Genomic DNA, 457,575 nt, shown 5'->3' with positions numbered 1-457,575 from the left:
AAGGTGGTTCCGACCGTCTGCTTGAACGCCGCGTTGCCGAAGGTGGCTCTGACCGTCTGCTCGAACGTCGCGTTGCCGAAGGTGGTTCCGATCGCCTGCTCGAACGCCGTGTCGCCGAAGGTGGCTCCGATCGTCTGCTCGAACGCCGTGTCGCCGAAGGTGGCTCCGATCGTCTGCTCGAACGTCGTGTCGCCGAAGGTGGTTCCGATCGTCTGCTCGAACGCCGCGTTGCCGAAGGTGGTTCCGATCGTCTGATCCAGAATCGTGCATGAGTTGCTTCGCTGCGGTACCCAGCCAAAAGCCCGGCCTTGTCAGCCGGGCTTTTTCTTTGGGCGAGATACTGAATTTTCAGCCTTGCGAAGCCCGCGCCATGCAGCGCTGGCGGCGCTCGTCGACGCGCCTGGCGAACCAGGCGGTGGTCAGGCTGCGGGTGATCTTCGGGCTTTCCAGGGTGATGCCCGGCAGGACCGCCCGCGGCAGTGGCTTGCCGGCATTTTTCTCCGCCAGGGCGAAGACCTTCGCATAGACCTCGGTGCCTTCGAACGCCAGGCTGTCGCCCTGCTCCAGCTGGCTGCGAATGCTCGGATTGCGCAGGCCCAACTGTTTGCCGAGCGAGCGTACCGCCAGCTCCGTGGCGCCGGGCAGTAGTGCGCCGTGGTTGATCAGGTCGCCGTCGAGCGCCAGCCTGATCCCCGAGGCACGACTGAGCGCACTCTGGAACGCGGCATTGCGGCTGGCATACCGGCCGGCATTGAAATCGGCGAAGCGGTAGATCGATTCGGGGTAACTGACCGGGTAATCGAGCAAATGCACGATGCCGAAGTAAATGCCACCGCGCCGACTGAACACTTCATGACGGATAGAACCTTCGACGGTATAGGGATAACCCCGTGCCTGCTTTTCGGCAAAGGCGATACTGACCTGCATGGGACCGGCCGTGTGCACCGGATTGAAACCACCGAACAAGGTCCGTCCCAGCGGCACCCGGCCGATAAAGTCATCGAAGATCAGGCTGAGGTCCTTTTCCGTCCGGGCACTGTTCAACCGCTCGCTGTAGCTCTTGCCCGTGGACGAACTCAACTGCAAGGCGGCGCTGACCAGCAGGCTGGGCACATGGATCTTGGCCGCCCGGCGGTCGATCTCCTGCCGGGCGATCCTGCCCATGCCCGGTACCGGCGGATCGACCTGGAAATTCGACTCCTGCTCGGTCACCGCCAGCACCGAACAGAGGTTCTCGGTGGTCGGCGCCAGGCCCCGGCTGGTGAAGGCGACCTGGATATCGGCGGCCCAGTCGGCACGGTCCGCGATCTTCGCCGGCAACAGCCGGAGGATATCCGCCCGCACTTGCGCCGGGCTGCTTGGCACGGGCTCCTGCGCAGACCGGGAACCACAACCGGCGAGCAACAGCAGGACGGCGATCAGGGAGAGTCGTATGATTGGCATGGGTTCCCGGGAAATGGATGACGCATTGCTGTGCGAATGCCTGTGCGAATAATTGTCTACTATCGACACCGCGAAGTGACCGGCTGTTCCAGCCGCCAGAACACCTTGCGCCGATTACCCGCCTGGATGCAACGCTTGCCACCTCACTGACCACAGGCCGATTGAATGGACCGTTTTCATGCCATGCGCACCTTTGTGCGAGTGGTCGATAGCCAGGGCTTTTCCCGCGCAGCACAGGCCCTGTCGTTGCCACGCTCCTCCGTGACCAGCCTGGTCAAGCAACTGGAGGCGCACCTGGGGTTTGCCCTGCTGCAACGCACGACACGCAGCTTGAGCCTGACCGACCGGGGCGAACAGTACTACCGGCACTGCATGCAATGGCTCGCCCAGCTGGATGCATTCGAGGAGCAGTTGCGCGACACCGGTGCCGCCCCCCGCGGACGCGTGCGTATCGATATGACCGCAGCCCTGGCCAGGGCCCTGGTATGGCCACGACTCAAGGGCTTTCAGCAGCGTTTCCCGGAAATCGAGCTGATCCTCAGTTTGAGCGACAAACCCATCGACATGGTCGGTGAAGGCGTCGACTGCGTGATACGCAGCGGGCAACTGCCCGACTCGAGCCTGATCGCCAAGCCCCTCGGCGCCCTGCAATGGATCACCTGCGCGGCCACGACCTACCTCGACGGCCATGGCATACCACAGGTGCCCGAGGACCTGTCGCAGCACCGGATCATCAACTACCAGGCGGCACTGACCGGACGACCGAGAGCCTGGCAGTTTCAACAGGAGCAGCAGACCCGCTCGGTGGACTTCGCCGGGCAGCTGTGCGTGAACGACACCGAAGCCTACCTGCATTGCGCACTGGAAGGCCTCGGCCTGGTCCAACTGAGCGAATTCCTCGCCCGCCCCTACCTGCAAAGCGGACGCTTACGCGAGGTGCTCGCGGCGTTCAGAACCCCACCGGTACCGGTCTCCGTGCTTTTTGCCCAGGGCCGGAACCTGCCCCAGGCGACCCGGGTGTTTATCGCCTGGCTGGAGGAACAGGTCGAACGCACCCCTTTGTTCATTCAAACCTGAAGACCGTCCAGGCGTGGCAGCAAAGAGCGGCGGACAAAATCCTCGTAACGCACGGTGCCCGTGGTTTTGCTGCTACGCGGCTGGCGTGCGCGAATCAGGCCGCCGTTAATGGCTACGACCACTTCACACATCAAACCGATAATGCTGTCCGAGGCGCCGGCAGCCAACAGCCCGTCAACGAAAGCCTGCTCGCTGATCTGGCGGAACTCCAGGTCGGGACGCCCTATCACCTGACCGATCCGCCGGGTGGCTTCGCCCAGGCAAAGATCCTCATGGCCTTGCAGTTCCAGGGCCTGCTGTCCGCTGAAGTCCAGCCGCAGCAACTGCTCGACGGCCGCCTCGACGATATCGTCAATGGCCACCAGCGGCATCCGCACCTCGGGATCGAACGGACTGAGCACCACCTTTTCGGCCAGGATCGAATCGGCGAAGGACAAGGTGTTCTCCATGAAATAGCCCGCTCGCAGGTTCAGCACATTCAGGCCTGAATGTGCTGCCAGGCGCCGCTCCAGGACGTGCAGCCCGGCCACCGGACCATTGCCTGAGGGCAGGTCGGCGCCCCAACTGCTCAGGACCACCGCATGGGTCACCGGGGACTGCAGCAGCGCCGCCGAGAGTGCACGGGTGACGCTGTCCTGGAAAGCCCGGAAGTCCGGGCTGTCGATAACGTAGTTAGGCTGCAGCATGATCCAGGCCGCCTTCGCGCCCTGAAAGGCCCGGGCCAGTGCCAACGCATCCGTGGGCTCGGCCACGCTGGCTTCGGCACCGAGGTCGACAAACCCTTGCAGGCGCTCGGCACTGCGACCGATCACCCGCACGGGCTGGCCCGCCGCCAGCAGACGGCGGGCGATCTGGCTACCTGTACGGCTGGTTGCTCCGGTGATGACATACATGACTTGACCCTCTGAGTAATGAGGGGCACAGCCTAACGCCACCAGGCCTGTCGATTGTTCGCCTGCCGTGAACACACAAACCGGGCAACGGCGATGCAACGTCAACGCGATTCAGATTCCGTCGCGGGCGATGTCCATCGCGAAGTAAGTCAGGATGATATCTGCGCCCGCGCGCTTGATCGCTCCGAGGCTTTCGCGAACCACGCGATGTTCGTCGATGGCCCCGGCCAGGGCGCCGAACTTGATCATCGCGTACTCGCCACTGACCTGATACGCCGCCAGCGGCAGGCGCGAGGCTTCGCGGACATCGCGGATGATGTCGAGGTAGGCCCCGGCCGGCTTGACCATCAGCGCATCGGCGCCTTCCTGTTCGTCCAGCAGTGACTCACGCACCGCTTCGCGACGGTTCATCGGGTTCATCTGGTAGGCCTTGCGATCGCCCTTGAGCGCTGTGCCGCCGGCTTCGCGAAACGGCCCGTAGAGCGCCGAGGCGAACTTGGTCGAGTACGCCATGATCGAGGTGTCGATAAAGCCGGCGGCATCCAGGGCGCTACGAATCGCCCGGACCTGGCCGTCCATGGCCGCGGACGGCGAGATGAAATCCGCCCCCGCCTGCGCCGCCACCACCGCCTGGCGCCCGAGGTTTTCCAGGGTTGCATCGTTGTCGACCGCATCGCCGTGCATCACGCCGCAATGGCCGTGTGAGGTGTACTCGCAGAAACAGGTATCGGACATCACCACCATTTCCGGAGCCGTGTCCTTGCAGATCCGCGCCATGCGCGCCACCAGGCCCTGCTCGTTCCAGGTATCGCTGCCGGTTGCGTCCAGATGATGGGACACGCCGAACGTCATCACCGACTTGATCCCGGCCCGGGCGTAGCGCTCGATCTCGCTCGCCAGCTTCTTCTCCGGAATGCGCATCACCCCGGGCATGCTGGTGATGGGCACGAAATCGTCGATGCCCTCCTCGACGAAAATCGGCAGGACCAGATCGTTGAGGCTGAACTCGGTTTCCTGGAACAGGCCGCGCAGGCTTTCGTTTCGGCGCAGTCGACGCAGACGCGTGGTCGGAAATAGCTGGGACATCGTGTTTCCTGAGGCAGACGGTTTCAGAAGCCGCCGAGCTTAGGGCAGTACCCCACCGTTTTACATGGGCAGATCGAAAAATCTCTGTTGCGCAGGCTGTAACAGTGCGCCGACCAGCAAACACAAGGGTTATCCCCTAAAACCCGGTAAAACCAGGACCAGCCGGTCATATTTCGTCCATTTGGCCCTTTTCCAATGTTGTAGGAAATTGCCGATTTGCAATATGTAGTGCTTGAAAATATTCACTACAAAATGATTGACGCCCGCTTTGCACACTTGCATGATGGACCTGCCTCCCCGATCGGGAGCGCTGCAAAAGCTGTTGTTACAACAGGCTCGACAAGCCGTCGAGCTGTTCCGGATCTGTACTGCCCACAAGGCAGATTGATGAAGCTGACCTGTCGTGATCGCCTCAACGGGCGAGAAACACCGGCCTAACGTCCTCAAAATGCTTGTGGCTGACTTCGTTACTGTCGTCGGCGCCGTTCAAGGATTGCGCTGCTGTTTCTTCTCGTTGGAACGTTGCCGTTGAAACCCCGTGTAGCAGGGTTTCACCCGCGCTACACGATCACACCAGGGCTGGCGCCATGCTTCACGGACACCACTGTCCGCGCAGGGCACCGCAGCAATTCGCCGTCTTGGCAACGATGCACACGTAAACCAGACAGATTAACGAGTGGTCAAAGGGGCTTTAACATGAATCTGAACAATCAACCGACTATCGATGAACTGGCTCGACTGTTCGCATCGCGCAAGGACAGCCACGACGACCATATCCTCTGGATCAACCAGGCCGGGGATGTCCGGCTCGACGCCCGCTCGCCCTACACCGATGAGCGCGCCTTCACCCAGGCCCGGCCCGAGCTGTTCGCCTGCCTCAGGATGTACCGTCGCGGCCAGGGCTACGTCGGCAAGAAAGCCGCAGCGGACAAGGACTTCATGGGCCGTGTCCTGCAAGCACTGAACGCCGAATGGGCTTCCCACCTGGCCCTGGCGAAGAGCGCCTGACAGCTCGCTGCCAGCGAGCAGCGCACTGGATGAATCACACAGAACCCGGCGATTGCCGGGTTCTGTGTTTCTGCCAGTCCGTCCCGGTCCTCGACCGCGCACCACTGCCTTGGAAAATCCAGGAGCCTGCTGGATTTGTCCAAGTTCCGCCGCCCCTGCTCCTCCAGACTTGAGTCATGGCCAGCAAGCCTTCGCCAATGAAGACGGCCCGATTTCCACGAGGAGAAAGACCATGAGCGATTATGTATTCGCCCCCCACGCCATCCCATCCCTGGCCGTCGAAGGCGAGTCGGCACGTTTTCCGATCCGCCGGGTGTTCTGTGTCGGCCGCAACTACTCCGAACATACCCGGGAAATGGGCCATGATCCCGACCGCGAACCGCCGTTCTTTTTCATGAAGCCCGCCGATGCGGTGGTGCCTGCCACCGGCGTGATCGCCTACCCGCCCCTGACCCGGGAACTGCACCACGAAATCGAACTGGTGGTGGCTATCGGCGAGGGCGGCACGGCGATCGACCCGGCCAACGCACTCGCCCATGTCTGGGGCTACGGCGTTGGCCTCGACCTGACCCGCCGGGACATCCAGACCGAAGCCAAGAAACTCGGCCGGCCCTGGGACTGGGGCAAGGGCTTCGACCAGTCGGCCCCCTGCACCGCCTTGCGCCGGGCCTCGACACTGGGCCATCCGGACAGCGGTGCCATCTGGCTGAAGGTCAATGATGTCGAGCGCCAGCGCGGCGACCTGGCGGACCAGATCTGGTCGGTCCGCGACGTGATCAGCCATGTGTCGCATTCGGTCGAGCTGCAGGCCGGCGACCTGATCTTCACCGGCACGCCGGCGGGCATCGGCGCACTGGTGGCGGGCGACCGGATCAGCGCGGGGATCGAGGGTATCGCCAGCTTCGAGTTGACCATCGGCCAGCGCTGATTGGCGGCCCGCGCGTCGCCGGCGCAATCATCCAGGCCGTCGGCGATGCCACCCCTGATCACAACAGCAGGAGCAAGTCCAAGTAAAAGCAGCGCTATCTGGCTGATACGTGTTTACGAAGCTCGTCAGCGAAAAAGCTAACCGCCGCGGAGAACTCGCCCGTGCTCTGCCTGAGCTCGATGGTGACGTTACCCAATGGAGGCAGTGAGCCGCTGTCAGTATCCAGGATCTGCCAGGTTGGTTGAATCAACGGAGCCGAGGTGGCGGCAATCGCCAAACTGCTGTCGACAGCCAGCCGTACCCCTGTCACACCTGTGCATTCGAACACGATCTCATAATCGAGTTGACACCCACTGAGCGCAGAAAGGATCTGACGCCGGTATCCGCAACCATGCGGATACAACGCAAGGGGAATAGGCGCAGTGAGATCGACTTGCAGGCCGGCAGCACCGACCCACTGCAATTGGTCGCTGCGGAGAATCTCACCCTTTCCGTCCGCACTTCGCTGGGTTACCAGCGCCAGATCCAACTCATCATTCTCCAAGGCCGTGAAGAGATTCTGACTAATGTCATTGCGAATCTTGAGGTTCACCCGGGGGTAACGCTGCGTGAACTGCTGCAAGACAGGCGGCAGAAAGGCACTGGCGTAGTCATCGGGAATGCCAAAGCGCACGGTGCCAGCGACCTCTCCTTTGACGAAGAAATCCATCGCTTCGTCGCTCAGCGCCAGCATCTTGCGAGCGTACTGGAGCATCCGCTCACCGTGACTCGTGAGTTCGGCCGTCTGGTGACCTCGATTGATCAACCGCTCACCGACGAGCTCTTCAAGCTTCTTCAGCTGAATACTGACGGCGGCTTGGGTTTTGTGAAGTCGCTGTGAAGCCACCGAGATGTTTTTGCATTCAGCAATGGTCTTGAAGCTATACAGCAATGCAAGGTCGAGATGACGCACTGAATCTTCCTCGCGCAGGGCGGCACAGAGATCACAGCAGTCAATATTGCGAAAGCTGTGAATTGTATTAGGCAAGCAAAAAACGGGCTCTGTCAAACGACCTTGCACTTCGCAGGGAGCCATCAGCAGCCAGCCACCTCAGTTTAAATAGTTTTTATACCAGGCATATTTTTTATTAAGTATCCATCGAGCGCAGCGCTGGATAAATTGACTTCGTCATCTGTCACGTGAGCTTTCTTCTCGTCAGTGACTATTGAATAGCCATGGCTGAGTGCATTGGAGAAGAATAATGAAAGCCGAGTTTGACTATGTGATCGCAGGCGCCGGTTCTGCGGGCTGCGTGCTCGCACGTCGACTTTCCGATGCGGGATTTCAGGTATTGTTATTGGAAACGGGTCCTTCCGATAAATCGTGGATCATTCGAATGCCAGCGGGGCTTCGCTCTGCATTCAAACCCACTTCAAAGTACAACTGGTGGTATTACACCGAAGAGCAGATTCATCTCAACAACCGGCGAATCCAGCAACCACGCGGGCGTGCACTAGGCGGGTCGTCGTCGATCAACGGAATGACATGGCTACGTGGTCATCCGATGGACTATGACCGATGGGAAGCTGAAGGAGCGACCGGCTGGAGCTGGGCTGAGTGCGCCCCGTATTTCAAAAAGAGCGAGTCGAGCAAAATCAGCGATCCATATAGAGGACATAACGGCCCTATTCGGGCACAACGTCAGGAAAAACTCAGCCCTCTCAACGCAGCGTTCCTAGAAGCAGGCCAACAGGCTGGATTCGCTCTTACAGATGATGTAAATGGATATCGCCAGGAAGGCGTTTCCAGGTTTGAAATGAGTGTGCGCGACGGCATTCGCAACAGCGCCGCATATGGCTACATACACGCCATGGGTGAGCATCCAAACTTAACCATTTGGCTCGGGTGCGAAGTGCAAAAGGTCAATTTTGAAGGCAGGAGAGCAACTGGCTTTCGAGTCGCTTACAAAAACCGCGTGTTTGATCTTCATGCTCGCCGCGAAACCATTCTTTCTTGTGGCGTGTTCGGTTCGGCGCAACTACTGATGCTTTCCGGTGTTGGCCCGACAGATCATCTACGCGAGCATGGTATCGCCACGAAGGTCGATCTGCCGGGTGTCGGCGAGAATCTCCAGGATCATCTGGAGTGTCACATCCAGATCGAGACCAAAGAACCGGTGTCGCTGAACCGTGAACTGCAATATCACCGCATGCTGTGGGCGGGTATTCAGTGGTTCAGTTGCAAGAAGGGGGTCGCCTCGGTCAATCAGTGCCATGTCGGGGCGTTCTTGAACAGTACGCCAACCACGCCTCATCCGGATATTCAATTCCACTTCTTCCCGGTTTTCTTCGACAAGGACTGGATTCCACTCAGCACCACATACGGCTATCGTATCGGTGTCGGCCCAATGCGCCCCAGCAGCCGCGGTACCGTCAAGCTGCGCAGTGCCAAGGTATCTGATCCACTGCGTATCGATCCGAACTACCTGGCGACTGAAGAAGATTGGCAAGTCATGCGCGAAGCCATGCGATTGGGTATCGAATTCGCAGAGCAGCCGGCATTAAAACGCTACAACTTCCGAGAGGACACTCCCGGCCGGAACATTCGCTCGGGCAAGGCCCTGGACGACTTCATTCGTGAGGATGCAGCAAGCGCTTACCACCCTTGCGGCACCTGCAAAATGGGCAGCGAGAAAGACGCCATGGCTGTCGTCGACAGCCAGTTGCGCGTCATCGGGATCGAGAGCCTTCGGATCATTGATGCGTCGGTATTCCCGACGGTGCCCAGCGCAAATATCAACGCGGCGACCATCATGCTGGCAGAAAAGGCCAGCGACCTGCTTCTGGGTAAACCAGGTTTGAAACCCGAGGCGCTGCCATACCACAGCAACCTTGTCGTTGCGGCCAGTAAAAAAGCATCTGCATAAGCGAGAGCCCGTCAGTCCATAAAGGAATCAAGAATGAGCAAAATTGTTCAGCGTCAGGCTACCTCTGACGAAAAAGCACAGTGTCTGGGCTGGGAGCTTTGGGAGAGTGGCGAAGTTGATCAGTTCGTGTACCGCTATGATCAGGATGTGCAATTTGTCGTGCAGGACGGCAAGGCGATCATTTATAGCCAGTTCAACGAGCCCGTTCCAATTGGGCCGGGCTGTCACGTAACCATCAGAAAAGGAGTGGACGGAGTCTGGGAGATCAGCTCACCTATCGTAAACAGATACAAATATCTCTGATTTTCTTGTTCGCCTGGAACACTCTGAGAAATTTAGTCATGCGGACAACCTCAGCGCACATGCAAACCTCGATAAAACAGATTTCAGACTATCCAATATAAAATCCCGGAAATTGCTTAATCATCAATCTGCCAAACCTCACATCAAAAAAATCGAAGGTGCCCGATGATCACTGCATTCTTTTTGAAAAATAAAATACTCCACTGGATTGCCAGTATCTCATTTTTAACTTTTGCCAATTTTGCTCAAGCCGCGGAGCCGAAGCCATTGGTTATAGGATGGGTTAACTGGGCAGATGCGGAAATCACAACAAAACTCGCCAAGCTCGCACTTGAAGACAACCTTAAACAACCAGTAAAACTAATAATGGCTGACATTGGCATTCAGTTTCAGGCGCTGTCCGTTGGCAAAGTTGATATGATCCCAATGGCTTGGCTAACGTACAGCCATAAGCCTTTCTGGGAAAAATATCAAGGCAAGCTGGAAGATCTGGGCGTGATTTATGAAGGGCGTCTGGGGCTGGCAGTTCCTACCAGCATCCCTGAAAGCGAAGTATCCAGCATCGAAGACCTGAACAAGCCTGAGGTCAAGGAAAAACTGGACGGAAAGATACTGACTTCCGAAGTTGGGAATGGCCAATACAAAACAGCAACACGGGCGATTGCCGAATACAAGCTTGACGGTTACAAACTGGTGGCCTCATCCGAAACGGGCATGCTCAACGAGTTTGACCGCAACCTCAAGCACAACCAGTGGGCTCTTCTCAACGCCTGGAGCCCTCACTGGATGTTCTCAACCTGGTCGTTACGCTACCTGAATGATCCCAAAGAGGTGTATGGCAAGGCAGAACAGATCCACGCAGTAGGTCGAAAAGGCTTCACTAACGACTTTCCTCAGGCGGCCAACTTCTTTGCTCATTACACGATCCCCCTGAAAGATCTTGAAAGCATGATGAAGCAGGCCCGGAAGACTTCGGCAGATCAAGTCGTTGCGGACTACTACGCCGCGCACAAAGAGACCTTTTCAGCCATGTTCCAAGGTCTGTCGAACACAACCGCGCAGCAACCCTGAAGGATCGAGGGCATCGCCAGCTTCGAGTTGACCATCGGCCAGCGCTGATCGGTGACCGGGATGTCGTCATTACCCTAGAATGGCGATATCCCGTTTCAGTCATCAAGGACCGTGTCGATGCCGAGCCCTTCCCGTGTGCGCACCTATGGCATGCAGCAACGCAGCGACCGCCCGGACTTCTATATCCGCGACAAGCAGGCCCGCCCGGCCATCGTCACCCCGCACCGGCATGACTACTTCCAGATCCAGATCAACCTCGGCGGCGATACCGTGCAGCACATCGGTGGTGCCATCCGGCCTTATCCGCACCAGGCGCTGGCTTTCATCCTGCCCCATCGCCTGCACCTGATCCCGCACCCGGAAGACGGCAACTTTGTCCTGATCAATTTTTCCCAGGCGTTTTTCCTGCCTCACCTGGACTGCGATCCGCTGGACCTGGAAGACCTTTCAATCCACGACCTGCCGGAGCTGTCGCCGTTCCAGCATCAGGAACACCTGGACTTCATCCTCGCCGATCATGACTTCGCCGAAGTCCTCGACCTGCTGGAAAAAATGCGCGAACTGGACAAGGGGCGCGACCTCGGCACCCGCCAGGCCCTCAAGGGCTGCCTGCTGCAACTGACCGGCAAGGTCTGCAGCCTGTATGCCGAGGAACTGCTCGCCCTGTCGGCGAACAAGGCCGCCCGACGCGGTCGGCGCGATGCCCTGGCGCGGGTCACCCGCTATCTGCGCGAACATATCGCCGACCCGGCGCTGAACCTCAAGGACACCGCCGAAGCAGCCTTTCTGTCACCCAACTACCTGACTCACCTGCTGCGCAAGGAAACCGGCAACACCTTTTCGGAACTGGTCCTGGAACGCCGCATGCACCTGGCACGCACCCACCTGCTCAACAGCGAGCGACCGGTGAGCCAGATTGCCCAACTGTGTGGATTCGCCGACGAGGCTTACTTCTCACGCCGCTTCAAGGCCACCCAGGGCCTGCCGCCGGGTCAGTTCCGCCGCCGGCAAGAACCCTGAATCAGGCTCTACATTCAACCTGCACCACGCCATCCGCCGTCGTCGCGCAGGCAATCCTGAGAGGCATGAAGGCTTCGATCACGCGGATATTGCTGTGCAGATGCTCGGTCATACCCGGCGTGGTAAAACTCCCGCCGCCCGCCAATGCCATGGGCAACAGCAATTGATCGGCCAGGTGCTCGCCTACTGCGGCACCGCTGCTCAACCAGTGCCTGGTAGCGTTGGCCGCCACATCGGCGACGGCCTCGGCACGCAGGTTGACTTGTCCGAATGCGCTGAACACCTCGGTTACCTGCTCACAACGGTACTCCAGCAAAAGCACGTTGCCGGGACTTGCAGCCGAATCGAGCCGCTCCGTAAGGCATGACTCGCGAGGAATATCCAGGCGCCGGCCAATCCTCGACAGTTCGCGCTCGGCGACCGATTCATTAATCCCCCCGATCAATACCCGAGCTTCGCTTCCAAGCACGGCGCCGCGCTCGTTCAGTTCCATCACCTGCAATATCGAGGGCTGGATAAAAGCTTCCAGCTCTCCGCCACCGGCCGGTACAAAACCATGACGCAGGAGCTGCAGCTCGACCTTCGCCCCCATTCGCCGCAATAGCGGCAACCAAGCACGCTCGAGAAACTCGAACGGCGGCGCCAACGGGTTATGGGTGCCGCCGCTGATCAGCACACGGCTCGGCTCCGGCGCCTGGAGCAACGCTGGCAACAGCGTCTGCAGTACCAGCGTGCAGCTCCCGGCGGTACCGATGGCGAAGCGGAAGTCGCCGCCACGAATCGGTCCTGGTTCGAAATACAGGTTTTGCGAACCGAGTTGCGCGCCTTCCATCTGCGCCCCGCAGACCTCGGCCGAGGCCAGCACCGCCGTCAGGTGCTGGCGCAGCAAGCCGGGCCGACTGCGCCGCCCGCGAATATTGGTGATCCGCAGCGCCCGCCCCGTCACCATCGACAGGCTGAGCCCACTGCGCAACACCTGGCCGCCGCCCATCGTGCCGTCCAGTTCGATCACTTCCCTTTCCATACCCTTCCTTCATGCATAAGTGTGGACCATCGCCCTCAGGTAGTGGTCCAGACGTCCACCGTCTTCGCTCGTACGCGGCAATACCGGTACCGGACGTTCCAGTTGCGCCTCGATGAAGCCATGCAGCGCCGGGCGCCGCGGACCATAAGCCGCTTCATCAGCAATGCGCTTGAGCCGCAACAGGTCGTCGACCTCCGCCAGCAACAGGGGGTCGTCGACCGTCTGAAGCAGGGTTTCGAATGTCATCGGCGGCCGTCCCAGCCCCATGTCGATCCAGCGCACCGCCAGTAGCGGGCGCAGCACGTAGAAGTACTTCTTGAAACGCACCGTGTCGCCCTGCAGGTAGCCGCGAAAGTTCTTCTTGGCCATCGACAGGTAATGATTACGTGCCGCCGGAGGACTGTAGAACGCCTCTGCCAACTCCCGTAGCGAAGCGGTCGCGGATGCTTCGCAGCGATACACCAGCGGCGAGTCGAGCCATTCGAGCAAGGTCGGGTTCGACTTGCGCAATAATCCGAGGGTCTTGCGCAGTTCCCAGCCGCTGATATCCAGCTCGTCGTCCAGGGGGCGCTCGATCACATCCCGCGCGTCGCTGACCTGGACAAACCAGTCCGGCTTTTCCACATAGACAAAACGCACATCGTAATCGCTATTCGTCGACGCAAAGCCCCAGGCACGACTACCCGACTCACAGGCATACAGCACCTTCACATTGCGCTCGCGCTCTATCCGCGCGAGTTCTTCCAACACCCGGGCGCGCATGACGCTGTCCAGCGGGTGACGATCCGAGCATTCCATTTTCTTTCCTTTCAATCCGTGGCGCTGGCCACCAATGCACTCACTGTACGACGCTCAGGACTCCAGACGGTCAGGCACCAGATCCCCCACCACTCCAGACCCGCGTCAAAGTAGTCACTCCAGGGCACGCGGTCGGCAGGGCTGTCGACGCTTGCCTGTAGATCCGCAAGACAGCCATCGACCCAGTTCAACACCACGATATCGTCCTGTTCGCAGAATCCAAGCAGGTCCATCCACTCTTGAAAGAGTGCTTGAGCATGCTCCTCGCCGCCGGAAAATCTTGTGCCGTATGGAGGATCACAAAAGGCCTGGTACAGACCGCGCCCCTCCTCCTCCACGGGCCCTCCCCGCACCAGACTTCGTACCCATCGCTTCTCCAGCTGCACCGCCTTTGCTTGATCGAGGTCCCAGGTCACGATCGGTATCGCACGATCCCTATGCTGCGGCTGCCGAATCAGTTGCTGATGCCACGCCATGGCCACCGTCATGATTTGCTCATGCAGCAACCTCAATGCCTGTCGATGCAACGATTCATCCGGTGACACTCCCGGCGCTACCTCCGACACCACAAACTCGAATACACAACCAGCCTCATTCATTCGCTCGCGCAACGCGGCACTTCTTTGCGGCTGCGCGACACTCAGCCCGAACGCATGCTCAGTCATCGTCCTACCCCTTTACACACACCACTTGCCGCAAGGTGTGCAGCACTTGCACCAGCTCACGCTGGGCGTGCATGACTTGATCGATATCCTTGTAGGCCATCGGGATTTCGTCGATCACCGCGGCGTCCTTGCGGCACTCCACATGGGCTGTCGCGCGGATCTGGTCCTCGACGGTGAACAATTGCTTGGCCCTGGTACGGCTCATGGTCCGGCCAGCGCCATGGCTGCAGGAGCAGAACGACTCCTCGTTGCCCAACCCTCGGACAATGAAACTCTTGGCGCCCATGGAACCGGGAATGATCCCCAGTTCGCCCTTCTTCGCCGATACCGCGCCCTTGCGGGTCACCAGGACTTCCTCGCCGAAATGCCGTTCCTTCTGCACATAGTTGTGATGACAGTTCACCGCCTCCAGCGCCACGTCGAACGGCTTGCGGATCACCTGGCGTGTCGCTGCGATCACTGCCTGCATCATCACCGCACGGTTCTGGCGGGCAAAATCCTGGGCCCAGCCGACCGCCTGGACGTAATCGTCGAAGTGCTGGCTACCCTCTTCGAAGTACGCCAGATCCCGATCCGGCAGGTTGGCGATGTGCTCGCGCATATCGGCCCGGGCCAGCTCGATGAACAGGTTGCCGATGGCGTTGCCGACACCCCGCGAACCGCTGTGCAACATGAACCAGACGCGGTTTGCTTCATCCAGGCAAACCTCGATGAAGTGGTTGCCCGAACCCAGGGTCCCCAGGTGGTTGCGGTGGTTGGTCCTTTCCAGCTTCGGGTACTTGTCGGTGATCGCCTTGAATCGTGACTCCAGCGCCGACCACGCCAGATCGGCCGGAGTCGGGACATTGTCCCAGGCGCCTTTGTCCCGACCAGCGCGAGTACTGCTGCGGCCATGGGGCACTGCCCGTTCGATAGCGGTGCGCAGCCCCTGCAGGTTGTCAGGCAGGTCGCTGGCGGTCAGCGAGGTGCACGCGGCGATCATGCCGCAGCCGATATCCACGCCGACCGCCGCCGGGATGATGGCGCCCACCGTGGGAATCACGCTGCCAATGGTCGAGCCCTTGCCCAGGTGTACGTCCGGCATCACCGCCATGTGCTTGAAGATGAACGGCATCTTCGCCGTGTTCATCAGTTGCTCACGAGCCTCGGGCTCGACCGGCACGCCCTGGGTCCAGAGTTTGATCGGTTTGCCGTTGGCGACTTCGAGCAAGGTGTAGGTCTGGTCTTGCATATTCTTCATTTCCTGATGGCCGAGATCACGGCCCTGTCCTGATTGAGCGGCGACAAGTACCTGGCTGCTTGCGCCTTGCCGTCTTGCCCGCTGACAGGCTTATTGCAGGCAGGATGCCAATTTTCATCAATCTCGCAAAAACACTAATAACTAATTGTTTTATATATGTTTTTTTATTTTATACACCTTTTTATGGCATCTTATCCGTGACGACAATGCTAATTTTTTCTATCATCAGATATCGTCTTTTATCCTTGAGTATAAGATGCCCAGCAAGTGCTGCGTCACCATCGGCTTTATCGGCTCCAACCTCGACCGGGTCGGCAAGGGCGCCAACCGCTGGAGCCACTGGCGGCCGAGCGTCGGCTTGTGTCAGCAGCCGGACTTGCTGGTGCACCGCCTGGAACTGATCCACGGTAGCGATGCCCGGGACGTGAGCCTGGCCGAACGGGTCAGCGCCGATATCCGCCAGGTGTCACCAGAAACCGAAGTGCGCCTGCATCCCATGACGTTGCGCAACCCCTGGGATTTCGAGGAGGTGTACGCCGCGTTGCACGATTTCACCACCGGCTACCGCTTCGATACCGAGCATGAGGACTACCTCGTGCATATCACTACCGGCACCCATGTCGCGCAGATCTGCTGGTTCCTGCTCACCGAAGCCCGCTACCTGCCCGCGCGACTGGTTCAGACCGCCCCGGCACGGCGCCTGGACATCGAAGGGCAAGCCATCGGCACCCACACGCTGATCGACCTCGACCTGTCGCGCTATGATCGGATCGCCACGCGTTTCAGCCACAAGCGCCTCGAAGGCCTGGCTTTCCTCAAATCCGGGATCGCCACCCGCAACGCCGCCTTCAACCGCACCATCGAGCAAATCGAGCGGGTGGCCGTGCGCTCCCGCGCGCCAATGCTGCTGATCGGCCCAACCGGCGCCGGCAAGTCCTTTCTTGCCCGACGCATTTATGAGCTCAAGCGCAACCGACACCAGGTCCGAGGACGATTTGTCGAGGTCAACTGCGCCACCTTGCGCGGCGACGGCGCCATGTCGGCGCTGTTCGGCCATATCAAGGGCGCGTTCACCGGCGCACAGAACAGTCGTGAAGGCCTCTTGCGTGCAGCCGACGGCGGCCTGTTGTTTCTCGACGAAATCGGCGAACTGGGCCTGGACGAACAGGCGATGCTGCTCAAGGCCGTCGAGGAGAAACGCTTCTTTCCCCTCGGTTCCGACAAGGAAGTCGACAGCGACTTCCTGATCATTGCCGGCACCCACCGCGACCTGCGCAGCCGGGTTGCCGAGGGCCTGTTTCGCGAAGACCTGTACGCCCGCATCAACCTCTGGACCTTCGACCTGCCGGGCCTTGCCGAGCGGCGTGAAGACATCGAGCCGAACCTGGATTTCGAACTGGAACGCCACGCCCGGGAACAGGGTCATTTTGCCCGCTTCAACGTTGAAGCCCGACGTCGCTACCTGACATTCGCCTGCTCCGGCGAAGCCAGCTGGCTGGGCAACTTCCGCGAGCTGTCGGCCTCGATTACCCGGATGGCGACACTGGCCGACAGCGGTCGTATCGATGAAACCCAGGTCACGGAAGAAATCGAACGCCTGCGCCGCGCCTGGGGCCTGGCCGAACCCCAGGATGCCCTGGATCGCCTGCTCGGCGAGAGCGCCGGTGAAGTCGACCTGTTCGATCGCCTGCAGCTCAATGCCGTGATCGAGGTCTGCCGCCGCGCCAGCAGTCTGTCGAATGCCGGGCGCCAGCTGTTCAATGCCTCTCGCCAGGCCAAGGCCAATCCGAACGACGCCGACCGCCTGCGCAAATACCTGGCGCGATTCGGCCTGGACTGGAAGCAACTGAACAGCGCCGACTGAGTTTATTTCGGCCCACCTGTAACAAAACATGATCCCGCCCCTCCACAGGCAAAACCCCGTGCAATCACGGGGACCGGCGCTCGCGCGTCGGTTCAAAAAAGAGCCGGGTGAGGTGGCGAGTTGATCAATACACGATTTTCCTGCGTGGGCTGCGGCAAGTGCTGCAATGACCATTACGTTCCGTTGACCCTCGACGAATCCCGCCAGTGGGCAACGGATGGCGGCACGGTGATCGTGCTGCTGGAGGCATTCCTGGAAAGCGGTCACGGCATTGCCGAGGAACAGTTCGAGCACGCCCACCGCCGTTCCGTGCTGGTTGCCAGCGGAACGACCCGGGCCTGGCTGGCAGTGACGTTCGCAGCGTACAACAACGGGCCGTGTCGCCACCTCGATGCCGACAATCGCTGCGGCATCTACGAACGACGACCACTGGTCTGCCGCATCTATCCGGCGGAGATCAACCCGCATATCAGCTTGCGCACCGACCGCAAGGACTGCCCGCCCGAGTCCTGGGAACAGGGCCCGGAACTGATCGCCGGCGGAAAACCGGTGGACCGGGAACTGGCCAGACTGATCGAGCGTTCGCGCCAGGCCGATCGCGAGGATATCGTGGCGAAGGCGGCGATCTGTGTCCGCCTCGGCATCGCGACCACTGCCCTCAAGGGCAACGGCTTCGCCACCTATCTGCCCGATATGGGCGCTTTCCTGGAAGCCATCGAAGAGGTGGCAGCGCAGCGGCCCGAGCGTCACCCACAACAGTCTTGGGCTTTTCAGCTGGCGGATGAAGACAGCACCCGGGCATTGCTCGCCCAAGGTGCCTCGATCACTTCATCGGGTGCAGGCCACTATCGTTTTATACCCTTGCAGCCTGTCGATTGAAGGGCTCGGCCCAGTACTGATCGGGTGAAAAGCGGCCTTCCCGGCCAAAACACCGGGCAATGACGTTTTTTCAGCGTCTACAGGCCGCTTTCTGCATCGTCCTCGCGGGATCCGTCTACGATTCTGTAAGAACGGTCGCGATGGACTGTGCCCGTGTCAAAAGAACCGCCTGAAAACCGCATGAGAGAGCCACCCATGAAAACTGTCGCAGAACTGTTGAAACAAAAGGAGAGCAAGCACCAGGAGGTCCACACGATCCGCCAGGATCACACGGTGTTCGAGGCCTTGATCAGGATGGCCGAGAAAAACGTCGGGGCCTTGCCGGTGGTCAACGAGAGCGGTGAGGTGGTGGGTATCGTCAGCGAGCGCGACTACGCGCGCAAGGTGATCCTGCACGGGCTCAGTTCGGTCGCCACCAAGGTCAGCCAGATCATGAATACGCCGGTCGTCACCGTGGACTCCCACCAGAATGTCGAGACCTGCATGGGGATCATGACCGACAGGCATCTGCGCCATCTGCCCGTGGTCGAGGGCGGCAAGCTGATCGGCTTGCTGTCCATCGGCGACCTGGTCAAGGAAGCCATTGCCGAACAGGCCGACCTGATTCGCCAGCTGGAGCAGTATATCCGCGGCGAATAGTCCCTCCGTGGCACCTCTCCCGCCCCAATCCCCTGCAAAAGTGTTTCCGGATAAGGCAAAACGTCCCGGAAACATTGGGGATTGGCGGACTTCCAAATTTTTCACAACGCTTTCACTTCGCTCCCACCTGCGCCTCCGTAAATTGCCATCGTCGTCACCAACATCCGCTGGAGTTGCATGACGGCGATTGTCACTTTCCGGGCGAGTCTGCACAGACGCCCTTTCTGAATGGCTAGATCAGTCAATGGGTGAATGTGTGGTTATCCCTGATGCTCTTCAACCGGTGTTGCCGCGCCCCCTCAAGCCCCGCTTCAAGTCCATGTTCCTGGCGGTCGGGGTAGCGGTCATGGCCTTGGTCATGACCGGCTTCGCCCTGTGGCCCAAATCGCCCCTGGACCTGGCGGTCAAGAATCATATGAACAGTGCCGGTGTCTACGCTCACTGGAAAGCCGGCGACGTGATCGTGCTGGTGCGCCATGCCGAGCGCTGCGATCGTTCGAGCAATCCGTGCCTGGGTCCCGAGGATGGCATCACTCGCTTGGGCAGCCACGCCGCGGCCGGTGTGGGCCAGGCCTTCCAGATCGTCGGCATGGGCAATACCGATGTGCTGAGCAGTCCGACCACCCGAACCGCCCAGACCGCACAGGCGATGTTCGGTAAAACCGCGATCACCGCCGACTGGCTGCTCAGCTGCGGTCCGGCCCTGGGCGAGGAGGCTCTGGCACACAAGGCGGCCCATCGCAACCTGGTGCTGGTGACCCATAGCGGCTGTATCGATGACCTGGAAAAAGAACTGGGTTACCGGCACGCGGTGAAAAGTGAATACACCAGTTCGGTCCTTGTTTCCGTAGGTGCCGACGGCCAGTTGAACATGCTTGGAATCATGAATGCCGAAGATTGGCAAACCGTTCTCGGCAAAAAAATATGAGTGGCATGTAATAAGCACTTTGCACTTTTAAACATCAGGACAATGGAAGATGTCGTTATTTGAATGCATTCTGCTTTGACAACTTTGTTCGAAGCGCCACTCACCGTCGGAACCTGATCCACCGTACTCGTCACGGTCGCCGCCTCCAGTCCTTCAAGGGACTTGAGCGCCGGCGGGCAGGCGTTCGTCGAGGCTCTGCCGGATCTGATCATTGAACCATTTGATTACCGGGCAACTTGATCGTTGAACATCAGGGCTCCCGAATTTCCATCTTTGGTTAAAACCCTTGTGGCGGTATATACCGCTAAGGTCGACTCATGAACACGCACTTCTTTCCTCTCTCTCCCGCCACACTCAAGCGCTGGTCGCTACCGGTATTGATCCTGGCTTTCGGCATGTTCTATCTACTGCCGATGATGTTTCACGGCCTGTGGATTCCCGACGAAACCCGCTATGCCCAGATCAGCCAGGAAATGCTCTTGAGCGGCAACTGGACCGCCCCGCACTTCATGGGTCTGCGCTACTTCGAAAAGCCCATCGCCGGCTACTGGATGATCGCCATCGGCCAGGCGATTTTCGGTGACAACCTGTTCGGGGTCCGCGTTGCCTCGGCGGTCAGTACCGGGCTGAGTGTGCTGCTGACGTACCTGATGGCCCGCCGCCTGTGGAATGACCCACGCAAGAGTTTCGCCTCGGCGTTGCTGTTCATGAGTTTCGGCCTGATCGCCGGACAGGCCGGTTACGCCAACCTCGATCCGCAGTTCACGCTGTGGTCGAACCTGAGCCTGGTTGCCTTCTGGTTTGCGTTCGACAGCCAGGAACGTCGCCATCGACTCTGGGCCTGGGCCGTACTGGGCCTGGCCTGTGGCATGGGTTTCCTGACCAAGGGCTTTCTCGCCCTGTTGCTACCGGTGCTGATCGCCCTGCCCTACATGATCTGGCAACGCCGCCTGGGCGAATTGCTGCGGTGCGGCCCGATTGCCGTGGTGGTGGCGGTTGTCGTCGCATTGCCCTGGGTGCTGGCCGTCAACGCGCAGGAGCCTGACTACTGGCACTTTTTCTTCTGGCACGAGCATATCCAGCGCTTCGCCGGGAACAACGCACAACACGCCCAGCCCTGGTGGTTCTACCTGCCGCTGCTGGTGGTGTCGTGCCTGCCGTGGTCGATGATGCTGATCCCCACCTTCAAGCAGGCCTGGCAGGAAAAACGCCAGGCCGGCACCGGCTTCCTCTGGCTGGCATTCCTGCTGCCGCTGGCATTCTTCAGTCTCAGCAAGGGCAAGCTGCCGACCTACATCATGCCGTGTCTGCTGCCACTGGCACTGATGATGGGCAATGCCCTGATCGACCGCGTGGCCCGGGCCGAGGGCCGGGCGCTGCGTCTCAATGGCATGCTCAACCTGATCCTCGGGCTCGCGGCGCTGATCGGCCTGATCGTGCTGCAGGCGACCCGGTACCTCTACGAGAACAGCCATGCCGAGGTCTTCAACCTGTCGCTGGTGTTCATCATGCTGATGGCCTGGATCATCGCCAATGCCTTGCAAGCGCTGCGACCGCTCACGCTGTGGGCGATGCCGGCGCTGGGCATCGCCCTGCTGGTGGCCCTGCTGCCGGCCGGCATGCCGGCGAGCGTGATCAACAACAAGATGCCCGACCAGTTCATTGCCGAACACATCGACGAACTGCGCCAGACCAACCGCCTGCTGAGCAACGAACTCGGCGCCGCAGCCGCCCTCTCCTGGCGCCTGCAACGTCCGCAGGTGGACCTGTTCAATACCGCCGGCGAACTGAAATACGGCCTGGATTATCCAGACGCCGCAGGGCGCCTCGTTACCTTCGACAGCGTCGGCCAGTGGATGAGCGAGGCACGCAAGCAGGGCCCGGTCGGGGTGGTCATGCGGGTCCGCAGCGTTGTGGAAATGCAGGAGATCGCGCTGCTGCCCGTGGATGGCAAACGCTACAAGGACGGTGACCTCGAGATCATCATCTTCCCGCAGACCCGACCATGAACCTCGGCTACTGGAAAACCGACAAAGGTGCGCTGGTACTGCTGTTGGTGGTCTCGGCCATGCTCCTGCTGCTGGGCCTCGGCTCGCGGGAGCTGTGGGGACCGGAAACCCGCTGGGCGAACATTGCCCTGCAGATGCTGCAGTCAGGCAACTATTTCGACCCCTATCTCAAGGGCCAGCCCTACTACGACAAGCCGCTGCCCTCCTACTGGCTGATCACCGCCAGTGCCGGCTTGACGGGTGGCCTGGGGCCCTGGTCGCTGCGCCTGTCCTCGGTGATTGCCGCGTGGCTGAGTGTCTGGCTGATCTACCTGATCGGTGAGCGCCTGTGGCGCAAGGGCACCGGACTGATCGCCGGCTGGATGCTCGCGACCACCTTCTATTTCGTGTTCTGGGCCCGCGTGGCGACCGCCGATATCCTCACGGTGTTCGGCGTGCTCGCCGCGGTCTGGTGGTACTGGCGCGGACCGGACGATACGCGGCTGGGCCGCTACACGGTGTTTTTCCTGATACTGGCCCTGACCTCGCTGCTCAAGGGGCTGATCGGCTTTGTCCTGCCCGGACTGGTGCTGTTACCGCACCTGCTCGTCGAGGGGCGCTGGAAACGCCATCTCAATCCTCGGGTATTCGTCGCGCTGCTGGCCGCCGCCGGGGTCTATGCCGTGCCATTCGTGCTATCGCACTTCTACGGCTCACCGACCTATGGCGAAAGCGGCCTGGCGCTGGTGTTCAAGGAGAACGTCGTACGCTTTTTCGACCCCTTCGATCATATGGAACCGATCTACACCTACCTGATCTATCTGCCGGCCTACACCCTGCCCTGGGCGCCCTGCTGGATCCTCGGGTTATGGCTGGCGTTGCGCCAATGGAAGCAGATCGAACCCGAAACCCGCTGGCTGGTCTGGGGCCTGGGCCTGCTGTTTGTGTTCTTCACCGCCAGCGGCAGCCGGCGCAGCTACTACGTGCTGCCCCTGGTGCCGTTCGCCCAGTTGCTGGCGGCCTGGTGGGTAACCCGGCGCATGGCCGCAAAACGCGCCGCCGGCAAAGTCAGCGGGCCGGGTTGGGCCAAGGGGTTCGGAGTGACGGCGCTGCTTCTGCTGCTGGTCATCGGGATGATCTACCCCTGGGCCAATGGCGGTGGCGGCACGATACGGTTTGCCGAGGACGTACGGGCCAAGGCGAGCCAGAGAGCGCCTTGGGATGAATGGCAAGTGGTCATGATCGAGGTCGACAACAAGCTGCCGATGTACCTGGACAACCAGGGCGCCCCCTTCTACTACGTGCAGGAGACCCAGGACTATCCGCGTCACGGCGACACCGACGCCTTTATCGACTGGCTGGAAAAGACCAGCGGCCGCGCCTGGGACCCGGCACGCACACTGATCGTCGGCAGCTTCGGGAGCGGCGATACGGTGCCCTTGAGCGGCCTCGCGGCGGATCATGATGTCGTGCTCAGCCAGCCCACCAATGGCGCGCGACTTGCCCATCACCGCGAGGATGGCAGCGTGGCGTACATTCCGAAGATGCCCGGGCTTCAGCCCTGAACGAACGGTGGCGCGGGGCAGGCACGCATTGCACGTGCCGGCCCCGCCGCTCGCCTGGGCTCAATCAGTAACCCAGCGACAGCCCGGTGTTGCGACGCGGATCATTGGCCCCGTAGAAGCGGTTGTTGCCTACTGGCTTGCCGTCGAGGGAAGGCGCGCCGACCAGGATGGCCGCCAGGTGATTCAAGGGTTGCGGACCGGCAAACTTGTGCCCCCAACCTTCAAGAATCTTCTGCGTGTCCGGGCTCAGTGCGAAGGCCTCGATATTGGTTTCCTCCGGCAGCCACTGCTGGTGGAAACGCGGCGCATCCACCGCCTCCTGGATGTTCATCTTGTAGTCGATGACATTGAGGATGGTCAGCAAGGTCGCGGTGATGATGCGGCTGCCACCCGGCGTACCGACCACCATGACGGTCTTGCCGTCCTTGGTGACGATGGTCGGGCTCATCGACGACAGCGGCGTCTTGCCCGGGGCAATGGCGTTCGCCTCGCCCTGGACCAGGCCGTACATGTTCGGCACGCCGACCTTGGAGGTGAAGTCGTCCATCTCGTCATTGAGGATGACCCCGGTCTTGCTCGCCATGACACCCGCGCCGAACCAGTCGTTGAGGGTGTAGGTCACCGACACCGCGTTGCCCCATTTGTCGACGATCGAGTAATGGGTGGTGTTGTTGCCTTCATGGGGCGCCACGCCCGGATTGATCTCCTTGGAGATCCCGGCCTTCTGCGGATCGATGGCTGCCCGCAGCTTCTCGGCGTAGCCCTTGTCCAGCAGGTGGGCCACCGGGTTCTTGACGAAGTCGGGGTCGCCCAGGTAGCTGTTGCGATCGACATAGGCGTGACGCATGGCCTCGATCTGGTAGTGCAGGCCCTGGGCGGAGTGATAGCCCAGCTTGTCCATCGGATAGCCTTCGAGGATATTCATGATCTCGCAGATCACCACGCCGCCCGAGCTGGGTGGCGGCGCCGAGACAACATGGTAGCCACGGTAATCGCACTCGATGGGCGCCAGCTCGCGGGTCTTGTACTTGTCGAGGTCGGCCTGGGTGATGATGCCTTTGCCGGCCTGGCTCGAATCGACAATGGCCTTGGCGACCCAGCCCTTGTAGAAACCGTCGGTGCCCTTGGCGGAGATCTCCCGCAGGGTCCTGGCCAGGTCTTTCTGCACCAGCTTCTGGCCGACCTGCATCGGCTCGCCCTTGTTCAGGAAGATCGAGCCCGAATCGTGGATGTCCTTCTTGAACTCGGCGGTGGCCGTGTGCAACAGGTCGATATCGCCCTGCTCCAGGACAAAGCCCTGGTCGGCGAGCTTGATCGCCGGGGCGATGACTTCGGCACGTTTTTTCGTGCCGTATTTTTCCAGTGCCAGCTCCATGCCCGAGACGGTCCCCGGCACGCCGACGGCCAGATGCCCTTTCGAGCTCAGGTCGGGAATGACATTGCCGTCCTTGTCCAGGTACATGTTGGCCGTGGCGGCCAGGGGCGCTTTTTCCCGGAAATCGAGAAAGGTCTTGCGGCCGTCGGCCAGTTGCACGGTCATGAAACCGCCGCCACCGAGGTTGCCCGCCGCCGGGTAGACCACCGCCAGCGCATAGCCGACCGCAACGGCGGCATCGACCGCATTGCCACCGGACTTGAGGATATCGACACCGACATGAGTCGCCAGGTGCTGCGCCGTGACCACCATGCCGTTTTCCCCGGCAACCGGCGCCTGGGAAGCTGCGTGGGCGGGAGAAACAGCCAGAATCAGCGCTGTCGCCAGGAGCGAGCGCGCAAGGGGTTCAAACTTCATAAGCCGACTCTCTTGTTTTTATTTGCTGGAAACGCAGACGCCTGTCTGCGCGGGCCTTTACAAGGTAGTCGCTACGGAACAATTCACCTAGTACCAATTCCTCGGTTTTTCGCCGTACCAGGCTGTCCGGCGCAGACATGCCGCGACACGAACCCCACGAATGCGTCCAGCTTGGGCACCGGTGTCCGCGAGCGCGGATAGACCATGTGCACGGGCTTGGGCGCCGGGATACAGGCATCCAGCAGGCGGACCAGACGCCCCTCGGCAAGCGCTTCGGCCACCAGGAAATCCGGCTGCATCAGGATGCCGTTGCCGGCCAGCGCCGCCTGCAGCAACACCTGGCCGTCATTGCTCTTGAGCACGGCCTTTTCCGGCCACGGCACCTCTTCCGTGCCATCGGTCAATGGCCAGGCAAAGCGGTTGTGCCAGGAGGTATGGGTGAGGATTCGATGGCGTGACAGATCAGCGGGTTCGAGCGGTGTGCCCTGTCGCGCCAGGTAGTCGGGCGATGCGCAGATCAGCATCTGGTAGGGGGCCAGGGCAACGGACATGAGGCTGACGTCCACCGACTCCGAGACCCGGAACGCCAGGTCGAAGGCTCGCTCCTGCAGGTCGATGATCTCATTGCCGAGGATCAGCTCGACCTGGATATCCTCGAAAGCCTTCATGAATTGCGCCACCAGCGGTGCCACCAGGGCCACTCCGAGCGTCATCGGCGCGGTGATCCGCAGCAGGCCGCCGGGCCGGTCACCGGAAGACTCCAGACGGGCAAAGGCGGCATCGACCTGTTCGAGGGCCAGCCGCGCTTCCTCGTAGAACAGCCGGCCTTCGGCGGTCACCGTCTGGCGGCGGGTGGTGCGCTGGATCAGGCGGACCTTGAGAGCCTGCTCCAGATGCTGGATATGCCGGCCCACCATGACCGCCGACATCCCCAGCAGCGGCGCCGCATCGGCAAAGCTGCCCGCTTCGACCACAGCCACGAACACTTCCATTTGCCTGAGCTTGCTCATACTTCCCCCTCGGCCGGGCCAGGACACGGTCGCCATCATGCATGGCGATGACCGCAAGTCAATCAACGGCTCGTCATCGAACGCACAGATAATTACTAACCCAAGGTTAGCAATCAACAAACGCGTGATGCCTTTATCAAGGCCTGATGGGGCCCTACCCTGAACGGCAAATCCCCGAGAGCCCGACCATGACCCGCGCGCTTGCCAACACCCTCGCTTCTTTTCCTCGTGCCCCTCTGCTGGACGGTCCGACTCCGATCCAGCGGGCCCATCGCCTTGAACAAATCCTGGGGGCAGATGCCAGCGGCATCGGGCTGTATCTCAAGCGTGATGATTTCATGGCCCTCGGCGGTGGCGGCAACAAGCTGCGCAAACTCGAATTCCATTTCGGCGAGGCCCTGCGCCAGCAGATCGACACCGTGATCACCGTCGGCGGCCTGCAGTCCAATCATGCCCGGCTGACGGCCGCCGCCGCCGCCCGACTGGGACTCGCCTGCGAATTGGTGTTGACGCAATCGGCCGTGGTTTCCGGCATCGATTACGAACATAACGGTAATCGGCTGCTCGACGAGTTGTTCGGTGCCCGCTTGCACCTGTTGCCCGCCGGCTCCGATTCACTGGCGGTTGCCAATGAGCGCGCCATGCAACTGCGCGAAGCCGGGCGCAAGGTCCTGGTGATCCCGATCGGCGGCTCCACGGCCCTGGGCAGCCTGGGCTATGCCCGTTGCGCCGAGGAAATCGTCCAGCAGGAAGCCGGGCTGGGGTTGCGCTTCCAGGAGGTGTTCGTGCCCAACGGCAGTGCCGGGACCCACGCCGGACTGGCGGCCGGCTTCGCAGCCATGGGCCGCGGCGCGGCCGTGGTGAAGTCCTGGTCGGTGCTCGCCGATGAGGCCGTGTCGATCGAACGCACCTGGCAACTGACCTGCGACACCCTGGACCTGCTGGGACATCAGGCGCCACTGGAACGGGCGTCGATACGGATCGACGGCAGCCAGCTGGGCAGTGCCTATGGCGCACCGACCGAGGCCATGCTGGAGGCCGTGCGCCTGCTGGCATGCAGCGAAGGGTTGCTGGTGGACCCGGTGTATTCCGGCAAGGCCCTGGCCGGCTTGCTCGCCGATCTGCGCGCAGGCCGCCACCAGCCGGGCGACAACCTGCTGTTCGTGATGACCGGCGGTTCGCCGGGCCTCTATGCCTATCGCCAGACATTCCAGCCGGCGTAGCACCGCGACGGGCCGGCGGAATCACTCCAGCCGCCCGGCGACCTCCAGTGCCAGCTCGGCGAAATTGCGTGCCGCCACGCTGGCCTGGGCCGGCAAGGCCACGCACACCGTACAGGGCGGCATATCGCGGATCACCGGAAACGACAGACCCGGACGCGAATAGAACCGCGCCGTGGACGCCGCCGTGATGCTGATCCCTCGCTCCGAAGCCACCGCCTGCAACTCGCTCTCGACCGTCGAGGCCTCGTGGATGACCGGGGCACTGCGGCCCTGGCGATACTGGTCCGCCGTCCAGTAGCTGCGCCAGATATTGCTTCCCGGCGCCGCCACGATGGGGTCGTCGAGAATATCGAAGATGCTCACCGACGCCTCCGCGGCCAGGCGGTGGGTACTCGGCAGGCAGGCCACGCAATCCTCTTCCACCAGGGTGATCAACTCGACATCCGGCAACTCCAGGGGCGGTCGCAGGATCGACACATCCATGCCCTCGGCAATGCCGGCATGGGGCTCGGAGAAATCGAACTCCTTGACCAGCACCTTGACCTGGGGAAAGCGCCGGGCGAATGAACTGAGAATACGCGGCATCAGGTCGACACCCGCACCGATCAGAAAACCGACCTTGAGCGAACCGCGCAGGCCCACGGCATGATCGCTGGCGGTCTGCGCCATCCGCGCCAGTTTCTCCAGGATCTCCAGCGCCTGCGGCAGCAGCGCTTCACCGGCTTCGGTCAGGGCCACCTTGCGGGTATTGCGCTCGAACAGCGGTACATCCAACTGCCCCTCGAACTGGCGGATGGTCTGCGACAGTGCCGGCTGGGACACATGCAGGCGCGCCGCCGCTTTCACGAAACTCAGCTCTTCACCCACCATGGCAAACGCCCGCAACTGGCGGATATCGACCCCGTTGATCAGCATTTTTCCCCTCCCCGACAACCCTCGGCAGCTCACCCGATCATGGCACGACTTATAAGCTGTGCCAATTAATCGGCTGCTAATCGGTCTTTCTAAAGCCCCGCTCCCCGGCGCTAGTATCGATCCAGCTCGATGCAGGCGAGCGTCCAGAACAAGACACTGCAAAACCACGAACACTGCCCCGAACAAAAGAGATAAGCAGATGAACGACGTGACCCAATCCCCGACAAACCTTGCCCCGACAGCCGTTGCCCATCCGGCCGACAAGATCAACCTGGTCAAGGCCCGTGGCTCGCTGGTCTGGGACGACCAGGGCAAGGAATACATCGACTGCACGGCCCAGGCCTGGTCCAACAACCTCGGCGCCAACGATCCGCGCGTGGTGGAGGCGGCGATTGCCCAACTACGGGACATGACCCATATCCGGCCCAACTTCGGCTCGGCCGCCCATACCCGGCTGGTGTCCAAGCTGCGTGAGGTTTCCCCCGCCTCGCTGAACCAGATGGGCTTTGCCCTGCATGGCAGCCTGGCCGGCGAGATGGCGATGAAGCTGGCCTTCAAGAATCGTCCCGGAGCGCAGAACCTCATTGTCCTGCAGGACGGCTACCACGGCCGCTCCCTGGCGACCTTGGGCGCCAGTTGGCCGCACCCGAACAACCCGTTCCTGCCGATCCAGCCGCGCTTTACCCGCGTGCCGCATCCCAACCCCTACCGTACACGCCTGGGCATGGATCCGGAACTCGAGGCACAACTCTGTCTCGGCCTGCTGGAAGAGACTATTGTCAAAGGCGTCGACGGCGCCGTGGCCGCGGTGATGATGGAGCCGATCCAGGGCAACGGCGGGCATATCGAGTTTCCACGCTCCTACTACAAGGGCGTGCGCGAGCTCTGCGACCGTCTCGGCGTGCTGTTGATCTTCGATGAAGTGCAGACCGGATTCGGCCGCATGGGCACCATGTGGGCCGCGGACTACTACGATGTGGTGCCGGATATCATCGTCTTCGGCAAGGGCGTGGGCGGTGGTTTCCCCCTCGCCGGCATTCTTGCCGACGACCGCCTGCGCTGGTTCGACGAGGGTGAAGAGGCGCTGACGTTCGGCCACTTCCCGGTGTCGCTGGCGGCGGGTTACGCGGCGGTCGAGGCGATTGTCGCCGACGGTCTGTGCGAGAAGGCCCGGCTGGCCGGGGAATATGTCACCGAGCGCCTGCTGGAGATGCAGACCCGCCACCCGCTGATCGGTGATGTACGCTGCCCGGGGCTGATGGCCTCGATCGAACTGGTCAAGGACCGGGCGACCAAGGAGCCGGCCTGCCGCGAGTCCCACGAGGTGTATCGCCTGGGTGTCGAGCGCGGCGTGCTGTTCGGCGAGAGCCGCTATGCCGGGCTGGGCAACCTGATCAAGGTCAAGCCGCCCCTGGATATCGAGCGTCCGTTGCTGGCCAGGGCCCTCGACGTACTGGATGAAGTGCTGGGCATCATCGAGGAACAACGGTCATGAGCACAGTCCTTGAAAGCAATCGCCCGCTGGCTGGCACCGAACCGCCTGCCAGCGGCATGACCCAGGACGACGCGGACCTCGCCAGCCTCGGCTACGAGCAGAAGATGCACCGCACCATGAGTGCCTTCACGTCCTTCGCCCTGGCCTTTTCGATGGTCTCGATCAACACCGGTGTGGTGACCTTGTTCGCCGATCCGTTCAACCGGGTCGGCGGTATCGGCATCCTCCTCTGGCTGCTGGTGATTCCACTGGTGTGCTGCATCGTCATGGTCTACTGCCACCTGGCCGGGCGCATTCCCCTGACCGGCTATGCCTACCAGTGGTCCAGCCGCCTGGCGGGCAATCACTTCGGCTGGTTTACCGGCTGGGTGGCCTTCATCTCCTTTGTCGCCGGGACCGCCGCGACGTCGGCCGCCATCGGCACGGTCTTCGCACCGGAGATCTGGGCCAACCCGACCCAGGGACAGATCCAGGGCCTGAGCATCGGCGCGACACTGGTGGTCGGGGTGCTGAATATCTGCGGCATCCGCCTGGCGACGCGGATCAATGACATCGGTGCGATCATCGAGATCATCGGCACCGTGCTGCTGGCAGCGGCCTTGTTCTTCGGAGTGTTTTTCTTCTTCGAGCACACCCAGGGCGTGGCGATCCTCACGTCGGCGGCACCGGTCAGCGGCGGTGAGATCAGCTTTACCACCCTGGCCCTGGCCACCCTGTTGCCAGTCTCGGTACTGCTCGGCTGGGAAGGCGCGGCGGACCTGTCCGAGGAAACCAGGGACCCGCGCCGGGCAGCGCCGAGGGCGATGATCCGCGCGGTGGTGGTATCGAGCGTGCTCGGTTTCGTGGTGTTCGCCCTGCTGAGCATCGCGATTCCCGGCTCGGTCGGCGACCTGCTCAAGCAGTCGGAAAATCCGGTGATCAATATCGTCCGCCTGCAACTGGGCAATGCCGCCGGCACGGTGATGATCGTGATCGCCTTTGCCTCGATCCTCGCCTGCCTGATCGCCAACATGGCGGTGGCGACACGCATGACCTTCGCCCTGTCGCGGGACAATATGCTGCCCGGCTCCAGGGTACTGGCACGGATCAACCCGCATTTCGGCACGCCGGTGGCGGCGATCATACTGATCACCGGCATCGCGGTACTGCTCAACCTAGCCAGCGGCGGGTTTGTCACGGCGATCTATTCGATGGTCGGGCTGACCTACTACTGCACCTACCTGCTGACCCTGATCGCCGCCTACCTGGCCTACAGGAACGGGCGCATGCCGGAAGCGCCCGAGGGCGTCTTCAGCCTGGGTCGCTGGTTGCTGCCGATGATCCTGCTGGGCGCGCTCTGGGCACTGGCGGTGATCCTCACCCTGAGCGTACCGGAAGAAAGCCATACCGGCGCACTGACCACCGGGATCACCCTGGGTGTCGGAGCCTTGTGGTGGGTGGTATCCCTGAGAAAGCGCCTCAATGAAGGAACCGCGGGACCGAGCACCAAGCGCTTGGGGTGATGCGAAGGCGATGAATGACAAGGCCCCGCGAGGGGCTTTGTCATTGCCGGGACGCGCCAACGGGCTGGTCGCATCGTCGGTATTTCCGTACCATTCCCTCCTTTTCGCCCTGCCCTCGCTTGCCCCCGCCGGCTCCCAATTCAGGTAAACCATGAAACCCGCCCGTCTACGCGCCGATGTCCTGGCCGGACTCACCACTTCCTTCGCCCTGGTGCCCGAGTGCATCGCCTTTGCCCTGGTCGCTCACCTCAACCCGCTGATGGGCCTGTACGGGGCCTTTATCATCTGTACCCTGACCGCGCTGTTCGGCGGACGCCCGGGGATGATCTCCGGAGCAGCCGGGTCCATGGCCGTGGTGATCGTCGCGCTGGTGGTGCAGCATGGCGTGCAGTACCTCTTGGCGACGGTGCTGCTGGGCGGATTGATCATGGTGGTATTCGGCCTGTTGCGCCTGGGCAAGCTGGTGCGCATGGTGCCGCATTCGGTGATGCTCGGCTTCGTCAACGGCCTGGCGATCATCATTGCCCTGGCCCAACTGGAACAGTTCAAGGTCGGCGATGGCTGGTTGCGCGGCGAGCCGCTGGCGCTGATGCTCGGGCTGGTGGCGCTGACCATGGCAATCGTCTACCTGCTGCCACGCCTGAGCCGCGCGGTGCCGCCGGCATTGGTGGCGATCCTCGGGGTCGGCCTGCTGGTCTACCTCTGTGGCCTGCCGACCCGTACCCTCGGAGACATGGCGCATATCGCCGGTGGCCTGCCCGCCCCTACGCTGCCGCAGATTCCGTGGAGCCTGGAAACCCTGCATATCGTCGCCCCCTATGCGCTGCTGATGGCGCTGGTGGGCCTGCTGGAAACCCTGCTGACCCTCAACCTCACCGACGAGATCACCGAGACCCGCAGCTACCCGGACCGCGAATGCGTGGCGCTGGGAGCCGCCAACATGGTTTCCGGCGTGTTCGGTGGCATGGGGGGCTGTGCCATGATCGGCCAGACCGTGATCAACCTCAGTTCCGGCGGCCGCGGTCGTTTGTCCGGCGTGGTGGCCGGGGTGATGATCCTGCTATTCGTGCTGTTTCTTTCGCCGCTGATCGAGCGCATCCCGCTGGCCGCGCTGGTGGGGGTGATGTTCGTGGTATCCCAGCAGACCTTCGCCTGGGCTTCACTGCGAGTGCTGAACAGGGTGCCGCTGAACGATGTGCTGGTGATCATTGCCGTGACCGTGATCACCGTGTTTACCGACCTGGCGACGGCGGTGCTCTGCGGGATCCTCATTGCCGCGCTCAACTTCGCCTGGCAGCACGCCCGCGAATTGTATGCCGACACCCATGAAGAGGCCGACGGCAGCAAGCTGTATCGCCTGCACGGCACGCTGTTCTTTGCCTCGACGACGCCGTTCCAGAACCTGTTCGACCCCGCCAACGACCCGCAGAAAGTGGTGCTCGATTGCCGCCACCTGAGCTTCGTCGACTACTCGGCGATTGCTGCACTGAAGAGCCTGCGCGAACGTTATGCCAAGGCCGGCAAGCATCTGCGCGTCGAGCACCTGTCCGAACGCTGCAGGCAGTTGCTGAAACGGGCCGGAGTCCAGCATGGGTGAAACCCCGGATACCTTTATCCGCAGATAGCCATTTCGGTCAAATCGGGACGGTTGGCGCCGGCAAACAGACCGCGGCCGATTGCCCGCGCGGTGTCCAGGTGCGCCTGCGGATCGTCGCTCTCCGAGTTGAGCAGCAACGAGGAAGTCACCACCGTCGCCCCGCAGTAATCGAAGATCCCGTGATCGATCTGGGTCTTCATGGCATGGGCATAACCATGGCGCTCGAAGGTCTGCGGATCGGCCCCCCCGACCCCGACCAGATGCACCTGCAGGCGCCCTAGCTTCTTCACGAACGGTCCGTCCAGGCTGAAGTCGAAAGCCCAGCCGTTGGCGAACACCCGGTCGATCCAGCCCTTGAGCAACCCCGGCATCGACCACCAGTACACCGGGAATACCAGCACCAGGGCATCGGCGCGCTCAAGCCGTACGTGTTCGGCGGCCACATCGGCGGGGAATGCCGCGTGCTGGCGATGCACCGCCAGGTCCCCCGCGGTATACCTCGGGTCAAAACCCTCCGCCGCGAGATCGGCGATTTCAAACGAATGACCGGCATCCGCCGACGTCAGTCCTTCCCCCAGGCGTGCAGCCAGGCTGTGGCTCAGGGAATGCGGTTCAGGGTGGGCAACAACGATAAGGGCATGCATGGCGACACTCCGGCAGGTTGATTGCGGCTCAAAGGCGAACCTTGATATGCTCGACACAAGTTACTATTAGTAAGTTACTTTTGGTATATAAGCATGTCAAGCAGCAGGAAACCGCTTTCCGAATCCCAGCCCCGGCGACGCCTGACCCGGGAAGACCGCCACCGCCAGCTGCTCGATGTGGCCTGGCAAGTGGTACGCGAGGAAGGCACCGATGCCCTGACCCTGGGCCACCTCGCCGAACGGGCCGGAGTCACCAAGCCGGTGGTCTACGATCACTTCACCACCCGTCCCGGTCTTCTGGGGGCGCTTTACCAGGACTATGACCTGCGCCAGACCGCCCTGATGGATGCTGCACTCCAGGCCGCCGAGCAGAGCCTGACCGGATCTGCGCAGGTGATTGCCGGCGCCTATGTGCAATGCGTCTTGCAGCAGGGCCGGGAAATTCCCGGCGTGATCGCCGCCCTGGCCAGCTCGCCGGAACTGGAGCAGATCAAGCGTGACTATGAAGTGATTTTCCTGGAAAAGTGCCGGAGCGCCCTCGCCCCTTATAGCCGCCCGGGCGAGGTCGGCAGGGCCGGCCTGCGAGCGATGCTTGGTGCCGCGGAAGCCCTGTCCCATGCCGCCGCATTGGGTGAGATTTCCCCTGAACAGGCGCAGGACGAACTCTTTGAAACCATTGTCGCGATGGTCGAAAGAAGTTCCCGTCACTGAATACGCAGAACGCTTGCACATTTCATCGGGCGAGGCAGTGCCTGACTGCCCCAGCACCGTTTAGGCAATCAGGCCCGATATACGACACTACTGACGACACTCAGGATAATAACCGTCGAATATCGCGATCCGACTTACAACGTTCGAAACAACAGTCCTGCACAATCATTGATACAAAACACCCTACCCACCTGCCAGTTTCAGTCAGTAGCCACTGATGGAAAGCGTGATGAAACAAGGAATGTCAGGATGAAAGCCCTTCTATTGATAATCGCCGGCCTGCCCCTGGTCGCCTGTGGCAGCGATGCCACCCCCTCCGCCAAGACGGTACTCGATGCCCTGAAAGCCAACGGCGTCCCTTTCAACGCTGTGAGCTACCCCAAGCGCAAGCCCCTGAGCCTGTTGCCGAACACCTACAGGGAGCGGGTGGAAGTAGCCTTCCCGAGCATCGCCCCCAAGGGCGGGCAGTTCTTCGTCTGCGAAACCCGTGAGTACTGTGATTATTTGCAGGAGCACTTTCAAACCTTGAAGGCCTTGGCCGGGCCCCATGTCTATCGCTCGAAAAGCGGCCGGGTCCTGGCGCAGCTCTACAGCACACTGGAACAGCCGGTCGCCAACCAGATCCGCGCGGCCATCGAGGAACTGTAGACCGGCTCAGTTCGCCGGGCCGTCGAAGCGATCGCGCCAGACCAGCACCGGAATGACCCGAACATAGATCAGCTCGCCTACCAGTTCGACCAGCGTCTGGGTGATCACGGCGGCGGCGGCCAGGCCACGGATATCCTCGGGCAGTGCCAGGGCCAATGGCAACACCACCAGGGAGTTGCGCGTCGACGCACTGAAGGTGACAGCCCGCGCACTGCCTGCCGGCAACCTGCAGAGTCGCGAAGCCAGTGCGCCCATGACCGGCGCCAGCAGCATGAAGCCGATGTACACCGGGATCACCGGGGCAAGCCGGTCGATATCGCGCACCACCGCGGCAAACTGCGAACCGACCACGGCCATCAGAACGGCGGCCATGGCCGGCACCGGCAACCAGGCCCAGGCATCGCTCCAGGCATTGACGATCCGCGAACGCCGGGCCAGCGAGCAAGTCCCCACGGCCAGTAGCAATGGCGCGACGATCAGCACGAGAAAGGCTTCGACAAACGGCCCGATGGAGATCACCACCCCGGACTCGCTGCCCAGCATGAAAGCCAGGTACACCGGCAACAGGATCAACTGAAGCAACAACAGGACGGGGGTGGCGGCCAGGACTCTTCGCGAGTCGCCCTTGCCGATATGGGTGAACACCACCACGTAGTCGATACAGGGTGTCAGCAGCACCAGCAGCGCCCCCGCAAGAATCGCCGGATGCCCCGCCAGGCCTCGACTCAGGCCCCAGACCAGGAGAGGAATCAATACGAAGTTGGCGAGCAGCAAGGCCGTCATGAAGCGTTTGTCACCCAGGCCACGACGCAGGTCGAGAAACGGGATCTGCAGGAACATCGCGTACATCAGCACCGCGATGGTCGGGGTCACCAGGGCATTCAACCCGAGGGCGACAAGGGGCGCCGTCAGCCCGAGGAGCGCCGCGATCAACACCGCGACGAAATAGACCGGTATCTGGTTCTGCTCAAGTGTGTCGCGATTCAAGACGCGTCCCTCTGCTGCAAAAAGGCCATCAGCCTATGCAACGCGGGGACGTTCGTCGAGCAGGAACTACTGAACCGCCACCCGGATGCCAAAGCCGATCAGGAACATTCCGGCCACTTTTTCCAGCACGGTGGTCAACCTGCGGCTCGCCCTTACCCGCTCGGCGAAGAAGTGCGTCAACAGCACCACGATCAGGCCATACAGGAAGGTCAGGGACGAGACGGTCACCGCCATGAAAGCAAAGGTCAGCATGCCCGGATGCTGGGTCGGATCGATGAATAGCGGGAAAAAGGCCATGTAAAAGAGGATCGCCTTGGGGTTGAACAAAGTGATCACCATGGTTTGGCGCAGATACTGGTGAGGCTTCATTTCAAAAGGCATCGCCCCGCCGGACCTGGCGAACAGCAACCGGCAGCCCAGGTAGAACAGGTACGCGCCCCCCATCCACTGCACGATATGAAACGCTGCCGGATAAGCCTTGAGCAAGGACGCCACGCCTGCCACCGCGAGCCACATCAGCACCTGGTCGCCGAGGATCACCCCAACTGTCGCCGCAAGGCCGGCACGCACGCCACCCTTGCCGGTCGAGGTGATCAGGGCGAAATTGCCCGGCCCCGGAATCAACAGCAGAATCACGAACGCGAGCACAAAGGCCCCGTAGTTACTGACACCCAACATCACCCGTACTCCTTATCCGTTGCCGCGAACACCCAGAATGCGCATACCCCGCTCAATAATCAACAACACTCGGGGACTGGCGTTTATTCCCGTCGCTCGGCCCACTGATTCCCCGGCACGTCCGCCGAGCGCGGGGCGATCATGTCGCCCAGCAACTCATCGCTCGCGTCGGCAAAACGCTCGATCAGGTAGTCCAGCAATACCCGTACGCGCGGCATCATGTAGCGGCTGCCGTGGAAGACCGCATGAACCCCCGCCTCATTGACACTCAAACCGGGCAGCACGACCTTCAGTCTGCCGGCGCGAATATCGGCGGCGACATCCCAGATGGTCTTGCGCGCAATCCCCCGCCCGGCCAACGCCCAGGTCCGGGCCTGGGCGCCATCATTGGTTTCCCAGGCCTGGTCCAGGGGCACGGTGTAGTTCCAGTGCTGCTCGTGGTCGAGAAAATGGAACACATTCAGCGGGCCCGCCGCGGTCACCAGCACGATGTATTGATGATCCGCCAGATCCGCCACCGTTCGCGGCTCGCCATGACGCTCCAGGTAGTCGGGTGAGGCACAGAGCACCCGCCAGTTGGGCGCCAGGCGTCGCGCGACCAGCGCACCGTCCCGGGGCAGTCCGAAGCGAATCGCGATATCGATGTCGTCCTGCAGCAGATCCGACACCGAGTCGGACAGGGTCAGTGAAATCTGCAGTTGCGGATGGAGATCGCAGAATGCATCAAGCCACTGGTTGATCAGGGTACGGCCCAGATCAGCCGGCACCGAAAGCCGTACTTTGCCTCGCACGCCACCGCGCACGGCCTGCAAGGCTTGCTCGCCCTCCTCGATGGCACGCAAGGCCACCTGGCAATGTTGCAGGTAGATCCGCCCCTCCTCGGTCAGTCGCAAGCGGCGGGTCGTACGATCGAAAAGCCGGGCCTGCAATGCCGCTTCCAGCTTGATCAGACGCGCACTGGCGGCGGCCGGCGACAGACCGGACAACCGTCCGCCCGCCGAGAGGCTGCCCTGGGCGGCGGCCTCGACGAACAATCGCATATCCCCAAGCCTGTCAGTCGCCATTCTCTATCCAGATTTGAAAGTCATTCAATTCATAAGCCAATTATCAAATCCAAGCTGATTCCGCAATCTTTCAGGCTTGAAACCCACCCTGGAAGGTCATGCGAACCATGAAAGAACAGACAGTCGCGACGCTCCCGTCGCCCAACCCACCTGACATCGCGAGCGGACTCCCGGTCATTCGCTTGCTGGCGCTGACACTGAGCAGCTTTATCGCCACCGCCAATGAAACCGTGCCCGCCGGACTGCTGCCGCAGATTGCCGACGGATTCCGGGTGTCCGAGGCGCTGGCCGGCCAGTGGGTGACGCTTTGTGCCCTCGGGTCGGGACTGGGGGCCATTCCCCTGACGTTTGCCACCCGCAATCATGGGCGCCGCTCGCTCCTGCTGCTGAGCATCGCCCTGTTCTTTATCTGCAATGCGCTGACCGCCCTGTCGAGCTCCTATGGGCTGATACTCCTGGCCCGTTTTATCGTTGGCCTGGCGACCGGGATGGCCTGGAGCCTGATGGCCGGCTGTGCCCGCAGGATGGTCGGGACCTCGTTGCAAGGTCGCGCCCTGGCCTTGGCCATGCTCGGTATTCCATTGGCCCTGTCCCTGGGTGTGCCCTTGAGTGCCTGGCTGACAAGGCTGGTTGAATGGCGTGTGATCTTCGGCCTGTTGTCGGCGATGAGCCTGCTGCTGATGATCTGGGTATGGCTGGGCGTCCCCGAGGCGCCCGCCGAACAGCAAGTGGCCCGCCCGTCGCTGCGCAAGGTGCTGAGCACACCGGGGGTGCGCCCCGTGTTGTGCGTGGTCTGGATGTGGATCATGGCGCACTACACGCTCTATACCTACATCGCCCCTTTCCTGGAAAGTGTCGACCCCGGTATCGCCCTCGAACAGGTGCTGCTGGTGTTCGGCCTGTCAGCCATGCTGGGCGTCTGGCTCGTCGGCCTGCTCGTCGATCGGTGGCTGCGCGCGCTGGTAGTGATCAGCCTGGGGACTTTTGCGCTGGTCGCCCTGGGCCTGGGCCTGCGGGGGACGTCGCAGGCGGTGCTGTATATCGGCGTCGCACTCTGGGGCCTGAGTTTCAGCGGCGCGCCGACATTGCTCCAGACCGCCCTGGCGGATGCCGCCGGCGATGGTGCCGAAGAAGCCCAGTCGATGCTCGTCACCGTGTTCAACCTGGCCTATGCGGGCAGCGGCATCGTCGGCGCCGTGGTCCTGGAAACACTGGGCGCCGCGTGTCTTCCCTGGACGCTGGTGGCCTGGCTGCTGGCCGGCCTGCTGATTGCCTGGCGGGCCAGGCGTCACGCCTTCCCCCCTGTCCGACGCACCGTTTGAACGAGGGCCATCCGCGCTCAGATCAGGCGCTCGATCCGCTTGTGTCGCCATACCAGGCGGTAGTAGGCGCTCTGCAGTACGAGCATGCCGATATAGGCCGCCGGGAATGCCATCCACACGCCTTCGAGGCCCAGGCGGGCATCGAGCAGGTAGGCCACCGGCAACTCGATCCCGACGATGCAGAAGATGATGATCAGCACCGGCACCATCACCGTGCCGCTGGCGCGCATGATGCCGCCGATCACGGCCTGGAAGCCGAACACCAGCAGGCTCCAGAGCATGATATGCAGCAGGTGCTCGGCAGTCGCCTGGGTGGCCGGGTCGGTGATGAACAGTCCCAGCAACCAGTGGGAAAGCCCGTAGCCGAGGACGATCAGGCCACCGGTCAGGCAGGTGTTGATCAGCAGGCCGGTGCGCAGGATCGGGCCGATCCGTTCCTGACGCCCCGCACCGATGGCCTGGGCCCCGAGAATCGAGGCGGTGATGGCGATCGACAGCGCCGGGAACTGCACGTAGTTGACGATCTGCGTGACCGCGCCATAGGCCGCCGTGGCCTGGGAACCGTGCTGGTTGACCAGGGACAGGATCACCAGCTCGGACAACGACAGCACGATCATCTGCAAGCCGGTCGGCAGGCCGATACGCAGGACCTTGCCGAGGATCGCCCGGTCCAGGCGCATTGCCGCCAGCAGGGCGCGGTCCGGCGCCATGACGCTGTTCTTGTGGCGCAGGCGCAGGGCCAGGAACAGCATGGCGCAGGCCGTCCCCGCCAGACCGGCCAATGCCGCGCTCTGGATGCCCATCTGCGGCAGCCCGAGCCAGCCGCGAATCAAGGCCGGGGTCAGCAACAGGCCGACACCGGTGGACACCAGCAACGCCAGCAGCGGCGATACCGTGTCACTGATTCCACGCAGCAACTGCGTGAACAGCACGAAGAGCAGCAGCAGCGGCATGATCAGCATCATCACCTGCGCATAACGGACGGCATCGTCCAGCACGTCGGCGGGTGTGCCCAGCCCCTGCAAGGCAGGCCGGGCGAAGATGCTCCCGAGCACCGCCGCCACCAGCCCGATCAGCGCGCCGAGGGCCAGGGTCGTGCCGACCACGGCCTTGACGGCCTCCGGCTCGCGCGCCCCCCAGGCCTGCCCGATCAGCACCGAGGCGCCTGCCCCCAGGCCGATGATCAGGGCGATGAAAAAGAACACCACCGGGAACATGCCGGACACCGCCGCCAGGGCCTGGGTGCCGAGCATCTGCCCGATATAGATACTGTTGAGCGTGCCGGAGAACGATTGCAGGAAGTTGGACAGCACCATAGGTGCGAGAAAAACCAGGTAGACCTGCCAGAGAGGGCGTTGCGGGCGTGGCTGCATGAAAGACTCGAATCCCTGATGATGTGCATCGACGTAGGCGCCGACTCTACCTTAATAGAAGCCTTCGGGATGAGTTTGCGTCACATGTTCAGGGGCCGGATATCTCTCGGGATATCGGTTCCCTGGCGGTGATCGCCAGGGCCCCCTCGATCTGCCCCGATAGATAATAGACGCCCGCCATCACCCCCGTACCGGGGCTGTTCAGCGATTTGAGCCAGGCCTGGTCGAAGGCCGCTCCCAGGTTTTTGCGAATCTGCGCATCGGTATTGGGTCGATCGCTCTCGTGGCTCATCGCACGGATACCGGCCACGCCAACGGAAATCATCGCCCCGGCCACCCGCCCTACCGCCGCCGCGACGGCACCGGCCACGCCCCGACCGGCGAACTGGGCCTCAAGGTCTTCGCGGGTCTGCCTGGCCACCGCGGAGATGCCGACACCCGGCTCGTCCGACGGTGCTCCGGCGGCGGTGCGAACCCTATCGGCCAATGCCGCATAGGCCGGCAATGTATTCAGGGGTTGTGCCTGCAACAGCTGATAGAGGGAGGCATTGCGCGCCGGGGGCGGCCCCAGCGTGATGGCTGGAATGGCCTGGAGGTGACGGTCAAGTTGCTCCGACGGCACGCCATGACGTTGTGCAATGGCCCCGGCCTGACGCCCCATCAGTTCCACATAGAATTGCGTCGACTGCTCGAGGATCGCCTCCGGATCGATCTCCACCGCGACCGGCGCCAGCACGCGCCGTTGATACTGATCCTGCAGGTAGACTGCCAGGCGCCTGGCCGACGGATCAGCTTCGCCGCGCTCGTTGAGCTTGTACCAGCCGACCTTGACCGACAGCCACTCCTGGGTCCAGTAGCTGTTGTACCAGGGCAGGAATTTTTCGTCGGTCTGCTGGTAGACCCGCGTTCGCCAATGGTCCATGGCGCCGCGCGCATACTCTTCGGCCTGACGGGTGGCCTCCTGCGAGGCGAGCACCAGATCGACGTCGACCTGCAGCCAGGTCTGCGGGCTGACATTGACGGCTACCGGATTCTCTCGGGCGCGCTCATGGCCGATGCATCCGGCCAGCACCGCGATCAAGGCGAAGATCCACCCACGCCGGCTCACGCTCGCCACTCCCTGAAACAGGCGCGGTCACAATCGGCCGCACGCCTTCGAATGCCTTGAGTATAGGTCGCGAACGCCTGGCACCCTAGCGCGTGGCGGTTTTCCTGACGGCTTCCAGCCATTGCGGATCCAGCCGTGGTTGCTCGGGGTCGAGCCCGAGCGCCTCCATGGCTGCCTTGTGCTGGTCGATCTCATGGACCATCTGGCTGAGGCTGCTGGAGTTGCCGTCCAGCTGATGCATCTGGGTCAGCCCCAGGTGATAGAAACGCAGCAGCTTCATCGCCACCGGATCATTGGTTTGCACCTGCACGGTCACCTGGTGCATGACGTTGGTGATCCGCATCAGGCTGCGCTTGAGCTGCCAGCCATAGACTGCCGCGGCCATCCACGGCTGCGACCAGAATACCTGGCGCATCAGCGCCGCCATCAGCAGGACCGCTGCGAACACGCCGCCGGCGTTGAAGCGGAAGTTGTCGCCACCGGGCGTGCCGAAGAGCATGACCGCCAGCCCGGACAGCAGCATCGCCAGCACGACGAAGAGCACCGCGATGATCAGGGTGCTGCGACGGGTCTGCTGCCGATAGGTCTCGGGATTGAACGGCTTGATTTCAAACATGGAGAGGGAACGCCTGGAGTGAGGGAAGCCCGGCATTATCGGGCCTGATGAGCGACGCGAGGGCATCCAGGTCAATGAAAAGTGTTCCGCGAAACAAGGACCATGCCCGTTATCGTCCCGGGCCAGACGCTTCGCACGCCTATTGGTCTCCTCGTTTATCCACGGATTGGCCGCTTACACGCCTCACTCTTGCCTGCATGATCTGCCACGGTGCAAACGCTGGTGCAGCAGCCCCAGCGTACCTCACGCACCACCCGACGTTCCACTCCTGCCATGCCCGCCCGGGACGTTTTCCCGTGGCTTCGTGCCCGGCCGGACCTTATTTGCCGATGGATGATCCAACCCATGCCCGACAATATTGCCTCAGAGACGCTCCACGCCCACCGGGACAGGCAAGACACCCGGGCCAGACGACTGATCGTCTGGGTGCCGGCCCTGAGTGCCGCGCTCTATCCGTGGATACTCGACGCCTTTCATCGAACGGTATCGGCAGGCAGCGACAACCAGGCGCTGTCGGGCGGCGCAAGCCGTCTGGCTGCCCTCTGGCTGCTCGTCGCTTTCCTGGTCCCCCTGGGCAACCTGCTGCTGGCCGGGCAATCCCCGCATCCGGCACTCTCCTCGACGATTCAGCGCCGGGCCAGGCGATTTGCGATGCTGGCGATGGCGGCGCCGACGATCTATGTATTTTTTGGCGTGCTCACCTACATGGCGGGCAGCACGCTGCCGGATAAATGGCTCTGGACGCCGATCTGGCTATTGCTCGGGGCATGGCTGAACAATAGCCGGAATGCCGACGAACCGGTACGCGCACCCGCCAGCGCAAAGCTGCGTGTCGCCCATGGTATCGCCGGTTCTCTGGCGACCCTGTATGTGCTGTTTCATCTGTTCAACCACCTCTTCGGACTGGTCAGCCCCGAGTCTCACGCGACGGTGATGGAGATCGGCCGCCACGTCTATCGGGCCCCCGTGATAGAACCGCTGCTGGTCCTGGTCATGCTCTTCCAGATCGGCAGCGGCCTGCACCTGGCATGGACCTGGAGCCACCAGGGCGTCGATCGCTATCGCATGTTCCAGGTGGCCTCGGGTTTGTTTCTGGCAGTGTTCATCCTCGGGCACATGAACTCGGTCTTCATTTTCGCCAGGACCTTTCTCGGTATCCCCACCGACTGGGCCTTCGCCACGGGCGCACCGACCGGACTGATTCACGACCCGTGGAATATCCGCCTGGTGCCCCACTATGCGCTGGGCGTGTTTTTTGTACTGACCCACCTGGCCAGCGGTCTGCGCGGGGTGATGCTGGCCCATGGTGCCAGGCCATCTTTCGCCAATCGCGCATGGTGGTGTGGTGCCGCAGTCAGCGCGTTGCTGGCCGCGGCGATTCTTTGCGGCATGTGCGGCGTTCGGCTGTTCGCCTGACGGCTACTCGTCGACCGGCACCTGCAGGCCGGCCTTGACGCTGCTCATGGAGACCAGCGTCTTGAAGCGCTTGACGTTGTTGTTCTCGAAGAACAGCCGCCGGGTAAGCTCGGTGTAGTGCTCCATGCTCCGCACCGCCAGGATCAGGACGAAATCCCACTCTCCGGCCGTGTAGTAGCACTGCTGGACCTGGGGGCAGTCGGCAAAGCTGCGCTTCATCGCATCCAGCAGGTCCAGGCGCTCACTTTCCACCTCGACCTCGGCAATGATCGTCAACGGATAACCGAGCACGACGGGATCGACCACGGCGACGGTCTTGCGGATCGCACCGATCTGGCCCAGGCGCTTGAGCCGGCGATTGACGGCGGCGGGCGACAGGTTGACCCGCTCGCCCAACTCGCTCTGGGACAGCCCGGCATTCTCCTGGACCGCGGCGATCAATCGGCGGTCGAACTCGTCCAGGCTCAAGGAGCACCTCGCAATAAAATTGATCAGACCTGTTCGATGATGCAAGAAAACATCAGCCATGGCCTGAATTTCAAGGAAAGAATCAGCGTCACGCGGGATATTATTTCATTCACCCCCAGAACCTCCAGACAAGAGAGTCGCCGATGACCGATCCCGTCCCCCACACCGCCCTGCACCTGAACAGCGACGAACTCCTGCGACAGATCCGGGTGCTTGGCGAGATCGGCCGCGACCATGAGGCAGGAGGACGCACACGCATCGCCTTCACCGACGCGGAAAAAGCCGGGCGCGATCAACTGGTCGAGTGGATGAACGAATTGGCACTCGAGATACGGATCGACCGCATCGGCAATATCTTCGGCACCTTGAATCCTCGGCATGGCACCGCGCAGGCGCCGCTGATGATCGGCTCCCATATCGACACCGTGACCAACGCCGGCGCGCTGGATGGCTGCTACGGCGTGCTCGCCGGCCTGGCGGTGGCCCGCGCCTTTCGCGAGGCTGACGAGCATCCCGCCCGCCCGTTGGTGATTGCCGCGTTCAGCAATGAAGAAGGCGTGCGCTACCAGCCGGACATGATGGGTTCGCTGGTGCACGCCGGTGGCCTGACGCTCGAGGTGGCACTGTCGACCCGGGACACCGACGGCACGCGCCTCGGCGATGAGCTGGCGCGTATCGGCTATGCCGGCGAGTTGCAGCCGGGCAGCATCGTGCCCCATGAATACCTGGAGTTGCACATCGAACAGGGACCGATCCTGGAAGCGGAAAACACCCTGATTGGCGTGGTCGAGAACCTGCAGGGCATCTCCTGGCAGCGGGTCACGGTACAGGGCAACGCCAATCATGCCGGCACCACCCCGATCAACCTGCGCCATGATGCCGGCTGGGCCGCCAGCACCCTGGTCAGTCAATTGCGCGAGATCGCCCTGGCTTCGGCCGGCACTACCCTGGCGACTGTCGGCTGCATGCGTTTCGAACCGGATGTGATCAACGTGATCCCGCGCAAGGCGACATTCACCGTCGATCTGCGCGATCCGGACGAGGCCCGCCTGCAAGCGGCCGAGCAACGCCTCAACGCGATCATCGGGCAAGTCTCCGAGCAGGAAGGCGTAAATATCCAGTGCGAACAACTGGTGCGCTTCCAGCCGGTGGTCTTCGATACCGGACTGGCGGACGAAATCGAGGCCTCGGCCCGACGCCTGGGATTCTCGTCACGGCGCATGACTTCCGGGGCCGGACATGACGCCCAGATGATCGCCCGTATCGCCCCGGCGGCGATGATCTTCGTGCCAAGCCAAGGCGGCATCAGCCACAACCCACGGGAACACACCGACGACGGGCAACTGCTCAAGGGTGCCGAGGTGTTGCTCGACGTTGTGACCCGCCGCCTCGCCACTTGCCGCTGATCGCCCGCGAGTCCCACGCCCGCTTCCCGTCCCTTGGAGTACTCCATGCTGATCACCAATGAAAATGCCTGCCGCCAGGACTACCCCGATGAACTGAAGGCCATTCTCAACATTGAGCAAGCCAACCAGAGTCGTGCCTGGCTGGCCGGCTGGAGCCGGCTGAACCCGGGCCCGACGCCGCTGTTCGAACTACCGGACCTGGCAGCCAGCCTGGGCATCGACCAACTGTGCGTGAAGGATGAATCGGCACGCTCCGAACTCGGCAGTTTCAAGGCCCTGGGTGCCCCGGTCGCCCTGTTGCACCTGTTGCTTCGGCAGTTTGCGCAACGACATTTCGACGTGGCGCGCCTGCTCAACGGCGACTATCGCGACACACTGGCCGACTTCACGGTCATCAGCGCCACCGATGGCAATCACGGGCGTGCGCTGGCGGCGGCGGCGCAAAGCATCGGCTGCCGTTGCGTTATCGTCCTGCATGCGAATGTCAGCCACGAACGGGAAGCCGCCATCGCCGCCTATGGCGCGCGGATCGTACGCATCAGCGGCCACTATGACGCCTCCGTCGAAGAGGCTGCGCGACTGGCAACCGCCAATGGCTGGTGGGTGGTTTCCGACACCTCCTATGAGGGGTACGAGGATATCCCCCGCGACGTGATGCAAGGCTACGGCACCATTGCCGCCGAAGTGCTCGAACAGCACCATGGACAACCCGCCTTTACTCATCTGCTGTTGCAAGGCGGCGTCGGCGGCCTGGCCGCCGGGATCGCCAGCTACTTCTGGGAACACCACGGGCAGGCCCGGCCACGGATGATCGTGGTAGAACCGCGGCAGGCCGACTGCCTCCTACAGAGTGCCATCAGTGGTCGTGCCAGCCGGACCCAGGGTTCGGTGGACTCGATAATGGCCGGGCTGGCCTGTGGCGAAACCTCTCCCCTGGCGTGGAAATTCCTGCGTCCGGGCATCGATCACTTCCTGGCGATCGAAGACGATGAAGCGGTCGACGCAATGCGCCTCCTGGCCCGTGGCAGTCGACGCGACAGCCCGCTGATAGCGGGCGAGTCGGCGGTTGCCGGACTGGCCGGACTGATCCATCTACTCAAATCCCCGGCACTCAAGGACGAGGTGGGTCTGGATAGGCACTCACGGGTCTTGCTGATCAGCACCGAGGGTGCCACTGCCCCCTCGGTCTACGAGGCGCTGGTGGGAGAAACCGCCCAGGCGGTGGCCCGGCGGCAACGGGACTGGGCGTCCCGCCAGGCTACATAAAACGATCAACTGCGCGCAAAAGGCTAAGGACTTACCTACAAAATCTGAAGAAAAGCCTGACTATCAGACCCTGCAAGTTTGAGTCGATTATTCCACCAGAATCGCTATCGTCTATTGCAGGAGCAACGATGAGACTATCCCTGAGCCTATACGATGCGCTGGTCGCCACCAACGCTCCGACCGACAAAGCCAAGGCTGTGGTAGATGCCTGGGAGGCCGATATGCAGGACTTTACGTCAAAGCCAGATCTGCTACAGACCGAAGAGCGCCTGCGGACGTCAATCAAGGAACAGGGTGATGAGTTGCGCGGTTCGATCAAAGAACTGGGTAACGAGCTACGCAGCTCGATCAAGGAACAGAGTCATGAACTACGTAACCTGATCAGCGAGCAAGGTAATGAGTTACGCGCCTCGATCAAGGAGCAGAGCAACGAACTGCGCGGCCTGATCAACGAGCAGGGCAATGAGTTACGCAACTCGATCAAGGAGCAGAGCAACGAACTGCGTGGTCTGATCAGCGAGCAGGGCAATGAGTTACGCAGCTCGATCAAGGAACAGTGTAACGAGCTACGCGGCCTGATCAACGAGCAAGGCAATGAGTTACGCAACTCGATCAAGGAGCAGGGCAATGAGCTACGCAGCTCGATCAAGGAACAGTGTAACGAGCTGCGAACCCTGATGTTTGAACAGAATGCCGAGCTCCGTTCACAGATCAGGGAACAAGGCAGCGAGCTGCGCCTATCGATGCAGGAACAGGGAGCGGAGCTGCGATTGTCGATGTCGGGCATGCAGTCACAGATCAATGTAATGCGCTGGCAGATTGGCCTGGTCATCGTCTGCGTCGCCATTCCGCTGTTCAAGCTGGCGTTCGAGTTGCTGGCTCCCTGAACCAGCCTGACCCGACGTGTTGAATCATCATTTCGATTGATCATTCAAATCGCAAAACAGAATTTTTTATTTTCAACAGCCCCCTCCAGGATAGGCCACCTCCTATCCTGCCGGACGCTCACTCATGAATCTGAATTTGGCCATCGCTTGTGCAATCGTGGTGTCGTTTGCCATTGCCCTGATTCACTCCTGAATCCTGAAGTTGCTCGATGAGCCAACTGCGAAAGGCAGCCATTGCCGACGTCTCCGGACGTGACTGCAGCCTTGTCAGCCAGTAACTACCCGTCACGATGCCGATATCGAAGGGTTGGCGGATATCACCGGCGTCCAGTTGCCGGGAGAACATCATGGTCGGTGCCAGGGCCACTCCGGCGCCCTGGAGCGCCACCTCCATCATCGCCAGCGAAGAATCGAAGACGATGCTGTTGGTGACCAGGCTGTTACCCGGCAATCCGGCGGCCTGGAACCATTCCGGCCACTCGTCCGTACGGTAGGAACGCAGCAGCGTCTGTTTCAATACGTCCGCCGGGGTGTGGAGTTGCCGGGCAATTTCCGGAATACACAACACCGACAGTGGTGCCTCCAACAGACGCATGGCGTCGACGCCATGCCATGCCCCCGCGCCAAAACGAATGGCGAAGTCGAGCCCTTCGGCCGCTACGTCCACCCGGTTGTTGTTGGTCGACAGACGCAGGTCGATAAACGGATGGCGAGCCTGGAAATCCGCCAGGCGCGGCAGCAGCCAGCCCACCGCAAAGGTCCCGACCGCCCCCACTGTCAGCACCTCGCGATAATGGCCTCCCTCGAACCGACCCAGGGCCTGCGCGATCCGATCGAAGGAGTCGCGCACCACCGGCAGCAGGCTTTCGCCCTCGGCGGTCAGCATCAGGCCACGGGGCAGGCGCTTGAACAACGTGACCTTCAACTGACTTTCCAGGCTCTTGACCTGATGACTGACCGCCGCCTGGGTCACGCACAGCTCGACAGCCGCCCGGGTAAAGCTCAGATGGCGTGCCGACGCTTCGAACGCACGCAGAGCATTCAACGGCAGGTGAGGTCGAACCACACTTGATCTCCTAATTTTCCTAATGGCTAATCCGAAAATTCGTCGTTTGCCGATGATAGGGTCATCGCATAGATTGAGCCTCGCATTGCACACCAGCCTCCTTGTCGCCTCGTGCTCGGCAGCCGCTGTCACCGCTCGATGCGGTGTTCGTCAATCCATCAGGCACTTGAGGGCGAAGACGGACCGCCCTTGAGCCTGCCCGGCAAAATGTAACAAAACAAGATGAAATTCATGGAAAGTAGCCAGATCATGCCAAAGAAAATTCCTTTCAGAAGCACATTGCTCGCCACCCTCCTGGGTCTGCTCGGCTCCGGAAACTGTCTTGCCGCCGCTGCCACACCTGCCGAACTCAAGGCTGTCGTGGACGCAGCGGTTCGTCCCCTCATGCAGGAACAGGGCATTCCCGGCATGGCCGTGGCGGTACTCGTCAATGGCCAGGCACATTACTTTAACTACGGCGTGGCGTCGAAAGCCGGCAAGCAGGCCGTGACGGAAAACACCCTGTTCGAGATCGGCTCGGTCAGCAAGACCTTTACCGCCACCCTCGCCGGCTACGCCGTCGCCCAGGGCAAACTGTCGCTCTCGGAAAACGCCAGCCACTACCTGCCCGAGCTGCGAGGCAGTGCCTTCGACAAGATCAGCGTACTGCAACTGGGTACCTACACTCCCGGCGGCCTGCCGCTGCAATTCCCGGATGAGGCGGACAGCTCGGACAAGATGCTCGGCTACTTCCAGAACTGGAAACCGACTTACCCCGCCGGCGAGCAACGGCAGTATTCGAATCCGAGCCTCGGCCTGTTCGGCTACGTGGCAGCCAGAAGCCTGGGCCGGCCGTTTGATGATCTGATGGAAAAGACGCTGCTTCCCAAGCTGGGGCTCCAGGATAGCTACGTCAGGGTCCCCAAGGACCGGATGAACCGTTATGCCCAGGGTTACAAGAAAGACGACTCCCTTTCCAGGGTCGGCCCTGGTGCGATGGACTCCGAAGCCTATGGCATCAAGACCACATCCAGCGACCTGCTGCATTACGTCCAGGTGAACATGAAGCCGCAACAGCTGGAGGCGCCGTTGCAGCAGGCGATCGCCTTGACCCACACCGGCTACTACCAGTTCGGGAACACCACCCAGGGCCTGGGTTGGGAGCTCTACCCCTACCCGGTCAAGCTGGATACCCTGACCGAAGGCAACTCGAACACGATGCTTGACCCGCAGAAAACCAGCTGGTTCAAGACGCCAGAGGCACCACGCGCCGACAGGTGGGTGAACAAGACCGGCTCGACCAGTGGCTTCGGCGCCTATGTCGCCTATGTACCAGCCAAGGATATCGGCATCGTGATGCTGGCCAACAAGAACTACCCGAATCCGCTTCGGGTCAAGGCCGCCTATGAAGTGCTGAGTGCGCTGCAAAGCCGATGAGCAAAAGCCGGCCCGGTTAGCTATGATCGGAGTCCATGAACCCCATGCCTCCGATCCGCCAGCCCTGTCCACCCGGCGCCTGCATCTGCGAGCGGGAACGCCTGCTGGACACGCCCGGCACCGACCTGCGAATCCTGCGCCTGACCCGCCAGGAGGAGAAGGTGCTGCTCGACCGGCTCGAAGACCTCAAGAGCCTGGCGGACCTCGAACGCCTGCAACATCGGATGTACGAACAACTGGGGATTCGCGTGACCATCGCCCCGGGCCCCAACGAAGTACGGACCATGCGCGGTATCGGCATTCATATCGACGAACTGCCCGGCATGTGTCGCAAGACCCGCCAGTCGATCCCCGCGGCGATTCGCCGTGGCCTGGAAAAACATCCGGAAATAGCCTACGAACTGCTCAACGCCCATGACTTGCTGGGCGGTCTCTGATCCCCACCTAGCGGATCAGTTGCCGACGCTTCAGGGTCTCGCTCGGCAACTCCTTGAACAGCGCCCGATAGCTGCTGGAAAACCGCCCAAGGTGCCAAAACGACCAATGCATCGCCACCTCGGCAACCGTGGTCTCCAGGTTGCGACTGCGCAGCAACTCATTGCGCGCGCTGTTCAGGCGGCGCAGGCGCAGCCAGTGGGTAGGGGTCATCCCGGTGAACGCCTTGAAGGCATGCTGCAACTGGCGCAATGAAACCCCGGCGACCTGGGAAAGCTCCAGCAGGTTGAGAGTCTCCTCGGGGGCATCGGCCGCCCATTCGCCGATACGCTTCATGATCCCCCGCTCCTCCGCCCGACGCTGCAGCGAACCGTGATCCAGACGCACACAGGCGTTATCGAGGATATACAGGCAGTCCTCCAGCAGTTGCCCGGTCAGGACCTCCCGGCTCGGCGGATCGAAGGTCTGTGCCAGGCGCGTCAACGTCCCGCTCAGCCAACGACAGAACAACGCATTCTGCTGCGCGTTGAGCGGCGCCAGGAACAGGCCCTCCAGCCTCGCGACATCCAGGCCATGGCGCTGGACGAACTCCGGCCCGAACACTACCGCTATCTCCTGGTAGTTCTCCGGGGTGATCCAGATATTGCGGCTTTCGCCATTGAGCACATACAAGGCGTTGTCACTGCGATCGAAACAGAACGCCAGCGAGCCTGTCGGCGCGCTGAAATTCTGCTCGACGCGGGTGTTCATGCACTCCTCGTAGATCTCCACGCCGTGCAGGTCCAGATAGCGGATCTGCCCGGCGAAATGCCCGGGCGACATCTGCTGGTAATGCTGGACCCAACCCGGCGTCGCGCGGATCTGCTCGGCCACGTCGGCGGTATTGAACGCTTGGACCCGCAAGGGAATTGACTCTGTCATGGGCTGACCGTCGCGCACTTTTTTGGTGCGTCTTAGAGCTCAAAAAGTGGATAGATGGAACCACAAAGCTCGCCCAAGATAGTCGTCAATGCGCTGCAGGGGAAGCCTCCCGCCGTTTTCAGGCAAACCGGAGGCCCCACCTGGCGTTGATAAAACCAACGACGAGGTCCTTATGAATGCCCCTTTCGATCAGCTGTCTTCCTGGCTGAAAGAACACAAGATTACCGAAGTAGAGTGTGTGGTCAGCGACCTGACCGGTATCGCTCGCGGCAAGATAGCGCCCACCAACAAGTTCCTGCATGAACGAGGCATGCGCCTGCCGGAAAGTGTGCTGCTGCAAACGGTAACCGGGGACTTCGTCGACGACGATGTCTATTACGACCTGCTCGACCCCGCCGATATCGACATGATCTGCCGCCCCGACGCCTCGGCGATCTACGTGGTGCCATGGGCCATCGAGCCGACCGCCATCGTCATCCACGACACCTTCGACAAACAGGGCAACCCGGTCGAGCTGTCGCCGCGCAACGTCCTGAAGAAAGTCCTGCAGCTCTACACCGACAAGGGCTGGCAGCCCATCGTCGCCCCCGAGATGGAGTTCTACCTGACCCAACGCTGCGAAGACCCGGACCTGCCGCTCAAGCCGCCACTGGGCCGTTCGGGTCGTGCCGAGAGCGGCCGACAGTCGTTCTCCATCGATGCCGCCAACGAATTCGATCCGCTGTTCGAAGACGTCTACGACTGGTGCGAACTGCAAGGCCTGGACCTCGACACGCTGATCCACGAAGACGGCCCGGCGCAGATGGAAATCAACTTCCGCCATGGCGACGCCCTCGACCTGGCCGACCAGATCACCGTATTCAAGCGCACCCTGCGTGAAGCGGCGCTCAAGCACAACGTCACCGCGACCTTCATGGCCAAGCCCATCGCCGACGAACCCGGCAGCGCCATGCACCTGCACCAGAGCGTGGTCGACATCGCCACCGGCAAGCCGATCTTCGTCAATGAAGACGGCTCCAAAAGCGAGTTGTTCCTGCACCACATCGGCGGCCTGCAGAAGTACATCCCCAAGGTCCTGCCGATGTTCGCGCCCAACGTCAACTCGTTCCGCCGCTTCCTGCCGGACACCTCGGCACCGGTCAACGTCGAATGGGGCGAGGAAAACCGCACCGTCGGCCTGCGCGTCCCCACTTCCAGTCCCGATGCCATGCGCGTGGAAAACCGCCTGCCGGGGGCCGACGCCAACCCGTACCTGGCCATCGCCGCCAGCCTGCTGTGCGGCTACCTGGGCATGATCGAAGGCATCGAGCCCAACGCGCCCGTGGAAGGCCGCGCCTATGAACGTCGCAACCTGCGCTTGCCGATCACCATCGAGGATGCCCTGGCCCACATGGAGGATTGCCCGACCATCGACCGCTACCTGGGCACCCAGTTCGTGCGCGGCTACGTCGCGGTCAAGCGCGCCGAACACGAGAACTTCAAGCGCGTGATCAGCTCCTGGGAACGTGAGTTCCTGTTGCTGAGCGTCTGATCCCAAACCCTTTACCCACGTTAAAAACCACTCAACGAGGTGTCGATATGCGTCTATTGAAATCCGCGATTCCGGTCGCCCTGGCATTGCTGTTCAGTGCCACGGCCCACGCCGAACCGACCGTCAGTGTCTATAACTGGACCGACTACATCGGTGAAACCACCCTCGCCGACTTCCAGGCGAAGAGCGGAATCAAGGTGATCTACGACGTGTTCGACTCCAACGAAACCCTGGAAGGCAAGTTGCTGGCCGGACGCACCGGCTACGACGTGGTGGTGCCTTCCAACCATTTCCTCGCCCGCCAGGTAAAGGCCGGTGCCTTCCTCAAGCTCGACCGCTCGCAACTGCCGAACTGGAAGAACCTCGATCCGAAACTGCTCAAGCTGCTGGAGAAAAACGATCCGGGCAACGAGCACTCGGTGCCTTACCTGTGGGGCACCAATGGCATCGGCTACAACGTCGAAAAGGTCAAGCAGGTCCTGGGCATCGACCATATCGACTCCTGGGCGGTGCTGTTCGAGCCGGAGAACCTGAAGAAGCTGACCCAATGCGGCGTGTCGTTCATGGACTCGCCGGATGAAGTGTTCCCGGCAATCCTCAACTACATGGGCATGGACCCGCGCAGTTCCAATCCCGAGGACTACAAGAAAGCCGAGGCCAAGCTGCTGACCCTGCGTCCCTACATCACCTACTTCCATTCCTCCAAGTACATCTCGGACCTGGCCAACGGTGATATCTGCGTTGCCTTCGGTTACTCCGGCGACGTGTTCCAGGCCGCCAACCGGGCCAAGGAAGCGAAGAACGGCATCAATATCGCCTACTCGATTCCCAAGGAAGGCAGCAACCTGTGGTTCGACCTGCTGGCGATCCCGGCCGACGCCGCCAACGTGAAAGAAGCCCACGCCTTCATCAACTACCTGCTGGATCCGCAGGTGATCGCCAAGGTCAGCGCCACGGTCGGCTATGCCAACCCCAACCCGGCCGCCCAGCAATACATGGATGCCGACCTGGTGAACAATCCCGAGGTCTATCCACCGCAGGAGGTCCTCGACAAGCTGTACATCTCGACCACCCCGAAACCGGAAATCATGCGCCTGATGACCCGCTCCTGGAGCAAAGTGAAGACCAACAAATGATCCATGACAGCACGATGGAACATGCCCGTTCCTATTACGCTGCGTCCGCCCACTCGCTGCCGGATCGACCCCGGCTCGAGTCGCAGCTGACGGCCGACGTCTGCGTGATCGGCGGCGGCTTCACCGGTGTCAACACGGCGATCGAACTGGCCCAGCGCGGACTTTCGGTCATCCTGCTCGAAGGTCGACGCATCGGCTGGGGCGCCAGCGGACGCAATGGCGGCCAGTTGATCCGTGGCATCGGTCATGATGTCAGCGGCTTCGCCAGGTACGTCGGCGAGGATGGCGTGCGTTACCTGGAACGTGCCGGCATCGAGTCGGTGGCGGTGGTCGGCGAGCGGATCAGCCAGCACGCCATCGACTGCGACCTGCGCTGGGGCTTCTGCGAACTGGCCAATACCCCGGCGCAGTTCGCAGCGTTCCGTGCCGAGCAGGAACACCTGGCGGAACTGGGCTACGGCCATGAGACGCGGATTGTCGAGCCACGGGACATGCGCCAGGTGGTGGCATCCAGCGCCTATGCCGGTGGTCTGATCGACATGGGCTCCGGCCACCTGCACCCGCTCAACCTGGTGCTCGGCGAAGCCCGGGTGGCGGAGTCGCTGGGGGTGCGGATCTTCGAGCAGAGTCCGGTACTCGAACTGGTTCACGGCGATACCGTGCAGGTCCGCTGCGCCGCCGGCTCGGTACGTGCCGGCAGCCTGGTACTGGCCTGCAACGCGCATCTGGAAGACCTTGAGCCACGGCTGAACGGCAAGGTCCTGCCAGCCGGTAGCTACATCATCGCCACTGAACAGCTGACGCCGGCAATGGCCGCCGAACTGATCCCGCAGAACCTGGCGCTGTGCGACCAGAAGGTCGGCCTGGATTACTACCGCCTTTCCGCCGACCGTCGCCTGTTGTTCGGCGGCGCCTGCCACTACTCCGGACGGGACCCGGCGGATATCGGTGCCTATATGCGACCGAAGATGCTCAAGGTATTCCCGCAACTGGCCGATGTGCGTCTCGACTACCAATGGGGCGGCAAGATCGGCATCACCGCCAACCGCTTCCCCCAGGTCGGACGTTTGCAGCAGCACCCGAATGTGTTCTATGCCCAGGGGTATTCGGGTCACGGCGTCAACGTGACCCACTGGACCGCCCGCCTGCTGGCCGAAGCCATCCATGCCGGCCAGAGCCAGGGCATGGATATCTTCAGTGCAGTACCGCACATGACCTTCCCCGGCGGCAAGGCCCTGCGCTCGCCGCTGTTGGCGCTGGGAATGTTATGGCATCGATTGCGGGAGGTGGTGGGCTGAGTGGACACGCAGGCCGATCAGGAACAAACCTCGTTACTCCCTTCGAATAACGGGGCTTGCTCTTGATTAACCCTGAATAGAAAAGGTGGCTCAAATGAGTTTAAATTTATCCAGGGTGTCCTTCACTCGCTTCCTGAACTCACCTTCATCAGTCTCTGATTCATCGCGACCAGGCTCCGGCTGATAACAGTCGGCATGCATGAAAATGTCCGAGCAGCACTCCGAGAGTTCAGGATCATCCTTTTGCAGAAAACCGCCTTCGCCTTCGCTCTTCCAGGATTTCATATAAGACTTAGCAAACTGATCTGCCGGAACGCCACCAGAAACAAATGTCTTCGCAAGAATGACAAGTTCCATGCTCATCACAATACCTCTTTATCTATGTTGGCGTGGCAATCACCGAGTAATTCGAACGGTCGCCATAAATCCGATAAGGCAGATTCACCGTGCCTACAGATGCGGCGATCTCCGAAAGATTATCCGGAAAGTCCGGAATCAAATCCCTGAAAGGCATCGTGGTAGCTCGCCCATTTCGCGCCAACCTGACCGCTCACCTGCCAGCGCTATATGGCCTGTTTTTTTGCTCAAGCTCATATTCTGTATCAGTCGACACTGTTCTGAGACGCGAGTCATATTCATCGGCGACAGACTGAAAATCCGTTTCGCCGCCCATCAAGTCGGACAGGAGATTCGGTGTGGCCTCACGGATCCTGCCCGGACCTCCCTCCCCTCGTCGTGGCCCCTCCTGAAGCCCCCAGCCGTTGCCGTCTCCTGCGTAGCTTCCACCCACGCCAGTGCCGAAGGTCTGTGGCCTTCCCGCCACGATGTGCAAGGGTCTGATTTCAAACACCTGCCCTGGTACATATCTCTCGTCCGCCATCATCAAGTCTCCACCTACATGATTACCCCCATTCAGAACGTTCACTTTCGTATACTTCGAACGGAGCTGTTGTAAGCAATAAACCTGGCGTCGGAGAGGATTGACCCTTTATTACGTGGGACTGCGGCTACATATATATTTAACTGCATTGCGACAGGATCCTGTCGCAATGCAAGAGCAATACAAACCAGCGGGTCATTCAGAAGCCCGACAACCTGCGCTGATCTGCGGTAGAAATGCCCTCAGACGAGGACGCGCTTGAAAACCACGGTCATGAACTGCTGCAGGGCGAGCCCATCCTTTTCCACCTTGGTGCGCAGGACCGCGCCCTGCCAGGCATTCAGGACGAACGACGCCAGCTCCGCGGCCGCCACATCGCGGCCGACCAGGCCCAGGTCCTGGGCCTCGCGGATACAGATTTCCAGGGCGCGGGCCCAGCCGGCATATATCTCGGACAGGCGATCACGCACCAGCCGGCTCTGCTCGGAGAGTTCGGAAGAGAAGTTGCCGATCAGGCAACCGGAGAGGAACCTGTCATCGACCCGGGCGGCCGACAGCGCCTCGAAATAATGCCGTAGGCGCACCAGCGGATCGCCCAGGGACTCGTCACTGAGGATCACTCTGTACCGGCCCTTCTGCCAGTAGCGCTCCAGCACTTCGACGGCAAACGCATCCTTGCTGTCGAAGTAGTTGTAGAAAGAGCCTTTCGGGACGCCCGCCAGGTCGGCGATCTCCTGGACTCCGGTGCCATTGAAGCCCTGGGTGGCGATGATGCTCAGCCCCGCTTCGATGAGCTTTTCCCGTACCTGTGATACTGCCATGTCCATTGCACCGTTCGTTGACACGAATGATTTGATCGGTTGGTTTACAGGCCAACCGATAAACCTCTGCCAACAGTTTACCGCAGCTTGCTTCTTCAGCAGCGGTTCGGCTCCCCGGTGCGGTCATGGATCACGAGATCAGCTCTGCCCTGGCCGCAATCACCATGATCTCCACCAGCACCTCGGGATGCGCCAGGTTGGCTTCGACCGTGGCCCGGGCCGGCGAGCCGCCTTGTGGCAGCCACGCATCCCACACCGCGTTCATCGCGGCGAAGTCGCGGTCGATATGCTTGAGCCAGATCTGTGCGCTGAGCAGGTGGGTCTTGTCGCTACCCGCCTCGGCCAGCAGCCCGTCGATCTTTGCCAGCACCTGGCGGGTCTGGGAGGTGATATCGCCTTGCAGGTCACCGGGAACCTGGCCGGCCAGATAAAGCACGCCGCCATGGCTGACTACACCGGACATCCGCGCATTGCTCTGGAAACGTTGAATCGTCATCGGTCGTTCTCCTTGGATAAAATTCAGTGGGTCGTGTGTTCGACCAACCGTACCAGCCGCTGCGCACTGCCAAAGGCCAGGGTCATGCCCAGTGCGCCATGACCGGTATTGAGGTACAGGTTACTGCCTGCGGGGCATTCAAGCACAGGCCTGCCGGTGGGTGTTGCCGGTCGCCAGCCGGTCCAGGGCTGGCAGTCCCCGATGTCCCAGCCTCCACCGAACAGCGCCTCCGTCGAGGCCTGCAACTGCTCGATCCGCGCCGGCGGAATCGACGCATCCATTCCACACAACTCCACCATCCCCGCGACTCGCAGGCGATCGCCGATACGGGCGAACACGGTCTTGCGGCGCATATCGGTGATGCTCACCGTCGGTGCCCGGGTGTGTCCGGTAATCGGCAGGGTGATGCTGTAGCCCTTGAGCGGATACACTGGCAGGCGGCGGCCCAGTTGCGCCAGCAAGCCGGTGGTGTGGGCGCCTGCCGCCAGCACCACCGCCTCGCAGTGCAGCACTTCGGCTCCCTCGCGGACATGGCGCAGGTTCAACGCGGTGATAAGTTGGCCCTGGCGCCGGAAGCCCTCGACCTTGCGTCCGAACAACAACTGCACGCCCTCGTCGGCCATGATCCGGGCCATTTCGCGACACAGCTTGAGTCCGTCCACCGCGCACTCGCTGTCGGTATGGATCGCACCGTGGAACGCCGACCGATAGCCGGCCAGCGCCGGCTCTATCGCCACCGCCTCGCTGGCGCTGACTGCCTGCTGTCGCGATCCCAGGCCGGCCTGGAAGCGCAGTTGATGCTGCGCCTTGTCCAGGCTGTCGGCATCCGGGTACAACACCAGCTTGCCGGTTCGAGTGAAATCGCAATCCAGTTGTTGCTCCTGCATGAAGCCATCCAGGGCCTGGCGACTCTCGGTGGCCAACGCCAGCAGCTCCACGGTGGTCTGGCGGGAGACCGAGGTCCGGCAGGCGGCCAGGAACTCCATGCACCAGCGCCATTGCTCCGGGCTCCATTGCGGGGTGAAGCGCAAGGGACCGCTGCGGTCGAGCAGCAACTTGGGGATACCGGGCAACAGCGACGGGTCGGCCAGCGGCTGCACATAGCTGTAGCTCAACTGTGCACCGTTACCGGCTACGGCGCCCATGCCGGGCCCGGATGCCTGGTCGACCACCGTGACCCGATGCCCGGCCTGGTGCAGGAACCAGGCACTGCTCAGGCCGACGATGCCCGCGCCTACCACGCAAATCTCCATTACACCGCCTCCTTGTCCAACGCCCAGCCGCTCGGATTGATCTGGTGCCAGTCTGTCCGCTGCTGATAGGCATGGCCGATGCGCAGGATCAGCGGCTCGGCGAACGCCCGGCCAACCACCTGCATCGACACCGGCATGCCCTGGTCGTCAAAACCCACCGGCAGCGCCACCGAACACAGGTTGAGCAGGTTGGCGAAACGTCCCAGCAGGGCCAGTGGCGTACCGTACTCATCAACCTGATCCAGCGGTACGCTGCCGACGGCATTGGTCGGGAACACACAGGCATCGACATTCAGCATCGCTTCCTGCATGGCCTTGCGCGCCGCACGACGCTGGTGGTGCAGCTCGATATAGGCCGCCGCGTCGATGGCCTTGCCGCTCAGCACGCGCCGTTGCACATGGGGATCGAAACGCAGGTCGGGCTGTTCGAACAGCGTGCCAAGGCTGGCATATCCCTCGGCGCTCATCAGTCCGCCGGCCACCCGCATGCACGACTCCAGCGAGCGTGGCAGTGGCTGCTCCACCAGGTGCATGCCCAGGGCGGCCAGTTGTTCCAGGCCATGATCGTAGGCCGCCAGGATATCCGGCGCAATGGCGGCACGTTCGGCCTGCGGCAAGACCCAGACCCGCAGGCCGGCCACCGGCTGGTCGAGTCCCGCCGCGGCACTGAACACCGGCGCCCGGGCCGAGACCGGGTCCAGCGGGTCCGGACCGAGCAAGGCGTCGAGCATCCACGCCGCGTCTTCGACGGTGTGGGTGAGCGGTCCCACCGAATCCAGCGACGGACACAGCTCGATCAACCCATGGCGACTGATCAGCCCGCGCGTAGTCTTCAAGCCCACCAGGCCGCACATGCCGGCGGGAATCCGTACCGAACCGCCGGTATCGGTCCCCAGGGCAGCGCTGGCCAGGCCGCTGGCTACCGCGACCGCCGAACCGCTGCTGGAGCCGCCCGGAGCCCGATGGACCTGGCGGTCCCAGGGATTCCAGGGCGTGCCCATCACCGCATTGGTGCCCCAGCCGCCAAACGCGAACTCCACCGTATGAGTCTTGCCCAGGATGATCGCGCCGGCCCGTTCCAGGCGCTGCACGGCCGTTGCCGTGAGCGTGGAGATACGCGGACGTCGCGCCAGCGAACCACCCGTGATGGCCTGTCCGGCGATTTCAAACAGATCCTTGATCGCCACCGGGATGCCGTGCAAAGGTCCCAGATCAACGCCGGCGGCACGCTGGCGATCGGCGGCGATGGCCGCGCCCAGGGCACGCTGGCTGTAGGCCTCGACATAGGCATTGAGCTGGCCGTTGAAACGCTCGATACGCGCCAGTTGGGCGAGCACCAGCGCCTCGCTGGTCAGCCGGCCACCGCGCAGCGCCTGCTGCAACTGGCCGATACTGTGGAAAGTGCTGTGGTCCAGGGAATTCATGCAGTCAACCTCTCAGGCTTTTGCGGCCACGGGAAAAGCGCTTCTCAAGCACACGCGACAGCAGGGAAAGCGGGAACGCGATCACGAAATAGAACAGGCCGACCAACAGGAAAATATGCATCGGCAGGAAACTCTCCGAAGCAATCGCCCGGGCGGCCAGCATCAGTTCATCGGTGGCGATCAGGGCGCACAGCGAACTGTCCTTGAGGATCGACACATAGGCGTTGAGCAACGGCGGCAGCATCCCGCGAATCGCCTGGGGCAGGATCACCGCGGTAAAGGCCTGGAACGGTGTCAGGCCGACGGCTATCGCCGACTCGCGCTGCCCGCGGTGCAGGGCATCCAGGCCACCGCGCAGGATCTCGGCGACATAGGCGCTGCCCTGCAACCCCAGTCCGAGGACACCGGCGGCGAAACCGGACAGGGTCAGGCCCAGGCTCGGCAGGGAGAAATACAGCGCCAGCAGCAAGGCCAGCAGCGGCAGCGCACGCATGCCCTGGATGAAGTACGCCGCCGGGCGACGCAGCCAGGCAAACGGGCTGCGCAAGGCCCAGGTCAGCAAACTGCCGAGCAGCGCCGCCAGGGCAAAGCCGGCCAGCGACAGTTTCGCCGTGACCACGCCCCCTTGCAGCAGGCGCGCCGTCCAATCGCTCCAGTACTCGGGGTATTGCGCGAAGAAGGCGATCATCGTGCGCTCCCCCACTGCCGTTCAAGACGGATAAAGCCCAGGCCGATGGGCAGGATCATCGCCGCGTAGATACACATCACCGCGAAGTAGATCAGCGAGGTCTGGAAGGTCGATGTCACCAGGTTGCGCGCCAGGAACATGATCTCCGGCACGGCGATGGCCGAGGCGATGGACGTGTCCTTGATCAGTTGCGTGACATAGTTGGCGAACGCCGGCAACGAGCGGCGCAGCGACTGCGGCAAGAGAATGCTCGCCAGGATCTGCGCACGGGTCAGGCCGACCGCCAGGCCCGCCTCGTATTGCCCGACATGCAGCGACTGCAGGCCGGCGCGGAAGATGTCGCAGAGTACCGCGCTGCCCACCAGGCTCAGACCGGCGATGGCCGCCAGCCAGGCGGGCAGATTGATCCCCAGGTACGACAGGCCGAAATAGATCAGGAACAGATGCGCGAGGGCCGGCACATTGCGCATCCACTCGATGTAGCAGGCGATCCCCGCCCGCACCAGGCGCGAACGGCTGAAGGTCAGCCATACCGCCAGCGCCAGGCCACCGATACTCGCCAGCACCAGGGTGCACAGGGCGATCTCCAGCGCCGCCAGCGCACCGCTCAGCAGCAGGGGCAATAACCCGAAAAAGGTCTGGAGGCTGCTCATTCAAGCGTTCTCCATGGCCATGCGCCCGAGGAAGCTGCGGGTGCGCTCGTGGCTGGGATGATCGATCACCTGGGCCGAAGGTCCCTGTTCGACGATGTGACCGCCGTCCATGAAGATCACCCGGTCGGCCACGTCGCGGGCAAAGCGGACTTCGTGGGTCACCATGATCATGGTCCGCCCCTCCTCGGCCAGCTCGCGGATCACCGCCAGGACCTCCCCCACCAGCTCCGGGTCGAGGGCCGAGGTCGGCTCGTCGAACAGGATCACCTTGGGTTGCTGTGCCAGCGCCCGGGCAATCGCCACCCGTTGTTGCTGCCCGCCGGACAACTGCTCGGGATAGGCATCGGCCTTGTGCCTCAGATGGACCTTCTCCAGCATCGCCTCGGCCAGCTCATAGGCCTGCTTGCGCGGCATGCCGCGGGCCTTGATCGACCCCAGCGCGACATTGTCGCGTACGTTCAAGTGCGGCCACAGGTAGAACAGCTGGAAGACCATGGCGATCTCCAGGCGTTGCGGGGCCATTTCCCGATCGCTCAGCAAGCGCCGGCGCGAGCCGTCCCCGGCCTGCCCGATCAGCTCATCGCCAAGCCAGATCTCACCCTGGCTGGGTTTCTCCAGGTAATTGATACAGCGCAGGCAGGTCGATTTGCCGGACCCGCTGGGGCCGATCAGCGACAGGGTTTCCCCGGCCTTGAGTTCCAGGCTGATGCCCTTGAGCACCGCCAGGTCGCCATAATGTTTGTACAGGTCACACACGCGCAGCAGCGCAGGTTCCATCAGGTCGGACATGTTGCTCACCCGCTTTTTTTCTCGGTCTGGCGCAGGGTCGACAGGACGTCCCTGCGCACCACGCTTTGTTATTGGCAGCCGGGCAGTTTCCAGTCCGCCGGACGGTCGACGCTCAGACGCAGGTCCTTGCCCTGGGGCATGAACCAGACATCCTGGGTCAGGCCGTAGCGGGCGCCGATCTTGCGCATCTCGCAGGTTTTCCAGAGCGTCTGGATCTGTTCGTTGACCGCCGCCAGCAGTTGCGGATTGTCCTTGTTGAAACCGAACACCACCTGGCCCAGTCCGGTCAGCAGCGGGAAATCCGGATCGTTGTCGGTAAAGGCGTTGAAGTGCAGGTGCCATTGGGCATTGCGCGAAATGGCGTATTGCATGACCGGCGGATCACCGATCACCGCGTCGATACGCCCGGCCAGCAGGTCGCGCACGGCGGCGTCCGAGGTGTCGTAGAGCGTCACTTGCAGCCCAGGGATCCTGCGCATTTCAGGAATGAAGGAGAATCCGGTGATGGTCCCGACCTTCTTGCCCTGCAAGTCCTTGAGGGTCTTCCAGTCGGTCTTCCCGGTCTGGGTGATACCGTTCTTGAAATAGTGGATCGGATCGCTCAGGGCCATGATCTTCGAGCGCTGTTCGGTCCAGCCCATGGTCCCGGCCATCACGTCCACGCGGCGAGCCTGCACTGAAGCAATGGTCCCCGACCATTCCATCAGCGCCGGCTTGACCTTGAGCCCCAGCCTTTCAGAAATTTGTTGAAGGATTTCACCGTCATAGCCGACCATCTTGCTATCTTGATAACCGGTTCCCGGCATGTCGCCGCTGAACGCGATGGTCAGGCTGCCCCGCTCCACGGTATCCAGCGCGAACACCGGGGCCGAAGCCAGCAGGGACAGCATCAATCCGGCGCAAAGGCCGGTAAAGCGTTGAATGCCAGACTTGTTCATCGTATGCACCTCGTTGGTTTTCTTATTGAACGACAGGACGTTGGGCAGGCCTCCATCCTAGGGCCGAGGGCGGTTCAACCAGTTGGATGCTTTGCACGAATGATTGAATATTTGCGACATCCAGATAAAACCGCGGACCAGGCTGACGAACAGAGCCTGGTGGCGCGACTCGACCAGCAATCGGCCCCCTCGTCGCACAAGCGTCGCGGGACCGCCGAACTGTCGGTGGGCATCGTGCTCTGGCCGCGGTTTCCACTGCTGTCGTTGTCCGGGCTGACCGATGCGCTGCGTCATGCCGCCGACACCGGCGACCAGAGCCGACCGATCCGTTGCGAATGGAAGGTGCTGGGCACGCCGGGGCAGCGGGTCGTGTCCAGCGGCGGGCTGGACGTGCCCATCGACAGCGAAATGGGCGACCCGCAACGTTTCGACTACATCGTGGTCATCGGTGGCCTGCTGGACTCCCTGGCCGATGTGCCCAGGAGTTACCCGGCGTTCCTGCACCAGGCCGCGGCGGCGGGCGTACCGCTGATCGGCCTGTGTACCGGCAGCTTCGTGCTGGCCCGCCACGGACTGATGGAAGGTCGCACCGCCTGCGTACATGCCTACCATGCCAATGACTGGAAGCGCCTGTTCCCGACGCTGCGGTTTATCACCCACAACGACTTCCTCATCGACAAGGACCGCATCACCTGTGCCGGCGGCGTCTCGGTGATCGAACTGGCGGTGCATCTGATCGGCATGCACTGCGGCCCGGACCGCGCCGGCAAGGTGGTGCACCAGATGACCGTGGCCAAGAGCGGCAGCGGCAGCTTCCTCGACCGGCGCAAGGCCCTCGGCTACGCCAGTTCATCCAACCGGCGTCTGCACGAAGCGGTGATGCTGATGGAAAAGCACATGGCCGAACCCCTGGAGATCGAGGCGATCGCCCACTGGGTCGGCACCAGCAAACGCCAGCTGGAAAGGTTGTTCATGGCCGAAACCGATACCAGCCCGGCGCAGTTCTACCGCCAGGTACGGCTACGCTATGGACGCTGGCTGCTGGTCAGCTCGGATCGCCAGATCGGCGAAATCGCCTTCGAATGCGGCTTCGCCGACGCACCGCATTTCATCCGGCATTTCCAGAGCCTGTTCGGCCTGTCGCCCGGCAAGTTGCGCAAGGAGCTGTTGAAACACGCCGGGGAATAAGCGTCGGCAAGGCGTATTCACTCAACACCTTTGCATGTTCAGGGTAATCTATTCGCTTTCAGGTTCAGGATGTCCGGGAGCCCTATGCTGCGTATCGGTTTTATCGTCTTTCCCGGTTTCGGCGTGATGAGCTTCTCCGCGCTCTCGGTGTTCGAAACGGCCAACAGCCTGCTCGGCAAGCCTCACTATGACGTACGCCTGCTATCGGAGGGCGGTGGTGCCGTGCGCAGCTCCGTGGGGATCGTGGTGCAGACCGAGCCTTTCACGGCTGACGAATACGATACGGTGATCATCGGCGGCGGCAACGAACGCCCCTTCACGTCCGCGCTGCTCGCCTACCTGCGCCAGGCGGCACAAAGCTGCCGGCGCCTGGCGGCCACCTGTTCGGGAACCTTTTTTCTTGCCGAGGCCGGGTTGCTCGACGGCCGCCAGGCCACCACCCACTGGTTCTTCGCCCCGCAATTCCGCGCCCGTTACCCCAGGGTCAGGCTGGACGAGGAGCGCCTGTTCGTCGTCGACGGCTCATTGTGGACCTCGGCCGGGATGACCGCGGGTATCGACCAGGCACTGACCATGGTCGAGAAAGACCTCGGTGCCGACCTGGCGCGGGCCGTGTCGAAGACCTTTATCCTGCAAAGCCGCCGGGCCGGTGGTCAGCCACAGTCATCGGCGCTGCTGGAAGAACAACGTTCCGATCGCATCCAGGTTGCCCTGGCCTACGCGCAAAATCACCTGCACACCGAGTTGAGCCTGGAGCGGCTGGCCCAGGCCGCACACCTGAGCAGCCGCCAGTTCAGCCGGGCCTTTCGCGAGCAGACCGGCACCTCCCCGGCCAAGGCCATCGAAAAACTGCGTATCGACGCGGCACTGGTGCTGATCCAGGAAGGCCGCCACCCGATAGAAGCCATCGCCCGCCAGACTGGATTTGGCGACAGCGAGCGAATGCGCCGCGCCTTTGTCCGTGCGTTCGGCGAACCGCCACGGGCCATGCGCCGCAATGCCCGCCAGGGGGACAAGCCCCGACAAGGCGAAACCATGGCCTGAAACGAGGGTTAAACGACACGTTTCACGGTCTTCGGGCGATTACGCTGAGTCACCCTACAAGCCATCGCAGAACGCCCGCCAGGAGACACCATGCAACTGCTTTCCATCACCCGTATCGCGACCTGCTCGCTATTGCTGGGTGCGCTGCTCACCCTTTCGAGCCAGAGTGCCTTCGCCGCCTCGAACGAGGACGAAGTGCGCGGTTTCTTCACCGATTTCGTCAAGGCGCAGAACGCCCACGACCTCAAGCAGATCCGCGCGATGCTCTGGGATTCGCCACAGATGCTCTGGTATGCCCGGGGCGGTGCGAACTGGGGCCCGGACGCGGTGGTCGAGCGCCTGAAGGACTATTATCAGGGCGTCTGGCAACTGGACCCGGACATGAGCCGGTTGCGCATCACCCAGCTCAATGACAGCGTGGCGCAGATCCTCGTGCCCGTGACCTTCACCCGCAGCCATGCCGGGGAAGCACCGCAGAAAAACACCTTCCTGATCAGCCAGACCCTGCTGCGCGGCGCCGACGGCTGGCGGGTCGCGACGATCATGCCGGTGGCCGATACCAACTTCAAATAACCCCCGCCACGGACCTGACCGGCCGGAATGACCTCCGGCCCTGTCGAGATGGCTTGCGCTATGAATGAAAAGGTTTCTCATTTATATTTGCGCCTGCACTGCCTCGTTCCAGGTCCATCATGCCGTTCGACTCTGCCAAGCCATCCCTGCTCAGCACCCTGGTGCGTCACTACGACGAACTGGTCGATCACGTGCGCCGACGCTTTGGCGATCGCGGCTTTGCCCGCGAAGTGGTGCACGATGTCTGCGTGCAACTGCTGGAGAAACGCCAGTCGGAGGACGTGCGCACGCCCCTGGCGCTGCTGCGCAAGATCTCCCACGACCAGGCCATCGACCGCTACCGCAGCGAACGGCGGCGCCAGGCCTGGATCGTCGAGTTGTCCGAGCCGTTCGAGGCCGCCAGCGAGGCGCCGTCGCCACCTCGCCAGTATGAAGCCGAGCGCGAGCTGGAGTACCTGGCCCAGGCCATCGAGGCGTTGCCGCCGCGCTGCCGGATGGTCTTCGTGATGCACAAGATCCACCAGTTGCCGCAGGCGGAAGTCGCGACACGCCTGGGGATTTCCCTGAAAACCGTGGAAAAGCACTTGAAGCTCGGCCTGGCCGCCTGCCGCGCCAGGCTCGACCTGTCGGAACCCGTCTCATGACCACCCTGCCCCCGCCGTCCCGCGAAGAAGAAGCCCTGGCGCGACATCGCGAAGAATTGCGCAAACGCTTTCCCCTGCCCGAGCCCAGGCCGCGCAAACCACGCAAGGCCGTGGCGGGCGCCCTGTTGGCGATGCTGCTGGCCGCCGGGCTGGGCTGGCTGGACCCGGCCTATCACCGGGAGTCCCATGCCAGCGCCGTCGGCGAGCGACGCGTACTGGCGCTGGCCGATGGCAGCCGCATGACCCTGGACAGCAACAGCCGGGTCACCGTCGAATGGCACCTGCGCTCGCGACGAGTGGAACTGCAGGCCGGCCAGGCGCTGTTCGATGTCTCGAAAACCGTTTTCAGGCCCTTCGAAGTGGAAGCGGGCACGACCCGGGTGCGGGTGCTGGGCACGCTGTTCAGTGTCGATCGCCTTGACCAGGGCGCGCGCGTGACCCTGGTACGCGGCAAGGTCGACGTCGATACCGCGGACGGTCGTCATGTGCAACTGGCCCCCGGTCAACAGGTCGAGACAGGTCCGGGGCGACACCTGCAACCGCTCGGCGTGGACGCCGAGGCGGCGATCGCCTGGAAGGACAACCGCCTGATCTTCGACCGCACGCCATTGGCCGACGCCCTGGCACGGATCCAGCGCTATCGTACGGCGCCGATTCGCCTCGACGATCCGAGCCTGGCCGGCCTGCCGATCACCGGGGTCTTCGACAGCAGCAAGGTCGAGGACCTGCTCGCCCTGCTGCCGGGCATCCTGCCCTTGAGTCTGCACAGCGAGAGCGACGGGACCTTGCACGTGCGCCGCAAGAGCGGAAAAAATAATCGAGCCAGCAGGTAGGGTTTTCCCGGGCGAGAAACGGCAGGTAGTCAAAGCCCCCTGTTTTCCAAGGAACATCGCCCATGAAGCCACGCCTGCGCAGCGCTCGCCTGCCCCTGTCACTGTCCTTGCCCCTGCTGACCGGCAGCCTGCTGTTCGCCCTCTCGGCCCAGGCCGAGGACAAGGTCCTGCTCGACCTGCCGAGCTCGCGCCTGGACCAGGCGCTCAATGCCCTGGCACGCCAGTCGTCGGTGCAGATCCTGTTTGCCAGCGACATCGCGCAGGAGCGGACCACACCCGCCCTCAAAGGCAGTTTCACCCCGCAGGAAGCGCTGGCGCGACTGCTCGACAACAGCGGCCTGCAAACCCGGGTCAAGGACGAGAGGACCTTCGTCATCGTCCCGGCCGGTGCTGCACCGGCCCCGGCGGCCAAACCGGCCGAGGTGTCCTATATCGCGCCCATGGTGATCAAGGGTGACGTGCTGGGCAGCGCCAGCGATCCGCAGGTACTGACCTACGCCGGCAGCCGCACGGTGGTTGGCGCGGACAACCTGGACAAGGCCAGCGTGCGCGGGGTCGACGATGCCCTGCAACGGGTGCCCGGGGTCAAGATCTTCGACGAGACCGGCACCGGCGCCCTGCCGCAGATCGCCGTGCGCGGCCTGTACGAAAGCCGCAGCGGGAGGATCCAGGCGCTGTCCGACGGCATTCCGCTGGCCCTCGCGCCCTACGGGCAGACCGGCCTGTCGCTGTTCCCGGTGACCATGGCCACCGTCGATCGCATCGATATCGTGCGCGGTGGTGCCGCCGTGCAGTACGGGCCGAACAACGTCGGCGGAGTCATCAACTTCATCAGCAAGCCGATTCCCCGCGAATGGGAAAACACCCTGCAGGAGCGCACCACCTTCAACGCCGGCGGGCGCCAGTTGTGGGACACCTACTTCGGCACCGGCGGCTACCTGACCGACAACTTCGGCCTGCAACTGGACCTCAATACGATTTCGGGCGAAGCCGGACGGGAGCACTCGGACACCGATATCCAGAACTACCGCCTGCGCGGCCAGTGGAATATCGACGACGACCGCGAGCTGAGCTTCGGCGTGCAGCACTACGAGGCCGACATGGACCTGGCGGGCGCCCTGAGCGTCAAGGACTACCGCGACGACCCACGTCAGTCGACCCGGCCACTGGATCATTTCGACGGCAACACCGACCGGGTCTGGGGTACCTACACCCAGCGCCTGGGCGCCATCGGCCCGTTCGATTCGGTGGAGTTCAGCTGGACCAACTTCGCCCATGACAGCTATCGCAATTTTATCGTCGGCCTGCCCTTCACCCCGGACGGCACCGCCACCAGCCGCCAGGACGGCCCGCGGGACTTCAAGGTCTGGGGCAGCGAACCGCGCCTGAGCCTGAGCATCGACGGCGACAGCCTCAGCCAGACCTGGCTGGTGGGCGCCCGCTACGTCGCCGAGGACATCGACTACAAGGTCGATCGCCAGAGCGTGGCGACCGGCAAGACCACGCCGTTCCGCGACTGGCAGTTCAACGACGAGGCCAGGGCGTTCTACCTGAGCAACGCCATCGGCCTGTTCAACAATCGCCTGACCATTACCCCCGGCGTGCGTTATGAAAATGCGCAGATGGACTACAAGGACGGTATTACCGGCTTCCGGCACGACAACAAGTCGGAAGAATGGCTGCCCGGCCTGACGGTCGGCTACCAGGCCACGGACGACTGGTACGTGTATGCCAACGCGCAGAAATCCCTGCGCCCGCCGCAGGTCACGCAGATCGTCAAGGAGGGTGATGTCGGCGCCGAACTGGCCTGGAACTACGAGACCGGCGTGCGCTACACCCCGTGGAAAGGCCTGCGTGTCGACCTCGGAGTGTACCGCATCGACTTCGACGACCAGATCGTCTACGACGCCACCACCGACCGCTTCGTCAACCTCGGCAGCACCCGTCACCAGGGCATCGAGAGCGAGATCTTCTGGACCCCGGGCGCCCTGCCCGACCTTGACCTGCACGCCAGCTACGCCTACCTCGACGCCAAGCAGCGCAATGGCACCTTCAAGGGCAATGAGGTGCCGTTCTCCTCGCGCAACCAGTTCAGCGTCGACGGGCGTTACCACTTCGCCGAACGCTGGACCTACAGCCTCGACGGCCTGTACGTCAGCAGCGCCTACACCGACGCCGCCAACTCCGGGGCCGAGGATGCCAGCGCCTCCGTGGGCCGGCTACCAGCCTACTGGGTCTGGAACACCGCCATCGAGCGCCAGTTCCCGCTGCAGGACAAGACCGTACTGACGGCCTCGGCGGGCATCAGCAACCTGTTCAACCGCGAGTATTACTTCCGCGGGATCGACACCAGCCCGTGGGGTCGCCAGCCGGCACCGGAGCGCTCGCTGACCCTGGGGCTCAACTATCGATTCTGAAGCATCGATTCTGAAGCGCCGATTCTGAAGCAGCGCTTCTGAAACAACGCTTTGGCGACCTACAACCACCAGCGCAGCAGGAAAAAGAACGCCATGCTCAGCAGCATGCTGAGCAGGGTGTTGCGGGTGTAGATCACCAGCCCGATGGCGACCAGGGAACTGATCAGGTACGGGTTGTCGAGGTGCAGGTTCAGTTGCCGGTCGGGCATGAACACAATCGGTCCGCAGATCGCCGTGAGCATGCCCGGCACGGCAAAGCCGAGAAACTGCCGGGCGTTGCTGCTCAGGCGCAACGGCAGGCGGGGTTCGAGAAACACGTAGCGGTTGAGGAACACCAGCAGTCCCATCCCGATGATTACCGCCCAGACCATCATTCGCGCCCCCGATACAGCTTGTTGCAGACAAATCCCGCCGCCATCCCCGCCAGTCCCGACAGCACCAGCGCCGAACCCCACTGCCAGTAACTGAACAGTACCGAGCAGAACAACGATACGGCCACGCAGACCACGGTCGGCACACTGCGCACCACCGGGGTGATCAGGGCGATAAAGGTCGCGGCAATCGAGAAGTCCAGCCCCAGGTGCTCAAGTCCGGGAATACTGCGGCCCAGTACGATCCCCGCCAGGGTGAACAGGTTCCAGGCGATATAGAACGTCAACCCCACCCCCAGCGCATACCAGCGGTCGAACTGTTGCTTGTCGTGCTGGCTGGTCAGGGCGAACAGTTCGTCGGTGAGCAGGAAGCCCAGGCCGACGCGCCAGCGACCGGGCAGCGGGGCAATCACCGAACGCATGCTCATGCCGTACAACAGGTGCTGCGAGGTCAGCAGCGCGGTGGTCAGCAGGATCGAGAAGATCCCCGCGCCGCCCTTGAGCATGCCGATGGCCACCAGTTGCGCGGCGCCGGCAAACACGATGCTCGACAGGCCCTGGCCTTGCAGGGGGGTCAGGTTGGCCTCGATGGCCATGGAGCCGGCCAGCAGCCCCCAGGGTGCCGTCGCCAGGGACAGCGGCATGATGGCCACGGCACCGCGCAGGAAGGCGGTGCGGGGCAGAAGGTGATCAGACATAGAACTCGCGCTTCAGGAAAAGACGCGTGACTTTGGCAGGGCGTCCGCGGCTTGTCTTGAACAATCTTGCAACTTGACCGACGCCCGCCCCCCTTAACGAATTGGCGGCAAGCGGACCTTGCCGGCCCGGCACTGGCTCTTCACGCCCTTGCCACAGGACGCGAACCCCAGGTCCCGGCTCAGGCAGACCTTCACCTCGGACAGTTGCGGACCGCTGCAACTCACTGCCACGCCATCGCTCGGCATGCCCGGATTGCTCTGCCGGAACAACACGGCGATTTCCTCGGCGGAATACTCCCGCACCGCCGTCGAGGGTTGCAACGCGTCGGGAATCCGTACCTTGCCCAACGCCCGGTCGGTGGTATCCAGATAGGCATTGGCGCCCAGGCCGCTGCAGGTGCCGTGCTTCTTCCACTCATGTTCCATCAGCCTGGCGGTCGGAAACAGCGTCAGGCCCTGCTGGCGCTGCTCGGCCGACAGCGGCGTCAATGGCGCGCAGGACTGCGGCCAACCACCCCGCGCGTACTGCGGCCAGAGGCCGTGAAGGACAAACCCATAGCCCTTGCCCGTGCATTGCTCGTTGCCGGTATGGGTCAGGCAGAACGTCGGCGACCAGGACAACGCCAGCAGGTAGTAATCGAACTCGCCGGCCTCGCCTCGCTGCTTGTCACGCCCCTGGCCCGCCTGCACCCCGCCCACTGACACCATGAAAAGCACCAGTACCCACGAAAACCACCTCATTCCCTTCTCCCGCGTCTTGTTGGATGAATAAATCAATATCCGTGGCGCCAAATAAATTATGAAGATTCGTTACAAAACAGTAACATTTGCTACACCTTTCACCTCCCTGACTTCTTATGATCGAGGGCTGTGTTTCCATCCATCCGGGCCCACCGACTCAGGTGCCACGCCGACCTCGTCGGTTGCGCACCCTGAGGCGGTTTTCTCGGGATTTCGCCGCACGTTGCCGGCTGAGTCCTGATATGTGGAATTCTGCTTCTGAAGGAGCAAGCGCGTCATGAGTACTCGATCCACCCGCAAGAAAATCGTCTCGGTCCTCTGGACACTGGGCGTGCTCTTGATCATCTATTGTTTCCCGAAAACCGTCTTCGGTTTCCTCGCCCTGGTCGTGGTCTGCGGTATATACGATTTCCTGCGCAATGGCATCTACACCGCCGAACTGGCCAGGAAATACTTTATCGGCAGCGGCCGCAACACCTGGGTGCTGGCACCGTTCAATACCCTGTTCGACCTGGTGAGCCGACGCAACCGCGGCGTCTATCGGATGCAGGACCTGCCCGAAGACTGCCAGCGCGACCTGCAGCAGGTCATCGACAAGGCCATGAGCCACAAGGACGAGATCATCGACTACCTCGACGGACGCATGGCGCAGAACAAGCGCGGCATGCTGTTCTTCCAATGGTACGGACGCAAGATCGACACCGAACTGGATATCCGGGAACTGCAACAGAAGTTCCCTTATGTGAAAACCGTCGGCGTCTCGGTGTTCAACGCCAACCAGTCGACCTCGTTCCACTTCGGTCCGCTGCGCATGATGTTCCGGGTGCTCTACAACATGGCACCGGCCCCGCACCATGACGGCGTGTACATCCAGTGCCGCAAGGAAAAACACTTCTGGCACGACGATCCGCTGTTCATCTTCGATGACACGCTGCTGCATGCCTCGTTCAACAAGAACGATACCAAGCGCTACTGCCTGTTCATCGATATCGTGCGCCCGTCCCGCACCCCGTTCATCCTCAAGGGCGTGATCGCCGGTTTCGCCGGGGTGGTCTTTGCCCTGCGCCGGGTGTTCTACAAGAACTGGAAACTGATCCAGTAATACCTCCCGCCTGTAACTGCCCTGGAATCGGACCCCGCGTTCAGCCAGGGCATCTCGCTCCATGAGCACTTGTCCAAAACCGACTACCTACCCATTCGGAGTATGTTCCCGGCTTCGCCCTGCCTGAATAGTGGACTCACCCGCTCTTCCCGAGCCGAATCCAGTCCGAAGGTGAGATGGCCATGCACAAGGCGTTGGTGGTAACCCTGAGTCTCCTGCTTGTCCCGGCTTTTTCCGCGTCGCACGCAGAAGAAGTGGATGCGTCGAAAACCCTGCGCCTCTACAACTGGGCCGACTACATCGGCGAAAACACCCTCGCCGACTTTGAGAAAGCCACCGGCATCAAGGTCATCTACGACACCTTCGACTCCTACGAAACCGTGCAGGCCAAGCTGCTCACCGGGCACTCCGGCTACGACCTGGTGACCCTCAACGCCTCGCTGGTGCCGCCACTGATCAAGGCCGGGGTATTCCAGCCCCTGGACAAGCAACAACTGCCCGACTGGAAAAACCTCGACCCGCAGACCTTGCAGCACCTGCAGGGCTATGACCCCGGCGTGGTCTACTCCGCGCCCTATACCTGGGGTAGCAACGGCGTGACCTACAACGTCGAGAAGATCCGCGAACGCATGCCGGACGCCCCCATCGGCTCCCTGGCCATGCTCTTCGACCCGAAGATCGTCTCGCGCTTCGCCGATTGCGGCGTGACCCTGCTCGATGCACCGACCGAAGTCATTCCCCTGGCCCTCACCTACCTCGGCCGCGATCCCCGCAGCGCCCGGCCCGACGACCTCGAGGCGGCGCAAAAGCTGCTGATGACGATCCGCCCATACCTGAAGAAATTCGACTCGGTGAACTACCTGAGCAGCCTGCCCAACGGCGACATCTGCATGGCCATGACCTGGTCCGGCGACGCCGCCACCGCCCAGGCCCGCGCCGAAGAGGCCGGTCTGAAGATCAAGCTGGCGTACTTCATTCCCAGGGAAGGTTCGCTGATCTGGTTCGATAATATGTACATCCCCAGCGATGCCAGCCATGTCGCCAATGCGCACAAGTTCCTCGAATACCTGCTGCAACCCCAGGTCATGGCGGACGTGACCAACTTCATCCACTACGCCAACAGCAACACCGCGTCGACTCCGCGGGTGAATGCCGATGTGCGCGCCAACCCGGCGATCTACCCGGACGACGCCACCCGCCAGCGCCTGTTCGCACAGAAAACCCAGGACGCCAAGGACATGCGGGCCATCACCCGCGTCTGGAACACGGTAAAGACCGGCCTGTAGGCCCGGTATGACTCAAAGATCCACACCTTCGAAAAAGGGCACGCCCATGGCTATTCCAACACAAGCATTTCTCGCCGGATTCGACCAGCAGAGCCTGGTCGAGGCGGACAAGGCGCACTACATGCACGGCTATCACATGTTCGACGAGCACCGTGAGCAAGGAGCCCTGAATATCGTCGCCGGTGACGGCGCCTACATCTACGACACCGAGGGCAATCGCTTTCTCGATGCCGTGGGCGGCATGTGGTGTACCAATATCGGCCTGGGCCGGGAGGAAATGGCCGAGGCGATTGCCGACCAGGTTCGCCAGCTGGCCTACTCCAATCCGTTCTGCGACATGTCCAACGCGGTAGCCATCCGCCTCTGCGAAAAGCTCGCCAGCCTGGCCCCCGGCGACCTCGACCACGTGTTCCTCACCACCGGCGGCTCCACCGCCGTGGACACCGCCTATCGCCTGGTGCAGTTCTACCAGAACAGCCGGGGCAAGCCGCAGAAGAAGCACATCATCGCCCGCTACAACGCCTACCACGGCTCCACCACCGTGGCCATGTCGATCGGCAACAAGGCCGCCGACCGGGTGCCCGAGTTCGACTACGCCCACGAACGCATCCACCATGTATCCAACCCCAATCCCTACCGCGCCCCCGATGGCATGGACGAAGAGCAGTTCCTCGAATTCCTCGTGGCGGAGTTCGAGGACAAGATTCTCAGTATCGGCGAAGACAAGGTCGCGGCGTTCTTTGCCGAACCGATCATGGGCTCCGGCGGTGTGATCATTCCGCCCAAGGGCTACCTGCGGCGCATGTGGGAAGTCTGCCAGCAGTACGACATCCTGTTTGTCGCCGACGAAGTGGTGACCTCCTTCGGCCGACTGGGCAAGTTCTTCTCCTCCTGGGACGTCTTCGGCGTGCAGCCGGACATCATCACCACCGCCAAGGGCCTGACTTCGGCGTACCTGCCACTGGGCGCCTGCATCTTCTCGGAGCGGATCTGGAACGTGATCGGCGAACCGGGCAAGGGCCGCTGCTTCACCCACGGGTTCACCTACAGCGGCCATCCGGTGTGCTGCACCGCCGCCCTGAAGAACATCGAAATCATCGAGCGGGAAAACCTGCTGCAGCATGTCGATGAGGTCGGTGGCTACCTGGAGGAGCGCCTGGGCAGCCTGCGCGATCTGCCGCTGGTGGGGGACGTGCGCTGCATGAAGCTGATGGCCTGTGTCGAGTTCGTCGCCGACAAGCAGACCCGCGAGCTGTTTCCCGACAAGCTGAACATCGGCGAGAAGATCCACCTGCGGGCCCAGGCCAGGGGCTTGCTGGTACGGCCGATCATGCACCTGAACGTGATGTCGCCGCCGCTGATCATCAGCCGGGCCCAGGTCGATGAAATCGTCGAGACCCTGCGCGAGTGCATCCTCGAAGTGGCCGACGAGTTGCAGAAAAGCGGCCAATACAGCGGACGATGAGTGTCCTGCCGGCGGCTTTGCGCCCGATGGGGCGGGTGGTTAGACTGCGGGGCATGAGCTCCGTACCCGACGACACCGCCCCCCGCCTGTCCTTCCAGGCCCTGCATCGCTGGCATGCCGGGCTGGCGGGGGCCTTTGCCCATCTCGACGAACCCGACGGCCTGCGTCACCTGGCCCTGGCCTTCGGCGAGCTGGTGCCGGTCGAGTCGGTGATGATCAGCCTCGAGCGCAAGGATCGACCGCCGCAGTTGCTGTACCTGCAAGGTATTCCGGAAGAGTTTCGCGATGCGATCATCGAGCGCTACTTCGCCGGCGGTTATCTGCTCGATCCGTTCTGCCTGGCGGTGGAGAACGGCCTGGCCGAAGGTTTTTATCCGCTGGAGGAAATCGCCCCGGACGATTTCTTCGACAGCGAGTACTACAAGACCTACTACCTCAAGCTCGGTTGCGCCGAAGACAGCTACTACATCGTCAACCTCGACGAGCACAGCAAGATCTCCGTCAGCCTGTTCCAGGGCCTGGGCGCCGCCAGCCTGAGCAGTTCACAGCTGGACCTGCTGCGGGCGGTCGAACCGATGGTGCGCACCCTGGTGAGCCAGTTCGCCGCCCGTGGGCTGCAACGCAATCCCCTGTTGTTCGACCAGCCGGCCGACGGGCAGGCACAAGACGCCGAGGTCAATCTGCGGATCCAGGCGGCCTTCAGCCGGTTCGGTTGCGGGGTACTGACGGAGCGCGAGCGCGAAGCCGCGCAGATGGTGCTGCGCGGCCATTCGGTGAAGTCCACGGCCAGGGAAATGAATATCTCCCCGGAAACCGTACGCATGCACCGCAAGAACCTCTACCTGAAGCTGGGCATCAGTTCCCAGTCGGAACTGTTCGCGCAGTTCATCGACTGGTTACGCCAAGGCTGAGCGTTCACGATCCTGCAGGAGTTGACTTGCCAGCTCCCACAAGGACAACGACTCAGGCCGACAGCGAGTAGATCAACGCCGAAATCGCCACCAGGCCCACCAGCGTGACGAACACGTTGGACATCTGCCCGGCGTACTGGCGCATGGCGGGTACGCGACGGATCGCATACATCGGCATGAGGAACAGCAGCGCCGCGATGATCGGCCCGCCGAGGGTTTCGATCATGCCGAGGATGCTCGGGTTCAGGGTCGCCACCAGCCAGCAGATCACCAGCATGAACGCCGCGGTCATGCGGTCCAGGGCCTTGGTCCCCGGCTTGCGGCCACTCTTCACCACCAGGCCCTTGAGACCTTCGCTGGCACCGATGTAATGCCCCAGGAACGACTTGGCGATCGCCACGAAAGCAATCAGCGGCGCGGCAAAGGCGATGGTCGGGTTGCTGAAGTGGTTGGCCAGATACGACAGGATCGACAGGTTCTGAGCCTTGGCCTCGGCCAGTTGTGCCGGCGACAGGGTCAGCACGCAACTGAACACGAAGAACAGCACCATCACCACCATCAGGCCATGGGCCCGGGAGAGGATCTGGCCGCTACGAGCTTCGGCATGCACGCCATAACGACGCTTCTGGTCCACCGCGAAGGCGGAAATGATCGGCGAGTGGTTGAACGAGAACACCATCACCGGGATCGCCAGCCACAACGTGTGCAGCAGTGCCGAAGGCTGCGGCAGGCTGCCGGCCGTGGCGAGGATACCGCCGTTCCAGTGGGGGATCAGGAACACCGCGAGGAACAGCAAGGCAACGATGAACGGGTAGACCATCATGCTCATGGCCTTGACGATCACCTGCTCGCCGCACCGCACCACCGCCAGCAGGCCGAGGATCAGCACCAGGGACAGGATCGCCCTGGGCGGCGGCGTGATATGCAACTGATGTTCGAGGAAGCTGCCGACGGTGTTGGTCAGGGCCACGCTGTAGATCAGCAGGATCGGGAAGATCGCGAAGAAATACAGCAAGGTGATCAGCGCCCCGGCCTTGAGGCCGAAATGTTCTTCCACCACTTCGGTGATGTCCGCGCCGTCGCGCCCGGAGAGCACGAAGCGGGTCAGGCCGCGATGGGCGTAGAAAGTCATGGGGAACGCCAGCAGCGCCAGGATCAGCAGCGGCCAGAAGCCGCCCAGCCCCGCGTTGATCGGCAGGAACAGGGTCCCGGCACCGATCGCCGTGCCGAACAGGCCCAGCATCCAGGTGGTGTCGTGACGGCTCCAGCTGCTCAGTGCAGCGGGTGCCGATTCATAGCGTTCGTCGACGCTGTTGGCCTGGTCATTCATCCGGTCGAATCTCCGTTAGCCGGTCATTACCACGCGACCGGGGCGGAAAAAACGTGTCACTGGCAGCGCCCCGGCCATAAGAGGGGCGCGATTGTCCGGGATTAAGCTTAAGAAGCAAAGGGTTAGCTGAGCAACGGTCGACTGTGCCGGTGTTTCAGGGAACCTCTGTACGGTCACCTGGAGCCTGGTAGCCCTCGTGCAACAGTTCGACCAACTGTCGCAGAAAGTAGTGTTTTTCCAGAACTTCCCGGCGAAAACATACCCGATGATGACGCAAGGCCCAGGTCTCGCGCAGCTCGATGATCGCCAGGCGTCGATCATCGTCGGGAGCCAGGGTCGACAACGGCACGATGCTGATGCCGGCGCCTGACGCCACCAGTTGGGCAATCGAACGGAAACCCGAAACCTGTACGCAGACATCCAGCGAGCCGCCGGCCAGGGCAGCCTGGCTCATCAGGTAGGTATGCAGCGCGGCGCCGCTTTGCAGGCTGATGAAGGGCCGGCCCAGGCATGCGGTAAAACGCACGGATGCCTCGCGGGCCAGAGCGCTGTCCGACGGTGCGATGATCACGAAGCGGTCTTCGCGGTACGGCACGAACTGCAGGTCCGGGTGATCGGAGTCCACCGCGATGATGCCGATATCCGCCCTGCCCGCCGCCACCGCCGCGACGATTTCCGAACCCATGCGCTCCTCCAGGTTGATCCGCACCGCCGGGTAGGCAGCGAAGAACCGGGTCAGATCGTCGGGCAGGAAGGAACTGATGGCGTTGTTATTGGCAAAGAAGGTGATATGGCTGGTCAGGCCCTGCACATACGGCGTCAGGTCGGCGTGCATCTGTTCCAGTTGGGCCAGGCAGCGCCGGGTGTGTTCGAGCATCACCACGCCGGCCTGGGTCAGCTTCACACCCCGGGCCTGGCGCACCAGCAGCGCGGCGCCGATGGCGTCTTCCAGGCCCTTGAGGCGCAGGCTGACCGAAGACGGTGCCAGGTGACAGCGCGCCGCGCCGCGGGTCAGGTTGCCCTCCTCGGCTACCGCGAGGAACACCTTGAGGTCCACCAGATCGTAATGCATGAGGATCGAGCCACGTTGAAAGAGCCCGGTCATCACACCCTACCCGAGGTCACTTGGCAATGACCGGCGCCTTGTCCGCCATGGGCTCGGGCAGGCGATTGAGCACCCGGTGCATGCGCTCGCGATCCAGTTCCTTCTCCCAGGCCGACACCGCCACCGTCGCCACACCGTTGCCGATCACATTGGTCAGGGCCACCACTTCGCTGAGAAAGCGGTTGATGCCGAGGATCAGCACCAGTCCCGATACCGGCACGGTGGGCATCACTGCCAGGGTCGCCGCCAGGGTGATAAAGGCAGCGCCGGTCACGCCGCTGGCGCCCTTGGACGTCACCATTGCCACCGCTAGCAAGGTCAGTTGCTGGGCCCAGGTGATCTCGACATTCATCGCCTGGGCGATAAACAGCACACACATGGTCATGTAGATATTGGTGCCGTCGAGGTTGAAAGAGTAACCGGTGGGAATCACCAACCCGACCACCGAGCGCGAGCAACCGAGGCGTTCCAGCTTGGTCATCATCAGCGGCAGTACCGGTTCGCCGGAACTGGTGCCGAGGACAATCAGCAGTTCTTCCTTGATATAAGCCAGGAAGCGGAACAGGTTGAAGCCGACAAACCGAGCGATCGATCCCAGAACCACGATCACGAAAAACAGGGCCGTGATATAGAAGGTACCAATCAGCTTCAGCATCGGCAGCAACGAGCCGACGCCGTAGGTACCGATGGTGAAGGCGATGGCGCCAAAGGCGCCGATGGGAGCCAGTCGGGTGATGATCCCGACAATCCCGAACAAAACCTTGGACAGATCGTCGATCAACTGGTTGACCGCCCTCGCCTTCGCCCCCAACCCCGCCAGCACCGCACCGAACAGCAGCGCCACCAGCAGGATCTGCAGGATCGCGCCCTGGGCGAAAGCCGATACCAGGGTGTCCGGGATGATGTTCATCAGAAAACCGCTGGTGCTCAGTTCGTGGGCCTTGTCCGCATAGGCGGCCACCGCGCTGGCATTGAGTCTGGCCGGATCGACGTTGAAACCGGCGCCGGGCGTCAGCCAGTGGGTCGCCACCAGGCCGATCACCAGGGCCAGGGTCGAAACCACCTCGAAGTAGAGCAAGGCCTTGCCGCCGACCCGACCGATCTTCTTCATGCTGTCCATGCCGGCGATACCGGTGACCACCGTACAGAAGATGATCGGCCCGATCACCATCTTGATCAGCTTGATGAAGGCATCGCCCAGCGGCTTCATGTCGGCGGCCAGGCTTGGCCAGTAGTGGCCGACGGCGATGCCCAGGAGCATCGCGGCGAGGACCTGGATGTACAGCACTTTGTAGAAGGGTCTTTTCATTATTGGTCTCCACAAAAGGTATCGGGCGATTTTCCCGCCCGAGAAAATCCGCAAGGCATCGTTCGCGTCAGAGGTGCCGGTGCAGCCACCGTGCCGCGGCCAGGACCCGCGCATCGCTGCCACGCGGGCCGATCACCGACAAGCCCAACGGAGCCCCGTCGAGGCTGATCCAGGGCAGGCTGACCTGTGGCAGGCCGGCCAAGCCGGCAACGCTCAGCAGCTGCTGGGAACGCAGGCGCTGTTGCTCCATGGCTTCGGTGCTGGCGTCCAGGCGCGGGGCAACTGCCGGCACCGTGGGCAACAGCAGGAAGCTCGACTCATTGACAAAAAGTCGTGCCAGTTGCTGCGCCGCAGCCTGGCGCACCTGCTGTTCGGCGGCGACCTGTTGTGCGGTGACCCGCGAACCGGCTAGAAAACGCTGGCGGACATCCTCCGCGAGCTGCTCGAGGTGGACGCTGACCCAGACCCCGTGCTGCTGCCAGATCTCACCGCCCTGCAGGACCCGATGGGCCCTGGCGTAATCCGCCAGGGTCAGGCTGGCCGATGGCAGCAGCGTATGTTGCAGGGTGCTGCCAAGGCGTTCGACCAGGGCGCCGAACGCCACCTGCACCGCCTCGTCGCACACCGCCAGGGCATCCTCGCTCAGGAGGAACAGCGGGTTTTCTGGCGGGTGTTCATCCACAGCCTCGTTGGCCAGGACCGCGAACACCGCCGCCAGATGCTCACCATTGGCAGCGAACCAGCCCACGGTGTCAAAGCTGTGGGCCAGGGCGAAACAACCGCGCGTGGCAATCCGTCCCTGGGTCGGGCGCATGCCCCAGACCCCGCAGTAGCTGGCCGGCAAACGGCAGGAACCACCGCAATCGGTGCCCAGTCCGATATCCGCAAGCCCCGCGGCCACCGCCACTGCCGAGCCGGACGACGAGCCCCCGGGAATCCGTGACGGGTCGGCCGGGTTGCACGGGGTGCCGTAGTGCAGGTTGATCCCCGCCAGGCTGAACGCCAGTTCGTCGGTGACCGTCTTGCCGGTCCATTCGGCCCCGGCTTCCAGCAGCAGGCGCACCGCCAGGGCCGTCGTCGTGGCCGGGGCCTGCTGGGCCAGCCAGCGCGGGTTGCCGGCACCGGTGCGTTGTCCCTCGATATCGAAGACATCCTTGGCCGCCAGGCGCAGGCCTGACAAGGCGCCGGAATGACGGGCGACAAAAGGTGCCCGGGCAAAACCTTCGCGGACAAAGGCACCGTGCAGTCCCGGCTGCAACAGGGCGGCCGGAGCCCGGTGGTCATCGTGAGGGCGTTCGGCAGTCGGCCGGCGGTCGAGATATTGCATGATCGGTGTGTTCCTCCGTGCGTTCTTGTGACGCGAGTATCGAGGGGCCCGATCCGGGAAAACAGCGAGGGTTGGCAAAGCCAGCCTTTGTCGAAAACGAACGCTCAGAGCCGCGATCCGGGAGCGGCCTTGGGTAAAAGCGCAGAAGAATCGGCAAATCGGCCTGATCTATTGATACACTGTAACAATTGATCCCAGCCTTCCTGTCAGTGCCTTCCCATGACCCCTGTGCAACGCCGTGCCTGTTTCACCGCCCTCTTCCTGCTGCTGGGTGGCTCCTCAGCCCTGGCTGACGACCTGATGATCACCTGGCCCGGCGACTGGGAAGTCCAGACCCTGCCGCCAGCGCAGAACGCCGCGGGCGAAGTCGTCAGCGGACTGCGCCAGCGCGCGGTGAAGAACGATCCCAATGGCGATCCGATGATGGTCATGGAGCTGACCCAGTCGGCGCTCAACCCCGGCCATGAGGTCAACCTCCCCGGCGTGTTGCTGGAGATGCGCAAGGCGGTGCAGAAGAATTTCGTCGAGCGCGGTTTCATGAGCGTGTGCAATCGCATTCACGACAGCACCCTGGGTGGCCTGGCGGCGGTGGAAACCACCTGCACCATCACCCAGAACGGCGGACATGTGATGACCCAGACCCTGGTGGCCGCGGCCCACGACGGCAAGGCCTATTCCCTGCTCTACGCCGGCTCGGCGGACGGCTACAAGACCGTGGAACCGGTGGTCAACGGTATCCGCGCCAGCCTGCACCTGCAACCCTGAGTCACCTCTTGTAGGAGCCGGGCTTGCCCGCGAACCGCCGAAGGCGGTCATCCGGCCAAATCCTGCGGCGCTGGAAGAAGCGCTTTCGCGAGTTGGCTCGCTGCTACACAAGGGCCCCGGTCAACCCGCGAGGAATCCGCGGGCCATGCCGCTGGCGGCAATCACGATCAGCATGATCAACAGGGCTTCGATATGGCTGATGCGCGCGAACAAGCTGGCCCGGCCGGTATCGATGGCCGTGCCCCTCTTCTGCGCGATCCGCCATTTGATCAGACTGATCATCGGCGCCAGCTCCAACAGCAGGACAATCACGAACAGCGTCAGCTTGAGATGGAACAGTGGCTGGTGCAGGTAGTAGTCGCTCCCCTTCTCGAAACCGCCGAAGGCCCGCAGACCACCGGTCACCAGCAGGATACCGGCACTGATGCCCCAGAGATTGTCCCAGATGAACACCTGGCGCAGTTCCGCCGGGGTGCTGCCGGTGAGGCGGCGCAAGGCCCCGCCACGACCGAACACTGCCGCCAGGGCGATACCGAAGGCCAGAAGGTGCAGCGCTGCCAGGGACCAGTGAGCAAACATCGGATCGTCTCCTTGAATGAGCAAGACAGTTGTAGCTCAAACCGCCGATCTTTGCGCAAGCTCCCGCCCGGATCAGGCCCTCAAGGCAGCAGGATCACCTTGTCGCCGCTGCCCTGGTTGACCTCGGCATAGCGCGCCGGGCCCTCGGCCAGCGGCGATTCCCGCAGATCCGATGGCAGCTCCAGCAGGCCTTCATCGAAGAACCGTCCGAATTGTTCGAGCATCCGCGCACAGGCCTCGGTGCCATAGAGCAAGGAGTTGATACCGACCACCGAACCGCCCTTGCGATACAGGGCCAGGGCCGGCAGTTGCACATGGCCGTCGACCGGCGCGGCGATGATCGCGATCCGCCCGAAAGGCGCCAGCGCGCCGACCGCCGCCGGCAGCCAGAAACCGGTGGTGTCGAAGATCACCTCGGCGCCGCCGGGGAAAACGCCGTTGACCGCCGCCGCCAAGGCTTCCGGCTGGTCCAGTTGAATGGCTTCGAAGCCCTTGTCCTGCAGCGCCTTGACCTGCTCCGGGCGCCGCACCGCGCCCAGCGCATGGGCACCACGGATCTTCGCCAGGGCCATCGCCGCGCTGCCGACCGCGCCATTGGCGCCGATCACCAACAGGCGTGTACCGGCCTTCACCAAGCTGCGCTCCAGGGCATCCCAGGCGGTGGTGTACGGCACACCGAGACTGGCGGCCTGGACAAAACTCAAGTGGCTCGGCTTGAGTGCCACGCCCCTGGCCGGCAGGGTCAGGTACTGCGCATGGGAACCGTCGCCGGTAAAACCCAGCTCCTTGCCGGTGCCCCAGACTTCCTGGCCGAGCAGCGCCTGCGGGCCCTCGACCACCACGCCGGCGAAGTCGCGTCCGGGCACCCGGGGCAAGGTGGTGTAGGCGAAGCGTCCCAGGACGTTTTTCACATCGCTGGGGTTCAGGCCGGCCGCCTTGATCTGCACCAGGACTTCTCCGGCAGCAGGCACGGGCATCGGCAGGTCGACCAGTTGCAGCGCCGAAAGGTCGCCGGTCTTCGAAAATTGCAGGGCTTTCATAAGGTACGCATCCAGACAGGGAACAAGGGATTCTTCAGGACAACCAGCCAGCCACCAGTTGCTTGCCGAGGGGCCAGGCCTTTTCGCCCAGTTGCATGCCCAGCAAACCGACCAGGGCCACGGCGGGTGGCGCCGGGGAGCGGAAATCGAGCCCGCCGTAAAGCAGTCCGACAACAATGCCGATGGCGAGGGAAATCAGGTAGCTCATGACGAACTCCGCGCTCGATAAAGGAATGCCCGCAGTCTATGGCCGACAAACCCCGGCTGCCGGTCAAGGGCTTCTGGATATCGGCCAAAATCTCGGCGACCGCGTCAGCCCACCGGATAATGCGACGGGGCGATGCCGAGGGCGCGGCGGAACATGTCGCTGAAACTGCTGGGCGAATAGCCCAGCGAGCGGGCGATACGGCTGACCGGCGCGCCCTGGATCAACTCCGCCACCGCCGTCGCCAGTTGCACCTGGCGTCGCCACTCGGCAAAGCCCATGCCCAGCTCCGCCTGGAACAGGCGCGCCAGGGTGCGCACGCTGGCACCGGCCTGTTCGGCATGCTGATCGAAGGAAATCGCCAGTGACGGCGCGCCCATCACCGCCTGGCAAAGACTCATCAGGCGCCGGTCGGTGTCGGAGGGCATGGGGATTTTCAGCAGGGAACGCCGTGCCCGCTTGAGCTCCAGCAACGCCAGGTTGACCAGCGCCTCATAGTATTCGCCCTGCGGGTCATCGGTCTGCTCCACCAGCCGGACGATCAGCTCGCGCAGCAAACCACCGACCTCGATCACCTGGACCGTGCTTTCCAGGGTTTCGGCCAGGGCCGGACGCAGGTAGATATTGCGCATCTGCAGATCCGACACCACCCGGATACCGTGGGCGACACCGGGCGGCAACCACACCGCCCGCTGCGGCGGGACCACCAGGGCTTCGTGGGGCGTCTCGACCCACATGACCCCGGACATCGCATACAGCAATTGCCCCCAGACATGCTCGTGGGGCTCGATGTACAAGCCCCGCGGGTAGGTCCGTGCCAGGGGCTGCACGGGCCGACCGGTGTCGGTGAGATCGGGCGGCGCGGCCAGGGCCATGATCAGCTGGCGACAGGCGTACGCATGGTGACGAACTCTTCGGCCGCCGTCGGATGGACGCCGATGGTTTCGTCGAAGTGCTGCTTGGTGGCGCCGGCCTTCAGTGCGATGGCCAGGCCCTGGATGATTTCACCGGCATCGGGGCCGACCATATGGCAGCCCAGGACCTTGTCGGTGCGGGCATCCACCACCAGCTTCATCAGGGTGCGTTCCTGGTCTTCGGTCATGGTCAGCTTCATCGGCCGGAACCGGCTTTCGAAGATCTGCACCTCATGGCCCTGCTCCCGCGCCTGCTCCTCGCTCAGGCCGACCGTGCCGATATTCGGCTGGCTGAACACAGCGGTCGGAATCAGGTTGTAGTCGACCGGACGATACTGCTCGGGCTTGAACAGGCGCCGGGCCACCGCCATGCCTTCGGCAAGGGCCACCGGCGTCAGTTGCACGCGCCCGATCACATCGCCGAGGGCGAGGATCGACGGTTCGCTGGTCTGGTACAGCTCGTCGACCTGGATAAAGCCGTTCTTGTCCAGCTTCACCCCGGTGTTTTCCAGGCCCAGGTTGTCCAGCATCGGGCGTCGGCCGGTGGCGTAGAAAATGCAATCGGCTTCCAGCTCGCGGCCATCCTTGAGGGTAGCTTTCAGGCTGCCGTCGGCCAGCTTGTCGATACGCTCGATATCGGCATTGAACTGCAGGCCCAGGCCGCGCTTGCCAAGTTCTTCGGCCAGGTGCCTGCGCACCGCACCATCGAAGCCGCGCAGGAACAGGTCGCCGCGATACAGCAGTTGGGTGTCGGCGCCGAGGCCATTGAAAATGCCGGCGAACTCGACGGCAATATAACCGCCGCCGACCACCAGGATGCGCTTGGGCAGTTCCTTGAGGAAAAACGCCTCATTGGAGCCGATGGCATGTTCATGCCCCGGAATCTCGGGGATCTGTGGCCAGCCGCCGGTGGCGATCAGGATATGCCTGGCGCTGTAGCGCTGGCCGTTGACCTCGACCTGGTGCGGGTCGACCAACTTGCCATGACCTTCCAGCAAGGTAACGCCGCTGTTGGCCAGCAGGTTGCGATAGATGCCGTTGAGGCGGTTGATTTCCTTGTCCTTGTTGGCAATCAGGGTCGCCCAGTCGAAGTTCGCCTCGCCCAGGGACCAACCGAAGCCTTGCGCGTGTTCGAAGTCTTCGGCGAAGTGCGAACCGTACACCAGCAACTTCTTCGGCACGCAGCCGACGTTGACACAGGTCCCGCCCAGGTAGCGGCTTTCGACCACCGCCACCTTCGCCCCGAAACCGGCGGCAAACCGCGCCGCACGCACACCGCCGGAACCGGCGCCAATTACAAACAGATCAAAATCGTAGGCCATATCTATCTCCTCGGCAGGCACACAGCATAACCGCTGTAGCCCTTTGGGTCAGCGCTGGACACTACATAAGGGCGCCCAAATGAAAAAGCCACCCGGAGGTGGCTTTTCTTTACTACTGGAGAAGCAGCGCTGGCTTCCTGATCGTTCCCACGCCGGAGCCTGGGAACGATCGAGAGACCGCCTGGCTTAGTAAGCCTTGCCGGTCTTGTAGAAGTGTTCGAAGCAGAAGTTGGTGGCCTCGATGTAGCCTTCGGCGCCACCGCAGTCGAAACGCTTGCCCTTGAACTTGTAGGCAATCACGCAACCGTCCTGGGCCTGTTTCATCAGGGCGTCGGTGATCTGGATCTCGCCGCCCTTGCCCGGCTCGGTCTGCTCGATCAGGGTGAAGATGTCCGGGGTCATGATGTAGCGACCGATGATCGCCAGGTTCGACGGTGCATCTTCCGGTTTTGGTTTCTCGACCATGTTGCGTACGCGGTACAGGTCGTCACCGATCAGGTCGCCGGCGATCACACCGTACTTGCTGGTTTCCTGCGGATCGACTTCCATGATCGCGACGATGGTGCAGCGGTACTGCTTGTACAGCTTGACCATCTGCTTGAGCACGCCGTCGCCTTCGAGGTTGACGCACAGGTCGTCCGCCAGGACCACGGCGAACGGCTCGTCGCCGATCAGCGGACGGCCGGTCAGGATCGCATGGCCCAGGCCCTTCATTTCGGTCTGGCGGGTGTAGGAGAACGAACACTCGTCCAACAGGCGGCGGATACCGACCAGGTATTTTTCCTTGTCGGTGCCCTTGATCTGGTTTTCCAACTCGTAGCTGATGTCGAAATGGTCTTCCAGCGCGCGCTTGCCGCGGCCGGTGACGATCGAGATCTCGTTCAAGCCAGCGTCCAGCGCTTCCTCGACGCCGTACTGGATCAGTGGCTTGTTCACCACCGGCAGCATTTCTTTAGGCATGGCTTTAGTCGCTGGCAGGAAGCGAGTACCGTAACCGGCTGCTGGGAACAAGCATTTCTTGATCATATAAGTCCTTAAAAAGGGCGGTGTGTACGAGTTTCGGCGCAGTCTAATCAGGCGGCGGTCACCTTACAATGCCCCGCTGATAGCATACTGACGCCAACATAGAGAAAAACTGGCGCTGATAGTTCCGCAAGACTTGCAAATAGTACGACGCCCGGTAACCGCGGCGACTGCGGAACTCTTCCACGCACGCTCCAAGGCAGCAATTCTAGCTGCTGATGCCGGTTTGCGCCTTGATCTGCGCTATGATTCCGGCCTTCCATCCCCCCCAGCGAGACAGATCGATGTCGGCAGCAAAAAACGTGAACGGTTACCTGATCAACCAGGCAAAGGACGGACAGTGGTGGGTCGCCGGCGTCGATGGCGAGAACATTGCAGGGCCGTTCCCGACCGAAGAACTGGCCATTGAAGTGGCCTCGGTTTTCCAGGACACCCCTGCCCCCGCCACCAAGCGTCGTGGCAACTGAAGGCTGAACGACATGAAGCGACTTCTGACACTGATTGCGGTACTGGCCCTGGGCGGCTGCGCCACGGCATCCAAGACTTACCTGGACAACGGCCGGCAGGGCCTGGCGATCGACTGTTCGGGCGAGGCCATGTCCTGGGCCAAGTGCTACGAGAAGGCCGACGCCTCCTGTGCCGGGACCGGCTACACCATCGTCGGCACGGACGGCACGCCGCAGCCCGCCGAAAGCGACAAGACCCTGGGCGTGGATGTCGGCAATTTCAAGAGCCGCACCGTGGTGGTGGTCTGCAAGTGAAGCAGGCCGGCCGGGGTCCGGCTGGCGCCGGCCTCAGGGCTGACCGGAAATGCAGCGGGTCGCCGCATCGAGCACCGCGCTGGAGCGCAACGGGTTGTTCGACATGCTCTCGTAGAGCTTGATGCTGCTGCCGTTGGAACGCTCCTCGATATCCAGCAGCGCCGCCGGCGAGGTCGACAGGCGATCGCGCACCACCATCTTGATCCCGCTCTTGTGCGGCGTCAGCAACGAGGGGCCCCGGCTCTTGATCAGGATCGTGTCCACGCACTGGGCATACTCATTGGGCTTCTTGCCCGAAATCACATTCAGCGTCGGTGGTGTCTGCTGGATGTCCTTTACACTCGCACAACCACTCAACGCCAAGACCGCGACCCAAACGCCCCACTTCATGAAAAAACCTCCGATAAAGACGCTCGGACAGCATCCGCGGGATTTTTCTCCCTGGGACGTGAATTAAAAGCACCTGAATTAAATCGATCATCTATGGCGACAAGGCCGTGTAATCCGTCAAACTTGTCAGCCTGCCCGGAGAACAACTCCATCGTAGCCGTTATCCCCGCTCTGCCACATGCTATCTTTTTGATTTTGTAGAAAAAGCCTTCTGGAGGCGCCCATGAAATTCATCCACCAGCGCGAGCACCTCAACGAAGACGACATCGTCGTGATCGACTGCTCCCAGACCTGCAACATCCGCCTGATGAACGACGCCAACTTCCGCAGCTTCAAGAACGGCGGTCGTCACACCTACCACGGCGGCGCCTTCGATACCTTCCCGGCCAAGATCACCGTACCGAGCACCGGTTTCTGGAACATCACCCTGGACACGGTCGTCACCAAGCGCGCCATCAGCGTCACCCGCAAGCCGAACCTGACGCATTCGATCCGCATTATCCGCCGCTCCAGCTCGAAATTGCGTTAATTCAGCGCACACGCCCACCTTCTCTCGTTACTGGAATGACCGTGACTACCAAATACGTCATCAAATACAAACTCGACGGTGAACGCCGTTTCGACTTCGCGCAACTGGAAAACGGCACCGAGGCCGAAGCCCGCGCCGCGTTGGAAGCCATTCATGGCAAAGTCGACGATAGCATCACCGATGTGAAAGTCAGCAAGGCCCTGTAAGCGCGCGACGGGTCTGACGAGACAACCCATGAACCTCGATCTGTTTGCCGCCGACGATCTGCAGCAACCCGAGCGCAACGAGCGGATCGGCGAACAGTCGTGGGTGCTGCGCGGCTTCGCCCTGCCCTGGGTCGAGCGTCTGCTCCCCGCCCTGCAACAGGTGCTGCTTGAGGCGCCGTTCCGGCAGATGGTCACCCCCGGCGGTTTCACCATGTCCGCCAGCCTGAGCAGTTGCGGCACCTGGGGCTGGACCACCGACCGCAGCGGCTACCGCTACAGCGCCGTCGACCCGCAAACCGGCCGCCCTTGGCCGGCCATGCCGGACGTATTCCGCCAGTTGGCGGTCGACGCCGCGCAGAGGGCCGGCTTTGCCCACTTCATCCCCGATGCCTGCCTGATCAACCGCTATGTGCCGGGGGCGAAGATGTCCCTGCACCAGGACCGCAACGAACAGGACTTCAGCGCCCCGGTGGTTTCCATCTCGCTGGGTTTGCCGGCGATGTTCCTGTTCGGCGGCCACGAGCGCAGCGACAAGACCTTGCGCGTTCCGCTGTTCCACGGCGATGTGGTGGTCTGGGGTGGCGTCGACCGCCTGCGTTTTCACGGCGTGCTGCCGATCAAGGACGGCCGGCATCCACAACTGGGTGCCGAGCGCATCAACTTCACATTGCGCATGGCCGGCTGAAGACTCGCCGAGCGGTGAGCCGACGAGACTGCTTCCAACGCGGCATGATCATCGCGCAGACCGTTTTCGTCGCCCCTAGCGGTTGACGTCGACGACCACCCGCCCCCTGACCTGCCCGGCGAGCAATCGTGGAGCCACTTCCAGCGCCTCGCCCAGGCTGATTTCCTGGCTGATCAGCGCCAACTGCTCGCGATCAAGATCCCTCGCCAGGCGATCCCAGGCGACGATTCGCTGCGCCTTGGGCTGGGTCACGCTGTTGATCCCGGCCAACGTCACCCCACGCAGGATGAACGGTGCCACCGAGGCCGGGAAATCCATGCCCTGGGCCAGGCCGCAGGCAGCCACCGTGCCATTGGCCCGGGTAGCGGCGCAGACATTGGCCAGGGTGTGACTGCCCACGGAGTCGATGGCCGCGACCCAGCGCTCTTTCGCCAACGGCTTGCCCGGTTGCGACAGCGTCTCGCGGTCGATGATCTCGGCGGCGCCCAGTTGCTTCAGATAGGCGTGCTCGCTGGTGCGCCCGGTGGATGCCAGCACCCGATACCCCAGGCGCGCCAGCAAGGCCACGGCGAAACTGCCCACGCCGCCGTTGGCCCCGGTCACCAGCACCTCGCCCTGGTCCGGCGTCAGGCCATTGCGCTCCAGCGCCAGGATGCTGAGCATCGCGGTAAAACCTGCCGTGCCGATGGCCATGGTTTGTGCCGCCGTGAACCCCTGGGGCAATGGAATCAGCCAGTCACCGTTGAGCCGGGCTTTCTGCGCCAGTCCACCCCAATGCCCCTCGCCGACACCCCAGCCATTGAGCAACACCGCGTCGCCGGCCTGATAATCGGCATGGCTGCTGTGCTCTACCGTGCCCACCAGGTCGATGCCCGGCACCATCGGGAAGCGCCGCACCACCGGGCTTGCGCCGGTGATCGCCAGGCCGTCCTTGAAGTTCAGGGTGCTGTAGGCAACCCGTATCGTCACATCGCCTTCCGGCAATTGTTCATCGCTGAGGGAGGCCAGGTTGGCCCGATAACCGTCTTCGTCCTTTTCGATCAAGATGCCACTGAACATGCTTGCCTCCAATTTAGACCGATCGTCTAGAAATAGCCGAAAAAAAGCCCCGGAAAATCAATGCGCCAGGCAGCGTGCAAAGCCCTGCATAAAGGTTTCCAAGGGTGCCTCGCTGCGCACCAGCCGGGCGCGCAATACCGCGCCCTCCCAACCGATCCAGAAAAAATTCGCCAGGGCCGCGCAGTCGGCGTCGCGGGCCAGTTCACCCGCGTCCTGCGCCGCCTGCAGGCAGTGCGACAGGCGCAGCTCCCAACTGCGCAGCACCGCGTCCAGTTGCTCGCGATAGCTGTCCGGCAGCAGCGTCACTTCCTGGCCCAGATTGCCCACCAGGCAACCGCGCCGAAACCCGTGCCGCGCCATGCCGGCCTTGGCTTCGTCGACAAAGCCGCGCAGGCGTTGCAAGGGTGGCAGTGACGTATCCAGCAGCCAGCGGTCGAGCTTGCGGGCAAAGTACTCGGCGTAGTTGGCGAGCACCGCCTGGCCGAACGCTTCCTTGCTGTCGAAGTAGTGGTAGAACGAGCCCTTGGGCACCCCTACCCGCTTGAGCACGACGTCGATACCGGTGGCCATGAAACCCTGTTCGGTGAGGATTTCGGTGCCGCAACGCACCAGCATCTCGCGGGTCTGCAATTGCTCCCGGGGGATTTTCGGCGGACGGCCAGGCTTGCGCGGTGCGGCAGTTATCGAGGTCATGGGCACAATATAGACCGATCGGCTAGAAAATACATGCGACTAAAGGCGCAGGTCGGCTCACTCGACGATCCCGATATACACCGCAACGCTGTCCGGCCCGGTATAAACCTCGAAATCCGTAGCGAAGCGACGTTGTCCGGGATGCTGCTCGAAGTAGGACCAGATCCGCCCCCAGGTGTCGATGACCGTCTGCGGCATGGCGCCCCGGCCTTCGAAAACCAGATAGGGGCCGGCCTGCACCTCAAGGGTCGGATACCCCGGGGCCGGCGTCGTCACCGCGACCGCGGCGGTCACATCGAAATAGCCGCTGGCATCCGACTCGTAGCCGGAGTAGACGCCATACACCGGTGAATCCGGCTGGCGGTTGGCGATACGCTCGGCCAGTCCTTCGGCGAAGAAACCGCCCCACAACCCACCGATCCTTGCCGTCTCAGCGTACCGCTCGTCCTCGTTGCGGGTCCGGACCTGCGGGCCGGACACCTGGAAAGCAGCCACTTCCACGCGTTTCACATCCATCTGCATCATGCTCCTGGGCGGTTTTTTGAACGGCGATTTTTGAACGACGACAACTTTAGGCGGATTCTGCCGCGAGCGTCATCGCAAATCACTCTTTTTGCCTGCCCGGACAGATCATGACTGGCCTTGCGCGCATCATTCCTGATACAAACCAGCCCTGTTCTCGTCGTTATCCTTTTATCTGCCCCGGAGAAAAGCCGCCATGAGCACCTGGCCTGACACCCGTATTCTAGACCTGTTCGGCATCCAGCTACCGATCATCCAGGGGCCCCTGGCCGGAGCCACCACGGCCGCGATGATGCTGGGCGTGGCCAGGGCCGGCGGCCTCGCCTCGCTGCCTTGCGCGATGCTGACCCCGGAGCAGATCCGCCAGGAGGTGCAGGCCTTTCGCGCAGCGATCCAGGCCCCGTTGAACGTCAATTTCTTCTGTCACCAGCCACCTGCAGCCGACCCGGAGCGTGAGAAACGCTGGAAGGAACGCCTGGCGCCCTACTACCGCGAGCTGGGTGTCGACTTCAATGCACCGACACCGGTTTCCAGCCGCGCGCCCTTCGATGAAACCAGCTGCCAACTGGTGGAAGAGCTGCGTCCGGAGATCGTCAGCTTCCACTTCGGCCTGCCGCCCGAGGCCCTGCTCGATCGGGTGAAAGCCACCGGGGCGACGATTATCGGTTGCGCCACCACCGTGGACGAAGCGCGCTGGCTGGAAGAACGCGGCTGCCACGCGATCATCGCCATGGGCAACGAAGCCGGCGGCCATCGCGGCATCTTCCTCAGCAACGACCTCAACACCCAGGTCGGCACCGTCGCCCTGGTGCCACAGATCGCCGATGCGGTGAAGGTGCCGGTGATTGCCGCCGGCGGTATCGGCGACGGCCGTGGCATCGCCGCGGCCTTCATGCTCGGGGCCTCGGCAGTGCAACTGGGCACGGCCTATCTGTTCACCCCCGAGGCCAAGGTCTCGGCCTCCCATCACCAGGCCCTGCGTACGGCGAAGGACAGCGAGACGGCCCTGACCAACCTGTTCACCGGCCGCCCGGCGCGCGGCATCATGAACCGGGTGATGCGCGACCTGGGACCGATCAGCGACATGGCCCCGGCGTTCCCCCTCGCCGGCGGCGCGCTGATGCCGCTGCGGGCCAAAGGCGAGGCGGACTTCAGCAACCTGTGGTCGGGCCAGGCCCTGCGCCTGGGCGTGGAGTTACCGGCGGAGGCATTGACCCGGCAGTTGGCGGAACAGGCCCAGGCGCTCTTGAAAGGACGCTGATCGCCTCCCCCTGTAGAAGGCGATGGCGTTTCCAGACAACGGCTGTCGACTGGCCGATCGCATCGCCAGCAAGCCGGCTCCAGCAATGGACCTGACGTTTTCAAGAAAGGGGGGACTCTCGCCAGCGCCATGAAATCGCTATATATTTGTTTATATAGCGATTCACCCCTCTCAGCGCCGCACACTTCCTATAACAAGCGGCGCCTGTGCCTGTCCCCAACGTTTGAACGGAGCCGCTTCATGATCACTCGTGCCTCACGTTTTGCCCCGACTTGCCTGGCCACCCTGCTCGGCCTCTTCACCTTCGCCTCGGCCCAGGCCGCTGAAGTCCAGGTGGCCGTCGCCGCCAACTTCACCGCACCGATCCAGGCGATTGCCGCCGACTTCGAGAAAGACACCGGCCATAAGCTGGTCGCCGCCTACGGCGCCACCGGCCAGTTCTACACCCAGATCAAGAACGGCGCGCCGTTCGAAGTGTTCCTCGCCGCCGACGACACCACCCCGGCCAAGCTGGAAAAAGAAGGCGATATCGTTGCCGGCTCGCGCTTCACCTATGCCGTCGGTACCCTGGCACTGTGGTCGGCCAAGGACGGCTACGTCGATGCCAAGGGCCAGGTACTCAAGGACAACCAGTACCAGCACCTGTCCATCGCCGATCCGAAAGCCGCGCCCTACGGCCTGGCCGCCACCCAGGTCCTGGCCAAGCTGGGCCTGACCGACAAGGTCAAGGACAAACTGGTCACCGGCCAGAACATCACCCAGGCCTATCAGTTCATCTCCACCGGCAATGCCGAGCTGGGCTTTGTCGCACTGTCGCAGATCTACAAGGACGGCAAGGTCACCAGCGGTTCGGCATGGATCGTCCCGGCCGACATGCACGAAGCCATCAAGCAGGACGCGGTGATCCTGACCAAGGGCAAGGACAATGCCGCCGCCAAGGCGCTGGTCGACTACCTGAAAGGTCCGAAAGCCGCGGCCATCATCAAGTCCTACGGTTACCAGCTCTGACATGCCGCTGACGAGTGCCGACTTCGCCGCGATCTGGCTGACCCTGCAACTGGCCACCCTGACCACGGCGATCCTGCTGGTGATCGGCACTCCGATCGCGTTATGGCTGGCGCGCACCCGCTCCTGGCTGCGCGGGCCGATCGGCGCGGTGGTGGCCCTGCCGCTGGTGCTGCCACCGACGGTGATCGGTTTCTACCTGCTGCTGGCCTTCGGCCCCCACGGTTTTATCGGCCAGTTCACCCAGTCCATCGGGCTGGGTACCCTGACCTTCAGTTTCACCGGGCTGGTGATCGGCTCGGTGATCTACTCGATGCCCTTTGTGGTGCAACCGCTGCAAAACGCTTTCAGTGCCATCGGCACCCGCCCGCTGGAAGTGGCCGCAACCCTGCGCGCCAATCCCTGGGACACATTCTTCAGCGTGGTCCTGCCCCTGGCACGACCGGGCTTCATCACCGCCGCGATCCTCGGTTTCGCCCACACCGTCGGCGAGTTCGGCGTGGTCTTGATGATCGGCGGCAATATCCCGCACAAGACCCGCGTGGTCTCGGTGCAGATCTACGACCATGTCGAGGCCATGGAATACCTCCAGGCCCACTGGCTGGCCGGCGCCATGCTGGTGTTTTCCTTTATCGTGTTGCTGGCGCTGTATTCGAGCCGCAAGACCAAGATGGGCTGGAGCTGAGCCATGGCATCCTCGATCAAGGTCAGCCTGCAACTGAGCTACACGGGTTTCTCCCTGGACCTCGACCTGGACCTGCCCGGCCGAGGCGTGACCGCGCTGTACGGTCATTCCGGCTCGGGCAAGACCACCTGCCTGCGCTGCATCGCCGGCCTGGAAAAAGCCCCGCAGGCGTTTATCCAGGTCAACGGCGAAGTCTGGCAGGACAGCAGCCGGCAGCATTTCGTCCCGCCACACAAACGCGCCCTGGGCTACGTGTTCCAGGAAGCCAGCCTGTTCCCGCACCTGTCGGTGCTGGCGAACCTGGAGTTCGGCCTGCGGCGCATTCCCCGGGCCCAACGCCGGGTGGACATGGCCCATGCCAGCGAATTGCTGGGCATCACCCACCTGCTGGAGCGCCACCCGCAGCACCTGTCCGGTGGCGAACGCCAGCGTGTCGGCATCGCCCGGGCGCTGCTCACCAGCCCGCAACTGCTGCTGATGGACGAACCCCTGGCGGCCCTCGACAGCAAGCGCAAGGGTGAGATCCTGCCGTACCTCGAACGCCTGCATGACGAACTGGATATCCCGGTGCTCTACGTCAGTCATTCCCAGGACGAAGTGGCACGCCTGGCCGACCATATCGTCCTGCTCGGCGACGGCAAGGCCCTGGCCAGCGGCCCCATCGGCGAAACCCTAGCGCGGCTCGACCTGCCCCTGGCCATCGGCGATGATGCCGGCGTGGTGATCGAAGGCCAGGTCAGTGCCTACGACATGCATTACCAACTGGTCACCCTGCAGTTGCCCGGCAGCCTGCTGACCATGCGGGTCGCCCATGCGCCCCTGGCCGTCGGCAAACCTTTGCGTTTCAAGGTCCAGGCGCGGGATGTCAGCCTCAGCCGGCAGGCGGAAGAACACAGCAGTATCCTCAATCGACTGCCGGTGACGGTGACCGGCGAGACTCCCGCAGACAACAGTGCCCATGTGCTGGTCAGGCTGGAGGCTGGCGGAACCCCGCTGCTGGCACGGATCACCCGGTTTTCCCGGGACCAGTTGCAGCTGCAGGCCGGTCAGCAACTGTGGGCGCAGATCAAGGCCGTGGCGGTCCTGGCCTGAATTGAAGGCACCTCCGGGCCAGGCGGTGGTCAATCAGTCATAGCGGCCTGACTTCGCGCCAAGGACTCCCTGCCATGACTGATGTACCGACGCCTGTCGACCTGCCGCCCGACCTGCATTATGTCGACGACACCCTGCCGGGTATTCGCCGCAAACCCTGGCGGGGCCGGTTCGCCTACTTCGGCGCCGATGGCCAACGCATTCGCGACAGCCAGGAGATCAAGCGCCTCGATGCCCTGGCCGTGCCGCCGGCCTACACCGACGTGTGGATCTGCGCCGATCCGCGGGGCCATCTGCAAGCCACCGGCCGGGATGCCAGGGGTCGCAAGCAGTACCGCTATCACCCGCGCTGGCGGGAAATCCGCGACCAGGACAAATACGCGCGACTGCTGGCGTTCGGCAACGCCCTGCCCAAGTTGCGCCGGCAACTGCAAGCCACCCTCGCGAGACCGGGATTCACCCGGGACAAGGTCATGGCCACGGTGATCGGCCTGCTCGACGCCACGCTGATCCGCATCGGCAATACCCGCTACGCCCGGGAGAACCGCTCCTACGGCCTGACCACCCTGCGCAGCCGGCACGTGGAAATCAACGGCAGCGCCATGGTCTTCCAGTTTCGCGGCAAGAGCGGCGTCGAGCACCAGGTGACACTCAAGGACCGGCGCCTGGCCAACGTACTCAAGCGCTGCCTGGAACTGCCCGGACAAAACCTGTTCCAGTACCTGGATGAACACGGCGAACGCCACACGGTCAGTTCATCGGACGTGAACGCCTACCTGCATGAACTGACCGGCGCCGAGTTCACTGCCAAGGACTTTCGCACCTGGGCCGGCAGCGCCCTGGCCCTGGCGGTCTTGCGCGAGTTGTGCTGGGAACCGGAAGCCGAGGCGAAAAAACAGATCGTCGAGATGGTGAAAAATGTCGCCAGGCAGTTGGGCAATACCCCCGCCGTCTGCCGCAAGTGCTATATCCATCCTGCCGTCCTTGAAGCGTTCGTCCTCGGCGACCTGGCGAAACTGCCCCGCCCCCGGGTGCGCAAGGACCTGAACCTGGAGGAAGCCGGCCTGGCGATGTTCCTGCAACGCCAGCCGTAGAACAGTGAAGAGCAGCCCACCACAACGACGGAAGACCCGATGACGGCCAAACCTGCTGCGACGCTTCTCGACACGATTGAAGGCCAGCGCCTGAGGGGCGAAAACGCCGCCGACTGGCGCGAATGGGGCCCCTACCTGAGTGAACGGCAGTGGGGCACGGTCCGCGAGGACTACAGCGCCGACGGCGACGCCTGGGCCTATTTCCCCCACGACCATGCCCGCAGTCGCGCCTATCGCTGGGGCGAAGATGGCCTCGCGGGATTCTCCGACAAATCCCAGCACTGGTGCCTCGGGCTGGCGCTCTGGAACGAGCGCGACCCGATTCTCAAGGAGCGCCTGTTCGGCCTGAACAACGCCGAAGGCAACCACGGCGAAGACGTCAAGGAACTGTACTTCTACCTCGACGGCGTACCCAGCCATGCCTACATGCGCATGCTCTACAAATACCCGCAGGCGGCCTTTCCCTATGACGACCTGGTCAGGGAAAACGCCCGCCGGGGCCTCGACGATGCCGAATACGAGCTGCTCGATACCGGAGTCTTCGAGGACAACCGCTATTTCGATATCACGGTGGAGTACGCCAAGCACGGCACGAACGATATCGTCATGCGCGTCAGCGTGCAGAACCGCTTTCACCAGCCCGCGCGCCTGCGCGTGCTGCCGCAGCTTTGGGCGCGCAATGACTGGAGCTGGAGTCTCCATGCCCGACGGCCGAGCCTGACCCTGCTGGATGACCAGGTCAGCGCCCAGCACGCCGGCTGCGATCCCATGCAGGCCAGTGCCTGGGGCGACGCGCCTTTCGAATGGCTGTTCTGCGAGAACGAAACCAACACCCGTCGCCTGAACGGCTCGCAGGCCGCCGGGCCCTTCAAGGATGGCATCAACGATCATGTGGTCAACGGTGCCCAAAGCATTCGCCGTGACAGCGGAACGCGGGTGGCGGCGCACTTCTCCCTGGAGCTGCAAGGGGGCGAAACCCGCACGGTCTACCTGCGCTTCGCCCCGCCCGCGGCGGAAAAAATCAATGTCCGCCGCCTGTTCGAGCAGCGCCGCGAGGAAACGGATGACTTCTATGCCGCCCTGCAGCACGGCCTGGCCGATGCCGATGCACGCAATGTCCAGCGCCAGGCCCTGGCCGGCCTGCTGTGGTCCAAGCAACTGTATTACTTCGACGTCAACCAGTGGCTCGACGGCGACCCGGCCCAGCCGCGACCACCGGCCGGGCGCCCGCACATTCGCAACAGCCATTGGCGGCACCTGTCGAACTTCGACATCGTGTCCATGCCGGACAAATGGGAATACCCCTGGTACGCCTCCTGGGACCTGGGCTTCCAGGCGGTGGCCTTCGCCCTGATCGATCCGGGCTTCGCCAAGCACCAGCTGCTGCTCCTGGTCAAGGATCGCTTCATGCACCCCAACGGCCAGTTGCCCGCCTACGAATGGCGCTTCGACGACGCCAATCCGCCGGTGCATGCCTGGGCGTCATGGCGGGTCTACCAGCGGGAAAAGCAGCTGACCGGCAGCGGCGACATGGACTTCCTCGAACGGATCTTCCACAAGCTGCTGCTGAACTTCTCCTGGTGGGTCAACCGCAAGGACGCCGAGGGCCGCAACCTGTTCCAGGGCGGTTTCCTCGGGCTGGACAATATCGCCCTGTTCAACCGCTCCGACGATATCCCGCCGGGCTATACCCTCGACCAGGCCGACGGTACGGCCTGGGTCGCCGCCTATGCCCTGGACATGATGCGCATCGCCCTGGAACTGGCCAGGCGCAACCCGGTGTACGTGGATATCGGGGTGAAATTCTTCGAGCACTTTCTCTATATCACCGGGGCGATCAACCGGGTCGACGACGGCGCCGAGGGACTGTGGGACAGCCAGGACGAATTCTTCTACGACGTGCTGCAACACCCCGACGGCCACAGCGAACCGGTGCGCCTGCGCTCCATCGTCGGGCTGATGCCCCTGTTCGCCGTGCTGGTGCTGGAGCAGCGTGAACATCAGGACCTGCCCGGCCTGCGCGAACGGCTGCTGGGTTTCATGCACCACCGGCCGGACCTGGCGGCGCTGGTCTCGCGCTGGAACGAACCCGGTGACGGCAATCGCCTGCTACTGGCCTTGCTGCGCGGCGAACGCACCAAGAACCTGCTCAAGCGCATGCTCGATGAGGCCGAGTTTCTCTCCGACTTCGGCATCCGCTCGCTGTCCCGGGCGTTTGCCGAACAACCACTGGCGATGCAACTCGACGGCAAGGCCCTCTGCGCCCGCTACCAGCCGGCGGAATCCGACTCGCGCCTGTACGGCGGCAACTCCAACTGGCGCGGGCCGTTGTGGATGCCGATCAACTACCTGCTGATCGAATCGCTGCGCGAGTTCCATCGCTACTACGACGATCATTTTTCAGTGGAATATCCCAGCGGTTCCGGCTATTTATCGTCGCTGGACGAAGTCGCCGACGGCCTCGGCCGACGCCTGACCTCGCTGTTCCTGCGTGGCGAAGACGGCCAGCGCCCGGCGATGGCGGCCTACCCGCAGTTGCAGGCCGATCCGGCTAGCCGCGATCTGCTGCTGTTCCATGAATATTTCCATGGCGACACCGGGCGTGGCCTGGGCGCCTCTCATCAGACCGGCTGGAGCGCGCTGGTGGCCTTGCTGCTGCAACCGCGCGACTGAGCCTGTTCACCTGGAGTCTTGCCGAATGCTTTCACACGTTTACCTGGGCATTACCGATTTCGACCGGGCCTTCGGTTTCTATCAACCCTTGATGGAGACACTGGGCCTCAAGCTGCGCTTCAGCGATGCAGACAAGCCCTGGGCAGGCTGGGTCAGGCCAGACGCGCCACGCCCGTTGCTGATTATCGGCACGCCCTTCGATGGCGAAGCGGCCAGTCCCGGCAACGGCCAGATGCTTGGCCTGCTGGCGCCCAGTCGCGAATCGGTGGACCGCTGCCATCAACTGGCCCTGGAACATGGCGGCAGTTGTGAAGGCGCGCCCGGCTTGCGCCCGCACTATCACGCCAACTACTACGGTGCCTACTTTCGCGACCCCGACGGCAACAAGCTGTGCGTCTGCTGCCACGATCCGCTGCCGGGCACCGCGGATTAACCTCGGGCTTGCCAGTCCCGCAGCCATTGCAGTCCGGCCGAGGTATTGCCACGCGGCCGGTACTCGCAGCCGATCCAGCCGCTGTAGCCCAGGCGGTCGAGCAGTTCGAACAGCCACGGGTAGTTCACCTCGCCCTGGTCCGGCTCATGGCGATCCGGTACCCCGGCGATCTGGATATGGCCGATATGGGCCAGGTCGCGGCGCAAGGTGGTCGCCAGGTCGCCTTCGACGATCTGGCAGTGGTAGCAATCGAACTGGACCTGCAGGTTGGCTGCACCGATGGCCTCGCGGACAGCATGGGCCTGGTCCTGGCGGTTGAGGAAAAAACCCGGCATATCGCGAGTGTTGATCGGCTCCAGCAGCACGGTGACGCCAACCTTGGCCGCCTCTGCCGCGGCATGGGCAAGATTCTCCAGATAGGTCGCGTGATGCCGCTCGCGGCTCGCTCCGGCAGGCAGCAGCCCGGCCATCACATGGAGATGGTGGTTACCCAGAATGGCGGCGTATTCCAGGGCCCGGGAAAAACCTTCGCGGAATTCCTGTTCGCGCCCCGGCAAGGACGCGGTGCCGCGTTCGCCGGCCGCCCAATCGCCAGGTGGGGTATTGAAGAGGACCTGGACCAGGCCGTTGTCGTCGAGACGCTGCTTGAGCACCTGCGGGCTGTGGTCGTAGGGAAACAGATACTCCACCGCCTCGAAGCCGTCAGCCGCGGCGGCGGAAAAGCGCTCGAGGAAATCGTGCTCCGGGTAGAGCATGCTCAGGTTGGCGGCGAAACGGGGCATGGGCAGGTCTCGATCTTGGCTGGGGAGGCGCCAGGAATACACAAAGCCGGCGGATCGGGCAACTGTCAGCGGGTGTATCTGGAAAGGTCGCGAGGGTACTGATGGATAGGTATCGAATAACTCCGGCATACTTTGAAAAAACCAACTCGAAGTTCAATATTCAACTCACTTCAGCGTTCATTCAGTTTAATACAACAAAACAGCACATTTGAGGTTGACTTAATCTACCTCGCTGAGTAAATTCCCCCTGCCTGCTGCTCAGGCCTTTTTTCAACTCATAAAAGAACCCAATGGACACAGTATCTAGACGCTGTCCGGTTACCGCGAACGCGGCTCACCGGGCGCTTAACCCAAAAAATGACGGGACTCGACGCACAGTCGGGTGAGCTGCGCCAGGGCCTAGTGCTCCCACGTAACTCGCCTCTGCCGGCGCCAGTCCGGTCGCGAGGTGTGTTATGACTTTCAAATCCTCTGTAATGCCAGGCGTTCGCGCCTTTGCCTCCAGCATGCGCGTCAAGCTGTCCCGCGAGCCCACCCGCGCGCCGCGGGCCAGCGCCCTGTTCGCCATCCCTTCCTCCAGTGCCCAGGCTGCGCCGCGCGCGGCCATCGGCTGGCGCATCTGCCCGGCCACTGGCCAGCTGCAACAGCGCTGGAGCTTCGACGACAGCCAGGACCCTCAGAGTATGGGGCTCGCGCAGCTGCTACAGCGCGCCGGCCAGACCCTGAACCTGTATGTCGAGGCCCGTGCCGCCTGATTGACCGGCACTGACATGGACAACTTCCGAACTTGCACTTCGAAACTTTGAAGTGCACGGAACTTCTATTGCCCGGCAATTAATACATATAGAGAAAGTTGTTATGGACGAAGCCAGTAGTCGGTTCGCTGCCTGTTGTTTTTCCGTGGGCGGGCAGCGAACGTTAAATATCCGGACAGAACTCAATTCGAATCGATCGCACCCTCGCGACTCGGCAGGTATTCGCTCGCCCATGATCCGGTGAGCCGTCCCCATGCCTGGTCGCGGACAAGTGACAGGGGCATAACCATGAACAGCGTAAAAACTCCACCACGGCGCGGCCAGAACAACAGCAGGGACGATGCCCGGCTGTCGATGCGCGCCGCCCGCGAATCCCAGCATGGCCTGGCCACCACCCTGAGCAACGTCAAGGCCACCCGCGACGGTCTCACCGAACTGGACGCCTCGGGCCGCCTGCAACGCGAAGGCTACAACGAGGTCGCCCACGACAAGCCGCCCCACGCGGTGGTGCAGTTCCTCCAGGCCCTGAACAATCCCTTTATCTACGTCCTGCTGATCCTCGCCGGGATCAGCTTCTTCACCGACTTCTGGCTGGCCGAACGCGCCGGCGAAGAAGGCGACCTGACCAAGGTCATCATCATCATGACCATGGTCACCCTCAGCAGCACCCTGCGCTTCTGGCAGGAACACCGGTCGGCCAAGTCCGCCGAAGCCCTCAAGGCCATGGTCCGCACCACCGCCAGCGTGCTGCGCCGTGACCAGATGGGCAGCAAGCCGGTATTGCGCGAAGTGCCGATGCGCGAACTGGTGGCCGGCGATATCGTCCACCTGTCGGCCGGCGACATGATCCCGGCGGATATCCGCCTGATCGAATCCCGTGACCTGTTCATCAGCCAGGCGGTGCTCACCGGCGAAGCCTTGCCCGTGGAAAAGTACGACACCCTCGGCGATGTCGCACAGAAGTCCGTCGGCGCCAATCCCACCGACCAGAGCAACCTGCTGGACCTGCAGAATATCTGCTTCATGGGCACCAACGTGGTCAGCGGCACAGCCAAGGCCGTGGTGGTCGCCACCGGTCCGCGCACCTACTTCGGTTCGCTGGCCAAGGCCATCGTCGGTTCGCGGGTGCAGACCGCCTTTGACCGCGGCGTGAACAGTGTCAGCTGGCTGCTGATCCGCTTCATGCTGGTGATGGTGCCGATCGTGTTCCTGCTCAACGGCTTTTCCAAGGGCGACTGGGGCGATGCTCTGCTCTTTGCTCTGGCTGTGGCTGTCGGCCTGACCCCGGAAATGCTGCCGATGATCGTCAGCGCCAACCTCGCCAAGGGCGCCATGGCCATGGCCCGGCGCAAGGTGGTGGTCAAGCGTCTGAACGCGATCCAGAACTTCGGCTCGATGGATGTGCTGTGCACCGACAAGACCGGCACCCTGACCCAGGACAAGATCATCCTGGAGCACCATGTCGGCACCGACGGGCAACGCAACGACGCGGTCCTCGGCCTGGCCTGGCTGAACAGCCATCACCAGAGCGGCATGAAGAACCTGATGGACCAGGCGGTGCTGCGTTTCTCCGAACAGGATCCGAAGTTCCAGGTGCCGTTCGCCTACAGCAAGGTCGATGAGCTGCCGTTCGATTTCGTCCGCCGGCGCCTGTCGATCATCGTCAAGGACAGCCGTGGCGATCACCTGCTGATCTGCAAGGGCGCGGTCGAGGAAATGCTCGCCATCTCCAGCCATATGATGGCAGGCGACGACGTGGTGCCCCTCGACGAGCAGCGCCGCAAGGACCTGCTGGCCCTGGCCAACGACTACAACAAGGACGGTTTCCGCGTCCTGCTGGTCGCCACCCGCGATATCCTCAAGCCCCAGAGCAAGGACCAGTACAAGACTGCGGATGAACGCGAACTGGTGATCCGCGGCTTCCTGACCTTCCTCGATCCGCCGAAGGAAACCGCCGGCCCGGCGATTGCCGCCCTGCGCGAGATCGGTGTCGCCGTCAAGGTCCTGACCGGCGACAACGCGGTCGTCACCTGCAAGATCTGCCGCGAGGTCGGACTGGAGCCGGGCCTGCCGTTGCTGGGCCAGGACATCGAGCACATGGACGACGAGATCCTGAAACTGCGGGTCGAGGAACGCACCGTGTTCGCCAAGCTGACTCCGTTGCAGAAGTCGCGGGTGCTCAAGGCCCTGCAATCCAACGGCCACACCGTCGGCTTCCTCGGCGACGGCATCAACGACGCCCCGGCCCTGCGCGATGCCGACGTCGGTATCTCGGTGGACAGCGGCACCGATATCGCCAAGGAATCGGCCGACATCATCCTCCTGGAAAAGAGCCTGATGGTGCTGGAAGAAGGCGTGCTCAAGGGCCGCGAAACCTTCGGCAATATCATGAAGTACCTGAACATGACCGCCAGCTCCAACTTCGGCAACGTGTTCTCGGTGCTGGTGGCCAGTGCCTTCATCCCGTTCCTGCCGATGCTGTCGATCCACCTGCTGCTGCAGAACCTGATCTACGACATCTCCCAACTGGCCCTGCCCTGGGACAAGATGGACAAGGAGTTCCTGCGCAAGCCGCGCAAGTGGGATGCGAAGAATATCGGCCGCTTCATGCTGTGGATCGGGCCGACCTCGTCGATCTTCGACATCACCACCTTTGCCCTGATGTGGTACGTGTTCGCCGCCAACAGCGTGGAAATGCAGGCACTGTTCCAGTCCGGCTGGTTTATCGAGGGTCTGCTCTCGCAGACGCTGGTGGTGCACATGCTGCGGACCCAGAAGATCCCGTTCTTCCAGAGCACCGCGGCACTGCCGATCATCGTCATGACCTGCCTGGCGGTGGCCATCGGTATCTACCTGCCGTTCTCGCAACTGGGCACGCTGGTCGGCCTGGTGCCGTTGCCGATGGCCTACTTCCCATGGCTGGTGGGCACCCTGCTGGCGTACTGCGTGGTGGCCCAGACCATGAAGACCTTCTACATCCGCCGCTTCAAGCAGTGGTTCTGATGGAGTCCTGAAAACCTGAGCGGTGCTTGTCCGCGAGGTCATCGATGACCTCGCGGGCCTCTTCGCGGGCAAGCCCGGCTCCCACCGTCGACGCCAATCCGGAGCCCATCATGGAAACCCTCAAACAGCTGTTCGCCCACTTCGACTACAGCTACCGGGCGCTGTCGGTGCTGTGCCTGACCAAGGCGGCCAAGGTCGTCAGGCGGATCACCGTAAAGCTCTACGTGCGCGGGACGCTGACCAGTATCGAGATGCGCTACCTGCTGGAATTTTCCAGCGCCATCAGTCGCGCCTCGGTGAGGTTGTTGCGCCCACCCAGAAAGTAAAAAACCAGCACTGGGAGAATCCTCATGTCTGGAACCACTCTGTTGATCAATCTCGCCGGCGCCATCGCCTTGTTGCTGTGGGGCACCCACATGATCTCCACGGCCCTGCTGCGCGGCTTCGGCACCCAACTGCGCAATGGCCTGGGACGCAACCTGGACAAGCGCTGGAAAGCCCTGCTCTCGGGCATCGGCATCACCGCCATCCTGCAAAGCAGCACCGCTGTCAGCCTGATGGCCACCTCGTTTACCGCCGCCGGCACCCTGAGCCTGGCGCCGGCCCTGGCGGTCATGCTCGGCGCCAATATCGGCTCGACCCTGGTCGTGCAGTTGCTGAGCTTCAATACCTCGATGGCGATTCCCATCGTCCTGCTGGTCGGCTTCGTGGTATTCCGCCTGCGGGATGACTCGCGCTACGAAAGCATCGGCTGCGCGCTGATCGGCCTCGGCCTGATGCTGCTGGCCCTGAGCCTGCTGGCTGCGGTCCTCGGGCAGATGGAAAGCACCCCGGTGTTCCACGCGGTGATGCAGGGCCTGCAGGGCGATATCCTGATCGCCCTGCTGGTCGCCGCCCTGCTGACCTGGATCTGCCATTCCAGCGTCGCGGTGATCCTGTTGATCGCTTCGCTGGCCGGCACCGGCCTGATGTCGCCGGTGACCACCCTGGCCCTGGTGCTGGGCGTGAACATCGGCGGTGCGCTGCCGCCGGTGCTGAGCGCCAGCACCCAGATCGCCCGTCGCCTGCCCCTGGGCAACCTCGCCGTGCGGCTGTTCGGCGCGCTGCTGGTATTGCCGTTCGCCTCGTGGCTGGGCAGTGCCCTGGCCGCTTCAAGCGTTACGCCCGGCCATCAGGTGGTGTACCTGCACATCGCCTTCAACGGGTTGCTGGCGGTGGGTTTTATCGGCCTCGTGGAACGGATGGCCGCGGTCCTGACCCGACTGCTGCCCGCCCCCGAACAACCCGCCGATCCGGGCATGCCGCACTACCTCGATGAAGCCGGCCTGGAGGTCGCCAATATCGGTCTGTCGAACGCCGTACGCGAAGCCTTGCGCCTGGCCGACATGCTCTCGGTGATGCTCGAACGGGTGCTGAAACTGTTCGAGGCGCCCATGGAGGTCACGGCCGAGCAGATTCGCCAACTGGACCAGTCGCTGGACCTGCTGAGCGCCGCCATCCGCGCCTACCTGGCGGATATCGGCCAGGACGGCCTGAGCGACGAAGACGCCGACCGCGCCCAGGAAATCCTCATGTTCGTGATCAACCTGGAGCACGCCGGCGACATTCTCTCCAGCAGCCTGGCGCAACTGGCGGCCCGGCGGCGGCGACGTGGCGAAGCCTTCTCGAAATTCGAGCTGGGGCATATCTATCCGCTGCACGACGAGTTGCTGGAAAGCCTGAACCTGGCCATTACCGTGTTCCTGCGCGAGGACACCACCACCGCTCACCAACTGGTGGCGCGCAAGGCTTCGATCCGCCGGCTGGAGGCCAATGCCAGCCGCGAACACTTCCGCAAACTGAGTGCCGACAAAAGCGCCTGGGCCGAATCCGGGGACATTTTCCAGCGGGTGCTGCGCGACTACCGCCGCGTCCATCATCACATCGCCGCACTCGCCTATCCGGTGCTGGAGCGCGCGGGAGAACACATTCCAGGCCTGAACGAGCCGGCGGAGAATCCCGCGCCGGCACTGCTGCGTCACGACGGGATCGGCGGCGACGAGGTGCACCACGACCTGCGCCGCCCGCGCGACAAGGATGACTACCCATGCGCGTCCTGATCTGCGCCGGGCGCTACTACATGAACGCCACCCGTTGCCGCAAGGTCCTGGAGGCCTACCAGCAGGTGCGCCGGATCGAGGTATTGATCCACGGCGGCAACCAGTACCTGGGCAGCACTATCGAGGACTGGGCCCGGGAAACCGGTACCCATCTCGTGCGCTACCCCTCCAACTGGCAGCTCTATGGCAAGCAGGCCGAGCGCCGCCGCAACCAGTTCATGCTGCTCGACAGCGAGCCGGACCTGGTGCTCGCCTTTCCCGGCGGCAACGACACCGAAGAGCTGGTGGCACAAGCCCGGGCCATCGGCATTGAAACCCTGCCCATCGACGATTGAAGGAGCCTCCCATGCAAAAGCACAACGCTCGCCGCGGCACGCCGAGCGGGCGCCCGCCCCGCACCGGCCAATACACGTCCCTCTATCAGGCGCTGCCCCGCGCCCGGCAACGCACCCTGCGCCGCACCCTGCTGTTCGTCGGTGCGACCCTCGGCACCTTCGCGCTGCTGTCGATCTACTCCAAGGCCCAGGCCGCGGGTGGCTCCTATGTGGTCGACGACGGCGGCATCAACGCCCCTGGAGAATGCAATATCGACACCTGGTACAAGAGCGGCCGGCACCACGCATCGAGCGGGGAAACCGTGCTGTCCCAGGACTGCACGCCCAGCAGCCTGCCCGGACTGCAACTGGGTGCCGATATCAATCGCAGTCGCGACGACGGCCAGCACCAGACACTGCTCAGCCCACACCTCAAGACCGCCCTGCTCAGCCGGACCGACCTTGGCCTGGAAGCCGCGCTGTCGGCAGCGCTGCACTTCGCCACGGCCCGTCGACACGCTTTCGACGGCGTCGACCTGAACGTGCCGCTGACCTACCAGCCTATCGATCCGCTACGCCTGACCGTCAGCGGCGGCTGGACCCAGGCCTACGACGATGGCGAACAGAATCACGCCCTGACCTGGGGGACCGGTGTGGAATATGACGTAGCTCGTTCACTGACGCTGGTGGCCGAGCGTTTCGGGCAGCAGCATGGTGACCAGGGTTGGCAGGCCGGACCGCGCCTGCATCTCGGCGAGAAGCTCGATATCGACCTGGTGGTCGGGCGGCACCTGAACGGTGATCGCGACCAGTGGTTCACCACTGGCGCGACCTTGCGGTTCTGAGATCACAGGGAGGCAGGGAGGCCTCCCTGCATGCCGGCGTTACTGCCCTGGAACCTCGTCCATCAGCAGGACTTGCCGGCTCAGAACCAGGTCGGCCACTGCAGCACCCAGCGCCTTGTAGTGCTTGGTATCGCGGTGGTGTTCGATCGCGGCCATATCGGTCCAGCGCTCGACGAAAACGAAACGCTCGGCATTTTCCTGGTCGACATGCAGGACGTATTCACGGCAACCGGGTTCGGCGCGCGAGGGCACCACGACGGCCTTCAGCGCGGCTTCCAGTTCGCGGGCCTTGCCCGGCTTGGCTTGAAGAATGGCAACGACACGAATTTCATGATTCATCGGTTTTCTACCTGAAAGTGGCCTTGAACGGCGAAGGCTATCGGGACCGCGATCATGATCCCTCTGCCGTCGGTCAGCAAGGGCGAAAGGCTCTGGATCGCTACTGCGCACGGATCAGGTCGGGGCAGGCAGCCCCCCGGAACAGCGCTGCCCATCGCATGGACGGGCAGCGGCAGGCCCCGGCGAATTCAGGGTTTCAGCGGTGTTTCCCGGTCGCGCTCCGGCATCTCCTTGCCATCGTCGGGGTGCTTCCAGGTTTGCGGTGGGGGTTCATCGGGGGTGTCGTCTTCGCCGAGTTCGTCCTCCTGCGGCACGGGCACCTCGCGCCAGGGCATGGCACTGAAGGGCCACCGCGCAAACGGCTCGACCAGGGAAGCAGGCTGGGTATCCATACGCACCTCGCATCAGGATGCCCGGACCGTCCGGGCGTTGAATCTCCAGTGTAGGCAAAACGCGAACGACCTGCCGCCGGGGCGACAGCCAGGTAAATGGATTGAACGATCTGCCGGGTGCGCACGTCCACCGTTTACAGGGGCCCCTGACGGTCCCGAGGAGAATAACCATGATTACCCACTTCAAGACCGACGGGCATCTGGCCTGCGGTCGCCACGGCGACAATCTGCTGTCCAGCACCGAACTGGCCCGCGTGAAATGCCGCAGTTGCCGCAATACCGACGCCTTCAAGGCCACCCGCAAGGACCAGCGCAACGCCGCGCGCCGGGCGGCGCGCAAGGCCAAGACCCAGCACACCGCCAACGACTGGCGCGCGGCCTGGGTCCAGCGCCTGACCGCCCTGCCCGGTCGTCAGCGCCTGCCTCGCGGGTTTACCGGACAGGCTTTCGTCTAGCCCGCCCGGCAACCCCGACGACCTATTTGGCGTCCAGGGCGTGCTTGGCCGCCTGCTCGATCAGGGCGGCCACTTCCTTCGGATGCGACTCGTAGACCGCATGGCTGGCACCGGCGATTTCAATGGTGTGGCTGTTGGCGCGCTTGGCGTACATGCGCTCCAGGTCCGGGTTGATGATCCGGTCCGACTTGGCTACCGCGTACCAGCTCGGCTTGGTTTTCCAGGCAGCCGAGGTGGCGGCGGTGGTGAACACCGACGCTGAAGTCAGCGCCTGGGCATTGGCTTCGAACTCGGCCTGGGCCTTGGGCAGGTCAGCGGCGAAATCGGCCGGGTAGAACGCCGGATCGAGGTAGAGGAAACCATCCGCGGTCTTCTTCACCGCCTTGGTGGCGTTGGGATAGAGCTTGCCGTTGGCGGCCTCGGTCTCACCGATATCCAGGGCGTGGGCGGCGATATAGACCAGGCCCGCCACATGCTCATCGGTACCGGCATCGGAAATCACCGCACCGCCATAGCTGTGGCCGACCAGGATGGTCGGGCCGTCCTGCATCGCCAGAATGCGCTTGACCGCGGTCACGTCATCGCTGAAACCGGTCAGGGGATGCTGGGCGATCGATACGTGGTAACCGTCCTTGACCAGGATGTCGTAGACTGGTTTCCAACCGGCGCCGGTAACAAAAGCCCCGTGCACCAGCACGATATTGTGGATCGGCGCGGCCGGGGCGGCGCTGGCAGTGCCGGCGGCCAGGAAAGCCAGGGATGCGGCGGCAAACAGGGAACGGGCTTTGGAAAGATTCATCGGGCTCATCTCGCAAGGGGATCGGGTTTCAGGGCGCCTGAGCGACGTTCCTGCTGTGTCAGAGTGGTTTGCCCGAGTCCGACGAACGAGCGCCGGGTTTATTCCAGTGCCCCCTGAAAAATAACCCGGATTCAGCCTGCCGGGCGTGCATCGGTCCGCAGCAGAGCGCTGCAACCCTGGGTCTGTGTCCAGTCCACCGCTTTCAGATAATCGATCAGCGCCCGCAGCTTGCGGGTGCCCTGGCGGCGATCCGGATAGTACAGGGTGTAGCTGGGCAGCGTCGGGCTCCAGTCCGCCAGCAGCCGGACCAGGCGACCGTCGGCCAGGAACGGCTCGATATAGCCGTTGACCATGTAGGCGATGCCCTGGCCGTCCAGCGCCGACTGCACCAGCACGCCGGAATCATTGACGATCAGCCGGCCATTGACGGCGATCTGCAGGTTTTCGCCGTCCTTGCCGAAGGCCCAGCGCTCAACCACACCGCTGCCGGACGGGCGGAAACCGAAACATGGGTGCCCGACCAGCTCCCGCGGATGCAGGGGAATACCGTGCTGCTCCAGATAGGTCGGCGACGCCACCACATGCACCGCCAGCGGCGGACCGATCCTCACGGCCACCATGTCCTGCTCGACATGCCCGCCAAACCGGATACCGCAGTCATAACCCTGGCGCACGATATCCACCAGGGAGTTTTCCAGGCTGATCTCCAGGTCGATCTCCGGATAGGCGTCGAGAAAGCCCTTGAGGATCGGTTGCAATACTGTCAGGTAGGCCGACCGTGGCACATTCAACCGCAGCAGTCCCGAGGGCTGGCCGCTGCTGTCACCCAGTTCCTCGGCGGCCGCGCTGAGTTCCCTGACCGCCGGCATCACCCGCTCCAGGAAGCGCACGCCCGCCTCGCTCAGGGCCACGCTGCGGGTGGTGCGATTGAACAAGGCGATGCCCAGGCGCTGCTCCAGATTGCGAATGACCTGGCTGACCGCCGACGGACTGACTCCGAGGCGGGTCGCCGCCGCCGTGAAGCTGGAAAGTTCGGCCACATGGACAAAGGTCACCAGCCCATCGAGTTGATCCTGACGCATGGCACCTTCCTCATTGAATAGTCGACATCGGCGCTTATTATGAACCCTGACTTAATAGCCCTGCCAGTATTGAGTGGATTGTCTGAAGAGTGTCGATGGGGTGAACTGCAGGTCTGTTCCCTGGAGGATGCACCATGACTCAGTTCACGCAAAAAACCTGGTTTATCACGGGCGTCAGCTCGGGTTTCGGCAAGGCCCTGGCCGAAGCGTTGCTCGCCGCCGGCCATCGGGTGGTGGGCACCCTGCGCAACGAAGCGGCGCGCCTGGCCTTTGAAAACAGCCGTCCGGGCCTGTCGTTCGGGCAGTTGCTGGACGTCACCGACACGGCCGTCGTGCCGGCGGTGGTGGCGGATATCGAAGCGCGGATCGGCGCGATCGACGTACTGGTGAACAACGCCGGCTATGGCCATGAAGGGCCGGTCGAAGAGTCGCCGCTGGAAGACCTGCGCCAGCAATTCGAAGTCAATGTGTTCGGTGCGGTGGCGGTGACCAAGGCGGTGTTGCCGTTCATGCGCGAGCGCCGTCGCGGGCATATCCTCAACGTCACCTCCATGGGCGGCATCACCACCTTCCCCGGCCTGGGTTACTACCACGGCAGCAAATTCGCCCTGGAAGGTATCTCTGAAGCACTGGGCAAGGAAGTCAGGCCATTCGGCATCTTTGTCACCGCCATCGAGCCGGGGGCGTTCCGCACCGACTGGGCCGGCCGCTCGATGGTTCGCGCCGAACGCAGCATCGCCGACTACGACGCCTCCTTCGATGTCCTGCGCGAAACCCGCCGGCAACGCAGCGGCAACCAGGTCGGCGATCCGGCCAAGGCGGCGCTGGCGATGATGGCCGTGGTCGAGTCCGCCGAGCCACCGGTACACCTGCTGCTCGGGCAGGATGCGGTGCAGTTCGTCAGGGCCAAGCTCGAAGCTCATCTGGCGGAAATCAAGCAGTGGGAAGCGCTCTCGCTGAGCACCCACTTCGACTGATATCCATCCGTGACCGTTTCCACGTCCTGCGTGGGAATGCCGCCCGTGACGCTCCGCGTGACAACAGCGGACGCAGAGCGTCCGGAGAGACATTCCCACGGGGACCGTGGGAACGATCATCCATCTCCCGTGCTAGCATGGCCTCTTTACCCGAAGGGGGACACGCCATGTTTGAAGGTCAGCGCTTCGCGGCGTTTCTGTTCGATATGGACGGGACATTGCTCAACTCGATCGCCGCCGCCGAGCGCGTCTGGAGCAACTGGGCACGGCGTCACGGCCTGGATGTCGAGGCGTTCCTGCCGACCATCCATGGCGTGCGCAGCATCGACACCGTGCGCCGCCAGAACCTGCCGGGAGTCGACGCCGAGCGCGAAGCCGCCGCCATCTCCCAGGCCGAGATCGACGACGTCGAAGGCGTGGTCGCCATCGACGGCGCGCTGGCTTTTCTCAAGGCCCTGCCGCCGCACCGCTGGGCCGTGGTGACCTCGGCTCCGCGCGCCCTGGCAGAGAGCCGCATGGCCGCCGCCGGCATCGCCCTGCCCGACCTGGTGATCAGCGCCGAAGACGTGAGCCGTGGTAAACCGGCACCGGACGGCTACCTGCTGGCCGCGCAACGCCTGGGCGTGGCCCCCGCGCAATGTCTGATTTTCGAAGATGCGCCGGCCGGCATCGGCGCCGCGGAAGCGGCCGGGATCCCGGTGGTGGTCATCAGTGCGACCCACGGTCACCCGTTGCAAACCCCGCACCCGACGCTGGAGGATTATCGCCGGGTGACGATCGACAGCAACGACCAGGGCCTGGCTCTGCTCCAGGCCTGATCAGCCGCCTGCCTCAGGAAGCGTATTGCACGCCCAGCGACGCCAGGGCCTTCCAGTAGTCCGGGTAGGTCTTGGCGACGCAGTCCGGATCCTGGATACGGATACCGGCGACCTTCAGGCCCGCCAGGGCAAAGCACATGGCAATGCGGTGGTCGGAGTGGGTATCGATCAACGCGTTGCAGGTCGTGCCCGCCAGCGCCGGATCGGCAGCCACCAGCAAATCGTCGCCCTCCACCGCCGCCAGCCCGGAACGGATTTCGTTCAGGCCGTCGAACAACGCCTGGACCCGATCGCACTCCTTGACCCGCAAGTTCGCCAGCTCGACAAAACGTACTGGCGTGCGGTTGAACGCCGCCAGCACCGCCAGGGTCGGAATCGCGTCCTGCATCTGCGAGCCGTTGATCACTGCCGGCATGTTCGGAAACTGCTGGATCACTTCCAGGGCCTTGGCATCCGGCTGGGTGAAATCCTCGCCCGCCACGCCCAGGTCGATCCGTCCCGCGGTCAGCGCCTCGGCCGCCCACAGGTAGGTCGCCGCCGATGCATCCGGCTCGACCTGATAATCACAGGCGGTGTAGCCAGTGGCCGAGACACGCCACAGGGTCTCGTCGAGGACTTCCACCTGGGCCCCGAAGGCCCGCATGCAGGCGATGGTCAGGTCGACATAACCGCGGGCGCCGATATCCTTGCCGGTCAGCGCGACTTCCACGGGCTCCTGGCCACAAGCCGCCAGCATCAGCAATGCCGACACGTACTGGCTCGACAGGCCACCGTCGATCTCGAACCGGCGCGCCTGGACCCGGCCGGTGCCACGCACGGTCACCGGTGGGCAACCGGTGGCGCTCTCGACATCCAGGCCACCGCGACGCAGGGCGTCGAGCAGCGGGCCGATCGGGCGTTTCTGCATGTAGTGGTCGCCGTCCAGCACCACGGTGCCATTGACGGTACCCACCGCGGCGGTCAGGAAACGCACCGCGGTCCCGGCATTGCCGAGGAACAGGGGCTGCTCGGGGACCTGCAACTGGCCGCTGCCGGTGACCACGAATGTCGTGTCGTCCGGCTCGCTGATGGTCACGCCCATTTGCCGCAGGGCATTGGACATGTGTCGCGTGTCATCGCTTTTCAGCGCGCCGGACAGACGGCTGGTGCCCTTGGCCAGGGCCGCGAGCAGCAGAGCCCGGTTGGTGATCGACTTGGAGCCGGGCGGCGTCACCTTTCCGTTCAGGGATGCATTCGGCGGGATCACGGTGACGGTTTGCTGCACAGCCATTTAATCAACTCTCCAGGCTCGAAAGATAAGCGCACAGGTTCGTGCGCCTCGACAGTCCGCCATGATGCCATTAATGCGCCCCGTGGATCATCCGTTTCCGTCATCTGGCGCGACCCCGTGCATGCGCGGCACGAGTGACGGCGACCCTGGCAATGCGCTGGCTACAGGCCGATTCGTTCAAGCAGGCCTTGCGCTTCCCTGATAAGGGGAGACAATGGATGGGCCCCACTCCTCGATATCGAACCTGCCATGACCAACCACCTCCCGCGACGCCTCCTGCCCTTGCTCCTGCTGACCGTCGTTGTTTCGATGATCGCCGGCTGCTCCGGCAAGCGCCCGCAAACCCCGGTCAACGGGGACCCATGCTACGCCAAGGCCGTGCCAACGGTCGGGGTCGGCGGACTCGCCTGGGGGTCGAGCATCGGCTCGGCCAGCGTAAAATCCCTGAGCAACTGTCGGCGCTACGCGGCGGAATCAGGCGGCACGCCAGCGACCTGCAAAGTGACAGTGGCCAGTTGCCGATAAGCAAGCCGCAAGCGTTCTACAAGCATTGTCGCCGCCGGGCAATATTCAGGTCGCCCGGTTCGCCGCCTGGATAAAGTCGATAAAGGCCCGCAACTTGCCCGGCATCTGTGCCCGATTGGGGTAATACAGATGAAAGATCTCACTGTCCGGCGAACAGCGTTCGAACAGCGGCACCAGTGCTCCAGCCGCTATCGGCCCGGCCGCCAGGGACGCGAAGACATAGGCCAGCCCATGACCACGCAGTGCGGCGGACAACGCCGCCTGCATCTCATCGACGATCAGCCCGCCATTGACCTCGATCCGCGTGTGCCGGCCCTCGACGCTGAAATCCCAGTCCAGCAGGCGCGAGCTGCTCACCAGTCGCTGGCGGATACAACGGTGCTGCAACAGATCGACCAGCGCTGCCGGTGTACCAAAGCGTTGCAGGTACGCTGGCGCTCCCACGACGATCAGTTGCTGCGGGCCGCCCACCGGGACCGCGATCATGTCGTTGTGCAACGCATGGCCCAGGCGCAGCCCGACATCAAACCCCGCGCCGACGATATCGCTGAAACCGTTGTCGAGGGCGACATCGACGATGATCTGCGGGTACTGCTCGAGAAAGGCCGGCAAATAGGGCTCGATCACCCGCCCGTAACCGACATGGGAAGTGTTGATCCGCAACAGCCCGGAGGGTTTGCCGGTGGCCTCGGCAATGCTCAGCACCGCCCCGCGGATCTGCTCCAGCGCCGGCGCCAGGGATTGCAGCAACTGCTGGCCCGCCTCGGTCAACTGCACGCTGCGGGTGGTGCGGTTGAACAGGCGCATGGACAGGCGCCGTTCCAGCTGGTTGATCGTCTTGGACATCGCCGTGGGCGACACCTGCAACTCGGCGGCGGCCCTGGAAAAGCTCAGGTGCCGGGCAACGGCTTCAAAGGCGATCAGGCCCGGCAGGTGAACCCCGCTGGCGGGATGACTCGATGGATTCACGGCGCGGTATCTCCCTTGGATCAGGGATCCATTATGAACCTCTGGTTCATAGCCGAACAACAATTACCCCGATTATCGCCAGGGGCTCGAAGCCGTAGGCTTTCTCCACACCTTGTTTCCACTGTCGGAGAAAGCCATGAGCACTGCACACAACCCGCTTCAACTCGAAGGCAAAGTCGCCCTGATCACCGGTGCCAGTTCCGGCATCGGCCGGGCCGCCGCCATTGTCCTGGCACGACGGGGTGCCCGGGTCATCGCCGCGGCCCGCCGCCAGGGCGAGCTGGACGAAGTGGTGAAGATCATCCGCGCCCACGGCGGCATGGCCGAATCGATCATTGTCGACGTGACCCGGGAAGCAGATATCGAGGCGATGGTCCGCTTTGCCGTGGACACCTATGGCCGCCTGGATATCGCTTTCAACAATGCCGGCACCGAAGGTGTCTTCGCGCCCTTGCTGGAGCAGGATGGGGAACGCTTCGACCTGGTCTTCGAGCCCAATGTGCGGGGCGTCTTCAACTGCATGAAGTACGAAGCCCGGGTCATGCTTGAACAGGGCTTTGGCAGCATCATCAACAACGCCTCCATGGGCGGCGTGATCGGCTTTGAAAATGCTTCGCTGTACATCGCCACCAAGCACGCGGTGGTCGGCATGACCAGGACCGCGTCCATCGAATGGTTCAAGCATGGAGTACGAGTCAACGCCCTGTGTCCGGGGCTGATCGAGACGCCGCTCCATCATCGCGGGATCTGGCCGTCGGTGGAGGCCCAGCAGGCTTTCGCCGCCGCTACGCCAGCCGGTCGTTTCGGCACCGCCGAGGAAATGGCCACGGTGGTGGCATTCCTCGGTTCCGAGGACTCCACCTATATCTCCGGCCATGCGCTGCTGGCCGACGGAGGGTACTCGGTGGCCTGACCGACCTTGGCGTGCCAGCGAGATCTTCGGTGAACTCAAGGGCCCTTTCGCGGGCAAGCTCGCTCCCACGGTAATTGCGCAGGGCACAAAACTGTGGGAGTGGGCTTAGGCAACGCGCGCGCCTACAGCAATTGCGCAGGACACAAAAACTGTGGGAGTGGGCTTGCCCACGAAGAGGCCGGCACAGGCAACGCTCGCCCCTACAGCAATTGCGCAGGGCACAAAACTGTGGGAGTGGGCTTGCCCACGAAGAGGCCGGCACAGGCGGCGCGCATCTGTCCTCAGCGCGTGCCCGGCGCCATGAACTCGGGGCCTACCGGGTCCTTGATGGTGTTGAGCAGGATCTGGTCGATCTGCTTCAGGTCATCGGCCGACAGGCTCCAGCCGAATGCCTCTTCAAAGCCCTTCAGTTGCTCCGGCTTGCGGGCGCCCCACAGGGCGATGATCGGGCCCTGGTCGAGTACCCAGCGCAGGGCCAGGGCCAGCACCGATTTGTCGTACCGCTCGCGGGCGAACAGATCCAGCGCCGCCACGGCGGCCAGGTACTGTTCGAAGCGCGGAGCACGGAATTTCGGATCGGCGCCACGGATGTCGTCACTGCCGAATGCCGTCGAAGGACTCATCGAGCCCGTCAACAGCCCCCGGCACAACGAACCGTAGGCCAGCACGACCATTTCATGCTGCCTGGCATATGGCAGGATATCGCTGTCGATCGCCCGCTCGAACAGGTTATAGGGCGGCTGCACGCTGGCCAGGGCGGTGTACTCGCGGAACTCGTCCATCTGCGCCGGCGAATAGTTGCTGACGCCGACCGCAAGGATCTTGCCTTCCTGACGGAGCTTTTCCAGTTCCCCGGCGGTTTCCTCCTGAGCCACCAGCGGATCGGGCCAGTGGATCTGGTACAGGTCGATATAGTCGGTGTCCAGGCGACGCAGCGAGTCTTCGACCTCATGGCGAATCCGTCTGGCCGTGGCGTTGCGTCGCACCGATCCATCGTCCCACTGCAAGCCGGCCTTGGTGGCGATCACGGCCTGGTGCCGCACACCCGCCAGCGCCTTGCCGATCAGGAGCTCGGAATGCCCCTTGCCATAGACCGGCGCGGTATCGATCAGGTTGATGCCGCTGTCGAGGGCGTGGCGAATGGTCTGGATGGACACGGCGTCGTCGGCGCCACCCCACATCCAGCCGCCCATGGACCAGGTGCCCAGGGCGATGCGCGAAACCGGCTTGTCGATACCGGCAATGCTGATGTGTTCGATGCTCATGAAAACCTCTGTCTGAGTCGAAGGGAAGAAAGGTCAGTTACTCTAGGTCATCCATGGTTGAATAGGGCTCAACACCCCGTTAACCCGACTTGCCCTGGAAAATCCTCGAGATGGCCGGATTCAACCGCTCCGAACTGGCGGACCTCAATGTCTTCATGGCGATCATCCGTCGCCGCAGCTTTCGCCAGGCAGCCCATGAACTGGGGGTCACTACCTCCGCGCTGAGCCACACCATGCGCAATCTGGAAACCCGCCTGGGAGTCAAGCTGCTCAACCGCAACAGCCGCTCGGTGGAACCGACCGACGCCGGCGCCCTGCTGGCGCAGAAACTGGCGCAGGGTTTCGAGACCATCCAGGGTGCCCTCGACGAGCTGGACCTGTATCGCCACGCCCCGATCGGGCGCCTGCGCCTGAACGTCCCTCGCGACGCGGCCAAGCTGCTGATCAGCCCGGTGCTCGGTCCGTTCATGGCGGCCTATCCGCAGTTGCACCTGGACCTGATGGTCGAGGACCGCCTGGTGGATATCGTCGCCGAAGGCTATGACGCCGGTATCCGCTACGGCGCGACAGTGCCCCAGGACATGATCGCGGTGCCCCTGACCGGCGAACTGCGCTGGGTGATGGTCGCGTCCCCCGCCTACCTGGCCCGCTATCCGGCCCCCGAGACGCCGGACGAGCTGCTGCGGCATTCGTGCATCAAGATGCGCCTGGGCAACAACACCGCCTACAGATGGGAACTGGGCAACGGCGAGCGCCAGATCCGCATCGAGGTGCCCGGCATGCTTACCGCGTCCGACACCCAGGCCTCGATCGACGCCGCCCTCGCCGGCATCGGCATCGCCTACTGCCTGGAACGCCGGGTCAGCGCGGAACTGCACGACGGTCGTCTTTGCGAAGTGATGCCACACTGGTCCTGTACCGGCGCGCCGCTGTACATGTACTACTCCAGCCAGCGCCAGTCACAACCGGGGCTGCGCCAGTTGATGGACATGATTCGCCTGCAGAACCTGGGCTCGCAACTGATCGAGCCGACACTTTCGAGAGTCACCGAATAATCCCCGTGCTAGCGTGTTAGCTCTCGGTAGGCGCGGACATTCCACCGTGCGGTCCTGGAGACTCGAATGAAGAGCTTGTTAGCTGTGATCGCCCTGGCAGCGGCCTGCCTGAACACGGTAGCCGTGGCGGCGGCCGACGACTGGAAACTGGCCCACGAGGAAGACGGTATCCAGGTCTTCCTCAGCAAGGCACCCGGTTCGCATTACCAGAGCTTTCGTGGCGAGGTCGATATCAAGGCCGATGTCTCCACCCTCAGCGACCTGCAGGAAAACCTCCGGGTGGCCTGCAAGTGGCTGTATGCCTGCGCCGATATGCGCCTGCTGAAAAACGATGGCGACGACACCTGGGTCTACCTGACCACCGACCTGCCCTGGCCGGCCAGCCCGCGGGACATGGTGTTGCATGTGCACACCGAGCGCAACGACGACGGCAGCCTGATCCGCCACCTCGACGCGGCGCCCGACTACACCCCCGCGGTGCCGGGATTCATCCGTGTGCGCCAGCTGACGGGCACCTGGAAGATGCTGCCCAGGAGCGAAAATGAAACCCGCGTGACCTACCAGTTGCAGGCCGAGCCGGCGGGAGACATTCCTTCCTGGCTGGCCAACCGGTTTGTCGTCGATGCGCCAATGATCAGCCTCAAGACCCTGCGGGCGGTGGCGGAACGACAAGGGATCCGCCCGGCGGCGGCGGATGCCGGAACGACCGCACCCTGACCGCCGGTAAGCGAAGGGGTCAGTGGCCCAGGCGCTGCTTGAACCCTTCGATCCATGCCCGGACCATGGCCGAGTAAGGCGCTTCGGGCCGCGCCATGGCCTTCATCTCGCCGAGTATCTGGTCCTGCAGGAAACGCAGGCGCTTGGCGATACGCTCATCGCGATCCCGCCGGGCCTGGTCCTGCGGATCGATGATCGGTACATCCGGATCAGGGTCGAGCTCCTGGGCCATCAGGCCCATTTCCAGCGCCAGCATCTCCAGGAACTCCAGTTGCCGCAGCAAGCGCGTGCGCTCCTGCACCAGGCCGAGCCGATTCAAGCCGTAGACATGGATCGACACCGTGCCCTTGAGGCTCAGTCCCGTCTCCCGTGCTTCCCGGACCAGGCTATCGATGGCCGTGCCGGTGAGCGACGGCAGGTCGCTGCCCGGATGCGGCCTGGGCAAGACCAGGCCGATCAGGTTCTCGCGGTCGATATGAAACCTGAGGTGTTCGTCCGGGTTGTCCCGACAAGGGTCAAGCAACAGCGGGTACTCGGCGACCAGGTCGGAGCCTTCGGCCATCGCCCGCTGGCCGAGGATCGGGAAGCTGTCCTTCTTCCCCGTCAGTACCACACTCGCTTCACTGAAACCCTGGCGATGATCCAGCAGGGTCTGCAGCTTGGCCGACAGTTTGGGCGTGACCTGCTTGCGCTTGCGGTTGCAATCGATGCAACTGGGCAGCAGGTTGTCCCAGTCCATGGCCAGCCACCAGTAACCCGGATGACCGCTCTCCTCGGACACCGCGCCCTTGGGCCGGTAATGCTCGACATCCACCGGCGCCGTGGAGGCAAAGAAGCTTTCGCAGTAGGCGCACTTGCCATGGAACAGCTCATCGAGCTGCTTTTTCACACTGTCGGACTTGTAGACCGCAAATGCCGGCGGGCTGCCCGTTGGGGCGCGGAAGTAAGCTTGCAACTTGCCCAGTTCACGGGCGGCAGCCGAGTCGGTTCCGGACAGGGCATCGGGCAGCTTGGCGGTCTTGCGGATAACGGCACGCATGGTTCAGAGCGACTCCAGAATATCCAGGATACGTTGCCTGGAGGCGCTGCGCAGCTCACCCAGCCTGGCGCTCGACGCCTGCCGACGGTTCTTCAGGTACTCCACCACCGCCTCCTGCACCAGCCGTTGCACTTCGGTGGAACCCACCGGCAAGGCATCGCTGATATCCCGCTCGAAGCGCGCCCAGGCCTTGAGTTGCGCCTCGTTCAAGGGGTCATTCTGCTCGCGCGCGGCGAGGATATCGGCAAACCGCGCCAGTTCGCGTTCGGTGCCCGGCTGGTCGGTAGAGGTCAGGCTGAAAAAGTCCGAGGTCAGCAGTTGTTCGATGGTCAACTGGCTGACATCGGGCAATTCGACCAGTTGCTCGACCATGACCGGCAACTGGGTCTGGGGATCGCAGTCGCGGGCGACCCGGTGCATGACGATCACCTCATGGGCCTGCATGCCGCGCAGGCACAGCGGGTCGTGGGTGGTGGCGATAAAAGTGACCTTGGGCAACGCGCTGCGCAGGGCACGCATGATCTGGATCTTCCAGCGCGGATGCAGGTGCGCCTCGACCTCGTCGATCAGCACGATGGCCTGGGCCGTGGCCAAGGTGTCGAAGAACGGGTTGACCTGTCTGTTCATCAGGCCCTGCATGATGTCGCAGACCATCGCCAGGATCGAACGATAACCCGACGATGCCAGGCTCAGGGGCGTTTCATGGCGCGTCTGGCAGCCCGCGGTCGTGGTCACGATCAGGCAGCGCTGGCGCTCCTGGTCGCGCACCATCACGTCGAACTCGCCTTCGATCGACAGCACGTCCCGCAGGGCCCGTACCACCATCTTGAAATCCGGTTCCTTGAGGCTCAGCAACCACTTCTCGGGGTTGGACAGCAACACATCCGACTGGAACAGGTTGATGATCGACTTGGCCGCGCTGAAGCGCCGCACGCCCTTCTGGTACTGGCGAAAGGCACCGTAGGCGAAGACCGGCGGCAGCTGGCTCGGGCCTTCGACCGAGTAGACGCCGTCGGCAATGGTCAGCGTCCTGCGCACGCCCTGCTCGAAGGTGAGGGTCACACTGGCCGAGGCCGCCTGGGGCAACGACGCGGCGCCCATCAATTCCGGATTCAGCGGTAGCGCGCTGACATCCAGTTGCAACTCCGCCCTGGCCTTGTCCGTACACAGTGCCAGGGCGGTGGCCTCCAGCAGCGAACTTTTCCCGGCGGCGTTTTCGCCGAGAATCAGCAATGCCGGCTGCAAAGGTGGTGCGTTACCTGTAAAGCCCTGTGAGTGCTCGGAAACCGGCAGGTTCAGGCTGAGCTGTTCAATGCCCTTGAAATGATTGAGCTGGATCGAAAGCAACGAGGGGAAGCGCTCCGAGGCCCCCGTGAACGACTCGCTAACGTACCTGACGCTTTTGAGGCTTGCATCGGTATACCAGGCCCGCAGCCGGGAGAGACGTTGACTGAAACGCTTGTCACGGGCCAGAACCATGAAGCTCTCGGCGATCTTGAGCCGCGACACAGGAAGAGGCTTTTCCCCCGAAAGCGTCAGGGCCGAAACGACTCGGCAGCACAGCAGGTACCAGATGCCGCCAAACTCCATTCCAGAAAAGTCGAAAATGGCCAGATACCCGGGATGTGTCAGGGAGTCACCCTTCATGAGTTGCTCGAAGGTGCGCTCGATCAGCGTCCTCATGTAGCGATGAAGAGCCGTTCCTCTCTGCGCGCACAGCGCCGAGCGGTTGAGATTGAAATGCTGGGCGGTCAGTAGCCCTTCGGCACTGAGTCCGACCAGTTCCCCCGAGGAGAGGTCAATATCGAAATGCCTGGCGAAATCATGGTCAACGCAAGGGTCCAGCAGCAGGTTTTTCTCCTTGGGTGGATGATCACGCCACAGCCCGAGGTTTTCCTGCTCATAACGCAGCAGTTGCTGCTTGTCGGGCAAAGGTGCGCGCTTGCCCTTGACCGGGAAGAAACGCGGCTGGTCAGGTATGCAGGCGGCGCATATCGGATAGATATTCTCCCAGGCATGGCGCAGCCAGGCGTAATACAGGTGGGCGGAATCCTGGCCTTTGCTGGGTGCTGCGTTGGACGGTGGGCGAAATTGATACGGCTCGGTTTGCCCGGCACTCTCACAGAAGGCGCATTTACCGTGAAACAGCCGCTGCAGGCCGAGCAGAATCGACGTTTCGTTGAAGTTGTCGAAGCTATCGGGCAGGCGGGTCTGCGCGCGCTTTTCAGGGCTGGCGAGAAAAAACTCCCTGAGCTGGCGCCGTGCGGGGGCAAAATCCGGGCCTTGAAAAATCTCCGGCACCGGCACAAAGCTGCGGTCAAATCGCTGCACGACTCATCTCCCTGACGATCCGGGAAGACCCTGCGGCTTCCCTGAAAAAGCAGGGACTTTATAGGGCCCGCCGCAAAAAGTGGAGCCGTTTTTCGTCGCTGATTCCTTCGCTTGCCGTCAGGTACAAGCCCCCGGATGTGTTGCGCTATGTCACACTGGGCGCCGGAGCGCAGATGCTATATTCCCGCCCCTGCCCAGCGGCTTGAGCACGCCTTCAAGTCCCTGATCGATCTCCTGTTTATCCAGATGACGGTGACGTATTCAATGAGCAGTTCCCTTCCCCTCGCCCGCGATATCGACGGCAAGGCCATTGCCGCCCGGGTGCTCGAAGAAGTCCGGGCGGATGTCGCGGCCCTGGCGTTGCAGGCCGTTGTCCCGGCCCTGGCGGTGCTGCTGGTCGGCGAGGATCCGGCCAGTCATGTCTACGTGCGCAACAAGCTGCTGCGGGCCGAAGAGGCCGGTATCCGCTCGCTCGAATATCGCCTGCCGGCCACCACCACCCAGGCCGAAGTGCTGAAACTGATCGGCGAACTGAATATCGACCCCCTGGTGAACGGCATCCTGGTGCAACTGCCATTGCCGGCGCATATCGAGGAACAGGCGGTGATTCACGCCATCGACCCGATCAAGGACGTCGACGGTTTTCACCGGGAAAACGTCGGCGGGCTGGTCCAGGGCGCCGAAGTGCTGACACCCTGCACGCCCAGCGGCTGCATGCGCCTGTTGCAGGAAACCTGCGGCGACCTGAGTGGCCTGCACGCGGTGGTCATCGGCCGGTCGAACATCGTCGGCAAGCCGATGGCGACCTTGTTGCTGCAGGCCCACTGCTCGGTCAGCGTAGTCCACTCGCGCAGCGTCGACGCCCCGGCGCTGTGTCGCCTGGCCGATATCGTGGTCGCCGCCGTCGGCCGCCCGCACCTGATCGATGCCGGCTGGCTCAAGCCCGGCGCGGTGGTCATCGATGTCGGCATCAACCGTATCGAGACCGAGTCCGGGCCACGCCTGGTGGGCGATGTCGACTACGCCAGCGCCCGTACCGTGGCCAGTGCCATCACTCCGGTGCCCGGCGGTGTCGGGCCGATGACCATCGCCTATCTGCTGAAGAACACCGTGATTGCCACACACCTGCAACGTGGCCGGCAACTGCTCGGCGAGGCGCCGGTTCAGCCATGAACTACACCTACCTGCTGATGCCCTCGCCTGTCGGTCAGTTGAAGCTGGTCGCCAGGGGCGAACGGCTCGCCGCGATCCTCTGGGAAGACGACAAGCCGAATCGCGTGCGCCTGGGCGACATGACCCTCGACCCGGAAAAGCCGGTGCTGGTCCGCACCGCCCGGCAACTGGCGGAGTACTTTGCCGGGACCCGCAACCACTTCGAGCTGGAGCTGGACTTCAGCGGCACCGAGTTCCAGAAAAAGGTCTGGCAGGCCCTGCTGACCATTCCCTTCGGTGAAACCCGGACCTACAGCGAAATCGCCCTGCAGATCGGCAGCACGCTCAAGGCGGTGCGGGCAGTCGGGGCGGCCAACGGCAAGAACCCGATCTCGATTGTCGCGCCCTGCCACCGGGTGATCGGCGCATCGGGCGAACTCACCGGCTTTGCCGGCGGGCTGGAGGCCAAGGCCTTGTTGCTGGAACTGGAAGGCTGTCAGTGGGCGAACGCCCGGAAAAACCACTCGGCAACGACAAGGAAACCCCGTGCCAAGGCACAGAGTCCGAATCTGGAACTGCCGTTCTGAAGCGATCGATGCCGGTGGTGCCTAGATCACGCTACCGGCAAAGGCCCGGCGCCCGGCCTTCATTTCAGTGCGCAGCTCACCGATAAAGTTGGCCACCGAACGGACACTGGTGAAACTGCTGGTGGAGACACCATTGAGCTGCAGGTCCACGCGCCCGGAAACCGGATCGAAGATCTTGATCATCAGCGCGCCGCCGCCGTTGACCGTGCAAGTGCAGGACAGCGGCAGAAAACCGGATTCGATGGTCTGGCACAGCTTGTCTACTGGAAACATCACAGTCGTCCTTGAGGGAGGCTTCAGGCCGTTCTTGCCGATTCAGAGTAGACCAGCCGCGGCAACCTGCATGGCCCCTGGCGACTTTGGGCCACGTCATGCCTGCGCCGGATTGAAAGAATGTGAACCCCGTCACAAGGTCCGAGCCGGTTCACTGTTTAGCCGGCAGCGCCACCGCGGCGAACGCCCTGCGCAGGCGCAGCATGTCATCGTCATTACCCACGGTAATACGCAGCCAGTTCGGCCAGTCATTCCAGATTCGTCCGACCCGCACGCCTCGTTGGGCCAGCCCCTGGGCAACGACATCGGCTGGACGACGCAGATTGACCATGAAGAAATTGCCCTGGGCCGCCGTGCAATCGAAGCCCCGCTCGCGGAACCACCCCATGCTTTCATCACGAATACGTGCGTTGGTGCGCTTGCGCTCGGCCAACAAGGAACGATCTTCCAGGCTGGCGATAGCCCCCATCAATGACGATGTAGCGGCTACATTCTGCTCGCCGAGCACATTCAGCTTTTCCAGCAGCGCCGGTTGCCCGACGGCAAACCCGAGACGTGCCCCCGCCATGCCGTAGATCTTGGAAAACGTGCGCAGTACCAGCAGGTCCGGGTGTTCCTTGACCAGCGCGACACAGCTGGGCGCATCGCAATAGTGGATGTACGCCTCGTCCACCACCACCAGGGCGCCGGCGGGCTTGTCCTTCAACAGGCGTTCGATCTGCGCCATGGGCGTGAGCGTCCCGGTCGGATTGTTCGGGTTGCAAATATAGATAGCCCCGGACTGCGGGTCCACCGAGAGCATCCGGTCAATATCGTGGGCATGTCCGGCATCGAGCGGCACCTCATGCACGGGCGCGCGATGGGCCTCGGCGGCCAGGCGTGGCGCCTCGTAGGACGGTGTCGCCATGACCAGGCTGCGCGGACCGGTAAACGCCAGCACCGCCTGCTGCAAGGCGACCTTGGAACCGGCATAGATACCGATGTTTTCCTCGGCGACGCCCAGTTGCCGGGCCAGCAGTGCCATCAACTGATATTGAAACGGGTAGGGATAACGCCCGGACAGGGCAATACCCTGCTCCATGGCCCGTCGTGCGGCGTCCGCGGGGCCCCAGGGACTTTCGTTGAAGTTGAGAAAGACCTCGCTGGAAGCCTTCGCGCCAGAGGGCCGCGCCTCTGAAAACGCCCGCCCGGCCCCACCCAGCAATGGCAATGCCGCCATCAACCCGACCATCGAACGACGCGTGATATCAACCATGAAAAAGCTCTCCCTTGATCAGTTGGACCCGATGGCGTTAACGCCATTTGTGAAAAACTGTTACCAAGGGAGACGAAGCGAAAAAAGTACGATTTAGCAGCAATCGTGTACCAAAAAACCTACAGAAAGCGATCAACAAACGCGCTGGCGCCCAGGTCCTCGTCAGGACGCCGTACCGCGCCGATAAAACGCCAGTACCGCGCCCAGGGTCATCAGCAAGCCACCGGTCACCCGGTTGAACACCCGCAGGTGCCCGCCCTGCAAGCGACTCAACAGCCGTGCACCGCACAGTGCGTAGAACAGCATAATGCTGACATTGAGCAGGGTCAGCACCGCCGCCAGAGCCGCATATTGCGGCAGTTGCGGTTGGCTGCTGTCGATGAACTGCGGCAGGAACGCCGACATGAACAGCAGCGCCTTGGGGTTGGTCAGCGCCACCACGAAACAGCGCACGAACAGCGCGGAAGAACGCTTCTCCGTATCCACCGCCGGCAGCTCGTCGAGGGACCCGGTCGAGCGCAGCATTTTCCAGCCGAGCCAGACCAGATAAGCCGCACCCAGCCATTTCACCGCCTGGAACAGCGTCTCGCTGGCCTGCAGCAGGATCCCCAGGCCGCAGGCCACGGCCGTCACCAGCAGCGCATCGGCGAGCACCGCCCCACCCATGCCCCAGGCCGCGGCCCGCACGCCGTGGTTGGAACCGTTGTGCAAGGCCAGCAACACCGTCGGGCCAGGCATGGCGATGATCGCCGCCGAACTGATCAGGAACAGCAGCAGGGTTGTCAGCGTCATGAAGGTCGCCTTGAAAGTGAAAAACAGCCGCCATTCTGCGGCCTGCACCGATGCCCATCAACCGCGGGTACGGCATCCTGTCATTTGCACTGGACGGGGCTAAGCTGTTTCGTGATAAAACAAGGATCAGCACTGAAGCGTTTCAGCGTGTTTCCCACCAGACAGGGTGATAGCCTCATGACCGACCAGAAGCTGCTCGATTCACTGTTTCCCGCCGCCGCGGATATTCCGGAAAAATACCGCTTCGAAGGCCAGCTGGAGCAACGCGAATACCTGGTCAACGGGACCTTGCGCAGCTGGGACGGCCCGCTGGCGCAGGTCCGCAGCCCGGTGTACCTGAGCACCGCCAACGGCGATGAACAAGTGATCCTCGGCAGCACGCCGCTGCTCGATGCCAACACCGCCCTCACCGCCCTCGACGCCGCGGTCCGCGCCTATGACCGTGGCCAGGGCGAATGGCCGACGATGCGCGTGGCCGAACGTATCCAGCATGTCGAAGCCTTCCTGCGACGCATGCGCGAACAGCGCGAGGCGGTGGTCAAGCTGCTGATGTGGGAGATCGGCAAGAACCTCAAGGATTCCGAAAAGGAATTCGACCGCACCTGCGACTACATCGTCGACACCATCAATGCCCTCAAGGAACTCGACCGACGCTCCAGCCGCTTCGAGCTGGAGCAGGACACCCTCGGCCAGATCCGCCGCGTACCCATGGGCGTGGCGCTGTGCATGGGTCCCTACAACTATCCCCTGAACGAAACCTTCACCACCCTGATCCCGGCGCTGATCATGGGCAACACCGTGGTGTTCAAGCCGGCCAAGCTCGGCGTGCTGTTGATCCGTCCGCTGCTGGAAGCCTTCCGCGACAGCTTCCCGGCCGGGGTGATCAACGTGATCTATGGCAGCGGCCGGGAAACCGTCAGTGCCCTGATGGCCAGCGGCAAGATCGATATCTTCGCCTTTATCGGCACCAACAAGGCCGCCAGCGACCTGAAGAAACTGCATCCCAAGCCCCACCGCCTGCGCGCGGCCCTCGGCCTCGACGCGAAGAATCCGGGGATCGTGCTGCCGGAAGTGGACCTGGACAACGCGGTCAACGAATGTGTGACCGGTTCGCTGTCGTTCAACGGCCAGCGCTGCACCGCGCTGAAGATCCTCTTCGTGCACGAGGCGGTGGTCGACCGTTTTATCGAGAAGTTCAACCGCAAGGTGCAGAGCCTGCTTCCCGGCATGCCGTGGGAAAACGGCGTGTCGCTGACGCCGTTGCCGGAAGCGAGCAAGGTCGACTACCTCAACGGCCTGGTGGCCGATGCCCTGGGCAAGGGTGCAACGGTGGTCAACCCCGGGGGCGGCCAGACCCGCGCCTCGTTTTTCTACCCGGCGGTGCTGTACCCGGTGAATGCGCAGATGCGCGTGTACCAGGAGGAACAGTTCGGACCGGTGGTACCGATCGTGCCCTACCGCGACCTGGAAACCGTCATCGACTACGTGCTGGAGTCGGATTTCGGCCAGCAGTTGAGCCTCTTCGGCACCGATTCGACCCAGGTCGGGCGCCTGGTGGACACTTTCGCCAACCAGGTCGGCCGGATCAATATCAATGCCCAGTGCCAGCGTGGCCCGGACACCTACCCGTTCAACGGACGCAAGAACTCCGCCGAAGGCACTCTCTCGGTCCATGACGCCTTGCGGGTGTTCTCGATCCGCACGCTGGTGGCGACCAAGTTCCAGGAGAACAACAAGGCACTAATCAGCGACATCATCCGCAATCGCGAGTCGAGCTTCCTGACCACAGATTACATTTTCTAACCTATGTAAACTTTTGAAACATATTTATTGAAACTCGGCGAGCCGGCAGGCCAGGGATGGACTACCGCCTGACGCCGAGTGCGTCATCCTGGGCGTTGTACTCAAGGGACACGTGTGGCATATGGCATCTGGCCATGCATCGCGACGATGCCATGGCCATGATTTTAATACTAACCACACTGCCCTATCATCAAATGGACTTTGAACAGCAATGACACTCCCTGTCGACTTTTCTCCTGAGAAATATCTTGAGCTGCATGATGATGTAAGGGTTTCCGGAATGGATCCGGTGCAACACTTTCTACACTATGGAAAAAAAGAAGGCCGTGCGTATAAGGGATCAAGGGCCTTATATGCCAAGGCCAATGGAAACTATAGTTATGATGGCCTGCTTTCGATTCACAATCATGACTTCATGGTCGATGACAGGTTCATGGCTGCCTATGGCCGGGGCGTTGCTGCCGCTGGCACCGATTACAAATGGTACTGGAGGGTCTACATGGGACTCTGGGCCGCACGGTCGGCTGCAAAGTATGTCGGTGACTTTGTCGAGTGCGGCGTCAATTATGGTTTCCTTAGTTCAGCCATCATGTATGACCTGGACTGGAACAACACGGACAGGATGTTTTATCTCCTGGACACATTCTCCGGAATCGATGAGCGCTTTTTATCGGAGGAAGAAAGAACGGGGGGAGTCGCCAAAAAGAGCTCGGAACTCGTCGAGTCGGGGGTGTATACATCAAACCTGGACGCGGTGAAGAAGAACTTTTCTGACTGGCACAATACGAAAATCATCCCTGGCAGCATTCCTGAAACCCTGTCGGCAATCGACTCGACCAAGATTGCTTTCCTGCATATCGACCTGAACAGCACCATCCCCGAAGTGGCAGCGATCGAGTTCCTGTGGGATCGCCTGGTCTCGGGTGCATTCATTCTGCTGGATGACTATGCCTACTATGGTTATCAACCGCAGAAGGAAGGCATGGACAAGTGGGCAGCCAAAATGGATCTGTCCATCGCCAGCCTACCTACGGGCCAGGGCCTGCTGATCAAGCCCTAGAAACCTCGCGCCAACGCGGACCTCGCCCGCGTCAGATGCACAGGTACACAGCCAGCAACATCAGCGACAGCACCAGGATGGCTTCCCCGAACAGTTCGAGGGAGCCTTCCCTCTCCGGTCCGTAGCTCCAGCTGACGCTCGCCTGGCGCGTTGCCCAGCGCCTGCCCGGCTGGCGGTCGAAATGTCCCAGTGCCCAGATGGCGATCCCTATGGCACCGAACTCCAGGGCGATGATCAGGAAAAGTGTCATACCGCTGTCCTTTTTAGGCCAGTAATCAGGACATTAGGGGGCGATTCGGGAAAAACGTTCGTCATGAATAAAGTTTTTTTGCCGATGAAGACAATACCCACTCATTTTCTGTGCCTGCCCTGATCTATCATTGCACCCAGGGTCATTCGGCCACCGCTCCCGCCTATCTTCATAAGAACCCTATGCCACGTATCGACCTCCGCCGATTGATCCTGTTGCTGTCGCTTTCCGTCGTCACCCTGACCGCCGGCAACCTGTTCTTCGCCAGCTACCAGACCCAGCGCAACTTCCTGATGGCGCAGACCCTGGAAGCCAACCGGATCTACGCCCTGAAACTGGCCAGTTCCACGGAAAACTTTCTCAAGTCGACCCAGCAGCAACTGGCCTTCAGCGCGGGCCTGATCACCGATCTCTGGAACCAGCCGGAACAGCTGTGGCAGGAAGTTCACCGGCTGCGTCGCCAGACCGGCAGTTTCAACTCGGTGATCGTGATCCGTGCCGATGGCAAGATCATCGCCTCCTCGCCGCTGTCGATGAACCTGACCGGGGCCTTCTCCACCAGCGAAGGCTTCCGCCAGGCCAGCGCCTTGCGCCAGCCCTATATTTCCAGGCCCTATATCGGCGCCAACAACCATCTGATGATCCAGATCTCCCATCCGATCTTCGATGGCGATGGCAATTACCTGGGCTACCTGGGCGCCGGGATCTACCTCAACGAACCGAATATCCTGCACTCGCTGCTGGGCGAGCATTATTACCGTGACGGTTCCTACCTCTACGTGGTCGACACCCAGGGCCGGCTGATCTATCACCAGGACCCCGCACGGGTCGGCGACGTGATCAAGGGCAATCCGGCGATCGACGCGGTGATCGCCGGCGAGACCGGCAGCCTGCGCCTGACCAACTCCCAGGGCATCGACATGCTCACCGGTTACGCCCCTGTGCCGCGGATCGGTTGGGGGGTGATCAGCCAACGACCCACCGATATCACCCTGGAGGGCCTGAAACGGCTGATGCTGGAGGTCGCCGGCTACGCCGTGCCGTTGCTGCTGCTGTCGCTGCTGGGGATCTGGTGGGTTTCGACGCTGATCACCCGGCCGCTCTGGCAACTGGCCAACTCCACCCAGTACTGGGGTTCCTCGACGGCCGCGCAATCGGTGAGCAAGGTGAAGGCCTGGTACTACGAGGCGGCCCAGTTGAAAAACGCCATGCAGAAGGCCCTGCTGTCGCTGCACCAGCAACTCGGCCGGCTGAACCAGGAAAACGTCACCGACCCGCTGACCGGCCTGACCAACCGGCGCGGCCTGCAATTGATCCTCGAGGATTGGGAAAGCCGCCGCCAGCCGTTCGCGGTGCTGGCCCTGGATATCGACCACTTCAAGCAGGTCAACGACAGCTACGGGCACAGTGCCGGCGACCTGGTGCTGCAACACCTGGCCCAGCAGATGCGCCGCCATTCCCGGGAAAGCGACGTGCTCTGCCGCCAAGGCGGTGAAGAGTTCATGATGCTGCTGCCCGGCACGCCCCTGGCCCAGGCCGTCCAGGTGGCCGAGCGGTTGCGCGCGGCCATGGCCTACACCGAAAGCCCGAACGGCATCCCGGTTACCGTGTCCCTCGGCGTCACCGACTGGCCCCGGGACCGCCAGAGCATCGCCCTGGCCCTCAAGGAAGCGGACCGGGCCCTGTACCGGGCCAAGGGCAACGGCCGTAACCGGGTGGAATCGGTCGCTCCGGGAATGCCGCCGAACGACGCGAACGGATAGACTGGACACCCCGGACGACGCACCACGGGCCCACCGGCCTTTACCCGCCTTTCCAGACCCTGAACCCCCGACGACTTCGGGGATTTCTTTCGAGATGTGCAACCAGCATGACCTTCAATTTCGACACGCTACTCGACCGCCGCAACACCGGCAGCACCAAGTGGAGCCGTTACCCGGCCGATGTCCTGCCCATGTGGGTGGCAGACATGGACCTGCCGGTCGCGAACGCGATCACCCAGGCCTTGCACCAGCGTCTTGAACACCCGCAACTGGGTTACAGCGTGGCCCAGGATGCCCTGCGCCAGGCCATCGTCGCCGACCTCTGGGCCAAGTACGCCTGGCGCGTGCAGCCCCAGGAGCTGATTTTCCTGCCCGGTGTCGAACCGGGTTTCAACATGGCCCTGCGCGCCTTTGTGCAACCGGGCCAGAATGTCGTGGTGCAGACCCCCAACTACCGCCCGCTGCGCCTGGCCCCGGGCCACTGGAACCTGCCGAAAATCGAGCTGCCGTTCGATCGCGATGCCCGCGGCGACTACATCACCCCGTTCGCCGCCCTGCGCAGCGCCTTGCAGGGCGGCGGCGCGCTGCTGCTGAGCAACCCGCACAACCCGCTGGGCAAGGTCTTTCCCCGGGAAGAACTGCAACAGATCGCCGATATCTGCCTGGAACAGGGCGCGCTGATCGTCTCCGACGAAATCCACGGCGACCTCTGTTTCGACGGCCGCCGGCATGTACCGATCGCCTCGCTGAGCCCGCAGATCGCCCGGCACACCATCACCCTGATGTCGGCGAGCAAGGCCTACAACATCGCCGGGTTGAAAACCGCCTACGCGATCATCCAGGACGCCACGGTCCGCGAGCGCTTCAACGCCGCCCGCGGAGGCATGGTCGACAGTGTCAACACCCTCGGCCTGGAAGCCACACTGACCGCCTACACCGAATGCGGGCCGTGGCTCGAGGAACTGGTCAAATACCTGCAGGCCAACCGCGACTACCTGCAACACGCCGTGCAGACCCGCTTGCCGGGGGTGGTCATGCAGCCGGCCCAGGGCACCTACCTGGCGTGGCTGGATTGCACGGCATTGGGCCTGGAGGATCCGTACACCTTCTTCCTGGAGCAGGCCAAGGTCGGCTTGAGCGCGGGCATCGAGTTCGCCGACGATGCCCGGCAGTTCGTCCGCCTGAACTTCGGTTGCCCCAGAGCGCTGCTGGAAGAAGGCATCCGGCGCATGGAAGACAGCCTGCGCCGGCGCTGAGCAGTTAGTTCCCACGCTCCGCGTCACAGGAGCGGACGCAGAGCGTCCGTTGAGGCATTCCCACGCGGAGCGTGGGAACGATCTACGATGGCGTGGCAACGATCATCAGGCTAGTAGCGGAACTGCCCCCCATGAATCGCCTGCAACACCTCGTCGGTGACCGGCACATAGGTTTCCGAACCCGGTAACCAGGCGTAGACCGGATCTTCCCCGACCTGGCCCGGGTCGAACGCTTCGTTCTTCAACCGGGTCTTCTGGTACTTGAAGGTACCCGTGGTTTCCATGCAGGACTTGACCCGCAGGAACAGCGGCACCGCATAGAACGGCATCTGGCTGCGGGCGAACTGCAGCAGGTCGTCCAGATCCAGTTGCTCCTGGGGCACCGCCGGGGTGATCGCGACCATGCCGGCACGGCCGTTGGTGTTCCTGATCTCCACGCCGTAGGCCACTGCCTCGCTGATATGCGGGTGCAACACCAGGATGTTCTCGACCTCGGTGGTAGAAACGTTTTCACCTTTCCAGCGATAGGTATCCCCCAGGCGATCGACAAACTGGGCATGGCCGAAACCAATATCGCGGATCAGGTCGCCGGTATTGAAATAGCGATCGCCCACCTCGAACACATCATGCAAGACCACCTTCTTGTTCTTTTCCGGGTCGGTATAGCCGTCGAACGGTGCCTTGTCGTCGATCTTGGCCAACAGCAGGCCCTGCCCGCCCTTGCCGACCTTCAGCATGAAACCGTCCGGGCCACGACGCGGCTCGCCGGTATCGTGGTCGTACTCCACCAGCGACCATTCGTTGAGGGCAAAACCGATGGTGTTGTCGAAGTTGAGGATGTTGGAAAAGCCGATATTGCCGTCACTCGCGGCATACAGCTCGCAGACCCGGTCGATGGCGAAACGCGCCTTGAACTCGGTCCAGACGCCAGGACGCAGGCCATTGCCGATCATCTTCACCACCGGGTTGTCGGCATCGTCAGCGGCCGCCGGCCGGTCGACCAGGTAGCGGCACAGTTCGCCGACGTAGCAGAGCGTGGTGGCCTTGAACCGCCGTGCATCTTCCCAGAAATGACTGGCGCTGAACTTGCGGCGGATGGCGAAGCCCGATGCTCCGGCCAGGGCCGAGCCCCAGCTCACGCACAGGCCGGTGGCGTGGTAGAGCGGCAAGGTGCAGTAGATGATGTCGTCGGGCTGCATATCCAGGGCGATCAGGCCGAAGCTGCCGTAGACCCGCATCCAGCGCCCGTGCTTGAACACCCCGGCCTTGGGCAGTCCGGTGGTGCCCGAGGTATAGATGTAGAAGCAGGCATCGTCGGCGTAGATCTGCTGGCTGGTGATCGGATTGATGGCCGGATGCTCTTCGCTGACCCGCGCCAGGTTGACATAACCCGCGGGCGCCTGGCCCGGGTCGCGGGTGGTATCGGCGTCGGCGAGAAAGTAGCAGCTCGACGCGTCGATGGCGACCTGGTCGCGTACGCCATCGTAGGCCGCGACCAGTTCCTCACCGACGATGATCGCGGTCGGCTTGACCAGGTTCAGGCTATGGATCAGCACGTTGTTGGTTTGCGACGTATTGAGCATGGCGCAGATCCCGCCGGCCTTGCTCACCGCCAGTACGCTCACCAGCAGCTCGGGGCGGTTCTCGATGAAAATGCCGACCACGTCGCCCTTTTTCAGGCCACGTGCCAGCAGGTAGTGGGCAATGCGATTGGCCCACTGGTTGACCTGCCGGTAGCTGAACCGGCTGTCCTTGTAGAGCAAGGCCACGCCATCGGGGTTGCGCTGCACCGCCTGCTCGAACGACCAGGCCAGGCCGCAGGGTTGATCGGCCTTGGGCTTGGACACCTTGACGCCCTTCACCAGCCGGGGAATCGCCCGGGTAATGGTGGGAATCTTGCGCATCATCATGCCCCAGGTAATCATATCGCTGTTGCTGCTCATGGCACCTCCTAATGGGTTGGCCCACTGGATACCGGGCCAACCGGTCCTTTCCTTTGCCTACCCGCCATGGACAACGCCTTCGCGCATGCGGATACGGGAAGGCGCTGCATCGCGCGGTCAGAACTCGTCGGCGACCGACTCGAGAATCTTGCCCATCAGGTACACGGTGGTCCGTGCCACCTGCTTCACCGACTCCTTCTCTTCATCGGTGACCACCCAACGGTCGATGGCCGCGTTGACCTCCTCGGAGTGCTTGGCATCGATGATCGCGTGGGCGACAAAGAAGGTCATTTGCTTGTCGGTGAGCTTGAGGCTGTTCTTGCAGATATCCATCATCGGCTCGAGGTGCTCGTAGGAGTCCTCCGCCCAGAAGCTGTAGCCCAGGCGTGGAATGATCCCGCGGCAGACGGAGACATAATCCAGGTAGCCGTAGAAGGCCTCGGTGGCCGGCAGCATCGGTTTTTCGAATTCGGCCGGGTCCACGCCGATGGCGATCAGGTCGTTGTAGGCCATGTTTTCATGGCCCAGTTCTTCCAGCGCGTGCTTCATGGCGAAACGCAGCAGGCCGACCTTCTTGTGGTCCTGGTTCCAGCAGGCCACGGCCTGGTTGATCGCGTTGTTCTTGGTGTAGTGATACACCTGGACAATCGACTTGATATACAACTCGCGTTGCAACTCGGGGCGCTTCATCATCTGAAAGAAGCGGCCAGCCTTGATCTTGGCCCATTCGGCATCACAGACAGCCTTCAACTCATCTCTGAACTCAGTCATTTCACTCTTTCCCTGGTGGTGTTATAGATCGTTTATGACATTTCTTATGTACCGGCGCGGACGCGGGTTTACAGACGCAACACGGACTTGATGATATACATGAACTTGGAGAAGAAGCCGACGCCCTCGATAGTGTCCCAGTGTTCCATCAGCACACCGTTTTCCACACGATAGATATCGATCACCTTGTACTTCACGGTAAAGAATCTATGTTTGGCCCAATGGGTCGCATAGAGGAAGACATAATCGCCTTCGGCACACACTTGCTTGATACTGGTCCCGGACTCCGGAAAGGTCTTGAAAAACTGCGCGAAGTAGCTCTTGAATCCTTCACGACGCGGCGGGATGAACACGTTGTTGTGTTGCACATAGTCTTCGGCAATCAGCGTATCGGCGACCGCGAGTTCACGCTGGCCGAACATGCGCTCGTAAAATTCGATGACCACGGCCTTGTTCTGGGCTTCCATCTGACATCAACCTCGTTATTGTCGATTTATTATGTTTTTCAGACCGCCAGGGCCTGGCGTCCCGCGCGGGCAGCGAGGGTATGGCGGATCAGTCCGTCGATGTCCTTGAGGTCCGCCGGGCATTGCTCCAGGCCGAAGAAGGGCGTCACCGACGGCAGCAGATCGCCCTTGTACAAGGCGTAGTAGTGATCGCCACGGGCCTTGATCTGGAACAGGATGCCGTCCTGGTCAAACACCGAGCTGTCGAACTTCGGCGCCAGCCGGGGTTTCACGTAAGTGATGAAAGTCTTGTAGCCGCCCAGCAGGGCCACCAACGACGCACCGGTCATCGCCAGGGCGCTGACCACGTTCCTGACCGGAGCATGTTTATCGACAATCAACCGCGACAGCTCCACGCATTCGTTCTCGTAACCGGGCCCGGAGAACGCCAGCAAACGCTGGTGATCGATAAACTCCCCGGACTCATGGGGAAACGGCGTAATACGCTGGGTGCCGATAATCTCGCCATCGTAATAACAGGCAAATACATAAGAGCGGGCATCGTACTCATCGAGGCAGACGGTTTCATCGACCGAATCGCCGAACAGCGTCCGATAATAAACCTTGCGCTGCCCGTACAATCGATAACGCGCCCGTGACAACTCGGAAAACTGTTGAGGCGTTACAATCTGACGAATACTGACTTTGTCGGACTGACAGTGTTCGTGCAGGACCGAATCATAGAAACTGTAGATAGCTGCACCGGCGGCATCATCTTTCACCAGCTGCATACTTGCCAATGGCAACTCGGTCTTGTTACTCCCGTATGACGACATAAGACGCTCCTTGTTATTATGATCTGTATTATTTGGCTCGACCAGGCACACGACATAACACCCATGACTCAATTCATGAGTTCACCTCCTTGAACGTGCAAAGTTGATCACTGATCGTTCCCATGCTCTGCGTGGGAATGCCTCACCGGACGCTCCGCGTCCGTGCTGGCTGTGACGCGGAGCGTCACGGGCTGCGTTCCCACGCAGAGCGTGGGAACGATCATCAACCGAAGCCGGCTGTCGTCAGAGTTGTTCCAGGGCCGAACGGATCTTGCCGGCGCGCTCGACCAGCAACTGCGGGCTGGCCAGTGGAATATCGGCGTGGGCGAGATTGAAGCCATCGCCGACAAAGCGCGCGAGGACATGCAAATGGGCGTGACCGACGGTCTGGCCGGCAACGGCCCCGTCGCACAACAGCAGATTGATGCCTTCGCAGGAGCGCTCGTTCAGCAGTATCCCGCTGTTGCGCAACGCGCTAGCCATACGCTGCCCGACCACCATCATGTGGCCTGCGGTTTGCGGGGGGATATCGGCCAGGCCGGTGGCGTGGGCCTTGGGAATGACCAGCACATGACCGGGGGTGATCGGCTGGATGGAAAGCAGCGCCAGGCACTGTTCGTCTTCATAGACGATGCTGGCAGGTGCTTCTTGTCTGGCGATTGCACAGAAAATGCAGTTCACGGGTTAGCTCCCTCTATTGTTATATGCGCAAGACCGGCTTGGTATCCGGGCTTGCGACAGGCTGAATTCCCTTACAGACCTATCATCGCTGACCGCACAATGTGAGGCGAAAATACGTCCGACCCGGAATGCCTGTACACGGGAGTTTTGAAATTTTTTGTATCCGCAACGCCTCCATGAAACACAGCCCATTGATTTTATTGGGTTTTATTCATGGAAATTTCTTACATAAAAAATCGCAAATCACTGACACGCAACGTCCTACACGGCTTATCCGAGCCCCGTACGGCAGGCATAAAAAATCCGGCGTGCCGAATGGACGCCGGATGCTGAGGTAGCCCGAAGGTGAGCCCACCCTGCCCCGGGCAGGATGGCTCGTCGCCTACGCCTGTTTCTTCAGGCGCGGCCTGGCCTTGGGAAAATAGGGGGACTTCACCAGGCCTGTCGGCACCGGTGTCCGGACCCGGCTCGAAGGCTCTTCGGCCGGTGCCGCGCCACCAAACTCGGCCACGTAGGGGGTCTGCCCGCAGCGCACCAGATTGTTGATCGGGAACTCATCGCCATTATCTTCCATGTATGCCTTTTTCATTCGAACACTCCTTGCAAAGATTCATCACCACCAGCCCATGGCTGACGCCTGAAAAACCTTGAGCGTAGCCGACTGACAGCGATTCGCAGGCTCTGGCACAAGGATCCGACGAATGACCACCCGGTCACGGACTTCCGAAGTCGTCACACGCCCTTCACACCCTTTTCACCTCCATACCCCTAGATTCGACTCACTCCTTTTGAATCCCATTCAGCCCGCCCACACTGCGGGCTTTTTTTTGCACGTCACGCCCCCAGGCGCTGGCTCAACGCCCGGAATGCCGCCAGCACCTCTTCCGGTTTCTCCAGCATCAGCTGATGCCCACAGGCGTGCAGCACCTGGAAGCGGGCGTCCGGCAGCTGTTCGGCCAGCGCCTCGCCACAGCTGGCCGGGGTCAGGCCGTCGCTGTCACCGGCCACCACCTCGACCGGCAACCTGAGGTTCGCCAGGTGCCCGGCATCCGGCCATTGCACGCCCTCCAGCAGTCCCTTGAACACATACAGGCGGTTGCGTTCGGTGAGCTTTTCCTCATAGGCCACCAGCCCCGCATCGGCGGACCCGTGCCAGGCGCGCTGGCGAAAGCCCCTGGCCAACACTGGCCGGATCAGTTCCAGCACCCAGGCCGGCAACGCCATCAACCCACCGCGACTCAACGGTCGATGCAACTGTGTGCCGAGCAACAAGGCGCCGCTGACCGACTGCACCTGCAACAGGGTGCTCAGGGACAGCCCGGTGCCGAACGAGTGGGCCACGATCAGGTTGCGCCGGCCGCCGAAGCGACGCAGCAGTTCCAGGTAATCGGCGACCAGTTCGGCCCAGGCGTACGCCGCGGGCCGCCGTGGCTTGTCGCTCTCGCCATGGCCGAGCAGGTCCCACGCCACCAGGCTGTAGCCCTCCTCGCCCAGCGCCTGCCACTGGTGACGCCACTGGTCCTTGTTGCCCCCCGCGCCATGGCAGAAGAACACCACGCTATCGGCCCGCTCCCGGCCGGGCTGATGGGCCACGCTCAGGCGCCGCCCCGGGCGGATTTCCAGCAGCTCGCCGCGCACCCGCGGTAAATCAACAGAGGAATAGGGTTCAGCCATGCCAAGAGTGTCCTGTCAGAAAAATAGAGAATAGATCGCCGCTCACCAGGCACCCTCGCGGCTCGGTTCGGCATTCGCCGCCGGCGCCACAACCGGCGAAGCGCCCAGCAGGGTCCGGGTATAGGGGTGCTGCGGTTCGGCGAACAGCCGGGCGGTCTCGCCCTGTTCGACGATCCGCCCGCCCTGCATCACCGCGATGCGATCGCACAGGCGCGCCGCCACCCGCAGGTCATGGGTGATAAACACCATGCTCAGGCGCAGGCGCCGTTGCAGGTCCTCCAGCAGTTCGAGGATCTGCACCTGGATCAACGCATCCAGTGCCGAGACGCATTCATCGGCGATGAGGATCTTCGGGCGTACCGCCAGCGCCCGGGCGATGCCGATCCGCTGTCGTTGCCCGCCGGAAAACTCATGGGGATACCGTTCGAAGGCCGTCGCCGGCAGCCCTGCCAGTTCCAGCATTTCACGGGCCCGCCGGGCCGACTCGGCCACCGAGACACCTTGCGCCAGCGGCCCGGTCATGATGATCCGGCCTATGGTCTGGCGCGGATTGAGCGAGGCGAACGGGTCCTGGAAGATCATCTGGATATCCCCGCGCAACGGGCGCAGGTGCCGCTGGGACAGATCGGCCACGTCCTTTCCCTGCCATTGCAGGTGCCCGCCATCGGGCTGCAGCAGGCGCACCAGGCAGCGTCCGAGGGTCGACTTGCCGGAACCGGACTCGCCGACAATCCCCAGGGTCTCGCCTTCGCGCAGATGCAGATCAAGCCCGGCCAGTGCCTGTTGGGTGCGACGGCGCCACCAGCCATGGCGACCGCTGAAGGACTTCTCCAGTTGTCGCGCCGCCAGCACCAGCGGCGCATCGACGATGGCCGGGCGCGGTGCCAGCGGACTGGCCGATGCCGCTGCCAGCAGGCGCCGGGTATAGTCCTGGCGCGGCGCCTGCAGGACCTGCCGGGCGGTGCCCTGCTCCACCAGATGACCTTTTTCCAGCACCAGCACCCGGTCGGCGATGGCCTGTACCACGGCAAAGTCGTGGGTGATAAACAGTACCGCCATGCCCTTGTCGCGCTGGATCCTGCGCAGCAGTTCGAGGATCTGCGCTTGCGTGGTGACATCCAGGGCCGAGGTCGGTTCGTCGGCGATCAACAAGGCCGGATCAAAGGCCAGTGCCATGGCGATCACCACCCGCTGGCGCTGACCGCCGGACAGTTCGAAGGGATAGGCGTGGCGCAGGCGTTCCGGGTCCGGCAGGCCGACATAACCCAGCAACTCGATCACCCGCTGACGGCGTGTCGCGGCCGCGGCGACGCCATGTGCCTGCAGGGTTTCGTCGATCTGCCGGCCCACGCTCAGCAACGGGTTCAGGGCACTCATGGGTTCCTGGAAGACCATGCTGATCTCCCGGCCGCGCAACTCGCGCATGGCCTCTTCGCCACGCCCGGCAAGGTCCTCGCCGCGCCAGCGGATATGCCCCGCGTCAACCGGCAGGGACGCCGGCAGCAGGCGCAGCAACGCCTTGGCCAGCATCGACTTGCCGGACCCCGACTCGCCCACCACACAGAGCAGTTCGCCGCGTTCGAGTTGCAACGACAGGTCATACAGCGCATGACTGCGATCCGCGCCGCGAGGCAGGGCAATGCGCAGGTGCTCGACGCTCAGCAAGGGATGAATGTCTTGGCTCATGCCGCCGCCCCCTGTTGCCGGTCCGGCTCGAACGCCACCCGCAGGCCTTCGCCGACACGGTTGACTGCGAGCACGCAGAACAGGATCGCCAGGCCGGGCCACAGGCTCATCCACCAGGCATCGCGCAACAGGCCGCGGGAGGCATTGATCATGTAGCCCCAGCTCATGGCCTCGGGGTCGCCGAGACCGAGAAAAGCCAGGGCCGCTTCGGTAAGGATCGCGCTGGCCATGACAAAGGTCAGGGTCACCAGCAACGGCGCCAGGGCATTGGGCAGGATCTGCCGGAAGATGATCGCCGCCGACGACTGCCCGAGCACCCGCGCCGCCTGCACGAACTCGCGCTGGCGCAGGCTGAGGAATTCGCTGCGCACCAGCCGCGCCACCGCCGGCCAGGCCACCAGGGCAATGGCCAGGACGATCGAGCCCAGGGACGGTTCGAGAATCGCCACGAGGATCACCGCCAGCACCAGTTGCGGGATGATCTGGAAAAACTCGGCGACACGCATCAACACACCGTCGAGCCAGCCGCCGAAGTAACCGGCCACGGCCCCGACCAGGGCGCCGACCAGCAATGTCGCCAGGCTCGCCAGCGCGGCCACCGCCAGGGACACCCGTGCCCCGTACAGCAGGCCGCTGCCCAGGTCGCGCCCGAGCATGTCGCTGCCCAGCCAGTGCGCGCGGTCCTGGAACGGTGCCAGCATCGGCGCACTGTTCATGTCCCAGGGCGAACTGTCGGTCAGCCATGGCGCGGCCGCAGCCAGCGCAGCGAGGACCAGCAGGAACAGGACGCCGGCCACCGCCGAAGGCTGTGCCAGGAAACGGCGCAGGAAAGAATATCGGCTCATCAGTGCTGCCCTCCGGCGCCGATACGTGGATCGAGCCAGCGGCACGCCAGATCGGTCAGCAGGTTGAAACTCACCACCATGATCGAAATCACCAGGAAACCACCCATCAATACCCCGTAGTCCCGTTGCGCCAGCGCCTCGTACATCAGGCGGCCGATACCCGGCCAGGAATAGACCACTTCCACCAGCAGGATCCCGCTGGCCAGTTGGCCCAGTTGCAGGCCAGCAAAGGTCACCACCGGCAGCAGTGCATTGCGCAGCACATGCGCCCAGAGAATCCGTCGCGGTCGCAAGCCTTTCGCCCGGGCGGTGCGCACGTATTCCTGGCCCAGCGCCTCCAGCGTCGCGGCGCGGGTCAGGTGGATATACAGCGCCAGGAACAGAAAGCTCAGGGACAGGCACGGCAACACCAGGTGCCGCGCACGGTCGGCCCACCAGGCACCGCCGTGGAAATCCGCGGCGACGGTCTCCATGCCGAAGGCCGGCAGCCAGTCGAGGCTGACCGAAAACAGCAGGATCAACAGCATCGCCAGCCAGAACGACGGGATCGCAAACAGCAACAGCGCACCCTGGGAAATCAGTTGGTCGAGCCAGCGCCGCTGCTCGCGGCTACGGGCGGCCAGTACGCCGAGGGCGATTCCCAGCAGCGACGACAGCAGGAACGCCGAGCCCATCAGCGCCAGCGTCGCCGGCAGGCGCTCGGCGATCAGCGACCAGACCGAGGTCTGGTTGCGGTAGGAGTAGCCCAGGTCCAGCCGCGCCACCTGCCCGAGATAGATCAGCAGTTGCTGGACCACGGGCTTATCCAGGCCCATCTGCTGGCGCAACTGCTCGATGTAGTGCCCGTCATCGACCCCCGCCTCGCCGGCCATCAGCAACGCCGGGTCACCGGGAGCCAGGCGTACCAGCAGGAAACTCAGGACCAGCACCCCGAGCACCATCGACAGTGCCCGCAGCACCCGGCCGCCGAGGAAGATCAGCCCGCTCATGGTGCCGGGGCGTCGAGGTAGACGCCCTCATCGTCTTCGTTGAGGCTGGTGGCCGTCTGCAGCAGGTTCTTCACCTGGCTGTGGTAGAGCGTCGGATAGCGCATCTCGAAGATCGGCGCGATGGGCAGGTCGCTGTTCAGGCGGTTTTCCAGCTGGCTGTAGACCTGGCGACGCTGCTCGCCTTCCGGGGTGTCGGCCACCTTGTTCCACAGCGCGTCCGCTTCCGGGCTGCTGTAGCCGCTGACATTGGCGAACGGCGAAGTCTTGAGGATGTAGTCCGAGCGATAGAGATAGGCGGTGGTCAGGTAGGGATCGCCGATCTGGAAGATGAAGTTGTAGGTCAGGTCGAAATCCCAGTCGCTGACCCGCTGGAACCAGGTCGCGGCATCCGAGGTCACCACCTGCACCTTGAAGCCCAGGGGTTGCAGGGACTGCTTGGTGTATTCGGCCAGGCGCTCCCAGGCACCGCCTTTCTCGCCGTTGAGCAGGCGGATACGCACCGCGCCGACATCGACGCCGGACTCGGCGATCAGCGCCTTGGCCTTCTTCACGTCATAGCCGTACTGCGGCAGTTGCGGGTCGTGATACGGCGAGCTGGAGACGAACGGCCCCTGGGCGACCTTGCCCGAGCCGAAGAAAATGTTGTCGACGACAAACTGCCGGTTCAGCGCATAGAGGATCGCCTGGCGGACCTTGGGGTTGTTCAGCGGTGGCTTGCGGGTGTTGATCTGCAGGAAGGCCAGGCCCGAGTACAGCTCCCAGCCCTGCTCCGAGGACTGCACGCCGGGCAGGCCGCCCAGGCGCTTGAGATCGGAGTAATCGGCGTCGCCGCTGCGCAGGACCTGGACGTCGCCACGCTCGAAGGCCGCGGCCCGCGAGGAAGCATCGGGAATCACGTGAAAGACAATGCCGTCGAGGTGCGGCAGGCCTTTTTTCCAGTAGTCGGGGTTCTTGCCCAGCTTGATATAGGCGCCGCGCTTCCACTCCTGAAAGACAAAGGGACCGGTGCCGACAGGCTTGAGGTTATAGGGGTTGTTGCGAAAGTCGGTGCCCTCGTACAGGTGTTTCGGCACTACCGGGCGCAGGCCGCTGCCCAGGGAGGACAGCAACGGCGCGAAAGGTTTCTTCAGGTGGAAGGTCACCTGCAACGGACCGCTGGCGTCGATGGACGCCACATACTCGGTGAAGACGCCGCCGAGGCGCTTGTCCACCTCCGGGTAGAAGGTCTGGAAGCTGAACACCACGTCGGCCGCGGTGAAGGGCTGGCCGTCGTGCCAGCGCACCCCCTCCTGCAGGTCGAAGGTGTAGGTCAGGCCATCGGGAGTAATCGTCCAGCTCTTGGCCAGTACCGGCTTGGGCTGGAGCTGGGTGTCGTAGGTCAGCAGGCCCTGGAGGATCTTGCCACTGACGTACTGGGTCGAGACATGGGAGACCACGCCGTGCATCAGCGATGGCGGTTCCGGCTGGGCCACCAGATTCAGTACCCCGCCATCCCGTGGTTGTGCCTGTACGCTACCGGCCAGGATCAGCGCGCTGGCGGCGAGGCCGAGCAACACCCGGCGCAGGGGCCGGGCGTGGGACGAAGGGGTCGGGGTGAGATCAGGCATGGCGCGCTCCGCAAAAAGGTTCGGCAGGTGCAGGCCCGCCAACCGCGAGACCTGCCCTTTGAAGCGGTTTAGCAAGGCCTGTGCCAGTGCTTTCGCGGCCCTGTCCGGCGGCGCTGGCGGGACATTGCGCGGCAGGCGGCCTGATGAAAAAACCACAACCCGCGTTTGCCGGTGTGGAAAAAGCAGCAGCCTGCAACCGCGATTGATCGTTGCCACGTGCAGCAAAGGCCTGCTGCGCGTCATCAAGGCGGACGCAGAGCGTCCAGAGAGGCGTTTCCACGCAGAGCGTGGGAACGATCACGGGAGCCTGCGTGCCCTGGCACAACCCTTGCGATACCCGCTGTCTTCGAACTACCGAGCCTCACCCTATGTCACTGGATTACCTGGGCAACCCCATCGACAGCAGTCTCCCCTCGACCCGACGCGGCATCGACGCGTTCATCTCCGGCTTTCTCGCCTATCACCCCCGCGCCGAGGACATTCTCGCAGCGGCCGATGCCGATCCGGACTCGCGGCTGGCGAATGCCCTCGCGGGCATCCTGCTGATGTTCAGCGAATCCCCCGAAGGCCCCGTCCTCGCCGAGCGCTATCGCCAGCGGGCCGACGCCGTGGGCTCGAACCACCTGCGGGCAAACCTGTACCTGGCGATCCTCAATGCCTGGATCGGCGATGACCTGGGCCGCGTACTGGGCCTCAGCGAACAGTTGCTCGACCGTTTCCCCCGGGACCTGTTCGCCGCCAAGCTCAACCAATACGTGGAGTTCAATCGCGGCAACTGGCCGGCGTTGCTGCGCATCGCCCTCAAGGCCCGTGACGCCGCGCCGGAGATCGCCCACAGCCACGGCCTGCTGGCCTTCGCCTATGAACAATGCCACTTGCTGGACCAGGCCGAAGCCGCCGCGCGCCAGGCGCTGCACCTGCAAGCCGACGAGCCCTGGGCCCAGCACGCCCTGGCCCACGTCCTGCTGACCCACGGCCGGATCGAGGAAGGCATCGATTTCCTCGAAAGCGTGAAAGATCACTGGGAAGGCCTCAACTCCTTCATGTACACCCATAACTGGTGGCACCTGGCGCTGTTCTACCTGGCACGCGGACAGGAGCAGCGGGTGCTGGAGATCTATGACCGCCACGTCTGGGGCATCCTGCCGGAGTACTCCCAGGACCAGGTTGGCGCGGTATCGCTGCTGGGCCGCCTGGAGCTGGCCGGGGTCGACGTCGGGCAACGCTGGCAGGCACTGGTGCCCTACCTGCAAGCGCGAACCGGCGATACGGTGCAACCGTTCCTCAGCGTCCAGTATCTGTACGGCCTGGCACGGGCCGGACAGCCGCAGGCGGAGCAGTTGCTGGAGGCCTTGCGCGAGCGCGGCCTGACTGCCCCGGCCTTCAGCCGGACCACCTGGGCCCAGGTCACCCTGCCCCTGGCCGAAGGCCTGCTGGCCCATGCCCGTGGCGACTGGGAAACGGCGGTACAGCGCCTGAGCGGGGTGTTGCCACGGCTCAACGATATCGGCGGCAGCCATGCCCAGCGCGACCTGTTCGCCCAGATCGAGCTCGATGCGCGGCTGCGTTCGAAGGATTGGCTGGTGGCACAGCAGACCCTGGAACTGCGCCGTGGCCATGATGCGCTGGATGTGCCGGTCAACCGACATCTGGAGCGGGTGTACAGCGCGCTCGGCCTGCCTTCGGAAGCCGAGCGGGCCAGGGCGCGGATCAACCAGGTCGTGCCGGGCTGACGCAGGTGCCGATCGTCCCACCACGCGGGAACGATCGAACTACTCGCCGGTACCGGCAAACCCCGCGACGATTTCATCGATCACCACCCGTACCCGCGCGGTGTGGCGCAGATCGGCGTGGGTCACCAGCCACACGTCGTAGGGCAAGGGCCGCGTGCGCTGCGGCCAGAGGTGCACCAGGCCATGTTTTTCGCCGATGTACACCGGGACTTCGCCGATGCCGATACCGGCGGCGATGGAGCGGCGCACCAGCAGGCTGGAACTCAGGGTCGTCACTATGCGCCCGCGCCCCAGGGGTTCGGATGCCAGGGTCATGTCCTTCTGGTTTTGCAGGTAGGGCTGATACAGCACCAGGTCATGTCCTTCGAACAGGCCGCCGGGTTCCGGGATGCCGTGACGGTCTATATAGGCCTGGGAGGCGAACAGCCCTACCGGCCAGCGGGCAATGCGTCGGGCGATCAGGTCGGGACTGTCCGGGCGGGCATTGCGCACGGCGATATCGGTTTCGCGCCTGGCCAGGCTGAGGAACTGGGTGGAAGCGTCCAGTTGCACGCGTACATCCGGGTGTTTTTCGTGCAGGCTGGCGATGGCCGGGATCAGGAAGTCGATGGCCAGCGAGTCGGTGGTGCTGACCCGCACGATGCCGGACAGGCGATCATCCTGCCCCTGGATCTGGCGCTGCAGGTCCTGGGCCGAGCGTTCCATTTTTTCCACCGAATGCAGGGCCGCCTCGCCGAGAGCGGTCAAGGCGTAGCCATCGGAGGTGCGCAGGAACAAGGTCGCATCCAGGGCCTTTTCCAGGGCGTTGATCCGCCGCCCCACGGTGGCCTGGTCGACCCCCAGCACCCGAGCCGCGCCACGCAGCGTCGACTCGCGGCACACCGCCAGAAACATTCGCGCATCATCCCAGTTCATCATCCCCCCGTGATGCATATATGCATCTGAGTGCCGTGTAATCGCTGCATTATTGCATCACTAATCCTCGATATGCTGGACGCCAGTAGAAAACACCCGGGATTGCCGGCGGCGCGATCATCGTGCCGCCAGCGCCGACACCTTGGTTGAACCGCCGTCCCGCTTCAGTTGCCCAACATTGCTGCCCCACTGCATAAGGTACCGATCATGACCCTGCCCCAGGAAATGACCCTGATTGAAATCACCACCCCCGGTGGCCCTGAAGTCCTGCAACCGCGCCGGGCCGACGTGCCGGTGGCGGGCCCCGGCGAGATCCTGATTCGCGTGCATGCCGCCGGGGTCAATCGCCCGGACGCCCTGCAGCGCGCCGGCAAGTATCCGATGAAACCCGGCATGAGCCCGATTCCGGGGCTGGAAGTGGCCGGCGAAGTGGCTGCGCTGGGCGATGGCGTCAGCGAGTACGCCATCGGCGATAGAGTCTGTGCCCTGACCAATGGCGGCGGTTACGCGCAGTTCTGCACGGTGCCCGCCAGCCAGGCATTGCCGATTCCCGAAGGCATGGACTGGATTCAGGCCGCCGCCATCCCGGAAACCTTCTTCACCGTCTGGGCCAACCTGTTCGGCCTGGGCGGCGTGCATAAAGGCCAGCGCGCGCTGATTCACGGCGGCACCAGCGGTATCGGGACCACCGCACTGATGCTGTGCCGCGAATTCGGCATCGAGGCCTTCGCCACCGCCGGCAGCCCCGACAAATGCGCCGCCATCGCCAGCCTGGGTGCCGAGCCGATCAATTACCGCGAGCAGGATTTTGCCCGGGTAATAGCCGAAAAGACCGGCGACAAAGGCGTCAACGTAGTCCTCGATATCATGGGCGGCTCGTACCTGGGCGACAATCTCAAGGCCCTGGCCATGGAAGGTCGCCTGGTGATGCTGGGTTTCCTCGGCGGGGCCAAGGGCAATGACGTCGACCTGCTGACCATCATGGCCAAGCGCGCGATTATCACCGGCTCCTTGTTGCGCTCACGCACCCGGGAGGAAAAAGCCGAGATCGCTGCCCAATTGCGCGAGCATGTGTGGCCGGTACTGAACGCCGGGCGTTGCCTGCCGATGATCGACAAGGTCTATGCCTACACCGACGCCGCCCAGGCCCATGCACGGATGGAAGGTGGCGATCATATCGGGAAGATTGTGTTGCGGGTGGCATAGACATCCCCCGTCTCTGTCCCACCAGACGCCCCGGCGGCCATCGACGAGCTCGGCGCACCCGCGTCAACGCCGGGCTTCGAACACCCCCCGCGCAATCGCCCGCGCCACGCAGTCGGCCGCCGCCGCGCCGATGCAGCCGATCTGCACCTGGCGCCGCGGCCCTTCCACCAACGGCAAGGCGCCGGAAGCCAGGGCGAACACCGTGTCGCCATCGAACGGCAGGTGCGCCGGACGCACCGCCCGGGCAATGCCATCCTGGGCCATGATCGCCACCCGCTTGCACTCGGCCGTGGTCAGCCGGGCATTGCAGGCCACCGCTACCAGCGTGGTATTGGCCCCGGCCTGCAGCCGTCCCATGCTGTCCAGGCGCGACAGTTCGGGCATCGGGTCACTGGTGTCCATCACGGTCGTCGGGCGTACGCCACCGAATTCGCCGGCGATTTCCCAGGGCCAGGACCAGAAGGTCCGACCGTCCGGCATGTACACCGAACCGATGGGATTGGCCACCACCAGCGCCGCCACCACCAGGCCGTCGTCGAGTGCCAGCGAGGCCGATCCCAAGCCGCCCTTGAGCACCCCGGCCATGGCGCCGCGACCGGCCCCCACCGAGCCCAGGGCAAAGTCTTCGGCGGCATTTTCCAACGCCTCGAAGCCCAGCCGGCGATAAGGCGGTTCAAGCCCCCAGTGCTTGTCACCGCCATTGGCCAGGTCATGCAGGACGGCAGCGGGAACAATCGGAATCGCCGGCGCGCCGGCTTTCAGGTGCAGGCCCACTTCCTCCAGCGACAGGGCCGCCGCCACCGCATCCGCCGCCCCCAGGCCGAACACCGAGCCCCCGGCGAACACCAGCGCATGCACCTGCCCGACCATGTTCTCCGGTTCCAGTGCCGCCGACTCCCGACCGCCCGGACCGCCACCGCGGATATCGATGCTGGCGGTCCAGGCACCGTCGGTACGGATCACCGTCACGCCCGTATCGACACGCCGGTCGGTAGCGTGCCCGACGAGGACGCCAGGTACATCGGTCAACAAATTGCGGGACCCCGGTAACGGCATAAGAACATCCTGGAAAAAGAGAGTGGCAAACCCTTCAGCAAGTGATGTGCCAGCCCGTCCTCCCCCGGTTTGTTCGGTGTCACCCGGCATCGGCTGCTGCTTAATCAACACTCGCCTTCCGACTGCTGACAAACCAACACCCGCCCCTGTCACGTCTCCCGCCCCGAAGCGACTGTAGAAAAACCAACAGCCTGGAATGGCGTTGTTAGAAAAACACCATATTTTGCTCAAACACACAACCAAGTCATTGTTTATAAACAATTTTTATAAATGGCACAGGCCTTGCTCTACCGCCTGCAGCAGAGCTTGAGACCGCGGCCACCGTGCCGGTCCGGCAACAAGCCGTCACTGACCACGCTTGCGACGACCCGCCACGACACCGTCGCCTTACCCGACAAGGTTGACCCCGACCGGGGACATACCGGGGATCCCATTGGAGCGATTCACATCATGAGTTCGACACGCGCCGCCGGCCGCCAGGCCCGCACCACCTTCACCCACAGCCTGCTGTTCCTCGCGGTTTGCGAGGCCCTGAGCTACAGCAGCCTGGCCCTCGCCGCCGACACCGCCGGCAGCGACAACCCACTGGACACCGTGGTGGTCATCGGCAACCGCGGCCAGGCCCGGACCCTGGCCGAAAGCACCGCCCCGGTGGATGTGATTTCTTCCAAGCAGTTGCTCGCCACCGGCCAGGGCGACCTGACCCGCGCCCTGAGCAAGGTACTGCCGTCACTCAACCTGCCGGCGTCCTCCGGCTACGGTTCGACCTCGGTAGTGCGCCCCATCAGCCTGCGCGGCCTCAACGGCGACCAGGTACTGGTGCTGGTCAACGGCAAGCGCCGGCATAACAGCGCCCTGTTGAACAACGGCACCTTCCTCAACTCCGGCTCGCAGCCGGTGGACCTGGACATGATCCCGACCGCCCTGGTCGACCATGTCGAAGTACTGCGCGACGGGGCCTCGGCCCAGTACGGTTCCGACGCCATCGGCGGCGTGGTGAACATCGTGCTCAAGCAGACCGACCACGGCGGCAGCCTGTCCACCACCTACGGCCAGAACTTCGAGAACGGCGACGGCGAGACCGCCCGGCAGACCGGCAACCTCGGCCTGTCGCTGCCCAACGACGGCTTTATCAACCTGGCCCTGGACGTGAAGAAACAGAACGTCTCCGACCGCTCCGACGACGCGCCCTATACCGACAGCGCCGGCAACACCAGCCAACGCCACACCTACTACGGCACCGGCCTGCCGGAGTCGCGCAACTTCAGTTTCGGCTACAACGCCGAGCTGCCGGTGGATGACGCCCTGACCCTGTACTCGTTCTCCACCTACACCCGACGCAACTCGGAAAAACCCCTGGCGTTCCACCAGCCGGCCAGTTTCGACGGCATCGCCACGCCATTCCCGGAAGGTATCGAGGACTCCCTGCGCTTTATCGAAAACGACTTCCAGGTGGCGTTCGGCGGCAAGGGCAAGGTCGCCGGCTGGGACTACGACCTGTCCAGCACCTACGGCCAGGACCACGCCCAGGCGACCCTGCGGGACACCTATAACCTGAGCTACGGGGCGAACTCGCCGACGTCGGTCGACACCGGGGTCAAGACCTTCAGCCAGTGGACCAACAACCTCGACCTGACCCGCGCCTTCGACTTCGGCCTGGCCAAGCCGACGCAGATTTCCTGGGGCCTGGAACAACGCTACGAGAACTACAAGATCGGCAAGGGTGACTACGAGTCCTATGCCCTCGGCAACTTCGCCACCGGGGCCAGCGGCAACCCGATCGCCCCAGGGACCATCTCCGGCGCCGGCACCACCCCGGCCGACGCCGCCGAGAAAGGCCGGACCAGCGTCGCCACCTACGCCGAGATCGGCCAGGACCTCACCGACAAATGGCATGTCGACCTCGCCGGGCGCTACGAGCACTACAACGACGGCTCCGGCACCACCACCAACGGCAAGTTCGCCACTCGCTACCAGTTGACGCCGATCCTCGCCGTGCGCGGCAGCTTCAGCACCGGCTTCCGTGCGCCGTCGCTGGCCCAGCAGATCTACAGCTCGACCTCCCAGAGCAGCGTCAACGGCAACCTGATCGACTACCGCAACGTCGCCGTCGACTCGGATGTCGCCAAGGCCCTCGGCGCCTCCACCCTCAAGCCGGAGAAATCGACCAACTTCGGCCTGGGCCTGACCCTGCAGCCGATCGACAACGCCAGCATCACTCTCGATGCCTACCAGATCAAGATCAAGGATCGCATCGCCCAGACCGGCTACCTCGGCGGCACCCCGCAGATCAACGCGATCCTCGCCGCGGCCGGCCTCAACACCAACCAGGCGGTGACCTACTTCACCAACGCCCTGGACACCACCACCCGCGGCCTCGACCTGGTCGGCGACTACCGCCAGGACCTCGGCGCCTACGGCAGCCTGCGCTACAGCCTGGGCTTCAACTGGAACACCACCGAGATCGACTCGATCCACGCCTCGGACGTCGCCCAGCAGGCCCTCGGCCCGGACGGCGGCTACGACCGCCAGCGCCAGGGCAACCTGAAGTACGGCACGCCTGAGTCCAAACTGCTGCTGGGCGGCACCTGGAGCATCGACAAGTTCGACGTCGGCCTGAACCTGACCCGCTACGGCGAGTACACCCAGTACGGCACCGCCGCGATCTACGACCGCACCTTCTCGCCGACCTGGATCACCGACCTCAATATCGACTACCACCTGAACAAGGCCATCACCCTCACCGCCGGGGCCAACAACCTGTTCAACATCTACCCGGAACGCACCAAGCTGCCGAGCAGTTCGGGGGCCTTCCCCTACGGCAACTTCTCGCCCTACGGCACCACCGGCGGCTACTGGTACACCGGCGTGACCTACAACTTCTGACCCTCCTGGCGGCGCCCTCGACCCAGCCGGTCGCCGGCGCCGCCCCGCTCACCGGGAGCCTGCCCATGACCCGCCGTACCGATCAACTCAAGCTGGGGGCCTTCCTCGCCAACAGCGGTCATCATGTCGCCGCCTGGCGTCATCCCCTGGCCCAGGCCGATGCCAGCCTGGACTTCGGCCACTTCAAGGCGATTGCCCAAACCGCCGAACGCGGCAGGTTCGACGCCCTGTTCGTCGCCGACGTGGTCGCGCTATGGGGTCATCATCACGATGCCCTGAGCCGCACCGCCCGCGCCGAACACTTCGAGCCGCTGACCCTGATGTCCGCCCTCGCGGCGGTCACCACCCATATCGGCCTGATCGCCACGGCCACCACCAGCTACAACGAGCCGTACCATATCGCGCGCAAGTTCGCTTCCCTCGATCACCTGTCCGGCGGTCGCGCGGCGTGGAACCTGGTGACCTCGGTGGTCTCCGACGAGGCCTGGAACTTCGGTCGGGAAAACCATATCGACCACGGCGACCGCTACCAGCGCGCCGAGGAATTCCACGACGTGGTCAAGGGCCTGTGGGACAGCTGGGACGACGATGCCTTTGTCCGCGACAAGCGCAGCGGCCAGTACTTCGACCCGGACAAGCTGCACACGCTCAACCATCGGGGCGAACACTTCCGCGTACGCGGCCCGCTGAACGTCGCCCGACCGCCCCAGGGCCATCCGGTGCTGGTCCAGGCCGGCGCCTCGGAAGCCGGCAAGACCCTGGCCGCGCGCGTTGCCGAACTGATCTTCGCGTCCCATCACGACCTGGCCGCCGCCCAGGCGTTCTACCAGGACATCAAGGCCCGGGCCGCCGATTTCGGCCGCGATCCGGACCATATCAAGATCCTCCCCGGCGTCACGCCCTTTATCGGCGAGACCCGCGAACAGGCCCAGGCGCTGTTCGAAGAGTTCCAGGCGCTGATCGACCCGGTACTCGGCCTGCGCCTGCTGGCCGACACCCTCGGCGACGATATCGACCTGAGCGGCCATGATCTCGACGGCCCGCTGCCGGATACCCCGGTGGGCCAGCGCGGCAGTCGCCGGGACAAGGTGCTGGAACTGGCCCGCAGGGAAAACCTCAGCATCCGCCAGCTGTACCTGCACCTGGCCGGCGGCAATCCGGTGATCGGCACGCCCGCCGATATCGCCGACAGCTTCGAGGCCTGGTTCCAGGCCCGGGCCTGCGACGGTTTCAACGTGTTCTTTCCGTACTACCCGGGCGCCATCGAGGTGTTTGTCGATCAGGTGATTCCACTCTTGCAGGAACGCGGGCTGTTCCGTCGCGAGTACGCCGGCCGTACCCTGCGGGAAAACCTCGGGCTGCCTCGCCCGGCCAACCGGTTCAGCCGATCATGAGCGGCGGTTTCTCACTGGGCTTTCTCAGCCGGGTCTATCGCCCGACCTTCGACCCGCAGGTCTACCGCGACACCCTGGAGTTGTTCCGGGTCGCCGAGGAACTGGGTTTCGACAGTGGCTGGGTGGCCCAGCATCATTTCGCCAGTGAACAGGGACGCCTGCCCTCGCCCCTGGTCCTGCTGGCCGCCATCGCCCAGCGAACCCGCCGCATTGCCCTGGGCACCGGGATTATCGTCCTGCCGCAGGAAGAACCGCTGCGCCTGGCCGAGGACGCCGCGGTACTCGACCTGCTGAGCAACGGGCGCCTGGAACTGGGCCTTGGTGCCGGCTTCGACCCGCAGACCTACGACGCCTTCGGCCTCGCCCACGCTGAACGGCACCGCGACTATGAAACACGCCTGCAGCGCCTGCGCTCGGCCCTCGGCAACACCCCATTGAACGACGACGGCCTGCGCCTGCTGCCCCGCGCCGAAGGACTCGGACGGCGACTGTGGGAAGCGACTTCGCGGGTCGAACTGGTCGCCGCCCGCGGCAACGGGCTGATCATGGCGCCCAATCCGCACCTGCCGGCCGAAGCCGGCGTGGAACTGGTCGAACGTTATCGAAACGCCTGGACCGGCGACAACGGCACCCCGGCCAGGGTCGCCCGGGTGCAGGCGGTATTCCCCGGCGCGGACGCGGCGGCCGAGGGCTCGGCGCTGCACAGCGATATCCTCGGCTATGTCCGGCGCCAGCAGAGCATCGGCGTCTACCGGGCCGGGCTCGATGACGACTTCAACAGCGTGCTCGGTCGCCTCGGCGTGCTCCATGGCTCGCCGCAGCAAATTATCGAAGGCCTCGCCCAGGGGCCGCAATTGAGCGCCAACGACCAGTTGATCGTCCAGGTCCAAACCGCCAATACCCCGCTGCGCGAGGCCATCCGTTCGCTGGAAATCATCCGCGAACAGATCGCCCCCGCCCTGGGTTGGCGCCCCCACAGCGAGCGCCCAGCGCCTCTGGAGAACCACCGCCCATGAGCAGTGCCAAACCCTTCAAGCTGGGTTTTCTCAGCCACGCCTTCGGCGACGATCCACGGCAGGTCTACCGCGACCTGATCGAGCAGTTCGAGGTCGCCGAAGCCCTCGGCTTCGACGGTGGCTGGATTGCCCAGCACCACCTGAGCAACGGTTTCGGCCGCCTGCCTTCGCCGCTGGTGCTGCTGGCGGCGGTGGCCGAGCGTACCCGGCGGATCGAGCTGGGCACCGGAGTCATCGTCCTGCCCTTCGAAGACCCGGTGCGACTGGCCGAAGATGCCAGCGTACTCGACAGCCTCAGCGGCGCACGCCTGCAACTGGGCCTGGGCAGCGGCGGCGCCAACCTCGACAACTTCGCAGCCTTCCGCCGCGAAGCCGGACAGCGGCAACAGGACTTCGCCCACCATCAGCAACGGTTGCAGCAACTGCTCGAGGGCGGCCCGGTGGATGCCAGCAGCGAACTGACCCTGCAACCGCCGGCCGCTGCCCTGGCATGCCGCCTCTGGCATTCCCATGGCAGCCTCGAAGGCGCGGCCTACACCGCGCGCCAGGGCAACGGCCTGCTGCTGGGCACGGCGACCCATGATCCGCTGACCGTGCAGAAGCCCCTGGCCGACGCCTATCTGCAAGCCTGGACGCATGACGACAAGCCATCGCGCATCGGCGTGGTGCGGGCGATCTTCCCCGCCGCCGACCGCGCCAGTGCCCGGGCCGAACTGGCGGTCGATATCGAGCGGCATATCCCGCGGCTCAAGCGTGAAGGGCTGATCGACGAAGCCGTCGACCTGGAAGAACACCTGCGGTTGATGAACGTGCACCACGGCCATCCGGACGAAGTGATCGCCAGCCTGCGCCAGGACCCGTCGCTGCTGCCCTATGCCGACTACGTGATCGCCGTGGTCCAGGCGGAAAGCTCGACCCAGGCGCAGATTCTCCGCCGCCTGGAGATCCTAGCCCGCGAGATCGCCCCGGCACTCGGCTGGCAACCCACATGAACGCCACGCCCCCTGTAGGAGCCGGCTTGCCGGCGATAGCGCCCGCACCGGCACCGCAGGGCTCAAGGCCCCCATCGCTGGCAAGCCAGCTCCTACAAATCCTGCGGCCATCCCCTAACCCCCGATCCAACACCTCCCCTGTAGGAGCCGGCTTGCCGGCGATCGGCAACAACGCGCAGTATCTGACACACCACCGCCACCCACCCCGAACCTCTCCGGAGGCCCCCCATGGCACTTGAATTCAGCTGGCAGTTGCCGCTTTGCGGTCCCGGCCAGACCCCGGGGTGGGCCCAGCGCCCCGGCGAATGGATGCAACTGGCCCAGGCCGCGGAATACGCCGGGCTCGATGGCCTGTGGATTCCCGGCGGCGCCCATTGCGCCGACAGCCTGGGCGTGGCGGCGGCGCTCTGCGCCCATACCCGGCGGGTGCAACTGACGGTCAGCGTGCCACCGGAAGTCATGCTTCCGGCCGCCCTCGCCGCCACCTTGCAGAGCCTGCAATCGATCAGCGCCCACCGCGTGCGCCTGCACCTGCCCGACAGCGAGCAAGGCAGCCTGCGCAGCGCCTTCGGCGAGTGGCTCAACCGCGACCAGCGCAACGAGCGGATCGGCGAATACCTGGATATCCTCGGCCCGCTGCTGCAGCCCGACAGCGCCGAGTTCAACTATGACGGACGCTACTTCCAGCTGGAAAACGCCGGGGTCGCCCGCCGCCCGCTACCGGCCCCGCCGATTGTCCTGGATGACTCCCAGGACGCCGCGCTGATTGCCCGCCATGCCAGCTTCTGCCTGCTGCGCTCCGGCTCGCCGGACTGGCTGCAACAGGCCATCGAGCGGCTGCGCGGCAACGCCGGCCGACCCGGTTTTGCCAGCAGCTTCGGGCTGATCGTACGCGACACCGAGGACGAGGCCTGGGACGCCGCCGAGGCCTCCCTGGAACAGGTGCCGCTCCAGGCCCATGAAACCTCCGCCCGGGTCCTGCCGCTCAAGCGTCATCGACATCCGGCCCGGCGCTTTGAAATCCACCCCAACCTGTGGCAGCCCCATAGCGATCAACCGCTGTTTATCGTCGGCACCCCGCACCAGGTCGCCACCCGCCTGCAACAGCTGCATGGCCTGGGCCTGGAACAGGTGATCGTCCAAGGCCAGCCGGCGGTCCGCGAGGTGCTGCGTTTCGGTGAACAGATCCTGCCGTTGCTGACGGCCCAAGGCTTGCGCAAGGAGCGCACCGTGCATGACCAATGACCCTCGTACCCCGCTCGAAATCGACTGGTTCCTGCCGACCAATGGCGACGGCCGCCACCTGACCAGCAGCGGCCTGCCCAAGAGCGGGTTGCTGCAGGCCGGCGAACGGGCCCCGACCCTGGACTATCTGCGCCAGATCGTCCGTGCCGCCGAACTGGCCGGCTTCGATTCGATCATGGTGCCCACCGCCAGCGGTTTCGAAGACCCCTGGCTGATCACCGCGGTGCTGGCCCAGGAGGTGCGTCGGCTGAAGTTCCTGCTGACCTTGCGCCCCGGCCTCGAACTGCCCGCCTATACCGCGCACCGTGCCGCGACCCTGCAACTGCTCAGCGAAAACCGCCTGGCCTTGCATGTGGTCAGCGGTTCCAGTCGTTTCGAACAGCGCTCGCTGGGGGACTTTCTCGAGCATGACGAACGCTACGCCCGCACCGCCGAATTCCTCCAGGTGTTCCAGGCGGTCTGGGCTGGCAAGGGCCTGCCGTTCCACGGTCGTTACTACCGCAGCAGCAGCGCGACGCCGATCACCCCCCATGCCTCGGCGCCGGCGATCTATTTCGGCGGGGCCTCGACCGCGGCCGAACAGGTCGGTGCGGCCCATGCGCAGACTTACCTGATGTGGTGCGAACCTCCGGCGATGATCGCCGAGCGCATCCAGCGCATGCGCGAGCTGGCGGCGCTGCAGGGCCGCAGCCTGCGCTTCGGCCTGCGCCTGCACATCTTTGCCGCGGCCACTGACGATGCAGCCTGGGCCCATGTCGAAAAGCTGCTGGAGGAAATCCCCAAGGAAGCCATCGAGCGCGCCCAGGTACAGATGGCGGCCTATGAGTCGGTCGGCCAGACCCGCCAGACGCAACTGGTCCAGGGGCGCGGGCGGCGGGCTCGGGAACTGGAAGTCTCGGCCAATCTCTGGGCCGGTGTCGGTCTGGTCAGGGGCGGTGCGGGAACCGCCCTGGTGGGCAGCTACGAACAGGTGGCCGAGCGGATCGAGGAATATCACCAACTGGGGGTCGACAGTTTTATCCTGTCGGGCTTTCCGCACCTGGAAGAAGCGATTCACCTGGGCAGCGAACTGCTACCGCAACTGCGGCGGATCAGCACCGCACAGCCCAAAACCCAACACCGCCCCCGGTAGGAGCCGGCTTGCCGGCGATCCGCCAAAGGCGGCCATCCCCCCCTATCCCCCAACCAAACAACCTCAGGACTTAACCCGGCCCTTGAGCATGCCGTGATTGACCAGCAAGGTGCGCATGGCATTGCGGGTGATCCCCAGCAACTCGGCCGTGCGCAGCTGGTTGAAGCCGCAGAAGGCAAAGGCCTCGCGCACGATCAGGTCCTCGATATCGTGCAGCAGGGTTTCCCCCGGCACCTCGAACAGACGCAGCAACTGCTCGCGCATCACGTCCTGGGGAACCCGCGCCACGCTGCTACTGGAGCTTGCCCGCGAAGCGCTGAGCCCGGCGGAGAACTTCAGGTGTTCCGGACGGATCGGCTTGTCGCCCGCCACCAGCAGGGCCAGGTGCACGACGTTTTCCAGCTCGCGGATATTGCCCGGCCAGGGGTAGTCGAGCAGCGCCTGGGTGGCCGCTTCGGAAAGCATCGGTTCGCTGATTTTCAGGCGCAGGCTGTAGAGTTTGCGAAAGTGTTCCACCAGCGGCAGGATGTCCAGCGGACGCTCGCGCAACGGCAGCACCTGGACCTGGGCGACATTGATCCGGTAGAACAGGTCCAGGCGGAAATTCCCCGCCTCCACCGCCTGCTCCAGGTCGATGTTGGTCGCCGTCACCAGGCGGATATTGATCTTGATCGGCTTGCGCGAACCGACCCGGACGATTTCCTGCTCCTGCAGGGCCCGCAGCAGCTTGACCTGCAACGGTAGCGGCAGGTCGCCGATCTCATCGAGAAACAGCGTGCCGCCGTCGGCTTCCTCGAACCAGCCGGCACGCCGCCCGACCGCCCCGGAAAAGGCCCCGGCCTCATGCCCGAAGAACTCGCTCTCGGCGAGGGTTTCGCTGATCGCCCCGCAGTTCACCGGCACGAAGGCGCCGCTGCGACCGCTGGAGGAATGGATATAACGCGCCACCAGCTCCTTGCCGGTACCGGTCTCGCCATTGATCAGCACCGGCGCTTCGCTGGGACCGACCCGCTGCAGGTAATCGAGCAATTGCCGGGAGCGCGGGTCGGCAAACACCAGGGCCTTGGCGCGAATCGACAGCGGATCTTTTTCGCCCTGCGGCAGGGTCAGGATCGGACTGGGATGTCCGGGGCTCGTACTCATAGTTTGGCGATGGAGACTTCTGTGGATTTGACGAAGGCGATCACCTCGCTGCCGACCGCCAGTTCGAGGTCGCGGACCGAGCGCGTGGTGATGACGGAAGTGACGATACCCGAAGCGGTTTGCACATCGATCTCGGAGACCACGTCACCGATGAGGATTTCCTTGATGACGCCACGGAACTGGTTACGGACGTTGATCGCTTTGATGGTCATGGGGCAGCTTCCTATCTGGTAAAGGGGCACGTACATCGTGCAGTGCTGGAGCTAAAGTGCACCTTTATCGGATTTTTCAAAAGGAATTAATAATCATCATTTTATTCCTTAAATGAATAAGCAATCCGATCCTCCTCACCCTGCTGCCGACATGGCTAGAATCAGATTCCAGAGAACTGCGCGACGGAACCCCGGGGGCCCGCCGCTGCCACATGGATAACTCCAAGGAGGCTTCAATGCGAACGCTCGATCTGGCCGGCGTGGCCGTTCCCGTCATTGGCCAGGGCACCTGGCGCATGGGCGAGGACCGGCAACAGCGCGCCCATGAAGTGCGTGCCCTGCAAACCGGCATCGAACTGGGCATGAGCCTGATCGATACCGCCGAAATGTATGCCGAGGGTGGCGCCGAGGAAGTCGTCGGCCAGGCCATCGCCGGGCAACGCGACAAGGTGTTCCTGGTCAGCAAGGTCTATCCGCACAACGCCAGCCGCAAGGGCATTCCCTTGGCCTGCGAACGCAGCCTGCGACGCCTGGGCACCGACCATATCGACCTGTACCTGCTGCACTGGCGCGGCCAGTACCCGCTGGAAGAAACCGTCGAGGCCTTCGAGCAACTGCGCGAACAGGGCAAGATCGGCCGCTGGGGCGTATCCAACTTCGACGTCGAGGACCTGCAGGAACTGGCCTCGCCGTTCTGCGCCACCAACCAGGTGCTTTACAACCTGGAAGAGCGCGGCATCGAGTTCGACCTGCTGCCGTGGTGGCAGCAACACAACCTGCCGCTGATGGCCTACTGCCCGGTCGGCCAGGGTGGTGCCCTGCTCGACAGTTCGACCCTCCAGCATATCGCCGAACGGCACAACGCCACGCCGGCGCAAGTGGCCCTGGCCTGGGTGCTGCGCCAGGACGGCATGCTGGCGATCCCCAAGGCGGTCAACCTGGAGCATGTGCGGCTCAATGCGGCGGCGGCCGAACTCAAGCTGGACGAGCACGACCTGGACGCCATCGACCGGGTGTTCGTCCCGCCCAAGCGCAAGCATCGGTTGGCGATGGTGTGAGGATTGGGCGTGCGGACAGGCTGGGCGTGGACTGCCTTCAGGTTATGGAGGGAGGTTTTCGCCAGCCCCCATATCGCGATGTGATGCGCGTGATGGATCCTGAGCCCGCAAGGCTTCGAAGCAGGCCTGCGCAGCCTTGAGGATCAACTCGACGTCATGATCAAGATCGACACCCCGATGTGCGCTGACCAGGTCCCTCTCCGTACTGGGATCTTGCCGTGGCAGCCAGACCTCAAACGGCAGGCCGTCGATGGCAAACGTCGGGTAGGGTTTGGTGATGTATTTGGAGGTGTGATTGATCGCTCCCAAGCTCCAGCGTGGGAGTGTCTCACTGGACGCTCTGCGTCCGCTCTTTGTGACGCAGAGCGTCACGGGCTGCATGCCCACGCAGAGCGTGGGTACGATCGAATCGTTCTGGATTATGTCGATCACAACGAGGCTGGAATAGCGTTCGAACACCTGCTTTACATGATTAATGAGCCACCGCTCATTGTTTCTGACGAATGCACAAAGATCTTGGCCCACATCGCAAAGGCGCTGGAGATGTCGTTTACAGGGGACGAACGCGGCCGCCTATGAAGGGCTACTTCCGGCCGGAAGCGGTCAATTCAACGTGTAAAAATTTAGTCACTTAGTGATAGAAAAAACCCGAACGGCAAATAATTTTCAATGCAATAGCGCCGAAATCAGATCCCATTGCTTTGCTTTCTAGCGTTCGGCACCTGGCGGGTGACCAAAGTAGGCCTTGTATGCGTGGTTGAAGTTAGCGGGATTGGCGTAGCCCAGACGGTAGGCGATCTGCGCCACCTGCCACTTGCGCTGACGAAGCAGATTGCGAGCAAGCTCCATGCGTTGCTGGCGCACATAATCCAGCATCGACTGGCCGTAGATTTGACTGAACGCCCGGCGCAACGTGGTTTCCCCCACACCCAGGCTCCGGGCCAGCGCTTGAGTACCGGGAGGGGCGATGAGGTTGGCATCCAGTTGAATCCGCGCTTCATGGGCCAGGTCTGAATGACCGCGTACCGCAGGTATTGGCCTGGCAGGTTGAGGGGCTAGATGGGCGGCCAGCTCCACCAGCGCTGCCAGGCTCAGGCTTTCCTGATTAAGGCGCTCCAAAGCGCCTTGGTACGGAGAGTGATAAATCCGCTCCAGCAAACGCCCCAGTGCAGGGCAGCCGTGCAGCTCCGAAAATTGAACTCCGTCATTGAGCAGGCTGAGTAACGGCTGGAGCGACGAGTCTTCTTCGGCCAGCTCGCGCAAATAATCGCCTGCGATGCGTAGCCCGGCCATACGCGCATGACTGCCGGCGGGCAGTTGATCGACGGTTTCCATGCTTTCACTCAGGCCCAGCGCATGGACTGCGCCAGTGGTGTATTCATTGAGCACACCGTCGACCCGATGCTGCCACTGTCCGCCGAGCACATGCACGATGCACACACTGTCGGGCAATACCTTGTGGATAGTCAGCGGCTCGGGGAACTGCAAGTCACAGTCGAAATACTGCAGGTCAGGCCGAACGGTCCGCGCGCGGTAGTGGCCGATGGCAGAACCAATAACCTGACGAGCGCTGTCGTCGAATACGCCGGCTTGGTCCAGGGGGCCCGGGTGATCGAAACAGAAGTGTGTGTCGAGATAAGGATTCTGGCGTTTCATCAAGAAGGGGTTGGGTCATGTCCTTATGTGTTCGCCCCATTGTACCCCGTCACTCGTCGTTGTGAACCGCAGGCTCATTGTTGTGCGCAACGGCCTGCACGGTTGGCAGATCGCTGAGGGTGAATTTCAATGGTCGGCCGTGAAATTCAAGGAACCTGAGTATGCTGATTTATCGCAAATGGGCTGCCGTGCTAAGCCTGGTACTGACCGTCATGACGGGCAATACCCTCGCTCAAGATCGCCCGGACGTAGCAGATAAGGTCGCTGCGTATTCGGGTGAGGCCGGGGTGAAAGTCTGGACACTGCGTATCGGGGCGCGTGACGAAAATCAGGCACTGGTGCAAGTGGAAGGCGCTGACCACGACTGGAACCTGAAAATTCAAAAGATGTCTGTCGAGAAGACCAGCAAGGACACGCGCTATTACACCACGGTAGACGGTCAGAAGTTCGTCGTACTGATTCTGCAAAACGGCTGGGGAGAGCTGTACTTGCCAGGCGAAGCAAAAGCGCTGGCAGTCGCCTATAACGAGGCTCTGGCAAGTCAGGGCAATGCGCAAGCGTTTCTCACTGACTATCTCCAGGCGAACTGAGCCATGAGTCTGTTGAGACGATGGTCGTGGGGCCTGGCGATGTTGCTGCTGCCGCTGGTACTGATGGGCTGGAGCAGCATTCAGAGCTGGCGTGCCGACAGCACACTGGAAGAAGCGCAGGTGATGCGCCAATGGCTCGCCAGCCCGAGCGATGAATTGAGGCAGCAACTGCCGCAACAATGGCGCACAACACCGGTAATCTCGGACGATAGTCTGCGTGGCTACCTGCAACGTGAGGTCGCTCGGGCCGATGCCGACCAGGGATCGGTGCACATGCGCCAGGTCCTGGCGTTTCTCGGTTACTGGCTGGCGATCGCGGCCGTGCTGGCGGGCACTGCTACCTGGTTAAAGCTGCGCCTGGATGCCTGGCGCGCGTTGCGCTCGCGGGACTTTCTTTATGATCGCCTGGTACTGAGTTGGCGTGCGCTGGGACAGTGGCTGGTGGTCTACACCGGGTTGATTGTCGGGGCGTTGGCGATGGCCCTGCTGTATGAAGTCAGCTGGGGCTGGAGCAACCGCCAGAACAGCGGCATGACGATACTGCTGGTCGTTGTGCCCTTGCTGGTGATGCTGTACCTGGGCGTGCTGTTGATCGGGCGCCTGCGTCGGCAATGGCAGGATATGGAAACGCCGCAATCCGGGTTTCTGGGGCGGTCAATCAGCCGGACCAGCGCCCCGGCCTTATGGGAATGGATCGAAAAACTGGCAGCCGTCACCAGCGCGCCCGTGCCAGACCACATTGTGATTGGGGTCGATCAATCGTTTTTCGTCACCAGTGTCCAGGTGGCCCTGCAACCCTCGGGACAACTGTTGACGGGCCGTACGATGTACCTGCCGCTCACTTTCCTGTCGACCTTGAGCCAGGAAGAAACAGCCTCGATTATCGGCCATGAGCTTGGCCACTTCAGCAGCCGCGACACCGAGCGCGGCAGTGAAGCTGGGGCACGGTTCAGCCTGATGTATATGCATTTCCTGAACATTAGCGCGGTGGATGACATGCCGTCCTGGATCGAACGTCCGGCGATCTGGATGACGTGGCACTTTCTGCACCACTTCCAGATAGCCGTGCACCACTGGAGCCGTGCGCAGGAATTGGTGGCGGATCGGGTAGGTGCGCAAATTGCCGGTGAGCGGCTCTTTTGCCAGGCGCTGCTGCGCGTCATCGCCCTTGACGCCGAAGTCAACAAACTGCTCGGCCAGCGTACCCACACCAACTTGATCCAGGCGTTAGCGGAACACCTTCGCCAGGCTCCGGTGATCTTGAACGAGGCGGTGATGGATCACGCGATCGCTCATCCGTTCGATACCCATCCCCCCACTGCCGTGCGCCTGCAGCAACTGGGCGTGGTTCTTGACGACCAGTTGCTGGCCCAGGCAACACGGGCGCCCACCGCGCACGACCGCCAGTGGTTCAGTCAACTCACTAATGATCCGCAGTCGGCTGTCGATGCCAACAAGAATGGAGTACCGGTATGAACCACCCTGATGGTCCACTGGCCAGCCTGGCCCAATCCCTCACTGAAGATTTTAACCAGCACACTGGCGATCAGTTGCAGGCTGCCATCCAGGAACGCGAGGAATGGCTGGCCGAGGTGCCCGCAGTCACCGAACTGGCCTACCCACGCAAGGTGCGCCGCACCCTGTTGCTCTTGTCACTGTTCGCTTTCGTGATGGCTGGCGGGAGTATATGGGATGGCAAAAACGCGTTTATGGGAGGGATTTTTGCAATCGTGGCGCTGGTCTTGCTCAGCGGGGTGTGGCTGCACCGTCGGGCCGGCGAAGAAATCCTGATGCGCCTGACCCATAGCCACTTGTGGTTTCGCAACCTTGATGCAGAAATCGATCTGCTGGATATCGGTGATATCCACATCAAAGAGGGCCGCATCAAGATATGGATCACACTGACATTGCGCGAGGGTGTCCCGTTGCCAGCCTGCAAAAACGCCGCGGGCCCACTGATGCCCCACGTCAAGATCAAGCGCTCCCGGGAGCCACAGATATGCCTGACGCTATTCGGCCTGCAACTGAACGGTAAAGTCCTCACGGGCGACCAGGTGCTGGAGATGCTGGACACCTACTGCAATGCGGCGCGTGTAGAGGGTGAGTTACGGGCGTTGAAGGCTTCCTGAATGGGTAAGGGGCTACACCTGTTTGTGGCGAGGGAGCTCGCTCCTCGCCACAAACATTGATGTATTCGACAGTTCTAGCGGCTTGCCTCGGTACGCCACAGCACAGGCCAGTCAGTCTGCTCCAGTCCCATGCAAGTGTTCATTTCAGCCGCACGCGTCAGCGTGAAACCGGTACCGTCGTAGCGCCAACGCAGCGCAGTGCCACAACCTCCCATGCCCATCGCCAGCGCCTCACTGCTCAGTTCACCCGTGGCCGGATCAAAATCGACGCTGCCCAGAGGCTCCCTTTCCGGCAGGTTTGGCACCTCGGCGATCAGCGCTTTGCGCGCCTGCTCCGGGTGGTCCAGGGGCGCCTGGTAAATATTGTAGAAACAGTTGTATGCCCCACAGCCGGTCTGGATGATCACTAGCGCTTGATCTGCACTCAAGGCATAGGCTTGCGCTTTTGGCGCAACGCCTTCACTCAGATCTTCTTGCCACTCCTTGCGCGTGGCGGCCATCACCGTGTCCGCGACCTCTTTCGCCCTGCGCGGGGCTAGTGCAACGGGTGCCTGCCAACCCGGCAGCGGCGGCGCGACAGGTGCTTGTGGCACGCTGCTGCCTGGCCCTGGTCCCTTGGAGATCAGGGCGTCCTGTGTACCCACCCGACCCTGCACCGAGTCCATCAGCAAAAGAACCGCGCTCATCCCGTTTAGCGAGGCGGCGGAGGTGCCGCCCTCAATGGGTAAAATCAACTCCCGCCCGTTGCGCAACTCTGCGATCAAGGCGTCGGCATTGGTTCCGGTCAGAGCAAAAACCTCAGATACCTTACCTGCTTTGAGTTCGCCAGGCTCCAATCGATTTTTCAGCGGTTTGCCATCGAGTGTTGGCTGACCACGGGTGGCGTTGTAGCTGAACACGCCTACCCGCAAGTCTCCATGCGGGCCGGCTTCACGCGTTACACGCAGGCTAAACGTCGTGGTGCCGATATCGTCGCGCACCGGGACGGCACCGATAGCCGTGCAAGCGCGCGTGTTATCACAGCCGATAATCCAGTCCTTGATAGAACGCTCCAAAGGGACATCTTCGGCGGCGTTAACACTGGTAACTACAGCAGCCATCAGGAATATGAGGGGGAGTCGGGTCATCAAACAGGCGCCTGTAGACTAGAAAAACTCTATTAGGGCAGGGTTCTTCGCTAATACCTATTGCATGGCCGTCAGGCACAACAGAAACCCTGCCTGGAACAATCGGCACGGTCTTCCAGCCAGCGGATACCAATTCTGCAACGCTATGTCCCGACAGTGCCGCTTCCGGAAGCTGTCCTTGATTTGCCACCGGGATTTCTTAGTGGGTGAGCGACCGGTTGAATCCACAGCCGATAGCAGCCTGTTCCCCCCTTCCCGCCCCTAAACACCCTGCCGAATCGTCGATCCGGGAGCGCCCTCGGGTACTTGTCCAGTTGTTTTTTCTTGAGAATGGGTACTTTCATTTATCATGATTAACTCTCCTTGTTCTGAATCATGCGCATGTGCAATGCTCATGATGCATATGCTATTTCGAAGTGGTATCGCCTAGATTCAAGCGGCGAGTAAACTTCACAGCCCATGCGCCGTTACTGAATAGGTTGCCCCTCCCCCGGGGCGACTCTCGCCAAATCCCCCCGGCACGGTCTTTACCCTCCCAGCACCGGCAGACAGAAACAGGCAAAGCCCAAATAAGCCCGCGATTCGACCATCTGGTTGATGGCCGAGATCATCTGCGCACTGGAGAAATGTGCGTTCATTTGCGCCTCGCTGGCCCAATAACCCGCCAGAATCCAGGTGCGCTGATCCTGCGGGCAAGGCGTCAGCCCATAGCCCAGGCAGCCCGCCGACTCACCCAGCCTCGAGGCCAGGGCCTGTAGAATATCCAGGGCAGAGCCCTCCCCGGCGTTCAGGCGAATATGCACGGTATTGACGGCAACGATCGGCATGACCCCTCCTCACTTCGCGTTCCCGGCCAGCAGCCTCAACGCCACGCAGAATGACAAGGCCGCCGCCACGGCACCGGCCAGGTAGACCGACGCCATGCCGCCCAGGGCCGCCAATGCGCCCGCCAATGGGCTGGTGATGGCCAGGGAAATATCCAGAAATGCCACATAGGCGCCCATGGCCAGGCTGCGGGCTTGAGGCGGCGCACGGCGCACGGCCTCGACGCCAAAGCCTGGAAAGGCCAGCGAGTAGCCAAAGCCGGTCAAGGCCACGCCCAGGTAGGCAACCAGCGCCGTATCGGCCGTCCAGATCAGCCCTTGGCCCAACGCCTCGATTGCCACGCAAACCAGGGCCACCCTCGCGCCTCCCAGTTTGTCCGGCAGGTGGCCGAAGGGAATACGCGCGCCGATAAAGGCCACACCGAACACCGTGAAGGCCAGCGAGGCATTGCCCCAGTGGCGGGAAGTGAACAACAGGGCGATAAAGGCGGTGATCAGGCCAAATCCCACGCTCGAGAACGCCAGGCCCAGGCCCGGTTTCCACACGGCCGCCAGCACGCTGTAGAACGGCGTGCGTCGGGCCGCGCCAGGGGCAACGGCCTGCACACCGCCGACCACCGCGACCGCCAGCAACGGAATCAGCATCGTCGCCACGGCAATACCGGCAAAACCCCACTGGGCATTGACCGTTACGCCGAGCGGTGCGCCCAGTCCATAGGCACTGAACATGGCAATGCCGACCCAGGACATTACCTTGCCCGCGTTCTGCGGCCCGACCAGCCCGATGCCCCAGCCCAGCACACCGGTGACCACCAGGCTCTCGCCCAGCGCCAACAGCATGCGCCCCGCCAGCAGTATCCAGACCGAGGCCGCGGGCATGTCGACAAACGCCAGCGATGCCAGGTAGACCAACCCCGAACTGGCGGCCACCAGAAAGCCGCTGATCACCGCACGCTTGGCGCCGCGCACATCAGCAAAATTGCCGGCCCAGGCCCGTGACAACAGCGCCGCCGCGAACTGCGAGCCCACCACCAATCCCACCACCAGCGTGCCCATGCCGAGGGTGTCATGCAGGTGCAGTGGCAGCACGGGCAGTTGCATGCCGATCACAAGAAAGCCAATGAAAATGGCGAGGGTGATCGGCAGTAGCTTCAGGAAAACACCGGGATTGGCCGTGGCAGATGCCGACGGTTGGGCAGATGCGGCAGAAACGGATGAAAGCAACGGCGTGCCGTCGAAGTCAGGTTTGACAGATTGATTCATGGTTTTTTCCAGGCAACTCTTCAGTGGCAGCGACACGTGGCTGGCCCTGCTGAAGGAGGTCTTTAAGCGCGTTGGTTGACGTGAACGCTTACGGCCGGAATACGGCGGATGTTGCTCGCAAATGATTGAAATGCGACGAATCATTCACATTTCCAGAATACGATGGATGCGTCGTTGCCACTATTCGCATTTGTTACGCCAGGCCCACCCCCGCCGTAAAGGCAGGCAGAGCCACGGTCTGCTTGGCAAAGAGGCCTTGGGCGCGCCTCTTCGGCTGGACTCTTGAGGGTGAGCCGGAGGGACTGCACTCAGGTTTTAGCGGCGGCGGGTACTAAGCTAATAGCTGCCCTCCCGGTTTTTCCAGACAACTGCAACATCCGGCAAAGACTCGAAATGGCTTTCAGGAAATACGCCGTTTTCCTACGCGCTATCGGCATGGGACAATATTGTGTGCGTCTGCTGGGGTGGCTAGAGTCCTGAGGTCGCTGCAAATTCAGCGATACGGGTTTCGCAGCCCGGCGATGAATAGGCGCACAGCGCCGCGAAAGCGGCTTTTTTGAATCCGCGTTATGGCGGGCTGTGCGCAGGAGGCTTAGGCCTGCCGGTTTTCCTATTCACCGGTCTGCGAACCTGCGCGCAGCTCGCCACCCTCGTATCGCAGCGAGTATGGATGGGCCCTATGAACGTAATAGGAGATTCGCCATGGTCAAGAAAATCACCCCAGACCCACCACCTTGCAGCACTTCCAATGTTGCGGAAAAAGCGACCTGTCCGAGCCGGGTAACGCGCGATTCGCAAGGTCAGATCTCATCAAAGCCGCCGCACGATCAAACGTCGATACTTCTCGAAACGCTGCCCGCTACGGTATTCAAAGCCGTCGAATCCAACACCTCGTCCGCTCCCGCGCTGTTCTCCGTCCAACCCGGCATCACTGCCAGGGTCGCGCTGACCCAGGTATCGCAATTGCTCAAATCCGCCGAACTGAACGCCGATGAAATCTGCCCGCGCCTGAGTGGTTTCGAACGTGATCTGCTGATGGGGCTGATTCATTGCGTGACCTTGTCACGAACCGTGGTGGATGCACTGCTGGATGGGGCATCTGCACAGACTCACACCTGACGCTTGTGATTGGCACGCCGTGATGTTTGCGGCGACCGATGACTGATGCCACCCCATGGTCCGAACGGCGTGTCCCACTCTCAGGTAACGAAGTGAATTACTCCCACCTTCGCCGTGAACGAGCGTTTCAGCGATCATTTGCCCATAAACGAAAAAAGCCCATCTTTCGATGAGCTTTTTCGTGTTTCTCCAGGGGGAGGTAATCACCAACAAATCCCGGAGCAAGTGGAACAATGTTATTGCCCAAGCCAGACCAAGTCAAGGAGTTGCCCAGTGCCCGTCTGCGCCGCCGATGCTCAAGCTGTCGAATCAGCGCTCTCCAAAGAACGGTTGAGCACGTATGTTCGTACGCTGAAGACGTCCAACACCCGGCATGCGTTGTCGTTGTACGCATGGAACGCGAAGATTTCCGGTGCGTTCATGCTCCCTCAACAAATATGCGAAGTGGCGGTCCGCAACGCGGCATCCGAAGTCCTGGGTCAGGTTTATGGGCCCCAGTGGCCCTGGTCGATCAGTTTTGAGCGGAGCCTGCCAGATCCCCATTCTGGATTCAGTATGCGCAAGGAAATGGAGTCAGCACGGAGCAAGGCGCGTTCGCGCAACGCAGGTGCAGTCATCCCGGAATTGAAATTCGCATTCTGGGGCAAGCTTTTCACGCACAGGTTTGATGATCGCTTGTGGTTGCCTCACCTACTGACGTCATTCCCTGGCCTGCCTGCCGGCAGGAGCCCCGCACACTGCCGACAAATGATTTTTGACGCATTGGAAGGCGTTAGAAAAATCCGAAATCGGATTGCCCACCACGAGCCCATTTTTGCCAGGAGCCTGGTTGCCGACCTGGAGCGGATGATAAATCTTGTTTCGTGGAGATGCCCTAGAACCGCTGCATGGCTGAGCAAAATCGAAGGCGTCAGTGCCTTGCTCAGCCAGCGTCCTTAACGAGTGACCTATGACGCACAGTTGGCCGTCACGGCCTTCATGTTCTTTTCCAGATTTTTCAGGCTGTACTCTTCAAGCTGAAAATTGAACCCGTTCTTGTTGTTCAGACGCTCCGGACGCAGCATCGCGGGGTTGCCGTCAATATCGAACAGCCTGGCGAGATGGTGCACGTCCACTTTTCGCTCGGTCATGTTATCGAAATGTCGAACAACTTCGCCCAGCGGTATGGGCCGTTCGGCCTGACGGCTCATCCAGTCCTCAAGACGCAGGGGACGGGTGGCCCCATCGCCCAGATCGGATTGATAGAGAAAGGCATCGCGCTGGGGTTTGTTGCTCGCCGGCAGATCGATGACATAGGCGTGCCCCATGGCCTCGTCGTTGACCCGGAGAATGAAGTTCCTGTCTGCTGGCAATGACGCCAGTTGCTGCTTCAACTGCGACAAGGACAGGGGTCGACCGTGTTCGAAGCTGTAGCTGCGCTGGCTGCTGTCCAGAAACAGCTTCATCACGTTATTCGCGGTCACTCCGCAAACAGGCGCATTGAAGCGCTTGCTGCTGCCCAACATGGCTTCCACGTCCTGCTTCGAGCAGCCCCAATCCTTCGCCGTCTGCTCGATATTACGGTCGATCGCCGCGAGAATTTCCCCGGGATTCTTGTAATGAATCGGCACCTCGTTGTTATCGCTGTTGAGCAAGGCGTTGGCCTTGATATTTTGCGCGGTCATCCTGGCGAAATGCTGCAGGTGCCTTGTCGACGGGTTGTTGACCGGCTGGGCCGCGGTCGAGGTTGATACCCTGGCAACCGCGTTGCTGTCGTTCGTCCGTGATTGCAGGCGTGGATCTGGCTGACTCGGGCGCAATGAGTTGAGGTAATTTCTCATGGTGGGTGTCCTGGCTGATAGTCCGGACACAGTGAGTGAACGGACAGGCCATTCCGGTTCCACGGGAAAAGCGTCCGGTCAGCGCGTCAATCCCAACCGCTCATGCCACTCGGCGATGGATTCCTCGGGATAACCCTCGAACTGCTTGTCGCCTGGTCGCACGTCGACCTCGACCCAGGGTGCCTTCGAATCCAGCAGCAGGTGCGTGTGCTCGGGGGGCACCGGCAGCGGTGTGTCGATGGCCGAGGCAAAGGGGTGGATCAGTTCCGGCCATTCGGGGCTGAACAACCACAGCGCGCTGCCGCACTCCTTGCAGAAATGCCGCTCGGCGCTGCTGCGATGGCTGCGGGACTCGCCCTCGCCTTTCATCTTCGCGTGGTAGATAGCGATGTGCGGGCGCCCCCTGACTTTCAGCGTCGTCGCGTCGCCACCGAGGTTGATCGCGTAACCGCCACCGCCCTGGGTCTTGCGACAGATCGAGCAATAGCAGCGCTGGTAGGGATAAGGGTGCGCGCTGGTAAGACTGAACGTTACCGCGCCGCAATGGCAGGATCCTTCGAGCAGCATGGTCTTCCCTCCTGTATTGGCCTGATGATTCGAGCCCGGCCACGCCGGAAAGTGCAATGAATTTGCAGGTCATCGCGCCAGCCCGCGCCGCACGGCAGCTTTCCTATACTCAATCTTCAAGGGTTCGCCTCGAAGAGAGATGATATGAAGCATGCTGAAGTTCTGATCGTGGGCGCCGGCCCCACCGGTCTGGTCCTGGCGCTCTGGCTGAGCAGACAGGGAATTGCCGTGCGGATCATCGACAAGACCGCCGAACCGGGCACCACCTCCCGTGCCCTGGCCGTGCAGGCGCGAACCCTGGAACTGTATCGGCAACTGGACCTCAGCGATGCCGTGATCGAGCATGGCCACAAGGTGCCGGCCGTCAATTTCTGGGTCAAGGGCGAACAGGCCGCCCGTCTGTCGCTGGCCGACATCGGCCAGGGCCTGACGCCCTACTCGTTCATGGAGATCTTTCCCCAGGACCAGCACGAGCGGCTGTTGGTCGAGCGGCTCGCGGCCCTTGGCGTGACGGTCGAACGCAGCACCGAACTGCTGGGGTTCGCCGATATCGGCAATGGCGTCAGCGCCCAGTTGCGCGGCGCCGATGGCACCGAGGAAAGCCTGCAGGTCGCTTACCTGGCCGGCTGCGACGGTGCCCGCTCGACCGTGCGCAAGGCCCTGGATATCGGCTATCCCGGCGGCACCTACCAGCAGATTTTCTATGTCGCCGATGTCCAGGCCTCGGGCCCGGCGATCAATGGCGAACTGCATGTGGACCTCGACGACGCAGACTTCCTCGCGGTCTTTCCCCTGGCTGGCGAGGGGCGTGCCCGGCTGATCGGCACGGTGCGCGATGAACGGGCCGAGGCATCCCATACCCTGCGCTTCGAGGACGTCAGCTCGCGGGCCATCGAACATATGGGGCTTGAGGTCGAGCAGGTGAACTGGTTTTCCAGCTATCGGGTGCATCATCGGGTGGCCGACAGCTTCCGTTCCGGGCGGGTGTTCCTTCTGGGCGACGCCGCTCACGTGCACAGCCCGGCCGGCGGCCAGGGCATGAATACCGGGATCGGCGACGCGATCAACCTGGCCTGGAAGCTCGCGGCGGTCCTGCGCAACAAGGCCGAGGCGCGCTTGCTCGGCACCTACGAGACCGAGCGCATCGGCTTTGCCCGGCGCCTGGTCGCCACCACCGACCGGGCCTTCAGCTTTGCCACGGCCGATGGCTGGATCGCCAATCTGGTGCGCACACGCCTGGCGCCCCTGGTCGTGTCCCGGGTGGCCTCGCTGGAGGCGGCCCGCGAATTCCTGTTTCGCACGGTGTCGCAGATCACCCTGAACTACCGGGGCATGCCCTTGAGCATGGGCATCGCCGGCGAGATCCAGGGCGGCGACCGCCTGCCCTGGGCAGCGGATGCCGAGGATGACAACTTTGATTCCCTGATGTACATCGGCTGGCAGGTGCATGTGTACGGCAGCGCCAGCAGCGTGCTGAGCCAGTGGTGCGGCGAGCGGCTGATGCCCCTGCACGTCTTCGAGTGGCGAGCCGTCCATGAAAACGCCGGACTGGTGCGCAATGCCATCTACCTGTTGCGGCCGGACAGCTACATTGCCCTCGCCGAGCCGCTGGGCAGCCCGGGCGGGATCGAGCGTTACTTCGAGGAGCGCGGGATCCGCTACCCCTGATCAGCCGCCCTTGGCCACCAGCGTGGCGAGCAGCTCGGCGCGACGAAAACGATCGGCGCTTTCCTTCGCCAGCAGTTGCGGCAGCAACTCCCGAGCTTGCTGCGGAGCCAGGATAAACACGCCATCGTCGTCACCGATGGCGATGTCGCCGGGCCGGACCTGCACCTCGCCCACCCGGACCGGTTGATTGAGTTCTCCCGCCTGCCCCAGGCTGCGGGTGGTCAGCGCGCTGGCGCCGCGACTGAAGATCGGCAGACGGTGCTCGCGCAGGGCTGCGACATCCGTCACCGGACCGGCCACGACCACCCCGGCCAGGCCCTTGATCAGCCCGGCCAGGGTGCGCAGTTCCCCCCAGCAGGCGCAGTCGGGATCACCGACGCATTCGATCACCAGCACATCACCCGGCTCGCTGCACAGCAAGGCCTCACGCAGGATGCTGCCATCGGGGGTGAAGACCTTGGCCGTCAGCACATTGCCGACCATCCGGATGCCCTCGAACAATGGCCTGATCCCCCTCAAGTAACCGGCGTCGACCAGGTGCCCGACCGTTGAAGAAGAGATGCCCTTGAGTTGATCGAGCAGCGCTGCGTCGAGCGCTTGCCGACGCGGGGCGATCCGTGGGTTCAGCGACATTTCCTGGGCCTCAACAAGGGACAGGTGGAGCAGTATTCCACCGGGTTGCTCGCCTCGTAGTAGAAACAGCAGGTACGGCGGAAACGGATGCTTTTGCCCTCGGTGTCTTTTCCCTCGGGAGCAAGCAGCGTGGGCGGTCGGCGAAAGTGCCGCAGCGGGTTGTAGTCGAGGCCGAACAGTGCCGGTTCGGCCTCGTTGAGCAGCCAGTGGAAATCCGCCTCATGGCGCTGGCGTACCAACGGATCCTCGACCTTGGCCATGCGTTTTTCGTACAGCGAATACACGCGTACGGCGGTGTTTTCCCAGAGGATCCGTCGGGAAATCCCACTGACCTGATAGAAGGTCTGCCACAGCGGCTGGAGCAGCCCGGCGAACAGGCTGGCGACAATCGACTCGCGCCAGGCCTCGCGTTCCCCCGGTGCACAGGTGAGCGGCGAGATCGCGTTCAGCGACATGGACGAAGTCCAGAGCCCGTTGTCATGGGCGTATTCGACCTCGCAATTGTCCGGCGACAGCAGCAGGCCCTTGTCATAGACGGACATGGCGTACAGGCAGGCGCCGGTGCTGAGGAAGGAGAAACGCTTGGCCAGCAGCGAAGCGGTGATCGCCAGCGTCGGCGAACCGATCACCGGCCCCAGCGCCTGCAGCAGGCGCTCGCAGGTCTCGGGGTCGAGCAGTGCCCGCGCCGCCAGCGAACGCGGATCGCACTGCTGCGCCGACCTGAGTCGCAACGCCCCGGACAGCAGCGCCCACTCCTCCTCGGTGAAAACCGCCGGCTGTGTCATTGCGGCAGTTCCCGACCGAAGGGAATGCACAACGGTGTGCCGAAGAACGGATCGCTGATGATCCGGCAGTTGAGATTGAACACCTGCTTGACCAGCGTCTCGCTGAGAATGTCCTGGGGCCGGCCCTGGGCAAACGCCGTGCGCTGGTGCACCGCGACCATATGATCGGCGTAGCGGCAGGCCAGGTTGAGGTCGTGCAGCACCATGACGATGGTCTTGCCTTCCTGGCGGTTGAGGTCGCGCAACAGGTCCAGCACTTCGATCTGGTGCGCCAGGTCGAGAAAGGTCGTCGGCTCGTCGAGCAGCACGATGTCGGTGTCCTGGGCCAGGGTCATGGCGATCCAGGCGCGCTGGCGCTGGCCGCCGGACAAGGCATCCACCGGCCGCTCGGCCAGGGCCTGCATGCCGGTCTGCTGCAGGGCGCGCTCGACCATCGCCTCATCCTGCAGCGACCACTGCTGCATCCAGTTCTGGTAAGGATAACGTCCCAGCGCCACCAGTTGCCGCACGCTGATGCCCTCGGGCGCGCTGGGCATCTGCGGCAGGATCGCCAGTTCGCGCGCCACCGCCGCCGTGGATTTCTGGTGGATGTCCGTGCCGTTGAGAATCACCCTGCCCTGCTGCGGCTTGAGCAGCCGGGCGAAGGACTTGAGCAGGGTACTCTTGCCGCAGCCGTTGCTGCCGATCAGTACCGAGACCTGGCCCTGGGGCAGTTGCAGGTCAAGGTCGTCGATAATCAACTGACGCTGGTAGCTCAGGGTCAGGCCCTGGGCCGTAATGGATGCCATCTGCAATTCCTTAGCGCTACTCATCGGTTAGTGCCGCTGATTGATCAAAAGATACAGAAAAAACGGTGTGCCCAGCACCGCGACAAAAATCCCCGCAGGCAAGTCCAGCGGTAGGAACAAGGTACGGCCGACCAGGTCGGCGAGCATCACCAGGTTGGCGCCCACCAGGGCGGCCATCACTGCCTGACCGGCGAATCCGGGGGCTACCAGGCGCTTGGCGATATGTGGCGCGATCAGCCCGACAAAGGCAATCGCCCCGCCCCAGGCGACGGCGGCACCGGCCAGCGCGACGCTGACCAGCAACAGGCCGGCGCGCAGCCACTGCACGCGCACGCCGATGCCCTGGGCCAGGTCGTCATCCAGTTGCTGTACCCGCACCTGTCGGGCCAGCCATACCAGCAGCGGCAGGATCGCCAGCAGCCACAGCGCCAGTGCCCGGGGCTCCGGCCAGCTGGCACCGTAGACACTGCCCGTCAGCCAGACATAGGCCGACAGGGTGGTGGTCAACGGGCTGAACACCAGCAGGAAGGTGGTCACCGCCGTCAGCAGCGCGGAGATGCCGACGCCGATCAGCACCAGGCGCAACGGCGAAGTGCCCTGCTTCCAGGCCAGCAGGTAGATCGCCAGGGCGGCGCAGCCGGCGCCGGCCATGGCGGCCAGCGGCAGGAACCGCGAGCCCAGGGCCACGGAGAAGAACGACAGGTAGAGCACCGCCGCCGCGCTGGCGCCGCTGGTGATACCCAGCAGGTCCGGCGAGGCCAGCGGGTTGCGGATGATGCTTTGCAGGATCAGCCCGGACACCGCCAGCGCCGAGCCCACCAGCGCCGCCAGGACCAGGCGCGGCAGGCGCAGTTGCTCGACGATAAAGGTCAGGCTGGAGTCCCCCGCCCCGGCCAGCACACTCAACACCGTCTGCGGTGACAGGTTGACCTTGCCCACCGCCAGCGCCCCCAGCATGACCAGCAGGGTCAGCAGCAGCGCCAGGGCCAGGCGTCCCAGGGTGGAGAGGTTGAACTGCCGGGAAAAAGCGCCGCGCCGCAACGTCAGGTACTTATCCATAACGTGCACCTCGACGGGCCAGGGCAATGAAGAACGGTGCGCCGAACAGCGCGGTCATCACCCCCACCGGCACCTCCTGCGGCAGGATCACCACCCTGGCCAGGGTGTCGGCCAGCAACAGCAGGGTCGCCCCCAGCAGCGCACAGCCCGGCAGCAACCAGCGATGATCGATGGACAGCCCCTTGCGTACCATGTGCGGCACCAGCAGGCCGATAAAACCGATGCTGCCCGCCAGTGCCACCGCGCTGCCGGCCAGGCCGATGATCAGGATGCTCATCAACAGGCGGATCAGCCCGGTGCGCTGCCCCAGCCCCGTGGCGATGGCTTCGCCGGCGTTGAGCACATTGACCTGCCCGGCCAGCAGCCACGCGCCGAGCAAGGCCAGCAGCACGCCGATCAGCAGCGGCGCGGCCATCGCCAGGTCGCGCTCGGACAGCGAGCCCGCCAGCCAGAACAGCACCGTATCCAGGCCCTCCTCGTTGACCACCAGCAAGGCCTGGCTGAAGGCGGAAAACAGCGCGGTGATCGCCGCGCCCGCCAGCACGATGCGCAGCGGGTTGAGGCTGCCCTGCCCGCGGTTGCCGATCAGCCACACCAGCGCTCCCGCCAGGGCCGCGCCGATAAAGGCGCACCACAGCCACTGGTGCATCGACGACAAGGCGAAAAACGACGAGCCCAGGATGATCGCAAAGGTTGCCCCGGCATTCACCCCGAACAACCCCGGCGACGCCAGCGGGTTGCGCGTCAGTGCCTGCATCAGCGCCCCCGCCACCGCCAGGCTTGCGCCCACGGCGACGGCCATGAGGGTACGCGTCAGCCGGGTGCTGACGATCAGTTGCTGGCCCGCGCTCAAGGTATCCGGCTGCGTCAGCCCTGCGAACAGTTGCGACGGTTCGATCCAGGTGGCGCCCGCCGCCAGGCTCAGGACGCAGGACACCAGCATGACCAGCAACGCCAGCATCAGTTTCGACAGACGACTCATGAAGACGCCACCACGCGCTCGATGTCGTCGAGCATCAGGTTGGCCCCCAGGATGCCTCCCGAGAAGCTCCAGGCGATGGCATCGACCCGCCAGACCTGCTCCTGCCGGGCCGCACGCATCTGCTGCCAGAACGGGTAATGCACCAGGCGCTCATAGTTGCGCTGCACAGAGGGGCTGTCGGCGCGCTGGAAAACGAAAAACAGGTCGGCATCGACCACGGGCAAGCTCTCTTTGCTGGTGAGTTTGATATAGGTGCCATGGGCCTGGCGGGCGACCGGGTTCCAGGCGAAGCCCAGTTCCGTGAGCACCGAGCCGGCGAAACTGCCCGGCAGGTAGCTGCGCACATGATCTTCGCGCACATCCAGCACCGAGACCGTGAGCGGCCAGCGCCCGGCGAACTTCGCCTGCAGTTGCTCGCGCAGGCGCAGCACTCGCTGCTGCCATTGGCCCAGCAGGCTTGTGGCCTGTTGCTGGCGATGCAACGCGGCGCCCATCATTGCCAGGGTCCGCTTGAATTCGAAGACTTCTTCGAGCATCACCAGCGTGCCGATCCGCTCCAGCAGTGGCGCGATACGCTGGTGGCGAAAGCGCGACGCGACGATCACGTCCGGCTTGAGCAGGACGATGTCCTCCAGGCTCGGCTGGGTTTCCAGACCGACATGGGACACCGTCGCCAACGCCGGACGCAAGTAGCGGAAGGTCGGTTTCTCGGTCGGCGAATCCACCACGCCAACGGGCGTCAGCCCCAGGGCCACGGCGCTGTCGGTCGCGCCCTGGAACAGGGTGATCACCCGCACGCCGTCGGCGCGGGCCAGCGCAGGCAGGGCCAGCAGGCCCAGGGACAGGCGCAACACCGTGCGCCTGGAAGGTGACAGGAAAGGCTCAGGCTTCACGGCGCAACCTGTGGAACGGATTGACCACTTCGCCCTTGCCGAACGGCATGCTGCCCGGCCCACCGGCCCGCTCGATCATCGGCGTCAGCAACAGCTTCTGCGGCCAACGCGGCACGTCGAACAGGCGGTGCCTGATCATCGCCCGCGCCTCGTCGTCGAAGTCGATGGTGGTGATCAGCTCCTCGAGAACATCGCGCAACACCGTCCACAACGCCGTCACCGGCACCGCGTAGACCTGCGCCAGGGTGTCCATGATCGCCCGCACGTTGACCTGGATGCCCAGGGTCTGCAGCCAGAACAGCAGGTCTTCGGGACGCTCGTGATACAGCGTGTTGGCATGGCCCTTCTTGATCCGGTAGACCGGGTCGGCCATGCCGTTGCGCTCCAGCCAGGGCACGTAGATGCGCAGCGAATCATGGTCGCGCAGCAACAGGCCCTGGGCCTGGCCGGCCTTCCACACCAGTACCGCGTTCTGCCCGTGCACCTCGCCGAGCATGCCGATGCGGAACATGCGCAGGTTGATATCGAAGAAGCTGTGGCCCAGCTCGCGGAACAGGCTCAGTACCGAAGCCTGGTTACGCGGCAACTGGCGATAGTCCATCCACTCGTCGAAGAAGTGCCGGTTGCTGCCGGGCAACGGTGTGCCCAGCGCGGCCATCGGCAGCAGGCGGCAATCGGGGTCGTCGAGCAAGGCCGCCGGGTAGCCGCGCACCATCGCCGAGAGGTGCCGTGGCGCTTCGTCGAACAGGGTCGCCTCGGGTGGCATGAAGGCCCACCACTTGCTCTCGTCGCACAGGTACAGCGAGCGTGCCAGGCTGGCGTCCTTGTCCAGGGCCTGGCGCAACAGCCGCTCGCTCAGGCCACCGTTGATCATCTTCACCGCCGGCAGGTAACGGGACGCACCGAGGGAATGGATCGCCATGGGCAGCTTGAGGTAGTCGGCACTCGGGAAGCATGGCGTCATCGAGCGCAGGGACGAGGTGGCGAACACCGTCGCTGCCTGGAACGCCAGGCGGCGGCAGTCACCCCTGGCGAATGCAGCGCCCAGTTGCTTTTCCAGCACATGCTCGAACTGCCAGGGATGGACCGGCAGCGCGACGTGGCTGCCGTCGATCCCCAGCGCCTGCAACTCCTGCTCCAGTTGCGCCTGCAATGGCGCCGGCAACAGATAACGCGATGGCAGGGACTGATCGATATCCCCCACCCCTTCACCGCATTGCAGCAAGGCCTTGGCCACCGCCACCCAGTTCAGCACCACGGGTTGGGCGAACTCGGCCTGATAACGTCGGTACTCGGCCTCGTCGAGGCCCTGCTTGGCCTTGGCCAGGGGGTGATACGGGCGGTCGCGCAACGATGCCCACTGCTCCATGGTCCTGAAGAAGGTCGCTCCGTCCTGTGCCATGAGGCCCTGGTCGTCGACCTGGTGGTCCAGCGACAAGGCCGTCTGCCAGACACTGATGTGCAACACGTCGAGGAACAGCGCCAGACCTTTTTCGTTGTCCTGGAAACGTGGCGCCATGCCGGCGAACACACGCTTCATGAAATCCTCGGGCGACAGGCGGGTCCAGGATTCGCCCTGTCGGGCCAGCACCGGCGTACCCGGGACCTTCTCCCATTGCTGGGTGATGCCGGGCCGCAGGGCAATGCTGATGAAGCGCTGTTCCGGCGCATCGCAGCACCACTCCCAGATGCGCTGCCCGGGACTGGCGGCATCGAGCAGCGGCGCCTGCGGATGGGCCAGTTGCCAATGGGCGGTGTCCACCAGGTTCAGCGGCTGATCACCAAAGAAGTCTTCCGCCAGCAGGCAATCGATCAGGTCCTGCATCACGATATCGGCGGCGAGTGCGGTGAAGTTCATCGGGTTATTTTCCTTCTGAAGAAACAGTGGTCAGGCGAGACTGCAAGGCGCGAAAGGCAATGCCACGCTCGTCGCCCAGGACAAAGGCGTTGACCCCGCGCCCGCGCCAGCGGGCCGCGTCGCCGGGTTGCCGTGGAATGGTGCAGTACGCCACCCCGGCGGCCTTGGCCGCCTGCCAGGTGTCGAGCAGGGCCTGCTGCACTGCGGGCTGGTCGATCTGCCAGGGCATGCCCAGGGATTGCGACAGGTCGGCCGCGCCCTCGAGGAGCATGTCCAGCCCCGGTACGGCGGCGATCTCGGCGGCACGCCGCACGCCCTCGGCGCTTTCGATCATCGCCACCAGCAGGATCTGTTGGTTGGCCGCTTCGACGTACCGCGCCAGGCTGTGCTTGCCGAACGAACCGGGACGCCCGGCATTGAGGCTGCGCCGCCCCAGCGGGTGGTACTTGCACGCGGCGATGGCCGCGGCCAGTTGCACCGGGCATTCGACCATCGGCAGGACGATGCCCTGGGCACCGCCATCGAGCAGGCGCAACAGGGTCTTCGGATCGAGGTCGGCGACCCGCACCAACGGTGTCAGGTCATAGGCTTCCGCCGTGCGAATCATGTGCTCGACAGTTTCCGGATTGATCAGCACGTGTTCCATGTCGATGATCACGAAGTCGAAACCGGCCTCGGCGATCAGTTCGATGGCCGCCGGTGACGGAATCGAACTGATCAGCCCATGCACCACCTCACCCGCGCCGAGCTTTTGCTTGAGCTGGTTGGTTCTCAGCATGGCTGTGGCCTGTGGGCATGCAACGGGTTGGGCACCGAGCGGAAGCGACGCTCGCCGTCACCCAGCAGGCGGCGTTTGGTCAGTTCCTCGACCTCGTAGCTCGGCGCGAACACATCGAACAGGTCGAAGCGCTCGCGGTGCTGGGGATGGGCATCCTGGTAGGCCAGGATCACCTCGGCGGTCATCTGCCAGAACAGCGCTTCGTCCAGTTGATACTGCTGGCGCAGGAAGATCGCCATCTCCGTCAGGCAGATGAAAAAGAAACAGTCGCAGGAGAAATCACGGACCGCATTGACGTCGTCGGTGACGATGAATGAATTGCGGTTGAGCTTGGCGTGGCTGGCCGGCAACGGCACCAGGGTCGGGCACAGCTCGGGGCGCCCCAGATGCGCCGGCGAGTAACGCACGCCGTCGTGGAAGTCTTTCAAGGCAATGCGTTGCGGCCAGCCCTGCTTGACGATCAACACGATGTTCTGGCCATGGGACTCCATCCCGATCCCTTCGGCGTAGAGCATATGGATGATCGGCGGCACCGTGACCTCCAGCAACCGCCGCGTCCATTCCCGCAGGCCGTACTGGCTGATCCAGGCATCGATAAAGGGCGACTGCCGGCCTTCGCCATAGCGGTTTTCGACATGGCTCAGGCCGTTGAACGGCACGGCCTGTTCGTCGGCCTTGAGGTACTGGTGCAGGCTCTCGCGCCAGATCGCGCCGAGGGTGCCGTAGGTTTGCGGTCCACGGGACTCGGGCAGATGGTCGTAGTCGAAGCTGACGCCGGCGACTTCGCCGAGGATGACGAAATCCAGCTCGCGGGCGGTACGATCGCTGGCAATCAGTTGCTGCAACCAGTCGGTGATGATCGGCCCATTCATCACCGTGTGCCGGGCCAGGATGCGCGTGCTGGAAGTGTTGGTCATGCTCATCGCGAGCTTGACGTAAGGCCGTTCCCTGGCGCTGGCATTGGCCAGGGTACGGATCGACTGCTGGGCCTTGTAGAGGTTGTCCGAGGTGCCCAGGTAGACCAGTTCGCCGCTGAGCAGCTCGGGGTAGAACGCCGAGACAAGGGTGTTATCCCATTGCCAGGGGTGTACCGGCATCAGCTGGTAGTCGTCGATGGAACGGCCCTGGCTGGCGAGAGTGCGGCTCATCAGGTCCCAGCGCGCGGCGCCGAGCTCCTCGCGGACAAAGGCCTGGAAGTCCAGGGTACGGGAATGATTGACCGCCGCCCGGGAGCGGGCCACCGCCAGCCACACCACGGCGATGGGCATGGCGAACTCCGGGCCGTACTGGACATTGTCCGCCAGGGAAAAACCGATACGCGACTTGTAGCACGGGTGGTAGCTGTGGGCGTCCATGAAGTGCTGCTCCAGGGCATCCACATCCAGCTCATGGGCGGGTCGGTCGGCCTGGTAGCCCTGGCTGCGGGCCTGCAGGTCCTTGAGCTGGGTCTGCTCCAGTTCATGGATGAAACGCGCCAGGTGCGGGCTGTCGCGAAATTCGCCAAGCCATTCCGCCAGGGCCTGGTGCAAGCTCGGCGTGCTGCTCCGACCCTCGCTGTCCACGCGCTCCAGGCTGGCATGATCGAGGCGGATCACTTCGAAACTGGCACTGAGCAGGCCGTCGCAACGGTACTCCACCGCGGCCCCGCCGGCATCCCGGCCGGTCACGCTGAAACGATGGCGGCCAGCGCCCAGGGAATCCTGTCGATAAGGCAGCACCGCTTCATACAAGAGAGTCTGCAGCAGCTGCCCCACCACCCGCCGCTGCACGCGTTCCGCGCAGCGGGCATCGACCGTGGCCAGCCAGGCAGCGGTGGCCGGGGTGCGCATACGCGGTGTTGCCGATTCGAAAGTCGTCATGTCCATACCTTGTCGAAAGAGAAACTATCGGTGTTCGACGGTGGCGGGCGAAGCCTCGACCGTCTCGTCGTGAAGGGGGAAGCGCCAGGCACAGGGCAATGCCAGCAGGATCAGTACGCCGGTGGCGGCAAACACTTCGCTGATGGCCGAAGCCGTGGCCGCCTGCCCTCCCGCGCCCAGGCGCCACTCCAGCCAGAGCGAGGCGATGACAATCGCCAGGGACGCCACCAGGCGCCGGGAGATGTTGTTCATCGCCGCGCCCTGGGTGACCATCGGTTCGGGCAGGGCATTGAGCCCGGCGGTGGTCACCGGCATGTACGACAGCCCCAGGCCGGCCCCGCGCACCATCATCAGCGCGAACACCACGGCGATGCTCGCATCGGCCTTGAGCATGCCCAGGGCCAGGGTCGAGATACCGGTCAGCAGCAACCCGAGCGCCACCACCGTGCGCGGACCATGACGGTCCAGGGCCTTGCCGCCCCACTGGCCGAACAGGCTGGCGAACGCCGCCGTGCACAGCAGTGCCAGGCCGGTCCAGATGGCGCTGTAGCCCAGCACGATCTGCACCAGCAGCGGCAGCAGCACCAGGCACTCGAACATGCCGACCGACTGCACCACGGCAATGATCACGCTCAGGCGATAGCCACGCAGGGCGAAGATCCGCAGGTTGAGCAAGGGCGCCTTGCGGCTCAATTCCACCCGGACAAAGGCCACCAGGCACAGCACCCCCACCAGCAACAGCCCGAGGTTGAGCGGATCGAAGAGTGTCGCGGCATGGCGCAGGCGGCTGATGGAGACCATCAACAGGCCGATACCCGAGGCGATCAGCAGATAGCCGGCGAGGTCGAACGGCTGACGCTCGCCAGGTTCCGAATCCGGCAGCACGGCGATGCCCAGGACCAGCGCCAGCAGGCCGACCGGCACGTTCATCAGGAACAGCGAACGCCAGCTGAACCACTCCAGCAACAGGCTGCCGCACAGGGGCCCGAGCGCCGGGGCGAGCATCACCGCCGCGCTCCACAGCCCGGTGACCCGCCCGCGCTCCGGCTTGGCATAGACCGCGAAGATGATCGCCAGCGACAAGGGGATCATCAGCCCGCTGGCAATGCCCTGCACCACCCGCGCGGCGATCACCAGGGCAATCGAATTGGCCAGCGCACCGAGCAGCGAAGCTCCGACAAACAGCGCCACGCCCCACAGGTACAGGCGCTTGCGTCCCAGCCGCTGGCTGAGAAAGCTGGTCAGCGGCATGGTCATGCCCATGCTGGTCATGAACCCGGCGACGATCCACGTCGCCAGCAACGGGCCGATGCCGAAGACACTCATGAACGCCGGCAGCGCCGGGTTGAGCGAGCTGTTGCTGAGGCTCACCGTGAGTGTCCCCAGCAACACATTGATCACCACCCAGTGCCGTGGCACTTCGCGCCTCACTGCCACTGGCCGGCTCCTCGCAGCAGTTCGCCGTTGTCCACGAAATGCTGTGGCGGCCTGGGGTGGCAGAGAAAATCCGCATGGGAGATGTTGTAGCCGTACGCCCCGGCCAACGGCAGCACCAGCAGATCGCCGACCGCGACGCCCCTGAACGGCTGGCGGCGGCTGAGGACATCCTTGGGCGTGCACAACTGGCCGACCACGGTGCACAGCTGCTGCGGCGACGTCGCGGTCGACGGCGTGTTCGGCAGGTGGATCACCGGGTGATCGTGACTTTGCGCGACGGGCAGGCGGAACTGGTGCGTGCCGCCACGACAGACCAGGAAGTGCTCGCCATGGCTGGTCTTGATATCCAGCACTTCGATCACGTAATAGCCGCAGAAGGCACTGATGAAACGTCCGGGCTCGAAGCGCAGTATCGGTGCATCGGGCTGTGCCGCCAGGCGTCGCTCCAGGTAGCGGCACAAGCGTTGCCAGTCGAACCGCTGCCCGCCGAGGTAATCGACGCCGATCCCGCCACCGATATTGAAATGGGTCAGTTGCTCGGGATAGGCCGCCAGCGCCTTCCACTGCGGCCAGCGTTGCAGATAGAAATCGAGCAACTGTTCATGGCGCTCCACCGACAACTGATGGGACATGGCATGCACATGGAAGCCCTTGAGGCTGAGGTGGCTGGCGTTGTCGACGCGTTGCACCGCGAGGGCCAGCTCCGACTCGTCGATACCGAACGGCGTGGCGGTGCCGGCCATGGCCAGCTTGCTCGACAGGGTCGACGGCAACTGCGGGTTGATGCGGATGTACACCGGCTGTACCCGCCCCACCTCGTTGGCCAACCGTTGCAGGCGGGCGATTTCATTGAGGCTTTCCACATGAATGGCTTCGACCTGGTGCTCCAGGGCCGCCCGCAGGTCGGAGTCGAGCTTGCCGGGGCCGGAGAACACATAGGGTTTGCGGGTCGGGCAGGTCATGACCCGCTCGATCTCGCCGCCCGAGGAAATCTCGAAGCCGTGCACCAGCGGGGCCAGGGCCGCCAGCAGCGGCGCCTCGCTGTTGGCCTTGATCGCGTAATACAACTCGACCCCGGCCGGCAATGCCGCCATGACTTCACCGACATGCTCGCGCAGCGCGTCCAGATCGTGGACGAAGGCCGCCAGCGGGTCGCGGCTCAAGGCGCGGGCCTCACCGATCGCCGCCAGCACGGTAGTGGGCAGATCAACCATGGCGCACCTCCGCGGCCCAGGGCGATTGCAGGGTGACGTAGCCGGCCTGGCGATCCGCCTTGGCCGCCAGGCGCACCTTGAGATTGGTCTTGCAGGCAATCGGCTGGCCGGCGATCAGCGCATCGAGTTCCGGCGCCGGAGCCACCAGTTCGTCGCGAATGTCGCGCAACTGCCGTTCGACCCGTTGCCACATCAACGGCGCCAGGTGCGGGCGCTCCCAGCTCAGGGCCAGTACGGCTTCGGACAGGTTGTTGATCAGCAGGCAGTAGGTGATCCGGTTCCAGCCCTGCTCGCGGGTGTAGAGCAACGATTGACGAACCCTTGGGTGCAGGCCGACGTCGATGCCGTTCATACCCAGCTCGTCGGTCAGCTTGACACCTTCGAAGTCACGCAACAGCAACTGCCGCGGGCGGCCCTGGTCATGGATCAGCACCGCGTTCTGCAGGTGCGGCTCCATCACCACGCCATGGTTGAAAAACAGCGCCATGACCGGGCGCAGCAGCAGCCGCTGGTATTGCTCGAACCAGTCCAGCAAGCGGGCGTCATCGGGCGCCTCACCACTGGAGTCCTCGAGGAACTCGTGCACCAGGGGACGCGAATAGATATCGCGGGCAAACAGGGTACCCGCCATGACACTGCACTCGGCACCGGCCAGGCGGCAGAAGTTCTCCCGCAGGATCGCCCCAGTCTGCTCGCGGAACCAGTGGGCGTCGGCTTCATCCGCCTGCACCGGCGCCCAGCTCAGAGAGCCCGGCTCGCTCACGGTCGACAGGCCGCCCAGGCTCTCCGGCCGGGTCTGCTGCAGGCGCTGGAACAACTGGTCGATGATCAGCGTGCTTTCCAGCTCGTACCAGGCATTTTTCCTGACGCAGTTGGTGATGCGCACATTCAGCGAGCCCTTGATGAAATAGTCGTGGCCCTCGATGTACCAGGTGCGCATCGACGCGGTCGGACTGGCCAGCGGCCCGCTGGTGCCGTGATCGACGATCTCGCCCTGCTCCAGCAGCCGCTGCACGCGGCGGTCCTGGCGGAACAGTTGCGCCTGCACCGGGTGCATGCAGAGCAGCGCGTGCCCCGGCCGGGCCCGCGCCTGGTCGGCGAAACCGGCCAGGACCTGGTCCTCGCTCAGGCCATTGGCCGCGATCCGCAGTCCTGCCCGCGGGACTTCGAACAGGTGCAACGCGGTCTGCGCCTGGAACTCCGGCGCATAGGTCTCCTGGGCCAGGTGTGCGGGCCACAGGCGGGCCTTGGGCGCCGGATGGTTGGGGTGGCCGAACCACAGGCCCTGCTCGCTGGCGAGGTAGCCGCTCAGCGGCGCCGGATGCCCGGGCTGCAGATTGTGGGCGACGATGGCGGCCGTCAGTTGCTGGCTTTGCAGGACCTGGTCGAACAGTTCGTCGTTGCTGGCACCAGCCATGTGCTCGCAGGCCGCCAGCAATCGTTCGACGAACCCGGTGAAGTCCGGGCAGTGCCAGTTGCCGTCATCCTGTCGCGCATACACATCGGACAGGTAACGCTGGCTACCCAGGCGATCCTGGCGGTCCACCACGACAAAGAACTGCTGCCGGTCGGGCAGGCTGATGGTCAGGGGAATGCCCTTCCAGTCCAGCCCGTCCAGGTAGCTGCCGGGGGCAATGCCCTGCATGTGGGCCGGCCATTCATAACGCAGGCAGTCTTCAGGGAGGGCGAACTCCTTGATCAGGCAATTGAGCAAGGCACGGGTACTCGCCAACTCGCTGACCATTTTCGCCAGAACAGTGCGATCAGGATTTTTCATAATTGCTCCACAGTGGCCGCAAGGTCACGGACGAGGTGATTTCACGATCAATATCAAGTTGCCGCCCGCGATAAACAAACGAGCAGAAATATCCGCAGGATCATTACTCACCATTCAACAATCCGATAAACATCAGGCAAATCGAAAGTTACGTCACATAGACACTTGTGGCTGACGATCAATCCATTTATTCAAAACAACTATCAAGCCGCCCTTGAACTTTCCACTAGCGGGCTCATGGCACTCGCCCGGATCCTAGGAGCGCAGTTGCAACAAGGCCGCCGCCAACGCCGCCTCAAAACGCTGGATCACCAGGCGGCAGTGTTCTTCATCAATGATCAGGGGCGGCAACAGGCGAATCACATTGCCATTGCGGCCGCCACGCTCCAGCAGCAGGCCCTGCCTGAAACAATGCTGCTGGATCGCCACGGCCAGGTCGGGGGCCATGGGGAAACTGCCCAGGCGATCAGCCGGCAAGCGCTCGTCGACCATCTCGATACCCAGCATCAGACCACGCCCGCGGACCTGGCCGATGGCCGGATACCGTTGCTGCAAGCCTTGCAACTGGTCCTTGAGCCACTGTCCCCGAACCTCGGCCCGGGCCGCGAGGTTCTGCTCGCGCAGTACCTGCAGCGTGGCCAGGCCGGTGGCCATGGCCATCTGATTGCCACGGAAGGTCCCGGCGTGATTGCCCGGCGCCCAGGCATCGAACTGGCGCTTGATGCCCAGTACCGCCAGGGGCAGGCCACCGCCGACCGCCTTGGACATGACAATGATGTCGGGTTCGATCCCGGCGTGCTCGAAGGCGAACATCCTGCCGGTACGGGCAAAGCCGGCCTGCACTTCGTCGAGGATCAGCAGGATGCCGTGCTGGTGGGTTACTTCGCGCAGCGTGCGCAGCCAGCTGGCGGGCGCGCTATTGACCCCGCCCTCGCCCTGCACCGCCTCGACGATCACCGCCGCCGGCAGGGACACGCCGCTTTCGACGTCCTCGATGAACTGGCGGAAGTAGTAGCCCAGCGCCTCGGTCCCCGCCTCGCCACCGATACCCAGCGGGCAGCGGTATTCATGGGGATACGGGAGGAACTGCACGCCCGGCATCAGCGTGGCGATGGCGTTTTTCGGCGCGGTATTGCCGGTCAGCGCCAGGGCACCGTGGGTCATGCCGTGGTAGGCACCGGAGAAACTGATGACGTTGTTGCGCCCGGTGAAGGTCTTGGCCAGCTTCAGCGCCGCCTCCACCGCATCCGCCCCGGACGGCCCGCAGAACTGCAGGCAGTAGTCGCGCCCCTGCCCCGGCAGCAGGCCCAGCAGGGTTTCGCTGAACGCGTCCTTGACCGGCGTGGTCAGGTCGAGGGTGTGCATCGGCATCCCCGAGGACAGGAAGCTGTCGAGCGCCCCCATGATCGCCTCATGGTTATGCCCCAGGGCCAGGGTTCCGGCGCCCGCCAGGCAATCGAGGTAGCGGTTGCCCTCGACATCCGTGACCCACACGCCATGGGCCTTGGCAATGGCCAGCGGCAACTTGCGCGGATAACTGCGAACATTGGATTCAAACTTGCTTTGTCGAACCAGATAATCGGTATTGGTTTTCTGCACGGGATTAGAATGCAACATGCCATCATTGAACATCTGATCATCCTCCGTAAGTTCGAGATGCAAATTATTATCATTGCCAGACAAGTGCAAGTCGTCGATTCAAGTTATTGCGAAATTCATTGATTTTTTTCTGCACACCATAAAACAGACAGGCGCAAAAATACCCAAGTTTTAAAACCCGATAAACTGTCTCGGAGATGCCATGGATATGCCATGCATCTGCAATATGAAAGCAACTTCTAAAGTTATGCCATCAAATCATCAGTCAGCCCGAAAGTTGTCAAAAACAACCCATGTGATAACTCGCCGTTGTTCTTTCCGGGTCGCTTCCAGGCGATCACCGACGGGGAGTGTCCGGGCGCCGATCCCTGGCGCATGGTGGTTGGATCAGAAGCCGACGGTCGCCGAAAGCAGGTAGGTCCTGGGGGTCGCCAGGGTCAGGCCGGGCTCGCTGTCATCCGAGGCACCGGCCGAACTCCAGTAGCGCTTGTCCATCACGTTCTCGACGCTGGCACGCAAGGTGATGGCCTTGTCGTCGAGCTTGAAGGCGTAGCGGGCGCCGACGTCGAAACGCTCCCAGCTGTCGATTTCCTTGCTGTTGGCCTGGTCCAGGTATTGCGAACTGGAGTAGATGCCACGTCCGGTCAGGGTCAGCCCCTGGACGGTCGGGACATCCCATTCGGCGCCCAGGTTGACGTTGTACTCCGGCGTGGCCGGGGCCCGGTTGCCGTCGAAGGCGCCGTTGGTGGTATTGGTCAGCTTGCTGTCGATGTACATGACGCCACCGAGCAGGCGGAAGCCCTTGAGCGGTTCGCCGAACACACTCAACTCCACGCCACGGTTCTGGCGCTTGCCGTTCGGGCCGAACACCTGGGTCTTGGCGTTGGTTTCGTAGGCCGGCTGCTTGATCTGGAACGCCGCGGCGGTCAGGGCGAAGGAGCCCAGGTCATACTTGGCCCCGACCTCGACCTGGCGACTGATGAACGGCGGGAAAATCTCGTCATCGTTGACCGAGGTCGACGGGGCGATCTTGCCCTGGCTCAGGCCTTCCATGTAGTTGGCATACAGCGACAGCTCGTCAGTGGCCTTGAACAGGATGCCGCCCGACGGCGAAATCTTTTCCTCGTCGTAGGAAGTGTCGCCCTTGATGCCATTGGTCCAGTCGTCGACCTTCACCCGCTGCCAGCGGGCCCCCAGGGTCAGCAGCAGACGATCGTCGAAGAAGCCGAGGGTATCGGACAGCGCCACGCCGCTGAAGCGGTTCTCGGTATAGACCTTGTCGTCTAACCGCGTCGGGGTGCCGGGCTCCGGCGTCTGTACCGGGTTGAACAGGTTGCTGTTACCCTGGGCATAACGCGCGCCGCCATTGGTGAAGTCCATGTAGAAGTCGCTGGCGGCCAGGTTGAGCTCATGGCTCACCGAACCGGTATGGAACCAGCTGCGCACCCCGGCCGTGGCGGTACGGACGTTTTCGTCACGGGTGAAGTCCCGCGGCTGGACACTGAAGTTACCGGCGTTGTTACTGACCAGGACCGCATGGCGGAGGAAGTCATGGTTGCTCTGCCGTACCCCCACGCCGCCGTAGAGCATGACCGAGTCGCTCAGATCGTATTCGCCGTTCAGCGTGCCGAAGGTGTCCTTGGTATGGGCCCAGCTCCAGGCCTGCGCATAGTTGCGGCGCACATCGTTGGGGTTCGGGACCTGGGCATTGGGGCCGATCTGTACGCGCTCCTGCGGGGCATCGGTATCGCGCTCGGTGTGGCCGATGTCCGTCGACAGACGCAGGCGCTCGCCACGGAAATCCAGGCCCAGCACAGCCATCTCGCGGTCGACATCCTGGTGATCCCAGGTGGTGTCGCCGGACTGCTTGACGCCGTTGAAGCGGATGCCGAACTTGTTTTCGTCACCGAACCGGCGACCGATGTCCACGGCACCGCCGGTCTGGCTGTCGGAGGCGAAGCTACCGGTGAATTCGGTGATCGGCTTGTCGGTGGCGCGCTTGGGCACCACGTTGATGCCGCCGCCGACGCTGCCCCGTGGCGAGATTCCGTTGATGAGCTGGCTTGGCCCCTTGAGGATATCCACGCGCTCGGCCATTTCCATGTCGATGGTATAGGTCGGCAGGACACCGTAGAGGCCGTTATAGGAGACATCGCTGTTGAACAGGCTGAAGCCGCGGATGGTGAACTGCTCGTAGCGTCCGCCGGCCGGATTGGTGGCACGTACCGACGGGTCGCTGGCGACCAGGTCGCCGAGGGTGCGCGCCTGCAGGTTCTTGACCGCCTCGCTGGTGTAGGTGGTCATGCTGAACGGCGTTTCCATGAAGTCCCGCGAACCGAGCAGGCCCTGCGAGCCCCGACGCGCGACCTGGCCGCCGGCGTAGGCCGGGCTGCCCGTGGAGTCACCGGCACCGAGGATCGAAGTGGTGGGCAACTGCACGCTGCCCCCTTCCGGCGCGGGCACCAGGGTATAGGCCTGCTCTCCCACCGGTTGCAGTTGCAGGCCGGAACCCTGCAGCAAGCGGGCGAAGCCCTCCTGCACATCGTATTCGCCAGACAGGCCGCCACTCTGGCGACCGCTCACCAGCGCCGGGTCCACCGACAGATTGACCCCGGCCAGCCCGGCAAACCGGGTCAACGCCGCGCCGAGGCTGCCGGCCGGAACCTGATAGCTACGGCGTGTGCCGGTGTCCGCCCAGGCGGGCGAAATCAGCAGGGGACTGGTACTGAGGGTCAACACAAGGCCAAAACGCAACAGCGGGCGCAACCGGAAAGGCGATACTGCAGACATGGGAAGAAGCTCTCGTATTTTGTTCACTTACCTGGAATGACCGGCGAGGTGAAAAAAAGGGACAGGCTTCACGCAATCTTTTTTTCCGGGGTGGTTTTTCGCGGAACCAGCGTGACCCAGTAACGGGTGCGCATCTGCACTTCCACCGGCAGGCTGGCCACCAGCAGGGCAAGAATGCGATCGGTATTGTCCAGGCGAAAGCTGCCGGTGACCCGCAGCGCCTCGAGGGCCGGCTCCCAACGCAGCAGACCGGAACGATAGCGGCCCAGTTCGCGCAGGAAGTCCCCCAGCGGCTGGTTCTGCGCCATCAGCACACCGTCGCGCCAACCGGGCAACTGGCCGTCGAACACGCCCACAGGACCGGCGCCCGAGGCACGCAGGCTGATTTCATGGCCCTCGCCCAACAGCAGCGACGGCCCCTGCAGCGGCTGCAACTGTACCGAGCCGCTGACCACCGACACCCGGCAGTCCTCGGCATTGAGCCGCACACAGACTTCACTGCGACTGACGATGATGCGCCCATAGGGCGCCTGGATGGTCAGGGCGGTACTGCCCGGGACCTTCAGTGACATTTCCCCGCGAACCAGGGTCAGCAGCCTTGCACGCATATCGACATTGACGGCGCTGGCGGTATTGAGTTGCAGCGTACTGCCATCGGCCAGCGGCACCCGCTTGCGCTCGCCCGTGGCGGTCTGCAGGTCTGCACGCCAGACATCCAGCGGCAACTGGCGCCCCAGCAACCAGGCGGCGGGCACCAGCGCGGCCACGCCCAGGGCCCGTTTCAGCACCGCGCGACGTCCCGGATCCGGACGGTCCAGGGTGGCCATGGCCAACGCCGCGGGCAGGCCGCAAAAGCGCTGGCGCAGCAACTGCGCCTTCTGCCAGGCGGATTCGTGGGCACTGCTGCTGTCGCGCCAGTGTTGCAGCTTGCGCTGATCCTCTTCATTGGCCGCGCCCGACTCCAGCAGCGCCAGCCACTGCGCCGCGGCCCGGGCCACCTCACGGGTCTCGGGCGAGATGCCGGGACGAATCAAAGTTCCACCAGCAGGCAGTGCTCATAGGCCTGGGCCATATAGCGCTTGACCGTGCGCTCGGACACCTGCAGGCGCTCGGCGATATCGCGATAACCCAATCCTTCGAGCTGGCTCCAGAGAAACGCCCGGCGCACCACCGCGGGCATGCCGTCGAGCAGTTCGTCCAGGGCCTGCAGGGTTTCCAGCAACAACCAGCGCTGCTCGGGCGATGGCACGCACTCTTCGGGCAACTGCGCCAGCGCCTCCAGGTAGGCCTGTTCAAGGCTGCGCCGGGTATAGAAGTTGCTCAGCAGGCGCTTGCCGACGGTCAGCAGGTACGCCCGGGGCTCGCGCAGATCCGCCAGTTGCTGGGAACTGGAGAGCACCCGCAGGAAGGTGTCCTGGCTCAGGTCGGCCGCATCCCAGGCATTGCCCATCCGTCGCCTCAGCCAGCTTTCCAGCCAGCCGCTGTGATCGCGGTACAGGGCATGTAGGGTGTGCTCCGTTGGCGTCGCTGCTTCAATCATGGGGCGAGGACCTGCGCGAAGGGTGTCTTAAATGAGACTGATTCTAATTAGTGTTCTATTCATAAAGCAAGGTGGTGCCTGGCGCACAGCAGGCAATCTGATGGCCCCCGGACTGTCTTGAAACAGCCAGAATCACTTTATTTTCAGACAGTTAGGTTGGGTTTAAATGCGCACTGTATGGGCCACGTTGATCTCGTTTTCCCTGGCGGGTGTCGCTCTTTGCGCCGATGGCAAGGAGCTGAAGTCCAATGACCGGTTCATGTGCAGCTGGGGCGCCGGCACGGCGGCCAGGGCCCAGGAGCTGAAGTTGTCGGGGGTTTCGCTGTATGCCGCGCGGCAGAAAATCCAGTCCTACAAGTTCAGCAAGAACTGGATGCGCATGATGGCCATGGGTATCACCGAACAGACCTACGACAGCAAGTCGCGGCTGAAACCCGAGGCCATCCGGCACAGCTTTTACGAGGATTGCGTCAAGTACAAGCTGGCGCGCCGCTAGAAGCGGTCAGTTGGTCGCGACCTGGTCGGCATTACCCGAGGTCACCAGCGCCTTCAGCGAGGCATCGAACTGCTTCAGGGCATCGACCTGCAGTTCGCGCTGCTGGTCGATCTGCGCGGCGATCTCCGGCGCGGCCTTGCCACGCACCCAGACCGAGGGCAGTTCCTTGCCGGTGGCGCCTTCGGCCTTGCCGATGTACTGCAGGTTCGAGTCATAGAACTTGGCGACAAAGCGGGCTTCGAACTGGTTGTTGCGCTTGGTCACCAGGCGGCTGTAGGTATCGAGCATCACCACCACGTCGGGCCGGGCCTGGACCACCGCGTCGAGGTTGTCGTAGACGGTCACCGAAGTGAAGTGTTTCTGCAACGAAGCCGTGAGCCAGTCGATCGCCAGTTTCGGATCGGAACTGTTGATGAACGCCGTGCTGATGCGCGAATCGAGGGCATCGTTCTTCGCCCCGTTCAACGCCACGCTGTGGTAGCGCTCAAGGTACTGGAGGGTGTTGACGGTGTTTTCGCTGTAGAGCACACCCACGGAGCGTGCCTGTTTCAGGCTGGCGCCGCTGTCGGCCACGGGCAGGAAATGGCAGGCCTGGTCATCGGCCGCACCGCTGGCGGCATAGGCGGGAACAGTCGCGGTCATACCGGTGCCGAGGATGGCGACAAAAGCCAGCAGGGTCGAAATTCTCATCGCTCGGGTTCCTTCAGAAGCAGGTTCGGTATGACGCTATCTTCCTCTTTCGCCCGAAAAACAGAACTTGCGTTTCTCGATGGTCACTATCAACCGAACGAATGGTGGAAGGCAGCGAGCTGCAATGTCGACGTCACATCAGGCTGATGTCCTGAAACGTCCCTCCCTGGCGCTGAGCGGCGGCTTTACTCACGCAATGACTCCAGGAAGAGCCTAGCAGAGACAAGACGCGGCACGGGCATTTTCTGACCTTTCGGACAGGCTGCATTCAACCTTCGAAGGCAGCGCAACCCTGGCTATAACCCGGCGGACTATTCAGCCTGGAACACATAACTTAGGCGTCTGAACACGGGCAAAAGTCACCTCGGCCGACAGATAATGTTCAATCGCCGAAAATCCCCTCGGACAGCCCTTCGGCACAAACCCGCGCCCGGGCCACCAGCGCCTCGATCCAGGGCACATCCGCCGGATTGACCACGGCATAGCGGTCCGGCGCAAAGAACGTCCAGTGATGGGCCGCCGCGGTCAGCCGCGCCAGCTCGTCGGGGTTCAGCCAATAGTCGGTGCGGGTGACCAGCAGCGGCGCCGCGGAAAACCGCATTCCCAGGGACAGGTTGGTGCGCGGCGCAAAGACAATCGCCAGCTCATGACTCAACTGCCAGTACCTGTCCGCCGTGGGGCGTACCTGCGTGCCGTAACCACGGAAAGTCCCGGCGATGCGCTGGCGCAGTACCAGCCAGCGCCCTTCGACCGTCCGCGCCAGCACCCACTCCGAGATCCCGCTGTCGGGCATTTCCCTGATCTGGCCATCGATCCACTGGGGAATCTGGTGCCGGTCGGGATCGAAGTCGTTCGACCACAGGCTGATCGCGGATACCAGGCGGTGCTGCTCCAGTTCGACTTCGCCGGCCTCGGGCATGGCCTGCCAATAACGCAGCCGCGGATCCTGCGCGGCACAGCGTCGATTCCAGGCCACCCAACCGCCGACCAGCAGCAGCGTGCTGGTCACCAGCCCCGCGACGATCACCGGCCAATGCCGGGCAGGATCGAAATCAGGCGCCAGCAGCCATTGATAGAGCGACAGGACAATCCACAGGAGCAGCGCCGGCAACCAGGTCCCGATGACCAGCGGCAGGATCAGCCACTCCAGCCAGCCGCTGGTGTGAACGCGCGCCTGATAACGCGCCCAGGCCTGCTCCTGCGGCAGCATCGGCGACGGATCGCGGGCGATGATCCGGGCGTCAGGCGTGTGGAAGCGCAGGTAAAGCTCATGTTCGTTGACGGGCATAGCGAATGGCGGTCCTTGCCCGGGCTCGCATCACGCAAGCCGTCACGGGGTGGGCGGCAACGGTAGCACAGGCGCCCGGCCGGTTTTCTTGCGCAGCCTAGGAACAGGCCTCGACCACCCACCTCACCTTTTCCAGCGCACCGCGCAACGCGCCCAGTTCCACCGACCCCAGGGCCAGGCGCAGGGCATGGGGCACATGGGCGGAAATGGCAAAGGGCTCGGCGGTCGAGACCGAAACGTTCCGGTCCAGCAACTCGCGGGTGATATGGTCCGCCCGCGCCTCCTCGGACAACGGCAGCCAGAGGAAATAGGACGTGGGATGAGTGATACAGGGCAACCCCGCCAGCACCTGTGCCGCCAGTGCCTGTCGGGACCGGGCGTCCTCGCGCTTTTCGGCCTCCAGGCGCATGACCGTGCCATCGTCGAGCCAGGCACAGGCCAGGGCCGTCATCACGCCCGGGGTATTCCAGGTGGTTGCCCGGATCGTTCGCTGCAAGGTCGCCACCCTGTCCGGCGGCGCCACGACAAAACCCACCCGCAAGCCGGTGGCGATATTCTTCGAAAAACCGGAGACATAGACCGTCCGTTCGGGGGCCAACTCGATCAACGGCGCCGGAGGATCCTCGGCCAGGAAGGCATAGGCGGCATCCTCGATCACCAGCAGGTCGTGCCGGCGGGCAATCGCCACCAAGTGCTCGCGCTGCCCCCTGTCCAGCACCCAGCCCAGCGGATTGTGCAACGTCGGCATGGTGTACAGCGCCCGCACGCGTCGCCCCTGGCAAAGGCGATCCAGGGCCTCCAGGTCGGGGCCATGATCGAGCACCGGAATCGGCAGGATCTCCAGGTGCAGGGCCTCGGCCAGCACCTTGAAGCCGGAATAGGTCAGCGCATCGGCGGCAATCACCTCGCCGGGCTGCAGCAGCGCCATCATCGTCACCGCCAGGCCATGCTGGGCACCGCTGACCAGCAGCACCTGCTCGGCCGTCACCGCCAGCCCGCGCACCTGCAGGTGGCGGGCCACCGAGGCACGTTCATGCTGGCGCCCGGCATGGGGCTGATAGCGCAACAGGGACTCCAGGTCGCCCGACAGCGCGAGTTGCCGCAACGCATTGCGCAGCAGTTCCGACTGGCCCGGCAGCGCCGGGTAGTTGAAGTTGAGGTCCGCCACGCCCACGGCGATTTCCGGCTGGTCGATGCCCTGCCCCGGTGGCAGCGACGTTTCCCTGACGAAGGTGCCGCGCCCCGTCTCGCCACTGACCAGCCCCATGGCTTCCAGCTCGCCATAGACCCGGCTGGCCGTCACCAGCGCCAGCCCGTGGCTCGCGGCCAGCTGGCGATGAGGTGGCAGACGCGTACCCGGTGACAGGCGCCCGGAGCGGATATCCGCCGCCAGGCTGTCCACCAGCGATTTGTAGCGTGAGCGTGGCATAGCGAATGTATCCATGACAATTTTTTGATTGTCATGATATTCAACCCTAGGATGCCTTTTGTGCAACCCCTGATGCGGTGGCGCAACCCCTCCCAGGCCAACCGTACGGAGCAAGCCCTGAATGGAACAGACATCGAACCTGCAAAACCCGCCGACCAGCAAACCCGCCAGCGGGTGGCTCAACGGCTTTATCGGCGTGCTGATCTTCAGTGGCTCGCTGCCCACCACACGACTGGCGGTGCTGGAGTTCAGTCCGGTATTCCTCACGGTGGCCCGGGCCAGCATCGCCGGGCTGGTGGCCCTGGGCATGCTGTGGCTGTTCCGGGAGCGGCGCCCTGCCCGCGGTCAATGGCTGTCGCTGGGGATCGTCGCCCTGGGGGTGGTCCTCGGATTCCCGCTGTTGACCGCCCTGGCCTTGCAGTATGTGACCTCGGCCCACTCCATTGTCTTCGTCGGCCTGCTGCCACTGGCTACCGCCGCCTTTGGCGTGTTGCGCGGAGGCGAGCGGCCACGCCCGGTATTCTGGTTGTTCTCGGTCCTGGGCAGCCTGCTGGTGGTGGGTTATGCCCTGTCTCAGGGGCTCAGCGCGGCGCCGGCCGGTGATCTGCTGATGTTGCTGGCGATTCTGGTCTGCGGCCTGGGTTATGCCGAAGGTGCCAAGCTCTCGCGGACCCTCGGCGGCTGGCAGGTGATCTGCTGGGCGCTGGTGCTGTCACTGCCGGTAATGCTGCCACTGACATGGCTGATCGCCCCGCCGTCGTTCTCGGGCATCACCCCGGCGGCGTGGGCCAGCCTGGCCTACGTCTCGCTGTTCAGCATGCTGATCGGCTTCGTGTTCTGGTATCGCGGCCTGGCCCAGGGCGGCATTGCCGCGGTCGGCCAGTTGCAACTGCTGCAACCCTTCTTCGGCCTGGCACTGGCCGCCACCCTGCTGCATGAGCAGGTCAGCCTGGGCATGCTGGCGGTGACCGTGGCGGTGATCCTGTGCGTGGCAGGGGCGAAGAAGTTTTCCAGGTAGGGAATCAGGGTCCGGCGCCAGTCGCCGGATCTCGCTCTCGGTACAATGGAACCTCCCGTATCGTCCAGCCCACCTATCCATGTAGGCCGATAACTACAGAGATATCCCACACTTATTCAAACAGCAAGCCAGGATGATTTTCATTATTTCCAAATAACAAAAAACCTATCCGTTCGGCCAGTTATTAGCCTCTGCAAAATCATATTAAATATCTACTTACAAAAGTAGCGACCCAGCTTATCCATATAAACATCGCTTCTTTTGTACCCCCACACAGATGAACTCATCCGGCGTGCCCCGCACCGCCGCACTGTCAGGAGTAGATATGAACATCATCAATACCAATGGCGCCTTGCCTTTATCCGGGTACAACCCTTATACCCATACAGCAAAAACCTCCCGGTCGGCCCAGCAGGATACGTTTTCAATCGGCGAACTCACGGATACGCAAAACAAGACGGACAAGGTCAGTCTCAGCACTGCCGGTATCCAGGCATCAGATGATGCCGTGGATCCGCCGATTCCCGAGGGCGGAATGCCGAACTGGCTGGGTGAGTTTTACTACGACCTTACAAGCATATCCTGGATTGGATGCCCGGCCACTTATGTACCCCCTGAAAACCAGAAGTTTTCAAACCTATCATCTGGTGAAACAATTGAGTTCTTCTCTTTGCTGGACACAAAAATTCGTAACACCTACGAAAAGCATGGCCTTATGGACGAGAAAAGCAGAAACAAGGCAATCAATTCAAAAATTGAAAACGAGAAGCTGCATCAGACATTCCTGGAAGAACTGAAATCCGATCCTCAGATGTTCGCGCTTGTGAACAAGCTCGGAATTTCTCTTTCCTGAAAATACAGCCTATGCCTTCAGAAGCCACAGGTAGCCAACATCCCCTTGGCATTCCCGCCAGACACTACCTTTCGCCGGAAACCGATACCGTCAGGGTCCTGCAAGGGCTATCCCGACTCTGACCGGAACAGCGCTCGATCATGCCAGCGCCGGGCGATCCAGATTCACCCACTCCTGCACCGCAGGCCGCTGCCATTGGCGTTGCGCATAGGCCGCCAGGGCCGGCGGCAGCGGATCGCCATTGAGCAACAGGCGGTTGAGCATCAGCGCCAGATCGACGTCGACAATCGACCATTGACCGAACAGATACTCACGACCATCGCCCAGCAGGGCCTGTGCGGCGTCGATCAGCTTGTCCGCGGCGCCCTCGCCGGCGGCCGACAACGGGCCATAACTCTGGCCATAGAAGACCACCAGGGTCGAGCGCTCCTGACGCAGCGCCAGCAGGTCGCTGCGCAACCAGGCCTGGATCTGCCGGGCCCGCGCGCGTTGCCGGGGCTCCCGTGGATAAAGCGGGGCCTGGGGGAAAACGTCCTCCAGGTACTCGGTGATCGCCGAAGACTCGGACAGGGCAAAGTCGTCCAGCACCAGAGTCGGCACGCGCCGGGTCAGGGACAACCGGGCATAACCCGCGGCCTGCTGCTCCGAGGAATCCAGGTCCAGCGGGTGCAGATCGAAGTCGATAGCCTTTTCGCGCAGGGCCACAAATACCGAGAGGGCATAGGGACTGGTGAATTGAGTATCAACGTAAAGGCACGCACGGGCATCGTTCATGGCAAACTCTCCTCTGGATGTGGGTATCACGCTACGAGATCCGCCCAGATAAGGAAAATCATGGATTTTCATGGGTGTATTCCCGAGCGGAATACCTGCCGGTCGGCTAAGGTTAAAAGCCGCTGCTCCAGGCTCGTTCTCCTGAAGAGCGAATGTTCCAGAATCTGAAACTCATGGATGAAATGATGAACGCACAACTGCTGTTCCCCCATATTGGCAAGGTCATTGCCAGCACAGGCAGTCGCAGTTTCCCACGGATGTTGCACGACCTGATCCTCACCCAGTTGTCCGTGGATGCCACGCATATCCGCAAGGTGCAGGCGGACTCGGAGTTCCCCGCCTCGTCGAGAAACGCCGATAACGAGGTGATCGGGCGTACCGACCTGCTCACCGCCGCCTCCAGTGGCAAGGAGTCGGCCTTGCACCTGACCCGGCGCAAGGACGACTACAGCTACATGATTTCCGTGTATCGCTCGAACCAGTCACAACGCTTTTCCGCCCGGGAACGCAGCATCCTGCAGGACTTCTCTCCCGTACTGCTGCCCATGGTGGAAAAGCACATCAGCGCCCTGCAACCCCTGGTCGCCGCGCCGGACGAGCAACCCGGGCCGCAGGAGAACCTGGAAAGCCAGGGGTTACAGACCTTGCGCCTGCGTTTCGCCGATCGCCTGTCACAATCGGGGCTGACCCTGTCGAATCGCGAAATGGAAGTCTGTGTCGGCCTGCTCGCCGGGCGCACTGCCCCCGAGCTGGCCGAACGGTTCCAGTTGAAGGTCAATACCGTCGAGAGCTACCTCAAGCGCGCGGCGATCAAGATGGGCATCAGCGGGCGGCATTCACTGATGCGCTGGATGTATGCCTCGGAAGAAATGTCCGCCACGGCGGGACCGTTCAACGTCGTCTAGCGCCACCGCCCTTGTAGGAGCCGGCAAGCCGGCTCCTACAACAGGCCTTGGGGCCGTCCACTGATCGATCGAGACGGATTCGCTCAGTCCCGCGCCAACGCTTCGATCGGGTCCAGCCGGGAAGCGTTGCGCGCCGGGACAAAGCCGAAGACGATACCGATCAGGGTCGAACAGATAAACGCGGTAATGATCGCGCCTATCGAGAACACCATCTGCCACTCCTTGATAAACAGCGAAAACAGGTAACCGATACCGAAGGACAGGGAAATGCCGATCGCCCCGCCAAGCAGGCAGACCATCACCGCTTCCACCAGGAACTGCTGGCGGATATCCGACTGGCGCGCCCCCACCGCCATGCGAATACCGATCTCGCGGGTCCGTTCGGTCACCGAAACCAACATGATATTCATCACGCCGATGCCACCGACCACCAGCGAGATCACCGCGATCAACGACAGCAGCAACGCCAGCGAACGGCTGGTCTTCTGCACCGTCTGCATGATGCTGTCGAGGTTGTTGGTGAAAAAGTCCTTGGTGCCGTGACGCTGCAGCATCAGCTTGACCACATTGTCTTCCACCACCTTGCTCGGCTGCCCGTCCTTGATCCGCACCGTGATGCTGTCCAGGTGACGTTGCCCGAGCAGGCGCCCCGCCGCCGTTTCATACGGGACCCAGACGTTCAGCAGCTTGCTGGCGGCAAAGAGGTTCTTGCTGTCGGCCGTCACGCCGATCACCGTGCACGGCAGGTTGCCCACCAGGATCACCTGGCCCAGGGGGTCGACCGTGGGCCCGAACAGGCGTAGCCGGGTGTTGTGGTCGATCACCACCACCTGGGCCTGGCGCCGGGCATCATGCTCGCTGAAGGGTATGCCCGCCTCCATCCTGATGCCGCGTACCTGGAAATAACGGTCGCTGACGCCGTTGACCTGGGCATTGACGTCGACGTTGCCATGGCGCAGCAACAGATTGCGCCCGACCACCGGGGTCGCGCTGTCGACGTAGTACAGCTGGCTCAGGGCCTGGACATCGGCCGGCACCAGGGTCTCGATGCTGTTGGCCCGGCTGTCGCCGAAACTGCTGCCCGGATAGATGTCGATGGTGTTGCTGCCAATGGCCTGGATGTCCTTGAGCACATAGCGCTTGGCGCCCTCGCCGATGGCCGAGATCGACACCACCGAGGTGATGCCGATGACAATGCCGAGCATGGTCAACAGAGTGCGCATGCGGTGGGAGATCAGCGCCACCCAGGCCATGTTGAAGGCCTCCTTGAACAAGCCCAGGCTGGCCACCAGCCGGCGTGCGCCACGGGACGCCAGGCTGGCCGGCTCGACCTGCGGCGGCGCGCCCACCGCCCGTTCGTTGGCGCGATCACTGACGATCTCGCCATCGCGCACTTCGATGATCCGCTCGGCATTGGCGGCCACCTTGGCATCGTGGGTGACGATGATCACCGTGTGACCGGCGGCATGCAGCTCCAGCAGGATCTGCATCACCTCCTTGCCGCTGTGGGTATCGAGGGCCCCGGTGGGTTCGTCGGCGAGGATCACCTCGCCGCCGTTCATCAGCGCCCGGGCAATGCTCACCCGTTGTTGCTGGCCGCCGGAAAGCTGGTTCGGCCGATGGCTCAGGTGCCCCGCCAGGCCGAGGCGATCGAGCAGCTCGCGGGCCCGCCCATGGCGCTTGGATTCGCCAGTGCCGGCATAGATCGCCGGCATCTCGACGTTGTGCAGCGCGCTCAGGTGCGGCAGCAGGTGGTAGCGCTGGAAGATGAAGCCGAAGTAGTCGCGCCGCAGTTCGGCCAACTCTTCGTTGCCCAGGTCGCGGGTTTCGCGGCCATTGATCCGATAGCTGCCGGCAGTGGCGTAGTCGAGGCAACCGAGGATATTCATCAGCGTCGATTTGCCCGAGCCCGAGGCGCCGGTGATCGCCACCATTTCCCCGGCCTCGATGCTCAGGTCGATGTTCCCGAGCGCAGTGAATTCGCGCTCCCCGGCCGTGAAGCGACGGGTGATGCCCTTGAGTTCCAGCAGTGGCTGCGTCATCGTCAGGCCCCCGCCACGGCAGGCGTCGCTTCGCCGATCACCACCCGATCACCCTCCTGCAGGCCATCCTTGATCTGTACCTTGACGTTGTTGTTGATTCCCGTGTGCACGTTGCGCACCAGAGCCATGCCCCTGGCGTCGAGCACCCGCACCGGGAAACTGCCGTCGGGGTTGCGTGCCCCGAGGGCGGCCACCGGTACGCTCAGGGCGTCCCTGGCGGTATCGAGGACGATGCGCACCTGGGCGGTCATGGCGATGCGCAGGCGGTGGTCGGGGTTGGGCACATCGAACAGCGCGTTGTAGAACACCGCCGTGTTCTGTTTCGGGGCGCCGGCGGTCTGGGTTTCCAGGAAGTTCTGCGGCGCCGGCTCAGTGCCGCGCAGCTTGGCGTAGTAGCGTTTGTCCGCTTCGCCGAGAATGGTGAAATACACCTCCTGGCCGGGGCTGATATGAATCACGTCGGCCTCCGAGACCTGGGCCTTGACGGTCATGGTGTCCAGGTCCGCCAGCTTGAGCAGGATCGGCGCCAGCTGGTTGGCGATCACGGTCTGGCCCTCCTGGGTGACGACGCCCACCACGTCGCCGTCGATCGGCGCGACGATGCGGGTATAGGCCAGGTTGACCTTGGCCGTGTCGATCTGGATATGCGCGCTCTTGATCTGCGCATCGAGGGACAACAGGTTGGCGCGCTGCACCTCGTAGTTGGACTCGGCCGTCTCGAAATCCTGCTGGGAGATCGCCGCATCCGTCTGCAAGCCCAGGTAACGCTCGTAAACCGCCTTGGTCTGCTTGAGCTGGGCCTGGGTCGAGCGGCGTTGCGCCTGCAGGTTTTCCTCGTCGACCTGGGCCTTGCGCAGGGTGTTCTGCAGCACCAGCGGATCGATTTCCGCCAGCCACTGGCCTTTCCTGACCTTGTCGCCGACCTTGACCTTGAGCGACTTCAACTGCCCGGAGACCTGGGCGCCGACATCCACCTGCCTGATGCCCTCCAGCAGGCCGGTGGCCAGGACGGCGTTCTCGATATCACCGCGCTCGACCGTGGCGGTCAGGTACTGCGGCGGTTCGGCGGGCGCCTTCACCGCGTAGACAATCAAGCTGGCGACCGCCACCAGCAACACACCCAGACCCATCTTGCGAAACTTCGACTTTTCCATAAGTAACCATCAATGCGTTGAGGGTGAGCCCGGCCGCTGGCCGGGCCCCACTGTAAAAAGAGCCCTTGAAAACACCCGGAACCCGCAGGACCCCGGCCAGTCCCTCATGAAACCCCTTCCCCCAGCGCCACCCCCTCCAGCCACCAGGCCGCCAGGTGGGAGACATCCGGCGCCTTGAGCAGGCTGAAATGGTTGCCCGGCCCATACCAGGTCCGTAGCTCACCGACATGCTGGCTCCAGCCGCGGATCATCGCCTCCTGCTCACGCTGGTTGCCGACGCTGTCGAGGGTCGGGTCCTGCGCCAGCACCAGGCGGGCCACTCCCCGGTAGCGCTGCTGCGGTCGATAGAGGGTGCGCAAGGCGGTGGAGAAGGTGCGGGCCGGGCCGTGCATCGCCTCCTTCGCCGAGCGTGCCGACAGCAGGCCGACCCGCACCATGCCCGCCTGCAACTGCTCGAGCTGCACCGTATCGTCCAGCGCGGCAAAGGCCACGGGGTCGATGCCCAGCGACTTGCCCGAGGCCAGTTGCATGGCCTCGATCAGCCGTTGCAGGGCTGCGGTGGTGGTGTAGGGTCGGCCGACCACGCCGGTACCGCCAGGCGGCTCGCTGTCAATCAACGTCAGTGACGCCACCTCGCGCCCGGCGGCCTGCAGGCAGACCGCCATTTCAAAGGCGACCCAGCCGCCAAAGGAGTGGCCAATCAGGTGCAACGGCCCGTGCGGATGGCTCTGCTCGATGGCCTGCAGGTAATGCCGCGCCGCGCTTTCGACCCGGCTGTGAGGTGCCCCGGCACCGTCCAGGCCCCGAGGCTGCAGGCCGATCAGCGGCCAGTCCGCGCCCAGCGCGTCGGTCAGGCCGATAAACCCGGTGACACTGTCCCCGGCCCCCGGCACGCAGAAGATCGGCGTCCGTCCCGCCCGCCCGGTCTGGATCGTCAACAACGGCTGGTGTGGCACCGCGCGGGTCGCGGTGCCGGCAGCCACGGCCATCGTCGCAGCAATCGTGCGGCCCAGCTCACGGACATGCGGCGCCTGCATCATGCTCATATGGTCCCCCGACACCTCGATGCGCCGCAGGCGTTCGGCGGGCAGCACCTCGGCCCAGCCATGGGATTCGCTGCGCCGGGACAGTTCGGTCGGACGCTCGCGGGCGCTGAACAAGTGCACCGGCAGGTCGATCGGATGCAAGCGGTAATGGGCCAGAGCGTGACCGTGGGCCACTTCCCGATCCAGCACCGGCCACAGCTCTGCCACGCTGGCATCGGCCAGCGCCTGCGGCAGCAATTGCTGCTGCCGGCAATGTTCGAGCAGGTCGTCGAAGTCGATTGCCTCGCAGCCCTGCTCCAGTACCGCCAGTTGCTCCAGTACCTGCCGGTTACCCCCGACCGTCGCCAGGGCCGTGCATTGCAGCAGCAGATGGCGTTTATGGGCATGCTCATCGGACCAGCGCGCCTTGCCCTGGTCGGTCAGGCGCGGCACATAGGTATCGATCAGGCCGAGGAACGCCACGACCTGGTCCTGCCCCAGCAACTGCTGGGCGATCTCGTAGGCCAGCACCCCACCGAACGACCAGCCGGCCAGGCGATACGGGCCCTCGGGCTGCACCGTCCGGATCACCTCCAGCAGGCGCGACGCCAGGCACTCCAGGGTGTCCAGGCGCGGTTGCCCCGGTGCCACGCCGGGCAGGCCGTAGATCGGGAAATCACCCTCCAGGTGCTGGCCCAGCGCCGGGAAGTACAAATCAGCGCCGCTGAATTCATGCACCAGGAACAAGGGTGGCTGGCTCCCCGTGCTGCGCACCACGACCCACGGTTCCACGCGCTCGGGCAGTGGCGAGCGCTGCTCGAGCAAGGTGGCCAGCGATTCGACACTGGCATGCTGGAACAGCTCGGCCAGGGTCACCGGCAGGCCGGCCTGCTCCAGCAGGTTGACCAGCCGTACGGCCAGCAGCGAGTGCCCGCCCAGCTCGAAGAAGCTGTCGTGACGGCCCACCCGTTCCAGCTTCAGCACCTCGGCCCACAACCCGGCCAGGGTGCTTTCCAGGGCATTGGCGGGGGCCTCGTAGACCCGACCGATCCAGGCCTGCGGCGTCGGCACCGGCAAGGCCTTGCGGTCCCGCTTGCCGTTGGCGGTCAGCGGCAGCGCGGCCAGTTGCACATAGGCCGAGGGCACCATGTACTCCGGCAGATGGCCCTGCAGATGGGCGCGCAGCTCGCCGATCGTCGGTGCCGGCGAAGGCTCCTGCGCGGTGTAGTAGGCCACCAGGCACTTGTCGCCCGGCGCGTCCTCGCGCAGCAGCACCCAGGTGTCCCGGACCCCGGCACACGTCGCCAGGCAGGTCTCGATTTCGCCCAGTTCGATACGGAAGCCGCGCAGTTTCACCTGGTCGTCGTTGCGACCGATACACTCCAGTTGCCCTTGTGCCGACCACCGCCCGAGGTCGCCGGTGCGGTACATCAGGCGGTCCGGTTGTGGGTTGAACGGGTCGGCGAGGAACTTCTCGGCCGTCAGTCCCGGACGGTTCAGATACCCCTTGGCCACCCCCTCGCCACCGATATAGATCTCCCCCGTCACGCCCACCGGCACCGGTTGCTGGCGGGCATCGAGCACATAGACGCGGGTGTTGGAGATCGGCCCGCCGATGGACACGCTCTGGGCATCCGCAGACAGCGCCTTGACCTCCAGCGTGGTGGCGTAGGTGGTGGTTTCGGTCGGTCCGTAGCAATGCACCAGGCGCAACGCCGGGGCCTGGGCCAGCAGGCGACGGAAGACCGCCGGATCGGCCCGCTCGCCACCACAGAGGAGAATCCGCAGCCCGGCCAGGGCCTCGGGAATCATCTGCACATACTGGTTGAACAGCGCCGTGGTGACGAACAGGATGCTCGCCCCACCGGCACTCAGGGCCTGGCCGAAAGCGCTCGGATCGAGCAGGGTCTGGTGATCGATCACCAGCACCTGCCCGCCATTGAGCCACGCGCCCCAGACATCCATGGTGCTGGCATCGAACGCCGGGTTCGAGGCGAAGACCACGCGGTCGTGCTCGTTGAAGTCGGCATAACCGTTGTTGATCACCAGCCGGCTGATCGCCCGATGGGGTACCCGCACGCCCTTGGGGGTGCCGGTGGAACCGGAGGTGTACATGATATAGGCCACCGCCTCGGACGATTGCGCGATGTCCGGGTTGTCCTCGGACATGCCTTCCAGCACCAGGGTATCGAGCTCGATCCGCGCCGACGGATGCGCCAGCGTACACCCGCCATGGGTCAGCAGCGCCACCGCACGGCTGTCCTCGAGCATGAACAGCTGGCGCTCGGCCGGCGCCTGGATATCCAGCGGCACATAGGTCGCCGCGCACTTGCTGATGGCCAGCTGGCTGACCAGCAGGTCCAGCGAACGCGCCAGCAGGATCGCCACCGTGTCACCCGGTTGCACACCCTGGGCGATCAGATAATGCGCCAGGCGGTTGGCCCGGGCATTCAGTTCGCCATAGGCGACGACCTGTGCCCCGTGCACCGCTGCCACCGCGTCGGGACGGGCAGCCGCCCGGGCTTCGAACAACGCATGCACGGTGCGCTCGCGGGGGTACTCGCGTTCAGTGGCATTGAACGTCTCCAGCAACTGCCGTCGCTCGCTGTCCGCCAGCACCGCCAGGCTGCCGATGGCCAGTTCGGGCGGCTGTTCCAGGGCGACCAGCAACTGCTCCAGCAGCACATGCATGGCCTCGCACACGCGATGCGCGCCGATACCCGGTGGCGCCATGGCCGACAGCAGGAAGTCCTCGCCCAGGTCATCGACACTCAGGCTCAACCGGTAGTTGCTGCGCTCACGGGCCTTGAGCAGGCGGATGCCCTGCCAGGCCGTGGCTTTCTGCGCGGATGACGGGGTGGCTGCGGCACCGTGGCGATAGTTGAACAAGGCACTGAACAGCGGCGTATTCGGCGCTACGCCGCTGCAGCGCTGGACCAGGGCCAGCGGCGCGTGCTCATGGGCGAGCAACTGGGCCAGGCGCGCATGGGTGGCGAGCAACGCATCGCGCACGCTCTCATCGCCCAGGTCGACCCGCAGCGGCAGGGTATTGATAAACACCCCCAGGGCCCGCTCGGCGCCCTCACCACCTTGCAAGCGACCGAGCAGCACTGTGCCGAAGACCACCTGGTCGCGGCCGGAAAAGGCCCCGAGCACACGGGCAAACGCCAGGTGCATGAGGCTCGCCGCGCTGACACCCAACTGCCGCGCCTGAACCCGCAGGCGTCGACTCAGGTCACGCTCGACCGGACGCTGGCCTTCGTCGACCTCGCTGGCGTCCTCCTGCGTTTCACGCAGATCGAACGGCAAAGTCGGCTCGTCGATATCGCCCAGCATTTCGCGAAAGAATGCCTCGTGTTCCTGCTCATCGCTGCCCAGGCTCGCCTGGGCCACATAGTTGCGATAGGGCACTGCCGGCCCCAGCCGGTCGCCCCGACCCAGCAGGCAGGCCTGCAACTCGTGCTGCAGCACATCCAGGGCCACGTGGTCCATGACCAGGTGATGGAACAGCAACAGGGCGATGATCTCGCCACGGGCCGGGTCCCAGCAGTGCACCAGGCGCATCAGTGGCGCCCGGGTGATATCCAGGCGGTAGTGACGCGGGTCGAAACGCTCCTGCAGGTAGTCCAGGACATCGCCGCACGCGGCATCGGGCAGCAGCGCCTCGATGTCCAGCGGCGCTTCGCGCAACACCACCTGCACCGGCACTTCGAGACCGTCCCAGAGCATCGCGCTGCGCAGGATATCGTTGCGTTGGATCACACGTTGCAGGGCCTCGGCGAACGCTCGCAGGCGAGCCTCGTCGGCAAAGGCAAACTGCGCCTGCAGCACGTACGGATCGCCCTGGGTGGCCGCCAGGTGATGGTAGAGAATACCGGCCTGCAACGGCGCCAGCCCGTAGATATCCTGCACATTGGCGACACCACCGGGAATGCGGGCGACGATGCAATCGATGGCATCCTGGTCCAGATCCACCAGCGGCAGGTCCTGCGGGGTGATCCGCAGGCTGGACGAGGCGATGCGGTTGGCCGGCACCTCAATCTCGCGACCGCCGCCAACAGCCGCCGCGAAGGTCGCCAGCGTCGGTTGCCCGAACAGTACCCGGACATCGGCCGACAAGCCCAGCCGGCGCATGCGCCCGACCAGGTTGACCGCCAGCAGCGAGTGCCCACCCAGTTCGAAGAAGTTGTCATGGCGCCCTACCCGCTCGACCTTGAGCAGTTCGCTCCACAGCCCGGCCATCAGGATTTCGGTGTCGCCCAGCGGCGCCTCGTATTCGCGGCTGGACAACGCCGACGAGTCCGGGGCCGGCAGCGCCTTGCGATCAATCTTGCCGTTGGGGCTCAACGGCAAGGCATCGAGGTGCACGAACAGCGCCGGGACCATATAGTCCGGCAGGTTTTCCAGCAGGTGAACGCGCAGGACCTCGACAGCCAGCGCTTCGCCGGTGTAGTACGCCACCAGGCGCTTGTCCCCTGGCACATCCTCGCGGGCCACGATCACGGCTTCGTCGATGGCTGGATGGCGGACCAGGCGTGCCTGGATTTCGCCCAGCTCGATACGCAGGCCGCGAATCTTCACCTGATCGTCATTGCGCCCCAGGTACTCGATGGCGCCATCCGGCAGGTAGCGCCCAACGTCACCGGTGCGGTACATCCGTGCGTTGTCGAACGGGCTGAACGGATCTTCCAGGAAACGCTCGGCGGTCAGCTCGGGACGATTCAGGTAACCCCGCGCCACCTGCACCCCACCGATATACAGCTCGCCCACCACGCCCATGGGCACCGGTTGCCCTTGCCCATCGAGCAGGTACATCCGCGTATTGGCAATCGGCTTGCCAATCGGTGTGTTGTCCGGGGTCTGGGCCACGGAGCCCGAGCAATCCCAGGCGGTGACATCCACGGCCGCTTCGGTCGGACCGTAGAGGTTATGCAGTCCGGCCTTGGGCAACTGCGTCTTGAAGCGACGTACCACGCTGCCCGGCAAGGCCTCGCCGCTGCAGATCACCCGCTTCACTCCGGCGCACCGGCCCGTGTCGCCATGAGCGAGGAAGACATCGAGCATCGACGGCACGAAGTGCAAAGTGGTGATGTTCTGTGCCTCGATCACCTCGCCCAGGTAGAGCGGGTCCTTGTGCCCCTCGGGACGAGCCATCACCAGGCGTGCGCCAGTGAACAGCGGCCAGAAGAACTCCCAGACCGACACGTCGAAGCTGAACGGGGTTTTCTGCAGCACCGCATCCTGCGCCGTCAGGCCATATTCGTCCTGCATCCACAGCAGGCGGTTGACCACCGCGCCGTGTTCGTTCATCACGCCCTTGGGTTGTCCCGTGGAACCCGAGGTGTAGATCACATAGGCGAGGTGTCGCGCGTTCAGCTCCGATTGGTCGGGACGGGTGACGGGCAGGTCTTGCCAGGCATTGACGTCCATATTGATCACCGGCACGGCCACATCACCCAGCAACTCGCGGGTAGCGCCCTGTACCAGCACCGCCACCGGCGCGCTGTCCTGCAGCATGTAGGCGATCCGCTCCGATGGGTAGGCAGGATCGAGCGGCACATAGGCGCCGCCCGCCTTGAGGATGCCCAGCAGACCGATCACCATGTCCAGGCTGCGCTCGACACAGATTGCCACCCGCGCATCCGGGACGACGCCCTGCCTGCGCAGATGGTGGGCCAGCTGGTTGGCACGCCGGTCCAGTTCGCGATAGGTCAACTGATACTCGCCAGCGATCACCGCCACCGCATCCGGTGTGCGCTCGACCTGCGCTTCGAACATCCCGTGCAAGGTCTGCTCGAGGTGGTAGTCCACCTGCGTGGCATTAAGATCGAACAGCAGATGCTCGCACTCCGCGTCATCGATCAGGCGTACCTGCTCCAACTGCGCCTGGTCATCGGCGACCATGGCCTGCAGGACACGAATGAAGTACCCGGCATAACGCTGAATCGTCGCCTCGTCGAACAATGCCGTGGCGTACTCCAGGGTGCCGCTGATGCCGTCACGCACTTCGCCGAGGCTCAACGACAGGTCGAACTTGGCGAAGTGGCTGGGCTCATTGAGCCCTTCGAGTTTCAGGTTGCCCAGCACCCCTTCGGCCCGTTCGCTGTTCTGCCAGGTCAGCAGGGTCTGGAACAGCGGACTATGGGCGAGGCTGCGCAACGGCCGAGTGATTTCCACCACCTGTTCGAACGGCAGGTCCTGGTGTGCCTGAGCCGCCAGCGTACGTTCGCGCACCTGGGCCAGCAACGCCTCGATATCCGGCGCGGCGGCCACCTCGATGCGCACCGCCAGGGTGTTGACGAACAGCCCGATCAGCGTCTCGACCTCGGCGCTCATGCGGTTGGCCACCGGCGAGCCGATGACCACCTCGTCCTGCCCGGACAGACGGCTCAACAACAGCGCCCAGCCGCTCATCATGGTCATGTACAGCGTGGTGCCATGGCGCTGGCTCAACGCCCGCAGTCCTGCGGTCAGGGCTTCGTCCAGCCAGACTTCAACACTGCTGCCGGAGAAGTCCTGCTGCGCCGGGCGTGCACGATCGGTAGGCAGCATGAGCAAGGCCGGCGCCCCGGCCAGGGCCTGCTGCCAATAGGCGCTCTGGCGCGCCAGCACTTCCCCCTCCAGCCATTGCCGCTGCCAGACGGCAAAGTCGCCGTACTGCACCGCCAGCGGCGGCAGCGGATCGCTTTCGCCACGGCTGAAAGCCGCATAGAGCGCCGCCAGTTCGCGCGTCAGCACGCCCATCGACCAGCCGTCGGAGACGATGTGGTGCAGGGTCAGCAGCAGCACATGGTGATCGTCGCCGAGAATCACCAGGCGCCCACGAATCAGCGCTCCGCGCGCCAGGTCGAACGGTCCCGAGGCTTCGCCCTGGATCAACGCCTCGAGGGCCTGCCAGGCCTGGGGATGGCGGCGCAGATCCTCGATATGCAGCTCCAGCCCGGACCCGACCGGTTCGATCAGCACCTGGGGCACTTCATCATGCTCGACAAAACGGCTGCGCAGGGTTTCGTGACGCGCGACGATCCGCGCCAGCGCCCGTTGCAACGCCACTCCGTCAAGCTGGCCACGCAGGCGCAGGGCGACGGGAATGTTGTAGGCGGTATTGGCGCCCTCGATCTGTGCCAGGAACCACAGGCGCTGCTGGGCGAACGACAGCGGCAGCGGCTGGTCGCGGGGCACCGGCAACAGGGCCGGCAAGGCGCTGTGCCCGGCGGTTTCCAGAACCCGCGCCACGGCCGTCAGCTCGGGATTGGCGAACAGTTCGCCCAGCGACAACTCCCGCTGCAGGTGCAGACGCACCTGCGAGACCATGCGCATGGCCAGCAGCGAGTGGCCGCCCAGTTCGAAGAAATGATCGTGGCGACCGACCCGCTCGACCTGCAGCAACTCGGCCCAGATCCGCGCCAGGGCGGTTTCCAGTTGCCCTTGCGGCGCCAGGTACTCACGGCTGAACAGCGCCTCCCGGTCCGGGCGCGGCAAGGCCTTGCGATCGAGCTTGCCATTGGCCGTCAGCGGCAGTGCCTCCAGCCGAACGAAGGCCGCCGGCACCATGTACTCCGGCAACTGCTCGAGCAGGCGCGCACGCCAGTCGCCCATCGCCAGGGGCTCGGCCCATTCGCGGGCGGTGAAATAGGCGACCAGGCGCACCTGCCCCGGCTCGTCCTCGCGGGCCAGCAGCACCGCTTCCTTGACCCCCGGCAACTGATTCAGGCGGCTCTCGATCTCGCCCGGCTCGATACGCACGCCGCGCACCTTGACCTGGTCGTCATTGCGCCCCAGGTAGTCGAGCGTGCCGTCGGCCAGCCAGCGTGCCAGGTCACCGGTGCGGTACATCCGCGCCTGCGCCGCGTCGCTGAACGGATCGTCGAGGAAACGTTCGGCGCTCAGCTCAGGGCGATTCAGATAACCGCGGGCCACCCCGGCCCCACCGACATACACTTCCCCGGCCACGCCCACCGGCACTGGCCGCTGTTGTTCGTCGAGCAGGTAGACCCGGGCATTGGCGATGGGCTTGCCGATATGCAGGACCTGCCCGGCTTCCAGGCGCCCGGAGGTGGCGACCACCGTGGTCTCGGTCGGCCCGTAGTTGTTGACCAGTGCGAAACGCGGGGGCTGGGCCAACTGCCGCAGGCGGTCGCCACCGATCAGCAGGGTGCGCAGGGTCGGGTGTTCGAGGCCCTGGCCGAAGGCGTATTCGGCGATCGGCGTTGGCAGGAAACTGACGTCCAGGGGCTGGGCGTGCCACCAGTCCAGCAGCGCATCAAGGTTGCCATGGCCGAGGCTGGCCGGTGGCAGATGCAGGGTCGCACCGGCACACAAGGCCGGCCAGACCTCCCAGGCCATGGCATCGAAGCCGAAGCCGGCGACACTGGACGTGTGGCTGCCCTGGTGCAGGTCAAAGGCAGCACAGTGCCAATGCACCAGGTTTTCCAGGGTGTGGTGCTCGACCATCACCCCCTTGGGCAGGCCGGTGGAGCCGGAGGTGTAGATCACATAGGCCAGGTGTTGTGCCGTCAGTTCCTGTACCTGGGGATTGGTTTGGGGCTGGTCCTGCCAGATTGGCCGGTCCAGGTCGATCAGGGGCATGCTGGTGTCGCCAAGCAACGTGCGGGTCGCGCCCTGGGCCAGCACTGCCACCGGGGCGCTGTCCTGCAACAGATAGGCCATCCGCTCCGGTGGATGAGTCGGGTCCAGCGGCACATAGGCGCCGCCCGCCTTGAGGATCGCCAGCAGCCCCAGCATCGTGTCCAGGCGGTTTTCCAGGCAGATCGCCACCCGCGAATCCGGGCGCACGCCCTGCGCCCGCAGGTAATGGGCCAGTTGGTTGGCCTGCCGGTTGAGCTCGCCATAGTCCAGGCGCCGTTCACCCATCTGCAGCGCCACGGCACCCGGCGCAAGTTCGGCCTGCCGCTCGAACAGCCGGTGCACGGTCTGGCCGACCGGGTAATCGGCCCGGTGGGCATTGAAATCGCGCAGCAGGTGCTCGCGTTCGGCGTCGTCGAGCAGGTTGACCTGGCCCAGCGTCGCCTGGTCATTGGCGACCAGTTGCTGCAACACCGAGATGAAGTAGCCGACATAACGCTCGATCGTCGCCGGGTCGAACAGCGCCGTGGCATAGGTCAGGTTGCCGGCCAGGCAGTCCCCGACCTCGCCGAGATTGAGCGCCAGGTCGAACTTGGCGAAGTGCTCGCTCTCGCCCAGGCTTTCCAGTTGCAGGTCGCCCAGGGCGAGCTGCTGCGGCGGCGCGCTCTGCCATGACAGCATGGTCTGGAACAGCGGGCTGTGGGACAGGCTGCGGGCCGGCCGGGCGATTTCCACCACCTGCTCGAACGGCAGGTCCTGGTGCGCCTGGGCCGCCAGTGTCTGCGCCCGGACCTGCGCCAGCAGCGCCTCGACGCTCTGTTCCAGCGCGGTATCGATACGCACCGCCAGGGTATTGACGAACAGCCCCACCAGCCCCTCGATTTCCGCCCGCCCGCGATTGGCCACCGGCGAGCCGATGACCACGTCGGTCTGCCCGCTCAGGCGTCCGAGCAGCAAGGCCCACGCCGCCAGCAGGGTCATGTAGGCGGTGGTGCCATGGCGTTGCCCCAGGGCCTTGAGCCCGGCACTCAGGCGCTCGTCGAGCTGGAAGCCGACGCTGCTGCCGGTGAAATCCTGGCGCGGCGGTCGTGGTCGGTCGGTGGGCAGCGGCAACAACGTCGGCGCACCGGCCAGCGCCTGTTGCCAGTAGGCGCCCTGTTGCTGCAACAACTCGCCGCCCAGCCAGCGGCGTTGCCACACGGCATAGTCGCCGTACTGCACCGCCAACGGCGGCAAGGGGTCATCCTGGCCACGGCGGAAGGCGTCGTACAGCGCCATGGCCTCGCGGGTCAACACGCCCATCGACCAGCCATCGGAGACGATGTGGTGCAGGGTCAGCAGCAGCACATGGTGTTCATCGGCCAGGCGCAGCAAACTGGCGCGAATCAGGGGCCCGCGCTGCAGATCGAAGGGCGCGACCCGCTCGTGACGGATCCGCGCCCGCAGGACCTGCTGTGCTGCGGCGTCCCCACGCAGGTCCTCGACCACCAGGTCGAAGGCCTCGCCGGCCGGTGCGATGTGTACCCGTGGCTCGTCGTCGTGCAGGACAAAATGGCTGCGCAGGACTTCGTGACGCACGACGATACGTGCCAGGGCACGTTGCAACGCCTCGCTGTCCAGGGACCCGCGCAAGCCCAGGCCGATGGGAATATTGTAGGCACCGCCCGCCGTACCCAGTTGGGCCAGGAACCACAGGCGCTGCTGGGCGAAGGACAACGCCAGGCCCTCCTCGCGCGGCACCGCGAGGATCGGCGGCAAATGGCTGCGCCCGGCCCGGGCCACGGCGGCGGCCACCGCCAGCAACTCGCCATTGGCAAACAGTTCGCCCAGTGCCAGCTCCACGCCCAGGCGCTGGCGCACCTGCGACACCATGCGCATGGCCAGCAGCGAGTGGCCGCCCAGTTCGAAGAAGTGATCGTGGCGCCCCACCCGCTCGACGTGCAGCACCTCGCTCCAGATCTGCGCCAGGGTCGTTTCGATCGCGCCCTGCGGCGCCTGGTATTCACGGGTGAACAGCGCCTCCAGTTCGGGCCTTGGCAGTGCCTTGCGGTCCAGCTTGCCGTTGGCGGTCAGCGGCAGCGCCGCCAACTTCACATAGGCCGCAGGCACCATGTAGTCGGGCAAGTGGGCTTGCAGCCAGGCACGCAACTGCGCCATTTCCAGCGGCGCGACCTGCTCCTGCTCGATAAAATAGGCCACCAGCCGTGGCTGTCCCGGTTGATCCTCGCGGGCCAGGACCACGGTTTCCTTGATGCCCGGCAACTGGTTGAGACGGCTCTCGATCTCGCCCAGCTCGATGCGCACGCCACGAATCTTCACCTGGTCGTCGTTGCGCCCCAGGTATTCGACAGTGCCGTCCGGCAACCAGCGCGCCAGGTCGCCGGTGCGGTACATGCGCGCCTGCGGCGCACGGCTGAACGGGTCGTCGAGGAAGCGTTCGGCGGTCAGCTCGGGACGGTTCAGGTAACCCCGCGCGACGCCGGCACCGCCCACATACAGTTCCCCCGCCACGCCCAGCGGCACCGGGCGCTGCTGTTCGTCCAGCAGGTAGATCCGTGCATTGGCCATCGGCTTGCCGATATGCAGCAGCTGCCCGGCCTCGACCCGGCCCGAGGTGGCGACCACCGTGGCTTCGGTCGGGCCGTAGTTGTTGATCACCTCGAACGACGGGTTCCTGGCGAAATGGCGCAGGCGGTCGCCGCCGATCAGCAGCGTGCGCAGGGTCGGGTGGTCGAGGTGCTGGCTGAACGCATGCTCGGCCACCGGGGTCGGCAGGAAACTCACGTCCAGCGGCTGGGCGCGCCACCAGTCCAGCAGTGCGTCGATATCCTCGCTGCCCTCGACGGGTGCCGGCAGGTGCAGCGTCGCTCCGGCGCACAGGGCCGGCCAGACTTCCCAGGCCATCGCATCGAAGCCGAAGCCGGCGACGCTGGAGGTGTGCCGGCCCTGGCGCAGGTCGAAGGCCGTGCAATGCCAGTCCACCAGGTTGCACAGGGTCTGGTGCTCGACCATCACCCCCTTGGGCAACCCAGTGGAGCCCGAGGTGTAGATCACGTAGGCCAGGTGTCGCGGCGTCACCTCGGGGCGCTGCCCGTGGGCAACGGCGTGCTCCTGCCAGAACGGCTTGTCGAGGTTGATCACCGGCACCGAAAGGCTCGGCAGGCGCGCCAGCAGGTTGTCCTGGGTCAGCACCGCCACCGGCGCGCAGTCGTCGAGCAGGTAACGCAGGCGCTCGGCCGGATGGGCCGGGTCGATGGGCACGTAACCAGCGCCGGACTTGAGGATCGCCAGCAGGCCGACCAGGGTATCGAGGCCACGCCGGGCAACGATGGCCACGCGATCGTCGGGTTGCACGCCCGACTCGCACAGATGATGGGCCAGGGTATCGGCCCGGCGATTGAGCTCATCGTAAGTCAGTTGCTGGCCCTGGCACACCGCCGCCAGCGCCTGGGGCTGGGCCAGCGCCTGGGCCTCGACGCGCTGGTGCACCGTGAGGTCCTGAGGGGCATCGGTGGCACTGGCATTGAAGTCCTCCAGCAGCAGGGTCCGTTCGGCCAGGGGCAGGATCGACAACTGCTCCAGGGCCCTTTGGGGCGCCTGCTCCAGGGCCTGCACCAGGTTTTCCAGGGCGGTCCGCAGGTAGGCACAAATACGCCGAGGATCGACCTGGGTACTGGCCAGCAGGGTCAGGCGGAAATCTTCGCCCAGGTCGTCGATGCTCATGGTCAGCGGATAATTGGTGCGTTCCTCGGAACTGAGCGTGCTGATGCCCTGCCAGGCCGACGGGGCGGCGCCCGCGCCAGGTGCCGCCGAATGCCGGTAGTTGAGCAGCGAACTGAACAGTGGCGTCGGTATCGCCACGCCGCTGCAACGCTGGGCCAGGGCCAGTGGCGCATGTTCGTGGCGCAGCAGGGTGGTCAGCCGCGCATGGGTCGCCCTGACCCCGGCTTCGCTCCCCTGCCCATCGATATCCACGCGAAACGGCAAGGTATTGATAAAGATCCCCAGCGCCCGGTCGCCCTCGCCACCGCCCTGCATCCGCCCCATCAGCACGGTGCCGAACACCACGTGGCGCTTGCCCGAGACCTGCCCGAGCACCAGCCCCCAGGCCAGGTGGAACAGGCTGGCGGCACTCACCCCGAGTTGCTTCGCGCGGCTGCGCAGGTTGCGGCTCAGGTGTGGGTCCAGGTCCAGGCTGAACTCCTCGATGGCGGTGCCATCGCCCTGCACATCCTGCAGGCCGAAGGGCAGCGTCGGTTCCTCGATATCGCCGAGCATGTCGCGGAAGAAACGTTCGTGTTCCTCTTCGCGGGTGCCGAGCCGGGCCTGGGCCACGTAGTTGCGAAACGGCACTGCCGGACCCAACTGGCCGCCGAGCCCCATGAGGAAGGCCCGCATTTCATGACGCACCACCTCCAGGGCACTGTGGTCCAGGGCCATATGGTGGAACAGCAGCATGGCCACCCACCGCCCATGGACCTCGTCCCGGGCATGGACAATGCGGATCAGCGGCGCCTGGCCGACATCCAACCGGTAGTGACGACCGTCGAAACGCTCGTGCAACTGCGCGAGCACGTCCCCGTCCGCCGGGTCGAGCGCCACCTCCTGCACCACCAGCGTGGCCTGGCGCCAGACCACCTGCACCGGGCTCTCCAGACCTTCCCAGTGCACGGCGGTACGCAGGATGTCGTGACGATCGATCACCGCCTGCAAGGCCTGGGCAAACGCCTCGAGACGCTGGCGATCCTCGAAGGCGAACTGCGACTGCATCACATAGGGATCGCCCTGCCCCGCGCTGACATGGTGGTAGAGGATGCCCTCCTGCAAGGGCGCCAGCGGGTAGATGTCCTGCACATTGGCCACGCCCCCGGGAACGCTGGCAACGATGCGGTCGATCTGCTCCTGGGTCAGGGTCGCCAGCGGCAGCATGGCCGGGGTGATCCGCGCGACCTGCGCGGTAATGACATTGGCCGGCACCGCGACCTGGCCCGACGCCGTGGCCGAATACTCGCCGCTGCGGATCATCTCGATCAGCAGCACCTTGTGCTCGCGCAGGCGGGCAATCACCTCAGGTTCGGTCAGGGCCTGCTTGTTGCCCTGCACGACCAGTTGATCACCGCGAACGGCCAGTTGGATGTCTTTTGCCTTCAATGTCGCCAGCAGTTCAGTCACGCTCACAGGACGATCTCCATTCTTTCGGTCATTGCGGCGTATCCGGCCAGCGTCGGCTGTTCGAACAACGCCCTCACATCGGCTTCCATGCCTTCCTGGTGCAACCGGCCTATCAGGCTGACGGCGAGCAGCGAGTGCCCACCCAGTTCGAAGAAATTGTCATGCCGCCCAACCCGCTCGACATTGAGCAATTCGCGCCACAACCGCGCCATCAGGATTTCGGTCTCGCCCAGCGGCGCCTCGTATTCGCGGCTGGACAAGGCCGACGAGTCCGGGGCTGGCAGGGCCTTGCGATCGAGCTTGCCGTTGGGGCTCAACGGCAAGGCATCGAGGTGCACGAACACCGCCGGGACCATATAGTCCGGCAGGTTTTCCAGCAGATGGCCGCGCAGGCTGTCGATCTCCTGGCGCTCGGCGGCGGTGTAGTACGCTACCAGGCGCTTGTCCCCTGGCGCGTCTTCACGAGCCACGATCACGGCTTCGTCGATGGCTGGATGGCGGACCAGGCGCGCCTGGATTTCGCCCAGCTCGATACGCAGGCCGCGAATCTTCACCTGATCGTCATTGCGCCCCAGGTACTCGATGGTGCCATCCGCCAGGTAGCGCCCGACATCGCCAGTGCGGTACATCCGTGCGTTGTCGAACGGGCTGAACGGGTCCTTGAGGAAACGTTCGGCCGTCAGTTCCGGGCGATGCAGGTAACCCCGCGCCACCTGCACCCCGCCGATATACAGCTCGCCCACCACGCCCATGGGCACCGGTTGCCCTTGCCCATCGAGCAGGTACATCCGTGTATTGGCAATCGGCTTGCCGATCGGCGTGTTGTCCGGGGTCTGTTCGAGCGGACCGGCGCAATTCCACGCCGTGACATCCACCGCCGCTTCGGTCGGGCCGTAGAGGTTATGCAGTTCGGCTTCGGGCAACTGCGTCTTGAAGCGCCGTACCACGTTGCCCGGCAACGCCTCGCCGCTGCAGATCACCCGCTTCACTCCGGCGCACCGCCCCGTGTCGCCATGAGCGAGGAAGACATCGAGCATCGACGGCACGAAGTGCAAGGTGGTGATGTTCTGTGCCTCGATCACCTCACCCAGGTAGAGCGGGTCCTTGTGCCCCTCGGGACGGGCCATCACCAGGCGTGCACCAGTAAACAGCGGCCAGAAGAACTCCCACACCGACACGTCGAAGCTGAACGGGGTTTTCTGCAACACCGCATCCTGCGCCGTCAGGCCATATTCGTCCTGCATCCACAGCAGGCGGTTGACCACCGCGCCGTGTTCGTTCATCACGCCCTTGGGTTGGCCCGTGGAGCCCGAGGTGTAGATCACATAGGCCAGGTGTCGCGCCGTCAGTCCTGGCACCTGCGGAGCTACGCTCGGCTGTTCCTGCCAAGTGGATGGATCGAGGTCGATCACCGGCACGGCCACATCGCCCAGGAGCCCACGGGTAGCGCCCTGCACCAACACCGCTGCCGGCACGCTGTCCTGCAGCATGTAGGCGATCCGCTCCGCCGGGTAGGCCGGATCGAGCGGCACATAAGCGCCGCCTGCCTTGAGGATGCCCAGCAGACCGATGACCATGTCCAGGCCACGCTCGACACAGATCGCCACCCGCGCATCCGGTTCCACACCCTGCTCGCGCAGATGATGGGCCAGCTGGTTGGCACGCTGATCCAGTTCGCGATAGGTCAGCTGATGTTGGTCTGCGACCACCGCCACGGCATCCGGGGTGCGCTCAACCTGCGCCTCGAACATCCCGTGCAGGGTCTGCTCGAGGTTGTAGTCCACCTGCGTGGCATTGAGATCGAACAGCAGGTGCTCACGCTCCTGCGGCGTCAGCACCGGCAGGCAGTTCAACGCCCGCTCGGGCGCCTGCTCCAGGGCCGCGGCCAAGGATTGCAGGGCATGCTGCATCAGCTCGCAGATACGTTGCGCACCGATCTGCGCCGCTGTCATGGCGGTCAGGCGGAAACCTTCGCCCAGGTCGTCGACGTTCAAGGCCAGCGGATAATTGGTACGCTCCTCGCTGGCCAGGGTCTCGATCCCTTGCAGCTGTTCGCGCACCTGCGCCTCCACCGGAGCGCTGGCGCTGTGGCGATAATTGAGCATCGCGCTGAACAGCGGCACGGGCGCCGCCACCCCGCTGCAGCGCTGGGCCAAGGCCAGCGAGGCGTGCTCGTGACCCAGCAACGCCGTCAGCCGTGCGTGGATCGCCTTGACCCCGACGCGCACGCCGGTCTCGTCGATATCGACCCGCAGCGGCAAGGTGTTGATAAACATCCCCAATGCCCGGTCCGCCCCTGCGCCACCCTGCATGCGGCCCAGCAGCACCGTGCCGAACACCACCGCCTGCTTGCCGCTGGTGGCAGCCAGGACCTGCGCCCAGGCCAGGTGGAACAGGCTCGCGGCGCTGACCCCAAGCATGCGGGCGCGGGCCCGCAACTCGCGACTCAAGGCCGCCGGCAGCAAGTGCCGGACTTCCTCGATGGCGCTGCCATCGCCCTGCACATCCTGCAGGCCGAACGGCAGGGTCGGCTCGTCGATCGCCCCCAGCATCTCGCGGAAGAACGCCTCGTGCTCCTGCTCGCTGATGCCCAGGCGCGCCTGGGCCACGTAGTTGCGGTACGGCACCGGGACGCCCAGGGTATCGGCACGGTCCAGCAGGAAGGTGCACAGCTCCTGGTTGACCACGTCCATCGCCGTGTGGTCCAGCGCCAGGTGATGGAACAGCACCAGCACCACCACTCGCCCACGGTCGGGATCGGTAGCGTAGAACAACTGGATCAACGGCGCCTGGCCGATGTCCAGGCGGTGATGGCGGGCATCGAAACGCGCCTGCAACTGCTCGAGGATGTCACCCTCGGCCGGGTCCAGCAGCACCTCGCGCACCAGCAGCGATGCCTGGCGCATGACCACTTGCAGCGGCCTGGCCAGGCCTTCCCAGAACACCGCCGTGCGCAGGATATCGTGGCGGTCGACCACCTGTTGCAAGGCCCCGGCGAAGCATTGAAAACGCTCCAGGCTGTCGAAGGCCATCTGCGATTGCAGCAGGTACGGGTCGCCCTGCCCGGCACTGATGTGGTGATAGAGAATACCCTCCTGCAACGGCGCCAGCGGGTAGATATCCTGGACATTGGCCGCGCCGCCCGGCACACGGGCGATCACCCGGTCGAGGCTGGCCTGGTCCAGTTCGATCAATGGCAGCAGCTCGGGTGTGAGGTGCGTAGAACCGACAGGGATCAGGTTTTCCGGCACCACGATCTCGCGGCCGCTGCCAATCGCCGCTGCCAGGGCGGCCAGGGTCGGCTGGTTGAACAGCACCCGCACATCGGCGCTCAGGCCGACCTGGCGCATGCGCTCGATCAGGCCCACCGCCAGCAGCGAATGGCCACCCAGTTCGAAGAAGTTGTCGTGACGCCCCACCTGCTCGACCTTGAGCACCTCGGCCCAGATCCGCGCGAGGGTAACTTCGACCGCGCCTTGCGGCGCCTCGAACTCGCGGCTGAGCAAGGCGTCCTGGTCCGGTGCCGGCAGGGCCTTGCGGTCCAGCTTGCCGTTGGCGGTCAGCGGCAGCGCCTCCAGGCAGACATAGGCCGAAGGCACCATATGGTCCGGCAGGCGTGCTTGCAGCCAGGCACGCAGGTCCTCGATATCCAGCGCCCCCTGGGCGGTGAAATAGGCCACCAGGCGCCCGTCGCGCATCAGCACCACGGCCTCGCGCAAGCTTTCATGGCGGGTCAGGGTCGTCTCGATCTCGCCCGGTTCGATACGCATGCCACGGACCTTGAGCTGGTCGTCGTTACGCCCCAGGTAGTCGATATTGCCATCGGGCAACCAGCGCGCCAGGTCACCGGTGCGGTACATCCGCGCGCCCGGCAGGTCGCTGAACGGATCGTCGAGGAAACGCTCGGCGGTCAGGTCCGCACGGTTCAGGTAACCGCGGGCCACGCCGGCACCGCCGACATACAGCTCACCCGCGACACCGACCGGCACCGGACGCTGCTGCGCGTCCAGCAGGTAGACCCTGGCGTTGGCCATCGGCTTGCCGATATGCAACGGCCCGTCGACCGCCATGGGCCCGGAGGTCGCCACCACCGTGGCCTCGGTCGGACCGTAGTTGTTGATCACCGCGAAGCGCTGCGCCCGGTTGAACTGGCGCAGGCGATCACCGCCGATCAGCAGTGTGCGCAGGGTTGGATGCTGCAGGTCCTGGCTGAAGGCGTATTCGGCCACCGGTGTCGGCAGAAAGCCCACCTCCAGCGGTTGCGCCTGCCACCAGTCGAGCAGGCCGGCGATGTCGCCATGGCCGAGATCGGTTGGCGGCAGGTGCAGGGTCGCGCCGCCACACAGCGCCGGCCAGACCTCCCAGGCCATGGCATCGAAACCGAAGCCGGCGACGCTGGCGGTGTGTCCGCCAGGGCGCAGGTCGAAGGCCGCGCAGTGCCAGTGCACCAGGTTTTCCAGGGTCCGGTGCTCGACCATCACGCCCTTGGGCAAACCGGTGGAGCCGGAGGTGTAGATCACATAGGCCAGGTGCGCCGGGAGCAACCCGTCGATCCGGGGACTGGTCACGACTTCGTCATCCCACTGCGGCCGGTCCAGGTCGAGCAGCGGCACTGCCAGCTCGCCAAGCAAGTCGCGGGTGCTTGCATCCAGCAGCACCGCCAACGGTGCGCTGTCATCGAGCAGGTAGCGCAGGCGTTCGACCGGCAGCGCCGGATCGATCGGCACATAGGCGGCGCCGGCCTTGAGAATCGCCAGCAGCCCCACCAGCATGTCCGGCCCGCGCCGGACGCAAATCGCCACGCGAGTGTCCGGCTGCACGCCCAGCTTGAGCAGATGACGGGCCAACCGGTTGGCGTGTCGATCCAGCTCGCGATAGGTCAGTCGCGCCGTGCCCTGGACCACCGCCAGCGCCTCGGGCATGGCCTGCGCACGGGCCTCGAACAGGCCATGCACGGTGTGGCCGCGAGGACAGTCCACGGCACTGGCATTGAAGTCGACCAGCACCTGGCGCCGTTCCGCAGCGGGCAGGATCGACAATTGATCCAGGCTGCGCTCCGGCGCCTGTTCCAGGGCCTGCACCAGTTGTTCCAAAGCCCGCTGCATATAGCCACAGACCCGCTGCGCACCGATCGGCGACAGGGCCAGCACGCTGAGGCCGAAGCCCTCGCCCAGGTCGTCGACACTCAGGGTCAGCGGATAGTTGCTGCGCTCTTCCCCGCCCAGCACCTCGATGCCCTCCCAGACCGCCTTGCCGGGCGAGGTGTCCTCGACCGGCGCACTGTGGCGATAGTTGAGCAAGGCACTGAACAACGGCGACGACTGGCCGACCGCGCTGCAGCGTTGGGCCAGGGCCAGCGAGGCATGCTCGTGACCCAGCAGCGCCGTCAGTTGCGCGTGGGTGGCACGCACACCGGCGCGCACGCCCGTCGCGCCCAGGTCGACCCGCAGCGGCAAGGTATTGATAAACATCCCCAATGCCCGGTCGGCCCCTTCGCCGCCTTGCAGGCGCCCCATCAGCACGGTGCCGAAGACCACTTGATCACGCCCCGACACCTGGCCCAGCACCTGGGCCCAGGCCAGGTGCATCAGGCTGGCGGCGCTCACCCCGAGGGTGCGCACCTGCTTACGCAAACGCCGGCTCAAGGCCTGGTCCAGTGGCTGGCGTGCCTCCTCGATATCCCGTCCGTCGCCCTGCACATCCTGCAGGCCGAAGGGCAAGGTCGGCTCATCGATGTCGCCCAGCCTTTCGCGGAAAAACGCCTCGTGCTGGCGTTCGTCCAGGCCCAGGCGGGCCTGAGCCACGTAGTTGCGATAAGGCATCGCCTCAGCCAGGGCGTGCGCCGGGTCCAGCAGCAAGGCGCGCATCTCCCGTACTACCACCTCCATGGCGGTATGGTCGAGGGCCAGGTGATGGAACTGCAGGATCGCCACCACGCGCTGGTGCAGCGGATCATGGGCATAGACCAGTTGCATCAGCGGCGCCCGGGTAATGTCCAGGCGGTAGTGGCGGGCATTGAAGCGCGCCTGCAACTGCTCCAGCACGTCGCCGTCCGCCGGATCGATGGCCACTTCCAGCACCGGCAGTTCGGCGCTGCGCCGCACCACCTGCACCGGACGCTCCAGGCCCTCCCACAGCACCGCCGTGCGCAGGATATCGTGACGCTCGACAATCTTCTGCAACGCAGCGGCACAGGCCTTCAGGCGCTCCAGGCCGGTGAAGGCCAGGCGCGATTGCAGCAGGTAGGGGTCGCCCTGTTCGGCGCTGAGGTGGTGATAGAGAATCCCCTCCTGCAACGGCGCCAGCGGGTAGATATCCTGCACCTCGTCCGTCCCGCCGGGGATGCGCGAGACGATCAGGTCGATGGCGCGCTGGTCCAGCTCCACCAGGGGCAGCAACTCGGGGGTGATGCGCTGGCAACCGGGCATAATACGGTTGGCCGGCACCTCGATCTCCCGACCGCTGCCGACGGCGGCGGCCAGGGCCATCAGTGTCGGCTGGCTGAACAGCACGCGCACATCGGCACTCAGGCCGGCCTGGCGCATGCGCTCGATCAGCTTGACCGCCAGCAGCGAATGACCGCCCAGCTCGAAGAAGTGATCGTGGCGACCGACCTGCGCGACCTGCAGCACTTCGGCCCAGATCCCTGCCAGGGTGTTTTCCACCGCGCCCTGCGGGGCCTCGAAACCACGGCTGAGCAGCGCGTCCCGGTCCGGCTCCGGCAAGGCCTTGCGGTCCAACTTGCCGTTGGCGGTCAGCGGCAGCGCCTCCAGGCGGACATAGGCCGAAGGCACCATGTAGTCCGGCAAGCGCGCCTGCAGATACTCGCACAGCGCCTGGATCTCCACGGCCTCAGCGGCGCAATAGTAGGCCACCAGGCGCTTGTCGCCCGGCGCCACTTCACGCACCAGGACCGCCGCATCCCGCACCTGCGGGTGCTGGCCGAGGCGGGTCTCGATCTCGCCCGGCTCGATACGGAAACCGCGGATCTTCACTTGCTGGTCGTTGCGGCCCAGGTACTGCAGGGTGCCGTCGCTATTCCAGCAGGCCCGATCACCGCTGCGATACATCAGGCTGCGCGGCTGCGGGTTGAACGGGTCGGCGATAAACGCCGCGGCCGTCAGTTGCGGCCGGTTCAGGTACCCCTTGGCCACACCAGCCCCACCGATGTACAGCTCGCCCGCCACGCCCACCGGCACCGGCTGCTGCCGGGCATCGAGCACGTAGGCACGGGCGTTGCCGATCGGACGCCCGATCGGAATGCTGCCCGCGCCGACCGCGCGGATCTCGAAGGTGGTCGAGAAGGTGGTGGCTTCGGTTGGCCCGTAGCCATTGAGCAGGTGCTGCGGAGCCCCCTCCCGCAGCACCCGTTGGATCACTGCCGGGTCCAGCACATCGCCGCCGACGATCAGGTAGCGCAGTTTGCCGAACGCTTCCAGCAGGCCCTCGGCGTATTGATGGAACAGCCCCGCCGTCATCCACAGGACGCTGACCGCCTGCTCGTGCAGCAGCGCGGCGAATGCCTCGCGGGACAACAGCACATCCTGGTCGACCACCACCACCGCCCCGCCGTTGAGCAGTGGGGCCCAGACTTCCAGGGTACTGGCGTCGAACGCCGGGTTCGAGGCGAAGGCCACGCGGTCGTGCGCGTTGAAGTCGGCATAACCATTGTTGATCACCAACCGGGTGATCGCCCGGTGCGGCACCAGCACGCCCTTCGGTGTACCGGTGGAGCCGGAGGTGTACATGATGTACGCCACCGTCTCCGACAGTTGCGCCAGGGCCGGGTTGTGTTCCGGCTGGCCCTCGAGCGCCAGGCTATCCAGGTCGATACGGCGGGCCGTACAGGCCAGGGTTTCATCGCGATGAGTCAGGAGCGCCACGGCCTGGCTGTCGCGCAGCATGAAATCCTGACGCTCGGCCGGGGCATTGATATCCAGCGGCACGTAGACCGCCGCGCACTTGCTGATCGCCAGTTGGCTGACCAGCAGGTCCAACGAGCGCGGCAGCAGAGTCGCTACCGGGTCACCCGGCCGCACGCCCAACCCCGCCAGATGATGCGCCAGGCGGTTGGCCCGGCGATTGAGCTGGCCGTAGCTGAGGGACTGGCGGCCATGCACGGCCGCCAACGCCTCGGGATGCGCCTGTACCCACTCCTCGAACCGCTCATGCAGGGTCTGCTCGGCAGGATAGTCGCGCCAGGTGGCATTGAAACCCTGCAACAGCTGGTCGCGCTCTTCCTGTGCCAGCACCGACAGTTCATGCAGCGCCGTGGTAGGCGCCTGTTCCAGGGCACCCACCAGGTTCTGCAAGGCACGCTGCATGTAATCGCCGATACGCTGCGGATCGGCTTGCGCCACCGCCTGGATATTCAGCGCGAAGCCTTCGCCCAGGTCGTCGACATTGAGCACCAGCGGGTAGTTGCTGCGCTCGCGGGACTTGAGCAGGTGAATGCCCTCCCACACCGCCAGATTGTCGGTCGTGCCTTGTCCCGCTGCGCTGTGGCGATAATTGAGCAGGCTGCTGAACAGCGGCAGCACCGCCGGTACGCCACTGCAACGTTGCGCAAGCGCCAGTGAGGCATGCTCATGGCCCAGCAGTTGCGAGAGCCGCCCGTGGGTGGCCCGCACCGCCGCCTGTACGCCGATAGCGCCGAGGTCGACCCGCAGTGGCAGGGTATTGATGAACATGCCCAGTGCGCGGTCGGCGCCCTCGCCACCCTGCATCCGGCCCATCAGCACGGTGCCGAACACCACCTCCTCGCGACCCGAGACCTGACCCAGCACCTGGGCCCAGGCCAGGTGCATCAGGCTGGCGCTGCTGACCCCGAGGCGGCGGGACTGCTCGCGCAGGCGTCGGCACAGCGCCGCGTCCAGGTCCTGGCGCAACTCGATGACATGGCTACCATCGCCGCCGACTTCCTGCAGGCCAAAGGCCAGGGTCGGTTCCTCGATATCGCCGAGCATGTCGCGGAAAAACGCTTCGTGTTCCTCGTGACCAGCCCCCAGGCGGACCTGGGCGACATAGTTGCGATACTGCACGGCGGCCGGCAGTTGCCCGCTGTCACCGGCCAGGCTGATGCCCATTTCATGCACCAACACCTCGAGGGCGGTATGGTCCAGCAGGATATGGTGGAACAGCAGGATACCCAGCCAGCGCTCGTTGACCTCGTCGCGGATATAGGCCAGGCGCATCAGTGGCGCCTGCTTGAGGTCCAGGCGATATTGGTGCGGGTCGAAGCGTTCCTGCAGGTATTGCAGGGCCTGGGCATCGTCGGGTGCCGTGTCGATCCGCTCCAGCACCAGCGGTGCCTGGCGCCAGACCACTTGCACCGGTTCATCGAAGCCTTCCCAGAGCACGGCGGTGCGCAGGATGTCATTACGTTCGATCACTGCATCGAGCGCGCGAGCAAAGGCCTCGACCTGCGTCAGGCCGGCAAACGCGAACTGCGCCTGCAGGACATAGGGGTCGCCCTCCTGGGTGGCCAGGTGGTGGTAGAGGATGCCGGCCTGCAACGGCGCAAGCCCGTAGATATCCTGCACATTGGCGACACCACCGGGAACGCTGGCGACGATACGGTCGATGGCAGCCTGGTCAAGGTCCACCAGCGGCAGCAGGTCCGGGGTGATGCGCTTGCAGCCGGGCGTGATGCGGTTGGCCGGGACCACCACCTCGCGCTGCCCACCGATTGTAGCCGCCAGGGACGCCAGGGTCGGCTGGCCGAACAGCACGCGCACATCGGCGCCGAGGCCGGCCTTGCGCATACGCTCGATCAGTTTGACTGCCAGCAGCGAGTGCCCGCCCAGTTCAAAGAAGTTGTCGTGGCGCCCTACCCGTTCGACCTTGAGCAGATTACTCCACAGCCCGGCTATAAGGATTTCGGTCTCGCCCAGCGGCGCCTCGTATTCGCGGCTGGACAACGCCGACGAGTCCGGGGCTGGCAGGGCCTTGCGATCGAGCTTGCCGTTGGGGCTCAGCGGCAAGGCATCGAGATGCACAAACACCGCCGGGACCATATAGTCCGGCAGGCTTTCCAGCAGATGGCCGCGCAGGCTGTCGATCTCCTGGCGCTCGGCGGCGGTGTAGTACGCCAACAGGCGCTTGTCCCCTGGCACATCCTCGCGGGCCACGATCACGGCTTCGTCGATGGCTGGATGGCGGACCAGGCGTGCCTGGATCTCACCCAACTCGATACGCAGGCCGCGAATCTTCACCTGATCGTCGTTGCGGCCCAGGTACTCGATGGTGCCATCCGGCAGGTAGCGCCCGACGTCACCGGTACGGTACATCCGCGCGTTGTCGAGCGGGCTGAACGGGTCCTTGAGGAAACGTTCGGCCGTCAGTTCCGGACGATTCAGGTAACCCCGCGCCACTTGCACCCCACCGATATACAGCTCGCCCACCACGCCCATGGGCACCGGCTGCCCCTGTCCATCGAGCAGGTACATCCGTGTATTGGCAATCGGCTTGCCAATCGGCGTGTTATCCGGGGTCTGTTCGAGCGGACCGGCGCAATTCCACGCCGTGACATCCACCGCCGCCTCGGTCGGGCCGTAGAGGTTATGCAGTTCGGCTTCGGGCAACTGCGTCTTGAAGCGGCGCACCACGCTGCCCGGCAAGGCCTCGCCGCTGCAGATCACCCGCTTCACTCCGGCGCACCGGCCCGTGTCGCCATGAGCGAGGAAGACATCGAGCATCGACGGCACGAAGTGCAAAGTGGTGATGTTCTGTGCCTCGATCACCTCGCCCAGGTAGAGCGGGTCCTTGTGCCCCTCGGGACGAGCCATCACCAGGCGTGCGCCAGTGAACAGCGGCCAGAAGAACTCCCACACCGACACGTCGAAGCTGAACGGGGTTTTCTGCAACACCGCATCCTGCGCCGTCAGGCCATATTCGTCCTGCATCCACAGCAGGCGGTTGACCACCGCGCCGTGTTCGTTCATCACGCCCTTGGGTTGCCCCGTGGAGCCCGAGGTGTAGATCACATAGGCGAGGTGTCGCGCGTTCAGCTCCGACTGATCGGGATTGGTCACGGACAGGTCTTGCCAGGTATTGACGTCCAGGTCGATCACCGGCACGGCCACGTCACCGAGCAACTCGCGGGTGGCGCCTTGCACCAGCACCGCCACCGGCACGCTGTCCTGCAGCATGTAGGCGATCCGCTCCGACGGGTAGGCCGGATCGAGCGGCACATAGGCGCCGCCCGCCTTGAGAATCGCCAACAGGCCGATGACCATGTCCAGGCCGCGCTCGACGCAGATCGCCACCCGCGCATCCGGGCCCACGCCCAGCCCGCGCAGGTGGTGCGCCAGCTGGTTGGCCTGCCGGTTCAGCTCGCGACAGCTCAGCCGATGTTCGCCTGCGACCACCGCCATGGCGTCCGGGGTACGCTCGACCCGGGCCTCGAACATGCCGTGCAGGGTCTGGTCGAGGCTGTAGTCCACCTGCGTCGCGTTGAGGTCGAAGAGCACGTGTTCGCGCTCCTGCGCCGTCAACACCGGCAGGCGGTTCAACGCCCGCTCGGGCGCCTGCTCCAGGGCCTCGACCAGCGACGCCAGCGCGGTGCGCAGGTAATCGCAGATCCGTTGCGCACCAATCCGGGCAACGGTCATGGCGGTAAGGATAAAACCATCGCCCAGGTCGTCGATATTCAAGGCCAGCGGATAGTTGGTGCGCTCCTCGCTGGCCAGGGTGTCGATGCCTTGCCAGGCTTGCACGGCCTCGGGCTGTCGTTGCAGCACGCTGCTGTGGCGGTAGTTGAGCATGGCACTGAACAACGGCAGCGGCGCCGCCACCCCGCTGCAGCGCTGGGCCAGGGCCAGCGAGGCATGCTCATGGCCCAGCAGCGTGGTCAGGCGCCCGTGGATCGCCCTGACGCCGGCGGCCACCGACGTTCCATCGATATCGACCCGCAACGGCAGGGTATTGATAAACATGCCCAGCGCGCGGTCGAGGCCCTCGCTGCCCTGCATGCGGCCCAGCAGGACCGTGCCGAACACCACCGCCTCCTTGCCGCTGGTGGCGGCCAGGACCTGCGCCCAGGCCAGGTGGAACAGGCTCGCGGCACTGACCCCAAGCACCCGCGCCTGGGCCCGCAGGCGCTCGCTCAGGGTGGCCGGCAGGGTCTGCACGACTTCCTCGATGGCATTGCCATCGCCGCGCACGTCTTGCAGGCCGAAGGGCAGCGTCGGTTCGTCGATATCACCGAGCATGTCGCGGAAGAACGCTTCGTGCTCCTGCTCGCTGACGCCCAGGCGGGCCTGGGCCACGTAGTTGCGGTACGGAATCACCGCGCCCGCGGGTTCGGCCTGGCCCAGCAGGCCGGCCTGCATTTCATGGCGCACCACCTCGAGGGCGGCATGGTCCAGCGCCAGGTGATGGAACAGCAGGATCGCCACCGTCCGCTGTTGCGCGGCGTCTAAGGCATGCACCAGGCGGATCAGCGGGGCCTGGGTCAGGTCCATGCGCCAGTGCCGCGCGTCGAAGCGGGCATGCAACTGCTCGAGTACATCGCCGGCTGCCGGATCGCAGGCGACCTGCTCCACCTGCAGTTCGGCCTGGCGCAGCACCACCTGTACCGGGCTGTCCAGGCCCTGCCAGTGCACGGCGGTGCGCAGGATATCGTGGCGTTCGATGACCTTCTGCAAGGCCTCGACAAACGCGCTCAGGCGCTCGGGGCTGGCAAAGGCCATCCGCGATTGCAGCAGGTACGGGTCGCCCTGCTCCGCGCTGAGATGGTGGTAGAGAATCCCCTCCTGCAACGGCGCCAGCGGGTAGATATCCTGGACGTTGGCAGCGCCGCCCGGAATGCGCGCGACGATCTGGTCGAGCGTCGCCTGGTCCAGTTCGATCAGCGACAGCAACTCGGGGGTCAGGCGCTGGCAATCGCCTGGAATCAGGTTGGCCGGAATCCTCACCGTGCGCCCACGCCCCAGGACCTGGGCCAATGCCGCCAGGGTCGGCTGGCTGAACAGCGCGCGCACGTCGGCGCTCAGGCCGGCCTGGCGCATGCGCTCGATCAGCTTGACCGCCAGCAGCGAGTGGCCACCCAGCTCGAAGAAATTATCGTGCCGCCCTACCCGCTCAACCTTGAGCACTTCGGCCCAGATTCGCGCCAGGGCCAGCTCCACCTCACCTTGCGGCGCGACGAACGCGCGGCTGGACAACGCCGCCTGGTCCGGCGCCGGCAAGGCCTTGCGATCCAGCTTGCCGTTGGTGGTCAGCGGGAAACGCTCGAGCAGCACGAACGCACTCGGCACCATGTAGTCCGCCAGGGTCAGCAAGAGTTGGCCGCGCAGGTCCGCCGCCAAGGGTTCGCGGCCGTCATGGGCGATGATATAGGCCACCAGGCGCTGGTCGCCCGGCTCGTCCTCGCGGGCAATGACCACGGCTTCGCGAACGCCGTCACAGGCCGCCAGGCGGGCTTCGATCTCGCCCAGTTCGATACGGAAACCGCGAATCTTCACCTGGTCGTCGTTGCGCCCCAGGTACTCCAGGCTGCCATCGGCCAACCAGCGTCCGAGGTCGCCGGTCTTGTACAAGCGGGCCTCGGCGCGGCCACTGAATGGATCGGCGATAAAACGCTCGGCCGTCAGTTCGGGGCGATTGAGATAACCACGGGCCACCCCCGCGCCGCCGACATAGAGTTCACCGACGACATTGACCGGCACCGGCTCACGGCGCTCGTCGAGCAGGTACAGTTGCAGGTCCGGGATGCGCCGGCCGATCGGGCTCACACCGGACAGTTGTGCATCCGCTGCCATCAGCGCGTGGTAGGTCACATGCACCGTGGTTTCGGTAATGCCGTACATATTGACCAGTTGCGTGCCGGCATTCGCCACGCGCGCGTACCAGGGCTTGAGGATAGTGGGGTCCAGCGCCTCGCCGCCGAAGATCACCTGGCGCAGCGAATGCTTGAGCGGGCTCTGGCCCTGGGCAACGATCAATTGGCGGAACGCGCTGGGCGTCTGGTTGAGGATGGTCACGCCCGCCGTGCACAGCAGCGCGTGGAAGTCGTCCGGGGAGCGGCTGACCTCTTGCGGCACGATCAGCAGGTGGGCGCCATGGACCAGCGCGCCCCAGATTTCCCAGACCGAGAAGTCGAAGGCAAACGAGTGGAACAGCGCCCACACGTCCTGCTCGTTGAAATCGAACCAGTGTCGGGTCGCCGCGAACAATCGCACCACCTGACGGTGTTCGATCATCACGCCCTTGGGCAAGCCCGTGGAGCCGGAGGTGTAGATCACATACGCCAGGTGGCGGGGGGTCAGCTCCGGCAGCACCAGATCCTCGTCGGACTCGTCCTGCCAGCTCTCGCGGTCCAGGTCCAGTACCGGCACCGCCAGGGCGCCCAGCAACTCGCGGGTAGCCCCCTGGACCAGCACCACCACCGGCTGGCTGTCCTGCACCAGGTAGGCGAGACGTTCCGCCGGCGACGTCGGGTCCAGCGGCACATAGGCGCCGCCGGCCTTGAGAATCGCCAGCAGGCCGACGATCATCGGCAGCCCGCGCTCGACACAGATCGCCACGCGCGCATCGGCCCGTACGCCCTGCTTACGCAGGTGGCGGGCCAGGCGATTGGCGCGGCGGTTCAGTTCGCCGTAGGTCAATTGCCTTTCGCCATCGATCACCGCCACCGCCTGCGGCGTGCGCTGGGCCCGACCTTCGAACAGCTGGTGCAGGGTGTGCGCCTGCTCGTGGTTGACCTCAGGGCTGTTGCAGCCCACCAGCAGTTGCTCACGCTGCGCCGCCGTCAACACCGGCAAGCGGTTCAGGGCACATTCCGGCGCCTGCTCCAGGGCGTCGACGAGGGACTCGAGCACCGTCTGCATCGAGTCGCAGAGGCGCTGCGCGCCCACCTGCGCCAGCGTCAGGGCGGTCAGGTTGAAACCTTCGCCCAGGTCATTGACGCTCAAGGTCAGTGGATAGTTGGTGCGGCCTTCGTGGGCCAGGGTCTCGATACCCTGCCAGGCCTGCGCCATGTCCTGCCGGCTGCTGGCGCCGTCGCCATGCCGGTAGTTGAGCATGGCGCTGAACAGCGGTAGCGGCGCCGCCACCCCGCTGCAGCGTTGGGCCAGGGCCAGCGAGGCATGCTCGTGGCCCAGCAGCGCCGTCAGCCGGGCGTGGGTCGCCATGACTCCGGCGCGCACGTCCGAGTCATCGACATCGACCCGCAGCGGCAGGGTATTGATAAAGACCCCCAGCGCCCGGTCGGCGCCCTCGCCGCCCTGCAGACGGCCCAGCAGGACCGTGCCGAACACCACGCTGTCCTTGCCCGAAGCCACGGCCAGCAGCCGCGCCCAGGCCAGATGGAACAGGCTCGCGGCACTGACCCCGAGGGCTCGCGCCTGATGACGCAGGCGCCCGCTCAGGGCCAGCGGCAGGCGGTGCCGGACTTCCTCCATGGCCTGGCCGTCGCCCTGCACATCCTGCAGGCCGAACGGCAGGGTCGGCTCGACGATATCACCGAGCATCTCGCCAAAGAACGCCTCATGCTCCTGCTCGCTGACGCCCAGGCAGGCCTGGGCCACGTAGTTGCGATAAGGCACCGGAGTCGTCAGCGGCGCGTCGAGGCCCAGCAGGCTCGCCTGCATCTCCTCACGCACGGCCTGCAGGGCCGTATGGTCGAGCACGATATGGTGGAATAGCAGGAGCGCGACGATACGGGGATGTTGCGTATCCGTGGCATGCACTAGCCTTACCAGCGGCGCCTGGCCGATGTCCATGCGGTGGTGGCGGGCGTCGAAACGCGCCTGCAACTGCGCGAGGATATCGCCCTCGGCGGGGTCCAGCGCCACCTCCTGCACCACCAGCGCGGCCTGGCGCAGGACCACCTGCACCGACCGGTCCAGGCCTTCCCAGGCCAGTCCGGTGCGCAGGATATCGTGGCGGTCGATCACCTGTTGCAGGGCACCGGCAAAGGCCTGCAAGCGCTCGATACTGGCAAAGATCATCTGCGACTGCAGCAGGTACGGATCGCCCTGCTGCGCGCTGAGGTGGTGATAGAGCATCCCCTCCTGCAACGGCGCCAGCGGGTAGATCTCCTGGATGTTGGCGGCACCGCCCGGAACACGGGCGACGATACGGTCGATGCTCGCCTGGTCCAGGTCGATCAGCGACAGCATTTCGGGGGTAATGCGCTGGCAGCCGGGCGCAACCCGGTTGTCCGGCACCTCGACTTCCCGACCGCTGCCGATGGCCGCCGCCAGGGCCGCCAGGGTCGGCTGGTTGAACAGCACGCGCACATCGGCACTCAGGCCCGCCTGGCGCATGCGCTCGATCAGCCTGACCGCCAGCAGCGAGTGGCCGCCCAGTTCGAAGAAGTGGTCATGGCGCCCCACCTGTTCGACCTTGAGCAACTCGGCCCAGATCCGCGCCAGGGTGGTTTCCATCTCACCCTGGGGCGCCTGGTATTCACGGCTGAACAGCGCGCCCTGGTCCGGCGCGGGCAAGGCCTTGCGGTCCAGCTTGCCGTTGGCGGTCAGCGGCAGCGCCTCCAGCCGGACATAGGCCGAAGGCACCATGTAGTCCGGCAGGCGGCCTTGCAGGTCATCGCGCAGCGCCTGGATATCGGCGCTTTCATGCTCGGTGAAATAGGCCACCAGGCGCCCGTCGCGGACCAGTACCACGACGTCCTTGAGGCATTCGTGGGCGGCCAGCGCGCTTTCGATCTCGCCCGGCTCGATCCGCAGGCCACGGATCTTCACCTGGTCGTCGTTGCGTCCCAGGTAATCGACCGTGCCATCGGCCAGCCAGCGCGCCAGGTCGCCGGTACGGTACATGCGTGCCCCCGTCTCGGGGCTGAACGGATCGTCGAGGAAACGCTCGGCGGTCAGGTCCGCGCGGTTCAGGTAACCGCGCGCTACGCCGGCCCCGCCGACATACAGCTCGCCCTCGACCCCGACCGGCACCGGCCGCTGGTGGCGGTCCAGCAGATAGACCCTGGCATTGCCCATCGGCGTGCCGATATGCAAGGGCGCACCGACCTCCATCCGCCCGGAGGTGGCGACCACCGTGGCCTCGGTCGGGCCGTAGTTGTTGATCACCACAAAACCCGGGGCCTTGCCGAACTGGCGCAGGCGGTCGCCGCCGATCAGCAGCGTCCGCAAGGTGGGGTGGCCGAGACCCTGGCTGAAGGCATGTTCGGCCACGGGCGTGGGCAGGAACCCGACATCCAGCGGCTGCGCGCGCCACCAGTCGAGCAGCGCGTCGATCTGTTCATTGTGGAGATCACCCGGCGGCAGGTGCAGGGTCGCGCCGCCGCATAGCGCCGGCCAGACCTCCCAGGCCATGGCGTCGAAACCGAAACCGGCGACGCTGGCGGTGTGCTTGCCAGGCTGCAGGTCGAAGGCCGTGCAGTGCCAGTGCACCAGGTTTTCCACGCTGCGGTGCTCGACCATCACGCCCTTGGGCAGGCCGGTGGAACCGGAGGTATAGATCACATAGGCCAGGTGCGCCGGGGACAACGCCGGGACCTGGGGATTGGCCGGCGAGGCGGCTTGCCAGGTCGGTCGATCCAGCAGGATAAGCGGCGCGTCGAGCGCCGGCAGCCGGGCCTGGAGGTTCTCCTGGGTCAACAGCGCCCGCGGTGCGCTGTCGTCGAGCAGGTAGGCCAGGCGCTCTGTCGGCAGGCTCGGGTCCAGCGGCACATAGGCGGCGCCGGACTTGAGAATGGCCAGCAGGCCCACCAGCATGTCCGGGCCGCGCAGCACGCTGAGCGCCACCCGGTCGTCCGGCTGCACGCCCAGGGTGAGCAGGTGATGGGCCAAGCGGTTGGCGCGCCGGTTGAGTTCGCCATAGCTCAGGGGCTGCCCGGCCTGGACCACCGCCAAGGCCTCGGGCTGCGCCTGCGCGCGGGCTTCGAACAGCTCGTGCAGGGTGTGCCCGCGCGGATAGTCCGCAGCGCTGGCATTGAAGCCGGCCAGCAGTTGCTGGCGCTCCGCCGCAGGCAGGATCGACAGGCCGTCGAGGGCGACCTCGGGTGTCTGCTCCAGGGCCTGCACCAACTGCTCCAGCGCCGTCTCCATGTAGCGGCACATGCGTTGTGCACCGATGGCGTGCAGCGCCAGCACGGTCAGGCGGAAGTCGTCGCCCAGGTCGTCGACGCTCAGGGTCAGCGGGTAGTTGCTGCGCTCGCCACCGCCCAGTTGCTCGATGCCGGGCCACAGTGGCGAGCCCTGCTGCGCCCCTGCTGCCGGGCTGCTGTGACGATAATTGAGCAAGGCGCTGAACAGCGGCGTCGCCGGCTCGACCGCACTGCAACGTTGGGCCAGGGCCAGCGAGGCATGCTCATGGCCGAGCAAGGCACTCAGGCGCGCGTGGATCGCCTTGACCCCGGCCCGCGCCGATAGCTGGCCGACTTCGACCCGCAGCGGCAGGGTATTGATAAAGACCCCCAGAGCCCGGTCCGCGCCCTCGCCCCCTTGCAGGCGCCCCATCAGCACCGTACCGAATACCACGTCGTCGCGCTGGGAAACCTGCCCCAGTACCTGGGCCCAGGCCAGGTGCATCAGGCTGGCGGCACTCACCCCCAACTGACGCGCCTGCTCGCGCACGCGCCGGCTCAACTCACCCGCCAGGGGCAGGCGCGCCTCCTCGATGCCGCGACCGTCGCCGCGTACATCCTGCAGGCCGAACGGCAGCGTCGGCTCGCTGATATCACCGAGCATGGCGCGGAAGAACGCCTCATGCTCCTCCTCCCCCAGCCCCAGCCGCGCCTGCGCGACATAATTGCGATAAGGCACCGAGGCCGGCTGCGGTTGCGACGGATCGAGCACCCAGGCACGCATTTCCCGCACCACGACGTCGATGGCCGTATGGTCCAGCGCCAGGTGATGGAACAGCAGGATGGCCACCACCCGTTGCCGCGTCGCGTCCCAGGCATGGACCAGGTGGATCAGCGGCGCGCGGGTGATATCCAAGCGATACTGACGGGTATCGAAACGCCCGCACAGTTGTTCGAGCACATCACCGTTCGCCGTATCCAGCACAACCTCCTGCACCGGCAGTTCGGCGACACGCCGGACCACTTGCAGCGGTGCCTCCAGGCCTTCCCAGAGCACGCCGGTGCGCAGGATATCGTGACGGTCGATCACCTGCTGTAGCGCCGCGACAAAGCCTTGCAGGCGCTCGTGGCCATCGAATACCAGGCGGGTCTGCAGCAGGTAGGGATCGCCCTGCCCGGCACTCAGGTGATGGTAGAGAATGCCTTCCTGCAGGGGCGCCAGCGGGTAGATGTCCTGGACATTGGCCGCACCACCGGGAACGCTGGCGACGATACGGTCGATGGCGGCCTGGTCCAGCGCCACCAGCGGCAGCATCGACGGGGTGATCCGCTGGCAATCGGCCGGGATGCCATTGGGCGGAACCTCGACCTCGCGGCCCGTACCCACCGAAGCGGCCAGCGCCGCCAGGGTCGGCTCGCTGAACAGGGTACGCACATCGCTGCTCAGGCCCGCCTGGCGCATGCGCTCGACCAGGCTCACCGCCAGCAGCGAGTGCCCGCCCAGCTCGAAGAAATGATCATGGCGCCCCACCTGTCCTAGCTTGAGCAGCTCGGCCCAGATCCGCGCCAGGGTGATCTCGATCTCGCCCTGTGGCGCCTCAAACTCGCGGCTGAGCAGTGCGTCCGGCTCCGGTGCGGGCAAGGTCCGGCGGTCCAGCTTGCCGTTGGCGGTCAGCGGCAGCGCCTCCAGGCGCACATAGGCGGCCGGCACCATGTACTCCGGCAGGCGCTCCTGCAGGTAGCGACGCAGGGCCTGGATATCGACCGGCTTATGCTCGAAATGGTGCTCCGTGAACCAGGCCACCAGGCGCCCATCGCGCACCAGCACCACGGCGTCCTTGACCCGGTCATGACTCATCAGTGCGGTTTCGATCTCACCCGGCTCGATGCGCATGCCCCGGATCTTCACCTGGTCGTCATTGCGCCCCAGGTAGTCGAGCGTGCCATCGGCCAGCCAGCGCGCCAGGTCGCCGGTGCGGTACATCCGTGCTCCCGGTTCGCGGCTGAACGGATCGTCGAGGAAGCGCTCGGCCGTCAGTTCGGGGCGATTGAGGTAGCCGCGCGCCACACCGGCACCGCCCACATACAACTCGCCCGCGACGCCAACCGGCACCGGACGCTGTTGTTCATCCAGCAGGTAGACCCGGCCATTGGCCAGCGGCTTGCCGATGTGCAGGACCTGCCCGGCCTCCACGGCCCCGGAGGTTGCGACCACCGTCGCTTCGGTCGGCCCGTAGTTGTTGACCACCGCAAACCCCGGGGCCTTGCCGAACTGGCGTAGGCGGTCGCCGCCGATCAGCAGCGTGCGCAGGGTCGGGTGTTGCCTCTGCCGGCTGAAGGCATATTCCGCCACCGGCGTCGGCAGGAAGCTGACCGCCAGCGGCTGGGCGCACCACCAGTCGAGCAGCGCATCGATGTCCTGGTTGCCGACCAGGGCCGGCGGCAGGTGCAGGGTCGCGCCCACGCACAACGCCGGCCAGACCTCCCAGGCCATGGCATCGAAACCCACGCCGGCGACGCTGGAGGTGTGGCGGCCCTGCTCCAGTTCAAAGGCATCGCAATGCCAGTGCACCAGGTTTTCCAGGGTCCGGTGTTCGACCATCACGCCCTTGGGCAAGCCAGTGGAACCCGAGGTGTAGATCACGTAGGCCAGGTTCGCCGGGCCGAGCGCGGTCACGTGCGGGTTGGCCGAGGATTCGTCCTGCCAGGTGCAGCGGTCCAGGTCGACCACGGGCACCTTGACCCTCGGCAGTTGCGCCAGTAACTCGCCTTGCGTCAACAGCGCCACCGGGGCACTGTCGTCAATCAGGTAACCCAGGCGCTCGGCCGGCAGCGCCGGGTCGAGCGGCACATAACCGGCGCCGGCCTTAAGGATCGCCAGCAGACCGACCAGCATCTGCGGACTGCGGCGCATGCAGATCGCGACCCGGTCGTCCGGTTGCACCCCCAGCTTGCGCAGGTGGTGGGCCAGGCGGTTGGCCCGCAGGTTGAGCAAACGGTAGTTCAGTTGTTCACCGCCCTGGACCACCGCGACCGCCTCGGGATTGCGGGCCACCTGGGCCTCGAACAGGCCCTGCACGGTCTGCCCGCGCGGGTAGTCGACCCGGTTGGCGTTGAAGCCCTCCAGCAGTTGCCGGCGCTCGCCATCCGGCAGGATCGACAGCTGTTCCAGGGCGCTACCCGGGGCCTGCTCCAGGGCTTGCACCAGCTGTTCCAGCAGGGTGTTCATGTAGCCGCAGATGCGTTGCGCGCCGATGGACTCGACGGCCAGCACCTTGAGGCTGAAGTCACGGCCGCGATCGTCGACACTGAGCACCAGCGGGTAGTTGCTGCGCTCTTCGCTGCGCAATACCTGGATGCCCGGACTGATTTGCAGTTGCCCGGCGACCGCTTCCTCCGGTGCACTGTGTCGGTAGTTGAGCAAGGCGCTGAACAGCGGCGAAGCGGCGTCGACGCCACTGCAGCGCTGTGCCAGGGCCAGCGAGGCATGCTCGTGGCTCAGCAGTTGGCTCAAGCGGGCATGGGTGGCCTTGAGCCCGTCACGCACCCCGACCTGACCGGCGTCGACCCTCAGCGGCAGGGTGTTGATGAACATCCCCAGCGCCCGGTCGGCGCCCTCCCCGCCCTGCAGGCGGCCCAACAGCACGGTGCCAAAGACCACGTCGCGACGCCGGGCAAGCTGGCCCAGTACCTGGGCCCAGCCGAGGTGCATCAGGCTGGCGGCGCTGACCCCCTGCTGGCGCGCCTGCTCGCGCAGACGCCGGCTCAAGGCCGGGTCCAGCGCCAGCGACGCCTCGCCGATGCCACGCCCATCACCCTGGACGTCCTGCAGGCCGAACGGCAAGGTCGGCTCATCGATATCCGCCAGCATCTCGCGGAAAAAGGCTTCGTGTGCCTGCTCGTCCAAACCCAGACGGGCCTGCGCCACATAGTTGCGGTAAGGCACGGCCTCGGTTTGCGGGGCGGTTTCGCCCGCCAGGCTGGCGCGCATTTCTTCCAGCAGCACGTCCAGCGAGGTGTGGTCCAGCACCAGGTGATGACGCAGCAGCACCCCGACCCAACGGTCATGGGCCGGGTCCTGGGCATACACCAGGCGCATCAGCGGTGCCTGGCCCAAGTCCAGCCGGTAGTGACGCGGGTCGAAGCGCCGATGCAGTTGCTCGAGGATATCGCCGTCCCGAGGATCGACCTCGACCTGCTGGACACCCAGCGAAGCCTGGCGCCAGACCACCTGGACCGGCTCGTCGAGGTGCTCCCAGTGCACGCTGGTACGCAGCACGTCGTGCCGGTCGATCACCCCCTGCAAGGCGCTGGCAAAGGCCTGCACCTGTGCCTCGCCGGCAAAGCCGAGCTGCGCCTGCAGCACGTAGGGATCGCCCTCGGTCGTCAGGTGGTGGTAGAGAATGCCGCCCTGCAACGGCGCCAGCGGGTAGATATCCTGCACATTGGCCACGCCGCCGGGAACACTGGCGACGATACGGTCGATGGCCGCCTGGTCCAGGTTGACGAGCGGCAACAGGTCCGGGGTAATGCGCCGGCAATGCGCGCCAATCCGATTGGCCGGGACCGCCACCTCACGCTGTCCGCCAACCCCGGCGGCCAGCGCCGCCAGGGTCGGTTGACCGAACAGCACGCGCACATCGGCACTCAGCTCGACCTGGCGCATGCGTTCGATCAGCTTGACCGCCAGCAGCGAATGACCGCCCAGTTCGAAGAAGTTGTCGTGGCGACCGACCTGCTCGACCTTGAGCACCTCGGCCCAGATTCGCGCCAGGGTGATTTCCACCTCGCCGCGCGGCGCCTCGTAGACGCGCTGTACCCGCGAGCTCGGGTCCGGGGCCGGCAGGGCCTTGCGGTCCGGCTTGCCGTTGGGGGTCAGCGGCAGGGCCTGGAGATGGACAAAGGCGGTGGGCAGCATATAGCCCGGCAGGTGTTCCAGCAGATGGGCGCGCAAGGACTCGATGGCCTGGCGCTCCTCGGCGGCGTAGTAGGCCACCAGGCGCGGATCGCCCGGCTCGTCCTCGCGGACCATGACCACGGCATCCTTGAGCGCGGGATGTGCGCTTAAGCGCGACTGCACCTCGCCCAACTCGATACGCAGGCCGCGGATCTTCACCTGGTCGTCGTTGCGCCCGAGGAATTCGAGGTTGCCATCGGCGCGATAACGCACCAGGTCACCGGTGCGATAGAGGCGGTCGCCGGCCACGAACGGACTGTCGATAAAACGCTCGGCCACCAACTGTGGCAACCCCAGGTAGCCACGGGCAACGCCGACCCCGCCGATATGCAATTGCCCACTGACGCCCTGGGGCACCGGCAGGTCCTGGTCATCAAGCACGTACAGGCGCGTGTTGCTGATCGGCCGGCCAATCGGCAGTTGCGGTTCCGGCACCGGCGCACCGGGCTCCAGGGTCCAGGCGGTGCTGTCGACCGTCGCCTCCGTCGGTCCGTAGACGTTGTGCAGGCGCACCCGTGGCAGGCGTTTCTGCACCGACCGGGCCAGGGCCGCAGTCAGTTCGCCACCGCCACAGAACACGTCCGTCAGGCTGATGCATTGGCTCACTTCCTCCAGTTCGAGGAACTGTTGCAGCATCGCCGGCACGAACTTGATCACGCTGATCTGTTGCTCACGCACCAGTTGCGCCAGGTAGGCCGGGTCGCGGTGCCCTTCGGGGCGGGCCAGGACCAGGCGCATGCCCACGGTCAGCGGCCAGAAGAACTCCCAGACCGAACCGTCGAAGCTGAACGGCGCCTTTTGCAGCAACGCGCCGTGGCGATCACCGGTAAACAGTGTCGAACTCCAGTGCACCAGGTTGCACAGACCACGGTGTTCGAGGGTCACGCCCTTGGGCGTGCCGGTGGAGCCCGAGGTGTAGATCACATAGGCCAGGTTCGACGCGCCCAGCCCCGGTACCGGTGTATCGGCGAGCGGGCGGTCGTGCCAATCGGCACGATCGAAGTCGAGCAGCGGGACCGCCACCGGGCCCAGCAGGTCACGGGTGGCGCCATGCACCAGCACCAGCACCGACGCGCTGTCCTGCAGCATGTAGCCCAGGCGCTCCAGCGGATAACCGGGGTCCAGCGGCACATAGGCGCCCCCGGCCTTGACGATGGCCCACAGGCCGATGACCAGCTCAAGCCCGCGCTCGACGCAGATCGCCACCCGCGAATCGGGCTGTACGCCCTGCTCGCGCAGGTAGTGCGCCAACTGGTTGGCCTGCTCGTTGAGCTGGCGATAGGTCAGGCTCCGTTCGCCCGCCACCACCGCCACGGCCTCCGGCGTGCGTCGGACCTGGGCCTCGAAGAGTGCCTGGATGGGTTGTTCCAGATCGTAAGCGTCCTCGGTGGCATTGAGGTCCACCAGCAGGTGCTGGCGTTCCTCGACGGGCAGGATCGACAGGCCCTGGAGCGCCTGCACAGGATCGTGCTCCAGCGCATCGACCAGCGCCTCGAGCGCCGTCTGCAGATAACCGCTGACCCGCTGCGCACCGATCGCCGGCAAGGTCTTGACCGCCAGCGTGAAGTCCTCGCCCAGGTCATCGACACTGACCGTCAGCGGATAGTTGGTGCGGTCCTCGCCCCCCAGGATGCGGATGCCCGGGGCCAGCTCGCTCACCTCGACCCGCTCGGCGGCGTCGCTGTGACGATAGTTGAGCATCGCGCTGAACAATGGCGTCGGCGCACTCACGCCACTGCAACGCTGGGCCAGGGCCAGCGAGGCCTGTTCGTGCCCCAGCAGCGCGGTCAGGCGCTCATGGGTCTTGAGCAGGCCGGCCAGCACGCTTTCGCTACCGACATCGACCCGCAGCGGCAAGGTATTGATAAACATCCCCAGCGCCTGCTCGGCGCCGACACCGGCGTCCATGCGTCCCAGCAGCACCGTGCCGAAGACCACCGCCGAGCGCCCGCAGACCTTGCCCAGCACCTGGGCCATCGCCAGGTGCAGCACGCTCGCCACGTTGACTCCCGCCTGCCGCGCCTGCTGGCGCAGGCGTCGGCTCAGGTCAGGGGGCAAGCCGATACGGCTCTCTTCGATGCCTCGACCGTCGCCTTGCACATCCTGCAGACCGAACGGCAAGGTCGGCTCGTCGATATCACCGAGCATCTCGCGAAAGAAGGCCTCGTGGGCAGACTCGTCCAGGCGCAGGCGCGCCCGCGCCAGGTAATCACGAAACGGCACTGCGGCCCCGACCTCGGTGGCCTGCCCGAGCAGGTGCGCGCGGATCTCCCGACGTACCACCTCCAGGCCGGTGTAATCGAGGGCCATGTGATGGAACAACAGCACCGCGACCACCTGCTGTCGGGCCTCGTCATGGGCAAATACCAGGCGCAGCAAGGGCGCCTGACGCAGATCCAGGCGGTAGTAACGGGCCTCAAGGTGGGCGCGCAGCTGCTCCAGGGCTTCGCCGCCGGCGGCGTCCACGGCGACTTCCTCGCACACCAGCGGGGCCTGGCGCCAGACCACTTGCAGCGGTTCGTCGAGGCGTTCCCAGACGATGGAGGTGCGCAGGATATCGTGGCGCTCGATCACCCATTGCAGGGCCTGGACAAACGCCTCGAGGCGCGCGCGATCGCCGAAGACGAACGGTTTGTGCAGCAGGTACGGATCGCCCTGCCCGGCCGCCAGGTGGTGGTAGAGCATACCGGCCTGCAACGGTGCCAGGGGGTAGATGTCCTGGACATTGGCCGCGCCACCGGGGATCCCGGCGACAATCCGATCGATGGCTTCCTGCTCCAGCGTCACCAGCGGCAGCATGTCCGGGGTAATGCGCAGGGCCGGGCTCAGCCAGTCGCCGCCATGGCGCGCCACCAGGTCGAGCAACTGCGCCTTGTGCGCACTCAGCTGTTGCCACAGCGTATCGTCCAGCGCGTCATCGTTGCCCAGGACAACCAGGTCGTCCTCCTCGCGTTGAAGACGGATCGCATGGGTGGAAATAACTGCCATCAATTCGCTGAACTGCATGAGAGACCTGCTTTTAAATTCGGAAACGGTTGACGAGAAAGTCCATTTTCAAAGGCAACGCTGTGCCCGTGCTTCGCGCCCTTGCGCCGACCAGGCGGCGCTGCGTGTCATCAGGACGCATGAGGCGTCCTGCTCAAAAAAGGAAATAAAGGCACTAAGCCATCAGTGTTTTTTCACTGGTTTGAAAACTAAAGCATCCATTCGGATGTGTCTGACATGGGAAGCGGGGACATGGCCAACGCCGCCGTTTTCAGGGGGTGCGAGGCTGCCCCGACAGTCAGAGCCGCCGCCGGCGATTGAGCGTCGGAATGGTGGTGGCCGGGATCTCGAGCGCTTGCACGCGCCCGACGGTGCGGGTAGCCAGGGCAGCAAGGCGGGGTTCGCTGAAGATGGCCGAGGCATCGGCCTCCAGGCCCGCATCACGCATGCGTGCCACAAGCTTCATGGCCAGCAGCGAATGCCCGCCCAACTCGAAGAAATGGTCGTTGCGGCCCACCCGCTCGAGCTTCAGCACCTCGGCCCAGATCTGCGCCAGGGCGATTTCCACGGCGCCCTGTGGGGCCTCGTAACGCCGGCTGATCACCGCCTCGATGCCGGGGGCCGGAAGTGCCTGGCGGTCCAGCTTGCCGTTGGGAGTCAGTGGCCATGCGTCGAGGCGCACATAGGCCGATGGCACCATGTAGTCCGGGAGCAGTGTCGACAGATGGTTGCGCAGCGCCTCGATGGCCGGCACCTGTGCGGGGTCTCGCGGCGTGAAATAGGCCACCAGCCGCTCGTCGCGCATCAGCACCACCGCCTCCCTGACCCTGTCATGGGCCGAAAGGCGCGCCTCGATCTCGCCAAGCTCCAGGCGAAAGCCGCGCAGCTTGACCTGGAAGTCGTCGCGCCCGAGGAATTCGAGATTGCCGTCCGCGCGATACCGCACCAGGTCACCGGTGCGATAGAGGCGGTCGCCGGCCACGAACGGACTGTCGATAAAACGCTCGGCCACCAACTGCGGCAACCCCAGGTAGCCACGGGCAACGCCGACACCGCCAATGTGCAATTGCCCGCTGAAACCGATCGGGACCGGCCGGTCCTGAGCATCGAGCACATACAGGCGCGTGTTGCAGATCGGCCGGCCGATGGGCAACTGGATATCCGGTATCGCAGCACCCGGTTCCAGGGTCCAGACCGTGCTGTCGACCGTCGCCTCCGTCGGCCCGTAGACGTTGTGCAGGCGCACCCCTGGCAGGCGCTCCCGGACCCTGTGGGCCAGGGCCGCCGTCAGTTCGCCGCCGCCACAGAACACGTCCGTCAGGCTGGTGCATTGGCTGACTTCCTCCAGTTCGAGAAACTGCTGCAGCATCGCCGGCACGAACTTGATCACGGTGACCTGCTGCTCACGCACCGTTTGCGCCAGGTAGGCCGATTCCCATTGCCCGTCGGGACGGGCCAGCACCAGGCGCATGCCCACGGTCAGCGGCCAGAAGAACTCCCAGACCGAGCCGTCGAAACTGAACGGGGACTTCTGCAACAACGCCCCGCTGCGATCGCCGGTAAACAGTTTCGAACTCCAGTGCACCAGATTGCACAGGCCGCGATGCTCGAGCGCCACGCCCTTGGGTGTGCCGGTGGAGCCCGAGGTATAGATCACATAGGCCAGGTTCGACGCGGTCAGTCCCGGCACCTGCACCTCGCTCACCGGTTGGTCATGCCAGGTGTCATGGTCGAAGTCGAGCACGGGTATGGTCACCGCGCCCGGCAGGTGACGCGTAGCGGCATGCACCAGCAGCAGTACCGACGAACTGTCGCGCAGCATGTGCTCCAGGCGCTCCGGCGGATAGCCCGGATCCAGCGGCACATAGGCGCCCCCGGCCTTGACGATGGCCCACAGGCCGATCACCAGTTCCAGGCCGCGCTCGACGCAGATCGCCACCCGCGCATCGGGTTGCACGCCCTGCTCGCGCAGGCAGTGCGCCAACTGGTTGGCCTGCTCGTTGAGCTGGCGATAGGTCAGGCTCCGCTCGCCCGCCACCACTGCCACGGCCTCCGGTGTACGTCGGACCTGGGCCTCGAACACCTGCTGGATGGTCTGTTCGAGATCATAGGCCGCCTCAGTGGCATTCCACGCTGCCAACCGCTCGGTTTCGGCCGGCGTGACCAGCACAAACTCGCGCAGCGCCAGGCCGGTGTTTTCCAGTCCCTGCTCGAGCACGAAAGTCAGCCGCTCGGCCAGTGCCTGGACCTCGGCGGGCTCGAAGTAGGCCTCGTTGTAGACGAGGTGGATCCAGGCCTTGTCGTTATAACGGTTGCTGCGCAGATGAAGGGTCAACGGTGTCGACTCGTGACGATTGGACACCTTCACGGTGTGCGCCTGCGCCTCGCCGTACCGGTAATCATGGTCATCTTGCTCATAGGACACCGATATTTCGAACAGTTGGTTGCGATCCTCGCGCAGCAGGCCCAGCGCACGGTTCATCTCGCTCAGGGGGTAGCGCTGGTGCCGCAGGTCCTGCCTGAGGACATCACGTACACCGCATACCAGTTCGCCGAACGACAGCCCATCGGCAAAATCGAAACGCAGCGCGCTGACCTGGGTAAACAGTCCCAGGGTCGACTTGAAGCGGGCATTGCCACGGTTAAGGATCGGTACGCCGAGCACCCAGTCATTGCGCTGCGAAGTACCGGCGAAGCAGAGATGCACCGCCGCCAGCAACACATGGAAGGCCGAGGCCTGGCAGGTACTCGCCAGGGCCTTCATCCGCTCGTGCAGTGATGTGGGAAAGGCCTGGACCACGCTGTCGCTGGCCCACCGACCGCGATAACGCGGCAGCAGCATCGGGTCCGGTACCGTCCGGTACTTGGCCAGCCAGTAGTCACGGTCGCGGGTGTAGCGCGACGAATCGCGGTATTGCTGGTCATCGGCGATAAAGTCGATATAGGACGGTGCCACCAGGTCCGGCTCCTCGCCGCGCGCCAGCGCGCTGTAGATGCCTCCCAGCGAGGCCAGCATCTGCCCGAAGCCCCAGCCGTCGAGGATCAGGTGGTGGGCCTGGGTGCCCAGCAAATTGTGGGTATCGTCCAGCCGAACCAGGAAGAAGCGGAACAACGGCCCGCCCTCCAGTTCGTAAGGCTGCTGTATCTGCTGCTGCATCAGCCGCCGGGCGGCCGCCAGCGGATCGGCCTGGGTGGCAACGCTGTACAACGGCACCGACACGGCCAGCGTCGGCGCGAAGCTCTGTACGGGCAGGCCATCGGCACCGGCCCGCAGCACGGTGCGCAGGGCGTCGTGTTTGGCCACCAGGCACTCGACCGCACGCTGGACAAGTTGCGGGACAATGGTCCCATTAAGTTCTACATATCCTCCGATGTTGTACAAAGGGGAATCACCCCGACTCATCTGGTCAAGCCAGATGTCCCGCTGGCTGGCCGTCAGGGGAAAGCCCTCTCGAGTCACAGCCGTATCGTCCATGTCGGTAGCGCGGGAAAGTTCCATAAGGTCCGTCTCAAACAATTATCCGCGAATTTAAACATCCGGCTTGCGGGGCTGTATGGCACCAAAACCCCGGACAAAAAAACCTCCTGTATGTAGGGGCTTGTCCCAGGAGATATTCATGCAAGCGACTCCCTCATCAGGACCCGCGATATTGAGCACTCCCCCGGAATCTTTGTAGCCACCGTCAAAACGCCACTTAAGCAAAGTCTTAAAAACATGTAGGAAATACGCTAAAGACCACCTTTGCCACCGACTGAATCATCCGTCATACAACCCATAAAATTTATTAATATCATGCATTTGTAGCTATATCATTAAGACAATCCAACACAGAACAAGCGTTTGATATAGTCAGAAAATCCCCATACCCCCTACACCCTTCATAGATTTTTATGTCCCCTTTTTCCACTACAGACGTAGGATAAATGCATAGGCTTAAATCCCCGGAGAAATCCTGTTCAAGGAGAACTGATTGCTTCCGATTTCATGCCGCAAATCGTTTGACGACAGGTCTATATCAAGGAAGACAAGGAAATGAATCTGACCAGCAGTATTCGAGACGTAGAAAGCCCCGGCTTCTATTTCGAATTGGGCGAACTGATTTCAAGCACGGGCAATGAACACTTTGCCAGCAACATGCTCAACCTGATCGATAAGCTGGTACCGGTCGAGCGGATCGACCTCAGCGAATGGACACTCGACGAGCGCCAGGCCAGCGTGGTCGATATCGAGCCACTGGGCTGCGCCGGCCTGAAAGACGACTCTGCGCCGCCCGAACTCCCGCAGCACCCGGATACACATCCACTGCTCAGCCAGATGATCGAGATGGATGACTCACTCCTGATCCAGATGAACGCGCAGGTCAACCGCCGTGATAACCGGGACGCCGCCCACCAGTGCAACCTGGTGTCGCGCAAATCCAATCGTCGCTGTGTCATTTCGCTTTACCGTTCGCACACGCAAAAAGGCTTTGCCCTCAGCGAGCTGTCATTTCTCAAGAACCTCTCCGACACCCTGCTGCCGCTGATCGAACGCCATGCGCAGATCAGCCGCCAGGCCGTCCTGAAGAACGTCACCAGCCCTGTGCCGGGGCCTCAGGCGGAACAGGAGCCCGTCTCGTTGCAGCAAGCCTTCAGCAAGCGCCTGGCTCTGGGCGACATCATTCTGTCGAGCCGGGAACGGGAAGTCTGCCTGGGGCTGCTGGTGGGTGGCACGGTGCCACAGATGGCCGAGAAACTCAGCGTGAAGAACAGTTCCGTCGAAACCTATCTCAAGCGCGCGGCCGCCAAACTCGGGGTCAGCGGACGCCATGGGCTGGCCCGCTGGATGGCCGGCGCCTAGACCTTCCTTTCTTGCTGACAAGCGGGTGCCGGTTACACGGCCACCCGCCCTTCCCTTCCATGAGGCTGGTCGATGAGCAAATCCCCTCTTTCCCTGGTCGCCGCGGCACTGCTGCTCGGCGGTTGTTCGCTGATGCCGGATTACCAGCAACCTGCTTCGCCCAGTGCGCCGCAGTATCCCCAGGGCCCGGCCTATGCGACGACCGCCCAAGACAGCGTTGCGCCAGGCGCGGACTGGCGCAGCCTGTTTCGTGACCCGACGCTGCGGCAATTGATCGGAAACGCCCTGATGAACAACCGCGATCTGCGGGTGGCCGCCCTGAATGTCGACGCCTTCCAGGCCCAGTACCGGATCCAACGCGCCGACCTGCTGCCGGCGGTTTCGGCCAATGGCAGCAGCTCACGCCAGCGGGTGCCGGGCAGTCTGGCCGGCGGCAAGCCGGTCATCACCTCGAGCAGCTCGGTGAACCTGGGCGTCAGCGCCTATGAGCTGGATTTGTTCGGCCGCGTGCGCAGCCTGACCGAGCAGGCCATGGCCACCTACCTCTCCTCGGAACAGGCACGACGCAGCACCCAGTTGAGCCTGGTGGCCAATGTCGCCAATGCCTACCTGACCTGGCTGGCTGACCGTGAATTGCTGGCATTGACCCGCAAGACCCTCGACGCCTATGAACAGAGCCTGCACCTGACCACCCGCAGCCGCGATGCCGGCAAGCTCTCGGCGCTGGATGTCAGCCAGGCCCGGACCAGCGTCGAAAGTGCCCGCGCCAACCTGTCGCGCTACGAGCGCCAGGTCGCCCAGGACCTGAACAACCTGACACTGCTGGTCGGCGCACCACTGCCCGACTCGCTGCCCGAACGACCGCTGGCCGATAGCCTGGTGGCGCAAGTGCCGGCGGGCCTGCCTTCGGATCTACTGCAACGGCGCCCGGACATCCTCCAGGCCGAATACCAGCTCCAGGCAGCCAACGCCAATATCGGCGCGGCGCGGGCGGCGTTCTTTCCGAGCGTGAGCCTGACCGCGAATGCCGGCACCACCAGCAAGGAACTGTCGGGACTGTTCAAGGCCGGCTCGGGATCCTGGACTTTCCAGCCGCAGGTCAACCTGCCGATTTTCAATACCGGCAGCCTGCGGGCGAGCCTGGACTACTCGAAGCTGCAGAAGGATATCCGTATCGCGCAATACGAAAAATCGATCCAGACTGCCTTCCAGGAAGTTGCTGACGGCCTGGCGGCACGCCAGACCTACGACGAGCAACTCCAGGCGCAACGTGACCTGGTGAAGGCCACACAGGACTATTACGATATGGCCGAGCATCGCTATCGGACCGGGGTCGACAGCAGCCTGGTGTTCCTCGATGCGCAACGCTCGCTGTTCAGTTCGCAGCAAGGCCTGATCAACGATCAGCTGGCGCAACTGGTGGCGGAGGTGAACCTGTACACGGCGCTGGGCGGCGGATGGAGCGAGTGGTCGAGGCTGACGCTGTCGAGTCGACAGCCTTGAGATGACACAGAGGCTGTCACGCAATCATTGCGACTCTGTCACCACATCGTCATACCCGTTAATCAGAATGATGTCAGCCAAAGGGATTTGGCCCATCTGTCGAGAGCCCGCCATTGAGCGGGCTTTTCGTTTGTCGTGCTTGAATGAAAGAACGCGAAGATCAGGCCTACCTGCTCAGCAGCTCAAAACTCGTCTTCAGCAGCGGTACGGCGACGCAGATGAAGATCAGGCCGAACTGCCACCGCAGGATCTTGTTCTGCGACTCCAATGCCGAAATGGACGAACGCAGATCGGCCCCCTGCTCCTTGATCAAGGCGCGCAGTTCGACACCTTGTGCCCGCATTTCGCTGCCCAGTTCCCTGACAACTGATCCCTGCTCCGAGAAGCGTGCATCCAGCCGTGATTCCAGGCGTGCTTCGGTTTGCAGCAAATCCGACTTTGTCGCGAGATTTTTCATATCGGCCTCCCAGGCATCTACAACCGCCTTGGCCTTGTTCGCCGGAATACTGGCAGTCGTCAGTGCGTCATATAAGGTTAGCGACATTTCCATGATAGCTACTGCAATTGACAAGCGACCTGGAGACATCGGCTCGAAGGAGTGTGGTCATCGTCAAGCCGGCCTTCCCGGCCAGGTGCTGCGCACGACAGCAATACCATTCGGATACTCGGCCAAAACCTGTTGGAAGAGATAGGCAGACGCTTCCCAGGATCTTGTAGGCCAAAGCGCCGTGTAGATGCGCATTCAGGAACATGTCAGGAGCGATGTTGTACCGTGGCATCGCCCAACGCTTTAACCACCAGGCAGGTTGAACGGCGTGACGATCTGCACCTGGGACGGTGCGACCGGCCCGGCCTTCCACAGCCGGTGGAACTGCAGGATGTGCAGGAACACATTGCGCGAGTCGATCTGCAGGTTGTGGTCGATGATCGCGGCGATTTTTTCCTCGTTCAGCAACTGCTGGTTTTCTTCATCGAGGTCGTGGCCGATAAACACTTCCAGGGGCCGACCCTGGGCGGCAAAGGCGTCGACTATCGCCCGATTGCCGCCACCCACGCTGTACACCGCCTTGAGCCCGGGATGCTGCTTCAGCGCCTCGGTCACCCGCTCGAAGGTGCGTTCGTACACCCCGAAGCCGCCGCTGATATCCAGCACCCGCAAATGCGCGGCACGACCCCGCAGCCACATGCGAAAGCCCATTTCCCGTTCTTCTTCGCCACGGAACAACTCACTGCTGATGACCACCGCCACGTCCTGGGGCTCGGAGGGTAGCCAGCGGGAAAACAGATACGCGGCGGTCTGCCCGGCGGTCCGGTTGTCCATGCCGACATAGCCGATGCGCTCGCTTTGCGGCAGATCACTGACCAGGGTCACCACCGGGATACCGGCCTCGGCCAGCCGTCTGACCGCCTGGTTCACCAGCGGCACGTCGGCGGCCTTGAGCACCACGCCCTGGCTGCCGGTGTCGAGGCAGCGCAGCAGCCTGTCGTGCATTGCCTGCGGCTCGATGTCCTCGAACAGATGAAAGCGCGGGGCAATGCGAAACGGCGCCATGCTGCCCAGTTGCGTGGTCATTGCCTTCTGCACCGCTGTGCTGAAACGTCGTGGCGTATGCAGGATCACGTCGATATGGAAGGTGCGCCCCACCACCAGGCCGTTTTTTTCCTGGGACTCGAGTTCATCCAGGGCCTGTTCGATACGCCGCCGGGTCTGGTAATGCACGCTGCCGCGTTCATGCAGCACGCGATCGACCGTGGCCTTGCTGACCCCCGCCTGGAGGGCGAGTTGCTTGATGGAGAAGTGTCTGGCGCGTTCGAGCATGGTCATGGAGATGAGGTTCTTGTGAGGTTTTTCCGGGCTCGGTCGAGGTCATCGCCATGCTAATCGCGCTTTTGTCAGGCGTCGAGCCGCAACCACGCGCCCGCCTGTAAATGGCTGATATTTCCTTGCCCGATGGCGGGGAGAGAAGACCGCGACCGATCACTCTCGCGACGCGAGTACCTCTTCGTCGGATGCCAGCACACCCGGAACAGCGCTCTTGAGAAATTCCACCCAGGTCCTGATCTTGGCATCGACGAATTTGCGCGACGGATAGATGGCGAACAGGTTCAGCTGTTCAAGGTGATAGTCCGGCAGGACCCGCACCAGGGTCCCTGCCCGCAGACCTTCGATGGCGGAGGCCACGGGCTGGATGCCGATGCCCATGCCGCTCTTGATCGCGACCGTCATGCCATCGGCGGTATTGATATGAAAAGGCGACAGCGGGATATCGATGGCTTCCATGCCTTGCGGCCCCTCGAAGGCCCAGTGCTCCACGGGCATGACCGTGTTGACGATCCTCAGGCAGTCATGCGCACCGAGGGCACTCGGCGAATCGGGAATGCCGCGCCTTTCCAGGTACGCCGGTGCAGCACAGAGAATGCTGTAGGTGGAACCCAGTCGCTGGGCGACAAATCCCGAATCGGGCAGCTCCCGCGCCAGCACGATCGACATGTCGTAGCCCTCCTCCAGCAGGTCGGGCTGGCGGTTGGTCAGGGTCAGGTCGAACATGACCGAGGGATAGCGTTCTCGATAGCGGGCGATGGCGTCGATCACATAGTGGTTGCCCACCGCCGCCATCGCATGAATCTTCAGGCGTCCGGCGGGCATGACATGGGCCGTCCCCGCCTCCTCGTCCGCCTCGCGCACCTCGTCGAGAATCTTCTCGCAGCGTTGCAGGTAGCGCGCCCCGGCTTCGGTCAGCGCCAGGCGTCGGGTGGTGCGGTTGATCAGCCGCGTCTGCAGCCTGGCCTCAAGAGCGGAAACCGCCTTGGAGACATTGGTGATGGTGGTGCCCAGCACTGCGGCCGCCGCCGTGAAGCTGCCACTCTGTGCGACGGTGATGAAAAACCGCATGCTCTGGAATACGTCCATCGTGTCCACCTCGGGAATCATTTCTTGCGCGGAATAAAACCTGGCACGCCGGTTTCCACCACCGAGTTGAAGCGTATGCGGGTGGTGATCTCTTCCTGGATTTCCCGCATGGCCCGGTGGGGCAAGGTCGCGATATCGAAATTCTCCTGGATATGGCCCGGTGTCGCCGAGGTAGTCAGGAACGCCACGCCACGCTGCACCGACCAGGCCAGGGCCACTTGTGCCGGGGTTTTGCGCACGCGCCGGGCGATCCCGGTAATCACCGGTTCCTCCAGCACATTGGGCTCCATGCCGTGGCCGAGGGGGGCGAACGCCAGGACGATGATGCCGTGCTCACGGCAGAATTCGAGCAGTTCCCATTCCGGCAGGTACGGGTGGGACTCGACCTGGACCACCGAGGGTTTTATCCGGGCCGCCGCAACCACTTCCTTCAAGGCTTCCAGGGTGATGTCCGAAAGGCCGATGGAGCGGCACAGCCCTTCGTCCATCAGGCTCTCGAGAGCCCGCCAGGTCTCGATCAGCGTCACGCCCTGGTCGTAGATGACCTGGCCCAGTGCATCCCGCGGGTCCTGGTCGTCACCGGCCTGAAAGGCAAACGGCGTATGGATCAGGTAGCAGTCGATATAGTCGACGCCCAGTCGCCGGCAACTGGCCTCGAACGCCGGCTTGACGCGCTCGGGCCGGTGATTGGTATTCCACAGCTTGGTGGTGATGAACAGCTCTTCCCGCGCGACCTGGCCGCTCTCCAGCGCCTCCTGTAGCGCCACGCCGACCTGCTCTTCATTGCGATAGCGCTCGGCACAATCGAAATGCCGGAAGCCGGTTTGCAGCGCGGTCCTGATCGCCTCGGTGGTCACCGAAAGATCGCGGAACAGCGTACCGAAGCCCACCGCCGGCATCGAACCGCTGCCGTAGATAAGTGGAAACCGGGTATCGCGAAGGGTGTCTTGATAAGTCATATCGTTACTCCATGGTCTGTCTGTTGATTTCGCCGGAGGCAACCTGCCGTGCCGCCACGCCGACGGCGTTGCCGCCAAGCGCCACGAACAGCCGTACCGTGTCGAGATACTGCGCGGTCTGCACCCTGATCAGCCCCAGCGACGCCTGCTCATAGGCGCGCTCGGCCTCCAGCACCTGGAGAATGCTGTTTTCGCCCTGGGCATAGGCTTGCTGGTTCAGGTACAGGCTGGTTTCGGCGGCGCGCAAGGCCTGTGTCTGCGCCAGGTTGGCTTCGGCGTTGTGGTTGATCGCCTGCAGCGTGTCCGCGACCTGGCCGAAGGAACTGATGACCGTCTGCCGGTAGCCTGCCAACGCCGCCTGGTAACCGTCGATAGAAGCCTGGCGTTCGGCCTCGCGGGTGCCGCCGTCGAAGATCGGTCCCGCCAGCCCTGCGGCAAAACCCCAGAGCGCGGCGCCGCCATTGCCGGAAGCGGCCTGTGCCAGCGAGGCCGACAGCTCCACGTGGGGATAGAGATTGGCCGTCGCGATACCCACCGCGGCGCTGGCCATATGCAGGTCGGCCTCGGCCTGCAGGATATCGGGCCGGGTGCGGGCCATTTCCGAAGGCAGGCTGACCGGCAGATTGGCCGGCAAGGTAAATTCGTCCAGTGCGAAATCCGCGGCGATCCAGTCGGCAGGCCCCTTGCCCGCCAGGATCGACAACGCATGCCGCGCCGCATCGCGTTGCTGGGCCAGGGGTGGCAACAGCGTACGATCCTGCGCCAGCCGGGTTTCGGCCAGCGACACGTCGATCCGCGTGGTGGCGCCATTGAGCTGGGCCGTGCGCACCAGTTCGAGATTTCTCGCGTCATTGGCCAGCAGCTTCTCCACCGCCGCCATCTGCGCATTGGCGCTAGCCACCAGCAGCGCCTGGCTGGCGACATCGCCCGTCAGCGTCAGGTAGGCCGCTTCGTAGCGGTGCTGCTGCAGTTCGGTGAACGCCTGCTGCTGCTCGATCCGCCGCCGGTTGCCACCGAAGGCATCGAGGTCGAAGCCGACCCGCGGTCCGACCGAATAGAAGTTGGCGACCGCAGGTTCGGCTGCCGTGTGTACCCGCTGGCGACCGGCCTGGGCGCCGAAATCGACCTGCGGGTACAGCGCGCCCTCCGCTGCGGCCACGGAGGACGCCGCTTGCCGCAGTGTCGCGTCAGCCGCCACCAGCTCAAGATTGCCGGCAACGGCGCGCCGCACCAGCCGGTCGAGCTTCGCTGATTGAAAAGCCGACCACCAGTCACCCTTGAGCGGCCTGCCCAGGTCGATATGCTGGTCGGCCTTGCCGCCCAGACGCTGCTCGGCCTGTTGGTCATAATGCTGCGACGGACTTTGCGCCGGCGCCGCATAGTCCGGGCCGACGGTACAGGCGGACAGCACGGCAAGCGCCGAGACCGTCCCGACCATCGCTGGAAACCGCGGCCTGTTGATGACGAACGCACTGGATTTCATTTTCCGGACTCCACGGGGACTAGTTGGTCGGAACGGGTTTGCGAAGAAAGAACACCAGCGGACTCACCACCAGCATCACCACCAGCAAAATCTTGAACTGGCCGATCACGGCGATGAACGCCGCCTGGCCGGTGATCATTTCGTTGAGCCCGGCCAGGGCCGGCAGCGACATCGGCGCGGCAAGCCGATACGCCGTCAGATGGCTGGCCAGCGCCAGGTGCATCGCCTGGGTGTTGTTGAAGAAGTACAACTGCACCACCGCCACCCCGAGGGTGCTGCCATAGACCCGGACCAGATTGAAAATCCCCGCGGCTTCCGGACGCAGCTTCGGGTCAAGCGTGCTGAACGCCATCTTGCTCAGCGCCGGCATCAACACCCCGAGACCGATACCCTGCAATGCACCGGCAATCGCCACCGGCCAGCTGTCCATCAGCGGCGAATAGCCGAGCATCAGCCCGTTGGCATACACCACCAGGGCGATACCCGCCGCCACCCATACCCGCGGGTCGACGCGCGGGGGCACCCGGCTCATCAGCAGGAAGGCGCCCACCAGGCCGATACCTCGCGGCAGGGTCAGGCCACCGGTCGTGTCGGGCGGATAACCGAGCAGTTCATCGAGCATCGGCGAGGTCAGGGCCATGGTCGACAACAGGACAAAACCCAGGGCGAAAAACATCACCGTCGACAACACGAAGTTGCGATCCCGAAACAGCCCCTTGCTGACAAAGTGCACCTTCGCGGTCAGCACATGGACCACGAACAGGTAAAGCCCAAGTCCGGCGGCCAGCGCTTCCAGCCAGATTTCCGGCGAGGCGAACCACTCCAGGCGCTCGCCCCGGTCGAGCAGCATCTGCAACCCGATCATGCCCAGGGTGAAGGTGCCGAAGCCGAAGAAGTCGAAGGACGGGCGTGTCCCGGCCTTTTTCTCCGGCAGCCACAGCGCCACCACCAGGAAGATGAACGCCGACAGCGGCAGGCTGATATGGAAGATCGCGCGCCAGCCGTAATGCTCACCGAGCCAGCCGCCGATACCCGGACCGGTGGCGATGCCCAGCAGCACGATGGCGGTCCAGGTCGCACCGAAGGTCGCGCGCCGTGCCGGTGCCAGGGTCTCCAGGGCAATCGCCATCGACAGCGGCGCCAGTACGCCACTGGCCAGCCCCTGGACAACCCGCGCCCCGACGAACTGCAGCGGCGTCGTTGCCAGGGTGGCGAGCAGCAGGCCCAGGGCGAAGATCGCCAGCGCGCCTTGGTACATCAGCTTCAGGCCATAACGGCCACCCAGCCACTGGGCGATCGGCAAGGTAATGGCGCTCGCCGCCAGGTAGGAGGTGAAGACCCAGCCGGCCTGGTCGTCGGTCATCGACAAGCTGCCCTGGAGCAACCGCAGCACCGCGTTCGGCAGCGGCAGGTTGGCAGACTGCATATAGGTCGCCAGCAGCGCGGCAAACCTCAGCGCACGCGCGCCCTCGGCCCCGTTCATTGCCCGCGGCTCGCGGTCAACAGCCCCTTGAGCGGCTGCCACCAGGGCGCCCGATAACCGGTATCGACCGTGACCGTGGCGCTGGTGCCGGAGAACAACGGCAGGCGCGGATCGACTTCATCGAGTTCGAGCCGGACCGGCACCCGCTGGATCACCTTGACCCAGTTGCCGGTGGCGTTTTCCGGAGGCAGCAGGGCGAAGTCCGCGCCGGCGCCGGGACTCATGCTGATGACACGGGCCTTGAACGGATGATCCGGGTAGGTATCGATGCTGATGGTCGCGGTCTGCCCCGGACGCATATGGGCCAGCTGGGTCTCGCGGAAGTTGGCCTCGACCCACACCTGGTGGGCCGAGAGCAAGGCAAAGGCCGGCGCGCCGCTGTTGAGATAGTTGCCGACCTGCAGGTCGTCGACCTTGGCGACGATGCCATCGTCCGGCGCATAGACCGTCGCATACGAGAGGTAGAGCCGTGCCTCGTCGAGCTGGGCCCTGGCCTCGCGAATCGCCGGGTGGCTGTCGATATCGATATTCGGATTGCCGTTCAACGCCACCACCGTATTGGCGATCTGCTGTTCAACGGACGCTATGCGTTGTCGCGCGACCTTGAGATCGGTGTCCGCACGCTCGTAGAGCGAGCGCGAGACGAACTCGCTGGCCATCAACGCCTTCTTCCTGGCGAACTCCTTTTCGTCGAAGCTCGCCGACTCCCGGGCCGATTGCAGCTCGGCCTGCTGCTGCCGATAGCTGGCCTTGAGCCCGGCGATGCGCAACCGCGCCACGCTCAGTTGGGCATCTGCCCGGTTGACGGCGATCTGCAAAGGCTCCGGATTGATCCGGAACAACACCTGGCCCTTGTGCACCTGCTGGTTGTCCTCGACCGCGATTTCAACCACCTGTCCGGAAATCCGCGCATTGATGGAAGCCTTGGCTACCCGGGCATAGGCGTTGTCGGTCGAGACGAAGGGCTCCGCCGCCAGGTAACGGGCAATGGCAACCGCCGCGAACAGCACTGGCAGCCCCACCATCAGCAGGGGTCGCACTCTTTCCTTCAAGGGCTTGCGAATGAACGCGTCCGCCTGGACTGGCCCCGGATGCTCGAAGTTGTGTGTCGCCGTACTGTCGAATTGCTTGGTCATGATCGAATTTACCTGTGGCCGGGGAGCACGCCTGGAACCGGGAATTTCTGAATTCCGATTTTTGTGCGACAATGTAAGAATATAGCCATCTCGGCCCTCACTCAAGGATTTTTGTACAACATGGCACAAAAAAAGACCGCCGAGGGAAAAGGCCGCGGCCGCCCTCGCGCCTACGACCCTCAGACAGCCTTGCAACAGGCGCTCGGGGTGTTCTGGAATACCGGCTATGCCGGGGCCTCCCTGGACAGCATCGCCACGGCGGCGGGCATGAACCGCCCCAGCCTGTATGCCGCCTTCGGGGACAAGCACGCGCTCTATATCAAGGCGCTCGAACAGTACTGGGAGATGGCCGCGGCGGCCGTCGACGAGGCGTTGAAAGATCGCTCCCTGACCCTCGGCGAGGCATTGCAGCGTTTCTACGAGGGGCAGTTGTCGATCTACTTCTCCGGTGACGGCCAGCCACGGGGTTGCTTCATGATCGGCACGGCAACCACCGAGGCGGTCGAGGATCCGGCCATCCGCGAGATTCTTTCCAACCGCCTCGGCCGCCTCGATGCCGAGCTGGAAACCCGCCTGCGGGCGGCAATCGAGGCCGGCGAATTGCACGCCGATGCCGACCCGGCGGCCCTGGCGGCCCTGGCCTCGGGCCTGATGCACAGCATTTCGATACGGGCCCGGGCGGGTAAATCCCGGGCCGAACTGTCCGAGCTGGCGCGCAACGCGGTCAGGGTCATCTGCGGATGAGTCCGCGCTTGTGAGGTGTGTGGTGGCTGAAGGACTCGAAGATATTCTGGCCGGGCAACTGGCGGTGGTTTTCTGTGGCATCAACCCGGGGTTGATGGCGGCAGCCCAGGGACATCACTTCGCCGGGCGCAACAATCGGTTCTGGCGCACGCTGCATCTGGCCGGTTTCACCCCCGAGGAACTGCGTCCGGAAAACGACCGCACGCTCTTGCAGTACGGATGCGGGTTGACCACCGTGGTCGAGCGACCGACAGCGCGGGCGGACCAGTTGTCCCGCGATGAATTCAGCGCGGCGGCGGCCGGTTTCGAACACAAGATCGCCCGCTACGCCCCCGGCTGCGTGGCCTTTCTCGGCAAGGCCGGGTACTGCGGATTATCCGGCCAGCGGGACGTCGCCTGGGGGCTGCAACCACGGCGCCTGGCAGACGCCTCGGTGTGGGTCCTGCCCAACCCCAGCGGGCGCAATCTCGCCTTTTCCCTAGAGCAACTGGTGAGCGCCTATCGGCAGCTTCGTCTGACCCTGGGCGCCGGCCGGTAGGAAATACGCCCGTCAACCTTTCGATATGAGCCAACTAAAGGCACAATGCGCGTCCTTTTTTGGCTAGCCCCGCCGGAGGCCTCGAAATGATCAAGACGCCGTACTACCTCATCGACAAGCAGAAGCTGCTGGTCAACCTGCAGAAGATCGCCTACGTGCGCGAGCACTCCGGAGCCAAGGCGCTGCTGGCGCTCAAGTGCTTCGCCACCTGGTCGGTGTTCGACCTGATGCAGCAATACATGGACGGCACGACGTCGTCGTCGCTCTACGAGCTCAAGCTCGGTCGCCAGAAATTCGTCGGCGAGACCCACGCCTACAGCGTGGCCTGGGCCGACGACGAGATCGGCGAGATGCTCGAGAACTGCGACAAGATCATCTTCAACTCCATCGGCCAGTTGCAGCGCTTTGCCGAAGCCTCCAAGGGCAAGGTCCGCGGCCTGCGGGTCAACCCCCAGGTGAGCAGTTCCGACTACCTGCTGGCCGACCCGGCACGGCCGTTCAGCCGCCTGGGCGAGTGGGATCCGGCGAAGATCGAACAGGTCATCGGGCAGATCTCCGGCTTCATGTTCCACAACAACTGCGAGAACGGCGACTTCGGCCTGTTCGACCAGATGCTGGGGACCATCGAGGAGCGCTTCGGCCACCTGCTGCACAAGGTCGAGTGGGTCAGCCTTGGCGGCGGCATCCATTTCACCGGTGAAGGCTATGCCCTGGATGAGTTCTGCGCGCGCCTCAAGGCGTTCTCGCAGAAGTACGGCGTACAGGTCTACCTGGAGCCGGGCGAAGCGGCAATCACCCAGAGCGCCTCTCTGGAAGTCACCGTGCTCGACACCCTCTACAACGGCAAGAACCTGGCGGTGGTGGACAGTTCCATCGAAGCCCACATGCTCGACCTGCTGATCTATCGCCTGGACGCCAAGATGGCGCCGAGCGACGGCGAACACACCTACATGGTGTGCGGCAAGTCCTGTCTGGCCGGAGACATCTTCGGCGAGTACCCCTTCGATCGTCCGCTGTCCATCGGCGATCGGCTGTCGTTCGTTGACGCGGCAGGCTACACCATGGTCAAGAAGAACTGGTTCAACGGCTTGAAGATGCCGTCCATCGTAGTGAAACAACTCGACGGTACAGTCGAGGTCGTTCGTGAGTTCGGTTACGAAGACTACCTGTCCAGCCTTTCGTAAGCTGGCGGATTGAGGAGAAATGAAAAAATTGAAGAAGAACGTACTTATCATTGGTGCAGGAGGTGTCGCCAAGGTGGTGGCCCACAAGTGCGCGCAGCACAACGACGAACTCGGTCGTATTGCTATCGCGTCGCGCAACATCTCCAAATGCCAGGCCATCATCGACAGCGTCAAGGCCAAGGGCAGCCTCAAACAGCCCGCTGATATCCAGGCCTTCACGCTGAACGCCCTGGATGTCGAAGCGACCAAGGCGCTGATCCGCGAAACCGGATCGCAGATCGTCATCAACGTCGGCTCCGCGTTCCTCAACATGTCGGTGCTGCGTGCCTGCATCGATACCGGCGTGGCGTACCTCGACACCGCCATCCACGAAGAGCCGGGCAAGGTCTGTGAAACACCGCCCTGGTACGGCAACTACGAGTGGAAACACCTCGAGGAATGCCAGCAGAAGAACATCACCGCCATCCTTGGCGTGGGCTTCGACCCGGGTGTGGTCAATGCCTATGCGGCACTGGCGCAGCAACAGTATTTCGACCGCATTGACTCGATCGATATCCTCGACGTCAACGCCGGTTCCCACGGCAAGTATTTCGCCACCAACTTCGATCCCGAGATCAATTTCCGCGAATTCACCGGACAGGTGTGGAGCTGGCAGGACAGCCAGTGGACCAGCAACACCATGTTCGAAGTCAAGCGTACCGACGACCTGCCGGTGGTGGGTGCGCAGAACCTGTACCTGACCGGCCACGATGAAGTGCACTCGCTGTCGAAGAACCTCGACGTGCCCAACGTGCGCTTCTGGATGAGCTTCGGCGAGCACTACATCAACGTCTTCACCGTGCTGAAGAACCTCGGCCTGCTTTCCGAGAAACCGGTCCGCACTGCCGAAGGCCTGGAAGTCGTGCCGCTGAAAGTGGTCAAGGCCGTACTGCCGGACCCCGCCTCGCTGGCACCGGGTTATGTCGGCAAGACCTGCATCGGCGACCTGGTCAAGGGCAGCAAGGATGGCCAGCCACGCGAGCTGTTCATCTACAACGTGGCCGACCACGAGGACGCCTACGCCGAGACCGACAGCCAGGGCATCTCCTACACCGCCGGCGTACCGCCAGTGGCCGCGGCCCTGCTGGTCGCCCGTGGCGAGTGGGACGTGCAGCGCATGGCCAACGTCGAGGAACTGCCGGCCGAGCCGTTCCTCAAGGCGCTGGATGCCATGGGGCTGCCAACCCGTATCAAGGACGAGCACGGCGATCGCGCGTGGGATGCTATCGCCTGATAGTCCCGCCCACGTCCGGCTGAACAGAAACGCCCCGACCTGCCAGGTTCGGGGCGTTTTTTATTGCCGGTCGGCAGCGAGATTCAATCGACCGCGCAGACACCGCCGGGGCGACCCGCACCCTGGAAATCGGCAATCTGCTGCCACATCGCCGGTGGATTGGAATACATCGGGAAATGCCCGCACTGCGCGATGGGCGCCAGCCGCACGCCCTCGGCCTGGATATGCCCGAGGTAGGACAGCGAGGCGTTCTGCTCGCCGTACATGAACATCCGCGGGCATTCCAGCCCGAGGAACTTGCCCATCAGGTCGGCGTGATCGGAAAGGTCGACCATCGATTCGAAGATGCCACGCACCGCCCCTGCCCGTACCTTGTGGCGCAGGCTCGCCGAATACAACGCACTGGCATAAGCCGGCGCCTGCCGGGCGCGCTCGATGAACGCGGTGAAAAACACCTCGGGATCCTCCGCCGGGTAATCCACGATCTGCCGGCTGAGAAAGCAGTCCTCCGGGGCGATATTGCCCTCGATATCGACAAAGCTGAGAACCCGCCCGGGGAACTGATGGGCCAGCATCAGCGCGGTCAGCCCGCCCATGGAGTGGCCGACCAGATGGAACCGCTCGATGCCGAAATGCTCCAGTACCTGCAACGCCGTCTGCCGCAGGAAGGGAATGGAAATCCGCGACAGGTCGCTGCACTGGCTCTCACCGCAGCCCGGCGCGTCATAGGCGACAAAGGGGTGACCGGCAAACGCGGGTTGCAGCACGATGTCGGCGTAGTCCTCCTTGGTCGAGCCAAATCCATGCAGGAAGACGATCGGCGCCAGGCTGCCCTCGCGATGAATGGCGGCGATGTCCAGCTGGACACCCTCGACCGTCAGGGGCAGTCGTGCGTGAGTGAAGGTTTCGGGTGAAGACACGGGAACAGCTCCTTGAACAAAAGCCCAGGCGGCAATTTCCGGGAGATCGCGGCAGGTGTAAATGACGGTTTGGCGAAGACGTCCATACGCCAAACCTATCAGTGTCGGAACAGCGCCCCGCTCAGCCCCCGGCCCGGTAGTGCGCGACCACTTCTTCCACCAGCGGATTGGGCCGCTGCGTATTCCAGGCCAGTGCCGTGGTGACCACCTGCAGCTTCTGGCTCAAGGGGCGAAACACCACATTATCCGGTGCGAGCTTCTTCAGCGCGGCCGGCACCAACGCGATGCCCTGGCCGTAACTGACAAAGGCGATCTGCGAGGCGACCGAACGCACTTCATGCAGCACCCGCGGGGAAAAGCCGCTGGCCCGGCAAGTGGCGATCAGGTTGTCGAAATACACCGGGCTGACCTTGCGCGAAAACATCACCAGCGGCTCGTTGGCCAGGCTCGACAGGCTGATGCGCGAGCGCGCGGCCAGCGGATGATCGCCAGGCAGCGCCACCACCAGACGATCCTCGGTCAACGGCAACGACTGGATCGACGCTCCGAGATCACCGTCCAGGCGGGCAAAGGCCAGGTCGATATCCCCGGACTCCAGCGCGGGCAGCGCTTCAACGCTGTCGATTTCCCGCACGGACACGGTCAGGTGCGGATAGCGGCTCTTCAGTTGTTCGATCAGCCCGGGCAGCACATCGAACATCGCCGTCGAGATCGCACCGATAGTCAGCATGCCCGACTGCCCCGCCACCGCTTCCTCGACGGCCAGTTCCAGGCGCTCCAGTTGCTCGGCGAACTTGCGCACCGCCGGCAGGATCGCGGCGCCGACCGGGGTCAGTTTCGCGCCACGCCGCGAGCGCTCGAAGAGCGTGACCTTGAGGGCCTGCTCCAGCACCTGGATCTGCTCGCTCAGCGGCGGCTGGGACATCCCCAGGCGCTTGGCGGCACGGCCGAAGTTCTGTTCCTCGGCAACCGCCAGGAACAACCAGAGATGACGAATCAGGCGGAAATTGATCATGACTTATCCATAGGTTCAGCGTATCCAACGCTTCTGTGATTAGTAATATACCTATGGAATGAGGTCGCCGACACTGGCCATCTCCGTCACCCCAGGGGCTCTCCGATGTCCAACAAAAACCTGACCGACCCACACTTGCTCGAGCGCCTCGCGGCGCTGGACACCAATACCGTGTCCGATGCACTCGACTTCCTCGGCCTGCCCGGCGCCACGGTGGGGCTGCGGCCCCTGTGGAACTGTCCGAAGATCGTCGGTCGCGCCAGCACCGTGCTGCTGGCGCCCAAGACCGACAGCAACCCGACCGTGCACCTGATCACGCCCGTGGTCGAGCAGATCCACAGCAACGATCGCGTACTGGTGATCGCCGGTGGCATCGAAGGCATTTCCTGCTGGGGCGACATCCTCGCCAATGCCGCGTCCGCCAGGCAGGTGCGCGGCACGGTGATCGACGGTTGCAGTCGCGATATCGACGGCAGCGAAGCCATCGGCTACCCGGTCTACGGTCGTGGCGTGACCATGATCAGTGCCCGTAACCGTGTGGTGCAGATCGATGCCGGGGTGACCATCGAAGTCGCCGGCGTCGCCGTCAGCGAAGACGACTATGTCATTGCCGACCGTTGCGGCACGGTGTTCGTACCCGCCCCGCGTATCGAGGCGGTGCTCGACCTGGGCGAACGCATTGCCCGTCGCCAGGACGGCATGGTCGAGGCCGTTCGCAGTGGTCGCTCGGTAGCCGAGGTGATGCATGACAGCCAGTTCGAAGCCATCAATGTGGAGCAAACCCGATGAACCGTGAAGACCAGGCCCTCGTGGCCCTGTTCGAAGGCCTGGACACCCCGGGCGTATCCGATGCCATGGACAAGCTCGGCCTGCCCGGCCAATGCCTGGGCATCGCGCCCCTGGACAACTACTCAAAGGTCATCGTCGGCCCGGCGTTCACCGTGCAGTACGTCTCGGCGAGCGTGCCGCCGGGCACCGTGGGCGACTTTATCGAGGACGTGGCGGCAGGTGACATCGTCGTCATCGACAACGGCGGACGTACCGACTGCACCGTCTGGGGCGACATCATGACCCAGTACGCCGGCACCCGCGGGATCGCCGGTACCGTTATCGACGGCGTCTGCCGCGACGTCAACAAGGCCCTGGGGGACGGCTACCCGATCTTCAGCCAGGGCCGCTTCATGCGCACCGGCAAGGACCGGGTGCAGGTGCAGTCGGTCAACCAGCCGGTGTCCATCGGCAGCGCCCGGGTCTGTGACCGCGACATCGTCGTCGCCGATGCCAATGGCGTGGTGGTCGTGCCGCGGGATCGCGCCGCCGAAGTGGCCGCCTGCGCACGCCGGATCGAAACGATCGAAGCCGAGATCCGCGCCCTGATCGCCCAGGGCAAGACCCTCAAGGAAGCCCGCGCGGCGCTGGGTTACCACAGTCTGCAGAGGAAAGCATGAGCAGCGATAGCCAACGCCTGAACACACGCCTGGCCAGCGCGCAGCCCTCGGCCACCTACCGGATCATCGACCGGGTCGCGGAACGCCGGGCACAAGGTGCGACGATCATTTCCCTGTGCGCGGGCGAACCCGACTTCGACACCCCGGCCCATGTCCGTGCCGCGGCCATCGACGCCATCGAGCACGGCCACACCCGCTACACCCAGGTCGCCGGGGTGCGGGCGCTGCGCGAAGCAGTGGCCGCCAAGTTCCGCCGCGAGAACGGCCTGGATGTCGGCTGGCAGGACACCCTGGTGTGCAACGGCGGCAAGCAGGTGATCTACAACGCCCTGGCCGCGACCCTCAACGAGGGCGACCAGGTCATCGTGCCGGCGCCGTACTGGGTCAGCTACCCGGAAATGGTGCAACTGTGCGGCGGCGAGAACCGGATCGTCACCTGCACGGCCGACAGCGGCTTCAAGCTGACCGCGGCCGCCCTGGCGGCGGCGATCACCCCACGGACCCGCTGGCTGATCCTCAACTCGCCGTCCAACCCGACGGGGGCGGTGTACAGCCGCGATGAACTGCGCGCCCTGGCCGATGTGTTGCTGGATCATCCGCAGGTGCTGGTCCTGGCCGACGATATCTATGAACACCTGATCTTCGACGACCAGCCCTTCCATACCCTGGCCCAGGTGGAGCCACGCCTGCAGGCGCGCACCCTGACCATGAACGGTGTATCCAAGGCCTATGCCATGACCGGCTGGCGCATCGGCTTTGCCACGGGGCCGCGCTGGTTGCTGGAGGCCATGGAGAAGCTGCAGGGGCAACAGACCTCGGGCGCCAGCTCGATCTCGCAGCAGGCGGCAATCGCCGCCCTGCAAGGTCCCAAGGACTTCATCCAGGACAGCCGGGCGGTTTTCCAGCGTCGTCGGGACCTGATGGTGGCGCTGCTCAACGACATACCGGGACTGCACTGCGTGAGTCCGGCGGGCGCGTTCTATGCCTTCGCCTGTTGCGCCGGCCTGATCGGCCGCACCTCCGCCGGTGGACGACTGCTGAGCAGCGACGAGGACGTCGCCCACGCCCTGCTGGACGAGGCGGATGTGGCCGTCGTGCACGGCAGCGCGTTCGGCCTGGGTCCCTATATCCGCATCGCCTACGCGCTGGATGACACCTCCTTGCGCCAGGCCTGCGAAGCCATCCAGCGGTTCTGTCACGCGTTGCGCTGAGCGCGTTTTTGCAACGGAGCCCGGCCAGCGCCGGGCTTCGGCACTTTCCTCGCACAACTCATTACACCACATCACTAATGATGTTCTCGAATCCGTATTTATCCGCAACCGACAACCTAATAGATTGACTCCACTGCCTGCCCATCATGCCGATGGCCAGCCCACTGGAGAGTTGTCATGCCTTTCGTCAGCGTACGCATCACCCGCGACGGCGTTACCTCAGAGCAGAAAGCCCAGGTCATTGCCGAAATCACCGAAACCCTGGAACGGGTCCTCCACAAACGCCCGGACCTGACCCATATCGTGATCGAGGAAGTCGATACCGATAACTGGGGCTACGCCGGGATCACCACCACCGAGTACCGCAAGCAACTGGCGCAGAACCCGTCATGAGCGCGCCCGTCAGAATCGACTTCATCTCCGACGTGGTCTGCCCCTGGTGCGCCCTGGGCGTAACGGCCCTGGAACAGGCAATCGCCAACCTGGCCGGTGAAGTGGCGGTGGAATTGACGTTCAAACCCTTCGAACTGAACCCGGACATGCCGGCCGAGGGCGAGAACGCGGTCCGTCACATGATGCGCAAATACGGTCGCAGCGCCGAGGAAGTCGCCGCCGGCAAGCAGATGTTGATGACACGCGGCGAGGCCATCGGCTTTCAGTTCGACCTGGAAAAACGCAGCCACTTCTACAACACCTTCGATGCCCACCGCCTGCTGCTCTGGGCCTTGCAGCAAGGACGGCAGATCGAACTGAAGCGAGCGCTGCTGCGCGCCTACTTCAGCGACGGCCAGAATCCGAGCGACCGCGAGACCCTGGTGCGCCTGGCGAGCGAAGCGGGACTGGAGGCAACGGCTGCCCGCGAAGTGCTGGATTCGGCTGCTTTCGCCGACGAAGTCCGTGAACTGCAAGCGTTCTATCGCGGACGCGGCATCAACTCGGTGCCGGCCATGATCCTCAACGAACGCCACCTGGTCTCCGGTTCGCAATCGGTCGCTTACTACGAACAGATGCTGCGGGAAATCTCATCCGCCGCAGCCTGATTGATCACGCTCTACCCCACTTACTGTCCCCAGAGGTTTTTATCATGAGCAATGCAAAGAAAGTCGTAGTGATTACCGGCGCCTCCCAAGGTATCGGCGCCGCCGTGGTCAAGGCCTTCCGTGACCTGGACTACCGGGTGGTCGCCACCTCCCGTTCGATCCAGCCGTCCACCGACCCGGACATCCTCGCCATCGCCGGCGACATCGCCGACCCGGCCACCGCCCAGCGGGTGATCCGTGAAGGCGTGGCGCGTTTCGGTCGCATCGACAGCCTGATCAACAACGCCGGGATCTTTATCGCCAAGCCGTTCACCGGTTACACCCACGAAGACTACGTCAACGTGCTGGCGGTCAACCTCAATGGCTTCTTCTACATCACCCAGTTGGCGATCAACGAGATGGAGAAGCAAGGCGGCGGCCATATCGTCAACATCACCACCAGCCTGGTGGACCATGCCATCGACGGCGTGCCTTCGGTGCTGGCTTCGCTGACCAAGGGCGGCCTCAACTCGGCGACCAAATCCCTGGCGATCGAATACGCCAAGCGCGGGATCCGGGTCAACGCGGTCAGCCCCGGCATCATCAAGACGCCGATGCACGGCGAGGAAACCCACGCCGCGCTGGGGCAGTTGCACCCGATGGGACACATGGGCGAAGTCAGGGACATTGCCCAGGCGATCGTCTACCTGGAATCGGCCGGTTTTGTCACCGGCGAGATTCTCCACGTCGATGGCGGCCAGAGCGCCGGGCACTGAGTCCTTCGCCTGCATGAAAAACGCCCCGGCCCCTGAGGTTCGGGGCGTTTTCATTGGCCGCGAGCCTGCGCACGACGGTCGCCGCGGAGACAGTGTGTCGCCCAAAGGGCACCAATCGACCCGATAGTCCTGTCTATACTGTCGCCCCCCCGTGCAACCTCAGGTATTCCTGCAATAATCCAGTTCAAGATGCCCGGGCGCCCTACGAGAGACAGTGAATGGAACGCATCGATGCTTCATTTCCGGATATTGCCGCCTTTGTCGGCGTGGCCCAGACCGGCAGTTTTACCCGCGCGGCGGAAAATCTTTCGACCAGCAAATCCAATGTCGGCAAGGCCGTCCAGCGCCTGGAGGCCAGGCTCGGGACCAAATTGTTCCAGCGCACCACCCGCGCCGTACGCCTGACCGAGGACGGTGAAACCTACCTGAGCGCCGCCACCGCGGCCCTCGACGGCCTGCGCGATGCCGCCCAGGCGCTGGCGGCCCGCAAGGAAGAACCCATCGGCCGGGTGCGGCTGGATATCCCATCGGGTTTCCGCCAGTTGTTCCTGCCGACCCTCTCCGAGCTGCGCCAGCGCTATCCGCAGGTGACGCTGGAGCTGTCCATGACCGATCGCATGTCCGATGCCGTCGGCGAAGGCTGGGACATCGTCGTCAGGGCCGGCGAGTTGCCCCAGGACAGCGAAATGACCGTGCGCAAGCTGTGCAACATCACCCTCAGCCTGTATGCCTCCCCCGACTACCTCGCCCGCCACCCGCCGATAGAGACCACCGCGGACCTGGCCAATCATGAGGCGGTGATCTTTCGTGGTTTCACCGGGCGGTTGCGGCCCTGGACGATCACGGACAATGGTCATGTCCGGGAGTTTTCGCCGACACCGGTGCTGGTGGTCTCGGATGGCCAGGCACTGATCGATGCAACCGTTGTCGGACTCGGTATCGCGCAAATCTTCGACAAGGTCGCGCAACTCTACGTGGACTGCGGCAAGCTCGTGCGGGTCCTGCCTGCCGCCGATACCCCCGGCCCGCCCGTGCATGCCCTGATTCCCCTGGGCCACCGGATGCCGGCGAAGAACCGCGCGGTGCTGAACTACCTGGCCGACCGCCTGCGCTAGTCCCTCCCCCGCGTGACAGAAAACCGCCCAATGAAAAAGGCCGCGCAAGCGGCCTTTCCAGACAACGTCCGTCACCTCAGGCCGATTTGCGCTCCTCATGCAGCGCCACGATATCGGCCTCGTCCCGCAGGGCCTTCTGTACCGAGGCACGGGCATCGATACGGGCCTTGTACGCCATCAGGTTTTTCAGATGGGTGATCGGCGCGCCGGAACGCTCATGCCACCAGGTACCGAACACATAGGCATCGGCCACGGTGAACGTGTCGCCGGTCAGGTAGGCACGGCCATCGGCCAGGCGGGCATCGAGTACCGCGTAGGCGCTGACCAGCTTGTCCCGGGTCCATTGGCTGCCGGCTTCGGTCAGCAACTTGCGCATCAGGGGGATATGCTTCTGGGCGATCTCGGTCGCCAGGAAGTTCAGCAACTGATCGAACTTGGCGCGCTCCAGCGTGCCGCTCGCCGGTGCCAGTTGCGACTCGGGAAACTGGTCGGCCAGGTAGGAAGAGATGATCACCGTCTCGGACAGTTGATCGTTCTGGCCGTTGTCGAGAACCAGCACCGGTACATAACCCAGTGGATTGACCTGATTGAAGTCATCACCGTTGGAGGTGCTCTTGCCGAACACATCGTAGTGGATCAGCTCGGGGGTCAGGCCCAGTTCGTTGGCAACGATCTGGACAGTCTGGGAGCAGGTCTGATTGGCGATGTAGAGTTTGTGCATGATGGCTTTACCTGAAGTGGGTTGGCGGTGTCGGGCCCTGATCGGGCCCGATGGATAAAGTGTGTGCTTGCAGACTTCGTGGATAAACAATCGAAAAAGAGATGCTCTGTAGTTCCGTGGGCGACAATCAGGCCGCGTCACCGACGCCCGCATCGGCCACCGAACGGTCCTTGCTCAACAGGCCCAGCACGACGGCGGCGCAGGCCAGGGTGATCAGAGTCAGGATGTGCAGCAGGTACTGGAACGCCGTCGCGTACCCGGCGATCAGGCGCTCGTTGGCCAGCCCCGGCACCGTATTGATCGCATGGGCCATGTCGCCCGTGGTCACCCGGTGCGCGGTTTCGGCGATCAGCGCCGCCTCGGCACTGCCAGCCACCACCTGAACGGCGTCGGACAGGTTGCTGTGCAACAGCGACGCCAGCATCGCCGCCACGCTGGCCAGGGCAATGCCCTCGCCCGCCACCCGCACGGTGTTGAAGATCCCGGCGGCCATGCCGGCGCGCTCTTTCGGCACGACGCTGACCGACAGGCCATCCATCAGGCCCCAGGGCAGGCCGGCACCGATGCCGATCAACAGCATCGGGGCGACCAGGCCGAATTTCGGCTCGCCGACGTTGTACAGGCTCAGCCAATGCAGACCCACGGCCGCCATCAGGAAGCCCACGCCCGAGAGGATGCCCGCCGAGACAAAGCGGGTCAGCGAGGCGGCCAGCATCGGCACCACCAGCATCGGTGCGGATAGCGCCAGTAACAGCAGGCCGGCATCGATTTCACTCAGGCCTTCGACGCCGATAAAGCGCAACGGCAGCATGACCACCAGCACGATGTAGCAGTAGCAGGTGCCGATCGGCAGCATCTGCACACCGACGAAACGCGGGAAGCGGAACAGAGTCAGGTCCAGCATCGGTCGCTTGACGTGCATCTCGATCAGCACGAAGGCCACCAGCAGCACCGCCGACGCGACCAGCAGGCCGACCACCAACGGGCTGCCCCAGCCGCTGTCGGGCGCCTGGATCACGCCAAAAGTGAACAGGGCCAGCACCGCGCTGAACGTCAGGGTGCCAGGCCAATCAAGGCCCACGGCGTCGGGATCGCGGGTTTCGCGCATGCGTGGCAGGCCGAAGACCATGGCGATCACCCCGATCAGCGCGGTGAAGACAAAGATCGCCCGCCAACTGAAGGCTTCGATCAGCACGCCGGCCACCAGGGGGCCAAACGCCAGGCCGATACCGAAGGTGGTGCCAAGCATACTGAACGCACGAGTACGCGCATGCCCCTCGAACTCCTGCGCCAGGGCGGCCGAACCGCTGGCCAGCGCCGCGGCACCGGCAACGCCCTGGATGGCGCGCAGGACATCCAGCCAGAACACCGAGGGTGCCAGGCTCTGCGCCACCGAAGCAGCGGTGAACAGCAGCATGCCGAAGGTGAACAGGCGCTTGCGCCCGTAGACATCGGCCAGCGCTCCGGCCGCCATCAGCAAGCTGCCGAAGGACAGCATGAAGGCGTTGGTGATCCAGGTCAGGGCCACCGGACTGCCGCCCAGGTCGCGGCCGATGGCAGGCGTGGCAACGGCCCCGCCGGTAAAACTCAGGGGCAGCACCAGGGCGGAAAGACAGATGGCTGCAAGAATGAGTAACTTGTCCCGCGACTGAGTCGCGTGATCGATGGAGGTCATGATTTCACCGTGAGTGGGATGGAAAATGGCGCGGCAGCCGCGGAAGATCCGGCTGCCGGCTGCCAGTCAAGGTTGCGAAAGCGCCGTGTCGAGCGGGATCGGCGCGGCATCGCCCCAACCACCGCCCAGGGCGCGGATCAGATTGACCGTGGCGGCCGCCTGCACACCGTCCAGCTGCACCGCCGCGCGGCGTGACTGCAAGGCCACCCGCTCGGCATCGATGACCGCCAGATAGCTGGCATCGCCTTCGCTGTACCGGGCCCGGGCCAATGCCGCCGCGCGCCGGGAAGCCTCCACGGCCTGCGACTGGGTGCGGGTCTGGTCTTCCAGCACCCTCAGGTCGGAGAGGTTGTCTTCCACTTCGCGGAACGCCACCAGCACCTGTTGGCGGTAGTTGGCAACGTCTTCCTCGTAGACCGCCCGGGCATTGGCCAGATTGCCCTTGCGCAGGCCGCCATCGAAGATCGGCAGGTTGAGCGCGGTCCCGGCCAGGGGCCCGAGGAGGAAGGTGCGGCTGCTCCATTTGAAGAGATTGCCCAGCGAGCCCGATTCGAAACCCGCCATGCCGGTCAGGGTCAACGACGGAAAGAACGCCGCCTTCGCCACGCCGATCCGGGCATTGGCCGCGGCCATGGAACGCTCGGCCGCGGCGATGTCCGGACGCCGTTCCAGCAGTGACGACGGCAGGCCGGCGGGAATCCGCAGGTTCACCGGCTGGAGGGGCCTGGCGGCCAGGGTGAACTCTGCCGGTGCCTTGCCCAGCAGTACCGCGAGGCTGTGCTCCGACGTCGCGCGAAGGCGCTGCACGGTCATCCCCTCGGAACGCGCCGTCGCCAGCTCGGATTCGGCCCGGGCGACATCCAGATCGGCGATGTCGCCGGTCGAGTAACGCTGCTGAACCAGTTTCAAGGCCTGCTCACGCAACTCGATGGCCCGGTCGTAGACCTCGACTTGCGCGTCCAGCTCGCGCAACGCGAAATAGTTCTGCGCGACATCCGCCTGCAAGGCCAGCAGCACCGAGTGGAACACGGCTTCGCTGCGCTGGGTTTGCGCGTCGGCGGCATCCACCGTCGCCGCGACACGGCCGAACATGTCGACTTCGTAAGACACCCCGGTCTGGGCGCGCCACATCGTCTGGCTGGCCCCCTGGCCGCTGTCCGACTGGAACTGCGAGGCCGGCGAGACCTTCTCCCGGGTCGGGCCGAAACCCGCGTCCAGGGTCGGGAACAGCGCGGAACGGGCGGACTGGTTGAGCGCCCTTGCCTCTTTCAGCCGGGCTGCCGCCGCAACCAGGTTCTGGTTGGCGTCGCGGGCCTGGCTTTCCAGCTGATCGAGGGTGCTGTCGTTGAACACCCGCCACCACTCGCCCCTTGGAATGGCTTCCGACGGCTCGGCGGTTTTCCAGCTGCCGACCTCAGCCGGCTTTAAAAGCGGCTGGGTCTTTTCCTCCTTGTACGCCGGCGGCATCGACACCTGCGGCTTGAGGTAGGTCGGCGCCAGCGAGCAACCCGCCGTCGCCAGCAGGGTCGCCAACCAGACGGTGCCGAACAACAGGCGATTCAAGGCAACTGCTTTCATGTCGTTCTCCTTACTTCTCGTACGCGATTTCAGGCACGCGAACCGAAGGTCGGGTGGAAGGGATGGCTTGCGCCGAGGGTTCATGGCCGTCAAGCCCGAAGCCCGGGTGCGGGTGCTTGCCGTGCTTGTCCACCAGGTGCTCCACACCCGACAGCTTGCGCAGCAAGACGTAGAACACCGGCGTCAGCATCAGGCCGAACAAGGTCACCCCGAGCATGCCGAAGAACACCGCGACCCCCATGGCCTGGCGCATCTCGGCACCGGCGCCGGAGGAAAACACCAGAGGCACCACGCCCATGATGAAAGCGATGGAGGTCATCAGGATCGGACGCAGCCGCAGCCGGCTGGCTTCCACCGCCGCCTGGACGATGGTCCGTCCCTGCATCTCCAGTTCCCGGGCGAACTCGACGATCAGGATCGCGTTCTTCGCCGACAACCCCACCAGCACCATCAGGCCGATCTGGGTGAAGATGTTGTTGTCGCCGTTGGTCAGCCATACACCGAGCAAGGCGGAGAGAATGCTCATCGGTACGATCAGGATGATCGCCAGTGGCAAGGTCAGGCTTTCATACAGCGCCGCCAGTACCAGGAACACCAGCAACACACTGATCGGGAATACCCACAGCGCCGCGTTGCCCGCCAGTTCCTGCTGATAGGTCAGGTCGGTCCACTCGTACTTGATGCCGCGTGGAAACACTTCCCTGGCAATGCGATCGACCGCCGCCTGGGCCTGGCCGGACGAATAGCCCGGTGCCGGACCGCCGTTGATGTCCGCCGCGGTGTAGCCGTTGTAGCGCACGACCATTTCCGGGCCGTAGGTGGTGGTGACTTTGATCAGCGAAGACAGCGGCACCATCTCGCCCTTGTCATTGCGAGTCTTCAGCAAGCCGATGTTTTGCGCGGTGGCACGGAACGGCGCATCGGCCTGGGCGCGCACCTGGTACACACGACCGAAGGCGTTGAAGTCATTGACGTACATCGAGCCCAGGTAGATCTGCAGGGTGTCGAACACATCCGTCACCGAAACGCCCAACTGCTTGGCCTTGACCCGATCCAGGTCGACGTTGAGCTGCGGCATGTTGATCTGGAAGGTGGAGAACGCCGGGCCCAGCTCGGGGGCCTTGGCCGCGGCCGCGAGGAAGTCCTGGGTGGCCTTGTTCAACGCCTCATAGCCCAGGGCACCGCGGTCCTCGATCTGCAGCTTGAAGCCGCCGACGGTGCCCAGGCCGGCCACCGGCGGTGGTGGGAATACCGCGATGGCGGCGCCCTTGATCCCGGCATATCTGGCATTCAACTGCGCCACGATGGCCGATGCGGATTGCTCCCTGGAGCGGTATTTCGACGGTTCAAGCACCGGGAACACCAGCGCGCTGCTGGGCGAGTTGGCCAGGCTGACCGACAGGCCCGGGAACTGCGGCAGGTTCTTGACCCCGGGAATGGCCAGGGCGATATCGCCCATTTCCCGCACGACCTGCTCGGTGCGATCCAGGGTGGCACCGCTGGGCAGTTGCGCAATGGCGACCACATAGTCCTTGTCCTGCGCCGGCACGAAACCGCCGGGGACAATCTTGCCCATCCACACCGCGCCAGCGAGCAGGATGGCGTAGATCGCCAGCATCGCCAGCTTGCGGTTGACCACGCGGCGCACGCCATTGCCGTAGCTGTCCGAACCTCGGTTGAACACACGGTTGAACAGTTTGAAGAAGCGTCCGAACAGCGCATCCATGATCCGCGTCAGGCGATCCTTCGGTGCGTCGTGCCCCTTGAGCAGGATGGCCGAGAGAGCGGGCGACAGGGTCAGCGAGTTGAACGCCGAGATCACCGTCGAGATGGCGATGGTCATCGCGAACTGCTGGTAGAACTGTCCGGTCAGGCCGGACATGAACGCCAGCGGCACGAACACCGCCACCAAGGTCAGGGCGATGGCGATGATCGGCCCGCTGACCTCCTGCATGGCTTTATAGGTCGCGTCCCGCGGCGACAGGCCGTCGGCAATGTTGCGCTCGACGTTCTCCACCACGACGATGGCATCGTCCACCACGATGCCGATGGCCAGGACCATGCCGAACAGCGACAAGGCGTTGATGGTGTAGCCAAAGCCCAGCAGCAAGGCAAAGGTGCCGATGATCGACACCGGCACCGCCAGCAACGGGATCAGCGAGGCGCGCCAGGTCTGCAGGAACACGATCACTACCAGCACCACCAGGGCGATGGCTTCGAGCAGGGTCTGGATCACCGCGTGAATACTGTCGCGCACGAACTGCGTCGGGTCGTACTTGATGCCGTAGTCGACACCCTCGGGCATGTCCTGCCTGATCTCCTCCATAACCTTGCGCACGTCATCGGAGATCTGCAGCGAATTGGCATTGGGCTGCTGGAAGATGATCATCTGCACGGCCGGCTTGTTGTCCAGCATCGCCCGCAGGGTGTACTCGGATGCAGCCATCTCGACCCGCGCCACGTCGGACAGGTGAGTCACCGCCCCGCCGCCGGCCTTGAGAATGATGTCGCGGAATTCCTGCTCGGTCTTCAAGCGGCCCTGGGCATTGACGCTCAGTTGCATCGGCACGTTGGTCAGCATCGGCGCACCGCCGACGATGCCGGCCGCCACCTGCACGTTCTGCTCGCGGATGGCGTTGACCACATCGGTGGCGGTCAGGTTCAGGCGCGCCACTTTCTGCGGATCGAGCCAGATGCGCATCGAGTAGTCGCCGGCGCCCCACATCACCACTTCACCCACGCCGGGGATCCGCGCCAGGCGATCCTTGACGTTGATCAGGGCGTAGTTGCGCAGGTAGGTCAGGTCGTAGCGCTGGTTGGGCGAGGTGATGCTCACGCCCATGGTCAGGGTCGGCGACGACTTGACCGTGGTCACGCCCAGGCGCTGCACATCCGGCGGCAAGCGCGGCAAGGCCTGGGCCACGCGGTTCTGCACGAACTGCTGGGCCTTGTCGGGGTCGGTGCCGAGCTTGAAGGTCACGGTGGTGGTCAACTTGCCGTCGCTGTTGGCCAGCGACTGCATGTAGAGCATGTCCTCGACGCCATTGATCTGTTCTTCAATCGGCGAGGCCACGGTTTCGGCGATGACTTTCGGATTGGCGCCCGGGTACTCGGCGCGAACCACCACCGAAGGCGGCACCACTTCCGGGTATTCGGCGGTGGGCAGTCTGGTCAGGGCAATCAGCCCCGCCAGCACGATCACCACCGACAGCACGCCGGCGAAGATCGGCCGGTCGATAAAGAACTTGGAGATATTCATGATGAGGTTCTCGCGTTAAGCCGCAGGCTTCGCAGCACGGCTGATGTTCGCCATGTCGACGCTGTTGGCGTGGACGCTGTCGTTCGGACGCACCCGCTGCACACCGCTGACGATCACCCGATCACCGGCTTTGAGGCCGGAGGTGATGATGCGCAAGCCTTCATGCAGGTTGCCCAGGGTGACTTCGCGGTACTCGACCTTGTCGCCTTCGCCCACCAGCAGGACGAATTTCTTCGCCTGGTCGGTGCCGATCGCCGAATCGTCCACCAGCACGACATCCGCGGGCTTGCCGCCACCGACCTGGAGACGTGCGTACAAACCCGGCAGCAGCGCACCGTTGGCATTGTCGAAACGGGCGCGCACACGGATGGTTCCGGACTGGGTGTCCAACTGGTTGTCGATGGAGTCGACGACCCCCGTGCGGGAAAAGCCGTCTTCGTTGGCCAGGCCGAGGGACACCGGAGCGGGCTGGGCCGAGGACTGGTTCAGGTAGCGCAGGTAGGTCTGCTCATCGACGTCGAACGAGGCATAGATGGGCGACACCGACACCAGGCGGGTCAGCACGGGCGCCGCGGCACCGGCCGACACCACGTTGCCGACGGTCAGCTCGGCACGCGAGACGCGGCCGGTGATGGGCGCGGTGATTTCGGTGTAGGACAGATTGACCCTGGCCGCATCCAGGGCGGCCCTGGCCACCTTGACGTTGGCGCTGGCTTCCCGCGCGGCATTCTGCTTCTCATCGAAATCACGCTTGGAAATCGCGTTCTGATCGACCAGGCGTGCCGCGCGGCCGGCATCCGTGGCCGTGTAGAGCGCGCGGGATTCGGCAGCCGCCAGTTGTCCCGCGGCGCGGTCCACTTCGGCCAGGTAAGTGCGCGGGTCGATGCTGAACAAGGGTTCCCCTTTCCTGACCAGGGCGCCATCCTTGAAATGCACGGCAACCAGGGTGCCGGGAACCAGCGGGCGGATCTCCACCTTGCCGACGGCTTCGAGACGACCGGAGTACGACTGCCACTCGCTGACGGACTTGAAGACCACGGTGGCGACGTCCACTTCGGTCCTGGGGGCCTGGGCGACCTCCGCCGCATGAGCCGTGCCGACGGGGGAAAAATGACCGCCATACTTCACGGCGATCCCGGCAGTGCCGGCCACTAAGAGCGCACTCAACACGACGGAAAGTCGTTGGGGATGGGCGATCATTTATTTATCTCCTACTCGTTGAATAACAGTGCACGCAGTTATCGAAAAACAACTTCTTCGGTTTTCTGCAGTTCTTTAAAACTTGAAAACAGGTTTTCCGGGCGCAAGGGGGCTCTCGCCCGGAACTTCGGCCGGGCGGATAACAGGTTGATAAAGGCGCGGATTACTTCACGACACTATTTACGTCACGGCACAATGATGACGTAGCAGCCCCCCTGGATAAATAACGGCAAGTGATACTGTTAGTAGCCGCTGGGGAGACAATCGCCACCCGCCGTCACACCCTCGGCGCAGAGGCCAGAGCTTGCAGCTCAGGCTTTCCTGTCCCGGTTATGGGCCAGGAGCAACTCGATCTGCGCCATGGCTGGTAACAGCTGCGCGGCAATGTCACAGGCCTTGGCCGTTGGCTTCATGCCGTGGCCGCTACGCACGAACAGCGGATCGCCGAAATACTGTCGCAGACGGACCAATGAACCACTGACGGCAGGCTGGGTGACGCTCAGGCAATCAGCGAAGACTTGAGAATGCCGCCCGCACTTCAGCGACAAACAGCGCCGGCTGTTCAAATGCTGCGAAATGGCCGCCCTTCGACACCCTGTTCCAATAGATCAGATTGCTGTAGGCCTGCTCCGCCCACTCCTTCGGCGGCGTGTAGATTTCACCGGGGAACACCGAGACAGCGACCGGCAACTCCAATGGCACGGCCCCGAAGTTCAGGCCAGGGTGCTCGGCATACATACGAGCGGACGAGGCACCACTGTTGGTCAGCCAATACAGGGTGATGTTATCCAGTATCTGATCGTTGGAGAAAACCCCTTCGGCCTTGCCATCGCTGTGACTCCAGGACACCAGCTTTTCGTAGATCCAGGCGGCCTGCCCCACGGGTGAGTCTGCCAGTGAAAACCCGATGGTTTGCGGACGTGTCGTCTGCAGGTCGTGATAGGCGATACCGTCTGCCGCAAACAACCCGCACTGATCCAGCGCGGCTTGCTCTTGTGCGCTCAACTCCGCGGGCAGATCCTGGGGGACGACAAAAGGCAGGTTAACGTGAATGGCCGCCAGCCCATCGAGCCGCAGACGTCCCATTTCAGTCGTTACCACGCTTCCCCAGTCACCGCCCTGGGCGACATAACGCGGGTAGCCAAGACGGTTCATCAACTCGTGCCAGGCATGAGCAATGCGCGTGCGATTCCATCCCTTGGCGGTAGGTTTGTCGCTGAACCCGTATCCCGGAATCGACGGCAGTACTACGTGGAAAGCATCTTTCGCTGCCCCACCGTGGGCTGTCGGATTGACCAGCGGATCGATACTGTCCAGAAACTCTACAATCGATCCTGGCCAGCCATGGGTCATGATCAAGGGCAACGCGTCGGCATGAGGCGACTGGATGTGCAGGAAGTGGATACCCAGGCCGTCGATCTCGGTCTTGAACTGCGGGTAACCGTTCAAGCGGGCTTCCAGGCGGCGCCAGTCGTATTGGCTGCGCCAGTACTCGACGAGTGCCTTTACCTTGGTCAACTGCGCGCCTTGGGAGCTGTCGGCCACGGTTTCCCGATCCGGCCAACGCGTACCGGCCAGGCGGCGCGCCAGATCATCAAGCTCGACCTGTGGGATCTCAACCCGAAAAGGATGCAATTGAGTATTGTCAGACATGGTGACGCCCTCTTGTTTCGCTCTACCGACAGCCACGGTGCTGTCGCGTCAGGAGGCACCACTATGCCAACCTCGCCGGCAAAGATAAGCCGGCCAAAAAGCTACGCTCTGTCGCTTCAATGGACACAAACCCGCTACGCGGCACCAGCCTCCGCCGCAAGGACCGGGCAAACAGAAACGCCACTCGATCGAGTGGCGTCAAGGGTCAATCACGGGATGCTTATTGCGCGATGTATTTGTCGCTGACATAGGGCGAGTAGTCAGGAAGAACGCTCTCGATCTTGCCCTGCTCCTTCAGGAACTCGGCGGTTTGCGCAACCGCCTTGACCGTGCCGCCGCCCAGCAGCTGCGCGGACGTCTGCTCGGCGGCGCCGGGGAAATGCGAGCCTTCCAGCAGTTCCGGAATATCCACCGGATTGGCGCCGGTAAAACGTGCGATGGTCTTGACCTGCTCGGAGTCGGCGGTCCACTCGGCCTTGTGCGCGTTGTAGTCGGCAATCGCCGCCAGGCTGACCTGGGTGAACTTCTTCAGCACTTCCGGGTGTTTTTCGGCGAAGTCCTTGCGCGCCACCCAGACCTCGAAGGTCGGCGAGCCCCACTGCGAGACTTCACCGGCATCGGTGAGAATCTTCCCGGTCTTGCGGATTTCGCCCAGTGCCGGCGACCAGGTAAAGGCGCCGTCGATATCACCGCGTTTCCAGGCCGCGGTGATTTCCGCCGGAGACAGATTGACCACTTTCACCTTGCCGGGGTCCAGGTTCCAGTGCTTGAGCGCCCCCAGCAGGCTGTAGTGGGAAGTCGAAACGAAGGGGGTGGCGATGGTCTTGCCGATCAGATCCTGGGGACTCTTGATCCCACTGCCGTCGCGCACCACCAGGGCCTCGGAGCCCTTGATCTGCGAGGTGACGATAAACGCCACCAGCGGGAACTTGCGCGAGGCGGCCGCGGCCAACGGGCTCGATCCCAGGTTGCCGATCTGCAGGTCGCCGGAGGCCATGGCCGCAATCACCGCCGGCCCGGCATCGAACCGACGCCAGTTGATCTTCTCGCCAATAACCTTGTCGAAGGTGCCATCGGCGATGGGCAGCTTGGTGGGGTCGATGCCGGTGATATAGCCGATGGTCAGATCGGCCGCATGGGCCCCCAGGGAAATACCGACAACCCCCAGCAGGGCAATCAATTTACGGCTCAGCGATAGGACATTCATGGCGTGGTGGACCTGCGAACTGAAGGGTGGTGTTCCACTCTTCGGGCGTGGGCGCGCGGAGGAACGCAGGGACTGAACGTCCGACCAGGACCGCCGAGTGGCGTAGTCGGACTAGATTAAACGTTCTAAAAGATATCTTTTAAATACCGTTTTGGACTTAGCTTAGAGAAGGCGCAACGGGGCCGGACCTGCCTGATTGGCGCTGAAGCAGCCCAATCACCGGGAAAACCTGCTGCGATAATCCCGGGGGGAAACCGCGAGATTGCGTTGAAAGGTCATGCGCATGCGCTCTTCGTCGCCGAAACCGCAGGCAGAGGCAATCTGGTCGATGTTGCGATCGGAGTCCTCGAGCAACCGTCGCGCCGCTTCCAGGCGAAAAATCTCCACGGCCTTCGCCGGACTGCGTCCGGTCTTCTGCTTGTAGACCCGGCTGAAGTTGCGGGCACTCATGCCCGCCTGGCCGGCCAGCACTTCGACGCTCAAGTCATCGCGCCCGAGGTTCCGGCCCAGCCATTCATGAAAGCCGGCAAAGGCGCCCCCGTCCTGCATCTGGGCCTGCAGCATTTCGCTGAACTGTGACTGCCCGCCGGAACGCTTCATGAACACCACCAGTTCACGCGCCACCTGCATCGCCACGTCGCGCCCGCAATCGGCCTCGACCAGGGCCAACGCCAGGTCGATCCCCGCGGTCACCCCGGCCGAGGTCCACACCCCGCCCTGCTGTATGAATATCGCATCCTGGTCGACTTCGATCGTCGAGAAGCGTGACTTGAGCATGTCGCACATCGCCCAGTGGGTCACCGCGCGCTTGGTCTCGAGCAGGCCCGCCTGGGCCAGGAGAAACGCACCGCTGCAGACCGATGCCGTCCGGCGCACGGTGGGCGCCGCCGCCGCAATCCACTCGATCAGTTCGCCCGAGTTTTCCAGGGCCCGCAGGATTTCCGGAGCCCCCGGCACGATAACCGTATCCACGACCTGGCCGGCAAACCCGGACAAGGCCTGGGTCTCGACGACCAGGCCCTCCGCGGTGCGTATCGGCCCGCCGGTCATACTCGCCGTCGGCCGTTCATAACCGGGCAGCCCCCGCTCCGCCATGGCCTTGGTTGCGGCCCAGAACACGGTTTGTGCACCCGTCAGGTCGAGCAGCCCCATTTCCGGATAGGCCAGGAACAGGATGGTACGAGGGCGATTGGACACCTCGGCGGCGGCATGAGCGGTCATTCGTTAAAACTCTTCGACGGATGAAATACGTTGCCCATCGGCAGCGCTTGCCTGGAGGGGTATACATTCTTGCCGTCGGCGCCCGCAAGCCCCCACCTCTCACGATCCGCCCGGCGTTGGCGCAATATCAGGGTTTTATGTCATTTACCCATGGACACTTGCGCCTCTAGTATCAATAACAACCTGAGCCACCCACTTAATCAAAAACTCTTTATCAGACTTGAATAACGCGCAACGCGACAAGTTCAAAACACTGTCGTGCCTTATATAAAAGTCCCCTGTCATTCAAACCAGGAACAAAAAAGATGAAACAACATATCTTGATCGTCGGTGCGGGATTTGCCGGTGTCTGGAGCGCATTGAGCGCTGCGCGCCAACTGGATCTGAATGGCCGTAGCGATGAGGTGCGCATCAGCGTCCTCGCCCCGCAACCCGAACTGCGTATCCGCCCGCGTTTTTATGAGCCCGATGTACACGAGATGAAAGCTTCGCTGGTGGCGTTGTTCGACGCGACCGGCATCCACTTTGTCGAAGGCCAGGCGGACCGGATCGACACCGCCACCCGGCGTGTCGAATACCTTGGCCCCGACTGCGCCCGGGCCGGGCTGAACTACGATCGCCTGGTGCTGGCCACGGGCAGCCAGGTGGTGCGGCCGAAGCTCGAGGGCGTGGAACATGCCTTCGACGTCGACTCCATCGAAGCCGCCTGCGCCCTGGAGAAACACCTCAAGGCCCTCGGCAATCAACCCGAGTCGCCGGCGCGCAACACCGTCATCGTCTGTGGCGGTGGCTTCACCGGGATCGAGACGGCCACCGAAATGCCAGCCCGCCTGCGTGCGGTGTTGGGCGAACACGCCAAGGTCCAGGTCATCGTTGTCGATCGCGGCAATGCCATCGGTGCGGCCTTCGGCCAAGGCATCAGCCCGTCGATTGCCCAGGCGTCCGCCGACCTGGGTATCGAGTGGTGCCTGGATGCCTCGGTGGCGTCGGTGGACTCGAACGGGGTCACCCTGGCGGATGGTCGCCGCATCGAAGCGAAGACCGTGATCTGGACCGTGGGGTTCCGGGCCAATCCGTTGACCGCGCAGATTCCCGGCGAACGCGACCCGTTGGGTCGCCTGTACGTCGACCCGCACCTCAAGGTGCTCGGCCAGGACGCCGTATATGCGGCCGGTGATGTCGCTTATGCGGCGACCGACGAACTGGGCAACGTGGCCGCGATGTCCTGCCAGCATGCGATTTCGCTGGGACGGCATGCGGGCAACAACGTCGCCGCCGAGCTGATCGGCGTACCGGCCAAGCCGTACAGCCAGCCCAAGTATGTGACCTGCCTGGACCTGGGCACCTGGGGCGCGGTGTACACCGAGGGTTGGGACCGTCAGTTGAAACTGGTCAAGGAGGAAGCCAAGCAGCTCAAGACCAGTATCAACACGGTATGGATCTATCCACCAGCCGCCGAGCGTGAGACGGCGCTGGCATCGGCCGATCCACTGATCCCGGTGGCCTGAATATCGGCGGGCCGAGCCTCTGAAGCGCGAGACTCTGCGTCTAGCGCCTCGACTGTCAGGCCCCGCCGTTCCCAGCGTGCGATCACCAGGGGAGCCAGGGCATTGCCGAGCACGTTCAGGGTCGTGGTGCCCATGTCCATGACCCTGTAGACCCCGGCAATGAAGGCAATGCCTTCCAGCGGCAGCCCGGCGCTGGCCAGGGTCGCCGAGAGGATCACGAACATGAAGCCGGGCACGCCTGCCGCGCCCTTGGAGGTGAGGACCATGGTGATGACCAGGACCGCCTGCTGGGAAAGGCTCAGTTCTATCCCGTAGAGCTGGGCGACGAACAGGGTGCCGATGCCGAGGAACAGCGAGGCCCCATCCAGATTGAACGAGTAGCCGACCGGCACCACAAAGGACACCACCTCCCGGGGTACGCCGAACTTCTCCAGCTTGACCATCAGCTGTGGCATCACCGCCGCCGAGCTGGCACTGGAAAACGCCAGGACCAGTTCATCCTTGATATGCCGGATCAGGCCGAAAATCGAGACACCGGCCATCCGCGCGATACTGCCCAGCACCAGCACGGCGAACAGGACCAGCGCCACGTAGGTGACCAGGATCAGCTTCGCCAACGGCAGGAGGGAGGAGAAGCCGAAGCTGGCGACGGTCACGGCGATCATGCCGAATACACCGATGGGCGAGTAGGCCATGACCATCGAGGTGATCCGGAACATCGCATCGCTCAGTCCCCTGAATACCGCCAGCACCGGCTCCCTACGCTCATCGGGCAGGCCGGACAGCGCCAGTCCGAACATCACCGCGAAGAACAGCACCGGCAGCAGGTTGCCCTTGGCCATGGCGTCGACAATGTTGTCCGGCACGATGCCCAACAGCAGGCCCATGACCCCCTGGTGTCCGGTGCCGGCCGGCAGGCTGACGCTGGCGGCCTTGAGGCTGTGCAGGTCGGTGCCGGCACCCGGTTGCAGGAGATTGCCGATCACCAGGCCGACAATGATCGCGGTGGTGGTCACGGCGAAGAAATACAGCAGGGTTTTCACGCCCATGCGACCGAGCGCCTTGCGGTCGCTGTGGCCGGCGACGCCAACCACCATGCAGCAGAACACGATGGGAATGACGATCATCTTCATCAGCTTGATGAACAGGTCGCCGGCCGGCTGCAGCAGGTTTTCGGTAAGCCAGGGGCGTGCGTCGGGGGCATGATTGAGCAGCGCGCCGACAGCAATGCCGAGGATCAGGCCGATCAGGATCTGAACGACCAGGGGAATACGAGGTTTATGCATGTCCGTCTCACAGGTGATGTCAGTGGCAGGATCTTGTTTTCAAAGGGGAGGCAGAGCCCTCCCCTGATGACTGTCGGCTCTGGGTGGCCGATCAGCCTAACGCCTGGCAGGCGTTGAGAAGGCGCGCGCAACCTTCCCGGATCAAGCTATCGCCGCTTGCGAAAGAGAGACGCACGTAGGGGCTGAGGCCATAGGCATCGCCGACCACCGTTGCCACGCCGGCCTCTTCCAGCCAGTAGCGAACCACGTCGGCATCGGTACGCAGTGTCCATCCTTGCGGGACCTGGCGACCGAGCAGCCCTGCCACGTTGGCAAACACGTAGAACGCGCCATCCGGGATGACACAACTGAGGCCGGGGATGGCGGACAGCAGATCCAGCATGAGATTGCGACGGGCCTTGTAGAGGCTCGCCATGGCGCGGACCGGTGCCTGATCGCCGGCAAATGCCGCCACGGCAGCCGCCTGGCTGATCGAGCTGGGACAGGTGGTGCTTTGCGAAAGCAGTTTGCCGATGGCTGCGATCAGCCAGGTCGGGCCGGCGCCGAAGCCCAGGCGCCAACCGGTCATGGCATAACCTTTCGAAGCGCCGTTGACGATCAGCGTGCGCTCTTTCAGGTCGGGCGCCGCGTTGCCGAAAGAGACATGCCCACCCTCGGTGTAGACGAAGTGTTCGTAGATCTCATCGGCCATGACCAGTACGTGGGGGTGCTTGCGCAACACCTGGGCCAGCGCCTGCAACTCTTGCAGGGAATACACCGCGCCACTGGGGTTGTTCGGGGAGTTGAGGATCAGCCACTTCGTCCGCGCGGTGATGGCGGTTTCCAGCTCCTCCGGCGTCAGCTTGAAGCCGTTGCCTTCATGCCCGACGACGACAACCGGGGTTCCCCCGTTGAGCTTGGTGATATCCGGGTACGACACCCAATAGGGCGTATGAACAATGACTTCGTCTTCGGGATTGAGCGTCGCCGCCAGCGCTTCGAAAATGATCTGCTTGCCACCGGCGGCCGCGACGACCTGATCGACCGTGTATTCGAGGCCGTTGTCACGCTGCAGCTTGGTCACGATGGCTTTGCGCAGCGCGGGCGTGCCGAGGGTATTGGTGTAGTGGGTCTCCCCCGCCAGCATCGCCGCACGGGCCGCCTCGACGATGTGCGCCGAGGTGGCGAGGTCAGGCTCGCCCACGGTGAAATTGACGATGTCCCGGCCTTGCGCCCGCAATGTCGCCACCAGGGCGTTGGCCGCGATACTGGGCGAAGGCGCGATGCTCAGGACCCGCCGGGAAAGCAGTGCTGTGCTCATGGTTGTTCTCACATCAGGCCGGCTTTGACAAGGGCGTTGGTGATCCACGATTGCTCGACCGCGTGGGTGGCGATCTCGGCCTTCACCCGCTCTTCGTGGGCTTCGTGTTCGCGGGCCTTGGCCAGGACTTCCTCGGCCGCGTCCCGGGAAAAGGCAACCAGTCCGTCCTCGTCGCCGACCACGATATCTCCCGGATTGATCACCATCCCGCCGATGGACACCGGCACGTTGATCTCGCCCGGCCCGGTCTTGTACGGCCCGCAGTGCACCACGGCCCTGGCATAGCAGGGGGTGTTCTCGAAGCTCGCCACGTCACGGATGGCACCGTCGACGACAAAGCCGACACAGCCGCGTTGCAGGGCATACAACTTGATCAGCTCACCGATGACCGCATTGTTGGTATCGCCCTGGCCATCAATCACCAGGACATGGCCCGGCTTCAACATCATCAGGGCCTTGTAGATATACAGGTTGTCGCCCGGACGGGTCTTGACCGTCAGCGCCGTACCCACCAACTTGCCCGTGCGGTTATAACGCGTCAGGCCGCGGGCACCGATATGCCGGCCCAGGTTATCGCTGATATGAGGTGTCACCACGGATGCAAAGGCTTCGATCAGGGAATTGGAAGCGGTCGCAACCGAGGGGTTGATACGGGTGCCTGGAAGTAACATAAGATGCCCTACTTATTGGGTTTGTTATCACGACAAACCGATAGTAGTGAGTCTCAAATCATACTTTTAGCGATATTTATATATGATTTATCATCTCTTTTAGTAATCACAAGGTTATGTCGATGGTCACGTTCAAGCAGCTGGAAGCCCTCTATTGGATATCCCAGCTCGGCAGTTTCGAAGCTGCCGCAGACAAACTGCACATGTCCCAGTCGGCGATTTCCAAGCGTATCGCCGAGCTGGAAGAAACCTTCAATGTCGCCATGTTCGACCGCACGCGGCGTACTTCGCGCCTGACCCCAAAGGGCGCTCTTTTACTGGCCCACGCCAGCGACCTGCTGATGCGGCGCGACCAGATGCTCGGCGAGGTCAGCGACAAATCGGCGCTGGTGGGCCGCTTTCGCCTGGGAGTCACCGAACTGACGGCAATGACCTGGCTGCCCGCGCTGGTGGAACGCGTCAATGCCGTCTACCCGAGGTTGCAGCTGGAGCCCTCGGTGGATGTCGGCTCGGGTTTGTTTCGCCAGCTCGAACAGGACCAGCTGGACCTGATCGTCGCACCGGCGGTCTACGCCGACCCGCGCTTTGTCAGTCTCGAATTGCAGAGCGTCAGGAATGTGTGGATGTGCTCGCCGCGACTGCTCGATAGCAACCGCGTCTGGTCCCTGGCGGAACTGGCGGACCAGAAGCTGCTGACCCAGGGCACGTCTTCCGGGGCGGGCCTGCACTACCAGCGATGGTTTGCCACGCAGGGCGTGGATTTCGCGCGCACCATCAACGTCAACAACCTGCTGGCCCAGGTCGGCCTGACGACCTCCGGTCTTGGTATCGCCTATCTGCCCAGGGATTGCCTGGCCCACCTGCTCGACCGTGGCGACCTGTGCGAGCTGCAGTGCGAGCCCGCTCTCCCGGACGCCCCCTACATCACCTTGCACCGGGCTGATCGCTGGGTGGGGGTGAGTGCCGAGATCGCCGAGATGGCGCAGCAACTGTGTGATTTTTCCAAACTGCTGATTGCCCGCTGATCACACCGCGGATGAAACTTTCCATGCCGTTATCGGAAAAAAAGTGATGGTATTCGAGTCCTAAATATCGCTAAAGATATTCCCCGGCTGACCCTAGTATTTATTTTCCAAATAAGAAAAATACCGGGTCATTCGATGAATTCGCCAGCATCTCGTATTACTCCTCCCAAGAGAGGCGGCTTCCGCTGGATAGTCGCCATATTGTTTTTCCTCGCTTATATGATCGCCGGTGCGGACCGGGCCAATATCGGGGTCGTGGTGCCCTTCATCAAGCAGGAATATAGTCTCAGCAATACCGATATCGGTGCGCTGGCCAGCCTGTTCTATCTCACTTATGCCGTGGTGCAGATTCCCGCCGGTTACTTGTTCAGTCGCTTCGGCATTCGCAATCTCCTGACCGCCTCTCTGGTCCTCACTTCGTTATCGACGTTATTGATCGGCATGACCAGCAGCGTGCTGCAGTTGAAGTTCGCCCGGGCCTTGCTGGGCGCGGCCGAGGGCCCGATCAATATCGGCATCGTCTCGATCATCAATCGCTGGTTCCCGTCACGGGAAAAAGGGTTGGCGACCGGCATCTTCATGTCGTCGATCAAGTTTGCCCCCGCCTTTGTCCCGCCGCTGTGCGCGTTGATCGTCAGCCTGTATGGCTGGCGGGAAGTGTTCTACCTCTTTGCCTTCCCGGGCCTGCTGATCGCGGCGCTCTGGTGGTTCTATGTCAAGGATGATCCGTCCCAGAGCAAACACTGCTCGGAAGCCGAAAAGCGCTACATCCAGGAAACCGATACGCCTCAAGCCAGGCCCGCGACCACCCTGGCGCCCCGCCACAGCTGGCTGGACCGTTTTATCCGCAGCCGTGAAATGGACCTGCTGCCGGACAACGCCAGTATCCTCAGGTCATGGAACGTCTGGGCCTGCGCGCTGGGTTACTTCCTCATGGTGGGCATCACCTACACCATCATGACCTGGGTGCCGACGTATCTGGTCTCGGTCAAGCATTACTCCGTCCTGAAGATGGGGGCCGTGGCGGCCTTCCCCTGGGTCGGCGCGATCATCGGCAATCTGCTGGGCGGCTGGCTTTCGGACAAGGTCTTCGACCGCCGTCGCAAGCCGGCCATGCTGATCACCGCCCTGGCGACCCTCGTGATGATGGTCGTGCTGCTGAACTCGCCGGACGATCCGGCGCTGCTGGCCGGCATCTTCCTGCTGACCGGCATTCTGCTCAACATCGGCTATTCGACATTCCTGGTCTACCCCATGGGCCTGGCGGTCAAGGACAAGGTCCCGTTCGCCGCGTCCATCGTCAATACCGGCGGTTCGCTGGGTGGTGCCTTCGCCCCGTTTGTCGTCGGCGTGCTGCTCGATGCCTACAGCTGGAACCTGGTCTTCGCCTTCCTCGGTGCCTGTTCCCTGCTGACCTTCATCATCCTGCTGACCATGGTCGAGCCGCGGCCGAAAAGCGCGATCGCCGCGGCGGCGGACCAGGTGATAACGGACCGTCAACCGGCCCTGTCACGCCCTTGAGCAAGCCCTGTGCATCAGAGCTTTGCATCAGGTCTTTTGAATCATGGCCCTCCCCGATAAAGGACCGAGTATGTCCAGCTCACCGAGCAAAATTGTCAGCCGCCTGGACCTGTGGATCAATCCGATCTTCGACGAACTGATCCGGGCAACCCCGGCATTGCGCCTGCAATGCCTGGCGCGCGCGGACGAAGATGGCGTCTGGGCAGGCCTGGCCCGCTCGGCGGCCTACCACGTCAGCGCGGCCAAGGATGAACTGCCGCGCCAATGGTTCGCCGACGCCGCCCTGATAGAGCGCTGCCCAGACCTGCTCTGCGTCTCCAGCGGCGGCGCGGGTTACGACACCGTCGATGTCGACGCCTGCACCCGCGCCGGCATCGCCGTGGTCAACCAGGCCGGGGCCAACGCGAACTCGGTGGCCGAACATACCTTCGGCCTGATCCTGGCCCTGGCGAAGCGGATCATCCCCGCCAACCGACGACTGCGGACAGACAGTGGTTTCGCCCGCGAAGAACTGATGGGCGAGGAAATCCATGGGGCGACCCTGGGCATCATCGGCCTTGGCGTGATTGGCGAGCGCACCGCCAGGGTGGCCCGAGGCTTCGGTATGCAGGTGCTGGCCTATGATCCGCACCTCGACGAGGACACTCTTCGCCAACGCGGGGCGCAACCGGCGACGCTCGAGCAACTGCTGGCCGCGTCGGATTACGTCTCGCTGCACTGCCCGCTCAACGCATCAACCCGTCACCTCATGGGCGAAAGACAGTTCGCCGCGATGAAGCCGGGAGCGGTGTTCATCAGCACCGCCCGCGGCGGAATCCACGATGAGGCGGCACTGTATGAAGCGCTGAAAGACGGCCATCTGTCCGGTGCCGGACTGGATGTCTGGGCCGTGGAACCGCCACCCCACGGCGCGCCATTGCTGGCGCTGGAAAACGTGATCGCCACCTACCACACCGCCGGCGTCAGCGTGGGTGGCCGGCGCAACGTCGCCCGTTCTTCCGCCCAACAGATCCAGGCCCTGCTCCGTGGCGAGCGCCCGCCTCACCTGCTCAACCCCCAGGTCTGGGAACACTTCCTGGAACGGCTGCGGAAAACGGCATGAAGGTGCGCCGCAACCACGCCCGAAAAACGCACGTGGTTGCCGGCGCTTGCGTCAATGCCATTGCGCGAGGAGGCGCAGGTGCTGCTCCTGCGCAACCTCCTGGACCACCGGCGACAGACGCAGGTTGTCACCCGGCAGGCACTGCGCCAGGCGGGCCAGCGAGCGCGGAGTCAGGGCCCCCAGGCGTGGGTAGCCGCCGATGGTCTGGCGATCGTTGAGCAGGATGATCGGCTGGCCATCTGGCGGCACCTGGATAGCCCCCAGCGGAATGCCCTCGGAGATCAGCGCCTTGCCCTGGTAATGCAAGCTCGGACCGAGCAGGCGCACGCCCATGCGGTCAGCCCTCGAATCGACCTGCCAGACGCTGTTGAAGGCATCGAACAGACTCTGCCCGGCGAAGTCGGCGATCTGCGCGCCCAGCACGGTTTCCAGCGGCCTGGACGAGCCCAGGTCGGGGACTCGATGCGCCTCCAGTTCCCGAGGCTGCGGCGAAGTGCCGGACCAGGCCAGCCGATCCCCCGCCGCCAGCGCCAACCCCGAGCCGTCGAGACCACCCAGGCCTTCCCGGCAGACGGTGGCCTTGCTGCCCATGACAGGCGTTGCATCGAAACCACCCGGGGCCGCCAGGTAGGCGCGTGCCCCCCGGATCGGCTGGCTGAAGATCAACCGCTGGCCACGGCGCACGAGGAAACTGCGCCAGGGTTGCAACGGCTGGCCGTCGAGACTGGCATCGAGGTCGGCACCCGCCAGGGCCAGGCATACATCCTCCCCGGCGATCAGTTCCAGGCCTCCGAGGGTGATCTCGATCACCGCCGCCTCCAGCGGATTGCCCAGCAACCAGTTGGCCCAGGACATCGAGATCCAATCGGTGGCGCCACCCTGGGTCACGCCAAGCTGGCGAATGCCGAAGCGGCCAGCGTCCTGCAGCAGCACCAGGGGAGTACTGCGTTCTACCCGCAAGCCACTCATGGCAATGCCTCCAACGGTGTGTCGTCGCCACCCAGGCGGATGAACTCGTCATGGCAGACAGCTTCGAAGCGTACCCGGTCGCCGGGTTGCAGCAGGCTGTAGCCCTCCAGCGAGTGGTCGAACAGTTTTACCGGTGTACGTCCGATCAGGTTCCAGCCACCGGGAGAGGCCTGCGGGTAGGCCGCGGTCTGGCGCTCGGCGATACCGACACTGCCGGCCGCCACGCGCTTGCGCGGTGTGTTCAGTCGCGGGCTGGCGAGGCTTTCCTCGACCAGGCCCATAAAGGCAAAACCAGGGACAAAACCCAAGGCAAACACCTGGTACTCATGGCGGCTGTGACGCTCGATCACCTCGGCGACGGACAATCCGCTGCGCTGCGCCAACCGCTTGAGCTCAGGCCCCACCCTGGGGTCGTACCAGGTCGGCAGGCGGTGGCTGCGACCACTGCCGCCGGTATCCGGTTGCAAACCGTCGAGCGCTTCGGCGATCAACTGCCGGGCCTGCGCCGCCAGCAGCCGGCGCAGGTCGTAGTGCACCAGCAGCGTGGTGTAGGACGGTACCAGGTCAATCAGACCGAGGCCGAAGCGCTCGCGCAGACGCCGCGAGGCCGCCAGCATCCACGGCATGTTCGCCTCGTCGATGGCGTCGAACAGGCGGACCATCAGGCAGTCGATGGCAACGATTTCGATGCGAATCCTCATACCGGCCGCAACTCCCCGAGAGCCACGCGAATACGCTGCACGGCGGCGATCGAACTGTCGTTGTCGCCATGCACGCAGATCGTATCGACCCGCAGGCTCAGGGCACTGCCGTCGCTGGCGATCAGGTCTTCGCCACGGGCCAGGGTCACGGCCTGGTTGATCACCGTGTCGGGGTCATGATGAACCGCACCGCGCACGCTCCGGGAAACCAGGTGCCCGCTCGGATCGTAGGCGCGATCGGCAAAGGCCTCGAACCACAGCGGGACACCGTATTCCGCGCTCAGGGCCAGGGCGGTGCCGTTGTCACGCTGGGCCATCAGCATCAACCGCAATTCGCCCTCATAGGCGGCCACGGCCTTGAACACCGCACGCAGTTGCCGGGCATCGCGCATCATGTCGTTGTACAGCGCGCCGTGCGGCTTGACGTACTGCACCCGGCCCCCCTGGGCGCGACAAATGCCGTCCAGTGCGCCGATCTGGTAGAGCATCAGGTCTTCGACTTCCTGCGGCGAGCAGTTCATGGAGCGGCGGCCGAAACCCACCAGGTCCGGGTAGGCCGGATGGGCACCGATACGCACTTCGTGGGCCAGCGCCAAGGTCACGGTCTTGCGCATGGTGCTGGGGTCGGAGGCGTGGAAACCACAGGCAATGTTGGCGCAATCGATAAAGGGCATGATGTCGGCGTCGCAGCCCGTGGTCCAGGCACCGAAGCTTTCACCGATATCGCAATTCAGTAAGGGTATCGTCATTGTTATGGATTCCTGGCTGTACAGCCAAACTGCAAAACCCCCGGGGCCGGTGAGCCCCGGGTGGAGACAGGCCCCGCCGTTACTTTTCCCAATCGGCCTTGGGGATCAGCAGGCCGTGGTTGCCGTTGTAGCTGGCGCGCTCGGGTTGTTTCCAACCCTCCAGCAACGATTCGTCGAGACGATAGATTTCCACGCCCAGCGGACGGCAGACCTTCAACGGATCTTCGGCGTCAGGCCCCCACATCGGCAACGACAGGTCGCCCCCGGGGCAGGTGGACAGCGCGCACAGCAGATCGATTTCGGCGAAGAATTCCAGGTAGTCGCCCTGCTTGGCCGGGCAGGCTTTCATGAAGTACATGTCATCGTGATTGAGGCCGGTGCACTGGAAGATGTTCAGCACGTCGTGCACGTCGAACTCGGTCAGGCCATGGGGCAACACGGCGCGGGTCAGGTTGGAATGGCAATGGTGATGGAAGTCCTCGCCGGTGAGCATCTTGTTCACGTAGGGATCGCAGCGGGTGCCCAGCAGGTCGTGCAGGCGACCGCCATGCTCGTCGATGCCGTAGCCGGCCAGGCTGTCATCGGTAATGGTGACCATCGGCCGCAGGAACGGCAGGTTCGACCACAAGCGGTCGTAGGTGGTGACGTGGGCGCCCTGCAACTGGCGGGTACGGGCAGCCCACATGCGCTCGCGGGGGTCGTTGGCGCTCCATACGTTGAAGTCGCCGACCTGCGGGCCGACCGGTGTCGTCACGCGAAACACATCACCGGCCTTGACCTTCCAGGCACGACCGGTGCGGATCGGCACTTCGAACTGCTCGATCAGCGTGCGCCCTTCCCGGTTGTCACGAACGCGGTCGTAGAACGCCTTGTCGACCTGCAGGGCGGCGCCTTTGCTGACCTGGTAGGCCGCTGGATAATCCTTGTACATGGTGGTTCCTCTCTTCAGTGTTTGGGGATGCTGCTGAGGATGTCCAGCAGCACCAGTTCGGAATCGTTGAGATAGCTGCTCATGGCTTCTTCGGCCTCCTTCTTGCGACCGTCGCCCAGCAGGTCGTGAATATGCCGGTCGCGTTCCAGCCAGGGTTTCTGGAAGGTTTCCTCGCTGGGCGCGTTGGAAAACACCAGGCGCATCTGGGCCGCCACATGGGTGAAGAATTCATCGAACAACGGGCTGCGCATCAGCCCGACGATATGCTGGTGGAAGCGCAGGCTGTGGGTACCGAAGGCCTGCCAGTTCTCGCGGTCCTGGGCCAGTTGGGCGGCCTCGATGGCCTCGAGCATCAGGTCGGACTGGTACTCGCGCAGCGGCTTGCTCATGGCGATGGCCTGCAGTTCGAGGGTGCGGCGAACCTTGAAGATATCGCGCACTTCGTCGACACCCAGCCGGCGCACCATCACGCCCTTGTTGCGCACATAGCTGGTCAGGCCTTCGCGACCCAGCTGGTGCAGGGCCTCGCGTACCGTGTTGCGCGAAGCGTTGTAGGCATTGACCAGCTCGCTTTCCACCAGCGGCATGCCCGGCAACAGGCGCCCGCCGATGATGTCCTCGCGCAGCTCGATGGCGACCTGGTCCGGCAGCGACAGGCTTTTTTCCTTGGATTGACTCACGGTTGCACTCCCTCGGCTCACGCCAGTTGTACGTCTTTGAGGAACCTGGTCATGCGCTCGCTGCGCTGTTCCAGCATTTCCCGCGGCGGGGCGTTCTGGATGATCTCCCCCGCCTCCATGAACACCACCCGGTCCGACAGCTTGAAGGCGAAGTTCATTTCATGGGTCACGATCACCATCGTCATGCCTTCGCGGGCCAGGTCCTCGATCACCGCCAGGACATCGCCGACCAGCTCGGGATCCAGGGCCGACGTCGGCTCGTCGAAGAGCATGACCGAAGGTCGCATGGCCAATGCCCGGGCAATCGCCACGCGCTGCTGCTGGCCACCGGAAAGCTGGTGCGGGTACTTGCCGGCATGCTCGAGCATGCCCACCTTGCGCAACAGCGCCAGGCTCAACAGGCGCAGCTCATCGCCGCCGCCATGGGCGTGATAGACCGGCGCGAGCATGACGTTCTCCAGCGCGGTCTTGTGCGGGAACAGGTTGAAGCCCTGGAAGACCATGCCGACATGGACGATGCCGCGCATATGCACCTTGTCACCCAGGGCGCCCTGCGCCTCCTTGGTACCCCGCAGAAAGGGCTGGCCCTGCAGGATGATCTCGCCACGGTCCAGGCTTTCCAGGCCGTTCATGGTCCGGATCAGCGTAGTCTTGCCCGAGCCCGACGGCCCGATGATCGACACCACCTCGCCCCAGCGCACATTCAGCTCGACCCCCTTGAGCACTTCCAGTTCGCCATAGGACTTGCGTACGCCCCGCGCCTGCAGGGCAAACTCACCCCGCCCGGCCTGGTCGCTGGCACGCCCCGTCGCCACCTGCCCGAGTTCGGCCGGCGCGAGGCCCTTCGGTTTGCGCCGGGTCACGTCCAGATGGTTCTCCAGCACCCGCAGCAGGCGACTGAACACCGTGACGATCAGCACGTAGTAGAAGGCCACGGCGAACATGGTCTCCATGACAAGGAAGTTCTGGGTATAGAGCTGTTGTCCCACCAGGAGGATTTCCGACAGGGAAATCACCGAGACCAACGACGTCAGCTTGACGATGGTGATGTACTCGTTCGCCAGTGTCGGCAAAGCGACTCGCAGCGCCTGGGGCACCACGATCAGCCGCTGTACACCACGATAGCCGACGCCCAGGGCCTTGCCCGCTTCCAGTTGCCCCTTGGCCACGGCCAGCAGGCCGCCGCGATGGATCTCGGCGATATACGCCGCCTCGCTGAGGACCAGGGCGATCAGGCCCGCCGAATACGGGTTGGACAGCAGCACGCTGGTGGACGGGAACACCTGGGGCAGGTTGTAGACGAAGATCAGCAGGACCAGCAGCGGCAGGCTGCGGAAAAACCAGATGTACAGCCCGGCCGCATCCCGCAGCAAACGTCGTTGCGACTGTCGGGCCAGGGCCAGGAAAAAGCCGAGGACGATACCCAGCAACCAGGTTTCCAGGCTCAGCTCGACCACGGTCGCCACCGCGCGCCAGAAGTCGCCGCTCCACAACAGACCCAAGGTGTAGTGCCAATCGAATTGCATGTACTTACTCCGCGTTACCGTGAGCTTTCCACAAGCGGGAAAGCATCGATGAATCCGCTACCGTTTGCTCTCGGTGCCCTGTCTCAAGGCGCCGGGGTGCCCAGCGCCGCGCTGATTTCCCCGGCAGTCGGTTCGTCCAGGTTGTAGCGGGCCAGCAACTGGCCGTAGCTGCCGTTCTGCCGGATCTGCGCGAGGGCCGTGGTCAGTTCCTGCAGCAGCGCCGGATTGTCCTTGCGCACGGCCAGGCCGATGACCACCGGATAGATCAGTTCGCTGGAGCTGATCACTGTCTTGCCCTGCAGCTTCTGCACGGTGATCTTGGCGACCGCGGGGTCTTCCATCTGCACGTCGACCGCCTTGGCCAGCAGGGCCTGGGCCACTTCCGGCGAGGTCGGGAATTCACGCGAGTCGATGGCCGGCTTGCCCGCGGGCAGACAGTACTCGGCGGAAACCTTGGCGAGCTTGGGCACCCAGGACGCGCCCTTGATCGAACCCACGCGCTTGCCACAGAGATCTTCCGGACGTTGCGGGCGGAAGTCGCTGGCGGTGAGCACCATCAATGAAGAGCCGGTCTTGAGGTAACTGAGAAAATCCACCTGCCTGGCGCGCTCCGGGGTGACGTACAGCGCCGAGGCGACCACGTCGAAACGCTGGGCATTGACGCCGAGGATCAGGTTGGCGAAACGGGTATCGAGAAAACGCGGCGTCACCCCCAGTTGCTTGCCCATCAACTGCATGAACTCGGGGTCGAAACCGGCGGGCTGCTTTTGCTCGAGGTAGGTATAGGGCGGATAGGTCAGGTCGGAACCGACCGACAGCTCGCCCTGCTTGAGCGTGCCCTTGATTTCCGCCGCGGACAGCAGCGGGGCCACGCAAGCCAGGGCCAGCGCCCCCACCAGGTGGCGCGTGGTTTTCTTGCCGGTCAGTGCTTTTTGCATGTTCGTATCCTCGGTGGGTACAGCCAGATGGAATTCACGATTGTTCAACAATCATGATTTAACCAATAAGCTAATACCGTGCCACGATACGATTTATCGTCTTCGTTTGAATTTTATTGTCTGGAAAATGCCGATTTTCGGACCAACAATCGCACCCGGACGGTGCGAGTCGTTACCGGATGCCACATTATGGGAAGTAGTTTTGGCGGGGACGGCTGGAGGGTGGGCGTTATCGGGGGGATGCTACGAATGGAAACGGCCTGCCACCGGAAATGGCGGCAGCAGCCGTGATGACTTGGTGCCCGGCCTACGGTCCTAAAGCCGCCCTCGGTAGCGGTTCACGACCTTTTCGCCTCACACCTGCGACTCGATAAACTCGAGCATCATCTCGTTGCCGTCGAGAATATCCGTGCAAATGGCCTGCCTGGCGGCAGCGCCATTGCGCGCCTTGAGCGCCGCCAGGACCTCCCAGTGGTGTTCGATCGCGACCCGCTCCGAAAAGTGGTCGTAGGCCAGGGCCAGCAGCGGGCCCGTGCGCATCCACAGGCTGTCGAGAAAGCCGCGCAGCAGCGGCATCTGGGCGATGTCGGCAAAGAAGAAGTGAAACGCCTGGTTGAGCTTCAGCGCCTCGGCCATGTCCTCGCGCTGGATGGCGTCGACATTTGCCCGGATGTTGTCTTCGATCCGCTGCAGGTCTTCATCGGTGACCATCGCGGCAGCCGCTTCCGCGGCCAGCCCTTCCAGGGCCAGGCGTACCGAGCGGATTTCCAGGTATTGCTGGCGCGTCAGGGAAGGCACGCGGATGTCTTTCGGGGTCCGCATGACCAGCGCCTGTTCCTTGGCGAGTTGCAGGATGGCGTCGCGCACTGGCGTAACGCTGGTACCCAACTGGGTGGCCAGGTCTCGAATCCGCAGTTTGTCGTCTGGCTTGAGCCTACCGGTAACCAATGCTTCTCGCAGCGAGGAATAAACGCTGGTGCCTAGATACGCGTGTTTAATTTCGCCGATTGGGTAGCTCATATCAGATCCGAGTGAAGGAAGGCTCTATCTGGCAGGTTGGGGACAACCTGACCGCAGCAAGCCACATCATCGCGGTTTCAGGGAGAAAAAACCAGCTACACAACATGATGCATCATGCATTATGATTCATGTGTCGTTCCCCCAACCAGCGAGAAGACCATGAACAAGACACGCTCCACCCTGGCCCAGAAAGATATGCTCCACCACCTGCACCCCTACACCAATGCCCGCGCCCACCAGGAAGTCGGCCCGCTGATCATTGAGAGAGGTGAAGGGGTTTTCGTCTTTGACGAGGACGGCAAGCCGTACATCGAGGCCATGGCGGGGCTTTGGAGCGCGGCGCTGGGCTTCAGCAACAAGCGCCTGGTCGCCGCTGCCGAAAAGCAGATGTCGACGCTGCCGTTCTATCACCTGTTCGGCCACAAGTCGCACTCGCCGAGCATCCAGCTGGCCGAAAAACTGATCGGCATGGCACCGGTGCCGATGAGCAAGGTGTTCTTCACCAACTCCGGCTCGGAAGCCAACGACACCGTGATCAAGCTGGTCTGGTACCTCAACAACGCCCAAGGCAAGCCGGCGCGCAAGAAATTCATCAGCCGCATCGGCGGCTATCACGGCATCACCCTGGCCAGCGCCAGCCTGACCGGCCTGCCGGCCAACCAGCGCGGCTTCGATGTGCCGCTCCCGGGTTTCCTGCATGTGGGCAATCCACATCATTACCGCAACGCCCTGCCGGGTGAAACCGAAGAGCAGTTTGCCGATCGCCTGGCGGCCGAACTCGATGCCTTGATCGTCCACGAAGGCCCGGAAACCATTGCCGCTTTCGTCGGCGAGCCATTGATGGGCGCGGGCGGCGTGATCGTGCCGCCGCGTACCTACTGGGAGAAAATCCAGAAGGTGTGCCGCAAGCACGACATCCTGGTCGTCGCGGACGAGGTGATTTGCGGGTTTGGGCGTACCGGGAACATGTTCGGCAGCCAGACCTACGACATCAAGCCGGACATCATGATCCTGTCCAAGCAGCTCTCTTCGTCCTACCAGCCGATCTCGGCCATCCTGATCAACGATCGGGTCTACCAGGGCATCGCCGACCAGACCAAGGCCTTCGGCGCCCTGGGGCATGGCTTTACCGGCGGCGGCCACCCGGTCGCGGCCGCTGTCGCGCTGGAAAACCTGAAGATCATCGATGAGGAAGACCTCGTCGCCCGGGCCGCGCACATGGGCGAAATCCTGCGTCGCGGCCTGCAGGACTTCAGCGATCACCCACTGGTGGGTGAAGTGCGTGGCGCCGGCCTGATTGCCGCTGTCGAGCTGGTCGCCGATCGCGCTACCAAGGCCCCCTTGGAAACGCCAGGGACGCTCGGGCGCTTCCTCGCGGGACGTGCCCAGGAGCACGGCATGATCACCCGCAACATGGGCGATGCCATCGCCTTCTGCCCTCCCCTGATCATCTCGGAAAGCGAAGTCCGGTCGCTGCTCGACCGATTCGGCATGGCCCTGGACGAAACCAGCAAGTGGGTCAACGGCTGACAGAACGCGGCAAGCAAAAAGGCCTGGTGTGAACCAGGCCTTTTTTTATTGCGGCAATCCGGTGCTGGCGAGCACTCAGATGACACGGGTCCCACGCAGCCTTTCATTGCGCCGACGCAACCACTCCATCAGCAGTAGCAGGATCGCGGAAGCCACCACCATCAAGGTCGCTGCCGCCGCAATCGTCGGATTGAGGTTCTCGCGAATGCCGCCGAACATCTGCATCGGCAGGGTGCGCTGCGCGGGACTCGCCAGGAACAGCGTGACCACCACCTCATCGAAGGAAGTGGCGAACGCGAACAAGGCGCCACTGATCACCCCAGGTGCGATCAGCGGCAGCATCACCTTGCGAAACGCCATGAAGGGAGTCGCCCCCAGGCTGGCGGCGGCACGGGAAAAGTTGCGGTCGTAACCCTGCAACGTCGCGGCGACCGTTATCACCACGAATGGCACGCCGAGCGCAGCATGGGCCAGCACCAGTCCCAGGTAGCTGTTGAGAAGATTCAGCTGGGCAAAAAAGAAATACAGCGCGACAGCGATGATCACCACGGGCGCGATCATCGGCGAAATCAGAATCGCCATGATCAGGCCCTTGCCGCGGAACTCCCCCCGCGCCAGCCCGACCGCCGCCAGGGTTCCCAGCGCGGTCGCCAGCAAGGTCGCGGCCGGCGCGATCACCAGGCTGTTGCGCAGTGCCCGCATCCACTCCTGGGAACCGAGGAACTCCTGGTACCAACGCAGGGAAAACCCGCTCAACGGATAACTGAGGAACGAGCCCTCGTTGAAGGACAGCGGCACGATCACCAGGATCGGCACCACCAGGAAGATCAGCAAGCTGAAACTGAACAGGCTGAAGACCGGCGCCCAGAGGCGCTCGATCAATGTGGAATGATGGTTCATCAAACACCTCATGCACGCTGGGCGGGGTTGGCTGGACGAGTGATGCGCGAATACACCCAATAGAGCAGCAGGACGATGATCAGCAACTGGCTCCCCAGTGCCGCCGCCATGCCCCAGTTGATCGTCGTATTGGTGTAGAACGCGACGAAATAGCTGAGCATCTGATCGCCTGGACCACCCAGCAACGCCGGCGTGATGTAGTAACCGATCGCCATGATGAACACCAGCAGCGCCCCCGCGGTGACCCCGGCAAACGTCTGCGGCACGTACACCGACCAGAACGCCCGGAAGGGATGGGCGCCCAGGGAAACGGCCGCGCGCACATAGTTGGGCGAGATGCCCTTCATCACCGCGTACAACGGCAGGATCACGAACGGCAGGAGAATGTGGGTCATCGAGATGTACACGCCGACCCGGTTGAACACCAGTTGCAGTGGCTGCTCGATCAACCCGAGGCCGATCAGCGAGCTATTGATCAACCCGCCGTTCTGCAACAGGACGATCCAGCCCGCCGTGCGCACAAGCAACGAGGTCCAGAACGGCAGCAACACCATGATCAGCAGCAGGTTGGCGCGACTGCTCGGCTGCCTGGCCAGCCAGTACGCCACCGGATAGCCCAGCAAGACACAGAGCAGCGTGACGATGCTGGCCATCCACAATGTGCGCAAGAGCACCGACAGGTACAGCGCCTGCCCTTTCGGCAACTCGACAATATTGCCGGTCTGGACGTCCACCTGACGGTCGAATGCCGCCAACAGGTAGTAAGCGGTCAGCGGTCGACCCGCACGCTGGATACTGCGCCAGGTGCCGGGCTCTGCCCACATCGTCGATTGCGCGATCAAGGCCCGGCTGATGGACTCGGCACCGGGATCGGGCAACTTGCGCAACGTCAACGAGAGCAGGGTCCGATAGCGGCCGTCCTCATACCCGAGCCGCTTGATCAGGCCGGGGATCTGCCCCTGGGCCCTGGCTTCGGCCAGATCCCCGAGCAAGGCGGCGAAGACCTTCTCTTCCGGCAGTCCCTTGCCATCCCAGTGTTGCAATGCCTGAAGCGTATTCGGCAGGGCCTTGCCGACCTCAGGATTATCCAGGCTCTTCCAAAGGATGTTGCCAATGGGAAAAACGAAGCTGATCAGTAGAAAAAGCAGCAGGGGGGCGATCAACAGGATCGAGCGTTTGCGATAAGCACTTTCGGCATGCAGCAACCGCTGCTTGAGCGAGGAGGACTTTTCAGTGGGGTGATCGATAGCCGTCAGGCTGACTTCTGACATGCTGGTCTCCAGATGTGAGGCTGAACCGGCTTCAGGCAAACCGAAGCCGGTAGATACTGATTAGTTCGCCGCCCAGGCGTTGAAGCGTTGCTCCAACTCTTCACCGTGCTCGATCCAGAACTCGGTATCCACACCTCGCGCACCCTTGAGGTTTTCCGGGGCGGTTGGCAGATCGGGGCGGACCTTGGCGTCAATCTGCGCGATGGCCAAGGTGTTCGTCGGGCCGTAGGGGATGGTCTCGGCGAATACCTTCTGGTTCTCGGGACGGCCGGCAAAGGCAATGAATTGCTCGGCCAGGGCCTTGTTCTTCGAACCCTTGACGATCGCCCAGCTGTCGAGATCGTAAAGACTGCCATTCCAGACGATCGAGAACGGGTGGCCTTCCTTCTGCGCCGCCGTCACTCGCCCGTTGTAGGCCGAGGTCATGACCACATCGCCGGAAACCAGCCATTGCATGGGTTGCGCGCCGGCTTCCCACCACTGGATATTCGGCTTGATCTGATCGAGCTTCTTGAACGCCCGGTCGACACCTTCCGGAGTCGCCAGCACGTTGTACAGTTGCCCCGGCGACACCCCGTCGGCGAGCAAGGCGATTTCCAGGGTGAACTTCGCGGATTTACGCAGGGCGCGCTTGCCCGGCCAGGTTTTCACGTCCCAGAAATCCGCCCAGCCCGTGGGGGCCCTGGCCAGTTTTTTCGCATCGTAGGCCAGTACCGTGGACCAGATGAAAATCCCCGCTCCGCACTCGTTCACCGCCGAATCGACAAACTGTTTCTTATCGCCCAGCCTGGACCAGTCCAGTGGTTCGAAAAGGCCTTCGCTACAGCCGCGCACCAACTCGGGACTTTCGACTTCGACGACATCCCAGCCCACCTGTCCGGTTTCCACCATGGCCTTGATCTTGGCCATTTCACCGTTGAACTCACCGGCCTCGATATCGACTTTGTTCGCTTTGGAGAAGGGTTGGTAGAACGCCTTCTCCTGGGCCTGCTTGTTGAGTCCACCGAAGGACACCACCGTCAGTTGCTGGGCCTGAACCTGGCTCGCCACGCCAGCCATCAGCACCAATACCGCTATTTTCTTGAACATGGAAACGCTCCTCTGCAGTGTTTTGGGGCAATGCTTTTCAATGAAGGGCCGACGTTAATGAACGACCAGGGGATCCAGCGCGCTGGCGTCGTGGCTGAACCAACTGACAGGGAGCGAAATGCCGGTGGACCAGCCGTCCTGCATTTCGGCGATGGGGATTTTCGCGGTGAACTCTTTCTGGCCGGCGACGTTGAGCCTGACCCGCACGTGATCGCCCAGGTAGATCAGTTCCTCGATGCGACCGGGAAGACTGTTCGCAGATGGCTTGTCGAGCCCGACACGTTCCGGTCGAATCGACAGCGAGGTCGATGCCCCCACCGGCAAGGCCGTCGTGGCGCGGGCGCCGACCTCGGAACCATCGGCCAGGCGCACCCGGCACTCCGGCCCTGACACGGAAATGACCGTGCCGGGCAGTGCGTTGTTTTCACCGATGAAATGGGCGACGAAAGAATTGCCGGGGTGCTCGTACAGCGCTTTCGGGGTATCGATCTGCTGGATCACGCCATCGTTGAATACCGCGACGCGATCGGACAAGGTCAACGCCTCGGCCTGGTCATGGGTGACGAATACCACGGTCAGACCCAACTGGCGGTGCAGGCGACGGATCTCGAGCTGCATCTGTTCCCGCAGCTGTTTGTCCAGGGCCCCCAGAGGTTCGTCCATCAGCACCAGGCTCGGCTCGAAGACCAGCGCACGAGCCAGCGCGATGCGTTGCTGCTGCCCACCGGAAAGCTGGGCCGGATAACGATCGGCCAGATGTCCGAGCTGGACCATGTCCAGGGCCCGCCTGACTTTCAGCTCGATATCGGCGCGGCCCAGGCGCCTGACCTTCAACGGGAACGCCAGGTTGCGGGCAACGGTCATGTGCGGGAACAGTGCGTAATTCTGAAACACCATCCCGATCCCGCGCTTGTGCGGCGCCACCGTATGCAATGGCTGGCCGTCGAGCAGAATCTCGCCCTCGGTGGGCGTTTCAAAACCCGCCAGCATCATCAGGCTGGTGGTTTTCCCCGACCCCGAAGGCCCCAGCAATGTGAGGAACTCGCCGCGCTGGATGTCCAGATCGAGTTTCTTGACCACCAACTGTTCGCCGTCATAGCTCTTCTGCACGCCTCGGAAGCGGACATAAGGAGAGGCTGTATTCATGGCTTCACCTGTTTTTTGTTGTTCTGGAATTGGAGCTCGGTTTTGCGCGTTTTCATTTTAACCACACCTCGAAGCATGATGCATCATGTTTTATATTTCACGAATGCAGCATAATGCATGCCAATTTCCCAACCGGCGGCCCAGGGGAGAGTTGGCGTAAAAGCGAGCAAAATGAGTGCACCAGAAAGGCGCGGCACAGGAGTGGGAGACGGGAAGAATCGGTTGACAGCGATCACCGTTAGAAACATGATGCATCAAGCATCAAAACAACGATGTTTCGAGGATCCGATCCATGAGCGAGAAAAAAACGTTGCTGCTGACAGGTGCCAGTCGAGGCATCGGGCACGCCACCGTCAAACACTTCAACGCGGCAGGCTGGCGTGTATTCACCGCCTCTCGCCAAAGCTGGGGAGCCGAATGCCCTTGGGCGGACGGCCAGGAAAACCACATCCACCTGGACCTGGAAGATATTGGCAGCATCGAAGCCAGTATCGGCCTGATCAAGGAAAAGCTGGGCGACGGCAAACTGCATGCGTTTGTCGATAACGCCGGGATCAGCCCCAAAGGACCCGAGGGCGGTCGACTGGGTGTCCTGGAAACCGACTATGCGACCTGGATGCGGGTCTTCAACGTCAATCTGTTTTCCACCGCCCTGCTCGCCCGAGGCCTGTTCGAAGAGCTGAAGGCGGCGCGAGGCACCATCATTAATGTCACCTCCATTGCCGGCTCCAGGGTTCACCCCTTTGCCGGGGTTGCCTACGCCACCTCAAAGGCGGCCCTGTCCGCGCTGACCCGGGAAATGGCCTATGACTACGGCCGGCACGGCATCCGGGTGAACGCCATCGCCCCGGGTGAAATCGATACATCGATCCTTTCCCCGGGCACCCAGGACATCGTCGAACGCAACATTCCGATGCACCGGCTCGGCAAGCCCGAAGAGGTGGCGTCGCTCATTCATTTCCTTTGCACCAGCGGCGCTTCCTACATCAATGGTGCCGAAATCGAAGTCAACGGCGGCCAGCACGTCTGAGTCGTCCTTCGTCCCTTACATGCTACCCACTGGAGTCCTGTATGAATTTGCGAGATAGCAGTCTGTTCCGCCAACAAGCCTATATCGCCGGTGTCTGGAACGATGCGGACAACGGCCAACAGATCAAGGTGAACAACCCGGCGACGGGCGAGATCCTGGGCAGCGTGCCAAAAATGGGCGCCGCGGAAACCCGCCGCGCCATTGAAGCCGCCGAGAAAGCCCTGCCCGCCTGGCGCGCCCGGACGGCCAAGGACCGTGCGACGGTATTGCGTCGCTGGTTCGAGTTGATCATGGCGAACCAGGACGACCTCGCCCGCCTGATGACCCTTGAACAGGGCAAGCCGCTGGCCGAGGCAAAGGGCGAAATTGCCTACGCCGCCTCGTTCATCGAATGGTTCGCCGAAGAAGGCAAGCGCGTCTACGGCGATATCATTCCAGGCCATCAGCCGGACAAGCGGCTACTGGTGATCAAGCAACCCATCGGGGTGACGGCGGCCATTACGCCCTGGAACTTCCCTTGCGCGATGATTACCCGCAAGGTCGGCCCGGCCCTGGCTGCCGGTTGCACCATGGTGATCAAGCCTGCCAGCCAGACCCCGTTCTCGGCCCTGGCACTGGCGGAACTGGCTACCCGTGCGGGCATTCCCGAAGGCGTCCTCAGCGTCGTCACCGGGTCCGCAGTACAGATCGGTGCGGAACTGACCGGCAACCCGACGGTGCGCAAACTGTCGTTCACAGGCTCGACCGAAATCGGTCGCCAGTTGATGGCCGAATGCGCCAGGGACATCAAGAAAGTCTCCCTCGAACTCGGCGGCAACTCGCCGTTTATCGTGTTCGCGGACGCCGACCTCGATGCCGCTGTCGCAGGCGCCCTGATGTCCAAATACCGCAATGCGGGCCAGACATGCGTCTGCGCCAACCGCCTGTATATCCACGACAGCGTCTACGACGAGTTCGCCGACAAGCTGAAGGCCGCCGTCGCCAGGCTGCGCCTGGGCAATGGCCTGGATGAAGGCACGACCACCGGCCCGCTGATTGATGAAAACGCGGTCCTGAAAGTCCAGGAACACATCGCCGACGCCGTCGGCAAAGGCGCCCGGGTAGTTGCCGGCGGCCAACCCCACGCGCTCGGCGGCACCTACTTCGAACCGACCATTCTGGTGGACGTCCCCAGGGACGCCCTGGTTGCCCGGGAAGAAACCTTTGGCCCACTGGCCCCGTTGTTCCGCTTTAGCGACGAAGCAGACGTGGTGGCCCAGGCCAACGACACCGAATTCGGCCTGGCGGCCTATTTCTTCGCCCGCGACCTGTCCCGGGTATTCCGTGTGGCCGAAGCCCTGGAGTACGGAATCATCGGGATCAACACCGGTATCATTTCCACCGAAACAGCACCTTTCGGCGGCATGAAATCTTCCGGGCTGGGTCGTGAAGGCTCCAGGTACGGGATCGAAGACTATCTGGAAATCAAATACATGTGCCTGGGCGGCATCTGAGGATCGAGCCGGGGTTTTCCAGGCGGGTATCCGCTGCCCGCCTGGAAGCCTCGAAGCCTCGAAGCCTCGAAGCCTCGAAGCCCGATGGTGATCATCGGCGAAGCCCTCCCCTGACATTCCTGGTGCTAACCCTGCACCGATGCAAAAGCCGCAAGAACAGACACCCTTGGCACCGTGCTGATCAGTGTGGTCGTGGGCAACCCACGCACTCGCAATTTTATGAGAATAAATCCAATATTGAATTATTATTCAATATTGAATATTGTCCCATGAAATTGACGAGCCCATCGTGGCAACTCGCACAACGACGCTGAAATCACACGGTCTCCCATGGAAAACAACAATAAAAATACCCCGCTGCCAATCTCGACTGACGTACTGATTGTCGGCTTCGGTCCGGTGGGTGCTGCGCTGGCGGCCCTGCTCGGGCGTTATCAGGTCAATGCCCTGGTGATCGACAGGCAGCACGAGATACTGCGTATGCCACGGGCTATTGCCCTGGATAACGAAGCCTTGCGCATGCTGCAGTTGATCGGCCTGCCTGAAGACGCCTTCGATAAACAGGTTATTCCCGAAGTCAAAATGCACTGTCCACTGGTGGGCCAGTTCAGCCGCGCCAATACCAGCGGCTGCATCGACGGCCATCCCAAACTGGTGACCTTTTACCAACCCGACCTGGAAAACGCGTTGCGCAGCCGGTTGCTGCAATACCCCGGCATCACCACGTGCACGGGTTACGAGTTGCTCGATGTCCAGCAGCATGGCGAGCACGTGGAAGCCTTTGTGCTGGATCAGGATGGCCAGACATTTACCGTCAACGCCAGATACCTGATCGGCGCAGACGGTGCGGGGTCACGGGTACGCAACCTGATTGGCCAGGATTTCAGCGGGCAGACCTATGCCGAAGACTGGTTGATCGTGGATGCCAATGGCCGCGAAGAGCAGGCGATCGACCATGTCGAGTTTCTTTGTGATCATCGTCGCCCTACCCCTCACATGCCCGCGCCCGGCGGCCGGGAACGCTGGGAGTTCATGCTGCAGCCCGGGGAAACGCGAGAGGAAATGGAGCAGCCGCATCGCATCGCGCAGCTGTTGGCCCCCTGGGTAAAGGCTGCCGACTTGAGTATCGAACGCACGGCGGTGTACCGCTTCCACGCGCGATGCTGTGAAAGTTTTCAAAAGGATCGGGTATTTCTGATTGGCGACGCGGCGCACATTACGCCGCCCTTTGTCGGCCAGGGATTGGTGGCCGGGCTGAGGGACGCGTGCAACCTGGCCTGGAAACTGGCCTGGGTTCTCGACAACCGCGCAGCCCCCGGCATACTCGACAGCTATGATCAGGAACGCCGTCCCCATGCCAAGGAGATGATCGATCTGGCGAAACTGATGGGGCGTGCGGTGATGCCGCGCAATGCCCTGGTCGCCTTGTTGATCCATGGGGTGATGAAATCACTGACGCTGTTCCCGCCCACACGCCGGCTGTTCGAAGAGCTGGACATCAAACCGAAGAACCGTTTCAGGAAGGGACTGTTCAGCCAACAGCGCAGGACGAAGTCCCTTCCTGTCGGCGGCCTGTTGAGCCAATGCCTGGTACGCGATCCGCGCCACGGAATCGTCTTGAGTGACGATGTACTGGGCGATCAAATGACCCTGATCGGTTTCGGCACCGACCCGCGCCAACAACTTGAACCCGCCACCCATGAACAATGGCAGGCTCATGGTGGCGGGTATCTGCAGATCGTCCAGCGTGGCCAACGGGGTCATTCAGACACTCATTGGGTCGAGGACTTGAGCGGCGAGTTGCTGAAATGCCTGCCGGCTCATTCGCTGCTGATCGTTCGCCCCGACCGGATCGTGATGCATAGCGGCGCAGCGGGCCAGGCAAATGACCTGGCAAAAGCCTGCATGGCCCTGCTGGTTAATTGAAAAGATCAGCAATATTGACGGTAATCTGATTACTATCACTGATCTTTCATCCAGCCGCGCAATAAATCTCCAGGCATTCCAATGAGCAAAAAAGCCGACGCCGAACAGTCCACCGATACCCTGGCCCCCCTGACCCGAGGCCACAAGAAAAAGGAGCGCACGCGCCAGGGCCTGCTGGATGCCGCGCTGCGGGTATTCGCCCGCAAGGACGTGCTTGAAACGGGCCTGCTGGAACTGGCTGAAGAAGCGCAGGTATCCACCGGCACCATCTATAACTACTTCCGCACCCGCGAAGAGGTCGCGGAGGCCGTGGGGATCGCCATGGCCAGCGAGTTCTCCGAAGACATTTCCCGCTTGAGCGCAGGTATTGATAACGGCGCCCAGCGCGTTGCGATCGGTGTGCGCATGTTTATCCTGCGTGCGATTGCCGACCCGGACTGGGCCAGTGCGCTGGTGCGGATCGTGCACTTTGATAAAGGTCTGCGCTCAAAGCTCGCGATGCACGTCCAGGCGGATCTTCGCAGTGGCGCAGAACAGGGGCACCTGTCATTTACCGACGAAAGCGTGGCCCTGGACCTGGTCATTGCCTGTGCCACAGGAGGCATGCGCAGTGCGATCGAGGGCCGTGCAGTCGAGCAACATGATGAGAAAGTCGCCGAGATGGTGCTTAAAGCCCTGGGCGCCACCCCGGCCAAGGCCAGAAAACTCGCCACCCATCCTTTGCCGCGAGCCGGCGAGTAAGCGCGCCGACCTCGGCACTCGGCTGGTTATCAGGATGGTTGACTGACCCCAAGCGCCGCCGTCAACGATTACGCATGCGCTCGGCCAACGCGCCAACCGGCCTGGTCAGGCTGCGTTTGAGCCGGCTGGAAAAAGATTCGCCAGCATAGATGGGCGCTGCCTGCACGACTTCCCCCGGCTGCCGGTATTGGGGAAACAGACGCAGCGCATGCCCACGATTGATTCCGTAATGCTCGTCGGCGGACCACAGGGTGTTTGCTTCCAGGGTCTGGCATTGCAGGCTGGTGGCGGGAGCCGGGGCAAACGGAAAATCGCTGCCAAAGAGAATGTGATCGGGCTCGACCAGCTCCTTGAGCGCGGCCATCGAGTAACGCGACGGCGACAGCGCTGTATCGAAGTAGAAACGGCGGATGTAGGTGAGAATGCCCTGGGGAGCCAGCTGCTGAAATTGCGGCATGGCGTTGGCCAGGGAAACACGCCAGGCGACATAGGGAAGGAAGCCACCACCGTGGGCAAGGATCCAGCGAATACGAGGGTATTTCTCCATTGTCCCGGTCAGGATCAGATTGACCGCCCCGCGAGTGGTATCGCAGAGAAACTCGATCAGGAAACCGGGGGTCTTGAAACCCAGTTGCTCACTGCTCCTGTGCAGGTTGGGGTGAACGAACACTACCGTGCCGCGACGATCCAGCTCACTCATCAGCTCGTCAAGACGCGGGTCGCCCAGAAACACCCCGTCGGTGCTGCCGAATAGCACGATGCCCTCGGCCTTGAGCACGTCCAGCGCATAGATCGCTTCGCCACAAGCGGCTTCGGTGAACGGCATGGGCAGTACCGCAAAGTTGCCAAAGCGCTCCGGGAAATCATCGCGCATCTTCGCCGCGTATTCGTTGCAGTCCCGCGCCAGTTGCCGCGCCTGCTCCACCCCGTCGCCCAGATGCACACCGGGTGTGGAGATGGAGGTAATGGCACGCTGGATACCATTCATGTCCATGACATCGATCGACTGTTCGGGCGTCCATCCGGGCAGGAGCGCACCGGCGTGGCGCTCCATGCCCCGCTCGTGGATGGCATCGCGGAACGCGGGGGGAATGATGTGATGGTGTACGTCGATAAGGCCTTGCTTGAGGGGCATTGTTGTTATTCCTGGCGAGAACAGTCGCAACCTGGCCGTGGTAGCCCACGATAAAACACTCACGCAACATAATGAACACCCGTGTTCATATTCGTCAATCGAACCTGTCACTTAAACACCCAGGTTAAAATCAGGATAAAAAGCCATAACCGCTCTAAATCAATAATTACGTGAGAAATTTCGTTAAAAACAGGATTCCACCTCGAAATACACGATTGACTCAAACTGAACAGTGACGTTCAATAGCTTCAGATTCGAATGGTGGAGAGAGCTTGTGGAGTCATTGAACCCGGTGCAGCGACGCATCCATCAGGCGGCCTTGCGCCTGTTTGCCGAGAAAGGCATCAGTCAGGTCAACATCAGCGACCTTGCCCAGGAAGCGGGCGTGGCGCGCGGCACCATCTACAACAACGTCGAGACGATGGACAAACTGTTCGAGCAGGTCGCCAGCCAGCTCAGCGCAGACATGCACCAGCGCGTCAAAAAGAGCATCGATAGCCTTGAAGACCCCGCGCAGCGCCTGGCCAACGGCATCCGCCTGTTTATCCGTCGCACCCATGAAGAGCCACACTGGGGCGCCTTCATGAGTCGCTTCGCGCTGAGCAACCTGGCTCTGCGGGAAATGTTCTCCAGCCAGGCCGTCCCGGACCTGATCCACGGTTTGGGCATCGGCCGCTACCACTTTCGCCAGGAACAGATGGTCACGATCATTTCGTTTATTGCCAGCAGCGTCCTCGGTTCGATGTTCCTGGTGCTGGAAGGCCTGAAGACCTGGCGGGATGCCGGCACCGATACGGCCGAACTGATATTGCGGGCGTTGGGCGTGAGCATTGAAGACGCCCGTGTGCTGGCCACCGTGGAGCTGCCGCCGCTGCCGCCTTCCGGCTGATTCACGACTGAGTCCCGATGGGCCCGCCCCCTGTGTTTTCAGGGGCGACGGGCAGCTTTTGCCTGAAAAAAGCTTTGGAGAACAAGAATGAGCAATCGCCAGACCCTGACCCTTGCCACCCCGCAGCCGGCGCGCCACCCGCACCCGACGGTAAAGGCCCAGCGGCTTGCCTACCTGATTTTCCAGCGCCCGGATCTGGTCAAGGCGGAACGGTTCCTGCGCGATTTCGGCCTCACCGTCAGCCATCGGGCGACCGATACGCTGTATCTGCGCGGCACCGACAGTGCCGCTTATTGCTACCGCATCGAGAAGGCTGACGAAGCGCGCTTTGTCGGCTTCGCACTGGCCGTCGCGACACGGGAAGACCTGCTCAGACTGGCGCGCCTGCCCGGTGCTTCAGGGGTTGAGGAGCAGCCCCAACCGGGCGGCGGCGAGCGGGTGTGCCTGCGTGATCCGTCGGGGTTCGTGGTGGAGGCCATCCACGGGCAAGTGCCGGTCAAGCCCTTGCAGCACCGGGCTCCCCTGCCCTTCAACGTGGCCGAACAACTCCCGCGCATCAACGCCACCCAACGCCCCCCGGCCAGCGCTCCGGAGATTCTCAAGCTGGGGCATGTGGTGCTGGAAGTGGCCGACTACCAGGCGACGTGCGCCTGGTACACGGAACATTTCGGATTGATTCCCAGCGATGTGCAGGTGCTGCCTGACGGCTCACCGGCGGTGACCTTCATGCGCCTGGACCTCGGCGATACCCCGGCGGACCATCACACCCTGGCCCTGGCGCAAGGCTTCATGCCCGCCTACAGCCACAGTGCCTATGAAGTGGTCGACGCGGACGCGGTCGGCATGGGTCAACGCATCCTGCGCGAGCGGGGCTGGGTGCACGCCTGGGGTATCGGCCGGCACATTCTCGGCAGCCAGATTTTCGACTACTGGCAAGATCCCTGGGGCGACAAACATGAGCACTACTGCGATGGCGATCTGTTCACCCAGGAGCAGCCAACCGAGTTGCACCGCATCAGTGCCCAGGCCATGGCGCAGTGGGGCGAGCGCATGCCCCGCAGCTTCACCAAGCCGAAGATGACCCTGCGCGCCATCCGCGCATTGATTCACAACCTCAGGCACAGCCCAGACCTGACCTTTCGCAAGCTGGTCACCCTGGCGCGCCTGTTCGGCTGAGGCCGTTGGCAACGATTTCAAACGCAGCACAACAACAATCTGATGCCATGCAGCATCAGCCGATCGACGCCTCGGGAGCCCCTGTCATGGCAGTGCATGTAATCCGCTTCGAATACCAGAATCGCGCGCAATGGGGCGTGATTCACGCCGCCAGGATCACCGTGATCGCCGGTGACTACGCCAGTACCGGCGAATTCATCAACAACACCAACGTCACCGAACTGGCCCGGATGAACCAGGGCGATCTGCCCCTGACCGCCGTCAAGCTGCTTTCGCCAGTCACCCGCGACCAACAGTTTGTCTGCCAGGGCGCCAACTACCGTCAGCACATGATCGAATCAGGCATGGACCCCGACGCCAAGCACTTCAACATGATCTTCACCAAAGCCACCAGTTGCATCGTCGCCGCCGACAGTGAACTGATCAAACCCCGCAACGTGCGCTTTCTCGATTATGAAATCGAGTTGGGCCTGGTGCTCAAACGCGCCATCACGGGCAAGGTCACCGTCACCGACCAGAACCTGCACGAATTCGTCGCCGGCGTGGTGGTGGTCAATGACTATTCGGCCCGCGATATCCAGATTCCGCAAATGCAGTTCTACAAGGGCAAAAGCTTCCGCACCTTCGGCCCGGTCGGGCCTTACCTGTGCCTGCTGGAAGCGCACGACATGCATCACCTGAAAAACCTGCAACTGCGCCTCACGGTCAATGGACAGGTTCGACAAAACGACAGCACTGCCAACCTGGTGTACGGACCGGCGGAAACCCTCAGCGAGCTGTCCGGACTCCAGGACTTCAACGCCGGCGACCTGATTGCCACCGGCACCCCCGCCGGTTGCGCGCTCACCGTGCCTTCGCCCGCGAAACAGCGAATCGGCGCCCTGCTCCCGGAGGCCGTGAAGTGGAAACTGTTTCTGAAAGCCCAGGAAGGCCGCACGCAGTACCTCAAGGCCGGCGATGTCGTCGAGGCCAGCATTCGCAGCAGCGATGGCCAGATCGACCTGGGCACCCAGCGTAATCTCGTGGTGGAGCAAGCCTGATGGCGATGACCAACCTGGCCGATATACAGGCGCTGGAACGCACCCCACTCAATCGTCAGGGACTGGCAGCGAGTACCTATGAAGCCTTGGCGAGGTGTGCCAGGGATCGTCCCGATGCGCCCGCCTTGCGCTTCTTTCTCGATGCACGGCATTTCCAGCAGACCCACGACTGGAGCTACGCCGAGCTGTTCAACGACATTACCCGTGCCGCCAATGCGTTTCACGGGCTCGGACTGGGCCCCGATGACGTCATCGCCTTCATTCTGCCCAACTTGCCGGAAACCCATTTCATCATCTGGGGCGGCGAGGCGACAGGCATCGTCATGGCGGTCAATCCACTGCTGGAAGCCTCGCAGATGGGCGACCTGCTGCGCGCCGCCAAGGCCAGGATCGTGGTCACCCTGGCACCGACGCCCGGCAGCGATCTGTGGCCCAGGCTCGCGGCGCAACTGGAGCAGCTACCCAGCGTCAGGCAAGTGATCTGGGTCAGCATGGCGCCCTATGTGGGCACGTTGAAGGGCCTGGCGTTGCGCTGGATGGCCCGCAGGGAAAAGGCCCGCTACCGCCATCTGGCGATCGCCGACCTGCGCGGCCTGATGAAGAAACAGCCACATCGGAGCTTGAACAGCGGCAGACAGATTCGCGCCGAAGATCCGTCTTCCTACTTCTGCACGGGTGGGACCACGGGTCTGCCGAAAATTGCCGTGCGCAGCCACGGCTCCGAAGTCTTCAATGCATGGGCCATGGCTCGCAATATGGAACCCCGGGAACCCGGCCTGGTGATTTTCTGCGGTTTGCCCCTGTTCCATGTCAACGGCCAACTGGTCACCGGCCTGATGCCTTGGACCCAAGGCGATCAAGTGGTTATCGGCACACCTCAAGGGTACCGCGGCGCCGGGGTTATCCCGGGCTTCTGGGCGATGGTCGAGCACTTCAGGATCAACTTTTTCTCCGGTGTTCCCACCGTGTATTCCGCGCTGTTGCAACAACCGGTGAAAGGACACGATCTCGGCAGCCTGCAAAGCGCCTTGTGTGGTGCGGCACCGATGCCGGTAGAGCTGTTCAAGGATTTCGAAACACAAATCGGCGTACCGATCCTCGAAGGCTATGGCCTTACCGAGGGCGCCTGTGTGTCGTCGTGCAACCCCGCGGGCGGCGAACGGAAAATCGGCTCCATCGGCCTACGCCTGCCCTATCAGGACATGCGCGCAGTGATACTGGATGAACACGGTGGCTACCTGCGCGATGCGATGAGCGACGAAGTCGGGGTGATCGCCATTCATGGTCCCAACGTGTTTATCGGCTATCTGCAGGCCGAGCACAACCAGGGTTTGTGGATAGAGATTGACGGTCAGCGCTGGCTGAACACCGGCGACCTGGGACGCCAGGATGCCGATGGCTATTTCTGGCTGACCGGACGCAAGAAGGAACTGATCATCCGCGGCGGCCACAACATCGACCCGAAACAGATTGAAGAAGCATTGCAGGCACATCCGGCCGTCGCCCTGGTTGCAGCCGTCGGTTGCCCCGATGCCTATTCCGGCGAAGTCCCTGTCGCCTACGTCCAGCTCAAGCCTGGCCAGCGCTGCACGGCCGCGACCTTGCTGGCGTTTGCCGGACAGGCCATTTGCGAACGCTCGGCCGTGCCCAAGCGCATCGAGATCCTCGAGGCACTGCCGGTCACCCCGGTCGGCAAGATCTTCAAACCGGCCTTGCAGCAACTGGAGATCGCCAGGGTCGTACGCCAGGAGGCGAGCAACGCCGGAGTGCAGGACGTCAGCGTGAACGTGCTGCAAGACCCGCGTCGCGGGCTGGTGGCGCACATTGCCGCCGGCGCCCATCGCGAACGGCTGATGCCCCTGCTGGGACGCTACAGCTTTCAGATCGAATGGCTCGGCTAAGCCGGGCCCACCGCTGCCCGCCGACTCGAAGAGGCGATTACTGCCACCCGCAACCTGACCTTTGAGCACCACCCACTGAGCACCGAGAACCGGCCATGTCCCTGCCATGGCCTGCGGAGACCTGCTGCGCCTTGAAAACCGTACAGGGACGCGTAACGCACCACAAAAACAACAAGAGGTAGTGAACGCAATGACTCGTAAACAACCCCCATGGCAACAGGCTCGCCTTCCCCTCGCGCTGGGTCTGGCAGCGTTGGCCAGCACACCGGCCTCGGCGATCGATTTCGACATCGGCGAGCTTCACGGACAATTCGACTCCAGCCTCTCGGTGGGCTCCAGCTGGTCCTTGAACAACCGGGAAAAGGAACTGCTCAGCAGCCACAGCGCCGACGACGGCCGGCTCAACTTCAAGAAGGGCGACGCCTTCAGCCGGGTGTTCAAGGGTGTGCACGACCTTGAACTCAAATACGGCGACAGCGGCGTGTTCGTGCGCGGCAAGTACTGGTATGACTTCGCCCTCAAGGACGAGCACCAGCGGTTCAAGGACATCGACGACCACGGTCGCGAGGAAGGTGCGAAGGCCTCCGGCGCCGAGTTTCTCGATGCCTTCATCTACCACAACTACCTGATCGGCGACCTGCCCGGCACCGTCCGCCTGGGCAAGCAAGTGGTGAGCTGGGGCGAAAGCACCTTTATCCAGGGCGGCATCAACAGCATCAACCCGGTAGACGTGACGGCCTTTCGCCGTCCCGGTTCGGAGATCAAGGAAGGCCTGATTCCGGTCAACATGTTCTACCTGTCGCAGAACCTCACCGACAACCTCTCGGCGGAAGGTTTCTACCAACTGCAATGGCAGAAAACCGCGATCGACAACTGCGGCACTTTCTTCTCCCAGACGGACGTGATCGCAGACGGCTGCAACGGCCTGCCGGTGGGACCGATACTCGACCAGAATGCGGCCGCGCGGGCGGGGCTTTCGCCCTTTGGCGTGCAACTGTCCAACGAAGGCGTCGTGATTCCCCGTGCCCGCGACCGCGATGCCCGTGACGGCGGTCAGTGGGGCGCGGCGTTGCGCTGGTTCGCGCCAGAGCTGAACAGCGAGTTTGCCGGCTACTTCATCAACTACCACAGCCGCCAACCCTACGTCAGCGCCATCAGCAGCGCCCATGCCGCCGACCTGGGGTTTGCCCCGCAACTGTGTGGCAACCTTGGCGTGCCGGCCGGCGCCTGCGGCGGCTTTCTCGCCAGCCCCACCGGCCAGAGCCTGGCGCAGGCCTACCGACTCGGCACCTCGCAGTACTACATCGACTACCCGGAAGACATCCGCCTCTACGGCCTGAGTTTCAGTACCAGCCTGCCCAGCGGCACGACTCTGGCCGGCGAGATCAGCTACCGGCCCAACATGCCGCTGCAGATCAGCCCGGTGGACCTGATCAGCGCCGGCATCGGTGTACCAGCGCTGACGCCGGTACTGTCGTCCGGTGCGGCTTCATTGGGCAATGGCCAGGATGTCTCCGGCTATCGACGCAAGGAAGTCACCCAGGCCCAGATCACCGCCACGCATTTCTTCGACCAGGTCATGAATGCCGAGCGCCTGACCCTGATCGGTGAAGTGGGGCTCACCCATATCGGCGGCCTGGAAGGCAAAGGCGGATTGCGCTATGGCCGCAGCACCGCCTACGGACAAGGCCAGCTGTACCCGGACAACAGTCTCTGTACCCACACCACCAACGTGCAGACGCCCTCCAACTGCAACAACGACGGCTTCGCCACCAGCACTTCCTGGGGCTACCGCGTGCGCGCCATCTGGGACTACAACGGGGTGATTCCCGGCGTGGAACTGCACCCCAACGTTGCCTGGTCTCACGACGTCAAGGGCTACGGCCCCGAGCCCGGCTTCAATGAAGGCTCCAAGTCCCTGAGCCTGGGGCTCGACGCCAACTACCTCAATACCTACACCGCCAGCCTCTCCTACACCGATTTTTTCGGCGGCGCCTACAACGTGAATATTGACCGTGACTTCGTTGCCCTGAGCTTCGGCATGTCCTTCTAAGTGGAAGCAAAAACCATGAAAAACCTGATCCTGTTTGCCACCACCTGCACCCTGCTGGCAGCCACTACCCTGACCCAGGCGGCAGTGCCGGCGAGTGAGGCGGCGAAGCTGGGCAACAGCCTGACACCGGTCGGCGCGGAAAAAGCCGGCAACGCCGATGGCAGCATTCCGCCCTGGACCGGCGGCCTGCCCGAGAATGCCGGCAGTGCGAGCCCCACAGGCAACCTCAGCGACCCATTCGCTGGCGAGAAACCGCTGTTCACCATCACCCCGCAGAATGTCGCCCAGTACCAGGACAAGCTGACGCCGGGCCAACAGGCCTTGTTCAAGCGCTACCCGGACAGCTTCCATATGCGGGTTTTCCCCAGCCATCGCAGCGCCGCCCTGCCCGATAGCGTGAACCAGGCCATCGCCAGGAACGCACTGAAATCGATGCTGGTCTCCGGTGGCAACGGCCTGTCGGACTTTGAAATCGCCACGCCCTTTCCCATTCCCCAGAACGGGCTCGAGGTGATCTGGAACCACATCACCCGCTACCGCGGCGGCAGTGTCCGGCGTACCCACGTCCAGGCAACGCCGCTGGCCGACGGCACCTTCAACCCGGTGTATTTCAAGCAGCAATTCACCTATCGCGACCAGTTGAAAGACTTCGATCCGCAGAATCCGGGCAATGTGCTGTTCTACTACAAGCAATTGGTGACGGCCCCCGCCCGCCTGGCCGGAGACGTGGTGCTGGTCCACGAAACCCTCGACCAGGTCAAGGAACCCCGCATGGCCTGGATCTACAGTGCAGGCCAGCGCCGCGTGCGCCGGGCACCACAGATTGCCTACGATGGCCCGTACCCTGCTTCGGACGGACAACGGGTGGCAGACAACCTGGACATGTTCAACGGCGCGCCGGATCGCTATGACTGGAAGCTGCTCGGCAAAAAGGAAATCTACATCCCCTACAACAGCTTCCAGCTGGAATCACCCGCACTGAAATACACCGACGTGATCAAGCCGGGCCACATCAACTCCGATATTACCCGCTATGAACTGCACCGGGTGTGGGTGGTGGAAGCCAGCCTCAAGCCTGACCAGCGGCATATCTACGCCAAGCGCGTGCTGTACGTCGACGAGGATACCTGGCAGATCGCCCTGGCCGATCACTACGATGCCCGCAACACCTTGTGGCGCACGGCGGAAGGCTTCATGACCCCGCTGTACGACAAGAAGATTCCGTGGATGGGCGTCGAGGCCTTGTATGACCTGATCAACGGCCGCTACCTGGTCTCCGGGATGCGTAACGAAGAGAAGGACGGCATGGAGATCGGCTTCAAGAGCGTAGCGGCCGAATACACGCCGATAGCCTTGCGCAACGACGGTATTCGCTGAGGCGGCGTCGCTGCATTCGAGATTGAATCCGAGCCTCGGCCGCCAGCACGACTGGCGGCCTTTTCAATCAGGACAGAGCCCCGGCTGATCGAACAGCTTCTGTTCTGGCCACTGCCCTTCGGACTTTCTGGTATCCCGGATCTTTCAATCCGGCACCAGCAAGGACTTGTTGAGCTCACCGATCTTTTCCAGCCGGGCACGCACGATATTACGGCTGATATTGAGCAGCCGCCCGGTCTGTAGCTGGTTGCCGTGGCAGTAGCGATAGGCCGCCCGGAAGATGGTTTCTTCGATGTGCTCATACAAGTCGGGAATGTTCTGTTCGAACAATGCATTCAGCGCGCTTTCCAGGTCCACCGGGCCGCTGAGGGCGGGTGGCGCCTGATGGGCTTCATCCTGGCGAATACCCGAGGAGCGCATGTCCACCAGGTGCAGGTCCGCCGGTTGCACCAGCTGATTGCGGCATACCAGCAAGGCGTGGTGAATGGCGTTTTCCAGCTCGCGGATATTCCCCGGCCAGCTGTGCTCGAGCATTTTGCGCTCGGCTTCGATACTCAGGCTGGCGCGGTTGTAGCCCAGGCGCTGGCAGTGTTCTTCCAGGAAGAATTCGGCCAGCGGCAGGATATCGCCCGGACGTTCGCGCAGTGGCGGCAGGCGGATGGTCGCGACGTGCAGGCGGTAGAACAGGTCCTCCCGGAAATGCCCGGCCACCACCGCGTCGGCCAGGTTGACGTTGGTGGCCGCCACCAGCCGTACATTGATCGGAATCGGCGTGCGCGACCCCAGGCGCACCACTTCACGCTCCTGCAGCACCCGCAGCAACTTCACCTGCATGTTCAGCGGCAGATCGCCGATTTCGTCCAGGAACAGCGTGCCGCCGTTAGCCGCCTCGAACCACCCGGCCTTGTGCGTGGTGGCGCCGGTGAACGCACCTTTTTCATGGCCGAACAATTCGCTTTCCACCAGGGTTTCGGCAAACGCACCGCAGTTCACCGCCACGAAAGGCTCGCGACCGCGACGGCTCAGATGGTGGATGTGCCGCGCCACCAATTCCTTGCCCGTGCCCGTCTCGCCAATGATCAAGGTGTTGGCTTCACTGGGGGCCAGACGCTCGATACGCGCGAGCAATTCCTGGGAGCGCGGGTCCTTGAAGACCAGCACGGTGGCACGCACCGACTTGGTCAATTCACGGGCGTTGGGATGGGTGATCAGCGACATGATGCATTCCTGGCAGTAAAAGCGCGTGCTCAATAGTGCATGAAGTTTTCTAGACCATTTAATTATTAATTAATATTTATATATTCCACTAAAGAATATACCAACACCCTCCGTGCTCGCTGCTGCTGGAGCAGCAATCGGCCAGCACTCGCGTGTCTGCACATCAGCAGCAGACCTCGCGAGACAGCCCCGGTCGATCTGCTACAGCCCAGGAAATACAAGGGCCAGAGCGGTTTTCTCGGCTACTGGCATGCAATCTGCTCTCTGCCTTCCCATACCTCACCACAGGCAGGGAACCTCCCATGAAAAACTTCTGGCGCAACAGCATTGCCGCCCTGTTCGGCGTCCTGGCCAGCACCGCCGCACTCGCCGAACCGGCCGCCCCGGCCTCGGTGAAGATCGCCATCGTCGCCTACACCCAGGGCGGCAAACCGGTGTTCGGTGGCATTGCCGGACGGGTGATCGAAGACGGTTGGCTGGAAACGCAACTGCGTGAGCGCGGGGTCAAACTGGAATGGATCGCCCTGCCTCACGCCGGCGCCGGCCCGCAGATCAACGAAGGGTTCAGCAACAACAGCCTGGACTTTGCCGTACGGGGCGATCTGCCTTCGGTGATCGCCGGGGCCGGCGGCGTACCAGGCAAGCTGATCGTGCCCGGCGGCAGCGGCAACAACATCTACCTGGTGGTGCCCGAAGGTTCCGGTGCCACGCGCATCGAAGACCTCAAGGGCAAGCGCCTGGCCCTGCATCGGGGCCGTCCATGGGAGTTCGCGTTCAGCAATTTTCTCGCGAGCAAGGGCCTGAAACTCGACGACTTCAAGATCGCCAACCTCAACCCGCAGGTCGGCGCGGCAGCCGTGTCGGCCGGCAAGGTCGATGCGGCCGTGCTGCTCAGCGAAGCCTATGCCCTGGAAGACAAGGGTGTGGGCAAGATCATCTGGTCCACCAAGCAAGGCAGCAACGACTGGCGCCTGGTGTCCGACCTGTGGGGCACCGAAGCCTTTGTGCGGCAACACCCGGACATCACCCAGTTGCTCGCCACCGCCTGGGTCAAGGCCGCGTGGTGGATTTCGCAACCGCAGAACCAGGACGCCTACTACCAGCTCTCCTCCCGCGCCGGCACTGCCGAAAGCGTGCTGCGCCGCGATGACCAGAACGACCCGGTGGCCTGGAAAGACCGCTGGGCCCCCAAAAGCGATGCGCAACTCAAGGCCCACTACCAGGCCCTCACCGCCTACGCCCTGGCCAACCATCTGATTCGCGACACCTATGACATCGGCCCCTCGCTGGCCACCGGCTTTACCAACCAGGCCCTGATCGACCTGAAACTCACCGACTACTGGCCGGCCCTGCGCGGCCAGGTCAGCACCAATCCTTGATAGGGAAATTGCCAATGAAACTGCCGCACTCCTTCGTCTTCGGCCTCAGTGTCCTGGCCCTGTCCATGAGCGCCTTCGCCGCCGACGCCTACGCGCCCAAGCCCGATCCGCTGCAAGGCGACGGCCGCGTCTCGGCGTTCTACACCTGGGAAAAAGCGATTCCGGCCGCCCCCGGCAAACTGCTGCGCAGCGAGCCGCTGGACAAGACCCTGAGCCTGGCGAACGCCGCCAGCGCCCAACGGATTCTCTACACCTCCACCGATGGCATCGATGACAAGACGCCGATTGCGGTGTCCGGTGCGCTGTTCCTGCCCAGGGGCACGCCACCTGCCGGCGGCTGGCCCGTAGTGAGCTGGGGCCACGGCACCGTCGGCGTGGCGGACGTGTGCGCGCCGTCCTGGCAAGGTCGCTCGTACCGCGACGTGGCCTACCTCAATCGTTGGCTGGCGGAAGGTTTTGCCGTGGTCGCCACCGACTATCAAGGGTTGGGCGTGCCCGGTGGCCACCCTTTGCTCAACAGCCGCATGGCAGCCTACGGCATTCTCGACGCCGCCAGGGCGGTGGTCGCCGGGGTACCCGGACTGGCCGACAAGGTCTTGATCGTCGGCCAGTCCCAGGGGGGAGCCGGCGCCTTTGCCGCCGCGGCCTATGCCGCGACCTACGCCCCCGACCTGGGCGTCAGGGGCAGTATCGGTACCGGGGTGATCTACACCCTCGACTACGCGAAGAACCCCAGCGAGGAGGTGCGCAACAAAGTCGACCCGACCCTGGCCTACGGTTTCTACACCCTGCTCGCCGCCCAGCAATATGATCCGAGCATCAACCCCGCCGACTTCTACACCGACAAGGCCCTGCCGATATTCGAGCAGGCCCGTACCAGTTGCCTGTTCGCCCTGGAAGGCGACGTGGAAGGCCTCGGCCTGAGCATCGCCAACACCAAGAAAGACTACCAGGGCAAGCAACTGGCGCCGTGGCTCGCGCAAGTGTCATACCCGACCTTGAAAACCTCCAGGCCGATCTTCATCGGCACCGGCGCCGAAGACACCACCCCCGCCGCCGCGACCCAGGTCAAGCTGATGCAGGACGCCTGCAACGCCGGTTCCATCGTCGAAGGCCACCTGTACAAAGGCCTTGGCCACAGCGCCACGGTCAACGCTTCGCTCAAGGACTCGATCCCGTTTGCCCACAAGGTCATCAACGACCAACCGATCACCCCGATCTGCGCCCCGACCGCGCAATAAGCAGGAGGCTTGCATGAGCATCGAATTCTTCACCCGTCTGCCATTGCATGGCGAAACCCAGTTCCTGCCGGGCGATCCCCGCAATCGTGGCGACTGGCATCGCGGCGGCGCCAACAGCACCGGCGCGGTTTCCGGGTTCAGCGTGGGCGACCACTTCACCTACATCGACTACTTGGGCCAGATCGCCAAGGCGGCCGAGATCAACCACTTCGGCGGCGCGCTGATGGTCAACGCGCCCACCGGCGAAGAGCCCTGGACCGTCTGCTCGCTGCTGGCCCGCGAGACCCGCACCCTGCAGTTCGTCACGGCGTTCCAGCCCTACCACTACACCCCCTGGGTGGCGGTGCAGCAGGCGGCCACCTACCAGCGCGCCACCGGCAACCGCCTGGTGTGGAACATCATCAACGGCGGCTCGGATGCGATTCAACGCCAGGTCGGCGACTACAGCGACCACGATGAACGCTACGAGCGCGCCACCGAATTCATGGACGTGGTCAAGGGCTATTGGCACAACGAGACCTTCCATTACGAAGGAAAATTCTACCAGGCCGACGGTGGTGGCCTGCGCGGGCCATTGAAAAAGGCCCGGTTGCCGTTGATCTGCACCGCGGGTTCGTCGATTGCCGCGCGGGAGTTTGCCGCCAAGCACGCCGACTTCTACCTGATGCGTGCCGAACACCCCGACGAGATCGCCGCGCTGATCGCCGACCTGCGCCAACGCGCGCTGAAATGGGGGCGTACCGATATTCGCTTCGGCCTGTCGATTGACGTGATCACCCGCGAGACCGAAGAGCTGGCGCGCACCGAAGCCAAGCGTTTCTTCGATGAAGGCATCGCCCGTGGCGCGGTCAAGGCCGTGGCGGCCCACGCCGGGCTGCGCACCGCGCGCAAGCTGAGCTACGAGCATGGGTTTGCGCAGAAGAGCGAAGACCAGGGCTTCGACGACTTCTTTATCCACCCGAATGTATGGACCGGTTTCGGCTATATCGGCATCCCGCCGGGCTGCGCGCTGGTGGGCAGCTACGAAAACGTGGTGGCGCGGATTCGCGAGTACAACAGCATCGGCATCGACCTGTTTTTCCTCGCCGGCTACCCGCACCTGGAAGAAGCCTATCGCCTGGGCGAGCACATCCTGCCGCACTTTCGCAGCGAACGGGCCGACCTGAGCCGCCCCCACGAGCCCGTGCGGGAGCTGCACTCGGCCAACGGCGGAGCCTGATGCCATGACTATACTGCTGAGCCGCCGGGACTTTCTCGGCTACAGCGTGACCGTCGGTGGCGGCCTGTTGCTAGCCGGTTGCGGCCCGAACGATACCCCGGCGGGAACTGCCACCAGCGACCAACCGCGTTATGGCGGCCGCCTGCGCCTGGGCATCCTCGATGGCAACCAGAGCGGCAACCTGGATGCGCATAAACCGGTGGGCAGCGGCATCGTTCGCGGCTTTGCGTTGTACAGCAAGTTGTGGGAATGGGACGAGCAGATGCAGCCGCGCCTGGCCCTGGCCGAGCTGGCCGAGCCGAATGCCGACGCGAGTGCCTGGACCCTGCGCCTGCGCCCGGGCCTGGAGTTCCACAACGGCAAGACCATCGACGCCGATGACCTGATCTTCTCGATCCGCCGCCTCACCGATCCGCAACTGGCCTCGCCCTACGCGGCCCTGTTGCACTGGGTGGATCGCGACAACCTGGTCAAGCTCGACAACCGTACCGTGCGCCTGAGCTTCCGCGACGGCCGCAGCTATATGCCGCTGGCGGAAACCTGGGTCAATTTCGGCGGCATCGTACCGGTGGACTACCATCCGGTCAGCAACCCGGTGGGTGCCGGTCCCTACAAGTTGAAGAGTTTCACCCCGGGCCAGCGCTCGCTGTTCACCCGCTTCGAGAACTACTACAAGGAGGGCAAGCCCTACGCCGATGAGCTGGAAATCATCGACTTCAAAGACCAGGTCTCGCGCCTCGCCGCATTGCGCTCCGGACAGATCGACATGGCCAATGTGCTGCCCACCGAGCAGTTGCCGATCCTGCAGAAGGACCCACGGCTCCAGGTGATCACATCGGTCACCGGTAACTGGCTGTCGTTCGACATGAACCTGGACAAGCCACCGTTCAATGACCCACGGGTGCGCGAGGCGTTCCGCCTGATGGCCGACCGCGACGAGCTGGTGCGCCGCGCCCTCAACGGCCAGGGCCGCGTGGCCAATGACTTGTATGCCCCCGGCGACCCGACCTTCAACCACGATCTCGGCCCGCGTCCCCATGACCCGGCGCGTGCCGCGCAACTGCTCAAGGACGCCGGCCAGGAGAATCTCGAGGTGGAGCTGATCACCACCCCGGGCCCGGGCTTGAGTTCAGCGCTGGTGTTGGCGGAACAGGCCAGGCGCATTGGCGTGACCCTCAAGGTCAGGCAGGTGGACCTGGCCACGTTCCAGGGCCCGCTGAAAAACGACTGGCCCCTGAGCACCGGCGGCAGCATTGGCGCACCGTTCCTGGCCAGCGCCATTCACACCGACGCACCGTTCGCGGTCTCGAACAAGACCCATTTCAACGACCCGCAATTCAGCGAACTGTTTCTCGCCGCCATGGCCCAGCCCGACCTGGAAAAACGCAAGGCCCTGGTGCACCAGGTCCAGCAGATCCAGTACGAACGCGGCGGCATGCTGATCTGGGGCTACGCCAACCTGCTCGACGGCGTTTCCACCCGCGTGGGTGGAGCCCAGGCCGAAGAATCGCTGTTCAGCACCTGGCGCTTCGAGAAGCTCTGGCTCAAAGACCCGGCCTGATTCCACCGTTTTATCCTCACTTTCCTGACAGGAGTCGCTTCTGCCATGCGCGCTATCGCCTTGCGTTTACCCCTGCTGCTGGTCACCAGCCTGCCGTTGCAGGCCTTTGCCGCCGATACCCAACTGCAAACCGTGACGGTGCAGGCAAGCAGCGGCGAGTCGGATGACGACGCCCTGCCCACGCGCCCGCCGACTTCGGTGTACGGCGGTACCGAGGTCAAGGTGCTCGACACTCCGCGGTCGGTGGTGCAGGTCAACGCCGAACAACTGGCCAACGGTTCGATCCACAGCGCCGACGATCTGGTCAAGTACGCCCCGGGCATCACCCGCGGTGGCGGCCAGAACGCCGGCATCGCGCCACAGTTTCGCGCCCAGGGCTCCGAGATATTCCAGGATGGCCAACGCGCCTATGGCGTGCGCCACCCGGCGAACTTCAACGCCTACGAGGGTGCCGATATCGTTGCCGGCCCGTCCTCGGTGACCTACGGCTCAGTGTCCGGCAGCGGCGGCTACGTCAACTACCTGAGCAAAAAGCCCAATTTCAACGAGTTCAAGACCAGGCTCAGTGGCGAACTGGGCTCGTGGGTCCCGGACGGCACCTCGCGCAGTTCCAACAAGTTCAGCATCGACAACACGGGCCCGCTGAGTGACAACCTGGCCTACCGGCTGAGCATCACCAAGCAGCGCCAGCAGGACTTCTACGACAACGTCGACAACAATTTCGACGCGTTCTACGGCGCCCTGGCCTGGCGCAACGACAATGTGCGGGTCGACTGGAACGCCAGCTACGACGACTACTACGACTACAACATCACCCACGGCTGGAACCGCGCCACCCAGGACCTGGTGGACCACGGCAAGTACTACGCCGGACGGGCCACGCCGATCATCCAGAACGGCAATACCCTGTGGTCGCCAGTGCTGGCCTCGGGCGCCGCCGATGCGCCGACCCTCGGCTGGGTGCAACGCCAGCGCAATGCCCAGGGCCAGTACACGGTGGTCGACGGCAGCTTCCAGACCGCCTCGCCCAACACCCAGGCCAGCCCCGGCAGCCTGCGCGGCTGGGTGTATGACCCGACGCTGGCGGGCAACGGCGAACAGTCGCTGTCGTCGCAGACCGGACAGCGCAAGGAAGATGAAAGCAGTTCGCGGCGCTTTACCACGCAATTGCACGTCGAAGTCGACCTGTCGCCGACCATCACCCTGGCCAACAGCACGTTCTACCAGCGCTCCAGGGACATCACCGATGCCGTGGGCGCGTTCCAGGTGCAATCGAAAGACAACATCTTCGACAACCGTTTCGAGTTCCACTCACGCAACCAGGCCCAACTCGGAGGCTGGACCCTGCGGGACGACAGCAACACCGGCCTGATCTACCGCCGCGAGTTCAATCAGTCGATTGCCGCCAACAACAGTTTCGGCTCGACCATCAATGCCTATGACCTGACCCAGAATCCCTCGGGCAAGAACCCCGGCGACCTGCTGGGCCTGGACGGGTCCAACCCCGCCGGCGGCAATGGGGCGTGGATCGGCCAACCCGGCGTGCCGCAATACTCCAATTACTACGGCTGGCTCAACCTGCCGCCGATGTATGCCGCCGGGCATGGCCTGTATGCCGAGTCGGTGGCGCCCTACACCGCTGAAAGCACCTGGACCACCAAGACCCTGTTCAGCCAGCACAACCTCAAGTACGGCGACTATTTCGGCCTGAACATCGGCGCCAGTCGCAGCTGGATCGAGGCCGAGATCGACAATCCGTTCGTGCTCGCTGGCGGCAATCGACGCAAGGACAGTGACAACTACCGGCTGTTCGCCTTCCAGGTCAGCCCCTATGTGAAACCCAGCGAAAACACCACCCTGTATTACACCTTCGACCGCTCGCTGGCGGTCAATACCGGGTTCTTTTCCAACGGCCTGGGCTGGGGCAGCGGCAGTGGCGCCAACCAGCTCAACCCGCTGGCATTCCAGAGCCTCAGCGTGCTGCATGAAGTGGGGGTCAAGGTCGAGGCCGTGCCCAACCAGCTGTTCATGACCCTGGCGGCATTCAAGCAGGCCCGCGACCAGGCACCCGACAGCAATAACAACATTGCGCGCCTGCTGATCAAGGGCGTGGAAGCCACCGTGCGTTATCAACCCGATGACCACCTGCGCAGCGGCCTCAACCTGTCCAAGCTCAGTGCCTACAACGAATTCACTTCCCAGGCCGGGTTTGCCTCGGCGGGATTCATCCCCGACAACGGCACGGTATTTGGCGATAACAACAGCCTCAACCAGCGACCGTCCGGGCGTTACGACGCGGTGCAGATTCCCGAGTACACCGCCAGCGGCTATGTCGACTACCGCTTCGATTCCGGCTTTGGCGCCGAGCTTTCAGGCTGGTGGACCAGCAACTGGTACCTGAACCTGAGCAAGACGGTAAAGATCCCCAATGAATACAACCTCGACCTCGCCCTGTACTACCGCCAGCCGCAGTGGAGCACCACGCTGCGGGTCCTGAACCTGACCAACGAGCTGAACTTCGTCAGCGGCCTGGCCGGCTCCACCAACACCTTTTTGCAACCCATGCCTGGCCGCACCTTGCTGGCCCAGGTCGACTATCAATTCTGATCCGCAGCAGGAGCGCTCCATGTCCATTGAATTTGTCGGCATGATTTTCCCTCGCCAGTGGTCGGAAACCCGTGGCGTTCGCAGCCCGGATTTCGACCTCGACTTTATCCGCCACCACGCCCGCGCCCACGAGCACGCCGGCTTCGACCGCGTGCTGATCGCCAGTGGCCCCGGCAGCGCCGACAGCCTGCAGATCGCCGCTTATGCGGCAGCCCACACCGAGCGGTTGGGCTTCATGATCGCCCATCGCCCGGGCCTTACTCCACCGACGGTGGCTGCGCGCTCTTTCGCCACGCTCGATCACACCACCGGTGGCGGACGCATCCGCCTGCACGCGATTACCGGCATTACCGCCGAGCCCCAGGAAGGCGACTTCCTGCTGGACAAGACCGAGCGCTACCGGCGCACCGATGAATACCTGGAAATCGTGCGACGCACCTGGACGGCCGAAGAACCGTTCGATTTCGAGGGCAAGTACTTCCACATCAAGGGCGCGTTTTCGCCGGTCAAGCCTTTGCAGCAACCGCATATCCCGATCTCGTTTGGCGGTTCCTCGGATATCGCCTATCAGATCGCGGTCAGGCATGCGGATCTGTATGCATTGTGGGGCGAGCCGTTGAGTGGCGTGGCCGAGCAGATTGCCAAGCTCAAGGCGGCTGCCGCCGCGGCGGGTGTGCAAGCGCCACGGGTGAGCCTGTCGGTGCGCTTGATTCTCGGAGCCACCGAGGAGCTGGCCTGGCAGCGCGCCGAGCAGATTCTGCAACAGATCAAGGCCAACCCGCAGTTCGCGGCGGGCAGTCCGTGGCAGAAAAAGATCAAGGGCACCGGTTCGGAACGCCTGCTGGCTGCCGCAGCCCTGGGCGATCGGCATGACCGTGCGCTGTGGATGCCCACCGCCACCGCCGTGGGCGCCTACGGCGACACCACGGCCCTGGTCGGCACCCCGGACACCGTGGCCCAGGCGCTGCTGGATTATGTGGACCTGGGCGTCACGACGTTCTTGAACCGGGGGTATGACCCACTGTACGACACCGTGGATTACGGACGCTGGATCATTCCGGCGGTGCGGGACGAGGCGCGGCGGCGCCAGGCGCGAGTGGCCTAGCATCATCTGACGCCATCGCCGGCAAGCCGGCTCCTACAGTGGCATGCGTGAACCGCAATTCATTTGCATGACGCTACCTCTGCAGGAGCCGGCTTGCCGGCGCTCATCGCGCAACGCTGCGACTCACGCCAACGATGGCGAATGCTCCAACAGCGTGCGCGTGTACGCGGCCTGAGGCTGATCGAGCACCCTGTCCACCGCCCCCTGCTCCACCACCCTGCCCGCCTTCAGCACCAGCACCCGGTCGGCAATTGCCCGGACCACGCCCAGGTCGTGGGTGACGAACAACAACGTCAACCCTTCGCGTTGCAACTGGCGCAACAGATCCAGGATAGATGCCTGCACCGAGACATCCAGGGCCGAGGTGATTTCATCGCAGATCAACAAGCCCGGCTCGCACAACAGCGCACGGGCGATGGCCACGCGCTGGCGTTCGCCACCCGACAGGCTGTGGGGATACAGATCGGCCAGCGACGCCGGCAGCGCCACGCGCGCGAGCACGGCCTCGACCCGCTCCCGCGCTGCCGCGCCTTTCACCGCGAAGAAGTGCTCCAGCGGTGCACTCAGCGTCTGGTACACCGTTTGCCGTGGGTTCAACGCCCGATACGGGTTCTGGAAGATGTACTGGATCTGGTGGCGCGCACTCGCATCACGCTGACGGGCCCGCAGCGGCAAAGGGCGTCCGGCGTAGCTCAACTCGCCTTCGGCATTTTCCCCAAGACCGGCGACGGCGCGTGCCAGGCTGGTCTTGCCCGACCCGGACTCGCCCACCAGCGCCAGGCACTCGCCCGGGCGTACCTGCAACGCGATGTCGAACAACACCTGTCGGTCGTAGGCGACGTTCAAGCCATCGATGGACAGCAGGGGTGGCTCGGTCTGCGTGACAAGGGGCGCAATCGGCGTCAGGGCAATAGCCTGTAGTGGCTGGTCGTGGGGCGCGAAACACGCCACTTCATGGCCCGTGGCGATTGCATGCAATAGCGGTTCGACAACTGAGCAACCCGAGGCGAACCGCTCACAGCGCGGCCCAAAACCACACCCCCGCGGTCGCTGCCCCGGCGCTGGCGCATGCCCGGCAATCGCCTTCAGTTCCCGTCGCCCCGCGACGTCCGGAATCGCCGCCAGCAGCCCGCGGGTATAGGGATGGGAGGGTTGGTTGAACAGGACATCCCGTGTCGCGGTTTCAACGATACGCCCGGCATACATCACCATCACCCGGTCCACCAGGTCCTTGATCACCGCCAGGTCATGGGACACGTACACCGCCGCCACCCCCTGGCTTTTGCACAGGCGACGCAGGGTGGCGAGGATATGCGCCTGGGTGCTCACGTCGAGGGCGGTGGTCGGCTCGTCCAGCACGATCAGGCGCGGGCGCAGCACAAAGGCCAGCGCCAGCATCACCCGCTGCTGCTGCCCGCCGGATAGCTGATGGGGAAAGCGTCGCAGGAACTCGCGGTCATGGGGCAAACCGACATCGCGCAAGGTTTCATCGATCCGCTGCCGTTGCGCCGCGTACCCGCCTCGCAACGAGTGCACCGCCAGGGTTTCACGCAACAGGCTGCCGATGCGCAGCGCAGGGTTCAACGCCGTGGCCGGATCCTGGGCGACATAGCCGATCAGGCTGCCACGGGCGCGGCGCAAGGCTTCACCTTCGAGGCTCAACAGCGCCTCGCCCCCCACCCGCACCTGACCGCCGACAATCCGTGCACCGCGCCGGGCGTGGGCCAGCAGCGCCGTCGCGAGGGTGGTCTTGCCCGAGCCCGACTCTCCGACCAGGCCAAGGATTTCCCCGGCCCGCAGGTTGAACGAGATACCGGATAGCACATCCACCTGCCCCGCCAACTCCACGCGCAGGTCACGGACCTCCAGCACTCCGGTATCGATTTCGGTGATGGCGTTCATGGCTGTTTTTCTCCCATCCGTGCGCTGCTGCGGCCGATGCCTTCGGCGAGGATATTGGTGCCGTAGGCAAACACGCCGATCAGTACCGCCGGCGCCAATACGGCCCACGGCTGCACCAGCAGGCCGGCCTGGTTTTCATTGATCATCAGGCCCCAGTCCGCCGTGGGCGGCGCCACGCCGTAGCCGAGAAAACTCAGGCCGGAGAGCATTCCGACACCCCAGGTCAGCATGTTGCCGAAGTGCACCAGCAGCGGCGTGAGGATGTTCGGCAGGATCTCCTTGAACAGAATGCGTCGCCGCGAATACCCCATCATCTGCGCCGCCTCGACGAACTCCTGCCCCGCCACCGCTACCGCACTGGCCCGCGCCAGACGGATCACGCCGGGGATGAACGCGATGGAGACGGTCAACACGATCAGCCACGGCGCGCGCCCCAGCATGGAGACGATCAGCAGCACCAGGATCAGGTCGGGAAACGCCAGCGACACATCCGCCGACCAGGTGATCAACTGGTCCAGCCGGCGCCGCGACAACCCCGCCAGCAAGCCCAGGGTGCTGCCCACAGCCAGGGCGATGCTGGCCGCCGCCACCGACATCCACAGCACCGACAAGCCGCCGCTGAGCAGCCGTGACAGCACGTCATGCCCCAGGAAATCATGACCCAGCCACGCGCCGTTCGCGGGTGCGCCATAGACCGGGCCGACCATGTCCGTCGAGCCATGGGGCGCCAGCCACGGCCCCAGCAGGGCAAAGGCAATCACCAGTAAGGTAATCCAGCCGCCCTTGCGGGTTTGCGGTTCAGCCAACCATCGACGAGCACTCATGCATCACCTCGGGAGCGGCGCCACCACGGGGTGATACCCCGCCGGTTGCGTTGAATCATCGTGACCCGGCGCGCGGTACGCAATTTGGGTGTGAGCAGCACGGTGAACAGGTCGGCCAGCAGGTTGATCAGCACCACCGCCAGGGTGGTCACCAGCACGATCGCCTGGATCATCGGCAGGTCGCGCATCTGGATCGCCGCGTGAAGGGCCGTGCCGATACCGGGGTAGCTGAAGATCACTTCGGCCAGTACCGCGCCGCCGATCAGCGTGCGCAAGGTCAGCGCCACGCCCTGGATTGCCGGCACCAACGCGTTGGGCAAGGTGTGGCCCCACACGATGCGTCGATGGGGAATGCCGCGCAGCCGCGCGGCAATCACATAATCGGACTCCAGGGCCTCGATCATCGCCGCGCGCACCATGCGCGTGAGGTAAGGCAATGCGCCGAGGCTCAGGGCCGATACCGGCAGTATCAGAAACTTGAGCTGACGCAGCAGCGCCTGGTCGGGATCGAGGATCGACACCGCGGGCAAGAAATCCATGTGCGGCATGGAAAACAGCAACACCAGGCCAATCGCCAGCAGGAATCCCGGGGTGGCCTTGAGAAAGATCAGCAACGACAGGCTCCAGCGATCCAGCCGACTGTCCCGGCGCAGCGCCAGCGCCACACCGAGTGCCAGCGCCGCCGGCACCACTACGGCGATCACCCCGGCCAACAGGGCCAGGGTATAGCCAAAACGCCCCCACAGGATGCGGCCGACCGGAGCGCCGGAATCCAGCGACACGCCAAGGTCGCCGCTCAACGCGGCGCCGAGCCAGCGCAGGTATTGCCACAGGATCGGCTGGTCCAGCCCCAGTTGGCGTTGCAGGGTCAGGATGCTTGCCAACGGCGCATCCGGGCCGAGGATCACTCGCGCCGGGTCCGAGGGCAGCGCCTGGGTGGCGATAAATACCACCAGGCTGATGACCCAGGCCGTGAGCAGGCCATAGCCCAGGCGCCCGATAAACCATGCCAGCCATGCCGGGGTACGTGGGGAGTTGCACGAGGGCTCAGACATGGTTCAACCACAACTCGTCAAAACGCCAGGACGCGAAGGTGGTCTGCTCGGGCCCGAGGCCCCCCACCTTCACCGAGGCCGCGTCGAGCACATCGTTGAATCCCCAGATCAGCAGACCACCGCGCTCGTGCTGGATCTGCTGGGCCTCATGAACCAGGCCTTTGCGCAGTTCCAGGTCGGGTTGGGCCAGCGCCTGGCGGTACAAGCTGGCAAAGCGTGGATCATGGAAATTGCTGCGGTTGTAGATCGCCAGCGGCGCGTCGTTGTGCAGCGCCGAAGCGAGAAAGCCCCGTGCCGGTGTCGAGCCTGGCGACACTTGCCATTGCTCGCGTTGCGGACCATTGAATACGGCGCCATCGACCTGGCGGACACGCACCTCGACCCCGGCCTTTTTCGCCTGCTGGGCAAACACCAGCGCGGCGTTGACCCCGGGCCCGGGCGTGGTGGTCAGCTCCACCCGCAAATCCGTCTGCCCGGCCTGGCGCAGCAGCGAGCGCGCCTGCTCCAGGTCATGGGGACGTTGCGCAATCGCGTGGTTGTAGGTCGGATCGTGGGGCGAATACAGGTCGTTGGCGATGCGCCCGAAGCCGTTGAGGCCACGGTCCACCAGTTCCTGCCGATCCGCCAGCAGGCGAAACGCCTGGCGCACCCGCACGTCGTCGAACGGCGGCTTGGCCAGGTTCAGGTTGAAACCGGTAAACGAGGTGCTCGGCGACACACACAGCGACAGGCGCGAATCGGCCTTGAGCAAGGCGCTGTGCTCAGCCTGCACGCCGCTGGCAACGTCGATCTGCCCGGCGCGCAACGCGGCCACGCGGGACACCTGGTCCTTGAACTCGATGATTTCCAGTTCATCGGCATAGGGTTGGCCGGGCTTGTAGTAATTCTCGAAACGCGTGTACAGCGAGCGCTGGCCGGGTACGAAGCGCTTGAGCCTGTAGGGGCCGGCGCCCACCGGATTGCTGACCGGATCGTAGTCGGTGGGGACGATGCCACCAAAGCTGATCAGGGTTTCATCCAGCGGAAAAAAGCTCTGGCCCTGCTGGAAACGGATTTCGATGGTGCGCTCATCCAGCTTGCGCAAGGCATTGCGGTCGATGGCGCCGACCAGGCCGGCAAAGGGTGAGGCCAGCTTGGGATCGGTCAGGCGCAACAACGAAAACAGCATGTCATCGGCGCCGATGCTCTTGCCATGATGGAATTCCAGGCCCGGCTTGAGGCGAATGGTCCAGGCGCTGGCGTCGGCATTCGGCTCGGCGAACTCGGCCAGGGCCAGGCGCGTGCTGACGTCGGTGTTCCATTCCCAGAACTTGCTGTACAGGGCCCAGCCACGAATGATCCCGCCGCCTACCGGTTTATGGGCATCGAGGTTGCCGGATTGGTCGCCATCGATAATGCCGACGCGCAGGCGCCCGCCACTGACGGGCTTGCCGGCCAGCACCGAAGCGCCCCGGGTGGCCGCGCCGCTATCGCAGCCACCGAGCAGCAGACCGCCGCCGATGGCCAGGCCGTGGCCGAGAAATGCCCGGCGGGAAAATCCGTCACTCATCATTCATGCCTCTTCGCGCTGCGTGGTCTTCTGCGTCACGCCCAGGCGCGGCACATCGAAGCCATGGTCCAGCTCCAGCAACGGGAACAACAGATCGGCCACGCGGTGGGCTTCATCGATCAGCGGGAAACCGGACAGGATAAAGGCCGAGGTACCCTGGGCCTCGTACTCGCGAATGCGTTCGGCGACCTGTTCGGCGCTGCCCACCAGGTAGGTGCCGGCGGCGGGGCCGAGGATGTTGAAACCAAACAGGCTGGGGCCGAGCCAGACGTTGGGGTAGATCTCCAGCTCACGCGCGGTCGGCAGGCGCCCGGCGCGGATGGTCTCGACGTTGCGCTGGGTCTGCGGATCGTCGCTGTGGAAGTCGTCGAAGCTCACGCCGGCTGGCAACTGGCGCTCGATGGCATTGCGCGCGGTTTGCAGCGAAGTGCGTTGCAGCAGTTTTTCGGCGTGGGCCCAGGCCTCTTCCTCGGTCTCGCGCACGATGATTTGCAGACGGGTGCCGAAGGTCAGTTCACGACCGATCTTCGCCGCTTCGGCGGCGACCTTGCGGAACTTGTCCCCCAGCTTCGGTGGCGTATTGGCGAAACTCAGGTACACGTCGAGCAATTGCACCGAATGCTCCACGCCCGGCCCCGACGTACCGGCGCCCCACAGTGGGATGCCGGGTTTCTGGCAAGGCGGATGCCACCCTCCCAGGGGATGGCCGGCCGCGCCCGGCGCACGTGGCGCGAGCTTGACGTACTGGCCGTCATAACCGCGGGTGTCGCCGGCATAGAACCCCTGGAACGCCCGCCAGTATTCCAGGCTGAACGCATAACGCTCGTCATGGGGATAGTGCACGCCCAGCGTCGCCAGGCCGGCATCGTTGCCGTTGACCACATTGAACAGCAGGCGACCGTTGGAGAACTGATCAAAGGTCAGTGCCCATTTGGCCAGGACCGCCGGCGACAGCTCGCCCGGGTGCTGGGCCACGAGAAAGCGCAGGCGCTGGGTCGCGTCGATCAGCGAAGCCGCCACCGCCAGGCTTTCATTGGGGCTGGAGCCGAGCAGCGAACCGTAGTAACCCAGGCGATCGCTGGCGACGGCAAGCTGCTTGAGATGCTGGAAATCGGTTTTCCAGCGTCCTTCCGGTTCCCATGGATAGGGGCCGTCGGGCGTAGTGAGGTACCAGAGAATTTTCACAGCCATGAGAAACGTCCTTGAAGTAAGCCGATACCCCCGTGGGAGCCGGTTGACCGGCCCCCGCAGGCGGAATTAGTTGCGGCGGTCGATAGCCGGCACCAGGCCCAACTCCGTGGCTTGCTCGAACAGGCCGCTCATTTTCCACTGCTGGGTCAACACGCCCGGACCATAAGGGCGGGAACCACCGAGGGCATCCGCGAGCAATTGCAGCTGTGCCCCCTCCTCCAGCAACAGGATGAATTCCGCGGTGGCCCGCAGCCCTTGCTTGCCCCACACGGTGGAGCCGCCGTTGGCTTCGAGGATCGCCAGGTTGAAGGGGTTTTCGGCGATCTTGTCGAGGATGAAATCCACCTCCTGCTGGCGGCGGTCGATGTACACCGGCAGTTCCCGGGCCAGCTGGTAGCGTTGCACCGGTACGTAGTGGAATGGCAAGGTGCGGTGGGTCTGGGCCCAGGCGCCAAGGTATGGCGAATGCACGTGGGACACGGTGGTCACATCCGCGTGCTGCTGGAACAGTTTGGTGTAGCGTCCCAGGCCGCCCTTGCCCTTGCCGAGAATGACATTGCCGGCAAAGTCAGTGACGGTGGCTTGCAGCGGCTTGCGGTAATTCCACGGGCCGCCGTAGTTGACCGATACCAGCAGATCCTGACCCGGCACCCGCTCGATAAAGCCGACGGTGCCATTGGCGGTGATGGTGTTGGTTTCGCGGAATACGGTGAAGGCCTCTTCGGCTTCCAGCAGCACCTTGTCGACAAAGGCCTGCAGTTCTTGGCTGATCGGTTGGGCGTGGACAATGGCAGTCATGGGGGTTCTCCAGGTTCAGGCGCGGCGCTTGGCCAGCAGTTCATGGGCAGCTTGCAGGGGACGCGGATCGACCCAGTCGGCGATGGTAAAATCACGTTCCAGGAAGCCGTGCAGGTAGAGGAAATCCTTCTGCACACCAAGGAAGTCCAAACGCTGGGTCGACAGGTCCGGCGCCAGGGTGGTGTGGAAATCGCCGCGATAGGCCTCGGCCACGCCGGTACTGCCGGCACGGGTTTCTTCTTCGAGAATCGCGTTCAGGCCGTCGCGATTGTTCGCCGCCCAGTCGGCGGCGTTGAGGGTCTGCGCGAGAAAGCGCACCACCAGGTCGAAGTGGTTATCCAGCAGGCTCTGGTGGACGGTAATCGGCCGCGGCGTGCCGTTGTTGATGCGGTAGCGCGGCTCGGCGATCAGGTCCAGGTCAATGCCCACCACCAGCCCCAGGCGCCGTGCCGCGTCGGCCGCCGAGGCGCCCTTGACGTACACCGCGTCGACCTCGCCACGCACCAGGTAATCCAGGCCGGACCACAGGCGCTGCAAGCCCTGGCGCGGATCGGCCGCCAGCTCCTGGTCCTGCAACGCCACTTCCACCAGTTCCACATCATCAAAGCCCAGGCCGGCCAGGCTCAGCGCGCCCTTGTAGCCGTGCAGGCTCATGGCCCGGGCGATGCTGCCGGGACGGTTGTCGCCCCAGGCCGGCAAGGCCAGGCGCTTGCCGCGCAAGTCTTCGGGGCGGGTGATGCCGGAGTCCGGCCGGACCAGGATGGTCTGCCATTCCTCGATCCAGGTCAGGCCGATCAGGCGGCTCGGCGCACCGGCGGCGCGGGCGGCCAGGGCCGGCACATTACCGCCCTCGCGAAACAGCCCCGGCAGGTCGTGATCGTAATGATGACGACCCAACTGGCGGGCCTCCTGCAGGGTGGACACCGGCAGGCCGTCGGGGGCGAACTCCTCGGTCAACCACCCCAGCTTGTAGGCGATGCCGGAGGCGGTCGGCACCGGGCACCGGGTAAACCAGATCTGCTCAAGCTCAGGCGTGGGCAGGACAGCGGAAAGGGTCATGGTCAGCTCCATTGAATTGGGCAAGGCAGTCCATGGGGGTATTGCAGAGGCCGTGCCAATCGCCAGAAGCCCCGGTTTACAAGGGTTCCGAGCCGACACCCGGAAGACGGCTGCTGGCCTGCCAGCAGCACTGCTGCTCCTTCAGCAGTCCCCGGCGAGCACTGCTTCCCCAGCAGCACCCCGCTCACCGAGAGCCCTGTGCAGTGGGGGTTCTGGCGTTGGCGCAGAACTTGCTCAAGGCCCTTTTCACTGCCCTACGCAAACCAAGGACTGAACCATGACTACATTCGAACAGGCGCCCGTACGCCATCTGCCGAGCGAGGCCGAGGCCATCGCCGCCGCCAGGGAAATCGCCGTGGAGATCGCCAGCATCGCCGCCGACAGCCAGCAGAACGGCCAGTTGCCCTGGCGCCAGGCTCAGCTGTTATCGGAAAGCGGCCTGACCGCCATCGGTGTGCCCAAGGCCTTCGGCGGGCTCGGCGCGTCGGTGCAGACCATCGTCGAAACCGTACGCCTGATCTCGGAGGCCGATGGCGGCGTCGGACAGTTGCTGCAGATCCATAACGTGATGCTGCGGGGGATTTTCAACGGTTACCCGGACGCGGTGCGTGATCGACTGGTCAGCGACGTACTGGCCGGCAAGCGTTTCGGCAACGCCCTGGCCGAGGTCGGGGGCAAGAACAAATTCGCGCTGAAGACCCGCGTCGAACGTCGCGAAGACGGCGCCCTGGTACTCAATGGCAGCAAGTTCTACTCCACCGGTTCCTACCTCGCCGAATGGATCTCGCTCACGGCCGCCTCGGACGACGGCGGCGCGGGCGTGCTGCTCAATCGCAATACACCGGGCCTGACGCTGGTGGATGACTGGGAAGCCTTCGGCCAGAAAAACTCGGTCAGCGGCACAGTGATTTTCGACAATGTCGTCCTGGATGAAGACTTCGTTTCATGGCGCAAAGGCCCGATGAAACGCACCGGACTGACCTTCCCACAGATTCTTCACGCGGCCATCGATACCGGTATCGCCGCCGGCGCGTTGTCGGCCGCGGTGGATTACCTCAAGCACAACGCGCGGCCATGGGTGGAAAGCGGGGTCGACCACGCCAATGAAGAGCCGCACATCATCAAGCAGATCGGCGAATACGCCGTGAGCCTGCGCGCTGCCGAATCGCTGTTGCGCGACGCGGCGCGGGTGTTCGATGCCCATGAGCAAGACCCCGACAACAAGGAACTGCAGGACGAGTTGATCCTCTCGGTGGCGACCGCCCGTGCGCATTCCGACAGCGCCTCGCTGAAGATCTCCAGCGATATTTTCTCGCTGCTGGGGGCCAGTTCATCGTTGAGCAAGTGGAACCTGGATCGCTTCTGGCGCAATGCCCGGGTGCATACCACCCACGATCCGATCCGCTGGCGCCTGCACCACGTGGGCAACTACTACCTCAACGGCGTGGACCCGGGCGAGTACACCGCGATTCTCAACGCCCGGGAAACCCAGGGTGCCACCCGCAAATAAGCAATACGGGCCGTGCGCGGCCCATTCCCCGTGTATGGCTGACGAGCTTTTCATGATCGAACAACACCCCCTTCTACGCAGCCTGGCGATCTACCGGGAAATGCCCTGGCGATTCACCCTGGTGGCGGCGCTGTACGTGGCCATCAACCTGGGGCTGGTCTGGCAACAATGGCTGATCGGCCATGCGGTGAACGACGTCAGCACCGGACGCGCCGTCGTCCACCATCCTGACGGCAGCCTGGACGCCAGCCTCGGTTGGTACTGGCTCGGGCTGATGCTCGCCGTGGCGTTCGGCCGCGGCCTGCTGCAATACGTCGCCAGCGTGTTGTCGCTGGTGATCAGCCAGGAACTGCTGACGCGCCTGCGCGAACGCATCCTGTCCCAGGTGCAGAGCCTGCACCTGGGTTATCACTGGCAACACGGCATGGGCGAAATGATCACTCGCACCACCCGCGATGCCGACAAGGTGCGCGATGCGCTGATCACCTTCTGGCGTCAGCTGGTGGAAACGCCGCTGGTGGTGCTGGCCACCGTGGGCCTGCTGGGCTGGTACGACCCGCTGCTGGGCCTGGTGCCGCTGCTGCTCACGGTCACCGGACTGTGGATCTTCGTGCACCAGACCGGACGCCTGGTGAGCCTGGACCGGGCGGTCGGCAGCGCCTATGACCGGGTCAACCAGGACCTGAGCGAAGGGATTGGCGGCGTGCGGGTGATCAAGTCGTTCGGTCTGGAGCAACGGCGTATCCAGGGCTTCGCCGATCAGGTCGCGGTGTTCGCCGCATTGGCACGCCAGGCACTGGCCTATTCCAGCTCGCGCATTCCACTGCCCCAGGCGGTGGTGGCGCTGGGGCATGTGTGGATTCTGGTGTACGGCGCCCACTTGGTGGCCGCCGGTCAACTCGGGATCGGCGAACTGGTGACCTCGCTGCTGATCGCCACCACCCTGGTATTCCGTATCGAAGGCATCGGCCGGGTGATGCAGACCTTCGCCGATGCCCGCGCCAGCGCCGAGCGTATCTGGCAATTGCTGGATGCACCGGTGGCGATCCGCGGCGGTGCCGCCAGCCTGCCCGCCAGCCCGCTGGGGCTCAAGCTGGAACAGGTCAGCGTCACCGCCCCCGGTGGGGGCCGCGACATCCTGCATGACTCTTCGCTGACCTTGCAGCCTGGAGAGATCGTCGCGCTGGTCGGCGCCACCGGCACCGGCAAGAGCTTGCTGGCCAGCCTGTTGCCACGCCTGAGCGATGTAACGGCCGGGCGCCTGTTGCTCGGCTCGGACAGCAGCGGCTGGCAGGACATCCGTGACCTGCAACTCGGCCCGCTGCGCCAGCGCGTGCATGTCGCGCCGCAGGAAAGTTTCCTGTTCGCCGGTAGCCTGGCGGCCAACCTGCGCCTTGCCGCCCCGGAGGCCAGCGACGAACAACTGCGCGAGGCCCTGCACCTCGCCGCCGCCGAAGACGTCCTGCAGCGCCTGCCCCAGGGCCTGGAAACGCCCCTTGGCGATCGCGGCGTGACCTTGTCCGGAGGCCAGCGCCAACGCCTGTGCCTGGCCCGCGCGTTGCTGGGCAAGCCGGACATCCTGTGCCTGGACGACGCCACCAGCGCCCTCGACGCCATCAGCGAACGCCAGGTACTGCACAACCTGCGGCAACTGCGCGGCACCACGGTGCTGGTGATCTCCAGCAAGCTCTCGACCATTCTGCTGGCCGACCGCGTGCTGATGCTGGCCGACGGCAGGATCACCGCGCAGGGCCGTCACGCCGACCTGCAATCAACCCATGCGCAATACCGTGACCTGCTGGGGATCGATCATGGCTAACCCGCTGCCAGGCAAAGCCTTGAGCGATATCGAAATCGAAGAAATGCTGGCGAAGAAGGCGTTGGATCGCAGCATGTTCAAGCGCTTGCTGCCACTGCTCAGGCCGATCCGCCGGCAGATTGTCGCGGTGATCGGCATCGAGATACTGCTGGTGATCAGCGTCTTTCTGCGGCCGTGGTTTGTGCGTGAACTGCTCGACCGTGGATTGATCCAACAGGCCGATCACTGGCTGCTGGACGAGCGCCTGGTGCTGTGGCTGGGACTCGGCCTGGCGGCCAGCTGGCTGGTGCGTTTCCTGCTGGCCGGGGTCTCGCAATTTGTCGCCGGCGGCGCGGCGATCCGTGTGCTGAACGCGTTGCGGGTGCAGGTATTCGCCCATGTCCAGGGCCTGAGCGTCAGTTACTTCGACCAGACCCGCGCCGGGCGCATCATTTCCCGGGTCGACCGCGATGTCGACGCCCTCGAGCCGCTGGTGATCCAGGGCCCGCCAGAACTGCTGGGCGCCCTGCTGCGCTGTGGCCTGGCCTCGGTGATGCTGTGGCGCATCGACCCGCGGTTCTTCCTCAGCCTGGCGGCCACGGTGCCTTTACTGGTGCTCGCCACCTGGAGTTTCAAGCGCATCTCCCAGCGCAACTGGGCCAGGGTCGCGGAAAACCGCAGCCGCTTTACCGCGCACCTGGTGGAAAGCGTCAGTGGTGCGCGCCTGCTGCAACAGTGTGCCCACGAGGCACCGAACCTGCGGCGCTATCGCCAGTTGCTGGAGGATTTCAACCAGGCGCTGATTCGCGGCAGCTTGCGCTCATCGTGGTTCGCACCGTTTACCGCGCTGCTCAGTTCGGCGGGAATCGCGCTGTTGCTGCTGGTGGGCGCGTATGGCCTGGCGGCGGGCGAGGTCAGTGTCGGCCAGGTCGCGGAAAGCCTGTTCTATGTGTTTTTGTTCCTGGGACCGTTGCAGGAGCTGTCGGACCTGTTTGAGCGCTACGCCACGGGCTCGGCGTCGGCACAGCGGATTTTCCTGCTGCTCGATACCTCGCCGCAGATCGTCGACAGCAGCGGCCCCCGGCCCCTGGAACGGGCGCGTGGCGAAGTGCATTTTGACCAGGTGCTGTTCAGCTACGGACAAGCCCCGGTCATCAACGGCCTGAACCTGCATATCCCGGCGGGTGAAGTGCTGGCGATCGTGGGCCCGTCCGGCCATGGCAAGAGCACCCTGGTGCAATTGCTAACGCGCTTCTACGAAGTGCAGACCGGTGCAGTCCGTCTCGACGGCATCGACGTACGCGAGCTGACGCAACATACCCTGCGTCGCCATGTCGGCGTGGTGTTGCAGGACAACGTGCTGTTCAGCGGCAGCATTCTCGACAACCTGCGCCTCGCCGCCCCCGAAGCCGACGATGCCACCCTGATCGCCGCCGCCCGCGAACTGGGCGCCGATGAAGTGCTGGAGCGCCTGCCTCACCAGTACCACACGGAGGTTGGCCCGCTGGGCGCGCATCTGAGCCACGGCCAGCGGCAGTTGGTATGCCTGGTGCGCGCGTACCTGGCGGACCCGGCGGTGCTGGTGCTGGACGAGGCGACTTCGGCGGTGGACATTCATACCGAACGACGCATCCAGCGGGCGTTGCGCCGGCTGTGCGAGGGACGTACGGCGATCATCATCGCGCATCGGCTGGCGACGATCCGCGATGCCGACCGGATCGCGGTGGTACGCCATGGGCAGGTGGTGGAACTGGGCGCGCATCAGCAGTTGATGGACAAGGACGGACCGTATGCCGCGCTGTACCAGACCTACCTGCGCAGCGCGCGCAGCCACGAGCCGAGCGCCCTATCCCCGTAGGAGCCGGCTTGCCGGCGCCTGCAAGGGCCTGCTGCACGCTCAGCATCGACTGCTGGGCGGGTGCTGCTACAGCAGCACCCGTCTCCTTCCCGCATGCGCAAGCCCCCGTAGCCATTGGGCCCCGCCCCATGGCATGGGCGTTGCAACCACCCCTGCCATCAGGTCCACGCACCTTGCACGACTGAATCAGGAGCATCCATGAGCACTGAATTTTTCTGGCGCCTGCCGCTGGGCACCGACGGCCCGCAGCTGACCACCGACAAACACAACCGTGGCAACCCCGACTACCGCCCCGGTCATATCGCTCCGGGACGCTTGCCCAACGGCGAACCCGACGACTTCACCTACATCGACTACATCGCCCAGGTGGCCAAGGCCGCCGAGCTCGCCGGTTTTGAAGGCGCCCTGCTGCCCACCGGCCCCGAGCCATGGATTGCCGCCGCCGCGCTGGCCCGGGAAACCCGGCGCATCAAGTTCCTGATCGCCTTCCAGGCCACCTGGACCCTGCCCGCCTACGCCGCGCAGCAGGCGGCGATCCTGCAGAATCTCAGCCGTGGCCGCCTGGAGTGGAACATCATCACCGGCGGCAACCCCGCCAGCCAGCGCGCCAACGGCGACTTCCTCGAACATGACCTGCGCTACAAGCGCACCGGCGAGTTCCTCGACATCATCCAGGGCCTGTGGGAGAACGAAAAATTCTCCTACGCCGGCGATATCTACCAGCTGGAAAACGGCAGCCTGCCCGCCGGCCTGCAGCACGAGCGCAAGCCGGGGGTGTATTTCTCCGGGTTCTCCGATGCCGCGCTGGGCGTCGCCGCCAGGCACGCCGATGTCTACCTGAACTGGGCCGAGCCCATCGACAAGCTCAAGCCGCATATCGATCGCGTACGCGAGCTTGCCGACAAACAGGGACGCAGCGTGCGGTTCGGCCTGCGGGTCGACCTGTTCGCCCGCGAGACCGAGGAGCTGGCCTGGAAAGACCTGCGCCGCCAGTTCGACAAGCTTGAAGGCCGGACCAGCGTCGTCGCCAAGGGTTTCACCAGCGGCTCCGATTCGGTGGGCGCCGCGCGGCAAACCGCCTACCACCAGAACGTCGACCGCTTCGACGACCTGATCATCGGCCCCAATCTCTGGGCCGGCTTTGCCAAGGCCAAGCCGGGCCCGACCGTCGGCCTGGTGGGCAGCCACGAAAACATCGCCGAGCGCCTGGTGGAATACCGCGACGCCGGTTTCTCGACCTTCATCCTCGCCGGCAACCCGCACCTCGAAGAAGCCCTGCGCATCGGCCAGGAAGTCCTGCCGCTGGTGCACCGACGCCCGGCCATCCAACCGTTGAAAGCCAGCGCCTGAACGCTGGGGAGAATCCTCGATGACACAACCTCTCGACACCCTCTGGTACACCCGCTGTCCCGTGCCCACCGGCCTGGGTATCGCCGTGCAGAAAGGCTGGCTGCAGGACACCGTCGGCGCCCTGGGCACCGAAGTGCAGTCGCTGCGCGAATCGAATGACAAGGCGGTGCGCGAGTCGCACTTCGATCATACCCTGCAGAATTCGGTCCGCCATGGCGGCAATATCCCGGCGATCTGGGCCCGCGCCCAGGGTCGCGAAACCCGGGTGATCGGCCTGTCCTGGGCGGACGAAGTGCAACTGATCCTGACCCGCCAGGACAGCGGCATCAAGACCGTCAAGGACCTCAAGGGCCGCACCTTCGGCCTGCCGGACTGGGCCGGTGCGCAGATCGATTTCACCCGCGCCCAGGCATTGCGCGGGCTGGAAAACGCGCTGTCGCTGGAAGGCCTGAAGGTCGGCGATGTGAAGCTCGGGAACTTCCGGTATGGCGGCACCTTCAGCGACAACGCCGTGCGCAACGTGGCCGGCACGCCGGTCAATGCACGCACGAGTGAACGCAACCTGGAACTGATCGGCCTGTTGCGCGGCGAGGTCGATGCGATCTTCCTCAAGGGCGCCAGCGCGGCGCAGCACGCCCATGATTTCGGCTTGCACACGGTGATCGACACCGGCTCCCATCCCGACCCGCTGATCCGCAGCAACAACGGCACTCCGCGCACCCTCGCGGTGGACCTGAACCTGCTGGAAAACCATTTCGACGTGGCCACCGGCATCCTCGACTCGGTACTGCGTGCCGAGCAGTGGGCCCACACCCACCCGGAAGACACCCGGCGCTACCTGGCCCGGGAAACCAACAGCAGCGAGTATTGGGTAACCGCGGCCTATGGCGACGATGCACACCTGCGCCTGCGTACCGAACTGGATGAACAGGCGATTGCCGCCCTGCAGGATTTCACCCATTTCCTGCACCGCTGGCGCTTTATCCCGCAAAGCCTCGATGTGCGTGAATGGATTGATGCACGACCGTTGAACGCGCTGCTCAACGGCAAAACCGCGCTGGCAGGCTGACCCGCCAGGCTTCATGGATCCGAACGAAGACCCTTATGAGCAAACCACTCGATACTCTCTGGTACACCCACAGCCCGGTCCCCACCGGGCTCGGCATTGCGGTGCAGTCCGGGCGACTCGCCGAAGCCTTCCTGCCCTATGGCACCAATATCCAATCGTTGCGCGAATCCACGGAGCGGGAAGTTCGCGAAGCCCACTATGATCATCACCTGCAGAACTCGGTACGCCACGGCGGCAATATCCCGGCGATCTGGGCCTATTCCAGCGGCGTCGAAACCCGCGTGCTGGGGCTGTCGTGGAGCGATGAAGTGCAACTGATCCTGACCACCGCCGAAAGCGGTGTGAAGAGCGTGCGCGACCTGAAGAACCGGCGCTTCGGCCTGCCGAAATGGGCCAACGTGCAAATCGATTTTACCCGCGCCCAGGCCCTGCGCGGCCTGGAAAACGCACTCAGGCTGGAAGGCTTGAACGTGGCCGATGTGGAACTGGTGGACTACCCCTACGGTGGCACCTACAGCGACAACCAGACCTCCTATGTCTATGGCCCCGAAGTCAGCCTGGGCGTCAGCCGTTTCAGTCGGCGCAACAACGAACTGATCGGCCTGCTGCGTGGCGATATCGACGCGATCTTTCTCAAGGGCGCGCACGCTGTCCACCTGGCCAACGAGTTCGGCCTTCATGTGGTGGTGGACACCGGCTCGCACCCGGACCCGCTGATCCGTTCCAACAACGGCACGCCGCGTACCCTCACCGTGGACATCAATCTGCTGCGGGAACATTTCGACGCCAGCGTGAAGATCGTCGATACCGTGCTGCGCACCGAGCAATGGGCCTGGGCCAACCCGGACGAGACCCGGCGCTTTCTCGCCAAGGAACTCAATACCAGCGAGTACTGGGTGACGGCGGCCTACGGCGAAGATGCGCACCGCCGCCTGCGCACCACCCTCGATTCGCGTTCGATTGAAGCCCTGCAGGATTTCACCGACTTCCTGCATCGCTGGGACTTCATTCCCCGGCGCTTTGACGTGCGCGACTGGATCGATTTCAGCGTGCTGGAAAAAGTCATCGGTTCCACTTCCCGCGTCGCCGTTTAACCCTGCCCACGACCTGCAGGAGCCCGGCTTGCCGGCGATAGCGTCTTCAAGAACGCCATCGCCGGCAAGCCGGGCTCCTGCAAGGGCCGGGTATATCAGCCCCTGAAGTGTTGCCAGGTCAACACTCCCCTTGCTGCTCCAGCAGCACCCTCCAAGCAACTTCTGCTGAATCTTCGACAGGTGATTTTCACAGCCTGCGGGCGCCGTGGATTTCTCGGTGAGACGCGCCCAAAATAAATAATTTATCTGTTTACTTTCATACACTTACATCACTGTATCAGTCTTGAAATTCTCTTGGCACGATCTCTGCTCTACCCCCTTCAAGGACACTTTTCCGGGGGAGACTGCAATGCATAAAATCAATCCGATCACCAGCGGCCTGTGGCTCGCTTTACTGCTCGCCGGGGGGGCCGCCAGCGAGCAGTTGCTGGCCGCCGACGCCGCTGAAAACGACACCAGCAAAACCGAGCCATCGCTCAAGACCGTGACCGTCACCGCACAGCACCGCGAGCAAACCCTTCAAGAGGTTCCGGTGGCGGTATCGGCGGTCCAGGGCACCCATATCGTGGAGGACGGCGTGCGCTCGATGGGCGATATCACGACCTTCATTCCCAACGCATCGGCCAAGAACCCCGACGGCGACGGCCGGCCGCGCTGGTATATCCGCGGACTGGGGACCGGCGACACCGGCGCGGCTACGGTGTACCCGGTGGGTATCTACGCCGATGACGTGTACCTGAATGCACCGATTGCCGGTGGCGGGCCGCTGTGGGACCTGGAGCGCATAGAAATCCTGCGCGGGCCGCAGGGCACGCTGTACGGCAAGAACACCACGGCAGGCGCGGTGAATATCATCTCGAAGAAACCGACCTTCGACACCGACGGTTTCGGCACCATCGGCTTTGGCAGCAAGAACGAACGCATACTCAGCGGTGCCCTCGGCGGCACCCTGGTGGATGAAAAACTCGCGGCACGGATCTCGCTGTATTCCGAAGAACGCGATGGCTTCCAGAAAAACCTGGTGGACGATCACACCTACGGCGACGTCAACAAAAAGGCCGTGCGCCTGCAATTCTTCGCCCAGCTCAACGATGACCTGGATGCGCTGTGGAAGATCCACAGCCGCGAGTTCAAGGGCGACGGCGCCAACGGCGCGTTGACCCTGGGCCGCTATTACAACGTGGGTTACCAGCGGCCGGCCGGACGCAATATCGCCCTGAACGTCGATGACGATTCCAAACTCAACCACGACGGCACCTCACTGACCCTCAACTGGCACCTGGGCGACTACACCCTGACGTCCATCAGCGCCTATGACTACATTCGCGGCCAGTCCAGCAGCGACGCCGACTACACGCCCTACGAGGTCAACGGCACCGCCACCGCCGACAACAAATACACCCAGTACTCCCAGGAAATCCGCCTGGCCTCGCCCCAGCAGGAAACCCTGCGCTGGCTGGCCGGTGCGCACTATTTCCACGAGGATCTGGACAGCAGCGCCGGACGGTTCATCGCCCCCGGGCCGACACCCAACGGCACCGGCTCCAACCAGGTCAACGGCGCCACCGATTTTCGTGACCTGAGCTACGACCACAAGACCGACAGCTATGCGCTGTTCGGCAACCTGACCTACGACTTCACCGACAATTTCAGCGTCACCGGCGGCCTGCGCTGGACCCAGGAAAAGAAAGATATCGACCTCAGCCTTACCCAGCTGACCCGTGCCACCGCCAACGGCCCGCTGATTCCCCTGGCCGGCGTCGGCACCAACGGCAATCGCCAGGAAGACAAGACCTGGGAAGCCTGGACCTACGACCTGACCCCGGAATACCGCATCAACGACAATGTGCGAGTGTTCTTGCGCTACGCCCATGGCTTCCGTTCCGGCGGCTTCAACACCGGGCTGTCGACCAGCCTGTCGCAGTTGACCACGGTGGACCCGGAACAACTCGACGCCTACGAGTTCGGCGTGAAGTCCGAGTGGTTCAACCGTCGCCTCACGGCCAACGCGAACATCTTCTACTACGACTATTCGGATATTCAGGTGAACCTGCTCACGGTCAACAACGGCGTGCTGACCACCGCGCTGACCAACGGCGCCAAGGGCAAGGTCAAGGGCGCCGAACTGGAGCTGGAAGGCCAGCCCACCGACTACCTGCACCTGCGCGCGGCGGTTTCCTTCCTCGATACCGAATACACCGACTTCAAGAACACCAACCCCAACACCGGTGCGGTCACCGGTGACTACAGCGGCAACAGCTTCGTTCGTTCGCCGCGCAACGTGGTGTCCCTCGGCGGCGACTACACCATCCCGCTGGAAATCGGCGGCAAGCTGGTGGCCGGGGCCGACGTGAGCTTTCGCGACAAGGAGTACTTCCTCGCCGACCGCCAGAGCAGTGCCGACAAGGACCTGAGTCAGCCTCATTACACCTTGGCCAACAGCCGCCTGACCTGGTACAGCGCCGACGAAAAACTCAGCGTCACCGGCTTCGTCAACAACCTCACCGACCGCCGCTACCAGGTCCATGGCCGGCCGAACGGTGGCCTGGGCCAATACGTGATCACCTATGGCGACCCGCGCACCGTGGGCCTGAGCGTGACCAGCCGCTTCTGACCCCACCACAAACAACGCCACCTCACCTTGCAGGAGCCCGGCTTGCCGGCGACAGGGCCCTTGAGGCCGCTAAAAGCTTCGTGGGCAAGCCCGCTCCCACACAAGCCGGGCTCCTACAAGGTGGGTAATTTCCTGAAAGGACCTCTTTTATGTTCCGACGTACTCCGTTGGCCGGCGCCATCGCGCTGGTCATGGGCAGCCTTGCCGTGCCTGTATTTGCCGCGGATGACAACCAGCCCACCGCGAAAAACGATCACCTGGATACCGTGGTGGTGCTCGGCACACGGCGCAGCGACCTGACCGCCCTGCAAAGCGCGGCACCGGTGGATGTACTGTCCGGCGAGCAGTTGCAGCAGACCGGTGCCACCGACCTGTCCGGCGCCCTGACCGCCTTGTCGCCATCGTTCAACTTCCCGCAGTCGCCCCAAGGTGCGTTTGCCGGCTCCATCGCCCAGGGGGCATCGCTGCGCGGCCTGGCCTCGGACCAGGTGCTGGTGCTGGTCAACGGCAAGCGCCGCCACAGCAGCGCCAACATCACCCGCCAGAGCCTGGTCAATGGTCGTGGCGCGGCAGCGGTGGACTTGAGCCTGATCCCGCTGAGCGCGATCCAGCGCGTGGAGATCCTGCGCGATGGTGCCGCCGCCCAATACGGCTCCGATGCGATTGCCGGGGTGATCAACATCGTGCTCAAGGAAAACGATGACGGCGGCAACCTGGGTTATCGTTACGGCGGCTACGACAAGGGCGACGGCATCCAGCGCAAGCTCAGCGGCTGGAAAGGTTTCACGCTGCCCAACGACGGTTTCCTCACCTTGAGTTTCGACGCCGGCAGCCAGGACCCCGCCAGTGACACCAACCCCGACAACCGGATCTTTTACCCCGGCGATACCAGCGTCAACACGCCTCGCGAGCAGAACAACCGCTACCGCACCTGGCGTTGGGGTTCGGGCAATATCTCGGACCAGTACAATTTCGTGGCCAACAGCGAGATCGGGGTCGGAGAAGGCCTGACCGCCTACGGGTTCGCCACCTACTCCCACAAGAACACCGACGCCGAGGGCTTCTTCGACCCGCCCACGGCCTTGCGCAACAACTACGGCAGTACCGCGTTGCAACGCTATCCGGACGGCCGCCTGCCGATCACCCGCTACGGCCTGGAAGACTATGCCGTCACCGGCGGCCTGCGCTTCGAGAACGAACGACTGGGCAAGTTCGACCTGGCGCTGAACCACGGCGACAACACGCTCAAATCCACCGACCGCAATGCGATCAACCCCAGCTACGGCGTCGACAGCCCGTCGAAGATCTATACCGGCGAACGCGAAAACGACCAGACCAACCTGACCCTGGACTGGGTACGCGACTTCCCCACCGACCTGCTGTTCAAGCCGCTGACCCTGTCGGCGGGCCTGGCCTGGCGCAAGGAGAACTACCAACTGAGCGCGGGCGAAGCCGCCGGCTGGCAGAACGGGCCGCTGTTCAATACCGTCGACCCGATTACCGGGCGGCGGATTCCCGGCTACTACTCAGGTATCACCCAGGTCGACGCGGCGTCGCTGGACCGCAAGGTGCTGGGCGCCTACATCGACGTCGAAGGCCAGATCACCGAGAAATTCCAGGCCGGCGTCGCGGTGCGTACCGAACACTATTCGGACTTTGGCGACACCACCAACGGCAAGCTGTCGCTGCGCTATGACTTCACCCCGCAGATCGCCGCGCGCGCTACGGCCAGCACCGGTTATCGCGCGCCGTCGCTGGTACAGAGCGGCATGTCGTCGTTCAGTGTGCAGGTAGTGGAACAACCGCCAGGCAGCGGCAACTACGTCGAGGTGCAGCAGCGTACGTTGCGCGCCAACAGCCCGGAAGCCCAGGCACTCGGCGGCAAGGCGCTCAAGCCCGAAGAGTCGACCAACTACTCCCTGGGCCTGGTGTGGCGCCCGGTGGACAATGCCTCGGTGACGGTGGACGCCTACCGCATCAACATCGACAACCGCATCACCCTCTCCGACCAGTTGCCCGCCAGCGTGGTCACGCCGATCTTCGCCGGCACGCCCTACGCCAACATCCAGAGCGCGGCGTTCTACACCAACGTCGCCGACACCCGCACCGACGGCATCGAGCTGACCGGCAATTACCAGTGGGACTTGCAGCAATGGGGCCGCCTGAACCTGAGCAGCGGCTTTGCCAAGACCAACACCACCATCACCGGCTTGCGCGATGTCGGAAGTATCAAGGGTTCGCAGATTGTCGGGCGCAACACCCAGGGGCTGATCGAAGACGGCACACCGGACACCAAGCTGACCCTGAGCGCCAACTGGCTGTATGAAAACTGGGGCGTCAATATCGCCCAGCGCCGCTACGGCGAATGGAAAAGCCTCAACGCCACCAACCCCAACCTGGACCAGACCTTCAGCCCGCAATGGGTAACCGACGTGGATCTGTCCTACACCTTTCACAAGGGCGTGAAGGTCTCGGTGGGCGCGATCAACCTGTTCGACACCCATCCGGACAAGGCCGATGGCGCGCAGCTGTATGGCGTACCGAAGTATTCGATCACCAGCCCGGAAGGTGCCCAGGGCGCGTTCTACTACACCAGCATCAGCTACGACTTCTGAAGCGACTGCTGAATGGGTGCTGCTCCAGCAGCACCTGACCACCAATTCCCCCGTGGGACCCCGGATTGCCGGTGATAGCGGCCGCTGCTTTATCGCCGGCAAGCCGGGCGCCGGCAAGGGTTGGCGTGGTCCCGGGGTCATGTGGCACATGTCTTGCGATAGCCCCGGGGTACTTCGCTGAATAAGACCTGCCATGCGCGCCCATCGATCGTTGACCGCCCTATCCTGGCTTATCTCGCCCCTGGCCCTGCTGGCTGCCTGGGCCCTGGTCGCCCACCTGGGGATCTTCCCCCGCAACCTGCTGGTACCGCCCGCCCAGGTGCTGCAGACCTTCGGGGAACTGCTCGTCAGCGGCGAACTGCCGGAGCACCTGGGCAACAGCCTGTCGCGCCTCGGCCTGGGTTTTGGCATCGGTTCGCTATGCGGCCTGGCGTTCGGCGTGCTGATGGCCTTGTCGAAGAATGTCGAGGTGTATTGCGGGCCGCTGTTTCACACGTTGCGCCAGATCCCCAGCATCGCCCTGATCCCGATGTTTGTGCTGCTGTTCGGTATCGATGAAACCTTCAAGATCATCATCGTCGCCAAGACCGCGTTTTTCCCGGTGGCCCTGGCGGCCGGCGAGGGGGTGCGCGGCATCCCGCGCAGTTATTTCGAAGTGGCCGACGTCTACCGCCTGCGCTGGCCGACCTTTGTGCGCCTGGTGGCCCTGCCCGCCGCCGCACCGCCGATCATCACCGGCTTTCGCATCAGCCTGACCCGTGCCTGGGTGGTGCTGGTGGCCACGGAGCTGCTGGCGGCCGACAGCGGCCTGGGCCAGATGATTGAAATGGCCCGGCAGATGCTGCGCATCGATGTCGTGATGGTGGGCGTAGTGGTCACCGGGGTGATTGGTTTTGCCCTCGACCATGCCTTTCGCCGCCTTGAACAGCACCTCTTCCGCTGGCAGACCCGCTAGGAGCCCTCATGTTGCCTCTACTGAAAAAAGCCCGTGGAGGGTTGCTGCCCCTGCTGCTGATCCTGGCGTGGGAATACGCCTCGCGCCAGGACGCCGCCGGTGCCTATGCGTTTGTGCCGCTCTCGGCGATCGGTTCGGCGTTGCTCGAGATGCTGGGTAACGGCGAACTGCTGGTCAACCTCCTGGCGAGCCTGGCACGCACCAGCAGCGGCCTGCTGCTGGGCATTCTGCTCGGTGTGACGCTGGGGGTGGCGATGGCGCTTTCCACCGTCGCCAACCGCCTGATCGGGCCACTGTTCCACTCGATTCGCCAGGTACCGATGCTCGGCTGGATTCCCCTGATTGCCATATGGTTCGGCAATGGCGAGTTTTCCAAAGTACTGATCGTCACCCTCGCGGCGTTTTATCCGATGGTGCTCAACACCTACCAGGGCTTCAGTCATGTCGAGCGGCGCTACCGCGAAGTCGGCCAGGTGCTGGTGTTGACCCCGCTGCAGCAGTTCACCCGGGTGCTGTTGCCCGCGGCATTGCCGAGCATCGCCACCGGGGTGTTGCAGGCCCTGGCCTTTGCCTGGGTGACCGCCATCGGCAGTGAGCTGTTCCTGTCCTCAGGGGCGGGCCTGGGCAACCTGATGATGAACGCCGAGGCCGGCTCGCGCATGGAAGTGATCGTGCTCAGCGTGCTGTGCATCGGCTTGCTCGGCTACCTGATGACCCTGTTGTTTACCCTTCTGAGTCGCCACCTGCTGCGCTGGCGCAACCTCCGTTGAAAGGCCCCGACATGAATGCAATCGCCCACCATGCCCTCCATCACCACCTGCAAACAGGCGCCCTGCAGATCCGCGGCCTGAACAAGGCCTATCGGATCGAAGGCCGCTCGCTGCCGGTATTGCAGGACATCCACCTCGACGTGCGCCCTGGGGAGTTCGTCAGCATCGTCGGCGCCAGCGGCTGCGGTAAATCCACCCTGTTGCGGCTGATTGTCGGGCTGGAAGCCGAGTACGAGGGCGATATCCTGCTGGACGGCAAACGCATCGCCGCCACCAGCCTGGAACGCGGCATCGTGTTTCAAGACCATCGATTGTTTCCGTGGATGACCGTCAGCCAGAACATCGCCCTGGCCCTGAAGAACCACCCGCTGCCCCAGGCCGAGAAGGATCGCCAGGTGGCCGAGCATATCGCCCTGGTCAACCTCTCGGGCTTTGAAAACGCCTACCCGCACCAGCTTTCCGGTGGCATGGCGCAACGTGCGGCCATTGCCCGGGCGCTGATCAACAAACCCAAGGTGTTGTTGCTCGACGAGCCGCTGGGCGCCCTCGATGCGCTGACCCGCGTGCACCTGCAACGTGAGTTGCAGCGCATCTGGGCACAGCAGCGCTGCACGGTGATCATGGTGACCCACGACATCGAGGAAGCGCTGTACCTGGGCGAGCGCGTGATCGTCATGGACGCGCATCCCGGGCGGATCAAGCACCAGATCGAAGTGGACCTGCCGCATCCTCGGGATCGCACATCAGCGGTGCTGCAAGGGTACAAGGAGCAATTGCTGGAAGAGTTGGTGGGGCATTGATCAACCGCCAGGTCCTCTGGGGTTATCCGGGCTGGCTGAGGCGCCTCCTTCTATCCCGACGCCAGATACCGAAACCCCACACCGGTCGCTCCCGGCCCGGCCATAAAAACTGGTAGAGCGATCTGCCAGTGGGATAACATTTGGCCATGAGCACTTCAAAGACCCGTGAATCCTCCAGCGTTCGCCAGGAAATCCTTGATGTCGGCCAGCGCATCATGGCCGCCAAAGGTTATTCTGCCGTGGGCCTGAACGAGATTCTGGCTACCGCCGGAGTCCCGAAAGGATCCTTCTATCATTACTTCAGCTCCAAGGACGCTTTTGGCGAGGCGATCCTGGAGAGCTATTTCCACGACTACCTGGCCGATCTCGACCAGACACTCAGCCAACCCGGCCTGACGATGGCACAGCGGTTGGTGAACTATTGGCGTGCATGGCAGGACACCCAATCCTTCCTGGATTGCCAGGGCAAGTGCCTGGCGGTGAAGCTGGGTGTCGAAGTCGCCGATCTTTCGGAGCCCATGCGTGCCGTGCTCAAGCGCGGCACGTCGGGTATCACCAGTCGACTCGGCAAAGCCATCGAGGCCGGCGTCGCGGAAGGATCGCTACGGATCAGCGCCGAGCCGGATATCGTTGCACAAAGCCTCTATCAGCTATGGCTGGGCGCCAGTGTCATGGTGAAAATTGCCAGAACCACCCAGCCCTTCGACATGGCCATGACCACCACCCGCCAGATACTCAATCTGCGCTGACTGGCGAAGGCGACGCCGATCGCGTTGCCTCTTGGCCTTGGCGACTCCGGATACAGACGCCGGCGCCGTCGCTCAGTTTCCCCCCGTCTCAGCTCTCATATTGCTCCCGTGCGCCCCCTGCCCATGGCAAAAAACCATGGGGGAAAAATTTCGCAAAGAACTAGACGACTGGTCTATTAGCGATTAACGTAGCCACACATTCACCGCAAAGGAATCATCAAGATGAAAGTTCTCATGGTCCTGACCTCGCACGACACCCTCGGCAATACCGGCCGTAAAACCGGTTTCTGGCTCGAGGAGCTGGCGGCGCCCTACTACACCTTTCTCGCGGCCAACGCCGAAATCGTCCTGGCCTCGCCAAAAGGCGGCCAGCCACCACTGGATCCGAAGAGCAACGAGCCGTCCTTCCAGACCGACCTGACCCGCCGTTTCGAAGCCGACGCCCGGGCGACAGCCTTGCTCGCCAACACCGTACGCCTGGACAGCGTCTCGCCAGCGGATTTCGACGCGGTCTTCTATCCGGGCGGCCACGGCCCGCTCTGGGATCTGGCCGAAGATCCGATCTCTATCCGATTGATCGAGTCGTTCCTTGCCGCCGACAAGCCAGCAGCCCTCGTCTGCCACGCTCCCGGCGTCCTGCGCCACGTGAAGAAGCCTGACGGCACACCGCTGGTCGCGGGCAAGAATGTCACCGGATTCACCAATACCGAGGAAGAAGCCGTAGGCCTCACCCACGTAGTGCCCTTCCTGGTCGAGGACGTACTGAAGGCCAACGGCGGCCTGTACTCCAAAGGCGACGACTGGGCGTCCTACGTGGTCAGCGACGGCCTGCTGATCACCGGCCAGAACCCGGCGTCGTCCAGTGAAGCCGCGAAGGTCCTGGTGGACAAACTGAACCCGAACAACGCCTGAGCCGGTCCTTGGCGGGAGACAGCCAACCTCTCCCGCCGCTGTTTATCCCATTGCCATCCTCAGTCACCACGCCATGGGCGTGGGGCTTGGGTGCATGCCGTTCGGTGCTGTGGGAAGAAATGAAGGAATTGCACCCCGCCGCCCTTTATGGCGGCGATGCCGGGCTTCCAGCCGGTATCCGGAGGGCAAGGCCTTCGAACACTCGGTGGAGGGTTTTATCACCGGCCAGGTGTTGTTCGTGGATGCCTGACGGCACCCTTGAAGGGTTTTCAGCTTAGACAGGCAGTATCACGGCAATACCCCGTTCTACTGCCGCGACCGACTGGCTGCTGCCGTGCGAGAAACCCGTCGCGTCAACGCCAGATATAAAAAATGCACAAACAAAAACGCCACTCGATTGAGTGGCGTTTTTGTGTATTTGGAGCGGGAAACGAGACTCGAACTCGCGACCCCGACCTTGGCAAGGTCGTGCTCTACCAACTGAGCTATTCCCGCGTCTTGGTGGTGCGCATTCTATAGAATCCACGCACCACGTCAACCCCTTGATTCAAAATAGTTTTATTTCTTTTCAGGATTTTCCGCATTGATCTTCAGATGCGGCCAGGCGGCCCGCAGGTACTGCACCATCGACCACAGGGTCAGGCCAGCGGCAATCATCAACAGGCTATAGCCCACCAGGACCCAGAAGCTGAAGTCCGACGGATTGGCCAGCAGGATCACCAGCGCCAGCATCTGCGCCGCGGTTTTCCATTTGCCCATGTTCGACACGGCGACCTGCGCCCGCTCGCCCAGCTCGGCCATCCACTCGCGCAGGGCCGAAACCACGATCTCCCGCCCGATGATCACCGCCGCCGGCAGGGTCAGCCAGAGGTTGCCGTGCTCCTGCACCAGCAGCACCAGCGCCACCGCGACCATCAGCTTGTCCGCCACCGGATCGAGGAACGCCCCGAATGGCGTGCTCTGCTCCAGGCGTCGGGCCAGGTAACCGTCCAGCCAATCGGTCGCCGCGGCAAAGGCGAACACCGAACTGGCCGCCATGTAGCTCCACTGGTACGGCAGGTAGAACAGCAAAATGAAGATCGGGATAAGTAAAACGCGTAGAACGGTGATCAGATTAGGGATATTCATCGGCACAACTGGCTACGAGGTGAAGGAACATTCTACTCGCTGTGCAGACTTGCATAAATCAACTCCGCGAGCTTTTTACTGATCCCCGGTGCTTTGGCGATCTCGTCGATGCTTGCACGGGACAGCTCCTGCAATCCACCAAAATGTTTCAACAGTTCGCGGCGGCGCTTCGGCCCGACACCCGCCACCCCTTCCAGGGTCGAGGTACGGCGGGTCTTGCCCCGTCGCGCGCGGTGCCCGGTAATGGCGAAACGGTGGGCCTCGTCGCGAATCTGCTGGATCAGGTGCAGTGCCGGCGAGTCGCCCTTGAGGGTGAACTCGTGGGCGGCATCGTTGAGGTACAGGGTCTCGAAACCGGCCTTGCGCGTGGCGCCCTTGGCCACGCCCAGCAGGATCAGGTCCGGCACGGCCAGCTCGTTGAGCACATCGCGGGCCATCGACAACTGCCCCTTGCCACCGTCCACCAACAGGATATCCGGCAACTTGCCCTCGCCGTCCTTCAGCTTGCTGAAGCGCCGGGTCAGCGCCTGGTGCATCGCCGCATAGTCGTCGCCGGCGGTCACGCCCTCGATATTGTAGCGCCGGTAGTCGGACTTGATCGGCCCTTCCGGACCGAACACCACGCAGGAAGCCACGGTCGCCTCGCCGCTGGAGTGGCTGATGTCGTAACACTCCAGGCGCTGCGGCGGCTCGTCCAGGTTCAGCACCTCGGCCAGTGCCTCGAAACGCGCGGCGACGTGCTGACGATTGGCCAGGCGCGCGCCCAGGGCCTGCTCGGCATTGGTCACCGCCAGTTGCTGCCAGCGCGCACGGGTGCCGCGCACCCGGTGACTGATGCTCAGCTCACGGCCGCGCAGTTCCTCGATGGCGGCGATCAGGGTCGGGAAATCCTCATGGACCACGTTGACGATCAGTTCGCTGGGCAGGTCGCGCTCGGGGCTGCTGACGAAGTACTGCCCGAGAAATGCCGCCATGACCTCGGACACGTCTTCGTCGATCCCGACCTGCGGGAAGAAGTTCTTGCTGCCCAGGACCCGCCCGCCGCGCACGCTGATCAGGTGCACGCAGGCGCCGCCCGGGTTGACGAACGCGGCGATGACATCGACATCGCCGGTACCGCCTTCCATGCTCTGCTGGTCCTGTACCCGCCGCAGCAGCGAGATCTGGTCGCGCAACTCGGCCGCCCGCTCGAAATCCAGGGTACTGGCCGCCTGCTCCATGCCGGCATTGAGTTCGTCGGTCAGGGCGTTGCTGCGCCCCTCCAGGAACATCACCGAATGGCGCACGTCCTCGGCGTACTCCTGCGGCTCCACCAGCCCGACGCAAGGCGCCTTGCAGCGCTTGATCTGGTACTGCAGGCACGGACGCGTGCGGTTCTTGTAGTAGCTGTCCTCGCACTGGCGCACGTGAAAGGTCTTTTGCAGCAGCGCCAGGCTTTCGCGAATCGCCCCGGCACTCGGATAGGGTCCGAAGTACTTGCCCTTGAGCTTCTTCGCCCCACGGTGAATGCTCAGGCGCGGGTAATCGCCGTCCGAGAGAAACACGTAGGGATAGGATTTGTCGTCGCGCAGCAGGATGTTGTACGGCGGCCGCCATTCCTTGATCAGCGTCTGCTCGAGCAGCAACGCCTCGGTTTCGTTGGCGGTGATGGTGGTTTCCACCTGGGCGATACGCCCCACCAGGGCCGCAGTCTTCGCCGTGAGGCCGGCCTTGCGGAAATAGCTGGCGAGGCGATTCTTCAGGTTCTTGGCCTTGCCCACGTAAAGCAGGCGCGCATCGCTGTCGAACATGCGATACACACCGGGACGGCCGCTGCAGGTGGAAAGAAAAGCGCTTGAATCGAACAGGTCAGTCATTGTCAGCCGGCATCGACCATGCCGTGGCGAACCGCCAGGAGCGTCAACTCGACATCACTGCTGACCGACAGCTTCTCGAAAATCCGATAACGGTAGGTGTTCACGGTTTTCGGCGACAGGCACAACTTGTCCGAGATGATCTGCACCTTCTGGCAACCGACGATCATCAGGGCAATCTGGATTTCCCGCTCGGACAGGGCATCGAACGGCGAATCGCTGGCCGGCTGGAAGGACTTGAGCGCCAACTGCTGGGCAATTTGCGGGCTGATGTAGCGTTGCCCGGCAAACACCAGGCGAATCGCCTGGACCATTTCCGCCAATCCTGCCCCTTTGGTCAGGTAACCGGCGGCACCGGCTTGCAGCAGGCGTGTCGGAAACGGGTCTTCCTCGCACACGGTGACCGCCACGACCTTGATGTCAGGGTGGCTGCGCAGCAACTTACGTGTGGCTTCAAGACCGCCGATGCCCGGCATCTTGACGTCCATCAACACTACATCTGGCTTGAGTTCCCGCGTTTTCAGCAGGGCTTCCTCGCCCGACTCCGCCTGGCCTACGACCTGCAGGCCATCGATGTCGGCGAGCATCCGAGTAATGCCTGTACGCACAAGATCATGGTCATCGACAACTAGCACCCTAATCAAGCAGACACCTCGCGAATATGGTCTTATCAGGTTATTGACCACCTTAGCAAAAAACCGGCGGCCTGACCTAGCTGCAAGCGTCACATAAGAGTGTCAATGCGCTATAAGCCTCTGCGGGGGTCGCAAACGCTTGCGATCAATAGAGGAATGACTCAGGAGCCGCCCGGTCCCTTGTGGCCCCTGGTGCCATAGGGGGCAATGGCTTCGGCCAGGGTCGTGGTCAACTGGCTGATCGCTTCCTGGTCTGCCTTGCGCAGCGTGCGGTAGCTGCCCAGGACTTTTTCTTCGTTGGAGTTGAGGTTGTCCACCAGCGTGGGAGTCCGGTTGCCGGTGAGAACATAAAGCACATCGACGCCTCGCTCGGCCACGCGCGACAAATAGTCCGCCTTCGGCGCGCGGTCACCGCTTTCATATTTACCCTGGGCGTTGGCCTCAACGCCTCCGATTTCACCAAAAGCCTTCTGCGACAATCCAAGTCGCTCCCTCTCTTGCCGCAATCGCGAACCAATTCCATTCATTTGGATGTAAGATCCCACTCTAAGCACCCCTAAGGGTGGTACACTCAACAAGATTTAAACAAAATTGAACGGTTTTGAACTATGCCCGGTATTCGGACTGCCGCACAAGCCAAGGCTTGGCTGGAACATCAAGGGAAATCGGTTCAGGAGTTTGCGCGCGAGCATGGCGTCGACCCGGCAACCACCTATCAAGTGCTCGCTGGGCGAAAAAAGGGACGGCGTGGGGAAGCCCATAAGGTCGCGGTCCTGCTGGGCATGAAAGACGGCATCATCCTGGAAGCCGGCGGCCAGGCCGGTGAATAAACCGGCCTGCTCGGATCAGTATGCGCCTCAAAGCGCCAAGACGTCGGCTTAATCCGAAAATACTGTCAGTCGAATCAATACCCCGCTTTCAAGGCTGTCGCGCTCATGCGAAAAAAGCATTCATCTTCCCCCACGATCTCCAGCCCCATACGCTGATAGAGCTGCCTTGCGGGATTGCTCTTGAAGACGGTCAGCCGCATCTCCGGGCGCCCCTCCCTGAAGGCGATATCACGGGCCTGGGCAATCAACCAGCTACCCAAACCCTGCCCCCGCCCCGCCTCGACCAGTTGCAGCTCCCGTATATAGAGGGCTCTCGGGTCCCGGCTGAAACTGACGAACCCCAGGACGTCCTCCCCTCCGCACAACAAGGCGTTCTGTCGCCCCGCCCATGCCACGTCAAAGGCCTCTTCCTGCCAGAGCAGATCGTACTCGCAGTAATACGTCATCATGTTGCGGCGTGTCAGCGACCGGGCAAACTCCAGGTCGACATCGGTCGCCGGTCGAAAACGCCAGTCCCGTTTCACCATCCCGAAACCTCCACCACCTCGCCACGCCAGTGACCGGCAACACGTCGCCCGATCACCAGCGCATCCCCCGTCCCGGCCGCGGCAACCACCCGTTGCCCGTCTTCCGCCCAGATCGCACTGCGCCCGGCCGACTCCCAGCCGCCAGTGACTCCGCCATGGTTGGCCATCAACACCGCCATGGCATGTTCACGGGCATACCCTTCCAGCAACGCGGTATCCGGTGCATAGCCATTGCCGGTGATCAAGACACCGGCTGCATACAGGTTAGCGCCAGATTGCGCGGCATGGCGGGCATGGCTGGCGTGGGAAAAGTCGGCACAGACTGACAGAGCGACGGTGTTGTCGCCGATGGACAGGGTGGCGCCACCCGTTCCGGGGGCAAAGGCCTGCTCTTCGCCATCATGCAGGTGCTGCTTGCTGTAGACCTGCTGGGAGCCATCGGCCTTGAAGGTCAGCGCGCCGATCAGCACCGGCCCGCCGGCGGACAGGCGAATCGGCATGCCGACCACGGTCACCAGGCACAGCTCGCGCGCCAGGTCCCGCAAGGGTTGCAGGACAGCCGCGTCCGGCGCGATCGCCAGGGCACCGGCCAGGCTGCGCTCATAACCGGTGAGGGACAGTTCGGGAAAGACCAGCAGTTCCACGCCCTGCTCCGCCGCCTGCTGCATGAAGCGCAGGTGCCGGCGGATATTGCCCGGCAGGTCGCCGGCGAGGGAAAAGGACTGGGCGGCGGCAACGGTCAGGGTGGTCATGGTCGGGCCTGATAATCGGATCAGAAAAGTCCGACAAGTGTGTCATAAAGGTTTACGGCATTTAACCCATAGCGACTGCACGACCCGGTCCATAGAAATTTCTGATTGAACAGGTTCCCACCCGTCGAGTAAGCTCGGTCACATTCTATCGGAGACACACCATGCATCCTGTTCATTCCACGCCTTGCCAGACTGTCAGCGCCCCGCGCTTGCCAGCGGCTGCGCGGATGAATGGCACCCGTGCATCCGCAGGTTTTTATTTTGGGTATTGGTTTAGCCACTGGCGCGCCTGATACCCAACCGGCGCCCACTACTCAAGGGGTCGCCTACCAGAGAATTCTCAACCCCCGGTCGGCCTCCCGACCGGGGGTTTTGTTTTTTCAGCGCACTGCTTTTTCAACAGACTGCTCAACCAGACATTTTGAATCGAGGAACACCGACATGAACTACGCCACCTGCTACCGCTACGAACTCACCACCGCCTGGCGATTTAGCAACCTCCGCTCGGGACAGCTCGCCGCCTCCGAACGGTCACGCACAGGTGGCAAGCACACACTCGTAGCCAATCCGGCCGCTGATTGTCGAACACCCCAGTAGGGCCGCGCGCGGGAAGACCCGCCGCCTGCCCAGGAAGCCCGAACATGAATTCGTCACTCTCTGCACTGCCACTGTCCACCCTGTCGTCCGCCAACGAGCCGCTGACCCGGCGCTTGCCCAGCGCCCTGCAGCTCAAGCAACACCTGCCGCTCAATACAACGCTGGGCGACCAGGTCGCCAGCCACCGCCAGGCGGTGCGCGCCATCCTCGACGGTGAAGACCCGCGCCTGCTGGTGATCGTCGGTCCCTGCTCGATCCACGACCCGCAATCGGCCCTCGAATACGCCGGACACCTGGCCAACCTGGCGAACGACGTCAGCGACCAGATGCTCCTGGTGATGCGTGCCTACATCGAAAAACCGCGCACCACCGTCGGCTGGAAAGGCCTGGCCTACGACCCGCACCTGGATGGCAGCGACGATATGGCCGGCGGCCTGGCGCTGTCCCGCGAGCTGATGCGTGAAATGCTGCGCATGGGCCTGCCGATTGCCACCGAACTGCTGCAGCCCATGGCCGCCAGCTACTTCGACGACCTGCTGAGCTGGGTCGCGATCGGCGCCCGTACCACCGAATCGCAGATCCACCGGGAAATGGCCAGTGGCTTGCCGATGCCCGTGGGCTTCAAGAACGGCACCGATGGCGGTGTCGGCATCGCCGGTGATGCCATGCGCTCGGCCGCGCATCCGCACCGGCACTTCGGCGTCGACGGCCAGGGCCACCCGGCGATCATCCAGACCGCCGGCAACCGCGACACCCACCTGGTGCTGCGCGGCGGCCATCGCGGCCCGAACTACGACGCCCACAGCGTCGCCCAGGTCAGGGCAGGCCTGGAGAAGCAGGCCATTCCCGTGCGGATGATGGTCGACTGCAGCCACGCCAACAGCGGCAAGGACCCGCTGCGCCAGCCGGCGGTGTTCGCCGATGTGCTGGAACAGCGCCAGCAGGGCGATCGCTCGCTGATCGGGATGATGCTGGAGAGTCACCTGTTCGAAGGCTGCCAGCCGTTGAGCGGCACCTTGAAATACGGCGTGTCGATCACCGACGGCTGCCTGGGCTGGGAGGCCACGGAGCAGCTGCTGCGCGGCGCCGCCGAGCGCTTGCGCCAGCCGCATGCGGCCACGGCGGTGGTGGCCTGACCTGTGGGAGCGGGCTTGCCCGCGAATAAAGGGCACACCAGTTGACCTGACGCGCCGCGCCCAAGGAACTTTTGCCGGGAAAAAGCGGCCTGAATCCGGTAGGCTCAGCACTTTATTGAAAGGAGTATCTCCCCATGGCCAAAGCCACTGCCCGTCACATCCTGGTTGCCACTGAAGCCAAGTGCAATGAACTCAAGGCCCAGATCGAAGGCGGCGCCGATTTCGCAGAGGTCGCCAAGGCGAACTCGACCTGCCCTTCCAGCCGTCAAGGCGGTGACCTGGGCTCCTTCGGTCCTGGCCAGATGGTCAAGGAATTCGACACCGTGGTCTTCAGCGCCCCGGTCAACACCGTGCAAGGCCCGGTCAAGACCCAGTTCGGCTACCACCTGCTGGAAGTCACCAGCCGCCAGGACTGATCCGCCTGCGCGTTGCTGACACGAAACGGCCCACTTCTGCGTGGGCCGTTTCGTATCCGCCGCACAGACTTGGCTGGCCTGAAAGGCCCGTGTAGCGTACAACCCTGATACTTCGAACCGTCTTCAAGGCTGATGATGCGACTGGCTCTATCCCTGACATTTACCGCCCTGGCCCTGTTTACGGGGACGCAGGCCTACGCCGCCCCCGCGCAACACGCACTGACGGTCTACGGCGAACCGGCCAAGTACCCGGCCGGCTTCAGCCACTTCGACTACGCCAATCCCAATGCCCCCAAGGGCGGCAGCCTGAAGCGCTCGGCCATCGAGATCGGCCAGTTCGACCATGTGCTGCCGTATATCGACAAAGGCATCGGCGTCTCCCAGGTCGACGGCTGGATCTACTCGCCGCTGGCGGTGCGTTCCCTCGACGAGCCCTATACCGTCTACGGCCTGGTCGCGGAAAAGATGCAGCGCTCCGATGACGGCCTGTCCCTGCGCTTCTTCCTCAATCCCAAGGCGCGCTTCGCCGATAACACACCGATCACCGCCGAAGACGTGCGCTATACCTTCAATCTGCTGATGAGCGAAGGCAGCCTGAGCTATCGCCTGCAGTTCGAAGGAATCAAGGACGTCGAGGTCGAATCGCCGACCCAGGTCCGCTTCGATTTCAAGAACACCGAGAACCGTTCCCTGCCCCTGGATATCGCGACCCTGCCGGTGCTCCCGGAGCACTGGTGGAAGACCCGCGACTTCGCCGATGGCGGCGGCTACGAAGCACCGCTGGGCAGTGGCCCGTACCGGGTCGGCAAGGTCGACTCCGGCCGCAGCATCACCTTTATCCGCAACGCCGACTGGTGGGGCAAGGACCTGCCGGTCAATCGCGGCCTGTACAACTTCGACCGCTTCAGCATCGAATACTTCGGCGACACCGATGTGGCCCGCCAGGTGCTGCGCGGCGGCGCCTACGACTACAACCGCGAATTCTCCGCCACCGCCTACTCCATCGGCTACGACAGCCCGGCCCTGAGCGACGGGCGCCTGCAAAAGGCCCACCTGGCCCAGGAATCGCCGCAACCGGCCCAGGGCTACGTGTTCAACCTGCAGAAGCCGCTGTTCCAGGATCGCCGCGTGCGCCAGGCCCTGGCCATGCTCTGGGACTTCGAGTGGAGCAACCGGCAGATGATGCGCAACATGTACCTGCGCCAGCAGAGCTTCTTCTCCAATACCCCGCTGGCGGCCCGTGAACTGCCCGACCAGGCCGAACTGGCGATCCTCGAACCGCTGCGCGGACAGATCCCCGACGAAGTCTTCACCCAGGTCTTCGAGGCACCGAAGACCGATGCCAGCGGCAACCTGCGGGACAAACAGTTGCAGGCCCTGGCGCTGCTGGAACAGGCCGGCTGGAAACCCGATGGCGATCAGTTGGTCAATGCCCAGGGCGAACCGCTGAGCTTCACCTTCCTCAATGCCCAGAACGGCATGGAACGCCTGCTCCTGCCCTACAAGCGCAACCTGGCACAAATCGGCATCCGCATGGATATCCGCCGCATCGATGCCTCGCAGTACGTCAACCGCCTCAAGGCCCGCGACTACGACATGATCGTCAGCGGCTATCCGGTCAGCACCTCGCCCGGTATCGAGCTGTACAACTTCTTCGGCTCCTCGGCGGCCAACGATCCCGGCTCGAACAACTTCATGGCCCTGCAGAACCCCGCCGTGGACAGCCTGATCACCGGCCTGATCAAGTCCGACACGCAAAAGCAGATGCTCAGCTACGCCCATGCCCTGGACCGGGTGCTGCAATGGAACTACTACTGGATTCCCAACTATTACCCGCCGGGCATCTCGACGGTCTGGTGGAACCGCTTCGGCATTCCAGCGGTGCAAGCCAGCAATGACGCCGCCGTCGAAACCTGGTGGGAAGTCAGCCCGACACCGCTGACCAACGAGCAGATGACCGCCGAGCTGATCAAGCGCGGCCAGAGCGGAGGACGCCATTGATGCCGGCCTATATCCTGCGGCGCCTGCTGCTGATCATTCCGACGCTGTTGATGATCCTGCTGGTCAATTTCGTGATCGTCCAGGCCGCGCCCGGCGGCCCGGTGGAACAGGCCATCGCCCGCCTGCAGGGACTGGGCGGCGGTGCCGGCGGCGCCATCGGTGGCGGCGGTGACGCTCCGCACGGTTCGTCCAGGGCCAGTCGCGGCCTCGACCCGAAACTGATCGCCGATATCGAACGCCAGTACGGCTTCGACAAGCCGGCGCCGCAGCGTTTCTGGCTGATGCTCAAGAGCTATGCCAGCCTGGATTTCGGCAAGAGCTTCTTCCGCGGCGCCCAGGTCACCGACCTGATCCTGGAAAAGATGCCGGTGACCATCTCCCTCGGCCTCTGGGCGACGCTGATCACCTACCTGGTGTCGATCCCCCTGGGCATCCGCAAGGCCATCAGCCACGGCAGTCGCTTCGATATCTGGAGCAGCACGGCGATTGTCCTCGGCTACGCCATGCCGGCCTTCCTGTTCGCCATGCTGCTGATCGTGACCTTTGCCGGCGGCACTTCGCTGAACTGGTTTCCGGTGCGTGGCCTGGTCTCGGACAACTTCGACCAGCTGTCGACCCTGGGCAAGATCGCCGACTACTTCTGGCACCTGGTGCTGCCGGTCAGCTCGCTGGTGATCGGCGGTTTCGCCACCCTGACCATCCTGACCAAGAACTCCTTCCTCAACGAGATCACCCGCCAGTACGTGGTCACCGCCCGGGCCAAGGGCCTGAGCGAACGGCGCGTGCTCTACGGCCACGTGTTCCGCAACGCCATGCTGCTGGTGGTTTCGGGGATTCCCCAGGCCTTTATCAGCGTGTTCTTCGCCGGTTCCCTGCTGATCGAGGTGATCTTCTCCCTCGACGGTCTCGGCCGCATGAGCTACGAAGCGGCGGTGTCACGGGACTACCCGGTGGTGTTCGGTTCGCTGTTCATCTTCACCCTGTTCGGCCTGCTGATAAAACTGGTCGGTGACCTCTGCTACACCCTGGTCGACCCGCGTATCGACTTCGCCGCGAGGAACGCCTGATGCTCAGACTTTCTCCCGTGAGCCGGCGTCGCTTCGACCGCTTCAAGGCCAATCGCCGTGGCTGGTGGTCGCTGTGGCTGTTCGCCGCACTGTTCGTCCTGAGCCTGGGCGGCGAACTGATCGCCAACGACAAGCCCCTGGTACTCAACTACCAGGGCTCGCTGTACTTCCCGGTGTTCAAGCGCTATACCGAACAGGAGTTCGGCGGCCAGTTGCCGTTCCAGGCCGACTACCGCAGCGACTACGTGCGCCAGCTGATCACCAGGGACGGCGGCTGGATGCTGTTCCCACCGATTCCGTTCAGTGCCGACACCCCCAACTACGACCTCAACAAGCCGGCCCCCAGCCCACCGACCGCGGTGAACTGGCTGGGCACCGACGACCAGGCCCGCGACGTGCTGGCGCGGGTGATCTTCGGTGCGCGGGTGTCGATCCTGTTCGCCCTGGCCCTGACCGCCATCAGCGCATTGATCGGTATCGCCGCCGGCGCGCTGCAGGGCTACTACGGTGGCTGGGTCGACCTGCTCGGCCAGCGCGTACTGGAAGTCTGGTCCGGGTTGCCGGTGCTCTACCTGCTGATCATCCTGTCGGGATTTGTCGAGCCGAATTTCTGGTGGCTGCTGGGGATCATGGCGCTGTTCTCCTGGCTGGCCCTGGTCGACGTGGTGCGCGCCGAGTTCCTCCGTGGCCGCAACCTGGAGTACGTCAAGGCTGCCCGCGCCCTGGGCCTGAGCGACCGCAAGATCATCCTGCGGCATATCCTGCCCAACGCCATGAACGCGACCCTGAGCTACCTGCCGTTCATTCTCACCGGAGCCATCTCGACCCTCACGGCCCTGGACTTCCTCGGTTTCGGCATGCCCGCCGGCAGTGCTTCGCTGGGCGAACTGATCGGCCAGGGCAAACAGAACCTGCAAGCCCCGTGGCTGGGATTCACCGCCTTTTTCACCCTGGCGCTGATCCTTTCGCTGCTGGTCTTTATCGGCGAGGCGTTGCGCGATGCCTTCGACCCCCGTTCATGAACCAGGCCCCCACGATGACCGAGAACCTGATTGAAATCCGCCAACTGACCGTTGCCTTCGGCGACCAGGTCGTGGTGCGCGACCTGTGCCTGGATATCCGCGCCGGCGAATGCCTGGCGCTGGTCGGCGAGTCCGGTTCGGGCAAATCGGTGACGGCCCATTCGATCCTGCAACTGCTGCCGCAAACCGGCTGCCGTTCCAGCGGCAGCGTGTCTTACCGTGGCCAGCAACTGCTCGGCGCCGACACCGCGACCCTGCGCAAGATCCGCGGCGACCGCATCGCCATGATCTTCCAGGAGCCGATGACGTCCCTCAATCCGCTGCACAGCATCGAAAAGCAGATCGGCGAAACCCTGCTGCTGCACAAGGGGCTCGGCGGCAAGGCGGCCCAGGCACGAATCCTCGAACTGCTGGAACTGGTGGGTATCCAGAAGCCCCGCGAGCGGCTCAAGGCCTACCCCCACCAGTTGTCCGGCGGCCAGCGCCAGCGGGTGATGATCGCCATGGCCCTGGCTTGCGAACCGGAACTGCTGATCGCCGACGAACCGACCACCGCCCTCGACGTGACCGTGCAGCGCAAGATCCTGCTGCTGCTCAAGTCCCTGCAACAGCGCCTGGGCATGTCCCTGCTGCTGATCAGCCACGACCTCAACCTGGTGCGCAGCATTGCCCAGCGGGTCTGCGTGATGAAGGCCGGGGAAATCGTCGAACAGGCCGACTGCGAAACCCTGTTCAACCAGCCACAACACCCCTACAGCCGCCTGCTGCTGGATGCCGAGCCGGCCGGCGAGGCGCTGCCGCTGGACGATCACGAAAGCGTGCTGGAGGTCGACGACCTGCGGGTGCGCTTCCAGATCGGCGGCGGGCTGTTTCGCCGCAAGGAATACCTGCAGGCCGTCGACGGCATCAGCCTCGACGTGCAACGCGGCAAGACCCTGGGCATCGTCGGCGAATCCGGCTCGGGCAAGTCCACCCTTGGCCAGGCGATCCTGCGCCTGCTCGACTCCCAGGGCAGCATCCGCTTCCAGGGCCAGGCCCTCGACGGCCTGAACCAGAAGCAACTGCGGCCCTGGCGCAAGCAGATGCAGGTGGTCTTCCAGGATCCGTTCGGCAGCCTCAGCCCGCGCATGTCGGTGGCACAGATCATCAGCGAAGGCATCGAGGTGCACTGCGCCAGTACCGCCGCCGAGTGCGATGCCCAGGTGATCCGGGCCTTGCAGGAAGTCGGCCTCGACCCGCAAAGCCGCCACCGCTACCCCCATGAGTTCTCCGGCGGCCAGCGCCAGCGCATCGCCATTGCCCGGGCCCTGGTGCTGAAACCGGCGCTGATCCTGCTCGACGAACCGACGTCGGCCCTCGACCGCACGGTGCAGAAACAGGTGGTCGCCCTGCTCCGCGATCTCCAGGAAAAACATGGCCTGACCTACTTGTTCATCAGCCATGACCTGTCGGTGGTGCGCGCCCTGGCCCACGACCTGATCGTGATCAAGGACGGCCAGGTGGTCGAGCGCGGCAGTACCTGCAAAGTCTTCGACGACCCGCAGCATCCGTACACCCGCGAACTGCTGGCGGCGACCCTGCCGGTCGGCGCCCCTGCGTGCAACCCCTGAGCGAAACGCCCATGAACGACCGCGAAAGCCTCAAGGACTACCAACGGGTCCGCCTGCTGGCGATTCGCTCGCTGTTCGAGATCATCGAACAGTCCAGCGAAGGCACCGTGATCGTCGACCGCGACGCGCGGATCGTCTGGATGAACGAGCGCTACGCCCGGCGTTTCGGCCTCGCCAGCGCCGAACAGGCCATCGGCCAGCCCTGCGAAAGCGTGATCCCCGGCAGCCTGTTGCGCGAAGTGGTGCGGACCGGGCGACCGATCCTGCTGGACCTGCAGGACATGCCCAAGGAACCGCTGGTGGTCATGCGCCTGCCAATCCATGACGACGCCGGCACGGTGATCGGCGCCATCGGCTTCGCCCTGTTCGGCGAGCTGCACAGCCTGTCGCCGCTGCTCAAGCGCTACCAGAGCATGCAGGCCGAACTGGCCTCGACCCGCTCGCTGCTGCGGGCGCGGCAGACCAAATACAACTTCGCTCATTTTATCGGCACCAGCGCCGCGAGCCTGGAGGTCAAGCGTCGCGCCAGACGCAGCGCCAGCACCGAATCGCCGATCCTGCTGCTGGGGGAAACCGGCACCGGCAAGGAACTGCTGGCCCATGCCATCCACAGCGCCTCGCCACGGGCGCACAAGGCCTTTGTCAGCATCAACAGCGCGGCGATTCCGGAAACCCTGCTCGAGGCGGAGTTCTTCGGCACCGCGCCCGGCGCCTTTACCGGCGCGGATCGCAAGGGCCGTCCGGGCAAGTTGCAGATCGCCCAGGGCGGCACCCTGTTCCTCGACGAGATCGGCGATATGCCCTTGCCGCTGCAAAGCAAGCTGCTGCGGGTGTTGCAGGAGAAAGAGTTCGAGCCGGTGGGCTCCAACGAAGTCCTGCGCAGCGACGTGCGGGTGATCGCCGCGACCTCCACCGACCTGGAAGCGGCGATCCGGCGCGGCGAGTTCCGTGCCGACCTGTATTACCGCCTGAATGTCCTGCCGATCCAGGTGCCGCCGCTGCGCGAGCGCCTGGACGACCTGCCGGCGCTGAGCGAAGCGATCCTCGAGGAACTGCGCAGCCACCACGAACTGGCCGCCGAAGCCCTCGACCTGCTCGGGCAGCATGCCTGGCCGGGCAATATCCGTGAACTGCGCAATGTGCTGGAACGCGCGGCATTGCTCAGCGATACCCAGGTCCTCGATGCTGCCGACATTCGGGGCGCCATCGGCACCTTCAGCCCGCTGCAACGCCCGCACGTCCAGGTCACGGCCCCCGTGGGCAATGAAACCTTCAGCGCCGCCCGGGAGCGTTTCGACCGGCAACTGATTGAAACCACCCTGGCGCAATGTGCCGGAAAGGTCGGCGACGCGGCACGCCGGCTGGGCCTGGGCCGATCGACCCTGTACAAGAAGATGCTGGCCCTGGGCATCTCAGAGTCTCAATAAAGAGACATACATCCCCAAAACGAGACACCCTCCCCTGTGGGAGCGGGCTTGCCCGCGAAGGCGTCCTCATGGCCGTCAAAAGCTTCGCGGGCAAGCCCGCTCCTACAGAAACTCGCTGCTGATCGGGCACTTTCAGGATAGATTTCCGAGAAGAAAAGTCTCCATTCAGAGACAATCACAAGAAAACCTTCCATAAAAAACAAAAATAGCCTTTGATTTCAACACGTTAGCCTTATGGCACGAAACTCGCTAATCCCACTGGAGATTCAGACCTAACCTACAAAAATAACAATTGGAGACACACCATGAGTGTGATCATCGCCCTCGCGGCCCTGGCGCTGCTGATGCTGGCCGCCTACCGTGGCTACAGCGTCATCCTGTTCGCTCCCATCGCCGCCCTCGGCGCCGTCCTGCTGACCGATCCTTCCGCCGTCGCCCCCGCCTTCACCGGGGTGTTCATGGAAAAAATGGTCGGCTTCATCAAGCTCTACTTCCCGGTCTTCCTGCTTGGTGCGGTGTTCGGCAAGCTGATCGAACTGTCCGGGTTCTCCCGTTCCATCGTCGCCGCCGCCATCCGCCTGCTCGGCACCCGCCAGGCGATGCTGGTGATCGTGCTGGTCTGCGCCCTGCTGACCTACGGCGGCGTCTCGCTGTTCGTGGTGGTGTTCGCGGTCTATCCGTTCGCCGCCGAGATGTTCCGCCAGAGCAATATCCCCAAGCGCCTGATCCCGGCGACCATCGCCCTCGGGGCGTTCTCCTTCACCATGGACGCCCTGCCCGGCACGCCGCAGATCCAGAACATCATCCCCAGTACCTTCTTCAACACCACCGCGTGGGCGGCGCCCTGGCTGGGAGTGATCGGTACGGTGTTCGTGTTCTGCGCCGGCATGCTGTTCCTGCAACGCCAGCGCAACAAGGCCCAGCGCGCCGGTGAAGGCTACGGCACCGAGCTGCGCAACGAACCGGAAACGGCCGAGGATATCCGCCTGCCCAATCCCTGGATCGCCCTCTCGCCACTGTTGCTGGTGGGCATCATGAACCTGCTGTTCACCCACTGGATTCCCCTCTGGTACGGCAAGACCCACAGCCTCAGCCTGCCGGGCATGGCCGCGCCGGTGCAGACCGAGATCGCCAAGCTCACCGCCATCTGGGCCGTCCAGGCGGCACTGCTGGTGGGCATCATCATGGTCCTGGCGTTCGGTTTCCGGGCGATTCGCGGCAAGCTGGCCGAAGGCAGCAAGAGCGCGGTCGGCGGCGCCCTGCTGGCGGCGATGAACACCGCCTCGGAATACGGCTTCGGTGCGGTCATCGCCTCGCTGCCGGGCTTCCTGGTGCTGGCCGACTGGCTCAAGAGCATCCCCAATCCGCTGGTCAACGAAGCCATTACCGTGACCCTGCTGGCGGGGATCACCGGCTCGGCCTCCGGCGGCATGAGCATCGCCCTGGCGGCCATGGCCGACAGCTTCATCAGCGCCGCCCACGCCGCCAACATTCCCCTCGAAGTGCTGCACCGGGTCGCGGCCATGGCCAGCGGCGGCATGGACACCCTGCCCCACAACGGCGCGGTGATCACCCTGCTGGCGGTGACCGGGCTGACCCACCGCGAAGCCTACAAGGATATTTTCTGCATTACGCTGATCAAGACCCTGGCGGTCTTCGTGGTGATCGCCACGTTCTACGCCACCGGCATTGTCTGAGGAAACGACTATGAGTCTCAAAGGAAAAACCGCACTGGTCACCGGCTCCACCAGCGGCATCGGCCTGGGCATTGCCCTGAGCCTGGCCAAGGCCGGCGCCGACCTGGTCCTCAACGGCTTTGGCGATGCCAGCGCGGTGATTGCCGAGGTGCGACAGTTCGGTGGCCGGGTCGGCCACCACCCGGCGGATGTCAGCGACCCGGCGCAGATCGCCGATATGCTCGCCTATGCCGAACGGGAGTTCGGCGGCGTCGACATCCTGGTCAACAACGCCGGTATCCAGCATGTGGCGGCGGTGGAGGATTTCCCGGTGGAGCGCTGGGATTCGATCATCGCCATCAACCTGTCCTCGGTGTTCCACAGCACCCGCCTGGCCCTGCCGGGCATGCGCGCCCGCGGCTGGGGGCGGATCGTCAATATCGCCTCGGTGCATGGCCAGGTCGGCTCCGTGGGCAAGGCCGCCTATGTCGCGGCCAAGCACGGGGTGATCGGCCTGACCAAGGTGGTCGGCCTGGAAACCGCCACCAGCAACGTCACCTGCAACGCCATCTGCCCGGGCTGGGTGCTGACGCCGCTGGTGCAGAAGCAGATCGACGACCGCGCCGCCAGCGGCATCGATCCACAACAGGCGCAACATGACCTGCTGGCCGAGAAACAACCGTCGCTGGAGTTCGTCACGCCCCCGCAACTGGGCGAACTGGTACTGTTCCTCTGCAGCGAGGCCGGCAGCCAGGTGCGCGGCGCGGCGTGGAATATCGATGGCGGCTGGTTGGCGCAATAGTTGAATGCCTGGTATCTCGAAAACACCACCCTACCCGTGGGAGCCGGCTTGCCGGCGATGAGGCCAGTGAATCCAGCGTTGCATTCAAGGATGCCATCGCTGGCAAGCCAGCTCCCACGGTGAGGGTGTACAACGCAAAGATCGGTGAGAAAAACAACAAAGGAAAAACCATGGCCGAAGTCCTCTGGCGCCCAAGTGCAGAGCGCATCAGCAAGACCCGGATCGAAGCCTTCCGGCGCTTCGTCAATCACCGTCACGATCTGCAGATCGCCGACTACCCGGCCCTGCACCGTTTCAGCATCGAGCGCCGGCCAGCCTTCTGGCAGGCCATCGTCGACTTCTTCGATGTCGAGTTCCAGGCGCCGGCCGAGGCGGTCCTGATCGAAGGCGGGCAGATGCCCAGCGCCCAGTGGTTCCCGGGCGCGACCCTGAACTTCGCCGAACACCTGTTGCGTCGCCGCGACAACCATCTCGCCGTGGTCGCGGTCAGCGAAGACGGTCGCCGGGAAACCCTCAGCCATGCCGAACTGGCCGCCCATGTCGCCGGTCTGCAACAGCGCCTGCGGGCCGCCGGCGTCGGTGTCGGCGACCGGGTCGCGGCCTGCATGCCGAATACCTGGCAAACCCTGGTGGCCATGCTCGCCACCACCAGCCTCGGGGCGATCTGGTCCTGCTCCTCGCCGGACTTCGGCACCCAGGGCGTGATCGACCGCTTCGGCCAGATCGAGCCCAAGGTCCTGATCGCCTGCGCCGGCTACCGCTATGCCGGCAAGGAACTTGACCAGAGCGCCAAGCTCAATGAAATCCTCGCACGCCTGCCATCGTTGCAGCAGTTGCTGATCGTGCCCTATGCCCGTGCGCAGACACGCGCCGAAGAATTCACCACCGGCGCCAGGGTGAGCCTGTGGAACGACTTCTACCGGCCCGGCGGCGAACCGTATTTCGTCCCGGTGCCCTTTGCCCACCCGCTGTACATTCTCTACTCCAGCGGCACCACCGGGGTGCCGAAATGCATCATCCACAGCACCGGCGGCGTGCTGCTGCAACATCTCAAGGAACATGGCCTGCACGTTGACCTGGGCCGCGACGACTGCCTGTTCTACTACACCACCTGCGGCTGGATGATGTGGAACTGGCTGGTCTCGGGGTTGGCGGTCGGCGCCACGCTGGTGCTGTATGACGGCTCGCCGTTCCACCCGGGCCCGCAACGCCTGCTCGACCTGATCGACAGTGAAGGCATCAGCGTCTTCGGCACCAGTCCCAAGTACCTGGCCGCCCTGGAGGAAGCGGGACTCAGCCCGCGACACAGCCATCAGCTGACCCGCCTGAAGACCCTGCTCTCGACCGGCTCGCCGTTGTCACCCCACAGCTACGACTACGTCTACCGCGAAATCAAGAGCGAGCTGTGCCTGTCGTCGATGTCCGGCGGCACCGATATCGTCTCGTGTTTTGTCAGCGGCAACCCGGTGCTGCCGGTCACCCGTGGCGAAATGCAGTGCAAGAGCCTGGGCATGGCCGTCGAGGTCTGGGACGACAACGGCCGGCCATTGCGCGGTGAAAAAGGCGAACTGGTCTGCACCCGGCACTTCCCGGCGATGCCGGTCGGCCTGTGGAACGACCCACAGCAGGAAAAACTCAAGGCCTCCTACTTCAGCCAGTTTCCCGGGGTCTGGGCCCAGGGAGACTACGCCGAGGAACTCGACAGCGGCAGCCTGATGATCCACGGGCGCTCCGATGCGGTGCTCAATCCCGGCGGCGTGCGCATCGGCACGGCGGAAATCTACCGGCAGGTGGAAAAGGTCGAATCGGTGCTGGAAAGCCTCGCCATCGGCCAGCAATGGCAGAGTGATGTGCGAGTGGTGCTGTTCGTGCGCCTGCACGAGGGCGTGCAACTGGACGAGGCGCTGGAACAGCAGATCCGCCAGGTGATCCGCGCCAACACCACACCGCGTCATGTGCCGGCGAAGATCCTCGCGGTGACGGATATTCCCAGGACCCTCAGCGGCAAGATCGTCGAACTGGCGGTGCGCAACGTGGTGCACGGACTGCCGGTGAAAAATACCGACGCCCTGGCCAATCCCGAAGCGCTGGAACAGTTCCGCGATCGCCCGGAATTGCGCGGTTGACGCAAAGGGATCAGCCCAGGTAACGCATTACCACCGCCTGGAAACTGCCGAACAGGGAATGACCGGCCACCAGGATCCGTCGGTCACCCTGCAGGGCAATTGCCGTGACCGTGTCCAGGCTCTTGCCCAGGCGGGTACGCACCCAGCCCTTGCCGGCGGCGAAGTCGCGGTCGAGTTGCCCGTCCGGCAGGTAGCGCGCCAGCACCAGGTCCGAGCCGAATCCCGCCACCGTCGAACCGGCGGCGAGCAGGGTGCCGTCGGACTGCACCGCGAGCGCTGCCCATTGGCTGGCGGGGGCATCGATGTCCAGCAGCACCGCCTCGCCGCCGTTGAAACGCCGATCGAGGCCGCCATTGGCGGTAAAGCCCTGCAATGCGCAGCTCAGCGGATCGAAACGATTGCCCACGCACACCAGTTGCCCCTGGGTGCCACGGGCCAGTTGCGTGACCATCGAACTGGCGCCGGCAAAGCGCACGGACAAGTAACCCTCGTCACCAAAGGCCGGGTCCAGACGGCCGTCCGGGAGATAACGGGCAATCAGCCCGCTGGGCGGAAAATCGATCGAGCCGCCCACCAGGATCTTGCCGTCCGGCTGGACCTGCACACAGCTGAGCCAGGTGTTCACCAGCAGACGCCGTACCACCACGAAACCATGGCCGTTGAAGCCGGGGTCGAGGGCCCCGTCCGGTTCCAGCCGTACCAGCAGGCCGACATGATCGGCGCAGGCATAGCTGTGATTGAGGGTCAGCAGGATCTTGCCGTCCGGCTGGACACTGCCGGAACAACTCTCCACCCCCGGCAGGCCCGGTGGCAACCAGCCGTCGCGGGGCCCTTCGGAGAGATTGCCGGACAGACGCAAGACCTGGATGCCCTGGTCGCCGAACTGCGGATCGAGGCGTCCGTCGGCGAGAAACCGGGCCACGGCCGGCAAGGTCCGGTGGGCATCCAGATAGTGCAGGCCAAAGACCAGGATTCGCCCGTCATGCAACCGGCGCAGGCTGATACCGGCCGACTCGCCCACGGCTTCGAAACGGCCGACCAGACTGCCGTCCTCGCCGAACGCGCCGTCCATCGAGCCGTCGCTGTTGAGGCGCGCCAGGCCGAAGAACGCACCTTCGGCGAAGTCCACCTTGGCCACCACGAGGATCTTGCCGTCGGGACAGAACACCACGTCATTGGCCTGACTCGACAGGCTGCCGGGAAACCGCACCAATGCCTTGCCCGAGCAACCGAATCCCGGATCGAGCTCACCCGCCGGGCTGACCCGATAACCTCGTAACGCTTGCAGCAGCATCGGCGAATTCCTCCATGAAAGGGGCGTCGCCTGCGACCGTAGCGCCCGCGCGACCTGCCCGCTATTCAATCCATCGAGGTTGCATCGAACAACTGTCAGAAATAACAGGTTTTGCGTTTTACCGTGCCATTTCACTGACTTTACAGACCTTCTTCATCCCGCCAGGCGATTCCCGTCATTTGCCGGGCGCCCTCGCCGTCAGGCGGCGGCCCGTTGTGCCCGGCGTGGCGACAAAGCCACCGCCCGCACCGAGGCCCCGGCCTCCAGCCCGAGCGCCCGCGCCGCCGCGGCGTCGACGATCAGCGTGCCGGCGGCGACCCTTGCCGGCGCCGTACCGATCCGGCAATCGCTGAACCGGCGGTTGTGGATCAGCCAGGGCTCGGCCTGCTCCCCTGGTGTGCCGATACTCAGCACCAGGACCTGGCTGTCGCGGACCGCACGGATCTCATCGGTGGCACACTCGATCAGAGGCCCACCGTCGAAGATGTCGATATAGTCCTTGAAGCCGAAACCCTCGGCCTTGAGCATGCCCAGTGCCGGTTCGGTATTGGGGTGCACCCGGCCGATCACCGCCCGCGCGGCTTCCGGCAGCAGGCAGGTGGGCAGCGGGAACTTGGGCATCAGCTCGGCGATAAAGGTCTTGTTGCCCTGGCCGGTCAGGTAGTCGGCGTCGGCGAAATCCATCTTGAAGAAATGCCGTCCCAGGCCTTCCCAGAACGGCGAGACGCCCTGCTCGTCCGAATAACCGCGCATCTCGGCGATCACCTTGTCGCCGAAGTGCCCACGGAACTCGGCCAGGAACAGGAAGCGTGCCTTGGACAGCAGACGCCCGTTCAAGCCGTCGCGATGCCCGGCACCGAGAAACAACGAGCAGAGCTCGGAGTGACCGGTCATGTCGTTGCCCAGGAACAGGGTCGGCAGGTGCTGGTTGATCGACAGGCTTTTCGAGGCCGCGACAAACAATCCGAGCCGATAGTTGTACCAGGGTTCGCGCAACCCCACCGCACCGGCCACGGCACAGATCCCGACCACCTCGCCCTGGGCGGTTTCGAGCACGAACAGGTAATCGGCATCGGCGCGCTGGGCCTCGCCGGCGAAGGTTTTTTCCGCCCACTCCAGGCGATGTCGCAGGCGTACCGGATCGGCGGGCAACGTGGTCAGGCCGGCACCGGCACTCCTGGCCAGGGACAACAGGGCCGGCAGGTCGGACAGGCGGGCGGGACGAACGATCATCGGGCACACTCCACGGCGGATTGACGCTTGGGCAGGAACACCTCGGCCAGCATGCAACGGGCACTGCCGCCGCCGATGCGCTCGATGGTGTCGATATTCACGGGCAAGGGCGTGGCATGGCGTTCGATCTGCCGACGCTGGCCGGCATCCAGCGAACCCCAGGCCGTGCGCGACATCACCAGCAGCGGCTCGCCCCGGCGGTTGTGCACTTCGAGCATATTGCCGGCGAAGGACTCCAACTGTTGCCAGTCCAGCACCAGGAGTTCCTTGCCACTGGTTTCCAGGCACTGGCGCAGGCCTTCACGTTCGGCCGGGTCATCGAGTGCCCGCAGGCAGACCACCGCCAGGCGCCGGCCGACGCTCATCATCACGTTGGTGTGGTAGATCGGCACGCCGCCACGATCCACCGCGTGAAAACCGCAGAGCTGGTAGCCGAGGTGGTCGACTACCTGCCGCAAGGCCCGGGCATGGGTCCGGGTCGAGTAGCCGGCGTAACAGATCCGCTGCTCGCGATCGAAGACCATGCTGCCAGTGCCTTCGAGGTACAGGCCCTGGCGCTCCAGATCGGAAAAGTCCACGAGACGCTCGACCTGGCGATGCTCGCGCAGCCAGTCGAGCACGCCCTTGTGACGCTCCAACCGGCGATTCTCACCCTGCATCGGATAGACCACCAGGGTTCCGTCGGGATGACTGCTCCAGCAGTTGTTGGGGAAGATCGAATCCGGGGTATGGGGCAACGCCCGGTCGTTGTGTACCAGCACCTCGACATCCTGTGCCCGCAGCGCCGCGACATAACCGTCGAACTCCTCGAGTGCCAGGCGCTGGACGTTTTCATCAGCCCGCGCCTGACGCTGGAAACGGTTGTTGGCGGCGGTGTCGGGATTGAAGGCAAAGCTCGCCGGGCGAATCATCAAAACAGTATGGGTGGTTTGCATGGGCGCAGGATCAATGAGGGATCGAGGTGCCCATTGTCTGTCCGGTCGAGGGGAAAACCCGGCTGAGTAAGCCAGTGGCGGGTGCTGGAAATGGCTGAAAGGTTTGCCGCGACCAGCAGAATCGGCGAGTTCAGCAACAGCCTGTGGTCCAGGGCAGCAGCGCGGGCGGTGGCGAGCGGGCAGGCCCGCTCCCTGGCGCAGCGGTTATTCCATGGACGCCTTGACCGTCGCCAGCTCGGGATGGCTGACCAGCTTGTCGATATGCAGTTCCGGATCCTCGAGCCAGGTCTCGGTCAGTACCCGGTAGTGCTCCATGTCCCGGCAGCGCATGCGCAGGCTGTAGTCGAACGCTCCACTGAGCAGGCGGCACTCGAGCACGTGCGGGCAGGCCCGGGTCTTGGCTTCGAAAGCCTTCTGCGCCGCTCGCCCGCTCTGGTTCGACAGCGCCACGAGAACCAGCAGCGACAGCCCTGGCGAGAGCTTACTCTCGTCGAGAATCGCCCCGTAGCCGCGAATCACCCCCAACTGCTCCAGCTTTCGCACCCGCTCCAGGCAGGGCCTGGGGGTCAGGTGCACGCGCTCGGAGAGTTTCTGATAGGTAATGCGCCCGTCGTGGCGCAGCACCTCGATAATTGCCTGGTCGATGCGATCCAGCACGATCGACAGGTCACGAATATCCGCCATGAATGGCTTGCCTCACTTCAAACGACCAGAAAGAAACGGTTGCGCAGGCTCGGGGATCTCGGCGACCCAGATCCATCTCATGCGCCACCCCTGGCATTGTACGGCGTTCCTCTGGTAGTGCCTAAATCACTTTCAGCCGCTGGCCTGCCGGCATGGGGGAACGCCAGCCTGCCGATTCACGGGCGGTGATGGTTGTCGTTGCGGGGCGCGAGGGGCTGGGCAGCAGATTCTGTGGTTTGAGGATTGGGGTCAGGGGCGTCGGTAGATGGGCGTGGCCGATGGTCTCTTCGCGGGCAAGCCCGCTCCCACAGGGGGGACGTCGCTCACAACATGAGTGAGCGACACAGATTTTGTGGGAGCGGGCTTGCCCGCGAAGGAGCCGGCACTGACGCCCTCGGCTCAGGCGTCGTCGAGGATCAGGTCGGCCCCCTTTTCCGCCACCATCAGCACCGCCGCATGGGTATTGCCCGAGGTCACGTTCGGAAAGATCGACGCGTCGACGATGCGCAATGCCTTCATTCCGTGCACCTTCAGGCGCTTGTCGACCACCGAGACCTGCGGGTCCGAGCCCATCGCGCAGGAACCGCACAGGTGATAGATCGAACCGCTGTTCTCGCGGAAATACTCGAGCATGCCCGCGTCGTCATTGACCGCCTTGCCGGGCAACACTTCCTCCACGGTAATCGCCCGGATCGCCGGGGCCTGCATGATCTTGCGGATCAGCCGGCTGCCCTGCAGCACTTCGTCGATATCCTTCTCGGTGCTCAGGTAGTTCGGATCGATCAGTGCCGCGTCCGCCGGGTTCTTCGACGCGATGCGGATGCTGCCACGGCTGGTCGGCCGGCACGGGTTGAAGCACAGCAGGAAGCCCGAATAGGGTTCCGGCTTGAGGCTGGCCTTGTTGTTCTTCGGAATCTGGTACGACAAGGGGTTGAAGTACATCTGCAGGTTGGGATGCGCCTGCTCTTCATTGCCGCGGAAAAAGCCGCCGGCCTGGTTGACGCTCATCGACAGCGCGCCCTTGCGGGTCAGCAGGTATTGCAGGCCCAGCTTCAACTGCCCGAACAGCGAGCTCAGTTCGTCGTTGAGGGTCGGGATATTGGCCTTGTAGTAGTAGCTGACGCACAGGTGATCCTGCAGGTTCTGCCCCACCGCCGGCAGGTGCTTGACCACCGGTATCTGGTGGCTGCTGAGCAACTTCTGCTCGCCCACTCCGGACAGTTGCAGGATCTTCGGCGTGTCCACCGCACCCGCGCAGAGGATCACTTCCTTGTTGGCCTTGAAGGTCCGCGCCACACCGTGCTGGGTGATGGCGATGCCGGTGGCCCGCAGGTCATCGTCGAACAGTACCCGTTCCACCAGGGCATGGTGCTCGATGCTCAGGTTCGCTCGCCCCAGAGCCGGATGCAGGTGCTCGAAACTGCTGGAGCTGCGCTGGCCGTTGCGGGTGTTGACGTCATACACGCCGGCCCCTTCGAACTTCGGCCCGTTGAAATCGTCGCTGCGCTGATAGCCCAGCTCGTCGCAACCCTTGAGGAACACATCGCAGATCGGGTGCGTGTGCCCCTGCATCGGCGTGATGCTGATGGGGCCGCTGCCACCGTGGTACTCGGTATCGCCCAGCGGGTGGTTCTCCAGCTTACGGAAATACGGCAGCACGTCCTTGAACGACCAGCCGTCATTGCCGTTGGCCGCCCAGTCGTCGAAGTCATGGGCCTGGCCACGGACATAGACCATGGCGTTGATCGAACCCGAACCGCCCTGCACCTTGCCCCGTGGCGCGTAGATGCGGCGATCGCCCAACTGCTTCTGTGGCTGGCTGTAGTACATCCAGTTGAAGGCCGGGTTGTAATACATTTTGGCGAAGCCCACCGGGATCTTGAACCACAGTGAACTGTCCTTGCCGCCGGCTTCCAGCAGCAGCACCGAGAACTTCCCGGAGGCCGAGAGCCGGTTGGCGAGAATGCAGCCGGCGGCGCCGGCGCCAGCGATGATGTAGTCGTATGTCATGCACGGTTACCGCGTCAGTCGTTGAAGGCACTCTTGGGGTGCCATGCCCCGCCCTCGCCGAGGGCGGGAAAGTGGTTCAGCCCCTGGCGGGCGAGGTGTCTTTCACGTCCGCTGGCGTGGGCGCCATTTGCAGGTGCAGGCGCTCGCCGGTGTAGGGCGTGTGCTTGCGGACCACGTCCATGTTCAGTTCGACGCCCAACCCCGGCTCGGTGGACGGAATGATGTAGCCGTCCTCCCATTGCAGCGGCCTGGTCAGCACTTCGGCATGGAAACCGCCCCAGGTCATGATGCTTTCCTGGATCAGGAAGTTCGGTGTGCAGGTCGCCAGCTGGAAGCTCGCCGCCGCGCCGATCGGGCCGTTGTAGAGGTGCGGGGCGATCTGCGCGTAGTAGGCCTCGGCCATGCTGGCGATCTTCTTGGCTTCCAGCAGCCCGCCGCAGCGGGCCACGTTCATCTGCAGGATCGACGCCCCGCCGGCCTGCAACAGCTTGAAGAACTCGTACTTGGTGGTCAGCCGCTCGCCGGTGGCGATCGGGATGCTGGTCTTGGCCGCCACTTGCGCCATGGCCTCCTCCTGGCCAGGCGGCACCGGTTCCTCGAACCACAGCGGGTCGTACTTCTCCAGGCGTTTGGCCAGGCGGATCGCCGAGGACGGCACCATCTGCCCGTGGGTGCCGAACAGCAGGTCGCACTTGTTGCCCACCGCTTCGCGGATCTTGCGGCAGAAGGTTTCGCAACGCTCCAGCACTTCCAGGGAAACCTGGTGGCCGGAATAGGCGGTATAGGGACCGGCCGGGTCGAACTTCACCGCGGTGAAGCCCTTGTTCATGTTCTCGATGGCGCACTCGGCCGCCAGGTCCGGGTCGTCGTAGTCGTACTCGCCCTTGCTGTTGACCGGATAGAGGTAGGTGTAGGAACGCAGGCGTTCGTGGACCTTGCCGCCCAGCAGCTCATAGACCGGCTTGTTCGCCGCCTTGCCGATGATGTCCCAGCAGGCCATCTCCAGGCCGCTGACCACGCCCATCATGGTCAGGTCCGGACGCTGGGTGAAACCGCTGGAATAGGCCTGGCGGAAGAAGCGTTCGATATGGTGCGGGTCCTGGTCGAGCAGGTAGCGCTCGAACACGTCCTCGATGATCGGCAGCATGGCCTTGGGGCCGAAGGTCGCGGCGTAGATCTCGCCCACGCCTTCGATGCCGCAGTCGGTCCTGAGTTTGACGAACAGCCAGTACATGCCGCCGATATGCGGTGGCGGTACGGCGACGATATGGGTTTCAAGGGCGACGATTTTCATCTCAGGCACCTGTCTGGTTATGAGTTTTGCGATTGATGCGGGCGCGCAGGGTCAGGGCCGCGAGCGTGCCGAGCAGGCCGATAAAGGCGATGTAGCCGAAATAGAGGTTGTAACCGACCGCACCCGGATAGGTTTCGGTGAGGTAGCCGTTGATCAGCGGGATAAAGGTGTCGGGCAGGTAGCCCACCACCGAGACGATGCCGATGGCCAGGCCGGTGATGCGCAGCGGGATGTTGCAACTGTCGAGGATCGCCCAGTACAGGCCGCGAATGGCGTAGGTCATCAGGCCGATGAAGATCACCGTGCCGATCAGCAGGCCCAGGCTGCCCAGGGCCGGGAAGACGATCAGGCCGACCATCGCCAGGGTGACCAGCGCCAGCGCGACGATCAGCACCGAGATATTGGAGAATTTGTCCCCCAGCCAGCCGCCGCCGATACCGCCGATGGGGCGCATCCACAGCTTGATGGTGGTGATGGTGCCGGCCATGACCGCGGTCATGCCGCCGCCCTGCAGATAGTCGGAGAAGCTGTAGGTGGCCCAGAACATGTGATAGCCGCAGAACACGATGGCGGTCACCAGCCACAGCTCGGGGATCTTCACCAGGGTCAGCAGGTCGCCGAGCAGGTTGTGGGGCTGGCTGTCCGTTTCGGCGGTTTTCGCCTCGAGGGACTTGGGGTCCTTGAGCAGCACCAGCACACAACCGATGGCGATGCAGGTGAACGAATACAGGTACACCACATGCTTGAAGCCTTCGCCCGTCGACTCGCCGCGCGTCTCGGTGGCGTAGGCGAACAGCCCCAGGGCGACGGTCGCCAGCAAGGCCTCCACCAAGCCGCGTCCGCCGTCGAGGATACCGAAGAAACGGCCCTGCTCGGTGTGATGGGCGATCATCTTCACCCGCTTGAGCACCGAGGCCCAGAACGTCAGGCCGGTGGTCAGGCCCCAGCAGCCGAAAATGATCATCAGGCCGGTCAGCGACGGCACGCTGGAATACCACAGGCCCAGGGCACCGGTAGCGACCAGGGAGAAGAAGATCAGGAAGCGCGGTGGCAGGCGATCCGCCAGCCAGCCGCTGGGCAGGTAGCTGAGCAGGAAAATCGTGCCGAGCATCGAGTACAGATAGCCCAGTTCGCTGTGATTGATATGAAACACTTCGAGCATGGTGGTCTGGTAGACCTGGCGCAGGTAGAGGATCGGGTAGATCGCTCCGGCGGCCAGCACCAGCAACATCAATTGGAAATAACGGCTGCCCTTGTCGCTTTTCGCGGACACGGCGCCAGCCTGAACAGCTGCGGGCTTGGACATGAAGAAGACCTCGGGCCACCCGGCATGCTCCGGGCGCCCCTCTTTATCGATTGTTGTTATTGGAATAGCGTGTCGCGGTGTCGCCGATCAGTACTTCATGACCACCAGGCGGGTCTGGGTGAATTCGAGCATGCCGTGCTTGCCGTCATCGCCGCCCAGGCCCGAGCGCTTCCAGCCGGCGTGGAACCCCTGGTAGGGATCGGCCGGGGTCCGGTTGACATACAGCTCGCCGGATTCGATGGCGTTCGCCACTTTCATCGCCGTGCGATAGTTCTCGGTATAGAGCACCGACGACAGGCCGAACTGGTGATCGTTGGCCATGGCCAGCGCTTCGTCGATATCGCGGTACTTGAGCACCGGCAGGACCGGGCCGAAGATTTCCTCCTGGACGATCTCCATGTCCTGGCGGCAGCCGCTGAGCAGGGTCGGCGGATAGAAATGCCCCGCGCCCGGGGGAATCACCCCGCCGGTTTCCAGCACCGCGCCATCGGCCACGGCCCGTTCGACCATGGCGTGGATAGTGCTCCGCGAGGCGGCATTGACCAGCGGTCCCATCAGGCTGGCATCCGTGGCCCGGTCGCCGAACTTCACCGCGCTGATCTTCTCTTTCAGCAGCGCCAGGAAACGGTCATGCACGCTCTCCTGAACATAGACCCGTTCCACCGCCGTGCACAGTTGCCCGCAGTGCGTGGTCTTGGACGCGACGATGGCGCTGGCGGCCTGCTCCAGGTCGGCATCGGCCTCGATGATCGCCGGAGTCTTGCCGCCCAGTTCCAGGGACGGCTTGGCGATATTGGCCTTGCAGTAGTCGAGCACGATGCGCCCGGCGTTGACGCTGCCGGTCAGGGTGATCAGGCCCACGGCCTTGTGGGTGCAGACGCTGGCGGCAGTGCCGTGGTCCATGGTGAGGATATTCACCACGCCGGCCGGCATTCCCGACTGCTCGACGGCACGGGCGATTTCGAACGCGGAGATCGGCGTGTTGTTGCTCGGCCGTACCACCACGGTGTTGCCGGCAATCAGCGCCGGAGCGATCTTGCGCAACAGGGTATAGACCGGATAGTTGAACGGAATCAGTGCCGCGACGACGCCAATCGGCTCACGTTGCAGGAACAGGTTTTCGTCCGGGGTATCGCTGGGAATGATCTCACCTTCGATACGGCGGGCCCATTCGGCGTGGTAGCGGGTGATCTGCGCTGCGTAGCGGGCTTCATTGCTGGCATCGGCCAGGCTTTTCCCGGACTCGGCCGCCAGGGCCTGGCCGATGAGCCCGGCGCGGGCTTCCAGGGCATCGGCCAAGGCCCGCAGATGCTCGGCACGCTGGATACTGGTGAGCTTGCCCCAGGTCTTCTGGGCGATGGCGGCGGCGTCGACGGCCTGGATCGCTTGCGCGGGGGTGGCGGCAGGCACGTGACCGACCAGGGTTTCGGTCGCCGGGTTGTACACCGCGATCGAGGCGGTGCCGGCGGAATCGATAAACTGGCCGTTAACAAAATTGCGCTGGGTGGGCATGTACTGGTTCTCGTACTTTTCTTATCGGAGATGCCAGCAGTCTTGTCATCCGGCGCGGGATGAACAAACGATTAATTCAGGTGCAGAACATTCGAAAAATGCAGGTTACCGCCAGACGTGTGGGAGCTGGCTTGCCGGCGATGAACGATCACGCGGTGCAGCGGAGGCAGCGCGGCGCCCGCATCGCCGGCAAGCCGGCTCCCACAAGGGTCGTGTCACGCCCTCAGATAACGGGCATCTGCGCCGCCGTCGACGGTTCCAGCTGTCGCCGCGCCAGTTCCAGCTCTTCCTGCAGCCACTGGTTGAACAGCTGTACCTGGGGGATCTGCGTCTGTTCCGGACGCGTCACCAGCCAGTAGGACTGGTGCCCGTCGACATGCACGTTGAGCACCTGGGTCAACTGCCCGCAGGCCAGTTCGCCGGTGACCATGTGCCAGTCGGCGATGGTGATGCCCAGGCCGTCGATCGCCGCATGGATCGCCAGGTCCAGCAGGTCGAACTCGTAGCCGCTGAGGGTATCGACGCCGCTGATCCGCGCCGCGTCCAGCCAGTGTTTCCAGGTCAGGTAGCGCTGGTCCTCCTTGGCCAGCACATGCAGCAGGGTCAGGCGATTGAGATCGATCTCCTGCCCGCCCATTTCCCGCGCATACAGGCTCGGCGAGCACACCGCGATATGCCGCTCGTGCATCAGCAGCGAGCTGTCCAGGCCATCCCATTCGCCGTCGCCGAAACGAATCGCGCAATCGAGGGTGCTGGTCTCGGCCAGGCTGTCCTGCAGGCGGGTGGTGATGCTCAGTTCCAGCCCCGGATGCTGCTGGCGCAGCCGCCCCAGGCGCGGCAGCAACCAGCGACTGGTGAAGGTCGGCGGCGCATTGATGCGCAGGCGGTTGGCGTGGTTCTTCTCCTGGATGCCGCGCACGGTCATCTCGATCTTGTCGAAGGACTGGTGCAAGGCGCGCAGCAGCACCCGACCGGCACTGGTCAGCTCCAGGTGGTGATGGCGCCGCTCCAGCAGGCTCTCGCCCAGTTGTTCTTCGAGCTGGCGGACCTGGCGGCTGACGGCACTCTGGGTAACGTTCAGCAGTTCGGCGGCACGGGTGAAACTGCCGGTGCTACCGGCCACCTCGAAGGCTTTGAGCGCATTGAGCGCGGGCATTTTGCGTTTCAAGAAAAGACACTCACGATGGGCCGGACTGCCATAAGCATGGCACGGGGCCAGGACGAGTAACATTCCTTTTTCGTCGATCGTCCTACAAAAATACCGAGTTTCCTGTGCACAAGACTCCAGCCCGCTCGCGACAAGGCCACCTCCGGCTACGGATCATCCGCGTGTCGGTTTCGACTGCAATCACGTCGCCCCGGGATAAATAGCAGGAGTATTTCGCACAGCGCCCATGAGTATTCAGCACTGGCTGTTTTCAACTTGTAAAAGGTACGCTGACCGGTAACTCGATACATAACAAGCGCACGCACTTGCACAGGGCGAGACTCGAACTTTCGCCCCATCCTGTTGCAATAACCCGACAATCAAACTCTTCTCGGATACCATGATGACAACCCATAAAAACACTCCGACAAGATCCCTCGCCCTGCTCGCCTTTATATTTACCGCGTGTAATGCCACCACCCATGGTTTCAGTATCTTTCTCTATTCGGCGTTATTACCGGAAATTCGCCAGCACTTCGCCCTGAACTACAGCCAGGCCGCGGCCATCGCCGCCCTGCTGCAACTTTTCTATATGGGCGCCTCGATTGCCAGCGGCCTGGCGGCCGCCTGGATCAGCCCGCGCAACATGGTGCGCCTGACCATGCTGCTCAGCCCCCTGCTGCTGGCATTGGCCGTGGCGACGCCGCGGGTGCTGCCCTTCGCCCTGTGCCTGGCACTGGTGTCGGCCTGCGCGGTGTCCAACTGGAATGCCATCGCCGCCCTGGCCGGCGAGCTGATCCCCGCCAGCCACCGCAGTCGGATCCTGGGCCTGGCCTCCTCCGGCGCGGCCTTTGCGATCTGCCTCAACGGGCTGCTGATCGCCCTGCTCCAGGGGATTTCCCTGCAACATTTCTGGCTGATCTGCGCCGGCCTGACACTATCGGTCACGGCCCTCACCTGCTGGGCCCTGGCTTCCACGCCTCCACCCGCGACGCCTCGCGCCGTTGCCACGCCGTCGTTCAGGCAGGTATTGCGACAGTGGCTGCGGCTGTGCCTGGAACAACCGGTCGCGGTGCATATCCTGCTGCTCAGCACCTTTATCGGCAGCACCAGCGGGCCGTTCCTGAACTTTCTCTCGGCTTTTGTCAGCGAACGCCTGGGCGCCGGCCCACAGACCACCGGTTCGCTCTGGACCCTGATCGGCGCTTGCGGGGCGCTGGGCGGGCTGCTGCTGGGCGCCCTCGCCGACCGCTGGGGAGTCTTGCGGGTCATGGCCTTCAGCATCGGCGCCTTCGGCCTGGCCATGCTCGCGCTGCTGCTGTACCCGATGCTGGCCCTGGCCTGGCTGGCCGCCGGCCTGTTCGCGCTGTTCTACTTCCCGGTCTGGGGCCTGATGGCCGCCTACCTCAGCGCCCGCCTGACACCGGTGCAAAGCCTGCAAGTGGTCAGCCTGAGCATGGTCGGTTATGGCCTGGGCAGCGCCAGCGCCAATGCCATCAACGGCCTGCTGTTGCAGGCCAGCGGCTCGTTCGCCGCGATCCATGCCTGGATCGCCGCCTGGACGCTTGCCAGCCTACTGTTGCTATACGCCATGGCTCGCCATCAGCGACGCGGCGCGCCCCTCGCCGAAGCGCTCTGAACGTCCCAACTGGCGACAGAGAATCGCCACCAGGGCGTCCAGTTCCGGGTCCTGGCGATCCGCCGCCCGCCAGAGCATCAAGCGCGCCGGTTCGATGGGCGGAAAGCCATCCCGCTCATCCAGCACCCGCCAACCTGGCGGAACCAGCCGCCGCGCCGTCACCCCGACCATCCCGCCACCGTCGATGGCGACGCCGATGCCCCGCGGACTCTGGCTGGTGTAGACCACATGCCAGGGCCGCCCGGCTTCGGCCAGGGCATCGATGGCATTGGCCCGAAAGGCACACCCCTCGGCATAGACCGCCAGCGGCACCGACTCGTCGCGACCCGGCACCCAGCCCTCGCGGGTCACCCACGCCAGCGGCTCGTCGCAGAGGAACTCCCCCGGTTGCAGGTGGGCATGCTGCACACCCAGCACCAGGTCCAGCTCGCCACGTTGCAGACGGGCAACCAGGGCCACGGACATTTCGCAGCAGATATCCGGGCGGATCTTCGGGAAGTGCTCGCGAAAATCCCGCAACACCCCGGCCAGGCAGTACTGCGCATAGTCCTCCGGCAGGCCGACATGAATGCAGCCGCCCTCGCCCGGCAGATGCGCGGCATTGATCGCCTCGTTGTGCAGTTTGAGGATGCGCCGCGCATAAATCAGGAAGGTCTCGCCGCTGGGGGTCAGGCTGACGCTGCGACTGGTGCGATAGACCAGCGGCGTGCCCACCACTTCCTCCAGGCGCTGCAGGCTCTGGCTGACCGTCGACTGGGTCTTGTGCAGGCGTTCGGCCGCCGCTGAAAAGCCCTTGCACTCGATAATCGCGACAAAGACCTTGAGCAGGGTTCCGTCCAGATGACCTGACATAACTATCGCGCCTGCCGATGGATTCGATCGGAACTGATCATTTCTATTACTCCCGTATTTAAGCAACTATCAATTCAACGCCGGAACAACCTGGAACTTGCGATGGCGAGCGATTCTTTACTTGATCAGTCTTCACTTAATAAACGGAGCGCGACATGAGCCTTCAACTTGCCGATGCCGAAGTCGGTGATATCAGCGATATCGTCAACACCGAACTGTATCCCATACATGATTCGGGCCATGTTCAATTACAGGCCCTGATCGAACACGCCCGGGCCGAACTGGCCATCGACGGTTGCTGCCTGCTGAAGAACTTCCTGCGTCCCGAAGTGCTGGAACAGGCCCGCAGCGAGGGCCAGGCGCTGTCGGACAAGACTTTTTATTCAGTGCGCAAGGTCAATGCCTACTTCACCGAGGACGACCCGTCGCTGCCTGAAGATGATCCGCGCCGCACCTTCATGGAGCGCACCAGCGGTTTCGTGACCCGCGACATGATCGCCCCGGACGCGATCATCCACCGGCTCTACGTATCGCCGATGATGAAACGGTTCATCGGTGCCTGTCTCGACGAACCGGAGATTTTCGAATACGCCGACCCGTTCGCCGGCCTGGTGATCAACGTCATGCCGAACGGCACCGAACAGCCCTGGCACTTCGACACCAACGAATTCATCGTCAGCATGATGACCCAGAAACCCGAGGCCGGCGGCCTGTTCGAGTACGCGCCGATGATCCGCTCGCGTTCGGCGGAAAACCTCGGGGCCGTGGGCAAGGTGGTACGTGGCGAGGACCGCAGCCGGGTGCAGGAACTCGAACTCAATCCCGGCGACCTGCAGATCTTCAAGGGACGCTTTTCGGTCCACCGCGTGACCCGCGTCGAAGGCGCCATCGAGCGCAACACGGCGATCTTCGCCTACTCGGAAAAGCCCGGGATCATCGGCCGCGCCCAGCGCACCAAGCAACTCTATGGACGTCTGTCCGAAGCCCACCTGCAAGCCGAACGCAACCTGGTGCGCAGCGATCAGTTGCTCGACTGAATACACGCAACCCTTGCAGGAGCTGGCTTGCCAGCGATGAGGCCAGTGAGTCTTGCATCGCCTGATCGGACGCCATCGCCAGCAAGCCGGCCCCTACAGATCCTGCACGCCCAACCCATACGACTGCCCATAAGAACGTCACCCATCACCGACCGGTATCAGCGAGGAACACCCCATGAGTCTTTCCGGCCCCAACCGCAACCCCGCCGACTGCGAACCCACCGCGGCGGAGATCCAGCAGATCCAACTGGACCGCCTGCAGCGAGTGCGCAACGAACTGAAGAAACGCGACTACGCCGCCTGCGTGCTGTTCGACCCGACCCACATGCGCTACGCCACCGGCTCGCGCAACATGCAGGTGTACTCGGCGCGCAACCCGGCGCGCTATGCCTTCATCCCGGCGGAAGGTCCGGTGGTGGTGTTCGAGTTCGGCGGCTGCCTGCACCTGGCGCAGCAACTCAATACCGTCGACGAAGTACGCCCGGCCAAGGCCATCTCCTATTACTTCTGCGACAGCTTCCTGGGCAATGTCACCGCGGACTGGGCCGCTGAAATCGACGACCTGGTGAAAAAATGCGGCGGCGGCAAGCGCATCGCCATCGAAAGTGCCACCTCCGCGGCGGCCTTCGAACTGCAACGCCTCGGCTACCAGGTGTTCGATGCCCAGGAGCCGCTGGAACGCGCCCGCTGCATCAAGGTGCCGAACGAGCTGAAGATGATCCGTGCCAGCCTGCGGGCGACCGAGGCCGGGGTGCGGCTGATGGAAAGCAAGCTGCGTCCCGGCATCAGCGAGAATGAACTCTGGTCGCACCTGCACCAGCATGTGATCGCCACTGACGGCGACTATGTGGAAACCCGCCTGTTGTCCTCCGGCCCGCGCACCAATCCCTGGTTCCAGGAGTGCAGTACCCGGCCCATCGAAGCCGGTGACCTGGTGGCCCTGGACACCGATGTGGTGGGCCGCTTCGGCTACTACGCCGACTTCTCGCGGACCTTTCTCTGCGGCGACCAGGCGGCGACGCCCAGGCAACGGGAACTGTACAAGCTGGCCTACGAACAGGTGCAGACCAATATGGAAATGCTCAAGGCCGGACGCAGTTTCAAGGAGTACGCCGAACGGGCCTGGAAGATCCCCGAAAACTACAAGGCCAACCGTTATTTTGCCCTGGTGCACGGGGTTGGCATGACCGGTGAATACCCTTACGTGGTGCATCGCGAGGACATCGATTCGCTGGGCTACGACGGCGTGTTCGAGGCCGGCATGACCATCTGCGTGGAAAGCTACATCGGTCACGATGCCGGTGGCGAAGGGGTCAAGCTCGAGGAGCAGATCTACATCCACGAGAACGGTATCGAGCTGCTCTCGGACTATCCGTTCGATCCGCGCCTGATGCCGGCTTGAACCCTTGGTGATACCGCCATACCCCTGTAGGAGCCGGCTTGCCGGCGATGCGGACCCCGCGGAGTATCAATTGCACCGCGTTATCGTTCATCGCCAGCAAGCCGGCTCCTACAGAGTGACCGGGTTGGCCCTGGGCCCACCTGGATAATCGATCGGGAGCGTGTCTGGACCGGGGAGCAATCAGTAATATGCGTTTTAGGAATCATCCTGCGCTGAATTTATCGTTTGTTCATCCCGGGCCAGATGACAAAACTGCGGGCATCTCAAATAAAAACAACATGAGAGCCGCGCCATGTCCTACCTCACGTCCTGCCTCCTGATTCCTTTGCGCTTTGTTCTGCTGCCGTCGTTTTGTCTGTCCGGTCACGGATTCGATCCTGACCGCCAGCGCTGACCGCCCCGCCATTCCCGCAGTCAGCCCTACACGCACCAACGCCCAAGTATTCGGAGAGGCTCATGAAAGATTTGCAGACCCTGGACGGCTCCGCGCCGCATCCAGCCGTGGAAGACCTGTGCACCCAAGCCAAGGGCGGCCAGATCAGCCGCCGGCAATTTCTCCACACCGCGACCCTGCTGGGTATCACCGCCGCCAGCGCCGGCAGCTTCCTCGGCCCGGTACTCTTCGGCGAGTCGGCCCAGGCCGCCGAAACCCCGGCACCACGCCAGGGTGGCAGCCTGCGCTTCGCCTGTGCCATCCAGGAAATCCAGGACCCGATGCTGATCACCTGGATCGAAGCCTCGAACCTGATGCGCAACAGCCTGGAATACCTGACCTGGGTCGATGCCGAAAACATCACCCATCCGTACCTGGCCGAAAGCTGGAAACCTTCGGACGATCTCAGGGAGTGGACCTTCAACCTGCGCCAGGACGTGAAGTGGAGCAACGGCGACGACTTCAACAGCGACGACGTCGAGCACAACTTCAAGCGCTGGACCGCCGCCGACTCCAAGTCGGTCAACCGCACCGCCTTCCAGGACATCAGTGCCTTCGAAAAACTCGGTCCCCACCAGTTCAAGCTGGTGCTCAAGCGGCCGATCCTGGCGATCCCGGAAATGCTCAACGCCTTCACCTGTTCCATCGTCCACCGCAGCTTCAAGGCGGGTGACGACTGGTCGAAGAACCCGCTGGGCACCGGTCCGTTCAAGCTCGCCTCGTTCGCCGTGAACAAGCAGGCGACCTTTGCCAGGCGCACCGACTACTGGGGCAAGCCGGCCTACCTCGACGAGCTGCGCTATATCGACATGGGCACCGATGTCTCGACCCAGCTCGCCGCCCTCCAGGCCGGCCAGGTCGACGTCCTGTACCGCGTCACCGTCGCCGAACTGGACCTGGCCAAGCGCCTGCCGAATGCCCGGCTGCTCACCTGCAAGTCGGCGCAGACCGTGGTGATGCGCATGGCCGTGGACCAGAAGCCGTTCGACGACCTGCGCATCCGCAAGGCCGTGGCCCTCTGCGCCGACAATGCGCAGATGCTCAAGATCGCTTATCGCGGCATGGGCACCCTGGGCGAGGACCATCACGTCGCCCCGTCCCACCCGGAATACTTCCCGCTGCCCAAGCGCGCCCGTGACGTGGCCAAGGCCAAGGCGTTGCTGGCCGAGGCCGGGCACCCCAACGGCATCGACATCGACCTGATCGTCGGCAACACCCAGGGCCGCTACGAGCAGGACACCGCGCAGATCCTCCAGCAGAACTGCCTGGAAGCCGGCATCCGCATCAACCTCAAGGTGATTCCCGCCACCCAGTACTGGCCGATCTGGGACAAGGCCGCCTTCAGCCTCACCTACTGGGCCCACCGCCCACTGGGCGTGATGTCCCTCGAACTGGCGTACCGCAGCGGCGCGGCGTGGAACGAAAGCCATTACGCCGACCCGGCCTTCGACGCGGCGCTGGACCAGGCCATGGGCATCGTCGATCCGAAACAGCGGGCGGTGGCGATGCAGAGCGTGGAGCAGATCCTCCAGGACGCCTGCGTCATCGTCCAGCCGTTCTGGGCCGACAAGTTCACCGCGACCTCGCAGAAGGTCCAGGGCTTCCTGGTGCATCCGTCGGACTTCTATCCGATGAACGAGACCTGGCTCAGCGCCTGATCCGACCTTTGAACAATGAGCTCGCCCACCGCGGTGCGGCGAGCCGCTCACTTCATTAGCCGGAGCATGCAAACATGGCTGATTTCCTGTGGCGCAAGCTACTGGCCCTGGCAGCAACCCTGCTGTCGGTGTCACTGATTGTCTTTTTCGCGCTGGAGCTGAATATCGAGGACGTCGCCATCAACGTCCTCGGCCCCTACTCCGCCGCCGACCAACGAGCCGCCTGGCTCACCGAACATGGTTATGACCAGCCGTTCCTGTGGCGCTACCTGGTCTGGCTGAAGGACTTCGTCACCGGTCACTGGGGCACCTCGGTGCACTTTCACGCGCCCGTGGTCGACCTGTTGCTGCCCAACCTCGGCCAGACCCTGATGCTCGCCGGACTGGCGCTGCTGATCATGGTCCCGGTGGCGTTGACGCTCGGCGTGCTGGCGGGGATTCGCCAGGGTTCGGCGATGGACCGGCTGGTGTCGTTCCTGTCGATCGTCACCACCTCGATCCCGGACTTCGCCAGCGCGGTGTTCGTCTCGGCGATCTTTGTGTTCTGGCTCAACTGGCTGCCGGGCGTGAGCAGCATGGAAGATGGCTTCAGCGCCCTGCAACTGGCGATGCCGCTGATGGTGCTGTGCCTGTTCGGGGTCGGCTACCTGGCGCGGATCACCCGCGCCTCGATGGTCGAGGTGATGCAGGCGCCGTATATCCGCACCGCCCGGCTCAAGGGCGCGTCGACCCGGCGCATCGTCCTGCGCCATGCCCTGCGCAATGTGCTGATCGCGCCCATCACGGTGATCATGCTGTACATCCCGTGGCTGCTGTCGAACGTCATCGTGGTCGAGGTGTTCTTCGCCTACAAGGGCTTCGGCTCGCTGCTCTACACCGCGTCGCTGAACCACGACGTCTACCTGATCGAAGCCTGCGCGATGATCAGCGCGCTGGTGGTCGGCGCGACCAAGATCTTCTCGGACCTGGCCTACACCTGGCTCAACCCGCGCATCACCTTGCGCAGCCTTGGCGGGAGTGCCCAATGAACCTGTTGAATGCTTTCAAGAGCCCGCTCGCGGCCCTCGGCCTGTTCCTGGTCGGCGGCTGGGTGCTGCTGGCGATCTTCGCGCCCTGGCTGGCGCCCCATGATCCGCTGGAGAGCTTTACCCCGCTGCTGACGCCGTTCAGCGACGACACCGGCGGCCAGACCTTCCTGCTCGGCACCGATGTGCTGGGTCGGGATATCCTCTCGCGGCTGATCTGGGGCACCCGCACGGTGCTGCTGTGGTCGACCCTGGCGACGCTCACCGCGTTCGCCGTCGGTATCGCCATGGGCCTGTGCGCCGGCTACTTCAACGGCTGGGTCGACGCGGTGCTGTCCTATGTCGCCGACACCGTGCTGTCGTTCCCGGTGCTGGTGCTGTACATCGTGATCATCATCGCCCTCGGCGCCTCGGCGCTGAACATCCTTATCGCGGTGACCTTCACCAGCGCCCCGGCGATCTTCCGGATCATGCGCGCCCTGACCATCGACCTGCGCTCGCGGGACTACGTGCTCAGCGCCATCACCCAGGGCGAAGGCGCGCTGCGGATCATGACCGTGGAGATCCTGCCCAACTGCGGCGGCCCGCTGATCGTCGATTTCTGCCTGCGCATCGGCTACACCGCGATCATGATCGGCGCCCTCGGTTTCCTCGGCCTCGGCCTGCCGCCGCCGACTCCGGACTGGGGCGGCATGATCAACGAAGGCCGCAGCATGGCCATCGCGTTCCCCCACCTGGTGATCTTCCCGTGCATTGCCATCTCCACCCTGATGCTGGGCCTGAGCCTGCTGGCGGACGGCCTGGACGAACACGCCCAGAAAGGCACAAGGAGTTGAGCATGAGCAATCCCCCCGTACTGCGTATCGAAGGCCTGTCCATCGAGTTGCCCCCCGGCGCCGACCGCAGCCATGCGGTGCAGCAGATCGACCTGGAAGTGCGCAAGGGCGAAATCCTCTGCGTGATCGGCGAGTCCGGCTCGGGCAAGTCGGTGCTCTCCGGTGCGATCATGGGCGACTACGCCAAGGGCCTGCGCCACAGCGAGGGCCGTATCGATTTCCTCGGCGACGATATCTGCCGCATGGACGAAGCACGCCTGCGCACCCTGCGCGGCAACCGTATCGCGATGATTTTCCAGGAGCCCATGGCGGCGCTCAATCCGGCAATCCGCATCGGCGACCAGGTGCAGGAGATCTTCGAGATCCATGCCCCGCACATGCCGTTGCCAGAACGCCGCGAGCGCATGCTCGCGCTGCTCGAATCGACCCACCTGCCGGAACCGCCGCGCATCGCCGACAGCTATCCCCATCAGCTCTCCGGCGGCCAGTGCCAGCGGGTGGTGATCGCCATGGCGCTGGCGATGAACCCCGACCTGTTGATCGCCGACGAGCCGACCACGGCCCTCGACGTGACCACCCAGGCCCAGGTGCTGAAGCTGATCCGCGAGCTGCGCGGACGTGGCCAGCACGGCATCCTGTTCATCACCCACGACTTCGGCGTGGTGGCGGAAATCGCCGACCGCATCGCCGTGATGGAAGGTGGCCGGTTGGTGGAGATCGGTGAGCGCGAGCAGGTTCTGCAGGCGCCCCGCCACCCTTACACACGCAAGCTGATCGCCGCGGTCCCGGCGCTCGATCCGGAATTGCACGTGCCCTGCGCCGACGGTGAAATGGCCCTGCGCATCGAACACCTGAACAAGACCTACAACGTCGACGGACGTCGCGTCCAGGCCCTCAAGGATGTCTCGCTGCAACTGCCCCGGGGCAAGACCCTGGCCATCGTCGGCGAGTCCGGCTCGGGCAAGAGCACCCTGGTCAAGGCCGCCATCCGCCTGGTGGACAGCGACAGCGGGCATGTCTGGCTCGGTGACAGCGACTTCCTCGCGCTCAAGGGCGCGACGCTGACACGAAGCCGGCGACAGATCCAGATGATCTTCCAGGATCCCTACGGCTCGCTCAACCCGCGCCACCGGGTCGGCGACATCATTGCCCGTGCGGCCCAGTTGCGCGGCCTCTCGGCCAGGGATGCCTGGACCGAGGCCGGCGACCTGCTGGAGCAGGTCGGGCTCAAGCGCGATGCCCTCAAACGCAAGCCCCGGCAGTTCTCCGGCGGCCAGCGCCAGCGCATCGGCATTGCCCGTGCCCTGGCCATGCGCCCGCAGGTACTGATCGCCGATGAAAGCGTCTCGGCCCTCGACGTCTCGGTGCAGAAACAGGTGCTGGAGTTACTCGCAGAACTGCAGCAGCGACTGAACCTGAGCATCCTGTTCATCACCCATGACCTGCGCGTGGCGGCGCAGATCAGCGACCACATCGCGGTGATGCGCCAGGGCGAGGTCGTCGAGTACGGCACTGCCGAGCAAGTGTTGTTGCAGCCTCGGCATGCCTACACCCAGACCCTGCTCGCGGCCGCCCCCGGAGCGTCGGTGCGACCGCCGCCGCTGGCCGGACCGGCGCCCGGGCTGAGCGTCGTCAACCACTAGGAAAAAGGCTTTCCACCCCTTTCATCCAGACCGCGGTCCTCGCCGCGGCCGGGATGGCTGTTGCCAACGATAAACCAAAAAAACCTAGATCCACGGAGCAAACATGCACATCACTTCGAAACGGGCCTTGCGCTCGCTCACCCTGATACCGCTGTTGGGCACCCTCGCCGCCCCGGCGTTCGCGGTGCAGGTCACCGACAACCTGGACCTCGGCGGCGCGATCCGCGCCCGCTGGGACTACGACCCGGATCGCGATATCCAGACCTTCAACTTCGACACGGCGTTCCTCACCGCCAAGTACAACTCCGATACCTGGATCGCCGCGGCGAAGTACCGTTTCTACGGCAAGTACTACCCCTACAAGTACACCGATCGGATCGGTGCGGTGCAGTTCGCCGAAACGGCCTGGGTCGGCTACAAGTTCAACCCGGACCAGCAGGTCCAGGTCGGCCTGAACCAGGTGCCGTTCGGTCTGCAACCCTACTTCGGCAGCACCTTCTACGAGACCCTGGGCAACGTGGTCGGCCTGGAGGACGTCGAGCAGGTGGGCGCCAAGTACATCCAGCAATACGGTGACTGGAACATCCAGGCCGGCTATTACCTGCGCCCGGCGCTGCAGGGGCGCGGTACCAGCAACGGCGAAACCTACTCCACCGTGGTCTCCAAGGCCGACGGTTATGTCGCCGATGGCAGCGACAACCAGGAGCACAATACCGTCGTGCTGCGGGTGGCCAAGTCACTGCAACTGGGTGACTGGAAATCCGAAGTGGGCCTCTCCGGCCTGACCTCGACCCTGGAAAACCGCGACACCAACGAAGATGGCCGGCGCAATGCCGTGGCCGTGCACTACATCGGCAAGAACGGGCCGTGGGGCGTGCAACTGCAGGCCGCCCGCCAGCAGATGTCGCCACGCAATCCCGGCACCAACGAGGTGGTGACCTTCGGCGGCTACGACGGCACGTTCAACGTCGCCAGTCGCGGCAACCTCTACGTCGCCGACCTGAGCTACGACGTCGATGGCAAGTACCTGTTCGACCAGATCAGCGGCATCAAGCTGTACGCCAACTACAGCGCCTTCGACAAATCCAACGAGGACTTCAAGACGTCACAGCGGCTGATCCTCGGTACTTCGTTCTCGGTGAGCAAACTGTGGATCGCCACCGAATGGCTGATCGGCAAGAACGACCCGTACATCGGCGGCAGCAGCTACACCCAGAGCCTGGGTGCCGGCGGCAGCAACCAGCTGGAAAACCAGCTGTACATGAACATCGGCTACTACTTCTGACGCCGTCACCTGTGGGAGGGGGCTTGCCCCCGAAGCTTCTGGCGGCTTCCAGGACCTCCTGGCGGGCAAGCCTGCCTACAGGGGATGGCTACTGAGCTGCACGTGTTCCCGTTCGTTGCGCGTCTTTGCGTGGGTTCGGCCTGGTCCGCCGGCCCACGTTTTTTTCTCCCTCCCCCGGCGATTATTTCGCCCTCGCGCTCATGCGGCGCTTGCATCGGCTCGCCGCTGATAGTCAGATATCCCCTACAGAAAAACCGCTTCACGAAAACAACAATAAGCCGACTCCAGACCTGTTCCAGACAGGCGCACGAGGGTCGGTCCGGAGTATGACTTTCATGCGTCAACTGCCCTCGCTGAACATGCTGCGCGTGTTCGAGGAAGTCGCCCGTCATCGCAGCTTCAGCCAGGCCGCCGCTTCGCTGAACGTGACCCAGGGCGCCGTCAGCCGCCAGATCAAGCAACTGGAGGATTACCTCGGCGTGGCGCTGTTCGTGCGCGGGCCCCGGGGCCTGTCGCTGACCGAAGCGGGCAGCGCCCTGTCGCCACACCTGGGGGATGCCTTCGACCATATCGAACGTGCCCTGGAAGCGGTGCGGGTGCCGAACCTGCGCCAGCGCCTGCGCATCCTCGCTCCGCCGACCTGGGCCACGCGCTGGCTCTCCGCGCATTTGCGGGCGTTCTGCCAGCGCTATCCGGATATCAGCCTGAGCGTGACCAACCAGGCCGACCGCGACAGCCAGGCCGAGGTCGACTGCCATATCCGTTTCGGCCTCGAGGCCGCGCCCCATTGCCGCAGTCAGTTGCTGGTGATGGAACGGCACATCGCGGTGGCCAGTCCGGAGCTATTCGAGGACGGCCAGGCGCCGGACCTGCGACGCTTGGCGTTGCTGCATATCCTGCACGACGGCAAGCGGCTCAAGGTCTGGGAGAACTGGCTGGCGGCCATGGGCCGTGACGATGTCGATGCGCGGCAGGGGCTGGAATTCAGCACCCTGGACCAGGTGATCAATACCGCGCTGGCCGGCGGCGGGCTGGCGGTGATCGACCGGCAGATGATCGAGAAGGAACTGGCCAATGGCAGCCTGCTGCCGATCACCCCTGTGGAGGTGATCGGACCTTATGGCTACTGGCTGGATGTGGCGAATGACAAGCAGGGCTTATCCAAGGTGCGGCTGTTCACCGAATGGCTGAGCCTGGTGAGCAATCCCTGACTCAAGGCTATGTCTCGGTGGAAGGCAAAACGGTAGGAGCCGGCTTGCTGGCGATGAGGCCCGTGAGCCTTGCGTCAACTTATCGACCGCCATCGCCAGCAAGCCGGCTCCCACAAGTGGTGCTGTGTTTTCCGTATCGGGGCTCGCCTGCCCTGAAGGTCAGAGACCGCCCATCAGCAGGTATTTGATCTCCAGGTAGTCGTCCAGGCCGTAGCGCGAGCCTTCACGTCCCAGGCCCGATTCCTTGATGCCGCCAAACGGCGCGACTTCGGTGGAGATGATCCCTTCGTTGATCCCCACCATCCCGGCTTCCAGTCCTTCGGACATGCGCCAGACCCGGCCGATATCGCGGCTGTAGAAATAGGCCGAGAGCCCGAACGGCGTGTCGTTGGCGCGGCGCAGCACTTCATCCTCGTCCTTGAAGCGGAAGCACGCGGCCACCGGGCCGAAGGTTTCCTCCCGGGCGATCAGCATGCCGTCGCTGGCCTCGGTGAGGATGGTCGGCTCGAAGAAGGTTCCGCCCAGGGCGTGGCGACGACCGCCGCACAGCAGCCTGGCGCCCTTCTCCAACGCATCGCCGACATGCTGTTCGACCTTGTCCAGCGCGGCGTTGTTGATCAGCGGGCCCTGCTCGGTCTCGCCGTCCAGGGCGCTGCCGACGCGCATGGCCTTGACCGCTTCGGCCAGCTTGACGGTGAAGGCGTCATACACGCCGTCCTGGATAAAGAAGCGGTTGACGCAGACACAGGTCTGCCCGGTGTTGCGGAATTTCGAGGCCATCGCGCCCTTTACCGCGGCGTCCAGGTCGGCGTCGTCGAAGACGATGAAGGGGGCGTTGCCGCCCAGCTCCAGCGAAACCTTTTTCAAGGTGTCGGCGGCCTGGCGCATCAGCAGCTTGCCGGTGCGGGTCGAACCGGTGAACGACAGCTTGCGCACCACCGATGACGCCTGCAGCGCACCGCCGATGGCGACCGCATCGCCGGAAACGATGTTGAACACGCCCGCCGGAATCCCCGCCTGCTCGGCCAGTACCGCCAGGGCGAAGGCCGACAGCGGCGTCTCTTCCGAAGGCTTGAGGATCATCGTGCAACCGGCGGCCAGGGCCGGGCCGACCTTGCGGGTGACCATCGCCAGGGGGAAGTTCCACGGCGTGATGGCCGCCACCACGCCAATGGCTTCCTTGGTGACGATGATCCGCGCGTCGGCCTTGTGGCTGGGAATCACATCGCCGTAGGCGCGTTTGGCTTCCTCGCCGAACCACTCGAGGAAACTCGCGGCATAGACCACTTCGCCCATGGCTTCGGCCAGCGGCTTGCCCTGTTCGCGGCTGAGCAGCGTGGCGAGCTCGCGCTGGTTGCCCAGCATCAACTCGCTCCAGCGCTTGAGGCGTAAGCTGCGCTCCTTGGCGGTCAGCTTGCGCCAGGCCGGCAAGGCGCGCTCGGCGGCGGCGATGGCGAGGTCGGTTTCCTCGGCCCCGGCACGCTGCACCTGGGCGATCAGTTCGCCATTGGCCGGGTTGAGCACCGGGTAGCCCGGGCCGCCGCTGGACCATTGGCCATCGATGTAGTTGCCGGTACGGATCAGCTCGCTCATGCCACGGCCTCGGTCAGGGTGAAGGCTTCCTGGGCCGGACGGGCCGAGCGCAGGATACGTTTGCCGGCGGTGTAGTCGTTGATCACATCGCACGGGGTGTAGTTGCGTTCCAGCTCATACAGCTCGTCGGCATCCAGCCGGGTGTCCAGGGCCGCCAGGGCACTGTCGAACTGTTCGGTGGTGTCGGCGCCCACCAGCATGCAATCCACGCCGGGGTGACTGGCGACCCAGGCCTGGGCGATCTGTGCGTTGGAAACCCCGCGACGGCGGGCCACGCGCTGCACCGAATGAGCGATCTCGAACGAGGCTTCGTCGCTGTACATCTGCTGGGTGAAGAAGTCGGTCTGGTTGCGGGTCGACTGTGCATCACCGGTCAGCAGGCCGCGGGCCAGCGGGCTGAACACCGACACGCCGAGGCCCTGGTCGCGGCAGAACGGAATCATCTCGCGCTCTTCTTCACGGTAGGCGCAGTTCAGTTGCAGTTGCATGTTGATCGGCTTGACCCAGCCATTGCGTTCGCAGGCCATGAGGATCTTCGCCAGTTGCCCGGTGAGCATGGTCGAGACGCCGATATAGCGCGCCTTGCCGGAACGCACGATATCGTTCATGGCGCTCATGGTTTCCTCGACCGGGGTGTTGACGTCGAAGTAATGCAGCATGAAGACGTCGACATAGTCCATGTCCAGGCGCTTGAGCGAGGCGTCGATGCTGTCCATGATGTGCTTGCGCGAATGGCCGCTGGCGTTGATGCCACTGCGGGTGCCGTAGCCGACCTTGGTGGTCACCACGATGTCTTCGCGACGGGTCAGGCGCTTGAGGATGCGCCCGACCACTTCCTCGCCGACACCGGCCGAATAGAAGTCGGCCAGGTCGATGAAGTTCACCCCGTTGTCCAGCGCATGCTTGACGATCGGCTCGCTTTTCTTCTCGTCGAAGATCCACGGTTTCCAGTCCGGCGTCCCCATGTTCATGGTGCCGAGGCAGAGCTTGGAGACTTGCAGGCCGGAGTTGCCCAGACGAATGTATTGCATGGCGCGGACCTCAGGCTTTCGGGGTGTAGAAAGGGTTGGCGACGTGGTTGACCACATCGGCGAGCTGGGCACGTACCGGCAGGCCGTTCAGGGCGGCGCGGATCGCGGTGCGGCAGGCGTTGTAGTTGTTCAGGTAGACCGCGTCGAGGTCATCGCAGGACGGGTTGACCCAGTTGGCGGTGACGATCGCCCATTCGTCCTCGGCTTCGGCCGGCAGGGTGCCGTCGAGCAGCGCCTCGAGCACGGCCTTGGCGATCCCGGCCTGGGATGCGCCCCAGGTGGCGTTGCCGTGGAAGTCGCTGCCGATGGCGGCCTTGTTGACATAGAGGGTCATCGGCTTGACCGGGATATTCGGCTGGGCGATCACCATGAACGGGCAGTGACCCTGGCTCGGCGATGCCAGGCTGTTGGCGAACGCCTGGCCGGCCGGACCGTTGCGCGGGCCGATCAGGATATTGATATGGGCGGCGTTCACGCCGGGGCCTTCGAAACCCTCACCGATGTACAGGTCTTGTTCTTTGATGGTCATGTGCAAACGCTCTTTGTTGTTTTGAGTGAGCTGGTGTTTGCGCTTTTTTATCACCGGGATTCGAGGGGGCTGTAACCATTAAAAGTCATGGAGGCATGAGGTTTTGTCATGGCCCTGGCCTTCATCTGGCTGATCGCCATGTTCAGCAGCAGCTTCCTCGCCGGCCTGGGCGGGCTGATCGGCGGCACGCTGGTGTGGTGCATCATTTCCGGCTTCTGGTTCGTCCAGTCGGCGACCTATGAAGAGCTGCGCAAGCTGAACGCGAAAAGCAACTGACACCCAGTCAGGCGTAGTACCCGCGGCCTCTTCGGAGGCCGCGTTCGTTTCACTGTCGTGATCACACAAACTCAGGTGTTCTGCTCATCAATCCACTTGGTGACCTTGGGCGGCTGGTAGGCATGGATCGCCGCCAGCAGTGCCGGCACATCCGGGGCGGTGATCAGCATGTCGCGGTGCACCGGCTTGACGAACTGCTCCTCGACGATGTGATCGAGAAAGCCCGCCAGCCCGCTGTAGAAACCTTCGATATCCAGCAGAGCACAAGGCTTGTCGTGATACCCCAGCTGTGCCCAGGTCCAGACTTCGAACAGTTCTTCCAGGGTGCCGAGGCCGCCCGGCAACGCGATGAAGCCGTCGGACAGCTCGGCCATCAGTGCCTTGCGCTCGTGCATCGAACCGACGATATGCAGCTGGCTCAAGCCTTCGTGGGCGATTTCCTTGTCGGCCAGGGCATGGGGAATCACGCCGATGACCTCGCCGCCCCGGGCCAGCGCCGCATCCGCCGCCGCCCCCATCAGGCCGACCGCGGCGCCACCGTAGACCAGGCCGATGCCGGCAGCCGCCAGCGCGTCGCCCAACTGTCGCGCGGCCTCGATATAGCCGGGCCGACGCCCCGCGCTGGAACCGGAAAAGATGCACAACCGCATGCTCGTTACCTCTGGAAAACTGAAACCGTGAAAGGAATACCCGCGCCCGCGCCACATACGCTACGATGCGTAGCGAATCCTAGCACTCTCCCGGGAAGCTTTGAAGATGAAATCCGGATTGACTGACGCCCCCCTAGCCAGGGAACCCGCCCTACCCGCCGCCGGCCGTCCGCGTAGCAGCGACGCCACCGAAGCCGTGCGCAAGGCGGCGTTGGCGCTGGCCCACGAGGGCGGTATCGCCCAGGCCACCATCGAGCGGATCGCGCAGCGCAGCGGCGTGGCCAAGACCACCATCTATCGACGCTGGCCGAGCGCCGGCGCGGTTCTGATGGACGCCTTCCTGGCGGAGATCTCGCCCTTTATCGCCTATGTCGAGGAGCCGACGATCAGCGCCACTTTTCGCCGTGCCGTGGTGGAACTGATCCAGGCACTTGAAGGTTCGCGCGGTCGACTGCTGCGCCACCTGCTGGCGGCCGCGCAACTGGATGAGCAGTTGCGGCGGGCGTTCTGGGAAAACTGGATCGAGCCCCGCCGCGTCCAGGGCCAGGCCCTGTTGATCCGTGCCCGGGAACGCGGCGAGCTGGAGCCGGGGATCAACCTGGAGGTGCTGATGGATATGCTGTTCGGCGCGGTGTACTACCGTCTGATGATTCCGTACGCAGCCCTGGACGCCGCGTTTGCCGACCAACTGATCGAACAGGTCTTTGCCAATACCGCCCGTCGTTGTTCACCGACAAGCGTCGAAATCGACCTACCCTGAACACCTGGTCCACCCAAACGGTCATACTCCTCGGCAAGCTGTGTCCTGATACCATCCGCTCAGCTATTTCCTGCATGGGGTCATTATGGAAGTTTCCGGAAGCCGGACGTTCGAGGAACTGGTCGAACGAGAAGCGCATTATCGAACCATGTTCGAAGCTGTCGACACGGGCTTCTGCACCATCGAAATGAAATTCGACGCCGCCGGCAAGGCGGTGGACTACCGCTTTATCGACATGAATCCGGCGTTCGAGCGCGAGACCGGGCTGATCGGCGTCCAGGGCCGCTGGATCCGAGACCTGGTCCCCGGCCATGAACAGCACTGGTTCGATATCTACGGCGAGGTCGCCCTGACCGGTGTGCCGCAGCGCTTCGAGAACCAGGCCCAGGGGCTGGGACGCTGGTATGCCGTGCACGCGGTCCGCGTCGGTAACCTTGGCGAACACAAGGTCGCGGTATTCTTCAACGACATTACCGAACGACGCCAGGCGGAAATCGCGCTCAAGCAATTGAACACCTCGCTGGAACAGGAGGTCGCCTCGCGTACCGATGATCGCAACCAGCTCTGGACCCTGTCCTCCGACATCATGCTGCGCTGCAGCTTCGAGGGCCGGATCATCGCCATCAACCCCGCCTGGACCGACACCCTGGGCTGGATCGAAACCGAGCTGCTCGGCAGCTCGCTGTACGACCTGATCCATCCGGATGACCTGGAGCGCACCCTCGAAGGTGTCCGCCAGTCCGCTTCGGGGCACAACCTGCTGCGTTTCGAAAACCGCTTCCGCTGCAAGGACGGCGGATATCGCTGGATCAACTGGTCCTCCAGCCCGTCCGACCAGGTCATCAATGCCGTGGGCCGCGACTGCACCCTCGACAAGGAACAGGCCCTCGCCCTGGCCAAGGCCGAGGCGCAACTGCGCCAGAGCCAGAAGATGGAGGCCGTGGGGCAACTGACCGGCGGCCTGGCCCATGACTTCAACAACCTGCTGACCGGTATCAGCGGCAGCCTGGAAATGCTCCAGACCCGGATCGACCAGGGCCGGGTGAACAACCTCGAACGCTACATCAATGCCGCACTGATCGCCGCGCGCCGGGCCACGGCCCTGACCCATCGGCTGCTGGCCTTTTCCCGGCGGCAGACCCTCGACTCCCGGGCCACCAACATCAACCATCTGGTGAATGAGATGGAGGATCTGGTACGACGTACCGTCGGTCCGTCGATACAGCTGGAAACGACGTTGTCCGATCGCCTGTGGACCACCCTGGTGGACCAGAACCAGCTGGAAAACTCCCTGCTCAACCTGTGCATCAACGCCCGCGACGCCATGCCCGACGGTGGCCGCCTGGTGATCGAAACCGCGAACATCACGCTCACGTCGGCATCGGCCCTGGCCCTGGAACTGCCACCCGGCGGCTACGTCTACCTGAGTGTCGCGGACAGCGGCAGCGGAATGTCGGCGGATGTCCTGGGCAAGGCCTTCGACCCGTTCTTCACCACCAAGCCCCTGGGTTCCGGAACCGGCCTGGGACTGTCGATGGTCTACGGTTTTGCCCTGCAGTCCGGCGGCCAGGTACGGATCAACTCGCAACCCGGCAGCGGGACCCAGGTACGCCTCTACCTGCCGCGTCACTTTGCCGAGGCCGATGCCTCCCAGGCGCCCGATTCACCGCCACCGGCCTTGCAGGCCATCGCGGGTGAAACGGTGCTGGTGGTTGACGATGAACCGCAGGTACGCATGCTCGAAGTCGAATTGCTGGAGGAGCGAGGCTACAAGGTGCTGGAAGCCAGTGACGGGGTGGAGGGATTGAAGATCCTCCAGTCGCCGATCCGCATCGACCTGCTGGTCAGCGATGTCGGCCTGCCGGGCGGCATGAATGGCCGCCAGCTGGCGGAACTGGCCCGGCGCACGCGTCCTGGGCTCAAGGTGCTGTTCGTCACCGGCTATGCCGAAAGCACGGTGATCGGCGACGGTGACCTGGCACCCGGCATGCAGGTGATGGCCAAGCCGTTTGCTCTCGACGACCTGGCCGGGCGTGTACGGCAACTGATCAGTACCCCCTGATCGGTTGCCACGCCTCACCACACCGCGATATGCGAGTCCGCCCGGGGCTCGGTGCCGCCACACAGCACACCGCTGAGCGGATCGCGCAGGATGATCTGGCCACGACCGTAGTCGGTCAGGTCGCAGGCGATTTCCACCTGATGCCCGCGCCGCGCCAGGCTCCTGGCGAGGTCCTGGGAAGCGCCCTGCTCGATCCCCACCTTCATGTCCCCCAGCCATTGCCAGCGCGGTGCATCGAGGGCGGACTGCGGATTGAGGCCGAAATCCACCAGGTTCATCACCATCTGCACATGCCCCTGGGGCTGCATATAGCCACCCATCACGCCAAACGGTCCCAGCGGTTCGCGACCCTGGCTGAGAAAGCCCGGGATGATGGTGTGGAAGGTTTTCTTGCCCGGCGCCAGGCAATTCGCATGCGTGGGGTCGAGGCTGAATTCCTGCCCGCGATTCTGCAAGGCGATGCCGCTGTCGGGCAGGACCACGCCGGAACCGAAGCCGTGGTAGTTGCTCTGGATAAACGACACCATGTTGCCTTCGGCGTCGGCGGTCGCCAGGTATACCGTGCCGCTGGCATGGGGGTCGCCCGGCCTGGGCGGCTGCGCCTGTTCACCGATCTGCCCGCGACGTCGGCGACTGTAGTCGTCGCTGAGCAGGTCGGCCACGGCCACCCGCATATGCAGGGGGTCGGTGATGTAGTGCAGGCCGTCGCTGTAGGCCAGCTTCATCGCCTCCAGCTGGCGATGCCAGGTCTGCTGGCTGTCGCGATGGTCGAAGTCGAAACCTTCGAGGATCTTCAATGCCATCAGGGCGACCAGGCCCTGTCCGCTCGGCGGGATTTCCCAGACGTCGTAACCGCGGTAGTTGATATGGATCGGCTCGACCCACTGGGCACGATAGCTCTCCAGGTCAGTGGCCCGCAGATAGCCGCCGGTGCTACGGGAATGGGCATCCAGGCGCTGTGCCAGTGCCCCGCGATAGAGGCTTTCGCAGGCCGTGGCGGCCAGTTCTTCGAGCGTCGCGGCCTGGGCCGGGTTGCGGAAGATTTCTCCGGCGCGGGGCGCCCGCCCGTCGATCAGGAAGGTCTCGAACCAGGGCTCCAGGACGGCGTCCCGATGCGGGGCGAACTCATCCAGCGCGATCTGCCATTGATGGGCAACCACCGGCGACAGCGGGAAGCCCTCCCGTGCCAGATCGATCGCCGGTTGCAGCAGTTCGGCGAACGGCAGCTTGCCGAAGCGCCGCGACAGTTCGGCCCAGGCCGAAGGACAACCCGGCACGGTCACCGGAGTCCAGCCATACAGCGGCATCTGCCCATGACCGGCGGCCCGCACCGCCTCGATGCTCAGGGCTGCCGGAGCCTGGCCGTTGCCGTTCAGACCATGCAACCGGCCCTGGCTCCAGACCAGCGCAAAGGCATCGCCGCCGAGGCCGCAACCGGTCGGCTCGACCACCGTCAACGCCGCCGCCGTGGCGATGGCGGCATCGATGGCGTTGCCGCCCCGCTGCATGATCGCAATGCCGGCCTGGGCGGCCAGCGGTTGCGAGGCGGCGACCATGCCGCGACGGGCGAACACGCTCTGGCGGCGGGAGGGATAAGGGTACTCGTGGGCAGAAAATTTCAGCATGTCAAACGCTCTCGGAACGGGCCTTCACAGGTTTATTGACCGGACTTGATGCGACTCCATTCACGGGTGATCACCCGCTGGATCTTCTCCGGCAGATCGGCCGATACAAAGGCATGGTTGATGACGTCATCGCCAGGATAGATACCCGGGTCGCCGCTGACCTTCGGGTCCATCAGCGCGGTGGCGTCCTTGTTCGGGTTGGCATAACCGACATAGTTGCTGACCGGGGCGATCACTTCCGGACGCAGCAGGTAGTCGATCAACTGGTTGGCCCCGGCGGCGTTGCCGGCGTCCTTGGGAATGGCGAGCATGTCGAACCACAGGTTCACGCCCTCTTTCGGAATCAGGTAGCGGATATCGACGTTCTTCCCGGCTTCATGGGCCCGACTGCGCGCCTGCGCCACATCCCCCGAGTAACCGATGGCCACGCAGATATCGCCGTTGGCCAGGTCGGCGGTGTATTTCGACGAATTGAAATAGGTGACCGACGGCCGCAGGCTCATCAGCAGGGCCGAGGCTTTCTTGTAGTCCTCGGGTTTCAGGCTGTTGGGATCCAGCCCGAGGTAGAGCATGGCCTGCGGAATGATCTTCACCGGCGCATCGAGGAAGGCCACGCCACAGCTTTTCAGCTTCTCCAGGTTCTTCGGATCGAAGACCATCGACCAGGAATCCAGCACCACGTCCTTGCCCAGCACCGCGCGCACTTTTTCCTCGTTGTAGCCGATGCCGACCGTGCCCCACATGTACGGCACCGCATAGCGATTGCCCGGATCGGCGGCCTCCAGGCGCTTCATCAGTCGTGGGTCGAGGTGGTTCCAGTTACCGAGCAGGGAACGCTGCAACGGCTGATAGGCGCCGGCACGGATCTGCTTGGAGAGGAACTGGCTTGACGGCACCACCAGGTCATAGCCCGAGTGCCCGGACAGCAGCTTGGCTTCGAGCATTTCGTTGGTGTCGAAGATGTCGTACTGGACCTTGATGCCGCTGTCCTGCTCGAAATTCTTCAGGGTGTCCGGGCCGATATAGTCGGACCAGTTGTACATCTTCACCACCTTGTCGGCGGCCTGGGCCAGCGGCAGGACAGCAACGGCACACAGCGCCGCGAGCAGTTTCACAGAGCGCATGACGAGGCTCCTGCAACACGGAAGGAAAGGCAGACACGGACAACGGGCTGATTCATGACGAGACTCCGGTTCGGTTAAGTAACTGGGCAGTGCTGAACGTCACAACAACGGCAAGGCGGGCTGGCTGCCCGCTTCTATTTCCCCGACGCCAGGAACTGGGTCAGTTCGGGAATGGTTCCTTCGATATGCTCGCGCAGGACCCGCTCGGCATGATCGGCATCCCGCGAGCGGATGGCGTCGAGGATCTGCGCATGGTCTTCGCGGGCACTCAGCGGCTGGTCGAGTTGCTGCAGCCACAAGCGCATGTGCGGCTCGATCACCGAATAGAGCGCGGATATCTGGCGCATCAACCGCGGGCGCTCACTGAGGCTGCACAGGTATTCATGGAAAGCCCGGTGGCGACCGACCCAGACGGCGCTGTCCTCGCGGTCAGCGTCCATGTCGTCGAGCAGGCGTTCGAGGTGCGTCAGGTGTCGCTCGGTGATCTTCGGCACCGCGACACGGATCGCCAGCCCTTCGAGGACGCTGCGCATTTCGAAAACTTCGTGCATTTCCTCGATATTCAGGCCGCTGACCACCGCCCCGCGATTGGGCCGCAGATTCACCAGGCCCTCGGCCGCCAGGCGGCGAAAGGCTTCGCGCACCGGCATGCGGCTCATGCCGATTTCACCGGCGATGTCGTCGGCTATCAGCCGGTCGCCCATGCGGTAGCGCCCGCTGCAGATGGCACCGAGAAGAAAGTTGTAGGCCTCCTCCTCCGCGGTCATCGGTTGACGCTCGCTGTAAGCCGGTATGAATCCCATGGAAAGCACCTTCTGAATTTTTGTATCCAATTATCCATGGATACTAAAAAGCATTTTTGATGCCAGCTATCGGCAAAAGGGGCGAGAGGGTGGAGCCAGAGCGGTTTTCACTGGAAACACAGGAGGCCGGCACCGGCAGGACGCCAGGCGCCAGCGAGTCATCGGGAAACACCGTGGGGCAAAAATGCCCACACCACGCACGCCTTCGACCACCTGGGCAAAGAGCGGCGTCCGGGATTGATAACGTCGGTGTTTTCAGGGAAGGGTTTTATTCGACATCGATATTCGGCACCGGCCCCGGCAGAGTCCGCAAGAGACTGTTCGACAACTCGGTGAACAAATTCCGGGCAAAAAAAAGCCCAAGCGGCTGATGGACGCTTGGGGCTTAAAAATGCATAAACCGTGGTAGGTGAACGCGACGCCATATTAACTGATCGGCGAAACTTGTAACAAGATATTTGACGAATGAATTCACATAAAATTCATCCTAACCCCTTCAATAACCACAGGTTTTTTCTGGATATCCGGCAACTCAAAGACAATGCAGGCACTGTTTTGGTTCATTCAACCGCCTCGACACTTCAATTGCACCAAAGCAGTTCACCCCTGATGAGGGGAATAAATAAAAAAGGCCGTGGGAAACGGCCAAGGAGCATTCAGAGATAAAGCCACACAATAATTCTGGAAATAGAGCATCCGATGAGCGGCATATGTACAGATAACAACCCGGCCATGGGGTTTATTCGGTGACGTTGCCGCTTTTCCGAAACAGGAAAGTTCCATGGGCGAGAAAAAATATAAACCGGCGCAGCCCCTCGACAGCGTTTGCGTCGCCGCCCGCGCCCGGCGACAATTGGCGCTCCATTTATTTCGAGGTTCGCAACATGCGTAAAGCACTTACCGTCCTGGCGCTCAGCGCCCTGTTTGCCCAAGGCGCAATGGCTGCCGGCGGTACCCAGGCGGCGGTCGGCGGTGGTTTGGGTGGCGTCCTGGGCAACGTGGTCGGTCAGCAGATGGGCGGCAGCACCGGCGCGGCCATTGGTGCAGGCCTGGGCGGCGCGGCCGGCGGTGCCGTGGCGGCCAAGAAAGGCAAGAAGACCAAGGCGGCCCTCGGTGGCGGCCTGGGCGCGGCAGGCGGTTCGCTGCTGGGCAACAAGCTCGGCGGCAGCACCGGCGCGGCGATTGGCGCGGGCCTGGGTGGCGCGGCCGGCGGCGCACTGGGTGGCCGCAAGTAACACTCCGTTTCCCCATGAAAAACCCGACACAGGCTGTCGGGTTTTTTTATGCGTTTTCTACCGCCCGGCCCTTGGATCAGCTCACTTGCCGCGGTTGCAGCCAACGGCTGAACAGACGCGTCACCCGCGGCATGAAGACATAGACCACCAGCAGGACGATGCTCAGGGTGATCAGCACATTGGCCTGCACGTACCCGCCCAGCCAGGGCAACAGCCCGAACACCGGCTTCCATACCTGTGGCACCAGGAACGTCAGCGGCAGGATCACCAGGAAGGTCACGCAGGCCTGCTTCCAGCGCGGTGGCGGTGCCGGCATGTCCGCTTGCGCCGGCGTGAACCAGAACTCACGGTCTTCGTTGATTTCCGTCTGGTCGCCGTCGGCCAGCAGCGAGCGGGCCTGGTCGACCAGTTCGCGACGGTCATCGGAATCCAGCCAGACCTGCAACTGCTCGGTGCTGGCAAACCGCAGCACACTGGTGAACTGCGCCAGTCCGCCGCTGTGCCCGCGCATCACGTCGATGCCCAGGTGCCCGGGATAGCTGCGCGCCTTGGCGATGATCTGGCGCAGCCAGGCTTCGTACGCCTGGTCCCCGCCCTGCCTGATGCGGTGCCGCACCAGCAACGTGACCACGCCGTCGGACAATTCGATATTCATGAGTGATTCCACCTGCCTGTACAAAGCCCGAGAGGCGGATGTGCCCGGCACACCCGCCCCGCTCCCTTACTTGACCTGACGCTGCGGGGCCTTGTGCACCATGGTGTAGGCGTAATCCACGCCCATGCCATAGGCGCCGCTGTGTTCGCGCACCAAGTCCATGACCGCGTCGTAGGTTTCCTTGTGCGCCCAATCGCGCTGGAACTCGAGCAATACCTGCTGCCAGGTCACCGGCACCGCGCCGGCCTGGATCATCCGTTGCACGGACATGTCGTGGGCTTCCTTGGTGGTGCCGCCCGAGGCGTCGGTGACGATATACACCTCGTAGCCTTCGGCCAGAGCCTCGAGGGCCGGGAAGTTCAGGCAGACCTCGGTCCACAGCGCGGCCATGATCAGCTTCTTGCGCCCCGTAGCCTTGACCGCCTCGACGAATTTCCTGTCTTCCCAGGAGTTCATCGAAGTGCGTTCGATGGGCTGCTGGTCGGGGAACAGCGACAGCAGTTCAGGCCAGATGTAGCCGCTGAAGCTTTCGGTTTCGACCGAAGTCAGGAGCGTCGGCACGTTGAAGATCTTCGCCGACTTGGCCAGGCCCACGGTGTTGTTCTTCAGGGTCTGGCGGTCGATCGACTGCACACCGAAGGACATCTGCGGCTGGTGGTCGATGAGGATCAGGGCGGAGTTGGTCGGGTTGAGCAGTTCACGAATGGACATGACGAGTTCCTTTTGGCTGAGAGGGTCCGGGTAATCTGTCAGCTCGGCGCGTGCTCCGCTTGGAGGTATGTGCTGCCGGCTTGGAACGAACTTTAGGGCCTGGATAAAATCGGGACAATTCCCTAAAATCGAGAATCATTGATTCTATTAAAGGGACAATCATGGATCGCATCGAATGCATGCGGGCGTTTGTCGCCACGGTCGGGGCAAACGGCTTCGCGGCGGCGGCACGGGCAATGGACGTGCCACGCTCGAAAGTCAGCAAGCAGATCCAGGCCCTGGAAGAAGCCATTGGCGTGCAACTGCTGCTGCGCACCACCCGCAGCCTGCACCTGACCGAAGCCGGTGCCGAGTACTTCGAAGCGGCCCGCGAACTGCTGGCCTCGCTGGATGAAGCCGAGCAGCGTGCCCGTGACGGCATCGGCGAGTTGCGCGGGGTGTTGCGGGTCAACGCGCCGATGTCCTTCGGGCTGCGCCGGCTGGGGCCCCTGATTCCGGTGTTTCACCAGCAGCATCCGAACGTGGAACTGCAACTGGTGCTCAGCGACCAGCAGGTGGACCCGGTCAAGGGTGGCTTCGACGTGACCATCCGTATCGCCAGCCTGCCGGACTCGTCCATGGTCGCCAAACTGCTGGCCCCGGCCCCGCGCATCATGGTCGCCTCCCCCGGCTACCTGGAACGAGCCGGCACTCCCGCCACTCCTCGTGAGCTGAGTGCTCACCAGTGCCTGAACTATGGCTACCTGCAAAGTGGCGTCAGCCTGCAACTGAGCAATGACAAGGACACCCAGCGGGTCACGGTCACCGGCCCGCTGCACGCGAACAACGGCGACCTGCTGGCCCAGGCCGCCGAAGCTGGCATGGGCATCGCCCTGTTGCCTGACTTCATCGTCGAAGACGCCCTGGCCGCGGGGCGCCTGGTGCCGGTGCTGTGCGAGTGGCAGGCACCGCCGATCAGCATCAATGCCGTATACGCCTCGGCGCGCCGGGTGCCGCAGAAGACCCGGGCGTTCATCGATTTCCTGGTACAGGCGCTGGCAGTGAAAGAACGCGCTGCCGGATCCGTCGCCTGAAAACGCGACGGGAAGGGTCCAGCCGGCTCACGCCTGCAACAGCAGGTGGCCGAAATCACAGCACTGGTGCGCCAGGCGTGCCACTTCGACGCTCAGGCCCTGCAGGCGGTCCGCCCGATGCACGGCGGCATAGCGGATCTGCGGCAACTCCGGATAAGTCTCGATCACCCGCAGGCGCCCTCGGGCGATCATCGGCGCGAGACACTGCCGGGGCAGGTAGCTGATGCCCACGCCGGAGATGGTCAGGCCGATCTGGGCCACCAGGTAGTTGCTGATCAGCGTGCGATTGAGGCGCACATCGTGCTGGGCCAGCCAGCGCTCGTAGACCAGGCCGGTCCCCGAACTGCCGCCCTGGGTCAGCACGGTGTACCCGGACAACGCCTGGAGGTCCATCGGCGCGGATTCGCGATACAGGTCCGGCGCGCACATCCAGGCGTTTTCCACGCTCTTGAGCGGCGTGGCGATGAAACGTGCGTCGTCGAAGACATCGGGCACGATGATCAGGTCGAGCTGGTCGTTTTCCAGTTTCTTGAACAACTCCGAACTCAGCTCGACCGAAGGCTCCAGCAGGACCTTGGGGTAGGCTTCGCGAATCTGCTCCACCAGGGCCGGCAACCAGGTCAGGGCCGTCAGTTCGGTCACGCCGAGGCGAAAACGCCGGACCAGCACCTCCCGCGAACTGATGCGCTCCAGCAGGTAATCGCGCTGGCGGAGCATTTCGGCCGCGTGTTCGAAGAGTTCGGTGCCCTTCTCCGTCAAGCGCGCGCTGCGCCTGGAGCGGTCGAAAATCGGCACGTCAAAGGCGTCCTCCAGTTCCTGGACGCGCTTGGAAATCGCCGACTGGGACATGTTCAGCTTCAGCGAGGCCGATTCGAAACTGCCCAGTTCAACGATCCAGTAGATGGCTTCCAGTTGCTTGAAGGTAATCATGGCGGGGCCTCGGGTGAAAAAAGGTGTTCCATTGCTTGCCTGGTCCATCGATTCAGGTGGCGCGGGACTAATCTAAAGGGCAAACAACCTGAATATTAGCGATTTATTTTCCATCTCACTGATCACTCTTATCGATGATTAGCGCCGCCTGCGCCAGGCAGGCCGCCACCGCCCTGGCCAGGCGGTAATCTTCAGCTGTATATTCATACAGATAAAGATTGCCCGATGCGTCAACTCTGCGCATTCTGTAGTCCTTGCCAGGCCCTGAATGAAACAAGGTGGTTATGCGGTTGTTCCTCTGCGAGAAGCCCTCCCAGGCCAAAGACATTGCCGCCGTGCTCGGTGCCACGCGCCGTGGCGACGGCTGCTGGGTGGGCCCGAATGCCACCGTCACCTGGTGCATCGGCCACCTGCTGGAAACCGCCCCGCCGGATGCCTACGATGCCCGCTACAAACGCTGGGTGCTGGCCGACCTGCCCATCGTTCCGGAAAAATGGAAGATGCAGGTCAAGCCCAAGACCGCCAGCCAGTACAAGGCGGTCAAGCGCCTGCTGGGCGAGGCCCGGGAACTGGTGATCGCCACCGACGCCGACCGCGAAGGCGAAATGATCGCCAGGGAGCTGGTGGAGCATTGCCGCTATCGCGGGCCGATCCAGCGCCTGTGGTTGTCGGCGCTGGACGATGCCTCGATCCGCAAGGCGCTGGCGGCCCTCAAGCCGGGTGGCGAAACCTTCACGCTCTATCACTCGGCCCTGGGCCGCTCGCGGGCCGACTGGCTGATCGGGATGAACATGAGCCGTCTGTTCACCCTGCTCGGGCGCCAGTCCGGCTATCAGGGCGTGCTGCCGGTGGGCCGGGTGCAGACGCCGACCTTGCGCCTGGTGGTGGACCGTGACCGCAGCATCGCCGACTTCGTACCGGTGCCCTACTGGGCCATCGATGTGCACCTGCTGCATGACGGCCAGCCCTTTGTCGCCCAGTGGCGTGCGCCGCAGGATGCCTGCGACGACCAGGACCGCTGCCTCAACCAGGCCCTGGCGCAACAGGCGGCAAGCGCCATGGGCGCAGCCTCCGGCGCCACGGTGGTCAAGCTCAGGACCGAGCGGATTCGCGAGCCGGCCCCCCTGCCCTTCGATCTCGGCACCCTGCAGGAAGTGTGTTCGAAAAGGCTCGGGCTGGGCGCCCAGGAAACCCTGGATATCGCGCAGGCGCTGTACGAAACCCACAAGGTCATTACCTACCCGCGCAGCGATTGCGGTTTTCTACCATTGAGCCAGCACGCTGATGCCGGACGGGTCCTGGCGGCACTCGAACGGGCCGATCCGAGCCTGGAAAAACTGGCGCCGTATCTCGATCCGGCGCGACGCTCGCGGGCCTGGAACGATGCCAAGGTCACCGCCCACCACGGCATTATCCCGACAGGCAGCGGGGCCGGCCTCGACCGGTTGCAAGGCAAGCCACGGGCGGTCTATAGCCTGATTCGTGCCCGTTACCTGGCGCAGTTCCTGCCCAACCACGAATACGACCGGACCCAGGCCGATTTCGATTGCGCGGCACAGGCGCTGCGAGCGGTGGGCAAACGGATTGTCGAGCCCGGCTGGAAACGGGCGCTGCCCGAGGCCCTGGCGCCTGCCAAGGGACGCGAGGCCCCGGAGCCACAGGCCCTGCCGGCATTGCGTGAAGGCAGCGAATGCGTGGTCAACCGGGTCGAACTCAAGGACCTGTGGACCCAGCCACCGAAACCCTTTACCGAAGGCGACCTGATCAAGGCAATGAAAAACGTCGCCCGGTATGTGGAAGACCCGCGCCTCAAGCAGAAGCTCAAGGACACCACCGGCATCGGCACCGAAGCCACCCGCGCCGGCATCATCCAGGGCTTGCTGGATCGACAGTACCTGGTCAAGCACGGCAAAAGCCTGTCAGCGACCCCGGCGGCCTTCAGCCTGATCGACGCGGTGCCCCGGGCGATTGCCGACCCAGGCACCACGGCAATCTGGGAACAGGCGCTGGACATGGTGCAGAGCGGCGAGATGAGCCTGGAAGAATTTGTCGCCAAGCAGGCGGCATGGATGAGCAAGCAGGTGGGGCGATGCGTCGAGCTGAAACTGCAGATCACCATGCCCGCCGGGATGGCCGGAAAAGGGGCAGCGCCCTGGAAGAAGAAACGCAAGGCGACGACAGCCAGGACAGCCCGGAGCCGACGCCCGAAAAAACCGGCAACGGCTTCCTGACTGATCACCCGCCGACCGGCGTCCGGCCATCTTGCAAGACGGCGTGGAAACACAAGGCCTCCGTCACCGTCCCCGGGCCCCCATGGAAGTCAGCGCCGGGCCTGGCTGCCGTACACCGCGAAGGAGAATGCCAGGTACGCCGCCAGGGTCGACGTCATGTCGCCCACGTCGGTGGTCGGGTTGACCTCGGTAATGGCCATCGCCGCACAGTGCGGGGCGAGCAGCTCGACCATCTCCAGCGCTTCGGCCGAACTGATGCCACCCGGTTCGTGGGCTCCGGCGCCCGGCGCAAAGGCCGGGTCGATGGCATCGATATCGAACGACAGGAACAGGTGGTCGGCGCCCTTGACCCGCTCGAGAATACGCTCGACCGTGGCTTGCGGGCCGAGCCGCAGCACTTCGCGCGCGCTGAGATGGATCAGGTCGTTGTCATGCTTGAAGCGGCCCGAGGCCGGGAAGTTGAAGTGCCGTTCGCAGACCTGGATACAGTCCGCCGCCTGGATCTGCTCCAGTTCCAGCGCCCGTCGCATACCACTCGACTGGCTGAAGCGCCCCTGCTTGACGCTGTCGTCCATCAGGTCCAGGTGGGCATCGAAATGAATCACGCCGATGCGCCCCTCCAGGGCCTGGCAGACCCCCTGGGCCACGGGAAACAGCAGGCTGTCGTCACCGCCGATGACCACCGGCACCCGGCCGGCCCGGATCGATTGGCGGACCGCCTCGCTGGTAGCCAGAAAGGTTTTCTGGGTGTCATGGGGCACTACCGCGACGTCGCCGCGATCCACCAGCAGGTGTTCGCCGACCTCCATGAAACTGTCGGTCTCCAGGCAGTAGACCTTACCATCCTGGATGCGCATGTTGATCCACTTGGCGCTTTCCCGCACCCGTGCCGGGGCGAAGCGCGAGCCCGGCCAGCCGAGTGTGGACTCGCCGTCGAAGGGAACGCCCAGAAGATCGAATTGACGCTTGTCGCGGGTAGTCATGGCAGATGCCTCCTGATGATTTGGACAAAAATGCGGGGATCGACGGATCAGCCCCGACGTGGCTGCAGATAGCTCGCCCAGCGCTGTTGCGCGAAACGGAAAGCCAGCACCAGCACCATCGTCAGGACCAGGTACAGTCCTCCCGCAGTGACATAGGGTTCGAACTGGATGTAGTGATTGAGGGTGATGTTGCGTGCCACGCCGGTGATTTCCATCAGGGTCACCGTGCTGGCCAGGGAGGTCGCATGCAGCATCATGATGGTCTCGTTGCCGTACAGCGACAGGGTCCGGGTCAGCATCGCCGGCAACATGATTCGCCGCAGCAGCGTCCAGGGCGTCATGCCGTAGGCCCGCGCCGCCTCGACCTCGCCGGGCGGCAGATGACGCAGCCCGCCGGCGAAGATTTCCGTGGTGTAGGCCGTGGTGTTGAGGATAAAGGCCAGCAACACGCAGAACAGCGGGTTGGACAGCCAGGTCCACAGCACACTGCCACGCAGCAGGTCGAACTGGGCCAGGCCGTAGTAGATCAGGAACAACTGGATCAGCAGCGGCGTCCCGCGAAACACCAGGGTGTAGGCCGCCACGCCGTGGCGCAGCAGCGGGTTGGCGGCATTGCGGGCCACCGCCAGTCCCAGGGCGAGGAAGAAGCTGACTCCCAGCGCGACCACGGTCAGCAGCAAGGTCAGTTGCAGGCCCTGGGCGTAGAGGTCCAGGTTGTCGTAGATCACATCCCAATTCATCGCGCCAACTCCCGAACACCCTGCGAGTAACGTTTGCCCAGCCAGCCGACGAGGATCAGCGACAGCACCGCGATCAACAGGTAGAAGCCCCCCGCCAGCAGATAGAAAGTGAAGGGTTTGCCGGTGGCCTCGGCGGCTCCCTTGGCCCGGAACATGATGTCCTGCAGGCCGATCAGCGACACCAGCGCCGTGGCCTTGACCAGCACCAGCCAGTTATTGGTGAAACCGGGCAAGGCCAGACGCACCATCTGCGGCAGGATGATGCTGCGCAGGGTCTTCACCCGCCCCAGGCCATAGGCCTGGGCCGCCTCCAACTGCCCGTGGGGAATCCCTTCCAGCGCCCCACGAAAGGTCTCGGTCATGTAGGCGCCGAAAATCACCCCCAGGGTCAGCGAGCCGGACAGGAACGGGCTCGGATCCACGGAGTACCTGCCGCCCGCCGCACCGATCCATTGGTTGAGCAGGGCCGGCAGGCTGTAGAACATCAACAGCATGAGCACCAGGTCGGGAATCCCCCGCACCAGGGTGGTGTAGATCTCCGCCAGCACCCGTAGCAGGCGGTGCTCCGAACGCTTGCACAGCGCCCCGGCCAGGCCCAGCACCACCGCCAGGGCCAGCGACACCAGGGCCAGCTGGAAGGTGATCCAGCCGGCGCTCAGGACACTGCCGATGTAGTCGGTCAACATGGGCGTTACTGCGCGTCGAAGTATTTGCGGTTGAGGGCGTCGAGCTTGCCGCTGTCACGCACTTCGCCCAGACCTTCGTTGATCTGCTTGAGCAAGGCCTCGTTGTTCTTGTTGATGGCAATCGCCACGCCTTCGCCGAACTCGGGGGCGTCCTTGCCGGTGAACAGCGGGCCGACCAGTTCGAAGTCCTTGCCGTTGTCGCCCTTGAGGAAGCTGTGGGTGATCTGGGCCTGGTAGCTCATGTGCACATCGGCGCGCCCGCTGCTCAGTTCGAGATAAGGCGCACTGCCGCTGTCGTAGCGCTTGATGGTGCTCTGGGTGTAGTTCTTGGTGACATAGGCGTCCATCGGCGTGCCGGTCTGGACCGCGATCACCTTGCCCTTGAGACCTTCGGGCGAGATGGTCAGGTTGGCCCCCTTGTGCGCGACGAAACGGAACACCGGATGATCGTAGACATCGCTGAAGGCAAGGATCTTGCGCCGGGCCTGGGTAACGGTGAGTTGCGAGATCAGCGCGTCGTACTTGTTACTGATCAGGCCGGGAATCATGCCGTCCCAGGCCGCGTTGATGATCTTGCAATCGAGCTTGGCCGCATCGCAGACAGCCTGGGCCAGTTCGACATCGTAGCCGACCAGTTTGCCGGAGCCGTCCACCGATTCGAAAGGCGGGAACGTCGCGTCGGTGGCAATGGTGATCGGCTCCGCCAGGGCGCCACCGGCGACTACCATCGAGAGGGAAGCGAACAACAGCGTGGATAAACGGTTCATGAGTGCGTCCTATGGGTGGGTCGTAGGTTCGGCAGTGTTGAACAGCGGCATTTCAGCGCTGTTGAAACAGCGTCTTTTCAGGGTTAAAGGCTAACGCCGGGGCCTCGGATCTATCCGTCGTAAACGTCGGCAGTCGCACGGGATACGGCTGTTTTCCCGAGCGGACCGCAGCGGCTTCGGCTGGGTATTCATAGCCTGCGGATCAGGGCAGAAAAGCACTGGCGGGGACGACGGACTGCTTCACGCTGGCCAGGGTCGGATGACTGACCAGACGGTCTATATGCAGCTCGACATCGTTGAACCATTGCTCCGTCAGCACCCGGTAATGCTCCAGGTCGCGACAATGCATGCGCAGGCAGTAGTCGAAGGCCCCACTGACCAGCTGGCACTCGATCACCTCGCGGCTTTCCCGCATCTTCGCCTCGAAAGCGCGCTGCGCGGTCCGGCCGTTCTGGTTGGAGAGCGCCACCATGACCAGCAGCGAAACACCGGGCGACAGCCGCGGCAGGTCGATCATCGCGCCGTAGCCGCGGATCACCCCGAGCTTCTCCAGCTTGCGCACCCGTTCGAGGCACGGCCGCGGCGTCAGGTGCACCCGTTCGGAGAGTTCCTGATAGGTGATCCGGCCTTCGTCGCGCAGGATGTCGAGAATCGCGGCGTCGATACGATCCAGGACCGGGGGGGCTTCGTTCATCACTCGGGACATGGCAGCCTCCTACTTCAGGCGACCGGAAAGAAATTGCTGCAGGCGTTCGCTGCGAGGCTGCTCGAACAACTGCGCCGGCGTACCCTGCTCTTCGATCCGCCCCTGGTGCAGGAACAACGCCTGGGTCGACAGGTGACGGGCAAACCCCATCTCGTGGGTCACCACCACCATGGTCCGGCCCTCCTCGGCCAGGGTCTGCATGACCTTGAGCACTTCACCGACCCGCTCGGGATCGAGGGCCGAAGTCGGCTCGTCGAACAGCATCACTTCAGGCTCCATGCACAGGGCCCGGGCAATCGCCACCCGCTGCTGCTGGCCGCCGGAAAGGTGTGCGGGGTACTGGCCATGACAAGCGGGCGCCAGGCCGACCTTGTGCAGATAGGCTTCACCGCGTTCGCGGGCCTCGGCCTTGCTCAGTCCGTGCACGTACATCGGTGCCTCCATGACGTTTTCCAGCACGGTCATGTGCGACCACAGGCAGAAATTCTGGAACACCATCGCCAGGCGTCCGCGCATGCGCTGCAACTGCATCGGGTCCCGGGCCCGCAAGGCGCCACTGCGCCGATCGCGACGGGTATCGAGCAGCTCGCCGTTGACCTGGATGGTCCCGGCACTGGGCTGCTCCAGCAGATTGATGCAACGCAGGAAGGTGCTCTTGCCCGAACCACTGGAGCCGATGATGCTCACTACGTCGCCGGAACGGGCGGAAAGGCTGACGCCCTTGATCACCTGGTGGTCGCCGTAGCTTTTATGCAGGTCGGTCACTGCCAGCTTGTACATCGATTCGCTCCTCATGCCTGTGGGAAAGAAAGATCAGCGGGGTCAGGCCGGCGGCGGCACGATGACCCACAACGCCGTGCACACTTCATCCTTCGACGGGTTGACCCAGGTGTGCGGATCGCTGGGGGCGAAGGTCAGGGTGTCGCCGGCTCGCAGCAGGTAGGTTTCCTCGGCGACACGCATCTCCAGGCAGCCGCTCTGGACATGCACCAGGTCGGCGGCAGCCTTGATCGAATAGGGTTCGGTACCGGAACCGCCGCCCGGCTCGATCACCGAATAGAGCGCCATCATGTGTTCGTTGCCGGCTCCACAGATCAGGTACTCGCGCATGCCCTCGCCACCCAGGCTGATCGGCGCGCCCTGCCCGGCCGCGACAAAGCGGGTGGACGGCGGCTCGAACAGTTCGCCCGGCTTGATGCCGATGGCTTCGCAGATACGCAACAAGGTCGCCACCGAAGCCTGCACAGTGTCGCGCTCGAAACGACTGATAAAGGATTTGCTGACACCGACCTTCTGCGCCACCTCATCGATCAGCATGCCCTTGGCCTGGCGCAGTGCCCGCAGACGACTGCCGACGTTGAACGGGTCGGTGCTGCCCGACGAGCCGCTGACGGTTTCGTCCTCCGGCATTTCGATTTTCTTGCTAGGCATTGGACGGTCCTTGAGTTTCCAATTAGACAACTTGAATTGAACATAGCAAACATCAAGCCAATCTATTAAAAACCCAATAAAACCTGGAAAAAATGAAAGAAACCATCCTTAAAGCTCGCCATTTCAAGGTATCCAGATGCAAATGGAACAACCTATCCCAACAATTAGTTTCCTATTTGGAAACCTCTACATAGACAGATCGAGCCTCATGACAGGGAGAAAAAAGCAGGCAGACCGGGCACTTTTGGGGCACCGCGAACTGTCATGGTGCGCACCTGCCCTCAAGACAGAAAACAGGCAAAGACAGGAAACGGGCGATGCCCATCACTGTTACAGGCAGTGACCCTTGCCCTCAGGAAAAGCAGGAAGACGTTTCGATTAGACTCAGGGATGGGAGTCGCTTCTCAGAACGGAACAGGCGGCGCAGCTATCATGTCGAGCCGCCGATCCGGGCACCTCGATGGGCACCCGGAACCGTTGCAGTCGGCAAGGCGACCTCCAGAACTCTTGGCCATGCTGGCGGGACGCGCCCTGAGCATTCAGGCAGCGTATCCAGGGATGTGTTTTCCCGCCGCTCAAAGGAACGAACTATGACCCGTAATATGATCGGCAGCGTGATTGGCGGTGCAGCGGCACTGGGCCTTATCGTGGTGTTTTTCGGCAGCTGGTACACCGTGGATGAAACAGAGCGTGGCGTACTGCTGAGAAATGGTGCGCTGGTCGGCGTAGTGGACCCCGGCCTGTCGTTCAAGACGCCCTTTATCGAGACGGTCAAACTGATCAGCACCCAGAGCCAGGTATCGGCCTACGAGAACCTCCAGGCCTACAGCAAGGACCAGCAATCGGCCCAGCTCAAGGTTTCGGTTTCCTGGCACGTTGCTCCTTCCGATGTCGCCAAGGTATACACCCAGTTCAAGGACATCGACGGCGTGCGCGACCGACTGATCAGCCGCCAGGTGCCCACCCAGGTCGAGAACGTCTTCGGTCAGTTCAACGCGGTTGCCGCGGTGCAGAACCGCGTCCAGCTGGTCAACGACATTTCCGCCGCCATCAAGAAAGCCGTGGCGGGCCCCGTAATGATCGACAGCGTGCAAGTCGAGAACATCGACTTCAGCGACGCCTATGAAAAAGCCATCGAAGCGCGCATGGCCGCCGAAGTCCAGGTCAAGACCCGCGAACAGCAACTGGCGACCGAACAGGTCCAGGCGCAGATCCGCGTGACCCAGGCCCAGGCCGAAGCCGACGCGCAACTGGCCCAGGCCAAGGCCGATGCCCAGGCCACAGAACTGCGCGGCCGCGCCGAAGCCGAAGCGATCAAGGCCCGCGCCCAGGCCCTGGCGAGCAACCAGAACCTGGTGGAATTGACCAAGGCCGAGCGCTGGAACGGCGTGTTGCCGACGACGGTACTGCCAGACGGCGCGGTGCCGTTTATCGATGCCCGACAGAATCGTCAGGCGGAGTAACGGAGTCAGTGCGGGGCGCCGGATATTCGGGAGAATCCTGGCGCCCTCAAGCTCATTGCGAGCAGCAGCCCCTCCGAGTCGAAAACAAATAAAACTATCTGCACCGTAGATTAAAATTCTATCTGTACCTATTAACAGAAAAAACCACCACCCATCTGCCCCCATGCCTATCGCGCCAAATTATTTGACAGTCGCCTGTTCCAGCCTATAGTCCAACCGACACAACACAAGTAAGCAACCGATATAAAACAAAAAACCTCAACCGCAATCAAACATTTGCTTTCGCAATCTGAAAAACGCCCCCACAGCACATTAATAGAAGGATCTATACAATGTCTTCAAGCACCAATACCTTTGACATACTTGTCGTTATCGACGCCGATGCTTTTGTTGAAAACTACACCTCCCAAGGGAAGGTAGGCACATACGATGCGCCGGTAAAAATCAGCTCGGCAGATGAGCAGAACAAGATCTACATGCTGACACAGTATGCATCGAGCCTTAAGGGACAAGCTACCGCAGAGCTCGATTTAACAGTAAAGCTACAGGACAATATTCGTTGGCGCGGCGTGACCATTTCGAAAGGCTTCGACAAGGAAATAATCCTTTACAATCCTGTAATGTTAAAACAGAACACTACAGGGGAAATTTCCGGCATAACAAACACTACGCCATATGCGCCGCTTCCCCTGTTCAACAAAGAAGTTCCAGGCAAGCCAATTGCCCAACAAGTACGATATAACCTCTGGTCAGCAATCGCCACAAAACGAGGACATGTCGTATACACCTTATCCTTCATGCTCGTTGATAGCGACAACCAGGTTCTCGGATATTTTACCTGGGACCCTTATATCGAAGTTGCCTAACGACACAGATACCCCCTGAGAAACCAGGGGGTATTTACTTACCCATTACACCACTACCCATGACTCTTGTTTCAACAGAAAACAAAAAGGGCCAACCTTTCGGTTGACCCTTCTAGACCGCCCAGCAGAGCGGATTTTATCTGGTAGGCGCGATTGGACTCGAACCAACGACCCCCACCATGTCAAGGTGGTGCTCTAACCAACTGAGCTACGTGCCTGCTGTGGGCTGCATTCTACGGATTTTCCGCGGGCTGGCAACCTGTTTTTTCTTCTAAGCCTATGAATAGGCTTGAAAAATTTCTACCGAAAGCACCTTTCGCAAATGAAATCAGGCCAGCACTCCTGTCGCGGGCCCGGAAAAGCCCGCAGGCAGCAAAGGCTGTCCGCCCTCCCACATCTCCGAATTCAAGACGAAAAAAAGGCCAACCTTTCGGTTGGCCTTTCTACACCGCCCAGCAGAGCGGATTTTGTTTGGTAGGCGCGATTGGACTCGAACCAACGACCCCCACCATGTCAAGGTGGTGCTCTAACCAACTGAGCTACGTGCCTGCTGTGAGGCGGCATTCTACGGATTTGGCGAAGTGTGTCAATACCTTTTTTGCCGCTAAGTCTATGAATAGGCAAATTTTTTATTTGGCCCTCGGCAACGCCGATGTTTCGGGTGGCTGGCGGGGGTATTTCATCTGAGGTAGGATCAGGCCACTCGTAAAAAATATAAAACAGAGGTTCCAGGATGGCGAACACCCCCTACCCCCAGTCCTATTACGCCGCATCGGCCAATCCGGTTCCCGAGCGCCCGCTGTTGCAGGATGACGTCGAAACCGATGTATGCGTGATCGGTGCCGGCTACACCGGCCTCTCCAGCGCACTGTTCCTGCTGGAGAACGGTTTCCGGGTCACGGTGCTGGAAGCCGCCAGGGTCGGCTTCGGCGCCTCGGGCCGCAACGGCGGCCAGATCGTCAACAGCTACAGCCGCGATATCGATGTGATCGAGCGCAGCGTCGGCGCCAGACAGGCACAACTGCTCGGACAGATGGCCTTTGAAGGCGGCCGGATCATTCGGGAACGGGTAGCCAGGTACAACATCCAGTGCGACCTCAAGGACGGCGGTGTCTTTGCCGCCATCACCAAAAAGCAGATGGGCCACCTCGAATCCCAGAAAAAGCTCTGGGAACGTTATGGTCATACCCAGCTGGAGTTGATGGACCAGCGCCGTATCCGCGAAGTGGTCGACTGCGATCAGTATGTCGGCGGCATGCTCGACATGAGCGGCGGCCATATCCATCCGCTCAACCTCGCGCTCGGCGAAGCGGCGGCGGTCGAGTCACTCGGCGGCACGATCTACGAGCAATCGCCCGCAGTACGTATCGAACGCGGCGCCAACCCGGTGGTGCACACGCCACAGGGCAAGGTCAGGGCCAAGTTCATCATCGTCGCGGGCAATGCCTATCTGGGCAACCTGGTGCCGGAACTGGCCGCCAAGTCGATGCCCTGCGGCACCCAGGTGATCACCACCGAGCCGTTGAGCGATGCACTGGCGAAATCGTTGCTGCCGCAGGATTACTGCGTGGAAGACTGCAACTACCTGCTGGACTACTACCGTCTTTCCGGCGACAAGCGCCTGATCTTCGGCGGTGGCGTGGTCTATGGCGCACGGGATCCGGCGAATATCGAGGCGATCATCCGGCCGAAGATGCTCAAGGCCTTCCCGCAACTCAAGGACGTGAAGATCGACTACGCCTGGACCGGCAACTTCCTGCTGACCCTGTCGCGCCTGCCCCAGGTCGGTCGCCTGGGCGACAACATCTATTATTCCCAGGGCTGCAGCGGCCACGGGGTGACCTACACGCACCTGGCGGGCAAAGTGCTGGCCGAAGCCTTGCGCGGACAGGCCGAGCGCTTCGATGCCTTTGCCGACCTGCCACACTATCCGTTTCCCGGCGGGCAACTGCTGCGCACACCATTTACCGCGCTGGGGGCCTGGTACTACACGATGCGCGACAAACTCGGGGTTTAGTCCTTGCGGGAGCTTGCCGGCGAAGAGCCCCTCGAGAAGGCTGCAAACCTCAAGGCTCTCTTCCCGGGGCTGCGGCGTCCCGACAAGCCCGCTCCCACAAGGTTTTCCTGTGTCATGCGGGCTGCGAGCGATCAGTGTCCGGCAATGGCCCTGGTCGCCTTCGCCGCCGCCTGCTCCTGTCCTGCCCGGGACAGGTCATCGGCGGCCTTCAACCAGCGCTGCCGATCGACCTGGGCCGGCAGTTGCGTCGGCGCCTGGATCAGTACCGCCCAGCCACCGGCGCTCTTCCAGGCCGAAGTGAACTTGTCGAAATCCATCAGCAGCCGACGGTTCATCCCCGCCCGCAACAACACCGTCTGCTTGGTCCGGTTGTAGCCGGCCACCACGGCATAACGCGGTTCGGAAAACAACCGCCCTTCATTGAACCGCACCATCACCGGATATCCGGCCGCGACCTGAGTCAGCACCGCCGGCAATTCGGCATCCAGCGGGTACACCACCATGCCGTACTCGCGCGCCAGCACCTGCATATTGCGTTGCAGATCCGCCTCGGCGCCCGGCAGCTTCAGGGGCTTGTCCAACAGCCCAGGGGTCACGGTCACGCCCTGTTGCGACAGCATGCTGGCCAGGGCTCCCGGACCGCTCTGATAAACCTCGCCGCGGAAAAACGGCACACCATTGAGTTCCACACGCTCCGGCAAACGCTGGATTTCCGGCTGGACGCTGCCGGCACAGCCGCCCAGGGCCAGCAACAGGGCGCCCACCATCAACAACCGGCGGGATGACAGGCAGCGCAAATGGGTTGATCCCTCGAACATCTTCACTCTCTTGATCAGGTGCCAGGCAAGGTCAGCCCCGGCTCGGGCCTTGATCATAGGTCGCAGTCACGCGGTGGTATAGCCTTTCATCACAGTTTGTCCGACGCCATAGAGCGAAATGACTGACCGAACACGACCATTGGTCAATAGCCTGAAACATCCCAGCGACTAGACTGATCCTCAAGCAAGACGAAGTGAGCGAGCCCCTTCGGGGCGAAGGAGGCACTGATGAGCCTTATCGTGACAGTTGCATTGTTGATCCTGGGTTGGCTGGCGGTCGCGGCGGCCATGTTGTGGGGAATCCTGCGGATCTCCCGTCGCCATCACCCGCACGCCCTACCCTCGCAACCGCAGGAAGCCGACAAGCCACAGGGACGCACCGTCAGCGCCCATTAAGAGATTTCCCACAAAAAAGGCCGCCTGGAACCAGGCGGCCTTTCTCGTTACACGACGCGGATCAGGCTTGCACCGCCTCGCGTTTCTGCCGGGCACGACGGGCCAGCATGTTCAGCCCCTCGATCACCGCCGAGAAGGTCATGGCGGCGTACACATAGCCCTTGGGCACATGGGCACCGAAGCCTTCGGCGATCAGCGTCATGCCGATCATGATCAGGAAGCCCAGGGCCAGCATCACCACCGTCGGGTTGTCGTTGATGAACTTCGCCAACGGCTCGGAAGCCAGCAACATCACGGCTACCGCCACGACCACCGCGATCACCATGATCGGCAGGTGTTCGGTCATCCCCACCGCGGTGATGATGCTGTCGATGGAAAAGACCAGGTCGAGCATCAGGATCTGGCCGATGGCGGCAGCAAACCCCAGCGACACCCGCGAAGGCCTGTCATCGTGCTCCTTGGTTTCCGGGTCCATGCTGTGATGGATTTCAGTGGTTGCCTTCCAGACCAGGAACAGGCCACCGGCGATCAGGATCATGTCCTTCCAGGAAAACGCCTGGCCGAACACCTCGAGCACCGGCGCCGTGAGCTTGACGATGTAGGCGATGGTGCCGAGCAGGGCCAGGCGCAGGATCAGCGCCATGCCGATACCGATCCGCCGCGCCTTGGTGCGAAACTGCGCAGGCAGCTTGTTGGTCAGGATCGAAATGAAGATCAGGTTATCGATGCCGAGCACGATCTCCATGACGATCAACGTCGCCAGGGCAATCCAGGCGGTGGGGCTGACAGCGAGTTCCAACAGGTATTCCATGGTTCAGTCCTGATTCCGGTAAAGCGGGTTAGATTTCCCGGGACGACTTTTCAGTCTCGTCCGCGGGTTTCGATTTGTTGAGCGGCAACCCCCTGGTCGCGTCACTGAGGGCCTGTTCGGCCGCCTTGTGCGTATCGTCGATGGCTTGCTTGGCCGTTTCGGCCGCCGTGCCCATCAACTGCCGGGCGCTTTTTTCTGCCTGGTCGCAACCGCCGAGCACCAGCAAGGAGGCGATCAGCAGCGAGGTGGTCATGATCGAATGGCGTTTCATCCAGGGTTCCTTCTGTTCCCGGGCGAACCGCTCAGTTGGCTCGCCGATAGCGCTGCATTCTAGGGAGCGCGATACTTCAGGAAAATTCGTATTTTTAAGCGCTATACTTCGCTTTTTACGAAGTGATGGCCGCCATGCTCAATTACCGGCAATTGCACTATTTCTGGGTCGTGGCCAAGACCGGCAGCATCGTGCGCGCCTGTGAACAGCTGAACCTGACCCCGCAAACCATCAGCGGCCAGATCAGCCTGCTGGAACAGACCTTTGGCGTTGAGCTGTTCCGCAAGGCCGGACGCCAGCTCGAACTGACCGAAGCCGGGCGCCAGACCCTGCCCTACGCCGAGCAGATGTTCCAGTTGGGCAATGAGTTGGAGGCGATGCTGCGGGCACAGCCGAAAGAGCAGCAGGTGCTGTTTCGGGTCGGAGTGGCGGATGTGGTGCCCAAGTCCATCGTCTACCGGCTGATCGCCCCGACCATGGAGCTGGACGAACCGATCCGCATTACCTGCCGCGAAGACAAGCTCGAACGCCTGCTGGCGGACCTGGCGATCCAGCGCCTGGATCTGGTGATTTCCGACAGCCCGATGCCGAGCCACCTGGATATCAAGGGCTACAGCCAGAAACTGGGGGAATGCGGGGTCAGTTTTTTCGCCACCGAGGCGTTGGCGCAACGCTACGGCGACACCTTCCCCAACTGCCTGCAGGGCGCGCCGCTACTGATTCCCGGCCAGGAAACCGTGGTGCGCAGCCGCTTGTTGCGCTGGTTCGCCGAACAGAAGATCCAGCCGAAGATTGTCGGTGAGTTCGACGACAGCGCCTTGATGCAGGCCTTCGGGCAGTCCGGCAGCGGCTTCTTTATCGCCCCGAGCGTGATCGCCGATGAGGTGTGCAAGCAGTACGGCGTCAGGCTGATGGGCCAGACCGATGCCGTGAGCGAATCTTTCTATGCGATCTCGGTGGAGCGCAAGGTCAAGCATCCCGGCATCCTGGCAATTACCGAAGGCGCCCGGCGCGAGCTGTTCATGGGGGCGGAAGGTTAAGCGCCGACCGTGCGCGGTCACGAAGCAGTCCTTGTGAAAGCAGACCTGTGGGAGCGGGCTCCCACAGGCAGTGCGTCAGGTTTGACGAATCAGAACGCGCCCATGTAGTCGCGCTTGCCGATTTCCACGCCGTTGTGACGCAGGATCGCGTAGGCAGTGGTCACATGGAAGAAGAACTGTGGCAGGCCATAGCTCAGCAGGTACGACTGGCCGCTGAAGCGCTTCTCTTTCGGCGTGCCCGGACGGGTCACGATCTCGATGCCTTCCTTGCCGTCGACCTGTGCGGCGGTGATGCTGTCCAGGTGCGCCAGGGTCTTGCTCAGCAGTGCCTGCAGATCGGCGAAGGTGGTTTCGGTATCCGGGTAGGACGGTACTTCGATCTCTGCCAGACGCGACGACACGCCCTTGGCGAAATCGACCGCGATCTGCACCTGGCGCACCAGGGGGAACATGTCCGGAGCCAGGCGGGCTTGTACGAATACGCTCGGATCGATGTTCTTCGCCGTCGCGTGGGCTTCGGCCTTGTTCAGAACGTCGCTCAGGGCGTTGAGCATTTGCTTGAAAACCGGAATGGAAGCTGCGTACAGGGAAATGGTCATGGGGATCTCGCAATGAAGATGGCAGGAATGAAGCCGGGCGATTATAGCCAGGGTTCCCGTCGTTGCGGCTTGTCTTTTTACGTCGGGAAGTCCTACGCTAGTGCCCTTCCAACGCATAGGGAACAGCACAATGAGCACCGAGCAAGAGACTTCCGGCGACCAGCCACGGTTGAACAGCACGGAAATCCGCATCCTGGGCTCCCTGATCGAAAAGCAGGCCACCAACCCGGAAACCTACCCGCTGACCCTCAATGCCCTGGTCCTCGCCTGCAACCAGAAAACCAGTCGCGAACCGGTGACGAACCTCAGCCAGGGCCAGGTCGGGCAAAGCCTGCGCGCCCTCGAAGGCCAGGGCTTCACCCGCCTGGTGATGGGCAGCCGGGCCGATCGCTGGGAGCATCGGGTCGACAAGGCGCTGGAACTGGTGCCGGCGCAAGTGGTGCTGATCGGCCTGCTGTTCCTGCGCGGACCACAGACGGTCAATGAGCTGCTGACCCGCAGTGGCCGGATGCATGATTTCGAGGACACCGAACAGGTGGTGCACCAGCTGGAGCGCCTGATCGCCCGGGGCCTGGCGCTGTTGATTCCACGCCAGGCCGGACAGCGCGAAGACCGCTACACCCATGCCCTGGGCGATCCGGCGGATATCGAAGCGATCATCGCGGCGCGTCAGCAAGGACCGGAGCGCGGCACTGCGGGCGCGGTGTCAGTGGAACGGATCGAAGAGCTGGAGGCACGGATTGCGGCGCTGGAAGAGCGCCTTGCCCGGTTGGAGTGACCTCCCTCTGCAGGAGCCGGCAAGCCGGCTCCTGCAAGAATCGCGTGGTGTCTCTAGGTCCGGGCAAACGCCACGGCCTTCTGGAACTGCTCCGCTGTCGGTCGCACGCCGGTGTACAGCACAAATTGCTCCAGGGCCTGGATGGCAATCACTTCCAGGCCGGTGATCACCCGCTTGCCCTGCTCCCGCCCGCGCACGATCAGTGGCGTTTCCGAAGGAATCGCCACCACATCGAACAGCGTCTCGGCCGCGTCCACCGCGCTGGCCTCGAAAGCCAACTGACCGGCCTCCGGCCCACCGTCCATGCCCACCGGCGTCACATTGACCAGCATCTGCGGGCGCAACTCGCCCAGTTGCGCCTGCCACTCGTAACCGCAGATCGCCGCCAGCGCCTTGCCGGCCGGCTCATTGCGCGCCACGATCACGCCATTGCGGTAACCGCCGTCACGCAGGGCCGACGCCACGGCCTTGGCCATGCCGCCGCTGCCACGCAGGGCAAAGCTGGTGTCGCGGGGCACCGCATGGGTCTCCAGCAACTGGGCAATCGCGATGTAGTCGGTGTTGTAGGCCTTGAGATGGCCGGCGGTGTTGACGATGGTGTTGATCGACTGGATCGCCGCGGCCGAGGCGTCCAGCTCGTCCACCAGGGCGATGCAGGCTTCCTTGAACGGCATCGACACACCGCAGCCACGGATCCCCAGGGCTCGGATCCCGCCGACCGCGCCGGGCAGGTCCTGGCTGCTGAAGGCCTTGTAGTAGAAGTTCAGGCCCAGCTGTTCATACAGATGATTGTGGAAACGCAGGCCGAAATTTCCGGGGCGCCCAGACAATGACATGCACAGCTGGGTGTCTTTGTTGGGGTTCATCTGCATGTTTCATCTCCTGAAGGGTACTTTCGGATAGACGGGATTAGCCATCGACCCTGGTTTTCGTTGATCATAGCCCGCAAGTGCAAGGCTCTGGCGCGGGTATCGCAGGACTGTAAGGAAGCATCGCCAGGAACCTTACACAAAATTTACTCAGCGGCTGTGAAGATTTTCAGGAAGTCGCTGTCATAGAAGTATCCCCGCGACAGTCCTTGAGTCTATTGCAGACAACAAGCGCTGGGGTTGGAACCCGAGGAATAATCATGATTCGTACAATTCCCAAGATAGCTTTGCTCGTTGGTGCACTCGCTGTCGCAGGTCAGGCCTCCGCCCACGGTGGCGGCTGGGTTGGTCCTGCCTTGTTGGGTGGCGTGATCGGTGGGGCGATTGTCGGCTCGGTGGTATCGAACAGCCGCCCGGTCTACGTCCAGCAGCCTGTCTATGCACAGCCCGCACCGGTCTATGTCCAGCAACCGGCTCCGGTCTACTACCAGCCGGCCCCGGTCTACGTCCAGGCACCGCCTCCGGTGGTGGTCTACGGCGGTGGCGGCTACTACCGTCCGGCGTACTACGGTCACCCGCACTACGGCTACGGCCCACGCTGGTAATCGTCAAGGCAAGAACCCCAGGCCCCGCTCGCAAGACGGGGCCTGACTCGTTCTGGGCTTGCTGAAAAGTACGAACGCGTCACAGGACGGGTCTGAATTTCGGTGGTAAAGGTCGCAAGCGAGACAGCAACGCAGGGCCAATGGCGCATGATATGCATAAGCCGTCACCCGGAGCAGGTATTCACACGGCTGTCATATGGGTGCCATTAGCGATCGGCAAGATCGCCCATACGCCCTGAAAACTTCTACCTATAAAAACAAGGACGAGCCATGCCTACGCAAAACCCGCATCGCACCGCCGGCCTCTGCACTTCCAGCAAGGTCTACAGCGCCCTCACCGAACTCAAGCAGCTGGAGGGCCATCGCACGGCCAAGTTTCTCTCGCTGCTGGCCGAGAACCTGGTTCGCAAGGGATTGTTGAGCGAACAGGAAGTGGTGAACATGCTGGATCAGGTCGTCGACTGATCCGGCATGTTCAAGCGCTTGCGGTCGATGCCCCGTTATGGCGCAAGGCTTGATTTCGTCGATGTCCACTATCGAGCGCGGTGATTTTCCCCCGAACCGCCATCCCCGTAAGGTAGCTCCATAGATTGATGGAGGTACTTATGCCCAAGGTTCAGATCATGTCCGTTATCGGCAGCGCCGTTCCCGCCTCGCTCAGGGAACTGGGACTGCTCGCCTGCTGGTACCTGGTCCGCGACGGCGTCCCCATCAGCGGTCCCTTCACGTCCCTGCCGGCGGCCAAGGCCTTGTCCGAGCGCATGGACCTGCACAGCTTCGGTGCCTGACCGCCTACCTGTTCCCGAATCGTGCGTTGCTCCGCACAACCCCTTGCCCGCACTGGTTGCGGGCTTTTTTATGGGCGCCGATCAGCCGCGCTCGGCCTGTGCGGAATTGATCTGGGTGCGATGCACCAGCTTCTGCAGGCGCTTCTCCAGTTCGATCATCACCACGCGGTCCGAACGCCCGCTTTCCAGTTCGTCACTGAGGGCGTAGGCGACCTTGCGCAACTCGTGAATGATGACAATCCGGTCATCGTTGAGGTCATGCTTGTGGGACTCGAACAACCGCTGCAGGAAGTCCTCGAGGATACGTTGGTAGCGATGCCGGTCGGTCGCGCGCAAGTGCGCCAGGCTGGCGGTGATCCGCGCCAATAGCTCGAGGATCTCCAGCCCGAAGTAATGCAGGCGCCGCGCATAACCGACTTCACGCTCGCGCAGTTGCCGGCGTTCGACCTGGAATGCCTGCTTGCGCTGGATCGCCGGCACGGCAATCGCCACCATCAGCCCGACGATCAATCCCACGGCCTGGATCCAGCCATACCAGTCGACCGACTTCGGAAAGAAGGCAAACCCCAGCAGCACCACGGCCACTACCCCCGCCCCGACCACCATGGGCAGGTAATCCCGGCTGATAAAACCCTTTGGCATTGCCCGATTCCTCACGTCTTGAAAAGCGCCGTTCGCGATCAAGTGGCGATGCTAATCGCTGTGCGTGACCGACACCATCACATGTCAGGGCCGATACACAAAAATCGATGTTCAGTCCTCAATGGGACGAGACATAAATGGAACTGCTGGTGGGAGCAGGCAAGGCATAGGTCCGTTTCATCCACTGAATCTCTTCCTGCGGGGTACGACCAAAAAAGCGCTTGAACTCACGACTGAACTGCGAGGCGCTTTCGTAGCCCACCATCGCGCACGCCGTCGCCGCGGTAATGTCGTTTCTCAACATCAGCAGGCGCGCCTGGTGCAGGCGGGTGGACTTCAGGTATTGCATCGGCGAGGTGTCGGTGACCGTGCGAAAGTGCGAATGAAAACTGGGCACGCTCATCATCGCTTCCCTGGCCAGCTGTTCGACATCCAGGTGCTGGCTGTAGCACGAATGAATCTTGCGTATGGCCCTGGCGACCTTGCCGAACTGGCCTTGTCGATTGAGCGCGGCCCGCATCGAACCGCCCTGCTCGCCGGTGATGATGCGGTAGTAGATTTCCCGCATCAGCGTCGGGCCGAGAATCCGCGCTTCGACCGGGACACTCATCACTTCCAGGAAGCGCAGGAGTGAGTCGCTCAGCTTGTCATCCATCGGCGAGGAGTACATCCCCTTGGGTTTGGCTTCGGCCAGCCCGGCGACCTCATCAAGCTCCAGCATCAACTCGGCGGCCAGGTTGAAATCCAGGCGCAGATACACCGCCAGCATCGGCTCGGCTGCGCTGGCTTGCGTCTCCATGCTGAAGGGCACGGGTACCGAGACCACCAGGTAGTGTTGCGCGTCGTAGACGTAGATGTCTTCACCCAGGTAGCCACGCTTGCGCCCCTGGCAGACGATCACGATGCCCGGATCGTAAAGCACCGGCGTGCGGTTGAGCGGACGATTGGAGCGCAGAAAACGCACGTCGTCGAGCGGTGTCAGGTTGTATCCCTCGACAGGCGCCAACTGCCCCATCAACTCGATAATGCGGTCCGTGCGTGGGTTGTCATGGCCCATGTCGCCTGCCTCCAGCGGAAAACCGGAATGTACTCCGACGGCGATGCTCCTGGATACGTCGCTCATAGGATCAGGCAAGCAATCGAGAGAAACCCGCAGTAACTCCCGGATTCCGGGCGCGCGCCCCTCTCTCCAGGCTTATAGGAATGGGCAATCAAAGCACATGAACGGATATTCGCTTGTCTGACCGATCTGCGTAGCTTGGAAAAGGACGGTTGCAGGCCACGGGCACTGCAGCCGCACTTTCAATTCCAGCTCCGGAGAGTCCTCATGCTAATCGTCTATAACCCGGCAACCGGTGAAGAAGTCGGTCGTGTCGCCAAGAATACCCCGGCCGAAGTGAAGGCCGCGGTTGATCGCGCTTGCGCGGCATTCCCGCAATGGTCGTCGAAACTGGCGAAGGAACGCAGCGACACCCTGAGACGCTGGCACGACAGCGTCAAGGCCGACAAGGAAGCCTTCGCCGAACTGCTGTGCCGGGAGAACGGCAAGTGCCTGACCGAAGCCCGTGGCGAAATCGACTACGGCCTCGGGTTTATCGAGTGGTACGCCGAAGAGGCCAAGCGTGTCTACGGCGACACGATCCCGACCCACGACAAGCATGCCTCCGTGGTAGTGACCAAAGAGGCCATTGGCCCTGTCGCGGCGATCACGCCGTGGAACTTCCCGTTCATGATGATCACCCGCAAGGTGGCGACCGCGCTCGCGGCGGGCTGCACCATGGTCATCAAGCCGGCCGAGGACACCCCGCTCACCGCCTTCAAGCTGCTGGAATACGCACGCAAGGCCGGCATCGGTGAAGGCGTGCTCGAAGTGGTGGTCGGCGACCCCAGGGAGATCGGCCTGATCCTGACCGGCGACCCGCGCATCCGCAAGATCTCCTTCACCGGTTCGACCGGGGTCGGTCGCCTCCTTGCCGCGCAATGCGCATCGACCATCAAGAAGATGACCATGGAACTGGGAGGCAACGCGCCCTTTATCGTGTTCCAGGACGCCGATATCGACGAAGCCGTCAAAGGCCTGGTCGGGGCGAAGCTGCGCAATTCGGGCCAGGTGTGCATTTCGCCCAACCGGATATTCGTACAGAACACTATCTTTGAAGACTTCGTGAAGCGGGTCAAAGCCAGCGTGGCCGGGATCGAGGTCGACCAGGGCCTGCGGGAAGACTTTGTCGTCGGCCCCATGGTCAACCAGATGGGCTTCGACAAGGTCGTGGCCCTGGTCGAGGAAGCCAGGGCTGCCGGTGCGAAAATCCTCGCGGGCGGCAAGCCACATGCCAAGGGCGGCCTGTTCTACGAACCGACCGTCATCACCGGCTTGTCGGATGACTCACCGCTGGCACGCAACGAAATCTTCGGTCCCGTGTTCGCGATCTATTCCTTCAAGGATGAGGCCGAAGTCATCGAACGCGCCAACCAGACCGAGTTCGGCCTGGTCGCCTATGCCTACACCAGTGCGCTCGGCCGCTCGTTGCGCCTGGCCCGGGGCCTGGAAGCCGGGATGGTGATCCTCAACTCCGGCTCGGTGGGAACCGCCTCCGTTCCGTTCGGCGGCGTCAAGCAGTCGGGCTACGGCAGAGAGGGCAGCTACTACGGCATCGAAGAGTACGTTCACGTCAAATATGTGCTGATGGCCGGCGCTCAACTCTGATGAAAAGCTGATGCTCCCCTGATGGACCCGGGGCGAGTGCCCACAGCGGCTCGCCCCTCGCTGAAACCCTCGAAATAAAGGCCCGCGATCCCCACAACGCCGTCCCGACCTGGGCTAACATATGTCTTATGGCCAGTATGGATGCAGGACAAAAGTAAATTTTGTGTCAGTTACGCCCAATATCTCCAGAGGTGTGGCAACTTTCTGAACTATATTCATAAAATGTAACGCTTTTTCCAGAAAGCTTTTTCAAGAAAAGCCCGTTGCCAACGGCATATCCATTTTTAGCGAGTCCATCCGCGTGAACATTCGTCATTCCATCCTCGGCCTTTTTTTTGTCCTGGCCGGCACCGTCGCTGCAACCACCGTCGAGGCGCGTGAAACCACCCAGGCCCCTCGCGATACCACTCACCTGCAAGTCGCCTCCGGCAGTGCCCTGCTGATCGACCTGCAAACCAACAAGACCCTGTATTCCAGCAACCCGGACGTGGTCGTGCCCATCGCCTCGGTGACCAAGCTGATGACCGCCATGGTCGTACTGGACGCCAAGCTGCCGATGGACGAGTACATCTCGGTGAACATCAGCGACACCCCGGAAATGAAAGGCGTGTTCTCCCGGGTCAAGCTCAATAGCGAGCTGCCTCGCAAGGAGATGATGCTGATTGCCCTGATGTCATCTGAAAACCGCGCCGCCGCCAGCCTCGCCCACCACTATCCGGGCGGCTATGCCGCGTTCATCGCCGCGATGAATGCCAAGGCCAGGTCCCTGGGCATGATCAATACCCACTATGTCGAACCGACCGGTCTGTCGATCCACAACGTGTCCACCGCCCGCGACCTCAGCAAGCTGCTGATGGCCGCGCGTCACTATCCGATGTTGAGCGAGCTGAGCACCACCAAGGAAAAGACCGTGGCGTTCCGCAAACCCAACTACACCCTGGGTTTCCGCAACACCGACCACCTGATCAACAAGGACAGCTGGAAGATCAAGATCACCAAGACCGGCTTCACCAACCAGGCCGGCCATTGCCTGGTGCTGGTCACCGAAATGGGTAACCGCCCGGTGGCCCTGGTGATTCTCGATGCGTTCGGCAAGTACACCCACTTCGCCGATGCCAGTCGGATCCGCAACTGGGTGGAAACCGGCAAGAGCGGCGGCGTGCCGGACGTGGCCCTGCGCTACAAGGCCGACAAGAACCTGAAGAACCGCCAGGTGGGCGCCCAGGCCGCAAAGTAACCACGGATCAACCGGCCCGGTTCACCGGGCCGCGTTCAACGGCGTTTGAGTGCCTGTTTATGCGCGTACATCGCCTTGTCGGCGTCCGCAAGGAGACCTGCGACCGTCTCATGGCGCTCGGCGTCATATTCGATCTGCCCCACGCTGAAGTTAATGTCATAACCCCGCTGCTGCCCTGAGTTGCGCTCATCCAGGGTTTCGCGCAGGCGCGCCATGATCGCGCTGGTTTCAACGTGGTCGGTGCCGGTCAGCAGCACCACGAACTCGTCGCCGCCCAGGCGACCGATCACATCGCTTTCGCGAAAGGCAATGCGCAGCACATCGGCGAAGGTCTTCAGCGCCAGGTCGCCTTCGGCATGGCCGAAGACATCGTTGATCTGCTTGAAATCGTTCAAGTCGAAAAACAGCAACGAAGCCGGCTTGTCCATGCGCTTGCAGACACCCAGGCCATGATTGGCCAGGGCCTCGAAACCACGGCGGTTGGACAACAGCGTCAGCTCGTCCATGGTCGCCATCTGCACCGCCACCAGCTCCTGCTCGGCCATGCGCGCCAGGTCCCGCAGCAACGCCCGTTCTTCGTCGTCGAGGGTACGTGGCCGCGTGTCGATCAGGCACAAGGTGCCCAGCTTGCTGCCATTGCCCACCGTCAGCGGGCAACCGGCGTAAAAGCGGATACCCGGCTCGCCGGTCACCAGCGGGTTGTCATGGAAACGCTCATCATTTTCCGCATCCGGCACCATCATCACCTGATCGCCGAGAATCGCGTGACCACAGAAGGAAATATCCCGCGGCGTCTCGCTGACCGTCAGCCCCACGCAGGACTTGAACCACTGGCGGTTCTCGTCCACCAGGCTGACCAGGGCAATGGGCACGTTGAACAAGCGCTTGGCCAGACGGGTCAGGCGATCGAAACGCTCTTCGGGCGAGGTATCGAGGATATTCAGCGAGCGCAGGGTTTCCACGCGGGCAGTTTCGTTGGCAGGTTTTATCGGCGCTAACATCACGGACTTCCCAGGCTTGCGGTCGTGCAAGCGTATGACAAGAAATGAACCTGTACAACGATATAGACCTTGTATATCCCTCGGCGTTCTACCGACACGACCTGTGACCGGCGCCACAACCCGACGCCAAAACATGCCAGGCGACCACGGCAACCGTCATACTCGCCCTCCGCCATCACCGCACAGGATGTCATCCGTGAGCGCCGCCCGTAACGAAACCCACGAATCAAAGAGCAACGAATCAAAGAGCATAGGCCGCCTGTTGCTGGAATTGATCTGGCAGATCCTGGTGCTGGTGGTACCGATTTTCTTCGTGATGATCCTGCCGCCACCCCTCGCCTTCGCCGTGGTGCTCGGCTGTGCCGGCGCGATGTGGCTGTGCGCGCGATTCGCCTGGCTACCCGGTGCACGGGGTGCGGCCCGACTGATGATCGCGGCGGTGTTCGGCCTGGGCTTCAGCCTGGGGCGCGCCCTCCCCGAGTACTGGAACATCGCCGCCGCCTTTATCGCCATTTTCCCCGGACTGGCCTGTGTGAGCCTCTGGGAACGCAAGCTCGGCCTGGTGCCGGAACCCGAACCGGCTTCCGGTCAAGCCGGCGCCAGTGCGTGGGGCGGCCAGGAACCGACCCACACTCCGGAGGGCGAACCGATCCGGGTCTACAACTACAGCGAAATCGCCATGGGCGGTCCGGTCACCTGCGACTACCTGTTTCCCGACGGCATCCTGCTCGAGGGGCTCGGCTCGTCGGCCCGCTTCTCCAGCGATGGCCGCTATTTCGCCGCACCGGTGCCGTCGCGCCAGGACTGGGGGCTGGTGATTCTCGACCGGCCATTGCGCCGCCTCTATCGTTGTCACAACGATCGTTTCTGGGAACTGGACACCTTCAATGAGCACGGCCTCGGCGGACGCTACAGCCCGCTGGTGGACAACAGCGCGGACCTGATCGCCCTGGAGACGCTGCTCAAGGACGCCGACGCCGTGGACCTGCTGCCCGCCGGCGATCTCTGGCTCGAACCCGGCCATTGGCAGCAGGCCCTGGCCCGGCAGCAGATCGAACAGCGCTCCCCGGACGGCCGGCACCTGCTGGAAGGCCAACTGAGCCTGCCCGCCAACCTGCTGGAGCTGGAGCAACCCCTGGCACCGCTGCTGCATCCGGACTACCGCCTGAGCCTGGACGGCGAACCCGCAGCGCTGCTGGTCAAGGCGCAGACGCCGATGATCTGGAGCGAAGACAGCCAGCTTCTGGTCTGTGTCGCCACGCCCACCGCGCCAACGTCCGGCCAGCTCCATGGCCTGTGGCTCTGGCAACAGGGCCAGGGCTGGCGCGCCTTGCGCACGCCCTGGAGCGCCAGCGACCGCAGCCCCTCGGGCTACTGGAGCGATCCGGTGGCGCTGGACGCACAGTTCGTCTGGCTGGAAAGCTACCTGCCGCTGAATCAACCCGACAACGGGCGCTTCGGCTACCAGTTGCACAACATCCATAGCGATTCGGAAATCCTCGTCGGTCACGATCCCCTCGGACGGGAACAGGATGCCGACTGGAACCGTGCGCGCATCCGCCTGGTATTGCCGCTGGACAGCGACGGGCAGGCATCCGCCGTGCAGATCGAATCCGCGGCCTTCAAGGATGGCAGCCGTGCCCGTTTCATCTGGGAGCGGGACAACCAGGACGCCGTCGGCGGCTACCGTTGCGAACTGGTCGGCCCGCAGCGGGACACCTGGAACCTGCCCGGTCTCTGGCGCCTGGAGCATCGGCTCAGCGAGGACGCCTGTCACCTGGCGCTGATGCCCTTTACCGACACACCGGCGATGCCGGATCGGGTGGTCGTGGCCGATCCCCAGACCCGCCGCCTGCTCGACGGACCGGCAGTACGCCTCGCCGAACTGGTGGATTTTCGCGACGCCATCCTCAGCGTCGCGGTGGTCTGCGGGCGCCAGCCCCGGGACCTCACCGGCACGCCCCTGCGGCGCTTTACCGAAGCCGCCCGGCCGGCGGCAGAGGCCGGCGGGTTCTGTCATTACCGGGAAGACTCGCTACTCTATTACGAGCTTCGCCGACTCAAGCTCGGCGTCGACACACTGGAACCGTTGCCGGCCTGGCGGGTGGTCAACCAGCCACAGATCGCCACCGCCGAGGGCGACTTCATCCAGCCATCCCCCAGCGGGCTGGACGCCGCCTGGTTGTTCGGCACCGCCACCGAGTACGGCAACGACCTGCTGCGTGGTCAGGTCGCACGCCTGGGCGGCCACCTGCTGACCGCTTCCGGCTGCGCCCTGTCCGACCTCGCACCATCGATGATCTGGTCGCCCCAGGGACGTTACCTGGCGCTGACCCGACTCTACCTGGAGCATCGCGATTTCGAACACGGCCGGCGCGCCTGGAAACTCCTGCTGCTCGACCTCGAGGCACACACCTTGCGGACCGCGCCGGACTGGCTGGGCAACCGGCCGCAGTTCATCGACTTCAGCGGCGATACCCTGCACCTGCGCGAGTTCGAGGCCGACTGGGACCTGCGCGATGGCTCGGACCCCGGCCGGCGGGTGAAGATCGCCTTGCAGCACGTGCTGGAATGGCCCGCCGAAGCTCTGGAACGCCATGGCGACCTCTGGCTGACCCGCACCGATGCCCGCGACGCGCAGGCCTGGCAAGCGCTGGATAGACCTACCCTGCTGTAGGGACTAAGCTGGCGGGCGATGCACTACGCAAGGGCCTCATCGCCGGCAAGCCGGCTGCTGCAGGTCGATGCCCGGCATCGTTGCCCGGCCCGGCCTTCACAGGCTGAATCAATGGACTTGACCATGCACAGATCTGCCACTGCCCACCCTGACGACAGGGCCCCGTACTTCTGGCGCGATGCCACCCTGCCGTTTATCGAGGCCCGTTCGATCCAGGACGGTCGCAAGGTCTGTTATGCACGCCATTCCCACGAGCATTTCTCCATTGGCGCGATCACCCACGGGCGCAGCACCTATATCAACGAACAGCAGCAATGGCAGGTCGAGGCCGGCACCGTGGTGCTGATGAATCCCGGCGAGGTGCACGCTTGCAACCCCATCGACGACCAGCCCTGGGCCTATCGGATGTTCTATGTCGAGACGCCCTGGCTGACGTCCCTGCAGCACGAACTGGGGTTCAGCCCGGACCTGGATTTCCGGGCGTTTTCAGCCACCCACAGCACCGATCCACTGCTCTTCCGGGGCTTGAACCTGCTCTACGAACAACTGGTGGACGACGATCTCGCCCATCTGGAGAAACAGTGCGCCATCGTCGAGTTCTTCACCCTGCTGCAACACCACCTGAACCCGGCGCCGATCCCCGCCCGCGAGATCAACCAGAAGCTCGAACGGGCCGCGGCCTATATCCACAAGCACTGTACCGAAGCGCTGAAACTCGAGGATATCTGCCAGGCCGCGCAACTGTCGGCGTCCTACCTGACCCGCGCCTTCAAGCAGCACTATGGCATGACGCCCCACGCCTTCCTGGTCAACCGGCGCATCCAGTACGCGCGCAACCAGTTGCGCCGTGGACGGCTGATCGCCGATGTCGCCCTGGAAGCCGGCTTCGCCGATCAGGCGCACTTCCAGCGGGCGTTCAAGCAACACCTGGCCGCGACACCCGGCCAGTACCGCGGCTGACGGCTCAAGGCAGCAGCAGGTAGATCGCGCTGAGGGCCAGCAACAGCGCCATCAGCCGGTTGAACAGGCGCATGCCCCGGGGATTTTCCAGGTAGCGGCGCAGAAAGGTCCCGGCAAAGGCCCAGCAGGCAATCGAGCCATAGCAGATCACGAAGTAGATCAAGGCAAACTCCAGCACCACCCGCGTATCGCCGTTGGCGGCAAACGCCCCCATGCCCGCCACGCAGGCCAGCCAGGCCTTGGGGTTGAGCCACTGCATCACCGCGCCGACCGCCAGGGTCGGCCGCTTGCCGGGTTGGCCGGCATGCAGCGAGCCGTCGTCCATCGCCAGCTTCCAGGCCATGTACAACAGGAACGCCACGCCGCCGAGCTGGATCACCCGCGTCAGCGCGGGCAGCGCCAGCAACAGTTCATGCAGTCCCAGGCCGATCAGCACCAGCAGCAGGGTGAAACCCACGGTGGCGCCGGTGACGTGCCGCAGGCTGGCGCGCAGACCGAACTGCGCGCCGGAACTCAGGGCCACGATATTGACCGGGCCGGGGGTGATGGACGACGCCAACGCAAAGGCGGCCATGGAAATCAGAACGCTCATCGAATACTGCCCTCTCAGTGAAATGTGACAGGCAAAGTACTCAACCACCCCGGCAGCGTATTGAAGAAAACTCCCCTGGCGGCGCATTATCAGGATCATCGTGTTGCTCTGGAGGAACATCCCACATGTCGGCTTCCACACCTGTCCCCATCATCGAGACCCACCGCCTGCTGCTGCGTCCGGTGCAGGCGGACGACCTCAAGGTCGCCCAGGCCATCCACGGCGACCCGCAGACCAATCGCTACAACCCCAAGGGCGCGGCGTCCCTGGAAACCACCAGCAGCAACCTGTTCAACTGGATCGAGCACTGGAAGAGCCGGGGCTTCGGCTACTGGGCCGTGTGCGACAAGGAACACCCGCAGACGGTCCTGGGCTTCGGCGGACTGCAGGACGGCCTGTTCGGCTCGCGTAGCGGACTGAACCTGTATTTCCGCTTTGCACCGGACGCCTGGGGCAAGGGCTACGCCAGCGAAATGGTCGAAGCCGCCCTGCACCTGGCCTTCAGGACCCTGGAGCGCAACGAAGTGATCGGCCTGGTGCGGCCGGACAATCTGCCCTCGCGCCGTACCCTGGAACGCGCCCGGATGATCGTCGACGGCGAGCTGGACGATGTTCCGGGCCAGCCCCACAGCCTGCTCTACAGCCTCAGCGCCGAACGCTACCTGAGCCCGGAAAGTTTCATGTAGCCGCGGCGGACGAAGGCGTAAGATGGGCCGAGCACCCATTACAAAATGTGTCAGCCCAGGGAAAGCCACTATGAAATCGAGCCTCGTCAAAGCCGCACTGGTGATCGGCAGCCTGTTGTTGAGCGCCTGCTCCGGCGTGACTACCAGCAACAACAGCGCCTGCGAGACACTGAGTTGCCAGCAGCACTACAACAGCAGCGCCCGTGTCAGCCAGCAGAACGGCTCGATGAACAGCAACCTGGGCAGCAGCTTCAGTGAGTACGGAGCGAGCATGCTGCGCGACTGAAGCGATTCGCTACAGCGCGCAGACCTCCCGCAGGCAGCCACGTAACCAGCGATGGGCCAGGTCGGCGTCCATCCTCGGGTGCCAGAGCATCGATACACTGAAGTCTGGCGCATCGAGCGGCAAGGCAAAGCTGTGCATACCCAATCGCAGCCTTGCGGTATGGCGCTCCGGCACACTGGCAATCAGATCGCTGGAACGGGCCAGCGCCAGCGCGGTGGAGAACCCCGCGACAATCGTCAGCACCGCCCTCTCCAGGCCCAGGCGCTTGAGTCCATCGTCGATCGGCCCCTTGTCGAGGCCACGCCGGGACACGCTGATGTGCTGGCCCGCCGCATAGCGGGCCGGAGTTATCGTCCCTTCGCTCAACGGATGCCCCGCGCGCACCACACCGACAAAACGGTCGCGGAACAGCGCCTGGGTAAACAGCTCCGGACTCGCCGCCTTCCCCACCACGCCGGTCTCCAGATCCACCGTACCGTCGCGCAGCGGTGTGCTGTCCTTGTCCGGCTTCTGCACAAAGCGCAGGCGCACACCCGGTGCCTGCTGGCCGATGCGGGCAATCAGCGCCGCGCCGAAATTTTCCACGAAACCTTCGCTGGTGCGCAGGGTGAAGGTGCGGACCAGTTGCCCAAGATCCAGCTGTTCGGCGGGCCGTAACAACGCCTGTGCCTCCTCCACCAGACGACCGACCCGCTCGCGCAACTCCAGAGCCCGGGGTGTCGGCACCAGGCCACGTCCGGCCCGGACCAGCAGCGGGTCGCCGGTGGTTTCCCGCAGGCGCGCCAACGCCCGGCTCATCGCCGAAGGACTCAGGCGCAAACGCTCGGCGGCTCGCGCCACGCTGCCCTCGGCCAGCAGCACATCGAGGGTCAGCAACAGATTCAGGTCAGGTGTCGACATCGGCAGCCCCGCTTCAGGTGAGTCATGGATAGCGTCAGACGCACGAATAATCTGCAACCCATGCGCCTTCCGCCATAGTAGGGGCCAGCGTAGATTTCCGGTAGCTGCGTATCGGCAGCGCCGGGAAAAGAGGACGGGATGAAAGTCACCACCACCGCACGACATCAAGCCACCGCAAACCATGGCAGCGATGCACCCTCCGTACGCTGGGCCCTGGGCAGCCTGGCCCTGTCCATGCTGCTGTCGTCCCTCGGCACCAACATCGCCAACGTCGGCCTGCCGACCCTGGCCCAGGCCTTCGAGGCGTCCTTCCAGCAGGTCCAGTGGGTCGTCCTCGCCTATCTGCTGGCGATCACCACGCTGATCGTCAGCGTCGGACGCCTGGGCGACCTGCTGGGTCGGCGTCGCCTGCTGCTGTCCGGCATCGCCCTGTCCACCGCGGCCTCGGCCTTGTGCGGCCTGGCACCGACACTGGGCTGGCTGATTGGCGCGCGGGCGCTGCAAGGGCTTGGCGCGGCGATCATGATGGCGCTGACCCTGGCCTTTGTCGGCCAGACCGTGCCCAAGGCCCGCACCGGTAGCGCCATGGGCCTGCTCGGCAGCACCTCGGCCATCGGCACCGCCCTCGGGCCATCGCTGGGTGGCATGCTGATCGCCGGATTCGGCTGGCAGGCGATCTTCCTGATCTGCGTACCGCTGGGCTTGCTGACCTGGCTGCTCGCCTATCGCCACCTGCCCGCCGATCCACTTGCAACCCAGGCCAGGCGCCCCAGCTTCGACCTGCCGGGCACGGCGTTGCTGGCCCTGACCCTGGGCGCCTACGCACTGGCCATGACCCTGGGGCGCAACCATTTCGGCTCGCTCAATATCGCCCTGCTGGTGGTAGCGGCCGTGGGTGCCGGGCTTTTCGCGTGGGTCGAGACGAAGGTCGCCTCGCCACTGATCCAACCGGCGATGTTCCGTGACCACTTGCTGAGCGCCAGCCTGGTCATGAGCACGCTGGTTACCACGGTACTGATGGCGACCCTGGTGGTCGGGCCGTTCTACCTGGCCCTCGCCCTCGGCCTGGAACCGGCACGGGTAGGCCTGGTCCTGGCGATCGGACCCGCCGTCGCGGCGTTGGCCGGCCTACCCGCCGGACGGATCGCCGACCGTTTCGGCGCCCCCGTCATGACCCTCGCCGGGTTGCTGGCCATCGCCCTCGGCTGCCTGGGGTTATCGCTGCTGCCGCGGACCCTGGGTGTCGCCGGCTACATCGTGCCCATGGTGATCCTCACCCTGGGCTACGCCGTGTTCCAGACGGCCAACAATACCGCCGTCATGAGCGAAATCCCGGCAGACCGGCGGGGCGTGATTTCCGGCCTGCTCAACCTGTCGCGCAATCTCGGCCTGATCACTGGCGCCGCGGCCTTGGGCGCGGTATTTGTATTCGCCACGACCAGCAGCGATATCATCACGGCGGATCCCGAGGCGGTGGCAGCCGGCATGCACACTACCTTTGCCGTGGCCCTGGGACTGATCGTCGTTGCGCTGGCGACGGCGATGCACAGTGACCACCTTACCGGGCAGGCGCGAGGGACAGGTCGTCAATAGGTCGGCTGAGAGATAAATGAGTCGATGAGCGGGAGTACCGGTTTCCCGCTCTATCGAAAATCAAACCCGCTTCGCTCACCCCTTGTATTCGTTCAACTGCGCTGTCAATTCCCGTGATAGACAGGTGATCTCCCTTCGGCCTCTGCCTTGCGCCCCTCCTGAAAGTCGTTTGATTTATAGAGCGTTGCGCGTTGCGCATCCAGTTCGGATAGAGCGTCGGCTTGCACCGGGTCGATAGTCCGATGCGCAGATGCCAGCGATGCCTTGATCCCTAAAGGTCCATTTGCGGCGATCCTGTTCGCCAGCTCGATCGCCTTGTCGAGGGCTGACTGTGGATCGGGGATCTCCTGGACCGTTCCCATGCGATAGGCCTCACGGGCGGTCCAATGATCTCCCGTAAGAATGTAGCGCATTGCGTTGGCCCAACCGGCTTCGCGCACGAATCGCACTGTCGATCCACCGCCCGGGAAACGACCATGCGTATTTTCATCCTGTCCGAAATTGGTGTTGTTCGCCGCGACCCGTATGTCGGCAACAAGAAACAGCTCATGCGCCATATTCCAGGTGTCGCCGTGGACCGCGACGATCAGCGGTTTGGTGAGGCCGGGCATTTTCTTGCCAAGCGGGTCGATCAGCCCATCACCGAGCGTGGTTCCGCCTGAGCTGGCAACGGCCTTAAAACCCTCAACGTCAAGGCCCTGAGAGAAATTGTCCCCGTGTCCGAACAACACAGCGGCACGAAGTGATGGATCATGGTCGTAGTCGTAATATGCCTTGGCGAGGGCCAGATACGCTTCCGGATCAATCCGGTTCTGAATGTTGGGTCGGTTGATACCAATCAATACGATCTCACCGCGACGCTCGACGGTAATCTTATGGGATGAACTTGTCGGAATATCGACCATTGTTACGTTGTCAGGACGTGACTCGATCTTGTCGATGGTTTGCGCAAAGACGGCCCCGGTGGGCAGCGAGAGCGCTGAGAACATGATGATCGTCCGGAATAATTTCTGCATCGATGTTTCCTTTTCATGAAGGTGGCTGTGCGAGTGGGCAGCGATCTCGGCCTCTTCGCGACAAGCGCCAGGGCACTCGCGCGGCTGATGCCGCGCGGGTCTCCCGAGACCAGGGCTATGAGTCTGGCCAGATTCGTTACGCAACGGCGCCCTCGTCGAGGAAGGCGTAGTCGGTGTAACCCGCGTCACGCCCCCCGTAGAAGGTATTGCGATCGTAAGGGTTGAGCGGCGCGTTGATCCGCAGCCGCTCAGGCAGATCCGGGTTGGAAATGAACGGACGGCCGAAAGCTACCAGGTCCGCATCTCCAGAAGCGACGATCTCCTCGGCGGTTTCCTTGGTGAAACCACCGGCGGCAATGATTGGCCCCTCGAAGATGCCGCGCAGTCCCTTGGACGCGACGGCCGGAACGTTCAGCTCAATGTCCTCGTAGCCACGGATGCGCGGCTCGATGACGTGCAGATAGGCCAGACCGAAAGGGTTGAGCTTCTTCGCCAGGTAGCCGAATGTCGCCGTGGGGTTGCTGTCCGACATGGTGCCGAACTGGCCGCTCGGAGAAATCCGCACCGCCACGCGATCGCCGCCCCACACCGAAACCGCCGCCTCGACAACGTCGAGCATGAAGCGCGCGCGGTTCTCGATCGAACCTCCATAGGCATCGTCGCGATGATTGGTACCATCTTGCAGGAACTGGTCGGGCAGGTAGCCGTTCGCGCCATGCACCTCAACACCATCGAAGCCCGCGGCCTTGGCGCGCTCGGCACCGCGCCGATACTCCTCGATCACGCCGGGTATTTCATCGAGACGCAGCGCCCTCGGCACCACCTGGTCTGCCTCGGCGATGCCGTCGCCGTCGCGCACAACGGATTTTTCCTTGGCCGCGATCGCAGAAGGGGCAACCGGCAGTTCACCGTTCATGTTGTCCGGATGCGCCTGACGACCGCCATGCCAGAGTTGAAGATAGATGCTCGCGCCTTTGGCGTGGACGGCATCGGTCACCTTCTTCCATCCCGCGACCTGCTCGTCAGTATGAATGCCAGGCCCACGGGCGTAGGCGATACCCATGGGCGACACGCTAGTCGCCTCGGCGATCAGTAAGCCTCCCCTGGAAGCCCGTTGGGCGTAGTACTCGACCATCAGGTCTCCGGGTACGTCGCCCTCTTCGGTACGCAGGCGGGTGAGCGGAGCCAATACGACGCGGTGCGCCAAACGGAGCTGCCCAATCCGGGCCGGGGTGAACAGTTTAGACATGATTCATTCTCGTTTTTAATGGGGGCGTCGAGACTTGGGGACGAAGCGCTGCGGCCTCCTCGGAGGAGGAGACCCGGCTGTCAATGATGGGAGTGTCGATCGCGCCCGAGCTGATCGTGTCGGCCCGGATACACCGGTCCTTCAGCGCCATCGACCATGCAGGCTCAGGTCTCGATCATGCTGGCCTTGCGCAGCGCCGGCAGCAGTTCAGAGGGATCCGGGCGCTGTGTATAGTCGGGATTGACTTCGGCATACACGATCGTGCCGTCCTGGGCGATGACGTAACGCGCCGGCATCGGCAGGGTCCACTCAGGATCGTCATTGAAGTTCGGCAGGTCGTTCTTGAAGCTCTTGTACAGTTCGACCAGATAATCGGGCAGCTTGAATTTCAGACCGAAAGCCTCACCTACCTTGCCTTTTTCATCCGAAAGGATCGGGAACGTGACTTCATTGTCACGAACGGAGCGCCGGCTATTGGGGGCGGTCTGCGGCGAGATCGCGACCAGGCTGGCACCCAGCTTTTCGAATTCGGGCAGGCTAGCCTGCAGTGCTTGCAACTCCAGGTTGCAGTACGGGCACCAGACTCCGCGATAAAAGCTGACCACCAGCGGCCCTTTTGCGAGCAGTTCCGCCGACGAGACGGTTTTACCGTCCGGGTCTCTGAGAGTGAACGACGGGGCCTTGTCGCCGACCTTCCTGGCTCGCTCGGCCTGGCCGCTGGCCTTCAGCTCGGCGGTTGCCTTGTGCATCGTTTCGACGACCACGCGAGGCGCATGATAAGGAGGCTTGCCGGCCTCGAAATCGGCCCTGAACGCGTCGAGTCTTGCTTGCAAATTCATGTTGCTCTCCGTCAGTAAGATGATGAACGCGAAGTGGCGCGTCCATCGAGGCTGGTTCGCGGGTTAGCGGCCCAGGAGCTCAAAGTTACTGACGGATACACCTGCGTTGTAGAGCGCTCCCGGGCATTTCTATTATTCCCCGGAAGAATGGGCAAGCTTGATCCGAGACCATGATCATGCAAAAAAGATGATGTCGGACACGCTTCTCCCAGGCTCTCCTAAAGCAGGACGCACATGACAAAAACCGTGGTGATATGACGCAGAGCATCATGGGCTGCATGACCACGCAGAGCGTGGGAACGATCGAAGGACGCCCACTACGATCCGGTAGCCGGTGAGCTCGACGGCGAGCTGTGCATTCCGGTGCGAGCGTTGTGATTAGCCGGGTGGTCGCGTCAATACAAAGCAACGGAGTGACCTCTGGCCACTCCGTTACACACTGCCAGAGACTCTTCGCTCAAACGGCGCCGTGTGCCGCCAAATTGCGGTACTGCCCTTTGAAATACAGCAACGGCTGCGCCGCGTCGGCTTTATGCAGGTTTAACGCTTTCACTTCACCAATCACGATCACATGATCACCCGCAACATATTCAGCGTGAATTTCACAATCCAGCCAATGCAGACTGTCGGCAATAACCGGATTGCCCAGCGGTGATTGCTGCCATTCGATTCCCTGCCATTTATCCGTGCCCCGGCGAGCGAACTGGTTGGAAATCCTGACCTGTTCACCGGATAGAATATTGACTGCGAATCGACCCGCCTCGCGAATTTTCGGATAACTGGCCGAACTGCGCATGACACTGAACGACACCAGCGGCGGGTTCATCGACACGCTATAGAACGACTGACACGTAAAGCCAATCGGCTCGTCACCGGTGTGCGATGTAATCACCGTAATACCGGAAGCGTAGTGTCCGAGCGCCTCACGAAAGCTCACGGGCTCAATGGCAGTAACTGTCTCAGTGGCAGGGAGTGACATGCTAAATCCTAGTTCGACAGCTCTTTGCGGATGATCTCTGCACCGGCGCTCAACGCATTCAACTTGCCCCTTGCTACCTGGCGAGGCAATGGCGCCATGCCGCAGTTGGTGCATGGATAGAGCTTGTCGGCATCGACGAACTGAAGTGCCTTGCGCAGGGTATTGGCCACTTCCTCAGGCGTCTCAATGGTATGGTTTGCCACGTCGATGGCACCGACCATCACTTTCTTGCCGCGAATGAGTTCGATCAGATCCATTGGAACGTGAGAGTTATGGCACTCCAGCGAGACGATATCGATGCTTGATTTCTGCAACTTGGGGAACGCCTCTTCATACTGGCGCCATTCTGAACCCAAGGTCTTTTTCCAGTCGGTGTTGGCCTTGATGCCGTAGCCGTAACAGATATGCACTGCCGTTTCGCATTTGAGTCCTTCGATGGCCCGTTCCAGGGTGGCAACGCCCCACTCGTTCACCTCATCGAAGAACACATTGAATGCAGGCTCATCGAATTGAATGATGTCGACGCCAGCAGCTTCGAGTTCCCTGGCCTCCTGGTTGAGGATCCTGGCGAACTCCCAAGCCAGCTTTTCACGACTCTTGTAGTGGGCATCAAAGAGCGTGTCGATCATGGTCATGGGGCCTGGCAGAGCCCATTTGATCGGTTGCCCGGTTTGTTGACGCAGGAACTTCGCGTCTTCTACAAAAACTGGCTTCTTGCGGGCAACAGCCCCCACCACCGTGGGTACGCTGGCATCGTAGCGATCGCGAATCCTGACGGTTTCGCGCTTTTCGAAATCGACCCCTTCGAGGTGCTCGATAAATGTGGTCACAAAGTGCTGACGCGTCTGTTCGCCGTCACTGACGATATCGATGCCAGCGTGCTGCTGCTCTTGCAGCGCCAGGCGCAATGCATCCTGTTTGCCCTCGATCAACCCTTCATCCTGCAATTTCCAGGGCGACCAGAGGGTTTCAGGCTGTGCGAGCCAGGAAGGTTTAGGCAAGCTGCCAGCAGTTGAAGTCGGTAACAGTTTTTTCATAGCCGATTAAAACCTTGTATTTTCAATGACTCAAAGAGCGTAACTGGCAGACCATTGCTCAAGAATGGTCTGATAAGGCTTGATGAAGTGCTCTCCAGCAAACTTCCCCTGCTCAACAGCCAGACGACTGCGCTCATCTCGGTCGTACACGATTCGAGTCAACGAGTAGTCCTGGTGTTTCAAGCTGGGCTGATAGACTTTCCCGGCCGCGGAATTCGCGTTGTAAATCTCGGGGCGATAGATCTTCTGGAAAGTGTCCATCGTGCTGATCGTACCGATCAGCTCAAGATTGCTGTAATCATCGAGCAAATCGCCGGAGAAATAGAAAGCCAACGGCGCTGCACTGTTCGGCGGCATGAAATAGCGGACCTTCAAGCCCATCTTTTTGAAGTATTCATCCGTCAGGGAATATTCATCCTGCTGATATTCAACACCCAGTACAGGATGCTGGTTCTCGGTGCGCTGGTAAGTTCTGCTGCTCGAAACGCTCAGGCAGATGACAGGTGGCTTTTTGAAGTGCTCTCTGTAGGCGTCCGAGTTGACGAAGCATTTGAACAGCTTGCCGTGCAGATCGCCGAAACCGTCTGGCGTACTGAACCCGGCCTGATTCTTGTTGTGCTCCAGCAACACGACACTGAAATCGTAATCCCGCACATAGGAGGAGAAGTTGTTTCCGACAATGCCCTCGATGCGCTCGTTGGTTTTCCTGTCAACGATGGTGGTTTTCAACACCTCGATCAACGGGATGGCATTACCACTGAGATGCGCATCGATATTCATTTCAGCGGAAATGATTTCCAGCTCGACCGTGTAACGATCACCTTCAGGATTGTCCCAATGCGCCAGAGTGTTGAAGCGGTTGTCGATCATCTTCAGGGTGTTACGCAAATTCTCCTGACGACTCTCTCCTCGCGCCAGATTGGCAAAGTTGGTGGTAATCCGCGTCTTGTCCGACGGACAATAGTTCTCATCGAAACAAATGCTCTTGATAGCAAATGTGAATTCGTTTTTCATCGTGACCCGCACCTGTATTTCGACAAAGCTGAACTGGCGTCTTGCTTCTTTCAGCTTTGATCAACTTTCTGTTCCTTCACTCGGCAGCCTGTAGATCGACCATTGTGAAGAGCTGCACGCATTTTAAGCAGGGAGGCTGTATGAACAAAAACGAATTGATTTCAAAAAATCATTAGTCGCGCTCATGATGGCGGATCTGCGTGACCGCTTCGATCACGAGCGACGCCACCACTCTTGCGCCATCTGTAATCCCAATCAGTGGCGTCGGGGTATTTCCGTGTGCTGCGGATACCGCTATCGGTGATCTGCTTCATGTCTTTCCAACGAGAAATCCACAACGAACTGCTGATGACGCTGAAGCCATGTTCGAAGGCGTACAGGACCGTACGCTCAAAGCACAGCGTGCAACGCACGCCACGCTCAGGTTCAGGCTCCATGCCTTTCGCTGGACCCATTGTCGTTAATTGATCTATGGTGAGGCAAACTAATCCTAATACCACTCAACTCAAATTTTATTCATAATTATGATCGATATTCGTCATCTTAAAACCGTTCAAGCCATGCGTGACACCAGCAGCCTGGTTGAAACGGCTGAGCGCCTGAATCTTACTCAGTCAGCCATTTCCCATCAGATGAAGGAGTTGGAAGAGCGGATGGGAATGACATTGTTCACGCGCAAATCAAAGCCGATGCGCTTTACCAGCGCGGGCCTGAGATTGCTGAGACTGGCTGACGAAGTCCTGCCATTGCTGAGGGAAGCCGAACGCGATTTCAGCCGGCTAGCGGGGGGCTCCGCTGGACGTTTGCACATGGCTATTGAGTGCCACAGCTGCTTTCAGTGGTTAATGCCAGCCATCGACGCCTTCAGGACCTCATGGCCCGAGGTAGAGATGGATCTGGCATCAGGGTTTTCTTTCGCACCACTACCTGCACTGGCTCGTGGGGATCTGGATCTGGTCGTAACATCCGATCCAATCAACCTGAACGGCATTACCTACGTGCCGCTGTTTGCCTATGAAGCATTACTGGCAGTGGATAATCACCATCCACTGGTTGGAAAAAACGTCATTCTGCCAATCGACTTGAAACCCTTCACGCTGATCACCTACCCCATCGAACGGGACCGCCTGGATATCTTCACACGCTTCCTCGATCCAGCCGATGTCGAGCCACTCAACGTTCGAACGTCAGAGATGACCGTGATGATGATGCAATTAGTGGCATCAGGTAGGGGCGTTTGCTGCTTGCCGAACTGGGCGCTATACGAATACACGTCTCGTGGTTATGTCACAGCGCGGCGCCTGGGCGACAACGGCTTGTTTCCGACTCTGTTCGCTGCGGTGCGTTCAGACATGCTGGCAACGCCATACATGCAAGACTTTTTACTGACGGCGAAAGATACTTCTTTCTCGACGCTGGAAGGCATCAGCGCGGTTCGTTAATAGCACTCCGCGTTCAGACCTGTCGCTCTAGATACAGCGTCCGTGAGTGTCTGCTTGGGGTTGTGGATTCAACCGGTCGACGCAACAGATTGACCCCTGCGCAGTGAGCGAAGCGGCAGCTCTCCACTGCGAGGCCAAACCCAATCAGAGCAAACCCGGCTAGGAACATCGAGGGCGCAAAGGCGGATGCTATTGCTCACCGCATCTTCAGGAGTTTTCGTTCGGTGACTGACTTAAGTAGCAGCCATGCCTATGCAAAACGATTCGACGCTGTGCTCGCCTACATCGATACGTACCTCGAAGGCGATCTGTCGGTGAATGCATTGAGCCGGATCGCCAACTTCTCGGCGTTCCATTTTCATCGACAGTTCACGGCGTATGTCGGCGTTCCGGTTGCACAGTATGTGCAGTTGATGAGGCTTCGGCGCGCCGCGCACCAATTGGTCGGCTCACCTGATCAGTCCGTTCTGGAGACAGCGCTCAGTGCTGGCTTCGAAAGCCCCGAGGCCTTTTCAAGGGCGTTCAAGCGAGCCTTCGGCATGACGCCGAGTGCGTTCGCAAAGGCACCGAACTGGCAGCTCTGGAGTGCGGTATTCGTTATCCCTCACTTTTCCAGGAGTATCACCATGCAGATACGTATCGTGGAGTTCGCCGAAACCCGCGTGGCAGCGCTTGAGCATCGCGGGGCTCCCGGCCTCGTCAGTGAAAGCGTCAATCTTTTCCGTCAATGGCGCATGCGGAGCGGCCAGTCGCCGGTGGCCCTGAGCCGCTCCTTTGGCATCCCCTACGACAATCCCGATACCACGTCCGCAGAGGACTTTCGGTTCGCGATTTGCGGCGAGATAAAGGAGGCCGTACTGCCCAATGAATTCGGTGTGCATGAACGAGTCATCCCCGCAGGGCGTTGTGCCGTGATTCGCCATACGGGCTCACCTGACTACATCGGAGAAACCATCTACCCGCTTTACCGCGACTGGCTTCCCTCCAGTAAAGAAGAGCTTCGGGATCATCCGTTGTTCTTCCATTACCTGAGCGTCTTTCCCGAAACGCCGCAGGATCAATGGCAAACGGATATTTACGTTCCGTTGAAATAGGCGAGGCTGGCTTCCGGCCCGGCTTGCCGCTCGATCGGTGACACGCATTGACCGGGCGGCAGCTTTCGGCCAGAAGCGGACTGTTTCCCAGTAAATAAATCTGTCCCCTTTTCCCCGGTAAATAAATCTGTCCCCTTTTCCCCTGTCCCCTTTTCCCCGCGTCGAACCATCCAGGCGAGCCTTCAACCCTGCCGGTTGAGCACCAGTAAACGTACCGCCAGAGCTGTCATCACCACAGCGAAGCTATACGCACCAAGGCGTTTGGAGAGTACGCCTTCGCGCAGGCGCCCATGCAGACGTCCGGCGCATAAGCCGAGCAGGGAATGGAAGATCAATGCGATCAGCGCGAGCAGCAACCCCAGGAACATCAGTTGCGAGGTGATGCTGCTACCCACGGTGACGAACTGTGGCAGGAACACCATGAAGAACAACAGCGCCTTGGGGTTCAGCAGGCTGTTGAGCGTGGCTCGGGCAAAAATCTTGCGCATCGAAGCCTGCGTGGCTTGAGTATCCGTATCCGCAGGGGAAGTCTTCAAGGCCTGCCAGGCCAACCACATCAGATAGCAAGCACCGGCCCACCGCAGCAAGTCAAATGCCGGAGCCCAGCTCATGACCAGCGCACCAAGACCCGTGCTCACCGCGACGGTCATCAGCACATCGGCCAGGGTTATTCCCAGAGCGGCGGCGAGGCCGAAGCGCCAGCCGTGGGCAACCGCATGGCTGGTGACGATAGCCATGTTAGGGCCGGGAACAACCAGCAACAGCAAGGCGGCAACAATGAACAGGTAGAGATTGGTGGCGTCCGGCATGGGGTAATACTTCCTCGGGGAAGGAGTCATGCTAACCGGCGTTAGTCAGGCAGAAGCAGATACAGTGAGGATGGATTTGGCCGCTACAGTCAGGGATGGAGAGGTTAAATAATCCTTTTGACGGCATCTAAAAAGTTGGCCAGTAATGATTATATCTGATCTACCTCGCCATCCAGCTCTGGTGCGCCAACCCCGAGGCCGAAGCCAAGGCGGCTGGCGCACCGGCCAGCCTGCCCGCCCTCGCCCGCCAGGAGTTTCTGGTCGCGGCGAGTAAGCCAAACGATGGACAATATAAATTCTCGCGGTAGACCGCTCTCGGCCGATTCTGTTGAATAAGTCGGA

The 457,575-nt window shown here is 63.4% G+C and carries 381 protein-coding genes, 3 tRNA genes and 5 pseudogenes; 183 read left to right on the top strand and 206 right to left on the bottom strand.

All coding sequences use genetic code 11. From position 1 onward, the window contains the following. A pseudogene (locus HX881_RS32895) lies at positions 1-272 on the top strand (phage infection protein); the annotation flags it as partial. 76 nt (positions 273-348) lie between these two features. Here the strand turns inward: HX881_RS32895 and HX881_RS28845 are convergent. Continuing rightward, positions 349-1,443, bottom strand: a complete 1,095-nt coding sequence (locus HX881_RS28845; RefSeq protein ID WP_177087926.1) for a DUF1615 domain-containing protein — start codon at positions 1,441-1,443, stop codon at positions 349-351. A gap of 165 nt (positions 1,444-1,608) precedes the next feature. On the opposite strand from HX881_RS28845, the gene HX881_RS28840 reads away from it, so the two are divergent. Then, positions 1,609-2,520, top strand: coding sequence for a LysR family transcriptional regulator (locus tag HX881_RS28840; protein WP_177087924.1), 912 nt, complete (start codon positions 1,609-1,611; stop codon positions 2,518-2,520). Here HX881_RS28840 and HX881_RS28835 read toward each other — a convergent pair. After that, positions 2,511-3,413, bottom strand: coding sequence for an NAD(P)H-binding protein (locus HX881_RS28835; RefSeq protein WP_177087922.1), 903 nt, complete (start codon positions 3,411-3,413; stop codon positions 2,511-2,513). The genes HX881_RS28840 and HX881_RS28835 overlap by 10 nt on opposite strands. 111 nt (positions 3,414-3,524) lie before the next feature. Further along, complete coding sequence (hemB, locus tag HX881_RS28830; RefSeq protein ID WP_017125264.1) at positions 3,525-4,499, bottom strand: porphobilinogen synthase; 975 nt, start codon at positions 4,497-4,499, stop codon at positions 3,525-3,527. A 696-nt stretch (positions 4,500-5,195) separates the two neighbouring features. Here hemB and HX881_RS28825 point away from each other — a divergent pair. After that, entirely contained in the window at positions 5,196-5,507 is a 312-nt protein-coding gene (locus HX881_RS28825) for a hypothetical protein (protein ID WP_017125263.1), read from the top strand. A gap of 232 nt (positions 5,508-5,739) precedes the next feature. Continuing rightward, positions 5,740-6,435 carry a fumarylacetoacetate hydrolase family protein gene (locus tag HX881_RS28820; RefSeq protein ID WP_177087920.1) on the top strand — a complete coding sequence of 232 codons (696 nt, stop codon included), beginning with the start codon at positions 5,740-5,742 and terminating at the stop codon, positions 6,433-6,435. Positions 6,436-6,529: 94 nt separating this feature from the next. Here HX881_RS28820 and HX881_RS28815 read toward each other — a convergent pair whose 3' ends face one another. Beyond that, positions 6,530-7,387: a LysR substrate-binding domain-containing protein gene (locus HX881_RS28815; protein WP_177087918.1), complete on the bottom strand. Its 858-nt coding sequence runs from the start codon at positions 7,385-7,387 to the stop codon at positions 6,530-6,532. Positions 7,388-7,676: 289 nt separating this feature from the next. Between HX881_RS28815 and HX881_RS28810 the strand changes: the two genes are divergently transcribed. The 4 genes from HX881_RS28810 to HX881_RS28795 all read left to right on the top strand — a co-directional run bounded on the left by HX881_RS28810 (position 7,677) and on the right by HX881_RS28795 (position 11,735). Continuing rightward, positions 7,677-9,341: a choline dehydrogenase gene (locus tag HX881_RS28810; protein WP_177087917.1), complete on the top strand. Its 1,665-nt coding sequence runs from the start codon at positions 7,677-7,679 to the stop codon at positions 9,339-9,341. 33 nt (positions 9,342-9,374) lie between these two features. Further along, positions 9,375-9,644, top strand: coding sequence for a cupin domain-containing protein (locus HX881_RS28805; protein ID WP_177055515.1), 270 nt, complete (start codon positions 9,375-9,377; stop codon positions 9,642-9,644). Between the two features lie 165 nt (positions 9,645-9,809). After that, complete coding sequence (locus tag HX881_RS28800; RefSeq protein WP_177087915.1) at positions 9,810-10,715, top strand: glycine betaine ABC transporter substrate-binding protein; 906 nt, start codon at positions 9,810-9,812, stop codon at positions 10,713-10,715. A gap of 117 nt (positions 10,716-10,832) precedes the next feature. Next, a complete protein-coding gene (locus HX881_RS28795; protein ID WP_177087913.1) occupies positions 10,833-11,735 on the top strand; it encodes a helix-turn-helix transcriptional regulator in 903 nt (300 codons plus the stop codon). 1 nt (position 11,736) lies between these two features. Here the strand turns inward: HX881_RS28795 and rtcA are convergent, their stop codons facing one another. The 4 genes from rtcA to HX881_RS28775 are packed head-to-tail and all read right to left on the bottom strand — an operon-like array spanning position 11,737 to position 15,453. After that, entirely contained in the window at positions 11,737-12,759 is a 1,023-nt protein-coding gene (rtcA, locus tag HX881_RS28790) for an RNA 3'-terminal phosphate cyclase (protein WP_177087911.1), read from the bottom strand. Between the two features lie 9 nt (positions 12,760-12,768). Beyond that, positions 12,769-13,557, bottom strand: coding sequence for a nucleotidyltransferase domain-containing protein (locus HX881_RS28785; RefSeq protein WP_177087909.1), 789 nt, complete (start codon positions 13,555-13,557; stop codon positions 12,769-12,771). A gap of 11 nt (positions 13,558-13,568) precedes the next feature. Continuing rightward, complete coding sequence (locus HX881_RS28780) at positions 13,569-14,222, bottom strand: hypothetical protein (protein ID WP_177087907.1); 654 nt, start codon at positions 14,220-14,222, stop codon at positions 13,569-13,571. 4 nt (positions 14,223-14,226) lie between these two features. Continuing rightward, positions 14,227-15,453, bottom strand: a complete 1,227-nt coding sequence (locus HX881_RS28775) for an RtcB family protein (RefSeq protein ID WP_042935036.1) — start codon at positions 15,451-15,453, stop codon at positions 14,227-14,229. Positions 15,454-15,718: 265 nt separating this feature from the next. Between HX881_RS28775 and rtcR the strand changes: the two genes are divergently transcribed. From rtcR to HX881_RS28745, 6 genes are all read left to right on the top strand, one after another. Continuing rightward, positions 15,719-17,326, top strand: a complete 1,608-nt coding sequence (gene rtcR / locus HX881_RS28770; protein WP_017125256.1) for an RNA repair transcriptional activator RtcR — start codon at positions 15,719-15,721, stop codon at positions 17,324-17,326. Positions 17,327-17,449: 123 nt separating this feature from the next. Further along, positions 17,450-18,205, top strand: coding sequence for a YkgJ family cysteine cluster protein (locus HX881_RS28765; RefSeq protein WP_177088116.1), 756 nt, complete (start codon positions 17,450-17,452; stop codon positions 18,203-18,205). A gap of 195 nt (positions 18,206-18,400) precedes the next feature. After that, positions 18,401-18,844 (top strand): CBS domain-containing protein, encoded by a 444-nt coding sequence (locus HX881_RS28760; protein WP_017125254.1) that lies wholly within the window; start codon positions 18,401-18,403, stop codon positions 18,842-18,844. A gap of 256 nt (positions 18,845-19,100) precedes the next feature. Next, the gene (pmrG, locus tag HX881_RS28755; RefSeq protein ID WP_244861744.1) at positions 19,101-19,772 is read left to right on the top strand and encodes a lipopolysaccharide core heptose(II)-phosphate phosphatase PmrG; all 672 of its coding nucleotides are present in this window, start codon (positions 19,101-19,103) and stop codon (positions 19,770-19,772) included. 317 nt (positions 19,773-20,089) lie between these two features. Continuing rightward, positions 20,090-21,781: a lipid IV(A) 4-amino-4-deoxy-L-arabinosyltransferase gene (gene arnT / locus HX881_RS28750; protein WP_177087906.1), complete on the top strand. Its 1,692-nt coding sequence runs from the start codon at positions 20,090-20,092 to the stop codon at positions 21,779-21,781. Continuing rightward, on the top strand, positions 21,778-23,325 hold the full coding sequence (locus HX881_RS28745; protein WP_177087904.1) for an ArnT family glycosyltransferase: 1,548 nt from the start codon (positions 21,778-21,780) through the stop codon (positions 23,323-23,325). The genes arnT and HX881_RS28745 overlap by 4 nt, the downstream gene beginning before the upstream one ends. A 64-nt stretch (positions 23,326-23,389) precedes the next feature. On the opposite strand, the gene ggt is transcribed toward HX881_RS28745, so the two are convergent. Further along, a complete protein-coding gene (gene ggt / locus HX881_RS28740) occupies positions 23,390-25,117 on the bottom strand; it encodes a gamma-glutamyltransferase (RefSeq protein ID WP_177087902.1) in 1,728 nt (575 codons plus the stop codon). An 83-nt stretch (positions 25,118-25,200) separates the two neighbouring features. Beyond that, entirely contained in the window at positions 25,201-26,127 is a 927-nt protein-coding gene (locus tag HX881_RS28735; protein WP_177087900.1) for a LysR family transcriptional regulator, read from the bottom strand. A gap of 188 nt (positions 26,128-26,315) precedes the next feature. On the opposite strand from HX881_RS28735, the gene HX881_RS28730 reads away from it, so the two are divergent. Then, positions 26,316-27,350 (top strand): D-cysteine desulfhydrase family protein, encoded by a 1,035-nt coding sequence (locus HX881_RS28730; RefSeq protein WP_177087898.1) that lies wholly within the window; start codon positions 26,316-26,318, stop codon positions 27,348-27,350. A gap of 21 nt (positions 27,351-27,371) precedes the next feature. On the opposite strand, the gene HX881_RS28725 is transcribed toward HX881_RS28730, so the two are convergent. Next, entirely contained in the window at positions 27,372-28,265 is an 894-nt protein-coding gene (locus HX881_RS28725; RefSeq protein WP_177087896.1) for a LysR family transcriptional regulator, read from the bottom strand. A gap of 199 nt (positions 28,266-28,464) precedes the next feature. Here HX881_RS28725 and HX881_RS28720 point away from each other — a divergent pair, with 199 nt between their 5' ends. The 3 genes from HX881_RS28720 (at position 28,465) to HX881_RS28710 (ending at position 32,859) form a co-directional block, all read left to right on the top strand. Continuing rightward, positions 28,465-29,760: a class-III pyridoxal-phosphate-dependent aminotransferase gene (locus HX881_RS28720; protein WP_246356601.1), complete on the top strand. Its 1,296-nt coding sequence runs from the start codon at positions 28,465-28,467 to the stop codon at positions 29,758-29,760. Then, entirely contained in the window at positions 29,757-31,262 is a 1,506-nt protein-coding gene (locus HX881_RS28715; RefSeq protein WP_017125246.1) for an amino acid permease, read from the top strand. The genes HX881_RS28720 and HX881_RS28715 overlap by 4 nt, the downstream gene beginning before the upstream one ends. 151 nt (positions 31,263-31,413) lie before the next feature. Continuing rightward, positions 31,414-32,859, top strand: a complete 1,446-nt coding sequence (locus HX881_RS28710) for a SulP family inorganic anion transporter (RefSeq protein WP_017125245.1) — start codon at positions 31,414-31,416, stop codon at positions 32,857-32,859. Positions 32,860-32,873: 14 nt separating this feature from the next. Here HX881_RS28710 and HX881_RS28705 read toward each other — a convergent pair whose 3' ends face one another. Continuing rightward, positions 32,874-33,503 (bottom strand): NAD(P)H-dependent oxidoreductase, encoded by a 630-nt coding sequence (locus tag HX881_RS28705; RefSeq protein ID WP_177087894.1) that lies wholly within the window; start codon positions 33,501-33,503, stop codon positions 32,874-32,876. Between the two features lie 93 nt (positions 33,504-33,596). Between HX881_RS28705 and HX881_RS28700 the strand changes: the two genes are divergently transcribed. Beyond that, positions 33,597-34,214: a TetR/AcrR family transcriptional regulator gene (locus HX881_RS28700; protein WP_177087893.1), complete on the top strand. Its 618-nt coding sequence runs from the start codon at positions 33,597-33,599 to the stop codon at positions 34,212-34,214. A gap of 249 nt (positions 34,215-34,463) precedes the next feature. Continuing rightward, positions 34,464-34,862, top strand: a complete 399-nt coding sequence (locus tag HX881_RS28695) for a hypothetical protein (protein ID WP_017125242.1) — start codon at positions 34,464-34,466, stop codon at positions 34,860-34,862. Positions 34,863-34,868: 6 nt separating this feature from the next. Here the strand turns inward: HX881_RS28695 and HX881_RS28690 are convergent, their stop codons facing one another. From HX881_RS28690 to HX881_RS28680, 3 genes are all read right to left on the bottom strand, one after another. Next, complete coding sequence (locus HX881_RS28690; protein WP_177087891.1) at positions 34,869-35,849, bottom strand: arsenic resistance protein; 981 nt, start codon at positions 35,847-35,849, stop codon at positions 34,869-34,871. 66 nt (positions 35,850-35,915) lie between these two features. After that, a complete protein-coding gene (locus HX881_RS28685; protein WP_103032539.1) occupies positions 35,916-36,527 on the bottom strand; it encodes a LysE family transporter in 612 nt (203 codons plus the stop codon). An 83-nt stretch (positions 36,528-36,610) separates the two neighbouring features. Then, positions 36,611-37,567: a LysR family transcriptional regulator gene (locus HX881_RS28680; RefSeq protein ID WP_246356600.1), complete on the bottom strand. Its 957-nt coding sequence runs from the start codon at positions 37,565-37,567 to the stop codon at positions 36,611-36,613. Positions 37,568-37,698: 131 nt separating this feature from the next. On the opposite strand from HX881_RS28680, the gene HX881_RS28675 reads away from it, so the two are divergent. After that, complete coding sequence (locus HX881_RS28675) at positions 37,699-38,913, top strand: MFS transporter (RefSeq protein WP_177087888.1); 1,215 nt, start codon at positions 37,699-37,701, stop codon at positions 38,911-38,913. 17 nt (positions 38,914-38,930) lie between these two features. On the opposite strand, the gene HX881_RS28670 is transcribed toward HX881_RS28675, so the two are convergent. The 3 genes from HX881_RS28670 to HX881_RS28660 all read right to left on the bottom strand — a co-directional run bounded on the left by HX881_RS28670 (position 38,931) and on the right by HX881_RS28660 (position 42,010). After that, the gene (locus tag HX881_RS28670; protein WP_177087886.1) at positions 38,931-40,286 is read right to left on the bottom strand and encodes an MATE family efflux transporter; all 1,356 of its coding nucleotides are present in this window, start codon (positions 40,284-40,286) and stop codon (positions 38,931-38,933) included. An 88-nt stretch (positions 40,287-40,374) separates the two neighbouring features. Further along, positions 40,375-41,394 (bottom strand): hypothetical protein, encoded by a 1,020-nt coding sequence (locus tag HX881_RS28665; RefSeq protein WP_177087884.1) that lies wholly within the window; start codon positions 41,392-41,394, stop codon positions 40,375-40,377. An 85-nt stretch (positions 41,395-41,479) separates the two neighbouring features. Then, positions 41,480-42,010: a DUF3087 domain-containing protein gene (locus tag HX881_RS28660; RefSeq protein WP_017125235.1), complete on the bottom strand. Its 531-nt coding sequence runs from the start codon at positions 42,008-42,010 to the stop codon at positions 41,480-41,482. 345 nt (positions 42,011-42,355) lie between these two features. Here HX881_RS28660 and HX881_RS28655 point away from each other — a divergent pair, with 345 nt between their 5' ends. Further along, complete coding sequence (locus HX881_RS28655; protein WP_218171793.1) at positions 42,356-43,426, top strand: hypothetical protein; 1,071 nt, start codon at positions 42,356-42,358, stop codon at positions 43,424-43,426. A 3-nt stretch (positions 43,427-43,429) separates the two neighbouring features. On the opposite strand, the gene HX881_RS28650 is transcribed toward HX881_RS28655, so the two are convergent. Next, a complete protein-coding gene (locus HX881_RS28650; RefSeq protein ID WP_177087882.1) occupies positions 43,430-43,894 on the bottom strand; it encodes an Lrp/AsnC family transcriptional regulator in 465 nt (154 codons plus the stop codon). 143 nt (positions 43,895-44,037) lie between these two features. Here HX881_RS28650 and HX881_RS28645 point away from each other — a divergent pair, with 143 nt between their 5' ends. The 3 genes from HX881_RS28645 (at position 44,038) to HX881_RS28635 (ending at position 47,453) form a co-directional block, all read left to right on the top strand. Next, positions 44,038-45,300: a Zn-dependent hydrolase gene (locus HX881_RS28645; protein ID WP_177087880.1), complete on the top strand. Its 1,263-nt coding sequence runs from the start codon at positions 44,038-44,040 to the stop codon at positions 45,298-45,300. Between the two features lie 45 nt (positions 45,301-45,345). After that, positions 45,346-46,566, top strand: a complete 1,221-nt coding sequence (locus HX881_RS28640) for a diaminopropionate ammonia-lyase (RefSeq protein ID WP_177087878.1) — start codon at positions 45,346-45,348, stop codon at positions 46,564-46,566. A gap of 128 nt (positions 46,567-46,694) precedes the next feature. Beyond that, positions 46,695-47,453 carry an apolipoprotein A1/A4/E family protein gene (locus tag HX881_RS28635; RefSeq protein WP_177087876.1) on the top strand — a complete coding sequence of 253 codons (759 nt, stop codon included), beginning with the start codon at positions 46,695-46,697 and terminating at the stop codon, positions 47,451-47,453. A gap of 205 nt (positions 47,454-47,658) precedes the next feature. Here the strand turns inward: HX881_RS28635 and HX881_RS28630 are convergent. Next, positions 47,659-48,519, bottom strand: a pseudogene (locus HX881_RS28630) (LysR family transcriptional regulator); the annotation flags it as partial. 249 nt (positions 48,520-48,768) lie between these two features. On the opposite strand from HX881_RS28630, the gene ampC reads away from it, so the two are divergent. Further along, the gene (gene ampC / locus HX881_RS28625) at positions 48,769-49,935 is read left to right on the top strand and encodes a class C beta-lactamase (RefSeq protein WP_177087874.1); all 1,167 of its coding nucleotides are present in this window, start codon (positions 48,769-48,771) and stop codon (positions 49,933-49,935) included. 35 nt (positions 49,936-49,970) lie between these two features. After that, complete coding sequence (locus HX881_RS28620; protein ID WP_042934985.1) at positions 49,971-50,372, top strand: hypothetical protein; 402 nt, start codon at positions 49,971-49,973, stop codon at positions 50,370-50,372. Positions 50,373-50,379: 7 nt separating this feature from the next. On the opposite strand, the gene HX881_RS28615 is transcribed toward HX881_RS28620, so the two are convergent. Then, positions 50,380-51,291, bottom strand: coding sequence for a helix-turn-helix domain-containing protein (locus HX881_RS28615; protein WP_177087872.1), 912 nt, complete (start codon positions 51,289-51,291; stop codon positions 50,380-50,382). Between the two features lie 172 nt (positions 51,292-51,463). Here HX881_RS28615 and HX881_RS28610 point away from each other — a divergent pair, with 172 nt between their 5' ends. From HX881_RS28610 to HX881_RS28600, 3 genes are read left to right on the top strand one after another with little or no spacing between them, the layout of a single operon-like run. Further along, positions 51,464-52,822, top strand: coding sequence for a glutamine synthetase family protein (locus tag HX881_RS28610; protein WP_017125226.1), 1,359 nt, complete (start codon positions 51,464-51,466; stop codon positions 52,820-52,822). A 47-nt stretch (positions 52,823-52,869) separates the two neighbouring features. Then, positions 52,870-53,958 (top strand): polyamine ABC transporter substrate-binding protein, encoded by a 1,089-nt coding sequence (locus HX881_RS28605; RefSeq protein ID WP_103032540.1) that lies wholly within the window; start codon positions 52,870-52,872, stop codon positions 53,956-53,958. Beyond that, complete coding sequence (locus HX881_RS28600; RefSeq protein WP_177087870.1) at positions 53,955-55,256, top strand: NAD(P)/FAD-dependent oxidoreductase; 1,302 nt, start codon at positions 53,955-53,957, stop codon at positions 55,254-55,256. The genes HX881_RS28605 and HX881_RS28600 overlap by 4 nt, the downstream gene beginning before the upstream one ends. Positions 55,257-55,346: 90 nt before the next feature. Here HX881_RS28600 and HX881_RS28595 read toward each other — a convergent pair whose 3' ends face one another. The 9 genes from HX881_RS28595 to HX881_RS28555 all read right to left on the bottom strand — a co-directional run bounded on the left by HX881_RS28595 (position 55,347) and on the right by HX881_RS28555 (position 63,198). Continuing rightward, complete coding sequence (locus HX881_RS28595) at positions 55,347-55,619, bottom strand: colicin immunity domain-containing protein (protein WP_177087869.1); 273 nt, start codon at positions 55,617-55,619, stop codon at positions 55,347-55,349. 759 nt (positions 55,620-56,378) lie between these two features. Next, entirely contained in the window at positions 56,379-56,957 is a 579-nt protein-coding gene (locus HX881_RS28590) for a TetR/AcrR family transcriptional regulator (RefSeq protein ID WP_177087867.1), read from the bottom strand. 130 nt (positions 56,958-57,087) lie between these two features. Further along, on the bottom strand, positions 57,088-57,453 hold the full coding sequence (locus HX881_RS28585; protein WP_017125222.1) for a RidA family protein: 366 nt from the start codon (positions 57,451-57,453) through the stop codon (positions 57,088-57,090). A gap of 23 nt (positions 57,454-57,476) precedes the next feature. Then, positions 57,477-58,706: a D-amino acid dehydrogenase gene (locus HX881_RS28580; protein WP_177087865.1), complete on the bottom strand. Its 1,230-nt coding sequence runs from the start codon at positions 58,704-58,706 to the stop codon at positions 57,477-57,479. After that, complete coding sequence (locus tag HX881_RS28575) at positions 58,706-60,130, bottom strand: amidase (RefSeq protein ID WP_017125219.1); 1,425 nt, start codon at positions 60,128-60,130, stop codon at positions 58,706-58,708. The genes HX881_RS28580 and HX881_RS28575 overlap by 1 nt, the downstream gene beginning before the upstream one ends. Before the next feature lie 4 nt (positions 60,131-60,134). Continuing rightward, positions 60,135-60,818, bottom strand: coding sequence for an amino acid ABC transporter permease (locus tag HX881_RS28570; protein WP_017125218.1), 684 nt, complete (start codon positions 60,816-60,818; stop codon positions 60,135-60,137). Next, entirely contained in the window at positions 60,815-61,471 is a 657-nt protein-coding gene (locus HX881_RS28565) for an amino acid ABC transporter permease (protein WP_017125217.1), read from the bottom strand. The genes HX881_RS28570 and HX881_RS28565 overlap by 4 nt, the downstream gene beginning before the upstream one ends. After that, on the bottom strand, positions 61,472-62,260 hold the full coding sequence (locus HX881_RS28560; protein ID WP_042935023.1) for an amino acid ABC transporter ATP-binding protein: 789 nt from the start codon (positions 62,258-62,260) through the stop codon (positions 61,472-61,474). A 68-nt stretch (positions 62,261-62,328) separates the two neighbouring features. Beyond that, positions 62,329-63,198: an ABC transporter substrate-binding protein gene (locus HX881_RS28555; RefSeq protein WP_177087863.1), complete on the bottom strand. Its 870-nt coding sequence runs from the start codon at positions 63,196-63,198 to the stop codon at positions 62,329-62,331. A 111-nt stretch (positions 63,199-63,309) separates the two neighbouring features. On the opposite strand from HX881_RS28555, the gene HX881_RS28550 reads away from it, so the two are divergent. From HX881_RS28550 to HX881_RS28525, 6 genes are all read left to right on the top strand, one after another. Then, on the top strand, positions 63,310-64,386 hold the full coding sequence (locus HX881_RS28550) for a GlxA family transcriptional regulator (protein WP_246356599.1): 1,077 nt from the start codon (positions 63,310-63,312) through the stop codon (positions 64,384-64,386). A gap of 84 nt (positions 64,387-64,470) precedes the next feature. Further along, complete coding sequence (locus HX881_RS28545; protein WP_177087859.1) at positions 64,471-65,430, top strand: GlxA family transcriptional regulator; 960 nt, start codon at positions 64,471-64,473, stop codon at positions 65,428-65,430. 90 nt (positions 65,431-65,520) lie between these two features. Beyond that, complete coding sequence (locus HX881_RS28540) at positions 65,521-66,003, top strand: DUF4440 domain-containing protein (protein WP_177087857.1); 483 nt, start codon at positions 65,521-65,523, stop codon at positions 66,001-66,003. 119 nt (positions 66,004-66,122) lie between these two features. Beyond that, complete coding sequence (locus HX881_RS28535; RefSeq protein WP_177087856.1) at positions 66,123-66,647, top strand: RNA polymerase sigma factor; 525 nt, start codon at positions 66,123-66,125, stop codon at positions 66,645-66,647. After that, entirely contained in the window at positions 66,644-67,480 is an 837-nt protein-coding gene (locus HX881_RS28530; protein ID WP_177087854.1) for a FecR family protein, read from the top strand. The genes HX881_RS28535 and HX881_RS28530 overlap by 4 nt, the downstream gene beginning before the upstream one ends. Positions 67,481-67,542: 62 nt before the next feature. Then, on the top strand, positions 67,543-69,897 hold the full coding sequence (locus HX881_RS28525; RefSeq protein ID WP_177087852.1) for a TonB-dependent siderophore receptor: 2,355 nt from the start codon (positions 67,543-67,545) through the stop codon (positions 69,895-69,897). Between the two features lie 59 nt (positions 69,898-69,956). Here the strand turns inward: HX881_RS28525 and HX881_RS28520 are convergent, their stop codons facing one another. From HX881_RS28520 to HX881_RS28510, 3 genes are all read right to left on the bottom strand, one after another. Continuing rightward, a complete protein-coding gene (locus tag HX881_RS28520; RefSeq protein ID WP_167331626.1) occupies positions 69,957-70,268 on the bottom strand; it encodes an AzlD domain-containing protein in 312 nt (103 codons plus the stop codon). Next, positions 70,268-70,966: an AzlC family ABC transporter permease gene (locus HX881_RS28515; protein WP_017125207.1), complete on the bottom strand. Its 699-nt coding sequence runs from the start codon at positions 70,964-70,966 to the stop codon at positions 70,268-70,270. Before HX881_RS28515 ends, HX881_RS28520 begins: the two co-directional genes overlap by 1 nt. A 93-nt stretch (positions 70,967-71,059) precedes the next feature. Beyond that, positions 71,060-71,707: a ribonuclease T2 family protein gene (locus HX881_RS28510; protein WP_177087850.1), complete on the bottom strand. Its 648-nt coding sequence runs from the start codon at positions 71,705-71,707 to the stop codon at positions 71,060-71,062. 277 nt (positions 71,708-71,984) lie between these two features. Here HX881_RS28510 and HX881_RS28505 point away from each other — a divergent pair, with 277 nt between their 5' ends. The 4 genes from HX881_RS28505 to HX881_RS28490 all read left to right on the top strand — a co-directional run bounded on the left by HX881_RS28505 (position 71,985) and on the right by HX881_RS28490 (position 76,471). Further along, positions 71,985-72,809 carry an aspartyl/asparaginyl beta-hydroxylase domain-containing protein gene (locus HX881_RS28505; protein WP_017125205.1) on the top strand — a complete coding sequence of 275 codons (825 nt, stop codon included), beginning with the start codon at positions 71,985-71,987 and terminating at the stop codon, positions 72,807-72,809. Between the two features lie 182 nt (positions 72,810-72,991). Continuing rightward, complete coding sequence (locus tag HX881_RS28500) at positions 72,992-74,095, top strand: polyamine ABC transporter substrate-binding protein (protein ID WP_177087848.1); 1,104 nt, start codon at positions 72,992-72,994, stop codon at positions 74,093-74,095. Between the two features lie 46 nt (positions 74,096-74,141). Further along, complete coding sequence (locus tag HX881_RS28495; RefSeq protein ID WP_177087846.1) at positions 74,142-75,560, top strand: aminotransferase; 1,419 nt, start codon at positions 74,142-74,144, stop codon at positions 75,558-75,560. A gap of 53 nt (positions 75,561-75,613) precedes the next feature. Continuing rightward, positions 75,614-76,471, top strand: coding sequence for a helix-turn-helix transcriptional regulator (locus HX881_RS28490; RefSeq protein ID WP_177087844.1), 858 nt, complete (start codon positions 75,614-75,616; stop codon positions 76,469-76,471). Positions 76,472-76,523: 52 nt separating this feature from the next. On the opposite strand, the gene HX881_RS28485 is transcribed toward HX881_RS28490, so the two are convergent. The 4 genes from HX881_RS28485 to HX881_RS28470 all read right to left on the bottom strand — a co-directional run bounded on the left by HX881_RS28485 (position 76,524) and on the right by HX881_RS28470 (position 81,542). Further along, complete coding sequence (locus HX881_RS28485; protein WP_017125202.1) at positions 76,524-77,801, bottom strand: serine/threonine transporter; 1,278 nt, start codon at positions 77,799-77,801, stop codon at positions 76,524-76,526. Between the two features lie 154 nt (positions 77,802-77,955). Continuing rightward, positions 77,956-78,906 (bottom strand): LysR family transcriptional regulator, encoded by a 951-nt coding sequence (locus tag HX881_RS28480; protein ID WP_246356598.1) that lies wholly within the window; start codon positions 78,904-78,906, stop codon positions 77,956-77,958. Between the two features lie 16 nt (positions 78,907-78,922). Continuing rightward, the gene (locus HX881_RS28475; RefSeq protein ID WP_425503548.1) at positions 78,923-80,218 is read right to left on the bottom strand and encodes a dicarboxylate/amino acid:cation symporter; all 1,296 of its coding nucleotides are present in this window, start codon (positions 80,216-80,218) and stop codon (positions 78,923-78,925) included. 64 nt (positions 80,219-80,282) lie between these two features. Next, the gene (locus tag HX881_RS28470) at positions 80,283-81,542 is read right to left on the bottom strand and encodes an amidase (RefSeq protein WP_177087840.1); all 1,260 of its coding nucleotides are present in this window, start codon (positions 81,540-81,542) and stop codon (positions 80,283-80,285) included. 219 nt (positions 81,543-81,761) lie between these two features. Here HX881_RS28470 and HX881_RS28465 point away from each other — a divergent pair, with 219 nt between their 5' ends. Beyond that, complete coding sequence (locus HX881_RS28465) at positions 81,762-82,307, top strand: DUF4946 domain-containing protein (protein WP_177087838.1); 546 nt, start codon at positions 81,762-81,764, stop codon at positions 82,305-82,307. Between the two features lie 120 nt (positions 82,308-82,427). On the opposite strand, the gene HX881_RS28460 is transcribed toward HX881_RS28465, so the two are convergent. The 6 genes from HX881_RS28460 to galU all read right to left on the bottom strand — a co-directional run bounded on the left by HX881_RS28460 (position 82,428) and on the right by galU (position 87,393). Next, positions 82,428-82,886 carry a DUF2214 family protein gene (locus HX881_RS28460; RefSeq protein WP_177087836.1) on the bottom strand — a complete coding sequence of 153 codons (459 nt, stop codon included), beginning with the start codon at positions 82,884-82,886 and terminating at the stop codon, positions 82,428-82,430. 80 nt (positions 82,887-82,966) lie between these two features. Beyond that, the gene (locus HX881_RS28455) at positions 82,967-83,926 is read right to left on the bottom strand and encodes a quinone oxidoreductase family protein (protein WP_103032636.1); all 960 of its coding nucleotides are present in this window, start codon (positions 83,924-83,926) and stop codon (positions 82,967-82,969) included. A 34-nt stretch (positions 83,927-83,960) separates the two neighbouring features. Further along, positions 83,961-84,134, bottom strand: a complete 174-nt coding sequence (locus HX881_RS28450; protein ID WP_017125196.1) for a DUF1427 family protein — start codon at positions 84,132-84,134, stop codon at positions 83,961-83,963. 104 nt (positions 84,135-84,238) lie between these two features. Continuing rightward, positions 84,239-85,006, bottom strand: a complete 768-nt coding sequence (locus tag HX881_RS28445; RefSeq protein ID WP_017125195.1) for an AraC family transcriptional regulator — start codon at positions 85,004-85,006, stop codon at positions 84,239-84,241. Positions 85,007-85,008: 2 nt separating this feature from the next. Continuing rightward, on the bottom strand, positions 85,009-86,367 hold the full coding sequence (gorA, locus tag HX881_RS28440; RefSeq protein WP_177087834.1) for a glutathione-disulfide reductase: 1,359 nt from the start codon (positions 86,365-86,367) through the stop codon (positions 85,009-85,011). A 186-nt stretch (positions 86,368-86,553) separates the two neighbouring features. Further along, on the bottom strand, positions 86,554-87,393 hold the full coding sequence (gene galU / locus HX881_RS28435) for a UTP--glucose-1-phosphate uridylyltransferase GalU (protein WP_042934967.1): 840 nt from the start codon (positions 87,391-87,393) through the stop codon (positions 86,554-86,556). Between the two features lie 281 nt (positions 87,394-87,674). Between galU and HX881_RS28430 the strand changes: the two genes are divergently transcribed. Next, positions 87,675-87,857, top strand: coding sequence for a hypothetical protein (locus HX881_RS28430; RefSeq protein ID WP_177087832.1), 183 nt, complete (start codon positions 87,675-87,677; stop codon positions 87,855-87,857). Positions 87,858-87,869: 12 nt separating this feature from the next. Beyond that, positions 87,870-88,151, top strand: a complete 282-nt coding sequence (locus tag HX881_RS28425; RefSeq protein ID WP_017125191.1) for a hypothetical protein — start codon at positions 87,870-87,872, stop codon at positions 88,149-88,151. Positions 88,152-88,184: 33 nt separating this feature from the next. On the opposite strand, the gene HX881_RS28420 is transcribed toward HX881_RS28425, so the two are convergent. Beyond that, positions 88,185-88,541, bottom strand: coding sequence for a hypothetical protein (locus HX881_RS28420; protein WP_177087830.1), 357 nt, complete (start codon positions 88,539-88,541; stop codon positions 88,185-88,187). A gap of 223 nt (positions 88,542-88,764) precedes the next feature. On the opposite strand from HX881_RS28420, the gene HX881_RS28415 reads away from it, so the two are divergent. Genes HX881_RS28415 through alkB form a run of 3 tightly spaced genes read left to right on the top strand, consistent with a single transcriptional unit; the run spans position 88,765 to position 89,961 of the window. Next, positions 88,765-89,070 (top strand): DUF1883 domain-containing protein, encoded by a 306-nt coding sequence (locus tag HX881_RS28415; protein ID WP_017125189.1) that lies wholly within the window; start codon positions 88,765-88,767, stop codon positions 89,068-89,070. A 41-nt stretch (positions 89,071-89,111) separates the two neighbouring features. Further along, on the top strand, positions 89,112-89,276 hold the full coding sequence (locus HX881_RS28410) for a hypothetical protein (protein ID WP_017125188.1): 165 nt from the start codon (positions 89,112-89,114) through the stop codon (positions 89,274-89,276). Positions 89,277-89,304: 28 nt separating this feature from the next. Continuing rightward, positions 89,305-89,961 carry a DNA oxidative demethylase AlkB gene (gene alkB, locus HX881_RS28405; protein WP_103033012.1) on the top strand — a complete coding sequence of 219 codons (657 nt, stop codon included), beginning with the start codon at positions 89,305-89,307 and terminating at the stop codon, positions 89,959-89,961. Positions 89,962-90,036: 75 nt separating this feature from the next. Here the strand turns inward: alkB and acuI are convergent, their stop codons facing one another. Genes acuI through HX881_RS28390 form a run of 3 tightly spaced genes read right to left on the bottom strand, consistent with a single transcriptional unit; the run spans position 90,037 to position 92,229 of the window. Further along, a complete protein-coding gene (gene acuI, locus HX881_RS28400; RefSeq protein WP_177087828.1) occupies positions 90,037-91,020 on the bottom strand; it encodes an acrylyl-CoA reductase (NADPH) in 984 nt (327 codons plus the stop codon). A gap of 57 nt (positions 91,021-91,077) precedes the next feature. Continuing rightward, the gene (gene acuR, locus HX881_RS28395; protein WP_042934964.1) at positions 91,078-91,713 is read right to left on the bottom strand and encodes an acrylate utilization transcriptional regulator AcuR; all 636 of its coding nucleotides are present in this window, start codon (positions 91,711-91,713) and stop codon (positions 91,078-91,080) included. A gap of 57 nt (positions 91,714-91,770) precedes the next feature. After that, a complete protein-coding gene (locus tag HX881_RS28390; protein ID WP_177087826.1) occupies positions 91,771-92,229 on the bottom strand; it encodes a GyrI-like domain-containing protein in 459 nt (152 codons plus the stop codon). Between the two features lie 202 nt (positions 92,230-92,431). Here HX881_RS28390 and HX881_RS28385 point away from each other — a divergent pair, with 202 nt between their 5' ends. The 7 genes from HX881_RS28385 to HX881_RS28355 all read left to right on the top strand — a co-directional run bounded on the left by HX881_RS28385 (position 92,432) and on the right by HX881_RS28355 (position 100,478). Continuing rightward, complete coding sequence (locus tag HX881_RS28385) at positions 92,432-93,496, top strand: NAD(P)H-dependent flavin oxidoreductase (protein WP_177087824.1); 1,065 nt, start codon at positions 92,432-92,434, stop codon at positions 93,494-93,496. 240 nt (positions 93,497-93,736) lie between these two features. Beyond that, a complete protein-coding gene (gene modA, locus HX881_RS28380) occupies positions 93,737-94,504 on the top strand; it encodes a molybdate ABC transporter substrate-binding protein (protein WP_246356597.1) in 768 nt (255 codons plus the stop codon). A 1-nt stretch (position 94,505) separates the two neighbouring features. Next, the gene (modB, locus tag HX881_RS28375; RefSeq protein WP_017125182.1) at positions 94,506-95,186 is read left to right on the top strand and encodes a molybdate ABC transporter permease subunit; all 681 of its coding nucleotides are present in this window, start codon (positions 94,506-94,508) and stop codon (positions 95,184-95,186) included. A 3-nt stretch (positions 95,187-95,189) separates the two neighbouring features. Further along, positions 95,190-96,278: a molybdenum ABC transporter ATP-binding protein gene (gene modC / locus HX881_RS28370; RefSeq protein WP_177087822.1), complete on the top strand. Its 1,089-nt coding sequence runs from the start codon at positions 95,190-95,192 to the stop codon at positions 96,276-96,278. A 74-nt stretch (positions 96,279-96,352) separates the two neighbouring features. After that, positions 96,353-97,372, top strand: coding sequence for a DNA topoisomerase IB (locus HX881_RS28365; RefSeq protein ID WP_177087820.1), 1,020 nt, complete (start codon positions 96,353-96,355; stop codon positions 97,370-97,372). Positions 97,373-97,411: 39 nt separating this feature from the next. After that, a complete protein-coding gene (locus HX881_RS28360) occupies positions 97,412-100,045 on the top strand; it encodes an MGH1-like glycoside hydrolase domain-containing protein (protein WP_177087818.1) in 2,634 nt (877 codons plus the stop codon). 25 nt (positions 100,046-100,070) lie between these two features. Then, positions 100,071-100,478 (top strand): VOC family protein, encoded by a 408-nt coding sequence (locus HX881_RS28355; protein ID WP_177087816.1) that lies wholly within the window; start codon positions 100,071-100,073, stop codon positions 100,476-100,478. Here HX881_RS28355 and otnI read toward each other — a convergent pair. Beyond that, complete coding sequence (otnI, locus tag HX881_RS28350; RefSeq protein ID WP_177087814.1) at positions 100,475-101,260, bottom strand: 2-oxo-tetronate isomerase; 786 nt, start codon at positions 101,258-101,260, stop codon at positions 100,475-100,477. The genes HX881_RS28355 and otnI overlap by 4 nt on opposite strands. A 455-nt stretch (positions 101,261-101,715) precedes the next feature. Here otnI and HX881_RS28345 point away from each other — a divergent pair, with 455 nt between their 5' ends. The 6 genes from HX881_RS28345 (at position 101,716) to HX881_RS28320 (ending at position 108,276) form a co-directional block, all read left to right on the top strand. Beyond that, positions 101,716-102,015 carry a hypothetical protein gene (locus tag HX881_RS28345; protein ID WP_042934961.1) on the top strand — a complete coding sequence of 100 codons (300 nt, stop codon included), beginning with the start codon at positions 101,716-101,718 and terminating at the stop codon, positions 102,013-102,015. A gap of 288 nt (positions 102,016-102,303) precedes the next feature. Next, positions 102,304-105,018 (top strand): magnesium-translocating P-type ATPase, encoded by a 2,715-nt coding sequence (mgtA, locus tag HX881_RS28340; RefSeq protein ID WP_177087812.1) that lies wholly within the window; start codon positions 102,304-102,306, stop codon positions 105,016-105,018. A 110-nt stretch (positions 105,019-105,128) separates the two neighbouring features. After that, on the top strand, positions 105,129-105,344 hold the full coding sequence (locus HX881_RS28335) for a hypothetical protein (protein ID WP_017125175.1): 216 nt from the start codon (positions 105,129-105,131) through the stop codon (positions 105,342-105,344). A gap of 24 nt (positions 105,345-105,368) precedes the next feature. Beyond that, positions 105,369-107,117, top strand: coding sequence for a Na/Pi cotransporter family protein (locus HX881_RS28330; RefSeq protein ID WP_177087811.1), 1,749 nt, complete (start codon positions 105,369-105,371; stop codon positions 107,115-107,117). Beyond that, on the top strand, positions 107,105-107,452 hold the full coding sequence (locus tag HX881_RS28325) for a DUF2493 domain-containing protein (protein WP_017125173.1): 348 nt from the start codon (positions 107,105-107,107) through the stop codon (positions 107,450-107,452). The genes HX881_RS28330 and HX881_RS28325 overlap by 13 nt, the downstream gene beginning before the upstream one ends. Positions 107,453-107,463: 11 nt before the next feature. Then, the gene (locus HX881_RS28320) at positions 107,464-108,276 is read left to right on the top strand and encodes a hypothetical protein (RefSeq protein WP_177087809.1); all 813 of its coding nucleotides are present in this window, start codon (positions 107,464-107,466) and stop codon (positions 108,274-108,276) included. 39 nt (positions 108,277-108,315) lie between these two features. Here HX881_RS28320 and HX881_RS28315 read toward each other — a convergent pair whose 3' ends face one another. Continuing rightward, positions 108,316-108,615, bottom strand: coding sequence for a putative quinol monooxygenase (locus tag HX881_RS28315; RefSeq protein ID WP_177087807.1), 300 nt, complete (start codon positions 108,613-108,615; stop codon positions 108,316-108,318). Between the two features lie 188 nt (positions 108,616-108,803). Beyond that, the gene (locus HX881_RS28310; RefSeq protein WP_017125170.1) at positions 108,804-109,007 is read right to left on the bottom strand and encodes a hypothetical protein; all 204 of its coding nucleotides are present in this window, start codon (positions 109,005-109,007) and stop codon (positions 108,804-108,806) included. A 170-nt stretch (positions 109,008-109,177) separates the two neighbouring features. Between HX881_RS28310 and HX881_RS28305 the strand changes: the two genes are divergently transcribed. Continuing rightward, positions 109,178-109,462: a hypothetical protein gene (locus tag HX881_RS28305; protein WP_017125169.1), complete on the top strand. Its 285-nt coding sequence runs from the start codon at positions 109,178-109,180 to the stop codon at positions 109,460-109,462. 22 nt (positions 109,463-109,484) lie between these two features. On the opposite strand, the gene HX881_RS28300 is transcribed toward HX881_RS28305, so the two are convergent. Then, positions 109,485-110,261 (bottom strand): alpha/beta hydrolase, encoded by a 777-nt coding sequence (locus HX881_RS28300; protein WP_177087805.1) that lies wholly within the window; start codon positions 110,259-110,261, stop codon positions 109,485-109,487. A gap of 131 nt (positions 110,262-110,392) precedes the next feature. Then, on the bottom strand, positions 110,393-111,343 hold the full coding sequence (locus HX881_RS28295; RefSeq protein WP_017125167.1) for a LysR family transcriptional regulator: 951 nt from the start codon (positions 111,341-111,343) through the stop codon (positions 110,393-110,395). A 134-nt stretch (positions 111,344-111,477) separates the two neighbouring features. On the opposite strand from HX881_RS28295, the gene HX881_RS28290 reads away from it, so the two are divergent. Further along, a complete protein-coding gene (locus HX881_RS28290) occupies positions 111,478-112,320 on the top strand; it encodes an oxidoreductase (protein WP_177087803.1) in 843 nt (280 codons plus the stop codon). A gap of 167 nt (positions 112,321-112,487) precedes the next feature. Further along, positions 112,488-113,138: an HAD-IA family hydrolase gene (locus HX881_RS28285; RefSeq protein WP_017125165.1), complete on the top strand. Its 651-nt coding sequence runs from the start codon at positions 112,488-112,490 to the stop codon at positions 113,136-113,138. Between the two features lie 13 nt (positions 113,139-113,151). On the opposite strand, the gene HX881_RS28280 is transcribed toward HX881_RS28285, so the two are convergent. Further along, positions 113,152-114,408, bottom strand: a complete 1,257-nt coding sequence (locus HX881_RS28280) for a 3-phosphoshikimate 1-carboxyvinyltransferase (protein WP_017125164.1) — start codon at positions 114,406-114,408, stop codon at positions 113,152-113,154. A gap of 249 nt (positions 114,409-114,657) precedes the next feature. Between HX881_RS28280 and HX881_RS28275 the strand changes: the two genes are divergently transcribed. Beyond that, positions 114,658-114,933, top strand: coding sequence for a hypothetical protein (locus HX881_RS28275; protein WP_177087802.1), 276 nt, complete (start codon positions 114,658-114,660; stop codon positions 114,931-114,933). A 45-nt stretch (positions 114,934-114,978) separates the two neighbouring features. Here the strand turns inward: HX881_RS28275 and HX881_RS28270 are convergent, their stop codons facing one another. After that, complete coding sequence (locus HX881_RS28270; RefSeq protein WP_177087800.1) at positions 114,979-115,902, bottom strand: LysR family transcriptional regulator; 924 nt, start codon at positions 115,900-115,902, stop codon at positions 114,979-114,981. Positions 115,903-116,038: 136 nt separating this feature from the next. On the opposite strand from HX881_RS28270, the gene HX881_RS28265 reads away from it, so the two are divergent. Beyond that, positions 116,039-116,815: an SDR family NAD(P)-dependent oxidoreductase gene (locus tag HX881_RS28265; RefSeq protein WP_017125162.1), complete on the top strand. Its 777-nt coding sequence runs from the start codon at positions 116,039-116,041 to the stop codon at positions 116,813-116,815. A gap of 281 nt (positions 116,816-117,096) precedes the next feature. Here HX881_RS28265 and HX881_RS28260 read toward each other — a convergent pair whose 3' ends face one another. Next, positions 117,097-118,080, bottom strand: a complete 984-nt coding sequence (locus HX881_RS28260; RefSeq protein WP_177087798.1) for an aldo/keto reductase — start codon at positions 118,078-118,080, stop codon at positions 117,097-117,099. Between the two features lie 110 nt (positions 118,081-118,190). On the opposite strand from HX881_RS28260, the gene HX881_RS28255 reads away from it, so the two are divergent. Then, positions 118,191-119,135 carry a LysR family transcriptional regulator gene (locus HX881_RS28255; RefSeq protein ID WP_177087797.1) on the top strand — a complete coding sequence of 315 codons (945 nt, stop codon included), beginning with the start codon at positions 118,191-118,193 and terminating at the stop codon, positions 119,133-119,135. Between the two features lie 66 nt (positions 119,136-119,201). Continuing rightward, a complete protein-coding gene (locus HX881_RS28250; protein ID WP_177087795.1) occupies positions 119,202-119,852 on the top strand; it encodes an START domain-containing protein in 651 nt (216 codons plus the stop codon). A 19-nt stretch (positions 119,853-119,871) separates the two neighbouring features. Here HX881_RS28250 and HX881_RS28245 read toward each other — a convergent pair whose 3' ends face one another. Both HX881_RS28245 and HX881_RS33075 read right to left on the bottom strand, forming a co-directional pair. Further along, positions 119,872-120,891, bottom strand: coding sequence for an endonuclease (locus HX881_RS28245; protein ID WP_177087793.1), 1,020 nt, complete (start codon positions 120,889-120,891; stop codon positions 119,872-119,874). A 3-nt stretch (positions 120,892-120,894) separates the two neighbouring features. Then, a complete protein-coding gene (locus tag HX881_RS33075) occupies positions 120,895-123,222 on the bottom strand; it encodes an AAA family ATPase (RefSeq protein WP_343054852.1) in 2,328 nt (775 codons plus the stop codon). 264 nt (positions 123,223-123,486) lie between these two features. On the opposite strand from HX881_RS33075, the gene folD reads away from it, so the two are divergent. Both folD and HX881_RS28230 read left to right on the top strand, forming a co-directional pair. Further along, a complete protein-coding gene (gene folD / locus HX881_RS28235; protein ID WP_042934611.1) occupies positions 123,487-124,395 on the top strand; it encodes a bifunctional methylenetetrahydrofolate dehydrogenase/methenyltetrahydrofolate cyclohydrolase FolD in 909 nt (302 codons plus the stop codon). Further along, positions 124,392-124,961, top strand: a complete 570-nt coding sequence (locus HX881_RS28230; RefSeq protein ID WP_177087792.1) for a methylated-DNA--[protein]-cysteine S-methyltransferase — start codon at positions 124,392-124,394, stop codon at positions 124,959-124,961. The genes folD and HX881_RS28230 overlap by 4 nt, the downstream gene beginning before the upstream one ends. Positions 124,962-124,982: 21 nt before the next feature. Here the strand turns inward: HX881_RS28230 and HX881_RS28225 are convergent, their stop codons facing one another. From HX881_RS28225 to HX881_RS28215, 3 genes are all read right to left on the bottom strand, one after another. Continuing rightward, entirely contained in the window at positions 124,983-125,234 is a 252-nt protein-coding gene (locus HX881_RS28225; RefSeq protein WP_017124362.1) for a DUF1652 domain-containing protein, read from the bottom strand. 151 nt (positions 125,235-125,385) lie between these two features. Further along, a complete protein-coding gene (gene ptaA, locus HX881_RS28220) occupies positions 125,386-126,489 on the bottom strand; it encodes a pyoverdine biosynthesis transaminase PtaA (protein WP_177087790.1) in 1,104 nt (367 codons plus the stop codon). 162 nt (positions 126,490-126,651) lie between these two features. Continuing rightward, a complete protein-coding gene (locus HX881_RS28215) occupies positions 126,652-127,281 on the bottom strand; it encodes a LysE family translocator (RefSeq protein WP_177087788.1) in 630 nt (209 codons plus the stop codon). 177 nt (positions 127,282-127,458) lie between these two features. On the opposite strand from HX881_RS28215, the gene HX881_RS28210 reads away from it, so the two are divergent. Both HX881_RS28210 and HX881_RS28205 read left to right on the top strand, forming a co-directional pair. After that, positions 127,459-129,084: an NADP-dependent glyceraldehyde-3-phosphate dehydrogenase gene (locus HX881_RS28210; RefSeq protein ID WP_177087786.1), complete on the top strand. Its 1,626-nt coding sequence runs from the start codon at positions 127,459-127,461 to the stop codon at positions 129,082-129,084. A 211-nt stretch (positions 129,085-129,295) separates the two neighbouring features. Then, positions 129,296-130,144 (top strand): TylF/MycF/NovP-related O-methyltransferase, encoded by an 849-nt coding sequence (locus tag HX881_RS28205; RefSeq protein ID WP_218171792.1) that lies wholly within the window; start codon positions 129,296-129,298, stop codon positions 130,142-130,144. Between the two features lie 31 nt (positions 130,145-130,175). Here HX881_RS28205 and HX881_RS28200 read toward each other — a convergent pair whose 3' ends face one another. Then, positions 130,176-130,394 (bottom strand): hypothetical protein, encoded by a 219-nt coding sequence (locus HX881_RS28200; protein WP_017124358.1) that lies wholly within the window; start codon positions 130,392-130,394, stop codon positions 130,176-130,178. A gap of 182 nt (positions 130,395-130,576) precedes the next feature. Here HX881_RS28200 and HX881_RS28195 point away from each other — a divergent pair, with 182 nt between their 5' ends. Further along, positions 130,577-132,157 carry a sensor domain-containing diguanylate cyclase gene (locus tag HX881_RS28195; protein ID WP_177087784.1) on the top strand — a complete coding sequence of 527 codons (1,581 nt, stop codon included), beginning with the start codon at positions 130,577-130,579 and terminating at the stop codon, positions 132,155-132,157. Positions 132,158-132,264: 107 nt separating this feature from the next. Then, the gene (locus tag HX881_RS28190) at positions 132,265-133,413 is read left to right on the top strand and encodes a MalY/PatB family protein (RefSeq protein ID WP_177087782.1); all 1,149 of its coding nucleotides are present in this window, start codon (positions 132,265-132,267) and stop codon (positions 133,411-133,413) included. A 110-nt stretch (positions 133,414-133,523) separates the two neighbouring features. Here the strand turns inward: HX881_RS28190 and HX881_RS28185 are convergent, their stop codons facing one another. The 11 genes from HX881_RS28185 to HX881_RS28135 all read right to left on the bottom strand — a co-directional run bounded on the left by HX881_RS28185 (position 133,524) and on the right by HX881_RS28135 (position 144,891). Next, positions 133,524-135,356: a long-chain-acyl-CoA synthetase gene (locus HX881_RS28185; RefSeq protein WP_177087780.1), complete on the bottom strand. Its 1,833-nt coding sequence runs from the start codon at positions 135,354-135,356 to the stop codon at positions 133,524-133,526. A 117-nt stretch (positions 135,357-135,473) separates the two neighbouring features. Further along, positions 135,474-136,127 carry an iron-containing redox enzyme family protein gene (locus HX881_RS28180; protein WP_017124354.1) on the bottom strand — a complete coding sequence of 218 codons (654 nt, stop codon included), beginning with the start codon at positions 136,125-136,127 and terminating at the stop codon, positions 135,474-135,476. Between the two features lie 68 nt (positions 136,128-136,195). Next, positions 136,196-136,594: a nuclear transport factor 2 family protein gene (locus HX881_RS28175; protein WP_017124353.1), complete on the bottom strand. Its 399-nt coding sequence runs from the start codon at positions 136,592-136,594 to the stop codon at positions 136,196-136,198. Between the two features lie 38 nt (positions 136,595-136,632). Continuing rightward, the gene (locus tag HX881_RS28170) at positions 136,633-137,409 is read right to left on the bottom strand and encodes an N-acyl amino acid synthase FeeM domain-containing protein (RefSeq protein ID WP_246356596.1); all 777 of its coding nucleotides are present in this window, start codon (positions 137,407-137,409) and stop codon (positions 136,633-136,635) included. Positions 137,410-137,652: 243 nt separating this feature from the next. Beyond that, on the bottom strand, positions 137,653-138,090 hold the full coding sequence (locus tag HX881_RS28165) for an HIT family protein (RefSeq protein WP_017124351.1): 438 nt from the start codon (positions 138,088-138,090) through the stop codon (positions 137,653-137,655). Positions 138,091-138,472: 382 nt separating this feature from the next. After that, positions 138,473-138,679, bottom strand: coding sequence for a hypothetical protein (locus HX881_RS28160; RefSeq protein WP_017124350.1), 207 nt, complete (start codon positions 138,677-138,679; stop codon positions 138,473-138,475). Positions 138,680-138,924: 245 nt separating this feature from the next. Next, positions 138,925-139,764 carry an alpha/beta fold hydrolase gene (locus tag HX881_RS28155; protein ID WP_177087778.1) on the bottom strand — a complete coding sequence of 280 codons (840 nt, stop codon included), beginning with the start codon at positions 139,762-139,764 and terminating at the stop codon, positions 138,925-138,927. 42 nt (positions 139,765-139,806) lie between these two features. Beyond that, positions 139,807-141,450 (bottom strand): dipeptide ABC transporter ATP-binding protein, encoded by a 1,644-nt coding sequence (locus HX881_RS28150; protein WP_177087776.1) that lies wholly within the window; start codon positions 141,448-141,450, stop codon positions 139,807-139,809. Beyond that, complete coding sequence (locus HX881_RS28145; protein ID WP_177087774.1) at positions 141,447-142,295, bottom strand: ABC transporter permease; 849 nt, start codon at positions 142,293-142,295, stop codon at positions 141,447-141,449. Before HX881_RS28145 ends, HX881_RS28150 begins: the two co-directional genes overlap by 4 nt. Then, positions 142,295-143,284, bottom strand: a complete 990-nt coding sequence (locus HX881_RS28140) for an ABC transporter permease (protein WP_177087772.1) — start codon at positions 143,282-143,284, stop codon at positions 142,295-142,297. The genes HX881_RS28145 and HX881_RS28140 overlap by 1 nt, the downstream gene beginning before the upstream one ends. Continuing rightward, a complete protein-coding gene (locus HX881_RS28135; protein ID WP_177087770.1) occupies positions 143,281-144,891 on the bottom strand; it encodes an ABC transporter substrate-binding protein in 1,611 nt (536 codons plus the stop codon). Before HX881_RS28135 ends, HX881_RS28140 begins: the two co-directional genes overlap by 4 nt. A 368-nt stretch (positions 144,892-145,259) precedes the next feature. On the opposite strand from HX881_RS28135, the gene HX881_RS28130 reads away from it, so the two are divergent. Then, positions 145,260-146,624: a tetratricopeptide repeat protein gene (locus HX881_RS28130; RefSeq protein WP_177087768.1), complete on the top strand. Its 1,365-nt coding sequence runs from the start codon at positions 145,260-145,262 to the stop codon at positions 146,622-146,624. A 39-nt stretch (positions 146,625-146,663) separates the two neighbouring features. Here the strand turns inward: HX881_RS28130 and HX881_RS28125 are convergent, their stop codons facing one another. Further along, on the bottom strand, positions 146,664-147,539 hold the full coding sequence (locus HX881_RS28125; protein ID WP_177087766.1) for a LysR family transcriptional regulator: 876 nt from the start codon (positions 147,537-147,539) through the stop codon (positions 146,664-146,666). A gap of 207 nt (positions 147,540-147,746) precedes the next feature. On the opposite strand from HX881_RS28125, the gene HX881_RS28120 reads away from it, so the two are divergent. Then, positions 147,747-148,745, top strand: a complete 999-nt coding sequence (locus tag HX881_RS28120) for an NAD(P)H-quinone oxidoreductase (RefSeq protein ID WP_177087765.1) — start codon at positions 147,747-147,749, stop codon at positions 148,743-148,745. A gap of 63 nt (positions 148,746-148,808) precedes the next feature. Here the strand turns inward: HX881_RS28120 and HX881_RS28115 are convergent, their stop codons facing one another. Beyond that, positions 148,809-149,801: a P1 family peptidase gene (locus HX881_RS28115; RefSeq protein WP_177087763.1), complete on the bottom strand. Its 993-nt coding sequence runs from the start codon at positions 149,799-149,801 to the stop codon at positions 148,809-148,811. A gap of 450 nt (positions 149,802-150,251) precedes the next feature. On the opposite strand from HX881_RS28115, the gene HX881_RS28110 reads away from it, so the two are divergent. From HX881_RS28110 to HX881_RS28085, 6 genes are all read left to right on the top strand, one after another. Next, entirely contained in the window at positions 150,252-152,687 is a 2,436-nt protein-coding gene (locus HX881_RS28110) for a TonB-dependent receptor plug domain-containing protein (RefSeq protein WP_177087760.1), read from the top strand. Between the two features lie 65 nt (positions 152,688-152,752). Continuing rightward, positions 152,753-154,081, top strand: coding sequence for an LLM class flavin-dependent oxidoreductase (locus tag HX881_RS28105; RefSeq protein WP_177087758.1), 1,329 nt, complete (start codon positions 152,753-152,755; stop codon positions 154,079-154,081). Further along, positions 154,078-155,097, top strand: coding sequence for an LLM class flavin-dependent oxidoreductase (locus tag HX881_RS28100; RefSeq protein WP_177087756.1), 1,020 nt, complete (start codon positions 154,078-154,080; stop codon positions 155,095-155,097). Before HX881_RS28105 ends, HX881_RS28100 begins: the two co-directional genes overlap by 4 nt. Further along, the gene (locus HX881_RS28095) at positions 155,094-156,089 is read left to right on the top strand and encodes an LLM class flavin-dependent oxidoreductase (RefSeq protein ID WP_177087754.1); all 996 of its coding nucleotides are present in this window, start codon (positions 155,094-155,096) and stop codon (positions 156,087-156,089) included. Before HX881_RS28100 ends, HX881_RS28095 begins: the two co-directional genes overlap by 4 nt. 228 nt (positions 156,090-156,317) lie before the next feature. After that, entirely contained in the window at positions 156,318-157,334 is a 1,017-nt protein-coding gene (locus HX881_RS28090) for an LLM class flavin-dependent oxidoreductase (protein WP_177087751.1), read from the top strand. Next, positions 157,324-158,466 carry an LLM class flavin-dependent oxidoreductase gene (locus HX881_RS28085; protein WP_177087750.1) on the top strand — a complete coding sequence of 381 codons (1,143 nt, stop codon included), beginning with the start codon at positions 157,324-157,326 and terminating at the stop codon, positions 158,464-158,466. Before HX881_RS28090 ends, HX881_RS28085 begins: the two co-directional genes overlap by 11 nt. 63 nt (positions 158,467-158,529) lie before the next feature. On the opposite strand, the gene HX881_RS28080 is transcribed toward HX881_RS28085, so the two are convergent. Together HX881_RS28080 and HX881_RS28075 are read right to left on the bottom strand one after the other, a co-directional pair. Beyond that, entirely contained in the window at positions 158,530-159,609 is a 1,080-nt protein-coding gene (locus HX881_RS28080; RefSeq protein WP_177055790.1) for a sigma-54 interaction domain-containing protein, read from the bottom strand. After that, positions 159,606-159,821: a TOBE domain-containing protein gene (locus tag HX881_RS28075; RefSeq protein WP_017124334.1), complete on the bottom strand. Its 216-nt coding sequence runs from the start codon at positions 159,819-159,821 to the stop codon at positions 159,606-159,608. The genes HX881_RS28080 and HX881_RS28075 overlap by 4 nt, the downstream gene beginning before the upstream one ends. A 236-nt stretch (positions 159,822-160,057) precedes the next feature. Here HX881_RS28075 and HX881_RS28070 point away from each other — a divergent pair, with 236 nt between their 5' ends. Beyond that, the gene (locus HX881_RS28070; RefSeq protein WP_177087748.1) at positions 160,058-160,879 is read left to right on the top strand and encodes an aldo/keto reductase; all 822 of its coding nucleotides are present in this window, start codon (positions 160,058-160,060) and stop codon (positions 160,877-160,879) included. Positions 160,880-160,921: 42 nt separating this feature from the next. On the opposite strand, the gene HX881_RS28065 is transcribed toward HX881_RS28070, so the two are convergent. Both HX881_RS28065 and HX881_RS28060 read right to left on the bottom strand, forming a co-directional pair. After that, complete coding sequence (locus tag HX881_RS28065; protein WP_177087746.1) at positions 160,922-161,338, bottom strand: hypothetical protein; 417 nt, start codon at positions 161,336-161,338, stop codon at positions 160,922-160,924. A gap of 249 nt (positions 161,339-161,587) precedes the next feature. After that, positions 161,588-162,535 (bottom strand): helix-turn-helix transcriptional regulator, encoded by a 948-nt coding sequence (locus HX881_RS28060; protein WP_177087744.1) that lies wholly within the window; start codon positions 162,533-162,535, stop codon positions 161,588-161,590. 161 nt (positions 162,536-162,696) lie between these two features. On the opposite strand from HX881_RS28060, the gene HX881_RS28055 reads away from it, so the two are divergent. Genes HX881_RS28055 through HX881_RS28045 form a run of 3 tightly spaced genes read left to right on the top strand, consistent with a single transcriptional unit; the run spans position 162,697 to position 165,254 of the window. After that, entirely contained in the window at positions 162,697-163,125 is a 429-nt protein-coding gene (locus HX881_RS28055; RefSeq protein WP_177087742.1) for a hypothetical protein, read from the top strand. A gap of 39 nt (positions 163,126-163,164) precedes the next feature. Then, on the top strand, positions 163,165-164,601 hold the full coding sequence (locus HX881_RS28050) for a M48 family metallopeptidase (RefSeq protein ID WP_177087740.1): 1,437 nt from the start codon (positions 163,165-163,167) through the stop codon (positions 164,599-164,601). After that, complete coding sequence (locus tag HX881_RS28045; protein WP_177087738.1) at positions 164,598-165,254, top strand: hypothetical protein; 657 nt, start codon at positions 164,598-164,600, stop codon at positions 165,252-165,254. Before HX881_RS28050 ends, HX881_RS28045 begins: the two co-directional genes overlap by 4 nt. A gap of 74 nt (positions 165,255-165,328) precedes the next feature. Here the strand turns inward: HX881_RS28045 and HX881_RS28040 are convergent, their stop codons facing one another. The 3 genes from HX881_RS28040 to HX881_RS28030 all read right to left on the bottom strand — a co-directional run bounded on the left by HX881_RS28040 (position 165,329) and on the right by HX881_RS28030 (position 168,468). After that, positions 165,329-166,381, bottom strand: coding sequence for a DUF1176 domain-containing protein (locus HX881_RS28040; protein ID WP_177087736.1), 1,053 nt, complete (start codon positions 166,379-166,381; stop codon positions 165,329-165,331). 527 nt (positions 166,382-166,908) lie between these two features. After that, positions 166,909-167,208 carry an antibiotic biosynthesis monooxygenase family protein gene (locus HX881_RS28035; protein ID WP_177087734.1) on the bottom strand — a complete coding sequence of 100 codons (300 nt, stop codon included), beginning with the start codon at positions 167,206-167,208 and terminating at the stop codon, positions 166,909-166,911. A gap of 9 nt (positions 167,209-167,217) precedes the next feature. After that, on the bottom strand, positions 167,218-168,468 hold the full coding sequence (locus HX881_RS28030; protein ID WP_177087732.1) for an arabinose transporter: 1,251 nt from the start codon (positions 168,466-168,468) through the stop codon (positions 167,218-167,220). Positions 168,469-169,170: 702 nt separating this feature from the next. Between HX881_RS28030 and HX881_RS28025 the strand changes: the two genes are divergently transcribed. Next, positions 169,171-169,587 (top strand): DUF6124 family protein, encoded by a 417-nt coding sequence (locus HX881_RS28025; RefSeq protein WP_177087730.1) that lies wholly within the window; start codon positions 169,171-169,173, stop codon positions 169,585-169,587. Between the two features lie 273 nt (positions 169,588-169,860). Beyond that, entirely contained in the window at positions 169,861-170,526 is a 666-nt protein-coding gene (locus HX881_RS28020) for a hypothetical protein (protein WP_177087728.1), read from the top strand. A gap of 8 nt (positions 170,527-170,534) precedes the next feature. Here HX881_RS28020 and HX881_RS33070 read toward each other — a convergent pair whose 3' ends face one another. Together HX881_RS33070 and HX881_RS28010 are read right to left on the bottom strand one after the other, a co-directional pair. Then, positions 170,535-171,470 carry a cycle-inhibiting factor gene (locus HX881_RS33070; RefSeq protein WP_218171791.1) on the bottom strand — a complete coding sequence of 312 codons (936 nt, stop codon included), beginning with the start codon at positions 171,468-171,470 and terminating at the stop codon, positions 170,535-170,537. 15 nt (positions 171,471-171,485) lie between these two features. After that, positions 171,486-171,974 carry a GFA family protein gene (locus tag HX881_RS28010; RefSeq protein WP_177087726.1) on the bottom strand — a complete coding sequence of 163 codons (489 nt, stop codon included), beginning with the start codon at positions 171,972-171,974 and terminating at the stop codon, positions 171,486-171,488. Between the two features lie 144 nt (positions 171,975-172,118). Here HX881_RS28010 and HX881_RS28005 point away from each other — a divergent pair, with 144 nt between their 5' ends. Continuing rightward, on the top strand, positions 172,119-173,642 hold the full coding sequence (locus HX881_RS28005) for an FAD-dependent monooxygenase (protein ID WP_177087724.1): 1,524 nt from the start codon (positions 172,119-172,121) through the stop codon (positions 173,640-173,642). Here the strand turns inward: HX881_RS28005 and HX881_RS28000 are convergent, their stop codons facing one another. The 16 genes from HX881_RS28000 to HX881_RS27925 all read right to left on the bottom strand — a co-directional run bounded on the left by HX881_RS28000 (position 173,643) and on the right by HX881_RS27925 (position 193,634). Further along, a complete protein-coding gene (locus HX881_RS28000) occupies positions 173,643-174,275 on the bottom strand; it encodes an RraA family protein (RefSeq protein WP_177087722.1) in 633 nt (210 codons plus the stop codon). After that, a complete protein-coding gene (locus HX881_RS27995; RefSeq protein ID WP_177087720.1) occupies positions 174,266-175,060 on the bottom strand; it encodes an IucA/IucC family C-terminal-domain containing protein in 795 nt (264 codons plus the stop codon). Before HX881_RS27995 ends, HX881_RS28000 begins: the two co-directional genes overlap by 10 nt. Beyond that, the gene (locus tag HX881_RS27990; protein WP_177087718.1) at positions 175,057-175,848 is read right to left on the bottom strand and encodes an ABC transporter ATP-binding protein; all 792 of its coding nucleotides are present in this window, start codon (positions 175,846-175,848) and stop codon (positions 175,057-175,059) included. The genes HX881_RS27995 and HX881_RS27990 overlap by 4 nt, the downstream gene beginning before the upstream one ends. Positions 175,849-175,875: 27 nt before the next feature. Then, positions 175,876-176,907 (bottom strand): FecCD family ABC transporter permease, encoded by a 1,032-nt coding sequence (locus HX881_RS27985; protein WP_177087716.1) that lies wholly within the window; start codon positions 176,905-176,907, stop codon positions 175,876-175,878. Beyond that, on the bottom strand, positions 176,900-177,889 hold the full coding sequence (locus HX881_RS27980; protein ID WP_177087714.1) for a FecCD family ABC transporter permease: 990 nt from the start codon (positions 177,887-177,889) through the stop codon (positions 176,900-176,902). The genes HX881_RS27985 and HX881_RS27980 overlap by 8 nt, the downstream gene beginning before the upstream one ends. Continuing rightward, positions 177,886-178,782 carry an ABC transporter substrate-binding protein gene (locus HX881_RS27975; protein ID WP_177064918.1) on the bottom strand — a complete coding sequence of 299 codons (897 nt, stop codon included), beginning with the start codon at positions 178,780-178,782 and terminating at the stop codon, positions 177,886-177,888. Before HX881_RS27975 ends, HX881_RS27980 begins: the two co-directional genes overlap by 4 nt. Next, positions 178,772-180,640: an IucA/IucC family protein gene (locus tag HX881_RS27970; protein WP_177087713.1), complete on the bottom strand. Its 1,869-nt coding sequence runs from the start codon at positions 180,638-180,640 to the stop codon at positions 178,772-178,774. The genes HX881_RS27975 and HX881_RS27970 overlap by 11 nt, the downstream gene beginning before the upstream one ends. Positions 180,641-180,644: 4 nt before the next feature. After that, positions 180,645-181,418, bottom strand: a complete 774-nt coding sequence (locus HX881_RS27965) for an HpcH/HpaI aldolase family protein (protein ID WP_177087711.1) — start codon at positions 181,416-181,418, stop codon at positions 180,645-180,647. Continuing rightward, the gene (locus tag HX881_RS27960) at positions 181,412-183,277 is read right to left on the bottom strand and encodes an IucA/IucC family protein (RefSeq protein WP_177087709.1); all 1,866 of its coding nucleotides are present in this window, start codon (positions 183,275-183,277) and stop codon (positions 181,412-181,414) included. The genes HX881_RS27965 and HX881_RS27960 overlap by 7 nt, the downstream gene beginning before the upstream one ends. Before the next feature lie 24 nt (positions 183,278-183,301). After that, complete coding sequence (locus HX881_RS27955; protein WP_177088099.1) at positions 183,302-184,708, bottom strand: DHA2 family efflux MFS transporter permease subunit; 1,407 nt, start codon at positions 184,706-184,708, stop codon at positions 183,302-183,304. Then, positions 184,705-185,928, bottom strand: a complete 1,224-nt coding sequence (locus HX881_RS27950; protein ID WP_177087707.1) for a type III PLP-dependent enzyme — start codon at positions 185,926-185,928, stop codon at positions 184,705-184,707. The genes HX881_RS27955 and HX881_RS27950 overlap by 4 nt, the downstream gene beginning before the upstream one ends. Then, positions 185,921-187,705: an IucA/IucC family protein gene (locus HX881_RS27945; RefSeq protein ID WP_177087705.1), complete on the bottom strand. Its 1,785-nt coding sequence runs from the start codon at positions 187,703-187,705 to the stop codon at positions 185,921-185,923. The genes HX881_RS27950 and HX881_RS27945 overlap by 8 nt, the downstream gene beginning before the upstream one ends. A gap of 255 nt (positions 187,706-187,960) precedes the next feature. Further along, the gene (locus HX881_RS27940) at positions 187,961-189,337 is read right to left on the bottom strand and encodes a diaminobutyrate--2-oxoglutarate transaminase (protein ID WP_177087703.1); all 1,377 of its coding nucleotides are present in this window, start codon (positions 189,335-189,337) and stop codon (positions 187,961-187,963) included. Between the two features lie 354 nt (positions 189,338-189,691). Then, positions 189,692-192,094, bottom strand: coding sequence for a TonB-dependent receptor (locus HX881_RS27935; RefSeq protein WP_177087701.1), 2,403 nt, complete (start codon positions 192,092-192,094; stop codon positions 189,692-189,694). A gap of 68 nt (positions 192,095-192,162) precedes the next feature. Beyond that, complete coding sequence (locus HX881_RS27930; protein WP_177087699.1) at positions 192,163-193,128, bottom strand: FecR domain-containing protein; 966 nt, start codon at positions 193,126-193,128, stop codon at positions 192,163-192,165. After that, positions 193,125-193,634 carry a sigma-70 family RNA polymerase sigma factor gene (locus HX881_RS27925; protein WP_177087697.1) on the bottom strand — a complete coding sequence of 170 codons (510 nt, stop codon included), beginning with the start codon at positions 193,632-193,634 and terminating at the stop codon, positions 193,125-193,127. Before HX881_RS27925 ends, HX881_RS27930 begins: the two co-directional genes overlap by 4 nt. A gap of 166 nt (positions 193,635-193,800) precedes the next feature. Between HX881_RS27925 and HX881_RS27920 the strand changes: the two genes are divergently transcribed. Beyond that, a complete protein-coding gene (locus HX881_RS27920) occupies positions 193,801-194,130 on the top strand; it encodes a hypothetical protein (RefSeq protein ID WP_177087695.1) in 330 nt (109 codons plus the stop codon). Between the two features lie 6 nt (positions 194,131-194,136). Here HX881_RS27920 and HX881_RS27915 read toward each other — a convergent pair whose 3' ends face one another. The 3 genes from HX881_RS27915 to HX881_RS27905 form a co-directional block, all read right to left on the bottom strand. Continuing rightward, complete coding sequence (locus tag HX881_RS27915) at positions 194,137-194,820, bottom strand: ATPase (protein WP_177087693.1); 684 nt, start codon at positions 194,818-194,820, stop codon at positions 194,137-194,139. Positions 194,821-195,202: 382 nt separating this feature from the next. After that, complete coding sequence (locus tag HX881_RS27910; protein WP_177087691.1) at positions 195,203-196,108, bottom strand: hypothetical protein; 906 nt, start codon at positions 196,106-196,108, stop codon at positions 195,203-195,205. Between the two features lie 97 nt (positions 196,109-196,205). Beyond that, entirely contained in the window at positions 196,206-197,537 is a 1,332-nt protein-coding gene (locus HX881_RS27905; RefSeq protein ID WP_177087689.1) for an aminotransferase-like domain-containing protein, read from the bottom strand. A 121-nt stretch (positions 197,538-197,658) separates the two neighbouring features. On the opposite strand from HX881_RS27905, the gene HX881_RS27900 reads away from it, so the two are divergent. After that, entirely contained in the window at positions 197,659-198,555 is an 897-nt protein-coding gene (locus HX881_RS27900) for a DMT family transporter (RefSeq protein WP_017127156.1), read from the top strand. Between the two features lie 325 nt (positions 198,556-198,880). After that, the gene (locus HX881_RS27895; RefSeq protein WP_177087687.1) at positions 198,881-199,408 is read left to right on the top strand and encodes a hypothetical protein; all 528 of its coding nucleotides are present in this window, start codon (positions 198,881-198,883) and stop codon (positions 199,406-199,408) included. Between the two features lie 138 nt (positions 199,409-199,546). Here the strand turns inward: HX881_RS27895 and yfcF are convergent, their stop codons facing one another. Beyond that, entirely contained in the window at positions 199,547-200,182 is a 636-nt protein-coding gene (gene yfcF, locus HX881_RS27890; protein WP_177087685.1) for a glutathione transferase, read from the bottom strand. A gap of 185 nt (positions 200,183-200,367) precedes the next feature. On the opposite strand from yfcF, the gene HX881_RS27885 reads away from it, so the two are divergent. Further along, positions 200,368-201,087 (top strand): helix-turn-helix transcriptional regulator, encoded by a 720-nt coding sequence (locus tag HX881_RS27885; RefSeq protein WP_042935743.1) that lies wholly within the window; start codon positions 200,368-200,370, stop codon positions 201,085-201,087. Positions 201,088-201,170: 83 nt separating this feature from the next. On the opposite strand, the gene HX881_RS27880 is transcribed toward HX881_RS27885, so the two are convergent. The 6 genes and pseudogenes from HX881_RS27880 to HX881_RS27860 all read right to left on the bottom strand — a co-directional run bounded on the left by HX881_RS27880 (position 201,171) and on the right by HX881_RS27860 (position 248,487). Then, a complete protein-coding gene (locus HX881_RS27880) occupies positions 201,171-203,129 on the bottom strand; it encodes a MacB family efflux pump subunit (protein ID WP_177059840.1) in 1,959 nt (652 codons plus the stop codon). 2 nt (positions 203,130-203,131) lie between these two features. Beyond that, on the bottom strand, positions 203,132-204,283 hold the full coding sequence (macA, locus tag HX881_RS27875) for a macrolide transporter subunit MacA (protein ID WP_177087683.1): 1,152 nt from the start codon (positions 204,281-204,283) through the stop codon (positions 203,132-203,134). Positions 204,284-204,387: 104 nt separating this feature from the next. Beyond that, a pseudogene (locus tag HX881_RS33330) lies at positions 204,388-206,046 on the bottom strand (thioesterase domain-containing protein); the annotation flags it as partial. 90 nt (positions 206,047-206,136) lie between these two features. Next, positions 206,137-218,880, bottom strand: a pseudogene (locus tag HX881_RS27870) (non-ribosomal peptide synthetase); the annotation flags it as partial. Between the two features lie 188 nt (positions 218,881-219,068). Beyond that, complete coding sequence (locus HX881_RS27865) at positions 219,069-245,033, bottom strand: non-ribosomal peptide synthase/polyketide synthase (protein WP_177087678.1); 25,965 nt, start codon at positions 245,031-245,033, stop codon at positions 219,069-219,071. 277 nt (positions 245,034-245,310) lie between these two features. Continuing rightward, entirely contained in the window at positions 245,311-248,487 is a 3,177-nt protein-coding gene (locus HX881_RS27860) for a non-ribosomal peptide synthetase (protein ID WP_246356606.1), read from the bottom strand. Between the two features lie 558 nt (positions 248,488-249,045). Between HX881_RS27860 and HX881_RS27855 the strand changes: the two genes are divergently transcribed. Together HX881_RS27855 and adeC are read left to right on the top strand one after the other, a co-directional pair. Beyond that, positions 249,046-249,852, top strand: coding sequence for a helix-turn-helix transcriptional regulator (locus HX881_RS27855; RefSeq protein WP_017128199.1), 807 nt, complete (start codon positions 249,046-249,048; stop codon positions 249,850-249,852). A 72-nt stretch (positions 249,853-249,924) separates the two neighbouring features. After that, positions 249,925-251,355 carry an AdeC/AdeK/OprM family multidrug efflux complex outer membrane factor gene (gene adeC / locus HX881_RS27850; protein ID WP_177087676.1) on the top strand — a complete coding sequence of 477 codons (1,431 nt, stop codon included), beginning with the start codon at positions 249,925-249,927 and terminating at the stop codon, positions 251,353-251,355. Positions 251,356-251,521: 166 nt separating this feature from the next. Here adeC and HX881_RS27845 read toward each other — a convergent pair whose 3' ends face one another. From HX881_RS27845 to HX881_RS27815, 7 genes are all read right to left on the bottom strand, one after another. After that, the gene (locus HX881_RS27845; RefSeq protein WP_177087674.1) at positions 251,522-251,905 is read right to left on the bottom strand and encodes a DUF1640 domain-containing protein; all 384 of its coding nucleotides are present in this window, start codon (positions 251,903-251,905) and stop codon (positions 251,522-251,524) included. 240 nt (positions 251,906-252,145) lie between these two features. Then, positions 252,146-253,174: a LacI family DNA-binding transcriptional regulator gene (locus tag HX881_RS27840; protein ID WP_177088096.1), complete on the bottom strand. Its 1,029-nt coding sequence runs from the start codon at positions 253,172-253,174 to the stop codon at positions 252,146-252,148. Positions 253,175-253,333: 159 nt separating this feature from the next. Beyond that, positions 253,334-254,266: a LysR family transcriptional regulator gene (locus HX881_RS27835; protein ID WP_177087673.1), complete on the bottom strand. Its 933-nt coding sequence runs from the start codon at positions 254,264-254,266 to the stop codon at positions 253,334-253,336. 17 nt (positions 254,267-254,283) lie between these two features. Next, positions 254,284-255,225, bottom strand: coding sequence for an aldo/keto reductase (locus HX881_RS27830; protein ID WP_177087671.1), 942 nt, complete (start codon positions 255,223-255,225; stop codon positions 254,284-254,286). A gap of 4 nt (positions 255,226-255,229) precedes the next feature. Beyond that, positions 255,230-256,708, bottom strand: coding sequence for an efflux transporter outer membrane subunit (locus HX881_RS27825; protein WP_177087669.1), 1,479 nt, complete (start codon positions 256,706-256,708; stop codon positions 255,230-255,232). Positions 256,709-256,727: 19 nt separating this feature from the next. After that, positions 256,728-258,191, bottom strand: a complete 1,464-nt coding sequence (locus tag HX881_RS27820; protein ID WP_177087667.1) for an MFS transporter — start codon at positions 258,189-258,191, stop codon at positions 256,728-256,730. Continuing rightward, positions 258,188-259,327: an HlyD family secretion protein gene (locus tag HX881_RS27815; protein WP_177087665.1), complete on the bottom strand. Its 1,140-nt coding sequence runs from the start codon at positions 259,325-259,327 to the stop codon at positions 258,188-258,190. The genes HX881_RS27820 and HX881_RS27815 overlap by 4 nt, the downstream gene beginning before the upstream one ends. 120 nt (positions 259,328-259,447) lie before the next feature. On the opposite strand from HX881_RS27815, the gene HX881_RS27810 reads away from it, so the two are divergent. From HX881_RS27810 to HX881_RS27795, 4 genes are all read left to right on the top strand, one after another. Beyond that, positions 259,448-260,071, top strand: a complete 624-nt coding sequence (locus HX881_RS27810) for a TetR/AcrR family transcriptional regulator (RefSeq protein WP_177087663.1) — start codon at positions 259,448-259,450, stop codon at positions 260,069-260,071. A 22-nt stretch (positions 260,072-260,093) separates the two neighbouring features. Continuing rightward, the gene (mug, locus tag HX881_RS27805; protein ID WP_042936299.1) at positions 260,094-260,609 is read left to right on the top strand and encodes a G/U mismatch-specific DNA glycosylase; all 516 of its coding nucleotides are present in this window, start codon (positions 260,094-260,096) and stop codon (positions 260,607-260,609) included. Positions 260,610-260,695: 86 nt separating this feature from the next. Further along, positions 260,696-261,793, top strand: coding sequence for a carboxynorspermidine decarboxylase (locus HX881_RS27800; protein ID WP_017128170.1), 1,098 nt, complete (start codon positions 260,696-260,698; stop codon positions 261,791-261,793). A 28-nt stretch (positions 261,794-261,821) separates the two neighbouring features. Then, positions 261,822-263,066, top strand: a complete 1,245-nt coding sequence (locus HX881_RS27795) for a saccharopine dehydrogenase family protein (RefSeq protein WP_103032660.1) — start codon at positions 261,822-261,824, stop codon at positions 263,064-263,066. Between the two features lie 83 nt (positions 263,067-263,149). Here the strand turns inward: HX881_RS27795 and HX881_RS27790 are convergent, their stop codons facing one another. Both HX881_RS27790 and HX881_RS27785 read right to left on the bottom strand, forming a co-directional pair. Next, positions 263,150-263,986 (bottom strand): alpha/beta fold hydrolase, encoded by an 837-nt coding sequence (locus HX881_RS27790; RefSeq protein ID WP_103032655.1) that lies wholly within the window; start codon positions 263,984-263,986, stop codon positions 263,150-263,152. 121 nt (positions 263,987-264,107) lie between these two features. Next, the gene (locus HX881_RS27785) at positions 264,108-265,001 is read right to left on the bottom strand and encodes a LysR family transcriptional regulator (protein WP_017128169.1); all 894 of its coding nucleotides are present in this window, start codon (positions 264,999-265,001) and stop codon (positions 264,108-264,110) included. A gap of 105 nt (positions 265,002-265,106) precedes the next feature. Between HX881_RS27785 and HX881_RS27780 the strand changes: the two genes are divergently transcribed. From HX881_RS27780 to HX881_RS27750, 7 genes are all read left to right on the top strand, one after another. Further along, positions 265,107-265,790, top strand: coding sequence for an RraA family protein (locus HX881_RS27780; protein WP_017128168.1), 684 nt, complete (start codon positions 265,107-265,109; stop codon positions 265,788-265,790). After that, positions 265,787-266,449 carry an RraA family protein gene (locus HX881_RS27775; protein WP_177087661.1) on the top strand — a complete coding sequence of 221 codons (663 nt, stop codon included), beginning with the start codon at positions 265,787-265,789 and terminating at the stop codon, positions 266,447-266,449. Before HX881_RS27780 ends, HX881_RS27775 begins: the two co-directional genes overlap by 4 nt. After that, positions 266,446-267,660, top strand: coding sequence for a pyridoxal phosphate-dependent aminotransferase (locus HX881_RS27770; protein ID WP_017128166.1), 1,215 nt, complete (start codon positions 266,446-266,448; stop codon positions 267,658-267,660). The genes HX881_RS27775 and HX881_RS27770 overlap by 4 nt, the downstream gene beginning before the upstream one ends. Positions 267,661-267,837: 177 nt before the next feature. After that, a complete protein-coding gene (locus HX881_RS27765) occupies positions 267,838-268,053 on the top strand; it encodes a tautomerase family protein (RefSeq protein ID WP_017128165.1) in 216 nt (71 codons plus the stop codon). Next, positions 268,050-268,700, top strand: coding sequence for a DsbA family oxidoreductase (locus HX881_RS27760; protein WP_177087659.1), 651 nt, complete (start codon positions 268,050-268,052; stop codon positions 268,698-268,700). The genes HX881_RS27765 and HX881_RS27760 overlap by 4 nt, the downstream gene beginning before the upstream one ends. A 44-nt stretch (positions 268,701-268,744) precedes the next feature. Continuing rightward, a complete protein-coding gene (locus HX881_RS27755; RefSeq protein ID WP_042936201.1) occupies positions 268,745-269,455 on the top strand; it encodes an SDR family NAD(P)-dependent oxidoreductase in 711 nt (236 codons plus the stop codon). 218 nt (positions 269,456-269,673) lie between these two features. Further along, a complete protein-coding gene (locus HX881_RS27750) occupies positions 269,674-270,570 on the top strand; it encodes a LysR family transcriptional regulator (RefSeq protein ID WP_103032654.1) in 897 nt (298 codons plus the stop codon). Positions 270,571-270,646: 76 nt separating this feature from the next. On the opposite strand, the gene HX881_RS27745 is transcribed toward HX881_RS27750, so the two are convergent. From HX881_RS27745 to HX881_RS27705, 9 genes are all read right to left on the bottom strand, one after another. Then, complete coding sequence (locus HX881_RS27745; protein ID WP_177087657.1) at positions 270,647-271,291, bottom strand: glutathione S-transferase family protein; 645 nt, start codon at positions 271,289-271,291, stop codon at positions 270,647-270,649. 127 nt (positions 271,292-271,418) lie between these two features. Continuing rightward, a complete protein-coding gene (locus HX881_RS27740) occupies positions 271,419-272,966 on the bottom strand; it encodes an MFS transporter (RefSeq protein WP_177087655.1) in 1,548 nt (515 codons plus the stop codon). 66 nt (positions 272,967-273,032) lie between these two features. Then, positions 273,033-274,544, bottom strand: coding sequence for an efflux transporter outer membrane subunit (locus HX881_RS27735; RefSeq protein ID WP_177087653.1), 1,512 nt, complete (start codon positions 274,542-274,544; stop codon positions 273,033-273,035). A 10-nt stretch (positions 274,545-274,554) separates the two neighbouring features. Then, entirely contained in the window at positions 274,555-277,803 is a 3,249-nt protein-coding gene (locus HX881_RS27730) for an efflux RND transporter permease subunit (RefSeq protein WP_177087651.1), read from the bottom strand. Positions 277,804-277,818: 15 nt separating this feature from the next. Further along, positions 277,819-279,003, bottom strand: coding sequence for an efflux RND transporter periplasmic adaptor subunit (locus tag HX881_RS27725; protein ID WP_177087649.1), 1,185 nt, complete (start codon positions 279,001-279,003; stop codon positions 277,819-277,821). Between the two features lie 311 nt (positions 279,004-279,314). Continuing rightward, positions 279,315-279,473 (bottom strand): hypothetical protein, encoded by a 159-nt coding sequence (locus HX881_RS27720; RefSeq protein ID WP_246356595.1) that lies wholly within the window; start codon positions 279,471-279,473, stop codon positions 279,315-279,317. Between the two features lie 37 nt (positions 279,474-279,510). Further along, the gene (locus tag HX881_RS27715) at positions 279,511-280,656 is read right to left on the bottom strand and encodes an epoxide hydrolase family protein (protein WP_017128156.1); all 1,146 of its coding nucleotides are present in this window, start codon (positions 280,654-280,656) and stop codon (positions 279,511-279,513) included. Positions 280,657-280,876: 220 nt separating this feature from the next. Further along, positions 280,877-281,863, bottom strand: a complete 987-nt coding sequence (gene tauA, locus HX881_RS27710; protein ID WP_017128155.1) for a taurine ABC transporter substrate-binding protein — start codon at positions 281,861-281,863, stop codon at positions 280,877-280,879. A gap of 216 nt (positions 281,864-282,079) precedes the next feature. Then, a complete protein-coding gene (locus HX881_RS27705; RefSeq protein ID WP_017128154.1) occupies positions 282,080-283,084 on the bottom strand; it encodes a GlxA family transcriptional regulator in 1,005 nt (334 codons plus the stop codon). A 305-nt stretch (positions 283,085-283,389) separates the two neighbouring features. Here HX881_RS27705 and HX881_RS27700 point away from each other — a divergent pair, with 305 nt between their 5' ends. Further along, positions 283,390-284,592, top strand: coding sequence for an NAD(P)/FAD-dependent oxidoreductase (locus HX881_RS27700; protein WP_177087647.1), 1,203 nt, complete (start codon positions 283,390-283,392; stop codon positions 284,590-284,592). Here the strand turns inward: HX881_RS27700 and HX881_RS27695 are convergent. The 3 genes from HX881_RS27695 to HX881_RS27685 form a co-directional block, all read right to left on the bottom strand. After that, entirely contained in the window at positions 284,526-285,878 is a 1,353-nt protein-coding gene (locus tag HX881_RS27695; RefSeq protein WP_177087645.1) for a cation:dicarboxylate symporter family transporter, read from the bottom strand. The genes HX881_RS27700 and HX881_RS27695 overlap by 67 nt on opposite strands. Before the next feature lie 91 nt (positions 285,879-285,969). Next, positions 285,970-287,178 (bottom strand): pyridoxal phosphate-dependent aminotransferase, encoded by a 1,209-nt coding sequence (locus tag HX881_RS27690; protein WP_177087644.1) that lies wholly within the window; start codon positions 287,176-287,178, stop codon positions 285,970-285,972. Positions 287,179-287,186: 8 nt separating this feature from the next. Further along, positions 287,187-287,849 carry an RraA family protein gene (locus HX881_RS27685; RefSeq protein ID WP_177087642.1) on the bottom strand — a complete coding sequence of 221 codons (663 nt, stop codon included), beginning with the start codon at positions 287,847-287,849 and terminating at the stop codon, positions 287,187-287,189. A 122-nt stretch (positions 287,850-287,971) separates the two neighbouring features. Between HX881_RS27685 and HX881_RS27680 the strand changes: the two genes are divergently transcribed. The 3 genes from HX881_RS27680 to HX881_RS27670 all read left to right on the top strand — a co-directional run bounded on the left by HX881_RS27680 (position 287,972) and on the right by HX881_RS27670 (position 291,497). After that, positions 287,972-288,874 carry a LysR family transcriptional regulator gene (locus HX881_RS27680; protein WP_017128149.1) on the top strand — a complete coding sequence of 301 codons (903 nt, stop codon included), beginning with the start codon at positions 287,972-287,974 and terminating at the stop codon, positions 288,872-288,874. A gap of 135 nt (positions 288,875-289,009) precedes the next feature. Beyond that, complete coding sequence (locus tag HX881_RS27675; protein WP_042936198.1) at positions 289,010-290,395, top strand: MFS transporter; 1,386 nt, start codon at positions 289,010-289,012, stop codon at positions 290,393-290,395. Positions 290,396-290,465: 70 nt separating this feature from the next. Next, positions 290,466-291,497 (top strand): hydroxyacid dehydrogenase, encoded by a 1,032-nt coding sequence (locus HX881_RS27670; protein WP_177087640.1) that lies wholly within the window; start codon positions 290,466-290,468, stop codon positions 291,495-291,497. 51 nt (positions 291,498-291,548) lie between these two features. On the opposite strand, the gene HX881_RS27665 is transcribed toward HX881_RS27670, so the two are convergent. From HX881_RS27665 to HX881_RS27630, 8 genes are all read right to left on the bottom strand, one after another. Next, positions 291,549-292,466, bottom strand: a complete 918-nt coding sequence (locus tag HX881_RS27665; RefSeq protein ID WP_177087638.1) for a 5-oxoprolinase subunit C family protein — start codon at positions 292,464-292,466, stop codon at positions 291,549-291,551. After that, positions 292,463-293,167, bottom strand: a complete 705-nt coding sequence (locus HX881_RS27660; protein ID WP_103033016.1) for a 5-oxoprolinase subunit B family protein — start codon at positions 293,165-293,167, stop codon at positions 292,463-292,465. The genes HX881_RS27665 and HX881_RS27660 overlap by 4 nt, the downstream gene beginning before the upstream one ends. Beyond that, on the bottom strand, positions 293,164-293,916 hold the full coding sequence (locus tag HX881_RS27655) for a 5-oxoprolinase subunit PxpA (protein ID WP_017128144.1): 753 nt from the start codon (positions 293,914-293,916) through the stop codon (positions 293,164-293,166). The genes HX881_RS27660 and HX881_RS27655 overlap by 4 nt, the downstream gene beginning before the upstream one ends. Before the next feature lie 79 nt (positions 293,917-293,995). Continuing rightward, positions 293,996-294,847, bottom strand: coding sequence for an urea carboxylase-associated family protein (locus HX881_RS27650; protein WP_017128143.1), 852 nt, complete (start codon positions 294,845-294,847; stop codon positions 293,996-293,998). A gap of 14 nt (positions 294,848-294,861) precedes the next feature. Beyond that, a complete protein-coding gene (locus HX881_RS27645; RefSeq protein WP_017128142.1) occupies positions 294,862-295,527 on the bottom strand; it encodes a GntR family transcriptional regulator in 666 nt (221 codons plus the stop codon). A 17-nt stretch (positions 295,528-295,544) separates the two neighbouring features. Beyond that, the gene (locus tag HX881_RS33020) at positions 295,545-297,053 is read right to left on the bottom strand and encodes an amino acid ABC transporter permease/ATP-binding protein (protein WP_017128141.1); all 1,509 of its coding nucleotides are present in this window, start codon (positions 297,051-297,053) and stop codon (positions 295,545-295,547) included. Between the two features lie 83 nt (positions 297,054-297,136). Continuing rightward, positions 297,137-297,991 (bottom strand): ABC transporter substrate-binding protein, encoded by an 855-nt coding sequence (locus HX881_RS27635; RefSeq protein WP_017128140.1) that lies wholly within the window; start codon positions 297,989-297,991, stop codon positions 297,137-297,139. 354 nt (positions 297,992-298,345) lie between these two features. Further along, a complete protein-coding gene (locus tag HX881_RS27630) occupies positions 298,346-299,011 on the bottom strand; it encodes a GntR family transcriptional regulator (RefSeq protein ID WP_042936195.1) in 666 nt (221 codons plus the stop codon). A 159-nt stretch (positions 299,012-299,170) separates the two neighbouring features. On the opposite strand from HX881_RS27630, the gene HX881_RS27625 reads away from it, so the two are divergent. Beyond that, positions 299,171-300,541 carry an aspartate aminotransferase family protein gene (locus HX881_RS27625; RefSeq protein ID WP_177087636.1) on the top strand — a complete coding sequence of 457 codons (1,371 nt, stop codon included), beginning with the start codon at positions 299,171-299,173 and terminating at the stop codon, positions 300,539-300,541. 75 nt (positions 300,542-300,616) lie between these two features. Here HX881_RS27625 and HX881_RS27620 read toward each other — a convergent pair whose 3' ends face one another. From HX881_RS27620 to HX881_RS27605, 4 genes are read right to left on the bottom strand one after another with little or no spacing between them, the layout of a single operon-like run. Continuing rightward, positions 300,617-301,444, bottom strand: a complete 828-nt coding sequence (locus HX881_RS27620) for an ABC transporter permease (protein ID WP_244861753.1) — start codon at positions 301,442-301,444, stop codon at positions 300,617-300,619. 5 nt (positions 301,445-301,449) lie between these two features. Next, positions 301,450-302,712: an ABC transporter permease gene (locus HX881_RS27615; protein ID WP_177087634.1), complete on the bottom strand. Its 1,263-nt coding sequence runs from the start codon at positions 302,710-302,712 to the stop codon at positions 301,450-301,452. Between the two features lie 60 nt (positions 302,713-302,772). Continuing rightward, the gene (locus tag HX881_RS27610) at positions 302,773-303,801 is read right to left on the bottom strand and encodes an ABC transporter substrate-binding protein (protein ID WP_017128135.1); all 1,029 of its coding nucleotides are present in this window, start codon (positions 303,799-303,801) and stop codon (positions 302,773-302,775) included. A gap of 54 nt (positions 303,802-303,855) precedes the next feature. Then, a complete protein-coding gene (locus HX881_RS27605) occupies positions 303,856-304,947 on the bottom strand; it encodes an ABC transporter ATP-binding protein (RefSeq protein ID WP_042936194.1) in 1,092 nt (363 codons plus the stop codon). 292 nt (positions 304,948-305,239) lie between these two features. Here HX881_RS27605 and HX881_RS27600 point away from each other — a divergent pair, with 292 nt between their 5' ends. From HX881_RS27600 to HX881_RS27585, 4 genes are all read left to right on the top strand, one after another. Beyond that, the gene (locus HX881_RS27600) at positions 305,240-305,977 is read left to right on the top strand and encodes an SDR family NAD(P)-dependent oxidoreductase (protein ID WP_017128133.1); all 738 of its coding nucleotides are present in this window, start codon (positions 305,240-305,242) and stop codon (positions 305,975-305,977) included. 41 nt (positions 305,978-306,018) lie between these two features. Beyond that, a complete protein-coding gene (gene gabD / locus HX881_RS27595) occupies positions 306,019-307,470 on the top strand; it encodes an NADP-dependent succinate-semialdehyde dehydrogenase (RefSeq protein ID WP_177087632.1) in 1,452 nt (483 codons plus the stop codon). A gap of 330 nt (positions 307,471-307,800) precedes the next feature. Next, entirely contained in the window at positions 307,801-309,396 is a 1,596-nt protein-coding gene (gene mhpA / locus HX881_RS27590) for a bifunctional 3-(3-hydroxy-phenyl)propionate/3-hydroxycinnamic acid hydroxylase MhpA (protein WP_177087631.1), read from the top strand. Positions 309,397-309,477: 81 nt separating this feature from the next. Then, positions 309,478-310,137 (top strand): TetR/AcrR family transcriptional regulator, encoded by a 660-nt coding sequence (locus tag HX881_RS27585; RefSeq protein WP_177087629.1) that lies wholly within the window; start codon positions 309,478-309,480, stop codon positions 310,135-310,137. A 61-nt stretch (positions 310,138-310,198) separates the two neighbouring features. Here HX881_RS27585 and HX881_RS27580 read toward each other — a convergent pair whose 3' ends face one another. Then, positions 310,199-311,272, bottom strand: coding sequence for an amidohydrolase family protein (locus HX881_RS27580; RefSeq protein ID WP_017128129.1), 1,074 nt, complete (start codon positions 311,270-311,272; stop codon positions 310,199-310,201). A gap of 274 nt (positions 311,273-311,546) precedes the next feature. Between HX881_RS27580 and HX881_RS27575 the strand changes: the two genes are divergently transcribed. The 6 genes from HX881_RS27575 to HX881_RS27550 all read left to right on the top strand — a co-directional run bounded on the left by HX881_RS27575 (position 311,547) and on the right by HX881_RS27550 (position 319,708). Beyond that, positions 311,547-312,161: a TetR/AcrR family transcriptional regulator gene (locus tag HX881_RS27575; protein WP_017128128.1), complete on the top strand. Its 615-nt coding sequence runs from the start codon at positions 311,547-311,549 to the stop codon at positions 312,159-312,161. An 87-nt stretch (positions 312,162-312,248) separates the two neighbouring features. Then, entirely contained in the window at positions 312,249-313,337 is a 1,089-nt protein-coding gene (locus tag HX881_RS27570) for a VOC family protein (RefSeq protein WP_177087627.1), read from the top strand. A gap of 86 nt (positions 313,338-313,423) precedes the next feature. Further along, positions 313,424-314,377, top strand: a complete 954-nt coding sequence (locus HX881_RS27565) for a fumarylacetoacetate hydrolase family protein (RefSeq protein ID WP_177087626.1) — start codon at positions 313,424-313,426, stop codon at positions 314,375-314,377. Continuing rightward, positions 314,377-316,278 carry an acyl-CoA synthetase gene (locus HX881_RS27560; RefSeq protein ID WP_177087624.1) on the top strand — a complete coding sequence of 634 codons (1,902 nt, stop codon included), beginning with the start codon at positions 314,377-314,379 and terminating at the stop codon, positions 316,276-316,278. Before HX881_RS27565 ends, HX881_RS27560 begins: the two co-directional genes overlap by 1 nt. 190 nt (positions 316,279-316,468) lie before the next feature. Then, positions 316,469-318,331, top strand: a complete 1,863-nt coding sequence (locus HX881_RS27555; RefSeq protein WP_177087622.1) for a DUF1302 domain-containing protein — start codon at positions 316,469-316,471, stop codon at positions 318,329-318,331. A 15-nt stretch (positions 318,332-318,346) separates the two neighbouring features. Then, positions 318,347-319,708 carry a DUF1329 domain-containing protein gene (locus HX881_RS27550; RefSeq protein ID WP_017128123.1) on the top strand — a complete coding sequence of 454 codons (1,362 nt, stop codon included), beginning with the start codon at positions 318,347-318,349 and terminating at the stop codon, positions 319,706-319,708. A 144-nt stretch (positions 319,709-319,852) separates the two neighbouring features. On the opposite strand, the gene HX881_RS27545 is transcribed toward HX881_RS27550, so the two are convergent. After that, the gene (locus HX881_RS27545) at positions 319,853-320,926 is read right to left on the bottom strand and encodes a sigma-54 interaction domain-containing protein (protein ID WP_017128122.1); all 1,074 of its coding nucleotides are present in this window, start codon (positions 320,924-320,926) and stop codon (positions 319,853-319,855) included. Between the two features lie 302 nt (positions 320,927-321,228). Here HX881_RS27545 and HX881_RS27540 point away from each other — a divergent pair, with 302 nt between their 5' ends. The 6 genes from HX881_RS27540 to HX881_RS27515 are packed head-to-tail and all read left to right on the top strand — an operon-like array spanning position 321,229 to position 330,038. Next, on the top strand, positions 321,229-322,305 hold the full coding sequence (locus HX881_RS27540) for an ABC transporter substrate-binding protein (protein ID WP_177087620.1): 1,077 nt from the start codon (positions 321,229-321,231) through the stop codon (positions 322,303-322,305). Between the two features lie 14 nt (positions 322,306-322,319). Next, positions 322,320-323,546, top strand: a complete 1,227-nt coding sequence (locus tag HX881_RS27535) for an alpha/beta hydrolase (RefSeq protein ID WP_177087618.1) — start codon at positions 322,320-322,322, stop codon at positions 323,544-323,546. A 13-nt stretch (positions 323,547-323,559) separates the two neighbouring features. Beyond that, entirely contained in the window at positions 323,560-324,765 is a 1,206-nt protein-coding gene (locus HX881_RS27530; RefSeq protein ID WP_177087616.1) for an LLM class flavin-dependent oxidoreductase, read from the top strand. 4 nt (positions 324,766-324,769) lie between these two features. Beyond that, positions 324,770-326,326, top strand: a complete 1,557-nt coding sequence (locus tag HX881_RS27525) for an ABC transporter substrate-binding protein (RefSeq protein ID WP_103033015.1) — start codon at positions 324,770-324,772, stop codon at positions 326,324-326,326. Between the two features lie 45 nt (positions 326,327-326,371). Continuing rightward, positions 326,372-328,933: a TonB-dependent receptor plug domain-containing protein gene (locus tag HX881_RS27520; RefSeq protein ID WP_177087614.1), complete on the top strand. Its 2,562-nt coding sequence runs from the start codon at positions 326,372-326,374 to the stop codon at positions 328,931-328,933. 19 nt (positions 328,934-328,952) lie between these two features. Then, entirely contained in the window at positions 328,953-330,038 is a 1,086-nt protein-coding gene (locus HX881_RS27515) for an LLM class flavin-dependent oxidoreductase (protein WP_177087612.1), read from the top strand. Positions 330,039-330,161: 123 nt separating this feature from the next. On the opposite strand, the gene HX881_RS27510 is transcribed toward HX881_RS27515, so the two are convergent. The 7 genes from HX881_RS27510 to HX881_RS27480 form a co-directional block, all read right to left on the bottom strand. After that, on the bottom strand, positions 330,162-331,940 hold the full coding sequence (locus HX881_RS27510) for a dipeptide ABC transporter ATP-binding protein (RefSeq protein ID WP_177087611.1): 1,779 nt from the start codon (positions 331,938-331,940) through the stop codon (positions 330,162-330,164). Then, entirely contained in the window at positions 331,937-332,764 is an 828-nt protein-coding gene (locus HX881_RS27505) for an ABC transporter permease (RefSeq protein WP_177087609.1), read from the bottom strand. Before HX881_RS27505 ends, HX881_RS27510 begins: the two co-directional genes overlap by 4 nt. Then, entirely contained in the window at positions 332,761-333,819 is a 1,059-nt protein-coding gene (locus HX881_RS27500; RefSeq protein WP_177087607.1) for an ABC transporter permease, read from the bottom strand. The genes HX881_RS27505 and HX881_RS27500 overlap by 4 nt, the downstream gene beginning before the upstream one ends. Further along, positions 333,812-335,368 (bottom strand): ABC transporter substrate-binding protein, encoded by a 1,557-nt coding sequence (locus HX881_RS27495; RefSeq protein ID WP_177088092.1) that lies wholly within the window; start codon positions 335,366-335,368, stop codon positions 333,812-333,814. The genes HX881_RS27500 and HX881_RS27495 overlap by 8 nt, the downstream gene beginning before the upstream one ends. 3 nt (positions 335,369-335,371) lie before the next feature. Beyond that, positions 335,372-336,559 carry an LLM class flavin-dependent oxidoreductase gene (locus HX881_RS27490; RefSeq protein WP_177087605.1) on the bottom strand — a complete coding sequence of 396 codons (1,188 nt, stop codon included), beginning with the start codon at positions 336,557-336,559 and terminating at the stop codon, positions 335,372-335,374. Between the two features lie 66 nt (positions 336,560-336,625). After that, positions 336,626-337,357, bottom strand: coding sequence for a class II aldolase/adducin family protein (locus tag HX881_RS27485; protein WP_177087603.1), 732 nt, complete (start codon positions 337,355-337,357; stop codon positions 336,626-336,628). A gap of 15 nt (positions 337,358-337,372) precedes the next feature. Continuing rightward, the gene (locus HX881_RS27480) at positions 337,373-338,416 is read right to left on the bottom strand and encodes an ABC transporter substrate-binding protein (RefSeq protein WP_177087601.1); all 1,044 of its coding nucleotides are present in this window, start codon (positions 338,414-338,416) and stop codon (positions 337,373-337,375) included. Positions 338,417-338,693: 277 nt separating this feature from the next. On the opposite strand from HX881_RS27480, the gene HX881_RS27475 reads away from it, so the two are divergent. The 13 genes from HX881_RS27475 (at position 338,694) to HX881_RS27415 (ending at position 356,510) form a co-directional block, all read left to right on the top strand. Then, positions 338,694-339,926 carry an acyl-CoA dehydrogenase family protein gene (locus HX881_RS27475; RefSeq protein ID WP_177059956.1) on the top strand — a complete coding sequence of 411 codons (1,233 nt, stop codon included), beginning with the start codon at positions 338,694-338,696 and terminating at the stop codon, positions 339,924-339,926. A 52-nt stretch (positions 339,927-339,978) separates the two neighbouring features. Further along, on the top strand, positions 339,979-341,745 hold the full coding sequence (locus HX881_RS27470; protein WP_177087600.1) for an ABC transporter ATP-binding protein: 1,767 nt from the start codon (positions 339,979-339,981) through the stop codon (positions 341,743-341,745). Continuing rightward, positions 341,738-343,582 carry an ABC transporter ATP-binding protein gene (locus tag HX881_RS27465; protein ID WP_177087598.1) on the top strand — a complete coding sequence of 615 codons (1,845 nt, stop codon included), beginning with the start codon at positions 341,738-341,740 and terminating at the stop codon, positions 343,580-343,582. The genes HX881_RS27470 and HX881_RS27465 overlap by 8 nt, the downstream gene beginning before the upstream one ends. Positions 343,583-343,780: 198 nt before the next feature. Then, the gene (locus tag HX881_RS27460) at positions 343,781-344,932 is read left to right on the top strand and encodes an LLM class flavin-dependent oxidoreductase (protein ID WP_017128106.1); all 1,152 of its coding nucleotides are present in this window, start codon (positions 343,781-343,783) and stop codon (positions 344,930-344,932) included. A gap of 19 nt (positions 344,933-344,951) precedes the next feature. Further along, the gene (locus tag HX881_RS27455) at positions 344,952-346,001 is read left to right on the top strand and encodes an ABC transporter substrate-binding protein (RefSeq protein WP_177087596.1); all 1,050 of its coding nucleotides are present in this window, start codon (positions 344,952-344,954) and stop codon (positions 345,999-346,001) included. Between the two features lie 35 nt (positions 346,002-346,036). After that, a complete protein-coding gene (locus tag HX881_RS27450; RefSeq protein ID WP_017128104.1) occupies positions 346,037-347,095 on the top strand; it encodes an ABC transporter substrate-binding protein in 1,059 nt (352 codons plus the stop codon). Between the two features lie 349 nt (positions 347,096-347,444). Next, the gene (locus HX881_RS27445) at positions 347,445-349,709 is read left to right on the top strand and encodes a TonB-dependent receptor (protein WP_017128103.1); all 2,265 of its coding nucleotides are present in this window, start codon (positions 347,445-347,447) and stop codon (positions 349,707-349,709) included. Positions 349,710-349,858: 149 nt separating this feature from the next. Further along, positions 349,859-352,324, top strand: a complete 2,466-nt coding sequence (locus HX881_RS27440) for a TonB-dependent receptor plug domain-containing protein (protein WP_017128102.1) — start codon at positions 349,859-349,861, stop codon at positions 352,322-352,324. Between the two features lie 193 nt (positions 352,325-352,517). Further along, positions 352,518-353,279 (top strand): ABC transporter permease, encoded by a 762-nt coding sequence (locus tag HX881_RS27435; protein WP_177087594.1) that lies wholly within the window; start codon positions 352,518-352,520, stop codon positions 353,277-353,279. Between the two features lie 8 nt (positions 353,280-353,287). After that, positions 353,288-354,049 (top strand): ABC transporter permease, encoded by a 762-nt coding sequence (locus tag HX881_RS27430; RefSeq protein ID WP_177087592.1) that lies wholly within the window; start codon positions 353,288-353,290, stop codon positions 354,047-354,049. An 11-nt stretch (positions 354,050-354,060) separates the two neighbouring features. Further along, entirely contained in the window at positions 354,061-354,849 is a 789-nt protein-coding gene (locus HX881_RS27425) for an ABC transporter ATP-binding protein (RefSeq protein WP_017128099.1), read from the top strand. Positions 354,850-354,995: 146 nt separating this feature from the next. Then, entirely contained in the window at positions 354,996-355,598 is a 603-nt protein-coding gene (locus HX881_RS27420) for a TetR/AcrR family transcriptional regulator (protein WP_177087590.1), read from the top strand. A 222-nt stretch (positions 355,599-355,820) separates the two neighbouring features. Continuing rightward, a complete protein-coding gene (locus HX881_RS27415) occupies positions 355,821-356,510 on the top strand; it encodes a type 1 glutamine amidotransferase domain-containing protein (RefSeq protein ID WP_177087588.1) in 690 nt (229 codons plus the stop codon). A 419-nt stretch (positions 356,511-356,929) separates the two neighbouring features. Here the strand turns inward: HX881_RS27415 and HX881_RS27410 are convergent. The 5 genes from HX881_RS27410 to HX881_RS27390 all read right to left on the bottom strand — a co-directional run bounded on the left by HX881_RS27410 (position 356,930) and on the right by HX881_RS27390 (position 360,653). After that, positions 356,930-357,005, bottom strand: a tRNA-Gly gene (locus tag HX881_RS27410). A 63-nt stretch (positions 357,006-357,068) separates the two neighbouring features. Continuing rightward, positions 357,069-357,638 carry a CDP-diacylglycerol--glycerol-3-phosphate 3-phosphatidyltransferase gene (pgsA, locus tag HX881_RS27405; RefSeq protein ID WP_026013470.1) on the bottom strand — a complete coding sequence of 190 codons (570 nt, stop codon included), beginning with the start codon at positions 357,636-357,638 and terminating at the stop codon, positions 357,069-357,071. A 32-nt stretch (positions 357,639-357,670) separates the two neighbouring features. After that, positions 357,671-359,494, bottom strand: a complete 1,824-nt coding sequence (gene uvrC / locus HX881_RS27400; protein ID WP_017124603.1) for an excinuclease ABC subunit UvrC — start codon at positions 359,492-359,494, stop codon at positions 357,671-357,673. A 2-nt stretch (positions 359,495-359,496) separates the two neighbouring features. Then, positions 359,497-360,135, bottom strand: a complete 639-nt coding sequence (gacA, locus tag HX881_RS27395) for a response regulator transcription factor GacA (protein ID WP_083875282.1) — start codon at positions 360,133-360,135, stop codon at positions 359,497-359,499. Positions 360,136-360,287: 152 nt separating this feature from the next. Beyond that, positions 360,288-360,653 (bottom strand): helix-turn-helix domain-containing protein, encoded by a 366-nt coding sequence (locus HX881_RS27390; protein WP_042934676.1) that lies wholly within the window; start codon positions 360,651-360,653, stop codon positions 360,288-360,290. An 81-nt stretch (positions 360,654-360,734) separates the two neighbouring features. On the opposite strand from HX881_RS27390, the gene HX881_RS27385 reads away from it, so the two are divergent. Then, positions 360,735-360,956, top strand: a complete 222-nt coding sequence (locus HX881_RS27385) for a DNA-binding protein (protein ID WP_177065654.1) — start codon at positions 360,735-360,737, stop codon at positions 360,954-360,956. 74 nt (positions 360,957-361,030) lie between these two features. On the opposite strand, the gene HX881_RS27380 is transcribed toward HX881_RS27385, so the two are convergent. Both HX881_RS27380 and HX881_RS27375 read right to left on the bottom strand, forming a co-directional pair. Further along, positions 361,031-361,480 (bottom strand): GNAT family N-acetyltransferase, encoded by a 450-nt coding sequence (locus HX881_RS27380; protein WP_177088090.1) that lies wholly within the window; start codon positions 361,478-361,480, stop codon positions 361,031-361,033. Continuing rightward, positions 361,477-362,235: a carbon-nitrogen hydrolase family protein gene (locus tag HX881_RS27375; protein WP_177087586.1), complete on the bottom strand. Its 759-nt coding sequence runs from the start codon at positions 362,233-362,235 to the stop codon at positions 361,477-361,479. Before HX881_RS27375 ends, HX881_RS27380 begins: the two co-directional genes overlap by 4 nt. Before the next feature lie 641 nt (positions 362,236-362,876). On the opposite strand from HX881_RS27375, the gene HX881_RS27370 reads away from it, so the two are divergent. The 10 genes from HX881_RS27370 to HX881_RS27325 all read left to right on the top strand — a co-directional run bounded on the left by HX881_RS27370 (position 362,877) and on the right by HX881_RS27325 (position 376,115). After that, a complete protein-coding gene (locus HX881_RS27370) occupies positions 362,877-363,968 on the top strand; it encodes a 3-deoxy-7-phosphoheptulonate synthase (protein ID WP_177087585.1) in 1,092 nt (363 codons plus the stop codon). Positions 363,969-364,102: 134 nt separating this feature from the next. Next, positions 364,103-364,384 carry a peptidylprolyl isomerase gene (locus HX881_RS27365; RefSeq protein ID WP_017124610.1) on the top strand — a complete coding sequence of 94 codons (282 nt, stop codon included), beginning with the start codon at positions 364,103-364,105 and terminating at the stop codon, positions 364,382-364,384. A gap of 135 nt (positions 364,385-364,519) precedes the next feature. Beyond that, entirely contained in the window at positions 364,520-366,385 is a 1,866-nt protein-coding gene (locus tag HX881_RS27360; RefSeq protein WP_042934707.1) for an extracellular solute-binding protein, read from the top strand. Next, positions 366,385-367,452 (top strand): microcin C ABC transporter permease YejB, encoded by a 1,068-nt coding sequence (locus tag HX881_RS27355; RefSeq protein ID WP_017124612.1) that lies wholly within the window; start codon positions 366,385-366,387, stop codon positions 367,450-367,452. The genes HX881_RS27360 and HX881_RS27355 overlap by 1 nt, the downstream gene beginning before the upstream one ends. Further along, positions 367,452-368,474: an ABC transporter permease gene (locus HX881_RS27350; protein WP_042934677.1), complete on the top strand. Its 1,023-nt coding sequence runs from the start codon at positions 367,452-367,454 to the stop codon at positions 368,472-368,474. The genes HX881_RS27355 and HX881_RS27350 overlap by 1 nt, the downstream gene beginning before the upstream one ends. A 14-nt stretch (positions 368,475-368,488) precedes the next feature. After that, on the top strand, positions 368,489-370,084 hold the full coding sequence (locus HX881_RS27345) for an ABC transporter ATP-binding protein (RefSeq protein ID WP_177088088.1): 1,596 nt from the start codon (positions 368,489-368,491) through the stop codon (positions 370,082-370,084). Between the two features lie 11 nt (positions 370,085-370,095). Further along, positions 370,096-371,511 carry a sigma-54 interaction domain-containing protein gene (locus HX881_RS27340; RefSeq protein WP_103032732.1) on the top strand — a complete coding sequence of 472 codons (1,416 nt, stop codon included), beginning with the start codon at positions 370,096-370,098 and terminating at the stop codon, positions 371,509-371,511. 305 nt (positions 371,512-371,816) lie between these two features. Then, a complete protein-coding gene (locus tag HX881_RS27335; RefSeq protein WP_017124615.1) occupies positions 371,817-373,208 on the top strand; it encodes a GntP family permease in 1,392 nt (463 codons plus the stop codon). A gap of 10 nt (positions 373,209-373,218) precedes the next feature. Then, the gene (gene hbdH / locus HX881_RS27330) at positions 373,219-373,989 is read left to right on the top strand and encodes a 3-hydroxybutyrate dehydrogenase (protein WP_017124616.1); all 771 of its coding nucleotides are present in this window, start codon (positions 373,219-373,221) and stop codon (positions 373,987-373,989) included. A 170-nt stretch (positions 373,990-374,159) separates the two neighbouring features. After that, on the top strand, positions 374,160-376,115 hold the full coding sequence (locus HX881_RS27325) for an acetoacetate--CoA ligase (protein WP_017124617.1): 1,956 nt from the start codon (positions 374,160-374,162) through the stop codon (positions 376,113-376,115). A 10-nt stretch (positions 376,116-376,125) separates the two neighbouring features. On the opposite strand, the gene HX881_RS27320 is transcribed toward HX881_RS27325, so the two are convergent. The 9 genes from HX881_RS27320 to HX881_RS27280 form a co-directional block, all read right to left on the bottom strand. Then, complete coding sequence (locus HX881_RS27320; protein ID WP_017124618.1) at positions 376,126-377,409, bottom strand: NHL repeat-containing protein; 1,284 nt, start codon at positions 377,407-377,409, stop codon at positions 376,126-376,128. Positions 377,410-377,607: 198 nt separating this feature from the next. Then, the gene (gene astA, locus HX881_RS27315; RefSeq protein WP_177087583.1) at positions 377,608-378,642 is read right to left on the bottom strand and encodes an arginine N-succinyltransferase; all 1,035 of its coding nucleotides are present in this window, start codon (positions 378,640-378,642) and stop codon (positions 377,608-377,610) included. After that, complete coding sequence (ctlX, locus tag HX881_RS27310; RefSeq protein WP_177087581.1) at positions 378,639-379,577, bottom strand: citrulline utilization hydrolase CtlX; 939 nt, start codon at positions 379,575-379,577, stop codon at positions 378,639-378,641. Before ctlX ends, astA begins: the two co-directional genes overlap by 4 nt. A 204-nt stretch (positions 379,578-379,781) precedes the next feature. Beyond that, on the bottom strand, positions 379,782-380,261 hold the full coding sequence (locus tag HX881_RS27305; protein ID WP_017124621.1) for an Lrp/AsnC family transcriptional regulator: 480 nt from the start codon (positions 380,259-380,261) through the stop codon (positions 379,782-379,784). Between the two features lie 399 nt (positions 380,262-380,660). Continuing rightward, complete coding sequence (locus HX881_RS27300) at positions 380,661-382,271, bottom strand: GMC family oxidoreductase (protein WP_177087562.1); 1,611 nt, start codon at positions 382,269-382,271, stop codon at positions 380,661-380,663. A 76-nt stretch (positions 382,272-382,347) separates the two neighbouring features. Next, positions 382,348-383,565 (bottom strand): mandelate racemase/muconate lactonizing enzyme family protein, encoded by a 1,218-nt coding sequence (locus HX881_RS27295; RefSeq protein ID WP_017124623.1) that lies wholly within the window; start codon positions 383,563-383,565, stop codon positions 382,348-382,350. Between the two features lies 1 nt (position 383,566). After that, the gene (locus HX881_RS27290) at positions 383,567-384,871 is read right to left on the bottom strand and encodes an MFS transporter (protein WP_042934681.1); all 1,305 of its coding nucleotides are present in this window, start codon (positions 384,869-384,871) and stop codon (positions 383,567-383,569) included. A gap of 87 nt (positions 384,872-384,958) precedes the next feature. Further along, positions 384,959-386,383 (bottom strand): aldehyde dehydrogenase, encoded by a 1,425-nt coding sequence (gene aldA, locus HX881_RS27285; protein WP_177087560.1) that lies wholly within the window; start codon positions 386,381-386,383, stop codon positions 384,959-384,961. A gap of 223 nt (positions 386,384-386,606) precedes the next feature. Next, entirely contained in the window at positions 386,607-387,551 is a 945-nt protein-coding gene (locus HX881_RS27280; protein WP_042934682.1) for a LysR substrate-binding domain-containing protein, read from the bottom strand. Positions 387,552-387,933: 382 nt separating this feature from the next. Here HX881_RS27280 and HX881_RS27275 point away from each other — a divergent pair, with 382 nt between their 5' ends. Beyond that, positions 387,934-389,169 carry an MFS transporter gene (locus HX881_RS27275; protein ID WP_177087558.1) on the top strand — a complete coding sequence of 412 codons (1,236 nt, stop codon included), beginning with the start codon at positions 387,934-387,936 and terminating at the stop codon, positions 389,167-389,169. Here the strand turns inward: HX881_RS27275 and HX881_RS27270 are convergent. After that, positions 389,113-390,021, bottom strand: coding sequence for a LysR family transcriptional regulator (locus HX881_RS27270; protein WP_177087556.1), 909 nt, complete (start codon positions 390,019-390,021; stop codon positions 389,113-389,115). The two genes, HX881_RS27275 and HX881_RS27270, sit on opposite strands and share 57 nt — an antisense overlap. A 155-nt stretch (positions 390,022-390,176) precedes the next feature. Here HX881_RS27270 and HX881_RS27265 point away from each other — a divergent pair, with 155 nt between their 5' ends. The 8 genes from HX881_RS27265 (at position 390,177) to HX881_RS27230 (ending at position 400,551) form a co-directional block, all read left to right on the top strand. Next, positions 390,177-391,058 carry a HalD/BesD family halogenase gene (locus HX881_RS27265; protein WP_017124629.1) on the top strand — a complete coding sequence of 294 codons (882 nt, stop codon included), beginning with the start codon at positions 390,177-390,179 and terminating at the stop codon, positions 391,056-391,058. A 175-nt stretch (positions 391,059-391,233) separates the two neighbouring features. Beyond that, positions 391,234-392,460, top strand: coding sequence for a M24 family metallopeptidase (locus tag HX881_RS27260; protein WP_177087554.1), 1,227 nt, complete (start codon positions 391,234-391,236; stop codon positions 392,458-392,460). A gap of 456 nt (positions 392,461-392,916) precedes the next feature. Continuing rightward, positions 392,917-394,551: an ABC transporter substrate-binding protein gene (locus HX881_RS27255; protein WP_177087552.1), complete on the top strand. Its 1,635-nt coding sequence runs from the start codon at positions 392,917-392,919 to the stop codon at positions 394,549-394,551. 74 nt (positions 394,552-394,625) lie between these two features. Beyond that, on the top strand, positions 394,626-395,579 hold the full coding sequence (locus HX881_RS27250; RefSeq protein WP_177087550.1) for an ABC transporter permease: 954 nt from the start codon (positions 394,626-394,628) through the stop codon (positions 395,577-395,579). Next, a complete protein-coding gene (locus tag HX881_RS27245) occupies positions 395,576-396,412 on the top strand; it encodes an ABC transporter permease (protein ID WP_017124633.1) in 837 nt (278 codons plus the stop codon). The genes HX881_RS27250 and HX881_RS27245 overlap by 4 nt, the downstream gene beginning before the upstream one ends. A 2-nt stretch (positions 396,413-396,414) precedes the next feature. Next, positions 396,415-398,055, top strand: a complete 1,641-nt coding sequence (locus HX881_RS27240; protein WP_177087547.1) for a dipeptide ABC transporter ATP-binding protein — start codon at positions 396,415-396,417, stop codon at positions 398,053-398,055. 103 nt (positions 398,056-398,158) lie between these two features. Further along, positions 398,159-399,340 carry a porin family protein gene (locus HX881_RS27235; RefSeq protein ID WP_017124635.1) on the top strand — a complete coding sequence of 394 codons (1,182 nt, stop codon included), beginning with the start codon at positions 398,159-398,161 and terminating at the stop codon, positions 399,338-399,340. A gap of 335 nt (positions 399,341-399,675) precedes the next feature. Then, entirely contained in the window at positions 399,676-400,551 is an 876-nt protein-coding gene (locus HX881_RS27230) for a LysR substrate-binding domain-containing protein (protein WP_177087545.1), read from the top strand. A 159-nt stretch (positions 400,552-400,710) separates the two neighbouring features. Here the strand turns inward: HX881_RS27230 and HX881_RS27225 are convergent, their stop codons facing one another. From HX881_RS27225 to fae, 3 genes are read right to left on the bottom strand one after another with little or no spacing between them, the layout of a single operon-like run. Beyond that, complete coding sequence (locus HX881_RS27225) at positions 400,711-402,144, bottom strand: NAD-dependent succinate-semialdehyde dehydrogenase (protein WP_177087543.1); 1,434 nt, start codon at positions 402,142-402,144, stop codon at positions 400,711-400,713. Further along, positions 402,141-403,175, bottom strand: a complete 1,035-nt coding sequence (locus tag HX881_RS27220; protein WP_177087541.1) for an aldo/keto reductase — start codon at positions 403,173-403,175, stop codon at positions 402,141-402,143. The genes HX881_RS27225 and HX881_RS27220 overlap by 4 nt, the downstream gene beginning before the upstream one ends. 10 nt (positions 403,176-403,185) lie before the next feature. Next, positions 403,186-403,698: a formaldehyde-activating enzyme gene (gene fae / locus HX881_RS27215; RefSeq protein ID WP_177088086.1), complete on the bottom strand. Its 513-nt coding sequence runs from the start codon at positions 403,696-403,698 to the stop codon at positions 403,186-403,188. 114 nt (positions 403,699-403,812) lie between these two features. Here fae and HX881_RS27210 point away from each other — a divergent pair, with 114 nt between their 5' ends. Beyond that, on the top strand, positions 403,813-403,980 hold the full coding sequence (locus tag HX881_RS27210; protein WP_177087539.1) for a hypothetical protein: 168 nt from the start codon (positions 403,813-403,815) through the stop codon (positions 403,978-403,980). A 71-nt stretch (positions 403,981-404,051) separates the two neighbouring features. Here HX881_RS27210 and HX881_RS27205 read toward each other — a convergent pair whose 3' ends face one another. Further along, positions 404,052-404,630 carry an LOG family protein gene (locus HX881_RS27205; RefSeq protein WP_177087537.1) on the bottom strand — a complete coding sequence of 193 codons (579 nt, stop codon included), beginning with the start codon at positions 404,628-404,630 and terminating at the stop codon, positions 404,052-404,054. Positions 404,631-404,748: 118 nt separating this feature from the next. Here HX881_RS27205 and HX881_RS27200 point away from each other — a divergent pair, with 118 nt between their 5' ends. Both HX881_RS27200 and HX881_RS27195 read left to right on the top strand, forming a co-directional pair. Further along, positions 404,749-405,390 (top strand): TetR/AcrR family transcriptional regulator, encoded by a 642-nt coding sequence (locus tag HX881_RS27200; protein WP_218169403.1) that lies wholly within the window; start codon positions 404,749-404,751, stop codon positions 405,388-405,390. Positions 405,391-405,475: 85 nt separating this feature from the next. Then, complete coding sequence (locus tag HX881_RS27195) at positions 405,476-407,452, top strand: hybrid sensor histidine kinase/response regulator (RefSeq protein WP_177087533.1); 1,977 nt, start codon at positions 405,476-405,478, stop codon at positions 407,450-407,452. Positions 407,453-407,466: 14 nt separating this feature from the next. Here the strand turns inward: HX881_RS27195 and HX881_RS27190 are convergent, their stop codons facing one another. The 3 genes from HX881_RS27190 to HX881_RS27180 all read right to left on the bottom strand — a co-directional run bounded on the left by HX881_RS27190 (position 407,467) and on the right by HX881_RS27180 (position 411,004). Beyond that, positions 407,467-409,077, bottom strand: a complete 1,611-nt coding sequence (locus HX881_RS27190; protein WP_177087531.1) for a gamma-glutamyltransferase family protein — start codon at positions 409,075-409,077, stop codon at positions 407,467-407,469. 32 nt (positions 409,078-409,109) lie between these two features. Beyond that, entirely contained in the window at positions 409,110-410,201 is a 1,092-nt protein-coding gene (locus HX881_RS27185; RefSeq protein WP_177087529.1) for a polyamine ABC transporter substrate-binding protein, read from the bottom strand. A gap of 134 nt (positions 410,202-410,335) precedes the next feature. Beyond that, positions 410,336-411,004: a GntR family transcriptional regulator gene (locus tag HX881_RS27180; RefSeq protein ID WP_177087527.1), complete on the bottom strand. Its 669-nt coding sequence runs from the start codon at positions 411,002-411,004 to the stop codon at positions 410,336-410,338. Positions 411,005-411,888: 884 nt separating this feature from the next. Between HX881_RS27180 and HX881_RS27175 the strand changes: the two genes are divergently transcribed. Next, positions 411,889-412,239, top strand: coding sequence for a hypothetical protein (locus HX881_RS27175; RefSeq protein WP_017124644.1), 351 nt, complete (start codon positions 411,889-411,891; stop codon positions 412,237-412,239). Between the two features lie 76 nt (positions 412,240-412,315). Here HX881_RS27175 and HX881_RS27170 read toward each other — a convergent pair whose 3' ends face one another. Both HX881_RS27170 and HX881_RS27165 read right to left on the bottom strand, forming a co-directional pair. Then, a complete protein-coding gene (locus HX881_RS27170) occupies positions 412,316-412,894 on the bottom strand; it encodes an antibiotic biosynthesis monooxygenase (RefSeq protein WP_177087525.1) in 579 nt (192 codons plus the stop codon). 66 nt (positions 412,895-412,960) lie between these two features. Then, positions 412,961-413,605 (bottom strand): hydrolase, encoded by a 645-nt coding sequence (locus tag HX881_RS27165; RefSeq protein ID WP_177087523.1) that lies wholly within the window; start codon positions 413,603-413,605, stop codon positions 412,961-412,963. Positions 413,606-413,766: 161 nt separating this feature from the next. Here HX881_RS27165 and HX881_RS27160 point away from each other — a divergent pair, with 161 nt between their 5' ends. Continuing rightward, the gene (locus HX881_RS27160; protein WP_177087521.1) at positions 413,767-414,678 is read left to right on the top strand and encodes a LysR family transcriptional regulator; all 912 of its coding nucleotides are present in this window, start codon (positions 413,767-413,769) and stop codon (positions 414,676-414,678) included. 27 nt (positions 414,679-414,705) lie between these two features. Here the strand turns inward: HX881_RS27160 and HX881_RS27155 are convergent, their stop codons facing one another. Next, entirely contained in the window at positions 414,706-415,608 is a 903-nt protein-coding gene (locus HX881_RS27155) for a LysR family transcriptional regulator (RefSeq protein ID WP_177087519.1), read from the bottom strand. Between the two features lie 115 nt (positions 415,609-415,723). Next, complete coding sequence (locus HX881_RS33015; protein ID WP_256261858.1) at positions 415,724-415,852, bottom strand: hypothetical protein; 129 nt, start codon at positions 415,850-415,852, stop codon at positions 415,724-415,726. A gap of 40 nt (positions 415,853-415,892) precedes the next feature. Here HX881_RS33015 and HX881_RS27150 point away from each other — a divergent pair, with 40 nt between their 5' ends. After that, entirely contained in the window at positions 415,893-417,839 is a 1,947-nt protein-coding gene (locus HX881_RS27150) for a DNA topoisomerase III (RefSeq protein WP_177087517.1), read from the top strand. 89 nt (positions 417,840-417,928) lie between these two features. On the opposite strand, the gene HX881_RS27145 is transcribed toward HX881_RS27150, so the two are convergent. The 7 genes from HX881_RS27145 to HX881_RS27115 all read right to left on the bottom strand — a co-directional run bounded on the left by HX881_RS27145 (position 417,929) and on the right by HX881_RS27115 (position 423,152). After that, positions 417,929-418,822 (bottom strand): agmatinase family protein, encoded by an 894-nt coding sequence (locus tag HX881_RS27145; RefSeq protein WP_177087515.1) that lies wholly within the window; start codon positions 418,820-418,822, stop codon positions 417,929-417,931. A gap of 47 nt (positions 418,823-418,869) precedes the next feature. Continuing rightward, complete coding sequence (locus HX881_RS27140; RefSeq protein ID WP_017124651.1) at positions 418,870-419,562, bottom strand: ABC transporter permease; 693 nt, start codon at positions 419,560-419,562, stop codon at positions 418,870-418,872. Then, positions 419,559-420,248, bottom strand: coding sequence for an ABC transporter permease (locus HX881_RS27135; RefSeq protein WP_017124652.1), 690 nt, complete (start codon positions 420,246-420,248; stop codon positions 419,559-419,561). The genes HX881_RS27140 and HX881_RS27135 overlap by 4 nt, the downstream gene beginning before the upstream one ends. A gap of 5 nt (positions 420,249-420,253) precedes the next feature. Beyond that, positions 420,254-421,015, bottom strand: coding sequence for a transporter substrate-binding domain-containing protein (locus HX881_RS27130; protein ID WP_017124653.1), 762 nt, complete (start codon positions 421,013-421,015; stop codon positions 420,254-420,256). Between the two features lie 202 nt (positions 421,016-421,217). After that, positions 421,218-421,721, bottom strand: coding sequence for an Lrp/AsnC family transcriptional regulator (locus HX881_RS27125; protein WP_042934685.1), 504 nt, complete (start codon positions 421,719-421,721; stop codon positions 421,218-421,220). 9 nt (positions 421,722-421,730) lie between these two features. Then, positions 421,731-422,501, bottom strand: a complete 771-nt coding sequence (locus tag HX881_RS27120; RefSeq protein WP_017124655.1) for an ABC transporter ATP-binding protein — start codon at positions 422,499-422,501, stop codon at positions 421,731-421,733. Positions 422,502-422,543: 42 nt separating this feature from the next. Continuing rightward, a complete protein-coding gene (locus tag HX881_RS27115; protein WP_212809848.1) occupies positions 422,544-423,152 on the bottom strand; it encodes a helix-turn-helix domain-containing protein in 609 nt (202 codons plus the stop codon). Positions 423,153-423,742: 590 nt separating this feature from the next. Here HX881_RS27115 and HX881_RS27110 point away from each other — a divergent pair. Both HX881_RS27110 and HX881_RS27105 read left to right on the top strand, forming a co-directional pair. Next, a complete protein-coding gene (locus tag HX881_RS27110; RefSeq protein ID WP_017124657.1) occupies positions 423,743-424,615 on the top strand; it encodes an SPFH domain-containing protein in 873 nt (290 codons plus the stop codon). A 332-nt stretch (positions 424,616-424,947) separates the two neighbouring features. Beyond that, positions 424,948-425,481: an AidA/PixA family protein gene (locus tag HX881_RS27105; RefSeq protein ID WP_177060068.1), complete on the top strand. Its 534-nt coding sequence runs from the start codon at positions 424,948-424,950 to the stop codon at positions 425,479-425,481. 141 nt (positions 425,482-425,622) lie between these two features. Here the strand turns inward: HX881_RS27105 and HX881_RS27100 are convergent. Further along, positions 425,623-425,699: transfer RNA gene (locus HX881_RS27100), tRNA-Val, on the bottom strand. Between the two features lie 254 nt (positions 425,700-425,953). Beyond that, positions 425,954-426,030 (bottom strand) — tRNA-Val (locus HX881_RS27095). 184 nt (positions 426,031-426,214) lie between these two features. Between HX881_RS27095 and HX881_RS27090 the strand changes: the two genes are divergently transcribed. After that, a complete protein-coding gene (locus HX881_RS27090; RefSeq protein ID WP_177087513.1) occupies positions 426,215-427,498 on the top strand; it encodes an NAD(P)/FAD-dependent oxidoreductase in 1,284 nt (427 codons plus the stop codon). A gap of 131 nt (positions 427,499-427,629) precedes the next feature. Here the strand turns inward: HX881_RS27090 and HX881_RS27085 are convergent, their stop codons facing one another. Beyond that, positions 427,630-428,373 carry a peptidase C39 family protein gene (locus HX881_RS27085; RefSeq protein ID WP_177087511.1) on the bottom strand — a complete coding sequence of 248 codons (744 nt, stop codon included), beginning with the start codon at positions 428,371-428,373 and terminating at the stop codon, positions 427,630-427,632. A gap of 171 nt (positions 428,374-428,544) precedes the next feature. Between HX881_RS27085 and HX881_RS27080 the strand changes: the two genes are divergently transcribed. Then, complete coding sequence (locus tag HX881_RS27080) at positions 428,545-428,712, top strand: hypothetical protein (RefSeq protein WP_017124662.1); 168 nt, start codon at positions 428,545-428,547, stop codon at positions 428,710-428,712. 61 nt (positions 428,713-428,773) lie between these two features. Here HX881_RS27080 and HX881_RS27075 read toward each other — a convergent pair whose 3' ends face one another. Together HX881_RS27075 and HX881_RS27070 are read right to left on the bottom strand one after the other, a co-directional pair. Further along, positions 428,774-429,523, bottom strand: a complete 750-nt coding sequence (locus HX881_RS27075; RefSeq protein WP_017124663.1) for a TerC family protein — start codon at positions 429,521-429,523, stop codon at positions 428,774-428,776. Between the two features lie 28 nt (positions 429,524-429,551). Next, positions 429,552-429,794: a hypothetical protein gene (locus HX881_RS27070; protein ID WP_017124664.1), complete on the bottom strand. Its 243-nt coding sequence runs from the start codon at positions 429,792-429,794 to the stop codon at positions 429,552-429,554. Between the two features lie 134 nt (positions 429,795-429,928). Between HX881_RS27070 and nhaR the strand changes: the two genes are divergently transcribed. After that, the gene (gene nhaR / locus HX881_RS27065; protein ID WP_017124665.1) at positions 429,929-430,834 is read left to right on the top strand and encodes a transcriptional activator NhaR; all 906 of its coding nucleotides are present in this window, start codon (positions 429,929-429,931) and stop codon (positions 430,832-430,834) included. Positions 430,835-430,923: 89 nt separating this feature from the next. Here nhaR and HX881_RS27060 read toward each other — a convergent pair whose 3' ends face one another. Beyond that, positions 430,924-431,433 (bottom strand): DUF1993 domain-containing protein, encoded by a 510-nt coding sequence (locus tag HX881_RS27060; RefSeq protein WP_017124666.1) that lies wholly within the window; start codon positions 431,431-431,433, stop codon positions 430,924-430,926. Between the two features lie 130 nt (positions 431,434-431,563). Between HX881_RS27060 and HX881_RS27055 the strand changes: the two genes are divergently transcribed. Then, the gene (locus HX881_RS27055) at positions 431,564-432,211 is read left to right on the top strand and encodes a YceH family protein (RefSeq protein WP_017124667.1); all 648 of its coding nucleotides are present in this window, start codon (positions 431,564-431,566) and stop codon (positions 432,209-432,211) included. 53 nt (positions 432,212-432,264) lie between these two features. Here the strand turns inward: HX881_RS27055 and HX881_RS27050 are convergent, their stop codons facing one another. Next, positions 432,265-433,083: a shikimate 5-dehydrogenase gene (locus HX881_RS27050; protein ID WP_177087510.1), complete on the bottom strand. Its 819-nt coding sequence runs from the start codon at positions 433,081-433,083 to the stop codon at positions 432,265-432,267. 257 nt (positions 433,084-433,340) lie between these two features. Here HX881_RS27050 and HX881_RS27045 point away from each other — a divergent pair, with 257 nt between their 5' ends. The 3 genes from HX881_RS27045 to HX881_RS27035 all read left to right on the top strand — a co-directional run bounded on the left by HX881_RS27045 (position 433,341) and on the right by HX881_RS27035 (position 434,473). Continuing rightward, positions 433,341-433,685, top strand: coding sequence for a hypothetical protein (locus HX881_RS27045; RefSeq protein ID WP_042934687.1), 345 nt, complete (start codon positions 433,341-433,343; stop codon positions 433,683-433,685). 270 nt (positions 433,686-433,955) lie between these two features. Further along, entirely contained in the window at positions 433,956-434,150 is a 195-nt protein-coding gene (locus HX881_RS27040; RefSeq protein WP_017124670.1) for a hypothetical protein, read from the top strand. A 140-nt stretch (positions 434,151-434,290) separates the two neighbouring features. Beyond that, entirely contained in the window at positions 434,291-434,473 is a 183-nt protein-coding gene (locus HX881_RS27035; RefSeq protein WP_017124671.1) for a hypothetical protein, read from the top strand. Between the two features lie 81 nt (positions 434,474-434,554). Here HX881_RS27035 and HX881_RS27030 read toward each other — a convergent pair whose 3' ends face one another. Together HX881_RS27030 and HX881_RS27025 are read right to left on the bottom strand one after the other, a co-directional pair. After that, on the bottom strand, positions 434,555-435,115 hold the full coding sequence (locus HX881_RS27030; RefSeq protein WP_177087508.1) for a hypothetical protein: 561 nt from the start codon (positions 435,113-435,115) through the stop codon (positions 434,555-434,557). A 118-nt stretch (positions 435,116-435,233) separates the two neighbouring features. After that, the gene (locus HX881_RS27025; protein WP_103032729.1) at positions 435,234-436,172 is read right to left on the bottom strand and encodes an AraC family transcriptional regulator; all 939 of its coding nucleotides are present in this window, start codon (positions 436,170-436,172) and stop codon (positions 435,234-435,236) included. Between the two features lie 270 nt (positions 436,173-436,442). Between HX881_RS27025 and HX881_RS27020 the strand changes: the two genes are divergently transcribed. Both HX881_RS27020 and pbpG read left to right on the top strand, forming a co-directional pair. Next, positions 436,443-437,822, top strand: a complete 1,380-nt coding sequence (locus tag HX881_RS27020; RefSeq protein WP_177087505.1) for an NAD-dependent succinate-semialdehyde dehydrogenase — start codon at positions 436,443-436,445, stop codon at positions 437,820-437,822. A 301-nt stretch (positions 437,823-438,123) separates the two neighbouring features. Continuing rightward, positions 438,124-439,059, top strand: a complete 936-nt coding sequence (gene pbpG, locus HX881_RS27015; RefSeq protein ID WP_017124675.1) for a D-alanyl-D-alanine endopeptidase — start codon at positions 438,124-438,126, stop codon at positions 439,057-439,059. A gap of 35 nt (positions 439,060-439,094) precedes the next feature. Here pbpG and HX881_RS27010 read toward each other — a convergent pair whose 3' ends face one another. Beyond that, a complete protein-coding gene (locus HX881_RS27010; RefSeq protein ID WP_177087503.1) occupies positions 439,095-440,060 on the bottom strand; it encodes a sensor domain-containing diguanylate cyclase in 966 nt (321 codons plus the stop codon). 196 nt (positions 440,061-440,256) lie between these two features. Between HX881_RS27010 and HX881_RS27005 the strand changes: the two genes are divergently transcribed. Then, positions 440,257-442,737: a hypothetical protein gene (locus tag HX881_RS27005; protein ID WP_281367742.1), complete on the top strand. Its 2,481-nt coding sequence runs from the start codon at positions 440,257-440,259 to the stop codon at positions 442,735-442,737. Between the two features lie 123 nt (positions 442,738-442,860). Beyond that, positions 442,861-443,697, top strand: a complete 837-nt coding sequence (locus HX881_RS27000) for a helix-turn-helix transcriptional regulator (protein WP_177087499.1) — start codon at positions 442,861-442,863, stop codon at positions 443,695-443,697. A gap of 4 nt (positions 443,698-443,701) precedes the next feature. Here the strand turns inward: HX881_RS27000 and HX881_RS26995 are convergent, their stop codons facing one another. After that, entirely contained in the window at positions 443,702-444,289 is a 588-nt protein-coding gene (locus HX881_RS26995) for a LysE family translocator (RefSeq protein WP_177087497.1), read from the bottom strand. Between the two features lie 125 nt (positions 444,290-444,414). Here HX881_RS26995 and HX881_RS26990 point away from each other — a divergent pair, with 125 nt between their 5' ends. Together HX881_RS26990 and HX881_RS26985 are read left to right on the top strand one after the other, a co-directional pair. Next, on the top strand, positions 444,415-444,975 hold the full coding sequence (locus HX881_RS26990; RefSeq protein WP_017124681.1) for a GNAT family N-acetyltransferase: 561 nt from the start codon (positions 444,415-444,417) through the stop codon (positions 444,973-444,975). A gap of 70 nt (positions 444,976-445,045) precedes the next feature. After that, a complete protein-coding gene (locus HX881_RS26985) occupies positions 445,046-445,261 on the top strand; it encodes a hypothetical protein (protein WP_017124682.1) in 216 nt (71 codons plus the stop codon). A gap of 9 nt (positions 445,262-445,270) precedes the next feature. Here the strand turns inward: HX881_RS26985 and HX881_RS26980 are convergent, their stop codons facing one another. Then, positions 445,271-446,161, bottom strand: coding sequence for a LysR family transcriptional regulator (locus tag HX881_RS26980; protein WP_177087495.1), 891 nt, complete (start codon positions 446,159-446,161; stop codon positions 445,271-445,273). A 138-nt stretch (positions 446,162-446,299) separates the two neighbouring features. Here HX881_RS26980 and HX881_RS26975 point away from each other — a divergent pair, with 138 nt between their 5' ends. After that, positions 446,300-447,754: an MFS transporter gene (locus tag HX881_RS26975; protein WP_177087493.1), complete on the top strand. Its 1,455-nt coding sequence runs from the start codon at positions 446,300-446,302 to the stop codon at positions 447,752-447,754. A 104-nt stretch (positions 447,755-447,858) separates the two neighbouring features. Here the strand turns inward: HX881_RS26975 and HX881_RS26970 are convergent, their stop codons facing one another. The 7 genes from HX881_RS26970 to HX881_RS26940 form a co-directional block, all read right to left on the bottom strand. After that, entirely contained in the window at positions 447,859-448,770 is a 912-nt protein-coding gene (locus HX881_RS26970; protein ID WP_177087491.1) for a crotonase/enoyl-CoA hydratase family protein, read from the bottom strand. A 136-nt stretch (positions 448,771-448,906) separates the two neighbouring features. Beyond that, positions 448,907-450,019, bottom strand: a complete 1,113-nt coding sequence (locus HX881_RS26965; protein WP_177087489.1) for an alkene reductase — start codon at positions 450,017-450,019, stop codon at positions 448,907-448,909. Positions 450,020-450,183: 164 nt separating this feature from the next. Then, positions 450,184-450,858 (bottom strand): peroxiredoxin-like family protein, encoded by a 675-nt coding sequence (locus HX881_RS26960; RefSeq protein ID WP_177087487.1) that lies wholly within the window; start codon positions 450,856-450,858, stop codon positions 450,184-450,186. A 457-nt stretch (positions 450,859-451,315) separates the two neighbouring features. After that, on the bottom strand, positions 451,316-451,837 hold the full coding sequence (locus tag HX881_RS26955) for a flavin reductase family protein (protein WP_177087486.1): 522 nt from the start codon (positions 451,835-451,837) through the stop codon (positions 451,316-451,318). A gap of 8 nt (positions 451,838-451,845) precedes the next feature. Continuing rightward, complete coding sequence (locus HX881_RS26950; protein WP_177087484.1) at positions 451,846-452,874, bottom strand: methionine synthase; 1,029 nt, start codon at positions 452,872-452,874, stop codon at positions 451,846-451,848. A gap of 30 nt (positions 452,875-452,904) precedes the next feature. After that, on the bottom strand, positions 452,905-453,888 hold the full coding sequence (locus tag HX881_RS26945) for a DUF1852 domain-containing protein (protein ID WP_177087482.1): 984 nt from the start codon (positions 453,886-453,888) through the stop codon (positions 452,905-452,907). Between the two features lie 182 nt (positions 453,889-454,070). Continuing rightward, positions 454,071-454,325: an epoxyqueuosine reductase QueH gene (locus HX881_RS26940; protein WP_246356594.1), complete on the bottom strand. Its 255-nt coding sequence runs from the start codon at positions 454,323-454,325 to the stop codon at positions 454,071-454,073. An 87-nt stretch (positions 454,326-454,412) separates the two neighbouring features. Here HX881_RS26940 and HX881_RS26935 point away from each other — a divergent pair, with 87 nt between their 5' ends. Further along, entirely contained in the window at positions 454,413-455,330 is a 918-nt protein-coding gene (locus HX881_RS26935) for a LysR substrate-binding domain-containing protein (RefSeq protein ID WP_042934695.1), read from the top strand. Between the two features lie 224 nt (positions 455,331-455,554). After that, a complete protein-coding gene (locus tag HX881_RS26930; RefSeq protein WP_177087479.1) occupies positions 455,555-456,424 on the top strand; it encodes a GyrI-like domain-containing protein in 870 nt (289 codons plus the stop codon). Positions 456,425-456,606: 182 nt separating this feature from the next. Here the strand turns inward: HX881_RS26930 and HX881_RS26925 are convergent, their stop codons facing one another. Further along, on the bottom strand, positions 456,607-457,233 hold the full coding sequence (locus HX881_RS26925; protein ID WP_177087477.1) for a LysE family translocator: 627 nt from the start codon (positions 457,231-457,233) through the stop codon (positions 456,607-456,609). Between the two features lie 152 nt (positions 457,234-457,385). On the opposite strand from HX881_RS26925, the pseudogene HX881_RS32875 reads away from it, so the two are divergent. Next, positions 457,386-457,511, top strand: a pseudogene (locus HX881_RS32875) (LysE family translocator); the annotation flags it as partial. Positions 457,512-457,575 lie beyond the last annotated feature (64 nt).

Source organism: Pseudomonas gingeri (genome assembly GCF_013386115.1).
GTDB classification, from domain to species: Bacteria; Pseudomonadota; Gammaproteobacteria; order Pseudomonadales; family Pseudomonadaceae; genus Aquipseudomonas; species Aquipseudomonas gingeri.
The sequence above is the reverse complement of the archived record's forward strand: the minus strand, read 5'-3'. Positions and strand labels throughout refer to the sequence as shown.

Coding starts and splice junctions, on each gene's coding strand:
- HX881_RS28845 (WP_177087926.1), bottom strand. CDS start 1,443: ATGCCAATCATACGACTCTCCCTGATCGCCGTCCTGCTGTTGCTCGCC.
- HX881_RS28840 (WP_177087924.1), top strand. CDS start 1,609: ATGGACCGTTTTCATGCCATGCGCACCTTTGTGCGAGTGGTCGATAGC.
- HX881_RS28835 (WP_177087922.1), bottom strand. CDS start 3,413: ATGTATGTCATCACCGGAGCAACCAGCCGTACAGGTAGCCAGATCGCC.
- hemB (WP_017125264.1), bottom strand. CDS start 4,499: ATGTCCCAGCTATTTCCGACCACGCGTCTGCGTCGACTGCGCCGAAAC.
- HX881_RS28825 (WP_017125263.1), top strand. CDS start 5,196: ATGAATCTGAACAATCAACCGACTATCGATGAACTGGCTCGACTGTTC.
- HX881_RS28820 (WP_177087920.1), top strand. CDS start 5,740: ATGAGCGATTATGTATTCGCCCCCCACGCCATCCCATCCCTGGCCGTC.
- HX881_RS28810 (WP_177087917.1), top strand. CDS start 7,677: ATGAAAGCCGAGTTTGACTATGTGATCGCAGGCGCCGGTTCTGCGGGC.
- HX881_RS28805 (WP_177055515.1), top strand. CDS start 9,375: ATGAGCAAAATTGTTCAGCGTCAGGCTACCTCTGACGAAAAAGCACAG.
- HX881_RS28800 (WP_177087915.1), top strand. CDS start 9,810: ATGATCACTGCATTCTTTTTGAAAAATAAAATACTCCACTGGATTGCC.
- HX881_RS28795 (WP_177087913.1), top strand. CDS start 10,833: ATGCCGAGCCCTTCCCGTGTGCGCACCTATGGCATGCAGCAACGCAGC.
- rtcA (WP_177087911.1), bottom strand. CDS start 12,759: ATGGAAAGGGAAGTGATCGAACTGGACGGCACGATGGGCGGCGGCCAG.
- HX881_RS28785 (WP_177087909.1), bottom strand. CDS start 13,557: ATGGAATGCTCGGATCGTCACCCGCTGGACAGCGTCATGCGCGCCCGG.
- HX881_RS28780 (WP_177087907.1), bottom strand. CDS start 14,222: ATGACTGAGCATGCGTTCGGGCTGAGTGTCGCGCAGCCGCAAAGAAGT.
- HX881_RS28775 (WP_042935036.1), bottom strand. CDS start 15,453: ATGCAAGACCAGACCTACACCTTGCTCGAAGTCGCCAACGGCAAACCG.
- rtcR (WP_017125256.1), top strand. CDS start 15,719: ATGCCCAGCAAGTGCTGCGTCACCATCGGCTTTATCGGCTCCAACCTC.
- HX881_RS28760 (WP_017125254.1), top strand. CDS start 18,401: ATGAAAACTGTCGCAGAACTGTTGAAACAAAAGGAGAGCAAGCACCAG.
- arnT (WP_177087906.1), top strand. CDS start 20,090: ATGAACACGCACTTCTTTCCTCTCTCTCCCGCCACACTCAAGCGCTGG.
- HX881_RS28745 (WP_177087904.1), top strand. CDS start 21,778: ATGAACCTCGGCTACTGGAAAACCGACAAAGGTGCGCTGGTACTGCTG.
- ggt (WP_177087902.1), bottom strand. CDS start 25,117: ATGAAGTTTGAACCCCTTGCGCGCTCGCTCCTGGCGACAGCGCTGATT.
- HX881_RS28735 (WP_177087900.1), bottom strand. CDS start 26,127: ATGAGCAAGCTCAGGCAAATGGAAGTGTTCGTGGCTGTGGTCGAAGCG.
- HX881_RS28730 (WP_177087898.1), top strand. CDS start 26,316: ATGACCCGCGCGCTTGCCAACACCCTCGCTTCTTTTCCTCGTGCCCCT.
- HX881_RS28725 (WP_177087896.1), bottom strand. CDS start 28,265: ATGCTGATCAACGGGGTCGATATCCGCCAGTTGCGGGCGTTTGCCATG.
- HX881_RS28720 (WP_246356601.1), top strand. CDS start 28,465: ATGAACGACGTGACCCAATCCCCGACAAACCTTGCCCCGACAGCCGTT.
- HX881_RS28715 (WP_017125246.1), top strand. CDS start 29,757: ATGAGCACAGTCCTTGAAAGCAATCGCCCGCTGGCTGGCACCGAACCG.
- HX881_RS28710 (WP_017125245.1), top strand. CDS start 31,414: ATGAAACCCGCCCGTCTACGCGCCGATGTCCTGGCCGGACTCACCACT.
- HX881_RS28705 (WP_177087894.1), bottom strand. CDS start 33,503: ATGCATGCCCTTATCGTTGTTGCCCACCCTGAACCGCATTCCCTGAGC.
- HX881_RS28700 (WP_177087893.1), top strand. CDS start 33,597: ATGTCAAGCAGCAGGAAACCGCTTTCCGAATCCCAGCCCCGGCGACGC.
- HX881_RS28695 (WP_017125242.1), top strand. CDS start 34,464: ATGAAAGCCCTTCTATTGATAATCGCCGGCCTGCCCCTGGTCGCCTGT.
- HX881_RS28685 (WP_103032539.1), bottom strand. CDS start 36,527: ATGTTGGGTGTCAGTAACTACGGGGCCTTTGTGCTCGCGTTCGTGATT.
- HX881_RS28680 (WP_246356600.1), bottom strand. CDS start 37,567: ATGCGATTGTTCGTCGAGGCCGCCGCCCAGGGCAGCCTCTCGGCGGGC.
- HX881_RS28675 (WP_177087888.1), top strand. CDS start 37,699: ATGAAAGAACAGACAGTCGCGACGCTCCCGTCGCCCAACCCACCTGAC.
- HX881_RS28670 (WP_177087886.1), bottom strand. CDS start 40,286: ATGCAGCCACGCCCGCAACGCCCTCTCTGGCAGGTCTACCTGGTTTTT.
- HX881_RS28660 (WP_017125235.1), bottom strand. CDS start 42,010: ATGTTTGAAATCAAGCCGTTCAATCCCGAGACCTATCGGCAGCAGACC.
- HX881_RS28655 (WP_218171793.1), top strand. CDS start 42,356: ATGCCCGACAATATTGCCTCAGAGACGCTCCACGCCCACCGGGACAGG.
- HX881_RS28645 (WP_177087880.1), top strand. CDS start 44,038: ATGACCGATCCCGTCCCCCACACCGCCCTGCACCTGAACAGCGACGAA.
- HX881_RS28640 (WP_177087878.1), top strand. CDS start 45,346: ATGCTGATCACCAATGAAAATGCCTGCCGCCAGGACTACCCCGATGAA.
- HX881_RS28635 (WP_177087876.1), top strand. CDS start 46,695: ATGAGACTATCCCTGAGCCTATACGATGCGCTGGTCGCCACCAACGCT.
- ampC (WP_177087874.1), top strand. CDS start 48,769: ATGCCAAAGAAAATTCCTTTCAGAAGCACATTGCTCGCCACCCTCCTG.
- HX881_RS28620 (WP_042934985.1), top strand. CDS start 49,971: ATGAACCCCATGCCTCCGATCCGCCAGCCCTGTCCACCCGGCGCCTGC.
- HX881_RS28615 (WP_177087872.1), bottom strand. CDS start 51,291: ATGACAGAGTCAATTCCCTTGCGGGTCCAAGCGTTCAATACCGCCGAC.
- HX881_RS28610 (WP_017125226.1), top strand. CDS start 51,464: ATGAATGCCCCTTTCGATCAGCTGTCTTCCTGGCTGAAAGAACACAAG.
- HX881_RS28605 (WP_103032540.1), top strand. CDS start 52,870: ATGCGTCTATTGAAATCCGCGATTCCGGTCGCCCTGGCATTGCTGTTC.
- HX881_RS28600 (WP_177087870.1), top strand. CDS start 53,955: ATGATCCATGACAGCACGATGGAACATGCCCGTTCCTATTACGCTGCG.
- HX881_RS28595 (WP_177087869.1), bottom strand. CDS start 55,619: ATGAGCATGGAACTTGTCATTCTTGCGAAGACATTTGTTTCTGGTGGC.
- HX881_RS28590 (WP_177087867.1), bottom strand. CDS start 56,957: ATGGCAGTATCACAGGTACGGGAAAAGCTCATCGAAGCGGGGCTGAGC.
- HX881_RS28585 (WP_017125222.1), bottom strand. CDS start 57,453: ATGACGATTCAACGTTTCCAGAGCAATGCGCGGATGTCCGGTGTAGTC.
- HX881_RS28580 (WP_177087865.1), bottom strand. CDS start 58,706: ATGGAGATTTGCGTGGTAGGCGCGGGCATCGTCGGCCTGAGCAGTGCC.
- HX881_RS28575 (WP_017125219.1), bottom strand. CDS start 60,130: ATGAATTCCCTGGACCACAGCACTTTCCACAGTATCGGCCAGTTGCAG.
- HX881_RS28570 (WP_017125218.1), bottom strand. CDS start 60,818: ATGATCGCCTTCTTCGCGCAATACCCCGAGTACTGGAGCGATTGGACG.
- HX881_RS28565 (WP_017125217.1), bottom strand. CDS start 61,471: ATGAGCAGCCTCCAGACCTTTTTCGGGTTATTGCCCCTGCTGCTGAGC.
- HX881_RS28560 (WP_042935023.1), bottom strand. CDS start 62,260: ATGTCCGACCTGATGGAACCTGCGCTGCTGCGCGTGTGTGACCTGTAC.
- HX881_RS28555 (WP_177087863.1), bottom strand. CDS start 63,198: ATGAACAAGTCTGGCATTCAACGCTTTACCGGCCTTTGCGCCGGATTG.
- HX881_RS28545 (WP_177087859.1), top strand. CDS start 64,471: ATGCTGCGTATCGGTTTTATCGTCTTTCCCGGTTTCGGCGTGATGAGC.
- HX881_RS28540 (WP_177087857.1), top strand. CDS start 65,521: ATGCAACTGCTTTCCATCACCCGTATCGCGACCTGCTCGCTATTGCTG.
- HX881_RS28535 (WP_177087856.1), top strand. CDS start 66,123: ATGCCGTTCGACTCTGCCAAGCCATCCCTGCTCAGCACCCTGGTGCGT.
- HX881_RS28530 (WP_177087854.1), top strand. CDS start 66,644: ATGACCACCCTGCCCCCGCCGTCCCGCGAAGAAGAAGCCCTGGCGCGA.
- HX881_RS28525 (WP_177087852.1), top strand. CDS start 67,543: ATGAAGCCACGCCTGCGCAGCGCTCGCCTGCCCCTGTCACTGTCCTTG.
- HX881_RS28520 (WP_167331626.1), bottom strand. CDS start 70,268: ATGGTCTGGGCGGTAATCATCGGGATGGGACTGCTGGTGTTCCTCAAC.
- HX881_RS28515 (WP_017125207.1), bottom strand. CDS start 70,966: ATGTCTGATCACCTTCTGCCCCGCACCGCCTTCCTGCGCGGTGCCGTG.
- HX881_RS28510 (WP_177087850.1), bottom strand. CDS start 71,707: ATGAGGTGGTTTTCGTGGGTACTGGTGCTTTTCATGGTGTCAGTGGGC.
- HX881_RS28505 (WP_017125205.1), top strand. CDS start 71,985: ATGAGTACTCGATCCACCCGCAAGAAAATCGTCTCGGTCCTCTGGACA.
- HX881_RS28500 (WP_177087848.1), top strand. CDS start 72,992: ATGCACAAGGCGTTGGTGGTAACCCTGAGTCTCCTGCTTGTCCCGGCT.
- HX881_RS28495 (WP_177087846.1), top strand. CDS start 74,142: ATGGCTATTCCAACACAAGCATTTCTCGCCGGATTCGACCAGCAGAGC.
- HX881_RS28490 (WP_177087844.1), top strand. CDS start 75,614: ATGAGCTCCGTACCCGACGACACCGCCCCCCGCCTGTCCTTCCAGGCC.
- HX881_RS28485 (WP_017125202.1), bottom strand. CDS start 77,801: ATGAATGACCAGGCCAACAGCGTCGACGAACGCTATGAATCGGCACCC.
- HX881_RS28480 (WP_246356598.1), bottom strand. CDS start 78,906: ATGACCGGGCTCTTTCAACGTGGCTCGATCCTCATGCATTACGATCTG.
- HX881_RS28470 (WP_177087840.1), bottom strand. CDS start 81,542: ATGCAATATCTCGACCGCCGGCCGACTGCCGAACGCCCTCACGATGAC.
- HX881_RS28465 (WP_177087838.1), top strand. CDS start 81,762: ATGACCCCTGTGCAACGCCGTGCCTGTTTCACCGCCCTCTTCCTGCTG.
- HX881_RS28460 (WP_177087836.1), bottom strand. CDS start 82,886: ATGTTTGCTCACTGGTCCCTGGCAGCGCTGCACCTTCTGGCCTTCGGT.
- HX881_RS28455 (WP_103032636.1), bottom strand. CDS start 83,926: ATGAAAGCCCTGCAATTTTCGAAGACCGGCGACCTTTCGGCGCTGCAA.
- HX881_RS28450 (WP_017125196.1), bottom strand. CDS start 84,134: ATGAGCTACCTGATTTCCCTCGCCATCGGCATTGTTGTCGGACTGCTT.
- HX881_RS28445 (WP_017125195.1), bottom strand. CDS start 85,006: ATGGCCCTGGCCGCGCCGCCCGATCTCACCGACACCGGTCGGCCCGTG.
- gorA (WP_177087834.1), bottom strand. CDS start 86,367: ATGGCCTACGATTTTGATCTGTTTGTAATTGGCGCCGGTTCCGGCGGT.
- galU (WP_042934967.1), bottom strand. CDS start 87,393: ATGATCAAGAAATGCTTGTTCCCAGCAGCCGGTTACGGTACTCGCTTC.
- HX881_RS28430 (WP_177087832.1), top strand. CDS start 87,675: ATGTCGGCAGCAAAAAACGTGAACGGTTACCTGATCAACCAGGCAAAG.
- HX881_RS28425 (WP_017125191.1), top strand. CDS start 87,870: ATGAAGCGACTTCTGACACTGATTGCGGTACTGGCCCTGGGCGGCTGC.
- HX881_RS28420 (WP_177087830.1), bottom strand. CDS start 88,541: ATGAAGTGGGGCGTTTGGGTCGCGGTCTTGGCGTTGAGTGGTTGTGCG.
- HX881_RS28415 (WP_017125189.1), top strand. CDS start 88,765: ATGAAATTCATCCACCAGCGCGAGCACCTCAACGAAGACGACATCGTC.
- alkB (WP_103033012.1), top strand. CDS start 89,305: ATGAACCTCGATCTGTTTGCCGCCGACGATCTGCAGCAACCCGAGCGC.
- acuI (WP_177087828.1), bottom strand. CDS start 91,020: ATGTTCAGTGGCATCTTGATCGAAAAGGACGAAGACGGTTATCGGGCC.
- acuR (WP_042934964.1), bottom strand. CDS start 91,713: ATGACCTCGATAACTGCCGCACCGCGCAAGCCTGGCCGTCCGCCGAAA.
- HX881_RS28390 (WP_177087826.1), bottom strand. CDS start 92,229: ATGGATGTGAAACGCGTGGAAGTGGCTGCTTTCCAGGTGTCCGGCCCG.
- HX881_RS28385 (WP_177087824.1), top strand. CDS start 92,432: ATGAGCACCTGGCCTGACACCCGTATTCTAGACCTGTTCGGCATCCAG.
- modA (WP_246356597.1), top strand. CDS start 93,737: ATGATCACTCGTGCCTCACGTTTTGCCCCGACTTGCCTGGCCACCCTG.
- modB (WP_017125182.1), top strand. CDS start 94,506: ATGCCGCTGACGAGTGCCGACTTCGCCGCGATCTGGCTGACCCTGCAA.
- modC (WP_177087822.1), top strand. CDS start 95,190: ATGGCATCCTCGATCAAGGTCAGCCTGCAACTGAGCTACACGGGTTTC.
- HX881_RS28365 (WP_177087820.1), top strand. CDS start 96,353: ATGACTGATGTACCGACGCCTGTCGACCTGCCGCCCGACCTGCATTAT.
- HX881_RS28360 (WP_177087818.1), top strand. CDS start 97,412: ATGACGGCCAAACCTGCTGCGACGCTTCTCGACACGATTGAAGGCCAG.
- HX881_RS28355 (WP_177087816.1), top strand. CDS start 100,071: ATGCTTTCACACGTTTACCTGGGCATTACCGATTTCGACCGGGCCTTC.
- otnI (WP_177087814.1), bottom strand. CDS start 101,260: ATGCCCCGTTTCGCCGCCAACCTGAGCATGCTCTACCCGGAGCACGAT.
- HX881_RS28345 (WP_042934961.1), top strand. CDS start 101,716: ATGACTTTCAAATCCTCTGTAATGCCAGGCGTTCGCGCCTTTGCCTCC.
- mgtA (WP_177087812.1), top strand. CDS start 102,304: ATGAACAGCGTAAAAACTCCACCACGGCGCGGCCAGAACAACAGCAGG.
- HX881_RS28335 (WP_017125175.1), top strand. CDS start 105,129: ATGGAAACCCTCAAACAGCTGTTCGCCCACTTCGACTACAGCTACCGG.
- HX881_RS28330 (WP_177087811.1), top strand. CDS start 105,369: ATGTCTGGAACCACTCTGTTGATCAATCTCGCCGGCGCCATCGCCTTG.
- HX881_RS28325 (WP_017125173.1), top strand. CDS start 107,105: ATGCGCGTCCTGATCTGCGCCGGGCGCTACTACATGAACGCCACCCGT.
- HX881_RS28320 (WP_177087809.1), top strand. CDS start 107,464: ATGCAAAAGCACAACGCTCGCCGCGGCACGCCGAGCGGGCGCCCGCCC.
- HX881_RS28315 (WP_177087807.1), bottom strand. CDS start 108,615: ATGAATCATGAAATTCGTGTCGTTGCCATTCTTCAAGCCAAGCCGGGC.
- HX881_RS28310 (WP_017125170.1), bottom strand. CDS start 109,007: ATGGATACCCAGCCTGCTTCCCTGGTCGAGCCGTTTGCGCGGTGGCCC.
- HX881_RS28305 (WP_017125169.1), top strand. CDS start 109,178: ATGATTACCCACTTCAAGACCGACGGGCATCTGGCCTGCGGTCGCCAC.
- HX881_RS28300 (WP_177087805.1), bottom strand. CDS start 110,261: ATGAATCTTTCCAAAGCCCGTTCCCTGTTTGCCGCCGCATCCCTGGCT.
- HX881_RS28295 (WP_017125167.1), bottom strand. CDS start 111,343: ATGCGTCAGGATCAACTCGATGGGCTGGTGACCTTTGTCCATGTGGCC.
- HX881_RS28290 (WP_177087803.1), top strand. CDS start 111,478: ATGACTCAGTTCACGCAAAAAACCTGGTTTATCACGGGCGTCAGCTCG.
- HX881_RS28285 (WP_017125165.1), top strand. CDS start 112,488: ATGTTTGAAGGTCAGCGCTTCGCGGCGTTTCTGTTCGATATGGACGGG.
- HX881_RS28280 (WP_017125164.1), bottom strand. CDS start 114,408: ATGGCTGTGCAGCAAACCGTCACCGTGATCCCGCCGAATGCATCCCTG.
- HX881_RS28275 (WP_177087802.1), top strand. CDS start 114,658: ATGACCAACCACCTCCCGCGACGCCTCCTGCCCTTGCTCCTGCTGACC.
- HX881_RS28265 (WP_017125162.1), top strand. CDS start 116,039: ATGAGCACTGCACACAACCCGCTTCAACTCGAAGGCAAAGTCGCCCTG.
- HX881_RS28260 (WP_177087798.1), bottom strand. CDS start 118,080: ATGAGCATCGAACACATCAGCATTGCCGGTATCGACAAGCCGGTTTCG.
- HX881_RS28255 (WP_177087797.1), top strand. CDS start 118,191: ATGGCCGGATTCAACCGCTCCGAACTGGCGGACCTCAATGTCTTCATG.
- HX881_RS28250 (WP_177087795.1), top strand. CDS start 119,202: ATGAAGAGCTTGTTAGCTGTGATCGCCCTGGCAGCGGCCTGCCTGAAC.
- HX881_RS28245 (WP_177087793.1), bottom strand. CDS start 120,891: ATGCGTGCCGTTATCCGCAAGACCGCCAAGCTGCCCGATGCCCTGTCC.
- folD (WP_042934611.1), top strand. CDS start 123,487: ATGAGCAGTTCCCTTCCCCTCGCCCGCGATATCGACGGCAAGGCCATT.
- HX881_RS28230 (WP_177087792.1), top strand. CDS start 124,392: ATGAACTACACCTACCTGCTGATGCCCTCGCCTGTCGGTCAGTTGAAG.
- HX881_RS28225 (WP_017124362.1), bottom strand. CDS start 125,234: ATGTTTCCAGTAGACAAGCTGTGCCAGACCATCGAATCCGGTTTTCTG.
- ptaA (WP_177087790.1), bottom strand. CDS start 126,489: ATGGTTGATATCACGCGTCGTTCGATGGTCGGGTTGATGGCGGCATTG.
- HX881_RS28215 (WP_177087788.1), bottom strand. CDS start 127,281: ATGACGCTGACAACCCTGCTGCTGTTCCTGATCAGTTCGGCGGCGATC.
- HX881_RS28210 (WP_177087786.1), top strand. CDS start 127,459: ATGACCGACCAGAAGCTGCTCGATTCACTGTTTCCCGCCGCCGCGGAT.
- HX881_RS28205 (WP_218171792.1), top strand. CDS start 129,296: ATGACACTCCCTGTCGACTTTTCTCCTGAGAAATATCTTGAGCTGCAT.
- HX881_RS28200 (WP_017124358.1), bottom strand. CDS start 130,394: ATGACACTTTTCCTGATCATCGCCCTGGAGTTCGGTGCCATAGGGATC.
- HX881_RS28195 (WP_177087784.1), top strand. CDS start 130,577: ATGCCACGTATCGACCTCCGCCGATTGATCCTGTTGCTGTCGCTTTCC.
- HX881_RS28190 (WP_177087782.1), top strand. CDS start 132,265: ATGACCTTCAATTTCGACACGCTACTCGACCGCCGCAACACCGGCAGC.
- HX881_RS28185 (WP_177087780.1), bottom strand. CDS start 135,356: ATGAGCAGCAACAGCGATATGATTACCTGGGGCATGATGATGCGCAAG.
- HX881_RS28180 (WP_017124354.1), bottom strand. CDS start 136,127: ATGACTGAGTTCAGAGATGAGTTGAAGGCTGTCTGTGATGCCGAATGG.
- HX881_RS28175 (WP_017124353.1), bottom strand. CDS start 136,594: ATGGAAGCCCAGAACAAGGCCGTGGTCATCGAATTTTACGAGCGCATG.
- HX881_RS28170 (WP_246356596.1), bottom strand. CDS start 137,409: ATGTCGTCATACGGGAGTAACAAGACCGAGTTGCCATTGGCAAGTATG.
- HX881_RS28160 (WP_017124350.1), bottom strand. CDS start 138,679: ATGAAAAAGGCATACATGGAAGATAATGGCGATGAGTTCCCGATCAAC.
- HX881_RS28155 (WP_177087778.1), bottom strand. CDS start 139,764: ATGGCTGAACCCTATTCCTCTGTTGATTTACCGCGGGTGCGCGGCGAG.
- HX881_RS28150 (WP_177087776.1), bottom strand. CDS start 141,450: ATGAGCCAAGACATTCATCCCTTGCTGAGCGTCGAGCACCTGCGCATT.
- HX881_RS28145 (WP_177087774.1), bottom strand. CDS start 142,295: ATGAGCCGATATTCTTTCCTGCGCCGTTTCCTGGCACAGCCTTCGGCG.
- HX881_RS28140 (WP_177087772.1), bottom strand. CDS start 143,284: ATGAGCGGGCTGATCTTCCTCGGCGGCCGGGTGCTGCGGGCACTGTCG.
- HX881_RS28135 (WP_177087770.1), bottom strand. CDS start 144,891: ATGCCTGATCTCACCCCGACCCCTTCGTCCCACGCCCGGCCCCTGCGC.
- HX881_RS28130 (WP_177087768.1), top strand. CDS start 145,260: ATGTCACTGGATTACCTGGGCAACCCCATCGACAGCAGTCTCCCCTCG.
- HX881_RS28125 (WP_177087766.1), bottom strand. CDS start 147,539: ATGAACTGGGATGATGCGCGAATGTTTCTGGCGGTGTGCCGCGAGTCG.
- HX881_RS28120 (WP_177087765.1), top strand. CDS start 147,747: ATGACCCTGCCCCAGGAAATGACCCTGATTGAAATCACCACCCCCGGT.
- HX881_RS28115 (WP_177087763.1), bottom strand. CDS start 149,801: ATGCCGTTACCGGGGTCCCGCAATTTGTTGACCGATGTACCTGGCGTC.
- HX881_RS28110 (WP_177087760.1), top strand. CDS start 150,252: ATGAGTTCGACACGCGCCGCCGGCCGCCAGGCCCGCACCACCTTCACC.
- HX881_RS28105 (WP_177087758.1), top strand. CDS start 152,753: ATGACCCGCCGTACCGATCAACTCAAGCTGGGGGCCTTCCTCGCCAAC.
- HX881_RS28100 (WP_177087756.1), top strand. CDS start 154,078: ATGAGCGGCGGTTTCTCACTGGGCTTTCTCAGCCGGGTCTATCGCCCG.
- HX881_RS28095 (WP_177087754.1), top strand. CDS start 155,094: ATGAGCAGTGCCAAACCCTTCAAGCTGGGTTTTCTCAGCCACGCCTTC.
- HX881_RS28090 (WP_177087751.1), top strand. CDS start 156,318: ATGGCACTTGAATTCAGCTGGCAGTTGCCGCTTTGCGGTCCCGGCCAG.
- HX881_RS28085 (WP_177087750.1), top strand. CDS start 157,324: ATGACCAATGACCCTCGTACCCCGCTCGAAATCGACTGGTTCCTGCCG.
- HX881_RS28080 (WP_177055790.1), bottom strand. CDS start 159,609: ATGAGTACGAGCCCCGGACATCCCAGTCCGATCCTGACCCTGCCGCAG.
- HX881_RS28075 (WP_017124334.1), bottom strand. CDS start 159,821: ATGACCATCAAAGCGATCAACGTCCGTAACCAGTTCCGTGGCGTCATC.
- HX881_RS28070 (WP_177087748.1), top strand. CDS start 160,058: ATGCGAACGCTCGATCTGGCCGGCGTGGCCGTTCCCGTCATTGGCCAG.
- HX881_RS28060 (WP_177087744.1), bottom strand. CDS start 162,535: ATGAAACGCCAGAATCCTTATCTCGACACACACTTCTGTTTCGATCAC.
- HX881_RS28055 (WP_177087742.1), top strand. CDS start 162,697: ATGCTGATTTATCGCAAATGGGCTGCCGTGCTAAGCCTGGTACTGACC.
- HX881_RS28050 (WP_177087740.1), top strand. CDS start 163,165: ATGTTGCTGCTGCCGCTGGTACTGATGGGCTGGAGCAGCATTCAGAGC.
- HX881_RS28045 (WP_177087738.1), top strand. CDS start 164,598: ATGAACCACCCTGATGGTCCACTGGCCAGCCTGGCCCAATCCCTCACT.
- HX881_RS28040 (WP_177087736.1), bottom strand. CDS start 166,381: ATGACCCGACTCCCCCTCATATTCCTGATGGCTGCTGTAGTTACCAGT.
- HX881_RS28035 (WP_177087734.1), bottom strand. CDS start 167,208: ATGCCGATCGTTGCCGTCAATACCGTGCATATTCGCCTGAACGCCGGG.
- HX881_RS28030 (WP_177087732.1), bottom strand. CDS start 168,468: ATGAATCAATCTGTCAAACCTGACTTCGACGGCACGCCGTTGCTTTCA.
- HX881_RS28025 (WP_177087730.1), top strand. CDS start 169,171: ATGGTCAAGAAAATCACCCCAGACCCACCACCTTGCAGCACTTCCAAT.
- HX881_RS28010 (WP_177087726.1), bottom strand. CDS start 171,974: ATGCTGCTCGAAGGATCCTGCCATTGCGGCGCGGTAACGTTCAGTCTT.
- HX881_RS28005 (WP_177087724.1), top strand. CDS start 172,119: ATGAAGCATGCTGAAGTTCTGATCGTGGGCGCCGGCCCCACCGGTCTG.
- HX881_RS28000 (WP_177087722.1), bottom strand. CDS start 174,275: ATGTCGCTGAACCCACGGATCGCCCCGCGTCGGCAAGCGCTCGACGCA.
- HX881_RS27995 (WP_177087720.1), bottom strand. CDS start 175,060: ATGACACAGCCGGCGGTTTTCACCGAGGAGGAGTGGGCGCTGCTGTCC.
- HX881_RS27990 (WP_177087718.1), bottom strand. CDS start 175,848: ATGGCATCCATTACGGCCCAGGGCCTGACCCTGAGCTACCAGCGTCAG.
- HX881_RS27985 (WP_177087716.1), bottom strand. CDS start 176,907: ATGGATAAGTACCTGACGTTGCGGCGCGGCGCTTTTTCCCGGCAGTTC.
- HX881_RS27980 (WP_177087714.1), bottom strand. CDS start 177,889: ATGAGTCGTCTGTCGAAACTGATGCTGGCGTTGCTGGTCATGCTGGTG.
- HX881_RS27970 (WP_177087713.1), bottom strand. CDS start 180,640: ATGAACTTCACCGCACTCGCCGCCGATATCGTGATGCAGGACCTGATC.
- HX881_RS27965 (WP_177087711.1), bottom strand. CDS start 181,418: ATGCTGAGAACCAACCAGCTCAAGCAAAAGCTCGGCGCGGGTGAGGTG.
- HX881_RS27960 (WP_177087709.1), bottom strand. CDS start 183,277: ATGACGACTTTCGAATCGGCAACACCGCGTATGCGCACCCCGGCCACC.
- HX881_RS27950 (WP_177087707.1), bottom strand. CDS start 185,928: ATGGTTGATCTGCCCACTACCGTGCTGGCGGCGATCGGTGAGGCCCGC.
- HX881_RS27945 (WP_177087705.1), bottom strand. CDS start 187,705: ATGAAAAATCCTGATCGCACTGTTCTGGCGAAAATGGTCAGCGAGTTG.
- HX881_RS27940 (WP_177087703.1), bottom strand. CDS start 189,337: ATGTTCAATGATGGCATGTTGCATTCTAATCCCGTGCAGAAAACCAAT.
- HX881_RS27935 (WP_177087701.1), bottom strand. CDS start 192,094: ATGTCTGCAGTATCGCCTTTCCGGTTGCGCCCGCTGTTGCGTTTTGGC.
- HX881_RS27925 (WP_177087697.1), bottom strand. CDS start 193,634: ATGATTGAAGCAGCGACGCCAACGGAGCACACCCTACATGCCCTGTAC.
- HX881_RS27920 (WP_177087695.1), top strand. CDS start 193,801: ATGCGCACTGTATGGGCCACGTTGATCTCGTTTTCCCTGGCGGGTGTC.
- HX881_RS27915 (WP_177087693.1), bottom strand. CDS start 194,820: ATGAGAATTTCGACCCTGCTGGCTTTTGTCGCCATCCTCGGCACCGGT.
- HX881_RS27910 (WP_177087691.1), bottom strand. CDS start 196,108: ATGCCCGTCAACGAACATGAGCTTTACCTGCGCTTCCACACGCCTGAC.
- HX881_RS27905 (WP_177087689.1), bottom strand. CDS start 197,537: ATGCCACGCTCACGCTACAAATCGCTGGTGGACAGCCTGGCGGCGGAT.
- HX881_RS27900 (WP_017127156.1), top strand. CDS start 197,659: ATGGAACAGACATCGAACCTGCAAAACCCGCCGACCAGCAAACCCGCC.
- HX881_RS27895 (WP_177087687.1), top strand. CDS start 198,881: ATGAACATCATCAATACCAATGGCGCCTTGCCTTTATCCGGGTACAAC.
- yfcF (WP_177087685.1), bottom strand. CDS start 200,182: ATGAACGATGCCCGTGCGTGCCTTTACGTTGATACTCAATTCACCAGT.
- HX881_RS27885 (WP_042935743.1), top strand. CDS start 200,368: ATGAACGCACAACTGCTGTTCCCCCATATTGGCAAGGTCATTGCCAGC.
- HX881_RS27880 (WP_177059840.1), bottom strand. CDS start 203,129: ATGACGCAGCCACTGCTGGAACTCAAGGGCATCACCCGTCGCTTCACG.
- macA (WP_177087683.1), bottom strand. CDS start 204,283: ATGGAAAAGTCGAAGTTTCGCAAGATGGGTCTGGGTGTGTTGCTGGTG.
- HX881_RS27865 (WP_177087678.1), bottom strand. CDS start 245,033: ATGCAGTTCAGCGAATTGATGGCAGTTATTTCCACCCATGCGATCCGT.
- HX881_RS27860 (WP_246356606.1), bottom strand. CDS start 248,487: ATGGACGATACGGCTGTGACTCGAGAGGGCTTTCCCCTGACGGCCAGC.
- HX881_RS27855 (WP_017128199.1), top strand. CDS start 249,046: ATGAATCTGACCAGCAGTATTCGAGACGTAGAAAGCCCCGGCTTCTAT.
- adeC (WP_177087676.1), top strand. CDS start 249,925: ATGAGCAAATCCCCTCTTTCCCTGGTCGCCGCGGCACTGCTGCTCGGC.
- HX881_RS27845 (WP_177087674.1), bottom strand. CDS start 251,905: ATGGAAATGTCGCTAACCTTATATGACGCACTGACGACTGCCAGTATT.
- HX881_RS27840 (WP_177088096.1), bottom strand. CDS start 253,174: ATGCTCGAACGCGCCAGACACTTCTCCATCAAGCAACTCGCCCTCCAG.
- HX881_RS27835 (WP_177087673.1), bottom strand. CDS start 254,266: ATGGACGTATTCCAGAGCATGCGGTTTTTCATCACCGTCGCACAGAGT.
- HX881_RS27830 (WP_177087671.1), bottom strand. CDS start 255,225: ATGACTTATCAAGACACCCTTCGCGATACCCGGTTTCCACTTATCTAC.
- HX881_RS27825 (WP_177087669.1), bottom strand. CDS start 256,708: ATGAAATCCAGTGCGTTCGTCATCAACAGGCCGCGGTTTCCAGCGATG.
- HX881_RS27820 (WP_177087667.1), bottom strand. CDS start 258,191: ATGAACGGGGCCGAGGGCGCGCGTGCGCTGAGGTTTGCCGCGCTGCTG.
- HX881_RS27815 (WP_177087665.1), bottom strand. CDS start 259,327: ATGACCAAGCAATTCGACAGTACGGCGACACACAACTTCGAGCATCCG.
- HX881_RS27810 (WP_177087663.1), top strand. CDS start 259,448: ATGGCACAAAAAAAGACCGCCGAGGGAAAAGGCCGCGGCCGCCCTCGC.
- HX881_RS27800 (WP_017128170.1), top strand. CDS start 260,696: ATGATCAAGACGCCGTACTACCTCATCGACAAGCAGAAGCTGCTGGTC.
- HX881_RS27785 (WP_017128169.1), bottom strand. CDS start 265,001: ATGATCAATTTCCGCCTGATTCGTCATCTCTGGTTGTTCCTGGCGGTT.
- HX881_RS27780 (WP_017128168.1), top strand. CDS start 265,107: ATGTCCAACAAAAACCTGACCGACCCACACTTGCTCGAGCGCCTCGCG.
- HX881_RS27775 (WP_177087661.1), top strand. CDS start 265,787: ATGAACCGTGAAGACCAGGCCCTCGTGGCCCTGTTCGAAGGCCTGGAC.
- HX881_RS27770 (WP_017128166.1), top strand. CDS start 266,446: ATGAGCAGCGATAGCCAACGCCTGAACACACGCCTGGCCAGCGCGCAG.
- HX881_RS27765 (WP_017128165.1), top strand. CDS start 267,838: ATGCCTTTCGTCAGCGTACGCATCACCCGCGACGGCGTTACCTCAGAG.
- HX881_RS27760 (WP_177087659.1), top strand. CDS start 268,050: ATGAGCGCGCCCGTCAGAATCGACTTCATCTCCGACGTGGTCTGCCCC.
- HX881_RS27755 (WP_042936201.1), top strand. CDS start 268,745: ATGAGCAATGCAAAGAAAGTCGTAGTGATTACCGGCGCCTCCCAAGGT.
- HX881_RS27750 (WP_103032654.1), top strand. CDS start 269,674: ATGGAACGCATCGATGCTTCATTTCCGGATATTGCCGCCTTTGTCGGC.
- HX881_RS27745 (WP_177087657.1), bottom strand. CDS start 271,291: ATGCACAAACTCTACATCGCCAATCAGACCTGCTCCCAGACTGTCCAG.
- HX881_RS27740 (WP_177087655.1), bottom strand. CDS start 272,966: ATGACCTCCATCGATCACGCGACTCAGTCGCGGGACAAGTTACTCATT.
- HX881_RS27735 (WP_177087653.1), bottom strand. CDS start 274,544: ATGAAAGCAGTTGCCTTGAATCGCCTGTTGTTCGGCACCGTCTGGTTG.
- HX881_RS27730 (WP_177087651.1), bottom strand. CDS start 277,803: ATGAATATCTCCAAGTTCTTTATCGACCGGCCGATCTTCGCCGGCGTG.
- HX881_RS27725 (WP_177087649.1), bottom strand. CDS start 279,003: ATGATCGCCCATCCCCAACGACTTTCCGTCGTGTTGAGTGCGCTCTTA.
- HX881_RS27715 (WP_017128156.1), bottom strand. CDS start 280,656: ATGTCTGACAATACTCAATTGCATCCTTTTCGGGTTGAGATCCCACAG.
- tauA (WP_017128155.1), bottom strand. CDS start 281,863: ATGAATGTCCTATCGCTGAGCCGTAAATTGATTGCCCTGCTGGGGGTT.
- HX881_RS27705 (WP_017128154.1), bottom strand. CDS start 283,084: ATGACCGCTCATGCCGCCGCCGAGGTGTCCAATCGCCCTCGTACCATC.
- HX881_RS27700 (WP_177087647.1), top strand. CDS start 283,390: ATGAAACAACATATCTTGATCGTCGGTGCGGGATTTGCCGGTGTCTGG.
- HX881_RS27695 (WP_177087645.1), bottom strand. CDS start 285,878: ATGCATAAACCTCGTATTCCCCTGGTCGTTCAGATCCTGATCGGCCTG.
- HX881_RS27690 (WP_177087644.1), bottom strand. CDS start 287,178: ATGAGCACAGCACTGCTTTCCCGGCGGGTCCTGAGCATCGCGCCTTCG.
- HX881_RS27685 (WP_177087642.1), bottom strand. CDS start 287,849: ATGTTACTTCCAGGCACCCGTATCAACCCCTCGGTTGCGACCGCTTCC.
- HX881_RS27680 (WP_017128149.1), top strand. CDS start 287,972: ATGGTCACGTTCAAGCAGCTGGAAGCCCTCTATTGGATATCCCAGCTC.
- HX881_RS27675 (WP_042936198.1), top strand. CDS start 289,010: ATGAATTCGCCAGCATCTCGTATTACTCCTCCCAAGAGAGGCGGCTTC.
- HX881_RS27670 (WP_177087640.1), top strand. CDS start 290,466: ATGTCCAGCTCACCGAGCAAAATTGTCAGCCGCCTGGACCTGTGGATC.
- HX881_RS27665 (WP_177087638.1), bottom strand. CDS start 292,466: ATGAGTGGCTTGCGGGTAGAACGCAGTACTCCCCTGGTGCTGCTGCAG.
- HX881_RS27660 (WP_103033016.1), bottom strand. CDS start 293,167: ATGAGGATTCGCATCGAAATCGTTGCCATCGACTGCCTGATGGTCCGC.
- HX881_RS27655 (WP_017128144.1), bottom strand. CDS start 293,916: ATGACGATACCCTTACTGAATTGCGATATCGGTGAAAGCTTCGGTGCC.
- HX881_RS27650 (WP_017128143.1), bottom strand. CDS start 294,847: ATGTACAAGGATTATCCAGCGGCCTACCAGGTCAGCAAAGGCGCCGCC.
- HX881_RS33020 (WP_017128141.1), bottom strand. CDS start 297,053: ATGCAATTCGATTGGCACTACACCTTGGGTCTGTTGTGGAGCGGCGAC.
- HX881_RS27635 (WP_017128140.1), bottom strand. CDS start 297,991: ATGCAAAAAGCACTGACCGGCAAGAAAACCACGCGCCACCTGGTGGGG.
- HX881_RS27630 (WP_042936195.1), bottom strand. CDS start 299,011: ATGAGCTACCCAATCGGCGAAATTAAACACGCGTATCTAGGCACCAGC.
- HX881_RS27625 (WP_177087636.1), top strand. CDS start 299,171: ATGAACAAGACACGCTCCACCCTGGCCCAGAAAGATATGCTCCACCAC.
- HX881_RS27615 (WP_177087634.1), bottom strand. CDS start 302,712: ATGTCAGAAGTCAGCCTGACGGCTATCGATCACCCCACTGAAAAGTCC.
- HX881_RS27610 (WP_017128135.1), bottom strand. CDS start 303,801: ATGTTCAAGAAAATAGCGGTATTGGTGCTGATGGCTGGCGTGGCGAGC.
- HX881_RS27605 (WP_042936194.1), bottom strand. CDS start 304,947: ATGAATACAGCCTCTCCTTATGTCCGCTTCCGAGGCGTGCAGAAGAGC.
- HX881_RS27600 (WP_017128133.1), top strand. CDS start 305,240: ATGAGCGAGAAAAAAACGTTGCTGCTGACAGGTGCCAGTCGAGGCATC.
- gabD (WP_177087632.1), top strand. CDS start 306,019: ATGAATTTGCGAGATAGCAGTCTGTTCCGCCAACAAGCCTATATCGCC.
- mhpA (WP_177087631.1), top strand. CDS start 307,801: ATGGAAAACAACAATAAAAATACCCCGCTGCCAATCTCGACTGACGTA.
- HX881_RS27585 (WP_177087629.1), top strand. CDS start 309,478: ATGAGCAAAAAAGCCGACGCCGAACAGTCCACCGATACCCTGGCCCCC.
- HX881_RS27580 (WP_017128129.1), bottom strand. CDS start 311,272: ATGCCCCTCAAGCAAGGCCTTATCGACGTACACCATCACATCATTCCC.
- HX881_RS27570 (WP_177087627.1), top strand. CDS start 312,249: ATGAGCAATCGCCAGACCCTGACCCTTGCCACCCCGCAGCCGGCGCGC.
- HX881_RS27565 (WP_177087626.1), top strand. CDS start 313,424: ATGGCAGTGCATGTAATCCGCTTCGAATACCAGAATCGCGCGCAATGG.
- HX881_RS27560 (WP_177087624.1), top strand. CDS start 314,377: ATGGCGATGACCAACCTGGCCGATATACAGGCGCTGGAACGCACCCCA.
- HX881_RS27555 (WP_177087622.1), top strand. CDS start 316,469: ATGACTCGTAAACAACCCCCATGGCAACAGGCTCGCCTTCCCCTCGCG.
- HX881_RS27550 (WP_017128123.1), top strand. CDS start 318,347: ATGAAAAACCTGATCCTGTTTGCCACCACCTGCACCCTGCTGGCAGCC.
- HX881_RS27545 (WP_017128122.1), bottom strand. CDS start 320,926: ATGTCGCTGATCACCCATCCCAACGCCCGTGAATTGACCAAGTCGGTG.
- HX881_RS27540 (WP_177087620.1), top strand. CDS start 321,229: ATGAAAAACTTCTGGCGCAACAGCATTGCCGCCCTGTTCGGCGTCCTG.
- HX881_RS27535 (WP_177087618.1), top strand. CDS start 322,320: ATGAAACTGCCGCACTCCTTCGTCTTCGGCCTCAGTGTCCTGGCCCTG.
- HX881_RS27530 (WP_177087616.1), top strand. CDS start 323,560: ATGAGCATCGAATTCTTCACCCGTCTGCCATTGCATGGCGAAACCCAG.
- HX881_RS27525 (WP_103033015.1), top strand. CDS start 324,770: ATGACTATACTGCTGAGCCGCCGGGACTTTCTCGGCTACAGCGTGACC.
- HX881_RS27520 (WP_177087614.1), top strand. CDS start 326,372: ATGCGCGCTATCGCCTTGCGTTTACCCCTGCTGCTGGTCACCAGCCTG.
- HX881_RS27515 (WP_177087612.1), top strand. CDS start 328,953: ATGTCCATTGAATTTGTCGGCATGATTTTCCCTCGCCAGTGGTCGGAA.
- HX881_RS27510 (WP_177087611.1), bottom strand. CDS start 331,940: ATGAACGCCATCACCGAAATCGATACCGGAGTGCTGGAGGTCCGTGAC.
- HX881_RS27505 (WP_177087609.1), bottom strand. CDS start 332,764: ATGAGTGCTCGTCGATGGTTGGCTGAACCGCAAACCCGCAAGGGCGGC.
- HX881_RS27500 (WP_177087607.1), bottom strand. CDS start 333,819: ATGTCTGAGCCCTCGTGCAACTCCCCACGTACCCCGGCATGGCTGGCA.
- HX881_RS27495 (WP_177088092.1), bottom strand. CDS start 335,368: ATGAGTGACGGATTTTCCCGCCGGGCATTTCTCGGCCACGGCCTGGCC.
- HX881_RS27490 (WP_177087605.1), bottom strand. CDS start 336,559: ATGGCTGTGAAAATTCTCTGGTACCTCACTACGCCCGACGGCCCCTAT.
- HX881_RS27485 (WP_177087603.1), bottom strand. CDS start 337,357: ATGACTGCCATTGTCCACGCCCAACCGATCAGCCAAGAACTGCAGGCC.
- HX881_RS27480 (WP_177087601.1), bottom strand. CDS start 338,416: ATGACCCTTTCCGCTGTCCTGCCCACGCCTGAGCTTGAGCAGATCTGG.
- HX881_RS27475 (WP_177059956.1), top strand. CDS start 338,694: ATGACTACATTCGAACAGGCGCCCGTACGCCATCTGCCGAGCGAGGCC.
- HX881_RS27470 (WP_177087600.1), top strand. CDS start 339,979: ATGATCGAACAACACCCCCTTCTACGCAGCCTGGCGATCTACCGGGAA.
- HX881_RS27465 (WP_177087598.1), top strand. CDS start 341,738: ATGGCTAACCCGCTGCCAGGCAAAGCCTTGAGCGATATCGAAATCGAA.
- HX881_RS27460 (WP_017128106.1), top strand. CDS start 343,781: ATGAGCACTGAATTTTTCTGGCGCCTGCCGCTGGGCACCGACGGCCCG.
- HX881_RS27455 (WP_177087596.1), top strand. CDS start 344,952: ATGACACAACCTCTCGACACCCTCTGGTACACCCGCTGTCCCGTGCCC.
- HX881_RS27450 (WP_017128104.1), top strand. CDS start 346,037: ATGAGCAAACCACTCGATACTCTCTGGTACACCCACAGCCCGGTCCCC.
- HX881_RS27445 (WP_017128103.1), top strand. CDS start 347,445: ATGCATAAAATCAATCCGATCACCAGCGGCCTGTGGCTCGCTTTACTG.
- HX881_RS27440 (WP_017128102.1), top strand. CDS start 349,859: ATGTTCCGACGTACTCCGTTGGCCGGCGCCATCGCGCTGGTCATGGGC.
- HX881_RS27435 (WP_177087594.1), top strand. CDS start 352,518: ATGCGCGCCCATCGATCGTTGACCGCCCTATCCTGGCTTATCTCGCCC.
- HX881_RS27430 (WP_177087592.1), top strand. CDS start 353,288: ATGTTGCCTCTACTGAAAAAAGCCCGTGGAGGGTTGCTGCCCCTGCTG.
- HX881_RS27425 (WP_017128099.1), top strand. CDS start 354,061: ATGAATGCAATCGCCCACCATGCCCTCCATCACCACCTGCAAACAGGC.
- HX881_RS27420 (WP_177087590.1), top strand. CDS start 354,996: ATGAGCACTTCAAAGACCCGTGAATCCTCCAGCGTTCGCCAGGAAATC.
- HX881_RS27415 (WP_177087588.1), top strand. CDS start 355,821: ATGAAAGTTCTCATGGTCCTGACCTCGCACGACACCCTCGGCAATACC.
- pgsA (WP_026013470.1), bottom strand. CDS start 357,638: ATGAATATCCCTAATCTGATCACCGTTCTACGCGTTTTACTTATCCCG.
- uvrC (WP_017124603.1), bottom strand. CDS start 359,494: ATGACTGACCTGTTCGATTCAAGCGCTTTTCTTTCCACCTGCAGCGGC.
- HX881_RS27390 (WP_042934676.1), bottom strand. CDS start 360,653: ATGAATGGAATTGGTTCGCGATTGCGGCAAGAGAGGGAGCGACTTGGA.
- HX881_RS27385 (WP_177065654.1), top strand. CDS start 360,735: ATGCCCGGTATTCGGACTGCCGCACAAGCCAAGGCTTGGCTGGAACAT.
- HX881_RS27375 (WP_177087586.1), bottom strand. CDS start 362,235: ATGACCACCCTGACCGTTGCCGCCGCCCAGTCCTTTTCCCTCGCCGGC.
- HX881_RS27370 (WP_177087585.1), top strand. CDS start 362,877: ATGAATTCGTCACTCTCTGCACTGCCACTGTCCACCCTGTCGTCCGCC.
- HX881_RS27365 (WP_017124610.1), top strand. CDS start 364,103: ATGGCCAAAGCCACTGCCCGTCACATCCTGGTTGCCACTGAAGCCAAG.
- HX881_RS27360 (WP_042934707.1), top strand. CDS start 364,520: ATGCGACTGGCTCTATCCCTGACATTTACCGCCCTGGCCCTGTTTACG.
- HX881_RS27355 (WP_017124612.1), top strand. CDS start 366,385: ATGCCGGCCTATATCCTGCGGCGCCTGCTGCTGATCATTCCGACGCTG.
- HX881_RS27350 (WP_042934677.1), top strand. CDS start 367,452: ATGCTCAGACTTTCTCCCGTGAGCCGGCGTCGCTTCGACCGCTTCAAG.
- HX881_RS27345 (WP_177088088.1), top strand. CDS start 368,489: ATGACCGAGAACCTGATTGAAATCCGCCAACTGACCGTTGCCTTCGGC.
- HX881_RS27340 (WP_103032732.1), top strand. CDS start 370,096: ATGAACGACCGCGAAAGCCTCAAGGACTACCAACGGGTCCGCCTGCTG.
- HX881_RS27335 (WP_017124615.1), top strand. CDS start 371,817: ATGAGTGTGATCATCGCCCTCGCGGCCCTGGCGCTGCTGATGCTGGCC.
- hbdH (WP_017124616.1), top strand. CDS start 373,219: ATGAGTCTCAAAGGAAAAACCGCACTGGTCACCGGCTCCACCAGCGGC.
- HX881_RS27325 (WP_017124617.1), top strand. CDS start 374,160: ATGGCCGAAGTCCTCTGGCGCCCAAGTGCAGAGCGCATCAGCAAGACC.
- HX881_RS27320 (WP_017124618.1), bottom strand. CDS start 377,409: ATGCTGCTGCAAGCGTTACGAGGTTATCGGGTCAGCCCGGCGGGTGAG.
- astA (WP_177087583.1), bottom strand. CDS start 378,642: ATGATCGTTCGTCCCGCCCGCCTGTCCGACCTGCCGGCCCTGTTGTCC.
- ctlX (WP_177087581.1), bottom strand. CDS start 379,577: ATGCAAACCACCCATACTGTTTTGATGATTCGCCCGGCGAGCTTTGCC.
- HX881_RS27305 (WP_017124621.1), bottom strand. CDS start 380,261: ATGGCGGATATTCGTGACCTGTCGATCGTGCTGGATCGCATCGACCAG.
- HX881_RS27300 (WP_177087562.1), bottom strand. CDS start 382,271: ATGACATACGACTACATCATCGCTGGCGCCGGCGCCGCCGGCTGCATT.
- HX881_RS27295 (WP_017124623.1), bottom strand. CDS start 383,565: ATGAAAATCGTCGCCCTTGAAACCCATATCGTCGCCGTACCGCCACCG.
- HX881_RS27290 (WP_042934681.1), bottom strand. CDS start 384,871: ATGTCCAAGCCCGCAGCTGTTCAGGCTGGCGCCGTGTCCGCGAAAAGC.
- aldA (WP_177087560.1), bottom strand. CDS start 386,383: ATGCCCACCCAGCGCAATTTTGTTAACGGCCAGTTTATCGATTCCGCC.
- HX881_RS27275 (WP_177087558.1), top strand. CDS start 387,934: ATGACAACCCATAAAAACACTCCGACAAGATCCCTCGCCCTGCTCGCC.
- HX881_RS27270 (WP_177087556.1), bottom strand. CDS start 390,021: ATGTCAGGTCATCTGGACGGAACCCTGCTCAAGGTCTTTGTCGCGATT.
- HX881_RS27265 (WP_017124629.1), top strand. CDS start 390,177: ATGAGCCTTCAACTTGCCGATGCCGAAGTCGGTGATATCAGCGATATC.
- HX881_RS27260 (WP_177087554.1), top strand. CDS start 391,234: ATGAGTCTTTCCGGCCCCAACCGCAACCCCGCCGACTGCGAACCCACC.
- HX881_RS27255 (WP_177087552.1), top strand. CDS start 392,917: ATGAAAGATTTGCAGACCCTGGACGGCTCCGCGCCGCATCCAGCCGTG.
- HX881_RS27250 (WP_177087550.1), top strand. CDS start 394,626: ATGGCTGATTTCCTGTGGCGCAAGCTACTGGCCCTGGCAGCAACCCTG.
- HX881_RS27245 (WP_017124633.1), top strand. CDS start 395,576: ATGAACCTGTTGAATGCTTTCAAGAGCCCGCTCGCGGCCCTCGGCCTG.
- HX881_RS27240 (WP_177087547.1), top strand. CDS start 396,415: ATGAGCAATCCCCCCGTACTGCGTATCGAAGGCCTGTCCATCGAGTTG.
- HX881_RS27235 (WP_017124635.1), top strand. CDS start 398,159: ATGCACATCACTTCGAAACGGGCCTTGCGCTCGCTCACCCTGATACCG.
- HX881_RS27230 (WP_177087545.1), top strand. CDS start 399,676: ATGCGTCAACTGCCCTCGCTGAACATGCTGCGCGTGTTCGAGGAAGTC.
- HX881_RS27225 (WP_177087543.1), bottom strand. CDS start 402,144: ATGAGCGAGCTGATCCGTACCGGCAACTACATCGATGGCCAATGGTCC.
- HX881_RS27220 (WP_177087541.1), bottom strand. CDS start 403,175: ATGCAATACATTCGTCTGGGCAACTCCGGCCTGCAAGTCTCCAAGCTC.
- HX881_RS27210 (WP_177087539.1), top strand. CDS start 403,813: ATGGCCCTGGCCTTCATCTGGCTGATCGCCATGTTCAGCAGCAGCTTC.
- HX881_RS27205 (WP_177087537.1), bottom strand. CDS start 404,630: ATGCGGTTGTGCATCTTTTCCGGTTCCAGCGCGGGGCGTCGGCCCGGC.
- HX881_RS27195 (WP_177087533.1), top strand. CDS start 405,476: ATGGAAGTTTCCGGAAGCCGGACGTTCGAGGAACTGGTCGAACGAGAA.
- HX881_RS27190 (WP_177087531.1), bottom strand. CDS start 409,077: ATGCTGAAATTTTCTGCCCACGAGTACCCTTATCCCTCCCGCCGCCAG.
- HX881_RS27185 (WP_177087529.1), bottom strand. CDS start 410,201: ATGCGCTCTGTGAAACTGCTCGCGGCGCTGTGTGCCGTTGCTGTCCTG.
- HX881_RS27180 (WP_177087527.1), bottom strand. CDS start 411,004: ATGGGATTCATACCGGCTTACAGCGAGCGTCAACCGATGACCGCGGAG.
- HX881_RS27175 (WP_017124644.1), top strand. CDS start 411,889: ATGCGTAAAGCACTTACCGTCCTGGCGCTCAGCGCCCTGTTTGCCCAA.
- HX881_RS27170 (WP_177087525.1), bottom strand. CDS start 412,894: ATGAATATCGAATTGTCCGACGGCGTGGTCACGTTGCTGGTGCGGCAC.
- HX881_RS27165 (WP_177087523.1), bottom strand. CDS start 413,605: ATGTCCATTCGTGAACTGCTCAACCCGACCAACTCCGCCCTGATCCTC.
- HX881_RS27160 (WP_177087521.1), top strand. CDS start 413,767: ATGGATCGCATCGAATGCATGCGGGCGTTTGTCGCCACGGTCGGGGCA.
- HX881_RS27155 (WP_177087519.1), bottom strand. CDS start 415,608: ATGATTACCTTCAAGCAACTGGAAGCCATCTACTGGATCGTTGAACTG.
- HX881_RS33015 (WP_256261858.1), bottom strand. CDS start 415,852: ATGCGCAGAGTTGACGCATCGGGCAATCTTTATCTGTATGAATATACA.
- HX881_RS27150 (WP_177087517.1), top strand. CDS start 415,893: ATGCGGTTGTTCCTCTGCGAGAAGCCCTCCCAGGCCAAAGACATTGCC.
- HX881_RS27145 (WP_177087515.1), bottom strand. CDS start 418,822: ATGACTACCCGCGACAAGCGTCAATTCGATCTTCTGGGCGTTCCCTTC.
- HX881_RS27140 (WP_017124651.1), bottom strand. CDS start 419,562: ATGAATTGGGATGTGATCTACGACAACCTGGACCTCTACGCCCAGGGC.
- HX881_RS27135 (WP_017124652.1), bottom strand. CDS start 420,248: ATGTTGACCGACTACATCGGCAGTGTCCTGAGCGCCGGCTGGATCACC.
- HX881_RS27130 (WP_017124653.1), bottom strand. CDS start 421,015: ATGAACCGTTTATCCACGCTGTTGTTCGCTTCCCTCTCGATGGTAGTC.
- HX881_RS27125 (WP_042934685.1), bottom strand. CDS start 421,721: ATGTCCCGAGTGATGAACGAAGCCCCCCCGGTCCTGGATCGTATCGAC.
- HX881_RS27120 (WP_017124655.1), bottom strand. CDS start 422,501: ATGTACAAGCTGGCAGTGACCGACCTGCATAAAAGCTACGGCGACCAC.
- HX881_RS27115 (WP_212809848.1), bottom strand. CDS start 423,152: ATGCCTAGCAAGAAAATCGAAATGCCGGAGGACGAAACCGTCAGCGGC.
- HX881_RS27110 (WP_017124657.1), top strand. CDS start 423,743: ATGACCCGTAATATGATCGGCAGCGTGATTGGCGGTGCAGCGGCACTG.
- HX881_RS27105 (WP_177060068.1), top strand. CDS start 424,948: ATGTCTTCAAGCACCAATACCTTTGACATACTTGTCGTTATCGACGCC.
- HX881_RS27090 (WP_177087513.1), top strand. CDS start 426,215: ATGGCGAACACCCCCTACCCCCAGTCCTATTACGCCGCATCGGCCAAT.
- HX881_RS27085 (WP_177087511.1), bottom strand. CDS start 428,373: ATGATCAAGGCCCGAGCCGGGGCTGACCTTGCCTGGCACCTGATCAAG.
- HX881_RS27080 (WP_017124662.1), top strand. CDS start 428,545: ATGAGCCTTATCGTGACAGTTGCATTGTTGATCCTGGGTTGGCTGGCG.
- HX881_RS27075 (WP_017124663.1), bottom strand. CDS start 429,523: ATGGAATACCTGTTGGAACTCGCTGTCAGCCCCACCGCCTGGATTGCC.
- HX881_RS27070 (WP_017124664.1), bottom strand. CDS start 429,794: ATGAAACGCCATTCGATCATGACCACCTCGCTGCTGATCGCCTCCTTG.
- nhaR (WP_017124665.1), top strand. CDS start 429,929: ATGCTCAATTACCGGCAATTGCACTATTTCTGGGTCGTGGCCAAGACC.
- HX881_RS27060 (WP_017124666.1), bottom strand. CDS start 431,433: ATGACCATTTCCCTGTACGCAGCTTCCATTCCGGTTTTCAAGCAAATG.
- HX881_RS27055 (WP_017124667.1), top strand. CDS start 431,564: ATGAGCACCGAGCAAGAGACTTCCGGCGACCAGCCACGGTTGAACAGC.
- HX881_RS27050 (WP_177087510.1), bottom strand. CDS start 433,083: ATGCAGATGAACCCCAACAAAGACACCCAGCTGTGCATGTCATTGTCT.
- HX881_RS27045 (WP_042934687.1), top strand. CDS start 433,341: ATGATTCGTACAATTCCCAAGATAGCTTTGCTCGTTGGTGCACTCGCT.
- HX881_RS27040 (WP_017124670.1), top strand. CDS start 433,956: ATGCCTACGCAAAACCCGCATCGCACCGCCGGCCTCTGCACTTCCAGC.
- HX881_RS27035 (WP_017124671.1), top strand. CDS start 434,291: ATGCCCAAGGTTCAGATCATGTCCGTTATCGGCAGCGCCGTTCCCGCC.
- HX881_RS27030 (WP_177087508.1), bottom strand. CDS start 435,115: ATGCCAAAGGGTTTTATCAGCCGGGATTACCTGCCCATGGTGGTCGGG.
- HX881_RS27025 (WP_103032729.1), bottom strand. CDS start 436,172: ATGGGCCATGACAACCCACGCACGGACCGCATTATCGAGTTGATGGGG.
- HX881_RS27020 (WP_177087505.1), top strand. CDS start 436,443: ATGCTAATCGTCTATAACCCGGCAACCGGTGAAGAAGTCGGTCGTGTC.
- HX881_RS27010 (WP_177087503.1), bottom strand. CDS start 440,060: ATGTTAGCGCCGATAAAACCTGCCAACGAAACTGCCCGCGTGGAAACC.
- HX881_RS27000 (WP_177087499.1), top strand. CDS start 442,861: ATGCACAGATCTGCCACTGCCCACCCTGACGACAGGGCCCCGTACTTC.
- HX881_RS26995 (WP_177087497.1), bottom strand. CDS start 444,289: ATGAGCGTTCTGATTTCCATGGCCGCCTTTGCGTTGGCGTCGTCCATC.
- HX881_RS26990 (WP_017124681.1), top strand. CDS start 444,415: ATGTCGGCTTCCACACCTGTCCCCATCATCGAGACCCACCGCCTGCTG.
- HX881_RS26985 (WP_017124682.1), top strand. CDS start 445,046: ATGAAATCGAGCCTCGTCAAAGCCGCACTGGTGATCGGCAGCCTGTTG.
- HX881_RS26980 (WP_177087495.1), bottom strand. CDS start 446,161: ATGTCGACACCTGACCTGAATCTGTTGCTGACCCTCGATGTGCTGCTG.
- HX881_RS26975 (WP_177087493.1), top strand. CDS start 446,300: ATGAAAGTCACCACCACCGCACGACATCAAGCCACCGCAAACCATGGC.
- HX881_RS26970 (WP_177087491.1), bottom strand. CDS start 448,770: ATGCAGAAATTATTCCGGACGATCATCATGTTCTCAGCGCTCTCGCTG.
- HX881_RS26965 (WP_177087489.1), bottom strand. CDS start 450,019: ATGTCTAAACTGTTCACCCCGGCCCGGATTGGGCAGCTCCGTTTGGCG.
- HX881_RS26960 (WP_177087487.1), bottom strand. CDS start 450,858: ATGAATTTGCAAGCAAGACTCGACGCGTTCAGGGCCGATTTCGAGGCC.
- HX881_RS26955 (WP_177087486.1), bottom strand. CDS start 451,837: ATGTCACTCCCTGCCACTGAGACAGTTACTGCCATTGAGCCCGTGAGC.
- HX881_RS26950 (WP_177087484.1), bottom strand. CDS start 452,874: ATGAAAAAACTGTTACCGACTTCAACTGCTGGCAGCTTGCCTAAACCT.
- HX881_RS26945 (WP_177087482.1), bottom strand. CDS start 453,888: ATGAAAAACGAATTCACATTTGCTATCAAGAGCATTTGTTTCGATGAG.
- HX881_RS26940 (WP_246356594.1), bottom strand. CDS start 454,325: ATGGAGCCTGAACCTGAGCGTGGCGTGCGTTGCACGCTGTGCTTTGAG.
- HX881_RS26935 (WP_042934695.1), top strand. CDS start 454,413: ATGATCGATATTCGTCATCTTAAAACCGTTCAAGCCATGCGTGACACC.
- HX881_RS26925 (WP_177087477.1), bottom strand. CDS start 457,233: ATGCCGGACGCCACCAATCTCTACCTGTTCATTGTTGCCGCCTTGCTG.